Below are 461,373 nucleotides of genomic sequence, written 5' to 3'. Positions count from 1 at the left end.
GGCGAGATCCTGAAGTCCTGCGCCGATGCCAATTGCCCGGAGGAGAACATCGTCGAGCTCGCCAATGGCTGCATCTGCTGCACCGTTGCGGACGATTTCATTCCGACCATGGAAAAGCTGCTGGCGCGCCCCGTGCGGCCCGATCACATCCTGATCGAGACTTCTGGCTTGGCGCTGCCAAAACCGCTGCTGAAGGCGTTCGACTGGCCGGAGATCCGCTCGCGCATCACGGTCGACGGCGTGATCGCACTCGCCGATGCCGAGGCTGTCGCCGCCGGCCGTTTTGCGCCGGACCCGGCTGCGGTGGAAGCGCAGCGCGCGGCGGATGGAAATCTCGATCACGAGACGCCGCTGTCGGAAGTGTTCGAGGACCAGATCGCCTGCGCCGACATTGTGCTGCTGACCAAGGCCGATCTTGCGGGCGCTGCAGGGATCGAAGCCGCCAAGGCCGCCATCACCGCGGAGATGCCGCGCCGCGTGCCGATGCTATCCGTCACCGATGGCGCGATCGATGCGCGCGTGATCCTCGGGCTCGGCGCCGCCGCAGAGAACGATCTCGCCGCGCGCCCCTCGCATCACGACGGCGAGGAGGATCACGAGCACGACGATTTCGCCTCCGTCGTGATCGATCTTCCTGAAATCAGCGACATCGACGCACTGGTCGCGTCGGTGCAGCGTCTTTCGCGCGAGCAGAACGTGCTGCGCGTCAAGGGCTATATCGCGGTCGCGGGCAAGCCGATGCGCCTGTTGCTGCAAGCGGTCGGCGAGCGCGTGCGCCACCAGTTCGACAAGCCCTGGGGCGCAGCTCTCAGGCAGTCGAAGCTTGTCGTGATCGGCGAGCACGGCGATATCGACGAGGCCGCGATCAAGGTCGGACTTGGGCTTTCAGGATCTGGTATCTGATGCACGTCGTCTTCCGCGAGAGCCGCGGTCTCGAGGAGACCGCGACGCCAAGGGACATCGGCCAGGACCCGGCCGATCTCGTGGTGCTCTCGTACTCGGATTCCGACCTTGCCGCGTTCGCGGCCGGCTGGCGACGCGGCCGCAACAGCCTGCCGTCGCTGCGGCTCGCCAATCTCGCGGAGCTGCGGCATCCGTTGTCGGTCGACACCTATATCGAGCGCACGCTGTCGCAGGCGCGCGGCATCCTGGTGCGCCTGATCGGCGGTGAGCCCTACTGGCCGTACGGGCTCGCGGCCCTCCAGCAGCTGGCGAAGAACCGCGACATCGTGCTGGCCGTGCTGCCGGCCGACGGCCGCGACGACACGCGGCTCGATGCTTACTCGACCCTGCCGGTTTCGACGCTGCGCCGGCTCAAGGTGCTCTGCGACACCGGCGGTCCCGTTGCAGCCCAGGCCGCGATTGCGCAGCTCGCGCTGGCCTCGGGCCTTTACGCAGGCCCGGTCGTCGGCGAGATGAACTTGCCTGAGATGGGCTTTTACGATCCCGCGCGCGGCGTCATTGCTGCGCCGATGGCAGGCGAGAGAAAGCCGCTCGCGCTCGTGACCTTCTATCGTTCCTATCTCACCGCCGCGGATACCGGGCCGGTCGACGCCCTGATCGCGGCGCTGCGCGAGCGCGGCTTTGACGCGTACGGCGTGTTCGTCACCTCGCTGAAGGCTCCGGGCGTTGCGGATTGGCTGCAAACGTATTTCGCGACGAATCCTCCGGCCGCGATCGTCAACGCGACGGCGTTCTCGGCGATGGGCGACGACGGCACGACACCGTTCGATGCTGCATCATGTCCCGTCTTCCAGGTCGCGCTCTCATCGGCACGGCGCGAAGACTGGGCGGAGTCGCTGCGCGGCCTGTCGCCCGGCGATCTCGCGATGCATGTGGTGCTGCCGGAGGTCGACGGCCGCCTGTTCGCGGGCGTGGTGAGCTTCAAATCGGCCGCGGAGCGTGATCCCGATCTGCAATTTTCGCATCTGGCCCACCGGCCCGATGAGGAGCGCGTCAAGGCCGTCGCCGCGCGCGTTGCGGCCTGGCGGCGCCTCGCGGAGACGCCAGTCGCCGAGAAGCGGGTGGCGCTCGTTCTCTCGAACTACCCGGGCCGTCCGCATCAGATCGCGCATGCGGTTGGTCTCGATGCGCTGGCGTCGGTCGAGGCATTGCTGTCTGACCTGACCGAGGCCGGCTTCGATGTTGCGCCGGTCCAGGCGCTCGGCGAGACGCTGCTCAAGCAGAACTTGACCTGGAGCGTCGCCGACTACCGCGCGGCGCTCTCGCGCCTGCCGCAAGCCTTGCAGGATGATCTCGCGCAGGCCCGGGGGGCGCCGGAGACCGATCCGAGCTGCCGCGACGGCGCGTTCCATTTCGCTGCGATCCGATGCGGCCAATCGATCATCGCGGTTCAGCCCGAGCGCGGCGATGCGACCACGCGCGATGCCGACTATCACGATCTCGCCCGCACGCCGCGCCATGCCTATGTCGCGTTCTATCTCTGGCTCCGCGGGCAGACCATCGATGCCGTTGTGCACATGGGCGCCCATGGCACGCTGGAATGGCTGCCCGGGAAATCCGTCGCGCTGTCCTCACACTGCTGGCCGGAAGCCCTGATCGGCGATCTGCCGGTCATCTATCCCTTCATCGTCAACGATCCCGGCGAGGCCGCGCAGGCCAAGCGGCGCTTGGGTGCCGTCACTATCGGCCATCTGCCGCCGCCGCTGGAACAATCCGCGGTGCCGGACGGCCTGCGCCGGCTCGAACGGCTGCTGGACGAATATTCGACCGCCGATGGGCTCGATCCCGCGCGCCGTCAGCGCCTGATTTCTGCGATCCGCGACGAAGCGCGCGCCGCGGGCCTCGAGGACGATCTTGGTCTGGATGCCTCGGCAGCACCGGCGGAAGCGATCCCACGGATCGATCGCTTCGTCTGCGATCTCAAGGAGAGCCAGTTCGGCGACGGCTTGCACGTGTTCGGCCGCGGCGCCTGCGCCGATGCGGAGCGCGATGCGTTGCGTTCCGCCCTGGCGGGACAGCGCGTTGCGCCGGGGCCATCGGGCTCGCCGTATCGCGGACGCCAGGACGTGGTGCCGACCGGACGCAATCTCTTTGCCGTTGATCCGCGCGCGGTGCCGACGCCGTCGGCGCATGCGCAAGGCATCAGGCTCGCGGAAGAGCTGCTGCGTCGCCATTTGCAGGATCACGGCGACTGGCCGAAAGGCCTCGTGGTCGATCTCTGGGGCTCCGCGACGATGCGGACCGCCGGCGAGGAGTTTGCCATGGCGCTGCATCTCGCCGGCCTTGCGCCGCGCTGGGATCACGCCTCCGGCCGCGTCACCGGCTATGACATCATCGCACCGGCGGAGCTCGGGCGCCCCCGTATCGACGTCACGCTGCGCGTGTCGGGCCTGTTCCGCGATGTCTTCTCCGGCCTTGCGCAATTGTTCGAGGCCGCCGCCGAGGCGCTCGCAACGCGCGAGGAGGAGGGCGAGGAGAATCCCTATCGTCACCGCGCCTCGCGTGTGTTCGCGCCGCGCCCCGGCCAATACGGCGTCGGCCTCTCCGCGATCCCGGATGCCTTCACGGCCGAGACGCGCGATGCCGCCGGCGAAGCCTGGCTGTCGGCATCGTCCTGGGCGTTCTCGGCGGACGGTGCGATGCAGCCGGATCGTGCCGGCATCGAGACGCGGCTCGCATCCGCCGATGCTTTCGTGCACGTCCAGGACTTGCCGGAGACCGATCTTCTGCTTGCCGCCGACTATGCTGCACATGAAGCCGGCATCGCTGCCGCCGCAGCGCATCTCGGCGCGGCAGGACCATCGCTCTATCACCTCGATACGACGCGGCCCGAGCAGCCGCACGCGCGGACGCTGACCGAGGAAATCTCCCGTGTCGTCCGTGCACGCGCGGCCAATCCGGCCTGGATCGCCGGCATGATGCGGCACGGTTTTCGCGGCGCCGCCGAGATCACCGCGACGCTGGAGCACATGGCCGCCTTCGCGCATCTGGCCGGCGCCGTACCGCCGCATCTGTTCGATCTCTACTACGATGCGACGCTCGGCGATGCCGATGTCCGCAGCTTCATGGCCCGCGAGAATCCGGCGGCGCTCGCCGCGATGGAGACCTGCTTCACGCGCCTGCACGAAGCCTCGCTCTGGCGAACGCGCCGCAATTCGATCGCGGCTGCGCTGAAGGAGGCTTCATGAGTGCGGCCGCGATCAAGGGCTGGTGTCCCGGCGCGTTGCGCCCAATGCAATCGGGCGACGGGCTCGTCGTCCGCGTGCGCCCGTTCGGCGGGCGTCTCGAAGCGACACAGGTGGCCGGCCTTGCCGAGCTCGCCGAACGCTACGGCAACGGCCTCATCGATGTGACGAGCCGTGCCAACCTCCAGATCAGGGGCGTCAGCGAACAGGGCCATCGGCCACTGCTCGACGGACTTGCACGGCTGCGGCTGCTCGACCCCGATTCCGACATCGAATCCCGGCGCAACATCTTGGTGACGCCGTTCTGGAACAGCGGTGACGAGACACAGGCGCTCGCCGCGGAGCTTGAAGAAGCGCTCGCCGACAGCACGCTCGAACTCCCCACAAAATTCGGCTTCGCCATCGACGATGGAAAGTCGCGCGTACTCGCCGGCGATTCCGCCGATTTGCGCATCGAACGCGATCGCGGCGGCCGGCTCCTGGTGCGGACTGATGGCGCAAGGCTTGGCCGCTCGGTCGCACGCGGAGAGGCCGTGAGCACGGTGCTCGCGCTCGCAAGCTGGTTCATCTCGTCCGGCGGCGCGAAGGGCGGGCGAGGGCGCATGGCGGCTCATATCGCGGCCGGCGCGGAATTGCCGGAGTCGCTGAGCGGCGAAACCGAGCCTGCTCCGGTCATGGCCGCGTCACGACCCGGGCATTATCCGCATGGCGCCCTGGTCGGCGTCGCGTTCGGGCAGATGCTGCACACGACGCTCCATCAATTTTCCGGCTGCGGACATGCGCTGCGCATGACGCCATGGCGAATGGTGCTGAGCGAGGGCAAGCGCGAGATGCCGAGCGGGGCAGGCCTCATCACCGAGCCTTACGATCCGGCGTTGCGCGTGATTGCTTGTAGCGGCGCCCCGCGTTGCCGCGAGGCGCATGCCGACACCCGCGCACTCGCTTCCGCCCTTGCGCCGCGCATCGCCCTCGATACGCGCCTTCACGTCTCCGGCTGCGCCAAGGGCTGCGCGCGTTCCGGCGCGTCCGCGGTGACGCTGGTTGCGACCAGCGCCGGATTCGATCTCGTCCGCGACGGCTCGACCCGCGACGAGCCGGTTCTGCGCGGCCTGAATGGCGCCGACATCGTCAGCGATCCCTCCATCCTGGTCGGAGGCCACTGATGCCGCACACCTACGAGACCGACGGCGCGGCGATCTACCGGCAATCCTTCGCGACGATCCGGGCAGAGGCCGATCTTGCCCGCTTCACGCCGGACGAGGAGCAGGTCGTGGTGCGGATGATCCACGCCGCCGGCATGGTGGGCCTTGAGGCGCATATCCGCTTCACATCAGGCATGGCGACTGCTGCGCGCGCGGCGTTGCAGAAGGGCGCCCCAATCCTGTGCGACGCGCGCATGGTCTCGGAAGGAATTACGCGCGCGAGACTGCCGGCGGCCAACGCCGTGATCTGCACGCTCGGCGACGAGGCCGTTCCCGCGCTCGCGCAGTCCATGCGCAATACGCGGTCCGCAGCGGCGCTGGAGTTGTGGCGACCGCATCTCGACGGCGCAATCGTTGCGATCGGTAACGCGCCGACCGCGCTGTTTCATCTCCTCAACATGCTCGAGGACCCGGGCTGCCCGCGGCCCGCGGCGATCATCGGCTGCCCGGTCGGCTTCGTCGGCGCGGCCGAATCCAAGGCAGCGCTGATGGCCGATCCGCCGGTGCCGGCGCTGACCGTCGAGGGCCGCCTCGGCGGCTCCGCGATCACGGTCGCGGCCGTGAATGCGCTGGCGAGCCGGAGCGAATAGCCATGGGACGCATCATCTGCTGCGGTCTCGGCCCCGGCGATCCTGATCTGATGAGCGTGCGCGCCGACCGGACGGTGCGGTCTGCGAAGCATGTCGCCTATTTCCGCAAGAAGGGTCGGCCCGGCCAGGCGCGGCGGATCGTCGAAGGCATGTTGGCCTCCGACGCTACCGAATACGCAATGGAATATCCTGTTACGACGGAGCTCGCCTTCGATAGCCCGGAATATGTGCAGCTGCTCGCCGGCTTCTACGACGAATGGGCGGAACGGCTGGCGCGGCTTTCGCGTGCGGTGGACGTCGTCGTGCTCTGCGAGGGCGATCCTTACTTCTACGGCTCCTTCATGCATCTGCACACGCGCCTGCAAGGCCGTGTCGAGATCGAGGTGATCGCGGGCATTCCCGGCATGGTCGGCTGCTGGAACGGTGTCGGACAGCCGATCGCGCTTGGCGACGACGTGACGACGGTGCTGATGGGCACGCTTCCCGAAGACGAGCTCGAGCGGCGGATGCGCGATTCCGATGCGCTTGTCGTCATGAAGACCGGCCGCAATCTTTCAAAGGTGCGCCGCGCGCTGGTGTCCGCGGGCCGGCTGGACGATGCCTGGCTGGTCGAGCGCGGCACCATGCCGGGCGAGCGCGTGGTGCGGCTCGCCGAGATCGATGCCGCCGACTGTCCTTATTTTGCGATCGTGCTGGTGCACGGCAAGGGCCGGCATCTGGACGCCGCCGAATGACGGGCACGCTGACCATCGCGGGCCTCGGACCGGGCAGCGATGCGCTGGTGACGCCCGAGGTCTCCGCCGCCCTTGCCGCCGCCACCGACATTCTGGGCTATGCGCCCTATGTTGCGCGCGTGCCGCCGCGGGCAGGGCTCGCCTTGCACCCCTCCGACAATCGCGAAGAGCTGCAGCGCGCAAGCGAGGCCCTGCGGCTCGCAGCCGAAGGCGGGCAGGTCGTCGTCGTCTCCTCCGGCGATCCCGGCGTCTTCGCGATGGCGTCGGCCGTGTTCGAAGCGCTCGAACAGGCGCCGCAGTTGCGCGAGCTTCCCATTCGCGTTTTGCCCGGTATCACCGCGATGCTGGCGGCGGCCGCGCGCGCCGGCGCTCCGCTCGGCCATGATTTCTGTGCGATCAATCTCTCGGACAATCTCAAGCCTTGGGCGGTGATCGAGAAGCGTCTGCGGCTCGCTGCGGAAGCCGATTTTGCCATTGCTATCTACAATCCCCGCTCGGCGAGCCGGCCGGAGGGATTTGGCCGTGCGCTTGCGGTGTTGAAGGACGCCGGCTGCGGCGAGCGCCTCGTGATCTTCGCGCGCGCGATCAGCGCCGCCGATGAAAGGATCGAGACCGTCACGCTGAACGACGCGCGGCCTGAGATGGCCGACATGCGCACGCTTGTGATCGTCGGCAACTCGCAGACGCGCCGCATCGGCCGCTGGGTCTATGCTCCGAGGCAGGCGCGATGACCGAGCCATTGCATGATCTCGGCCACGCTCTCAACCCGCAACCGTTCCGGCAGCTCGGGCCGCGCGATCATGATTACGGGCAGGCCGAGTTTGCGGGCCGCGTCGATCTTGGCGCGTGCACCGTCGCCGCCGGAATTGCGGGCGACGATCCATGCGATACCCCGCGCGCGCGTCATTTCGAGCTCGCCGTCGAACGTGAACGGCCCGCGCGAGACGATCACGTCCGCAGCGAAGGGCAGCGGTGCTTCGGGCGGATCGACGAACCGCAGCGTGTAGGTGTGCTGTGGCTTGCTCGCGAATGGCGCGATGTGCTGGCGGCCGATGGCGAGGAACACGTTTGCGGGCGTCTCGGGCAGCGCGGCGGCTGCGGCGGTGACGTCGGCGACTTCGGTCCAGGTGTCGCCGGGCGCCTTCGTCCAAGGCGCGCGTTCGAGCGCGATCAGCGGCGTGCCCGTTTGCGTGCACGCCTGGACCGCGTGGCGGCTCATCTCGGCAGCGAAGGGATGCGTGGCGTCGATCACATGCGTGATGCGCTCACCGCGAATAAAGTCGACAAGCCCGCTCACGCCGCCGAAGCCACCGATGCGGGTCGGCAGCGGCTGATCGGCGGGCGTGCGGGTTCGGCCGCCATAGGAATACACGGCGTCGATGCGCGCGCGTGCGACTTCCGCGGCGAGCAAGCTCGCATCGGCGGTTCCGCCCAGAATGAGGGCGCGCGTCATGGCTGATCCCTGGTTGACCATCATCGGTATCGGCGAAGATGGCCTTGCCGGGCTGTCCGAGGCAAGCCGAAAGGCGCTTGCCAAGGCAGAAACTGTTTTTGGTGGCGAGCGTCATCTCGCGCTTGCTGATGTGGAGGGGCGTGGTCGCCCGTGGCCGGTGCCGTTCGACGCAGACATCGTGCTGAGCTGCCGCGACCGGCCGACGGTGGTGCTCGCCTCCGGCGATCCGTTCTGGCACGGCGCGGGTGCAAGTCTCGCCGAGAAGCTCGATGCCAACGAGTGGATCGCGCATTCGGCGCCATCGACCTTCTCGCTCGCCGCCGCGCGGCTCGGCTGGCGCCTCGAGGCCATTGCCTGTCTCGGGCTTCATGCCGCGCCGTTCGAGCGTCTCGTGCCGCATCTGGTGCGAGGTGCGCGCATCATTTGCCTCGTGCGCGACGGCAAGGCGGCCGGTGAGCTCGCCAAATGGCTGAGCGAGCGCGGGTGGGGCGCCTCGGCGTTCTGGACTCTCGCCGCGCTCGGCGGGCCGCGCGAAAGCATCGCTGAGCATCGTGCCGACAGCTTTGCGGGCGATCTGGGCGAAAACCTGGTCGCAGTAGCGGTCGAGGCGAGGGGCGGGCAAGGCATTCCCAGCAGCTCCGGCCTGTCAGACGATCTCTTTGCTCACGACGGCCAGATCACCAAGCGGCCGGTGCGCGCGCTGGCGCTCTCGGCGCTGGCGCCGCGACCCGGCGAGCGGCTGTGGGATATCGGCGCCGGCTCGGGTTCGATCTCGGTCGAATGGGCGCTGTGCGGCGGGACGGCGACCGCCATCGAGGCGCGCGAGGATCGCGCCGCGAATATCCGCAGCAATGCAACAGCGTTCGGATTGGCGCATCGGATCACCGTCATCACGGGGAGCGCGCCGAAAGCTTTTGCTGCGTTGGAAGCGCCGGATGCCGTCTTCATCGGTGGCGGTCTCGATATCGCGATGTTCGATGCCATCTGGTCGCGGCTTGCGCCGGGTGCGCGGCTCGTCGCGCATGCGGTAACGCTGGAAACGGAAGCGCTGCTCGGCGAGCTGCACCAGCGCCACGGTGGCGAATTGATGCGGGTCGAGATTGCCCATGCCGCGCCGCTCGGCCGCTACCGGTCCTGGGAAGCGTCGCGGCCCGTGGTGCAATGGAGTGCGGTTCGATGAAAGTCGCCGGACTCGGATTCAAAAAGGATGTCACGCTGGCTTCGCTGCGCGAGGCGCTTATGGCAGCCGGTGGTTCCGAAGGCCTTGCGGCGGTCGCGACTGTCAGCGACAAGGCCGACGCGGAGCCGCTGAAGCAACTCGCGCGTGAATGCGGCGTGCCGATCAAGCCGGTTCCGGCGGACATGCTGGCCGGCATCGAGACGCCGACGCAATCGGAGCTCGTCGCGGAAAAGTTCGGCACGGGTTCGGTCGCTGAAGCCGCGGCGCTCGTTGCGGCTGGCCCTCGCGCGCGATTGATTGCGCCGCGGGCGGTCTCGCGGGATCGCACCGCGACCGCCGCGATCGCGGAAGGAGACGGCGCATGACGGTGCACTTCATCGGTGCAGGACCGGGCGCTCCGGATTTGCTGACGTTGCGCGGACGCGACCTCATTGCGGCCTGTCCGGTCTGCCTCTATGCGGGCTCGCTGGTGCCCGAGGGCGTGCTGGCGCATTGCCCGCCCGGCGCCCGCATCGTCAACACCGCGCCGCTGTCGCTCGACGAGATCATCGCGGAGATCGCTGCCGCGCATGCCGACGGCAAGGATGTTGCTCGCTTGCATTCCGGCGATCTCGCGATCTGGTCGGCGATGGGCGAGCAGCTTCGCCGCCTGCGCGCGCTCGGTATTCCCTACACGGTCACGCCGGGCGTGCCGTCCTTCTCGGCTGCGGCAGCTGCACTGGAGGTCGAGCTGACGCTTCCCGGTCTTGCCCAGACGGTGGTGCTGACGCGCACGCCGGGCCGCGCCAGCGCAATGCCTGAGGGCGAAAAGCTCGCGGCGTTCGCCGCCACCGGTGCGGTGCTCGCGATCCATCTGTCGATCCATCTGCTCGACAAGGTCGTCGCCGAGCTGACGCCGCATTACGGCGCGGATTGCCCGGTCGCCATCGTCTGGCGCGCGAGCTGGCCGGACCAGCGCATCGTTCGCGCCACGCTGGCGACGCTCGATGCCGCCGTCGGGACCGAGATGGAGCGCACGGCACTGATCCTGGTCGGCAAGACGCTTGGTGCTGCGGATTTTGACGAGAGCCGTCTCTATGCCGCCGATTACGATCGGCGCTATCGGCCGGTCGGCGCCGATCCGCGCTTTCCGGAGGCATCGTGATGCCGGCAGGGCTCGTCATCTCCGCGCCGGCCTCCGGCGTCGGCAAGACCACGCTGACGCTGGCGCTGGCGCGCGCCTGGCGCAATCGCGGATTGAACGTGCAGTGCTTCAAGAGCGGGCCCGATTATATCGATCCCGCCTTCCATGCCGCCGCGACGGGGCGCGCTTCCGTCAACGTCGATAGCTGGGCAATGGATCGCGGGGCGATAGCTCATCTCGTCGGTCGCGGCACTGATGCCGATGTCGTGCTCGCGGAGGGCTCGATGGGCCTGTTCGACGGCGTCGCCGCGCGCGGCGTCTCCGGTACCGGCGCCACCGCCGACATTGCGGAAATGCTGGGCTGGCCGGTGCTGCTGGTGATCGATCCCTCCGGGCAGGCACAGACGGCAGCGGCGATCGCCGCAGGCCTTCGTGACTATCGCGCGGGTGTGCAGCTTGCCGGCGTGGTGCTCAATCGCGTCGCCAGCCCGCGGCATGAAGATCTCGTGCGGCGTGCACTCAACGATGCCGGCATCGCCGTGTTCGGCGCGCTGCCGCGCCATGCCGAGATCAGCCTGCCGAAACGGCATCTCGGGCTGGTACAGGCCGAGGAGCAGGCCGAGATCGGCAAGCTGATCGACGAAGCCGCGCGCTTTGTTGCCGAACACGTCGATCTCGATGCGGTGCTGGGATCGGCAGCAAGCTGGTCGCCGCAACCGGCGGTAAACGGCATGAACGTGACGCCGCCCGGGCAGCGCATTGCGTTGGCCCGCGATGCCGCGTTCTCCTTCATCTATCCGCACATGCTGGAGGCCTGGCGCGCTGCCGGCGCCGAGATCTCGACATTCTCGCCGCTTGCCGATGAAGCGCCTGACGCGAGCGCCGATGTCTGCTGGCTGCCCGGCGGCTATCCCGAGCTGCACGCGGGGAAGATCGCGGCCAATGCCCGCTTTCGCAGCGGCTTGCGCGCCTTCGCTGACACGCGGCCGGTGCACGGCGAATGCGGAGGCTATATGGTGCTGGGAACCGCTCTGACCGATGCCGATGGCATTCGTCATGAGATGACGGGCCTGCTCGGACTGGAGACGAGCTTTGCCAAGCGCCGCATGCATCTGGGCTATCGTCTCGCTGCACTCGCAGCGCCGATGCCGGGCCATCAGGTCGGCGCGCGCCTGCGCGGTCATGAGTTCCACTATTCGACGATTATCGCGCAGCCGGATACGCCGCTGGCGGTCGTGCACGATGCAACAGGCGCGGTCATCGCCGAGACCGGTTCGCGCCGCGGTCATGCCACCGGCACGTTCTTCCATCTGATCGCGGAGGACCGGTGAGCGGTTTTGTCACTTTCATTTCGGCCGGCCCCGGCGACCCCGAGCTCCTCACGCTCAAAGGCGCCGCGCGGCTGCGCGATGCCGACGTCGTGCTCTACGACGACCTCGCCTCCGGCGCGATCCTCGATCTGGCCCGGCCCGGCGCCAATCTCGTCGCGGTGGGGAAGCGGGCAGGGCGGCCCTCGACCAAGCAGCACCACGTCAACCGCCTCTTGGTCGACTACGCCGCGGCCGGCGTCCGTGTCGTGCGGCTGAAATCGGGCGATGCCGGTATCTTTGGCCGGCTCGAGGAGGAGCTGGAGGCGCTGCGCGAAGCCGGCATCGGCTACGAGATCATTCCCGGAATCACCTCGGCCTGTGTCGCCGCTGCGCAAGCCGGCATTCCCCTGACCCGGCGCCACACCTCGCGCCGGGTGCAGTTCGTGACCGGGGCCGATGTCACCGGCGAGCTGCCGCAGAATTTGAACTGGGCGGCGCTGGCTGATCCCGAAGCGACCACCGTGGTCTATATGGGCCGGCGCACCTTTCCGGCGCTTGTCGCAAAATTGATCGAGCACGGCCTCGCGCCGGATACCCCGGCGCTGTTCGCCGAATCCCTCGGTCGTCCCGACGAGCGGCTGGTCCGCACCACCATTGCCGAGCTGGCCGAGCAACTTGCGCGGGGCGGCGCTGCCTCGACGGCCGCCGTGATCCTGTTCGGCGCACTGGCCGGGGATTATCCGTCATGACCGTCCCGGCCGCCCTTCGCCCCTTGACGCCCGGCTGGCGAAAGGGGCACACAGGAGATGCATGGTGCTCGAGGCGGCGCAAACCGCCGGAGCATAATCGGGAATGGGGGTGGGCGGACAGTTGCGCCGCCCAAAACCCCAGCCGCCCCCGCGACTGTAAGCGGTGAGGGGCTCCGATCAGCCACTGGGCCGCGAGGCTCGGGAAGGCCGGAGAACCCCAGTGAACCGCGAGCCAGGAGACCGGCCGTGCATGTTTTGTGGCCAAGGCCGTCGGGTGTGACGGCAGGAAGGAACTGAACCATGCATATCGAACCCGGAGTCGTATCGGGCGCCAAGCTCGTGTTGAGTTACGCAACCGGCATCGCCGTCGGCGGCGTTGCGCTGAAGCTCGCGGTCGAGACCGTGCGCGAGCAGGGCATCACGTCGTTCGCTGCGCGGACGCTCGCCGCCACGGGCCTCGTGTTCGTCTTCTTCGAGATCCTGCCGCACTTCCCGGTCGGCGTCTCCGAGGTGCACTTCATCCTTGGCTCGACCCTGTTCCTGCTGTTTGGGGCAGCGCCCGCGGCCTTCGGCCTTGCGTTCGGACTGTTCTTCCAGGGCATCTTCTTCGAGCCGCCCGATCTGCCGCAATTCGGCATGAACGTCACCACGCTGCTGGTGCCGCTGTTCGGGATCCAGGCGATCGCCGCGCGGATCATTGCCCGCAACACCGCCTATGTCGATCTCAGGTATCGCCAGGCGCTGGCGCTTTCGACCACGTATCAGGCCGGCGTCATCGCCTGGGTCGCGTTCTGGGCGCTCTATGGCTCCGGCTTCGGTGCGACCAACCTCGTCAACATCGCGACCTTCGCGGCCTCCTACGCGCTCGTCATCGTGATCGAGCCGCTGGCCGACCTCGGTGTGCTGGCGCTGGCGAAGTCGCTGCGCGGCGTCACCGCGCCCGGCCTCGTCACGCCGCGCCTGCACAACGCGGCTTAAGAGACAAAGGGGCGGCCGTCATGGCCGCCCCTGCACGCGCGATGCTCACGCTCTCCCTGATAGGCATCGGTTGCGGCGATCCCGGGCAGCTCACGCGCGCCGCCGTTCAAGCCATCAACGCGGCGGATCTCATCCTGATCCCGCGCAAGGGGACGGCGAAGTCCGATCTCGCAGATCTCAGGCGGACGATCTGCGCGGATGTGCTCACCAATCAAACGACGCGCATTGCCGAGTTCGACCTTCCCGTGCGCGATGCCGGTGAAGCGGATTATCACAAGGGCGTCGACGATTGGCACGATGCCGTGGCCGCGGCCTGGTCGCGGACGATCGCGAGCCAGCTCGGTGATGATGGCAAGGTCGCGCTGCTGATCTGGGGCGATCCATCACTGTATGATTCCTCCCTGCGCATTGCGCGGCGGCTCGATCCCTTGCCTGATATCGAGGTCGTGCCCGGCATCACTTCGATCCAGGCGCTGTGCGCGGCGCATGCGCTGCCGCTCAACGACATCGGCGAGCCTTTCCTGGTCACGACGGGACGCCGCTTGCGCGAAGGCGGCTGGCCGCAGGGCGTCGATACCGTGGTGGTGATGCTCGACGGCGGCACGGCGTTCCAGTCGCTCGATCCAGCGGGGCTGCACATCTGGTGGGGCGCCTATCTCGGCATGCCCGATCAGATCGTCATGTCCGGCGTTCTGGCCGAGATCGCCCCGCACATCGTCGCCGCGCGACAGGATGCGCGCGAGCGGCACGGCTGGATCATGGACAGCTACATTCTCAAGCGCAGGCCGTAAGCGAGGCAGCATGCTCCCCGATTGGGTCACCCGGAAATGCCCCGATGTCTCCGCTGTCCATCGCGAGGCGGCGCTCGCGCGTCAGGCGCAACTCACAAAACCGGCCGGCGCGCTCGGCCGGCTGGAGCAGCTTGCGGTCGAGCTTGCGGGCCTGCAGGCGACCGAGCAGCCGCGCGCCGCGCGAGTGCCGATCATCGTCTTCGCCGGCGATCACGGCATCGTCGCGCAGGGCGTGTCGGCCTATCCGCAAGGAGTGACCATCGCGATGATGGCGAATTTTGCCTCGGGCGGTGCCGCGATCTCGGTGCTGGCGCGTGAGCTTGGCTCAAACCTTGAGGTCGTGGACGCCGGCACGCTGGCGCAGGAGGAGATGGCAGGAATCGTCACCGACAAGCCGCGCCAGGGCACGCGCGACTTCAGCGTGGAAGCAGCGCTCAGCCCCACGGAGCTGGCATTCGCCTTCGAAGCCGGTCAGCGCGCAGTCGCGCGCGCAGACGCCGGCAGGCCCGATCTCCTGATCTTCGGCGAGATGGGCATCGGCAATACCACGACGTCGGCGGCGATTGCGGCGAGCCTGCTCGGCATCAGTGCCGAGGAGATCGCGGGCAGCGGTACCGGCGTCGATGCGGCCGGCCGTGCGCACAAGGCGCGCGTGATCGACGCTGCGATCGCGCGTCACGGCGTTGCGGGCGCTTCGCCGGAAAATATCCTGTGCGCCGTCGGCGGCCTCGAAATCGCGGCGATCTGCGGCGCCATCATTGCGGCTGCGCAAGCCCGCATTCCCGTGTTGATCGACGGCTTCATCGTATCGGTGGCGGCGCTGGCGGCGGTGCGGCTGAACCCGTCGTGCCAGCCATTCCTGCTGCCGTCGCATCAATCGGCGGAGCAGGGGCATCGGCTGGTGCTGCGTGCGCTGAACGTGCAGCCGTTGATCAGCCTCGATCTCAGGCTCGGCGAAGGATCGGGGGCGGCCATCTCGCTGCCACTGGTGCGGCTCGCGTGCAGCCTTCACAACGACATGGCGACCTTCGCGCAGGCCAACGTGCCGGATCGCCCGGCCTGACCCGGCTCAAGCCGCGCGCTGATTGACCGCGACGACGCGCCAGCCGGTGGCGAGCCGGTCGATCCGGGTCAGTGACAACGGATCGATCACGAAGCGCAGGGCCGCTTGTGGCGTGAGATCCAGCGCAATGCAGAGTGCGGCGCGGATGGTGCCGGAATGCACGACGAGCGTTGCTGACCCGGCGCCGATTTGCGAGAGACCCTGCCGGACGCGCGCGACCTGATCCTCAAAACTTTCGCCGCGAGGCGGCCGCCCGTGCGCCGGATCGCTCCAGAACTGCGCATAGGCCTCGCCGCCGGTCGCCGCGATCTCGTCATGCCGCCGGCCGGTCCAGTCGCCAAAATCCTGCTCGCCAAATTCGGGCACCAACGCGGGTTCGAGTCCCAGCGCGCGCGCCGTCTCAACCGTGCGTCGCGCCGGGCTCGCAAAGCTCGCAGCATCTGGCGGGAGCCTCTGTCGCAACGCCTCCAGTTGCACGCGATCGCCGAGATCGGCGGGCGCGTCGGCCGCGTGGATCGTCCCTTTGACGCCGTCGACGGGCGCGTGCCGTATCAGCCAGAGGAAGGTCTCGCCTTCCATGCCTATCTCCAAGGAAGTTGGTCGCTGTGGTAATAACGTCGCAGCGGCACATTGACTCTGTCTTGTCGGTAATCCTAGATGGCTTTGACGGTTTCCCCGAGTGGGGATGAAAAGGGAATGCGGTGCGGGGATTTTATCCCCAATGCCGCGGCTGCCCCCGCAACTGTAAGCGGCGAATCTTGCGTCACGAGCCACTGGGCATCTCGGTCCCGGGAAGGCGATGCAAGGTACTGACCCGCGAGCCAGGAGACCTGCCGTCAGCCGTGGTCACACGCGAAGATGTCGGTCGGGGAGTACAGACATTCGGCTTCATCGGAAGGCTCAAAGGCCGGAAGATGGGACCTTGGTTCGCGGTGACGTGCCACTGACGTCACACCGAGGTCCCGAACTGTGTCTTCCATTCGTCTTGTACGACCGCGTTGCTTCCTGCTCGCTTCCGCCGCGCTTACGTCATTTGCCACCCTCGATCTGCCTGCCGCCGTGGCGCAGCAGGCCCGCGAGCCGCTGCCGCCGGTCGAGGTGTCGCCCGCCCAATCCCGCAAACCGGCAAAGCCGGCGGCCCGGGACGCGCAGAGCCCACGCCGCGCAGCATCGCGCAGGCCAGCGGCCGCATCGGCCGCGGCCAAGCCCGTCGTGCCGACCGCGGCGGCGCAGACGCCGCTCAACACCAATGTGGTTGCCGAGAGCGCCTCGCGCCTCGGCCTGACCGTGCAGGAGACACCCGCGACCGTCGAAGTCATCTCGGCCGCGACCATGCGGGAGCAGGGCTATCGCACCGTGTCGGAGGTTGCGCAGGGCGCGGTCGGTGTCACCTCCGGCGACAATCCGGCCGAGCCCGCGGCTTTCTCCATGCGTGGCTTCACCAACAGCCAGATCAACATGCTCTACAACGGCATCAAGATCGGTCCGCAGAACATGACCTCGCGGATCACGGATACGGCCAATCTCGCAGCCGTGGAATTTTTGAAAGGTCCGGCCTCGCTGATGTCGGGCGAAGGTGCCGCCGGTGGCGCAATCAACTTGATCACGAAGCAGCCACACACCGGGCCGATCCGGAATGAAGCTGACTTTTCCTGGGATTCGCTCAATTCGTTCGGCGTCCACTACGGCTCGGGCGGCAGCACCAATTTGCAGGGGCTCGACTACCGCTTCGACATCAGCCGCGCCTCGCTCAATGGCTTTGCCGACGACACCAATACCAAGACGCTCGATCTCTCCGGCCAGCTTAACTACCGCATCTCCGACAGCCTCAAGATATGGGGCGCGATCGAGTACCGGGAGGATCGCTCGAAGGCCTATTGGGGCGCGCCGCTGGTGCCGGTCGCCTTCAGCGGCTCGCATGCGACGAGCGGCATTGTTTCGGGCAATTACGTCTCGAATTTCAACAAAACGAATCTCGGTGCGATCACGATCGACGATCGTACCTTCAACACCAATTACAACGTTCTCGACAACCGCAACGTGGCACAAGAGGTGTGGCTGCGCGGCGGCTTCGAACTGAAGCTGGCGCCTGACCTGACGCTGAAGAGCCAAGCCTATGCCTATGGCGCGGAGCGTACCTGGTTCAACAACGAGATCGAGGCTTTCAATGCCAGTACGGGCCTGCCCAACTCGAACATGGTCGATCGCGAGCGCTTCTATGTTGCACATAGCCAACGCCTTGTCGGCAACATTACCGACCTGATTTGGGACGCTAATATCGCAGGCTTCGACAACCGCCTGGTCACGACACTTTCGTCCAGCTATCTCGATTTCGTCAGGCCAGGCGCGGCCAACTTCCCGGACGATTACGTCTCGCTCGTCAATCCCGACCGTGGCCTTTACGGCCTGCTCACGACGCAGCAGCAGACCGCGCGCATCGACAACGAAGCGCTGTCGTTCGAGGACCGGCTGAAGCTGACGCGCAGCTTTGCGCTGATCGGCGGCCTGCGCGTCGAGCATATCGGGCTTGACCGCAACTCGACCGACTCCGCCGGGCTGGAAAAGGCGAACTTCCCGTTCTCGAAGTCCTGGGTCCCGACGACGGGGCGTATCGGCTACACCTGGGACGCCGTTCCCGGCGTGACCTTCTTCAGCCAGTACGCCACCGGCGCCGACGTCTCCGCCAACAACATCTTCCTGCTTGGGCCAGCCCAGCCACTCGACCTGACGACCTCGCGCACCTATGAGACGGGCGTCAAGCATCTGTTGTGGAACAACAGGGCGGAATGGTCGTTCTCGGCCTACGACATCCTGCGCAAGAACGTCTATGCCGCGGCCGGCGGCATGCAGCTCAACATCGCAGGCCGGCAGGAGTCGAAGGGCGTCGAGCTCGCCGCGGCCGTACGCCCGATCGATCCCCTGCGGCTCTGGGGCAACATCGCCTATGTCGATGCACGCTATGCCGACTACAATTTTGCCGGTGGTTCGTTCTCCGGCAACACGCCGCCGAACGTGCCGCGTGTCGTGGCCAATGCCGGTGCGTCGTACCGGTTCTTCACGCCCTGGCCGGTGGAGCTCGGCATCACCGGCCGCTATGTCGGCGACCGCTACAACACCGATGCCAACGTCGTGACGATGAAGGCCTACACCGTCGCCGACGTCTACGCCTTCGTCGACATCCCGAAGACGGTGTTCAACGCGGTCGATCAGGCCCGTCTGGGCTTCCGCGTGCGCAACATCACCGACAAGCGCTACGCGATCTGGGGCGATCCGTTCTATCCCGACCAGATCCTGCTCGGTGCGCCCAGGACCTATGAGCTCTCGGCCGCGTTCAAATGGTAGGGCGCTGACCACATGATGAACGCGATCGTGCTGCTGCATCGCTGGCTCGGGATCGCGTTCTGCCTGCTGTTCGCGATGTGGTTCGCGAGCGGAATCGTGATGCACTTCGTTCCGTTTCCGTCGCTGACGGAAGCGGAACGCTTTGCCGGGCTCGCGCCGGTTGATCGCGGAGAGGTGAGGATTGCGGTCGCGGATGCCGTCGCTGCGAGCGGGATCGCGGACGCCACGCGCGTTCGCCTGCTCCAGCGGAGCGACGGGCCGGTCTATGTCGTGTCGGACCCGTCGCGTGTGCGCGCGGTCCTTGCCTCCGACGGACGGGATGCATCGGTGACGTCCGCCGACGTCGCGGTCGGTATCGCGCGGGATCATGCCCGGCAACGCGGGCTCGATGCCGCGCGGGCGGCGATGATTTCGGGCGCGGATTATGATCAATGGAGCGTACCCAACGGCTTTGATCGACACCGGCCTCTGTTGCACGTCGCTCTTGGCGATGCGGTCGGAACCGAGGTCTATGTCTCCTCGCGCACCGGCGAAGTCGTGCTGGATACGACCCGGAGCGAGCGCGGGTGGAATTGGGCCGGCAGCGTCCTGCACTGGATCTATCCGACGGTCCTGAGGAGCAACTGGTCCCTTTGGGATCAGGTGGTCTCGACATTGTCGCTGGTGGCCCTTATCGCGGCGACGCTCGGCGCGGTGCTCGGAATTATCAGGATCAGGATTCGAGGGCGCGGGGTTTCGTCGCCTTATCGCGGTTGGCACGCACTGCATCACATCATTGGTCTCGTCGCGACCGTTTTCGTGCTGACCTGGAGTTTCAGTGGCTGGCTCTCGATGGATCACGGCCGGCTGTTCTCGCGCGGGGAGCTGACCCCGACCGAAGCGGGCGTGGTGTATGCCGCGCCTGACTGGACGACGGCCCCACCGGTCGGTCAGCCGTCGGCTCGCGACATCGAATGGTTCGCCGTCAACGGTGTCGTCTACCGGCGCGACCGGACCGGCCTCGCCAGTCAGGCCTTGACCAAAGCGGGGGAGGCGATCCGCAGCCGGCAGGTGGCATTCCTCGGCGAGAGGGATGTCCATGAGCTGACGACGCGCCTTGCGCCGGGCTGTGGCGCCCCGTCCGTTCTTGCCGACAATGAGGATTATCCCGCGTACTCCGTTGTCCCGAGAGCCCCGGTCTATCGCTCCCGATGCGGCGACCTCTGGTTCGACATCGACGGTGGCGACGGCCGCGTGCTGCAAAGACTGGATGCCTCGCGGCGCGCCTATCGCTGGTTCTATAGCGCGCTTCACACGCTCGATTTTCCCGTTCTCATGGCGCGTCCGCGTCTGCGCGATATCCTGGTCGTCGGGCTCTGCTTGCTCGGGCTGGCATTTTCCGTCACCGGCATCGTCATCGGCTGGCGGCGCTTGCGGTCGACCTTCGCGGCTTGAGCTGCGTATCGAACAAATCATATGCGCCATGCAGATTGCGGGTTGCGCGGGCGATGGCAGGCGCGGATGATCGTCCGAGGGGGCGCAGCGGTGCGCTCTCTCAATCGGGCGATCGTGATCGATGTCAATTCAGCGCAAGCGCCTCGGCATGATGACCCCGTCGTCCAACTCGGTGCTGGAGCCCGTCACCTGTTCCATGCTGCATGGCGTGGCCGGCGTCACCGCTCATTTCTCGCGCTTCCGCGTTACCGAGATCGCGCTCGATGCCGCGGCGCTGAACCAGTTCGATGCCTCGGTGATGCTGCCGGCGGCGGATCTGCTGGCGGACGCCAAGGTCGATGCCATTGCCTGGAACGGCACGTCGGCGAGCTGGCTCGGTATCGGCCGCGACCGGAGCCTGTGCGAGGCGATCGCGGCGCGGACCGATATCCCGGCGACGACCTCCACGCTCGCCTGCATCGATGCCGTCCGCGCGCTCGGCGCCGGACGCGTCGGCCTGGTCTCACCCTATACGGACGACGTGCAACGGCGTATCGGCGATGTCTGGACCGAGGAGGGGATCGCCCCTCACGCCGAGCGGCATCTCGGCCTGCGCGATAACTTTTCCTTCGGTGAGCCGCGACGATCGCCGACATGATCCGCGCGGTCGCGGCGGACGGCGCCGATGCCGTCGTCATTCTCTGCACCAATCTCGACGGCGCCGCGCTGGCTGCAGCACTCGAACGGGAGTTGGGCATCGCCGTGCTGGACTCGGTCGCGGTCACGCTGTGGCGGACGCTCGAACTCGCCGGTGGCGACATCGCGGCCCTTGCGGCGTGGGGCCGGATCTTCCAGACATCAGCGATCATCAAGTGACGGAGCCCTCCTGTGACGCAGCTCGATCTCGCCATTCGCGGCGGCACCATCGTGACGGCCAGCGACGAGTTTCGCGCCGATATCGGCATTCGCGACGGACGCATCGTCAGCATCGCCGACCGCATTGAGGGCGCGGCACGCGAGATCGACGCGACGGGTCTGCTGGCGCTGCCGGGCGGGATCGACAGTCACGTCCACATCTCCCAGGCCTCTGGCCCCGACGTCGTGATGGCCGACGATTTTGCTTCGGCAACGCGCGCGGCGGCGGCTGGCGGCAACACCATGGTGCTGCCCTTTGCGCTCCAGGAGAAGGGCACGTCGCTCCGCACCTGCGTCGAGAACTACCGCAAGCTCGCCGAGGGCGAATGCTACATCGACACCGCTTTCCACCTCATCATCTCCGACCCCACCGCGGTCGTGCTCGGGCAGGAGCTGCCGGCTCTCGTCAAGGACGGCTACACCTCGTTCAAGGTGTTCATGACCTATGACGACCTCGTGCTCAGCGACAAGCAGCTGCTGGAAGTGTTCGATGTCGCGCGCCGCGAGGAGGCGCTTGTCATGGTCCATTGCGAGGGCTACGACGCGATCCGTTTCCTCACCGCCAAGCTCGAACGCGAGGGCCACATCGCGCCCTATTATCACGGCACCTCGCGGCCGCAGGCCGTCGAGCGCGAGGCGACGCATCGCGCCATCAGCCATGCCGAGGTGATCGGCGTTCCCATCATGATCGTCCACGTCTCCGGGCGCGAGGCGATGGAGCAGGTGCGCTGGGCCCAGCAGCGCGGACTGCCGGTGCATGCCGAGACCTGTCCGCAATACATCACGCTGACGGCCGACGACATGAAGGGCCTGAACATGGACATGTCAGGCGCAAAGTATGTCTGCTCGCCGCCGCCGCGCGATGCCGAAAGCCAGCAGGCGATCTGGGAAGGCATCACCACGGGGGTGTTCCAGACCTTCTCGTCCGATCACTGCCCGTTCCGCTACGACGATCCCAAGGGCAAGCTGACGCCGAATGCCCGCACCTCGTTCCGCTGGGTGCCGAACGGCATCCCCGGCGTCGAGACCCGGTTGCCGCTCCTGTTCTCCGAGGGCGTGTCGAAGGGGCGGATCAGCTTGCAGAAATTCGTCGAGCTGACTGCGACAAATCATGCGCGGATCTACGGGCTCTATCCGCGCAAAGGCTCGATCGGCGTCGGCTTCGACGCCGACATCGCGCTGTGGGACCCGAAGCTGACAAAGACGATTCAACAGGCCGATCTGCACCACGGCGCGGACTATACCCCGTGGGAAGGCTTTGACGTCACCGGCTGGCCCGTCACCACCATCGCGCGGGGCCGCGTGGTGTACGAGCAGGGCAGGATCGTCGGCGACAAGGGCGCGGGCGAGGTGCTCAGCCGCGGCAAATCGAGCCTGGTGTGACGGGAAAATAATCGCATCGGGACGACGCCATGTCGTCTGTTGCGCATACCATCCTCGCGCTGCTGCGGCATCATTGATCCCTTTCCGCCGGCCGCCTTTCGGTGTAGCTCTGCGCCCACTTATGAGGCGGCCGGGCGCAAATGCTGATCGCCGCCGAAATCATGCAGGAGACACCAGGGATGTACCCGAAAGTTCAGATGTTCATCGCCGGCGAGTGGACCGACGGCACCTCCGGCAAGTCGGAGGACATCCTCAACCCCGCCACCGGCCAGCCGATCGGCAAGACCCCGCACGCCTCGCGCCAGGACCTCGACCGCGCGCTGGAGGCCGCCAAGGCCGGCTTCGAGATCTGGCGCAAGACCTCGCCGTTCGACCGCTACAAGCTGATGCGCAAGGCCGCCGACATTATCCGCTCACGCGCCGCCGAGATCGCACCCGTGATGACCATGGAGCAGGGTAAGCCGGTCGTGGAAGCGCAGGGCGAGACCATGCTCGCCGGCGACCTCATCGACTGGTTCTCGGAAGAAGCCCGCCGCGCCTATGGCCGCATCGTCCCGCCGCGGATGGGCAACGTCTCCCAGCTCGTGACCAAGGAGCCGGTCGGCCCGGTCGCCGCGTTTACGCCCTGGAATTTCCCGATCAACCAGGCGGTCCGCAAGATCTCGGCCGCGCTCGCCGCCGGCTGCTCGATCATCGTCAAGGGCCCGGAAGAAACCCCGGCAAGCTGCATGGAGCTGGTGCGCGCCTATGCGGATGCGGGCATTCCGGCCGGCGTCGTTCAGCTGGTGTTCGGCGTGCCGTCGGAAGTGTCAGAATATCTCATTCCGCACCCGATCATCCGCAAGATCAGTTTTACGGGCTCGACCGCGGTCGGCAAGCATCTGGCCGCACTCGCGGGCCTGCACATGAAGCGCGTCACCATGGAGCTCGGCGGCCACGCGCCGGCGATCGTGTTCGCGGACGCGGATCTCGACAACGCCGCCAAGATTCTTTCGGCCAACAAGTTCCGTAACGCCGGCCAGGTCTGCGTCTCGCCGACGCGCTTCCTGGTGCATGAGAGCGTCTATCAGCCCTTCGTCGACAAGTTCGTCGCCGCGGCCAAGAGCCTGAAGGTCGGCAACGGCCTCGACAAGGACACCCGCATGGGTCCGCTGGCGAACCCGCGACGCGTCGACGCGATGGAGGGTCTGGTCTCCGACGCTGTGCAGCGTGGCGCCAAGGTTCAGGCCGGCGGCAAGCGCATCGGCAATGAAGGCTTCTTCTTCGAGCCGACCGTGCTCACCGACGTGCCGCGCGATGCCCGGATCATGAACGAGGAACCCTTCGGACCGCTGGCGCCGATTACATCCTTCCGCAGCTACGACGAAGTGGTCGCTGAGGCTAACCGTCTGCCTTACGGTCTTGCGGCCTATGCCTACACGACCTCGACCAAGACGATGCAGGCGATCGGTGCCGACATCGAGAGCGGCATGGTCTCGATCAACCATCACGGTCTCGCGCTGCCGGAAGTGCCGTTCGGCGGCATCAAGGATTCCGGTTACGGCTCCGAAGGCGGCCTCGAGGCGATCGAGGGTTATCTCAACACGAAGTTTGTGACGCAGGCGAGCGCGTAAAGAAAAGTCGCGTTGTCATTCCGGGGCGCGCGAAGCGCGAACCCGGAATCCATCGCGCAACACGTGATGCAGACAAATGGATTCCGGGCTCGCGCCAAGTGGCGCGCCCCGGAATGACGGTGGATAGACCTGCGTTGCCTGACGGGCGAGACATGGACAACAGCCGTCACCCGAGCAAGCGCGTGTCCCTTGCCGGGATGCATATCGACCGGAATTCGGCGGTGCCGCTGCATCTGCAGATCGCGGCGCACATCCGCGACGGCATTTTGCGCGGCGTCTTTCCGGCTGGAACGCAATTTCTGGGATCCCGGGAGATCGCGCGCGAACTGGGCTGCTCGCGCACGGTGGTGTTGACCGCCTGGGATCTGCTCTACGCCGAGGGCTATCTTGAATCGATGCCGCGCGGCAGTGTCATGGTGGCGTCAGTGGCGACCCCACATGCCGCGCCTGCGTCCGCGACCTCGCCTGCGGCCAAGCCCACCCACATGTCGGAGCGCTGGCGCTCGCTGCTTGCCTTCGACTACGAGACCAACTGGCCCTCGGAGTTCAGCCCGGGCGCGCCTGACATCTCGACCTTCCCATTCAAGGACTGGTCGCGCCTGCTGCGCCAGACCTGGCAAAATCCAAGAGAGCAGGAGTGTCTCGATCTTCCCTCGGAAGGCCATCCGCGCTTGCGGAGCGAGATCGCGAACTTCCTCGGCTCGGTGCGCGGGCTCGTCTGCTCGCCGGAAGAGGTCGTCGTCACCTCAGGTACTTCGGGCGCGCTTGATTTCTGCAGCCGGATGATCCTCGATCCCGGCGACGAGGTCTGGGTCGAGGAGCCCGGCTTCGTCGAGGCCCGGTGGGCGCTGACGGCTGCGGGCGCGAAGCTCGTTCCAATTCCGGTCGATGACAAGGGCCTCGTCGTCTCCGAAGGTATCAGGCGCGCACCGGGCGCGAAGCTGATCGTGGTGACGCCGTCGCATCAATATCCGCTCGGCGTCAGCATGGGGCTGGAGCGGCGGCTCGAACTGCTCGACTGGGCCAACAAGAACGACGTCTGGGTGATCGAGGACGATTACAATTCGGAGTTCAGGCACCAGGACAGCATGATCGCCTCGTTGCGCTCGCTCGATCGCGAGGGGCGGGTGATCTATTTCGGCACTTTCTCGAAGATCATGATGCCGAATTTGCGGCTCGGCTACATCGTCGCCAACAGGCATTTCATCGAAGGCTTTTCCAAGGGCCGCGCGCGGATCGATGTGCATACCTCCGGCATCGGACAGCTCGCACTGGCCGAGTTCATGCGGGAAGGGCACCTGCTGCGGCATCTGCGCGGGATGCGGCGGATTTACGCCGCTCGCCGGAAGGCTCTGATCGATGCGATCGCAGCGCTGATGCCTGACGATCTCTCCGTATCCTCCGCCGTCACCGGATTGCATCTGGTGGCGCTGTTTACCGATGCGATGCAGGCACGGATGAGCGACCGAGAGGCGGCCGCAGTCCTGAAGCAGGCGGGCATCCACGTCCAGCCGCTCTCGCAAAACTTTCTGGAACAGCCGACGCGGCAGGGCCTGGTGTTCGGCTACGGACGGCTGCGGGTCGAGGATGCCGCGCCGCTGCTTGCGAGAATCGCGGCTTGCATCGGCAGCGGTCGCCGCGACGCACCATCCGACCCGGCAATATCCTCTCTTACTGTTCGTACAATAAAGAGAAGCTGAGCCGACCGTCGTGCATAGCTCGTAGGCATGCGGCTATCCCGCAACGCCGTTCAATCGCCTGGAAATTAGACAGACGTTTTTGAGTGCTCCGATTGCAGTGCAGCGGGCGTCACGATTTGCGCGGAGAAATCCGTGGTGCGCTGCACGTTTGTCGCGTGGAACGGTTCGCGTTCGTGTGCTCTCTGCGCGTGCAGTGCTGCACCAAAACGTGCAGCCGGTGTTGCACCGCGTGATGTCGGTCCTGCGCTGGTCTAGTGGTTTGCGACAACTCTGGCCCTATCCCGAGCCCATCGCTCTGTCGCACGCTCGCAGGCGGTGGCATGACAGGGGATGATGATGAGCGCTCTCGGTTTGGCATTGGACGCTGCGATGGACGGCAAGCACCCGGCGTCCGGTTCGGACGTCATCCGTAACTGACCCCGCACATGAGTTCCTCTGAAAATCACTGGGAAGTCGGCACCGATATCGGTGGCACCTTCACCGACATCATTGCGATCAGGCGCGACTCCGCGGAGGCGCGGATCGCAAAGGTGCCGTCGCGCCCCGACGCGCCGGTTCAGGCGATGCTGGAGGCGATCGAGGCGGTGGGCCTGCGCAAGAGCGAGGTCAAGCGCTTCGTGCACGGCACCACGCGCGTCACCAACGCCATCGTCGAGAACCGGCTGCCGAAGGTCGCGCTGGTCGCGACCGAAGGGTTCGCCGATGTGCTGGAGATTGCGCGCTATCGCCGCCGCGATCTCTATCGTCTCGACATTCCGCCGAAATCGCCGCCTTTGGTGCCGCCCGAACGATGCTTTGGGCTCGCCGAGCGCCTCGATCACGAAGGCCGGGTGCTGAAGGCGCTGGATGAGACCGAGATCGAGCGTCTGGTGGCCTGGCTGAAGCAGACCGGCGTGCAGAGCGTCGCCGTGGCGCTGCTTCACGCCTACGCCAATCCCGTCCACGAAAAAATACTCGGCGAACGGCTCAAGGGCGTCGTCGCCCACATCTCGCTGTCGCATGAGGTCAATCCCGAGGCGCGCGAATACGAACGGACGTCGGCGACCGTGTTCAACGCGGCCGCGATGCCGATCGCGGTGGAATATCTCAGCGAGCTGGAGCAGCGGCTGCCGATCGGCGCCGGCTTGCAGGTGTTTCATTCGGCCGGAGCCATGGTCCCGATCTCGGCGGTGAAGCGGCGGCCGCTGGTGATGGCGATGTCGGGGCCGGCCGCCGGCGTCTCCGCATCGGTCAGCATCGCGCGCCAGCTCGGCACATCGCGCATGCTCACCTTCGACATGGGCGGTACCACGACGGACGTCTGCCTGATCGTCGACGGTCAGGCCGAGATGACCGACGGCCGCATGCTCGGCGACAAGCCGCTGCGTCAGCCGATGCTTGCGGTCCATTCCATTGGGGCCGGTGGCGGATCGATCGTGCGAAACGGTCCCGGCGGCTTGACGGTCGGGCCTGAGAGCGCCGGCTCCGAGCCGGGGCCTGCCTGCTATGGCCGCGGCGGCCTTGAGCCGACCATCACCGACGCCAATGCGGTGCTCGGCTATCTTAATCCCGAGACCAAGCTTGGCGACCGCATCGGCATCGACATCAAGGCCGCGGAACGCGTCATCGAGCCGATTGCGCGCGCCCTGGGGCTGAGCCTGACCGAAACCGCGCTCGGCATCATCAAGGTCGCCAACGCGACCATGGCCCGCGCGCTTCGCCGCGTCACGGTCGAACGAGGCATCGACGGGCGCGACTGCACGCTGCTCGCCTTCGGTGGCGGCGGCCCGATGCATGCGGCAGGCCTTGCCGATCTCTACGGAATTGCGGAGGTCATGGTGCCGAGCGCATCGAGCGCGTTCTCGGCACTGGGCTGTCTCACAGCCGATTTCAGCTTTCTCCAGCAGCAGACGCTACGCGCCGCCCTCGACGGCATCGATCTCGCGCGCGTGTCGGAGCGGATCGGGACGTTGATGGACGATGCTTCGGCGCCGCTGATTGCCAACGGCGTTGCGCAGGCGGAGATCCAGGTCGAGCTGGTGGCGCTGATGCGCTACGCGGCGCAGAATGATGCCATTCCGGTGCCGTTCACGTTGCCGCTCGACGCGACCAAGCTGAAGAAGGACTTTTTGACGCGGCATCACGAGCTGTTCGGCTATGCGACCAGCGAGCCCTGCGTCATCGAATCCGTGCGTGTGCAGGCGCGGCGCCCCTCGACGACGGTGGTGAGCCGGCCGGCGACTGCGGTGAGGGCGGTGTCGTCAGGCAAGCGGGCCTGCTCATTCGATGGCCTCCACGATATCCCGACCGCGATCATCGATCGCGCCAAATTGACCGATGTCGTCAGCGGCCCCGCGATCATCGAGGACGCATGGTCAACGGTGGTGGTCCCGCCCGGCTGGCAAGCTAAACCCGATGTATCAGGCAACCTGTTCCTGACGCGGAGGGCGGCATGAAGCTCGATCCGTTCGTCGTCGAGGTCATCAGGCACGGGCTCTCGGCCGCGGCCGAGGAAATGAGCCTGGTGATGACGCGCTCGGCGCGCTCGCCGCTGCTGCGCGAGGCCGGCGACCTGTCGTCCGCGATCACGGATGGCCGTGGCGGCCTGGTCGGGCAGGGCCGCGACATCCCGATCCATCTCGGCGCGATGGCCTACACGATCCCGGAACTCTTGAAGGTCGTGCCGGTCGAGAGCCTGAACGACGGCGACGTGCTGATCTACAATGTCGGCGCGCTCGGCGGCAACCACCTCAACGACGTCAAGGTCGTGCGTCCCGTCTTCGTTGACGGCGAGATCGTGGCGTTCGCGGTGAGCCTCGCGCACTGGCCCGACATCGGCGGAACCTGGCCCGGCAGCTATTTTGCCAAGGCGATCGACACTTTCCAGGAGGCGATGCGGATTCCGCCGGTGCTGATCGCCACGTCAGCCGGCGTCAATACGCCGATTGTGCAGCTGCTCAAGGCCAACGTCCGGGATCCCGAATCCTGTGAGGGCGACCTGCTCGCGCAGATCGCCGCGACCAAGGCCGGCGAGCGGCGCATCGTCGAACTCTGCCGCGAGCACGGCAAGGCGGTGTTCACGGCGACGCAATCGCGCCTGCACGATCTCTCCGAAATCGAGATGCGGGAGGCGCTCCGCGACCTGCCCGATGGCGTCTACGAGGGCGAAGATTATCTCGACGACGGCAGCGTCAACAATGCACCTGCGCGCATCCATGTGAAAATCACCATTCGCGGCGACGAGGCGACCTTCGACCTCTCCGGCAGTTGCGATCGCGTCTCCAATTTCTGCAACACGACGCCGTTCATGGCGCGCTCGGCCGTCGCCTATGCCGCGCGCATCATGAGTGGGCGCGACATGCATCAGAACGCCGGCGCGCTCCGGCCTCTGACCATCATCACGCGCCCGGGCTCGATCCTGGAGCCGGGCTGGATGGCGTCCGTGGCCGCCGGCAACCACGAGACGTCCATGCGCATCGTCGATGCGATTTTCCGCGCGATGCAGGACACCATCCCCGAACGCCTGTCGGCCGGCGGGGCGACCACGGCGGGCGTGCTGTTCTTTGCCGAACCGCGGCAAAACGGTTCGTGGAAAATGCTCTACGAGGTCCACGGCGGCGGCGAGGGCGCGCGGCATGATCGGGCCGGCATGTCGGCGACGCGCGTGCATCTCTCCAATACGTCGAACACGCCGGTCGAGGTGATCGAGGCGAGCTACGCGATCCGCCTGGAGCAGCAGGCCATTCGCCGGCAGTCCGGCGGCGCGGGGGCGCATCGCGGCGGTGACGGCTCGGTTCGCACCTATCGCATCCTGGCGCCCTCGATGCACCTGACCACCTGCATCGAGCGCATGGTGATTGCGCCGTTCGGCATGCAGGGCGGTGAAGCCGGCAAGGCCTGCCGCATCTCGCTGATCAGGCAGGGCGCAAACGTCGCCATCGACGGCAAATCAAACCTGGTGTTGCAGCAAGACGATCTCGTCACGATCGAGATGTGCGGCGGCGGCGGCTACGGCGCCGCGGCTGCGGAGTGAGGGGATTGCGATGAGCAGATTGTTGCGAACCGGGTTGAATGCGGGCGAAGCCGCGCCGATGGCCGTCGTCGGCGGCGAAGGCGTCTATTTTCACTTGTCCGATGGCCGCAAGCTGATTGACGGCAGCAACACCGGCGGCGGCCTCGGCCATCGCCATCCCGCGATGGTGGAGGCGATCCGCCGCGCGGCCGATACGCCGGTCGTGAACGAGGGGTGGACCTGGGTTGGCCGCGAGCAGGCTGCCGACGATCTGATGGCCACCGCATTCAAAGGCGAAGATGACTGGGTCGGCGCAGTGCGCTTCTGCATCAGCGGCAGCGAGGCCAACGATATGGCGCTGTCGCTCTGCCAGGCGCTGACGCAGCGGTCGGCGCTGGCGACGCGCGAGCGCGCCTATCACGGCATCACCGGCCTGTCGCGCAGCATGACGGTGCAGCCGCAATGGCACGGCGGCCTCGCGGTGCACGCCGGCGGCTCGAAGCTCCCAGCGCCGATGGCACCGGTGCGGATTCTCCCGGCGCCGGATGGCGCCATCTACGGCGCGCCGGCCAACACCCCGCCCAGCGAATATCTGGCGGATGCCACGCGTCTGCTCTCGGACACGGCGGCGACGATCATCGACTACACCCAGGGCGGGATCTATTACGACGGCGCCTATCAGGACGAGGTGGCGCGCCACGCCCGGCAAGCGGGTTCCTACTGGATCGCGGACGAGGTCGTCACCGGCGCTGGCCGCGCAGGCCGCTGGTTCGCCTTCCAGGGCGCGGAGAGCCGGCCCGATATCGTGACGCTCGGAAAATCGCTCGGCGGCGGTGCGGCGGCAGTCGCGGCGGTCGTGGTGTCGAAAGACATCGTCGAGCGGCTCAAGGGCACCAGCTGGCAGAATTACGGCACGCTGCGCGGCCATCCCATCAGCATGGCTGCCGTCAGCGCGTACCTGAAAGTCGTCAGCGACGACAAAATTCTGGAGCACGTCCGGAAGCTCGAAAAGCTGTTTACCCGCCGCCTGCTCGCGATCGCGCAAAAGCATCCGAGCGTGCAGCGCGTGGCGGGGCAGGGGTTGCACTGGACTGTGGAGCTTTACGGTCCAGATTGGCGCAGCTGGCATGCCGACACCACCGTGGTCCCGATCGCCTCGCGGGTGGCAGAGCGCGCGCTGGAGGCCGGCGCCGTGATTGGAACCAGCGGCGAGCAGACCTCGCTGTTCCTGGCGCCGCCGCTGGTGATCTCCGAGCACGAAGCCGAGCGGCTGTTGGATGCGCTCGACCACGGCCTCGACATCGCAGACGAGGAGCACGGGTGAGCGCAGACCCCGCAGCGTCCAACCGCTCGCCGGCCTGGCCGGCGGACGGGCCCTGGCATCTCGCGATGCCGGAGGGGACGCTTTACGACGCGCTGGCGCGTGCGGCGACGGATCGCCCATCGCATCCGGCGACGGTGTTTTATGGTGCGAGCCTGAGCTATGCCGAGCTACGCGCGCGGGTCGATGCCTTAGCCGGCTTCCTGCAGAACGCTTGCGGCGTGAAGCGCGGTGATCGCGTCATGATCGCGCTGCAAAACTCGCCGCAATATGTCATCGCCTTCTACGCGGTGATGCGGGCGGACGCCGTGATCGTGCCGGTCAATCCGATGAACAAGACGGCTGAGATCGATTATCTCGCGGCCGACAGCGGCGCCAAGGTCGCGATCATCGGAAGCGAGCTCAACGACATCTTTGCGCCGCTGGCGGGCGAAGCTATCACTCATACGATCGTCGCGCAGTATCGCGACGAGATCCCGGACGCGACGCCCTACACGTTGCCGTCCTGCGTGACTGAAGCGCCGTCGGAGGTGCCGCCGTCACCGGGCTTGCATTCCTGGTCGTCTGCGATCACGAAAGGCTTGCAGCCTGATCCGATGAGCGCGGGGCCGGACGATCTCATGATCCTGCCCTATACGTCGGGGACAACAGGCAAGCCCAAGGCCTGCATGCATACCCATCGCAGCGCGCTGTTCACCGCCGTCCTGCAGGCACGCTGGTATGGACTCGACGGCAGCGACGTGATGACCGGCTTCATGCCGTTGTTCCATGTCGCGGGCATGCAGGGCTCGATGAATGCCGCGGTGGTGACAGGCGCTACACTGCTGTTGATGGCGCGCTGGGACAAGGATCTGCTGCCGGATCTGTTCGAGACCTACGGCGTCACGTTCTGGAACGCGGCGCCGACCATGATCGTCGACGTGCTCGCCAGCGTCCGGTTCCGAGACCGGTGTTTTGCGAAACTCAAGGTGCTGACCGGCGGTGGCGCGGCAATGCCAACCGCGGTGGCCGAACGGCTCAAAGGACGCTTCGGCCTCGATTTCGTCGAGGGTTACGGCATGACCGAGACGATGTCGCCGACCCATCTCAATCCGATGGCGGCGCCGAAGCGCCAGTGCCTCGGCATTGCCGTGCACGAGACCGATGCGAGGGTCGTCGATCCCGAAAGCCTGATCGAGCTCGACGACAATGTCGTCGGCGAGATCGTCGTGCACGGGCCGCAGGTGCTGCAAGGCTACTGGAACAGGCCGCAGGCCGACGCTGAGTCCTTCATCGAGCTCGCGGGAAAGCGGTTCCTGCGCACGGGCGATCTCGGCTATCGCGATGCCGACGGCTATTTCTTCGCGGTCGACCGCCTGAAGCGGATGATCAATGTCAGCGGTTTCAAGGTGTGGCCGGCCGAGGTCGAAGCCGCGATGTACCAGAACCGCGCCATCCGGGAATGCTGCATCGTCTCGACCCCTGACGACTACCGCGGTGAGACCGTCAAGGCGCTGGTGGTGCTCGATGAAGCCGCGCGCGCGACGATTTCGACGGACGACATCGTCGGTTGGGCCCGTGGTGCGATGGCCAGCTACAAGGCGCCGCGCGCCGTCGTCTTCGTCGATGAGCTGCCGCGCACCGCGAGCAACAAGATCAACTGGCGACTCTTGCAGGATGCCGAATGGGGGCGGACGGCATGAAAGCTGCTTGGCTGGAAAAACGGCGCAAGACCGCGTTATGCTACGCGCGCGGACACGCCCCTCAAGCTACGATCCCCAGCCTCACCAGGAAATCAGGAACCCGCTGATGCGTATCGTCACTGTTGCCGCCGCCCAGATGGGCCCGATCCAGAAGGTCGACAGCCGCGAGGCCGTGGTCAAGCGCATGATCGCGCTGATGGATGAGGCGAAAGCAAAAGGCGCCGATCTGATCGTCTATCCGGAACTGGCGCTGACGACGTTCTTCCCGCGCTGGTATTCGGAGGACCGGGCGGACGCCGACATCTGGTTCGAGCGCGAGATGCCGAATGCGGCGACCAAGCCGCTGTTCGAGCGTGCGGCGCAGCATCAGATGGCGATGAATTTCGGCTATGCCGAGCTGACGCCGGACGGGCATCACTTCAACACCGCTGTTCTCACCGACAAGTCCGGCAAGATCGTCGGCAAATATCGCAAGGTCCATTTGCCGGGCCATGTGGACTACGACACCAAGCGTTCGCACCAGCATCTGGAGAAGCGCTATTTCGAGCCAGGCGATCTCGGCTTCAACGTCTGGCGCGAGCTGGGCGGCATCATCGGCATGGCCATCTGCAACGACCGGCGCTGGCCCGAGACCTATCGCGTCATGGGCTTGCAGGGCGTGGAGATGGTTCTGATCGGCTACAACACGCCGTCGGTGAATGCCGAGAAGAGCGAGGAGGGCGTCGAGAAGCGGCTGTTCCACAACCGTCTCTCGGTGCAGGCCGGCGCCTATCAGAACGCGACCTGGGTGGTCGCGGTGGCCAAGGCGGGTGTCGAGGACGGCCATCCGCTGTTCGGCGGCAGCCTGATCGTCGATCCCGATGGCGAGATCGTCGCCGAGGCCAAGACGGAGGGCGACGAGGTCCTGGTTCACGCCTGCGACCTCGACGCCACGACGTTCGGCAAGACCACGATCTTCAATTTTGCCCAGCATCGCCGCATCGAGCATTACGGCCTGATCACCAGCCAGACCGGCGCGGTGCCGCCGCCGGAGAAATGACGCCGATGGCGGACAAGGGCACATCCGGCATTTCCTTGCGCGAGCTCGATCCGCGCGACCGCTACAAGCTGCTTTGCGGCGTGGTCGTGCCGCGGCCGATCGCGCTGGTAACGACGCTGGACGCGAACGGAGCGGTGAATGCCGCGCCCTTCAGCTTCTTCAATGTCTTCTCCGAAAGCCCCGCGCTGATCGTGCTCGGGCTCCAGCACAAGCCGGATCACAGCCCGAAGGATACGACCCGCAACATCCATCGCGACGGCGAGTTCGTGGTTCACATGGTGGATGAGGCGCTGTCTGCCGCGATGAATGATTGCGCGGTCGATTTTCCCTCTGGCGACAGCGAGGTCGCGGCGACCGGGCTTGCGACGTTTCCCTCAGTTGACGTGAAGGTGCCGCGCCTTGCGGCTGCACCATTTGCTCTCGAATGCCGCCGTCACGTCGTGCTGAATTTCTCGCCCGATCGCGAACTGCTGGTCGGTGAGGTGCTCAGGGTTCATGCCCGGGAGGGCCTCGTCGACGAGGCCAACATGTATGTCGATCTCGACGCCTACCGGCCGATCGGCCGCATGTTCGGCAATCTCTATACGACGCAGCGGGATACGTTTTCCCTGACGCGCGAGAGCCATGCGAAATGGCTCGCGCGGCAGGACGCCAAAGAGCTGAAGGACGCCTAGTGAGCCGAGAACTGCACCGTACCGAGTGCCATGGTGACGGCCGCCTGTGTCGGGTCGATCACGGGAATGCCAAGCGCTTCTTCCAGCGGGCGGCGGTGGCGCGCCATGCCGGCGCAGCCCATCACGATGGCGCGGGCGCCGTCCTCGTCGCGCAGCGCGCGGCCGATGTCGATCATCCTGGCCAGCGTGCCTTCGCCCGAGGCGGTTTCGGAAACGCTCATATTGAGCGGCCGCTCGCCGGCGAGGCGATCGGTCAATCCCATCTGCCGGAGATAGCGCATGTGGCGCGGAATCGAGCGCTGGGCGATCGCGATGACGCCGAAGGTTTCGGCACGGGCCAGCGCCGTCAGCACGCCGCACTCGGCGATGCCGAACACCGGCCGATCGGTGCCTTCGCGGCAGATCTGAAGACCGGGATCGCTGTAGCAGGCGATGACAAACGCAGCCGAGCTGTTGTCGCCCTCGACCAGCCGGCGCAGCGGCATCGCAACGCCGTCGACATCGGCCTGGCTTTCAATGCCGAACGGACCCTCGGCCAGCGACTGGCAGACCAGTTCCGGCCCACCCTCGAAACCGAGCGGCTTCAAGGCGTCCTCCAGCCCTTGCGTGACCGCGGGGTTGGAATTCGGATTGATGACGAGAATGCGCGGCCGGGGCATGTTGGTCTTCCCTTGAAATGGCGATCACGTAGCTCAGGCATATCATGGAGTGCCTCATGACTGAACCCACATACGACCTGATCATCCGCGGCGGCCGCGTCGCCACCACGACCGACGTGTTCGAGGCCGATGTCGCGATCTCCGGCGAGGCCATCGCAGCAATCGGCCGCGGGCTTCCGGCGGCGAAACGCGAGATCGATGCGCGCGGCAAGCTGGTGCTGCCCGGCGGCGTCGACAGCCATGCGCATATCGAGCAGTTGTCCGCGGCCGGCATCATGAATGCCGACACGTTCGAGAGCGCGACCGTCTCTGCCGCTTTCGGCGGCACGACCACGGTAATTCCGTTCGCCGCCCAGCATGTCGGCATGAAGCTGCCGCAGGTGGTGGAGGATTATCACGCGCTGGCCAAGAAGGGCGCCGTGATCGACTACGCCTTTCACATGATCATTGCGGATGCGACCAAGGAGACCGTCGAGGAGCACATTCCGGCGTTGGTGAAGCAGGGCCATGGCTCGATCAAGATCTTCATGACCTATGACCGGCTCAAGGTCGATGACGAGCCGTTGCTCGACATCCTCTTGGCCGCACGCCAGTCCGGCGCGATGTTGTGCGCCCATGCCGAAAATCACGGCATCATCGCCTGGATGGTGAAGCGCCTGCTTGCGCGCGGCTACACCATGCCGAAATACCACGCCGTCAGCCATGCCCGCGTCTCGGAAGCGGAAGCCTTTACGCGACTGATCGGCATGGCGGCGCTGATCGACCAGCCCATCATGATCTTCCATGTGTCCACGGCCGAAGGCGCGAAGGTCATCCGCGATTCGCGCGGGCAGGGGTTGAAGGTTTTTGCCGAGACCTGTCCGCAATATCTGTTCCTCACCGCAAACGATCTCGACAAGCCGGGCGCCGAGGGCGCCAAGTGGATGTGCAGCCCGCCGCCACGCACGTATGCCGACCAGGAGGCGCTGTGGCAGGCGCTGTCGCTCGGCGATCTCCAGACCATCTCGTCCGATCATGCGCCGTATCGCTACGACGAGACCGGCAAGCTGCGCGCCGGCCCCAATCCGAACTTCAAGCAGGTCGCGAACGGCCTGCCGGGACTTGAGCTGCGGCTGCCGCTGCTGTTCGACGCGATGGTGTCGAAGGGGAGGCTCGGGCTGGAAAAGTTCGTCGAATTGACTTCGACCGCGCCGGCAAAAATCTACAATCTGCATCCGCGCAAGGGCTCGATCGCGGTCGGCGCTGATGCCGATATCGCGATCTGGGATCCCAAGCGCGAGACTGTGATCGCCGACGAGATGATGCACGACCTCGCCGGCTACACGCCGTTTGCAGGCCGCAAGCTGAAGGGCTGGCCGGTGTCGGTGGTCTCGCGCGGCCGCGTCATCATCGACGGCAACAAGTGTCTTGCGGACGCCGGCAGCGGAAAATTCCTGGCGCGTAGCGGCGGCGAGGCGGCAAAGCCGACGGGGCGGCTCGTCGCCGACATGGATCCCGAGCGGAATTTTGGGGCAAAACTGCTGTGACGGCGGATCGCGCGCGATGAAGATCGTCATCTTCGGCGGCACCGGCTTTGTCGGCCTCAATCTCGCCGAGGTGCTGCTCGCGCGCGGGCATGACGTCACGCTGTATGACCGTAAGCAACTGCCGGCGGGCGCGGAGCGATCCTTTGCCGACTACCGGGATCGGCTCACGGTTGTTCAGGGCGAGATGACGGACGTCGAGAGGATCGACGCGCTTGTCAAGCAGGGCCTTGATGCGATCGTCCTTGGCGCCGCCATAACTGCCGGGGACCAGCTCGAACGGTCCGTCACCTCGAGCATCCTCGAAATCAACGTGATGGCTCAGATTCCTATTCTGAGCGCGGCGATCCGCCGTGGTGTTCGGCGCGTGATTAATCTCTCGTCCGCTTCCGCCTATGGTGCTGCGGGGCAGCGCTATCCGGTATTGGACGAGGAGACGCCTTGCGATCCTGTGTCCTTCTACGCGATCAGCAAGTTCACCTCCGAACGATCGGTGGCACGGCTGGCCGAGCTGTGGGGCGGCGACTTTCTCAGTGTGCGTTTGAGCGCGGTGTTCGGTCCATGGGAGCGGATCGGAAAAGTGCGCGATACGCCAAGCCTGCAGTTCCAGATACTCGCCGAGTTCGCCCGCGGTGAACCGGCCCTTATGCCCGAGACGGGCATCAAGGATTGGATCTACGCGCCAGACGCCGCCGAGGCAGTGGCGGTGCTGATCGAAGCTGAGCGGCCGCGCCATCGGCTCTACAACATCTCCACTGGCGCGCCCTGGTCGGCGCTGCAATGGGGTGAGGCCTTTGCGGCGTTGCATCCCGGCCTGCAATGCCGGCTCGCGGCACCCGGAGAGAAGACTTTCATCGAATTGCATGGGCCGGATCGCGCCCCGCTTTCGGTCGCGCGGATGGCTGATGAATTTGGCTGGCGTGCACGGTTCGGCTGCAACGAGTCCGCCGCCGCGATGAGCGCCTGGTGGATGCAGCACAAGGAGGCGATCTGACATGCGGCTGCAGGGGCGCACGGCCATCATCACGGGAGCGGCTTCGGGCATTGGCCGCGCCAGTGCAAAGCTGTTTGCAGAGGAAGGCGCCCAGCTTGCTTTGGTCGATCGCGATGCCGCCGGCCTTCAGGAGACGCTGAGTCTGGTCGGCGAAGCCACGACGCATGTCGGCGACGTCGGCGATGCCGGTTTCGCCGAGACCGTTGTCAGCGATGTCGTGGCGCGGCTCGGCCGTCTCGATATTCTGATGACCGCTGCGGGCTTCTCCTGCGGCGGCACGGTGCTGACGACGACCCTGGAAGACTGGGACGCGGTGTTCCGCGCCAATGTCGGCGGCACCTGGCTGTGGGCGCGGGCCGCAGTGCCGCAGATGCAGCGGCAGAAGAGCGGCTCGATCATCACGCTGGCATCGCAGCTTGCGATCGCCGGCGGAAAGGGCAACAGCGCCTACATCGCCGCCAAGGGCGCGATCGTCAGCCTGACGCGGACCATGGCGGTGGATTTCGCCACCGACGGCATCCGCGTCAACGCGATTGCGCCCGGCGCGATCGATACGCCGATGCTGCGCCGCAGCTTTGCCCGCCATTCCAATCCGGACGAGGTGCGCGAAGCCTCCCGCAACCGCCACGCCATGAAGCGCTTCGGTCAGGCGGAAGAAATCGCTCAGACCGCGCTGCATCTCGCCAGTGATGCGTCTTCGTTCACGACCGGAACCGTGATGGTGGTTGACGGAGGCTGGCTCGCGGCATGAGCGACGCGCTGGCAAAGCTTGAAGCGACCGTGCGCGCCGATCTCGCGATGATCGCGCATCCCGGCGCTGCCTGGCTCGAGCCGAAGACGGGGCCGGATGGCAAGCCCGCGCTCGATGTTCTCATCATCGGCGCCGGCCAGTCCGGTATCGCCATCGGCTTCGGCCTGATGCGCTCGCGCGTCAGCAACATCCTGCTGCTCGACAAGGCCGAGGAGGGGAAGGAGGGCCCGTGGCTCAGCTATGCCCGCATGCCGACGCTGCGCAGCCCGAAGGACTATACGGGACCTGACCTCGATATCCCGAGCCTCACCTATCAGTCCTGGCACGAAGCCCGTTTCGGCAAGGAGAGCTGGCAGACACTCGACCTGATCCCGCGCGGGCATTGGGCGGACTATCTGCTCTGGCTGCGACGCACGATCGGATTGCCGGTGTGCAATGGCTGCGAGCTTCTGGAGATCGCGCCTGCGTCAGACGGTCTGCTCGCCGCGCGCGTGAGACGCGCCGATGGCGTCGAGACGCTCTATGCGCGCAAGATCGTGCTGGCGACGGGGCAGGAGGGCATGGGCGACTGGATGATCCCCGAGGCGCTGCGCGATCTGCCAGCAGGTTCGGTCGCAACCGTCGCCGAAGACATCGATTTCGAAAGCCTGCGCGGCAAGCGCGTCGCCGTGGTTGGCGCCGGCGCCTCCGCCTTCGACAATGCTGCAACTGCATTGGAGGCGGGTGCCGCCAAAGTGCATCTGCTTTGCCGCCGCGCACAGATCCAGGTGATCCAGCCCTATCGCTGGCTCACCTTTCGCGGCTTCCTGCGCCATCTCAGCGATCTCGACGATGCCTGGCGCTGGCGCTTCATGCGCAAGATCCTCGAAATGCGCGAAGGCTTTCCGCAGCCGACTTATGATCGCTGCGCGCGTCACGCCAATTTCACGCTGCATGAGGGTGCGCCGGTCGAGGGCACCAGGCAGACCGATGGCGGTGTCGAATTGCACACGCCACGCAGCACGATCACAGCGGATTTCGTCATTTGCGGCACCGGCATCGACATGAACTTTGCCGGCCGCGGCGAGCTGCGCCGCTTTGCCGGCAATATCGCGACCTGGGCCGATCGCTACCAGCCGCCTGCGAGCGAGCACAACGCGCGGCTCGGCCGCTTTCCCTATCTCGCTGGCGATTACGCCTTCACCGAGCGTGCGTCAGGCGAGACGCCGTGGATCTCCGACATCCATCTGTTCGCCATTGCCTCCACCATGAGTTTTGGTCCGTCGGGATCGTCGATCAATGCGATGACGACCGCCATTCCCAAGCTGGTCAATGGCCTGACGCGCGGCTTGTTTCGCGCCGATGTCGAACGCCACTGGGCTTCGCTCAGCGTCTACGACGTGCCGCAGGCCGTGGTTGCGCGGCCCGCGCGAACAATGGAGGAATCGCGATGATCATCCATGCACCGCCGCGACGAAGCGCCTCTGCGGGATTGGCGCGCAACTTGCTTCTTTCTTGACCTGCCTTGCTGGCGTTCTTGCCGAAATTTTGGGGAAAACGAATGCGTTTTGTGTCTTTCAGGCCCGCGGCCTCAGTCCTCGCCACCACTGCGCTGTTGCTCATTGCCACCGCGCCTTCGCAGGCGCAGACCAGAGCGGAGACGTTGCGCTATGTCACCGGCTCGGCCGTCAACACGCTCGATCCCAACATCCCCGGGTCGACGCGCGAATCCTTCGCGCTGAGCATGAGCACCTACGACCGGCTGGTGGCGTTCGGCCGCAAGCAGCTCAACGGCAAATGGGTGTTCGACCTCGACACGATCACCGGCGAGCTCGCCGAATCCTACGACGTCAGCCCCGATGGTCTGAAGATCACCTTCCGCCTGCGTAAGGACGCAAAATTCCAGGACGGCTCGCCCGTCACGGCCGAGGACGTGAAATGGTCGCTCGATCGCTGTGTCACCGCGCCGATCCTCGGCAAGGCCCAGCTCCTGACGGGATCGTTGACGTCGGCCGACCAGTTCAAGGTGATCGATCCCCTCACCATCGAGGTGACGCTGCCGAAGCCCGACAAGCTCGCGCTGCCCAATCTCGCCACCGTCTATCCCCTGATCATCAACTCGAAGGTGGCAAAAGAGCACGCGACGCCGGATGATCCCTGGGCCACCGCATGGCTGAAGGAGCACACCGCCGGCAGCGGTGCTTACGTGGTCGAGACCTTCAAGCCGGGCGAGCAGGTCATCATCAAACGGGATGAGGCCTGGAATCGCGGTTCGGCCAACAAGCCCGCGTTCTTCAAGCGCGTGATCATTCAGTCCGTGCCGGAGCCGGCGACCCGCGCCAACCTGGTCGAGCGCGGCGATGCCGACCTCGTCGTCGATCTCCAGGCCAGCGACGTGCAGTCGCTCGAGGCCAAGGGCAAGCTCAAGGTGGTCTCGACCCCGCAGTACAATGCGATCACCTATGTCTCGATGAACAACCAGATGCCGCCCTTCGACAACGTCAATGTCCGCCGTGCCATCGCTTACGCGCTGCCCTATGACGACATGTTCAAGGCCGCCCTGTTCGGCCGCGGCGCGCCGCTGTTCGGCGCGACCTGGCCGGACGGCAAGCCGCTAAACGGCATCTATCCGTTCCAGCAGCCCGTGAAGGTCGACCTCGACAAGGCAAGGGAATATCTCAAGGCGGCCGGGCTCCCCGAGGGTTTCTCGACTACCTTCAGCTTCAACGTCGGCCAGTCCTCGACCGCGGAGCCGATGGCCGCGCTGGTGAAGGAGTCACTCGGCAAGATCGGGATCAAGGTCGACATCCAGAAGCTGCCGGACGCACAGATGTCCACGCAGATCAACGAGAAGAAGCTTCCCTTCTACACCGAGGGCATCGTAGCGTGGTTGCCGTCGACCGATTACTTCTACCGCAACTTCTACACCGGCAATCAGCGCTGGAATTACAGCTCGATCAACAACCCGGATCTTGCCGCAATCGCGCAGGAGGCGCGTTTCGAGCCGGACAAGGCCAAGTATGAGGAAGCCGGCCGCAAGCTCAATGCGATGCACGTCGATCTGATGCCGCAGATCATGCTGTGGCAGCCGAACCAGGATGCGGTGATGGCGTCGTCGGTCGAAGGCTACACCTACGAGTTCCACCGCCAGGTCGACTATCGCGACGTCAGCCGCAAGTGATGGCGGCAAACAAGAGAGGCTCCGAAAGGTGACGACCGGTCTTGGTGCAACCATGGTGCGGGCGGGCAGGCGGCTTCTGTCGTCGCTGCCGGCGCTGTTCGGTGTGCTGGTGTTCACCTTTCTGCTGATGCGCGTGTTGCCCGGCGACCCCGCGGTGTTCTTCGCCTCGGGGCCCAATGCCGGCAAGGAGGAGATCGAGCAGATCCGCAAGCAGATGGGGCTCGACAGGTCGGTGCCGGAGCAGCTCGTGTTCTATCTCTCCGACATCGGCCACGGCAATCTCGGCCGTTCCATGATGACGGGGCAGCCGGTGCTGAAGGACCTGCGCGAGCGGCTGCCGGCCTCGCTGGAGCTCACCTTCACGGCGCTCCTGATCGCGCTGATCGCGGCGGTACCGCTTGGCGTGGTCGCGGCCTTGAGGCCCGGCTCGATCGTCGACCACGGCGTGCGGCTGTTCTGCGCGCTCGGCGTCTGCGTGCCGACTTTCGTCTCGGGCCTGCTGTTGATCTATGTCTTCTACTATCTGCTCGGGCTCGCGCCTGATCCGACCGGGCGGATCGACGTGTTCACTTCGCTGCCGCCGCAACGGACCGGGTTCCTGTCGATCGATTTCCTGCTTGCGGGAGATATCGAGGGCTGGTGGGCGGCCTGCAAGCAGTTGATTCTGCCGGCAGTGAGCATGGCCCTGTTCGTGATCGCGCCGCTGGCGCGGATCACGCGGGCCTCGATGCTGGTTTCGCTCGGCAGCGATTTCGTGCGCACTGCGCGCTCGATCGGATTGTCCTGGCACAAGGTGGTCGTCACTTATGCGCTGCGGAACGCGATCCTGCCCGTCATCACCATCGCCGGCATCGTGTTCTCGACCATGCTGGGCGCCAATGTCCTGGTGGAGAAGGTGTTCTCCTGGCCGGGCGTCGCTTCCTACGCGCTCGATGCGCTCTTATCCTCCGACTATGCGCCGGTGCAGGGTTTCGTGCTGCTGATGGCCAGCCTGTTCGTGCTGGTCAATCTCGTGGTCGACATCTGCTACGGCATCGCCGATCCCAGGGTGTCGATCGAATGACCAGCGCAACTCTCCGCCATTCGGTCTGGATCCTGCGCGGCAATCCGCTCACCGCCGTTGCCGCGGCCGGCGTTGCGCTGTTCGTCCTGATTGCGATCTTCGGGCCGTGGATCGTGCCCTATGATCCCGTGGTTTCGAATGTCTCGGAGTCTCTTTTGCCGCCGAGTGCGGCGCATCTCGCCGGCACCGACCAGCTCGGACGCGATGTGTTCAGCCGCCTCATCATCGCCGCGCGCCTCGATCTTGCCATTGCGGTTTCCGCGGTCGGCATCTCCTTCGTGATCGGCGCCGTCGTCGGCGCGTTCTGCGGCTATGCCGGCGGCAAGCTCGATCGCGGCGTCGGCCGTTTTGTCGATGTGATGATGGCCTTTCCGCTGTTCGTGCTGGCGATGGCGATGGTTGCCGCGTTGGGCAACCGGATCGAGAACATCGTGATCGCGACCGCGATCATCAATCTTCCGTTCTACATCCGCTTCGCGCGCGCCGAGGTCAACGTCCGCCGCAATGTCGGCTGGGTGGAGGCCGCGCGCGCCTGCGGCGAGAGCCATTTCTCGGTGGTGTTGCGCTTCCTGCTGCCGAATATCCTGCCGGCGATGGCGGTGCAGATCTCGCTCAATCTCGGCTGGGCCATTCTCAATGCCGCCGGCCTGTCCTTCATCGGTCTCGGCGTCAAGCCGCCGACGCCGGAATGGGGCATCATGGTCGCGGAAGGGGCGCGCTTCATCTCGACCGGGCGATGGTGGCTGGTGGCCTTTCCGGGCCTCGCGCTGATGATGGCTGTGCTGTGCTTCAACCTCCTCGGTGACGGGATGCGGGACATTCTCGATCCGCGGATGCGCACATGAGCGAGGAGCTGCTAGGGATCAACGACCTCCACGTGTCGTTCTCGACGCGGCGTGGCATGGTCGAGGCCGTGCGCGGCGTGACGCTCTCGGTCGAGAAGGGCGAGATGCTCGGTCTCGTCGGCGAGAGCGGCTCGGGCAAATCGGTCACCGGCTTTGCGACCACGCGGCTGCTCGATGCGGCCGGGCGCGTCACCGGCGGCAAGATCCTGTTTCGCGGGCAGGACGTCACAAAACTCAGGGGCGATGATCTTCGTCAGCTCCAGGGCGCCGCGATGTCGATGATCTTCCAGAATCCGCGGGCGGCGCTCAACCCGATCCGCGCGATCGGCCTGCAGATCGCGGATGCGATCCTCACGCATAAGAAGATATCGAAGGACGCCGCGCGCGCCGAGGCGCTCGAGCTGCTGCGCGCGGTCCAGATCCGCGACCCCGAGACGCGGATGAACGCCTATCCGCACGAGCTCTCCGGCGGCATGTGCCAGCGCGTCATGATCGCGATCGCGATTTCCTGCAATCCTGCGCTGCTGATCGCCGACGAGCCGACCACCGGCCTCGATGTCACCACCCAGAAGGTGGTGATGGATCTGCTCGCAGATATTGCCGCCGCGCGCGGCATGGCGACGATCCTGATCACGCACGATCTCGGCCTCGCCGCGCGCTATTGCCGCCGCATCGCCGTGATGGAGCGCGGCCGCATCGTCGAGGAAGCGAGCCCCAAAAAGCTCTTCAGCGCACCGCAACACGCCTATACCCGCCGCCTCGTTGCGGCATCGCCGACCGCGACGTCGCGGATCGAGGATCTCGTGACGGAGGAGGAGCGGGAGCGGCACGCGACGATCGTCAGCAAGCCAAGGCAGGAGCTCCCGCACGGGACGCCGCCGCTCCTTGAGGTGCGCAAGCTCGCCAAGCGTTTTGACCAGGGCTCCGCGGCGGTCGCGGATTTCTCGATGACGATGGCCGGCGGCGAGAGCGTCGGGCTCGTTGGCGAGTCCGGCTCCGGCAAGAGCACGACGTCGCGGATGATCTGCCGTCTGATCGACCCGAGCGAAGGCGATATCGTGTTCGACGGGCAGTCGATCGGCCATGTCGCCTCGCGCGACTTCCATCGCTCGCCGCTGCGCAAAGACATCCAGATGGTCTTCCAGGACCCGAACGAGAGCCTCAACCCGCGCTTCACGGCCTTTGACTGCATCGCCCATCCCCTGATGCGGCTCGACGGCATGCGTGCGGGTGATGCGCTGCGCAAGCGGGTGGAAGAGTGCGCGGAGCGGGTGGGCTTGCCGCTCGATCTGCTGCCGCGCTTTCCGCACCAGCTCTCCGGCGGCCAGAAGGCCCGCGTCGGCATCGCCCGCGCCATCGCCTGCCGGCCGCGGCTCCTGGTGCTGGACGAGCCGACCGCCGCGCTCGACGTCTCGGTGCAGGCGGTGGTGCTGCAATTGCTCGACCGTCTCAGGCGCGAGAACGACATCGCGTTGCTGTTTGTCAGCCACGATCTCAATGTCGTGCGCATGCTCTGCGACCGCACCATCGTGCTGCGCAACGGCGGCATCGTGGAGCAGGGGGAGAGCCGGGCGCTGTTCGATAATCCCAAGACCGACTACACGCGCAAGCTGGTCGAGGCGATTCCGCACATCGAGACCGGACCGGCACTGGCGGCCGCGCTTTGACGCCTGAACCGGTCGAAATCCCGAAGAGATCCCGCTGGCGAAGGCCCGGTTAGTGGCATACCATTTGCACGCCAACGGGTTCTGGTTTCACCTGCTCTTGGCCAACGATGGCCGGCATCACGGCACTACTGGGAGGATTTCATGGATCGCAGGACCGTTTTGAAGGGACTGGCCGGCGCGGGCGGTCTGGCATTGACCGGCCTCTCGGCCCCGGCGATCGCACAAGGCGCCTCTGCGCGCACCCTGCGCTTCGTGCCGCAAGCCAACCTCGCCAATTTCGATCCCATCTGGGGCACGCAATATGTCGTGCGCAACGCGGCGGCGCTGGTCTGGGACACGCTCTACGGCGTCGATGCCAAGCTCCAGCCGCAGCGTCAGATGGTCGAGTCCGAGGAGACCACCGACGACGGCAAGACCTGGACCTTCAAGCTGCGCCCGGGTCTCAAGTTCCATGACGGCGAGCCGGTGCTGAGCAAGGACGTCGTCGCGAGCCTGTCGCGCTGGGCCGCGCGCGATCCAATGGGTCTGATGATCCTCGCTATCCAGCAGGAATTGACTCCGGTCGACGACCGCACCTTCAAATGGGTCCTGAAGCAGCCTTTCCCGAAAATGCTGTACGCGCTGGCCAAGAACAACGCGCCGTGCTCCTTCATCATGCCCGAGCGCATCGCGAAGACCGATCCGTTCAAGCAGATCACCGAATATGTCGGCTCGGGTCCGATGAAGTTCGCCAAGAGCGAATGGGTGCCCGGCGCCAAGTCGGTGTTCGAGAAGTTCACCGATTACGTGCCGCGCCAGGAGAAGGCGTCGTGGCTTGCCGGCGGCAAGAACATCCTGGTCGATCGCGTCGAGTGGCTGGTGATGCCGGATCCGGCCACCGCTGCGGCCGCCTTGCAGAACGGTGAGGTCGACTGGTGGGAGAACCCGATCTCCGATCTCGTGCCCGTGCTGAAGAAGAACAAGAACATCAGCGTCGATATCGGCGATCCCCTCGGCAATATCGGCTCCTTCCGCATGAACCATCTGCACCCACCCTTCAACAATGTGAAGGCACGGCGCGCGGTGCTGATGGCGTTGAGCCAGGAAGACTATATGCGTGCGCTGGTCGGCGACGACGATACGTTGTGGAAGCCGCTGCCCGGCTTTTTTACGCCGGACACACCGCTCTACACCGAGTTGGGCGGCGAGATCCTGAAGGGAAAGCGCGATTTCGACGCGGCCAAGAAGCTGCTCGCCGAGAGCGGCTATTCCGGCCAGCCGGTCACATGCGTGGTCGCGCAGGACCAGTCGATCACGAAGGCGCAGGGCGACGTCACCGCGGATCTGCTCAAGAAGCTCGGCATGAATGTCGATTTCGTCGCGACCGATTGGGGCACGGTGGGCGCGCGCCGCGCGATGAAGACCCCGCCGGGGCAGGGCGGCTGGAATATGTTCCACAGCTGGCACGCCGGCGCCGATTGTATCAATCCGGCCGCCTACACCGCCATCCGCGCCAATGGCGACAAGGCCTGGTTCGGTTGGCCCAACAGCCCGAACACCGAGAAGGAGATCACGGCCTGGTTCGACGCCAAGAATCTCGAGGAGGAGAAGGCCGCGATCGGGCAGGTCAACAAGGCGGCGCTCGAGGATGTCGTTTACGCGCCGACCGGCTTCTTCCTGACCTACACGGCATGGCGCAAGAACGTCTCCGGCATCACCAAGGGGCCGCTGCCGTTCTTCTGGAACGTGTCGAAATCCGCATGATGGTACGCTGAAGCCAGATGCTCTCTTACATCCTCCGTCGCATCGTCTCGACCTTGCCGGTGATGGCAATCGTCGCGCTGTTCGTGTTCAGCCTGCTCTACATCGCGCCGGGTGATCCCGCCGTGGTGATCGCGGGCGATCAGGCGAGCCCGGAGGATGTGGAGCGCATTCGCCAGAGTCTGGGTCTCGACCGGCCCTTCCTGATCCAGTTCGGAAGCTGGGTCTGGCGCATTCTGCACGGCGATCTCGGCACCTCGATCTTCACCAACCTTCCGGTCTCGACGATGATCGGACAGCGTCTCGGGCCGACACTGTCGCTGATGATGGTCACGCTGCTACTCACCATCGTGGTCGCGGTGCCGCTTGGCGTCGTGGCCGCGTGGAAGGCGGGGAGCCTGATCGACCGCGTCATCATGGCATTCGCCGTGTTCGGCTTCTCGCTGCCCGTCTTCGTCGTCGGCTATATCCTCGCCTATGTCTTCGCACTCGAGCTCGAATGGCTTCCGGTGCAGGGCTATACGCCGCTCACGGAAGGCTTCTGGCCGTGGCTGCAAAACCTGATCCTGCCATCGATCGCGCTCGGCTGCGTCTACATCGCGCTGATCGCGCGCATCACGCGTGCCACCATGCTTGAAGTCTTGCAGCAGGACTATATCCGCACCGCGCGGGCCAAGGGCCTCGGGCAAGGCGGCATCCTCTTCGTTCACGCGCTGAAGAACGCCGCGGTGCCGATCGTCACGGTGATCGGGATCGGCATCGCACTCCTGATCGGCGGCGCCGTCGTCACGGAAAGCGTGTTCGCGATCCCCGGCCTCGGCCGGCTCACGATCGATGCCATCCTGCGCCGCGACTATCCCGTCATCCAGGGCATCGTGCTCCTCTTCAGCTTCGTCTACGTCCTCGTCAATCTGATGATCGACGTCGTCTACACGCTCGTTGACCCGAGGATCCGCTATTGACCGATACGACCGTCAATCCGCAAGCGCTGCCGGCGGGCTTCGTTCTCGCGCCGCAACTGCCTGAAATCCTGCGGCCGGTTAGGATCCGGCGCGGCTTCATCGGCCTCTTGCGTGGCCATCCCACGGTCGCGATCGGCGGCGCGCTGCTGCTGACGCTCGTTCTGATCGCGATCTTCGCGCCCTATCTGGGGACGGTCGATCCGACGGCACTTGCGCCCGCCAAGCGCACCCGCGCGCCGTCCGCCGCGTTCTGGTTTGGCTCCGACGTGCTGGGCCGCGACATCTATTCGCGCGTGCTCTTTGGCGCGCGGGTCTCGCTCACGGTCGGCCTGTCGGTTGCGATCCTCGCATCCGCGGCGGGCCTCGCCATCGGCATCGTCTCCGGCTTCATCCGCTGGGCGGATGGCATCTTGATGCGGTTCATGGACGGCCTGATGTCGATCCCGCCGATCCTGCTCGCAATCGCGCTGATGGCGCTGACGCGCGGCAGCGTCGGCAACGTCATCCTGGCCATCACCATCGCCGAGATCCCGCGGGTTTCCCGTCTTGTCCGTAGCGTGGTGCTGTCGCTGCGCGAGCAGCCCTATGTGGACGCCGCGGTCGCCTGCGGCACGCGCACGCCGATGATCATCCTGCGCCACATTCTGCCCAACACGCTGGCGCCGATGCTGGTTCAGGCGACTTACATCTGCGCCAGCGCCATGATCACCGAGGCGATCCTGTCCTTCATCGGGGCCGGCACGCCGCCGACCATTCCGTCCTGGGGCAACATCATGGCCGAGGGCCGCGCGCTGTGGCAGGTCAAGCCCTACATCGTGTTCTTCCCGGCGGCATTCCTCTCCGTCACCGTGCTCGCCGTGAACCTGCTCGGCGACGGCCTTCGCGATGCGCTCGATCCGCGCATGGCCAAGAGCCTCTGATGTCGAGGGGTTGATCGCGATGGCTTTGCTCGAAGTCGAGAACCTCCAGACCCACTTTCGCACGCCCGGCGGCATCAACCGCGCGGTCGACGGCGTGTCCTTTCACGTCAACGAAGGCGAGACGCTCGCCATTGTCGGCGAGTCCGGCTGCGGCAAGTCGGTGACCTCGATGTCGCTGATGCGGCTGATTCCGGAGCCGCCAGGCAGGATCGCGGGCACCATCCGCTTCGCGGGCAGGGACTTGCTGCAGCTGTCCGATCGCGAGATGCGCGCCATTCGCGGCAACGACATCTCGATGATCTTTCAGGAGCCAATGACGAGCCTCAACCCGGTTCTGACGGTCGGCCGCCAGATCCGCGAGACGCTGATGATCCATCAGGGCCTGGACAAGCAGGCGGCCGAGGCGCATGCGATCGAGATGCTGACGCTGGTCGGCATTCCCGAGCCGAAGCGGCGGGTGCGCGAATATCCGCATCAGCTTTCCGGCGGCATGCGCCAGCGCGTGATGATCGCGATCGCGCTGGCCTGCAATCCGAAACTCCTGATCGCGGACGAGCCGACCACCGCGCTCGACGTGACCATCCAGGCACAGATCCTGAAGCTGATGCTTGATCTCAAGCGCCGGGTCGGTGCGGCGATCATCCTGATCACCCACGATCTCGGCGTGGTCGCCGAGATCGCCGAGCGCGTCATGGTCATGTATGCCGGCCGCAAGGTCGAGGAGGCGCCCGTGGCCGAGCTGTTCCGCTCGCCCCGTCATCCCTATACGCAGGGCCTGCTCGGCGCCGTGCCGCGGCTCGGCTCCTCGCTAACAGGCACCGCGCGGCGGCTGGCCGAAATCCCGGGGCAGGTGCCTGATCTGCGCAAGCCCATCATCGGCTGCGTCTTCGCCGGCCGCTGCGCGCTCGCGACCGATCTCTGCCGCCAATATGCGCCTGGACTTGAAGAGAAGGCGCCTCGGCACGTCGCCGCCTGCCACTATTCCGCCAAGGGGGCCATCGCGGCATGAGTCCTCCGCTGCTCCAGGTCAACGACCTCAAGAAGCATTTTCCGGTCAAAAAGGGCCTGTTCGGCCGCAAGTCCGAATATGTCTATGCCGTCGACGGTGTCTCGTTCGAAATCGCGAAGGGCGAGACGCTGTCGCTGGTCGGCGAGTCCGGCTGCGGCAAGTCGACGGTCGGCCGCGCCATCCTGCGGCTGTTCGACATCACGGCGGGCCAGGTGATCCTCGACGGCCAGCGCATCGACGACGCGCATCCGAGCACGATGCGCCAGATGCGCCGCCGCGTGCAGGTGGTGTTCCAGGATCCGTTCTCGAGCCTCAATCCGCGCATGCGCGTGCGCGACATCCTGGCCGAGCCGATCCGCAATTTCGGCCTCGCCAAATCCGCCATCGATCTCGAAACCCGCGTGACGGCGCTGATGGATACCGTTCGGCTGCCGCGCGAGGCGCTCAACCGCCGGCCGCACGAATTCTCCGGCGGCCAGCGTCAGCGCATCGGTATCGCGCGGGCGCTCGCAGCCGAGCCCGAGCTGATCGTCTGCGACGAGGCGGTCTCGGCGCTCGACGTCTCGGTCAAGGCGCAGATCGTCAATCTCTTGCAGGACCTTCAGCGCGAGTTCGGCCTGGCGCTGCTGTTCATCAGCCATGACCTCGCCATTGTCGAGCACATGACCCACCGCGTCGCGGTGATGTATCTCGGCAAGATCGTCGAGGTCGCGCCGCGCCGCGAGATCTTTGCCGCGCCAAGGCATCCCTATACCAAGGCGCTGCTCTCCGCGGTCCCGCTGCCCGAGCCGGGCGCCCAGCGCAATCCCATCATCCTCAAGGGGGACGTGCCGAGCCCGATTAACCCGCCGAGCGGGTGCCGCTTCCACACCCGTTGCCCATACGTCTTCGATCGCTGCCGCACGGAGGAGCCGACGCTGCGCTCGACCGGACCCGAGCAATGGGTGGCCTGTCACCTCGAAGAGGCGCCGTAGGCCCCTCAGCCCTGGCGGCGCAGGAAACCTGTGATCGTGACTTTCTCCCAGATGCCGGCTGCGGCGAAGGGATCGGCGCGGTTGAAGGCTTCGACCTCGGCGCGGCCGGGCGCCTCGATCAGGAACAGGCTGCCGATCATGTTCGCGCCGTCGTCGGAGACGAGCGGCCCCGACATCACGATCTTGACGCCGAAGCGCGATGTGTCGCTCAGGAAGGCCTTGTGGGCATCGTAATTGGCGAGCCGGGTCGGCAGCGCGCCGGCGCGGTCGAGGGCGTGAATGGCGAACAGCATGATGTCTCCGTTGACGTGTCGGTTTTCTTGTGACGATTCTTGGGACGGCCGCGAAGGCGGCCGTCCGTGCTTGTGATGAGCGGTTGGGCTATTTGGCGCCGAGCTTGCCGGCGTCCTCGAAGGTCGGGCAGGTCCGTTGCTCCAGCGGTACGTCGAACGGCTGGTAATTGTCCTTGGTGATGACGGTCGGCTTCAGCACGATCTCGGAAATGACAGGCTGGTTGCGCAAGCTGCGGATCGCCATCATGGTGCCGAGACACCCTTGCGCAAATCCGTTGTAGTCGCCGCTGGCGAGCAGCTTGCCGGACTTGATCGCGTCGATCGCCTCCTTGGTGCCGTTGATGCCGATCACCTGGGCCTTGCGGTTCGCGCCGTCGAGCGCCTCGATCGCGCCGACCGCCATGGCGTCGTTGGCCGCCAGCACGCCGTCGATCTGCGGGTTCGACTGCATCAAATTCTCCATGACCTGGAGCGCCTGCAGCCGCTGGTAGTTGCCGGGCTGCGAGGCCAGCAGCTTGGCGCCCGAATTCTCCTTCAGCGCGTCGTTGAAGCCGCGGACGCGATCGACATTGGTCAGCGAGCCCTTGACGCCCTCGATGATGACGATGTTGCCCTTGCCGCCCAGCGTCTTGAGCAGGAAGCGCGCGGTTTCGAGTCCGAGGCTGTAATCGTCGGCGCCGACGAAGGAGAGGAACTTGCCGCCGGCGGAGCGGTCGGTGATGTTGACGACGGGGATTTTCGCCTCGTTGATCTTCTCGACGCCCGGCACCATCGCCTTGTAGTCGACCGGCGTGAACACGATCGCGCTCGGCTTCTTCACCACGACGTCCTCGATCTGGCTGAGCTGCTCGGGGATCGAGTCCGGCTTGGTCGGGATGTACTGCAGCGTCTTCGCGTTCAGCGCTTTCGCCATGTTGTCGGCACCGACCCGCACCGTCTGGAAGAACGGATTGGTCTGGTTCTTGGTGAACACGGCGATGGTCTCGCCGTCGGCGCGCGCCTGCGTCGTGAACGCGGCCGCCATCAGCAGCGGCAGCGCCAAATAACCCAGTGTCTGTTTCATGTAGCCTCCATCCCTCATTTTGCTTGTTGGATTTCTAAGAGCTCATTGCGCGCGGCGGCGGGTCTTCATGTCGAGCCAGACCGCGAGAATGACGATGATGCCGGTGACGAGCGGCTGCCAGTTGGCGCTGACCGACAACAGATTCATGCCGTTCAGCACCAGCGTCAGGATCAGCGCACCGATGAAGGTGCCGAACACGGTGCCGACACCGCCGAACAGCGAGGTGCCGCCGATCAGCACGGCTGCGATCGCAGGCAAGGTCAGGCTTTCGCCGATGTCAGCTTCGGCCGAATTGAGTCGCGACAGGAAGATGATCGAGGCCAGTCCCGCCATGGTGCCTGATACCGCGTAGACCAGCAGCAGGCGCCGCGCGACCGGAATGCCGGAGAGGCGGGCGGCGACCGGATTGGCGCCGATCGCATAGATCTCCTGGCCCCAGATCGTGCGCTGGGCAAACAGCGTCCCGATCCCGAGGAACACCAGCAGCAGATAGACCGGGATGGGCAGGCCGAACAGATAGCCGCTGCCGATCTGGCGGAAGCCCGCCGGGAAGCCGTGCAAGGTCTCGCCCGCCATGTACCAATAGGTGAGGCCGTTCAGCACCCAGAGCATGCCGTAGGTGGCGATGAAGGAGGGGATGCGCAGCGCGGTGACCATGATGCCGTTGAGCAGGCCAACGATGCCGCCGCAGGCGAGCCCGGTGAGGATGCCGAGCGCCGGCGAGCCAGTCTTGTGGATCACGGTGCCGGCGATGCAGGCGGACAGCGCGACATTGGCGCCGACGGAGAGATCGAGGCCGGCGGTGAGCACGACCAGCGTCAAGCCGGACGCGATGAAGAAGGTCAGGCTCGCTTGTCTCAGCACGTTGAGGATATTGCCGAGGCTCAGGAAGGAGTCGCTGAGCACGGCGAGCACCGCACAGATCAGCAGCGCTGCGAGCAGGCGGTAGAAGACCTGGATCGCGTCCTGCGACAGGAACGAGCGGGGCGGCGAGAGGGCCTCTTTGGAGATGTCGGTCATGCGCGGCTCCGCAGGCCGTCGAGGAACAGGGCAACGATGACGAGGACGCCGACGCTTGCGACCTGCACCGAAGAGGGCATCGAGATCAGGTTCAGCCCGTTGCGCAACACGCCGACCGCGATCACGCCGAGCAACGTGCCGAGCAGCCAGCCATTGCCGCGCTCGAACGAGGTACCGCCGACCGCGACCGCGGCGATGGCGTCGAATTCGAGACCGAGGCCCGCGGTCGGGTGGCCGGAATTCATGCGCGCGGTCATCAGCAGGCCGGCGATGCCGGCCATGGCGCCGCCGATCGCGTAGACCGCGATCAGCAGCTTGTTCGGCGAGAGGCCGGCATAGCGCAGCGCCTCGCGGTTGCCGCCGAGCGCGAAAATGTAGGTGCCGAAGCGGGTGTGGTAGAGCAGTCCGTGGAAGGCCGCATAGGTCACCAGCGCCATCACGATGGGCACTGGCACGCCCAGAAGCGTCGCCGAATAGATGTCGCGCACGCTGTGGGGAATGCCGACCACGCTCTGGCCGTCGCTGACGATCAGCGACAGGCCCTGCGCCATGCCGAGCGTGCCCAACGTTGCGACGAAGGGCGGAATTCCGACGATGGCGACCAGCCAGCCGTTGGCGAAGCCGAAGGCTGCGCCGACGAGAAGCCCAGCGCCGAGACCCAGCAGCATCGACTTGGTCGCGAGCGACACGATGGCAACGCAGAGCGAGGTCAGCGTCAGCACCGCGCCCATCGACAAATCCAGCCCCTCGGTCATGATGATCAAGGTCATCGGCAGCGCCAGCATGGTCAGGATGGTCGACTGCACCAGCACGTTGGAGAGGTTGGCGACCGACAGGAAGCCGGGCGCGATCGCGCTGAACAGGGCGATCAGCAGCACCAAGACGATGGCAACGCCGGGAATGCGTTGCAGCGGATTGGGTTGAAAGACGACCGCGGCTTCACGCATGATGCATCCCCAGTCGCACGATGTTCTCCTCGGTCAGTTCGCTGCGGGTCAGGTGTCCGGCGATGCGGCCTTCGCGCATCACGTAGGCGCGGTCGCAGACATGGCAGATCTCGACCTGCTCGGACGAGATCATCAAGGCCGCCGCGCCTTCGGCGACCAGCCGGTCGATCAGCGCAAAGATCTCGGACTTGGCGCCGATGTCGATGCCGCGCGTCGGCTCGTCGAAGATGAAGAGCTTTGAGCCGGCCGCCAGCCACTTGCCGATCACGACCTTCTGCTGGTTGCCGCCCGAGAGCAGGCCGACGGTCTGGCGCGCGCTTGGCGTTGCGATGCGCAGCTGCCGGATCAGGCCGTCGGACGTGCGCTGCGCGCTGCGCTGGTCGAACAGGCCGCTCGGGAACAGTTTTCGCAGCGCCGACACCACCAGATTGTCGCTCACGGACCGCAGCAGGGCGAGGCCCTCGCTCTTGCGGCTCTCCGGGATCAGCGCGATGCCGCGGCGGGCGGCAAGGTCAGGCTCGCCGGAGATGGCCTTGCCGTCGAAAATGATCTCGCCTGACGTCACGGCATCGGCGCCGAAGATGGCGCGGGCGACCTCGCTGCGGCCGGAGCCGACCAGGCCGCACAGGCCGACGATCTCGCCCCGGCGCACCTCGATGTTGATATCGGAGATGCCGCTCGATGCGCTCAGGCCCTTGACCTCGAGCAGAAGTTCGCCGGGCTTGTCCGCGAAGTTGCGCGGATACGTCATGTCGACGTTGCGGCCGACCATCATGCGGACGAGCTGGTCTGGCGTGACGTCGGCGGGGCGAACGCCGTCGATGCGGCGGCCGTCGCGCAGCACCGTGATGCGGTCTCCGAGCGCGAACACCTCGGCCATGCGGTGGGAGATATAGACGATGGAGACGCCGTCGGCCTTCAGCCGCGCGATCAGGGCGACCAGCAGTTCGGTCTCGCGGTCGGACAGCGCCGCCGTCGGCTCGTCCATGACCAGGATGCGCGCGTTCTGGCTGATCGCCTTCGCGATCTCGACCATCTGCTGCTGCGCCACCCCTAACTTGTCGACGGTGGTAGAGGGATCGATCTCGAACCCGATCGTGCCGAGCACGCGCCTGGCGTCGGCCAGGATCTTGCGGCGGTCGATGGTACCGGGAATGCGGCCCTTCGGCTCGCGGCCGAGGAAGATGTTCTGGGCGATATCGAGGTGGGGGACCAGCGAGAATTCCTGGAAGATCACGGCAATGCCGAGCTTCTGCGCATCCGCGGTCGAAGAGATCGCGACCTTGTCGCCCCTGTAATAGAACTCGCCGGCATCAGCACGGTAGGCGCCGCACAGCACCTTCATCAGGCTCGACTTGCCGGCGCCGTTCTCCCCCAGCAGCATATGGACTTCGCCGGAGTAGACGGCAAAGGAAACATCATCCAGCGCCTTGACGCCGGGAAACTCCTTGCTGATGCCGCGCAGCTCCAGAAGAGGCGCGGGTGAGGCGGGCTCGATAGCCAATGCGGCGCTGCTCATGCGTGCACTCCGCTCGCGAAGATCTTTCCGGGATTCATCAGTCCATCAGGATCGAGCGCGGTCTTGATCGACCGCATCACATCGACGGCCTCGCCGAGTTCATCGGCGAGATAATCGATCTTGCCGAGCCCGATGCCGTGCTCGCCGGTGCAGGTGCCGTCCATGGTGATGGCGCGGGCGACCATCCGGGCCTGAAGTGCCTTGGCGCCCTCGGCCTCATCCGGCTTGGCCGGGTCGATCAGGATCAGCATGTGGAAATTGCCGTCGCCGACATGGCCGACGATCGGGGCGGTAAAACCGTGCTCGTCGGCGTCGCGCCGGGTCTCGGTCAGGCATTCGGCCAGCCGCGAGATCGGCACGCAGACATCGGTGATCACGGCGCGTGCGCCGGGCCGCAAGCCCAGGCCCGCATAGAGCGTGTTGTCGCGGGCGTGCCAGAGCCGGCTGCGGTCTTCCTGCGCCTTCGCCCAGGCAAAACCATGGCCGCCATGGTCGGCCGCGATCGCCTGCGCGGCTTCGGCCTGCTCGGCAACGGAGGCCTCGGAGCCGTGGAATTCGAAGAACAAAGTGGGGGCTTCGCGATAGCCGAGCTTTGCGTAGGCGTTGATGCCGCGCATCATGACGTCGTCGAGCAGCTCGATGCGTGCCACGGGGATCGCGGACTGGATCACGGAGATCGCAGTGTCCACGGCATCGTGCAGGGTGTCGAAGCTGCAGACCGCGGCTGAGATCGCCTGCGGCACGGGATGCACCTTCAATGTGACCTCGGTGATGACGCCGAGCGTGCCTTCGGCGCCGACGAACATCCGCGTCAGATCGTAACCGGCGGCCGATTTGCGCGCGCGCCTGGCGGTGCGGATCACGCGCCCGTCGGCCAGCACCACTTCGAGCGCCATGACATTGTCCTTCATGGTGCCGTAGCGCACCGCCATGGTGCCGGACGCGCGGGTGGAGGTCATGCCGCCGATCGAGGCGTCGGCGCCGGGATCGATCGGAAAGAAAAGTCCGGTGCCGCGCAGCTCGGCATTGAGCTGTTTGCGCGTGATGCCGGGCTGCACGACGACATCCATGTCGCTCTCATGCACCGTCAGCACCTTGTTCATGCGCGCGAGGTCGAAGCAGACGCCGCCGGCGACCGCGGCCGCATTGCCTTCGAGCGAGGTGCCCGCGCCGAACGGAACGATCGGCATGCCCGCGCTGGCGCAGAGCTTCACGATTTCCGCGACCTCCTGCGTGGTTTCAGGGAAGACGACGATGTCGGGGGGCAAATTGCGATAATGCGATTCGCTCTGCCCGTGCTGATCGAGCACGCCGCGCGCAACGCTCGCGCGCGGGCCGATCATGCCGATGAGGCGATCGGCCAATATGCTCGTGCTGACCCGCGGTCCCATCCTTAGCTCCCGTCTGCTCCCTGTTGCCGGACTCTTGTTGGTCCTTCGTCTAGCCTAGGCGGCTCTCGCGTTGCTCGCGACCTGCTTCAGGCCGAAATCGTAATTGAGGTGGAAATAGTCGCGCTCCACCATGCGACCATCCGGCGCACGGCCGGCAGGGTGGCCAGTGAATTCGCGGATCAGGCTGTCCTTGACGCCGAACACCACGTCAGAGTCGAGATATTTGTCACCGGCGACGAACACATGGGTCACGAGCTGCTCGAAACCGGGCGCCGAGATCATGAAATGCACATGCGCCGGACGCCAGGGATGGCGGCCCTGGACCTCCAGCATCTCGCCGACAGGGCCGTCATGCGGGATCGGATACGCCGCCGGCTTGATCGACCAGAAATGGAAGCGGCCGTTGGCGTCGGTATGAAAGCGCGCGCGCATCGCGAGATCGCCGATGTCGTCGAGCTGCTGCACATCGTAATAGCCGTCGTCGTCGGAATGCCAGACATCGACGATGGCGCCGGCAAGCGGTTGTCCGTCGACGGACGAGACCGAGCCGGTGACCAGCATGGGATCGCCTTCCATCGGGCCGGAGATATCGGCGCCGCTGTCCTTCTCCGGTGCGGCCTGGACGAAGAACGGGCCGAGCACCGTCGTCTCGGTCGCCCCCTCCGGCACGGGATGGTTGATCGCGTCGACCAGCATGGAGACGCCGAGCGTGTCGGACAGCAGGATGAACTCCTGGCGCTTGTCGTCGCACATGTGCCCGGTGCGGGTCAGGAAATCGATGCCGTATTCCCATTCCTTTTGGGTCGGCCGGACCTCGCGGACGAAGGCATGCAGGTGGCGCACCAGCGCTTCGCTGACCTCCTTGATGCGCGGATCGGTCGCGTCCTTGATCCGCTCCAGCACCGCGTCCGTGATCGTGGTCTCGTTGAAGTTGCGCATAGGTGTCTCCGCGATCAGAGTTTGGGTTCGCCAAGCCCGGACAGACGTTCCAGGTGCTTGACGGTCGCGATGAAGTCGGTGTCGCCGTCGCCCTGCGCGACCAGTGAGCCATAGGTTTCGCGCACCTGCGCCGCGAGCTGCAGCGGCACGCCTACGGCGTGGCCGGCGCCGAGGATGAGATCGAGATCCTTGGCCATCTGCTTGCAGGAGAAAGTCGACTCGAAATCGCGGGACCGCAGCGGCGCGGTCTTGTACTTCACCATCGGCGAGGCGACCGCGCTATCGTCGAGCACCTTCAAAATGTCCTGCCAGGCGATGCCGCCCTTGCGCGCCAGGGCCAGGCTCTCGGCCATCATCGCCGCCGAGACTGCGATCATCAGATTGACCGAGAGCTTTGCGTAGCGGGCTTCCTCGGCCGGCCCGAGATAGGTCTGGGCGCGGGTGAAGGCGGCGAACAGAGGCTTGGCGTTGTCGAAGGCGTCCTTCGGCCCGGAGACGAAGCAGGTCAGGGCACCGGTATGAACGATGCTGGCATTGCCGGAGACCGGCGAACGCAGATAGGCAATGCCGCGAGCTTGTGCAGCGGACGCAACTTCGGTGGAGGCCTCGACGCTCACGGTGCTGGTTTCGATCAGAACAGATCCAGCAGCCATCGCGGCGATCAGACCAGCGGGGCCGAGCAGCGCGCCGCGCAAGGCGGCGTCATCCGGCAGGGATGTGATAACTGCAGCCTTGCCGCTCACGGCCTCGGCCGGCGAAGCGGCAATCGAAATGCCTTGCGCACGCGCCTCGTTGATCCGGGCTGCGCTCTGATCGAATGCGGTCACGGCGTAGCCGGCCTTGGCGACGAGCGCCGACATCGGCAGGCCCATCTTGCCGATCCCGATGAAAGCGACATTCCTTGAAGCGTCGGTCATTGATCTCATCCATTGGCGCCTTCAGGCGGCGCGTCCCTGTCGTTCGATGTCCTGCACCAGCCGCCGGCCGGATTGGGCCAGCAGGTCCTTCTTCGTCTCCAGCCCCTCGATCAGCAGCTGGCCGTGCCGCTTCTTCCAGGTGCCGCCGATCATGACTGCCTCGATATTGGCGAGGCTCGTCTGCATCACGATCGTCGCGACGGGATCGTGCACCGGGACAAGGTTGAGATCGGATGCGTTGATGATGACGAGGTCAGCGAGCTTGCCCGGCGTCAGCGAGCCGATCTGGCCTTCGCGGCCGAGCATGCGGGCGCTTTCGGTCGTGATCCAGCGCAGCGCTTCGCGGACGGGGATCGTGGTCGTCGCCGGAATGGTGCCGCTCACTTGACGCGACTCCGCATTGTCGAGCGCTCGCTGCATCGACAGCGCGACGCGGGCGACGGAGAAGAGATCGCCGGCCAGCACGGATTCCAGGTCGATCCCGATGGTCGGGCGCACGCCGCGCTTGAGCAGCCGGCCGGTGATCGGAAAACCGTGGCCCTGGATCATCTCGTTCTCCGGCGTCACCGAGAAGGAGACGCCGAGGTCGACCATCTTGTCGAGGAGATCGTCGGGCAGATCGTTGCCATGAACGATGTTGATGCCGGCGCCGACGAGGCCGGCCTCGATCAGCTTCTCCCAGCCGCCGGGTGTCTTGGCCGGACCGCCGCCTTGATGCATGGATGCGATCAGGTTGAGCTCGCGCGCCAGGCGGAAGTCGTGCATCGCGACGTCGAGCGTCGAATAATGCGGGCCGAGAATGGCAAGCCCGAGCGTAACGAGGCCGTCGCGGTCGGCGAGGGGACCTGCCAGCAGCCGCTCGACTTCGCGGCGCGGATGCGGAATCTCGGAGAAATGCGGCTCGCCGGGCTTCGGCTCGGGTTTTGGCGAGCCGTGGAAGAAGGCGGCACGGATGCCGCTCTCGATCAGGCCGCGCACGGCGGCGTCGGTATGAGCGGGGGTCGGATTGTTGTGGCACCAATCGACCAGGGTGGTGGTTCCGCAATTGATCTGGTTCAGCGCACCGACGAGGGTCGCAATGTAGATGTCGCTGGGCCGGAACACGGTCGCGAGCCCGGCATGCATGCGACGGAAATATTCCAGCAGCGTCCAGTTCGCGGCATAGCCGCGCAATGCCGTCTGCCAGGTGTGCATATGCGCGTTGATCAGGCCAGGGATGACGATCCGGCCGTTGCCGTCCACGATCTCGGTTTCGGAAGCGCCGCTGCCGAGCTCGATCGATGGGCGCACATCGACGATGCGGCCGCCCTCGACCAGCAAATCGCCGGTGTTGAGATCGCCAATCGCATCATCCATGCTGATGATGACCGCGGATTTGATCAGCGTGCGCCGCATCGCTTCAGGCCGCCGCTTTGGTGGTAACAGGCGGCTCGCCGGCCCAGGCGCGGGCGATCAGCTCGCGGATCGCGTTGCGCTCGAGCGGGCGCGGATTCCAGTAGGCGTTGGTGACGGCGAGATCAGCCGCCTTGTCGATGCCGCTTTCGGGCATGCCGATGTCGCGCAACGCCAGCTTCGTACCCAGCCGCTTCGCGAGGTCGTAGAGCCCCTGGGACGCGTCGACCGCGCCGATCGCGCGCGAGATCCGCGCCATCGCATCCGGCACCGCCGGTGCGTTGTAGGCCAGCGCATGCGAAAGCACGATGGTGTGGGTCTCGGCGTGCGGCAGATCGAACGTGCCGCCGAGCGTGTGGCAGAGCTTGTGATGCAGCGCCATGCCGACGGTGCCGAGGCAGACGCCGCACAGCCAGGCGCCGTAGAGTGCCTCGGTGCGGGCCTCACGGTCATCGCTTTTGGCCGCAATGGCGGGGAGGGCGCGCGCGAGCGCGCGGATGCCTTCTTCCGCCATCAGCGATGTCACGGGATTGGTGTCGCGCGCATAGAGCGCTTCAACCGCATGCGCGATCGCGTTGATGCCGGATGTTGCAGCGAGGCTCGCCGGCAGCGTCAGGGTGAGATCGACGTCGTAGATCACGGTCTCGGGCAGCACGGCTGCGTCGCGCACCGTGGTCTTCAGGCCGTTCTCGGTCTGGCCGACGATCGGCGTCATCTCCGAGCCGGCATAGGTGGTGGGAATGCAGAGCTGGTTGACGCCGGTGCGCAGGGCCAGCGCCTTGCCAAGGCCGGTGGTCGATCCGCCGCCAAGCGAGACGACGCAATCGGCCTCGCATGCCTTCATCGCCGCGAGCGCCCGCTCCGTGACCTCGACCGGCGTATGCATGGTCGCGCCAGGAAAGATGCCGGCAAAAAGCGAACCGAGCGCAGCCCCCAGGCTCTTGCCTTGCGCCTCCTGCTGCGGCGTCGTCAGCACCAGCGCGCGCTTGCCGCCGAGCCGCTCGATCTCGGCTTTGGCCGAGGCCAGCGTTCCGCTGCCGAACACGACGCGGCAGGGCAGGTTTTCAAAGGTGAACGAACCGATCATGCGCCGGTCTCTTTGATGGGATAATCGACCTGGAATCGTCCGATCCGCAAGTCGCCTAGCGCCTCGCGGACGCGCAAATGTTCGGGGTGGGTGGCATAGGCGGCGAGTGCGGCCTGGTCGGCAAATTCGGAGAACAGCACCACGTCGCAGGCGTAATCGACATCGCTGACGTCAACGCCGACCTCGATGTGGGTGAGGCCGTCGATCCGGCCGCGCAGGCCCTCGAACAGGGTCTTGACCTTGAAACGGGCCGCGGAGCGCTCCGCGGGCGTCTCCCCGCGTAGCCGCCACATCACGATGTGCCTGATCGGGCCCGACATTTCCCAGTTTCCTCGCCTGCTATCTTGCTTGTGTTCTGGCCATTTTGACTTGCGGGATGTGGAAATAAAGGTCAATATTTGTAAGTCTCTTTTTCTAAAAGTGGAAAAATGGATCGCCTGCTGCAGTTGGAGGTGTTCTCCAAGACGGCTGAGCTCGGCAGCCTGTCAAAGGCCGCCGAGGCCTTGCGCATGTCGAATGCGGCGGCGAGCCGCCATCTCAGCGCGCTCGAGGAGCGCCTTGCGGTCAGGCTGATCGAGCGCAACACACGCAGGCTGTGGTTGACGGAGGCGGGGCAGGAGCTGCTGGAGCGCTCCAGCCGGGTGCTGAGCGAACTGGCGGAGGCCGAGGACATCGTCAGCGATCGCGCGCTGTCGCCGCAGGGTACGCTGCGGGTCACGAGCTCGCTGTCCTTTGCGGTGATCTATCTGGCGCCGATGCTGCCTTCCTTCCGCGCGCGCTATCCGAAGCTCAACATGCAGATCACGACCGCCAACCGCTATCCCGATTTCATCGAGGCCGGCATCGACGTCGCGATCCGGACGCGCGAGCAGGAGCCGGATTCGAACATCATCGTCCGCCGCATCGGCCAGATGCGGCGCGTGCTCGCCGCCGCGCCTTCCTATCTCGCAAGCGCCGGCGAGCCGGAGCAGCCCGCCGATCTCGCGCGCCACAACATGCTGGTCTACAATCTCGCGAACGATCCCTATTCGCTGCGCCTGCGCAAAAGCCATGGCGCGCAGACCGTCCGCATCACGCCGACGCTCGACAGCAATGACGGCCAGGTCATTCGCGGCGCGGCGCTGGCAGGGCTCGGTATCCTCATCCAGCCGCTCTACATCGTCCAAAGCGACATCGCGGCGGGCCGTCTCGTCCCGGTGCTGGTGGATTGGGAGCTGCCACTGCTCACCATGAACATCGCCTACCAGAACCGCGCCGGGCTGCCCGCCAAGATCAGGGCTTTTTCCGACTTCCTCGTCACCCACATCCGCGAGCATTCGGAGCCGGGAATCTGGATGGACGCGACGAAGTGAGCGGGTAGCAGCCATGTATCTCGGCATCGATCTCGGCACCTCGGCGGTCAAGACCGTTCTCGTCGACGGCGCCCAGCGCGTGATTGCAAGCGAGAGCCGGCCGTTGACGACCACCTCGCCGCTATCAGGCTATTTCGAGCAGGACCCCGCGCAGTGGATCGATGCAACCTTCGCCACGCTGGATGCCTTGAAGGTGACGCATGCCGGCGCGTTGGCGGCTGTCGAAGGCATTGGACTGTCAGGGCAGATGCATGGCGCCACGCTGCTCGATGCGAGCTCGAGACCGTTGCGGCCCTGCATCCTCTGGAACGACGGACGCTCCGCCGCCGAGTGTCGTGTCCTGGAACGTCGCTGGCCCGACTTGCGCGCGACGTCGGGCAACAAGGCGATGCCGGGATTCACCGCGCCGAAGCTGCTCTGGATCGCGACGCACGAGCCCGAGATCTTTGCGGCGACGAAACTCGTTCTGCTGCCAAAGGCCTATCTGCGCCTGGTGCTGAGCGGCGAGGCCATCGAGGACGTCTCGGATGCATCGGGATCGCTGTGGCTCGACGCCGCGCGCCGGGACTGGTCGGACGCAGCACTCGCAGCGACCGGCCTGTCGCGCGATCACATGCCGCGTCTGGTCGAGGGATGCGCGCCCGCGACCACGCTGCGCGGCGAGCTGGCGCGGCGTTGGGGCATGACCGGACAGCCGGTGATCGCGGGCGGTGCCGGCGACAATCCGGCAGGCGCCGTCGGCATCGGCGCGGTCCGGCCGGGAACCGCGTTCGTGTCTCTGGGAACCTCGGGTGCCTTGCTGGCACCGACCAGCAGAATCGCTGCCAACCCGGACCGCGCGGTGCATACGTTCTGCCACGCCATTCCCGGCATGTGGATTCAGGCCGGCGCGATCCTCTCGGCCGCCTCCTGCCTGGCCTGGATCGCGCGCCTGTTCGGCGCCACTGAGGCCGAGTTGCTGGCGCCGCTTGGATTGCGCCCGCAGGCGCCGTCGCCTGTGAGCTTCCTGCCTTATCTGGCGGGTGAGCGGACACCGCACGATGATCCCGCCGTGCGCGGCATGCTGGATGGTTTGAGCCATGGCACCGATCGCGGGTCGATCGTGCAGGCGGTGCTCGAGGGCGTTGCCTTCGCGCTTGCCGATTGCCGCAACGCGCTCGCGGATGCCGGCATCGCCATGACGGAAGCCGACGCCATTGGCGGTGGTTCACGGTCCCGGTTCTGGCTCTCGGTGCTGGCAAACGTGCTGAATGTTCCGGTCCATCGTTTTGCCGGAGGCGAGACCGGCGCGGCGTTCGGTGCGGCGAGATTGGGGCGGCTTGCTGTCACCGGTGAGGCGATCGCCGCCGTATGCACGCGGCCGCAGCGCATCGAGACGTTCGAACCCGACGCAAGACTGGTCGATGCCTATGCCGAGCGGCTTCCCGCCTGGCGCGAACTGTATCGGCCGCGCCACTAGCATCGCCTCGACGTTGCATTCCCGTGTGTTCGGTATTGCTCTGTGCCACGGCCTTTTGTTTAATGCGTGAACCGCGCTGACAAAATCATTGAGACGCGGGTAGGAAACGCATTGTGCGTCGGGAGGCACGATGAACCATCCGATCCTGGAGATGCGTGGGGTCTCAAAATCCTTCTTTGGCATCAAGGCGCTGCGTTCCGTCGATCTCACCGTCTATGCCGGCGAAATTCATGCCCTGATGGGTGAGAACGGCGCCGGAAAGTCGACGCTGATGAAGATCTTGTCCGGCGCCTACAGGCCCGATCCCGGCGGCGAGATCCGCATTGAGGGAAGCCCGGTACGGATCGAAGGTCCGCTCGGCGGCCGCGCGGCGGGCATCTCCATCATCTACCAGGAGCTGTCGTTGGCTCCCAATCTCAGTGTTGCCGAGAATATCTATCTCGGCCGGGAGCTATCGCGAGCAGGCTTGCTGGCACGCGGCGCCATGCGCGAGGGCGTCGGCCCCATCCTGAAACGGCTGGGCGCGGACTTCCTGCCGTCGACGCTGGTGGCGCACCTCTCCATGGGCCAGCGGCAACTGGTCGAGATCGCGCGTGCGCTGCACGTCAGGTCAAAAATCCTGATCATGGATGAGCCGACCACCGCGCTGTCGGCCGGCGAGAGCGCGCGGCTGTTCGCGCTGATCCGCCAGCTTCGCGCCGAGGGGCTTGCCATCATCTACATCTCGCATCGCATGGACGAGGTCTACGCGCTCGGCGACCGCGTCACCGTGCTGCGCGACGGCCGGCTGGTCGGGGCGCTCGACAGGCAGGACATCCGCGCCGACACCATCGTCCGGCTGATGGTCGGGCGTGACGTCTCCTCGTTCTACAAGAAGGATCATGATCCGGAGGCGGGGCGGGGGCATCCCGTGCTCGCAGCGATCGACATGGCCGATGGCCGGCGCGTCAAAGGGTGCTCGCTGACCGTGCATGCGGGCGAGGTGGTCGGCCTCGCCGGCCTGATCGGCGCAGGTCGCACCGAGCTTGCGCATCTCATCATCGGCGCGGCGCCCAGGACCTCCGGCCGTGTCGAGCTGGAAGGACGCCCGGTCGACATCCGCACGCCGGGTGAGGCGCTCGACATCGGCGTCGCCTATCTGACCGAGGACCGCAAGGCGCTCGGCCTGTTCCTGGACATGTCATGCCTGGACAACATCAACCTCGCGGTGCTCGGCCGGGATGCCCGGATCGGTTACATCCTCGATCGCGACAAGGCCCGCGACCGCGCCAACAGGGCGTTCGCCGCGCTCGGCATTCGCGCCGCCGATATCAACGTCACCGTCGGCGCATTGTCCGGCGGCAACCAGCAGAAGGTGCTGCTGTCGCGCCTGCTTGCGACCACGCCAAAGGTCCTGATCCTCGATGAGCCGACGCGCGGCGTGGATGTCGGCGCCAAGTCCGAGATCTATTCGATCATCGACAATCTTGCCAAATCCGGCACCGCAATCCTCGTCATCTCGTCCGATCTGCCCGAGATCATCGGCATCTGCGACCGAGTCGTCGTCATGCGGGCAGGACATATCGCCGGTGAAATCGAGCGTGGCGCGACGTCGCCCCTGAACCAGGAAGACATCATGGCGCTCGCCACGGGGATGGAGCAACTCGATGCATGACGGCTCTTCAAAGACGGACGCCGCCGCCGCCGCGGGCCTCGCGGCCGCGCAGGAGACGAAGCGTCAGCGCATAAGGCTTCTGATCCGCGCCGCCGGCATGCTGCCGGTGTTGTTGATCTTGTGCGGCGGCTTCCATTTTCTGTCGGAAGGCCGCTTCTTCACCGGACAGAATCTCGGCATCGTGTTGCAGCAGGCCGCAGTGAACACCGTGCTCGCCGCAGGCATGACCTTCGTCATCCTCACCGGCGGCATCGACCTCTCGGTCGGCTCGATCCTGGCGGCGTCCGCGATGGCCGGGTTGACCCTCTCCAAGCTGCCGGAGCTCGGGATGCTGTGGCTGCCGGCCGCGCTGCTCACGGGCCTCGGCTTCGGCGTCATCAACGGCGCGCTGATTGCGCTCCTCCGCCTGCCGCCTTTCATCGTCACGCTCGGCTCTCTCACCGCCGTACGCGGCCTGGCGCGACTGCTCGGGGCCGACACCACCGTCTTTAATCCTTCCATTCCCTATGCCTTCATCGGCAACGGCTCGCTGACGCTCGTTCCCGGCGTCGCGTCGATCCCGTGGCTCTCGGTGATCGCCTTGCTCGTCATCCTCGTCTCGTGGCTGGTGCTGCGCCGGACCGTCCTCGGCGTGCACATCTATGCGGTGGGCGGCAATGAAAGCGCGGCGCGGCTTGCCGGCATCAAGGTCTGGGCCGTGCTGATCTTCGTCTACGGCATCTCGGGACTCTTCGCCGGGCTCGGCGGCGCCATGCAGGCGGCGCGGCTCTATGCGGCCAACGGTCTCCAGCTCGGTCAGTCCTACGAGCTCGATGCGATCACCGCCGTGATCCTCGGCGGCACGTCGTTCGTCGGCGGCATCGGCTCGATCTGGGGCACGCTGGTCGGCGCGCTGATCATCGCCGTCCTGTCGAACGGCCTGATCCTCGTCGGCGTCTCGGACATCTGGCAATATGTGATCAAGGGCCTGGTGATCATCGGCGCCGTGGCGCTGGACCGCTACCGGCTGCAGGGCTCCGCCAGAACCTGAAAGGGTTCGGCGCGCACCTGAGTGCACATGGTGTGATGCGAGGTTCCGTTGCGGCAACTGGTCTGCCGTGCCGGATAAGAATACAGACCAGGGAGGAAGCCAATGTTGAAGACGATCACGCTCGCCGGCGCCGCGATGGCGCTTGCCCTAAGCACCGCGCCATCCTTCGCCAAGGAACTCAAGTCGATTGGCGTCTCGCTGGGTTCGATGGGCAATCCGTTCTTCGTCGCGCTGTCGAAGGGCGCCGAGTTCGAGGCCAGGAAGACCAACCCCAATGTGAAGATCACGACGGTCGGCTTCGAATACGACCTCGGCAAGCAGGTCACCCAGATCGACAATTTCATTGCCGCCGGCGTCGACCTGATCCTGTTGAACCCCGGCGATCCCAAGGCGATCGGGCCGGCGATCAAGAAGGCGCAGGCGGCGGGCATCGTGGTCGTCGCGGTCGACACCGCGGCCGAAGGCGCCGACGCCACCATAACCACGAACAACGTGCAGGCCGGCGAGATCTCATGCCAGTACATCGTCGACAAGCTGGGGGGCAAGGGCGACGTCATCATCGAGAACGGGCCGCAGGTCTCGGCCGTGATCGACCGCGTCGTCGGCTGCAAGAACGTTCTCTCGAAGAATCCCGGGATCAAGGTGTTGTCCAGCGACCAGGACGGCAAAGGCTCGCGTGAAGGCGGTCTCACCATCGCGCAGGGCTATCTGACGCGCTTTTCCAAGATCGACGCCATCTTCGCCATCAACGATCCGCAGGCGATCGGCACCGATCTCGCGGCGCGCCAGCAAGGCCGCAGCGGCATCGTCATCACCGCGGTCGATGGCGCGCCCGACATCGAGGCCGCGCTGAAGGATCCGGCGGCGCCGCAGGTCCAGGCGTCCGCTTCGCAGGACCCGTTCTTCATGGCGCGGCGCGCGGTGCAGGTGGGCGTCGGCATTCTCAATGGCCAGAAGCCGGCCTCGACCGTCGAGCTCCTGCCGTCGAAGCTCGTGACCAGGGACAACGTCGCCGAGTACAAGGGCTGGACCTCGGATCGTTCTCAGTAGAACGCCGCCTCCTGCGGGAGCGGTCGAAGCACGAGATGACGGACGGCGTTGTGATCCACGCCGTCCGTCGTGCCACGCGCTAGCAGGCGGTATGGGGACTGGTTCGCGGGGACAATACGACCGATGGAAATTTGCTTGCGAAGGCCCGGGTCTTGGGTTGAACACGCGATCCGTCGATCACCTCGAGCCGGCCGCAGCGGTTCAGCGTGTGCAGCTTTCTGCCGGGCCATGCCGGTCCGGGTCTGAGGGAGTGGCGGACGACCTGCTTGAACGTCGTCGGAGACAGTTCGATCACTTCCGCGAGGCCGAGCGCTGCGCCATATCCGTCGGCGCAATCCTGCACCGGCCGCCACAATTTGCCATCGATGGTGACGAAATTCCCCGCGGGTCGCGCGCTTGCGCGATCGATCAGGACCGGGTTGCTGGCATGGGGCAACCAGGGGCCGAACAGGTGCTCGGCGTAATAGATCGCAAGCGAATCCGAATAGCCGCCGGTTCCGTCTCGCCAGGCTCCGAACAGGTAGTTCAGACCGTTGTGCTGCGTGATGGTCACATCGGCCAGTTCGAGGCCTGAGAGCAGCGTGGCGTGTCGCTCCCATTTGTCCGGAAACCGAATGCATTTGTAGAGCGCGACGTCCCCGTGGAGCGAGCTCTCCGGGATCATCCACAACTCGCCATTGTCCTCGATCAGGAACGGATAGGACAGGTGCCAGGGCTCCTCCAGCATGGGCACGACCTCGCCGACCGGGCCGGCGTCGCCGAACTCGACTGCCGAAATGATGCCCTTTCCAACCCGATGATCGAGATCTTCGAAGTAGACGAATGTTCGTCCCTGCCACGTGATGGGGAAGGGATCAGCGTAGAAATGGTTTCCGGGATCGGCGAGGACGTTCCAGCCAGGCCCGGAGAGATCTCCCGTCTGCCAGACACCCGCGCCATCATTGAAGCGCCATCCGACATGCCAATGCGGGGCATAGCAGCAGAGGCGGTAGATCTCCTTGGCGATCGATACGGCGAGGCCGCGCACGACATAGGCCGCCGGCGGCCGGCCGTTGCCGGCTCGGGCCTGGCGTGCCAGCTGAGGCACGATACGCGGCCGTCCCGACAGGATGGCCGCCACCATGGTCAGGGTTCGCGCCATGACCGTTTCGAGCCCACCGCTCAAACCGGCCGCGATCTCTGCGGAGGGATGGCCGCGATCGAGCACCGCGCCGTCGACCTCGTTGACGATCTCGATCACGGGCAGGTCGCCGGCGAGAATCGCCGCGAGTGCCGCGTTTTCACCTGCAGTTCCGTTGAACAACGGGCGGAGATACAGCCGGGCCGAACAGTCCGGATCGCGCGCGGCGCTCGTGAAATCGACGATCACATCGGCCGTGCCGGTGCGGGCCTGCGTCTGTTCCGGATCGATCTTCAGCCCGTCGGCGCCGCTGTGCCTGCCTTTACGCAGCACCACGCGCTCGAGCTCGAACAGGGCGTCGAGCCCCGCGGGCCGTGGCTCCGCCGTTGCAGTCAACGCGATTTGAACCGGAACGTCCCGGCCGTCGATCGACAGCGTCTGGCGGTGCATCCACCGCCGCGCATGGTCACGTTCGCAGAGAAACTCGATGATCATGTCGAGCCAACCTATTCCAACGCATCGGCTCAGACGACCCGATTGAGGATTTGAACGTATTCCTCAACCATCGCATCGACCGAATAGCGCAACCTCAGGCCTTTGGCATTCTTTTGCAGTTCGTCGCTCAGTGCTTGGTCGGTCAGAAGTCTGGAGACGGCAGCCGACAGCTTCGCTTGATCTGAAGCATCGACAAAGAGGGCAGTGGGCTTTCCTTCGAAGGACAGCACCTCGCGCAGCACGGGAAGATCCGTGACAACCGAGGGAACGCCGGCGTTGGCGGCCTCGACGGCGGCGAGGCCAAAGGTCTCGGCCTGCGTCGGAAACACGAATATGTCGAGACAGGCGAGAAAATTCGCGATCTGGCGTGGCGCGATTTCGCCGAGCAGATGCAATCGGTCCGAGACGTTCAAATCGTCCGCAAGCTGCCGCAGTCGCGCTTCGTCGGCACCCTGGCCGGCGAGTGCAAGGTGCCACGACGGTTCATCCGGCAAGAGGCGTATCGCTGCATCGAGCCGCTTGTGCGGATGCAGCCTCGCCGCGCAGCCGAGCAGGACGCGGTCCGGCGGCAGGTTGAATTTCTGTCGTGCGGCGCCCTTCGGCAGGATGAGGGCCTTGTCCTCGAAGCCGTGCGGGACATGCACCATGCGCGACCGGTAGGCCTGCGGGTAGCGCGAATACTCGCGCTCCATGTCCTTCGAGTTCAGCGTGATGCGGTCGAAGAAGCCGACGCTGCCCATGACGATGTCGGCCGCGCGGATCGGCCAGCTCATCGACAGCGCGGATGAAACCTGGTTGGCGACGACAGGGGCGCGGCTGACGAGGCGCGTCACGCCCGCGCCGATGACGTTGCCGAAATGCTGGAAGGTCAGGACGGCGTCGGGGCGCGTGGCTCTGATCTGACCGCCAAGCGTCCACAGCATCCGCAGCAGCGCAACCGGATTGCCCGGACGGCTCGATGCGCAATAGAACGTCTCGGGCGGCTCGTCGAACGAATCCGATTTGCGGAAGAAAAACAGGTTGGAGACGCGATGGCCGCGCGCGGAGAGGCCGGCGCCGAGAAGCCTGGAGATCTCCTGCGCACCCGCGTTTTCGGCCTGGGTCTGTACGAGAAGGACGTGCAGCTTTCGTTCGCTGCCGTTCAGCCGCGCGAGTTCTGTCGCGGTCGTCTCGCCCAATTCCTTGTTCGGCTGGTAGTGGAGCACGGATCCCGACCGCTAAAGAAACGAAATCTTCACCTTCTTAACCCCGTACCTATCATGCAGGCATCGGGCAGACACCGACTAGCAACAAACGGAGTTAATGCGCGAGCCGCCGATTGCCGCGTTCTCGCGGGAATTCTGCTGGTTCCCGGATGGTGCGCAGCGAGCGCGTTAACCAACGGGGCCTGCGCGCGCCGTCGCGGATCAACCAGGCCATCGTACGGTTGACGCCTATTCGGCGGAGTCGGCGCCGCGAACCGCATAGCGGCCGCGACGCCACGCCGAGAAGCGCAACAGCACGAGAACCGAAGGATCGACCCCGGTTCGCCGCCGGCACAAGATATTGAGCGCGATGGTCGTGAGCGCCAGCGACACGGTGGCCGCAATCGCCGCGCCAAGCACGCCGAGCCAGGGGATCAGGACGAGGAATCCGACCAGTCTCAATGCGACATTTGCGGCGACGACGGGGACGTAGATGCGTTCATGGCCGGTCAACTGCAGGATCGCCGCCGACGGACCGCCCGCGGCCTGGATGGCCGTTCCGATCGCGAGCACGATCAGCACCGAGTGCTGCTCGGTGAAATGAGGCCCGAACAGGTTGAGGAGATAGGGGCCGCCGATCCAGATCATGGCGAGGCCTGCGACCACGCAAAGCGCGGTCACTTCCGCCATGAGCTGCAGCGTCCGCTCGAATTCCTGGTGATTTTTGCTGAAGTAGAGCGAAGGAAGCCGGCGCGCGCCGAACGAGTACAGCGCGGCGGAGAGCATGGCGAAGATGTTGGCGAGGCGTGACGCCGCGAAGTAGATGCCGGCGGTCGCCGGATCCAGCATCCAGTAGACCAGAATGACGTCGAAATACTGGTTCGCGACTTCAAGGATGGACGCAAGCCAGAAATGCAGCGCGCTCGATCGCCAGCGCGATGCTTCGGAATTCGCTGCTGTCGTGCGCAAATCCGGCAGCACCCGTACAATCGCAATGATCTGTGCGACGAGGCCCACCGACATCGCAATCGTCATTGCGGCGATCAGCTCGGCGGGATCGAGCTTCCGATGCCCGAACAGCATGGCGAGCAGAAACAGCACGACGAAAACCCGCCAGAAGAACTCGCGGTTGCCTTCGCCCATGATAATGCTGACCAGCGAACGCGCGATCTGGCTGCCGAGCATCAATCCAGCACTCACGGCGGTGTAGGCCGAGACGGCGAGGATCAGCAGCCACAAATCCCCTCTGAAGTGCGCAACCAACGCAACTGCGGCGATCGCGATCAGCATCGCGATGGCGGAAATCCTGAAGCTGGAGAGCAGGAGGCCCTTGGTGAGGTCGGGCCTGTCGCCGACCTCATACTCGTTCAGGAACCGCACCAGCAATGCTTCCTGACCGACCAGTCCTACGACGGCGGCGATCTGGGCCACCGAAAGCCAGGTCGCAAAGATACCGAATCCGTCGGGTGTCATCGTTCGCGCGGCCAGCGAGAACAACGCAAACGCGAGCGCGCCGCTACCAACCTTCAGGAGGATGGTCCCGACGACACCGCGCGTGACGTCACGCCGCAGAAATTGAACAATGGAATCGATCATCGAAGATGCTGAGCGTTCCCCGAAGATGGGCGTTGCAAGGACGGCGAGAGCCTAGCATGCCGGAAAAATGCGAGTGTTAATGCGCGGTCTTCAGGTCCCGTCGTCTGTCGTCGACGAAGGTCGTACGCCGCTGCTTCACTGCGGAACAGCCGCGTCCGTGATGTGCCAGATTGAGCGGGCACCGGCTCGACCGAAAAGCGGCGCGATGTCGTGCCGGTGCAAGGTGCGGGGCGAAGCCGGCCGGCTTGCGGCTGTTCGAGCATTGGAATGGCCTCTCTGGAACGAATTCGGACGCTTGGTCTCACGAGACAGCAGCATTTCGAGGTCGTTCCGAGCAAGGCGCGTGCCGGGACGGATGAGTCCGGCGACCCGTTAACCTCAATCGCCGGAAATGATCGCGTTTGGCTCTGCGATACGACATCAGGCGAGGGAATTGCACATGGAACCACCGTTAACCGTGGAGCCCTAAACCATGACGACGGATAGACCCGTGACCGAGCCGAGCGCTGCAGCTGCGACTGCGGCGATCGTCGCAGACATCGCGATCGTCGGTGGCGGCCTTGCGGGATCGCTCGCCGCGTCCGTGCTGGCGCGGGCGGGGCATCGCGTCGCACTCGTCGACAAGCGCGCGGTGCATCCGGACGAATTCCGGGTCGAGAAGCTCGGTGGCCAGCAGCTAGAGATGTTCCGCAAGCTGGGTTTCCTCCATGCGCTCGAGAACGTCGCCTGCCGGTATGACCGGGTGCTCAATATCCGGGAAGGCAAGGTCGTCGATGTCAGCGTCGGCCAGGCTTACGGGTTTTCCTATGCCGGCCTCGTTGCCATGGCGCGCAGCCAGCTGCCCGATCCGTCCAATCTGATCGTCGACGAAGTCACCGCAATCAGCCCCAGCGACGATGTCCAGCATATCGAGCTTGCGTCCGGACGGCGCCTTGAGGCGCGGCTCGTCGTGCTCGCCACAGGCATGGCGGGAGCGCTCGGCTACAAGCTCGGCATCAAGCGGCGCGTGCTGGCCGAGCGCCATTCGGTGTCGTTCGGCTTCACGATCGCGCGCCGCGATGGCACGCCGTTCGATTTCGAGGCGCTGACCTGTTACGGCGAGCGCACCGCTGACGGCATCGACTATCTCAGCCTGTTCCCGGTGCCATCAGGCATGCGGGCCAATCTGTTCATGTTCCGCGACCCGACCGATCCGATCATGCGCGAGCTGCGCCGCGAACCGGAAGCGACCGTCCTGCGGCTGCTGCCGGGACTGCGGCCTTACCTTGGCGATTTCCACGTGACCGACAAGGTGCAGAACTGGGTGATGGATCTGACCGTGGTGGAGGGACACCTTCAGCCCGGAATCGTCCTCATCGGCGATGCGTTCCAGACCAATTGTCCCGCCGCCGGCACGGGCGTCGCCCGCCTCCTGGTGGACGTCGATCGCCTTTGCACGGAGTACGCGCCGCGCTGGCTCGCAAGCGCCGGCATGGGCACGGAGAAGATTTCGCAGTTCTATTCCGATCCCGACAAGCTCGCGGCAGACCAGCGGTCGCTGAAAATGGCGCGCTTCCGTCAGGCCCTGACGTCCCGCAACGATATCGAATGGGATGTGCGGCGGCGGTTGCACTTCCTGCGGCGCAGTCTCACGCATCGTGTCGATCAGATGCATCCGGGCTGGCTCGGACGCGTCCGCGGCGCGCTCCGCGCCTGAGCTCCGCGCTCCCTCGCTTGCGCTTCGGTTAGCGCGTAGGCGTCGGGGTACGGGCCGGCAGGAGCCTGAAATCCGACAGCCGCTTGGCCGCCAGCTTGAGCCAGGGAGCCTGCTTCAGCGCGAACAGGCTGATGGCGCCCGCGGTGCTGCCGGCCTGCGTGACCATCCACATCGGCGAAGGCTGGCCGCCGAACAATTTCTTGTACGGCTCGTCGCCAATCGTGAAGTCGAGCATCTGATCGCCGCGCTCGATGCAATCCCTCGCCACTTGCTCGAACATCAGAGAGCCCAGGGATTGGCTCTTGTACCCGTCGATATCGAAGGCGCTCATGATGACGAGGAAGCTGCCGCGATGGCGCAGTCCGAGCACGGCGGCGATCACGCCGCCGTCCATCTTCATGGCGTAGAGTCGGACGAACGAGCCGAGACCGCGGGCCGCCACGTCAGAATAGAAGCTGTAATATTCGGGGCGCTGGAGCAGGTCGCCGTCGCCCTGGGCGTGAAAGCGCGGTCCGCGATATTGCTTCATCGCGTCCATCGCCTCGGAGATCGAGGCGCTGTCGTCGCAGCATGAGAAGCTCAATGCTCCCTTCTTCTGGAGCTGGCGATATTTCTTGGCGAGCTCCTTCTGATAGGAGCGATCCAGCGCGCTGGCACGCCATTGCTCGAACGGGGCGACGAGAACGGTCGCGTAGGCGTTTGTCTCCATCGAGACCCGGCGTGGCGCGCCGAGGAGGCTTTCGATCGGAAGTCGTCCGTCGGGCAGCTTGGTCATGCGGAGCAGGTCGAACGGGCGGACGAGGCGCCTGATCTCCGCGCAGGCCGCTTCGTCCTCCAGCACGCTGGCAAACACCTCGGGACTGCAGACCGGCGCCAGATAGTCGGATACGCGCAGATCGGCGAATTCGATGGTGCGGATCGGGCCGCGGCGGATTCGGAGCAGGGGCAGCACCATCGCCAGCGCCCCCGTTGTACGGCGGCGGACCACGACGACCAGCGGCGTCGCGCCTGCATGGGACGCGAGCCGGGCGTAAAGGCTGTCCAGCCAGAGCGGATGCTGAAACGCGGTCGCGGCAGAGCTGTCGAACAGCGCCGCGTATTCCGGAGACAGGAAGTCGAACGCCTGCTCGATGGCGATATCGAATGTATTGCTCGGCTTATTCATGCGTGACCACGGAAACCAGATAATCCGGAGAAGTCGATCGAGCCGGATCCCGCGCTTGTATAGCAGGGTCGTGACGGCCGAGGCACCAGCGGGGTGCGATTTGCATTAACGCATCGAGCAGGGGCCGTATCGTTATCAATGCCCGAAGTTTCGAGATTTCGTGGTGCCGGGGCCCGGCAGATCAACCCGCAGTAGCAGATAATTAACCAAGCTTAAGGGAAAGTCACCGCATGACCATCCTGCAGACCGAGAGAGACTCCGGGGCACTCACGAGCGCGATCTGGAAGACGCGCAGTGCCGGCGTCGAGAAGATCGCCAGGCTCGTCATCTGCGTATCGATCACCGTCAATGTCGTCGCGTCGATGGGGACATTCAATACGGCGATATTGCCGGCGGGACTGACTTATCTGCAACAGGCGGTCGCTCTGCTGATGTGGAGCGTCCTGATCTACGCAAGCGCATTCGTGCGCCCGCGTCTGCAGTTGGCGTTCAACCCGGATCTGATCGCGCTCCTCGCATTCTACACGTTGGCGGTCGTCTCGGTGTTGTGGACCACCCTGAACGCCGCAGCCATCATGAAGAGCGCCGCTCTTGCAATGACGACGTTCGGCGCGTTCTGCATGATCACGCGGATCGATATCGACGATGTCGTGAAGGCGACATCCTCCGGGCTCTTCATATTGGTCGCCGCATCGGCGCTTTGCGCACTTGCCGTGCCCGATATCGGGATAGACCATAGCTGGATGCACAATGGTCAATGGCAGGGCGTCTATGAATCGAAGCAGACGTTGGGCTTTGTCGGCGCGTATCTGATGTTCTTCTCGTGCTACCGGAAGATGAAGATGAAGGGGCAGGGGTGGCTGGCGTTCCTCGTCGCGTTCCTGCTGGCGTCGACCTGCGTCCTCGCGTCGGAATCGCGCGGCGCCGGTGCTGTCGCCCTGGCGGCTTGTGCGCTGCTCGTGACCTCGATGTGGTCGGTCGGCTGCATGAGGCTCTATGCGATCCTGCCGTTCGTCATGTGCGTTATGGCCGGCTACCTGATCGTCTATTTTTATGCGACCGGATACGACGCCATCCACATTGGCGATGCGACCGTCAACTTTACCGAGCGGACCTTCATCTGGCACTACGCGATAAGCCATTTCGACGATGCGCCGCTGCTCGGCTTCGGAATCAACGGCTTCTGGACGATCCCGTCGATCTACGATTATTTCGAGCAGAACCACGGTTGGGTGCTCGACAACTATCATAGCGGCTATATCGCGATCCTGATGGAAACGGGGTTTCTGGGCTACGTGCTTTTCGCCGCGAGTGTTCTTCTGTTCTCGAACAAGGTTCTCTATCTGATTTCCGCGCGATCGATCCACCGGGCGCACTGTGCCCTCATCATCGGATTTGTCGCCCTCAGCTTTCAGACCAATTTCACCGAGACGACGTTCCTTCGCTCGACCATGTTCACGTCGGTGCTCCTCGTGGCGTTCCTCCTTGCAACGTGCAGGCCGGTGCCGGAGACCGATTTCTAACCCTTACGGAATGGAAGCAGGATGACCGCCCCCCGCGCTCGCTGGTCGAGAAGCTTCAATCTTGCCGCAGCGGCTTTCGTCTTCGCATCGCTCTGCTCCGACGCCCATGGCGCCGGGCAGGTCGTGCCTCGCGATGCGGCAAAATTGGGACGCGGGATCAACATTCTCGGTTACGACGGAATCTGGGAGGGCGGTCAGAACGCGCCGTTCCGTCTGGACAATTTGACCGCGATCAGAAAGGCCGGATTCTCACACGTCAGGATCAATTTCTTCGGCTTCAAGTTCATGGATCGCGGGAACGTGCTGGACGAGGCCGTGCTGAGAAGGCTTGATGCCATCATCGAGGAAATCCTCGCCAGGAACCTCGTTCCCATCGTCGACGAGCACGACACGCATGTCTGTCAGCGTGATGTCTCCGAATGCGGCGAGAAGCTCAGGGCATTCTGGCGGCAGATCGCGGAGCGCTATGCCGGAAGATATCCCGGGCTCGTCTTCGAGGTCTTGAACGAGCCGGGGGGACAGATGACGTCCGCCAGCTGGAATTCGCTCCTCAACGACTGTATCGGCATCATCCGCCGCACCAACCCCGAGCGGCGGGTCATTGCTGCGGTTCTCAACACTGACGAGATTCCCATCGACGATCTGGCTCTCCCCGCCGACGACAGGAACCTCATCGTCACCTTTCATTATTACGCGCCGATACGCTTCACGCATCAGGGTGCGCCATGGTCCGAGACGTTCGCGCGCATCGGGCCGCTGGATTGGGGCAGTCCGGACGACGAAGCTAGGGCGGCCTCTGATTTCGAGAAGGTCAGCCGGTGGTCGGAGCGAGAGAAGCGCCCGATTTATCTCGGCGAGTTCGGGGTATACGAACGGGCTCCATCCGAGAGTCGCCAGAGATACCTGTCGTTCGTGGCGCGAAGCGCCGACAGACGTGGCTGGGCCTGGGCCTATTGGCAGTTCGACCATGATTTCGCGGCCTTTGACAGCGCCCGTCAGGCCTGGAAGCCCGACATCCTGCGCGCCCTGATCCCGCCGGTCCGTTGAAGCCGCGATTCACAGCCAATATCGGCCAGATCACGATCGCCTAGCGGCGGCTAACCGCCGTCTCTGGCCCGGCAGAACAAATCGATCCCGCCGACCTGTCCGCCCTTGAGCGCGATCTCGATATTCGCATGCGCGCGATCCGATGATGCGCGGTTGAGTGGCGCGCCTTCCGCGAGAGGGGCGATCGCGGTCAGGGCATAGATGCCCATCGCCTGCAGCGCATGTCCGGACGTGTCGCCGCCGGCGACCACGGCGCGAGGGAGCCGCGCGGTTTCCAGAATGGCGTCCAGCGCCTGGCCGAGCCCCGCGCCGATGCGCTCGTTCACTGCACTCGCCGTTGCGCCGCTCGCCTTGATGGCCGCGTTGAGCGCACCGATGGCAGGATCGTCCGGTCCGCTTGCGGTGATCAGGAGCGCATCGCGCCCCGACGCGAGTGCTGCGAGCGCACGTTCGACAGCGCGGCCGATCTCCCTGGTCCATTCTGCCGCGTCGACGGCGCGCGTCGCATCGAGCCGCTCGACGTCGAAGCCGTTGTCCGCGGCATGCGCGATCTGCGCGGCGGTAACGGGTGAGCAGGAGCCGGAGACGCAGGCGATGCGCTCGACGCCTGCAAGGCGCAGATCGGGCTTGCTGTCGGGAATCAGGCCCGCCGACCGCCAATAGGCGACCAGGGCCTGCTCGACACCTTGCGAGCCGGCGACAAAGAGGCGTTCGCCGCGATATTCCCAGATCAGGCGGCCGGCTTCGATCAGGGATGGCTGATCGAGCACGTCGAGCGAGATGATCTCGGTGCCGGCGCCCCTTGCGCGCATCAGCGCCAGATCCGCGCCGCCATTGGCCATGGTGACGAAGTCGATCAGTCCGATCGATCGCGCCGTCTGTTTTGCAAGATGCCGGCCGAGATCGGACTCGTCCATCGGCGTCACCGGATGACGCGACATGGTCGGGTGCCGGTCGAGACGATGGCCGACGCCATTCACGGCCGCGAACAGATGGCCGAACATCTGATAGCGGCCCATCGCCGGCGATCCCACGAGGAGCGGATGCCAGGCGCCGCCGAGCTGCGGCACCGCGAGGTCGATCGCCCGACCGATCGAGCCGATCTGCGGCGAGGAGTCGAAGGTCGAGCACACCTTGTAGTGTGCGATCGGCGCGCCGATACCTGCGAGCACCGCAAAGGCCGGCGGAAGGTTTTGCTCCATCCAGGCCGGATCCTTCGCGCGCGCCGTGCCGGCGATGCCGATGCCGCGGTACTGCCCGATAGAAGCGAAACGTTCGGGCGTCGGAGTCTCCAGGAACAGGATTGTCGGCAGGCCCGCGAAAGTGAGGGCCTCCATCGCCGCGGACGAGCCGGTGTAATCGTCGCCGTAGAAGGCGACGAGTGGACCGTCGGGCAGGGCGGACGCGCCCCTCACGGCCGCGGACTCGCCATCGCGGCGTCCCATGCTGCGCGCAAATCGGCAACGCCGGCGGCCGGTCCATCGGGATGGGCGAGAATGCCGCCGCCTGCTGCGAAGATCAGATCTGTCGAGCCGAGTGCGCGCCAGGTCGGCGCGGCCTGAGCCGGCGTCTGGCCCGACGAGAACACCGGCATCGCGGTGCACGGCTTGTGCGCGAACATCGGCGTCAGCGCCGCCTTTGCGGATGTGACCACGCTGTCATCGGTCTCGCTGAACTTGTTGCCGATGCCGTTGACGTGCATGTGGTCGGCGCCGGCCAGCCGCCAGATCTTGTGCCACGCCGTATAGTCCCAGCCGAGTGCCGGATGACGATTCAGCGCGCCCCAGCCGTTGCGATGCGCATGAACGGGAAGCTGCGTGTGGCGGCCGAGCTCGACCATGCCTGTGAGCCCGACCGAGTTGATGCTCGTCATCACGCAGGTGCCGCCCTCGCTGAGCACCAGATCGTGCCGGCGGCGCATCTGGTCGATCTCGCCGGTGAGGTTGAAGGCGACCATGACCTTCTTGCCGGTTCGATCAGCGTGGTCGTTGACGACGCGCATCACGGCGCGCACACGCGCGTCGAACGGACAATAGGCGCCGTCCGATTGCAGCTCGTCGTCCTTGATGAAGTCGATGCCGGCCTCGCACAGCGTGGCGACCAGATTGGCCGTCTCGGCCGGGCTGAGCCCGATGCTCGGCTTGATGATGGTGCCGATCAGCGGGCGACCGCTGACACCGGTCAGCTCGCGCGTGCCGGCGACGCCGAACTTCGGTCCGGGATACGCGGCGGCAAACGCGAGCGGCAGGCGCAGGTCGAGCAGCCGCAGGCCGGTCAGCTGGCGCAACTCCCAGAGATTGCCGGCGATCGCCGTGACGAGATTGGGCAGTGACGCGCCGATATTGTCGAGCGGCCATGACAACGTCACGCGCGCGCGATTCCAGGGGCCGTCGGGGTTGATCGGGCGGGCGACCGGGAGCGACGGCGCGGAGATTGCATCAAGCAACTCGATGCTCTCGACGCGGGCGGCCGCACGCGCTTTCAGCTCCGGCGTTTCGCCGGGCACCGCAACGAACGTGCCGCTCGACTGCTCGCCCGCCATGGTGTCCGCGGCAAGACGCGGATCTTCAGGCGTTTCGATCAGATAGTCGGCTTCGATGCGAACAGGATTTTGCGTCACGGGAGCGCAGACAATCTAAAGCTTGGTAAGATCGGGGAACGGCCGCACGGGGTCGCGCCCGTCCCAGCCTTTGGCGGCTGCGCGGATGAGATCGAACATCTTGCCCTTGGGTCCCGAGACCTCAGACAGTTCGATCACCGTTCCCGGATGATACTCCGTGTCGAAATAGACGAAACGACCGCGCGCGCCGACTTCGCCGCTCATGACCGGCTTGAAACCCTCGGCTTCGAGACGGGACAGATCGGCGTCGTAGTCTTCGGTCCAATAGGCGACGTGCTGCAGACCCTTATGTCCGGCTTTCAGGAAGTCGGCATACATCGACGGCGCATCGTTGCGGATCTGGATCAGCTCCATCTGCAGCGGACCGGAATTGGCCAGCGCCACCGAATTGTGCGGCTCATAGGCCTTGCCGCGATAGTGGTAGTTCACGATTGGAACCCGCGGATTATAGAACCACGGCCCGATGCCGAGCTCGCGGCTCCAATAATCCATGGCCTTCTCGATGTCGTCAACGACGTAGCCGGCTTGCCGGATCTCACCAAAAAAACGGCTCATTGCATGATTCCCATGATCTTCAGAATTTGAGGAAGCCGATCGACAGCCACGGCACGGCCGCGACGATGGCGAGGCCGATGAAGAGCGCCGCGACATAGCCCCAGATGTGCTTGAGGCCTTCGTCCGGCGATATCTTGCTGATTGCGCAGGCACCGTAATAGCCGACGCCGAACGGCGGTGCGAACAGGCCGATGCCCATCGCGAGGATCACGACCATCGCATAGTGCACTTCATGTACGCCGGCCTGCTTGGCGATCGGGAACAGCAATGGACCGAACAGCACGATGGCCGGAATGCCTTCGAGCACGCTGCCGAGCACGACGAAGGCCACAATCGAGATCGCGAGGAAGCCGTAGGCGCCGCCGGGGATCGCCGCCATCGCCTTCGCCAGCTGTTGCGAGAAGCCGGATTGCGTCAGTCCCCAGGCCATCGCCGTGGCGCAGCCGATGATGAAGATGATCGCGCCCGTCAGCGAGGCCGTCTCGACCAGCATGGATTTCAGCCGCCGCCAGGGAAACTGGCGGTAGACCACAAGGCCCATCAGCACGGCGTAGGCGATGCCGATCGTCGAGACCTCCGTGGCAGTGGCAACACCTTCGACCACGGCAGTGCGGATCACGAAGGGCAGCAGGATGGCGGGCAGAGCGATCATTGTGAGCTTTGCGATCTCGCGCTTCGAGGCCCGCCGCACATGGCTCAGATCCTCGTTCCGGTAGCGCCGCCACACCACGACGCAGAGCGCGGTGCCCACCACCAGGGCCGGCAGCAGCCCACCCGTGAACAGCGCCGCGATCGAGACACCGGTCACCGAGCCGATGGTGATCAGCACGATGCTCGGCGGAATGGTCTCGGTCTGCGCGCCGGTGGCCGACAGCAGCGCGACGAGGTCGCCGGGCTTGGCGCCACGCCGCTGCATTTCCGGCAGCAGCACCGGCGCGATCGCGGCCATGTCGGCGATCTTCGAGCCGGAGATGCCGGAGACCAGATACATCGCCCCGATCAGCACGTAGGACAGTCCGCCCCTGACATGTCCGAGCAGGCTTGCCAGAAACTGGATCATGGCCCGCGCCATGCCGGTCATTTCGATCAACGCGCCGAGGAAAATGAACAGCGGCACCGCGAGCAGGATCAGGTGCGACATGCCCTCATCGAGACGGCCGACCATCACCATCATCGGGACGCTGGTTGTCAGCGCCAGATAACCGAAGGTCGCGAGCGCAAAGGAGAAGGCGATCGGTACGCCGGCGAACACGTTGGCTGCGACCACGCCGACGAAGAAAATGATGAGATTGTAGCGTCCGAGCGGGGCGAGCAGCGGTCCGGCAAGCCAGAATGCGGCAATCAGGACGGCGATGGTGATGAGGGCCGCGACGATCAACGCAGGGCGGTGATGCGTCGCGAGCCGGATCGCGGCAACGACGGCCATCAGGGTCATCCCGACGGGAATTGCGGCTGCGCGCCAGGCATTGCTGATCTCCATCGCCGGGGTGACGATGACCTGTTCCTCGCTCGCATAATCGAAGGCGGGATGCAGGATCAGCGCCAGCAGGGCTAGCGGCGCCACCGCCGCGATCGTGTCGAGAAAGGCGCGCGCGCCCGGGCCGACATGGCTGACGAGCCCTGTCATGCGCATGTGCTCGCCCCGGCGCAGCGCGATCACCGCGCCCAGCATCGAGAGCCAGAGAAACAGGATCGAGGCCAGCTCGTCCGACCAGATCAGCGGGCTGTGGAAGACGTATCGCATGATGACGCCGGCGAGCATGATGCCGATCTCGACCAGCACGACAGCGGCCGCGGCGGTCTCGACCACCGCACCGAGCCAGCGGTCGACGGTGCCCAAGGCGCTCGCAAGCTTGCGCGTGCCCGCAGCGGAAGCAGGGTGCGCGGCCGCCGCCAGATAGTCCGTCATCTGATGCTCTGCGATCGTCATCGCGCTCAGGCCAGCTTGCCGACGGCGCCTTCGAGCAGCGCCCAGGCTTCGTCGCCGAAGCGGCCCTTCCATTCGCCGTAGAAGCCGGAGTCGCGCAGTTTTGCGCGGAACGAGTCCGGTGAAGGCGTGGTGAATTTCATCCCATTGCGCTGGAGATCGGCCTGCACGGTCGCATTGAACGTCTTGATGTCCTCGCGCTGCTTCAAGCCGGCATCGTTGATGGCGTTGCTGACGATGGTCCTGAGATCGGCGGGAAGGGCGTTGAAGGCGCGGGCGTTGGCGATGAACCAGAAGCCGTCCCAGATGTGGTTGCTGATCGCGCAGTACTTCTGCACCTCGTAGAGCTTCGCTACCTGGATGATCGGCAGCGGATTTTCCTGCGCGTCGACAATGCGTGTCTGCAGCGACGAATAGACCTCGCTGAATTGCAGGCTGGTCGGCGAGGACGACAGCGCCTTGAACATGGAGATGCTGAGCGGAGACACGGGCACGCGGATCTTGAGGCCGTCCATGTCCTTGGCGCTCTCGATCGGCTTGGCGCCGCTGGTGATCTGGCGGAAGCCGTTGTCCCACATCTTCTCGAAGGTATGGAGGCCGACCTTGGCCATGGCGGCACGGATATGCGCGCCGAGCCCGCCGTCCATCGCTTTCCAGACCTGATCGTAATCGGCAAAGGCAAAGCCGACCGCGTTGATCGCGGCGATCGGCACCAGGGTCGCGACCACGAGCGCGGAGGGCGTGAAGAAGTTCAGCGCGCCGTTGCGCACCTGGGCGAGCATGTCGGTGTCGCCGCCGAGCTGGTTGTTCGGGAAGATGGCGATCTCGACCCGGCCATTGCTCTCCTTGGCGACGCGGTCGGCGGCTTCCTGGGCGCGGATGTTGAGGGGGTGCGTCAGCGGCAGGTTGTTGCCGTATTTCAGCGAGAACTCGGCCGCCCGGGCCGGGCGCGAGAGACCGCCGATCAGGCCCGCGGCGGGGAGGACGGACAGGGCTTGCAGGGCGCGCCGACGGGTCAGGGACATGGGCTTCTCCTCCAACAGCGATTTGATGTTATTTGATGTTTCTGCAACAATATTGATGCGAAAATTGCGACTTTGAGCTAGCATGTCAAACGATAAAGATGATGGTTTTTGAGGTATTCGACGATTGGGCCCCGGAATGAATAAACCAGTGGCTCCTTCGCTGAGCCGCATCGTTGACGTGGCGCGCCGGGCCGGCGTCTCCACGGCGACGGTCGACCGCGTGCTGAATCGTCGGCCCGGTGTGCGGGCGATTACGCAGCAGCGGGTGCTCGCCGCCGCGTCCGAGCTCGACTACATGCCGGCCGAGAACATCCTGGCGGCGATGCGGCCCAAGCCGATGCGGCTGCTGTTCCTGCTGCCGGCCGGCACCAACCGCTTCCTGTCCACGCTCGGGCAGCTGATCGCGCATTCCGACGGCCGGCTCGCGCCCTTCAACGTCCATTGTCAGGTCGACACCATCAAGGGCTTCAATCCCGACCTGCTGGCACGTCAGCTCTGGCGGGCCCGCGACAAGGCCGACGGCATCGCCTTCATGGCGCTCGAGCATCCCGTCGTGAGGGAAGCCGTCGACCGATTAGCGGAGCACGGCGTGCCGACGGTGACGCTGATCTCGGATATCCTGAACGCGCGCCGCGCGGCCTATATCGGACTGGACAATCGCTCGATCGGACGCACTGCCGGCTATCTGATCGCGCGCTTTCTGGGCGAGCGTCCGGCCAAGGTCGCGATGATCGCGGGCAGCCGCAGCTACCGCGCGCACGAAGAACGCGAAATGGGCTTTCTGCACGTCTTCGAAGAACTATTCCCGGCCATCAAGGTCGTGGGCCTGCGCGAAGGCCATGATGACGCCGACCGCAACTATCGCCAGACGCGCATGCTGCTGGGCCAGCATCCGGATCTTGCCGGAATCTACAACATCGGCGGCGCCGCCGATGGTGTCGCTCGCGCCCTGAACGAAATGAACCGGGCGCGTGACGTGGTCTTCATTGGCCATGGTCTGACCTCGGATACGCGTAGCTTTCTGCTCGATGGGACGATGGATGCCGTCATCACTCAAAATCAGCTCAACACGATGATGAGCTGTGTCGGCATCTTCGACAATTTGCGCGCCGGCCGCAGCGCCATGCACGGCATCGAGGCGCCGCGCAGCGAGATCATCTTTCGCGAAAATATTCCGGCGCTTGGGGGCTAGGATCCAGGGAGGCGGCTTGCTGGACCCATGGTCGGCCTGGTCGAGCGCATCCATGGCCTGATTGGCACGATGCAATTTTGCCGGTGTTTTGCCCGACGAGTCAAATGACCGGCGTCTGAAGACATCGGGCTCGTCGAGCACCTCAACGTGCGTTGCAGGAGAGAGGCCTCTCGTTCTGCGCGCGCAAGGCAATTCACCCAAGCCTCATCTCGACTTAAGCCGCGCCACCGCGACCAACCGGCCAGGGGCGGTTCTACTGTGCATGGGGTTGTTTTTCAGTTTTTTGTTTGGCGAGGCGTCGGCAGGCGCTCTACAGGCCGGCGGCGACGCCCAGGCGGCCGATGCCGGGGAGCTTGAGCGCCGGCCGCCGGATGTCGATGCCCAGCACCGCGCCGAAGAAATTGATCTCGAACCCTTCGACCCAGCCGACCGTCATGCCGAGGTAACCCGACAGCGAGGCGTAGGCGCCGGTGCGGGAAGGGGTGATGCCGGCCCAGCGTCCGCTGTACGGATAGTCCTTGCCGACCGCGGTGGGTGGAAGGACGGCACGAAGCTCGGGAACGGCGTCCAGCGCCGCCTGCACGAAGGTGTTGGAATTCGGTCCGGGCCAGGCGCTGTAATCGCCGTAGGCGCGGAACTTGTAGGTCTCGACGACGTGGCGGATCTTGGGGATCAGCGCTTCGGCCCGCGCGCCGTCGACCGCCACGACGGTTTCGGGCATGGCGCCGAACCAGCGGCCGTCGGGTGCAAATCCGTTGCTCCGGATCGGGTCGCCCCACGCCGTGTAGTCGTATCGGCTGTAGGTGCTGGCACCTTTCTCCTTGACGACGATCCAGCTGTGGACGGCGAAAATGCTGCGCCACCGCACCGTGCGCGCGGCAAAGACCCGGATCAGCGCGTCCGGATTGGCCGATGCCGGCGGCAACAGGCCGGCGCTCGAGCGATCCGCCGTCTGCCAATTGCCCCGGCCATCGCCGAACAGATAATAGTGTCCGGCCGACAGTCCTATCGGCACGGAGACCAGCAGCAGGAAGAGAATCAAGAGTTTCCTCAAGGGCAGACGGGGGCAGGCGGGACAACACGATTAATATAGTTCGCCCGGCGGGTCGCGCCAGCACGCTTCTGCTCTTGCATTTGGGAGGTGCGCCCCCATGTTCCCGATTATGATGAAACTGTCCCTCATCGAAGACCAGGCCATCCAGGCGCGAATCGCGGGCATCGCGGGCGCCGAGACGTTTGATCGTCTTTTTGCCGGTATCCGATTCGACGAGATCGACGGCAATCTGCTGTTCGCCATTGCCAGGGACGAAGACTGCGCGAGCGAGATCGAGGACGAGTTCTCGCATCACCTCGCCGTGGTCGCGACGCAAATCCTCGGGCAGAGCGTCGACGTGGTCGTGGTGCTGCCGAAGGTCCTGCAATAGGCCTTATTTTGGCGTGCAGGCCGGTCGTCCGGGCTTGCATCCGTGCTTTCCAACGCAATCGTGAAATTGTAATGACGTGCTTGGGCGCTTGGGCCCAGTCCGCGTTGTCGACCGAGCTCTACGGCAGGGCTCGTCGGCGCGCGACTCTATTTCTGAAACAAAGTTGGATACACATTGGCGTCCACCAAAAAAGCCCGGGCCGCGACCGGCGCGAAAAAGACCAAGGCCAAAAGCTCGAAAGGCGAGAGCCCGAAGACCAAGAGCTCGAAGAGCAAGGGTTCAAAGAGCAAGGGTTCGAAGAGCACAGAGAGCAAAGGCTCGAAAGGCAAGAGCTCGTCGCGTTCTACGGTCTCGTCCTCATCGCCTCTCGGCATGCTGGCGCTGCATCTGCGCGAGCAATGGGAGAAGTCTGGCCGCGACGGCCTCGTCTTCCTCTGCGACAATGAGAACAGGGCGGAGCGGCTGGGCGGCGTGATCCACGCGCTCGACCCTTCGGTCGAGGTGCTGGTGTTCCCGCGACTGAACAATCTGCCATTCGATGGTCTGGAGCCGTCGCGCGAGATCGCAGGCAGGCGGAGCTCGGTGTTGCGGCGCCTTGCCAAGGCAAGGAAGCCGGTCTTCCTCGTATCGACCGCAGAAGCCATCATGGAGCGGCTGCCGCTGCCGGCGAGCTGGTCAAAGACCAGCCTCAGCCTGAAAGTGGGCGCGGCCTATTCGGAAGCCGAGCTGGAGCGCCGTCTGGAAGCCCTCGGCTACGACCTCGACGAAGAGGCGGAATATCCGGGCGGCGTCCTGTTCCACGGCAAGACGTTCGAGGTGTTTCCCGCGGGCGGACTTGGTCCTTTCAGGATCGAACATTCCGACGGTGTTATCCGTAAGATCGTTGCCGTCGATCCGGTCGAGCATGAGGTCGTCTACGAGACCAGGGAATTGCTGATCGATCCGATGTCCGAACAGATTGCGCTCGGAGGCAAGCGCGGGCAGCGGGCGACGCTGCCGGATTATTGCGCTCGCGCGCGGTGGATCGTGGATGCCGGCGTACCGGGCCACGCCGATATCTGGCTGGGCACCATCGAGGAGGCCGCTGGCCGCAGGGATGCGGAGCGCGAGTATCTCGGACGGGCGGACTGGAAGCGGCTGAAGAAGCGCATCAGCGTGCTTCCGCAAAAATCGGCCTTCACGCCGACGCCCGATTTCTCGAAAGCCTCATCGCCAAGAAAGATCCTCCGCGCATTTATTGACGACATGCAACGCGCCGGGTCGCGGGTGCTGTTCGTCGCGGCCGTCGAGGATGACCTTCGCGCGATGGAGCGGATGAGCGGCATCAAGGCGGAGCGCTGTGCCGATTGGAGCGAGGCGACAGAGGGACGGGATCGCGAAACGGCGTTCCTGGCCGACTTCGATGCCGGCTTCGTCGGGGCCGGCCGCAAGCCTCTCGTCATCGTCACCGCGTCCGACGTGCTCGGCAGCAGAGCCCATCATCCGCAGCCGATGGCGAGAGCCTGGACGGCCGCGTTCGATCATCCCGACGTCCCGGAGCGCGGCGCGGCGGTCGTCCATTTGCAGCGTGGGCTCGCTCTGCTCGACGGCTTGCAGACCCTCGCCATGGGGACGGGATCGCGGCGCGAGATGGTCAGGCTTGCGTTCGCGGGAGACAACGCCGTTCTCGTGCCGCCGGCCGATCTTGCCTTGATCTGGCCGTATGCGGCCGAGCCCGGCAAGCTGGCGCGGGACAAGGCGGACGGAAGCACATGGTGGGCGCGGCGGACCGAGGCCGAGGCGGAGATTCAGGTCGCCGCCAAGGCGCTCGCAAAGCACATCAGCCAGCGCCACCGCCGCCGCGCGCCGAAACTGGTCGCACCCGGGCCACTCTATGAAAGGTTCGTTGCGCGTTTTCCGTATTTCCCGACCGTCGATCAGGCGAAGGCCATTCAGGACGTGCTCGATGATCTCGCGGCAGGTCATCCCATGGACAGGGTGGTGTGCGGCGACGTCGGATTTGGAAAGACCGAGGTCGCGTTGCGCGCGGCAGCCGCCGTGGCGCTGTCCGGGAAACAGGTGGCGATCGCGGTGCCGACCACGGTCCTGGCGCGGCAGCATGTCGAAACCTTCCGCAAGCGCTTCGGTCCTCTCGGTATCGACGTCGGAAGCCTGTCGCGAGCGACCTCCGGCCCGGAGACGCGAGGGATCAAGGAGGGCCTGCGAAGCGGCAGGCTGAAAGTCGTTGTCGGCACGCAGGCGCTCTCTGCAAAGGATGTGAAGTTCGCCGATCTTGGCCTCGTCATCATTGACGAAGAGCAGCACTTCGGAGCGGCCGAGAAGGCGAAGCTTTCTGGGCTGGCAAAGAATGCCCATACGCTCTGGATGAGCGCGACGCCCATCCCGCGCACGCTCGCTGCTGGTCTTGCGGGCTTCCGGGATCTCAGCGTGATCGCAACGCCGCCGGTTCACCGGCTTCCGATCGTGACCAAGATCGCTCCGCTTTCGGATGCGGCCATTGCCGGAGCATTGCTTCGCGAGCGGCGGCGGCACGGACAGAGTTTTCTGATCTGCCCGCGCATCCAGGATCTGGAGCCGATGCTGGCGCGCGTGCAATCACTGGCGCCCGACCTCCGCATCGTCTGCCTTCATGGCAAGATGCCCGTCGACGACCTCGACGACCGCATGATGAGTTTCGTCGATGGCGAAGCGGACGTCCTCCTGGCGACCAACATCGTGGAAAGCGGTCTCGATATCCCGCGCGCGAATACCATCGTGGTGTGTTGGCCCGAAAAGTTCGGCCTCGCACAGCTCCATCAGCTCAGGGGGCGGGTGGGACGCGGCGGAACGCGCGCCTTCGCCTATCTGCTGACGGAGTCGACCTCGGAACAGTCCGAGAAGCGTTTGGCCGTCCTCGAGGAGTTCAGCAAGCCCGGCGCCGGCTTCGCCATCAGCGAGCGCGACCTGGACCTCAGGGGCGCCGGCGATCTGTTTTCCGAACAGCAGTCCGGGCACGTGCAGGTGTTCGGGCCGGTGCTCTACAGTCATCTCCTGAAGCTCGCCTCGGAAAGAGTGAACGACTCGGGCGCCTTTCTGTGGGTGCCCGATCTCAATCTGCCTGTCGGCGACATGTTGCCTGAAGGTTATGTGCAATCGGAAGCAATGCGGCTCGAGATCTATGGTCGCGCCGCCAGATGTCGGAGCGACGACGATCTGGAAGACCTGGAGGAGGAGACCTCGCGACGTTTCGGCAGGCTCCCGCCGGAGGCTCGCGATTTCTTTGCGGCCGCCAGGCTCAGGATCGATTGCAAGCGGCGTGGCATCGTCAGGCTCGATGTCGGGCCCGAGGCCGTCGCCGCGACTTTCCTCCCCGGGCGGCTGCGGAAATCCAGAGCACGATCGCTCCAGCGCGACGGCGATCGCGTCGTCTGCGCCGCCCGCGGGCATGCGGACCCGTTCGGCCGGATCGAGGAATTCCTGGAGCTTCTGGACGAGTGAAGCAGGCGGGGCCTACTGCGGCTCGATTCCGGCTGCCTTGATGATCCGGCCCCATTTGGCGATCTCCGCCTTCAGGAAGGCTTCGAGCGCAGCCGGCGTCGCGCGCTCGGCCTCAACCGGAGCCATGCTGAGCTCGGCAAAGCGGCTGATCAAAGCAGGGTCTTTGAGCGCCGTCTGGAGTGCGCCGACGAGCTGGTCGATCACGGGCTTCGGCGTGCCGCGCGGCGCGTAGAGGCCATACCAGGTCGTCACATCGAATTCGGGAACGCCGGCCTCGGCCGAGGTCGGCACGCCAGGCAGTGTCGCGACGCGCGTCTTGCTGGTGATCGCGTAGCCCTTGATCGTGTTCGACTGGATGTACGGCGTCGGGCCGGTCGCGGGATCGCAATAGACGTCGATATGGCCGGCGATGACGTCGTTCAGCGCGGGTCCGCCGCCCTTGTAGTAGATTTGCGAGAGTTTCGTATCGGTGGTGCTCATGAACATCAGGCCGCAGAGCTGCGAGGCTGAGCCGAGACCGACATTGCCGAAAGTCATCTTGTCGCCCTCGCTGCGGATGCGCGCGATCATCTCGCCGAGATCCTTGGCCGGGAAATTCGGCCGGGCCACCAGGATCATCGGGACATCCGTGACGAGCCCGATCATGGCGAAGTCGCCGACAGGATCGAACGGCAGTTTTGCGTAGAGCGCGGGCGCAGTGGCCTGGCCGACATGCATCAGGAGCAGCGTGTAGCCATCAGGCGCGGCCTTGGCGACGCGGTTGGTGCCGAGTGTGCCGCCGGCACCGACGACATTCTCGATGACGATGGACTGCTTCAGCGTCGCGCTCATGGCGTTGCCGAGAATTCGAGCGATGACGTCGCCGGGGCCGCCGGCGGAGAACGGCACGATCATCGTGACCGGGCGGGTGGGGTAGTCGTCTGCGATTGCCGCGCCACAGGGCAAGAGCAGGAGACACAGGATCAGCGATCGTACCAGAGACAACATCGAACACTCCCTGAATTCTTGTTTTTCTAGTCGTCGGAAGGCGCCGCCTCCTTGGCGGCGTTTCGTTCAATCATGTCGAGCGCGGCCACCGCAGCCGCATTGATGTGATCGACGCAGCAGCGCTCGGCGAGATCTGGATCGCCGTTCTGGATCGCGCGCCAGATCGCGGTGACCTCGCGCAGGCTCTTGTTGATCCGTTTCGGCTGCGACATCGACGTGATCCGCAACAGTTGGATCCGGTCGTGCAGCGGCTTGAGCATGCGCTCGATGAAGGCGTTGCGGCAGCCGCCGATCAGCGCGGCGTAGAAGTCGGTCTTGGCTTCGAGGCTCCCGACGAGGTCCTGCTTGGCTGCGGCCGCCTTCAGCCGCGTCAGGGCTTCCCCGATCCGCCGAGCCACTTCCGGATCGTGGAGCCTGGCGCATTCGCGGCCGGCGAAACCTTCGAGCACCGCTCGCGCCGCGTACAGCTGCCGGGCTTCTTCGAGGCTGATCGTGGAGACCACGGGGCCGCGGTGCGGGACGATGTTGACGAGGCCGTCGGCTTCGAGGGCACGCAGCGCTTCACGGATCGAGGGCCGGCTGACGCCCATCATCTCGCAGAGCTCGCGCTCGACCAGGCGCTGGCCCGGTTTGAGTGTTCCGGACATGATCGCCTCGCGCAGCTTTTGCGCGACCATCGCCCGGACGGTCGGGACGTCCTCGATGCGGAGTGTCGACTGCAATTCGCTACGTCTTTCCATGTCCGGACCCTGGTTGGGAAAAGTCAGTACCGGTTTACAGGCAGAATCATCATTTCGGCAATTTGAACGTGCGCGGGCTGGTCCAGGGCGAAGACGATCGAACGGGCAATATCGGCAGGCTCGAGCGCCATCCTGAACTGGTCGAAATAGTCCTTTTCCTTCTGCCTGTCGCCGCGGTAGCGGGTCAGGATGATGTTGGTCCGGGTCAGGCCTGGCTGGAGTTCGGTGACCCGGATCGCGGTTTCCGCCAGCTCGCCCCGCAGCGTCTCGGTGAACATGTGCACGCCCGCCTTGCTGGTGCTGTAGGCGGCCATATCGGGGACGATCCGGACGGCGTTGATGGAGCTGATGTTGACGACATGGCCGGCGTTGCGCCTGACCATGTCGGGCAGGATCGCGCGGGTGACGCGCATCAGGCCGATCAGATTGGTCTGGATGATGTTGGACCAGTCGTCGGCGGAGCCGGCATCGAACCGCGTCCGCCCGCCGATATCGTGCCCGGCGTTGTTGATGAGGACGTCGACCGGCTTGAACTGCGCGGGAATGGCGTCCGGCAGGCGATCCACGGCCTGCCCATCGCTAATGTCGAGCTGGATCGGAAACACCGCGTTGCCCGCCGAGGACGCAAGTTCCTCAAGCGCCTTGGCGTCGCGATCGACCAGGACGACTCGGCGGCCGCTTTCCAGCAACGCCTTGGTGATGGCGCGTCCCATGCCGCCGGCGGCACCCGTCAGCACGACGCTCTGGCCCGATTGTTCAGTCATCGCAACACTCCCAATGCTTTCATGCGACCGACCAGCCGCCGTCGATCGGCAGGCTGGCGCCGGTGATATCGTTTGCCGCGGGCCCACAGAGAAAGACGACCATGGCGGCGACCGCATTCATTTCGACGAAACGCTGCGTCGGCTGGCGCTCGCCGAGATATTCCTTGGTCACGTCGTCGACCGGACGGCCGCTGTTCGACGCGATCGTTGCGATCTTGTTCAGGATCGCGGGCGTTGGCAGCGTGCCCGGGCAGAGCGTGTTGCAGGTGATGCCGCTCCGCGCCGTCTCGATCGCCACCGCACGGGTCATACCGAGGATCGCAGTCTTTGTGGTGACGTAGTCGATGCGGTCCTCGACCGCGCGGCTCGAATAGATCGAGCCCATGCTGATGATCCGGCCCCAGCCGCGCTGCTTCATGGCCGGCAGCGCCAGGCGGATCAAATGGAACGGCGCCGACAGGTTGACGGCCAGCGCCTGCTCCCAGCGATCGGGCGGAAACTGCTCGATCGCGGAGAAATGCCTGACAACGGCGTTGTTGACGAGAATGTCGATGGCGCCGCAGCGGTCGAGCAGGTCCACCATCATGGCCTCGATCGCCTCGCGCTGGGCGAGATCGACGCCGGCCGCGATGACTTCGACACCGAAGCGGGCGCGGAGATCATCCGCGGCCTGCTTCGGCGCGACGAGATCATGAAGGACGATATTGGCGCCCGCGCCGGCAAGGCCTTCCGCGACAGCGAGGCCAAGGCCCGCGGTCGCACCGGTCACGAGTGCCCATTTGCCCTTCATCGTCGTCGCGCTCCGCTATTTCTTGTCGAGCTCGGCGAAGACTTCCTTCGCGTTCCGGAACGCATCCACGCCGGCCGGCACGCCGCAATAGATCGCGACCTGCATGAAGACCTCGCGGATCTCCTCCTTGGTGGCGCCGTTGGCGAGCGCACCGCGGACATGGGTTTTCAGCTCGTGTGGGCGGTTGAGCGCGCAGAGCATCGCCAGATTGAGGAAGCTGCGGGTCTTGCGCGTCAGGCCGTCGCGGCCCCAGACATAACCCCAGCAATACTCCGTGGTGAGGTCTTGCATCGGACGGTTGAACTCGTCCGCGGATGCGATCGCCTTGTCGACGAACTCGTTGCCGAGCACGCTCTTGCGGATTTCGAGCCCGCGGTCGTAGGTCGCCTTGTCCATGTTGTTCTCCGTTTCTCTTTTGGGCGTTGTCTAGGTCAGTTCTTGGGCCAGAATGGCTGCGCCAACGCGAGCTGGGGCGGGAACACCGTCACCGGCACGCCGGACTGCCACTGCACGATGGTCATGCCGGCGCCGACGCGGCGGCCCTTCTCGTCGAACTTGATCTCGCCCAGCGGATAGTATTTCGAGGGGCCGGCATCCATGGTGCGCAGCGCCTCGCCGACGGCAACGCGGTCGGCCTTGCCGGCCTTCTCGAGCGCGTCCTTGATCACCCACATGTCGCCATAGGTGGAGATCGCGTTCTGCGTCATCCACGGCTCCTTGTAGCGGGTCTTCAACTCGGCGATCAGCGCCTCGTGGCCCTTGGCGCCCCAGCTTGCGACGCAGGTCAGCACGCCCTGGAGGAGTTCGGGACTGACGGTTTGCAGCATGTCGGGCTCGGCGATCGCGATGCCGAACGAGATGGTCGGAATCTTGCCCTGGCCGAGGCCGAACTCGTTCATCTTCTCGAGCAGCAGCTTCGCGTCCGAGATCACCGTCGGCAGGAAGAACAGCAGATCGGGTTTGGCCGAGCGGATTTTCTGCACCAGCGACGTCGCATCGGCCAGCGGCGGCGTGAACGTCTCGTCGACGATCAGCTGCAACTGGTTCTCCGCCAGCAGGCCCTCGCGCATCGCCTTTGCGGAGGCGATCGAGGCCCCCGTGTTGTCGGTCAGGATCGCGACAGTTTTCGGCCGCTTGCCGGAGGCCGTCTCCGCCAGCTTGATGATCTGGGGCAACGCTTGCCGTGCCTGCGAACCTGCGGTGGCCGCGGTCTGGAACACGTATTTGAAGCCGCGATCGGTGATCAGGTCGGAATAGGAGAGGGTGAGGACAGGCAGGCTGGCGCGCTCGGTGACTTCGGTCACCGCGAGCGTGAACGAGGACAGATAGGCGCCGCTGGCCGCGACCAGATCGGTCTCCTGGGCGACCATGCGCTGGGCGGCGTTCTTGGCCTTCTCCGTGGTGTCGCCGGAATCGAGCACGACCAGCTTCAGCTTGGCGCCGCCGAGGGCCTTGATGCCGCCTTGCGCGTTGATGTGGTCGACCGCCATCTCGGCGCCCTCACGCATCACCGTTCCCGGGCGGGCATAGAGGCCAGAGATCGGCACCAGCAGGCCGACCTTTACCTCAGAAGGTTGCTGCGCCCAGGCCCGGGATGCGATCAGCGTGCCGGAGGCGCCGGCCAATAGCGTTCGCCGCGAGATCGTGAACTTGCTTTTTGCAGTCATGACAATTCTCCTCCCTGAAAAATCGCGCGGCGCTTAGGATTTCTTCGGCCAGAACGGCTGCGCCTGCGCGAGTTCGGGCGGATAGACGGTGACAGGCACGCCCGATTGCCATTGCACGATGACGACGCCGGCGCCGACGCGGCGGCCCTTCTCGTCGAATTTGAGCTGACCGCCCGGATAGTATTTCGACGGGCCGGCATCCATGGTGCGGAAGGCCTGTGCGACCGAATTGCGGTCGGCCTTGCCGGCCTTCTCCAGTGCTTCCTTCATCAGCCACATGTCGCCGTAGGTCGAGATGACGTTCTGCGTCATCCAGGGCTCCTTGTATTTGGCCTTGAGCTCGGCGATCAGCGCCTCGTGGCCTTTCGAGCCCCAGTTGGCGACGATGGTCATGATGCCCTGCACGGTCTCCGGGCTCACGCTCTGGAGCATGTCGGGCTCGGCGATGGTGATGCTGAACGACACCGTCGGTATCTTGCCCTGGCCGAGGCCGAACTCGCTGATCTTCTCCAACCCCAGCTTGGCATCCGACACTGCATTCGGCATGAACAGGAGCAGATCGGGCTTGGTCGAGCGGACCTTCTGGATCAGCGGGGTGGCATCCGACAGCGGCGGGGTCCAGACTTCCTCGACGACAAGCTGGAGGCCTTCCTGTGCGAGCAGCTTTTCCTTGAGTGCCTTGGCGGTGGCGACGGATGTCGCGGTGTTGTCCATCAGCATCGCCACGGTCTTGGGCTTCTTGCCCGACGCGTTCTCGGCGAGCTTCATCAGCGTCGGCAGGCCCAGCTCGGACTGGCGGCTCGCGGTCGCGGCGGTCTGGAAGATGTATTTGAAGCCGCGGTCGGTCAGCAGGTCCGAATAGGACAGCGTCAGCACCGGCAGTTCGGCGCGCTCGGTGACTTCAGTGACGGCGAGGGTGAAGGACGAGAGATAAGAGCCGGTGGCGGCGACCAGATCGGGTTCCTGCGCCACCATGCGTTGCGCCGCGTTCTTGGCCTTCTCGGTGGTGTCGCCGCAGTCGATCACCACCAGCTTCAGCTTGGCGCCGCCGAGTGCCTTGATGCCGCCCTGCGCGTTGATGTGCTCGATGCCCATCTCGGCGCCCATTTTCATCACCTGGCCGGGGCGGGTGTAGATGCCCGATAGCGGGACGATCAATCCGACCTTGACCTCGGCCGGCGCCTGCGCACGTGCCACGCCGGCGAGGCCGACGGCGGCGGCACCCGACAGCACGGTCCGGCGCGTCAGTCCTTTTGATATCCTGCCCTTCGATGTCTTGTTCATCTTGTTGTCTCCCTGCTCTTTGTTTTTTGTTCGTCACATGCCGAGATAGGCTTTGCGCACGCGATCATCGGCGCGCAGCGTGTCGTTGTTGCCTTCGAGCACGACGTGTCCGGCTTCGAGGACGTAGCCGTGGTCGGCGGACTCCAGTGCTTCCGCCACGCGCTGCTCGACCAGCAGCATGGTCAGCCCGGACTGGCGCCGGATATCGATCAGCCGCTCGAAGATGAAGTCGGCGGTCGACGGCGCGAGCCCCATCGAAGGCTCGTCCAGCATCAGCAGCTTCGGCGAGGAGGCGAGGCCGCGGCCGATCGCGAGCATCTGCTGCTGGCCGCCGGACATCGTACCCGCGAACTGATTGCGGCGTTCCTTCAGCACCGGCAGCCATTCGAAGATGCGCTCGATATTGGCCTGCCAGTCGCGCCGGCCGCTTTCGGTAATTGCGCCCATTTCGAGGTTCTCCATCACCGTCAGCGACGGGAACACCTGGCGCCCCTCGGGGACATGGGCGATGCCGAGATGGGCGCGCTGCGGCGGCGGTACGGCAAGAAGGTCGACGCCGTCGAACGTAATTCTGCCGCCGCTCGGCTTCACGATGCCGGAGATCGTTTTGAATAGCGTCGTCTTGCCGGCGCCGTTAGGTCCGACGATCGCAACGAACTGGCCCGCGCCGACATTGATCGACACGTCGTTCAGGACGGGCTTGGCCGAATAGCCCGCGCTCAATCCCTCAATTCGCAGCATGGCCCACCCACTTCTTGCCGAGATAGGCCTCGATCACGCGGTTGTCGCGCGTCACCACCTCCGGCAGGCCCTCGGTGATGACGGCGCCGTGGTCGAGCACGAGGAATCTGTCGACCAGGCGGACCATCGCCTGCATGGTGTGCTCGATGATGGCGATGGTCATGCCGTCGCGTGCGAGCTGCTGGATCACGGCGACGACCTCGTCCGCTTCGCCGTGGCCGAGGCCCGCAAGCGTTTCGTCGAGCAGCAGAATGCGCGGCTGGCCGGCGATCGCGCGGGCGAGCTCCATCAGCCGCAGCTCCTTGGTCGAGAGTTCGCCGGCGACACGGTTGGCTACCGCGGAGAGCCCGACGCGGGCGACCGCGTCAGCGGCAAGCTTGCGTGCCTCCGCATCGGAGCGGGCGCGCACATAGGCCCCCACCACGACATTGTCGAGGATCGACATGCGCAGGAATGGCCGCATCACCTGGAAGGTGCGACCGATGCCGGCCTCGCAGATCACGTGCGGCCGCTGGCCGGACATGTTGCGGCCGTCGATCAGCACCTCGCCCTGGCTTGGCTTCAGGAAACCGTTGAGGAGGTTGAACAGCGTGGTCTTGCCGGCGCCGTTGGGGCCGATAATGCCGAGGATCTCGTTCTTGTGCAGCTTGAAGCTGACATCCTGCACGGCTTTGAGCCCGCCGAAGGAGCGCGAGAGGTTGCGAACTTCGAGCATCACTTCGCCGGTGGCGGCGGCACGTTGCCGCGCGGCGGGCTTCAGCGCCGTGACGTTGGCGACGGCCGTTTCCGGAGTGTCGCTAGCCGTGGCCTTGGATGCATTTCGCTTGCGCAGGAGATCGCGCAGTTTCCAGAACAGGCCTTCCGGCGCGAGCAAGATGACACAGACGATCGCCAGGCCGAAGATGACACCCTGAATGCCGGGGATGCGCGCACCGGCCTCCGCGTGCAGGATCTCGGCGAGTGGGATCAGGATCACGGAGCCGATGACCGGTCCCCACACCGTGCCGACGCCGCCGAACATCGCGACCGTGAGCGCCTGCGCCGACACCAGCATGCCGAACACCGATTGCGGGGTTACGACCAGCAGCACCTGCACATAGAACCCGCCGATGGCTGCGGCGATCGCGCCGCTCAGCGTGATCGCGCGCAGCTTCCAGGCCAGCGTGTTGATTCCGGCCGCTTCTGCCGCAGCCTCGTTCTGCTTGATCGCGAGCAGCGCCATGCCGAAGCGCGATCGCTCGATCACCTGCGTCAGCACGATCGTGGCAAGCATGATGGCGAGCCCCAGCAACGTGTAGATGTGGGGATCGGAGAACTGCATATAGGCGATCGGCGCGTCGCGCTTGATCGGAAGCGTGACCTCCTGGAAGCCGAGCCACTCGAACACGTAGAGAATGGCGAGCGGGTAGGCGAGCATCGCGAGCGCGAAGTAGTGGCCCTGGAGGCGGAAGGTCGGAAATCCGATCAGCAGCCCGGCGATGCCGCCGAGCATGGCGGCGACCGGGATCAGCAGCCAGGGGGAGATATCGAAATAAATCTGCCCGAGCGCGGTCGCATAGGCGCCGATGCCGAAGAAGGCTGCGTGGCCGAACGAGATCAGCCCGGTGTAGCCGCTCAGCAGATTCCAGGACAGGCCGAACACCGCCCACACCGGCACCAGCGTCAGGATCAGCTGGTAGTACGAGTTGGTGACGCCGAGTGATATCCCGGCGTAGGCGAGCGTGAAGAGCAGGGGAGGCAACAGTGAACGCATCCGGAGCATGGTCACGTCCTCTCGACCATGCGCCCGAAGAAACCTTGCGGACGGAAGAAGATGATGAAGAGGAACACGGCGAAGATCGCGGCGTTCTGCAATTGCGTCGGCAGGATCAGCGTGGACATCTGCTGCACGAGGCCGATCGTCATGCCGCCCCAGAAGGCGCCGATGATGCTGCCCATGCCGCCGAGCACGACGCCGGCATACATGACGATCACGTATTCGAGGCCGACGAAGGGGTGGAACGGATAGTTGGTCGCGAGCAGGCCGCCGGCAATCGCGGTGATGCCGCAGCCGAGCGCGAAGGCGGTGCGGTGTGCGCGGTCGACGTCGATGCCCATATAGGTCGCGGCGGTCGGATTGTCGGCGGCGGCGCGGAGCGACTTGCCGATCCGGGTCCGCGTGATCAGCAGCGAAAGCAGAATCATGATCGCCAGCGAAACGATCGCGTCGATGCTGCGCGCCTTGTTGAGGAAGATGCTGATGTCCAAGAAGGGAACGAATTCCCAGGCCGAGCTCGACAGCGGCGTGCGGATCGAGGCCAGCACCGATCCGAACACGATGAGGCCGCCGTTCTGCAGGATCAGCGCGATGCCGAGCGTGAGGATGAGCTGGGCGTAATGGCCTTCGCCTTCCAGTGAGGCGGTGCGTGTGCCCGAAACGCGCGAGATCAGGGCCAGATGGACGAAATAGCCGAACACGGCGAGCACGGGGCCGGCCAGCAGGATGGCCACGAACGGCCCCACCGTGTTGCCGAACAGCGCCTGGATGCCGGCGGCGGTGAAGAGATAGAAGGCGGCATACATGCCGAGCATCATGAAATCGCCATGGGCGAAGTTGATGACGCGCATGACGCCGAAGATCAGGCCGAGCCCGACGCACATCAGGCCGTAGACGGCGCCGATCAAAAGGCCCGCAGCGAGCGCTTGAAAGAAGCCTTCCATCAGCCCCGCCTCCGCGCGGCGCGAGCGCCGGCTTGCTGGCGATTGTGCGCCGTCGGCACTGCTAGGCTGGTCTCCCGGTCGACCATATTTCCCCCGTACTGTTTGGCATTTCTTATGATGCCGATCGTAAAACTCGTTCCGGCGCATTCAGACGACACTGCGCTGCGATGTCGCCGGCATTGCCGAGCTGCTCGCAGCCGTCGATGAGTTGCTCGAGCCGGTGCGCGCGGTCGTCGCCAAGGACTCTGGTTGCGGCGGCGCGGAAGCGCGCACGAATATCTGAAGGCGTTGCGGCGATGACGTCGGGCAAAGCGTGCCGGATGGTCCGGCCGCTGCGCAGATGCACGGTCACCTCCGCGCCCTGCTTGCCGGGGAAGGCGGCGGTGAAGCCGGGATCTGCCCTGAGATCGGTGACCGCGACCAGGCGGAGGATGTCGGCATCATCGAGCTCGGAATAGTTCTCTTCCTCGATCTCGCCCCGCGCCAGCGCGGCAGCGACGCTGAAAGGAATGCTCATCTTGGCCTGAAGCGCGTTGCGATAGGGCCCCATGGAGTCGCAGCCGGGATAGCGAACCGCAGCGTCGGGTGCGCGAATGGCGACGCGGTCGATCTCCTCAGTGCTGGCGAGCTCGTGCGAGACGCGGAGCGCTGCTTGAGCCGCCGTCTGCGCGAAATTGCAGGCCGGGACCGGCTTGTTGTAGACGGCCATGATCTCGCTCTCGCCATCCGGGAAGAGCGCGATGCTGTCGGGCGCGGCCTGGCGTCGATAGGCGGCGAACAGGCCGGCGTCACCCTCAATGATCGTTTCCGAGCCGAATGCGCCGGCAGCGGCAAGACCGATGGCCTTGATCGCGTTGCTGGCCGCAAAGCCCGGATGAAAATACATGTCGGAGCCGCCGGCATGCGGCCACTCGTTCAGCCCGCTGGATGTATTGGCCGCAATCGCGACGGCGCTGGTCGCGGCGTCCTCGGAGAGGCCAAGCGCGAAACTTCCCGCCAGCGCCGCGCCCGGAGGTGCGACCAGCCCAGTCGGGCGATAGAGGCGCGCGAGGTCGGAGGTCAGGAGCGCGCGGCCGATCCGGGCGCCGGTCTCATAGCCGATGATGGCGGCAGCGAGCAGCCTGGCTCCGTGCAGCGGCGTCTGCTCCGACAGCGCGAGCAGCGTCGGCCAGATCACGACGCCGTGGTGCGCGATGCTGGCTGCATGCATGTCCTCGCGGACGAGACCATGCCCCATCACGGCGTTGGCAAAGGCGGCATCGGCCGACGAGGAGAGTTGTGACGTCCCGATGATCGTTGCAGTGCCGCCGGCTTGTGCGATCGCAACCGCCTGACGGCTCCAGGGATGCTGGCCCGCCTCGAAGGCGCAGGACAAGAAGTCGAGCAGACAGAGCTTTGCCTTGGCGACGACTTCGGGCCCGAACTCGCCGAGATCGAGCGCAAGCACGCTCCGCGCCATCTGGCGCGCGAGCGAGACCTTGCCTGATCCGGTCGGGCCGATCGTCATCGCAATCGCTCTCCCTGAAGGCTGGCGTGATCAGCCGCGCATCTCGACCCCGGCCCACTCCTCGAGCACCTTGGCGATCGAGGTGAAGTCGGACGACGCGCCGAATTTGGCGTTGGTGATCGCGAGCATCTGCCGCACGACCGCGCCGCAGACCATCGGCACGCCCATCGCCTCAGCCTCGTCGACGCAGAGCCGGACGTCCTTGTAGGAAAGGCCGGTGGCGAAGCCGAAATCGAAGGTGCCGGGCAGCACCGCGCGGGGGAATTTGTCTTCGGAGGCGCTGTTGCGGCCGCTGCTGGCGTTGATGATGTCGATCAGCACCTTTGCGTTGACACCGCCCTTGACGCCCATCGCGACGGCTTCTGACGTGATCACCAGTGCCGCGGCCGCCATCAGATTGTTGGCGAGCTTGGCCGTCTGTGCCACGCCGGGCTTGTCGCCGGTGTAGAACAGCTTGCCGAAATTCTTCAGGATCGGCTGCACGGTCTCGTAGGTCGCCTGCGGGCAGGAGACCATCACGGCCAGCGTGCCGTTGACGGCGCCCTTGATGCCGCCGCTCACGGGCGCATCGACCAGCGTCATGCCTTTGGCCTTCAGGCCTTCCGCAACGATCTTCGCGGCGCCGGGACCCGAGGTCGAGAGATCGATGACGATCTTGGCGCGGCTGCCGCTGCTGATGCCGTCCTGTCCGAGCGTGACCGCCTTGACGATGTCGGGTGTGGGCAGGCTGGCGAGCACGATGTCGGCGCGGGAGGCGACGTCGGCCGGCGATTTGCCGAGCTGCGCGCCGCGCTTGACCAGCGGCTGGGTCGCTTCAGTCTGGGTGTCATAGATCACGAGCGAATAGCCCGCGTCGATCAATCGCCCCGCCATGGGGCCGCCCATGCGGCCCGTGCCGATTACGCCGAGAATCTCTCCCGCCATCGTCTACTCCCTGTCGCGCGATCCCGTGACGGGCGCGCCTTCTTGATCTCGTTGGTCAAACGCTTTCGCCGGCCGGCCTTCTCGGCCGCCGTCGTCGTGGCAGCGGGATCCCGCGCCAACGGGCCGGATTGTTATGATTGTCAGACAAGCTGTCAAGCATAACATTTGGGGTCGACAGTTTGCCGCGGATCGTCATATGGTCCGGGAAAACGAGGAAGACGCCCCGCGTGCCGCAAGCTTCAATTCCGAGTGTGAGCAAGACGCTCGCCGATTTCGTCGCGTCCTCGTCGTGGGCGGACGTGGAGGCGCAGAGCCCTGAGGCGAAGCGATCGATCCTCAATTTCTTTGCGACCGCGCTCGGCTCCGCACGCGATCCGGTGGTCACGGCCGCGATGCGCACGCTGTCGCCGTTCAGCGGCGCCGCGACATCGACAATCATCGGCCATTCGCAGTCCATGGACGCGCTGTGCGCGTCGTTTCTCAATGCCGTCTCGGCGAATCTGCTCGACTTCGACGACACGCACCCTGAAACGATTATCCATCCGGCCGCGCCGGTCGCCGCGCCGATATTGGCGCTGGCAGAGACGCGCAAGCTGACGGGGCGCGCGGTGCTGACCGCGTTCATCCTTGGCGTGGATGTGGAGTGCCGCATCGGCAATGCAGTCTCGCCGCGGCATTATGCGCGGGGCTGGCACATCACCTCGACCTGCGGGATTTTTGGCGCTGCGGCGGCGTGCGCGAGGCTGTTGGGGCTGCCAGCGGAAGGGATTGCGAACGCGATCGGACTTGCGGCGAGCCAGTCGGCCGGCAATGTCGAGAATCTGCCAAGCGCCGCCAAGAACGTTAGCGTCGGCAATGCCGCGCGTAACGGGTTGTTCGCCGCGCTGCTGGCGCAGCAGGGCTATGAGGCTGCGCCCCGCGCCATCGAAGGTCCGCTCGGCTGGGCGCGTACCATGGGGGACGAGCCGGATCTCGCCCGCATGCTCGGTGGCCTCGGCAAGACCTGGGAGATCGCGAAGAACACCTACAAGCCCTATCCCGCCGGCATCGTGTTCCATTCGGTCATCGACGCCTGCCTGCTGTTGCGCGAACGAATTGGACGACGCGTTGACCAGATCGAGTCGGTGACAGTGCAGGGCTCGGCACTGCTGCTCGCACGCGGTGATCGCCCCGTGAACAACGAGCGCGATGCGCGCGTCAGCATCCATCATTGCGTGGCTTGCGGACTGTTGCTCGGCGCGGCCGGTGTGGCCGAGTTCGCGCAGGAGACCGTGGTCCGGCCCGATATCGTGCGGCTGCGGCAGAAGGTGAGGGCGGAGCTTGATGCTCAGATGCCCGATGGCGCTGCGCGCGTCACCTTGCGCCTGTCGTCTGGTGAAAGTCTCACAGAGACCGTAACTTCGCCGCGCGGCAGCCAGGCTGCGCCGCTTTCAGACCGCGAGATCGAAGAGAAGCTGCGCGAAGGCGTGAGGACCGGTCGAAGCGACTGGGATGCGGACCGCGTCATCGATGCAGTCTGGCGTCTCGATGCGGCGGACGACGTCGCCACGCTGCTGCAATCACTGCGGCCGCCATTGGCGTCGCGCCAAACAATTTCCAACTAGAATCTCTCAAGACCGGAAAGGGACGATCATGAGCAAGACCGAACTGTTCGAAAAGGGCCTCAAAGTTCGTAAAGAGGTACTGGGCGAGGACTACGTCAACAAGTCGATCGCCGGTGCCGACGAGTTCACGCGCACGATGGCGGAGTGGTCGACCGAATTCTGCTGGGGCGCGCTGTGGACGCGGCCCGGCGTCGATCGGCGCACGCGCTCGATCGTCAATCTGGCGATGCTGGGCGCGCTGAACCGCCCCCACGAACTGAAGCTGCACGTCAAGGGCGCCCTGAAGAACGGGCTGACCAAGGAGGAGATCAAGGAGATCCTGCTCCAGGTCGCGGTCTATTGCGGCGTGCCCGCCGGCATCGACGCCTTCCGCAACGCGCGCGAGGCCTTCAACGAGGTCGATGCGGGGTCCTGAGCCCGTTTGATGGAAGCTCTCATGGCTGACCCGGAATACGAGCTCTTCGCCATCCGCTATGCAACGCGGGATGCCCAGCGGAGCGAGCATTTCATCGGCGGCGATCCGCATGACGGGCCGATGCCGATGGACTATTTCATGTGGCTGGCGAGGGGAGGCGGTCGCACCTTCGTCATCGACACCGGGTTCAACGCCGAAATCGCAAGGCAGCGCAGGCGAACATTCCTGCGCTGCCCGGTGGAGACGCTTGCCGCGTTCGATGTCGACGTGGCCGACGTCAAGGATGTGATCCTCACGCATCTGCACTACGATCACGCCGGCAATTTCGACCGGTTTCCGAATGCGCGGTTTCATCTTCAGGAGCGCGAGCTCGCATACGCCACCGGGCGCTACATGCAGTATCCGAGGCTGTCGCATTCCTTCGAGGTCGAGGACGTCTGCGGGATCGTGCGGCTGAACTATGCGCGCCGGGTGCTGTTCTACGACGGCGACGCCGAGATCGCGCCCGGACTGACGGTCCACGCGGCCGGCGGGCATTCGGCCGGTCTTCAGTTCGTCCGCGTCAACACGCGCCGCGGCCCGGTCGTGCTCGCCTCCGACGTCAGTCATTTCTACGAGAACATGACGAGCGAGCGTCCGTTCACGACAGCCTTTCATGTCGGTGACATGCTGGTGGGCTTTGACAAGCTGCGAGCCGCGGCGCCGGACGCGGGCCACATCGTTCCCGGCCATGATCCGCTCGTCATGAAGGTCTACCCGGCGCCAAGCCCGGATCTGAATGGCGTAGCTGTTCGTCTCGACGTGGCGCCGTCCAGGGCCGCGCATTCCCCGGACGTTGGGCAAGGCGTAGCGTAACCTGAGCTAGAAAAAATCGATTTTCGATTTTCGGTTGACCCGCGGCCGCCGCCTTGCAATCATCCGACCATGGGTCCGCTTCAGTTCCAGTTGTCCGGAAGCTCCGGGGATGGTCCGCGCAGCCTGACGTCGGCGCTGCACGAACGTCTGCGCGCCGACATCCTGGCGACGCGGCTGCCTCCGGGCCAGAAGCTGCATATCGCGGGGCTCGCCAAACAGTTTTCCGTGAGCCTCGCCGCCGTGCGCGAGGCGCTGTCGCGACTTGTCGCGGACGGGCTCGTGCAGGCGTCGGACCAGCGTGGCTTTCGCGTGAGCCCGGTGTCGCTCGCCGATCTTGCCGACGTGACGCAGACCCGGATCGACATCGAGGGGCTTGCGCTCCGTCGCTCGATCGAGCGGGGCGATGAGGCCTGGCTCGCATCGGTGAAATCCACCTGGGCGGATTTGAAGGCCGTTCCCCATCGCTATCCCGACGATCCGACCGTGCACTATGAGGAGTGGGTGGTCCGTCACCGTATCTTCCATCGTGCGCTGGTCAACGCGTGCGGCTCGCCATGGCTGCTCGGCTTCCGCGACGTGCTGCACGAGCAGAGCGAGCGATATCGCCGCCTCTCGATCCGGCGAGAGGCCGGTGGCAAGCCACGCAACGTCGAAGCCGAACACAAGGCGATCGTCGCCGCCGTGATCAGGCGCGATGCAGATGCGGCAGTTCGCGCCTTGTCAAAGCACTTCGGCACCACCAAAGAATTCGTCGAGCTCGCCGCCGCTCGCATTGCGGAGGTGAGCCGTACGACCTGACGATCCGGAAAAATCCGGCACACAAAAAACAGAGACCGGGAGGAAGCCAATAATGAAGATCAATCACGCGCTGATGTCGCTGATCGCCGCCGCAATTCTGGCGGGGCCTGCGAGCGCCGCCGACACCATCCGCGTCGGCCTGCCGACGAAAACCTATTGGCCGACCACGATCGCCGAGACGGCGGTGCGGCAGAAACTGTTCGAGAAGGAAGGCATCCAGGCCGAGCTGACCATTTACCGCAGCGGCGCCGAGACGTTCGAAGGCATGGCTGCGGGCGCGGCCGACATCATTCTCGATCCGCCGTCGCTGGTCTCCGCTGGACGCAAGAAGGGCGTGATGTCGCGGATCGTCGCCAATGCCGCCATGGGGAATTTCGGCTGGCAACTGATGGTCCCGACCAAGTCGACGCTCGACGTCAAGGACCTCAACGGCAAGAAGGTGGCGATCACCGCGGCCGGCTCCGGCTCCGACCTGCTCGCGCTGTGGACCATCCAGGACAAGAAGATCGATTTTACGCGCGTTCCCGTCGGCGGCGGTGGCTTGGTGCCGAACCTGCTGGCCGGCAATGTCGAGGCGGCCGTGGTCTATTCGCCGCTGAGCTTCCAGATCTCGAAGTCCGGCGAGGCCAAGACCATCCTCGATTACGCCACCGCGGTTCCGCCGAACCTCACCGCAGGCTGGATCGTGCTCGACAAATTCGCCGAGGCCAAGCCCCAGATGGTGCAGAAGGCAGTGAACGCCCTCTACGGCGCGGTCGCATTCATGCGCACCAACCGCGACGTCACCGTTAAGCTGATCGCCGAGCTCTATGAAATGCCGCCGGAGATCGCGGGCCTTGAGTACGACAACACCATCATGAAGCTCGAGACCAGCGGCGACATGGGCGCGGCCAACGTCAATGCTGCCGTACAGCTCTCGCTCGACCTTGCCAAGCTCGGCGGCCTCAAGGACATCGTGCCGGTCGAGGACGTGATCTCGGCCAAGTTCAAGCCGGTTCCGACCAAGTAGTCACGATGCAAAGCACGTTCGTCATCAACCTTGCGCGGATCGCGATCATCATCGTGGTGCTGGCGCTGTGGGAGGTGCTGTCGCGCACCGGCATCGTCAATCCGCGACTGCTGCCGTCGGCGTCCGATACCTTTGCGACGCTCGGCGATCTGCTGCAGCGCGCGGCCGTGCAGAAGGATCTGATGGTGACCGCGACCGAGGTGCTGGCCGCGTTCGCGCTGGCCGTGCCCTTCGGGGCGGTGATCGGCTTCCTGGTCGCGGAGAACCGTTACTTTGCGGACGTGGCCAAGCCGCTCTTGTTCTTCGCCTTCAGCATCCCGAAGTCGATCTTCCTGCCGATGTTCATCCTGGTGTTCGGCGTCGGTTTCGCCCAGAAGGTCGGCTTCGGCTTCTTCTCGACGATCTTCATCGTGATCATGTCGACCACGACGGCGGTGGAGTCGGTCAAGGTCGAGCATCTGACGGTGGCGCGCTCCTATGGCGCAACGCCATGGCAGACGGCGTTCCGGGTTTATCTGCCGAGCATGCTGCCGGTCCTGCTGGAGGCGTTGCGGATCTCCATGATCTTCAACCTCACCGGCGTGATTTTGGCCGAGATGTACGCCTCGCGTGATGGCATCGGTCACCAGATCGCGACCTGGGGCGAGAACTTCCAGATGAAGCAGCTCCTCGCCGGCGTCGTGATGGTCGCCGCGATCGCCATGACCTTCAACGAACTTGTCAGATGGGTGGAAACGCGATGCAGCCATTGGCGAACGTGACCCCGTTGAAGCCCGCCGCGCGGGCCGGCGCGATCGAGGTGAAGAACGTCGGTCAGGTCTTCAAGACGAGATCGCAGGACGTCGTCGCGCTGGAGGACGTCTCGCTCGAGGTCAAGCCCGGCCGTTTCGTCGTGCTGGTCGGCCCGAGCGGCTGCGGCAAGTCGACCCTTTTGATGATGATGGCGGGGCTGCGCCAGCAGACCTCCGGCACGATCACCATCAGCGGCGTGCCGATCCTGCAGCCCGACCCCAACAGGGTCGGTGTGGTGTTCCAGGAAGCGAGCTTGTTCCCGTGGCTGACGGCGGAGGACAATGTCGAGTTTCCGCTGGCGCTGCGGGGCGTGCCCAAGGCCGAGCGCCACGCCAAGGCACAGGATGCGCTCAAGCTGGTTGGCCTCGACGGCTTCGGCAGGCGTCATCCGCACGAACTCTCCGGCGGCATGAAGCAGCGTGTCTCGATCGCGCGCGGGCTGGTGCAGGACCCGCCGGTGCTGCTGATGGACGAGCCGTTCGCTGCCCTCGACGAGCAGACGCGCATGACCATGGGCGACGAGCTGCTGCGGATCTGGGCCGCGACTGGAAAGACGGTCGTTTTCGTCACGCACAGCCTCACCGAAGCCGTTTATCTCGCCGACGAGGTGATCGTGATGTCGGCGCGGCCCGGCCGCATCGTCGACCATCTCCAGGTCCAGCTGCCGCGGCCCCGCACCTACGAGATGCTGAGCGGCGACGCCTTTGGTGCGCTGCGCGACCGCATCTGGCGGCACATCCGCAAATCGGCGTGAGGCGGAGATGAGCGCCAGAATAAGTGCGAAGACGCTGCGATACCTGATCGTGACCGGGCTGATTGCGCTGTGGGAGCTGCTGCCGCGCACCGGGCTCATTCCCGAACTGTTCCTGCCGTCGCTGTCGTCGACGCTGATCGCCGGATGGACCGATGCTGCCGAATACGGTCATGCGCTCGCGGTGACGCTCTACGAGGTCGTGGTCTCCATGGCATTCGCCTGCGGCGGCGGCATCCTGCTCGGCGCCATCGTCGGCAGCCTGCCGCGTCCGCGCGTCCTGATCATGCCGATGGTGTCGAGCCTGTATGCAGTGCCGCTCGTCATCCTCTATCCCGTCTTCACGGTATGGCTCGGCATCGGCTCGGAGTCCAAGATCGCGTTCGCCTCGATCTATGGCTTCCTGCCGACAATGCTCGCCACCGCCGCCGGCATCCAGACCATTGACCCGCAGCTTTTGCTCGCAGCGCGCAGCATGGGCGCGACGCTGAGCCAGCGGTTGATCCGCGTCATCATCCCGGCGGCGATTCCGACGGTGCTGTCGGGTCTGCGTGTCGGCGGCGCGCTGGTCATCGTCGGCGTCGTCGTCTCGGAGATGCTGATCTCATCGGCCGGCATCGGCTATCTGATCTCGCGCTACCGCACAATCCTCGACAGTCCGCACGTGTTCGCAGGCGTGCTGCTCGTGCTGTTCCTCGCCATCGCCTTCAACGCCGCGATCCGTTGGATCGAGCGCAAGGCAGCGATCTGGCAGACCGGCACACGGGCCGGTCAGGCCAACGACGACATCGCGTCGGGCGTGATGCACCCGGCGACCTGAGGTATTGGCGTGTACGATCTGACCCTGACATTCGACAACGGCCCCGATCCGGATGTGACGCCGCGTGTGCTCGACATTCTCGCCGAGCGCGGCATCAAGACCACCTTCTTCGTCATCGGCGAGAAGCTCGCTGATCCCGCGCGGCGCGGCCTTGCGGCGCGTGCGCACGGGGAGGGGCACTGGATCGGCAATCACACCTTTACGCACACCATTCCGCTCGGTGAGCAGGCGGATCGCGAGACGGCAGAGAACGAAATCGGTCGCACGCAGTCTGCGATCTCCGATCTCGCGCATCCCCAGCGCTGGTTCCGGCCGTTCGGTGGCGGCGGCAATCTCGATGCGCGGTTGTTGAAACCCTCAGTCGTGGACTATCTCGCCCGCAACAAGCACAGCTGCGTGCTCTGGAATGCGATTCCTCGCGACTGGGACGACCCCGACGGCTGGACCGAGCGCGCACTCGACCAGTGCAGCCGGCAGCCCTGGACGCTGATGGTGCTGCACGATCTTCCGACCGGCGCGATGGACCATCTCGAGCGTTTCCTTGACGCTGCCGAGGCGGCCGGCGCCCGCTTTCGCCAGGACTTCCCGCCGCAATGCGTTCCGATCCGCAACGGCGAGATTGCGCTTCCGATCAACGACTATGTTTCCTCCATCGAAGAGAGTGTTTGACTGATGAAAGTTGCAAGCTTCACGATCGCCGGCACCGCGAGCTATGGCATCGTCACCGACAAGGGCGTCATCGATGCCGGCAAGCGCCTGAAGGCCTATCCGACGCTGAAGGCGCTGCTTGCGAAGGGATCGCTCGACGAGCTCAAGAAACTTGCCGGCGAGAAGCCCGACCACGCGCTGCAGGATGTCGCGCTGCTGCCGACCGTGCCAGATCCCGACAAGATCTTCTGCATCGGCGTCAATTACGCCACGCATCTGGCCGAGAGCGGCCATCCGACGCCGGCGCATCCGATGATCTTCACCCGCTTCGCTAACAGCCAGGTCGGCCATGGCCAGCCGATGATCCGGCCGCTGGAATCCGAACGTCTCGATTATGAGGGCGAGATGGCCGTCATCATCGGGAAGGCCGGTCGCCGCATCTCGCGCGAGGCTGCGCTGAGCCATGTCGCCGGCTATGCCTGCTACAATGACGGCAGCATCCGCGACTGGCAGCGCCACACCTCGCAATTCGCGCCGGGCAAAAATTTTGCCGGCACCGGCGGCTTCGGGCCCTGGATGGTCACGACCGACGAACTGACCGATGTGACCAGGCAGACGCTCATCACGCGCCTCAATGGCGTCGAGGTGCAGAAGGCCCCGATCTCTGATCTCGTTTTCGACGTGCAGGCCTTGATTGCTTACTGCTCGACGTTCACCGAGCTTGCGCCCGGCGATGTCATCGTCACAGGCACGACCGGCGGCGTCGGCGCCTATCGCACACCGCCGCTGTGGATGAAGGGCGGCGACGTCGTGGAGATCGAAATCTCCGGCATCGGCATCCTGCGCAACCCCGTCGAGGATGAGGGACGCGCGGCCTGATCGGCTGCACTCAACAACAATAAGAAGGAGAATCCCATGCCCGTGCCAACGCAAATCCTGCCGACCACGGTGGTCGGCAGCTACCCGCAGCCGGAATGGCTGGTGAATCGCGCCATGCTGTCGAAGGTGGTGCCGCGCACGCGCCTGCACGACATGTGGCGGTTGCCGGCGGAGCATCTGGAGGAGGCGCAGGACGATGCGACCATCGTCGCGATCCGCGACATGGAGCGCGCCGGCATCGACATCGTGACCGACGGCGAAATCCGCCGCGAGAGCTACTCCAACCGCTTCGCCACCGCGCTCGACGGCATCGACGGGGACAATCCCGCGATGATCGTGGCGCGCACCGGCAACACCCAGACCCCGGTGCCGCGCGTCGTGGGCCCCGTGAAGCGGAAGGGACCGGTCGAGCTGCACGACATGCAGTTCCTGCGCAAGAACACCGACCGTGCCGCCAAGATCACGTTGCCGGGCCCGTTCACCATGAGCCAGCAGGCCAGGAACGAGTTCTACAAGGACGAGGAGGAGCTCGCGATGGCGCTGGCCGAGGCCGTCAACGCCGAGGCGCTCGATCTGCAGGAGGCTGGCGCCGACGTGATCCAGCTCGACGAGCCCTGGGTGCGCAACAATCCGGATCTCGCCAAGCGCTATGCCGTCAAGGCGATCAACCGGGCGCTGAAGGGCATCACGGTGCCGACGGTCGTGCATCTCTGCTTCGGCTATGCCGCGGTCGTGCCGGGCTCGAACAAGCCGGCCGGCTATTCCTTCCTCGCCGAGCTCGACGACACCATTGCCGACCAGATCTCGATCGAGGCCGCGCAGCCGAAGCTCGACCTCGGCGTGCTCAGGGACCTGTCGTCGAAGAAGATCATGCTCGGCGTGCTCGACCTCGCTGATCCCGCGATCGAGAGCGTCGACACCGTGGCCGCCCGTATCCGGAACGGTTTGAAATACGTCTCGCCGGACCGCCTGGTCCCCGCGCCCGATTGCGGCATGAAGTACATGCCGCGCGCAACCGCGTTCGGAAAATTGAAGGCGATGTGCGATGCGGCGGCCATGGTCCGGCGGGAGATCGGCTGAACAAAAGCTGGGCCGGCGAGGATGGTTCGTTCGCCGGCCATCGCCTGGCTGTGGCCAGCTTGGTCGAAATCTGCGCGGGCGTCGGCTCAAAGACCAGTTTCACAACGTTGAACATTCGTCGTCATTGGCGAGGACGACATCGCCGCGGAGGTGCAGCCGCCATTCAAGCCGAGAGGAATTTGGTTAGAAGCTCCGTTGTGTCGGTGGGGTTTTCCTCAGGAAAGAAGTGGCCGCCCTTGACGGCCCGACCTTGTACGTTGTCGGCCCACTTCTTCCAAATTCCCAATGCGCCGCCATTCTGCTCGTAGAATGTATCGAGTGGCCCGCCAGAAGCCCACAGGTGCAGCATAGAGCACTTAATGCGCCTGCCTTCCTTCTGGTCCGCCTTGTCATGCTCGATATCCAGGGTTGCGGCCGCGCGGTACTCTTCGCAGATCGCATGCACCCGAGCCGGATCGCGGTAGGTTTCGATGTATTCCGCTTTCACTTCGGGGCCGAATGAGCCCTGGCCGAATGGATTGTCGAATACCGCGTCCGGCGCACCGATCAGGTATTTTTCGGGAAGCGGTGCCTTCTGCGAGAGTAGACTCCATGGCCAGTAGGTCATGGCGAACTTTGCGTCGGCGTGGCCCCAGGCTTCCGAGATCGGCAGCACGTCAAACACTGCGAGACGCTGCACCTTCTCCGGGTGATCGAGCGCAAGGCGGTAGGATACGCGACCGCCGCGATCGTGTCCAACCAGATCGAATTTGGAAAAGCCAAGCTTATCCATCACGGTGACGAGCTCATTCGCCATCGCCCGCTTTGTATAGGGATAGTGATCCTCCGCAGAGGCGGGAACGCCGCTGCGGCCATATCCACGAAGATCGACGCAGATGACAGTGCGATTACCGGCGAGATGCGGCGCGACATGACGCCACATCAGGCTGGTTCGCGGAAATCCATGGACCATGAGCAGTGGGGATCCGCTCCCGTAGCGCCTGATGAAAATGGTGTTGTCATCGGTCTTGATCTCCTTTGTCTCGAAGAGATCGGAAGCGTTCGAGGTGGAATTGTTTGGGGATTGGCCGGCCGCGCGTCGCGGTAGAAGCGCCAGTGATAGAGCGGCGCTCGATGCAGCGGTCATCACCTGGACGAAGGTGCGGCGCTCGATGTTTGTCTTTTCTGTCATCCCTGAGGTCCTTCGAGGTTCGCGCGACGCTCCTGGCAAACGCCCCCTCAATGACGACGCGTTGAGACATGTTAGCACCTGCGTGGAAGCGCGCTTTCGCAGGATTAGCGTCACTGAACCGTTCGTGCTGATGATTTCGGTCATCCCGCTGGCGCGATGGGGCAGAGGCGGGGAGCAGTCGGGAAGTGATCGTTGGAATGATCCTCCGCCTGTAACCAATTTGGTCGCGTCGCCGAATAGCGGGAGGTCAGGGTAAGCGGAGGTGCGTCAACGCAAGCCGCCAGAGCAATGGAGGATCCATGTCCGACGACATCAACCACGATCGCCGGCGTTTCGTTGGTGCTGCGGCAACGACAGTTGCGGCAGCACAATTCGGCGTGATCGCGCCGGCGGTTGCAGATCCCCGAGCGAGCAAGAAGGTCGCCCGCGACGTCAGCAGAAGATCGGAGGCGGCGGGGACGGACGCCACCGTCGTTCTCGTCCATGGCGCCTTGGCCGACGGTTCAAGCTGGGCGCACGTCATTACGCTGCTGCAGTCCGAGGGACTGAAGACGATGGCCGCGCCGATTCCGCTCACATCGCTACCAGATGATGTCGCGGCGCTTGAACGAGCGCTGGAGCGGACCGACGGACCGGTTGTCCTTGTCGCACATGCCTATGCCGGCGCCGTGATTGGTGCCGTCACGCAGGAGAGAGTGCGGTCGCTGGTCTTCATTTCGGCTCTCTCTCCCGACGAAGGCGAAACAGTCGCGCAGATATTCTATCGCGACAAGCCGTCGCCGGAGGCGCCGAAACTCACCCCCGACAGTCATGGTTTCCTCTGGATGCCGAACGACCGGTTTGGCGCGGCCTGGTGCCAGCATGCCCGACCTGAGCAGGCTGCGCTCCTTGCTGCGATCCAGCGTCCCATTGCCGTCGCGGCAATCCAGGAAAAGGCTCCGAAAGCGGCATGGAAGGCAAAGCCGTCGTGGTACCTGGTCGCCGAGGAGGATCGAATGATCAATCCGGCGACACAGCTATTCCTGGCACGACGGATGGGCGCGCAGGTTCGCTCCGAGAAAGTCGATCATGCATCGCCGATCACCGCGCCGATGCTGGTCGCCGGAATGATACGCGAGGCCGTCACCAACGCACGTCCGAACGCCACGCAGCAACACGGCTGAACTGTCGCGATCGGTGCGATATGGTTGAAAGTGCCATTGGCATCTTTTCCAATAGGCTTCGCGACCCCGGCTTGTGCAAACAACTGGACGGAGCGACCCGCTGACTCTTAGTCAGCGGGGAGGGCCGGGTTCGAGCGCTGGTCCCGCCCACGACCCTCAAAGCGTCTCACACCCAGCCGCCATCTACGACGTAGTGCTGAGCGGTGCAGGCGGAGGCCTCATCGGACGCGAGGAAGAGGGTGAATTTCGCGACCTCGTCCGGTACCAGCCGGCGCTTCAGGCATTGTCGCTGCTGCAGTTCGATCTCGCCCGCCGGCGTCATCCATTTCTCGAGCTGGCGCTCGGTCATGATCCAGCCCGGCGCGATCGCGTTCACGCGGATGTTGTAGGGACCGTAATCGCGCGCGAGGGAGCGCGTCAGACCGACCACGCCCGACTTGCTGGCCGTGTACGCGGCCATGCCACCTTGTCCGGCCATCCACGACACCGAGCCGAAATTGATGATGGCGCCGGCATTCGCCGCCTTCATGTCCGGCAGCACGGCTTGCGCGGCGAAGAACTGGTGCTTCAGGTTCACTGCGATGCGGTCGTCCCAGTATTCCGGCGTCATCTCCTCGGTGTTGTGCCGTTCGTCATGTGCGGCATTGTTGACGAGGATATTGATCGCGCCGTGTGCTTTGCGCGCCTCGGCGACGCCGGCGCGCAACGCGGCGATGTCAGTCAGGTCGACGCGCTGGAAATGCGCAGCCAGACCCTGATCCGACAGCTCGCGTGCGAGGCGTTGGCCCTCGTCGGCCTTGATGTCGAAGAACACGACATTGGATTTCTGCTGCGCGAAGCGCCGCACGATCGCAGCCCCAATCCCCGATGCGCCACCGGTGACGAGAACGACCTTGCCGGCAAGGTCGGAATAAACGGCGGCCATGGGCACCTCTCAAGCTGCATTGCGGGCGGTGCGACGCGCCGCCCAGTTGTCCCGCCAACCTTAGCCATTCCCCGCGTGAGGTGCATAGATCAGAATTTTAGTTGCGTACCTCAAAAATCGAAGGCAGGATTGCAGCCAAAGAATAAGAGCCGGTTGGGAGGAATGTGATGAGACTGCTCGGGAAGCTGGGACTCGCCGCCGCCGCATGCCTGCTTTGGGCCAACTCCGCCGCGGCCGACACGACGGTCAAGTGGTTGCACATCGAAGCCAATCCGGCCCAGGTGAAAATCTGGGAGGAGGTTGCGCGGGCCTATGAGGCGTCGCATCCCGGCACCAAGATCGAGATGCAGTTCCTCGAGAACGAGGCCTACAAGGCCAAGCTGCCGACCATCCTGCAATCCAAGGACCGGCCGAACATCATCTACAGCTGGGCCGGCGGCGTCCTGAAGACGCAGATCGAGGCTGGCGTCCTCGACGACATCACCGATCAGGTGAAAGGGTACAGCGACAGCCTCACGCCGGCAGCGCTCGCCGCCTTCACGGCCAACGGCCGCGTTTACGGTCTTCCGACCGCGCTGTCGCAGGTCGGCTTCCTCTGCAACAAGGAGCTGATGGCGAAGGCGAAGGTCGATCCCGCAGGGATCAAGAGCTGGGACGATCTTCTTGCCGCGGTGAAGACGTTGAAAGCCGCCGGCGTGACCCCGATCGTGGTCGGTGGCGCCGACAAATGGCCGCTGCACTTCTATTGGACGCATCTTGCAGTGCGCGTCGGCGGCAAGGCGGCGTTCGATGCGGCGTTGAAGGGCGAGAATGGTGGCTTCGCCGGCGAGACCTTCCAGAAATCCGGCGAGCTGTTCAAGCAACTCGTCGATCTCCAGCCGTTCCAGAATGGCTTCCTCGGCTTCAAGAACCCGCAGGCGGTCGGCTATTTCGGTGACGGCAAGGCGGCGATGACGCTCGCCATCAGCACGGTCTATCATTTGCAGCGCGCGCTTGCAGCCGACAAGGTTGGATTGAGCGAAGACAAGATCTGCTGGTTCGACTTCCCGGTCGTGGCGGGCGGCAAGGGCGCGCCAACCGATACGCTCGGTGGCATCACCGGCTGGCTGATCACCAAGGGCTCGCCGAAGGAGGCGGTCGATTTCCTGAAATACTTCGTCTCCAGGGACGTGCAGACGCGGCTTGCTGCGGGCAACTTCATCATCCCGGTGGTGCAGGGCGCGGATGCCGGTCTCAACAACGCCTTCATGAAGCTGATCGCGGCCAATCTGGCGAAGTCGAACTACCACCAGAACTTCTATGACCAGAGCCTCGGCCCCTCGGTTGGCCGCGTCGTCAACGACGTCACCGCCGAGATCGCCGGCGGCAGCATGAGCCCGCAAGACGCGGCCAAGGCGATCGAGGCGGCGTGGAAGCAGGGTAACTGACGGTGGCACGCCGGGCCGCGAGCGTGTCGGCGATGGACGTTGCCGGTGAGCTCCCGCAGGTCGCCGAGCGCGGCCCGAGCTGGGACGGCAGGCTGACGGTCCTGATCCTGTTCCTGCCGCCGGCGCTGCTGTTGTTCACGCTGTTCGTGGTGCTGCCGATCGGCGAGGCGGCCTGGTACTCGGCCTTCAACTGGAACGGGTTCGGCAGGCCGACCAACTGGATCGGCTTCGACAATTACCGTTTCGTGCTGGAGACACGCGCCTTCTGGCTTGCGCTGCGCAACAACGGGCTGATCATCGCTGTTTCGCTCGCCATCCAGCTGCCGCTTGCGCTCACGCTGGCCTTGATGCTCGCCGAACGCTTTCGCGGGGCGGTGGCGCTGCGCATGCTGTTCTTTATGCCTTATATCCTGGCCGAGATCGCGACCGGGCTGATCTTCAGCTTCGTCTACGACGGCGATTACGGCCTTGTCGCCTCGATCTGGCGTACCTTCGGCGCCGAGCCCCCGCATCTGCTGGCCTCGACCGACACGGCAATGCTGGCTGTGCTGATCGTCGTCGTCTGGAAGTACTTCGGTTTCCACATGATGCTGTTCATCGCGGCGCTCCAGGGCCTCGACAAGAGCCTGATCGAGGCCGCGCGCATCGACGGCGCGACGCGTTCGCAAGCCCTGCGACATGTGGTCATCCCCTTGCTCTATCCGACGATTCGGCTCTCGGTGTTCTTCGCCATCGTCGGATCGCTGCAGCTGTTCGACCTCGTCATGCCGCTGACGCGCGGGGGGCCTGCGGACTCCTCGAACACGCTGGTGAGCTTCCTCTACAACAACGGCATCTCCCGCATGCGGGTCGGCTATGGCAGCGCCATCGGTGTCATTCTGTTCACGATCTGCGTGACCTTTGCCTTCACGTACAAGCGATGGTTCATGCGTGATGAGTAGCACCGAGACCAATCGTACGCCGTTCGATCCCGCCGTGCTGTTCAAGGCGATGTTCCTCGCCGTCGTTGCCGTCTTCGTGCTGGTGCCGCTGCTCGCGACCTTGCTCGGCGGCTTCAAATCGCTCGGCGAACTGCGCGTCAATCCGTTCGGCCTTCCGCATCACTGGGAATGGCAGAACTATGCCGACATCCTGTTCTCCACGCGCTACTGGCAGCTCTTGCGCAACTCGCTGATCATCTCGTCGCTCACGGTGACCCTGACCCTGATCGTCGCCTCGATGGCGGCGTTCACCTTCGCCCATGTCAGGTTCTACGGCTCATCGATGCTGCTGAGCTACCTGACGCTCGGCCTGCTGTTTCCGGCCGCGACCGCGGTGCTGCCGCTCTTCATCAAGGTGCGCGATCTCGGGCTGCTCGATACCTATTTTGGCGTGGCGCTGCCGCAGGTGGCCTTCAGCCTCGCGATGAGCGTGCTGCTGCTGCGGCGCTTCTTCAAGGACATTCCCTATGAACTGCTCGAGGCCGCGCTGGTCGACGGCTGCAGCTACATCAAATTCTTCCGCTATGTGACGCTGCCGTTGTCGCGACCGATCCTGGCGACCGTCGGGACCATCACTTTCGTCAATAGCTGGAACGCCTATCTGTTGCCGCTGGTGATGCTCAACACCGATGCGCTCTATCCCTGGCCGCTCGGCATCATGGTTTATCAGGGCGAGTATTCGTCCGAGTGGAACCTGATCCTGGCCTTCATCACGCTGACCATCCTGCCAACCATCATTCTCTTTCTTCTGGCGCAGAAGCACATCGTCGCTGGCCTCACCGCAGGCGCGGTCAAGGGATGAACGATACATTACGGAGATCACAATGAGAAAAGTCGGCATCGGAATCATCGGCTGCGGCAATATCAGCACCGCCTATCTGAAGGCGGCCCAGCGCTTTCCGGTCATGGAAATCAAGGCGCTCGCCGATATGCGCAGCGATGCGGCAGAGCGGCAGGGCGCCGCCTTCGGGCTGCCGGCGATGCGGGTCGACCAACTTCTCATGCGAGAGGATGTCGAGATCGTCATCAATCTCACGGTGCCGCTCGCCCACACCGACGTCAGCCTCGCGGTGCTGAACGCGGGCAAGCACGTTCATTCCGAGAAGCCGCTCGGCATCAACGTTGCGGAAGCCCGCAAGGTGATGGATCTCGCCGCGCAGAAGGACCTTCGCGTCGGCTGCGCGCCCGATACGTTTCTTGGCGGTGGGCACCAGACCGCGCGCAAGCTGATCGACGATGGCGCGATAGGCACGCCGGTCGCGGGCAGCGTCTTCTTCGGCTGTCCCGGCCATGAGCGCTGGCACCCGTCGCCGGGCTTCTATTACCTTCGCGGCGGAGGGCCGATGCTCGACATGGGGCCGTACTACATCACGGATCTCGTGCAGCTGCTTGGCCCGGTCGCGAGCGTGATGGGCTCGACCGCGCGCCCGAAATCCGAACGGCTGGTCACCAGCCAGCCGATGAACGGCACCCTGATCCCGGTCGAGGTTTCGACCCATGTCGCCGGCACGCTCGAATTCGAGAGCGGCGCGGTCGTCTCGATCGCAATGAGCTTCGACGTACCGAAGCACCGGCACGCGCCGATCGAGATCTATGGCGACAAGGGCAGCATGCTGGTGCCGGACCCGAACCGGTTCGGCGGCGAGGTGCAGGTCGCGAAGACTGGCGGTGAATGGGAGCCGGTGCCGCTGACCCACGGTCATGTCGATGGCGAGTTTCGTTCCATCGGGGTCGCCGACATGGCCTCCGCGATCCTGAACAACCGTCCGCATCGCGCCAGCGGCGCGCTCGCTTTCCATGTGCTCGAGGTAATGGAGGCGTTCCAGACCTCCGCCGACGAAGGACGCCGCGTCAAGATCGGGAGCTGCGTCGAGCGGCCGGCGATGCTGCCGGCCGGACGTGAAACCGGACAGATCGACTGAGGGAATGACCATGCGCAAGGCAATGATTGTATGGGGCGGCTGGCCGGGACACGATCCCGATCTCTGCGCCTCGATGATCCGCGGCTGGCTGAAGGCGGAAGGCTTCGAGGTCCGGGTCGAGACCACGACGGCGGCGTTCGCCGATCCCGCGATCCACGATCTGTCGCTGATCATCCCGATCTACACCATGTCGAAGATCGAGAAGGCGGAAGCGCTCAATCTCTGCGCGGCGGTGCGTGGCGGCGTCGGGCTGGCCGGGCATCATGGCGGCATGTGCGATGCGTTCCGCGAGTCCGTCGACTACCAGTTCCTGTGCGGCGGGCAGTGGGTCGCGCATCCCGGCAACATCATCGACTACAAGGTCGACTTGACGAAGCCGGATGACCCCATCATGAAGGGGCTGAAGAGTTTCGAGCATCGTTCCGAGCAGTACTACATGCATGTCGACCCCGCCAACGAGGTGCTGGCGACGACGACCTTCACCGGTGAGCACGCGCCCTGGATCGACGGCGTGGTGATGCCTGTGGTCTGGAAGAAGCGATACGGCGCGGGCAGGGTGTTCTACTCCTCGCTCGGCCACCGCGCTTATGAGCTCGACGTACCGGAGATCCGAACGTTGATGACCCGCGGCATGCTGTGGGCCGCGCGCGAATGACAGCCGGTGCGACGCAGCCGGCCGTTCGCGCCACGCTGGAGGACGTCGCGCGTGCGGCGGGCGTTTCGCTCGCAACCGTCGACCGCGTCGTCAACCGGCGCAAGGGCGTGCGTGCCAAGACCGTCGCACGTGTCGAGGCCGCGGTAGCAAAACTCGGCTATCGGGGCGATGTCGCGGCCGCGCGGCTCGCCCGCGGGCAGACGTTCCGCTTCGCCTTCGTGCTGCCGAGCGGCAGCAACAGCTTCATGACCAACCTGGCCGAGCAGGTCCAACGCACCGCGGACTGGCTCGCCGGCCACCGCGGCTTCATCGATATCCTCCATGTCGACGTGTTCGATCCGGATGTGCTCGCCGGTGCGCTGGAAAACCTGTCGCCGGCCTATCAGGGCGTCGCCGTCATCGCACTGGACCATCCCAGGGTGCGCGCCGCGATCGACGAGCTCGCCGCGCGCGGGGTCGCCGTGGTGACCCTTGTGTCGGACGCGCCGAGCTCGCGGCGGCTGCATTATGTCGGTATCGACAACCCGGCCGCGGGGCGAACTGCGGCAACGCTGATGGGACGTTTCCTCGCCGGCCGCGAGGGGAAGGTTGCCGTGATCGCGGGATCGTTATCGCTGCGCGATCACACCGAGCGGCAGTTCGGCTTCCACCAGATCCTGTCCAGCGAGTATCCGAACCTGCTCGCGCTGCCGGTGATCGAAGGCCGCGACGACAGCGAGCGCACGCGGGAGCTCACGGCCGCGCTGCTGGCGCGCCACGCCGATCTCCGCGGCATCTACTGCTGCGGCGCCGGGAACCGCGGCATCGCCAATGCGCTGGAGACCTCGGGGCGCGCGCGTGAGGTGGTCTGGATCACGCACGAGCTGACCCAGTACACGCGGCGTTTCCTGGTCCGCGGCACGCTCGATGCCATCATCAACCAGGATCCCGGTCACGAGGCGCGGTCTGCGGCGCGAGTTCTGCTCGCGCATTGTTCGGGTGAGCCCATCAGCCCCGACCAGGAGCGCATCCGCATCGATATCTTTCTGCGGGACAACCTGCCGTGATTAGCGTTCGCAGGTGATGCGCAGCTTGCTTCGATAGGTGTCGCGAAGTGCCGCAGCGGCCTCAACGGTGCTCAGAAGTTCGCTGCCATTGCTGCGAGGTGCTGATGGGCTCTTTCGCGGGCAGCCTCGATGGGCTGTTGCGGCCCGGTGGTTGGCCCGATCGGCACGAAACGGACATTGCTGATACCGATAAAGCGCAAAATTTCCCGCAGGTAAGGCGTTGCCATATCGATGCGCCCGCGGTTCATTCCGGTGGCGAAATCGCTGCCACTGGCGAGGATCACCGTGGTTGGCCGGTCCTTCAGCAGCGGGAGATATCCCAGGGAGGGGTCGAACCGAAAGGTGAGCCCGGGCTGGACGATGACATCGAACCATTGCTTGAGCTTGTAGGGAATGCTGAAGTTCCACATTGGCGTCGAGATCAGCACACGATCGGCCAGTGAAAACCGCAGCGCCATCCGCTCGGCCTCGGCAAAGCTGTCCCGTTGCGCGTCGTTGAAGGGCTGCGCCTTCATGCGCGCATATTTGGCCTCGACGATGGGACCTGCGAATTCCGGCAGCCGCTCGCGCCAGAGATCCACGACGTCGATATCCCAGTCCGGACGGACCTGCCGAAACCCGTCAAGAAAGACGCGCGCGCCGGCGCTCGACTCGGAGTCGGCACGGGGCGAGCAGGAGAGGTGCAAAAGCTTTGCCACCACTCATCCCAGCGCTGTGATGACGGCATCCGCCCGGGTGACGACGGCGACGTTCTGCATGGCAAAGTTGATCGAGGCGGAGTGCCAGTCGGCATTCATGGTCGAGCAGCAGTCTTCCGGCACGATCATGAAATAGCCCTTGTCGGCGCCGGTTCGCGCGGTGTGCTCGACCGACATGTTGGTCCATGCGCCGGTGTTGATGATCATGTCGCGGCCGGTGGCTTTCAGGATCGTCTCCAGCCGGGTGCCTTCCCAGGCGCTCATCCGCATCTTCTCGACGACGAAATCGCCGGGCCGCGGCTCGAGGCCCGAGACCGGGGCGGCACCCCAGCTGCCGCGTACCATCGCCTTGCTGTCGACGAGACCCTCGAACAGCGGTGCGTTCAGCGTCACGCCGGGGGCGCCGGGCTCGACCACGAACCAGACGTGGATGATGGCGACGCCGCGCGCGCGAGCTGTCTCCGCCAGACGCCGGACGTTCTCGACCACATGCTGTTGCTTCGCATGACCTGGTGCGCCTGACTCGGCGAATGCGCCGCCATCCATGATGACGTCGTTCTGAAGATCCTGGATGATCATGGCGCAGCGGCTTGGATCGAGCCGCATCTCGCCGTCCGCGAGGATGGGCGTTGCAGCCGCGGGGCCGGTGCTTGCGCCGCCGCTGCCACGTTTGCCGCTCATATAGGGCTCATGACGCGGCCCGGCCTTGGTCGGGATGGCATAGACCGAATGCGTCGACGTCAGATAGAGCATGCGGAAATCCGGGCCACCCCAGGCAAGGTTGGCGACGAGCTCAGGCACGCGGACTTTTCCGAGCAGCTCACCGCGCGGTGAATAGACCCAGACGCCGCCGGGCGCGGTGACCCAGACATTGCCATGCTGGTCGCACTTCATGCCGTCGGGCAGGCCCGGCTCCAGCTCGGAGCGGATGCCGCTTGCAAACGCGCGTGCGTTCGACAGCGTACCGTCGGCATTGACATCGAACACGCGGATCAGCGCCTGTACGGTGTCGTTGACATACAGCAGCTTTTCGTCCGGCGAGAAGCACAATCCGTTCGGCTGGTCGAACAGGTTGCGATCCACCACGAGCTTCGGCTCGCCGCCCGGCACGAGGCGATAGACGCCCTGGAAGCCGAGCTGGCGCGGCCGCTCGACACCATAGACCGGCATGCGACCATACCAGGGATCGGAGAAATAGATGGCACCGGAGGAGTGCACGCAGACGTCGTTGGGGCTGTTGAGCTCCTGTCCCTGGAAGTGCGAGGCCAGCACCTCGCGCCGCCCGTCCGGCCGCTCACGGATCAGCGACGAGGTCGCGTGCTCGCAGACGATCAGATTGAGCTCGACATCGTAGGTCATGCCGTTGCATTTGTTCGACGGGCGCTTGACCTCCGCGACGCCGCGCCGCGCATCCCAGCGCCGCCGCACGTCGCCGGGCATGTCCGAGAACAGGAGATAGTGATCGACCGGATGCCAGATCGGCCCCTCCGTGAAGTCAAAACCCGTTCCGACCTGCGCGACCGGCGCGTAGGGGTCGATCAGGGTCTCGAATTCGGAGCGCAAGGTAACGTGCGTCATCGGTCGATATCCTCAGCTCACGTCAGGCAGGGAACCAGTTGCGCGCAGGCAGCGACTGCACGATCGGGCCGGGGACCTGATCGTGCAGGCGTCCGACGACCATACCGCCCTCGATCTTGGCCGGCCTGTCGTGCACCGGCAGCAGATAGCGCGAATTACTGAGCAGCTTCTTGATCGACGCCTTCTCGGCCCGCTTGCTGGTGCCGTGGTTTCCCGTCGTCCGCGGCTCCCAGTCGTGGATCTCGTTGAAGGGCGTGACGATCTGGTCGTTGAAGTCGTAGATCACGTCGCCGCAGATCGTCGCGATTCCGTCGGCAGTCTCGACGATGACGTTCATCGATCCCTCGGTATGTGCATTGGCCGCATCGCAATAGACGCCGGGCATCAGCTCGATAGGACCTGTGATCTCGAGGTCGAGGAAGCGCAGCGCACTCTTGGTGTGCAGGCGGTCGATGAGATGCTTGATGTCGGGCGCCGGATATTGCGGGTGCATCAAGCCGGAGACGGAGTATTCGAGTTCTTTCCGGTTGAGGACGACGGTCGTATTCATCGGAAACAGATCGTCCTTGCCGGCGTGGTCGATGTGCAGATGGGTGTGGCAGACGAAGCGGACGTCGCCCATGCGCACGCCGTGGCGGGCGAGCTGGTTCTCGATCATGTGCTCGTGGTATTGCAGGCCGCGCATCCCCAGCGTTTCCATGATCTGGTTGGAGCGGTAGCCGGTATCGACCACGACCGGATATTTGCCGCCGAGGATCAAAAAGCCGAGCGTGAGGACGCGGCGTGTGCGGCCGCAGTCGCGGCCGAGGACCAGAAAGCTCGATTCCAGCTCGATATCGCCATAGTCCAGGATCTTGATCTCCAGCGCCATTCGTTTCCCTCCCTGTTCTGTTCTTGTCTGTCAAAGCCGATAGACGCGCGTCGCCGTCGTCCTGAAAATTGCGTCCTGCTGCTCGGTCGTCAGCTTCGCGGCTGCGGCACGAAAGGCGTCGACGAGCTCCCGATAGCTGGTCCACAATTTCTCGATCGGAAAATTGGAGCCAAACAGGCAGCGCTCCGCGCCGAAAATCGCGACGGTATCGGTAAGGACGGCCGCGATGTGCGCGGGATCGTTGCGATGGATGAAGGTGCCGAGCCCGGAGAGTTTTGAGACCACGTTCGGACAGACCGCGAGCCGGGCCATCCCGGCGCGCCAGGCGGCCCGGCCCGCCGGCGAGAGGTCTTCCAGCATGCCGGCATGCTGGAGGATGAAGGTCACCCTGGGGCAGGATTCGGCGAGCTGCGCTGCATCCGGCATCTGAGGCGTGAAGACCTGGAGATCAAAGCTCCAGCCGTAGTCGGCCAGGTGCGCGATGTTGCGGCGGACCACGGGATCGACGCAGAGATCGGGCTTGGCCGCGAAACGATAGAGCGGATTGTCGTGCCAGTGCAGCTGCATGCGCACGCCGCGCACGAGCGGATAGCGCTTCAGGCGATCGAGCTGCGGGCGCACGTCGTCGACGGCGAAATCGGCGTAGGCGACGATGGCGTGCGGCCAGCCGTGCTCGTCGGCGGTCTGCTGCACCCAAGCGGCTTCATCCTCGAAACGGTCGTTGGCCCAGTTGGTCTGGACATAGACCGAACGGGTGACGCCGGTGCCCTTGAGGTCGTCGAGATATTCCCGGATCGGATAATCGCGACGGATCGGCTCGTAGGGTCCAAAGATGCGCGGCTGCATCGGGCCGGTCAGCCAGGGCAGGTCGGCCTGTCGCCAGATGTGATGATGGCCGTCGACAATGTCGCTCACGCCGCTTTCCTCCGTCCCAACGTCAGAATGTGCGCGACAATCGACGCGCTTGAACCGCCATCCACGAGATCATCGACGAAGCGCTCGATGGCCACCAGCGCCTCGGTCTGCGGGCGGAAGTCCGGGCCCGTCGCGAGCGGCGTCAGCCAGCTCACGCGCCAGGCGCGCCGCGACAGCTTTGCGACCGCGTCGCGCAACGCATCGACTTCGCCGCGCTCCAGCCCGTCCGACACGACGATGACGGCCGCGCCTCGCGCGTAACCGCCGAACCGCGGCACCGCGAGGAAGGCTTGCAACGCGTCGCCGATGCGGGTGCCGCCATCCCAGTCGCTGACGAGGTGCGCCGCCGCGCTCAGCGCCTGCTCGCGACGCTTGAGGCGCAATGGGCGGGTGACGCGGGTCAGCCGCGTGCCGAAGGTGAAGACCTCGACATTGGGCGCGGCCTGTACCAGCGCATGCGCGAGCTTCATGTTCTCCTCGGTGCGCGTTTTCATCGAGCCGGAGACGTCAATCAGCAGCAGGAGTTTTCGTCGGCGCGGGCGCCGCTTCAGGTGCCCGAGCCGCAGGATCTCGCCGTCGTTCCGGACACACTCGCGCAGGGTTCGGCGAAGGTCGGCAAACGGCCCGCGGCGGGCGCGCATGCGCCGGTGGCCGCGACGCTGCGGCAGGCGCCGGGAGGCCTCGCGGGCCAGGCGGCGGAGCGCGTCGGTGGCGGAGAGCTGGGCGAAGCGGCGCTCCACCAGCGCCTCGGCGCACGTCGCGGCGAGGCCGGATTCATTGGCGTCGTCGGAGAACAGGGGATCCTGTTCGCCGCGGCCCTCTTCCTGGAGCCGGACAGTCTCGTCGTCGTCGCCGTCATCGACATGTTCGATGGCTTCGCTGCCGCGGAAGTGCAGGTCGAACAGCCGGTCGAAGGTCGTGCGGCGCTCGGGTGGCGGGGCGAGCGTGGCCAGAGCCGATTGCCTGATGTCGTTGAGGTCGCGCGGCCCGAGCAGCTCGATCGCGGCGAGATAGGAGGTGGTCTGCTCGGGAGCGACGGCGAAGCCGTTGGCGCGCAGCAGCGCGACGAAGGAGACGAAGATGCGGGCGGCGCGCGGAAGCTCCGGCTCGGTGCTCATGCGGTTGCCTCCGCGAGCATGACGTCGAGCCGGGGCGAGATGAAGTGCAGGTCTTCCTCGTCCTTCAGCGCCACGCCGATCGAGCGTTTGAAGGCGTCGGGCCAGCGCGCACCGCCCTTGTGAAGGAGCGTCGCCGCTTCAGCCCAGTCGACGGCTTCCGCGATGCCTGGTGCCTTGCTGAGCGGCTCGCGGCGCAATTTGCCGACGGCCGCGACGACGGCCCGCGCGGTCGCCTCGGCGACGCTGGAGGCCCGCAGCATCACGATACGCGCCTCCCGCTCTTCGGTGGGATAGTCGATCCAGTGGTAGACACAGCGGCGGCGCAAGGCTTCGTGCAGGTCGCGCGTTCGATTCGATGTCAGCACGACGACAGGACGTTCGGCCGCGCGCACTGTGCCGCGTTCGGGGATCGAAATCTGGAAGTCCGAGAGAAATTCGAGCAGGAACGCCTCAAACTCCTGGTCGGCGCGGTCGATTTCATCGATCAGCAGCACGGTGGAGTCGGGCGCGCGAAGCGTCGCCAGCATCGGCCGCTCTATCAGAAACGTCTCGCCATAGATGTCGATGCTCTCGTCGCCAGCCTGGCGGATCGCGAGCATCTGGCGTGGATAGTTCCACTCGTAGAGCGCCGCCGAGGCGTCGATGCCCTCGTAGCATTGCAGGCGGATGAGGCGGCGGCCGAGGACGGCGGCGATGGCTTTCGCGGCCTCGGTCTTGCCGACGCCGGGGGCGCCTTCGAGCAGGAGCGGCTTGCCGAGGGCAAGGCCGAGATAGGCCGCGGTCGCGAGCCCTTCATCGGCGAGGTAATAGGCTGCCCGAAGCGCCTTCTCCAGCGCTTCGGGGCTGTCGATGCCAACGATGTTGCTGCGGACTGCCATGGCCAGTCTCAGCGTCGCGCCTGTGGCCGCGCGCCGCCCTGGGTCTTGATCGCGCGCAGCACCTTTTCCGGCGTAATCGGCAGATCGTCGATGCGCACGCCGACGGCGTTGAAAATCGCATTCGCGACAGCCGGCAGCACGGGATTGGCGCACATTTCGCCCGGTCCTTTGGCGCCGAACGGTCCATCTGGCGCGGGGCGCTCCAGCACGGCGATATCGTGCGGGCAAATGTCACCCGGGCCGGGCATCAGATATTCGACGAAGTCGCGGGGGCCGTGAACAGGGTCGGGATAGTGAGGCTCCGTGGTCTCGTACAGCGCGTGGCTGATGCCCATCCAGGCGCCGCCCACGAGCTGCTGCTCGACCAGGCGCGGATTGAGCGCGCGGCCGAGCTCATAGGCGGAGTCCATGCGGACCATCGCGACTTCGCCGGTCTCGTCGTCGACCTCGACTTCCGCCACGAGACAGGCATGGGCGTAGCAGGTCGCCGGCGACATCTCGCCGGTTTCGGGGTCGACGTTGGACAGAGGCACGAGGAATATGCCGCGGCCGGAGATGGTCTTGCCCTGCTTGAACTGGGCGGCGATGGCGACGTCCTTGGTCGAGATCGAGCGATGCGGCGCACCCTTGACGTGGATGTTGCCGCGTCCGTCGGTTTCGAGATCGGCGGCGTTGACCTCGAGCTCCTCGGCTGCCGCCTCCATCATCACGCCGCGCGCCTCGCGCGCCGCGGCCATCACGGCATTGCCGACGCGATGGGTGCCGCGCGAGGCGAAGGAGCCCATACAATGCGGACCGGTATCGGAATCCGCGGTGTCGACATAGACGTCCTCGACGGGAACGCCCAGCGTCTCCGCGCAGATCTGCCGCGTCACCGACTTCATGCCCTGGCCGAGGTCGATCGACGACAGCGCCACCGTGAACTTGCCGCTCGGGTTTGAGTGAACCAACGCCTGGCTGGGATCGCCGCCGAGATTCATGCCGATGGGATAGTTGATCGACGCCATGCCGCGTCCGCGATGCCGGGTCATCAGCGCCTCCTGGTGCCGAACACGGAGGAGAAGCGGGGCGCACCATGCGAGGGCGCGGCCGGCCGCGGTGGAGGTGGCGACGGCGCAGGGGGCGGCGGCTCGCGCGGTGGTTCGCGGGTGACGGTGGGCGGGAGCCGGTCATAGCTGGTGCGCTGCTGGACTGGCGCGGCCGGCCGGCTGCGCGAATCCGTCGGGGTCGGCGGGATCACGGCGCGGCTGCCGCCGCCGTCCTTGCGCGACGAAGCTCGCTTGAACTCCTCGCGGATCGGCCATTTCGCCTTCTCGGCGGCGACCTGAACGCATTCGATCAGCGCGGTGTTCTTGGCTTCGCGCCGATGCGCCTTCATGTCGCCGTCGCGATAGGCATTGAGGATCCGGAACTCCATCGGGTCCATGCCGACGAGGTTCGCCAGCTTATCCATCTGGCACTCGATCGCAAAATCCATCGCGGTGACGCCGAAACCGCGCATCGCGGTCGCGGGCGTCCGGTTGGTGAAGACGCAATAGACGTCGCCATAGACGTTCGGGATGGTATAGGGCCCGGGCAGATGCGCGGCGCATTTCACGGCGGCGTAGCTGGAAAGCCTCGTATAGGCGCCGCTGTCGAAATAGGCGCGGATTTTTCGCGCGATGACACGGCCGTCGCGCATCACGCCGTCCTTGATGTAGATGCGCTCGGCGCCGCGGGGCGGGCCGTATTGCATCTCCTCCTCACGCCCGAACACATAGCGGACGGGACGCCCGGTCAGCATCGCGCCCAGGATCGCGAGCGGCTCGGTCAGCGTATCCACCTTGCCGCCGAAGCCGCCGCCGACCGTGCCGCCGATGAAGTGGAAGGTATTGGATGGCAGGTCCAAAATCTTGGCGCAGGTGTCGACGGAGAAGAACAGCGCTTGCGTCGAGGTGTAGACGACGTAGCGCCCGTTGGTGTCGGGCGCGGCGATCGCGCCATTGGTTTCGGTCGGCGCGTGCTCGATCGGAGACATCTGGTAGCGCTGTTCGAGCACGTGGTCGGCGGTCGCGAGCGCAGCGTCGGCATCGCCGAAGCGCAGCTTCTGGTGATCATGGACGTCGTGATAGATGAAGGCGTTCTTCGGATAGGTCTCGTTGACGACGGGCGCCCCGGCCTTGAGCGCGTCCTCGACGTCGAGCACGACCGGCAGCGGCTCGTAGTCGATCCGCACCTTTGCGATCGCCTCGAACGCCTCGCGCTCGCTGTCCGCGACGATGGCGACGACCGGTTCGCCCTTGTAGCGGACCTTGTCCGCCGCCAGCGTAGGCTCGTCGTCCTTGCCGAAGTTGATGAGGCTGAGAAGCGTGTTGAGATTGCGCGGCACGTCGGCGCCGCGGATGATCCGGCGTACGCCGGACGAGCGTTCGGCTTCCGTGGTGTCGATATGGCGCAACCGCGCGTGCGCCTGCGTCGAGCGAACCACCTTCAGATGCAGCATGCCCTGAAGCTTGTGGTCGTTGAAATAGCTCGACGTGCCCGTGACATGGCCGAGCATGTCCTGGCGCTGCGTGCCCTTGCCGATCTCATTGAGATTGTCGTCGCGCTCGTCGGCGAAAATGTCCTTGCGCAGTTCCAGCATGACAAGATCCTTTAGGCACTGGCCCGGCCGCCCGAAGCGGCGAGGATGGCATCGATGATGGGTTCGTACCCGGTGCAGCGGCAGATGTTGCCGGAGATCGCCTCGACGACCTCGGCGCGGCTAGGCTGCGGATTGCGATCGAGCAGCGCCTTTGCGGCCATCAGCATGCCCGGCGTGCAATAGCCGCATTGGGCGGCAAAACTGTCGGCGAAGGCGCGCTGGAGCGGATGCAGGTTCGGGCCCTGCTTGAGGCCGTCGAGCGTCTCCACCGATCGGCCGGCGACGGTCTCCGCCAGCGTCAGGCAGGACAGGTGCAGCTCGCCGTCGATCAGCACACTGCAGGTGCCACAGCCGCCCTGGCCGCAGCCGAATTTCGGCGTCATATCGCCGATCAGTTCGCGCAGAGCCACCAGCAGATTGGTGCCGCCATCGACGAAGATCGCGACGTCGCGGCCGTTATGACGAAATTGCAGGGCGGTCTTGGCCATGACGAGCTATTCCTGACCCGAGAGGAGACGGCGCAGATGTACGCCGGCGATCTCGCGGCGATACCAGGCGCTGCCGAGCGCGTTGTCGAAGGGTGAGGTGCCCTCGGTGACGGCGGACGCCGCGGCCCCGATGGTCGCGGCATCCAGCGAACGTCCCTCGAGCACACGCTCGGCGGCGCGTGCCCGAATCTGGGTCGGCGCCATCGAGCCGAGCGCGATCCGTGCCCCGGCGATCCGTCCGCCGCTGATCGGCAGATGAGCTGCGAGCGTAATGACGGAGCCGCCCTTTGGCTTGATACGGGCGACCTTGTGATAGCGGAAGGCGTCCGCGCTCGCCGGCCGTGCGCAGGACACCGAGAGCACCAGCGTGCCGGCCTGCCGCTCGCGCGACTGCAAGAACTCTTCGATGGCGATGTCGCGCGTGCCAAAGCCGCCCTGCACGGCGACGGTGGCATCGAGCGCAAGCAGCGCCACCGTGAAGTCGCCATAGGGACTTGGCGCGAACAGGTTGCCCCCGACCGTGCCCATGTTGCGCACCGCGGGTCCGCCGATCGAGCGGGCAGGGGCGTGCAGGAAGCCGAGGTCGCGCTCGGCGAGGATTTTTGCGAAGGTGATGCCGGCCCCGAGCGTCACGCGCGGGCCCGACGCGTCGATCCGGGTCAGGGCTTGGTCGCTGGCGCGGATGACGGTCGAGACGGAGACGTCACCTTCGTTCAGCGCCCGCATCACCAGCGTGCCGCCGCCAAGATAGCGTGCGCCGCGATCTGCCGACAGCGCGCCAGCCGCTTCGCTGGTGCTGGCAAAAGTCTTCACTGTCACGGCCATTGCTATGCCGCCTCCTTCAGGTGCCGGCGGATTGCCTCGAAGCCGGCTTGATAGATGTCTTCCGCGACCATGTGGACGATGCGATCGCGGTCCTCCGGCCGGGTGCTGAAGCGCGACTCCCAGTGCCAGAAGGTGCGGTCGCCGTCGGTCACCGGCAGCAGGCGGACATGCGCCACGTAGTTGAACATCGGCACCGGCGTATCGAGCAGGCAGTAGCTGAAGGTCTGCTCGAGATCGGAGAGCGCCAGCAATTGCTCGCGCAGCTCAGACCCGTCCTGCAGCTTGAAGCGCCTGACACAGCCGATCTTGTCAGGGGAGTGCGCGCGCTCGATCGTGGAGCTCGCCACCGCCGGATGCCAGCGATCGTGTCCGTTGAAATCGCGCAGCACGTTCCACACCGCATCGGTCGGCGCATCCAGGATCGTGCTCTTGACGATATGCGGCACGGAGCTCACCCTCCGAACTGGCGCTTGAGGGCGTCGAAGCCGCCCTGGAATACGCCGCCGCCGATATTGCCGACGAGCTCCGCTTCCCGTTCGGGTGCGCAGTCGAACTCGGCGGTCCATTCCATGAAGGTCTGGTCGCCGTCGGTGACCGGCGTCAGCCGCAACGTCGCGACGTAGTTCTCGACGCCCATGGGGGATTCCAGGATCGAATAGGTGCAGAACATGTCGTAGTCGGAAAGGCCGAGCAGCTTCTCGCGGATGCGGTCGCCGTTGCGCAGGCGGAAATCCCTGACACAGCCGATCTTGTCCGAGGGCTCGCCGCCCTCGATACGGCTTTCCGCGATCGCGGGATGCCAGTTCGGCATGCCGTTGAAGTCGCGCACCCGCGCCCAGACGCGATCGTTGCGCGCATTGACGACGGTTGAGACATAGACGCGGGCCATGATGCGACCTCAGCTCTTCTTCCGGGGGCTGCGCTCCGCGGGCGGCTCGCCCTCGGTGGAAGGCGAGGGAGCCGCAGCCGGCTTCTCGCTGCCTCCGCCTCCACCGCCGCCCTTGCGGGCGGACTCCTTGATGCCTTGCATGTCGCGGGCCTCGCGGATCAGGCCCGGCATCTTGGCGAGGCTGCCGCCCTCGACGCCGATATCCGCCAGAAGCGAATCGATGAGCGGCGCCTGGACGCGGTAGCGCAGCGCCGAGTCGATCACCTCGTCGGTGGCGCTGCGGCCGCCATTGCCGCCATGGCCGTTGCCGTTGAGGCCGTCGACCTGGAGGATGCGGATGCCCTCGATCTTCTCCATCGGCTTGACGCTCTCGCGCACGATGCCTTCGATGCGGTCGAGCAGCTTTCTGCGGAACAGCGAGTAGCGAGCCTGGTCGGTCAGCACGTTCTCGGCCTCGTTGAGCAGCCGCTGCGCCTCGGCCTCGACCGCCGCGCGCACGCGTTCGGCTTCGGCGGCAATTCGGGTCTCCTCGGCCTGCTTCTCGGCGATCACGATTTCCACGCTCTTGCGACGCCTGGCGATCTCGTTTTCACGTGCGGTGATGACGCGCTCGGTGGCCTCCGTCGCATGTATCCGCGCTTCCTCGGCCGAGGCCCGGGCGGCGGATTCTTCCAGCGACTTCAGGTGGATCGCGATCGCCTTCTCCATCAGAACGGTCTCGACCTCCTTCTCGCGATTGACTTCGAGCTTCCGCAACTCGCGCTCACGGCCGATGCGGGCCTCATCCAGGCCGCGGTCGGAGGCAATGCGGGCGCGCTCGACCTCCTCGCGCGCGGCAATCTCGGCTTCCTGGAGCGACTGGACGCGGGCGACCTCGAGTTGCTCGATCGAGCGGCGGCGTTCGATCCGCGCCGACTCCAGCGCCTGCTCGCGCGAGACGTCGGTGGTCTCGACGTCCTTGCGTGCGACGATCTCGGCCTGCTTGACCTGGCGGTCGGCGTCGATGCGTTCCGAGCGCTTGGTCGAGAGCGCGATGACGCGATCCTCGTCCGCGATCTCGATTGCCTTCTTCTGCTCGATATTGAGCACTTCGCGCTTCTTGGACGAATTGATCCGCTCGGACTCCAGCGCGAGATCGACGCCGATGCGCTGGCGCTCGATTACGTCGCGACGCTTGAGGTCGGCTGCCTCGACTACGGCGGTCCGCTCGATCTCCAGCGCCTTGGTCTCCCTGTCGGCCTGGATCCGCTCGGCCGCGATCGCCTTCTCCTGCGCGATGCGCGCGGCCTCGATCGCTTCGCGGGAGGCGATATCGGCTTCCTCGACGGCGCGGTTGCGGGCGATCTCGAGCGAACGAACTCGCTCCTCCTGGGCGATACGGGTGGCTTCCGTCGCCTCGCGTGCCGTGATTCCCGCGACGTCGAGTGCCTGGTTCCGCTCGATCTCCAATTGCCGCGTGTTCTGCTCGGCGGCGATGCGCTCGGCGGCAAGCGTCCGCTCGCGGGCGATGCGCGCGGCCTCGACCGCGCGCTGGGCCTCGATCTCGGCCTCCTGGATCGTGCGCACCTGCTGAATCTCAAGTGCGCGGGTGCGCTCGTCTGACGCGATGCGCTCGACATTGACAATCAGGGTCTGGGCGATGCGGGCCTTTTCGGTCGCTTCGCGGGCGGCGATCTCGGCTTCGTCCACGGCGCGGGTCCGCTCGATCTCGCGGCGCCGTGTCTCTTCTTCATTGGCAATGCGGGCGTCGGTCACCACCCGGTCCTGCTGGATACGCGCTTTCTCGATCGCCTCGCGGGCGGCGATCTCGGCTTCCTCGATCGTGCGCATCCGCTCGATTTCGCGCTGGCGCACCTCGCGCTCCGAGGCGATGCGGCTGGTGTCGATCGAGCGCTGGTTGGCGATCCGGGTCTTCTCGACCTCCTCGCGGGCGAGCAGTTCCTTCTCCTCGATGGTGCGGGTGCGCTCGATCTCCCGCTGGCGCGTTTCGCGCTCCGACGCGATACGGGCTTCCGCGATCGCCTGGTCGTTGGCGATGCGTGCCTTCTCGATGGTCTCCCGCGCGGAAATCTGCGCCTGCTCGGCCTCGGTCTCGCGCAGGGCCCGCTCACGCGCGACCTCGGTGCGTTGCAGGGCGCGGCGCATCTCGATGTCACGCTCCTGCTCGAGGCGCGCCGTCTCGCTTTCGCGCTCGATCTCGAGGGCCTGTCGCTCGGCCTCCAGATTGCGGGAGCGGATCTTGATCATCGAATCCTGCTCGATGTCGTTGCGCAGCTTGCGCTTGGCCTCGATGTCCTCCATCAGGCGTGTCAGACCTTCGGCGTCGAAGCGGTTCGAGGGATTGAAGAATTCGAGATCGGTCTGGTCGAGATCGGTGATCGCAACGGATTCCAGCTCGAGTCCGTTCTGAGCGAGGGCCTCAGCCGCGTTCGCCTTGACGCGGGCCACATACTCGCCGCGCTGCTCGTGCATCTGCTCCAGGGTCATCTCCGAGGCAATCGAACGGATCGCGGAGATGAATTTGCCGGCGAGGAGGGCGTGGAGCTTCTCTGGCTCCATGGTGCGGCGGCCGAGCGTGGCGGCGGCGATGGACACGGCTTCGCGGGTCGCCTGAACGCGGACATAGAAGTCAGCCTCGATGTCGACGCGCATGCGGTCACGGGTGATCACGGCGTCCTGCCGGGAGCGCACGATGCCCATCGGCTGCACGTTCATGTTGACGGGTGTGTAGTCGTGGATGAAGGGCAGCACGAAGGCGCCGCCGTTGATCACGACGCGCTCGCCAAGCAGGCCGGTCCGGACGAATGAGGTCTCCTTGGAGGAGCGATGGTAGAGCCAGTTCACGATGTAGACGCCGACCACGATCACCACGATGGCGACGATCAGCCAGAGGATCAATTCACCGACCAGAGTCCCTGACATATTTCCCTCCCTCGACCTTCCGGCGTTATCGCGCGCCGATCGCCTTGAATTTGCGTACCTGATCCGTCAGCGCCCGCTCGACCGGCAGCCGCTCCATCGAGGAGGCGCCGTAAAAGCCGTGGCAGTAGCGGGTGTTCTTCATGATGAAATCAGCGTCGTCCGGATCGGCGATCGGTCCGCCGTGGGCGAGCACCAGAATGTCCGGATTGACGCTGAGCGCGGCGGAGGCCCAGGTGTCGATGCGCGCTGGGCAATCCTTGAGCTTGGGCGCGGTCTGCGCGCCGATGGTGCCCCCGGTCGTGAGGCCGAGGTGACAGACGATGATATCCGCGCCCGCGATCGCCATCGCGGCGGCTTCCTTCTCGGTAAAGACGTAGGGCGTCGTCAGCAGGTCCTTCTCGCGCGCCTTGGCGATCATGTCGATCTCGAGCGCGTAGGACATGCCGGTCTCTTCGAGATTGGCGCGGAACACGCCGTCGATCAGGCCGACGGTCGGAAAGTTCTGCACGCCGGCGAAACCGAGCGCCTTCAACTGGTCCAGGAAAACGTCCATGTCGCGGAACGGATCCGTGCCATTGACGCCAGCGAGCACTGGCGTTTTGGTCACGACGGGCAGCACTTCGCCGGCCATCTCCAGCACGATGGCGTTGGCGTCGCCATAAGCCATCAATCCTGCGAGCGAGCCGCGGCCGGCCATGCGATAGCGGCCGGAATTGTAGATGACGATGAGATCGACGCCACCGGCTTCCTCGCACTTGGCCGACAGGCCGGTGCCGGCGCCGCCGCCGATGATGGGCTCGCCGCGCTTTGCCATGTCGCGGAAGCGTTTCAACAGTTCTGCGCGTTCAAACCGGGCCATCGGTCACCTCGCTAGTCTCCGGCGCGCCCCGGTGCGGCCGAACAAGGTCCGGAACGCGCTGACAATGATGGAGGCGAACTCGGGATCGTTGATGTTCTTGGGGACGCGGATGAGCTGACGGTTGGCGGTCTGCCGCACGTTCCGCTCCAGCGCACGGAACAACGCCGCGTCGGCATCGGGATCCCAGAACGGCTGTCCTCGTGTATCGAGCGCGGAGACGCCGCCCTCGGGCAGGAAGAAGCGCACCGGGCCGTCCATCTGGTTGAGCCGATCGGCGATCCAGCGGCCCATGCGTTCGTTTTCCTCGGCCGTGGTCCGCATCAGGGTGACCTGGGGGTTGTGGACGTGGAATTTGCGGCCGCGGTAGCGCTCCGGAATGGTGTCCGGGGCGCCGAAATTCACCATGTCGAGCGCGCCCACCGAGCCGACGTAAGGCAGGCGGCCGCGGATGATCGCACCAAAGCGATCGTCGGTTGCCGGGAACACGCCACCCATCAGGAGATCGCAGATTTCCGTGGTGGTGAGATCGATGACGCCGGCGATCTGCCCGGAATCGACGAGCTTCTCCATTGAGCGGCCGCCAACGCCGGTGGCGTGGAATACGAGGCATTCGAAATCCTCGCGCAGGTCGGCCGCGATCTTCTGCACCGCCGGCGTGGTGACGCCGAACATGGTGATGCCGACCGACGGCAATCCGCCGTCGCCGCGATCCTTCCGCGTGTGCTGATCGAGGCGCGCCCTGACCATGCCGGCCAGCGCATGGGCGCCATTGGCGAGCACGGCACGCGAGATCGAGTTGAGGCCCTGCACGTCGGTGACCGAATGCATCATGGTGATGTCGGCGGGGCCGACATAGGGTCCGACGTCGCCGGAGGCGACGGAGGAGATGATCAGCTTGGGCACCCCGACGGGGAGGGTCCGCATCCCCGGCGCGACCAGTGACGCTGCGCCCGAGCCGCCCGCCGAAATCACGCCGGCAATATTGCTCTGGCGTCGCAGCCAGCTGGCGAAGGCCTCGGCCATCGCGGTGACGGCGGCGCCGCGGTCGGGTCCGAACACCGCCGATCCGCCGCGCCCATGGTTCAAGGCGATCTCCTGGGCCGAGACGTCGCTGGTTGCGTGCCGGCCGCTGGTGGAGACATCGACCAGTCGCGTGCGCAGGCCGCTCCCGGCGATGATGTCGCGGATGAAGCGAAGCTCCGTGCCCTTGGTGTCGAGCGTGCCGACGACGAGCACGACCGGGGGTCCCTGCGTTTGCGCCGCGACCGGCTCGCGCCGGCGCCGGGCGGTCTCGTCGAGACGCGCCACCTGTGTCGAGAGCGTGCGGGCGGCGGCCTCGATGCGGGCGATCGGGACCGGCTGCGACCAGCGGGTGGGCGGTGTCGGGTTGGAGATGTAGACACGGATCGGGCCGCCTGGACGGGACGGCTGCGGTGCGGCCTTCGCCCCGGTGCCTGCCGCCGGCATGTCGACGGCGGGCTCGAGCTCGGCGTGGAGGCCGACGCCGAGCAGGCGCTGCTGCAACCCCCGGTCCGCGGCAAGGCGCGCGGAATCGATGATGCGGTTGATGCGGCCGTTGACCATGATCGCGACGTTGCGCGACACGGCTGTGGCCACACCGATGTTCTGTTCGATCACGAGCACGGACATGTCGCCGTCCTCGCCAAGCCGTACCAGCATCTCCTCGACCTGGGCGACAATGACGGGCGCAAGCCCCTCGGTCGGCTCGTCCATGATCAGGAGCTGCGGATTGGTGAGCAGCGCGCGGGAGATCGCCAGCATCTGCTGCTCGCCGCCGGAGAGCTGGCCGCCGCCATGATCCTTGCGCTCGGCCAATCGCGGAAAGGTCTCGTAGATGCGCTCGACCGTCCAAGCCCCGCGCCGCAGGCCCGCGGCAAGCTGCAGATGCTCGTCGACGCTGAGCGAGCGCCACAGCCGCCGGCCCTGCGGCACGTAGCCGACGCCAAGCCGGGCTATGTGGGCGGGCGGCCGCCGGGTGATGTCGTCGCCGCGGACGCGGATCGAGCCGCCGCTGACCGGCACCAGCCCCATGATCGCCTTGCACAGCGTGGTCTTGCCCATGCCGTTGCGACCGACCACCGAGAATACGCCGGCTTCGAGCGTCAGGTCCACGCCCTGCAGCGCATGCGAATGCCCGTAGTAGACGTCGAGGCCGCGGACCTCGAGCGCGGCGGCGGAGCGGCGAGCCTCATTCATGGCCGCCTCCGAGGTAAAGCTCCTGCACCTCGGGATCGGACTCGATCTCCTGCGGCAGGCCTTCCTTGAAGATGCGCCCGTTGTGCATCATCGTGACGCTCTCGACGACGCGTAGCGCCACGTCCATGTCGTGCTCGATGATGATGTAGCCGATATGCGCCGGCAGCGAGGTCAGGATCTCGACCAGCTCGGCACGCTCGGTCGGAGACAGCCCCGCGGCCGGCTCGTCGAGCAACACGAAGCGCGGCGCGCCGGCGAGCGCCAGTGCGATCTCGAGCTGGCGCTGCTGGCCATGCGCAAGCTCCGCGACGCGCTGGTCCTTCACGCCTGTGAGATGGACAGCCTGCACGAGATTGTCGGCCGCGCTCATCAGCGCGTCGTTCTGTCCGGGGCGCAGGAACGAGAAGCGCCCGCGCGAGACGCCGCGGCAGGCGAGGTAGACGTTGTCCTGGACGGTGAGGCCAGGAAAGAGCGCGGAGATCTGGTAGGTTCGGCGCAGGCCGCGGCGGATGCGCTCGTAGGGCGGGAAGTGGGTGACGTCCTCGCCGAAGAACCGGATGGTGCCGGAGGAGGGCGGGAAATCGCCGGTGATGCAGTTGAACAGGGTGGTTTTTCCGGCACCGTTCGAGCCGAGCACCGCGCGCCGCTCGCCGGGGCGCACGGTAATGGTGACGTCGGTGAGCGCAGCCAGCGCGCCGAACAGGCGCGTCACGCCGCGAAGCTCCAGCGCCGCGCCGGCGCCGACGGCTGAGAGGCGTTGCGCGACGCTATCCATGACCGGATCCTTGACCAGATCCTCGGCCGTGACGTTCGCTTGAACGGGCCGCGCCGGATCGCTGGCGCTGTCGCCAGCTCTGCCAGAGCCCGATTACGCCGTCCGAGGACCAGAAGACGATGGCGAGGAAACCGAGGCCGATCAGCAGCCGGAAGCGGTTGCCGTCGAGCCCGAGCTTGACCAGGAAGTCGAGCGCGAAGGTGCGTAGCAGCACGAAGATCAGCGCGCCGATGAAGGGGCCGATGGGACGCGTGATGCCGCCGACGACGGCGATGATGAGGATATCGATGCAGGCGCCGACGCTGACGGATCCCGGCGAGATCTGCCGGTAGTTCCAGACCTGGAGCACGCCGGCCAGCGCCGCGACAAAGGACGCGAAGGCGTAGGCGGCGACGCGGTGCGCATTGACGTTAAAGCCCAGCGCCGCCATGCGGCGGGGATTGTCGCGTACACCCTGCAGCGCCAGGCCGAATGGTGCGCGGGATATGTATTCGACGGCGAAGTAGCACAGCGCGGCAACCGCGAGCACGATATAGTAGAAGGGAATGTCGGCGCGCCAGTTGACGCCCCAGAAATGCGGCGTGGCGACGGTGTTGATGCCGGTATGGCCGTTGAAGATCGCCCAGTTCTGATTGGTGAAGTAATAGAACGCCGCGCCGATCGCGAGCGTGATCATGATGGTGTAGATGCCCTCGGTGCGCACCGCCAGCGCGCCGCCAAGCGTGCCGAACAGGGTCGCGAGCGCGAGCGCCATCGGGACTGCGAGCCACCACGGCCAACCCAGGCTGATATTGGCATTGCCGCTGACGCCGAACACCGCGACCATATAGGCGGAGAAGCCTGCGATGGTGAGCTGCATCAGGCTGACCATGCCGCCGTAGCCGGCGAGGAACATCAGGCTCAGCGCCATGATGCCGAGAATCAGCGTGGTGGCAAAGATCTCGATCAGGAAGAAGCCGTTGGCGATCAGCGGCATGATCAGGAGAATGGCCGCGACAATCCAGGCTGCAGGATTGTTGATCTCCGGCCATCCGCGCAAGGTGGGGCGCTGCGCCGCTGCGGCAGGACGAACGGTGACGCGGGCGTCGTGGGCGAGCGACATCTCAGCGCCTCGCCAACAGGCCTTGCGGCCGGACTGCCAGGACCAGCACCATGATCAGGAAGGTCACGACGATGGCGTAGGTCGGGATGTAGACCGAACCGAGCTGTTCGGCGAGGCCGATGATCAGCGCGCCGAGCGCGGCACCGGGGATCGAGCCCATGCCGCCGACGATGACGACGACGAGCGAGGCAAGCAGGAAGCGGATGTCTTCGCCGGGCGAGAGTGACTGGAAGGTGCCCCCGACGACGCCGGCGATGCCGGCAAGCCCGGCGCCGAGCGCAAAGACCAGCACGAAGACGAGCTGGATCCGCACTCCGGTCGCGGCCAGGATGTCGCGATCGTCGACACCGGCGCGGATGATCATGCCGATGCGTGTGCGGTTGAGCGCCAGCCACATCGCCAGGCCGATCACGACGGACGCGGCGAAGATCACCAGCCGGACCAGGGGATAGCGGAGATAGACCGGTTCGCCCGAGGATTTCACCGCAGTGACCAGCGGCAGCTCGATCGGGCCGATCAGCCAGTTCGGTGTCTGGATCTGATAGAAGTCGCCGCCGCAAGCCCACAGCATGAGATCGGCGAAAACGATCGAGAGACCGATCGTCACCATGGTCTGCCGCAAGTCCTGGCCCTCCATGCGGCGGAAGACGATGAGCTGAAGCAGGACGCCGACCAGCGCCGTCAGGATGAAGGCGACGATGAAGCTGAGGAGCCAGGAGCCGGTCGAGGCGCTAATGGCGTAGCCGACATAGCCGCCGAACAAATACAGCGAGCCGTGCGCGAGGTTGACGTTGCGCATCAGGCCGAAGATCAAGGTGAAACCGCTGGCGACCAGGAAGTAGAGGCCGCCGAGCGTGATGCCGTTGAACACGGCGTTCAGGAAGACCCGCTTGCGGCCGATCGCCTCTTCAAGTCCGGGCGGCCACACCGCCAAGGTCAGCCACAATGCAAGCGCGATCGCGATGATCACGATCAGGGCCCAGGCCGGATGACGTTCGACGAAGCGTGTCATGTCAACCGCCTCATCCCGGCCTCGCGCTCCCGCAAGCGGGAAGAGGGAGCGATCAGGCCGCCTCGACCTCGCCCTGCCTCATGTTTTGAACGCTGGTCGAACAGCCTTGCGTAGGCTGCGTACCTCGCCATGGACGTGCGTCCTCCCGGACTTGCGATCCTCTTTTCGGGATCGCGTTCCGACCATCTTAGCGAGGGCACAAGGGGAGCGTTTGATCGTCAGTATCTTTTCGCGCGCGGTCAGGCCCGCAAAACCTTGGCGGCGCGGCGGTAATCGGTCGGCGCCATCCCCACATTGGCGGTGAAGAAGCGTGTGAAGCCGCTTTGCGAGGAGAAGCCGAGGTCGAAGCCGATGTCGGCGATCGGTGCTTCGCCGGCGACAAGGGCTTCCAGCGCCTGTTCCATGATCAGGGTGTTGAGGTAGAGATGCGGCGTGACGCCGGTCTGGGTGCGGAATAACCGGTAGAAATGCGGTCGCGACAGGCCGGATTCGCGCGCGATCGTGTCGAGCTCCATTTCGGCGCCCGGACTTTCCGACATCAGCTTGATGCATTTGCGCACGCGGAAGTCGGTGACGGCGCCGGCCGTGCGTGCGTCACGGGCGATCTCGGCCTGCTGCCAACTTTCGTCGTAGCAGATGTCGATCAGCCGCCGCAGCTCGGCATCGAGGCTGGAGAGTGACGGTGCGCCGCACACAAGCGCTGCGGTTCGTCTGATGTGCTTGTCGAGTGCGACCGTGCGCTTGAACTGGGTGCGGCCGAAACGCAGGCGGTCGGCACCGGGCGCGTCGGGCGCGAACCATTCCGGATTGACGTAGAGCACGAAGAAGATCGCGCCACCGTCGAGATCGGACGGCAGGAAATTGTGAGGCTCCCAGGGATTGACCGCAACGATGGAGCTTTCCGTAAGGTCGTAGTGCCCGTTACAGACGTCGATGCATGCGGACTGGCCGCCAACATGGAAGATCAGATGACCTTCGCGATGTGCGTGCACGTTGAAGGGGCGGTTCAACTGATAGACCGTCGCCCGACCGAACCGGCCGTGAAAGACGGCAAGCGCCCGGCTCATGCCTTCCCTCCTGAATGTTCTTGTCTTTTCAGTCAGCGTTCAACAACCGGGGCGAGATTGCAAGAACGCAAGATATCGCGCCTGCAAATCGCTCCCGGTTGCCGGAGAGCATGCGAAACGAGCGACGGTGAATGCGTCAGTACTTCTTACATTCCGGGACCGTACGGCTCGGCAGTCCGATCTTGGCGAACACCGCCGGATCGTAACCGAGCGTCTGGTTCACGTTCGGGATCACCTTCACGACCTTGCTGAACAGCGCGCCCTTGCCGTCATCGACGACCTCGGTGACGAAGTTGGTGCCAATCGCCTGGCGGTTGGCGTCAAGCTTGATCTTGCCGTTCGGTGCGTCGATCTCGATCTTGGCCAGCGCCTCCTTGTATTTGGCCTGGTTATTGGAAAGATCGCCATTGACCTCGCGGAGCGCGAGGATCAGCGCCATAGTCGAGCCGTAGTAGTTGGTCGCAAGAAGCGACGGGCTCGGGAAGCGCTTGTTGGGCGGAAACGCGTCCTGATACGCCTTCACGAACTTCTGCCAGCCCGGATCCTCCCAAGTGTCGGCTTGGCCGCTCGCCGCGATGGTGCCGACCAGCGCATTCTTGGCGTTGCCTTTGGACGAGAGGATGGTCTGGTCGATCATGATGGAACCGCCCATCAGATGCGCCTTGCCGCCGGCCTGCTGGTATTGGTTCAGGAAGTTGACGGCGTCGGCGCCGCCGAGGCCGAGATAGATCGCATCGACATCATCGGGCAGCGCCGCGATGACGGAGGCGAAATCCTTGGTGCCGAGCGGCACCCATTGCCGGTTGGTGACCTGGCCGCCGGCGCCGCAGAATTCGAGCACAAGGCCGAACACCTGCGTATAGATGAAGGAATAGTCTTCGCCGACGGTCGCGATCTTGCGATACTTCTTGTCCTCATAGGCGTATTTGCCGAGGCCGACCTGCCACTGCGCGCCGTCCATGTTGTAGCGGAAGAAGTTCGGAGCGGGATCGACATAGGTCGTCTCCTGCGCGCCGGAGGCGGCGTTGATGAAAGTCAGCTCCGGATGCGTCTTGGCGAAGTTCTTGACCGCGATGCCCTCGTCGCCCGAGAGCGGCGACAACAGGATCTGCACCTTGTCCTGCTCGATCAGCTTGCGCACGGCGCGCACCGCGGAATCCGGCGTCGCGTCGGTCGAAGCAACGATGAATTCAAGCTCTTTGTCGCCGACCTTCTTGCCAAGCACATTGAGCGCCGTCTGGTGGCCGCGCATGCCGTCCTCGCCGAGCACCGTGTAGGTGCCTTCCAGCGTTGCGGTGACGCCGACCTTGATCTTTTCCTGGGCGATTGCCGCGCCTGAAAGGAAAAGGCTGCTTAGCGCGATCAGTCCCACACTGCATTTCAACATTTCATTCCTCCCTCTATGGCCAAATTTTTCGCTGAATTGGCGCGGCGCCGTGGCTCCCGAAAGGCGCCCGGCTGTTGAACGAAGGCTAACCGAAGTCGGATGCAGTGCACGTATGGGCGCATCGTGCGGCTTGACGGGCAGTCTCATTTTGAATGTTGCGGCGCAATTGGCTTCGCGGTGCAATAGGCGGCCGGCTTGCCCAATTTGCAGGGCGGTGCGTGAGCGGCACGATCCTCCGCTTGATCCGTGCACGGAGCCTGATCAGCACAGGCCTGGTCCGGTTCAAATCCCCAAGGGAATCTGGGCGGGAACAGCCCCCCGACGGCAGGATCCAGCTTGAATTTGCCGACAGGGTGCCACGGACCGCGGCCGGCCGGGCCCTGATCCCGCCGCCGCTATTCAACCTAGGGTGAATTTGCTCCGGATTTCCATTACCATCTGGTGGAAATGAATCACCATACGGCCTCTCACGATCCCGTTCTTGTGGCGCTGTCGATCCTGATCGCCGCGCTCGCCTCCTACACAGCGCTCGACCTCGCGACCCGGATGCGCGCCGCGTCCGGGCGGGCTCGTCCGGCTTGGCTTGCAGCCGCGGCCACCGCCATGGGCGGCGGCATTTGGTCCATGCATTTCGTCGGCATGCTGGCCTTCAGGCTGCCCGGGGTCGAGATCTCCTACGATCCATTCCTCACCTTTCTATCGCTTGTCGTCCCCATTGTTGTCGCGGCCGCGGCCTTTGCCGTGGTCGGAAGACGCCCGCAGGCGCTCCTGGTGTCCGGCCTGGCGATGGGGCTTGGCATATCCGGCATGCACTATACGGGCATGGGCGCGATGAGAATGGCGGCGTCCGTCGCGTACGATCCTCGGTGGGTCGTGCTCTCGGTCGTGATCGCGATGTGCGCTTCGGTCGTGGCGCTCTCGCTCGCCTTTCGCAAGACAAATGCGACGCAGCGGCTGTTCGCCGGACTTGTCATGGGTCTCGCCATCTCCGGCATGCATTACGCGGCTATGGAAGGTGCCTCGTTCGTGCCTGCGAACACCATGGCGGGACACGCTGGACATTTCGTGGGTCGGGCGCCGCTGGCATTTCTGCTCGCCGGCGCCACCATCCTGATCCTGAGCTTCGGGATTGCCGCTGCCGTCTACGATCGGGCCTCGGCGGAGCGCGCCCAACGCGAGGCCAGCGCGCTGAGGCGAAGTGAAGAACGCTTTCGGCTCCTGGTGGAGGGCATCGCCGATCACGCCATGTTCATGATCGAGCCGAATGGGTCCGTGGGAAACTGGAATCTCGGCGCGCGCCGGCTGATGGGTTATAGCGACGACATCGTCGGGACCAGCTACGCGATCCTTCATACCGACGAAGACCGCGCGTCCGGGGCGCCAGCACGTGCTCTCCTTGAGGCGGAGCGGTACGGCAAGTCAGCAGTGGAAGCCTGGCGTGTGCGCCGGGACGGCAGCCGTTTCTGGGCAGAGGCAACCCTGGTCGCGGTACGGAACGAAAGCGGCTTGATCACTGGGTTTGCGAAGATCGTGCGCGACATCAGCGAGAGGAGGCGGGCACAGGAAGCGCTGGATCGGGCACGCGAAGCGCTGACGCTGTCGCAGAAAATGGAGACCATCGGTCAACTTACCGGCGGCGTCGCCCACGATTTTAACAACCTGCTCGCCGCCGTTCTCGGCAGCCTTGAGCTTCTGAAAAAAACGCCTGCAAACAGACGATCCGAAGATACAGCGTCTCGTGGACAACGCGATGCAAGGCGCGCAGCGGGGCGCTCTGCTAACCCAGCGCTTGCTCGCCTTCGCTCGCAAACAGGATCTCAAGCCGGCTGTCGTCGATATCGCCGCACTGGTGCGGGGCATGGCGTCACTGCTGAAATTCGAGGCGGGCGTCCGTATCGACACGCTCTTTCCGCTGGACCTGCCAAATGTAAAGATTGACGCCAACCAGCTCGAATTGGCCATCCTCAATCTCGCGGTAAACGCGCGTGATGCGATGCCGGCCGGCGGCCTGATAACCATCTCCGCCAGAGACGAGCAGCACGAAGCTGGCGCTCCCCGCTACGTCGCGCTCTCGGTAAGCGACACCGGCTGCGGCATGGACGAGGAAACGCTCAAGCACGCTCAGGAGCCGTTCTTTACGACGAAGGGCATCGGCAAAGGCACCGGGCTCGGACTATCGATGGTTCACGGCCTCGCCGAGCAGTCCGGCGGCAGGCTCGTGTTGAAGAGCCGCCTTGGGGTGGGCACGACGGCCGAGATCTGGCTGCCGGTAGCAGAGGAGAAGGCCGCGTTGCCAGCGCCACGCGCGGAGTCCCCGGCACCCATGCTTCGCGCCGACCGCCGGCTTTCTGTGCTTCTGGTCGACGACGATCCTCTCGTGCTGGAGAATACGGCGGCAATGCTGGAGGATCTCGGGCATGCGGTGGTCGAGGCACGCTCGGGCGAAGAGGCACTGGATCTCCTCCGCCGCACGCAGGCCATCGAACTCGTCGTCACCGACTATGCGATGCCGGTCATGACCGGCCTGCAGCTTGCTGAAGCCGTGGTCGTGGAGCGTCCCGGTACGGTCATCCTCCTGAGCACCGGGTATGCGGAGCTTCCCATCGACGCGCGTTCCAATCTGCGCCGCCTGTCGAAGCCGTTCGATCAGGCTGCCCTTGAGAAGGCCATCGAGGGAGCGATGCGAGAGCGGGAGAGCGCGAGATCTGTCGTCGCCTGACGGTGTCGGGCTGACGGCCGCCGATCGGCGCCGCCAGCACATTTGCCTCCAGCTCGCCGGCGAACCAATATGATCGCGTGGAGCCACCAGGTCGTGTTTCGACCGGAGAGAATAACGGCGCCTCAGCGACGAGAGATTGCCGCTGTCCCGGTGAAAGAATGCCGGTGCTCGGAAACCGTGTTGCCGATTCGATAAAGGACCAAATTCAAGTCAGCGTCGCGCGCGGATTCACAACCGTGTACCCCCTCAAAGTACGCGCGTGTATTCTCGTTGCGCGTCCACCTGAGTTGCCGTCGTACGCCATCCAAACGTCGCCCCCGATGTGCTGCTCGAGGACGAAAACGTGCCCGCGTCTTGCCGCGACCATTCCTGGTGCCGGCGACGTACGCGGAAATCTCAGCCAGTTCGCCGCGAGATTCAATTCCGGAACGATGCGACCAAACAGGCGCAGGGCTGCGGCACAACCGCAGAATGAGGAGGGGCAGCCCGCGGGGCGGCCGCCAACGATCCGAGTGCTGACGGGACTATCAGACGCCGCAATATTTGTATTGGCGACGACGGAGAGTTGTTTGGTTCGGTGTATCTGCAATGAGTCTCGCACCTCTCTTCGCTGGTTCGGGATTTGCGCGTAGTTCGAGAAGTCGCATGGCATGGTGACGTTGCATTCAGAGGCGTGCTGCATGCGATAGGGTCGTGCATCGGAATTGAGCGAGGTGATCACAACGAGGCAGCACGCAGAAATAACTTGCTTGAGCATCGCAGGCTCCGGGATTGATGGATCCTGCCCCGAGCAACGAGCAACTAACAAAGATTGGCTGAAATGGGTCAAAAGAGCGGCCCAATGCTGGATCAGGGGCCGGCTATACTTCTGGAGTAACTCAAAACGCGTCGTTGAAGAGCGCCTTTTGCCGCAAGTGAGCCGTGAACACTGCGCCCGATTCACGTGTCGATCACGGCCACGTAGTCCACGTGAAGAGTAATTGGTCCCTTCGATCCGTCCAGAATGACGCGGAGGCTCTTCGGATAGTATCCGGCCCCAACCACGGTCCCGGTCTTTCCAGATAAGCGAGGACCGGCTGCCGGCTTTACCTGAATTCGTGAACCCGGCGGAAACTTGAGGTTCGTTTGGGCCGACCCTGACATGACGTCCTCGGCAGCAAATGAGCTGATTCTACTCGAAAAATCGCCAGCGCGCGGCACCGCGAACGGGTGGGACAAATTCGATGCGCGCGCGCTATCAAAAAGAGCTCTCCAGCCACGGTGCTAAAGAGCGGCAAGGCAACCCAGCGCCTAATACTTCCGCGATTCGCAATTGCCCCCGCAAACGAGCTCGCCTTTGGTGCTAAAATACCGGCTCACAGGAGCGCTGATCCGCTTGGATTTTCTCTCTATTTGCGCCACGCCCTTTACTGAACAACGGAAACGCTTCGATGAGAACATCCGTCATCGGAGGTAATCCACGGACATCAATCCGGTTTGCTGCCTGCTACCAGCATTGAACAATTTCGTCGGCGTTGTGCCAGATTCAACATTGATCTTCTCGGCCTCGATTGGCCGCATATCGTTGAATCGTCTTTCAAAACGAGTTCTCCCGCGAATCGGGCGGTCAGCGCTGGCGCGTTGTTGTGCAAACTTTCAGCACAATAATCCCTTGGTTACGCCCAATGGAACGGAGATTCCTGCCTCAAACGTAAACATACGTTCACCTCGGTGGGACGCACGATCGGTTGTCGGGCGCTCGGACCTACAGGTCACTGGGGGCTTTCAACACAGACAGGGGAATATCATTGGCAACATTACACTACGCTGCGGGCGGGGGTCTGGACTCGCAAGGTAACTTCGCACCAGCTGAAGCTGGCTTTAATCTCGCAGATGTCCAGTATGTCGACCAGGTGAATGCACTGCCCGACGGTGTGCAGGGTCTGGTCTGGCTCGATCAGTACCACGGCGTGACTCAGGACTTTATCGACCAGGTGACGCCGTTCCTCAACAATCCGAAAGTGTTCGGCTTCTACCTTGTGGATGAGCCTGATCTGACCGGTCAGTGGGGACCGCAAGCCGACCCCGCGGATCTGAAGGCTGAATCCGACTGGATTCATCAGCACGATCCCGGGGCCAAGACGTTCACCGTCCTGATGAACACTGGATCATCGGACGATCCGAACTACATGAACAGCTACAACCAGGCGAACACCCACATCGACTACTTCGGTCTCGATTGGTATCCGGTGTGGACGGACCGTCCGAACGTCGACCTCAGCACGATCGACAAGTACGTCTCTGCCGCTGAGCAAGCCGGAATCCCGCTCGACTCCATCGTTCCGGTTTATCAGGCGTTCGGCGGCGGCGGCTGGTCCACCGAAACCGGCAGCAAGGTCGCTGTGCCGACTGCCGCGCAAGAGCAGGCAATGATCGATCATTGGGCGGACCTCGTTCCCAATCCGGCCTTTGACTATGCTTACGCGTGGGGATCGCAGAATGGCGACACTGCGCTCGAGAATTTGCCGGCACTGCAGCAGGTGTTCCTTGCGCACAATACGAGCCATGGCACGGGGGGCGCGACCGCTCCGCCTGTTACCGATCCCGTTACCGATCCGGTGACCGACACGCCGCCGCCGGTGGACGCTGGCGGTAGCACCGGCACGGACGGCAGCACGCCGCCGGTTGACAACGCTGGCGGTAGCACCGGCACGGGCGGCAACACGCCGCCGGTTGCGGACGGTGGCGGTAGCACCGGCACGGACGGCTCCACGCCGCCGGTTGCCGATGCTGGCGGTAGCACCGGAGGCACCCCTCCCGTGTCGGGCTCGGACGGAACGACTGATCCGTCAACCGGCGGTTCGACGGATACTGGCGGCTGGGGTGGTCATCACGGCGGCGGCGGCGGCTGGTGGGGCGGTTCGTCCTGGCAGGCGGGCAACGGCGGTGGCGGGCACAACCACAACGGTGGTGGGCTCGATTTCTCGCAGTGGCTCAATAATGCCAGCACGTCGTCCGCATCCGGAGATCATTCCTGGTGGCGGGGTCACACTGCGACGTCGAACACGACTGCGGATGCCGATTCTGGGCAGACGGATACGCCGGACACAGGCTCGTTTGTAGCGCATCTGGCTGATTGGATGTCTCACCACAACAACGATCATCACGGGTGGCACTCGTAAGCTCGTAGGTCGTCTACATCGACAAGGACATGCGCGCGGTGCGCTGCGCGCATGTCCACTCTGGGGAGTTCCTCGCGATCACCGGGGCGGTCGAGAGGCGGGGTACCATTCCGCGCACGGCGGAATGTTGAAATGCGGGCGTCTTGACGCTCGATCGCATGCAATTTTTCAACCGTTTACCGCCGCCCGGCGAAGGGCGGCCCGGATATGCACATGCACGCTTCGGCAAAACAGTCTGCGCTCGCGGATGTCTTCCGTCGGATACGTCCCGGCCTGCTCGCGGCGGGTGGACTATCCATCTTCATCAATCTGCTGGTGTTCGTGTCGCCGATCTACACCATGCAGATCTACGATCGGGTGCTCACGAGCCGAAACGGGATGACGCTGCTACTGCTCTCGCTCATCGCGCTCGTGCTCTTCATCAGCTACGCGACGCTCGAGCATTTTCGCAGCCGGGTTCTCGTGCAAACTGGATTGCGCTTCGACCGGTTCGTCTCGGGCGAGACGTTCGAGACCGCGCTCGGACAGGCGCTGAGCACGAGCAGCTCGCATCACGTCCAGCTGCTGCGCGATGTCGACACCTTGCGCGAGGTGCTGTCGGGGGGCGTCATCACGTCGCTGATGGATGTGCCGTGGACGCCGATCTTCCTCGCGATGTGTTTCCTGCTCCATCCGCTGATCGGCCTGGTCGCCCTGATCGGCGCGATCATCATCCTGACGCTCGCCTTCCTCAACGAGCGGGTTACGAAGGCGCCGCTGAATGCGGCCGCATCGAAGAACCTTCACGCACTGGACCGGTTGACGTCCTCGCTGCGCAACGCAGAAGCGATCCGCGCGCTTGGAATGGGACCCGCGGTCCGCGCCGCCTGGGCGGTAACTCATGGTCAGGCGTTGCTGGAAAGCGCTACGGCCGGAGAGCGGGGCGGGACCTTGCTCGCCATCTCCAAATTCCTGCGCATGGCGATTCAGGTGGCCATCATGGGAGTAGGCGCGTATCTCGCGATCCAGCAGGAGATTTCGGGGGGCGTTCTGTTCGCGGCTTCGCTGATCATGGGACGCGCGCTCGCGCCCGTCGAGGCTGCGGTGTCGCAATGGAAGGCGCTGGTTGCCGCGCGCACATCATATGCCCGGCTGGATCGCGCGCTTGCGAACCGCGCGACTGAGCGACAGCCGACGCGGCTGCCGCCCCTGGTCGGCGAAATCTCCGTCGAGGCCGCGACGGTGCTCGTCCCCGGCTCGCAACTGCCGGCCATCGCCGACGTCACGTTCCGGCTGGCCCCTGGCGAAGTCGTCGCCGTGGTCGGCCAGTCCGGCTCCGGAAAATCGTCGTTGGCGCGGGCCCTGGTCGGCGCCTGGCCGCTGGTGCACGGCTGCGTTCGCATCGACGGCAACGACGTCAGGCATTTCGATGCCAATTTCCTTGGACAGAACCTCGGCTACCTTCCGCAGGACGTCGAACTGTTCGCCGGTACCGTGCGTGACAACATTGCACGTTTCCGCGACGACGCCTCCGACGAGGCGGTCGTCGAGGCAGCGCAGCTGGCGTCGGCGCACATGATGATCCAGCGTCTTCCCAAGGGCTACGACACCGTCATCGGGGATAATGGCGCAGGTCTTTCGGGCGGTCAGCGGCAGCGCATCGGGCTCGCGCGCGCACTGTTCGGCAAGCCGGTGCTGGTGGTGCTCGACGAGCCGAACGCAAATCTCGATGGCGACGGCGATCGCGCGCTCGCCGATGCGATCCAGCGGCTGAGGCAGAGCAAGGTGACCATCGTGATCATCAATCACCGCCCGAACCTGCTCGCTGCGGTCGACAAGATCGTGTTCATGCACGAGGGACGGCTTGGGCAAATCGGCACGCGCGAGGAAATGCTGCCTGCACTGCTCGGCAAGACGGTTGCGCCGATGCGGCGCGACGTGCGCGAGCCCGCCGAACATCATCGCGCCGATCGTCATCACCATGCTGACGGCAACCATCGAACCGATGGCGCTCACCGTCCGGCACAGCTTTCAAATCAAGTGCGTCAGGCGCACGCGACGAGGCAATAATGGATAATCTATTGCGGCGGGGACCGGACGCTCTTCACGACGAACTGGCGGAGCTTTTGAAGCAGTTCAACAAAGCAGATAAAGTGGCGCAGGAGCCGCTACCTCCGAGCAAACTCCTTGCGAAGACGGAGACCATGACAAGGTCGCTGGTCGATCTTGCCAAGCTGGTAGATCTTGCCAAGCTGGTCGATCTTGCCAAGGCGAAACTGCCGACCTTGTGGCCCCGGGGGGCAATGGGCAACGATGAGGATCCGTCGGGCGATTGGCAGACACCCGCGCGGCGAGGCTTCCTGGTCGTCTTCCTGACCTTCGGCGTATTTGGCGGCTGGACCGCCCTCGCATCGATCGACGGTGCCGTGGTGGCCCCCGGCTCCGTCGTTGTCGAGAGCGACCGTAAGGTGGTGCAGCATCTCGAGGGTGGCATCGTCCAGAACCTGTTGGTCACAGGCGATTCTCATGTCGCGGAAGGTCAGGTCCTGTTGCGGCTCGATCCGACCCAGGAGCGGGCCAAGGAAGAGATCGCACGCTCGGCGGTGTACTCGGCGGTTGCCGAGGAGGCGCGCCTGCAGGCGGAATCCGAAGGCAAGGACAGCATCACGTTTCCGACCGAGCTGCTCCAGAAGACGTCCGATCCGAACGCGATACGCGCAATGGGTGATCAGAAGCGGCGCTTCGATGAACGTCGCGCTGCACGAAAGATCGAGATCTCGATCCTCGAGGAACGTATCGCGCAGGCACAGCGGCAGATCCAGGGGAATACCGCGCAAAACAAGGGGGCGCGCGCGCAGTTCGACAGTGTCAGTCAGGAATACACCAAGCTCAAGCCGCTCGTTGATCAGGGCATCGTACCGTTCGCACGCGTCGCCACGCTGGAGCGCTCCAGAGCCGAACTCGAGGGCAAGATCGGCGCATTTGAAGCGGATATCGCTCGCTATGGCCGCATCATCGACGAGTCGCGGCTCCAGATCGATCAGGTCGGGCAGAAGGTGCTGGAGGAAGCGACCGGCAAGCTCGCCGATACGCGCGCCCAGCTTGCCGATGCGCGAGAGAAGCTGCGCGTCGCGGTCGATGTCCTGGCCCGGATGGAAGTGCGCGCACCGCGATCGGGGCGGCTCGTGAACCTCAAGGTTCACACGATCGGTGCCGTGATCAAGGCGGGCGACGTGCTGATGGAGATCGTGCCGGACAACGATGTTCTCGTGGTGGCCGCAAGGGTGTCGGCGCTTGATATCAACCACGTCCAGCTCGGCCTTCCGACGGAGGTGCGGCTTCCCTCGTTCAAGGCGCGCTCCACCCCGATCGCTGTCGGCGAGGTTCTTTCGATCTCGGCCGACGCCACGCGCGACGATGTCACCCATCAGCCCTATTACGAGGTGAAAGTCTCGGTCCAGGTGACGCAATTCCCCGACAAAGTCCGCGAGAAGCTCAAGCCGGGCATGATGGCCGACGTCCTGATCGCAACCGGAGAACGCACAATTCTTGCTTATCTGACCCAGCCGATCACGGACGCGATCCGGCGCGGGATGCGGGAGAGCTGAGAACGTGTAGGCTGTCGCTGGCCGGCCCGTGCAAGGGCCGCTGGGTTCAGGGTGCTACGCTGCAATGCCAACGATCATTGTGGAGGAAGTGCTCGAACCCGGCTATCCCTTCGCGTACGCCATGACGACGCGACCGGCGCCCGCGTCGTCCAAGACCACGCTGACATTCTCGTAAGCGTCGTTGCGTTCGAGCAGGGTTGCCACCTGTCGATCCTGGTCGCGGCCCACCTCGAACAACAAAAGTCCTCCCGGCCGCAAGTAGCGAGGTGCGTCTTTTGTAACGCGCATATGGATGCTCAGTCCGTAGGGCCCGGCGGCGAATGCCTCGCGCGGCTCGTTCATGAGTAGAGAGGCGCGATCGCCTTTGAGCCGGGATTCCGAGATATAGGGTGGGTTGCAGACGATCATATCGATGGTTTGCTCGAGTTGCAGGCCTGCGAGAGCTTCGAACAGATCGCCCTGGAGCACGGTGATGCGGGTCTCGGCGCCCTGGCTCGCGGCATTGCGTCGCGCGAGCTCGACACATCCGTCAGTCAGATCGCTCGCCCAGACGCGAGCGTCGGGAAAATTGAGCGCGATCGCGCATGCAAGATTGCCGGCGCCGCAGCACATGTCGACGATCCGCGGCGAGGGGAGGTTTGCTCGGCGCAGTGCTTCAACAGCGGTCCTGCCAAGCAACTCCGTCTCCGGCCGGGGCACCAGCGCGCCGGGAGCAACCTGCAGTTCGATTCCCATGAATTGGGTACGTCCTCGCTCGTAAGCCTCGGTTACATTGATCGTCTCGCTCATCGCATTCACACCTCTCGCGTGACGTCTTCCTGCCAATCGTTTAGCCCGACTTGCCGTTATTCAGCTGGGTGGCCAGGTGCAGACCTTTGCAAATCGCCGGCGAACGGCGTCCAGACCTGCCAGTTCAAATGTTTCCTCGTAGGGCGCAGCCGTTCCAGCATACACTTTGGTCAGAAGCCGGCCCACCCCTGGCATGGAGTTGATGAAGCGAGCGGCGTCACCCGGAAAGGCGAGACTTCGACCGCCATCAGTAACCCTCCAGCGCTGATCGACGGGCGGTTGATCATTGATCTGGAATACGACCCTCATGTCGGTGCCCGGAGTTTTGGTCCAGGAACTCGCCGCGGAGAGCAACACCTCGGTCCGATTGGCGCGACAATGAATGGCGAGCGACGAGGGCCCATCCTTCGCGCCGGCTCGTGCGGTGGTCCGGGCGGCGATCTGCGGCTTGTGGTCCACCGGTGATGTCGTTTCGCTCAAGATCCAGTTCGGACTTGGCGGCGGAGCTTGGAAGGACTGCTCAGGTGCTTCCCCAATCTGCTCGTCGACGCAAGTCATGTGCTCCATTCCCTGAAACTGCGTACATGCCCTCGAACGATCTGGCGTGTCGCCGGCTTGCGTGCAGCTTAGATGACCGGTACCCACGAGCAAGACGGCCGCAAGGGTACCGGTTCGCTTCATCGCGATAGTCCGACTGTCGCGCTGGGCGAGCGATCGAGCCATTCCTGCGCCGGACCAAACCGGGCAAGAGTGGGGACGCTGGCGCGGAGATTCACGTCCTTCCATTTTGTATCGAAGCCAGCGGATTGCAGCCGGTCGAGCCGTCCGAACAGGTGGTCAACAAAGCGCACCATGCGCCGATAGCGATCGGTCTGCGGCTGCCAGTTGTAGGCCGCAAGAATCGTCGGGACGGCAATGGTCGCGACCCGCTTGTCCGCCGGCACGAGGTTTGGATAGTCCTTTGAATCGAGGGACGACGGAAGATAATAGTCTTCAAATCTGGGGTCGTATTCGATCGGCAGGAACTTGAAGCCATCATCCCAACGTCCTTTCAAGAAGGCGTCGACCGGCTTTGATGTGATGAAGACGACCGCTGCGATTTCGCCGCTCTTCATCTGCTGCAATGCGACCTGGTGGGGAATGAACATTTTTTCGACGTTCAGTCCCAGCCGACTGAAGATCAGCGGACCAGAATATGCGGCTGCCGTACCCTGGGTGTTGAAATTGACCTTCTTTCCCTTGAGGTCGTCGAGCGACTTGATCTCGGGACGCACGAAGACGTGCAGCTCGGCCGGGAAGAGGTTGAGAACATAGACGATGCGCTTTTCGATCGACGGAACCTGCGCCTTGTACTCGTCAAGGGCATCCATGTTGATGATCGCGGCATCAACGCCCTTGAGATAGAGTAGCGAATTGACGTTCTCGGTCGCACCGGTCGTCACGATCGGAATGACGTGAAGCTTGTCCTCCTCGTTGGCGACGCGTGCGATCTCTGCGGCGAGCCGAAGCGGTGCGCCCTCGATAAGTCCTCCGGCGAGTCCCACCGTCCATGCATTGATACGTTCCTTTGCGGCCGTATCGGCATTCCGCGGCGCGGTCGGCGCCGGCGGGTCGCGCGGCGAGCGAGATTGGGCATTGGCAGCAAGCTGCAGGCCGACCAGCGCCAATGCGACCGTGAACGCGAGCTTACTCAATGACATGGGGCCTCTCCATTCTCTGGTCTGGCTTCCGAGGCTCGCTCCAGCAGCTATTTGAGCCCCTTGATCCGTCCTTCTGCATCTCGAATGCCGCCGGCCTGGGCTCGTTCATACAGCTCGCGCGCCTTCGCGGAATCGCCGGCGACGCCGCGAGCGTCCCAAGATTGCAGTACGTGAGGATCGTAAGTTTCGGCCAGCATAAAGGCCGCTTGCGCGCTGCCATGTCCAAGCACGTATTCCAGCAAGCCGCGGGCACCGTTGATGTCGGACTGCCGCAACAATGCGCTGGCGCGCGCGAGCAGTCGCTCCTCGTTCGCAAGCGGGCGCGGTACTCCGCTCGCGGCGGCCTGTCGCTCCACCGAAGCCATGGCCTTGGAGTCGGCACCGGGCAGGGCAGCCCCCTTTGTGATCTGCGCGCTCGGTTGCGTCGGGGCGGAGGCAGATGGCGCGGGCGGAGGCGAAGCGGCGGGCCGGAGGCTGCTCTGGCTCGGTGCGCGGCCGGTGGGCTCACGCGATGGCGCCGCCACAACCGCGGAGGCATTCCATGCGGCCAGATGATCCCGGACGGATGCGAACGTTGGGAGCGTTGCCGCGCCGCTGCCCGGTTGCTCCTTTTCGCGCTTGGCTGCGGTCTTTGCGGCGGCCTCGGCGGTTCGTGCAGCCTCCGACGTTTCAGCCCGCGCCAGGTCGCGTTGATCCTTCAGCGACGCCGCCTCGCGCGCGAGAGCGTCCGCGCGACCGCGCTGCTGTTCGACCTCGCGTTTCAGTGCCAGTTTTTGCTCGGCGTCTGCAGCTCGGGCGGCAGCCAACTCGGAGCTCGCGGTTTGCGCGGTACGGAGTTCAGCCTGAAGGGGCTGCAGCTGGCGGTCCGCGCTTTCAGCTCGGTCGCGCTGCTTCTCGACCTCTCGTTTCAGTGCCAGTTTTTGCTCGGCGTCTGCAGCTCGGGCCGCAGCCAACTCAGAGCTCGCGGTTTTCGCTGTGCGGAGTTCAGTCTGAAGGGGCTGTAGCTGGCGGTCCGCGCTTTCAGCTCTGTCCCGCTGCTTCTCGACCTCTCGTTTCAGTGCCAGTTTTTGCTCGGCGTCTGCAGCTCGGGCCGCAGCCAACTCAGAGCTCGCGGTTTTCGCGGCACGGAGTTCAGCCTGAAGGGGCTGCAGCTGGCGGTCCGCGTTCTCAGCTCTGTCCCGCTGCTTCTCGACCTCTCGTTTCAGTGCCAGTTTTTGCTCGGCGTCCGCAGCTCGGGCCGCACCCAACTCAGAGCTCGCGGTTTGCGCTGCACGGAGTTCAGCCTGAAGGGACTGCAGCTGACGGCCCGCGCTCTCAGCTCTGTCCCGCTGCTTCTCGAGCTCGCGTGTCAGCGCCAGCTTTTGATCGACATCTGCAGCGCCGCCCCTCGCGGTCTCGGAGGCCGCGTTCCGAAGGGGGCCGAGTTCGCTGATCAGGGCTTCTGTCTTGTCCTGCTCCTGCTTTAGTTCGCGCTCGAGAGCCTGCCTTTGTGCGGCCTCCGCCGCGGCAGACTTCGTGGCTTCGGATGCTGCGTTGCGCGAGGCCTCAAGCTCCGAGCGAAGCGAGGCAAGCTGGAGGGCAAAGCGTTTGGCCCCATTCCGTCGGTCGACCGGACGCTCCTGCTTCGGTTCGGGTTCGGGCGCCTGCATAGCCTTTGAAGCCGCAACCCTTGCGACGTCGAGCTCCGCCTTCAGGAAGGAGATCTCACGTGACAGATGATCGGTCTTTTCCCGCTCCTGTTCGAGCGCCTGCGTTTGCTGAATACCAATCTCCATGGCGCGGACAGTGTGCGTCTGGGTCTGCCGCGCCGCGTCGAGCTCCACGCGAGCCGCAGCCAATTCGCGCGCAAGCTTGTTCGCTCGTTGCCGCTCCTGATCCAGCAACAGGTTCTGGTTGAGCCGCTCCGTCTCGGAAGCTGCTTGAGCCGCATTTGACACCGGGGGCGGCGTAGACGTCATGTCCTGCGCAGGGGCATCGGCAGCCGCGCGGGGCTGCTCGGTCGCGGTCCTCGCTCCGCGCGGTCCGGTCGCGGCGGGCCTGCTTCCAGCGGACTGTGTCGCGGCGGGTCGCGCCTCGTCCGCGCGTTGGACGAGCTTCAGCCTTTGTTTAATCCCGTCGATCTGCTCTGGTCCGCGCGTACATCTGCACAGATCGAGCATCGCCGGTGTGATGTAGGAGGCACCCCGGTCGCCATCGCCCTGGGATTTGGCATCGGCAGTTCCAGTCAGAACCGGCAGAAAGCAGGTGATCAGAACCACCATGAGCCGGCCGGCTCTGTCGCATGCGCGCGAGCCGTCAGCGATGTCGAACAATCCGAGTTCGCGGAACGCAAATTGCCGGTGCCTGGGCCGGCGCGTAGCTTTGCTCAGCGCGACGGCTGTTCCTTTCGACAAGTCGAATCCGTGTACCCCCATTGCGACGCCCAACTGCTTGGTAGGGACCATGATGCTTGGTAGCTTGGTAGGGATCATGATGCTTGGTAGCGATCATGGCATGTCGTTTATGACGGCGCTTTCATCGACGCGATGTCGATGTCGCAGTTGCGGTAGCCAAAACGGAGTAGTGCGCCGACAATGGGAATTAAGTAGATCGGGCGGAGCTTTGGCCAAAGCTGCTTGCCCCCACGGTTGCGCTTAAATAGCTTGCGACGTGCACGCTTCGTCACACACGCAGGAAGCACAGTCATGAGCAGATCATTTGCCATTTTTGCCGGCGTGGCGGCTGTCGGACTGGTTCTCATTAGCGGTATCGAAACCCGCGGTTCTGCGCAATCCACCCTCTCCACCAAGAATCCCGGCACTGCCGCCAGGAACGCAAATGCCAAGATGGGTGTTGCGACACCTCGGAAGCAGCCGCCGCATCGACTTGTCATCCATGTCGACGTCAACGATCCGGCCGTCATGAATCTCGCTCTCAACAACGTCAACAACGTCGTTCAGCACTACGGCGACCTCAGTCAAAAAGTCGAAGTCGAAGTCGTCGCATACGGGCCAGGACTTCACATGCTGCGAGACGATACCTCGCCTGTGAAGGGGCGCATCAAAATGATGACCGAAACAACGCCCGAGCTTACGTTCTCGGCCTGCGGAAATACACGAGAGAACATGACCAAGAATGAGGGCAAAGAAGTGCCTCTCATCACGCAAGCGAAGGTCACCAAATCCGGGGTTGTTCGCCTGATGGAGCTTCAGGAGCAGGGCTGGAGCTACCTGCGGCCCTGATGATCGTACTACGCGGCATCCCCAAGCGCGAGACGGCGGGTTCGAGCCAGGTTTGAGCCGAACCCGCGTGATCTCTTCGTGCTGTCCTGTGGTGGGCAGGACCGGCCCCCCAAAAAGCATTGTGTTGTGGATCAGGAGCAGGACGCCCCGATCGCGCGCTCGATGACGGGGCGATTGATCGAGAGGTGGGGCTCGACCACCAGATCAAGATGTCCGCCGGCGATCGGAATCACGTCCAGTTCTTCAAACAGGGAGTCCCATCCGAGGCGCGGCGTCACGCCAGGCCGATGGCAGGCAAAGACAGTTCCCTTGATGGCTAGACGAGGCTTGGCATCCTCGACCCAGCGTCCGAACGCGCGCATCCGGAGAATCTCCTCGAGCTCGAGCTTGAGCATGAAGCGCGTGTTTGCCAGGCGAGGCCATGTAATGGTGTCGATGAGCCTGCAGAATCGAGCCTCCTGGCCCAAGCGAGCGGCGAACTTCGCCACCGAGCGACAGAACATGCGGTAGATCGTCACTCGATGGGATCGAATCCGCTGTAGCGTGCGAGAGAGGGCTTCTCGGTGATTTGCTCTGCGAGGGCCGACATTGGTGTCGAGGATGCCCAGGAATTTGACGGCACGACCTTGTTCGATCAGCCGGCTTGCGACTTCGAAGGCGACGCCGCCGCCCAGGGAATAGCCGATCATTCGGACGTCGCCGCGTGGTTGGGCTGCATTGATCTGCTCGACGGCCATCGCGGCCATCTCCTGCACGGAATCGCGTCCCGCGAGGCTCCAGCTCAGATCTGGATAACGAATCGGAATCACCCGCGCCACCTTGCCGAGCTGAGCGCCAAATGCGGCCATGCTCGGGCCATAGCCCATGGAGCCGGGCAGTATGACAAGACCTGGGAGAATCTGGTCGTTTAGACGCTGCCGCACCGGTGGCTCCACCGTCGCGATAGCCCGGATCATGTCTTCAGCGCTCATATCGACCGTGAACGCTTCCATGCTGACTTCGCGGCCGATGAGGTCTTCGATATCCATGACGCAGCGCAGGAGCTTCAGGGAATCACCGCCGGCCTCATCCCAGCGTCCGGCAGCTTCCGGCACGCCGAGGATGCTGCTCCAGACCTGCTGCACGATCCTGTTGGCCTCGGCCATTCCTTGCATCGTCGGCACGGGCGCGGGCGAGGTCGTTTTGCTCTCGAGATCGAGCAGTTTCAGCTTGGCGTGATCGATCTTACCTCCTGGAAGGCGCGGCATCTCCGGTATCTCGTGCAGCCTGGTCGGATGCAAAGCCGCAGGAACAGTCTGCCGGATGCTGTTGCGAACGTCGGTCCGGAAGTGCGCTTTTGGTGGATCGGCCGGCGATGCAAACAGGACCAGCTCGTTCGCATCCGTCACGACGGCGACAGCGTCCTTCACATAGGTGAGCTTGCGCAACGCACTCTCGAGCTCGGCCGGCTCGACACGCTGGCCATTGATCTTGAGCTGGCGTCCCTTCCGTCCAACGATCCGCATCAGTCCGTGCGTATCCACGGTGACGAGGTCGCCGGTCTGATAGATGCGAGACTTTGGGTCATCCGGGGAGGGCGATGCCGGAGAAAGCCGACCGTCTTCCCAGTATCCGAGCATGACGTACCTGCTCTTGATCACCAGTTCGCCGACTTCACCGTGCGGGACGGGCTTCCCGCTTTCGTCGACCACGGCGTACGATATGCCGGGAAGCAGGTAGCCAACAGGAACGCTGACGCCGTCCTCTCGCCATAGCTTGGGAAGAAACCACTGGGTGCCGGTGGTTTCCGTCGACAGATAGCTGACCTGGATGAAGCAACCGGGTGGTATCGCTCGCCGAACGAGCGCGATATCGGTCCACAGGACCTTCTCCCCGCCGATGCGGATCATGCGAAGCGAGTCGAGATCGCCTGACCGGCTTGCGTTGATCAGTGCACGCACCAGGGCTGGTACAACGTATGTAATCGTGACCTGTTGCGTGGTGATCTGGCGAAGAACGCCGCGCAATCCGAGCGCCTCGACGTCGACGATGTGCAGTCTTGCCCCCGTCAACAAAGCCGACAGCATCTCCCGGCAACCAGCGATCGTGGTGGGGCCGCTCAGAGGCATGAAGACGTCTGCCGCACCTATGTGGCAGGCGTCCACATATTGCTGGACGCGCTGGAGCAGGTTGCGTTGGCTGTTCACGACCCCCTTCGGAGCTCCGGTGCTGCCGGAGGTGTAGAGCACTACGGCAGGCGCATCGACCGAAACCTTGGGGAGTGTTGAAGTTGCTGCGGAAGGGTCGCTGGCGCCGGCGACGTCGAGCCAGCGCAGGCCGTGCTGTTGGATCCACCCGGCGGAGCTGTCGCCGTCTTGCCCGATCAGCACGGAAATCCGGGCGGCCGCGGCGATAGCCGTGAGCCGCTGAACTGGATCGCGGGGATTGAGTGGGACGAGGACTCGTCCGGCCGCCATGCAGGCCAGCATAGCGATCGGCTGCCAGGCCGAGCTGCGCAATAGCCATCCGACGGCTTCCTGCTCCGGGATCAACGCGCTGATCGCCTGGGCCAAGGTCAAGACGCGGGACAACAGCTGCGCGTAGGTGAAGCTATGATTGCCGTCGCTGATTGCGACCCTGTCGGCGAACTTCGCCGTCACCGCAATCAGGTGTTCGATGGCGGGGACGCAGGCAAAGCCGGCTTCCAGGGGATCGAATGATCGATCGACCGGACCGTTCAGATCGAGAGGGACTCCCACGGGGCTCAGCCAGCTCGGCGTCGCTGGAGCTTGCTGAACGGTCGAGGGCAGGTGCGCGTCAAGGGCGTCACATGGATCACCCGACGGATCGCCAGATATCTGAAGCCGCATCACCGTACCCGTCATTTTGCTGTCCCAACGTACTTAATCAGGCCTGGGCACGCATACTTCAAACGAAGGATGCCGGTTTTGCAGCCACCGTCTGGTCGATCGGCTGGCTGCCATATCGAAAGACCCGGGTGATTAACCCAGGCCGCCTGGGGATCATTGCCGTGGTCTCAGGCCAGATGCAGCGTGGTCGGAAACATTGATTGCAGGTTCGATGCTTGTCCACCGTACCGCCGTTGTTTTGAAGCGGCGATAGTAATGCATCAAAGTCGATGTTGATGACGGCTCCAGATCCGAGGGCGCGAGCTCGGACGGTACTCCGTGCGTCAGGACACACCAGAGCTTGACACGAGAATCGAGATCCGACGTCCCGGCAAACCGGGTCAAAGTGCTTCGCACGACGTCGCGGCTCGTACTTCCGGCGCGGACGGCAAGCAGAACGTGATCCGCCCAGGAGGCGAGGAGGCGCACTTCCGGCGCATCATCCAGCGATGGTGCGTTGATGACGACGAGATCGTAGGTGTTCCTGAAGTGCTCGAACAGCGAGGCGACTTTCGGACCCGCCAACGGCCCCAGGCGACTGCCCTCGGACAATCTTGACGATATGTAGTCGAGTCCGAGCTCCGGGATGTGCTGGACGGCCTTGGCGGCCGCTCCGTCGTGCGCCAACAGCTTGAACAGATCTGCAGCCTCACCGCCGACGCGCCGGGGCAATTGAGAGAAATCCAGGAACAGAACGCGCTGTCCGAGTTGCGCCGCACAAAAGCCGAAACTCCAGGCGATCGCGCTCTTGCCTTCACCGTGCAAGCTGGATGTCACCAGGATGACATGCGGCGTCTGTGGCGAGACCGGATCGGCGGCCATGAGGGATACGACGGTCGAGCGAACGGCCCTGTTCTGCGAGACAGCCGATTGCTCTACGAACCGCTGCGGCGAGATGCTCAGCTCCGGCGGGATCGAGGGGATCAACCCGACGCACGGGATGTCCAATGCCTCTGCAGCTTCCGCCTCGGTGTGCAGACTTCGATCGAAGTGCTTCAGGATGATCGCGACGAGACATGCCAGGAGCGCGAAGATAATCGTGATCGGTGGAATAAGGAGGAACGGGTTCAACGAGCTCGGAAAGTCGGGTGGTGAGGCGTCCGCGATGACGGTCACGTCTGGCTCGGCGACCACGCCCTTCGTGGTGAGATCCTGCCGCTTTCGTATCAGTGTTTCATATTGCTGCGCCAGCGTGGTTATTTTCCACTCCAACGCGGCGGCGGCCTGTGCGGCTGCCGGTGATGACGAGATCTGACCTGAGTGACTGGCGTCCCATTCCGCCTTCGCCGTCGAAAGTTCGCGCTGAACATTCGCCGATTGTGCTGCGATGGCGTCCAGAGCCTGGAGCTCCACAGCCCGCTTTTGCCGGACAAGCTCGTCAGCGTAGGATCGGGTGACCAGGTTTGCGACGTCTGCGGCCCGTTGTGGATTGGGGTCGCTGGCAATTACGCTGATAACTCTGGATCGGCGCTCCTGGCTGACCTTCAGGCGCCCTTTCAATGCTGCCACCGCCGCGCCGTCGCTCGGGTCTTTCCGGAAGGAGAGGAACCCCTTTATCTTTGACAAGGCAGTGCGGAGCATCGAACCGTTCTCGTTGGCCGGGTTGTCGAGCATCCTCAGTGCCGGCAGGAGCCGCCGCAGATACGCATCGGATGACATGACCGTTACGTGCGTATCGATCGTCGGGTCGTCCGAACCGCCAGTCGGCGAGGAATTTCCGGATGCACCGGCATTGTCGGCCGCTCCGCTTCGAGCGCTCACGACAAGCTGTGCCGTTGCGAGATAGGTGGGCGACATAAAAATACTACCGAGCACCGCGAGCAGCGCGCCCGCGCCGATCATTTTGACGATGAAGAGCTTGTATCGCCTGATGCTCTCGAAGACATGCTTGAATGCCGCGATGGCGTCATCGGGAGGTGACTCGTCGCCCTTTGACCGGCCCTGGGTCAGGACAGTCACCGGCAGAATCCGTTTATTTGTGAACGCTTCCATCGCCTGCTCCTTATTGCGCCGGTTCCATCACGCCTGCTGTTCGCGAAGGCCCGGAGGTAACTGCTGAGTCGAGCCAGGACTGCAGCATCAAGACAGCCCACAGCGGTCGTGAGAAATCGCGGCGACCGCTAAGATGTTGAAGCCAGCACTCCTGCACGCGGGAAACGTCCAGGAGATGCTGGTTGCGAAGACGCGACTCCGAAAGAAGGTCCGACGCCCACGAACGAAGAGGTCCCTTCAGCCAGGAGCCGATCGGCACGTCAAAGCCCTGTTTCGGTCGCTCGAAGAGGTGGCGCGGCAGGTAGCGGCCAAGGACCTGGCGCAGGAGCCATTTTCCCTGACCATGACGCACCTTCGCCGAATTCGGTAGCGCCCAGCTGAACTCGACAACGCGATGATCCAGAAGCGGGCAGCGTGCCTCCAGGCTCGTGGCCATGCTCGCGCGATCGAGCTTCACGAGAATATCGCTCGGGAGATATCCAAGCATATCCCGAACGATAAAATCAGACAGCAGATCGTTGAGCGGCGGGATCGAGTCCGGCTCCGAGCCTGCCTGGGTTCGCGTCAACTGCAGTTCGGAGAGCCGCGTCGACCGACGGTACATCTCGCCGACGTCGTTGCTGCCAATAAGGTCTGCCAGGCGGTTGATCCGGTCGCCGTGCGTCATCCGCTGCAACCAACCTGGAAGACGAAGTGTTTCGACGACGCTTTCGCGCATGCCGCGCCCGAGCAGCGCCACACCGCCCGCGGCCATGGTCCGGATCGATCGGTTGGAGTTCAGCAGAGGCGCCAAACGGGCCGAAAGTACGTGCCTGGAATACCCTCCGAAGCACTCGTCACCTCCGTCGCCCGAAAGCGCAACGGTGACATCCTGCCGTGCAAGTCGAGATAGAAGCAGTGTCGGGATCTGCGATTCATCGGCAAACGGCTCGTCCCAGATGGTTGGAAGTTCGGGGATGACCGCTCTGGCGTCCGCGGAGGTGAGACGTAGCTCGGTATGGCTGGTGCCGAGGTGCCGCGCCACGGCCGCAGCGTTAGCCGTTTCATCAAAGGCGCGCTCACCGAATCCGATCGTAAAGGTCCGTACCGGGCGCGCCGATTGGGCCTGCATCAGGGCCACGACGGTCGAACTGTCTATTCCGCCCGACAGGAACAGCCCGACCGGAACATCGGCAACCATTCGGTCGGCGACCGCGGCCTTGAGCAGATCGCAAGCCTGGGAGACGAGCTGCTGGTCATCCGCAGTGGCGAGCGCTGCGCGGCCCGCTTGCGCGACATCGGCCAACGACCACCAGGAGCGTGCGCGTTCTTGTAGAGCTGCGGCATCCCGGCAGACCGAGAGGTCCTCGGCACGGATCGATAGGGCGCCCCCGGGTGGAATCTTGAAGACGCCTCGCCATATGCACTGGTCTTCCGGCAACCATCCGCGGGTTAGGAACTCCGCAACCGCGCCCGGGTCGATCTCCTGGTGAAAGTCTGGGAATGCCGCGATGGCCTTCAACTCCGACGCGAACACGACCGCATTCGACGTCCGCGCGACGTAGAGCGGCTTTTTCCCCATTCGATCGCGCGCCAGGTGCAGCGTGCGGTTCCGGCGATCCCACAAGCCGATTGCGAACATCCCATTGCAGCGCTGGAGGGCCTTCTCCAGGCCCCATTTCTCGATCAGGCCCAGCAAGACCTCCGTATCGCTATTGCCGATGAAACGCTTGCCTGCGCACTCGAGCTCTTGCCGCAATGGCTTGTAGTTGTAGATCTCGCCGTTGAACGTAATCACGAAGCGGCCGTCGCTCGAAAGCATTGGCTGCCGGCCCGCATCGGAGAGATCGATGATGGACAGCCTGCGATGCCCGAACGCAACGCCGGCGTCACGATCGCTCCAGAACCCGTCCGCATCAGGACCGCGATGGCGCAGGCGAGCCGTCATCGGCCCGATCGCCGCCAGGTCGGCGGATCGAGAGGCATGCGGCGTCTGAAGTATTCCTGTAATTCCACACATTGCTTAACTTCCAACTCGCGCATGCGCCAATGAGCGCCGATCCGAGCCCAGGATGAGGCCCAGCGTGACGGCAAACCACACGGTCGGGTGCCGCAGAATGAAATGGCTGATGCTGAAGACGGCGAGTGCGAAGATCAGGACAGCCAAGGCGTCGAGCCGTGCGCGAAGCAGGAGCGCAAACGTGCCGGCAAACAGGCTGACAATGGTGATCACGCCAGGCAGTCCGCCTTGGGTGAACACGTCGAGGAGAGTGCTGTGAGCTTCCACCGGGAGTGCTACACCCTTGTCCGTGATTCCGCTTGGCTTCTCCAGATGCGGCCCGGGCCCAAGGCCAAGCGACCCGGACTCCAGTCCAGCATGCAAGGCGTCTTGCCAAAGACTTAACCGCAGATTGGCGGTTGCCTTCGTTGCCTCACCGCCACGATCCTTCATCATGCCGGCGGCCAGCCCCTCGACATCATTCGCCGTTGCCACCCCGTAGGGAAGCAGTGAGAGCGAAAGGGGAATTATCGCCACAACGACGATCGCTGCAGCTGCGAAACGCAGACTCCATCGATGTTCGGGGGATGTCAGCCAGCTTCGCAAGCGCAGCGCAATGAGCAGCGGTATCGACAGCGACATCGAGATAAGAAAGGTATCGCTCTTCGTCAGCCGGCCGACGACGAATGTTATGATGCAGCTAAACACTGCAACGATCCGGCCAAACCGCTTGGCTGTCAGAGCCATGTGAAGCGAGAGTGGTGTCAAAACCGCACAGTAGATTGCAAGCTGGTTTGGATTCTCCGACCACCCGCGGAACCGGTCCCAATACCATGGATCGACCGACGAGATGCTGAGGTAGCCCCAGCCCAATGCAAGTTGCACCGCCACGGCGACGATCCAGAATCCGATCAGGAACCACAGCGATTGGCGTAGGGTATCCTCGGGTCTCAACGTTGCAGCCACCAGGCACGTGAGGGCCGCCACGAGGAGATATGCGAAGATGTCGTGCACGACGAGCTCTGGGTCGACGATCTCCGGGCGCAGCAATGCAAGGAAGCCCCCGAAACTCTGAATCAAGACAAAGCAGCCCCAGAATACAACGAGCCAGAGCAGAGCCTGGGGGTTGTAAATTCTTGAACCCACCAAGAGATGCAGGGATGCGAGACCGAGCCAGAGGACGAGGCAGGCTTCCCCGATGCCCAGGGGGAAGCTGGGAAGACGCAGCTGCGAGGCTGTCCCAAGCACGAGGCCGAGCGCAAGAAGGGCACTGCCGATCATTGTATTTCACTGCTGCTGTGCGCCGCCGGCCGCCAGCCACTGGAATAGCTGCGGGGAAGCAGCTGCGTGTAAAGCTCGGCATAGCGATCGGCGACGACGTTGAGGTCGAACTCCTTGCGCACCACGTTGATCGAGCGTTGACCCATCGTCTTTGCACGCGCGGAATCCTGAAGAAGGTCGAGAATTGAGGCCGCGAGCGCGCGCGGGTCGCGCGGCGCTACAAGTTTGCCGTTCCAGTCCTCGCGGACCACGTCATCGCACCCCGGCATGCGGGAGGCGACGATTGGTACGCCAGCCAATCCGGCTTCCAAAAGAACACGGGGAATGCCTTCGCGATATTCAGTCGGAAAGGCAAAGAGGTCGGCGATACCCAGAAGCGCGGGAATATCCGATCTGGCGCCGGTCGCAATCACATATGGTGCGTGCGCCTCGATCAGCTCCTGACCTACGGCGAATGGACCCTCGCTTTCGCGCGGACCGACGAGCAGAAAGCGGACGTTCGGGCGGACCTCATGCACGAGCTTCGCCGCTTCGAGGAGCGTTGTGATTCCCTTTTGGACAGTTAATCGGCTCACTGTCAGGACAATCTCGGCATCGCCCAACCCGAGTTCGGCGCGCAGCTCGGCAGGCGAGGCCGTTCGCGCTTGCGCCGCTTCGAAAGCGCCGACATCGATCCCCGAGCTTCCAATGATGACAGACGAGCTCTTTCCAAGCAGGCGGTGTCGTTGAAAGAAGCTGCTGTCGGCCTTGTTCTGGAAAACCGTCGCTGCGGTCCAGCAAGCAGCCAGGCGTTGCATCGCCAGATAGACGGGGCGGAAGGCCAAGGCTCTCAGTTCTGTCGATGAGAATACCCATCCCATTCCGTTGATCGTGCGCACAACCGGTACGGAGCCGCGAAGCGCCAGCGGCGCAAACAGGTTGGGCTTGGTATCAAACGTCTGGATCACGTCGGGCCGAGCGCTCTTCACGAGCCGCGCCAGTTGACCCATGGCAGCGCGATCGGCAAAGCCGACGCCAAATCTGTCGAACTGATATTGGTGATACGGGATGCCGGTCTTCGCGAATGCAGATGCTGCACCAGTGCCGGCCGCGCTCACGCGCAGGCCGCGGTTCTGCAGAGCCGCCAGGAACGGGATACGCAAAGCGTGATCCTCGCCTCCTACGCAAAGCAAGTGCAGCGCCATGTTGGTTCCTTCCAGCCCTTTAAGCAATTCCGCCAAGATGTTAATCTTTGCGGAGGCCCCCGGTTTTCCCGGCGAAAGTTTGACAGGATCAGGTTAGGACGTGGCCGCGGCCTGTCTTCATTCATTCGCATGACAGCGGAAGTGAGCGGTTGGCGGACGTGCTCGAACAGGGCTGAAAAGACGACGCGGCGCGAGTGCATGTTTGCCGAACGCGCCGCGAAGCACGTCGATGTTCGACTAGTCGAGACAACGCGACACCGTATTCCGCGTCCACGCTAGGGCAGGACGGCGAGGCGGCCCAGTAACGCGATCAGGTCTGCTTGCCGGCGTGTCTGTGTTTTGACAAACAGGGAAGCCAACTGGGAGCGTACTGTCGTTCGACTCAATCGTCGCGAACGAGCAATGTCGATCAGGTTGTTGCCTCGCGCCAACTCGAGAGCAAGCTGGGTTTCGGCAGCGGTGAATCCAAACAATCGCTGCAGCGTCCGCGGCGAAGGCTCCGGATGCGCGTCGAGATCCAGCAGGATCAATGCGATGGTCTCGTCGGACCACGCATTCGCGACCTGGTTGATCAGCGCGGTAAATCCTTCCTTGGTGGATGTTGCCAACCAGGAAGTCGAGCCTGCCGGAAACTGTGCGCCGGCGCGGTGGACCAGTTGCTTGACGGCGCCATAGAGCGTTTCGTGGCTCGCATCCACGCGCGCTTCGCGTTCCAATATTGCACGGCCGGCCGGACTGAGCTCGATAACCTTGCCGCGTCTGAGCAAGACCTGTCCGCAGCCGATCCGCGCGAGCACCCCGCGCAAGCCGTCCTGCTTGGGGTTCTGGGCGTCAGAGTGAGCAGATGAAACGGGACTGGAAATATTGAATATCGATTCAGAAGAATGACGCTGTAGAGCAATGGTAGACCTTGGCAATGCTTGGCTTAAGTTCAACATTTTATTCCCCCGGCCGCGCTGACCCGATGGAGTGAACGTGCCACAAAGATTCCCAACTTCTGCCACGCCTGGCAACGTTGAATGGGGGGTAACCCCGCGGCCGTCGGAGGGGGTGAAAGTTGCCGATCTTCCGGGCATCGACCCGGTTGTGATCAACGAAGAGGTAGCAACGCGGGTTGAAGGGGTAGCAAGGCGGGTTTAAGCCTCGCGGGAGCAGCCATGGAGGTATGCGGAAGCTACTCCGGAAGGAGCGCCCTGCTTACTCTTAAGGGAGTACCTCTGTTCGTGCTCAGTTCGAGAAGGCCGGCGCAGGGCGCAATGTGACTTCGATCACATCGCCTGGCTCCACGTCGAAGTCGACGGATGCGGTTATCCTGTCCCACTGTTGACCGAGCCGCCGCACGACGACCACGTCGGGATTGAGCTCGCCTGAATTGACGGGGATGGCACCCGAGCCGCCGATGGGCTGCAGTTTCTGGCTGAGCGCCTGCATTCTCACGCGCAAGTCCGCCAATCGAACGTTCGAGTCTTTCTGCTCCCTGAGCAGATTGATCGTGCGCTGGCTGGTGACACGTCCCGCTTGCCGCAGGAAGTCCTCACGCTGGCGCTGGAGCCGCATGAGTTCGACGCTGGTCTGCAGGCGTCGGGTCGAGGACAGCAACAGCGCGCGCCGGCTTTCGCTGACACGAGGACTTGCAAGCAATCCGGAGCCGAACGCCTTCATGACCCGTTCGAGCTCCTCTTCGTCGGCCTGCACGCCCTTCTCTTCACCTTCCTGTTGCTTCTTGAGCGTAGCGAACTGCGCGTCCGTTTGCTTTACGGCGTCGTCCAGGAAGCGTTGTTCCGTGCGGTAGTCGCTTTGTGAGGTCTTCAGAGAGTCCTTCTCGGCTTGAACGACCGAACCGATCACACCCGCGGGCAGCGAAATGTCGCTTGGAGGCGTGGCGTCGAACGTGTCGCGGCCATCAAGCTCCGCGCCGGTTCGGACGATATGGAAGTATTCCTTGGTGTATTCGGTGGCGAGGGACTGGTAGTCCCGCACAAGATCCGCAGGGTCGGTGGCGCCGGGCTGCATGCCACGCGACCGCAACAGGCTGAAGCCGCCGGCCACTGCCACGGCCTGGCGCACGGTCATTGAAGCCCGATACGTCTGCTGTCCGGGCGTGAGCACATCGCCGGAAACATAGACCGGCCGATATTCAACGACGCTTGCTATGACGTCGCCGGGCTTGACCACGAATGCCTGGTCGCGTCCGTCGGTCAGGCGTTGACGCAGTATCCGTGCCTGCAGCAGCGTCTCGATGCGGTTCTGCATCTGCGCCGGGGTCAGGCCGGCAACTTCAACCGTCCCCCCTCCCGGAAGCGGGATGGTGCCGTCGATCTGGATCTGCGTGCGGTTGCGTTGATCGGGGAGGCCACCGATCGAAATCTCGATGGTATCACCCGGTCCCAGCTTGTATGGCGCGGCAAGGGATAGCCCGCTTGTCGCGAAAAACAGAACTGCCGCGCATGAGCCCAGCAGGAGGGTGGAAGAGGGTCTGCCTTGCTTCTTGCACTTCATGGACGAACTCCCGATGTAACCGAGCCTTCGCCGCTCGCGATTTAGGGACACCGATATCGGATCCTTCAGCCGGCTCTCTTCAAATCCGGGATGAGGGCGGTCGGAAGGAAGATCTCGTAGTTTCCGAAGAAGTGCCTCTGCTCCTCGACGTGGTCGAACAGGCCCTGGCTCAAGGCAGCGAGGATTTCGCTGATCCCTTGCTGAACGCTGATCTCGGGCGTGAAATTCAATACCCGATGGATCTTGTCGAAGTTCACGCGGTAATTCCGGGGATCGGCGCCGCGCTCCTGATAGGTCACCTTCGATCGCGGAATGTGCCGCATGATCTCCTCAACGACCATCAGCTTGGTGAAGTTGTTTTCCTCGCAGCCCACATTGAAGACTTCGAAGGCGACCTTGCTGGTCGGCGCGCGGAGCACTTCCTCGATCGCGCGGGCAAAATCACGAACATGGCAGTAAGGACGCCAGGTCTTGGGATCGAATACCAGCAGTTCTTTTCCCAGGTGCAGTTCACGCACAAATTCGTTCACCGTGAGATCGAAGCGCATTCGCGAGGAAAGACCAAAGGCCGTCGCAAAGCGGAGAACCGTTGGATGGAATCCAGCCTTTCCCTTGAGACCCAGGATCTTCTGCTCCATCTCCACCTTGTGCTTGGCGTAAAGGGAGAGTGGCGCGAGCGGGTAGTTCTCGTCGACGGCCGTGTCTACTTCCACTAGCCCATAGTTCGAGCAGGTGGACACGAAGATCAGCCGATCGACCGGATGGTGTTGCATCGCGTCGATGAAGGACGCGACGCCATTGCGATTGATGGCGTGACTTTCATCGGGGTACTTGCTCGTGATCGGATCGCCGACGAGCCCGGCGAGGATGACGACGTCATCCACACCCTTCAATGCTTGATTGGCGAAACGGGGATCGCGAATGTCGCCTTGCATGAATTCGTATTGCGGAACGCTCAGATAAGGCCAGGCACAGCTCTCATTCTTGTAGATGAGCTGATCCAGGCAGCGGACGTGCCAACCCTTTCTCAGGAGATGGCCCGTGATCACTGAGCCCACGTAACCAGCACCACCTACCAGAAGCACAGTTCGCTTTTCAGTCACCATTTGATCACCCGTCTACTTTTGAAATAAGTTCGCACCGACAGATCCGCCAGTTGGCGCTATGCCGCTCTGGCTCTCCGGTCGGGGTCTTCGCATGCGGTTGAGAAGCGGCTCCCCGACGGCGATCCAGCCGGCCTGAACGATCCACCGGAGATCGGACGTGACGGTTCGATTGGAATAATATGCCAGGTCGATCTTCGCCTTAGCGGGAAACAGAACCTCCCGATAGAAATCCGCGACATTGCCGTCCGGCGGGAACAGCTCATTTTCATGCCGGAAGAGAACCTGGCACGGCCCGACGAGGCCTGGCCGGTGTTCCAGGATCTTTTCGAATCCGTTCCTGAAACAGTCGGCAAATACGAGGGTCTCGGGTCGCGGGCCGACGAAAGACATGTCGCCCCGCAGGATGTTCCAGAGCTGCGGTAGCTCATCCAGCTTGAATGCAGCCAGCAGCCCGCCGATCGTCGTCATGCGGTTGTCGTTCACCATCGTGAGCGGACTTCCGCGATCGTCGCAATCGGCTCTGAACTTCCGGAACTTGTACATGCGGAACGGCGCCCCGTTCAGCCCGAGACGGAGTTGCGAATACAGTATCGGTCGCCCGCCTTCGATCCAGACTGCAAGCGCAATGACCAACAGGATCGGCAGCGAGACGAATATGGCCGTCCCGGCACCGAGGACATCGATGACGCGCCGCAAACGCACGGCCGGAGCTGCCGGCCCAGCGCATCCCGCATTGACCGTTTCGCTCATGCCTGTTCGACCTCCGCGGGACAGGTTACCCGAAGTCCATCCGCGAGGCTGTCTGCCACGTGATCGACGTCCGCGGGAGTCATCGCGGGATGGAGCGGCAAGGTGAGCTCACGTCCGCAAAAATCCTCAGTGTTGGGGAGGCTGATGCCCGGATACTGATCCTGGTAGAACGTCAACCGATGCACCGGGGGATAGTGAATGGTCGTCTGAACGCCGCGCTTGCTGAGCTGCTCGATCAGGGGCTGCCGCGCGCTTGCCGCGGGGAGAACGACCGGCATGAGATGGTGGGCCGATACCCACGACGCGTTGAATGGCACCAGGACCGAAGGGCAACGCTCGGCGAGCCGCCGCCGATAGTGCAGCGACAGATGCCGCCTGGCGTCGTTCCAACCTGCCAACTTACGCAGCTGCACCAGGCCGACCGCGGCGCGCAACTCGTCCATGCGGTAGTTGAATCCTAGAAGCGTCACGTCGTATTCGGGGCTGCGGCTGACGAGGCGCTGGCGCGTGTTGGTGGTCATACCATGCGACCTGGCGCGCTTGATCATGTCGTTCAAGATCCGGTGACGCGTTATGATTGCGCCGCCTTCAGCAGTCGTCATGTTCTTGTTGCCGTAGAAGGAGAACGCGGCTGCATCGCCAAACGTGCCGACCCCCTTGACGCCGGGGGCATGCGCGGCGTCTTCGATCAGGAGCAGACCCTTGCTGCGAGCGAACGCCTGCCACTCCTCTCGATCAGCGAGGTAGCCCCCAAAATGCATGAGGATCACCGCTTTCGTCCGCGAGGTGCATTTGCGGAGCGCGTCGGCCGCGGACATCAGGGGAATTGCCCCGGATTGGACATCGACGAACACGGGCCGTGCTCCGACGTAGAGCACGGCGTTGGCCGTGGCAACGAACGTGAGAGATGGAACGAGGACTTCATCGCCGGGGCCGACTCCGAGCGCATGCAGGATGAGGTGAAGTGCGGCCGTGCATGATCCGACTGCAATCGAGTCCTCGGCGCCATGCATGCGTGCAAACGTCTGCTCGAACTCCCGTACGCGATCCCCCATGGTGATCCAGCCGCTATCGATCGCGGCAACAAGAGCTTCCTTTTCGTCAATTCCCAGGGCCGGTTCTGATACCAACAGCATGTGTTCCTCTTCCCGTTCATTCCCCATGCGAAGGGTGACGCTGCGTCACGCAGCCGCAGTTGCGAATGCAGTCGATTGCTCGTCCCACGCAATGTCCTGGGCTTTCAGGAAGTCCTCGACCCGGCCAATGTCGAGCCACAGGCCAGTATGCTTGAAGACGTTGACGCGGGCTTCTTCCTCGAGCATCTGGAACATCAGGTCGTCGAATCCGAAGGGGACGCCCGACGGAATGCGCTCGAGGACGACCGGATTCATGCAGTAGATTCCCATGCTGACGAGGTTCGTCAGCTCCGGCTTCTCGCGAAATCCGGTCACGCGTCCATCGATTTCATCAATCACACCGAAGTCCATCTTCGTGCTCCGAACGGAGGTTCCGATGGTGATGTTGGCGTCGGATTTTCGGTGATTGTGGATCAGCTGGTTCAGGTTCAGGTCTGTCAGGACGTCACCGTTGAGGACCAGGAACGGCTCGTTGAGCTGTTCTCGCAGCAATGACAGCGGGCCGATCGTGCCGAGCGGCTCGAGCTCCTGCGTATACGTGATCTGCATGTTCCACTGGCTGCCGTCACCACAGACGCTGCGGATCAGATGGCCCAGATAACCGGTGGTGACGAAGACCTCTCCGATCCCGTTCCGTCTCAACCATTTGAGAACGAGCTCGAGGACGGGACGGGCGCCGATTGGCATGAGGGGTTTTGGCAAAATGGACGTATGTGGACGAAGTCGAGTTCCTCTGCCGCCGCACTGAACTACCGCTTTCATCTGAACCTCCATGTACTCAAAAAAATACGCTTCAAAAAAAACGAGATATGCTTCTCAAGGAAAAAGGTAGGAGCAAACCATGCCTGCGTCTTCGTTCGTTTGCATGAGAGCGTTGGAATCGGACGGCAGAGGAATGCCGGCGGGTAGTCCACGCAGTCGTGCAGTCGAGGCGTGCCTCTCCGGAAGACACGGGATTCGCCTTGACCAAGGGGCTCATGCGGAAGGGTTCGCGAAGGGCGAAAAAACGCCGCACTCGGCGGCCGGGTGAAGCCCCGGGGCGCCAAGCTGCGATCGAGTCACAGGACAGCTCGTTTCCTCTGTTTGCCGAACGCGCCGGTCGGTCAGGTATCGGCGGCCAAGTTAACCTTGCTGGCGATGTAACGTGCCATGCCCCGAATGGAATCGAGATTCTCGGGCAGGATCTCATTGTCGTCGACGGCGATGCCGAAGGTCGTCTCGATGAACCCGACCACCTCGAGCACTCCGGTCGAATCGATGATCCCCTGGTCGAGCAGGGAAGCGTCGTCGTTCAGCGCCGCGATGTCGCTGATGTAGAAATTCGATGTCAGAAAAGCGCGGATCTGCTCCTTGCAGCGATCGGGTGCCAAGACCAGTGTCATTGCGTTGGTGCTCCATATGAAAGCGGGTGCGTCGATTGGTCGTCCACAAGCTATCCCGTGATGAGCTCTCTCTTGTTGATCTTGCCCGTATCCGTGCGCGCCAGTTCCGGCACGATAACGACGTACTTGGGGACCATGAAACTCTCGAGGCGCTTGTGACACTCTCGCTGGATCTGCTTGGCGTCGATCGGCCGCGCCTGGTCGATGACCACGAAGGCCTTGATCGCGTGGCCGAGCAGATCGTCGGGAACGCCGACGACTGCCGCTTCTCTTATGCCGGGAATGTCGAGCAAAGCGCTCTCCACCTCCTTGGGCGCGACCTTCTCGCCGCGTGATTTGATGACTTCGTCGCTCCGGCTGACGAAGTACAGATATCCGTCGGCGTCCATCTGACAGTAGTCGCCGGTGTAAAGCACCTGCTCGCCGGGAATCGGTCCGGGCTTGAGTTTCTTCGCAGTAGCTTCGGGCTTTCGCCAATAGCCCTTCATGACGGTCGCACCGCGGATCACCAGCTGTCCGGCTATGCCGGCGCCGACCCGTTGATCACGCTCGTCGACGATCCACATTTCGGTATTCGGGATGGCAATTCCTACGCTCGACGGCTTCCGATCGAGATCCTCTGGCGGCAGGTAGGTGCAGCGTTTGCATTCGGTAAGACCGTACATGGAGTAGATGCGGGCGCCGGGGAACGTGTGTCTCAGCTGCGCCAGGTGCCGGACCGGCAGTGCGGCACCGGTGCTCGTCACGTAGCGAATGCTGGATAGATCGTAACTCTTCAACGACTCAAGCTGCAGCAAAGTCGAGAACATCGTCGGCACGCCGGGAAAACCCGTCACTCTCTCTTCTGCAATACGTCGAAGTGTCTCGGCGGGGAAAGCAAACGAGCGCTCGAGAACAAGGCGCGCTCCGGCGCGTACGGCCATGATCATCTGATACAGGCCGTAGTCGAAGGCGAGTGGCAGAGCGTTGAGGATGACCTCATCGTCACGGACGTCCAGATACGACGAAACCGACGTACACGCCGTCATCATGTTCCGGTGCGTCAGCATCACCCCCTTGGGCTCGCCGGTCGAGCCCGAGGTGTAGACAATGGCGGCGAGATCGATATCGATGCAGCGGCGCGCGGGGGCTGTGTCGTGCTCGGTGACCGTTACAGTGCTCCATCGCACGGCATGCGGCAGTGCGTTCAAATCGGCGTCGTCGATTGGGCCGGACACGATCACGCGGCGCAAGGACGGGCAATGTCGTGCAGGTTCGCGGAACGTGGCGTAAAGGCGCGTTTGCGTAATGAGCGCAGTCGGCTGGCAGTCGTTGAGGAGATAGCCGAGCTTGTCGGGTTTCGTGAGAGGGTTGATGAGGCATACGATCGCGTTGGCCTTGAGGACGGCCCAGAAACTGACGGCGGCCTCGACGGTGTTGTCGGCAAAGATCATCACACGATCGCCGCGCTCGACGCCGGCCTCGACCAGGTGGTGCGCGACCGCATTCGACCACGCCTCGAGCTGGTCGTAGGTGACCCGATGACCGTCGCATACGAGCGCGACCTTCGCGCCGTTTTGATGGGCCGAGTTGATCAGGTAATCGTGCAGGAGCGGCACAGGATCGTTGATCATGCGTAAACTCCCGGTACGTCCTGGTGGTCGACGTCCACGCTGAGCTCGAGGTGGTGCGGTGCTTCCGGCCGGTCCGCGACGAATTGCTGGAACAGGAGCTGAGTGGACAAAACGCCGACGAGCGCCATGTTGTCGAAATTGGACAGGTCGCCATCGCCGGCGTGTGCATGGGCTTGGCACTTGGTGCGCAGCCGCTCGACCGCCACCGGGTCGAAGATGTTGGCGGCGCGGACGCTTGCACTTGAAAGAGCTTCGTCGACATAAGGGGGGGCATCCCTGTCGACGAAGCAGAGCGCATTGGGGGTCCGGTAGGGCTGCTTCTTGCGTGTGACGATCTCTGGTGGAACCTGCGACTGTGTTACACGCTTAAGGACGTGCTTCTCGTCGAGGATACGAAGCTTGCAGGCGTCGGGAAGGGAGTTCGCGAGGTCGACGACGTAGTCGTCAAGGAATGGAAAGCGCCCCTCGACCGAGTGCGCCATCAGCATCCGGTCTCCCTGGGAGGAGAGCAGGTAGCCGGCCAGGAGCGTCTTGGTCTCGAGGTATTGATCTTGTGCGAGCGGCGTCCAGCGGGAAAAATCCGGCGGCAGACGATCGAGCAACTCGGTTACCGGGTCGGCTCGCGAAGTCGCCGCGCGCATGTCTGCGGAGAACAGGCGCTTGATCGCGCTGGTGCTGCGCCAACGCGGAGAGTGAGCGAAGCCGGGCGTATCCGGGGCAGAAATGCCGTGTCCGAAGAACTTTAGCGCGATGGCCTGCATGTGGACCGGCGATCGCGAGATGTAGGGATAGAGCCGGCTCAGGAGGGCGGCGCGCCGCGTTGAGGCCGGCTGGCGACCCCAAAAGCGGCGGATCTTGCCTTCGCGAAACACATCGTAGCCGGCGAACATTTCATCTGCGCCTTCGCCGGTCAGCACGACCTTGATGCCGCGCTCGCGTACGAGCTTCGAGAGCAGGAACAGCGGAGCAGGGGCGGTCCGCAGGATTGGCCGCTCAGTGTGATAGATGACCTTGGGAAATACCTCGGCGATATCCTGCCGCGAGACCATGAGCTCGTGGTGCTCGCTCGCAATCGTCCGTGCCATTAGGCGTTGATAGGAGGTCTCGTCATACTCAGCGTCGGAGAAGCGCACGGAAAACGTCTGGAAGCGCCTGCCCGCAAACCGGCTCCCCAATGCCGCAACAAGCGAACTGTCGAGGCCACCGGAGAGATAGCTTCCCACGGGGACGTCGGACCGCACCATTCGGAGCGCCGTAGCCGCCTCCAGTGCGCCACGCACGGCATCGATCACATCATCATTGCAGCCGGCGGATGAAATGCGATGCTCGTCGGACCGGGTCGCATAGCACGGAGTCCAGAATGCGCGGTCCCGGACCGCGCCGCGCACGTAACTGCGGACGTGTCCCGGTTCAATCTCCGTGATCCCCTGAAACACGCTTTGCGGCGGCACGCTGCTCCAGAAGGTAAAGGTCTGGTCGATGCCTGCTGGATCAAATGCCCGAGGGATTGCCGGATCTGCCGCGAAGATGGCCTTGATCTCACTGGCGAAGTAGAGTTGGCCTTGATGGTTGCAGATATAGAGCGGACAGATTCCGGTCCGGTCACGGGACAAGACGAGGCGGCTGGCGGAGGCGTCCCAGATGGCAAGGGCCCATTGCCCGTTCATCCGTTCGAATGCTGCCTCGCCCCAGGCGCGATAGGCCTGAATCACGACCTCCGTGTCGCTACGGGTGCGAAAGCGATGGCCGAGCGAGATCAGCTGCTCGCGCAGCTCGACATAGTTGAAGATCTCGCCGTTGAACACGATCCAGGCGGGCCCGCCGGGATCGGAGAGAGGCTGTTGTCCGCCCGCTATGTCGATGATCGAGAGCCGGGCGTGCGCCAGGCCCGCGCGTTGGTCCCGGTAGAGGCCTCGCTCGTCTGGCCCGCGATGTGCAAGCGCCCCGGCCATCCGTAACAGCGCTCTCCGCGAAGGACTCGGAGCGTTCGCACTCAGCGCCACGATGCCGGCGATGCCGCACATGCCGTCTAGTCCTCGATTACCGCATCAACGAGTAGAGGCGGGCTGTGAAGATAGCGCGTCGCCCGACGCTTGGAAGTGATGTCCTTGAAGACCTTCTGCACCTGCGCTGTGGCCAGACCTACGGCCTCGGCCACGTTGTCGGCGGAAATGCCGTGGTTGACCGCGTACATGCAAACGTCAGTCAATCGATACGGGGCAGCGAAATAGAACTCCTCCTGGCTCTGCGGCAGCGAGAATGTGTCGGACGTCGGCGGCCGTCGCCTGATCTCGTCGTCGATGCCAAGGTATTCGGCCAGTTGGTAGACCTGGCTCTTGTAGAGATGCGCAATCGGCATGACGTCCGCATCCCCGTCACCCTGCTTCACGAAGAAGCCTTGATCGTGCTCGAGCCGGTTTGGCGTACCTATCACGGCATATTTCAGACGGTCCGCGTGATAGTACTCGGTCATCTTGCGGACCCGTTGCTTGTAGTTGGTTGCAGCAACGATCTGCAGATAGACCTCGGGCGGAAGACGCACGGTGGAGGTTTCGCCGTCCGGGTCTTGTACGGTCAGACGGGTGATGTTGATGCCGGCGCTCTCCGAGCCCGAGCCAAGCACCAGCTTGCACTTCCAGTCGATTCCATACTCGGGTACGACGGCTTGGATCGCCTCTCGCTGCCGACGGTACGCGCCCAATGCTTCGAGCGCCGGTGCGATGTCCTCGACGACCGTCGTGAGGCGCAGTTGCGTGGCAACGACCCGGCCGAGCCTCAGCGAATCGGAAGACGAATCGCGCTCGGGCATCAGCAGGCCGAGCACCTTCGTATTTCCAAATGCGCGCGCGCAGAGCGCTGCGACCACCGAGCTGTCGATGCCGCCGGACAGTCCGACGATGGCTCCGCGTCGGCCAAGCACGCCAAGGACACGGTCGCGCAAGAACGCGACGATGCGCGCGACCTCCAATGGCGCATCCAGGACCAGGGCGTCCTTACTGAACGCGGGTTCGGTTTGGCTGTGGGCTGCTTGCAAGGTCACTTGAACAATCCGCCTCTCTCTGGGGAAACTCGGCCGGTGAGTAGGTTTGCGACAGCGCCTTCTGGACGAGGTGCAAGTTCATCGCGAGGTAAGGCGGCATGACCAGATCGGTGTGAGTGCCTGCGCTTGGGACGACATCGATCTGCGCAAACGCACGATCCCATCCCAGAGTTTGCGGCATCTTCTTTCGCTGGCATCGGAACAGAACGGCGGAGAACGGCAGCATCGATTTCGGCTCCGCCAACCAGCGGAAGTAGGCCTTCGCGCGCAAGACTTCCTGCAATTCCTGCTTGAGCCTGAACGACGTGAGATCGAACTGCCCCTTCGCGCGGCGATCGAGCATCCGGGCCAGGTTAGCTTCATGGCCGATCGCAACGGTTGCCTTGGCGAGGGCCCGGCAGACCATCCGGGGCGCGGTGACCCGGTTGTTGCGGATTCGACGGATCGTGCGGGTCAACGTCTCCCATGCAGAACTGCGCTCGCCCATGAGGCTGGTATCGAGAATTCCGAAAAACTTCACCGAGCGGCCGGCGGCAAACATTCGCGTCGCGACCTCGAAGGCGACCGCCCCACCGAGGGAATGACCGAGAAGTCTGATGTGGCCGCGCGGCTGGATGCGATTGATCTGCTCCACGGCAGCAGCAGCCATATCGCAAACGCTGTCCTGACCCTGCAATATCTTGCCGAGATCCGGGTAGCGGATCGGAACGACATGTGCAATTTCGCGGATTGAGGCTGTCAGGGCGGCGAGGCTGGCTCCATATCCAAGTGAGCCGGGCAGTAGGAAAAGCACGGGCGGCGCCGCCGCCACAATGCACGAGGGCGGAGAAGCCAAATCCTCGCCTGTATCAATCAATGGCCGTAGCTTCATTGGCATGCAACCGACTGACCGAGCTCCAAAATTGGAGTATGAAGACGTTGAAAATCCTCTCATCATTCATTTGCATGAAGCACATGGTCGCGCCCAGGGAATTGGTTATTTTCGCTCCAGCGCGTCTGTCGTCCATGTACCGCCTCCTCGAGCGGACGCGAAGTTCGGGGCGTGCTCTCTCGACCCTCTGGGTCACACAGGCCCATTGATCGGTGCGCCCGACGTCCGCGCGCCGCCAGGCCCATTCAAGAGAAACAACGCCACGATAATTCCCAGGGCGTAGCCGGTAGCTCCTCCGGCGGCCATCATGTAGATCACCTGCAACGGGTCGAGGCCGAGGTGAGCACCGATGAGAAGCGGGCCAAATACAAACACGGCCCGCACCAGATCAACCAGCAGACGCAGTTCCTGACGGCGAAAAAGAGTCGGAACTTCCTGAATGGGCGTCGACAAGGCTTGTGCGGCGCACATGAGCGCCAGGGCGCCCATGATCTGACCCGTAGGTATCCAGGATTCTCCGAGCAGCGGAACGACGACGTAGGGGGAGATAAATCCAAGGCCGAGCACCGGCAGAACGATCAGGCCGGCCGCAACGACCAACAGGCCGCATGCGGTGCCGAGCAGATGATGACGGTCGAAGTCTTTGCTGGCCTCGGCGACGAAGACATTGCTGAGCGGCAAGGCGATCAGGGTGACCGGACCGGTCACGAGACGGGCGGCGACGCCAAAATGCCCGGCGAATGCGGTACCGAATAGCGAGCCTATGAAGATTGCGGGGAGATTGATGATCGCGAATCCCGCAAGGGCGGAGGGCAGCTCGAACAGGGGAAATTTGTACTCTCGCCGCGCCGTCGCCGCGACCGAACCCCACGGGGCTTGCGCGATGCGGCGGATGTCCTCCCATTTCAGGAGCCGGACGCAGAGAAATGCGATCAACACAGCCTGGCTCAGGATGTGGGCCTGGATCATTGCGCCGTCCCCGAGGTGCGCGAGGCCGAAGCTCACCTGGAGCACTGCCATCGACGCCGGCAGGATCAGGCGGCCCATGCCGAAGTCACGCATATGATTGAAGCGCAAGCACCAACAGTTCATTGCGTCGGCAACGCCGACCGCAGCCATCCCGATGGGGACGAGGTAGGTAAGATGTTGCAGTCGTGCTGGCACCACGTCCGACAGCAGGTATCCCGCGGTAAGCACAACAGAGGTCGTAAAGCAGACCGCCACGAGCGTGAGCTTGAGCGCGACCAGCGCGTGAGCTCTGTCCTCAACCACATACAGAGACGTGCTGAAGCGAAGTCCGGCTATCGCGCCGACGATGTTTACGATTGAGAGATAGATCGTGAATATTCCAAAATCCTCCGGCGAATAGAGCCGGGTAAGGATGGGAATGGCCGCTACGAGCATGAGCTGGCCGGTGAGTGCGAGGGCGGAGACGCCCGCCGCTGCACGAACAAGAGCCCTTGTCCGCGTCGGACCGGTCGCCGGTTTCGCGGCCATGAAGAACTTCCTCGGTCCAGAATTCATTTCAAAAACGGCAAGATCGTCGCGACGACGGTGCGATCTATTTCGATTCGATCGTAGGATGGAGAGGGGTGCGCGCCATCATTCGTTCGCATGACGTTGACTGAAGTGTCGCGGAATCGAAGGAGAGTTTGCATGAATAGCTCGTGCTTGCGGAATAGACGACGCACGGAGCCCGATCGTGGGGCCGGAACCCAGCTGTGATGCGCGTGGCTTGTGGGCGGATGATGGATGCTCACGCAAGCCGCGCCGACGGGAGACGCCGATCTACAGGCGATGGGGACGTGAGCTGTGCAAGCCGAAGGCCGGTCCGCGCGAGCAAGTCCGACAAGGCGGATGGTCTGACGGCGATCAGGTTATCGTCGTCCGGTCCCGGTATGTCGGGAGACGCCGGCTCGAGTCGTCCCGCCCTGAGATGGAAGAGCTCAAACCCGTGATCGGTCAGTCGGTCATACAGCTCCGCACGCGAGGTGCCGGCCCGCCGAAGGTTGAGCTCAGAATCCTCTATGTACAGACATCGGCAATTGGAAATGGTCTGGGCGGCGCCCTTGAGAAGATCGACTTCGAACCCTTCGACATCGACCTTCAGGAGATCGATCGCCCGATTTCCGATGATCGAATCGAGCGTTCGTACTGGAACTCGGAGCGCCGCGATGCCAGCCGGAGGAGTAGCGCATGCGAAGTTCATGTCGTCACTCCGAAAGTCCGTGAAGACGAGCTCGCCTTCCGTGCTGCCGATCGCCGTGTTGTGGACCTCGACGGTCAATCCGTTCAGGCGAATGTTGCCCAGCAGGTATTTGCAGATGCGCGGATGTGCTTCGATAGCGATGACTCGTCCGGATCGGGCAACGCGCATAGCGGCCGCGAGGCTCAGCTGTCCTACATTCGCGCCGACATCGACGAAAGTTTCTCCGGGCTGCAGGTAAGATCCGACGAAGTCGGCGTCTTCGGCGCGAAGGTTCCGGTTGCGCCAGAGTCCTGCGGACATGGAGCTGGGATAGAAACGCATTCTGTATCCGGCAGGAAAGCCGAAGGTGATAAAGCGGCACAGTCCGCTCACCCACAGTCCGCGCGAGAGCAGGAACCGAGCCTTGTCGGGCTCCTCTTGAATTCGAGCGAGCAGTTGATGCAATTTGTGCAAGGGGCCACCCATCTCTAGCGGTTAGCTGCTCGGGAGAGCGTAGGCTGACCGAGGCGCCCGGCCATCCTTCATTTGCATGATGGTATCGATCGTTCGATTTCGGATCTCCCGGCTCCGCCGTGATCCTGCCGACCGAGCTGGCCGCTTCGAGACCTCGCGTCGGGGGATAATCATCGTCATGCGAATGAAGGATGACCAGTCCCATGCCGCTACCTAGCGTTCGTCGTGTGTAATTCGGTCGGTCTTGACGTTCACTGCTCGTCAAGAAGGACGCGGTGCAACGCGATGAGGTCGGTGTTTTGCGGAGCCGATCGCGGGTTCGTCAGGGCCGACTGCTTGAATGACATGAACTGAGCTTGAGGGAAAAGCGATGAACCTGTTGCAGCACGACGGGTCGGAGGGCATTCGAGATCCGGACGCCCGCCCCATGATTTCGGTGGCCATACCAACCTTCCGTCGACCGGATATGATACGCCGTACGATTGAAAGCGTGCTGCAGCAGAATTACGCCGACTGGGAAATGGTGATCAGCGACGACGAAGGTCCAAAAGGCGTCAGTTGGAGCATTCTGTCTGAATACGCGCGGAGCGATTCCCGTATTCGAATTGTCCAGAACCACCGAGGACGGGGGCAGGTTGAAAATACGAACAGCGCGATGCTCGCATGTCGCGGTCATTGGATCAAAGTGTTGCATGACGACGACTGGCTCGTGCCGGGATCGCTCGAGACCTTTGCGGAATTGGCGAGGACGTATCCCGCCGCTGCGTTCATGACCTCCACATCTCATCTCGTTCAGGATGAAGGCATAAAATACCGCCGGGGAGGGCAGGTCACGCTGTATTCGAGCCAGCAGTGCCTGACTGATCTCTATTTGGTCGGCAAGACCCGGGTGCTGGGAATTGTTCCGTCGACCCTGCTGATCAACAGCGAGGTCATCCAGGCGGGTTGTCTGATGCGAAACTACAAGTCGATCCGGTGGGGAGTGGACCAGCTGTTCTTCGTCGACCTCGCCTGTCATGGCGATATGGTGGCGATCGACGACGGCTTGATCTTCTACGATATGACGGACCACGCGAACATTACCGCTTCCAAATCGTTCTCTCAGATCGATGAGGAGACCCTTGATCTCAAGAATCTGACCTGGAGCCTGGTCGAGGACAAGCAAGGACTTCCGGATCCCGAAACGGTCGTGCGTGCATTGCGGGTTGCAAGATTGCGCGGAAGATTTCGCCACCAGTCCTGGGGGGCGACGATCCGGGACGCGCTCCAGATCCTGCGTCCCTCGGTTATCAAGGCAGCCAACAAGGCGATCCGGGCGCGAGCGCGTACATCGGCAGCGGGCTCACTAGCTCGTGTGGGTCACGCCTGACGGAGCCGCCGCCGATCATTATCGGGACAGGGCGCTGGTCCGATCGGGGGCATCGAGACGTGTTACGAAGTCGAACACGGGGCCGCCCGCTACCCCCCAATTGCTCGACCAGATCACCTGGGAACCGTCAGGCGACGGCGAGCCGTGAGTCTCGCTCCAGTAGTCGTGCGGGACGTTGCGTGTGTACGCAATGCGTCGGAATTCGCCACTGCCGTCAATTCGCAGAGCAATGACTTCCCGAGCGAAGGGCGCAAACTTTGGTAGCTGGGCGATCTCGGCTGGATCGCCGCCATAGCTTAGAATCACCCAGCCGGGCCAGTGGATCGCGCGCGTGGACGCATGCGAGGCCTCTCCACGCGGAGCAAGGGCGGTAACCACGCCGTCATCCAGCCGGCGCTTGATCACCTGGTATATGTCGGGATCAGCTTTGCTGATTCCGACGTATATCTCGCGTCCGTCTGTGTCCACGGCCATGTCGCCATGACTCGGACGATGATGTTCGGTCCAGCTCTGCACCAGATCGCCTGCGACGGTATAGATGAATGCCTCATCCTTTCCGTCGACCCAGCGGCTGCATCTGATGTAGCTGCCCAGGGCAGATATCTCGCAAACGCCGTCTCGCCCGGGCAGTTTCCCCACTTCGATATCCGGAAACTTCTGTCGGCTCACGAGGTCAAACGCGAATGCGACGACGACGCCGTCGGCGCGCGTGCCCCGCACGGCGATGCGCCGGCCATCCTGAGAGGGATTGCCCTTGCCCGGTCCGAACTGAAGGCCGCGATAGCCCTCGGCCATCAGCATGATCTCTTCGGCATTGGTTCGCGGCGTCCAGAGCGAGATCTTGCGCCCGATCACGCATATCATGCGCTCGGGATCGCGCGGGTGCCATTCGCACTCGTCTTCACGCTGCCGGCGGAACAGCGGAACGTATGTCCGTCCGTCCAGAAAGCAGAGCCCGTTACAACCGTTGGCGATCAGAAGCAGAGTCTGGTCTGCGTTCCAGGCCTGCGCGCTCGAATATCGGTGGGTGCAATAGGCTCGTTGGCAGGCCAGGCCAGCGCCCAAGGGCCCCGGGGTTGTTATCCGGACGATCGTGGCGCCGGTGTCGGGATCGGTGACCGGAACGAGATAATCGGGCAAGTTCATGCTGCTGGCAGTAGTCAGCTTGGTCTTTGCAAGCGTCTGTGCGGCGGCGATGCCCGCCAATGCAAGCACGACGGCCACGGCGCCGGCCAGGCCAATTCGCGTGTAGAGGGACGGAGACATCCGTATCTTGCTCCATGGCAAGCAGGGGGCTCGGATCATCCGGGTGGGCAAGCGATCGATACAAGGTTCGATGCTTGCCGGTCACCAGGCTCCTGCGGGGACCAGGACTATTGGTTCGACGATGCGTTCTAGCCGCTCGGTCCCAGCGCGCATCATTTGAATGCAGGAGACGCCCCACGAAATGTTGCCGCTCCACGGGCAGGTCCTGATCCTCTCGATCGATAGGATCAGTCCGGCGCGGTTAGCTGGGCGGCGCGTATGGGCGCCGCCCGGCATTTGTTGAGGGCTTGATGGGCGTCAGGCCGATCCGCCAGGCTAGTCCGGCTCTGCGGCGCCGATTTCGTGACGTCCGCGGTCGCTTGACACGAGGCTGAGCGTAGGTTCCCGATCGATTGACAACGGCAGCGCGTGACCATTCGAGACCCGCACCAGTGATCCGTTGTTCATTCCCCAAATTGCGGCCTGCGTCCTGTTCTGGACCCGTATCTTGCGCAGGATCGCCTTGACGTGAACCTTCACGGTCGCCTCGGCAATATCGATCTTTCGCGCAATGCACTTGTTGGAATTGCCCTCGATCAGATAGGAGAGAATCGCCCGCTCTCGCGGTGACAGATGAGGTGCTATCCGTTCTTCGGCCGCAACGAGGAGATTTGATCGCTCTTCGATCACTGGCTGAAGCTGAGGCTCGCGATCGAAACCGCTATCGAGCACGAATGACAGGAAAGCCGGTGGAAACACCGTCTCGCCCATCGTCACGAGTTCGATGGACTTGATGAAAGCGTCGCATGAATTGACGTCGACGAAATAGCCGCTGGCGCCGGCCTTGTAGGCCGCGATCAACTCATCCGGCCGGTAGTGGTCCGAAACGATCGCTACGCGCGCATCCGGATAGTGCTCTCTTACAAATCCGATGTGCTTCATGGCTGCATCGAATTCGCCGGTGCTGTGGATAATCACAAACAGGAGCTGCTGATGTGCCTGGAGTGTGCTTGTAATTTCATCGGTGCTCGAGGCCGACACCGCAATTTGAAAATCTGCCGCATGCAGTATTTGAGAAATTCCCTCTCGCAGCAAAATGTTTCGTCCGATCAAAACAACTTTGCAGGATTGCCGCCTCCTCATCTTACCCTCCGCAACCAACGCAATGACACAACTTGAATGAAAAACACGCAGGAAAAGGAACAAAGCATTGCATAGCCCGTTTTTTCTGATTTGCAGAAGTCGGGCGCCGTTTAGTTAATAATTGCTGAAGGTTAGATTCGATCTTTCGATTTTGCCTATATACCTTTCGTTATAGGCCGATGGGTCCCCAAGCTGTTGGTGAATGGTCGTCGGAGATTGACTTGGGGGCGAAAGAGAATATTGATTCAACCTTTGAATGTTCGCCCTGAGCGGGTGAATCCGTTCGCGAAAGCCTTGCTCCATCGCGATGCTTTCGAACTTGCCAAGTGGCAAGACCGCTCTCCAGCGGTTGTGAGCCGAGACCACCGGGTTCATACGGCCCTTTGATCCGGCGAACTTGATGTATATTGCGATCACAGACTCGTGCGGTTATTTGCCTCATGGGTCCGCTACGCCAAATGATACTTTAGGGAATTGCTCGAAGTTTATTTGTTGGTGATCAATTGATGTTGGAGCGGCAAGGGCGGGGGCCTGTAGCTTCAATCGCGGGAATTTTGGGGGCGGCAGGTTAGGGAGCGCCCGATGCGTCGTGCGACTGTAGTGATTGCAGACCGACACCCAATGGTTTTGCAGGGTCTCGCAAGTGTTCTCGGTTCAGAATCCGATTTTGAGGTCGTTGCATCCTGCGGCGATGCTGCGAGTTGCATCCAGGCAATTTTGACGCTTGCGCCCGACATAGCGATCATGGATGCGGCAATGCCGGAGCTGACCGCGCTGATGAACAATTCGCTCAGCCATTCGGACAGCCGACCAACGCGGTTTGTGTTCTTCGCGCCCAGCGAGGACTATGATCTTGTGTTGGCGGGCGCCCCCGCCGGGTACAGTGTCCTTCTCAAGGAGATGACAGGCCAAGCCGTGGTGCAAGGCTTGCGAGACATTGCCAACGGCCAGACCGTTGTTCCGTTATCACCCACCGATCAGGCCGCGCCTCGTGAGCACAGTCCGAATCCGGAAAGTGCGCTCGCGGTGCTCACCGAGCGCGAGCGGCAGATCATGCGCCTGGTCTCTCGTGGCCTGTCCAACAAGGAAATCGGCCGCCGGCTCAACATTGCAGACGGCACCATCAAGGTTCACCTCCACAACATTTTCCAGAAGCTTGAAATCGGCAATCGCACTGCGCTTGCGGCCCTCGCCATCTCGCAGGATGACCGCGCCAATTCGGCGCAGGACAAACCGGCGCATGCTGGATCGGATCCGGTGCCCGGGGAGCGCTAAGACATCATCTCGCACTGTTTGCAGTGCGATATGCGGGCATTTCGCCGAAGCCCACCCGAGCAACTATTGCACCTTCAGATTGCGCAAGCGCCGGCAAAGCTGCGTTTTCGGTCTCTTATCCCTCGATGGAGAACTGAAGAACGAACAGCGACCGGCCGCCAAGCTCGGGGCTGTCGCTGACTTCCACCTGCCAGGAAATGTAATGCAGGAGTGGGTCCATCACGTCGTGCTTGAGGATCTCGCCGCTCAGTTCGATCGCAGTGGTCCGTGCCGCGGAAATGTCGGGGAGATCAAGTCCGACATCGTCGAGCACTGAATGACCGTCGTGGATATGAAAGAAATACCGCGGCATGGATGTCTCCGGACAACGCGAACATTCCGATGACTGCAGCGAGCCCCCCGCATCACGGTCAAGATTTCGCATCGCAGGGGCGCGCATAGCAAGCGGCTATTCTAGGAGGGCTCAATCATCATTGATGGGTACCCCGACGTTGATCTCTATGATCACGAATTCAGAATGAACAATTGCTTCTCTAGGACTACGATGATGTTGCGTCGACGGAGCCCACTTCGGCGCAGCGTTGCGGCCCCGGCCCTGCGAATCCCCAATGCCCCCGCCGGGGCCGCGCTCTTTTCTTCGCAAGTCCCGCTTGGTCGTCCATCACCGCCGCGCATTGCAGCCGATACTCCGATCGATCGGGAGCGGACGGTCTGACCCTTGGGGAGATGATCTCGAAAAATCATATCCGGTAGTAGTCGCGATACCAGCGGACGAAATTGGATATGCCGGTTTCGATAGGGGTGGAGGGCGAGAACCCGGTATCGCGCATGAGATCGCCAACGTCGGCAAACGTTTCCGGAACATCCCCAGGCTGCATTGGCAGCATTTCCTTCGCCGTGGTTCGTCCGAGCTCTTTCTCGATCAATTCGAGGACGTGCATCAGCGCTTCCGGGCGGTTATTGCCTACATTGTAGAGCTTGGCCGGTGCGCCCGCCGCATCGGCGTTGTCCTCCGGAGCGCGCTCGATCAGCCGCGAGATGACGCGCGTGACGTCGTCGACATAGGTGAAGTCGCGCCGCATCCTGCCATGGTTGAAGAGCTTGATCGGCTTGCCTTTGACGATCGCGTCGGCGAACAGGAATATCGCCATGTCGGGCCGGCCCCACGGGCCGTAGATCGTAAAGAATCGTAAGCCGGTGACCGGGAGCCGGTACAGGTGGCTGTAAGAATGGGCCATCAGCTCGTTGGCTTTCTTCGTCGCGGCATAGAAGCTGACGGGGTGGTCGGCCCTATGCCGGGTCGAAAATGGCAACTCGGCATTGGCGCCGTACACGGACGATGATGATGCGTAGATCAAATGACCACAGGCGTTATGCCTGCAGCCTTCGAGGACGTTGAGGAACCCCTCAAGATTGGCGTCGACATAAGCGTGCGGCTGATCGATCGAATGCCGGACGCCGGCCTGAGCGGCCAAATGGACCACTCTCGCAAAACGATGTTTTGCGAACAACTCGGCCATCGTCGACCGATGTCCAAGATCGATCTGCACGAAGGAAAAACGCGGATCGCGGCGCAGAATGTCGAGACGCGCGCGCTTCAAGGCGGGATCGTAGTAGCTGTTGATGTTGTCCAATCCGACGACCCGGCGTCCCTCGTCGAGCAGCCGACGGGCGACATGAAAACCGATGAAGCCAGCAGCTCCGGTCACCAGAACGTCGTCGGCAACTTGTTCTGAGCGAGATGACATTCGCTGTCCAAGTTAGATGGAGTTTCGAACGGCGAAGAAGGCGCCATCGATCGCAGAAAGTTAACTCTCAATCGCGCCGCATCTCGATTGCGCAAATGAGCACACCTGACGATGGCGGCGGAGCCGAGCTGCCAGCAGCCGCTCGAACGGACTACTCCGTGCATCCCCGCCACTGTCTCAAATTCCAGGGGCGTAGCGTATGTAATGTCCGAGCGAACCCCGTCATCATCCATTTGCATGAAGATGAAGCCAGGCAAACCTGCAGAGATGTTTCAGCGGCGGGCTTGCCCGACGTGGCCGTCGGCTTGGAGTACGCGCTGTCGAACGATCGACGTCGGTGACTTGAGCGCAAACGGCGTGGTCAGGGGTGCTTGCGATGAAGATGGTCCGTGTTGATGCTCTCGGCGCGAATGTATCGAGCATCGGTTTCGGCTGCGCGTCGCTCGGGGGGCGCGTTGGGGCTCGCAGGGGGATCGAGGGGCTCGAGCGCGCATACGACGCCGGAATAACCTGGTACGACGTGGCGCCTTCGTATGGCGATGGGATGGCCGAGTCTATTTTAGGCCAATTCGTATCCGGGAAGCGCGGCAGCGTCCATATCTGCACAAAGGTCGGGATGCGCCCGCGTGATACCTCCGCCGTTAAGCGGATCCTGAAGCCGATCGCGCGCGCCGCTCTTGCGGTGTTTCCCGGGATCCAACCGCGCCTCTCCGCAATGAAGTCGAAGCCCTTCAAAGTGCCGCTATCGGCCGAGCTGATCAGGACGAGCATCGAGGATAGCCTGAGGCGACTTCGCACGGATTATGTAGATGTGCTTGCTCTCCACCGTCCCACCCGCGAAGAGGTCGTTCGCGAAGACATCATTCGAGCGGTCGAGCGCATCGTTCAGGACGGGAAAGCCCGCGCAATTTCGATTGCGGGCAATAACGAGGGCGGAATTGACGACCTCCATGAATCTCTACCATATCGGCTGATACAGATCGCGAATAATCCGCTCGAGCCGAATCTTCAGAGATCGACGGAGATTGCGCGGCGCAGGACGTTTGTCACGTATGGATCATTCTCGAGCGTCGATCCGCTTGTCGCGAGGCTGGGATCGGAGAAGGAAATACTGAACGGCCTTTACGAGATGGGATACCGGGGCGACCTCACCGAGATCGTTGCTGCCTTCGTCGTGGATTACGCGCTGGCAACGAACTCTACAGGAGTCTCACTGTTTTCGATGTTTCGGAAAGAGCATCTCGCGTTCAATCTGCGCCGGTCAGCGCAAATCCCCGCGCTTCATCAGCTCAATCGCATCGTCGCTGAGCTCTCGAACGGGCCGCGGCAAACCGAACGATTGGTCATGCGCGCGTCGGTGTAGCGATCAAGTGCGGAGCTTATGGGCATGAGGTCTACTCCGTCATCATCATACAATCGGCGGCAGCGCGTGCTAGAATTCGCGTCCCACGATACTACTCGCCAATGTTGTCGACGATATTCGACAGGCGCGCGGGCGGCCGGGAGGCGGCTAGCTTGAGCGTCTCGCCGAAGCATGCGCAGCAGGGCAGGCCAAAGGTGAGGGGGCCAGGCCGATGCCGTCGCGTTAGGAGATTGCCCGCGATCGCGGTTGCGCCTGGCGGCGCGCTTCGCGGGGCCGTTGGTAGTTGCTCGGAGAGAGGCCATGTGCGGAATTGTTGGTGTCGTCGGGCGGGGCCCAGCCTCTGCTCTTCTTTTGGATGCGCTGAAGCGGCTTGAATATCGCGGATATGACTCAGCCGGTATTGCCACTCTCGAGGACGGTTCGCTGACGCGACGTCGTGCGGTCGGAAAGCTCGTGAACCTCAAGAGTCGGCTCGACTCGGAGCCGCTTGCCGGGCGGATCGGAATTGGTCACACCCGCTGGGCAACGCACGGCCGTCCCGATGAGACGAATGCGCATCCTCACATGGTTGATGGTGTGGCGATCGTGCACAATGGGATCATCGAGAACCATCGAGAGTTGCGCAATGATCTCAAAGCGGCTGGTGCACATTTTGCGACCGAAACCGACTCCGAAGTGGTCGCGCATCTCGTTAGCCGCGAGCGGAAGAACGGATACGAGCCGGTCGCAGCGGTGCGTAAGGTACTCCCGCGCTTGAGCGGAACGTTCGCGCTCGCCTTCCTGTTCGAGGGGCACGACAATCTCCTGATCGGTGCCCGAAAGGGCTCGCCGCTTGCTGTCGGCTACGGTTGCGGCGAAATGTTCCTGGGTTCGGATGCGATCGCGCTCGCGCCTCTGACGGATATTGTCGCCTACCTTGAGGACGGCGATCTCGCCGTTGTGACCCGAGAGCAGATCGAGTTTATCGACGTGAACGGCGCGCGCCTGCGCCGTACGTCGGCCAAAATCGCCGGTGCCGCCGTGATTGTTCACAAGGGCGAGCATCGCCACTTCATGGCGAAGGAGATTCACGAGCAGCCGAAGGTGGTTGGGCAGACGCTTGCGCAATATATCGCGCCCGACGGGACAATCAGGTTGCCGGCGGGCGTGGATGCGGACCTCAGGACAGTCGATCGCGTGTCGATTGTAGCTTGCGGGACCTCCTTCTACGCCGGTCTGATTGCGAAGTACTGGTTCGAGCGCTACGCCAAGCTCCCGGTCGAGATCGATATTGCTTCGGAGTTCCGCTATCGCGATGTTCCGTTCGGCGCGGGCAATCTGGCGATTTTCGTGTCGCAGTCCGGCGAAACGGCCGACACGCTCGCTTCGTTGGAGTTCGCCAAGACCCACGGCCAGCGCGTTCTCGCTGTCGTCAACGTGCAAACCTCGACGATGGCGCGTTCGAGCCACATCGTAATGCCCACATTGGCCGGCCCGGAAATAGGGGTCGCATCGACAAAGGCGTTCACCTGTCAGCTGGCAATCTTGCTCTGCATTGCAATCGCTGCCGGTCGCAGTCGCGGTGTGCTCTCGGCCGAAGACGAGCGCTCACTCGTCCGGACCCTTGCCGAGATTCCAGACTATATGGCCCGCGCGCTCGAACTGGAGCCGAAAGTCCATGAGCTCGCGCGTGAGATCGCCAGGGCCAGAGACGCTCTGTTCATAGGCCGGGGCACCAATTATCCGCTGGCAATGGAGGGAGCCCTCAAGCTCAAGGAGGTCACTTACATTCACGCAGAGGGCTATGCGGCCGGTGAGCTCAAACATGGACCGATCGCGCTGATCGACAAGGGCCTGCCGGTCATCGTCATTGCGCCGTACGACGCGACGTTCGAAAAGACCATGTCGAACATGCAGGAGGTGATCGCCCGCGGGGGCCGCATTATCCTCTTAACCGACGAGAGAGGTGCTTCACTCGCCGCGTCCAGTGGTTGCTCGGTCCTGGCCTTACCGGATATGCCCCCGATCGTGGCGCCACTGGCTCTCGCGGTGCCGCTGCAGCTCCTTGCCTATCACAGTGCCGCGATTATGGGGACCGACGTGGACCAGCCGCGAAATCTCGCGAAGTCCGTGACCGTCGAATAGTCGGTCCGGTCGCGCCACTTCCGCTTCAGAATGAGGTGCTGCCGAAAGCAGGATGCTGGTCTGACAGGCCGGGACGCTCCGAAATGGGTGCCTCTTTCGACCAATCCGCGTTCTCGGCGGCTCGGGGTAAAATCTGGTGGCCTTCGGGCCCAGGTTAAGCACCGACGTCCGTAGGGCAGGCGGCCCCGCTATATTGTAACCGCGTTGGCGGGGCCGCTGCTGCCAAGAAACGAGCTAGGACCTAGGGGGCTTTCCATCCGGCGAAGCGAGTGGGGTTTCCTGGGGCGGTGCGGCTCGGACTTGAGATACGCAACTCCTCAGAACCAGCCGCCTTGCGCGCGCTCCGCAGCCGGATCCTCGCAGACTCTTCGGCATCAGGCCGCAAGGGCAGCCCGATCAGGGAGTAGTCCTTTCGGGTTATTGGAAGACAGTTCTGCTTCGAGATAGCTTCAGGCAAGCGCGTCCTGTCGACGAGCTCGTTTGGCATGCTACGTGCGCTTCGCGAGGGATCATGTCGGTTTTGACGGGAACAGCCGGCGCGGACATTCGACGCGGTGATATGATTAAGGTGATCAAAGGGAGGCTGTTCCCGGCGCTCCTTTACGAGCAACATGAGGGCGGCGCCGCCGAAGATATTCCCGAGGGCGCCCGTGCCTATTGCCTCAAAGACAAAGTCTGGCGAACGATGCCTCCGGGCTTCCGCCCCTCCTAGAGCTTGTTGGCAAACCAGGATCGCAAAATGGCCGAGCCAGGCTCGGCCAAGTCGCGATCGGACCGGCGCCGCAACCTCCGCGGTAGGTCTGGACTGACGGCGGAGCGCTGTGTGTGCAGACTAGCTGCAGCTCAGCGGCAACGGCTGGTCGGGGTGCAACTCGTACCAATCGTAGCAATCTGGATAGGCGCCGTAGAATCCGTATCCGGGTCGATCGCGACCAAAGCGGTGGAACGCATGTTGGCGCAGGCCGATGCCGCCGTTGCCGGCATGCCCGCCGAATCCGAGATGTTCGCCGCCAAAGCCTCCATCACGCGCCATGCCACCGAAATGCGCGCCGCCGCCGCCGAAGCCCATATGTCCGCCGCCAAAGCCACCACCGCCGAAACTGCCGTGGCCGCCGCCGCCAAAGCCACCACCGTGGCCGCCGCCGCCACCGCCGTGCGCCTCGGCCGCGCCGATGGCTAGGGTCGAGGCAAGCGCCGCTGTTGCCAAAATCATGATTGCTCGTTTCATGGGACACTCCTTTCGTGTCGATCTGCCTGGTCATCCATGCAATCCGCTCTCGCGTCGTGCCGTCGCCGAAGCTCCTGATGACAAGGCTCGTGATGAAAGGAGAGGTAGGAGCGATGCGCAGCAATCCCACTAAATTCGACTTCAGGAACGAGGCGCGCCGGTAGGGAAGATGATCCTGCCGCGGGGGCCGCGGCCCACAGAAGGGGCGGGCTGAACGTTCCAGCCCGCCCCCGTCGTTCGATGAGGAGCGGCCGACCGAGGCGCCCGGCCGGCCAAGGAAATGCCGTGATCAGAAGCTGCCCGTGCCGGGCTCGCAAGGCACGTTGTTGCCGGTCCACGGCGCCGTCGCGAAAGCGCCGACGCGCGGCGCAGGAACGCAGACGCGGCCTCCCTGCTGATAGAAGGGCGCATCCGGTGCGGCCGTATCGGTTGTCATCGCGGGCTGTCGCATGACGGAATGGTGCTCGCGCGCCATGACGGGTCCCCCGAGCACGGCGGCTGCAATCAATCCCGTCGACAAGAGTTTGAGAGTGGTCATTTCGGCTTCTCCTTTGATGACATCAGGCCGACCAAGCGGCTCACCATCAACGTATGGACGGCCGGGCGTCGTCCAAATGCACGAATTGCTCACCTGATTTCAACGGCCTGTGACCCGGCGCGGCGCTGCAAGCACGATCGTGCGAATGCGCAACATCCGTTGCCTTGAGAGTAACGGGGAGCGCATCGCAGGCATATGTTCATGAAAGCGCAGTTCAGAATGGAGGCGGAAGATGATCACGACGACAGCGAGACGTATGGCCATCGCGCTGGCCCTGTTGGCGACGGGCTCGGCGCGCTTCCTGAATCGCTATTTAGTGGTGCCCCATGCTCCGCAGGACTATCTCGTCAGACAACGAGTGGCCTATGGCAGGCTGGCGCGGCGCCGCGCGTTCAGAGCGGGTGGGCATTGAACATGACGCTCCGGACCGCCGAGCCCGTGCTCCTCCGCCGCAGGCCGAAACGCCTCGCAGAACGTGGGAGCAGGATCATGACGCGGATTCTTCTGATCGAAGATGATGCCGAAACCGCCGAGGTGATCGTCGCCGAACTCGCCGATCGCGGTTTTGACGTCCAATGGGCCCCTGACGGCGTCGACGGTCTCGATCGGGCGCGCGCGGCGTGTCCGGATGCCATGATCGTCGATCGCATGCTGCCCGGAATGGACGGGCTGACCGTCATCGAGGCCCTGCGCAAGGATCGGGTCGGGACACCGGTGCTGGTTCTGAGTGCGCTCGGCGCCGTGGACGATCGGGTGCGCGGATTGCGCATGGGGGGAGACGACTATCTCACCAAGCCGTTTGCAATCATCGAGCTCGTCGCACGGATAGAGGCATTGCTGCGCCGTCCGATGGACAGCCGCGAGACCACGTTGCATGTCGGGCCGCTGGAGCTCGACCTGATCGAGCGGACCGCGCGACGGGACGAGCGAGAGATCGACCTGTTGCCGCGCGAGTTCCGCCTGCTCGAATACATGATGCGCCGGAGCGATCAGTTGCTCACGCGCGCGATGCTGCTCGAAGAGGTCTGGAACTACAAGTTCGTTCCGGCAACGACGAATCTGATCGACGTGCATATGGGCCGGCTGCGCCACAAGGTCGATGGTCCCGGCGATACGCAGCTCATCCACAATGTTCGCGGCTCCGGCTTCATTCTGCGTTCGCGCGCATAGAGGCGCGAAACCCAGGGGGGCGCGGAGCACATCTCGGACGAATATCGAGTGCCGGTTCGATGCGCCAAATTCAGTTCATCCGTTCGAACACGTTCCTCTGGGCCCTGGCGGTGGCGGCCGCATTTGCGCTGTTCGTGGTCGGGTTGTTCGCGTTCACCTATTGGAAGCTCGATGACTATCTGATCGCGCGATCCGATCGCATGATCATGACCCGGATCAATTTCATCGCCGATTTGCCGTCGGCGCGCCGCATCGGAGCGATCTCCGATCATCTCGAGCAGGATTCCAGAGGCGTGCAGTACGCGGGACTTTTCAATGGTGCCGGCACCCGGCTTGCCGGCAACATCGACAGCTTGCCGCGCGCACTCGATCTCGGCGGAGCGGCGCAGGGTGTGCGGCTCGACCTCATTGAGAAATCGGCGGTCCACGGACCGGTCATCAGGGTCGTGGGCAGGCGTCTCGAGAACGGCGATGTCCTGGTGATGGGACGGAATGTCGATGAGACGCGCGAAATCTCGAGTGTCGTGGGGCAGGCGCTCGCGCTTGGCCTGCTGCCGGCGTTCTGCCTCTGTCTGCTGGCCGGAGCGTGGCTGAGTGTTCGCGCCCAGAGACGCGTGGAGGAGGTGAACCAGCGGGTACAGCGGATCGTGGCCGGGGAGTTGCGCGAGCGGCTGCCGGAGGACAATTCCGACGATCCGTTCGCGCGACTGGCCAGGATCGTCAACGGCATGCTCGCCGAGATGGAGACCATGATCAACGCGCTTGCCGGTGTCGGCAACGATATCGCCCATGATCTCAGGACGCCGCTCACGCGCGCACGCCTGGCGCTGGAGCGCGGCCGAACGCATGCGACCACCCTGGAGCAGCTCCAGGAGGTCACGGACAAGGCAATGGCCGGAATCGACCAGTCGCTCGCGATCGTCACCGCCTTGCTGCGCCTCACCGAGATCGAGAACAGCCGCCGCACCGCCGGTTTCGGTAACGTTGCGCTCGACGAGATCCTGCGCGAGGTGTGCGACGTCTATGAGCCCATCGCCGAAGACAAGGGTATCGGGCTTGGCGTCGTCATCGATCGCAATGTGCAGGTGTGGGGCGATCGGGACCTGTTGTTCGAAGCGATGGCCAATCTCGTGGACAATGCCGTCAAGTTCACGCCGACCGGCGGCCAGGTGAGGCTCGAACTGGTGTCGGAAGACGACACGGCGCTCGTGCGCGTAAGTGACACCGGACCCGGCATCAGCACGCAGGAGCGCGAAGCGGTGCTGCGGCGATTCTATCGTTCCGACAAGATGCGCAACACGCCGGGGGTTGGGCTTGGACTGAGCCTGGTGGCCGCCATCGTCAAGCTGCATGGCTTTCGATTGATCATCGGTCCGGCTCCCGGCGGGCGGATCGAGATCCTTGCCTGGACCGGGAGGGCGAGCAAAGCCGCCGCATGCCGGTCCCGGACCCCAACTCTCGCAACCGTCAATCAGATGTGATGCCCCTCATGATGCGTGATGTTCACGATGCCAGGACATGCCGAATGTCTGAAGGCGAATTCAGGTTTGTTACGCTCAATTCAGTGGCCTCCGCCTTCGGAGGCTTCCTAGAGTCCGCTCGCCGGTTTCGTATGTGGGAGTGACAGATGCAGATCCGCCCCGAAGGCGTGAGGAATGGTGCCATGGCTGTCGCGGCCGGAGCCCCATCGCCCTCCTTCCTCAGCGCCTATTCCGCGGCCATCAAGCGCTATGAACTGCTTGAGCCCGGTCACGAGCAGCAGCTTGCACGCCGCTGGCGCGAGACGCGGGACCGCGGTGCCGTGAACGCGCTCGTCACGAGCCATCTCCGGCTCGCAGCCAAGGTGGCGCGCGGCTACAAGGGGTACGGTCTGCCCTTGGCCGATGTGATTGCGGAGGCAAATCTCGGCCTCGTCATCGCGGCGTCACGCTTCGAGCCCGGCCGCGGTGCGCGGTTCTCCACCTATGCGGTTTGGTGGATCAAGGCCTCGGTTCACGAATACATCCTGCGCTCCTGGTCTCTGGTCAGGATCGGCACGACGGCAGCGCAGAAGAAGCTGTTCTTCAAGCTCCGTAGCGAGATGAGGAAAGCCGCGGGCGGCGCGATGGCGGCGCTCACGCCCGATGTCGCCGAGACGATCGCGGAAAGGCTCGACGTCACGGCGCGTGAGGTGATCGAGATGGATTCCCGCCTGAACGGTGACATGTCGCTGAATGCGCGCGTTGGCGACGACGAGCAGGGAACCGAATGGGAAGCGTTGCTGGTCGATCAGGCGATCGACGCGGAGACGGTGCTCGCCGATCATGAGCAGACGGAGCGCCGTACCAACGCCTTGCGCGTTGCGCTGGGCATGCTCACGGCGCGCGAGCGTCATATTCTGGAGGCAAGGCGGCTGGCGGAATGCCCGGTTACGCTGGACCAACTCGGCTTCGAGCTTTCGATCTCCAGCGAGCGGGTTCGGCAGATCGAGATCCGCGCCTTCGCCAAGGTCAGGCGAGCCGCAATTCTTGCCGCGCAGGATGCGGCACGCAAGCGCCCCGACGGCGCCTCGGGCTCACGGCCGCGGGAGCTCACCGCTCCATGAGCGATCGAGAAGCGGTGATGCCGGTACGAATGATGTCTGTCCTTCCGCGGAGCATCTGAATTCGTTTTCATTTGAACGGATGCTCTCCCGTCCTCATCTGTTCAATGATCCCGCGCAACTTGCTTCAGGCAGAACCACAATGGGAATTGTTCGCTTCGCGCTACGGTTTCCGCACACGTTCTATGTGCTTGCGGCGCTGATCCTGTTTCTCGGCGGCATCGCGATCTGGTCGATGCCGACGGACATTTTTCCGGAGATCCGCATTCCCGTCGTCACGGTGGTGTGGAGCTACACGGGCCTGTCGACGCCTGAGATGGAGCAGCGCGTCAGCACCTACAGCCAGTATTCGATCAGCGCCAATGTCAGCGGCATCAAGAACATCGAGGCGCAAACCCTCAACGGCCTGTCGGTTCAGAAGATCTACTTCCAGCCGGACGTCAATCTCGATCTCGCGATCTCGCAGATCGTCTCGGCAACCAACGCGATCCGCGCCCTGATGCCGCCGGGCATTCAGCCGCCGATCATCGTGCAGTTCAATGCATCGAGCGTGCCGGTGCTGCAGCTCAGCCTCGAGTCCAATAGTCTGAACGAGCAGCAACTATACGATTTCGGCATCTACCGTATCCGGCAGCAATTGGCGCCTGTTCCGGGCGTGACGCTGCCCACGCCTGCCGGCGGCAAGTACCGCCAGATCATGGTCGACATCGATCCGGACAAGCTCCTGTCGCGCGGATTGACGCCGCTCGACATCGTCAATGCGGTGAACACCCAAAATCTGACGCTGCCCACCGGGACGACGAAAATCGGCGACACCCAGTACACCGTTCGAACCAACGCCACGCCGGCCTCGATCAAGGATCTCAACATGATCCCGGTCAAGTTCGTGAACGGGGCCACGATCTTCCTGAAGGACGTGGCCCAGGTCCGGGACGGCTCCCAGGTCCAGCAGAACATCGTGCGCGAGGACGGTCATCGCGCCGTCCTGCTCAGCGTGATCAAGAACGGAAATGCCTCGACGCTCGCTGTCGTCAACGGGGTGAAGAAGGCCTTGAGTTCGATTCGCGCGTCGGCTCCTGCAGGGCTGAAGATCAACGAGCTGTTCGATCAGTCGGTCTTCGTCACCCATTCGGTCGATGGCGTGCTGCGCGAGGGCGCGATCGCGGCCGGCCTCACGGCGCTGATGATCCTGCTGTTTCTGGGATCGTGGCGATCGACACTGGTCGTCTTGATCTCGATCCCGCTGGCGATGCTGTCTTCGCTGGTGGTGCTGTATTGTCTCGGCGAGACCTTGAACACGATGACGCTCGGCGGGCTTGCACTCGCGGTCGGTATTCTGGTCGACGATTCCACGGTGACGATCGAGAACACGCACCGGCTCTGGACCGAGGAAGGCATGCCGTTGCCCGATGCGACGCTGCACGGGGCAGCCGAAATCGCGGTGCCGACGCTCGTCTCCACGCTCGCCATCAGCTGTGTGTTCACCTCGGTCGTCTTTCTGGAAGGGCCGGCCAAATACCTCTTCACACCGCTGGGTCTGGCGGTGGTGTTCGCGATGTTGGCGTCATATGCGTTGTCGCGAACGCTGACGCCGATCACCATCGGCCTGCTGCTGAAGGGCGAACGGCGCCATGGCGAGAGCGGAAGCCCGTCGGGCATCTTCGGCCGCGCCTCGGCGATGTTCGAGCGCGGGTTCGAACGTCTGCGCAACGGCTATTCCGATTTGCTCTTGACGTTGCTTCGGCGTCGCGTCGTCGTGCCGGTCGTTGCGGTCCTGGTGCTGGCGCTCGGGGCCACCATGTTCGTCTATGTCGGCAGGGACTTCTATCCCCTGATCGACGGCGGCCAGATCCAGCTCCACGTTCGCGCGCCCGCGGGCACCCGCATCGAGAAGACGGAAGCGATCTTCCAGGCGGTCGAAGACAAAATCCGCCAGGTGATTCCGGAGCGGGACCGGGCGCTGATCGTCGACAATATCGGGCTTCCGGCGCGTCCTTACAATCTCGCATTCACCGACGGCTCGACGATCGGTGTGAACGACGGCACCATTCTCGTGTCGCTCAAGGACGGACACAAGCCGACCGCGGACTACGTCAGAAAACTGCGCCAGGTGCTGCCGGCGGCATTCCCGGAGGATACGTTCTATTTCCAGGCGGCCGATATCGTCACGCAGATCCTGAACTTCGGTCTTCCGGCACAGATCGATGTCCGCACGGTTGGCTACGGCGCCAACAATCTGGCCGTGGCCAAGGAGCTGCAGAAGAGCCTCGCTGCGATCCCCGGGGTCGTCGATGCGCATCTGCAGCAGGAAGTCGATGCTCCGGCGTTCTATGCCGACATCGACCGCACCCGGGCGGCGCAGCTTGGGCTCAACGCCAGCACGGTGGCGACCAATATCAATGTCAGCCTCAGCTCGTCGGCGCAGGTCTCGCCGAACTTCTGGACCGATCCGACGTCGGGCATCCCGTATTACCTGGCCGTGCAGACACCCGAATACAGGGCCAATTCGCTGAACGCACTGGGAAACACACCGGTGTCGGCCTCGCTTGCCGCGAGCGGGCAGACGGTGCCCGGCCTCCTCAGCAATGTCGCGACGTTCAAGCGGGGGAGTGTCCCCACCAATTCGAACCAGGCCAACGTCCAGCCGGTGTTTGACGTCTATGCGAGCGTCCAGGGTCGCGATCTCGGTGGCGTCGCGGCCGATATCAACAAGGTCACGTCCACACTCCAGAAGCAGCTCCAGCCGGGTAATTCGATCCAGGTCCTGGGACAGATCCAGAGCATGAATCAGTCGTTCCGCAATCTCGGAATCGGCCTGCTGTTTGCCGCCATCCTGGTCTACCTGCTGATGGTCGTGAACTACCAGAACTTCGGCGATCCCTTCGTCGTCATCATGGCGCTGCCGGCGACCTTGTGCGGCATCTTGACGATGCTGTTCATCACCGGAACGACACTGAACGTGCCTTCGCTGATGGGGGCGATCATGGCGGTCGGCGTTGCTTCCGCGAATTCGATCCTGCTCGTGACGTTCGCGCGTGATGAGCAATTGAAGGGACATTCCGCGTTCCAGGCGGCGTTGAGCGCGGGCCGCACCAGGATCCGTCCGGTCCTGATGACTGCTGCCGCGATGATCGTGGGCATGATCCCGATGGCGCTCGGAGGTCCGGGCGAGGAGCAGAACGCCGCGCTCGCGCGCGCGGTGATCGGCGGACTTCTGTTCGCGACCCCGACGACTTTGCTGATCGTGCCGTACCTCTTTGCCATGCTGCGCAAAGGTAACGATGGCAAGCCTCACCACGGCGTATTCGAGGAGCAACCGGAATGAGCGACGTTCGTGTGCGGACCAATGACGACGAGGCGAGGGACCCGCCCGATGCGGAGAGCCGCCGCATCGTCGAGCTCCCCGGCAAGGCCGCGCCATCCGGACGCCGTTACGGCGGCACGCTGCTCGGAGGAGGGATGCTTCTGCTGCTCGCGGGCGGTCTCGGCATTGGCGGCTGGCGGCACTATCAGGCGGCGCGTGAGGTCGCTGCAGTGGCGGAGCAGGTGAGAACCGCCATTCCGGAAGTGCGGGTGGCGGTGGTCCGGCCCAGCGGCGACCTGATGAAGGTTACCTTGCCGGCGACGACGACCGCGTTCGAGGCAGCCAATATCTTCGCGCGGACCAGTGGCTATATCGAAAAGCGCTATGTGGATATCGGCGATCGGGTCAAGAAAGGCGATCTTCTCGCGGCAATCACCGCTCCGGAGCTCGACCAGCAGATCGCCCAGGCCCAGGCGACGCTGGCGCAAAACCAAGCCGCCTTGCAGCAGGCGCAAGCGAGCCGGGAGCTTGCCGACGTCACCAATGCGCGCGACAGCAATCTGGTCAAGCAAGGCTGGCTGACGGCACAGCAGGGGGACAACGATCGTCTCACCCTGCGTGCACAGCAGGCGGCCGTGGGTGTCGCCCAGTCGAACATCACGGCGCAGGAGGCCCAGATTCGAGTCCTTCAGCAGGAGAAAGCCTACCAGCGCGTGGTGGCGCCGTTCGACGGCGTGATCACACAGCGCAACGTGGACAATGGCAGCCTGGTGCAGGCCGGGTCGACCTTCATGTTCACGCTGATGCATTCCAACGTGATCCGAACCCAGGTCTTCGTGCCGCAGGACGAGGCCTTCGGAGTTGGACCGGGCGTCGACGCGGATATTCGCGTCCCCGAGATTCCGGGGCGGACGTTTCCGGGGAAAGTCACGCGCATCGCAAGCGCATTGCAGCCGGGAAGCCGAACTCTGCTGACCGAGATCGACGTGCCCAATCCGGACGGTGCCTTAAGTCCCGGTATCTACTGCACGGTCGAGCTGTCGATCCCGCGCAAGACGCCGTCGATGACCGTCTCGTCCGATGCGCTCGTCTTCGATCAGAACGGTCTTCATGTCGCGGTCGTGCGGAATGGCACCGTTCATCTGCAGCACGTCTCGATCGCGCGGGACTTGGGCACCACAATTGAAGTGCGCGAGGGCCTACAGCCCGGCGACCAGGTCGTGCTCAATCCGGCGGTGAACCTGGCGGAGGGCAGCAAGGTCACCATTCGCAAGGTCGAGGTCAGTTAGGAGCATAGAGATGATCCGGATCGTGCTCGCAACAATGATCGCGCTGCTGTTGGGTTGTTCTTCGAGTGAGGCGCAGGTCTCAACGATGGGCACCACGGCGATGGGCCTTCCAACCGTACCGGGCGCGATCGTGACCTCGCCGCTCAATAGTCCGGGGCCCTTTTCCGCAACAACCGAGCCTGGCGTTCCCGACACGACGCTGGCGCCTGTTCCGCTCGCCTCGGATCCGACGACGCCGGGTACGGTCGTCGTCTGCGCCACGCCATCGACGTCCCCGATGCCGGTGCCGGCGACCCCGATCGTATCGAGCATCGGCTCGTCAGCGTCAGGCATCGGCGCTCCGCTATTGCCGGTCACAGGGCAAACCGGCAGCTCCATCGGAACGATTCCCGCAGCGGCACCGGCGGGAACGGGGACGATGGTCGCATGCAGCTCGACGCCGGGAGGGCTCGCGACAAGCGCTGCGTCCCTGCCGCTCTCGATCCCGCAAGTGCCGTCCAGTCTCGCGCCCGGCACGATCCTGGCGGACACCAGCGCTGCCGGCGGTACCGGCATCGATCCAAATGCCGCCGTCATGCCGAGCCCGAACAGCACGGCCTGCGCGGAAGGAGTCTCTATGAACCTCGCAGCGCCTGCGACCGTGTTGCCGGCCAACGCGTCAGGCGCGGCGCCAACGCCGGGAGTGTCGCCGGTCTTGCCGCCGGGATGCTGAGGCGACGCCGCTACAGGACTCTCGTCGCACCGCGTGGGGAACGGGGGACGACACTTCGGCTAGCATAGCCTTGGCCGCACCGGCGCTTCACGTTGCCGGTCGTAGCTTCAAAACTTCGGCGTCGGGCGGCAGCATCGTTCCACCGTCCCGGTACTTCCAGTCCACCATCACGCCCTTGTTGGCCCGTACAGTGGTGCGGCCGACGAAGGTCCCCATCGTGCTCTGATGGTCGATGGAACGCCAAATCGCCGGGCCGAACGGCGTTTCGAAGCCGACGTTGCCAAAGCCGTCGGCCATCGCCTCGGTATCGAATTTCCCGAGCTTTGCGATCGGCGCCGCGATGGAGCTGATCAAGGCGTGACCGACCACGGATCCCATCGTGGGAGCCTCGCCATATCGCGCGGAATAGGCCGACACGAAGGCGCTGTTGGCGTGACCCAAGACCTCGGTCACCGGATAGCCGGTCACGATCCATCCCTCCGGGGCGTCCTGCCCGAGGGGAAGAAGGTATTCGGGTTCGCCGGTCGTGAACGACACGACGTGTCGCCCTTCGAACAGGCCGCGATCATTGCCTTGCCGGACAAATCTGGCGAGATCGGGTCCGAAGGTGACGTTGAGGATCGCTTCGGGCTTCTGCTGCGCGAGGGCGTTGACGACCACGCCGGCATCAATGGCACCCAGCGGCGGCCACTGACTGTTGATGAACGCGACGTCGGGGCGACGGCGGCTCAGAAGCTGCGTGAACCATCTTACGGCCGACTGGCCGTATTCGTAGTTCGGGGCGATCGTCGCCCACCGCGTCGCCTTCAATTGAGCTGCCTCCTCCACCAGCATGGCTGCCAGCATGTATGTCGAGGGGCGGAGCCGGTAACAATATCGATGTCCTTGCTCCCAAACGAGGGCGTCGGTAAGCGGTTCGCTCGCCACGAAGAGGATCCGGTTTTGCCGGGCGAAGTCGCTGATAGCCAGTCCGACATTCGACAGATATGCGCCTGCCAGAAGATCGACGTCATTCCGTCGCACCAGTTCTTCGGCGGCACGCAGCGCGACGCTCGGCTTGCCTTCATCGTCCCGGCTGATGACCTGCAGCTCTCGCCCGAGCAGGCCCCCGCCCGCATTCAGCTGTTCGACCGCCAACTGCCAGCCGCGACGATAGGGCAGGGTAAACGCGGGCGCGCTGCTATAGGAGTTGATCTCGCCGATCCTGATCGGTCTCGTGCCCTGGGCGCGGATGATGCCGGGCGAAAACACCGACGCGCCAACACTGCCTAAGACCTGTCGTCGAGAGATGCTCATCTGGTGCGATCCGGAGGATTGAGTGTGAGGGCTGGTCCAGCGCTGCAGGACATGTCGTGCCGGTCGAAAGATCAGCAACCTAGTGGCAGGTGCAGGACGGGGGCCGGTCGTCGCCGCCTGTCGAAATCGAGATGCCCGGACTTGCAGCGAGACCGCGCGCAAAGGCGAGCGCGGGAAGATCGACCTCCCGATCGAACAAAGCGCTGACCGGACCGACGAGATCAAGCGCGGTCTGCTGGCGGTCCGACGCTGCCATGATCCTTGCCCAGGCTGCCGCGACCTTCAGCTCGTAGAAGCGGCATTGCTGCTCTCTGGCAACGGACAGGCCCTCGGAGAACAGGACTTCCGAGCGGGACCGATCTGACGAGCCATCGGCAAGCAGGATCTCGCCCTTGATCCGCAGCAGATCAGCAAGGCACCACAATTGCTGGCCTTGCCGGGAGATGGCCAGGGCATCTTCCACGGCGGCCAGGGCCTGCGCACTCTCGCCGACCGCGAACAGTCCTTCGGCGAGCGATCCGAGAAATTCGGGATTGCGCATCAGCCAGCCGTTCTCGGCCCGCGCTTTCAGTCCGCTGCGCAGCAGCTCTATTCCATCGTGATGTCTGCCTTGCAGGACGAGCAACTGCCCCTTCAGGCAGGACGTCCAGCTCGTCCAGAAAGCTATTCCCTCGCGCGTGACGAGCTCGAGGAGAGACGCTATCGCCTGATCGGCAGTGGCGACATCATGCGTCATCAGCGCAATGGGGCACACGGCGTTCCGCAGCGCGTAAGCGATCGCGAGCTTGTCCTTCTCACGCTGCGCCTCCTCGAGGCATTCCGCGGCCAGGGATCTGCTCTGGGCGATCTTTCCCTGGAGCAGCAGCACGCGGGCTAACATGGCTTTTGCCAGGACGCTCTGGTTGAGCAGGAACCACATCTGGTTCGCGCCGTCCTTCAATCCGTGAGCCGAGTGGTCTAGGGAGAGGGTCAGTTCGCGTCGAGCTTCCTCCTGCGCGCCGTAAAAATGGGTGGCGGCGCCGATCAGGCGGCGGCCGACCGTCTCGTTGGCGGGGTTTCCCGTGCGAAGGGCGATCTCCAGATATCGCTCTCCGACACTCTTGGCCGCGTCGTATTGGCCCGAGTTGAGATTATAGCTCCACAGCGTCCAAACAGCCTTGAGCTGAAGCTCGAGATCGGACAGCTCTTCGCCGAGCGCAAGGCCGATGTTCAGGGCCGCTTTCATGCGATCCGCCGAGCCAGTCGTATTGAGAAGCGCGAACCCCAGCGCGACGTAGAGCTGCGCCTTGAGCCTTGGATTGCAGGTCAGCTCTCCGTCAAGATGGGCGAGAGCGTGCTCGATCCGGGTCGAGCATTCCATGAAGGACAGCAGTTGCATCCACACCGGCACAAAGCCGGCCGTCAGCTCTACGCCGAGCGCGGCATCGCCGCTGGGTGCGAAGGCCCAGTCGAGCGCCGCATGCACGTTTCCAATTTCCTGGGCAAGGCGAGTGAGATCGTCGGAGGCGGGGGAGGCATCGCCAGGTGGCATGATGAGCTGTCTGAGAAAGCCCGCATGCCGTCTGCTGGCCTGCTCGCAGAGCCCTGCTTCTGCCAGCTTCTCCAGAGCATAGGCGCGGGTGGTCTCCAGCAGACGCCACCGCCCTTCGAAGGAGGGATCGAGCGCGACCAGCGATTTTCCGACCAGATTGAACAGTGTTTCGATGACGTCCGACCGGGACAACGCGTCGTCCATCATTGCAATGGCCGCATCGAGTGTGAAACCTGCCGGAAACACCGCGAGCCAGCACAACAGCCTTTGCTCGTCGGGCGACAACAGATCGTAGCTCCAGTCCAGCGTCGCTCGCAGGGTCTGGTGCCGTGGCAGTTGGTCCCTGCGGCCGCCGCTCAGCAACTCCATTCGCCTGTCCAGGCGAAGCAAGACCGTGTCTACCCCAAGATTCGCGGTCTGAGCCGCGGCGAATTCCAGCGCGAGCGGAATTCCGTCGAGCCGGCGACAGATGGCAGCCACTTTCAGCAGATCGTCCGCACCTGGAGAGAAGTTCGCGCGTAGCGACTGTGTGCGAGCGACGAAGAGCTGCACGGCGCTTGCCTGCAACAGCAAACCGGGATCACGCAAACCAGAGTCCGGAACCGACAGCGGCGGTATGGCCGCGACGTATTCGCCATCGATGCGGAGGCCTTCCCGACTGGTCGAAAGAATAGTGACATTGGGACAATAGCGAAGTGCAGCACTCGCGATCTGTGCAGCGACGTCGATGACATGCTCGCAATTGTCCAGGATGAGAAGCAGACGCCGTGACCCGATGGCCTGGGCGATGCAGGCGGCCGAAACCTCCTTGTCACTCAAGGCAAGCTTGAGCGCACGGGCGGTGGTCGATGTCGCAAGTGCCGGATCATGCAAGGTCGCGAGCTCGACCAGCGCCACCGCACCATCGAATGAGGATGCGACCAGGCGCGCAAGTTCGATGGCCAGCTTTGTTTTCCCGATGCCTCCCGGGCCGACCAAAGTCACGGCCCGATATGCGAACATAAGTTCGGCAATTTCGCTCAGGCAATCCTCGCGCCCGATAAGAGGAGCGCGCGTGTTCGGCAGGTTGTTCGAAAAGGATTCGATGGCCGGGACGGATACCGATGCCGCTGCGGGCTGATCCAAATGTCCGCTTCGCCAGGTCCCGGCGAGCGTGTACCCACGGCCCGAGATCGTCTTGAGGAGATCGCGATCTTTGCCCAGCGCCTTGCGGACGGCGGAGATATGGACCTGTAGCGTGTTGTCCTCGACGGCCAGGCCTGACCAGACACTTCCGATCAAATCATCCTTGGTCACCAGGTGACCTGCGCAACCCGCCAGTTTCTCTAGAATCTCGAATGCGCGGCTTCCGATCGGGACCATGATGTTGTCGCACTTCAGCTCTCTCCGCTGGCAATCGATGAGCCAGTTACCGAAAGAGTAGGTTCGTACAGCGGGCGAAGGCGACATAAGGGGGTCCGTGGATCAGCTTCACTGCCGCAATCTAGGAGAGTGACGTGACCCCCAAAGATCACCGCCCCTGGCAAGATTCTGAAAGCGTCAGTATGCCCAGGTGTCGTACAGGGGAGGCCGTTGGGGTGTCAAGACGACCTTCTCAGTAGCCGGCTGTTCGCCATGGCTCGATGCAGGCGTCCGAAACGCTCGTTGCTTGCACACGAATTCGTGAGGACGAATGGGGGTGCCAAAATGGGAGAGCGGGCCGGAAGGAGCGTGCAGCACATCCCGACAGCAACACAGGGCAGGGGATTTCGCGTCGCGACGGTTCAGAAGCTCGGCGGCCTGCTTGGTCTCTTCATTATCGAGCGGTCGAAGCGACACCTGTTCACATCGCGAGCTACAGGATATCGCGCGGCATCTCGCTTGAAGCGATGGCACGACGCATCGCTTCGACGGTGTCGGCATGTCGGCGACGGAGAGCCTGAAGTTTCCTGATTTTGCGCCTCTTCACTCGCGATCGGGCCATAGCTTGCTACCTTACTCTGCGATCGATGCGCTTCGCCGGAATGGAGCATCATCGTTTGGATTGTCCTTGCCAGAGTAAGATCATGTCTCAGCCATTATTACTGTCGCCACAACCGAAGCATGGCGACACCCAGGCGACCGTCACCGCGGACGAAACAGATTTCCGCTCGGCCATCGCAATGGCCTCGATCGCGCCGCTTCCGAAGGTCATCGCGCCTACCACCGTTTCGCGCAGAGACGATCTGTCCCCCCTTGACGCAACGACGATTGCCTTCGAGCGGCTTGGTCTGGTCATTGCGATCGAAGGGCAGCCACGGCGCAGCTCCAGCATATCCCCGTGTAATCCGGCGCGCGATACCGGCTGGCTGCGCGTCGAAATCCCGTGGCAACGCGCGGCCATGACTGCACCTAGCGCTCTGACAACTGCGCCCATTTGTGACGACGATCCGGTAGTTCAGCGCCTGTCCGAAGCTCTCGTCGCGATGGAGCGATTGAAAGCCACCGATAGCGCCCTTTGCGTCGACGCCCTGCGATTTGCCGTCATTGCCCGGCTCCTTGCCTTGCGGTCCGAGGCGCAGCCGAGGTTCGACGAGCGAGCCCGCGTCGGCCAATGCACTTCTGAAAGGCCGGTCCAGGGATTGCAGAAGTGGCGGCTCAAGCGGGTGCTCGACTATATCGAGACTCACTTCCGCAAGAAAATCGTGCTGGCGGATCTTGCCGCGGTCGCCGGCCTGAGCCGGATGCATTTCGCCGCCCAGTTCCGCGCCGCGACGGGTTGCAGGCCTCACGAATATATCTTGCGGCACCGGATACAGCGTTCCAAGGATCTGCTGCGGGAGTGCGAGATGCCGATTGTTGAGGTCGCGCTCACAGTGGGTTTTCAGAGCCAGGCCCACTTCACGACGACGTTCAGGCGCTTCGCGGGTGACACGCCGAGTCGATGGCGAGATGCCGCTGCGACTGGATTCGATCTTTGATGCCCTTGCCTCGAGCGAGTAGGCCTCGCCCCCGTGGGGCCTGAGACTGCAGTGGCGAGGTTGGTGAATTCCGCGATGGAGCTGGCATCGCTCTCGGATCCGCTGGAGATGCCGGGCCGCGGCGTTGGTACGGATCAATGCGCCTCGGACATGGCCGGTCGGAAGAACGGGGCTTCATACGGCCGCCATTCTTCCTCCAGTGACGTCCGTGAGTAGCCCCCGAAACGCTGAGATGAACCTCTTCAAGTCAGCGCTGACGATTGCCTTGCGGCGAAGGGACTCGCCTCGGTTGGCGTGCTCAATAGCCCGACTTGGGCTCGCACGGAGGCCGACGCCAGGGGTCGCTCGCATACGCACCGACGTCGGGAGCGCGAACACAGTTGCGCTTGGACGTCACCGGAACGCGCTGGACCGACGCATAGGCGTCGTCATTGGTTCGGCGCGCGTTGTTGCTGCCTTCGCGAGCCATCGCGGGGGAGGCGATCATGGCCGAAACCATCAGTCCGGCCGACAAGAGCTTCAGTGTAGTCATTGCACGTCTCCTTGACAAAGCGACGCCGGGAACGCCTCGGCTCGCCTGCCAGACATGTGTACGCATGTGTCGGATGAGCAGTATCAATTGAACGATCATTTTCGCCTTTGCACGAAGTCGGCGCCCGCGCTTCATCTCGAAAGCGATTGTTCGCTAGTCGGGCGAAAGCGTTATCTGGTCCGAATGGCCATTCATGAGCGGACCGAACCATTCCCACTTCTCGCCGGTGAAACGCATCATTTGGAGATGCTCGATCGGGCGAAAGTCCGTCGGCGATGTCTTGACCCGGACGCCGGGAATATAGGCCGCCCCCTCGATGTCGAGATTCGTCGCCACCTGCATGATCCTCTCGCGCGTGAGATCGTCGCCACAGCGCCTAAGCACCTCAACGAGCGCGCTCGACATATTGAATGCCACCAGCGGGCCGCTTTCGGATCGATCTGCGTCCGGATAGTATTTCGCCATGAACGCGCGAAAATGCTGCATGCCCGGGTATGAGTCCCAGTGCGGGTCGGTCACGTCCATCTGGTACCCGGCACTCAGGACTCCCTTCGCGTTGTCCAGTCCTGCGAGCTTCAACACTGAGCCGACCGAAACCGAGACGTTCGTCATGATGTGGACGGGATGCCAGTCCAGCTCGGCGAGCTTCCTGATCGCCTGAGCCGCGAATTTTGGCGTGGCGACATTGATGAAAATGTCGGGGGCGGCCGCCTTGATCGCCACGATCTGCGAGTCGATTGTCGGCTCGCTGATTTCATATGGCAGGCTCGCAACCACCATTTGCGCGTACCTGTCTTGCAGCACCTCCTTCAGGCCAGCCAGATAATCGCGTCCGAAGTCGTCGTTCTGGTAGAGGATGCCGATCCTGGCGCCAGGGTGATGCGTCAGGACATAGTCCGCGTAGATGCGTGCCTCGGTTCGGTAGCTCGGTAGCCAGCCGATCGTCCACGGAAAGTGGACGGGATCAGCCCAGCGAGATGCTCCCGAAATGGCGAACAATTGCGGCACGTGGCGATTATTCATGTACCTTTGAATGGCGGCGTTGCTCGCGGTGCCGAAGGGGGCGAAGATCGCGAGCACTTCGTCGGCCTCGACGAGCCGCCGTGCCTGCTCGACCGCTCGGGACGGATTGTAGCCATCGTCGTAGGAGATGAACGCGACTGTCCGGCCGTTGATGCCGCCATTGTCGTTGACCATGCGAAAATACGCACTCATCGTCCTGCCGATGATGCCGTAAGCCGATGCCGGGCCGCTATAGGGCATGATGTTGCCAATCCTGATCTCGGTGTCGCTCGCACCGGGATCGTATCGCTGTTGCGCAGAGGCGCTGGCTGCGCCGGCCGCAAATATGACGGCGACGATCGCTAGTTTTCGCAGGCGCCTCGCAATGTCCGGACTCAAATGGCCACTTCCACCGGTGATCAAGCGATGCCTCCATAGCGCTGCTGGTCATCGTGCCTGCCGGGCGGCGGTATGGCGCCAATGGGGGGCCTGCTCGTCCAACAGTCGATAGCCGGAGTGTAGCGCGGGACCCGACGCGAGCCGGATTACAGAAGCTGAAGAACTGTGAAGTTTTACAATGGTGTGCGTAGAATTGGCCCGTCACCGGCGCCCGATCTGGGGGAGCGTTCTACGCCGTCGTCGCGAACAAACGTTCGGAGCCGATGATATCGATCGAGGCTCCGGACCGCGGGGTGCGCCGCATGGCGCGGTCGCACGCCGAGCGGGGTCACGGACAGGCATGGTGACGCGGCAATTTGCCTTTGCGTGTTGCCGCCGCTCACCGATGCCCGTGGCGGTTGTAGATGTGGCCCGCTCCGAACACCGGAGCCGCGCCACCGGACCGCTCGAGACCCATTCGCCCTGCCGGCGTCAATGCGCCGCCATTCAGCACGTCGCGATTGGGATACATTGATGCAAATGCGGCGGGCTCCTGATCGGCAAAGGACCAGGCCGCGGAGGCGGATGATATCGTTGCCGTTGAGAGCAGCACTGCGGCGATCAGGGTTTTGAATGCACTCATAGCGAATCTCCATTGTTCGTGACGTGCGGAGAGTCGCTTGGCGATGATCGCTGCTCGGCTGATGGCGTTTCCGGAATTGTTTTCTATACCGGGCTATATAGGCAGTCCGGCCGGAAAACCCCGCTTGCCGTGCATCACTCTTGCGAGAAGATGACGGGAATATCAGGCAGTGCGCGCGGTTACCAAGGTCTGATGCGTCTTTGAAGCCGAACTCTGTCACAATTGTCATAGTTGCTCGCGCGATCGTGCGTGGTCCAATCGTGTGCGACGCCCAGTTCTAGGTGCAGGTCATACAACATGAGGAGTGTGAGCCATGAGACTGCTCTGGTTTCTCTGCGTCGTCGCCAGCCTTGCGCTCTCGGGTGTCGCATCTGCCCGCGGCGGCATGGGATCTCACATGTCGATGGAGAGCGGCGGCGCGCTCGGTACCAGCGCTGCTGCGCCGGGAACGAACTCGCTCGGCACGGCGCTCCCGTCATCGGAGGGGGTTGGTCATCCGACGAAGGGACCGCTGCTCGGCTCGGATGCGACCATCGACAAGGAGGACGCACGGGTCGAGAAGATGCTGGAAGGATCCATCTGTCGCGGCTGCTGACGTGCGAGCATTGCGATATTTGCGGCGAGTGTCTGGCGGCCTTGGTCGCCGGACAGATTGTGTATTTTGAAAGCGTTGGTGATACGCTGGGCGCAACATCAAGCAACCGCCTGGGGCTATGCCGATGATGGCCGAGCCAAACCAGCGCCCCGTCTACGCCTGCGCTGAATGGGAGATCGATCTTGCCAGACGCGAACTGCGCTCGATGGGAGAGTCCGTTCCTCTGGGCGGTCGTGCCTTTGAGATTCTTGCGGAATTGGCTCAGGCCGAAGGCGGGCTGGTCACCAAAAATGACCTGACAGAGCGTGTCTGGCGCGGCGTCTTCGTCGAGGAGAGTGCACTTCGGGTCCATATCGCGGCGATCCGGAAGGCCTTTGGTTCGGATCGTGACATGCTGGCGACAACGGTCGGCCGGGGCTATCGCCTGCTGGGTTCATGGCGGACCCGGCAGATGGATGCCCCGCTACAATCTGCCGCACCCCAGCCACTGCCGTCGACCAACATTCCCAATGCATCATTCGTTCTCATCGGCCGCACCACCGCGGTCGCGCGTTTGTGGGAGCTTCTGTCGGCTTATCGCGTCGTGAGCCTCGTCGGGCCTGGCGGGATTGGCAAGACAGCCCTTGCACTACAAGCTGCCAGGACGCTGCCAGCCGGTTTTGCGGCCGACCGGTTGCTGGTCGAATTGGCCTCGCTGCCCGATCCCAAGCTCGTGCCCTCGGCCGTCGCCAGCATGCTCGGTATCAAGCTCGAAGGGGAGGAGATCACCCCGGGCTCCATAGCGCGCGCGATTGGCGCCAGGCAGTTGTTGCTCATTCTCGACAATTGCGAGCACGTCGTTGATACCGTGGCCCAATTGGCCGAGACGATCGTCAGCCAGTGTTCCGGAACGACCGTCCTGGCGACAAGTCGCGAAGCGCTGCGCATTGACGGCGAACATGTCTATCGCGTTCCGCCCCTGGGTGTGCCGCCCGAAGTCCGGCTCGGGTCTGACGCCGCATCGGCCTACACGGCGGTGGAATTGTTCACGACCAGAGCGAAAGCGCTGGGCTCCAGCTTCGCGCTCGACGAAGAGAACCTCGATGCCGTCGCAGCCATCTGCCGCCGGCTGGATGGCATTCCACTCGCGATCGAGTTCGCGGCGGCACGCGCCGTGATGCTCAGTCCGCCGAAGATCGCGGCACTTCTCGACGACAGGTTCAAGTTTCTGACGACCGGCCGGCGTACTGCGTTGCCCAGGCAGCAAACGCTTCGTGCGACGCTCGACTGGAGCTACGATCTACTGCCGGACGCCGAGGCGCGGGTTCTGCGGCGGCTCGGCGTGTTTGCCGGAGAGTTTCTACTCGATGCCGTGATCGCGGTCGCCGGCGAAGGGATGGGCGATGTCACCGCGGAGCTTGCCAACCTGGTGGCAAAGTCGCTCGTCCTTGCGGATATTCGCGGCGAGCGCCCGTACTATCGCCTGCTGGACACCACGCGCGCCTATGCGCTGGAAAAGCTTCACGCCAGCGGCGAATTTCCCGGCGTCGCGCGCCGCCAGGCCGGATACTATGGCGGGTTCTTTGCGAATGCGGAAGCTGACAGCGAAGTGAAGCCGCAGGCGGAGTGGCTCGGCTTTTATGGCCAGCACATCGACAACGTACGATCCAGCCTCGATTGGGCTTTCTCGCCCGACGGAGATGCGCAGATCGGAGTGGCGCTGACCGCAGGGGCCGTCCCGTTATGGGTACAATTGTCGCTCCTCGCCGAGTGCCGCGAGCGGACCGAACTGGCGTTGGCCAGCCTCGACGGCAGCGCCGCGGGCGCTTTGCGGCTCCGCATGCAATTATCGGCCGCGCTTGGCTGGTCACTGATGTACGGCGTTGGCAGGGCTCGAGAGGCCGGTCCGGCCTGGGCGGCGACCCTGCAGCTGGCCGAGCAGCTCGGCGACAGCGACTATCTGTTGCGTGCGCTTTGGGGGCTCTGCATCGATCAATTCAACAACGGCGAGTTCCGCAAGGCGTTGGAATTCGCGCACCGCTTCGCGGATATCGTGGCCGATTCCCAAAATTCGGTCGACCGGATGATGGGCGATCGGCTGCTTGCCACCACGCTGCACTACCTCGGTGACCAGCGGTCGGCGCATCATCACATTGGGCGGACCTTGTCTCGCCTTTCCGATCTGGCGGCGAAGCCGCAGGTGATCCGTTTCAGGTTCGACCTGCGAGCCTCGGCACGCTATTTCCAGGCGCGCATCCTGTGGCTTCTCGGGTTGGCGGATCAGGCACTGAGCGTCGTCGAGCGCAATGTCGAGGAGGGCCGTGCGAGTGGTCATGCCCTGACCTTCTGCAGCGTACTCGGCCAGGGTGCCTGTCCGATTGCTTTCCTGGCCGGCGACCTCGATGCTGCGGAAGGCTATTGCACCATGCTGCTCGATCACACCGAACGTCATCCGATCCGTCTATGGAACGTATGGGCGCGCGCCTTCAGGGGCATGGTGATGGCGCGGCGTGGCGATGTCGCCGCCGGATTGACGTTGCTGCGCAAGGCGCTCGAGCTGGCGGGCGAGGCGCGTTTCCTGCCGCGCTTCCTGCTTCCTCTCGGCGAACTGGCGGCGTGTCTCGGAGAGGTCGGCGAAGTATCGCTGGGGCTTGCGACCGCGGACGAGGCGCTCGCGCGCTGCGAGGCGAGGGATGAGCGGTGGTACGCGGCCGAGCTCTGGCGCATCAAGGGCGAGTTGCTCCGGCATCCCGGCGAGCGTCGCTCGGCTATTGCTGCCGAGCAGTGCTTCGACAAGGCGTTCGAAGTGGCGCGCGGCCAAGGCGCGCTGTTCTGGGAGCTGAGGGCGGCCATCAGCCTGGCACGGTTGAGGACGAGTCAGGGCCGTCCCGCCGATGCGCACCAAATCCTGGCTCTTGTGTACGGCAAATTCACCGAGGGTTTCGAGACCTCGGATCTCAGGCTCGCGAGAGCGATGATGACGGAGTTTTCGACCTAATAGTACGGGCGGTGCTCCAGGATGCCCCGGGGGCGGCGTCCGATACATGTCATCGGACGCAGGTGCGGCCTCGGCGAGCGCCGCATCCCCCGTGCTCCAGAACGTTGGCTTCGAAGTCCTATTGCCGGACCAAGAATGCGCCGGCCCCTCGACGCGGTCTTTCCATGCCGCGCGCTTCTATCCGGATTGCACGGCATCGCCGCCAGCCGCACGACCTGGGCCACAAGAGTTGCGATCACGCCTCATGTCGCTGCGGGGTCGCGCACTCCCAGGCGCGCCTGTTGCGGAGCCATCAACTCGCGGCGAGCGAGCCCGAAGGCGGAGACGCCAATTCGGCAAGCAATTCGCTGGCCGCTTTCAGGACGGGCGTATTGAACCCCTCGGTGAATCGTCCATAGATTGGCCCAAGCACGTCTTGCGCTTCACTGCGGCGGCCCCGCCGCCGCAGTAGCCTTGCAAGACCGATTGCCGTGCGCAACTCAAAGCCGAGCGCCCCCTGATGTCGGGCAAGGTCAAGTGATTGCGCCAGGCTCCGCTCCGCCTCCAGGAAGTCGGGATTGTCCTTGTGGATCAGCACTTCCGCCCTTGCCCGCAACATGTCCGGCATCTCCACCATGAAGTTGCGACGGCGGCCCCGGGCAATCGCCTGATCGAGGATGTCGAGTGCTTCATCTCCACGACCTGTCGCCGCCAGAGCTTCCGCGAGCGGCACGCAAAGTCCGGCCGCCGCGCCGTAGCGCTGGCTCTGCAGCTTCTTGACGGAGGCGTTCAGCATGGCCAGCCCGATATCACTCTCGCCGCGGGCCAACAGCGCAATCCCTTTCATGGCGTCGCCGACCGTCTGGAGGGTGGCGAGATTGTGCTTGCGGGTCTCCACGAGGAGCCTGTCAATGTGCTCTTCGCACACACCTACATCCCCGTTCCAAAGGAAAACGCCGAATGCCCAGGGCAGCGCTATGCACAGTATGGTCGGATGGTTGATGGCGATCACATCGGAGATGGCTTGGCGCGCCGTCGCCGTGGCCTGATCGGGATGTCCCTCGAGCCATAAGATGCGGGCGAGGGTGATTTGAGGACGCCTCGGGTAATCGGACGTCAGGCCGCCACGGGAGTCGCCTTCCAGGCCCGGATGGGACAGCGCCGCTTCGACGTACGAGCGAGACGCGGCAACCTCGCCCAGATAATGGCAGGACGTTCCGAGCAACATGCGCATGCGCGCCACCCCGACGGAATCGTTGCTGGCGAGGGCAATCGCTTCGCCGCGCTTTGCGGTGGCCAGCGCATCGTCAAAATTGCCGACGAGCAATTGAAGCAGATGCAGTCGGCCAATCAGACGGATTTGGCCGGCGACATCGCCAATTGTCTCGGCCAACCGGACCGCTCTGTCGAGATAGCCGACGCCCAATTCGTCGATTTGTCCCGTCAGCATCCGGGCCGACGCCAGCGCGGCATGAAGTGCGAGGTCGTGCCTGACACTTCCGCCCGTCTCATGAAGCGCTTCGATTGCGCGCGTGACCCAGAGCTGGCATTCGGTGAAGAGCGACAGCTTGAAGAACAGGGGGATCGCTGCGGCAGCGAGGCCGACGCCGGTTCTGCGGTCGCCTCGATCCGAGAAGCACCACGCCAGCGCGCTACGTACATCGCCGAATTGATCGGCCATCGACGACAGGCCTTCATTCGGCTCGTCGGCCGTCTTTTCAAGCAAATCCCGAAAGTAGGAGGCGTGGCGTAGCCGCATGATTTCAGCGTCGGTGCTGGCGGCGAGCTTCTCCTGCGCGTAGGCCCGCGTCGCGTCCGCGAGCCTGTAGCGAATCGATTGCGAGTCCTGGTTCGGGGCAAGCATCGACTTGGCCACGAGGTTGTCGAGCGCAGCCATGGTCGTGTCGTCGCTGGTCGCATCGCTGCCGGCGATCGCTCGGGCCGCATCGGCGGTGAAGCTGCCGACGAACACGGATAGCTGGCTGAGAACCACCCGTTCGGGCCCGGATAGAAGATCGTAGCTCCACTCGATGGTTGCGCGAAGCGTCCGGTGCCGGGGCAGCGCCGTGCGTCGTCCTTCCCACAGCAGATTGAAGTGCTTGTCGAGGAGTTGGACCATGGCCTTGACGCCGTAGGCGGTCACATGGCCGGCGGTGAGCTCGATCGCGAGCGGGATGCCATTGAGCCGACAGCAGAGGTTGCCGACGTCCGACGCGTTCGCATCCGTCAATCCGAACCCACCTCCAGCTGCGGCCGCGCGTTCCACGAAGAGCTTTACGGAGGGGTAGGCAATCGCGCTCTCGGCCGTCAGAACGGCATTTTCCGGCGGGCTTGTCAGAGGCGAGAGGCGATATGTGTGCTCGCCTTCGACCCGCAGCAGCTCCCGGCTCGTGGCCATGATGTGCAGCTGCGGTGCCTCCTGGTAGAGCCGTTCAGCCAGCGCCGCCGCGGCGTCGACGACATGCTCGCAGCAATCCAGAATGAGCAGCATCCGCCGGTCGCGCAGGAATGCCACAAGACTGTTTGAGGGATCGTCCGATCGCGCCCGCAGTCCGAGCGAAGATGCTGCAATGGCCGGCACCAGCGCGGCATCGCGGGTCTCGCCGAGACTGACGAAGTGAACCTGGCCGGCGAATTCCGCGAGAAGGGCGTGGCCCGCGGAAACAGCGGCCGTCGTCTTGCCGATGCCGCCCGGGCCGACGACTGTGATGAAACGCTGGGCTTTGAGCCTTTCCGATATATCCTGGATGGTTTGCTCGCGGCCCACCATCTGCCAGGGATGTGCCGGCAGGTTGTGCGCGCGAACAGGCTTGGTCGGTGCAGGTTGATTCTGCTCCGGGCTCGCGGCCGAACCGACGAAACAATAACCCTGTCCAGAGACCGTGCTCAGATATTTGGCGCCGGCATTGCCGTCCCCGAGCGCCTTGCGGAGTGCTGCGATATGGACGCGCAGGCTGTTGTCATCGACGCTGGAGCCTGGCCATGTCCTGGCTATCAGATCGCCCTTGCTGACGACTTCGCCCGCATGCCGGATCAGTGTCAGCAGAAGGTCAAATGCGCGAGCCGACAGTTGGACCGGATTGCCATCCTTCTCGATCCGTCTCTGCGAAGCGTCCAGACGAAACGGCCCAAAGACGAAAATCTCTTGAGCGGAGCTCTCCTGGAGAGAGGGTCCGGTCGTGGCTGTTGTGGCGTTGCTCTGCCAGCGGTGGACCATTTGGAAATATCAAATCCGACGACCAACTCGTCGTACTCTATGACTTGAACTCGGGCCGAAACGTGTGACCGCGGTGGCAACTTCAAACGTAACATCCAGCAGTATCGCGGTAAAGGATCACCGATGGATGTCGCTGATCACTTTCGTCCGGAGGGCAGGGAACTCCGGGGAGAGTCCTGATTTTTTGGGAAACCACCGTCGATTGGGGAAATCTCCGCCGATGGGCGATCTCATCGGATCAACACCGGCTTGAGAAGATCCTCCAGGCCGATCCGGCCGAACAGTTCCGTGCGTGCGCGGTCGGCGACGGCGTCGACAGCTGCCGCCCCATCGTCATCCGGGCCGAAATGAACTTTCAGCGGACGTTGTCCGAACGGCATGTTCACGACATTCGCAACTGTGCTTGCGACATCTTGTGGGGCCGTATCCTTTGGCGAAAGCTGCGCGAGTCCCGCAAGCGCGATTTCACTCACGTCGGCGGTCGGACCATCCGCGTATTCTTCCGCCCGAACAGTATCCTGCGGCCGGCCGGATCGGACATAGTGGCCGGGTCCGAGAGCACTGGGAACGATGATGGTCGTCTCGACGCCCCAACGTGCGAGCTCGCCGGCGTAACTGAGTGCCAGCGAATCCAGGGCGGCTTCCGTTGAAGCACAGGCGCCGAGGAACGGAACCGAGCTGCCCCGTGCGCTGCTTGACGTGATCCATATCAGCAAGCCCTGACCTTGCTTGCGCAATTGTGGCAACGCCGCGCGATTGAGGCGCTGTGCGATCAGGACGTTGGTATCGTAGAGCTCGGCGAGCTGCTCCGGCGTGAAGGCTTCTGCGGGTCCGTAAACGACTTGCCGGGCACTGTGCACGACCACGTCGAGGCGGCTGTTTTCGGCGATGATGGTCTCAACGGCCGAGGTCACTGAGGAGTCCGAAGAGACGTCGAACTCGATCGTGCGGAGATCGGCGCCGGGCTGGCCGGGATTTGATCCAGCCTCCTCGATCCCTTGCGCAATAGGGCCACTCATTTCCCGGCTTGAAACGTAGACCGTGTGGCCTGCCTGCATCAGTTGCCGGCAGGTGGTTCGTCCGATGCTGTTTGCAGCACCCGTGACGATGATCACTTTGCTCATTCGATTCCCAATCGCATTCCAGCCTCTGCGGCGCTGGCGGCCCCGTCGCGACACGGTCCATCGTTCGGGAGTCGACCGCCGCCATCGTGCGAAGCGCATCTGGAATAGGGCGGGGCGCAGGGTGGGTCTTTTCGGGCATCACGATCGATTGTCAAATTGCACGAAAAATTTCGAGAATGCCCGAAGCTGGATCCGGTCCGGCGAACGCCGAAGACAGTTCAGGCGTGCCTTCGCGAAATTGGCGGTGGGTTCGAAAAGATCGGGCCCTGGCCGCCGGCTACAAGGAGGCTGCGTCGCTCGAAAGAGCGCCGCGCGCACCCGATCGCCAGGCGGTCTGCGCATCGCAAAGGAGACCGGATGAATCAAGGCAAGCTACCACGTTCGGGGCTTGGGTCCCTCGTCCTGATTGCGGCCGTGGTCGGCGGCGGCGCGGCTGCCTTCGCATACACTGCGGGATGGCTCTCGCCGGGGCGTCTGACGCCGGAACGGATGATCGCGGCGCTGACGCCTCCGAGCGGCCCGCCGCTCGGGCACCGGCGAAATCATGCCAAGGGAATCTGCTTCACCGGGACATTCGAGGCGAATGGAAGCGGCGCGGAACTCTCCCGGGCCAAGGTCTTCGCGCAGGGGCGCTATCCGGCCCTGGGCCGTTTCAATCTCGGCACGGCCGATCCGAACGCGGTCGATGCGACCGTGCGCGTCCGCGGCCTGGGATTGATGATCACGACGGCAGACGGCGAAGAGTGGCGCATGGCGATGATCAACCCGCCCTTCTTCGCGGTTTCCACGCCGCAGGCATTTCACGACCTGCTGATCGCATCCGGCAAGAAGGATCCGGAGGCGATGAAGGCGTTCATTCAGGCCAACCCGGAATTCGGCCCCTTCGCGGCCTGGGCCAAGACGGCGCCCTGGACCGGCAGTTATGCGGAGGAGCCTTATAACGGCCTCAACAGCTTCGTTTTCACGGACGCCGGAGGCGGCGACCACACCGTGCGATGGTCGCTGTTGCCCTCGGCGCAACCCATTCCGATCTCGCAGGCCGACCTCGAAAAGCGCGGGCCGGATTATCTCGAGCAGGAGATCACCGAACGGGTCCGGACCGCCGGTCCACTGCGATGGACCATGGTCACGACCGTGGCCGATCCGGGTGACCCGACCGCGGATCCGAGCAAGGCCTGGCCCGAGAGCCGTCGCAAGGTGGCGGTCGGAACGCTGATCGTGCAGCGGATCGAGCCGGAGCGCGATGGACCATGCCGCGACATCAATTTCGATCCGGCGGTCCTGCCACAGGGAATCCGGGTGTCGGACGATCCGTTCCCGGCTGCACGCTCATCGGTCTACCGCAAATCCTACGATCTGCGCGCGGCCGAAGCCAGGGACTATCCGCGAACCGAGACCGCCAAGCCATGACCAGCGTTCCTCATCGTTTTGCCCTGATCCAGCGCGTTCTGCACTGGCTGATGGCGGTCTGCATCCTCGCCATGCTGTTCATTGGCGTCGGCATGGTCTCCACGGTCGCGCCGAAATATCTGCCGCTCATCCTTGTCCACAAGACGATCGGCGTTACCCTGCTGGTCCTCGTGCTGATCAGGCTGGCGTTGCGACTGTATTACGGTGCGCCGCCATTGCCGGCCGATCTTTCGAGACCCATGAAGTTTGGAGCAAGATTGTCGCATCAGCTCCTGTATGGCCTCATGATCGTCATGCCGTTGCTCGGCCTCGGCATGCTCTGGGCTGCGGCCTATCCGGTCGTCCTGTATGGCGGGATCCGAATTCCCGCGCTGCTGCCGCAGAGCGACCTGATGCACACGCTGCTCTGGAATGCCCACGTCTATCTGGGTTTCGCGTTCTTTGCCCTCGTGCTGCTGCATCTGGCGGCGGGGCTATTCCACGCATTGATCCGTCGCGATGGCGTATTCGCATCGATGTCGCTTCTGCCGCTGTGGGACAGGGTGACACAAGCGAAATGAACCCGCTGCGCGCCGGCGGGCGCCCCTCGCAGGCGTGCGATCACAAAAGGATCTTTCGCGCCGGAAAGATTCCTCGCGCACTGCGCGGTTAGATGTTTCCAACCTCCAGCAAAGGATGCCGACCATGACCAAAGCTGACCTCCAAAGCCCGACGGATCTCGGAGCAAACGCGAACCGGGACGTTCCAGCCGCGCTGAGAGCGCTGCTTGCCGACGTTTTCGCGCTCTACCTGAAGACCAAGAACTTCCACTGGCACGTGTCGGGCAGCCACTTTCGCGACTACCACCTTATGCTCGACGAGCAGGCCGACCAAATCTTCGCCATGACTGACGACATCGCCGAACGCGCACGCAAGATCGGCGGCACGACGCTGCGCTCGATCGGCCACATCGCGCGCGAGCAGCGCATTCTCGACAACGATGCCGACTATGTCGATCCGCAGGACATGCTCGCCGAGCTGCGCAGCGACAACCAGCAGCTGACGCGGGAAATGCGCCGGGTCCACGAGCTCTGCGACGAATACGGCGATGTCGCCACCGCGAGCGTCCTGGAAAACTGGATCGACGAGACGGAACGGCGCATCTGGTTCCTCTATGAGACCGGCCGAAGCGGCCAGAATTCGTAAGCGCAAAGCACGCCGTTGGGCCGGGAGGCGGGTGAAGGATGAGCAGCCTCTCGGAACTCCTGCCGGATGGCGGCGTCAAGGCGGAGCGCCTGCTGCTGCGTGAGCTCGCGCACCGGATCGACGACGAGCTCGCCTCGGCGATTGATCTGGTGGCGCAGGCGGCCGATCGTTGCGACGGCATCGAAGCGAGGGCGACCCTCGCTTCCGTGCAGGACCGGCTGGAAGGTCATGCGCAACTTCACCACGCGCTGCAAATGCCGCAGTTCACCACCGCCGTCGATCTGGCGGCCTATCTTCAGCAATTGTGCCGCTCGATCAGCCGCTCGAGCCTCGAAGACAGGGGTATTGCGCTCTCGCTGCTGCTGCATCCACTGCAGATGAGCTCCGAGCGCTGCTGGCTGCTGGGGATGATCGTCTTCGAACTGATCACCGGTGCGGTGCGCCACGTATCCCACTGCGGAGCAGGCGCCATTCGTCTCGAAGTGTGGCTCACGGCGACGTCGGTTGCGTGCAGCGTCACGGACAACGGCTCGTTCGACGAGAGCAGATACCGGGAAGAGGACCGCTCCATCGTCGAGACGCTTGCGGCGCGTCTGCACGGGACCGTCGACGTCCGCGGTGGCCCCGACGGGTTCAGGACCGTCGTGACCATCCTGCGCTAGTCGCGATCCTCGCGCAACGATCCGTATCGTGCGGATCAAATAATATCGCTGCGTCCTCGAAAGATGACTTGGGACAGATCTCGATACGCTCGCCCTATTCATGATCTGCGGATCGTCGTGCGAACAAGGGTCAAGCCATGACGGACATGTCGAACTCGAAGGCCTCGCTCGGATGGGCGATCCACGCCATCACCGGAAAATGGGGCTGGTTCGTTGCGCTGGGTGTCGGCGAACTGATCCTCGGCGGTGTTGCATCTGCCAATCTGATGGCGGCGAACCTCGCGTCCGTACTGGTCATCGGCGCCACCATGGCGGTCGCCGGCATTTTCCAGATCGTGCAAGCGTTTTCAGTGCGCGGCTTGCGGGGATTCCTGCTTTGGCTACTGGCCGGGATCGTCTATGCGGCCGCCGGGGCCATCATACTCTACGATCCGATCCTGGCTTCGTTCACGCTGTCTCTCGCAGTGTGTGCCTTCCTGGTCGTAGCCGGGGTGATAAGGATCTGGGCCGGTTTCCATATCCGGCCGGCCGCGGGCTGGCGTTGGATCGTGGCTGCGGGCGTCCTGACCTTCTGCGTCGGTGTCATGCTGGTTGCGGCTTGGCCCGCCATTGGTTTGTGGCTGCTTGGTGTGATGCTGGTCGTCGACCTGATCTTCCAGGGATGGGGATTCATCGCATTCGGGATCGCGCTCAAGAGCCGCGCGTCGCGCCATTCGTCCCAGCCGGCGACGGTATGAGTCATGGCGAAAGGCTCGACATTCACCCGGCATTGGGAGATTGCCTGGCGCGGCGGTCAGACGAAGTCGACCTCGCGGCTGGTTGCCGAGGAGACCGCGATTGCGCTCACCTATAACGGTTCGACCCAGGCGGTGATGATGGGCACGCCGGGAGATCTGGAGGATTTCGGTATCGGCTTCAGCCTCACCGAGGCCATCGTCGAACGTGCGAGCGAGATCAGCAGCATCGAGCTGATCCCGAACGATCTCGGCGTCGAGGTTCGGATGTGGCTCGATGGTGACCGCGCGGCATCCCTGGCTGCACGGCGCCGAACCATCAGCGGCCCCGTTGGCTGCGGGCTATGCGGCATCGAGAGCCTCGAACAGGCTCGCCGCGCGCCGGCGCGGGTGAAGGGCCGGGGCATCGTTTTTCACGCGCGCGACTTGCTGGGCGCCATGCAGGCTCTTTCTCCGCACCAAATCCTGAATCAGCAAACGCGGGCCGTCCACGCGGCGGCCTTCTGGCATCCGCGGGCCGGCATCGGCCTGGTCAGAGAGGACGTCGGCCGGCACAATGCGCTCGACAAGCTCGCCGGCGCGATCGTACGCGAGGGGAGATCGGCGTGCGATGGCGCGGTGCTGCTGACGAGCCGCGTTTCGGTCGAGATGGTGCAGAAAGCGGCGATGCTTGGCGCACCGGTCATCGTGGCCGTATCCGCACCCACCGCACTCGCGATCAAGACCGCGGATGAAGCGGGGATCACGCTGCTCGCGATCGCGCGCGATGACGGATACGGCGTATTCACGCACCCGCGTCGCGTTCTGCTGCCGGATGAGGCCGCAACGCACGCCGGCTGCTGACCTCGCGGGCCGACGCACATGGCGATGCAAGCCGTATCTCCGGAACCGGTCGCCGAGACCGGAAGCGTCGTCCAAGCGCCGGAGCGATCGGTTCTCGTGGCGTCTCTTCTGAGCATGACGGGCGGTTTTCTCGACGCCTTTACATGGCTCTCGCTCGGCGGCGTGTTTGCAAGCTCGCAAACCGGCAATGTCGTCTTCCTCGGCATCGACGCCATGTCCGGGCAATGGCGGCAGGCAACCCATCATCTTCTTCCCCTTGCCGCCTTTCTGCTCGGCGCATCGCTGGCAATCCGCCTCAAGTCGCCGCTGCTCTGCCTCGCCGGAGAGATCGTCTGCCTGGTCGCGGTGATGCTGTTGTATCATTGGATTCCGGACATGATCACGATCCTCGGAATCTCCTTCGGCGCCGCACTGCAGTCGGCCAGCTTCAGGCAGGTCGAGCGCTGGAAATATCTCTCCGTCACCGTCACCGGCAACATGCTCCGTGCCCTCGATCAATCAGTTGCGTCCGATCGCGATGCGGCGCGCGGCACCGCAGTCATGCTTCTGGTCTGCCTGATGTTCCTGTCGGGGGCCGCCATCGGGGCCTGCGTGACGAAATGGCTGCACGCCTGGAGCCTTGTCCTGCCGATCGCATCGTCGGTGTGCGTTCTTTGGCTCTGCCGGCCGCAACTGCGAAGCTGAACCGTCGATCCAAGTCTCGTGATTTCGCTCGTTGACGGTGCGGAGCGCGCACCATGCCATTCGGCAAAAGGACGTTCATTCACGGAAGCATGCGCCTCATGCGGTGCATACACTTTCTAACAGCGCCGAGATGGCCTTTCGACGTCAACTGCCAAGAGGCACGGATGAACAACCTTCGCAAAGAGACGGACAGCCTGGGTGAAGTGGACGTTGCCGCGGATAAGCTCTGGGGGGCGCAGACGCAGCGTTCGCTCGAGCATTTCAGCATCGGCAAGGACCTGATGCCGCGCGAAATGATCCAGTCCTACGCGATCCTGAAGAAGGCGGCCGCGAACGCCAATTGCGCCGGCGGCCGTCTCGACGGCAAGGTCCACAAGCTGATCGCGCATGTCTGCGACGAGATCCTCTCCGGCCAGCATCAGGACATGTTTCCGCTTCACGTCTGGATGACCGGCAGCGGAACGCAATTCAACATGAACGTGAACGAGGTGATCTCGAACCGATGCTGCCAGCTTGCGGGCACGCCGCTCGGGAGCAAGCACCCGGTTCATCCGAACGATCACGTCAATATGTCGCAATCGTCAAACGACAGCTTTCCCTCGGCCATGTACATCGCAGCCGCGATGAACGTGACGGAGCGCCTCGTCCCGGCGGTTGAGGCGTTGCACGACGCAATCGCGGAAAAATCGAGCCAGTGGGACGACGTCGTCAAGATCGGCAGAACCCACATGCAGGACGCGACCCCCCTGACGCTTGGGCAGGAATGGTCCGGCTATGCCGGCATGCTCGCCGACGATCTGGCCCGCATCGACGACGCGCTCAAGGGCGTCTTCCGGCTCGCCCTGGGCGGCACGGCCGTCGGCACCGGCATCAATGCCGCGCCGGGCTTCGCCGAGGCCGTCGCCGCGGAAATCGCGCGGCTGACGGGGCTGCCCTTCGTCAGCGCACCGAACAAGTTTGCCGTCCAAGGTGCGCATGACGCGCTGGTGCAGCTATCTGGCACGCTCCGCACGCTCGCGGGGTCGCTCTACAAGATCGCGAACGACATCCGTCTGATGTCCTGCGGCCCGCGCGCGGGCTTCGCCGAATTGCTGATCCCCGAGAACGAGCCGGGCTCGTCGATCATGCCGGGCAAGGTCAACCCGACGCAGGCCGAAGCACTGACGATGATCGCCGTGCAGGTGATGGCGAACGACGTCGCCGTCGGGTTCGGCGGAGCCGGCGGCTATCTGGAAATTAACGTCTACAAGCCGCTGATCATCCACAACATCGCGCAGTCCGTCACCATCCTGACCGATGGTTGCACCAATTTCCGCACCTTCCTCGTCGAGGGTACCGAGCCGAACCACAGGAAGATCAAGGAGTATGTCGAGAGGTCGCTGATGCTCGTGACTGCGCTGGCGCCTGTGATCGGCTACGACAAGGCGTCGCGGATCGCGCACTATGCGATGGACAACGATCTCACGCTGAAGTCGGCGGCGCTCAAGCTCGGTTTCGTGACCGAGCCGGAGTTCGACCGCATCGTGGATCCCGCCAAGATGGTCAAGCCCTATGTGGCGGAGATCAAGGTGCCGCTCGCAATCGGCGCGAAGGCCGGCTGAAGGGACGGCGGCAATGATCCGGTGCGTCAGACTCTGGACGGGTGCGGATGGCAAGTCGCACTTCGAGGATGGCGTCGTCGAGCTCGCGCGCGGGGCGAGGGGCGATGCGCTCAGCGCAAAGCTTCGGATCGATGCCGCCTCGTTCCACGAAACGGAGTCAGATCCGAAACTCGGCTGGCATCCGGACGCGGCACGCCAGCTCGTCATGTCCTTGAGCGGGACGCTACGGTTCGAAACGGCGGACGGAAGCTTCACGCTGCGCCCGGGCGATGTCCTGTTCACGGAAGACACGAGCGGGACGGGCCACAATTGGACCATGACGGATGAGACGCCATGGCGGCGCATCTACACGGTTCTCGAGCCGGACGCCGAGGTGCCGTTCCGGTCCGAACGACGCCGCGCAGGCGGCGCAACCACAATGCAAGGAGAGACACGATGATCCGCTGTGTGCGCCTTTGGACCGGAGAGGACAACAACTCGCATTTCGAGGAAGGCTTCCTCGAGCTGGAGTCGGGACAGCGCGGCGACTTCCTGACCGGAAAGATCGATGCCGCCAGCGTCTCCTTTCAGGAAACGGAATCGGGCGGTGCGTTCGCCTGGCACACCGCGCCGATCCGGCAGCTGGTGATCACGCTCAGCGGAACGCTCGATTTCCAGACGCGTGACGGCCACCACTTCCTGCTCCACCCCGGCAACATCCTGCTGGCGGAGGACACCGCCGGCTCGGGGCATAGCTGGAAATTGACCGACGATTCATCCTGGCGCCGTGCCTACGTGATCCTGCGCCCGGGAGCGGACGTGCCGTTCCGCGCCAAGGTGCGGCAATCGATGCGGGCCTGATCGAGCCATCCAAAGCAGCAACACCCGACGAAAGAAAAAGCCATGTCAGCAGCTTCCGACCGCGAAACCGATGTTGTCCTTATTGGCGCCGGCATCATGAGCGCGACCCTCGGCGTCTTTCTCAAGGAGCTCGAGCCCTCTCTGTCGATCCAGATGTGCGAAATTCTCGGGGATTGCGCGCAAGAAAGCTCCGACTCCTGGAACAATGCCGGGACCGGCCACGCGGCGAACTGCGAGATGAACTATACGCCGCAGCGGCCCGACGGCAGCATCGACATCTCCAAGGCGCTCCAGGTCAACGTGGAGTTCGATCTGTCCCGGCAGTTCTGGTCCTACCTGATCGGTCGCGGAGCGATCGCGGATCCGCAAGCGTTCATCCATCCGGTGCCGCATATGAGCTTCGTGCACGGCGCGGAGAACGTCGAATTTCTCCGGAAACGGTTCAAGGCGATGTCGGCCCATCATTGCTATGAGGGGATGGAGCATACCGAGGATCCCAGGCAGATTGCCGAATGGGCGCCGCTGGTGATGGACGGACGGAGTGGCGACGAGCCGGTTGCCGCAACGCGGATCGTCACCGGCACCGACGTCGACTACGGCTCGTTGACGCATCTGCTGGTCAAGCATCTGGTCAGCCAGCCGGGCTGTGCGGTCCACTACAACAGCTGCGTCACCGGTCTTGACCGGGAGCAGGGCGGCCGGTGGCGCGTCGAAGTGCGGGACACCGCGAGCGGCGAGACGCGGTCGGTGCGCGCAAAATTCGTCTTCATCGGTGCCGGCGGCGGCGCGCTGCCGCTGCTGGAGAAATCCGGCATCCCGGAGGGGCGCGGCTATGGCGGTTTCCCGGTCAGCGGGATCTGGCTGCGCTGTGACGATCCCGAGATCAACAAGCGTCACCATGCCAAGGTCTACGGCAAGGCCGCGGTCGGCTCGCCGCCGATGTCGGTGCCGCATCTCGATACGCGGGTGATTGGCGGCCAGCACTCGTTGTTGTTCGGTCCCTATGCCGGCTTCTCGAGCAAGTTCCTCAAGCACGGCTCGCTGCTGGATCTCTTCGAGTCCATTCGTCCCGCCAACGTCAAGCCGCTGCTTTCGGTGGCGCGCGACAATTTCGATCTCACCGAATACCTGGTCGGGCAGGTGCTGCAATCCGAGGGACACCGGCTCGCGGCGCTCGACGAATATTTCCCGAAGGCCGACCCGAAGGACTGGAGGTTGCAGGTCGCGGGCCAGCGCGTCCAGATCATCAAGCCCAATGTCAAGCGTGGTGGGTTGCTCGAGTTCGGGACCGAGCTCGTCGGCGCGGACGACCATTCGCTGGTGGCCCTGCTCGGCGCTTCACCGGGAGCTTCCACTGCCGCGTTCATCGCCATCAGCGTGCTCGAGAAGTGCTTCGCCGGCGAGCTGACGGCAAGCGCCTGGTTGCCCAAGCTGAAGCAGATCATCCCGTCCTATGGCGTGTCGCTGATCGACGATGCGGATTTCTGTCGCCAGATTCGTGCCGCGACCGCCGCGGTCCTCAAGGTCGACAACATTCGGCAGCCGGCCGCACGCGCGCCGGCTGCCGCGAAGCGGGCGTGAACCAACGGAGAATGTTCGATGGACCCGACGGCGCTCCTTCTGTCGCGGCTGCAATTCGCCTTCACCATCTCGTTTCACATCATCTTCCCGGCGTTCACGATCGGGCTTGCCGCCTGGCTCACCGTGCTCGAAGCGATGCACCAGTACAGTGGCAAGCCCGTCTACCGGACCCTGTTCGCGTTCTGGCTGAAGATCTTCGGCGTGGCGTTTGGCATGGGCGTCGTATCGGGCGTGGTGATGGCGTTTCAGTTTGGAACGAACTGGAGCGTGCTCTCGAAGATGTCGGGCCCGATCCAGGGCCCGCTGCTCTCCTACGAGACCTTCACCGCCTTCATGCTGGAAGCGGCCTTTTTCGGCATCCTCATCTTCGGTCGCCCCCGGGTGCCGCCGTGGTTCTACCTGTTCTCGACGGCGATGGTCGCGCTCGGGACGACGCTTTCGGCGTTCTGGATCATGGTCAACAACAGCTGGATGCAGGTGCCGACCGGCTACGTCCTGCAGAACGACCAGTTCGTGCCTGATGACTGGACGCAGATCATCTTCAATCGCGTGGTCTGGGTCCGGTTTCCGCATATGCTGCTCGCGTCCTACCTGACCGGCGCGTTCTGCGTGGCGGCAACCGGCGCGTGGTATCTGCTGCGGCGGACCTATCGCCCCGAAGCTCATGTCATGCTGCGGATGGGCCTTGCGCTTGCGGCGGTGCTGCTGCCAGTCCAGCTCTTCATCGGGCATCTCGTCGGCGACTATGTCCACGATTACCAGCCGGCCAAGTTCGCCGCGATCGAGGCGCGCTGGCATGACGAGCAGCCAGCCTCCGAGGTGCTGATCGCGATCCCGGATTCGAGCACCGAATCCAACAGATACGCGATATCGATTCCCGTGCTCGGGAGCATCATCGGTAGCATGAGTCTGACGTCGAAAGAGGTCGGCCTCACCAGCTTCGCGCCGCAGGACCGGCCGCCGGTGCTGATCCCGTTCTTTGCCTTCCGCATCATGGTCGGCTGCGGCTTCGTGATGCTGGGGCTGGCCTGGCTCGGGACCTGGCTCGGCCTCAAGCATCGGCTCGATCGGAACCGCCTCTTGCTGTGGGGCATCTTCCTCAGCTTCCCACTGCCGTGGGTCGCGATCCTCACCGGCTGGTACACCGCGGAAGTGGGGCGCCAGCCATGGACGGTCTATGGCGTGTTGCGGACAGCAGACGCCGTGACGCCGTTCCTGACCGCGTCGGCTGCGATGACTTCCTTGATCCTGTTCGTCGCGGTCTACGCCTTCATCTTCTCGTTCGGGACCTATTACATCTATCGGCTGCTGCGTGCCGGCCCGGCGGGACTCGGCGGCAAGCCGCTCCACGTTCCCGTGCCCAATCGGCCGATGTCGCTCGCCGATCAGGTGTCGGGCGCACGCAGCTATCTCGGGGCGGGAGAATAACCATGGTGATGTACTGGGTTGCCCTTCTTGCCATCAGCATCCTGATCTATCTCCTTCTCGACGGTTTCGATCTCGGCGTCGGCATGCTGTTCGGGGCGGCCGGCGGCGAGTCGCAACGGGATGCCATGCTGAGCACGGTCGCTCCGGTCTGGGACGGCAATGAAACCTGGCTGATCGTCACGGGCGTGATCATGTGGGGCTCGTTTCCCGTGGTCTACGCCATGGTGATGTCGGCCTTCTATATCCCTGTTCTCGTGATGCTGCTCGGATTGATCCTGCGCGGCGTGGCGTTCGAGTTTCGCGGCAAGGCGCTCAGTTCGCGCTGGGTCTGGGACGTCAGCTTCGTCGTGGGCTCGTTTGCCGCCAGCTTCATGCAGGGCGCGATGGTCGGCGCTCTCGTCGAAGGACTCCAGTTCTCCAACGGCGATTATACCGGCGGAACGCTCGGCTGGCTGACCGCTTTTTCCGCCCTGTGCGGGATCGGGCTCTGCTTCGGCTATTCGCTGCTCGGCGCCTGCTGGCTGGTGCGGAAGTGCGAAGGTCCCGTTCGGGATGCCGCACGGCGCCAGATCCCGCCGCTGGCGATCGGCGTCCTGGTCTTCCTGGTCGTCGTCTTTGCGTATGCGCTTGTCGAACATCTTCCGATTCTACAACGCTGGACCGACCGGCCCTATCTGTTCGTGTTTCCCGTGATCGGCGCCGGTGCGGCCGCGATGCTGGCCAAGAGCATCCTGCGCCATGACGACTATTGGCCGTTCCATATGGTCGCCCTGATCTTCGTCGCGGCCTTCGCCACGCTGGCCCTGTCGTTCTGGCCCTACATGATTCCGTTCGTCGTCACGATCGACGAGGCCGCGGCGCCCCATGCAAGTCTCGCATTCATGTTCTGGGGCGCCGGCCTGTTCGTATTCCCGCTGATGCTGCTCTATGTGGCGATCGGCTATCGCGTCTTCCGCGGCAAGTCGGCCCCTGCTGCCGATCACTACTGACGGCTGCGCGCTCGAAGTTGCCGTGAGCTGTCACGGATAAAAGAAAGGCGCCGGTTTCGGCGCCTTTCTCGTTCAGAACTATTGCGAGGCTGGTTCAGGATTTGGGCATGACGCCGGGGCTGTTGTCCGGCCATTGGGCGATCAGCTTCTCGTCGATGTTGAAGTGCTGGGCGACCAGTTTGGGTGGCGTGTGCGTCAGCCAGTAGGAGAGCGACACTTCCTCGTAGCGAGGGGCCCGAAACACGCCGACGAACTGCAGCTCGGTGTCGCCGACGTTCTCGACATAGTGGCCGAGATTGCGCCGGACATAGCCGATGTCGCCGGCCCCGAAGTCCGTCGTCAGCGCATTGGGGCCGGTGTCGAACACCGTCATCCGCGCCTTGCCCTTGATATAGTACTGCCACTCGTCGGCATTCGGATGCCAGTGCATCTCCCTGACAGCGCCCGGCGGCATCGACACCAGCGCCGCAGCGACGGTGGTGGCAACCTTGAAGGTGGTGCTGTCGGCGACGCGGATGCTGCCGGCGGAGCTCTCCTTGACCGGGGCCGAGCCGCCGAGCGAGTGGACGAAGGGGTAGGGCGGCGCTTCGGCGTGCTTCGCAACGGCTGCGCGATCGGCGGCGAGATCGCCGGGCACAGTCCCCTGGAATATCCAGCGGTTGTGCAGCGGGATCTTTGCGAACGCGTCGGCCGGAACACCGAAGTTCTTCGCCAGCACCTCGGGCGGCGTGTGGGCGAACCAGTCGGTCACCAGGAGCGTGTTGAATTCATTGGCGTGGCCGTCGTCGAAACAGATCACGAACTCGCAACCATCGGGGCCCAAGCCCTGCAGCGAATGCGGCGCGCCCGGCGGAAAATACCAGAGGTCGCCGACTTTGAGGTCGCCGACATAAGGGCGCCCCTGCGTGTCGAGCACGGTGACGCGGCAGGAGCCGTAGGTCAGGATCGCCCATTCGGCAGCCTGGTGCCAATGCAGCTCGCGGATTCCGCCGGCAGCCAGCCGCATATTGACGCCGGAGATCTCCTTCGAGATGGCGAAATCCTCGACCGTGACCTGACGGGCCCAGCCACCATTCTGGATACGCCTCGGCGCATTGTTGAATGAGGCCCAATCCGCCGGCAGGCCACCGACGTCCGTCGGGGGCGGGGTTTGGGCAGAGGGGAAGTGCTTGGCAAGGTCCGGATCTTGGGGACCGGGATCGGACAGGCTTCCGGGGCTCTTGGCGTTCACGGCGCCTTGCGGCGGCTCGTCCGGATTGCCGAAAGTTGCGGCCTGCGCGCTGGAGCCGACCATGGTGGCGCCTGCCGCGGACATGGCCAGCAAATCACGTCTTGAGAACATCTTGGGTCGCTCCTGAAAAATGTCGAAAGCCCTCCGTAGCGACGGGGCTCCAACTCACAAACCTAGTTTCCGGTCGCCGTTTCAGCTTCCGTGAACGCGCTCTTTTTGCCGGAATGCACTGGCTGCTGCGCCCGGCTCCGAACATGTGCAATTGCGAAATTCGGCTTCGTTTTGAAAAGACGGCTCTGCCCGCACGATCCTTAACTGGCCCGGAGAATTGCCATATCGCGAGATATCGAGATGACAACGAAATCGGTTCGTCCCTACCGTGAACCCGCCGGCGGCTGGGGCGCACTCAAGGCGCTCAGCGAGGCGCTTCTGGTGCAGCGGGCGCCGCTGAAGGGTGCGGCGACGCTCAGCAGGATGAATCAGCCGGAGGGCTTTGATTGCCCCGGCTGCGCCTGGCCCGATCCGAAGCACACCTCGTCATTCGAATTTTGCGAGAACGGCGGCAAGGCGGTCGCCTGGGAGACGACATCGAAGCGCTGCACGCCCGAATTCTTTGCCGAGCATACCGTCACGGAGCTCGCGAGCTGGAACGATTACGATCTCGAAATGGTCGGTCGGCTCGCCCATCCGATGGGCTATGACGCCGCATCCGATCGCTATCTCCCGGTGCAGTGGAGCGATGCGTTCGCCATGATCGGCCGCGAGCTGAATGCGCTGCCGGATCCGAACATGGCGGAGTTCTATACGTCCGGGCGAACCTCGAACGAAGCCGCCTTCCTCTATCAGCTGTTCGTGCGCGAGTACGGCACCAACAACTTTCCCGACTGCTCGAACATGTGCCACGAGGCGACCAGCGTCGGCCTGCCGGAATCGCTCGGCGTCGGCAAGGGCACCGTGCTGCTGGAGGATTTCGACAAGGCCGATTGCATCTTCATCTTCGGCCAGAATCCGGGCACCAACAGCCCGCGGATGATGACCAGCCTGCGCAACGCGGCCCGCCGAGGGGCCTCGATCATCTCGTTCAATCCGTTCCGCGAGCGCGCGCTGGAGCGCTTCCAGGCGCCGCAGAGCCCGGTTGAGATGATCACGCTGTCGTCGACGACGATCAGCTCGAAGCTTTTCCAGGTGCGTGTCGGTGGCGACGTCGCCGTCCTCAAGGGGATCATGAAGATCCTCGTCGAAACGGACGAGGCTGCCCGTGCGGCCGAGCAGCCGGAGATACTGGATTGGGATTTCATTCGCGGGCACACCGCCGGCATCGAAGCGCTGATCGGCGATCTCAAGCGAACGCAATGGCCCGACATCGAACGCCAGTCCGGCCTGACGCGCGAGGACCTGGAATATGCCGCCGGCGCCTATATGAAGGCGGAGCGCGCCATCCTTGTCTACGGCATGGGCATTACCCAGCACCAGCGTGGTGCGCACAACGTGCAGCAGATCGCCAATCTTGCGCTCTTGCGCGGCAATGTGGGACGCGATGGCGCCGGCGTTTGTCCGGTTCGCGGTCATTCCAACGTGCAGGGCGACCGAACCGTGGGGATCACCGAGATCCCCAAGGCGGATTTCCTCGAGCGCCTCGAGCACCGCTTCGGCTTCAAGCCGCCGAGCGCGCCGGGACACAACGTCGTGACGGCGTTGGAGGCAATGATCCGCGGAGAGGTGAAGGTCTTTTTCGCGATGGGCGGCAACTTTGCCGCGGCCATACCTGACTGGCAGGCGACGCAGGCCGCGCTGCGCAAGCTCGATCTGACCGTCCACGTCTCCACGAAGCTCAACCGCAGCCATCTGATCCATGGCCGCGCCGCCCTGATCCTGCCGTGCCTCGGGCGAACCGAGATCGACATTCAGGAATCGGGGCCGCAGTCGATCACGGTCGAGGATTCGATGTCGATGGTCCACGCCTCGGGCGGTCGCAACAAGCCGGCATCGGAGCATCTTCTCAGCGAGGTCGCGATCATCGCAGGCCTCGCCAAGGCGACGCTCGGCGAGCGCACGGTGGTCGATTGGGACGGCTTTGTGGGCGACTACGATCGCATCCGGGATGCGATCGAGGCCGTCTTCCCGATCTTCGAGAGCTACAATGCCCGTATCCGCATTCCCGGCGGCTTCCATCTGACCTCGACCGCGCGGGAGCGCATCTGGGCAACGCCGTCCGGCAAGGCCAATTTCCTGGTGTTTGAGGGGTGCGGCGAGGACCCGCCGCAGGCCGATCCGGATTTCCTGTGGCTCAGCACGATACGCAGCCACGACCAGTACAACACGACGCTCTACTCGCTGTCGGATCGCTATCGCGGCGTCTTCGGCCAGCGCGACGTGGTTTTCCTCAACGAATATGAACTGAAGAAGCGCGGGCTCGCGGACGGCGATCGCGTCGACCTGATCACGGAGTCGACCGATGGCGCCGAGCGGATCGTGCGCAACTTTCGCGTGGTTGCGTACTCGTTTCCGACCGGCTGCTGTGCCGCGTACTATCCGGAGACCAATCCGCTGGTGCCGCTCTATGCCCGCGATCCCCTCAGCTTCACGCCGTCATTCAAAGGGATCCCGATCCGCCTGGTGCGCTCGACCGCCCCGGCGCAATAGAGCGGGCGGGGTCAGGCGTCGGCGTCCCGACCGGATGGCGGCGATGACGCCGGCGTCGCGATCGGCACCGTAAACCAGAACCGGGCGCCGCGATCGGCGCCAAGTCCTTCGGCGCCAAGTCCTCCGGCGCCAAGGCCTTCGGCGCCAAGTCCTTCGGCGCTAAGGCCTTCGGCGTCGATCCGGCCGCCATGCGCTTCGACGATGGACCGGCAGATCGGCAGTCCCATGCCCATGCCGGACTCCTTGGTCGTGAAAAAGCTTTCGAACAGCCGGCCGGCATGTTCGGCGGAGATGCCGGGACCGTTGTCCTCCACGGAGCAGCACAGGGTCGTCGCGTCCTGCGCGGCGGTGGTGATGACGATCCTGCCATGGTCGCGTCCCGCCTGCGTCATCGCCTGCACGGCGTTGATGGCCAGATTGACGATCACCTGCTGGAGCTGGGTGCGGTCGCCGAGCACGAGTGCAGATTCCGCGTCGGGCCGGTGCAGGATCGTTACGCCGCGGGATTCCATCTCGTGGCGCAGGAACAGAAGCGCCTCGCGAATGACATCGTCAAGCGACAGAACGGCGCGCTCCGGCGCCTTGCGCGAAGCCATCCCGTGAACACGCGCCACGATGTCCGCGGCCCGCCTCGTATCCGTGGCCATATTTTCGATTGTACTGCGGACCTCGGCCATGTCGGGAATCGGCCTGTTCAGCCAGCGCAGACCGGCAGCGGCGTTGGTCGCGATGGCGGCCAAAGGCTGGTTGACTTCGTGCGCGATGGAGGCGGTGAGCTCGCCGAGCATCGAGACGCGTGCCGCATGCGCGAACTCCGCCTGCACCTGCCGAAGCCTCTCCTGGGCGCGGACGCGTTGCGAGATGTCGATCGTGGCGACCAGGCTTATTTCGAGATCATTGATTGGGCCGACGCGGGCCGTTGTGAAGAGAACGTCGACGACGCGGCCGTCCCACGTCACCATCTTGGTTTCTTCCTCGAAGTTCGTTTCACCGCGAAAGCGGGACTCCATGGCCCGCCGAAACGTATCCGGGCGTGCCTTCCAGGTGTCGGACATGGAACGCCCGACATAGCCGTCGACGCCTCCTCCGAACATCTGGATGGCCCGTTCGTTGGCTTCCTGAAACGAGAGCGCGTCCATGCAGGTCCGGAGAAAGTCGGGATGGCTGTCGAAATAGCTGCCGAGGTCCTTGATGCCCTCGGCCCGCAGTTTTCGGAACAACACCACCAGTCTGCTGGCGTCGAGCTGACGGAGGGCGATCGGCATGCGGCCGAACAGGTGGCGGTAGCGCTGCTCGCTCCGCTCCAGCTCGGTGTGGTCCTTCTTCTGGGCGGTGATATCCATGACCGCGCCGATGAACCGAAATTGTCCGCGATCTTCTGACGTTCCACGGGCGACCACGCGAATGTGCCTGATCGAGCCATTGTTCAGGATCAGCCGATGTTCCAGGGAAAAGTCGTTCCTGTCGTTCGCGGCGCGATCGAGCGCCTCGCGTACGGCATTGAGATCGTCGGGATGCGTACGCTTCAGGATGGTGTCGAGCGACGGCGGCAAGGTCGGCTCGAGATCGAAGATCCTGAACGTCTCTTCGGACCAGAACAGCTCGCCGCTGGCGACGTTCCAGACAAAGCTGCCGGTGTGGCTGAGCTTCTGGGCCTCGGCGAGATAGGCGACCTGACGCCGCCGCAAGACGTCCTCTCGCTCGAGCCGGTGCTGCCGCCTGACCAAGCCGGCGATCGCAAGCAACGACAACACGAGAATGACGGCCAGCAGGGCGAGGGCGCTGGTGGTGAGGTCGATCCCGAGCAGGAAGCAAGTGAATGACAACACGCCGAGCGCGACGCCTCCCAGGACCCAAAGGGCGGGATGGGCGTAGCGCGAATGGTCGGGCCACGATGCGCGACAGACCATCCCCGTGTGACGGACCGTCGCGGGTTCCTTGCCTTCGTGAGCGAGTCCGGACTGGGCCAGCAGATTGAAGAGGTCCAAGAGATACTCGCCGGGCATGAGACCAATTCCCGAGCCCGGATGTCCGGACGCGGGATGCAAGCGATGTACCGCAGCGTGGAAAACCGGTCTTTTGCTTTTTCGCGGACCCTTTGTCAAAACGCACGGCGGCACCATGCGAGCCTGCGCCCAGATCCGGGATGTTGCCGCGGGAAGGATTCCGCGACCTTAGGCCAACGCCGCGGTGGGCCTCGTCACGCCGAAACGCCTTTCGAACTCGGCGACATCGACGACGCCGCGCCGATGGGTCCCGTCACCGATCTTGCGGCCGCCGTCCCAGGCCTCGACTTCGAACAGGACGCTCCTGGCTTCGACGGCGACGACCCGTGCGACCGCGCGCACGGTGCGGCCGACCGGCGTCGCCGCCAGATGACGGACGTTGACCATCATCCCGACGCTGACATAGCCGGTCGGCAGGGACGGCTGGATCGCCGATCCCGCCGCCATCTCCATGTGCAGGATCATCATCGGCGTGCCGTAGACTTCAGGCATTCCCGGCACCACGTGGCCGACCGTCATCTCGGCCGTGACGGTCACCAGCTTTTCCGCCGTCATGCCGACGCTCACCTGATCAAGCGGACTCATGGCCCAATCCCGCATCTGCTTCGCTCGTGGAGGGGGCGGGTGTCTCGACCGCATGCGGCTTGCGGTTGGTGAACCAATTGCCGAGCCGGTCGAGATAGAGATAGACCACGGGCGTGGTGTAGAGCGTCAGGATCTGCGAGAGCATCAAGCCGCCGACGATCGTGTAGCCGAGCGGCTGGCGCAGTTCGGCGCCGGTGCCGTTGCCGAGCATCAGAGGCACACCGCCGAGCAGCGCGGCCATGGTCGTCATCAGGATCGGGCGAAAGCGGAGCGTGCAGGCCTGGTAGATCGCTTCCTCAGGACTCAGCCCTTGATTGCGCTCCACCTCGAGGGCGAAGTCGACCAGCATGATGCCATTCTTCTTGACGATGCCGATCAGCAGGATGATGCCGATGATGGCGATGACGCTGAGATCCATGTGGACTGCCAGCAGCAACAGCAGCGCGCCGATGCCGGCGGAAGGCAGCGTCGACAGGATCGTGATCGGATGGATCAGGCTCTCATAGAGGACGCCGAGGATGATGTAGATCACGATCAGCGCCGCCCCGATCAGCAACGGTGTGCCGGACAGCGAAGACTGGAAGGCTTGCGCGTTGCCCTGGAACGAGGTCGACAGCGAGGCGGGCTTGCCGGTGTCCTTCTCGATCTTCTGGATCGCCGTCACCGCATCGCCCAGCGCTACGCCGGGCCGCAGGTTGAACGAGATCGTCACCGAGGGAAACAGGCCCTGGTGATTGATCAGAATCGGCGCCGGCATGATGACGCTGTGGACCAGCGTGCTCAGAGGGACCTGTTGGCCGGTGGCCGAGTTCAGGTAGATATCCTTGAGCGCGTCAGGCCCATACTGGAAGGCTGGATCGACCTCCATGACCACGTGGTATTGGTTCAGCGAGGTGAACATGGTGGAGACGATGCGCTGACCGAAGGCGTCGTCGAGGGTGTTGTCGATCGTCGTGGGCAGGATGCCGAAGCTCGAGGCGACTTCGCGATTGACGGTGACCTGCAGCCTCGGGCCGGCATTGGCCTGGTCGCTCGCGACGTCGGCGACGACGTCGAGCGCGCGGATCTTCTCCAGGAAGATCGCCGACCAGTGGTTGAGTTCGTTGGAATCGGCGTCCGTCAGCGTGTACTGATACTGCGTCTTCGACAGGCGCGCGCCGATCGTGATGTCCTGGGCCGACTGCATGTAAAGCTTGATGCCCTGGATATGGGCGAGCTGGGGTTCCAGCCGCGCGATCACCTGGTCGGCGCTGGCCTTGCGTTCGGGCTTCGGCTTCAGGACGATGAAGATGCGCCCCTGGTTGAGGGTCGCGGTCGGGCCGCCCGGACCGATATAGCTCGCCACCGACTGGATCGCCGGATCCTTTGACAGGATGTCGACGACCGCCTGCTGGCGTTCGGACATGGCGGGGAAGGAGATGTCCTGGGCAGCCTCGGTGATGCCGACGATCTGTCCGGTATCCTGTTGCGGGAAGAAGCCTTTCGGGATGATCACATAGAGATAGCCGGTCAGCGCGATCGTCGAGAGCATCACGAGCAGCGTCACGAAACGATGGCGCAGCACGATTCGCAGGCCGCGCGCGTACAGCGCAAGCAGGCCATCGAAGCCGCGCTCGAACAGGAGATAGAGCCGGCCGTGCTTCCTGCGCGATTCGTCCTTCAGGAGGCGCGCGCACATCATCGGCGTCAAGGTGAGCGAGATCACCAGCGACAGCAGCAGCGAGGCGGTGATCGTGACGGCGAACTCCTGGAACAGCTTTCCGACGTAGCCGCCCATCAGGAACAGCGGGATGAACACCGCGATCAGCGACAGGGTGATGGAGACGATCGTGAAGCCGATTTCGCTGGAGCCTTTGAGCGCAGCCTCCATGGGCGTCATGCCCTGCTCGAGATGGCGCACGATGTTCTCGATGACCACCACGGCGTCGTCGACCACGAATCCCACCGCGATCGACAGCGCCATCAGCGAGAGGTTGTCGAGACTGTAGCCGAGTACGTAGAGGACCGCGAAGGTGCCGATCAGCGCCAGCGGAACCGTGATCGCCGGGATGATGGTGGCCCAGAAATTCCTCAGGAACAGGAATATGACCATCACCACCAAGGCAACGGTCAACAGCAGCGTGAATTGCACATCGGTAACCGCGGCGCGAATCGTGGCGGTGCGGTCGGCGGCGATCGTCACCTTGATCGCCGGCGGAACGGAGGCCTGCAGCTGCGGCAGCAGTTTCTTGATGCGATCGACGGTTTCGATGACGTTGGCGCCGGGGACGCGCTGGACGGCGAGGATGACGGCGGGGTCCTTGCCGTACCAGCCGGCCAGCAGATCGTTTTCGGGCCCCTCGATTGCCGAGCCGATGTCGCGCAGCCGCACCGGCGAGCCGTTGCGATAGGCGATGATGAGGGCTTCATAGGCGGAGGGCTTCAGCAACTGGTCGTTGGTATTGAGCGTATAAGTGACGCGCGGGCTGTTGAGCGTGCCCTTGGGCAGGTCGACATTGGCGCCGGCAATCACGGTGCGGACGTCTTCGAGGCCGATGCCGCGGGCGGCAAGCGCCTGCGGATTGACGCGGATGCGGATGGCGGGCTTCTGCTGGCCGCCGATCCCGACGAGGCCCACGCCCGGCACCTGGGAAATCTTGGGCAGCAGGATGTTTTCCGCGTAGGCATCGACCGTGGTCTGCGGCATCGACTCTGACGTCAGCGCGATCAGCATGATCGGCGTTTCCGCCGGATTCACCTTCCTGATCGTCGGCGGGTAGGGGATGTTCTGCGGCAGGTACGGGCTCGCGGCATTGATCGCGGAGAGCACGTCGACCGCCGCGCTGTCCACCGTGCGCGACAGCTCGAACTGCACCGTGAGCTGGGCGACGCCGAGCGCGCTGGACGAGGTGAGCTGCGTGACGCCGGGGATCTGGCTGAGCTGCTGTTCGAGCGGCGTGGCGACCGACGAGGCGATGGTTCCGGGGTCGGCGCCGGGCAGTTGGGCCGAGATCTGGATCGTCGGGTAATTGACGTTCGGCAGCGCGCCGACCGGCAACAGGGGATAGGCCGCGAGGCCGCACAGCAGCAGGCCCGCCATCAGCAGAGCGGTTGCAATCGGCCGCAGGATGAAGGGCGCGGACAGGTTCATGGGAGCGCGTCCTGCACCGAGCTTTGCAGGTCGGCTTCGCGCGCGGCCTTGCCGTGCAGTTCCCGAACCTGGCTTCCTTCCGTCAGCCGATACTGACCGTCGACGACGACGGTATCGCCTGATTTCAGTCCCTGGTCGATCAGGGCCTGCCCCTCGCTGATCTGCGCGACGTGAACAGGACGCAAGGAAGCGGTCTGGTTGGGAGCGACGACATAGACATAGCTGCCGTTCGGGCCCTGCTGGACTGCGGAGCCGGCGACCGTCAGCGCATCCTTCTGAATCTTCAGCAGCAGCCGGGCATTCACCAGCTGTCCCGGCCACAGCCGGTGCTCGTGATTGGCGAATGTGGCCTTGAGCTGGACGGTGCCGGTCGTCCCTGCGATCTCGTTGTTGACGAGCAGCAGAGTGCCTTCGCCGAGCTTAATCTTGTTGTCCTGGCTGTAGGCGATGACCTTCAACTGGCCTTTTGCTTCGTGTTCCTGGATCACGGGCAGATCCGTCTGCGGAAGGGTGAACAGCAGCGAAATCGGCTCGATCTGGGTGACGACGACGAGACCGTTCGGGTCGGTCGGATGAATCACGTTGCCGACATCGATCTGGCGGACGCCGGTGATGCCGGGAATGGCCGATGTCAGGCGCGTGTAGCTGAGCTGGACGTTGGCCTCGTCGATCTGCGCCTGGTCCGCTTTCACGGCGGCCTTGAGTTGGGCCACCTGCGCGGTCTGCGTCTCGATCAGCTGCGGGGTCGCATAACCCTTGTCACCGAGTTTACTGTAGCGGGAGAGATTGGCTTCGGCATTGGTGAGTTGGGCCTGATCTCGGTCGCGATTGGCCGTCAATTGCTCGATCTGGGCCTCGTAGGGACGCGGGTCGATCTGGGCGAGCAGATCTCCGGCCTTGACGGTCTGTCCCTCGGTGAAGGCGATCTTGACGATCTGTCCCTGAATCTGGCTGCGCACGACATCGGTGTTGTAGGCGATCACGGTTCCGATGCCGCGCAGATAGATCGGAACGTCCTTGCCGGTGACGGCGGCGGTGACCACCGGTACGGCCGCGGGCACTGGCGCGGCGGCGACGACCGGCTTCCGGTCCATGGCGAAGAACCAGAGGCCGGCTCCGACGAGGATCGCGGCGAGAGCGACAAGCGCGATGGCGAGATTTCGTTTCATGAGATCGTCCTGGATGTCAGGGATTGCTTGAGCCGCTGATCGAAGTCGTGCTGTCCGTTGCGGCAGGGCCTTGCACCGGGACGGACGGACTGATTCCGGCGCCGCCGAGCTCGGTGGCTCCGAGCGGTATCCCGACGCGTCCGACCGTCGATGCTGAAGGCAGCGGAGGCGCCGCCGTGATGCTGCCGTTGCAGGTGACGGATGAGCCCCCGGACAGTCCGCCGCCGTCGAACAAGGCTCCGGACGAGGCGGTATTGCCGGATCCGGCACAACCCGCCGTGCTTTGCGCCGGATTGAGCGGCGAAATGCCGGGCGTCGCGATCTCGGTCGATCCCAGCGGAACGCCGACGGGCCGCGTGGATTGCGGATTGAGCGGCGACGTCGCCAGCATGCCGGTGGAAGGCTGCATTCCCGGCATGGTCGTTTGAGCGATCGTCGCAGCCGGGACGAGCCACAGCATGCCGGCCGTGAGCGCCATAGCTGGCTGTATCAGGGTGAACCGGCGCGAGCTGGATCTTCCCTCGCCGACGCCGTTCGATGAGTGCTGCTCTCGCATGGAAAATGCTCCGGCTGAATGCTGTCGAGCACTAGAGAGGTGCGGAACGGTGGGGTATTTCCAGAACGCACGTCCCGCTACCCGGCAGCACGACGACAACGGGCATTCGACGCATCGTAAGTGGGCCGTCTTCGTTCGGCCGCGTCGCCGAGTTGCCTCGCCGATGACAGCGCCGCTGGCCGGCTTTGGCTTCGGCTCGCTTTCGCTATTTCAGAATGGCCCGCACGTGCGCGAGTTCCCGGCTGCATGTGCCTGTGTCGCCGTTTTGTTCGGCGGTACGCGCGCGATCAAGCGAATCCAGCGCGTCCGTGAAAACCGCTCCGCGGCCGCCTTCGGCCTCTGCAATCGAGCGAGGCGTCGGTTGATGACTGCGCAGCGCGCTGAGGCTTTCCCGCTGCCAGCCGTGGGCGCCAGCGTCTTTTTCGATGGCCTGATCCAGCTGGATCTGGGTTTGCGCGATGTCATCCTTACAAGTGCCTGCACGCGCGGGCGAAGCTGCGCACAACAGGATGAGAAGCGCGATCTGGAGATTTGCTGTGGATGTCATGTGTCCGATCCCATGCATGGAGTTCAATCAGCATCAGATGCGACCTCTTGAATGACAAAGTCGATCGTTCGTCTTTCGCGTATGAACGCCGGCCGTTCACAGTAATGAGAGGTCTGTACGCCTGACATATGCGCTGCGCTTTGAAGTGCGCGCCCTAGCTAGGCAGTGTCCCGAGGATGCGCGAGGAGCCGCTGTCTCGATCGGCATGTCCCGACGTGCGAAGTGGCAAGGGCCGTTGTTTGCCGAAATACGCGGGCAAGCGTCGACACTACTGTCGCACCATTCCAACCCGGAGTGATCCCGACATGAAACACCTCAACGCTGGCCTCGCCTTCGCTGCCACTCTCTCCCTGTTCGCGACCGTCGCCCCGGCGCGCGCTGAACCCCCGAAGAACATCGTCCTGGTGCACGGCGCCTGGGTCGATGCGTCCGGCTGGAAGCCGGTCTACGAGATCCTGGTCAAGGAAGGCTTCCGCGTCAGCATGCTGCAGGAGCCCGAGACGTCGTTTGGCGATGATGTCACGGCGGCGAAGCGGCTGCTCGATCTCCAGAATGGTCCGACGCTTCTGGTCGGCCACAGCTATGGCGGCTCGATCATCACCGAGGCGGGTGTTCATCCCAATGTCGTCGGCCTGGTCTACGTCGCTGCGCATGCGCCCGACGTCGGAGAGGACGAAGCGGCGCTGGGCAAGAAGACGCCGAGCGTACTTGGAAAGACCGAAGGCGCCATCAAGGTCACGCCCGACAAATTCACCTATCTCGATCCCGTGCAATTCCCCAAGCTGTTCGCGCCCGATCTGCCGCGCGAGCAGGCGGAGTTCGAATCACGCTCCCAGGTTCTGGCCGCGACGCAGGTGTTCAGCACGCCGCTGACGGCGGCTGCGTGGAAGACCAAGCCGAGCTGGGGCATCGTTGCCGGCAACGACCAGATCATCAATCCGGATCTCGAGCGCTGGTATTACGAGCGCGCCAAGAGCCACACCACCGTGATCCCGGGTGCAAGCCACTCGGTCTACGAGTCGCATCCGAAGGAAGTGGCGGAGATTATCACCCGTGCCGCTCGCAGCATCGATCAACCGGCCACCCGCTGACGCGTTTTGCCGGCCCTGACGCACGGCCGGCAGAAGGAAGGACGGCGGGAGAGACAGCACTCCCGCCGGCCCGACTGCCCCTCCGGAGAATTCCATGAGCATGATCGAGACGACCGGCACGATCCTGGACTGGGACGTGACGACGGTGAAGCGGGCTGGACTGAGCCGCGATCTGCCGTCCGGCAATCCTGACCTGATGTGGGTCGCGAATTCGTCGACTTTGATCTACGGCGAGCGGGATGCCATCCTCGTCGACACGTTCCTCACCGCCGGGCAGTCGAAGACGTTGCTGGATTGGGTCGTGTCGCGGGAGCGAAATCTGACCACGATCTACGTCACGCATGGCCACGGTGATCATTTTTTCGGTCTCGCGCCGCTGCTCGATCGCTTTCCGCGGGCACGGGCCGTGGCCGTTCCCGAGGTTGTCGACGAGATGAAGACGCAGCTTTCGCCGGCATCGCTCGACGGTTTCTGGCGCAAGCGCTTTCCGGGCGAGATCGCGCAGAGCCTGGTCGCTGCAGAGCCTCTCGAAGGCGAGCTCACGCTCGAGGAACACAAGCTCGTCGTCATCGACATGGGACGAACCGATACGGCGCGTTCCACCGCCCTTCATGTCCCGTCTCTCGATCTGATCGTCGCCGGCGACACCGTGTACAACGGCATTCATCCTTATCTCGCCGAAACCGACACGCAGAGCCGGCTCGAATGGATCGCCGCGCTCGATCGGCTCGAAGCGTTGAAGCCGCGCTTCGTGGTGGCCGGACACAAGAAGCCGGAGAACGATGACGATCCGCGCAACATCGCGGAGACCCGGCAATATCTGCTCGATTTCAACCGCCTCGACCAGGCGACGATTTCTCCGCGCGAGCTCTACGAGGCGATGCTCGCGCTTCATCCCGACCGTGCCAATCCGGGATCGCTCTGGAGCGGAGCCAACGCCGCAAAGGAGCCAAGGTCATGACGAGCTGGCAGAACAACCGCGCCGCGCGCGATGCCCGCATTTCGGCCGGTGCCGAACTTGCCCACGGCAAGGTCGTGGAAGCGTCCGACGCAACGCGCCTGCTGGAGGCCGTAGTCCGGCCGGGCGACCGGGTTTGCCTCGAAGGCGACAACCAGAAGCAGGCGGATCTCTTGAGCCGCGCGCTGCTGGCGGTCGATCTATCCAAGGTCAACGATCTGCACATGGTGCAGTCGGGCGTCGTTCTGCCCGAACATCTGGACCTGTTCGACCGCGGGGTCGCGAAGCGGCTGGACTATGCCTATTCCGGGCCGCAATCGGCGCGCATCGCGCGCATGCTGTTCGGCCGCAAGATCGAGCTGGGAGCAATTCACACCTATCTCGAACTATTCGCGCGCTACTTCATCGATCTCACCCCGCACGTCGCCCTGATCGCCGCCGTCAGCGCCGACCGTGACGGCAACCTCTACACCGGCCCGAACACCGAGGACACGCCCACCGTGGTGGAGGCAACGGCGTTCAAGGACGGCGTCGTGATCGCCCAGGTCAACGAGATCGTCGAGACGGTTCCGCGGGTCGATATCCCGGCGGACCGCGTCCATTTCGTCGTCAAGTCCGACAAGCCGTTCTTCGTCGAGCCACTGTTCACGCGCGATCCGGCGGCGATCACCGAGGGGCAGATCCTGACCGCGATGCTCGCGATCAAGGGCATCTACGCGCCCTATGGCGTGCAGCGGATCAATCACGGGATCGGCTTCAGCACGGCCGCGATCGAGCTCCTGCTGCCGACGTTCGGCGAGAGGCTGGGCCTGAAGGGCAGGATCGCAACCCATTTCGCCTTGAATCCGCATCCCGCGCTCATTCCCGCGATCGAGTCCGGTTGGGTTCGGCAGATCCACTCATTCGGCTCGGAGGTCGGCATGGACGACTACATCCGGGCCCGATCCGACGTCTATTTCACCGGTCCCGACGGCTCGCTGCGTTCCAACCGCGCGTTTTGCCAGACCGCCGGGCTCTATGCCTGCGACATGTTCATCGGCTCCACGCTGCAGATCGATCTCCAGGGAAATTCCTCGACCATCACCACCTCGCGCATCGCCGGGTTCGGCGGCGCGCCGAACATGGGCGCGGATGCGCGCGGGCGCAGGCATCCGAGCGAGCCCTGGCTGAAGGCCGGCGCGGAGGCCGATCCCGACAGCCCGGCGCCGTTGCGCCGGGGCCGCAAGCTGGTGGTGCAGATTGGCGAGACCTTCGGCGACAAGAACGTCCCGTTGTTCGTCGAGAAGCTCGATGCGATCGAGCTCGCCGAGAAGCTGAACCTCGAGCTCGCGCCGGTGATGATCTACGGCGACGACGTCACGCACATCGTCACCGAGGAGGGCGTGGCGAACCTCCTGTTGTGCCGTTCGGCGCAAGAGCGCGAGCAGGCGATCCGCGGCGTCGCCGGATACACCGATGTCGGTCGCGGGCGGGATCGCAGCATGGTCGCGCAGCTGCGCGAGCGCGGCGTGATCCGGCGGCCGGAAGATATCGGCATCAATCCGCTCGATGCGGATCGCAACATGCTGGCGGCGCGCTCGATCAAGGATCTCGTGCGCTGGTCGGGCGGGCTCTACGCGCCGCCGTCGAAATTCAGGAACTGGTGAGGACAGGCCATGGAAGATCTCAGCTTTCATCACCCGGTTCGCGAGCGCGCGGGCGGTATCAGGCGGAGCGCGATCGTAGGCGTGGTCGCCTCGGGCAATCTGGAAGTGCTGGTGGAGCGCGTCCTGCCGGATGCGGAATGCGCGATCGAGATCAAAACCGCGGCGATGGGCTTCGGCGAAGTCTGGAGCGCCGTCATTGGCGATTTCGTCGAGCGCTATTCGCCCGGCGGGCTGAAATTCTCCATCAATGACGGCGGCGCGCGTCCCGACACGGTCTCGCTTCGGCTGGCGCAGGCGGTGCGATTGATCGCGGGGAGCGAGCAATGACCGCGCCGCTCCCGCACATCGCCCCGGCCGAACGGGTCCGCAGCACGAGCTTCAACGAGGCATCGGCGCGGACGAGGCTTGATCTGCTGCTTGATGCCGGCAGCCTGGTCGAGTTCATCGGGCCGGAACAGCGCGAAGTCAGTCCGCATCTGGAGATATTCGGCCTTCCCGAGCAGTTCGATGACGGCATCGTCGTCGGCCATGGCCGGCTCGGAGGCGCGCCGGTCTTCGTCGCCGCGCAGGAAGGACGCTTCATGGGCGGCGCCTTCGGCGAGGTGCACGGCGCCAAACTGCTGGGTCTGCTCCGCGCGGCGCGCGAGATCGGATCGATCCCCGTTCTGATCCTGCTCGATACCGGCGGCGTCCGGCTGCAGGAGGCCAATGCCGGTGAGCTCGCCATCGCCGAGATCATGCGTGCGGTGATGGAGGCGCGCAGTGCTGGCGTGAAGGTCATCGGCTTGATCGGCGGGCGCTCCGGCTGCTATGGCGGCGGCGGTCTGATCGCAGGCTGTTGCTCCGCGCTCGCCGTGTCGGAGGCGGGACGGATCGCGGTTTCGGGCCCCGAGGTGATCGAGACCAATCGCGGCGTTGAGGAGTTCGACTCCCGTGACCGTGCCCTGGTCTGGCGCACCATGGGCGGCAAGCACCGGCGGCTGCTCGGCGCAGCCGACGTCTTCGCCGATGACACCGTGCAGGATTTTCGCGAGGCCGCACTCGAGCTGATCGGGTTGATTGGCCCCTTCGGCCTCGACCGGCTCAGGGCGGAGCAGGGGCGTCTGGCCGACAGGTTGCGCCGCTTCGGCGCTTGCCAGGACGCCGTCGATATCTGGACCGTGGAAGGTGTTGCGCATGCGGAAACGGTGCCGGAATTGCCGGCCGACCAGTTCATTGCGCTCGCTAGCAGGATCGGGAGGAGCAGCCGTGACGCTCGATGACATTCTCGCCTCGCTGTTTCCCGACGGCCATGAGGTCAGGAACGACAATGGGGTCATTGCCGGCGCTGCGATGCTGCGGTCCGGCGGCAGGATACTCGTGATTGGCGTTGCGGATCGGACTGCGCTCGGCGTCGACGAGGCGATCGGGCTTTCCGCGCATGTCCTGGAGTCGATCGACCGGGGGAGCGGGCCGATCCTGGTGCTCGTCGACAGCGACAGCCAGCGCATGAGCAAGCGTGACGAGCTGCTCGGGCTCAACGAATTCCTCGCGCATCTGGCGAAAGTCTTGATCCACGCGGACATGCACGGCCGCCCCACCATCGGTCTTCTCTACGGCCACTCGGCGGCGGGGGCCCTGCTTGCGACGGGCCTTGCGACGCGCGTGCTGGTCGGATTGCCCGGCGCCTCTCCCGCGGTGATGGATCTGCCGTCGATGGCGAAGGTCACCAAATTGTCGATGACCGCTCTTGAGGAGAAAGCCAAATCGACGCCGGTTTTCGCGCCGGGGCTTTCCAATCTCGAGCAGATGGGTGCCGTTCATATGACATGGAGCGACGCCACCTCGCTCGCAGACCAGCTGGAGGCGCTGCTCGCCGACATGCCGGCTGCGCGGGATCGAAGAGATGCGCTCGGCAAGGAGCGCGGTGGCCGGCCGAAGGCCGCCGATATCGCGGAGCGCGTTCGTGATCTCGCCCTGCAAACCCGGTGAACCGCCGGCCGGTCGCCACGACCTCGTCTTTGTCAGCCCGCTGGGTTGGCGCGCGATGATCGGGATGCGCGGCGATCTCGCAGCCGACCCGCTGGTTTCGCGTTGGTCCGAAATGGGATGGCCGACGATCAGGCGGCGCGCTCTGCCTAGCGAAGCGACAGGCCTTGCGCTCGGCCTGCCGTTGCCGCCCTCCGCCGGCAAGAAGCGGCTGTCGTTTCTCGCGGATATCGACCATGTCACCTCGGTCGCGAGGCCGCCCGCGCTGCGGCAGGCGCGCGCCTCGGCGCCGCGCAATTGGTGGCCGACGCTCGATCGGCTCGATGGGCTCGCGCTTCGTCATTCGGTGGACGTGCGCGTGTTCGGCAGCCTTGCCTGGCAATCGCTGACCGGGCTCGATTACGTGACCGCTCGTTCCGACCTCGATGTCCTGTTCGCGTTCCCCCGCGAAGCCGATCTGGATCGTCTCACCGCCGACGTGGCTGCGATCGAGACCGATGCGCCGATGCGGCTCGATGGCGAATTGATGCGCGCGGATGGTGCAGCGGTGAACTGGCGCGAATTCCATGCCGGCACGGACCAGCTTCTGGTCAAGACCATCGGGTGCGTGGCCCTGCTCGACAGGGATCGATTCATTTCGGGAGCGATGGGATCATGATCACAGCGGCCGCGCGAAACATCGAACCGCTTGTTGCCAGCTGGGGGCAGATGCCGTCCGGTATCCGGGCCATCGGCGGCTTCGCTGCAGATTGCCTTGCCATGGAGCTGGAAACCTGGCCCAAGCCGGGGCTCGTGAGCCATGTCGACAATGGTAGTCACGTCGACATGGATGCCGGTACGTTTCGTCGCAGCGCTGCGGCCATCAGGCCTTACCTTCAAAGCCTTGCCGAAGCGGGCGCGCTCGGTTGCGGCATGGGAGTGCTGCGGGTCATCGGCCTGGAGGCCGAACGCGCGATGCTCGAGGCGACCTCGGGCGTCAATACGCATCGCGGCGCGATCTTCGGCCTTGGCCTGTTGTGCGCTGCGGCCGGTGCGAGGGCCGGCGGGCTGGTCGATCCGGCACGTCCGCTCGGCGACGTCGTGGCACGCCTCTGGGGCGCCAGCATACTCGACGGTCCGGTGTTGCTGCACAGCCATGGCAGCGCTGCTCGCCGCCGCTTTCGCGCAGGCGGAGCCCGTATCGAGGCGGCGAGCGGGTTTCCCAGCGTCTACCGGATCGGCTTGCCAGCCCTGCGGAGAACAACGCCTGCCACGCCCGAGGATGCGGAAGCGGCTCGGGTCGAAGCGTGCTTTGCCCTGATTGCGTCAGTGGAAGACACGAATCTGCTGCATCGTGGCGGGCTCGAGGGGCTTCGTTTTGCACGTCGCGCGGCACGTCGCTTCATCGACGCCGGCGGCGTGCGCGCTCCGGGCTGGCGCGTCAGCGCGCGATGGATCCATGAAAGTTTCGTCGCCCGTCGTCTCAGTCCCGGTGGCTCGGCTGACCTACTTGCGATGTCGCTCTTCGTCGATGCCCACGACGCGCCGGGGCCATGATGTCCAATGCAATCCTGATGGCGCTGGTGCCGGTGTTCTTCGTCTTGCTGCTTGGATACGCCGCCGGAAGGTTTCATGTCGTCGACAATCTCCATGTCGATGCTCTCAACGCACTCGTGATGGATTTCGCCGTGCCGGCGTCGCTGTTCGCCGCGACCGCCTCAGCGTCGCGCAGCGAGATGATCGAGCAGGTTCCGCTGTTTCTGGTGCTCGGCATAACGATGTCGTTGCTCTATGCCGCCTGGTATCTTGCCGCGCGCAGGTTGTTCAAGGTGTCGCGGCCCGATGCGTCGATTCAGGCACTCACGGTTGGCTTTCCAAATCTTGCCGGCGTCGGTCTTCCAATCCTGACATCCGTCGCGGGACAGGCGGGCGCCGTTCCGGTCGCCGTCGCATTGGCAACCGGTTCGGTCCTCATCAGCCCGGTGACCCTGATCATGGCGGAAATGGACGCCGCCCGGTCCCGTGGCGAGGAAATGGCGGCGCGGCAGATGCTGACGGCAGTGGGGCGTGCGATCACCAAGCCGGTCGTGCTCGCGCCCGTATTCGGCATCCTGTTTTCGGTGTCGGATCTGAGCCTCGACGCGCTCGCTCATGCGTGCCTCGCGCTGATCGGGAGCTCGGCCGCCGGCGTCGCGCTGTTCCTGACCGGAGCCATCCTGTCGGCACAGTCGTTCCGCCTGAACTGGAAGATCGCGGCCGCAACCGTGGCCGCGGACGTGGTTCGGCCGCTCGCAGCCGTTGCAGTCATTCTCGTCTTTCCAATCGCTCCCGACACAGCGAGGACGGCCATTCTGCTGGCCGCGGTGCCTTCTGGCTTTTTCGGCATCCTGTTTGCGGTCAACTACCGGTTGGACTCGGCAGCGGTCGGATCGATGGTCATTTCGAGCACCGGATTCAGCGTCGCGACCATGGCGGTCGCGATCGCCGTGCTCTTTCCGCACTAGGCGGCGATCATGACACTTGCGATCCTGTGCTCGGGACAAGGCGGACAGCATCGGGACATGTTCGCCCTGACGGGCGATGCGCCGGAAGCGACGCACCTGTTTGCACACGCGGCAACGTTGCTGGGCGGCTGGGATCCGCGCGATTTCGTGCGCAGCGAATCTGACGAGGCTCTGCATCGCAACCGGTCCGGCCAGATTCTATGCACGTTGCAGGCACTGGCCGCCGCTGCCGGGCTCAGGGACATCATTCCACATGGCGCTATCATCGCAGGCTACAGCGTCGGTGAGGTGGCGGCATGGGGCGTGGGAGATCTGTTCGAACCGGTCCTCACGCTCGACCTCGCAGTGCGCCGCGCGGAAGCGATGGACGCCGCCACCTGCGCCGGTGACGGGCTGATCTTTGTCCGTGGTCTTTCACATGACGATATGACCCGCCTTTGCGAGCGCCACGGCGCGGCGATCGCCATCGTCAATCCAGGCGATGCCTTCGTGATCGGCGGTGGCCGTGAGGCATTGAACGGAATTGCCGGAGAGGCGAGGGCGATGCGCGCCACAAGGATCGTCGATCTGCCGGTTCGGGTTGCCTCCCACACCGGGCGGCTCGCCGAGGCGTCGGTCGTGTTTCGCGAAGTCTTGCGGTCGGCGCCCGTGGCGTTCCCGTCGACCGCCGGTGCGCGCATCCTGAGCGGCATCGATGGCGGTTCGGTCGTCTCCGCCGAGACGGGCCACGACAAGCTCGCCGCGCAGATCTCACAAACCGTGCAGTGGGGAAATTGCCTGCAAAGCTGTCTCGAAGCGGGTGCCACGGCATTTCTCGAATTTGGACCTGGACATGCACTGAGCCGGATGGTTGCGAGCATCGAGCCCGGCCTTCCGGTGCGGTCGCTGGACGATTTCAGGAGTCTTCAGGGCGTGCGAAACTGGCTTGCGCGGCATCTCAGCGACTGAAATGGCAACAGCTTCGTTCCGGAATCGGACGGACGGCGCGCTCCGGATCGACGTGCGGCGAGGCAAAAAAAAGGGGCCGTCCTTGTGGGGAGGACGGCCCAATGCTCGCATGCCTGGGAGGAGAAGGCTCGAGCCGTGACTTGGGGGTCTCAGTCACTAACACTGCCAGCATCGCCGATCCGGCATGCAAAGTATTTCACGTCCCCACGCTGTTTCTCATTTCGCATGATTCACGAAGGTCCGCCGGCAGGACATGAGACACCGGCTCGCGTGACGGAACCGGGTCGCATTCAGCGAGCCTGGGTGACGCCAATGCGTTCCGGCTAGTGCATCGCCAACGTGCCGGCGTGTCGCCTGTCAGACGTTTGAAAACGGTCGAGAAATGCGCCTGCGTGCAGAAACCGACGGCCAGCGCCGCCTCGACCAGCGGCGTCTCGGTATTCGACAGGAGAGATTTTGCATGCTCGATGCGCTGTTGCAGGAGATACTCGCGCGGCCGGTATCCAGTCGCGGCGCGAAACTGCGCTGCGAAGTGCATCCGGGACAATCCCGCGACGCCGGCGAGGTCGGACAGGCTGATGGAGTGGTCGAAGCGCGCCCTGACATACTCCTCGACGCGTCGGAGCCGCCATTTCGGCAAGGCGTTGACTTTCGTACGCGGGGGCTCGCGCCGAGCGACGTGCATCACCAGCGTCTGGGCGATGCAGCACGCAAATTCGCGATCGGCCGAATGGCCTTGTTCGGTCAGCGCCTTTGCGAGCTGCTCGGCGAACGGGTCGCGCAACAGAAGGAGATCGTTCAGGCATTCGGGCGCGAGCGGCTCCGTTCCCTGCTGTGGAGATGGAAAGCAATTGGCCGAGATGTGGAAGTGCAGGAAATCGCACGGCGCAAGAAACTGCGCGCGGAGCGGCTTCGACGGCGCGCCGACATAGAGCGTACCTGCCGGCATGGCGCCGTCGAAAATGGTCTGACTGCCTCTGGTCAGCTTGAGACGTGTGCTCTTCAGGGCGATCGAGAAGAAGTACCGGTCGGGAGGCGTCGTTGCATCCTCGCGCCTGACGGCCGTCTGGGCATAGGTAAAGCGCGAGATCGTGATGTCCTCGCGCGCGACGCCCGCGCGTTGCTCGGGCTGGCGCCATTTTCGTTCGTGGGGGAATGCGCGTGCCCCCTGAGAGAAATCCGGTTCGCGGGCGCCGGGTTGATGTGTCAATCGGGCGCCGGCCGCTTGCATATCGGTGAGCATCGTTCGTCCCGTCTTTTGGATTCCGCTGCGCCGCCGTGACGGCTGCTGAATGCCATTGGTTGACGCTCGAACGATATGTCTGATGCCGCCACAAGGCCCGTTAGCGTTGCTGAAATCGTGTTAGATTTTGCGAAAGCTGCAGGTGCGTCGGAACGTCGCGAAACTCCGAATTAAGCAAGAAGAATCAAAAGCTTGCGCTGTGAGTTCCGATGTTGCGGCGCGATGCAGCTCTCTTCAGGTCGGGCGATCTGACCGGATTCAGGGAAGGCGTGGCGAGGCATCGATGCCGGGGGTGAGTCCGGGCGCGATCTTCTCTGCCGGCGGAATTGCGGGCACCCGCGCGTAGGGAAGCGCCGTCACCTCGGGAGGCTGCTGGGATGGGGATTGGAGGCAGTTGGGGCGCGGCGGATCTCCTGCGCCGAACACATCGAACACTGGGTCCACGAAGGTCGTGCGGAGCCGATGAGGCCAGGTCTGGCGATCGACCGCATTGGGCTGCCGGATCGTCACCGTGGCCGTCATGCCGGAGACGAGCGGCACGCCCGGCGGCACCGTGTCGATGGCGACACGAACCGGTATGCGCTGTGCAAGCCGCACCCAGGTGTAGATCGGGTCCACGTTGGGCAGACCTTGCGTGCCCGCCGCGGCGTTTGACGGGCTGATGCCGCGGGTCACGGTTTTCACATGTCCCAGGATCGGCTTGGAGTAACCGATGAGCTGTGCCTCGACGCGATCGCCGACGCAGACATGCGCCATCTTGGTTTCCTCGAAATAACCGTCGATCCAGAAGCTGTTGGAATCGATGATGGAGACGTTGGTGACGCCGGTCAGCGCATAGTCGCCGACGCGTAGCAGGAGATTGGTGACATAGCCGTCGACGGGGCTGAGCACATTGGTGCGCTTCAGATTCAATTCCGCCTGTGCAAGCTGGTGAGCGGCCGCTGCGTAGGCGGCCTTCGCCTGCGAGGCATTGCCGGCGAAGATCTGCTGCTCCTCTGGCGTCGTCGCGAGGTCGGACAGACGCCGGCGCCGGTCGGACTCGGCCTGCTTCACCTCCAGGTCCGCCGCCCGCTGGTCGACGAGGGCCTTGCCGATGCGGACGGCTACGTCGAAGTCGAAGGGATCGATGACGTAAAGCACGTCACCCTTGTGGACGAACTGGTTGTCGGCCACCCGCAGCTCCACGATTTTGCCTGCGATCTGCGGCGCGACATTGGCGACCTGCACGCGCACGCTGCCATTGCGCGTCCAGGGCGCGGTGACATAGTGCTGCCAGGTTGCAACCGATATCAGGATGGCGACCAGGGCGATGGCAAGGGTGGCAAAATGCTTGCCGACGCCGGCCATGAAACGCCCGGCGGCCTTGCGCAGCGACCGCGTCAATAGCGTCGCCTGCCGGGAAGCTTCGCCATCGTTCGCGGCGCGGTCGCTGGTCGCGCGCGTCGCGGCCTCCGTCAGGCTGGAACACGCGACGGCGTCGGCTGCGCCCGCTTGTGCTTCGACTGAAGATTCGGGGTGGGGCGGAAAGGCCGCATCTCGAGGCAGAGCCGCGTCCATGACTTTCTCCCTAGCAAAAGAGCGCGAGCAGGCCGAAGATCGACACGTAGAGGCAGAGCTCGGCCAGCGACGGGTTGCTGAAGATTCTTGTAAATCCCACGAAGCGCAGCACCGGGCGGAGCAGCAGGAATGCGAGCAGCGCCGTTGCCGCATAGGACACGATCGGGGCGATCAGCACGCCGCCCACGACGAGTTCACGATAAGTATTCGTCACCGATGCGTCCCCTGGCCGGAACCGGCGAAACCCTGCCGTGGTTCGAGGACGATGCTGGCCGGAACGAGCGCGGCGAGCACCGGATCGACAGACAGGTTGCTTCGGGCAGCCGTCTGGCGCAGCGCCTCGGCGGCAGTTAGGATTGCGCCTCTATCCCGTAGGGTGAGCGCGGCTCGCGCGGCGCGCACCGCTCCGCCGAGTGAGGTCTCGGCCAGGCGGTCCAGTTCGGCATGGCACCGTCGCAGCACCACGGCCTCGTCGAAGCAGCGCAGCGCTTCCGCGACGACCCGAGGGGGAGGTGCCGTGGCGCCGTTCGTCGTCAGGATCTGCTCGATCCGGGCGGCATCGCGAAACGCGGCTTCCTCCGGCGCGAGATGCCGGGCTCGCCCGGAATCGAGGCGGCTCAGCTCGCGATGGGCTTCGTCCAGCAGCAGCCGGATCCTCCGTTCGCCGGACAAGGACGGCAGCAGGAGCTGCGCCGCGAAGACCAGAACCGAGGAAAGCTGGGCAAACAGACACGTCACAAGGAATACGTCGGGGTCGTAGCTCTGCGGATTGCTCGGTGCGAGAATGACAAGCGTGAACACGAGGGAGAGCCGGCCGAGCGGCGGCAGGACGCCGCTCGGCAGCGTGATCAGCAGCGCTGCGCCGATCACGAGAGGCGCAAGGCCGATCGCCAGCAGTTGAAACTCGGATACGCCGTTGAAGACGAGGTATTTCAGGATGCCGGCGAGCAGGCATGCGATCGGCATGGCAAAGACCGCCAGTGTCGTGAAGGCGCGCGGATCCGGAGCCGTCGCGCTCAGACCGATGATCACTGCGGCAAGCGAGAGGCAGAGCGCGGTGGTCGGCCATCCCGCCATCACGAAGATGATTGCAATGAGGATGAAGTGGATCGCGGCCTTGACGCCGGCTTCCGCTGCAATGCGAGGCGAGCGGTAAAGCGGCGCGCGCCATTGCCGGAGTGGGTAGTTCCCGGCCCGCAGTGCCTCGAGACTTTCGCGCACGTCTGCATTCCTGCGGATGATCTCGTCGCGCAGATTGGTCCGGCAGATCGTGACCAGGCTGGAGGTGCCGGGGTCTCGGTCGTCCCGGGACGTCGCGGATGCGGCCGGCAGCGCGGCAAGCGTGCGGGCGAGCGCGAGCTCGCTCACGAGGCCCACCATCGCGGAGCGTGCGGCTGTGGTTCTGGCCGGGCCGCTGATCGACTCCGTGACGAGGCTCGCGATCTCCGGATGCAGGGCCGCGACATCGCGCAACATGTCCGCAGCAGCGGTCGCGGATGAAGCTTCACCGCGGACGGCGCGTTGCGCGAACTCCGTGACCCGGCGATGCAGTGTTTCGAGGCGGTTCGCCAGAACCGGATGATAGTCCGGCGCGGCGAGCACCTCGTTGACCAGAGCGACCGCGAGGACGCCGATGGCGATGGCGGCGCCCCGGGCGACGCCGGTCGGAAACACTTGCAACGGGCTGTCGATCTGCTGGATGGCAATCAGGGCAACGGTGATGCAGCTGAGAGCCGCCGCATAAGCGCGATTGCCGTCCAGCATCCCGGCGACGTAGACGCAAAGTCCGACCCAGATCCCCAACACTGCGGGCAGCAGCGCGCCGGTTTGGGAAAAGGTGCCGGCGATGGCGATCGATGCGATCACGCCGATAGCGGTTGCGAGCAGCCGATAGCCCGCCTTTTCCATGCCCTGCGCGCGCGTGGGCAGCGCCAGGATTGCCACGGTGACGGCTGCCGACGAGGGGGATTCGAGTTCGAGCCAGAAGCTTACATAGAGTGCGAGGAGCATTGCCAGCAGGACGCGCAGCGCGAACGCCCAGGAACTCACCGGGAAGCCGGCGAAGGCCCGCGGGCGGATGTCATCGGCAGCGCTGGTGGCGTCACCTGGCAATTATGCTCCCTCCATGCGCGGCAAAGCGTGCGGCCTGCTGGCGTCGCGAAATCAAAGGGGAGCATGAGCTGTGCCGGCCGGTATTTTCGGTCCATCAACCTGCTTTCGGGAACGCACGCCGGGAAGGCGCAGTTTGCCCGAGCCGGGGCCCGACTATTGCGGCGCGTGGCCCGCCAGGGCCTCTTCGAGGCGGCGGATGATCTCGTCGCCGCTGGACGGCTTGCCGAGATAGCAATGCGCGCCAGCCGCCATGACGCGCTGGCGCACGGGTTCGCTAGGGAAAGCGGTCATGAAAATGATCGGGAAATGGCGGCCGGAGGCAACCAGGCGCGCCTGCAATTCATCGCCGGTAATGACCGGCATCTGAACGTCGGCGATCATGCAGGCCGGATCTTCTCCCGCCGGTTCCCGCAGGAAGGCGACGCCGGACTCGTAGGCGTGGGCTTCATAGCCGAGCGAACGCACGAGGCTCGCCAGCGACGCGCGCACGCCTTCGTCGTCGTCCACGATCGCAATCACCGGGGTTTTGGCCATTGGCACACATCCTGACCGCTGTGTTCCGCAGGGAGGATATCTCCCATTGGGCGGCCGATGGGGCCTTATGCACCGTGCGGCAGTCCCGCCGGAATTATACTCAGGTTTGGTCCGTAGTCTTTCGGTTCTGGGAAATCCCGAGCGCTTCGGCCTTGCGAACGAGGTCGGCCAGCGACCGGACCTCCATCTTGCGCATGACGTTGCCGCGGTGGATCTTGACGGTGATCTCGCTGAGGCCGATCAGGCCTGCCACCTGCTTGTTCATCAAGCCGGCGGTCACATGGCCCATCACCTCGCGCTCGCGCGCCGTCAGGCTCTCATACTGGATGCGGATATCTTCCTTCGTCGCGGCTTCCGCACGGCGCTGCGCATCGCGCTCGAGCGCTGCCGTCACGGCGTCGAGCATGTCCTGATCGCGAAACGGCTTGGACAGGAAATCCACGGCGCCAGCCTTCATGGCGCGCACCGACATTGGAATGTCCCCATGACCGGTCATGAAGATGATCGGATATCTGATGCCCTGGCGGGTCAGTTGCCCCTGGAGATCGAGGCCGCTCACGCCCGGGAGCCGGACGTCCAGCACGATGCAGGCCGGTTTGTCGGGCATGACGCCGCCAAGCAGCTCGGCCGGTGAGCCGAACAGGCGTGTCTCGAGGCCGACGGATCGGAACAGGCTGTCGAGCGAGGCACGGATGCTCGCGTCGTCATCAACGATGATGACGACTGAACTGGAGGATTGGGCCGGCGGTTGCACTTGGTTTGGTCGTGTCATGGCAAGGCGTGTTCTTGGCTAAATGGCAGTGTCAGGTGGAATGTCGCGCCCGAGCCCGGAGAGCTCTCCACGGACAATCGGCCGCCGTGAGCTTCCACCGTCGTTCGGCAGATCGCAAGTCCCATGCCCATGCCGCCGCCCTTGGTGGTGAAGAACGGATCAAACAGGCGCGGCAAGTCGTCAGGCTGGATGCCCGGGCCGCTGTCCTCGACCGTGATGGCGAGGTTTTCGCCGTCCACGGTTCCGGCGCGCAGCGTAACGGTGCGGGAACCAGGCCGGCCTGACATGGCCTGGCCGGCATTGATCAGAAGATTGACCAGGACCTGCTGAAGCTGGATCCGGTCGCCGCGAACCGGCGGCAGGCCATGCTCCGTCTCGACGATGAGGGTGACGTCGTCCTTGACGAGCTCGCGCGCGACCAGGAGGGTCGCTTCCTCGATGATCTCGTCGATCTGCAGCAGATCCTGCTGGGTAGGGGCCTTCTTCAGGAAAGTCCGGATCCGGGTCACGATCTCGCTGGCGCGGCGGCCCTGAGCAACGACGTGACCGATCGTCGCCGCAACCTCCTTGAGATCGGGCACGTCGCGGCGCAGCCACCGCAAGCCGGCCTCGCCGCTGGTGACGATCGCTGCCAGAGGCTGATTCACCTCATGGGCAATGGACGCGCTGAGTTCGCCGAGGGTGGCGACGCGCGCGGCATGCGCCAGCTCCGCCTGCGCCGCGAGCAGCGCATCCTGTGCCTGTTTACGCTCGGTGATGTCGATGACGAAGGCGAGCACGTTGCGATCTCCGTCGGGCTCGGCCGGAAAGGTGATCGTAAACAGGACGGGAACCTTGCGTCCGTCGAGGCTCACGAGATCGGTCTCGCCTTCGTGGAACCGCTCTCCTTCCGCGAATGCGACCAGCGCGCCGAGGAAACTGCGGTCGTTCTCGCCCAGAAGCCTGTCCACGTTCGCGATGAAGGCCGCAGAGCCGCTTGCTCCCGCCATCTTCTGGAGGGCCGGATTGACGTCGGTGATTCCAGCGAGCCGGCGGGCATGCCGCACGAATTCAGGATTTCGTGCAAGATAGTCCCGCAAGGTGGCGCCTCCGGTCTCCAGCGAATTCAGCGCGGTCCGCACTGCGCTCCAGTCCTCTTCGACGACGCCGACCCGGCTTGCGTCGAACATCCGGCGGTATCGCTGCTCGCTCTGCACCAGCGCGTTATGTGCCGCGACGCGGTCCGTGACGTCGGTGTGCGTTTCAAGGACTCCAACGGGTTTGCCGAGATGGTCGTGCTGGAGCGCCCATCTTGCATCGACGGTGAGTGCGCCGCCGGCCTTCGTCCGCTGCTCCAGCCTGCCTTCCCATCGGCCGATGTCGAGCAGGCCGGCCTCGATGGCCTCTCGCCGGTCGGGATATTTGGTTCTCAGCAGCGCGTCGGCGAGTTGCCCGATCGCCTCGTCGGTCGACCAGCCGTAGGCCTGTTCCGCGGCCCTGTTCCAGAAACTGATCACGCCGCCGCGATCCCTGACGAAGATCATGTCATGCGAGAGATTGAGCAGGCGCGCCTGCGCCGCGAGGCGCTTCGTCGCCGCCTGATTCTGGAGCGCCAGCAAGGTCGTGATTCCGATGGCGGCGAGGCTCACCAGCGCACGAAGGGCAGGCGAGGCGATCGCCTCCAGATCGTGCGACAGCAGATAGGCGGTTATGGTCAGGACGCTGCAGCCGACAGCGGCGGCGATGATGTCGTTACGCCGGTGCGTCCTCGCCGCGAGCAGGATCGCAACGACGTAGAGAACTGCGACCGCGCCCTCGAGCGGCGTCAGCACATCGACCAGGAAAACCGCGAAAGCGAGGACGGCAGACCAGAACCGCAAGCCGGCGCGGCTCATCGATGAACCCGTGGCCCGATCAAGACTGGTCATCGTCGCTGGTGGTCGCTCTGCTCATTTTCGGTCACGTTGATGCCGCGATTTGATCGGGCCGACAACATGCGGCAACATGATTTTCGTGCTCTCTTGAAAGACGTTGCCGCGGTTCCATCCTGCGCGAGAGCCGACTAGGCAAATTCCTCGGCATAACGGCGTTTTGCGTGACTTTCCGACCATTGGCGAGCGCGTCAACATACCGCAGGGCGAGACCAGTTCCGCCATCGCTGCGAGCGGGACGCCCGTACGGCCGGCGACGCCGCGGTCATACCTAGGTATGACGCGATCAACCCGAGAACCTATCCGGTGCACCCGCGCGTAGAATGGAGCGCGGGGACCGCCGAACTACTCTGCTCCCACATTCGGACGAGCCATTGGGTCTCGCCGGATCGAAAATGGGACAAGGAGTTCGACGATGTCGCTACAGATGTCACACCCGCTAGGCGCGAAGGATCATGTCGTCGGCTCGATCGGCGTCTCGGCCATCGATGGTTGCCAGTCCGGGCTTGCGGAACGTCCGGATCGCGCCGGCGAAAAGGCGATGACGCTGTCCCTCGTTCATCTCGATGTTGCTCTGGCCATCGAGACGCCCCCGCCGGGCGTGCGGAGATGCGCCGGCGACGGGCCCAGCTTCAGGGTATCGGCGAAACGCCTCGCGCGCATCTCCGTCGAGACCGATCGGGAGGCCGGTGCAGGCGAGTTCCCGGACCCGGTGATGCGAAGCCTCTCCGATGCGCTCGCGGCAACCGAAGCGGCCCATCATCCTCACTCCGCCATCCTTGCGGACGCCTTGCGTCTTGCCATCCTGACCCGCAGGGCCAGCCGGCCGACGGCCGTCGCGCGCAACGAGACCGATCAGGCCGACGAGCGGTGCCGGTCTGTGCGGTCGTTGCAAAAATGGCGCCTCAAGCGCGTGCTGCAATATGTCGACGAGAATTTGGCTGGCAAGATCACCTTGCAGCATCTGGCGGCGGTCGCCGGCCTCAGCCGCATGCACTTTGCCGCGCAGTTCCGCGCGGCCGTCGGCATGCGGCCTCACGACTTTCTGCTGAAGCGGCGGATCGAACGCGCCCAGGAACTGCTGAGGCGCGCCGACGTCTCGCTGGTCGACGTTGCCTTGACCGTCGGATTCCAGACCCAGGCGCATTTCACGACGGTATTCAAGCGTTTCGCCGGCGATACGCCTTATCAATGGAGGAGCGCCTACCTTGCGCAATTCCTGCCGCTGCCTCGCGCCGAAGTTGGGCCGTCATGAGCAGTGTTGGCATTGAGGCCCTGATGCTGCCGCTGGCCGGCATTCACCTGGCGATGACGCAGCATGAAGTCACGGGCGTGCTGGAGATCGCCCGTGCTCTCGGCAACTCCTATCGCCTGGCATCGTCAGATCCGGGATCCGGCGCTCTCTATGGCCGGTTCATTTTCGATTTCTGCCGAACCATCGTCACGGTTGTCGCGCGATAGCCTCGAGCCCTTTACAAGCGGGGCAGGTCAAGCGTTAACACTGCGATGGCAAACCGCAGAGCGAGAGTCATGAGAGCCTACAAAGTCGTCGACGCCTTCTCCTCCAAACCCTTCCTGGGAAACCCCGTCGCAGTCGTCCTTGATGCTGAGGGGCTGGCGACGGCCGAAATGCAGGCAATTGCCCGCTGGACGAACCTGTCGGAAACGACATTTCTCTTGCCGCCCACGAGTTCCGAGGCGGACTACCGCCTGCGCATTTTTACCCCCCGCAGCGAACTGCCGTTTGCCGGGCATCCGACGCTCGGCAGCGCCCATGCGGTGTTGGAGGCGGGCCGCGTGATGCCCCGGGGCGGTCGTCTCGTCCAGGAATGCGGTGTCGGGCTGGTGCGGATTGCCGTGGAGGGCGACGGCGCGGAGAGGCGTCTGACGCTTGCGTTGCCGCCGGCGAAGGTCACGGCTCTTTCAGCCGCAGACGTCGACGAATTGGAGGCAGTCATCGGGCATCGGATCGTTCGCGAGGTGGCTCCAGCGATCGTGGATGTCGGGGCCGTCTGGGTCGTCGCGCAACTTGCCGACGCGGACAGTGTGCTCGCGCTGACCCCAGACTTCCGGCGCTCGGCTGCCTTCGAGAAGCGGCTCGGTGTGACCGGGCTCTCGCTTTTTGGCCGTCAGGCTGATGGCGAGGCGGCTATCGAGGTGCGTTCTTTTGCACCATCATGCGGCGTCGAGGAGGACCCGGTATGCGGCAGTGGAAACGGCGCCATCGCCGTGTTCCATCGCGACCGCGGTCTCCTCAAGGCCGGGACGAGCTACACGGCGGCGCAGGGGCGCTGCGTCGGGCGCGATGGCCGCATCGCCTTGGCGATCGAAGCGGACGGCGAGATCAGCGTTGGCGGCGCTTGCGTTACGTGCGTGGAAGGCAAGATTGCCGGTTAAGCCATAGGTTGCTGGTCGATCATGCCGCGCTTCGGCTGCGGTACTCATATTGAATCAGACCCGCTAACGCACTGCGACCGCGACGGCAGACAAGGCTGCCGGAAGGGACCAGGCCCAGTCTCCCAGTACTGAAACAGCCGCCGCGGCGGCGACACAGCCGAAGATGAAACCGAGCAAGCGATGGAGCGAGCGACCCAGCGGCGTTGAATCATGCGGCAGCAGAGGGGTGCGTGGAGCGAGCAGGTCGATCGCCGACAAGACGGCATTGGCCAGATTGCCGGTCATCACCGCCGTCGAGATCGCGCCCGGCAGAGCGAGGCGAAGGAGCGCGTACTGGCAGGCCATGGCCGACACGGCGATCATCGCGGCCGCGCCGGCCCGGGATCCAGCCGCATCGGCAGACGGCCTTGTGATGACGCTGAAGATCAACAACGCGGCCAGCACGAGGAACTGAACCCGAAGCAACAGTCGCGCCAGGCTCGAACCGTGCCGGCCGGAAGCTTGGGCGATCAGCCAGACGGTCGCCAGGGTCAGCATGAAAACGGGAATCGCCAACAGCTGTGCCCAATGAAACGAGCCGCCATCGACGGCAACGACGGCGGCCAGCACGATGTTGCCGGTCACGTGAGCCGTGAAGATATGACCGAGCGTGAAGAAGCCGGTGAAGTCGACCATTCCGGCTATGATGCTGAGCAGCGGTGGCAGCCGCGCCTCCAGGCGCGACAGCTCCGCTGCGTCATCCGCTGAATCCGCAGACCTTTGCAGCATGAGGAGGTCTCTAGCGAGCAGGGACATCTTTGGCTACTCCGATGCTGGCCGTTCGCATGGGCCGCTCACTGACCGCCGGCTACTGTGCCGTCCATCCGCCATCGACCGCGATCGCGGTGCCCGTGATCTGGTCCGCCGCAGGCGAACACAGGAAGGCCACGGTGCCTCCAAGCTGCTCCGGAGAGACGAACTCGGATGATGGTTGTTTCTCGCCCAGGAGTGTCCTGGCGGCGTCCTTTTGGCTGATGTTCTTCTGTGCGGCGATGTCGCTGATCTGCTTTTCGACCAAGGGCGTCCGCACCCAGCCGGGACAGACTGCGTTGCAGGTCACGCCGCTGCCGGCGGTCTCCAGGCCAACCACCTTGGTCAGGCCGATCAACCCGTGCTTGGCGGCGACGTAGGCCGCCTTGTGCGTCGAAGCGACGAGGCCGTGGGTGGAGGCGATGTTGACGATCCGGCCCCAGCGCTGCTTCTTCATCTGGGGCACCGCCGCCGCGATGCCGTGAAACGCGGCCGACAGATTGATGTCCAGGATCGCATGCCACTTGGCCGACGGAAATTCTTCCACCGGCGCGGTGAACTGGATGCCGGCATTGTTCACGAGGATGTCGAGGCGTCCGAACGTCTCGATTGTCGCGGCGATCAATCGGCGCACGGCATCGCCCTTCGACATATCGGCGCCGTCGTAGACCACGCGCACGCCGTGCTCGCGTTCGATCCCGCTGCGGATGGCTTCGATCTCGCCGGGGTCGCCGAAGCCGTTCAACACGAGGTTGACGCGGAGTCTGGCCAACTCTCTGGCGATTCCGAGCCCGATACCGCTGGTCGATCCGGTGACGATAGCGACCTTATCTTTCAACATGGGAGTTCCTTTCGACGTCAGGTGGGGTGGGGGACTAGTGGGTGCCGCCGGCCTCGATCTGGCCGGGCTTCTTCAGCATCATGGACGCGGCGAGTGCGACGATCAGCGCGACACCGAGCAGGTAGAACATGTCGCCGAAAGCCAGGATGAAGGCCTGCTTCTGCACGATCTTGCCAATCGCGACATAGGCGCGGTGAGCGGCGTCGATGCGATCGGTCACGCCGTGGTTCATGAAATACTGCGTCAGCTTCTCGAGCCTGGCTTGCGTGGCCTGCTCCAGCAGCGAGACCGACTGCGTCAGCACGTTGGAGTGATATTGCTCGCGCTTGGTGAGCAGCGTCTGCAGCAGCGCGATGCCGACGGCGCCGCCGAGGTTGCGCATCATGTTGAACAGGCCCGAGGCCGAACCCGCGTTCTCCGCCTCGATGCCCGATGTCGCGACAGCCGACAGCGGGGCGAACACCAGTGCCTGACCGAAGGCGCGGACGACGTTCGGCCAGAAGAGCTGGTCGGTGGCGTAGTCGTTGGTCATCGAGATGTTCATGAAGTTGGAGGCTGCGAACAGCGCAAAGCCGACACCGATGATGAACCGCGCGTCGAAGCGCCGTAACAGTTGCGGCACCAGCGGAATCAGCAACAGCTGCGGCAGCCCGGTCCATGCCAGCACCATGCCGATCTGCTCGGCGTTGTAGCCCTGGATGCGCGATAGATAGACCGGCAGGATGAAGACCGAGCCGTAGAGCGCGATGCCGAGCAGGAAATTGGCGAGGATACCGAAGCCGAAATTGCGACGCGCCAGGAGGCGGAGGTTCAGCAGCGGCTTCCTTGCCGCCAGCTCGATCCACAGGAAGGCCGACAGCGCGATCGCCGCGACAATCGACAGCTTGACGATGAACGGCGAGCCGAACCAGTCGTCCTTGTTGCCTTCCTCGAGCACGGTCTGCAGCGCGGCGAGGCCGATTGCCATGGTGGCGATCCCGGCCCAGTCGCCCTCGCGCAGCAGCGACAGCTTCATCGGCTGCGCCTCGAGCGAGACGAACAGCAAGCCGATCATGACCGCGCCCGGCACCAGGTTGACGTAGAAGATGTACTGCCAGCCCGAGTTCTCGGTGAATAGCCGCCGATGGTCGGCCCGATCGCGGGCGCAAAGGTCGCGGAGATCGCAAACAGCGCCAGCCCGATCGGCTGCTTCGCCTTTGGCAGCAGCGTGATGATGAGCGTGAACGCCATCGGGATCAGCACGCCACCGGTAAAGCCCTGCACGGCGCGCAAGACGATCATCTGCGACAGGTCTTGTGCCAGCGCGCAGGCCGCCGAGAACACCAGGAACAACGTCGCATTGGTCAGGAGATAGATGCGGATCGAGAACGCCTGCGCGAGCCAGCCGGACAGCGGAATCACCACAATCTCAGCAATCAGGTAGGAGGTCGAGATCCAGCCGCCGTCATCGATGCCGGCCCCGATCGCGCCCTGGATGTCAGCCAGCGAAGCGTTGACGATCTGGATGTTGAGCACCGCCATGAAGGCGCCGAGCGTGGCCCCGGCGATGGCGATCCAGGTCTTGGCGGAGACCGCCGGGGCCGGTGTGGAGATGGACCGCTCGCCTTCGCTGGCGGGCACCGCATCGATGGCCGGTTGCAGTGTGGTCATGGTTGTCGGCTCGTCGCTTGCGAGAGAAGCATTGCCTGAACGGACTGTCCGGGAGGAGACAACCGCGAGGGACGCGTGTTCATTCAACTGCGAGGCTCGGGGCGGCGCGACGCGAGGCGCTTCTTGCTTTCGCGTTCGGCGATCGCCGCCGATTTGGTGTTGATGGTCGGCTCGGCCGACATGCCGGGACGGAGCAGGCCGGCCAGGCTGCGGTCGTCGAGGACGATTTTCACCGGCATGCGCTGCACGATCTTGGTGAAGTTGCCGGTCGCGTTGTCGGGCGGCAGCAGCGCGAACTCCAGGCCGCTTGCCGGGGACAGGCTGTCGACATGGCCGTGCAGTCTGGTGCCGCGGAAGCTGTCGATGGTCAGCTCGACGGGCTGGCCGCCGCGCACGTGGGTAAGCTGGGTTTCCTTGAAATTGGCGACGATATACACGGCATCGAGCGGAACGACGGCCATCAACAGCGTACCGGCCTGGACGAACTGCCCGACCCGGAGTGAGCGCGCACCGACGGTGCCGTCGACCGGCGCGATGATGCCGGTGTAGGACAGGTTCAAGGCCGCCTGCTGCTCGACCGCACGGGCGCGGTCGCGCTGCGCGACTGCCCTGGCGCGTTCGGTGGAGAGCACGTCGACCTTGCGCTCGGCAGCGAGCAGGCCCGACTTGGCGTGCTGCAATTGCGCGGCGGCGGCGCGCAGTGCCGCATCGGTCTGCTGCGCGCGCTGCACCGTGCCGGAGCCCGTCTTCATCAGCCCGTCGTATCGGACCTGCTCTTCCTGCGCGAACTTCAGATTGGCCGTGGCGGCAGCGACATCGGCCGTGCCTTGCTCGATGATCGGCTGCTGCAGGGCAAGCTGTGCATCGAGATTGCGGACAGCGGCGTCGGATGCGGCGACGTCGGCGCCGGCCTGGTCGAGCGCGGCGCGGAAATCGCGATCGTCGATCTTTGCCAGCAACTGGCCGGCCTTCACCGTTTCGTTGTCGCCGACCAGGACCTGCGCGATATAGCCCGACACTTTCGGCGAGATGATCGTGGAATCCGCCTTCACATAGGCGTCGTCCGTGGTCTCCAGGTAGCGGCCGATGGTGAGATAGTGGTGGCCGAACTCGGCTGCGGCGGCGACGCCCAGGGCCAGTGCCAAGGCGAGGGCGGCCCGCTTGATCGCCTGCCCGGATGGCCGAAGGTTGGCTTTGGCGCCCTGCTCGGGAGCATAGGAAATGGAAGACATGGTATTCTCCGAAACGAGGTGGGCGGTGAGATTCAGTCGCGGCGATGGACGTCGTGGGTGACGATGCCGAGCTCGGGAGCCGGCGGGTCCAGGCGTCGCGGATCGGCCAGCGTGCGGCGGATATCGTCCAGTCCGCTCTGCCAGTGAGCGCGCATCGCGCTCAGCCCGAACTCGTAATCCCTCGAATGGCCCTCGTGGATCTTGGTCTGATAGATCAGGTGCACGATGTTGTAGCAGCGATGGCGCGCCATCTCCGCGATGGCGCGGATCTCGGGATCGTACCTGGCGGCGTCCGGCAATTTCGCGATCGTGCGCTGCAAGGCCTGACGCATCTTCTGCATCCGCAGCACCTGGTCGGTCACGGCGCGTGTGCGGCTCGAATACTGGATGTCCTTCTGCCGGCTCGATACTTCCATCATGTCGTGGGGAACGTGGCCCTTGGCCGACCAGAGATCGATCTGGAACGTCAGCGTGTCACACGGCTCGCCGGACAGCACGCGAGATAAAGGCGTGTTCGAAACCACGCCGCCATCCCAATAGTGCTCGCCTTCGATCTCGACGGCGGGGAAACCCGGCGGCAGCGCACCCGATGCCATGAAATGCTTCGGTCCCAGCCGGCGCTCGGCGGTGTCGAAATAGGTCAGGTTGCCGGTGCGGACGTTGACCGCGCCGACGCTGACGCGCACGTCGCCCGAGTTCAGCCGGTCGAAGTCGACGAGCTTTTCCAGCGTCCGGTGCAGGGGTGCCGTATCGTAAAAGCTGGTCGCGGAGTCGCCCGAGAACGGTGACCAGAGCGGGGAGGGGAAGCGTGGCTTGAAGAAGCCAGGCTGGCCCTGGATCAAGGCCCGCGCCGCCGCCATTGCGTTGCGTACCGAGTTGATGTCGAACGCAAAGGGCAGGGCGTTGGCGAGCCCTTCGCCGGCGGGCCACTCGATCGAAAACGCACAGATGGTTTCCCAGAACTCGCGCAACCGTGCAACGCGCTCGCCTTCGGGCGAGCCCGCGATGATCGCGGCGTTGAGCGCGCCGATCGAGATGCCGGCCAGCCAGTTCGGCCGGATGCCGGCCTCGTGCAGGCCTTCATAGACTCCGGCCTGATAGGCGCCGAGTGCGCCGCCGCCTTGCAGCACCAGGGCGACGACATCGTAGGGCAGCGAATTGCTCCGCTGCGGCACAGGATTGGTTTGCTCGCGCATCACGTTCAGCATTTTGAGGACTCCCGATGGTACGGATGATGTCGATCAGCCGGCATTCGCGTCGACCAGGGTTTCGGAGGATCCGCGCCGCCGCACGGTTTCGCTCGAGGCCAGATAGTCGTGGACCACGGTGCCGAGCCCCAGCGTCAGGTCGGCAACGATATGCTTGGCCGAGAGCACCTGGAGCACCGGCAGCTCGGCGACGGGGGCAAGGGCGTGCGAGTACAGGTCGAGCGCTGCCGGCCCAGTCCAGGCGCCCTTCACGGTGATGTCTTCGAGATGGAAGCGCACCAGCTCGCAGATGCGCGGCGTGCCGTCGACATGCGGAATGATCTTGAGCAGGAAATTCGGTGCGGTGAGCTTTTTTGCTTCGGCCCCGGCGTCGAGGGCCCGGTGCTTGTAACCCATCGTGCCGGTCGCGATGCGGACCGAGCCATAGTTCAAGGTGCCGACCAGCGTGTCGGTCTCGACCTCAAGCTTCGGCTGCGCCAGCTTCTTGGGAAAGCCCCAGAGCTCGCGCCCGCCCGCAATTGGCGGATGATCGTTGAGGAACATCTGGTGGACGAAGCTGCCGGCCTTGCCCTGATAGGACACCGGAACGACCTGCCCACTTTCGGTGTAGTCGCCGAATCCGGTCGAGTCCGGCATTCGGATGAACTCATAGTTCACCACAGGTTCGGCGATTTCGAGTGGTGCAGGAACAATCCGGCGCAGTGCCTCGGGATCTGTCCGGTACTGGATGATGAAGTATTCGCGATTGATGAAGCGATAGGGGCCGGGCGGGAAAGCCGGGCTGGTCAGCGGCATGGCGAACGCGCTCGCGCGCACGGTCTCGTTTTTCATCATGGTCGGCTCCAATTGGTATGGGGTGATCGGGCCGGACCACGCACGGTCGGCGCGGCCCGTTTCGCGTGAGGCAGCTAGACCTCGCCGACGTGCTCCGGATCGGCCGAGGCCAGCGCGGCCGCACGTTCCGCTCGGGGCGGATAGATCCAGACAGTATTGATCTGCTGCTTGGTCCGCTTCGCCTCGTCGCCGACGAGCTCGAGCTTCCGATCCCAGCCTCGCGTGAAGATCGCGCCGGCTTCTCCCAGATCGAGGCATGTGGCGTAGGCCTTCTGGTGATAAGGCCTGGTCGCGACACCCAAAAGTTCGGCAGCGGCATTGTTGCCGGCAAACGCGCCCATTCGCGTGGCATGCTGGCACGACATCAGCGCGTGGTTGCCGACGTCATCACACGCTGCTTTGGCGGCATCGCCGGTGGCAAAGACGCCGGCGACACCAGGCACGCGCAAGTCGCGGTCGACAAGGAGCCGGCCCAGATTGTCGCGCTCGGCCGGGATCTGCGCGGTCAGAGGAGCGGCGCGCATGCCGGCGGCCCAGATCACGGTCTCGGCTTCGATGTGTTCGCCGCTGGAAAGCGTGACGCCAGACTTGTCGAGCGACGCGACGCCGGTGCCGAGGCGGGTCTCCACGCCAAGCTTGCGCAGCGCATCCTCAATGACGGGGCGGGAATCTGCGCCCATATCGTGAGCGATCGTACTGTTGCGATCGACGATGACGACGCGTGCCTTGGCGTTCTTGCCGAGGACCGCACGCAGCCGCGCCGGCATCTCCGTCGCCGTCTCGATACCGGTGAACCCGCCGCCGGCCACGACGACCGTATCGCGTCCGTTCCTTGCAGGCCGATCGGCCAGATCATGGAGATGCCGCTCCAGCGCAATCGCATCGTCGAGCTTGTCGACGCTGAAAGCGTGCTCGGCAATGCCGGGGATGTTCGGTCGGAAAAGCCGGCTGCCGGTGGCAACGACCAGCCGATCGTAGGAGAGAGTCTGCTTCGTGCCTTCGGCCGTGACGAGCTCGATCGCACGAGACTTGGTATCGATGGTCCCGGCGCTGCCTTGCACGTAGACGACGTCGATGGCCTTCAATACGTCTTGCAGAGGTGCCGTCAGGGTTTCCGGCTTGCTTTCGTAGAGGCGGGGCCGGACCACGAGCGTCGGCTCCGGTGCAACAAGCGCGATCTCGAGTTGTTCGGGCGAAGCGCCCTGAATGTCCCGCAGGCGCGCGGCGGAAAGTGCAGCGTACATGCCGGCAAAGCCGGCGCCGATAATGACGAGTCGCATTTGATGATCTCCTGTGGATTGAGCTTTCCGGGCATGGGCGCGTCACCGCCGCCGCCACTCTCGTGGCGGATCGTCGAGACCGATGACGCGAAGACGTGAAGTGAGATCGCGAATTCTCAGGGAGAGGGGCAGCCTGGCATCGAAGCCATCGGCGGCGGCCAGCGGTGACGAAAGAAAATTGGCTCGATGGCGTACGGACGCCAGTCGGCGTACGGAAGCTGGCCGCCATCCCTATCGAAGATGGACATCACCGGACTTGCGTTGCGTATGGACTGCGCTGGTATTTCCACTTCCTCGCCGGTTGCCGAGGTGAAGCGAACGGCCATTGAAAGTCCGTACATGATGGCGCTTGCGGCCATCCTTCGTCGCGGCACGAGTTTGACCGGACTAACCAAGTTCTTCCAGGTCATTGTTCGTCTCCGTCTATTGGATCGAGGGCACCCTGATCATTTAGCGGAGCGGACCTGCAGTTGCGCCAGAGCGATTGCTCTGCCTGCAGAGTGATTGCTGCTTAGCGCATGCGACGTCGCCAATCGCTCGGCGTTTCTCCCGTCAATCGCCTGAACGCGGCGGCAAAGGCGGTTTGAGAGGCATAGCCAAGCTCTGCCGCCACCGTGGCGATCGGGATGTCGGTGTCGCGCAGTGTGTTCATGGCGTGCTCGAGCCGGTGCTGGCGCAGCCAGCTATGCGGCGAAAGACCGGTGCTTTCCTTGAAAGCACGACAGAAGTGGAAGCGAGACAGGCCGGCGTCCGAAGCGAGCGCCGCAAGAGAGACGTCGGAATCGCTGTCCGAACGCAAGCGTTCGATCGCGCGTCTCAGAGCTTGGGGAGCCAGCCCGCCTATGATCGGCTCGATGGCGGTCGGCTCGCCGATGTGCGCGGCCAGGATGCGCGTGGCGATGATATCGGTCAGTCGCTGCCTGAAGAGTGCATCCAGAACCGCGTTGCCCTCCAACACATCCGCCCCGCTCATCAGCAGTCCGGATGTGACAGGGTCGAGATGCCCGGTTCGCTCCAGAAGATCACCGGGAATGGGCGCGTCGGCTTCGCGGGCGACGCGTTCGAGCGTTGCGTGCGGAAGATACAGCTGGACGACATCGACAGGACCGGGAATATCCCATCTGGCGCTCGACCCAGCCGGAATGATCGTCACGACTCCGGAACGGGCCGTTCCAATCGCAACCGATTTTCCGGCCCGTCGCTCCAGGCGCTGAACGCCTGTGGGGTACGTCATGATGACGTGGTCGGTCATGGGCTCGACGACGTCGTGCAGAGCGCCGTGCTTCCAATGCGCGATGCCGCCATTGGAGGGGTCCGAGGCCATCTGGAGCGGCGCGGTCTTCAGGATGCGCGCCATCTCCACGTCGGCACGCCGCCGCTCGACGTTCGGCGAGTCGCTGTGGCGCGCACCGGGTGCGGCAAGCAGAGCTCCCAAAGGATCGTGCAGGATTGGCTTGTCCATGGAGCTAGTCTCGCGTTCGGATGGCACTTCGGGACCCGCGGAGCGATTGCTGCTAACGCACGCGTCGTCGCCAATCGCTCGGCGTTTCGCCGTTCAATCGCTTGAACGCCGCGGCGAAGGCCGTTTGCGAGGCATAACCAAGCTCTGCCGCAACCAGGGCGATCGATGCGTCGGTATCGCGAAGCAGGTTCATGGCTTGCTCGAGCCGGTATTGGCGCAGCCAGGCGTGAGGCGAGAGCCCGGTGCTTTCCTTGAATGCGCGGCAGAAGTGGAAACGCGACAGGCCGGCATCGGAGGCGAGGGCATCGAGGGAGACGTCGGTATCGCTGTCCGAGCGCAAGCGTTCGATGGCACGGGCCAGGACCTTGGGCGAAAGCCCACCGATGGTCGGCTGGAATGGGGCTTGCGAGCCGGTATGGGCAACCAGGAGACGCATCGCCAGGAGGTCGATCAACTGATGCCTGAACAGCGTGTCCAGGGCCCCATTGCTCTCCAGCGTGTTGACCGCGCTCAGGATCAATCGGGACGTAATGGGATCAGGATGCGCCGTTCGCTCCAGGAGTTCGCTCGATGTGCCGCTCGCGGCTTCGTCGGCGACGCGTTTCAGCGTTGCGTGGGGGAGATAGAGCTGAACGACGTCGACGGGCTTCGGAATATCCCATCGGGAGCTCGATCCTTCGGGAATGATGATCACAGCCCCGCGACGAAACGTTCCAATCGCAACCGACCGTCCTGAGCGCCGCTCCATGTGCTGCACCGCGCCGTTGTAGGCCATGATGACGTGGTGGCTCATGGGCTCGACGACGTCGTGCAACGGTTCGTGTTTCCAGTGGGCGATCCCGGCACCGGAGGAGTCCAATGCCACGCGAAATGGTTCGGTGTGGAGCACACGCGCCATCTCGGCATCAGCGGCACGCCGCCCGGTCGACGACGACTGGCCTTGGCTTGGCTCGGATGCGGCCGGAGGATTTTCACGCGCAGAATTGTGCGAGATCGGTTTGCTCATTGGACGTGCTCGTCTCAGGGGCCTTGCACTCGCGGCTGAGCGCGATTTGCGCGCCCGGCGTGAAGCCATCGCTTCTTTTGCGCCCGTACGGGTGCCGCAGCGCGCCGCGAGCGCTCGGTGTGGTTTTCTAGGCACGTGGGACTACGGGGTCTTTCCTGAAACCGCGGTGCTTGTCCTGATTCTGCTCAAAGCACTCGGACGCGAGATCTTGTGATCGGCGATTCTCGGACGACTGCGGAGAATCAAGCTCATGATTTACGCATTAGATATTGAAATCGCTTCTGAAAATGGCTTTGCCACAATCGACAGCGGCGGCCCGTCGCAATCGCAAATCACGCCGCGACGCGACTGGACCGCCGTACTCCGAAGCGGATAATGCTACCGACCTCCAGGGCGACGGCAGTCAGATGGGTTGCCTGGTCAGAATTCCACGGATGGGTCGATCGAATGGCACTGGCTGGCACCTTCGGACAGAGGGTCAAGCGGCAGTTGAGCCTGGCGGATGCACCTCCTTCGCTGATCACGCGGTCGCGGCGAGGCGTCGACGTTGCGGTCACCGAAACCCTGAACAGTGAGCCGGTAGAGGGTCTTTCCGGCTCGCTTGCCGACGACGCCTATCTCGTCAGCCTGAAGCTGCAGGATTATCCTGACTGCGAGCTCTGGGAGCACGGCAAGTGCTTTACGAAGACGGATGTCAGAGCCGGTACGACCTATCTGTACGATCTCCGGCACGATCCGCGCTTCGTCATCGACAAGCCGTTCCATTCCGTCCATTTCTATCTTCCCCGTCTGACGCTCGACGGAATCGCGCGAGAAGCCCGCACGCCGCCCATTGGCGACCTCGCGTGCCGGTATGGTTTCGGCCATGACGACGAGATCATGCGCCATGTCGGTGCCCTGATGTTGGAAGGACTGCGTCGTCCGGCGGAGGCCAACCAGCTCTTCATCGACCACATGATGCTCGCGTTCACGGCCCACATTGCCCAGACCTATGGCGGATGGGAGCGCGTCGCGGATGCGGCCCGGGGCGGTCTTTCCCCATGGCAGGTGAGGCGAGCCTGCGAAAGGCTCGACTCGGATCTTGGCGGGACGCTTTCACTGCAACAGATCGCGGCCGAGTTTGGTCTCTCGGTTAGCCATTTTTCCCGCGCGTTTCGAATCTCGACCGGCCTTCCGCCTCACCAGTGGCTGCTCCGCCAGCGTGTAAAGGCGGCAAAGCAGTTGATGACCCTGCGCGACCTGCCGCTGTCCGAGATTGCGATCTCGGTCGGGTTCGCCAATCAAAGCCACTTCACGAAGGTGTTCTCGGCGCAGGTGGGCGTCAGCCCGGCGGCATGGCGCCGCGAAGCGCTTGGCATCAGGGACAGCGAGACGTGATCGTCCGATCAGCGGCGCTGAGCCAGTGAATTGGCATAGGCGGCGCGGCGCGCCGCGAAGATCTCATCCGGCGGATAACCGATGCCCTCCGCAAGATTCGCCGGATCGAAGCCGGAAGTATCGCACGTCTCGTCCGCTTCGATCGCGGTGATCACGATCGTTCCGAGCCGTACGGCTTCCCGGCTGTCCTCATCCGGCCACCGGATCGTAACGTCCTGCGTCGGGTCGTCGGGACGGCCGAGCAGCGCCATCAGGCTGAACCGGATATCGCGCGTCGCGATCCTTCCCTTGAGATCGTCGTGCAGGACGTCGGCGGACGTCGTCCTGCCCTTGCCCTCGATCATCGCAAGTTCGCCACCGACCGGGACGACCTTGAATTTGATGAACTGCGTCTCGCCCTTCGAACTCGTTGCAGGGAAGGCATGGACGGCCCAGTAGGTCGTACCGGCAAAGCTCGGGGGAGGCGGATGCGTGGCGATGTAGTTCGCCTGATGCAGCGTTTCGGGATTGGCGGTGGAGAAGGCCTTGATCTTCTCCAGGTCCGGCCTGCCGTCGCGACCAGGCATGCGCGAGGTGAGGAATGCCAGCATTTGATCGAGCGTCCTCGCATAATGAACCGGAGCGCTCTGTGTGAGGATGTCGGAGCGGTGCTCGTCGTTGCCGAGCCTGAAGCTGAAGCCGCGCAGCGCGAGATCCTTGGTCTCGGATCCGCGGGGGCCGCCGTCCACCGAGAAGCGCGCCAGCACGCGCGATGGTGTCGTGAAGCTCCGCGACTTCGTGACCTCGTCGGCCCGATCCGAAGGGATGTAGGTCCCCCGGACGCAGCGGCCCTTGGCAAAGCTCGCGCGTGCCTTGGGTGGATTGCCCAGAACGGCCTTCTGAGCCTCGACAATGGAGGCGGGTGTGGCGGTGCCGCTCGGGGACAGGGACATGGCTTGGTCTTGGATTTGCTACCCTCAACCGTTAGCGGCGTGGATGCTTCCCCGCTCCAGAGCGATTGCTGTGCTTGCAGCGCGATTGCTGTCTTCTTGCGCGGTCACCAGGGCACTGAACGCGGCGTCGGCAGGTCGTTGGCGATGGAATATCTCAGCAAAATGAATGGCTTGAATTGAAATCTTCCCACGGCCCATGATGGATCGAGGCGGGCGCTCAAAGGCTGCGTGTGCACGGACAGCAAAGTCCATTGAAAGCGCGGCCGGTCGTTGTTCGGAGTGATCCGTCATCCGCTGAAGCGTGGGCAACCTCGGAGGGGTCAGTGCCAACCGTCCTGCACCAACGAGACGTGCCTCGGACTGCAATCCGAGCCTGAGCCCGCGCCGACGATTGACAGTTAATTATTACATGTCTAAAAATATGCAAATTCATATAATTCGTGAGATGCCTGAATGGACACGCATCCGCTCAAGCTCAAGGTCAGATCGTATGCCGCGGAGACGCCGTTCATACGGAGCCTTGTGTTTGGCGTGGAGGACGGCGTCGCGCCGCGATGGCAGGCGGGTGCACATATCCGCGTGGCGCTCCCGAATGGAGGCGACCGGCCGTACTCGCTGATGGCGTTGCCGGATCTCCCCGAGGGTACGCTGGCGCTCGGGGTGCTGCGCGAGGAGGCTTCGACCGGCGGCTCGCAGTTCATGCACGCGCTGAAGATCGGCGATGTCGTAAAGGCAACGGCGCCGGTCAACAATTTTCACCTGCATGAGGGAGCAGCGCCCGCGCTGCTGTTCGCCGGCGGCATCGGCGTCACGCCGATCCTGTCGATGGCGGCGAATCTCGCGGCCCGAGGAAGCTCGTATCGCTTGCACTATGCGGGCCGCACGCAAGGCCTGCTCGCGTTCCTGCCGCACCTGCAGGAGATATGCGCCAAGGGCCTGTCCATCCACTACGACAGCGACGAGTCCCGCCTGGACATTGCAGCGACACTCGGCGATGCCGACGCAAACGCCCACATCTACGTCTGCGGCCCGGCCGGCATGATTGAAGCGGTGAAGGCGGCTGCGCGCGGCAGCGGCATTCCGGCCGACCGCATCCACTACGAGCTCTTCAAGGCCGAGCACTCGTCCTCGCCCGACTTGCCGTTCGAGGTCGAGCTCAAATCGACCGGGCGGGTCGTCAGCGTCGCGGCCGGTCAGACCATCATCCAGGCGCTGGAGGCCGCGGGTCTCGACGTGCTCTACGACTGCCAGCGCGGCGATTGCGGCATCTGCCAGTGCGGCGTGATCGAAGGGGTGCCCGACCATCGCGACGTCATCCTCAGCGACGACGAAAGGGCGTCCAACAAGGTCATGCAGATCTGCGTGTCACGCGCGAAGTCGGAACGTCTGGTGCTGGATCTCTAGGGGAGGCGAGGGACGTCATGGCGAAATACGGACAGAATGCCGATGCGATCGCGGCGCTGGTGCGCGAGGCCGAGGTGCATCGCGACGTCTATGTCGATCCCGAGATCTTCGAGCTCGAGATGGAGCACCTGTTTCCGAACAGCTGGATCTATGTCGGGCATGCAAGCCAGTTGGGAAAGCCCGGCGATTTCATCACCGCCAATATCGGCCGTCAGCCGGTGCTGGCGAGCCGCCACACCGACGGCTCCATCCACGTCTTTTACAACCGCTGTCCGCACAAGGGCGTGAAGATCGCCTCCGAGCCCTGCGGCAACACCGGAAAGTTCTTCCGCTGCCCCTATCACGCCTGGTCGTTCAAGACCGACGGCTCGCTGCTCGCGATCCCTCTGAAAAAGGGCTACGAGGGCACCGGCTTTGGCGACACGCAAGCGAATGAGGGACTGTCGAAGGTCAGGAATGTCGTGATCTATCGCGATTTCATCTTCGCCCGCCTGAGCGACGACGGCGTGTCTTTCGAGGATTATTTCGGCGAGAGCCTTTCGACCATCGACAACATGGTCGACCGCTCGCCGGAGGGGAAGCTCGCTGTCCAGGCGACGCCGATCCGTTACATGCACACCTGCAATTGGAAGATGCTGGTCGAGAACCAGACCGACACCTGCCATCCGATGGTGGCGCATGAGAGCTCGGCCGGCACCGCGGTCAAGGTCTGGAAGCGCGAGCAGGGCGATTCCACGGAGACGCCGATGGCGGTGCAGCTCTACGGTCCCTTCATGAGCCCGTACGAGTTTTACGAACAGAGCGGCATCAGGATCTGGCCGAACGGCCATGGCCATACCGGCGTCGCCAACTCCATCCATTCCAACTATTCGGATATCGAAGGCTATCTCGGCCAGATGGTCGCAGCCTATGGCGAGGAGCGGGCGCACGAGATCCTCGGCGAAGTCAGGCACAACACGGTGTATTTCCCGAACATCATGGTCAAGGGCGCCGTGCAGATCCTGCGCAATTTCATCCCGATCGCGGTCGACAGGACGCTGGTCGAGAGCTGGGTCTATCGTCTGGTCGGCGCGCCGGACAAGCTCTACGAGCGGGCGCTGATGTACAACCGCTTCATCAACGCGCCGACCTCGATCGTCGGGCACGACGATCTCGAAATGTACGAGCGGGCGCAGGAAGGATTGAAGTCGAACGGCAATCAATGGGTCAATCTGCGGCGCCTCTACGAGAACCATGAAGAGCAGGACGTCACGGCCGTGATCAACGGCACGTCCGAGCGACAGATGCGAAACCAGTTCCACGCCTGGTCGAAATTCATGACCATGGACATGGACAAGCGTGCCGAGGCCGCGGAATGATCGACGAGAAGGCCATCACGGACTTTATCTATCTGGAAGCCGAGCTGCTCGACACGATGCAATGGCAGGCCTGGCTCGATCTGTTTCACGCCGAAGGGCGCTACTGGATGCCGCTCGAATGGCAGCAGCAGGACCCGGTGCTCCAGCCCTCGTTGATGTACGAGGATCTGCTGCTCCTGAAGGTCCGCGTCGAGCGGCTCTCCGGCGAGCGGACCTTCAGCCAGAAGCCGAAGAGCCGTTGCCATCATCTTCTCCAGGCGCCACGGATCGTGGCGTGCGACCCGGCTGCGGGCGTCTACAAGGCGCGGACGTCCTATATCTACACCGAGACCCGTGGCGATCTGCTGGAGCGCTATTCGGGATGGGCGTCGCACGAATTCGTAGAGGTCGGCGATGCCATGAAGATCAAGCTCAAGCGGGTCGATCTCGTCAATTTCGACGCGCCGTTCGGCAACATCCAGCTTTTCATGTGAGTACGCCTTGACCGCTGCGACCACAGTCTACGCCCGCTTTCGCGAGACCGCCCTTCGCCGGGAGGAGGCGGGCTTCCTCAACGTGCTGCCGGAGACCGCCGATATCTATGGCATCGCGGCAGGCGAGATTTCCTACCGCGCCATGCTCGACCGGGTCGAGCGCTGGCGCTCGGCTTTTGCAAGCCGGGGCTATGGCGAAGGCCACAGGGTCGGGCTGCTGCTCCAGAACAGGCCGGCGTTCGTCGAGCTGTGGTTCGCGCTGAACGGGCTCGGCGTGTCCGCCGTACCGATCAATCCCGATTTGCGGATCAGCGAGCTCGAATACATCATTGCGCATTCCGAGATGAATGCGGCGTTCGTCCTCGCCGAGCGGCGCGACGAGGTCGAGACCGCGGCGCGCCAGGCCGGCCGGCCGATCCCGGTCGTGACTGATCAGGACGACGTTCCCGTACCCTTCGGAAGTGCGCGGCCTTCGACCGCCGGAAGCAACGCGAGCGAATGCGCGCTGCTTTATACGTCTGGAACCACGGGACAGCCCAAGGGCTGCGTGCTCACCAACACATATTTCCTGCATTCCGGAAACTGGTATCGCGATGTCGGCGGGCTGATCGATCTCAAGCCCGACTGTGAGCGCATGATCACGCCGCTGCCGCTGTTTCACATGAACGCGATGGCGGTGTCGCTGATGGCGATGTTGTCCGTCGGCGGCAGCCTCACCATGCTCGATCGCTTCCATCCGCGCACCTGGTGGGCGTCCGTTCGCGACAGCCGCGCGACCTGTCTGCATTATCTCGGCGTGATGCCCTCGATGCTGATGAGCGCGCCGCAATCGGAGCGGGACCGCGCCCACACCGTGCGCTTCGGCTTCGGCGCCGGCGTCGACAAGCTCCTGCATGCGCCGTTCGAGGAGCGCTTCGGCTTTCCGCTGCTGGAGGCCTGGGCGATGACCGAGACGGGAAGTGGTGGCGTCATCGCCGTCAATGTCGAGCCGCGCAAGATCGGCACCAGCTGTTTCGGACGTCCGGCCCCCGAGGTCGACGTTCGTATCGTCGACGACAGCGGCGACGACGCGCCGGTCGGGACGCCGGGCGAGCTCCTGGTGCGGCGCGCAGGTGCGGACCCGCGTTACGGTTTCTTCCGCGAGTACCTGAAGAACGAGGCCGCCACCGCCGAGGCGTGGGCCGGCGGGTGGCTGCACACCGGCGATATCGTGTCGCGCGATGCGGACGGCGACCTCCATTTCGTCGACCGCAAGAAGAACGTGATCCGCCGTTCCGGCGAGAACATTGCCGCAGTCGAGGTCGAGTCCGTCCTCAACCGCCATCCCGCAATCAGGCAGGCCGCGGTTGCCGCGACGCCCGATCAGGTGCGCGGCGACGAGGTTGCGGCGGTCATCATCGCCGAGGCGGCCGGTGCCGACCGCGCGCGCGCCGAGGAGATCGTGCGCTGGAGCCTGGAGCAGATGGCCTATTACAAGGCGCCGGGCTGGATCTGTTTCGTCGACAGCCTGCCGTTGACCGCGACCGAGAAGATCCAGCGCGGCGGCCTGAAGGATTTCGTCGCCAGGCTGATGTCTGACGGTGCGTTCTTCGACCTTCGCGACCTCAAGCGGCGGCAGGTTTGATCATGAGCGAGATCCGCACCACACTCATCACCGGCGGCAATTCGGGGATCGGCGAGGCGCTGGCGAAAAGGCTCGTCGAGAGCGGGCAGCGCGTGATCTCGGTCGGGCTGGAGAAGCCGGACTGGACGCATGATCTGCTCGCGGCCTATCGCGCTGATCTCTCCGATATCGAGGAGACTCGCGCGATCGCGCAGGAGATCTGCCGCGATCACGCCGTTGATCGCCTCGTGCACAATGCCGGCGTGATCCTGCCGAACCTGCTGCCCGATGCTAAGCCGGAAGACATTTTGATGCTGGCGCAGCTGCATCTGGGCGCGCCGATGCTGCTGACCCAGGCGGCGCTGGAGGGGATGCGTGCGCGCCGCTTCGGCCGCATCGTGTTCGTCAGCTCGCGGGCCGCGATGGGCGCGGCGACGCGGTCGGCCTATTCCGCGACCAAGGCCGGCGTGCACGGCATGGCGCGGACCTGGGCGCTCGAGCTTGCCGCGAGCGGCATCACCGTGAACGTCGTGGCGCCAGGGCCGATCCTGACCGACAATTTCTGGGGCATCATTCCCAAGGGCTCCGAGCAGCAGGAGCGGATGGCGCGCAACGTGCCGGTGGGGCGGCTCGGCTCGCGCGAGGATGTCGCGCACGCCATCAGTTTCTTCCTCGACGAACGCTCGGACTTCGTCACCGGCCAGGTGCTCTATGTCTGCGGCGGCACCAGCCTGGTCGGCCTTGGTCCGTAGAGCATGATCCGGACCCGGAGGGCCGCGTTAGCGCAAAGTGTGAAGCGGCTTTCCGAAAAGATCGTGCTCCAATAAACAAGATCAGATCTGGTTCTGGCGGATATTCTCGACCATCTTGGCCAGCACGCGCGCGCAGACCTCGATGTCGTCGGGCTCGATGCCTTCGATCAGCTTGTCGTAGTTGCTCGCCATGATTGGCCAGATCTTGCGCAGCAGCGCCTCGCCGTCCGCCGTCAGACCCACGACGCGGCGGCGCTGGTCTTCCTCCGCGATCTCGCGCTTGACGAGGCCCGATGACACCATGGACTCGACCATGCGGCTCGCCGTCGACTGCTCGGTCACCGCGAGAACGGCGACCTCGTTGACGGTGAGGGTCTTGTAGATGAACAGGACCGACAGCGTCCGGAACACGACATTGTTGATGCCGTGGTCGCTCAGGTCGCGGTTCTGATCGAGATTCCAGCGATTGGCGAGCCGGTTGAACAGATACGGGATGTAGGTTTGCAGCTGGTCCCGCGTCCTCGGCGGACCCGACTTCCATCTGCTCTTGGATTCTCTGGCCATTATCTCTTGCGACTTTGCTTCTTGCTCTCGGTATGAAGTTTTGAAGAAAGGGATTTCAGTACGGACAGCGCACCGTCCAGCTCCCGGGCCGAAACATTCTCGAGCCGTTTGCCGAGATGCTTCTTGTGGACGTCGGCTGCCTTCCTGAACAGCGCTTCGCCCTTCGGCGTCAGGCGCACGATGAAGGACCGCCGGTCCTCGCTCGACATTTCCCTGCTGATGAGGTCGTCGGCGAGAAGACGCTGCACCAGCCCCGAGACGTTGCCGCCGGTGACTTTCAGATTTTGCGACAGCTGCCCGAGCGCGAGGCCATCCCGGTAGCGATCGAGCTGGGCCAGCACGTCGAATTTTGCGAGCGACAGGCCGAACTCGGAGTTCAGCATCGAATTCAGCGACGCGAACAGCTCGCCATGCAGCGATAGCAATTGGAGCCAGAGCCGGGTTTCGATCTGCCCAGGGACGGGAACAATGTTCTCTTTGAGTGCTGCCGGCATTGCATGACCATCGAGTACAAGATGTCTCGTCGATTGGAGGGATTATCGCGGGTCTTTCGCTCCGATTAACAATTTGAGAATCGTAGTCAAGTCGCCTGATCCTGACGTCTTGGGGGTCGAACGGCAATCCACTCCGGCGTTCCCCTCCGATGGAATCATGCAAAAGTCTTGATGGTCTGGATCACGCCGTCGAGCTCCTTGCCAGCGCTGTCCTTCAGCGCGGCCTCGCGCAGGCGGCGCGCCCAATCGGCGGCATCCTCGCGCCGTTCGACCAGCTTGATTGCCGCCAGCGTCCTGTCGAATTTCGACAGCCCGCGGCTGTGGGTATCGGAATAGCCCTTCACGAGGCGTCGGCATTGCAGGATCTCGACACCGAGCTGGTAGTTGGTGGCGACCGCGTCGGTCGCGGCCTTGAGCCATCCGTCCCGATGCGCGGTCTCGATAGCGTGGCGTAGCGAGCGGCGTCGCAGGCCGCGTAGTCCGGCCACGACATAGAGCGTCAGGAACCAGGGCAGCGAGTAGGTCCGCACCCGGCGTCCCCGGTTGACGCGGCGATCGAGCCAGCCGAGCAGGCGCGGCCGCGCGCCGAGCCAGCGGCTGAAGCCCGCGGGCAGCACGCCCATGACCTCCTCCATGCGCGGATGCATGAACTCGGTGGTCTGGAGCACCTGGCCCTCGGACATCTCGAGCTCGCTCTCGATGCGCGCGCGGCGACCGGCGCGCGTCTTCAGGTCGGCTACGCGGATGACGTCGTCATAGGTCATGGCGTTGGCGAGGTACTTTGCCGCGGTTTCCGTGAAGGCATAGGCGCGCGCACCACCGCCGGCGTTTCGGTCGGCGGTGTGCAACGTCTTGAGAATGTCGAGATACTCGGCGCCATAGGCGACGTCCTGGAAGTCGACGACCTTCCTCAAGCCAGCGCGGGCCATGGTAAGCGCAGGCTCGGGCAGCTCCTGCTTCAGTCTTGCGATGAGCCCGGCAAGCTCTGGATCGGGCGTTGCGGGAGAGGGGACGTGATCGGCCTGCTTTGATGGCGCTGGCGCTGCGACCTCGGGTGAGCCGGTCTTGACCCGGTCAAACGCGGCTTCAAACGTCTCCACGCTAGCCTTGGCGCCTTTCCCACCTGCGCGGATCACGTCGAGATAGCTGTCGCGGCTGAACGGCAGCACAGCGGCTGCCGCGAGCGCACCGAACATCGCGGCCGAGATGACGCTGCCATGCGCGATCGCCAGCGCGTTCAGATCGAAGATGATCTCGGACTTGGCGGCTACCCCGATGGCGCCGGTGACGGCGCCGCCGTCGGCGATGCCGTTGCCCGGTGCGATCTTCTCGCCGATCGCAAATGAGCGGTGGTTGGATGCGATCAGCGTGGTGCGATCCGGCGTCACGAGGCCGCGCAGGATCGACCGGCCGGCCTCCATGAATTCCGCCGCCATCACCACGTCGACGTCGCCGGGCGTCGGCATCAACGACAGGATCGGCTTGCGGCCGTCGAGCGGCGGCATCGCCTCGATATAGTAGATCGTGGCGCCGGTGCGCTGCGCGACGCCGGGCACCGAGGTCGATTGCGCGACCCAGCCATGGTTCTCGGCGAGCTGAACGATCCAGTCGGTCAGCACGCCGCCACCCTGGCCACCCATCGCGACGATCGCGATGGAGATCGGCCGCTCGGTTGCCTCGCCGGCGGCGGGGAGGGCCAGCCGGACCGTCTCGTCTCTCATGCCAATGCCTCGAGCGCCGGACGCCGGCGATCACGCCGCCGTTGCAACCAGCCGATCACGGCCATCGCGACCTTGGATTTGAACCTGTCCCAGCCGGTCGGATTGTGAATGACGTCCGCGCGATAGAACGAGGGGCAGAGCACGGCGGCCTCGGAGACCTCGCCGCAATTGCCGCAGCCGACGCAGGAATTGTCGATCGCCGCAACCGGATCGTCGCGCAAGGGATCGTCCAGCTGCTTCACCGAAAGCGACGGGCAGCCCGAGAGCCGGATGCAGGCATGGTCGCCGGTGCACACGTCCTCATCGACGCCGAAGCGCTCCTTGACGGTGCGCACTCCGTCCTTGATGGCCTTGTTGATCTGCGGCTTCACGCGGCGCTGCTTGTTGAGCATGCATTCGGAGGAGGCGACGATGACCTTGGGGCCTTCCTCCTTGGTCGTCAGCGCTTCCTTCAGCGTGTCGCGCATCTTGCCGACATCATAGGTGCGGTCGAGCTGGCGCACCCACTGGCCGCCGATGCCCTTCACGGCCTTGACGATCGAATTATTGGTGTCGCGCCGCTTGTTGGTCGCGCGCGACGACAGGATGTCCTGACCGCCGGTCGCCGAGGTGTAGAAGTTGTCGACGATGACAAACACGCCGTCGTGCTTGTTGAACACGGCATTGCCGATGCCGCTGGTCAGTCCGTTGTGCCAGAAGCCGCCGTCGCCCATCACCGCGATCGAGCGTTTGTCGGCCTTGACGTTGAAGGCCGAGGTCGAGGCCGGACCAAGGCCGAAGCCCATGGTGGTCGCGCCGATATTGAAGGGCGGCAGGATCGAGAACAGATGGCAGCCGATGTCGGCCGAGACATGATGCTGGCCGAGCTCTTCCTCGACGAGCTTCATGGCGGCGAAGATCGGCCGCTCCGGGCACCCGGTGCAGAGCCCGGGAGGGCGCGCCGGCACAACCTGCTTCAGCTTCTCGACCGCGGGGTGATTGAGCACGGGAACGGCGTCCGGCGCCGGCGGCCGGTTGCCGAGCAGCCGCGGCTCGGTCTTCTCCAGGAAGTCCCTGACGCCGCCGAGCAGGACCTGCGCGGTGTAGTCGCCGCCCATCGGCAGCACGTCCTTGCCATGGATGCGCGCCTGGATGTCCCTGCGGCGCAGCACGGTGTTGATCGCCTGCTCCAGATATTCCGGCTGGCCTTCCTCGACGATCAGGACGGCGTCCTTGTCGACGCAGAACTCCGCGACCTCGGTGTCGATCACGGGGTAGGTGACGTTCATGATGTAGAGCGGAACCTGTGTGTTGCCGTAGGCATCCGACAGCCCGAGATATTGCAGCGCGCGGATCACGTTGTTGTACATGCCGCCCTGCATGATGATGCCGACCTTGCCCTGCTTCGGCCCCATCCATTCATTCAGCTTGTTGTCCCGGATGAAGCCGATCGCCGCGGGCATCCGCGTCTTGATCTTCTCCTGCTCATGCTCATAGGCTGCCGGCGGCAGCACGATGCGGTTGACGTCGCGCCTGGGGTTGTTGAGCGCATCCTTGATGGTGTGCGCCGGCTTGACGTTGTCCTTGCAGGCGAAGGTGCCGTGCATGTGACAGGCGCGGACGCGAACCTCGAGCATCACCGGCGTGTTCGAGAATTCCGAGAGCTCAAAACCCTTCTCGATCAGATTGACGATGCATTCATGGTCGGGGCGCGGGTCCAGCAGCCAGATCTGCGATTTCATCGCGAAGGCGTGGGTCCGTTCCTGCATGATGGAGGAGCCTTCGCCATAGTCCTCGCCGACGATGATCATGGTGCCGCCGGTGACGCCGCCCGAGGCGAGGTTGGCGAGCGCGTCGGAGGCGACGTTGGTGCCGACCGTCGACTTCCACGCAACCGCGCCGCGCAGGGGATACATCACCGAGGCCGACAGCATTGCGGCTGCGGCCGCTTCGTTGGCGGAGCTCTGGAACACGACGCCGAGATCGTCGAGCACGTCCTTGGCGTCGGCGAGCACGTCCATCAGGTGCGAGATCGGCGAGCCCTGGTAGCCGCCGACATAGGCGACGCCGGACTGCAGCAGCGCCTTGGTGATGGCGAGGATGCCTTCGCCGCGGAACGTATCGCCATCGCCGAGCCGGAGATCCTCGACTTCGCGAGCAAAAGACCGTTCAGCCATTGCACCCTCCAGAAATATGCGATAGCATACGTTTACATGTGAAGTAAGTCAACGCCGCGCCATGCTATCACGCTTGCGGACCTCTGCTCCGGCAAGGCGATCATGAGCCAGCGACAGGGTAGGGCCAATGCTGAAGCTGCCTCGCTTTAGAGCCGCCGCCGTCCAGGCTTCACCTGTCTATCTCAACCCGGGCGCGACAGCCGACAAAGCAGCTTCACTGGTCCGTGAAGCCGCAGCCAATGGCGCGAAGCTAGTCGCGTTCCCCGAAGTGTTCGTTCCCGGCTATCCCTACTGGAACTGGATCACCGACCCCGGCACGGGCAGCGCATGGTTCGAGAAGCTCGCCAAGGCATCGGTGCTGGTGCCGGGTCCGGAGGTCGATGTCGTCAGGAAGGCCGCGCGCGATACCGGATGCTACGTCGTGCTCGGCGTGAACGAGCGCAGCCCGGTGTCGCTGGGCGCGATCTACAATACCCTGGTTTTCATCGGGCCGGACGGCGCGGTGCTTGGCAAGCACCGCAAGCTGGTGCCGACCTGGGCGGAGAAGCTGACCTGGACCGGCGGTGACGGATCGAGCCTGCGCGTCTATGATACCGAGATCGGGCGTCTCGGCGGCCTCGCCTGCGGCGAGAACACCAACACGCTCGCGCGCTTTGCGCTGTTGGGACAGGGTGAGCTCGTGCATGTCGCCAGCTACATCTCGCTTCCGGTCGCGCCCCCCGACTACGACATGGCGGAGGCGATCAAGTTGCGCGCGATCGCACATTCCTTTGAGGGCAAGATTTTTACGATCGTCTCCTGCTCGACCGTGTCGGAGGAGATCATCACGGCGATGGAAACGGTCGTTCCCGACGCGCGTGCGCGCCTGCAGCGCAAGTCGAGCGCGTTCTCCGGAATCATCGGACCTGACGGCCGCGTGGTCGGCGATCCCCTGATCGACGACGAAGGCATCGTCTACGCCGACATCGATCTCGACCGCTGCATCCAGCCGAAGCAGATGCACGACATCGTCGGGCACTACAACCGGTTCGATATTTTCGATTTGCGAGTCAACCGCCGCCCTCTGGCGCCGCTCGGCCTGACGGAAGCCGAGCGTAGCGCGGGGGACGAGCAGGCGGGCTTCTCGTCGATTCCCGGCAAATCGGAGTGACGGTTCGGGACGCGATGCAACGCCGTGAGACAGGACTTCGTCAAACAGGACTTCGTGGGACAGGACTTGGAGGATAGGATGCGCGAGAACGTCGTCGGCCGGGCCAATGTCGAAGATACCCCCGAGCTCAAGGCCTACTACAAGGACCTCGAAAAGTACGAAGCCGGCGCCTTGTGGACGGTCGCCAACAAGATCGAGCCGTGGGCGCCGCAATCGGCCTCCGTTCCCGTGCTCTGGCGTTACAATGATCTGCGCGAGCACGTGCTGCGCTCGGTCGAGCTGGTCTCGCCGGAGAAGGCGGGGCGGCGGGTCATCTATCTCAACAATCCCGGCCGCCGCGATGTGTCGGCAGCGGTCGGCTGGCTCTATTCGGGATTGCAGGTGATGCATCCCGGCGAGGTCGCAACCGCGCACGCGCACTCGGCTTCAGCCCTCCGCTTCATCATGGAGGGTTCGGGCGCCTACACCATCGTCGACGGTCACAAGATGACGCTGGGGGCGCGGGATTTCGTGCTCACGCCGAACGGCACCTGGCACGAGCATGGCGTCGAAGCCAACGGCTCGGTCTGCATCTGGCAGGACGGCCTGGACATCCCGCTCGTCAACGCCCTGGAGGCGAACTTTTTCGCGGTCCATCCCAAGGTGCAGCAGGAGGACTCCGGCTATCCCGTGGACGACATGACCAAGACCTGGGGCAATCCCGGGCTTCGGCCGGCGGATTCGAAATGGTCGAAGGGCTATTCTCCCATGTTCAAATACGAGTGGGAGCCGACTTACGAGTCCTTGCGCAAATATGCCGCCGCGACCGACGGTTCGCCCTATGACGGCATTCTCATGAACTACGTCAATCCGGTCACCGGCGGGCACGTGATGCAGACGATCGGCGCGAGCATGCAGTTGCTGCGGCCGGGCGAGAAGACGAAGTCGCATCGGCACACCGGCAGCTTCATTTACCAGGTCGCCAAGGGGCGCGGCTATTCGATCATCGCCGGCCAGCGGTTCGAGTGGCAGGAGCGCGACATCTTCTGCGTTCCCTCCTGGGCCTGGCATGAGCACGGCAATGCCTCGGGCAGCGAAGACGCCTGCCTGTTCTGCTTCAACGATCTGCCCGTCATCGAGAGCCTCGGCTTCTACCGGGAAGAGGCCTATGGCGACAACGCCGGCCATCAGCCAGTCGCGGCCTGACGTCCCGGCACAGAATTCAACCGAAAGAGCCGGATAAAGCTTCATGCGCCTTGTTACCTACACCTTGGGCTCCAGTGGTGCCCGCCTCGGGGTCCTCGTTGACGGATTGGTCGTGGACGTCGAGCACCTCGGTGCGTCGCATGGCTTTGCATGGCCGAGCGACATGTTGTCGTTCATCGACAACAGCGTGACATTGCTGCCGGCGCTCAGGGAATGCCTGGACAATGGCAATGGACGCTTGCCGGCCGGCGCCGCCGTTCCGGTCGAGGATGTGAAGCTGCAAGCCCCGATCCCGCGTCCGCGAAAGAACATTTTTGGCATCGGCCTGAACTACCGCGCGCATGTGGCGGAGTCCGCCAAGAGCCTGGATACCGACAAGGACCTGCCGAAGCAGCCGGTCGTCTTCTCCAAGCCGCCGACGTCGGTGATCGGCCCCGGCGGCGCGATCCAGCACAATGCGAAGATGACGCAGCAGCTCGACTGGGAAGTCGAGCTCGCCGTCATCATCGGCAAGACCGCAACCCGCATCGCGACCGACAAGGCGATGGACCACGTCTTCGGCTATTCGGTGATGATCGACATTTCCGCACGCGACAATCGCCGCGCCGGCCAGTGGATCTTCTCCAAGGGCATGGACACCTACGCGCCGTTCGGCCCCTGCATCGTGACCGCGGACGAAATTCCCGACCCGCATGACCTGCGGCTGTGGCTGACCAAGAACGGGGTCATGAAGCAGGACTCCAACACCAAATACATGATCTTCGACATTCCGATCCTGATATCGGATATTTCATCGGGCATGACGCTGGAGCCGGGCGACATCATCGCTACGGGAACGCCGGAAGGCGTCGGAGCCGGCAGGACTCCCCAGGAATGGCTGTGGCCGGGTGACGTGGTGGAAGCGGGGGTCGACGGGGTCGGTGTCATCAGGCATCCGGTCGTTGCGATCTGATGACGTCGTTCTCGTTCGATCGCGAGCTGAGGTTCGGAGACTGCGATCCCTCGGGGATCGCGTACTTCCCGTCCTACCTGAACATCCTCAACGGGGTCGTCGAAGACTTCTGGGCGAGAATTGGATTTCCATGGCCGGAGCTGATCACGGTCCGGAAAATCGGGACGCCCACGGTGCATCTGTCCTGCGACTTTTCCCGGCCGTCGATGTTCGGCGATCTCTTGACGTTCGGATTGCGCATTAGCCGGGTCGGCGGATCGTCGCTCCATTTGGAGCATGTCGTCTCCGGCGCGAACGGCATGCGCTGGCGCGCGCGCCAGATCCTGGCCGCGACGTCGCTGGTGGATCACCATGCGATCCCGTGGCCCGATGACATTCGCGCCGCGCTGATGGCACATGTGAGCGTGGGCGAGGGCGCCGAGGCAACGCCCGCATGATCTCGCTGTTCATGACATTCTCTGATCCGGCAGGCGAACGGCGCATTCATCCCGACAAGGTCGTCGCCGTAGCGAAGCTGGTCGGATCGATCCCAGATATGACCGAGGGCTTGCTGTTCACGCCGCTCGAGGAGTCCGTCGATCATCCCTACAAGGCCGATGGCTCTGGCCCGGTGTTTGCGCTTCAACTGCGGTTTCCGGACCTGCTCGCCTGCGAGGCGGCAATGGACCGCGGTGGCATCCTTGCCGGTCTCGCGACGGGGGCCGGACTGGCGAGCCTCACCGGCTTGGACGTCACGCACCAGGTGATGCTGACGCGCGCGTTTCCCGTCGACGTCGCCGAACATCCGGCAGGCACGACCACTCCGTGCAGCTACCTCGTGCACTATCCCGGCCCGGCCGAGGACATGAACGCCTGGAACCTGCATTATCTGGAGCATCATCCATCGATCATGCGAACCTTCCCTGACGTTCGCCAGATCGAGATCTACACCCGGATCGATTGGGTCGACCGGCTGCCGTCGCGGCGGGTCGAGCACATGCAGCGCAACAAGCTGGTGTTCGACAGCCCGCAAGCCCTCGCGCACGCGCTCGGCTCCGACGTGATCCAGCGCATGCGCGCAGACTTCGTCCAGTTCCCGCCATTCGCAGGCGGCAACAAGCATTTTCCGATGCTGACGCGGGTGGTGCGGCCGAAGCGCTAGAGCCGAGAGCGTGAAAACGACGGCGTGAGCCGTGAATTGAGATGGATCGCCAGATGTCCGCTTTGGCCGTCAGATCACGCCGGACTCGCTATGCCGGTAGCCTTTGTAAACACCCCAAGATTGCGACGAAATTACCCAGCAATCTTAACGCCTGCTCGTGTGAATTCTGCTATCATCGCAACGTGGGGCGACTCTGATGCGGGGATTGTCATGCCTCCAGGGAGGGACCGACCATGACTACGATAGCGAAACCATTTGCTCTCGTCGCCCTGGTTGCGACCATGAGTGTCGGAGCACTTGCGCTCAGTATCGCCTCTGCCTCAGCGCAATCGCCTGCAGCATACAAGAACTACTGCATCACCAGGATCAAGTGTAACAACGGCTTTTTATGGAAGTGCAACCGTTGTGACGGCCGCTATTCATGGCGGCAGGGGTGCCGTCCCACCTTTAAGGCGTGCTGACACTGACGTAGTTCGTAGGATGGGCAGAGCGAAGCGAAACCCATCAAACCTGATCCTCGCAACGGCATCGAGCTAAAGAATGACACGGGCGCTGCATCGGCGTGCCGGGGGCGATGGGTTTCGCAAGAGCTCTACCCATCCTACATCTTGGCGCAAGCGACGCCGGTTTCGGCACGGCCTCTATTCGACACGATGGGGCGCGATTCCGAGTCTTGCCATCGCCTCCCGCTCAGCGCCACGCGAGCCCTTAGGATTGCAGCCGACACCAACAGAGGCATAGCGACCGTGGTCACCGAGCGGGTTTGCCGGCATCGACGGTTGACGTCCGCTTTGGGGCAGATGCTGACAACAGCCGCGGCCCGCCTTGTCGGCGATGAGCCCATTTGCAGATTTTCGGCGTCGTGGGCGAAGGCGATCCCTGCGAACTATGGGGACGGCAAATCGAGGCCGTTGGGTAGCCTGATCCAAAGAACGGTTTGCTCGTCTGGGGAATGACGAGACAGATGGCCCTTTCCGTGTGTGTCCTCCACCAACACGAACTCGCCCGCAGAGACGTGCCGCACCTCGCCGTCGCTCGTCTCGTATTCGACCGCGCCAGTCAGTCTCACAGTCAATACCCGCGCGGGAACGGTGTGCCAATCGACCTGTCGCATACCGGCAGGAATTTGAGTAACCTCCATGCTTGACGCGGGATAGCGCTGGGACACCTGAAACGGCTTGGCACCGGGAGCGACGGTCAGCTTTGCCGTCATGGGGATTTCCACCTCACCGAAGTGAGATTCACCGTCCGGGGTTGCGTATATCCGAAGACACTTCATCGGCTGTCACCTTTTGGCTCGCCAGCAAGAACAAGACCACCCTACCATGACCGCGGCGAGGGTGATCACGGCTCTGATGGGATGGTCCGCTACGGGCGACGGCCTGCTTCGGGCCAAAAGCCGCCATCCCCGCCAAATGCGGTTTGTCCTTATCGGGCCCCCGGGCGGCGTCCGGGACCGTATCGCGTCGTATCAGCGCCGACATCCTGATGCTAGATTTCACAACGGTGGGGAGCACCTGCTTCCTGCTTCAGACCGAACGGGAGGACGATATGCCTGATAGCGTCTACAAGGTCATTGAACTGATCGGTACCAGCAGTGACTCATGGGAGAAGGCGGCCGCCAATGCGGTCGGGCAAGCTGCAAAAACTCTCCGGGATCTTCGCATTGCAGAGGTCGTCAAGCTCGATATGCAACTGGATGAGAAGGGAAACGTCGAGTCCTATCGCGCCAAGCTCAACGTCTCGTTCAAGTTCGAGGGGTCCTGAGCCTCGGCACCTCGCCCCGCTTGCGGGGCGAGGTTGGCTCGCTGGAGAAAGGCGCGCGGCCATTCGGGAAGCAGCGCCCTGGTCCGACCGGGAGCCGGTATGCTTTGATGCGTGGGACGGGAACTGCAACGCGTGGTGGCCTCATGTACATCGTCATTCGCAAGTACACCAGGGTTCGTTCGGTCGCGGACGCTGCTCGCCGCGCCAAGAGCGGCGTCGGTCAGATCCTGAAGCAATCGCACGGATTCAGATCTTACTACGTGCTGGATGGGGGCGACGGCGTCGGTGTCGCCGTGATGATATTCGAGGACCGCGAAAGCGCGAATGCAGCGAACGCCAGGATAATGGAGTTTATTCAAGCAAGTCTGCATGACCTCGATCTTGGGGATCCCGAAATCACTGCCGGCGAAGTGTTGGTAAATATGGAACCTGATGCGTCCTCGGCATGAAGTACTCGTAAACGCCGCCAGTTGTGTGGGGTGCCGGCCCCTGCCACTCTGTGGATCTGATCGCCGTCGCGCAGGGGCGATCGCGCCCTGGACATCCGGATGTCGTCGGTCAGGAATATTCGACTGCTCATGCTTTTCGAGGAGTAACAACATGAGGCAACACGATTTCGAAGCATTTTTTATCACAGCGACCGTCTGGACGCCGCTCGTAGCTATGGGCACCGCGATGCCGCCCCGAGATCCTGATGAAGACGAGGAGGACGAAGAGGGCGACGAAGAGGAGGATGAAGCCGACGAACCGGCGGTCGTACGCGAGCCGGATGAAGACTAGGCCGTGAACCCATAAAGCGAGGAGGACCGGCGCTGCATGATGCCGTGTATTCGACGAACCTTGTGCATATCGTGTCGGAGCGATAGCAGCAGATGTGGAAATCTCGCTCCTGCGAATTAAGGCACTTAAGCCAACGTAAGGACGCTGAAGTATGCTCACTGTCTATGGCGAAGGTCGTGGGTTCCGTGTCGTTTGGCTGCTCGAGGAATTGGGGGTGGCTTATCGGCTGCGCCCGGTCGATCTGTTCGCTGTCGAGAATGATCCCGATTTTCTTGCGATCAACCCCGCCGGCTTTATCCCGGCGCTGCAGGACGGCGAGATGATCATGGTCGAGTCGATCGCGATCCTCGAATACCTGCTCGCCCGCCACGGCCCGAGCCCGCTCGCCGTCGCCCCGGATGATCCGGCTTTCGCTGCCTATCTGCAATTCCTCCATTTGGGAGAGGCTGGGCTCGCTGGACCAATGAACGCCGTCATCGTCGGTCGCGCATTCGCCCCCGCAGCAGAGCGAAACGCCCGGGTCACAATCTGGGCACTGGAGACCTTTCATAGCCGGCTGGAATTGGTCATCCAGCGTCTCGCAAATCGTCCATTTCTCGCCGGAGACCGGTTCACTGCTGCTGACATTTCAGTGAGCTACGCTCTCCTGCTTGGTCTGCGAACCAGCAACTATACCCTGGGTTCAGTCGAGCGTGCCTATCTCGCCCGCACGACGGCACGCCCCGCCTACGCCCGGGCGATGGAAATCTGCCAAGCCACCAAGGCTTGGGCGGAGCGATCACCGGCGTTGTAGAGCCAAGTCGTGAATCCATAGAAGGGATTCCCACGAGCGGCCTGGACTAGCCAGTGTCGGCCAGTCCGCGCTATAATCTCTCCATGGGCTGGGATGCGAAAGACGTAGCGCTGCTCAAAAGGCTCTGGGCCGCAGGACAGAGCGCGGCACAGATTGCGCGCCGTCTCGGGTGTAGCCGTAACGCGGTCTGCGGGATGCTAACCCGTTCGGGCTTGAAGCGTGGCCACAAGCCGCCAACAGCAAGACCCAAGATAAGGCCGCCCCCGAAGCCAAGGCCGGCGTCGTCGGCCGCCCTGGTACGTCGAGTAGAAAAGAAGGTGTCGCGAAGCACCGCAGAGAAGCAGCAGCCCAAGGAATTCAGCAAGCAGCAGCTGTACGCCATTCTAGCTGAGGCGGTCAGGAACACTGGCTAAGCGCTAACCACGACGGGCGTTACGCTCCGCGTCCGTGCCCTGGTCCAACTCGAACGGTTCGGCTGTCGTGACCATTCCCCAAGCCTTGGTCTGCTTCGGGTCAATCGCGTCGGTTTGGTTCTCCCGAGACGACTTCCGGTCAGCCCCAGTGAGCGGACATCTCTAGTACCCCTCGCCAGGTCTCAAACGGGCCAAAAGCAGACATCGCCTCGACAGCCGCTTGTCTATCAGACAGCCCCAACACGGGAAGATATGTTAGAATTGCCCATCATCAGAATTGGGTCGATCTTTTGCGAGCACGACACGAGTGAGGATGTTGCTGGCTATGGCTGTGTCAGAAGACAGATTACCGACTGGCGGTTTTGCTCACTTGGTCCCTGAAATGGATGTGTTCGACCTCAAACAGAGCACGACCTTTTGGTGCGACCTCCTTGGTTTCCGTATCGCCTATCAGCGGCCTGAAAGTCGATTTGTGTACCTGGAGTTTCAGGGTGCGCAGGTCATGCTCAGACAGCACAGCGGCCATTGGCAAACTGGTGCTTTAGAACGACCACTGGGGCGCGGTATCAACTTCCAAATCTTTGTCGGCTCCGTCGCGCCACTTCTCGATGCTTTGGAAAAGGCACAATGGCCGCTCTTCAGGGAATGTCACGATGCTTGGTATCGGATCGCCGGTGAGGAGCGAGGCAACAGGCAGTTTTTGGTGCAGGACCCCGACGGCTACCTTCTGCGTTTCGCGCAAGACTTGGGAAAAAGATAGCTTTCGACCCAGCAATCCCACTTGGAGATTGTCCGCTTAGGGTCAAAAGCAGCAGTGGGCGCCAAGCTGTATCGGCGTCCGGTTTGCCCCTGACAGCCGACATGACACGCGCTCAATTGACCTTCGGCTAAGGGCCATAAGCGAGCGCGGCAAAACATGCCAGCGCATGCTCCGGCAAATGCTATTGGTCCACGCCTGGGCGGGGTTAACGCTGCGCCGGCGAGCCAGAAAGTCCTTGACGCAACAGAACACCACGGATTTGGATCGGTCGGAAGACCTTGATTGGACGATGGACGGAGCCGACCCGTGGGATTTTTGCTGAGAATTATGCTCGTAACCGCTCTCGTGAACCTTGCTCCAGCCGTCGCCCAGGCGCCGAAGAAAGCCGTCGCTTCTCCTGCCTTGCAGAAGGAATTCGATGGCTTCATCGAGAAGTTTCGCGCGGCGCTGAGGACAAACGATTCCGCCGCCGTCGCCGGTATGACACGATTGCCGTTCATGAACGACAGCGCAATTCGCGACGCCGCGCAATTTCGCGCCAAGACCTATCCGACCTCGTTCACGCCGAAAAATCGCGCGTGTATCCAGCGCGGCAAGGCCGTCTACGATCGCGATCAGGAGAACAATGACAATTACTTCGTCTTCTGCGGCGAGCTCATCTTCGTCTTTACCAAGACGCCGGCGGGGTTCCTTTTTACGGACGTCGGCGCGAATGACTGATCAGGCAACAATGCTATCCACTGCCGCCGGACGTATGATCGGCGCCTCGCTCAGCGACGTATTGGATACCGCAACCTAGGCGATGGGCCGCACTCATCAACGGAAAGACTCGCCGCGAGCACAACGAGTCGGCTCAGCTCCCCATTAACGGACATGCAAACGGACAGCGGCGACTTCGCCTTCGGGTCACACCCGGAAGAACTCGGGCTGAGCATATCAAGTCTGCTTCACCCCCAAGGAGCGGACATCTAGCGGACATGCCGGGTCGACCGCTTGGGGCCACACGCGGACCATCTGACCCAAATTACGAACAGAAGAAGAGCCCAGCTGTGGTGGGCTAGGCTCTCGTTCAGCGATTGATGGCCGCCTCAACAACCGTCTTTACGGCGACATCGGGTTCAGGATCATTTGATTTCCCAGGACGTGTTGTGCGGGATGTCCATCGCAAAATAATCGCCAGAGCCAGCCAGCGCAGGCATAGCTATGCACGCAAATGGTTCGCTTCCGGTGATGCCCTTATACTTGCCGGTGCCGCCGGTGATGATATGCGTTCCACAATCCATCTTCGGCTGGGCCTTGTCGAGGTCTCGAGTATCGAAGGTCGAGAAAATCTTGTCGCCGTCGCTGTCGGCGAGCACGCAAGCGCCGTCAATGTATTTCTTGTCTCCGGACGCGACGTTCAGCGCCACGCAGCGTGCTGACATCTTGTCCAGCATCTTCTCTCCCTTCATGTTTTGAGTGGTCCCGACCGCCTCCAGCGTAGTGGCCTTGCCGAGTTCAGCGGTGTCAATGCTCATCAAGGGCCGAAAAATAAAGTGCGTCACATAAGGAGTAGTCCCCTTCTTTTCAATCGGCTCTCCTGCGACAGCCGCGGGGGGCAAAGGACACGAGCGCTGCAGCAAAAGCCGTTGCTTTAGTGAGTCTCATCGCTGCGGTGACTGTGGGGACTATGCGCACGTTGATGGAGTTCATGAGTGCCTCCTTAGATCAAGCGGCGGTTCAGGTCTCCGCCGTGAACTGCCGCGAGTTGAAATCGACCTGCGTATGCTTTCTCCTGTCAAATCGAGTTTGCACGCCGGCGCGGAGCGTCAACGTGATCATGCTTTCTTGATGCTTCGCCTTGGACTGACGAAGTATGTGGGGATGGTGGCTCCAATCATCGGTTTTGACCTCAATACAAGGCTCGACCGAACGACCTGGAATATTAGCATAATAGCATGGAACGCGGCGAACGTCAGCGTCATGCCCGGAATACGCAGCGCGCACCGTCAGCTGTCCTGACCGAATGCGCTGTGAAAAATGCAATTCTCCTGTTGTTCGGATGAAGCACGGGGCACATGGGTGCAGCGACCCTGTGCCGCTCTTCATGCTTTGCGTCGTTCCGCTTGCAACTCAGGAGGTGAGCATTGAGTCACGTCGATTTCCACAGCCCCAATATCCGTAATGTCCGCTTCTGGTCACGAGGGGACGTTCGCTCTGAGCGCGGGAATGTCAACTAACGGCCAAGAACGGACATCCCGTTTCAAAACCTGCTACTGCAGCGTCCGCTTGAAGAAGGCGACGATGTCGTGATCGAAGCGCTCATGAAACGCAGCGCGGTCGAAGCCCGGCTTGCTTGTGCAGATTGCCGGCATGCGGGTTGCCAGGTCCGCAGAGCACGGCTTCAGAAAGTCGTAGTGCCCGGCGTCAGCCACGACGTGCGTCTCGGGTGGCGTCGGCAACGCGAGCCGAACGGCTTCCGCATAATAGGGGTGTGGTAGCACTTGATCATCCTCGGCCCGCCAGAGCTGCACCGGCTGGAGGACCGCCGCCAGACCGTTGGTCCCGAAGGCAAAACCGAGAGCGGGCGCGGCGGAGACCACCGCCTTGATTCGCGGATCGCGGGTCCAGACGATATCGGTATCCGGCAGCAATGGGTGCTCTTCCATGATCTGACAGTCTTCGAAGGCGGGATGCGCCTTGCAGTGACTCGGAAGGGTCCGAAGGTCCGGCTCGCCGCCGGCGGCCGCTAGCACCGTCAAGCCGCCAGCCGAGAAGCCGAACGCGCCAACGCGACTGGCATCGAGGCGGGCGTGGTCGCTCCACGCGCCCAGCATGTAATCCGTGAGCAGCTTCAATTGCCGTGGCCGTTCCCAGATTGCGGTAGGACGGCTTTGGTCGCGCCAGCTATCGCCATTGTGCGTAAGAGCGGCGACGACGAACCCTGCATTGGCCAGGGCCGTGGCGGTGTCGAGGTGCCCGGCGTAGGAGCCTCCGTGACCGTGAGATATGACCACCAGCGGAAGACCGGTGCCCTCAACCGGCGCGTCGCGGGCGACCATCTGTTGATCGGTCTCGACCGCCTCCAGCTTCGGGGTCATCGTGGTCGGATACCAGACGCCCACCTCGATAGGTGGGCCTTGCGGATCGTCGATGCTGAAATGCCGGAACCCGACCGCGGCGTCGGCCTGGCCGGCGGTGACTGCGATGAGTACGGCGAAAAAATATGCAATCGTGTAGCGCATGGGAACCTCTCGGCGAGTGGGACGCCAAGGATCCAGCAAACGGCACAGGCCTGCGCCAGCAATTGTTCGCCAACGGGCGAATGGGTTCGCCGGCGGGCAAACCGCCACTATAATGGCCTTATGAGTGAAGCGCGCCGGAGTGACTTTCTGCGGGATTGGGCCGTTGACCTCGCGATCGCGAGCGTCTGCGCCATCTTTTTCGGCCTGATCGGACCGTTTGGTAGCTATCTGAACGGACCGGCCTGGCAGCGCGTGGTGTTTCAACTCGCCTGCTTCTTACCCGGAATCCTCCTTTTCGGATCGCTCATCCGGGTGGTGCTGCGGCTCCGCCTGAACCCGGCGATGACCTGGATGTCGATCCTCCTCGGCGTCGTCATCCTGAACTCGCCATTCCAGATCTGGGTCGCGTCGATCGCCGTATCGATATGGCCCTTCCTGAAAATCTTACGACCGTTCGATTGGTACTTGCAGGGGCTGATCACCGCCTTGCCGATTGTGCTGGGTTTCACCCTTCTCATGCAGGCCCGGTTACATCGCCGGCAACAGGCCAAGGAAGCCGGCGAAGCGCCGCCAACTGCTTTCGGGCTACTCGGTGCGCCACCTTCCGCGGTGCTTTGCCTGCAGATGGAGGACCACTATGTACGCGTCCATACCGCCGGCAACTCTCGCCTTGTACTGGCGACGCTCAACCAGGCGATGATGGCGCTCGAAAATGCCGATGGGCTGCAGGTACATCGCTCCTGGTGGGTCGCGAGGAAGGCGGTTGTGCGGGCCATTACCGAGGGCCGCAATCTGCGACTGCAGCTCGTCAATGGAATCACGGCCCCCGTCGCCCGGTCAGCCGTCGCCATCGTGCGGGAGGCGGGCTGGTTGACGAACGAGAGCTCGACGGGGGGCCGCAGCACCGAAACAGAAATATTGCCCCTATGACGGAGGCCATGTCCGTTGTGGGTCAAAAGCTGGCGGTCGGCAGCAGCGTGGCAACGTCGGTTGGGGCCAATAACGGAAGTGAGCGGCTACACTGCCTGATCGCAGATGCGTGATAGGGCCGGGGCGAGAGTTGCGGTCAGCCACGAGTCCGACCACATTGACGCCGTCGAGCCCGCAGCATGTCCAAAGGTGACGCCCGCGTGAATTTATTTGGCCGAAATCAGGAATTGACATCTCGGCCGACGCCGTCAGGCGAACGCAGCTCCAATAAATACGGCGTCGCCGGGCTGCTGGCCTCATCCGCCGCGCGAGGTTGGTCAAATCTCACGGCAGAGCTTCGCAGCCACCGCGGTACGGTTGCCTGGAATAACCCCCAGCCTGATGCCGAGATCTGCGTTGATGTGCGCGGTAGTCGGTCCGTGGTCACGCGTCGGCTGGACGGGGCCATCGACTCGACCATCTCCGAACGTGGAACCATCTGGTTTCGTCCGGCCGGCGTGCACGAAGGCCTGATCGACATGTCCGAGCCGGTGCCAGCGATCTTACATCTTTACCTACCGCCCGGTTTGTTCTTGTCGCATGATCTGGGTGAAGGGTTCGGCGCGACGGCGATCGATTCACTCCGCCACAAGGGCGGCTTCCGCGATCCACTGCTTGCCGAGATTGCCTTTGCCATCATGCTCGAACTGGAACACGAGACCTCCGCGGGCAGGCTGCTCGCCGAAACCCTGGCATTGAGTCTGGTGGCAAGATTGATCCAGAACCATGCTGCGCCGCGGTCCGGCCTGGTCATGCCGGCCGCAGGGGAAGGGCTCGACCGACGCAGATTGGCGCGGGTGCTCGACTATATCGAAGCCAATTTGGAGGGCGATCTGACGGTAGCGCGGCTGGCCTCGGTTGCCTGCCTGAGCGAGTTTTATTTCGCGCGCGCGTTCAAGGCCGCCATCGGCAAATCGCCGCATCGGCATGTCAGTGCAAGGCGCCTCGAACGCGCCAAGGATCTGCTCTGCGATGCGGATCGGGCCTTGGTCGATATCGCCCTCGGGCTCAGGTTTTCGTGCCAGGCCAATTTCACCCGCGCATTCCGGCGAGCCACGGGCCAGACACCGGCGCAATATCGGCGAAACCGGCTGGCTTGACTTTGTTACCGATGTAACGATCTGCATCCACCGACGGCAGGAAATGACAATAGCTGAGCAGGCGATGCAAAGCGGCATTGCCTCGATCAGGGTAACTGTTCGCCCATCCATGCACTTTGCGTGAAGGAGAAGCGAATATGACGTCCGAACGGAAGGTTGCCATCATCACCGGGGCATCGCGCGGCATTGGCGCGGGATTGCTCGAAGCCTACCGGGATATCGGCTATCACGTCGTTGCCAGTTCTCGTTCGATCGGCAGGAGCGACGATCCGTCGATGCTCGCGGTCGATGGCGATATCGCCAGCGCAAAGACGGCCGATCGCATCGTGGAACTGGCCATCGAGCGCTTCGGACGGATCGATACGCTCGTCAACAATGCCGGCCTGTTCATTGCGAAGCCCTTTACCGAGTATTCTGAGGCCGACTTCGCCAAGATGGTCGGGGTCAATCTCGCGGGCTTTTTCAATCTGACGCAGCGGGTGGCGGCGAGGATGCTGCTCGCGGGCTCGGGTCACATCGTCAATATCACGGCCACGATCGCCGAGCAGCCGATGGCGTCCCTGGCGGCGGCGCTCGCGGCGCTAACCAAAGGCGGTCTCAACGCGATCACCCGCTCGCTCGCGATCGAGTACGCAAGCCGGAATATCCGCGTGAATGCCATATCGCCTGGTGCGATCGCGACCCCAATGCATGCGCCGGAGGCGCATGGCTTCCTCGCAAGTCTGCAGCCGATGGGCCGCATGGGCGAGATACAGGAGGTCGTCGACGCCGTGATGTATCTTGAGCGAGCGGCTTTCGTCACCGGCGAGATCATGCATGTCGACGGCGGCGCGTCCGCCGGCCACTGGTAGGAGGCGTGCGATGTGGTCTGACCGACGTCTTGTTGAATTGTTCAAGATCGAGCATCCGATTGTGCTGGCACCAATGGCCGGATTGGGCACGGTAGACCTTGCAGCCGCGGTCTCGAATGCCGGCGGCATTGGCTCGATCGGCTGCGCTGTCTTGACGTCTGAGCTCATTGCAAAGACCGTTGCCGAGCTACGGCGACTGACGAAGAAACCAATCAATCTCAACTTCTTCTGCCACGATGCGGCAAAGGCGGACGCCGCTCGCGAGCGTGCCTGGCATGAGAAGCTTTCGTCGTATTATCGCGAACTGGGCATCGCCCCCGCAACGGCTGCACCGCGCCTCGATCTCGCTCCGTTCGGCGATGCCGCGTCCGCCGTAGTCGAACAGGTTCGGCCGGAAGTGGTAAGCTTTCATTTCGGTTTGCCCGAGCCCGGATTGGTCGATCGGGTCAAGGCAGCTGGCTGCAAGGTGATCTCATCGGCGACGACAGTCGACGAAGCATGCTGGCTCGAAAAGCATGGTGCCGATGCGATCATCGCTCAGGGGTACGAAGCAGGACATCGAGGCTTATTCCTCGATTCTGACAGCGAGCGCGCGATCACCTCACAGGCCGGCACGTTCGCCCTTGTGCCACAAGTCGCTGACGCCGTCAGCGTGCCCGTGATCGCAGCCGGCGGGATCGGGGATGGGCGAGGGATCGCAGCGGCATTCGCACTCGGGGCCGCCGGCGTGCAGGTTGGAACCGCCTTTCTGCTTTGTGCCGAGTCGGCAACGCCCCCGCTCCATCGCGAGGCTCTGCGAAATGCGCGGTTGAACCAGACTGTCGTGACCAACGTGTTCTCCGGGCGACCGGCGAGGGTTCTGGTCAATCGCCTTGCCGCCGAGATTGGTCCCTGGTCGGACGCGGCGCCGGACTTTCCGCTGCCCATGGGCGAACTGTCGCCGCTGCGTGCTGCGGCTGAGCAGAATGGAAGCTCCGATTTCACGCCACTCTGGTCAGGTCAGGCGGCCGCGCTTGCCCGCGAGATGCCCGCCAGAATGTTGATGGACATCCTCGTGCGGGAAGCCACCAAGTCTGGAGGCAGCTGATGTCCGGCTTGGGATACCAACCAAAGTCCGAATTGGGTCGAAGTCCGGCGTGGTTCGCTGCGGATCGGCGCGCCGGGTTCATCCTGAGAAGCTGACCTGTCGTTGAGGAGTGCTGGCGGCAGGAATGGGCCAGCAGCGGACATTGCGGCTGACTTTCGCGCCACCGTTCGAACGCCCGGCCGGTCTGCTTTGGGGGCGCGCTAGACGCGCGTGCGCGGTAGCGAGGTCGAGCCGAACCGATTGTCGCCAGGCCGTCCGGGAAATGCACTCAGGATTGCCGCCAATAAAAGATAAGGAAGCCAATACGGAATGCTGAGCGCGTCGACGAGGAGAGGAATTGCGAGGATCGTGAGCGCCCACCAACCCGAGATGTTGAAGTCATGTAGTCGCTTCACAAGGATTGCAGCGAGCGGCCAGAGCGAGATAAAGAGGACAGCCGGGACGATGGGCCAGTCGAGCGGAGGGTTGACGCTATAGTATTGGGGTCCTGAATCGGTGAGCTTCCTCGCGATGCGCACGACAAGCATGTCGACTAGCACAAGTCCCAAAAGTCCCAATCGAAATTCCTGCGGACCGATGCGGCCTTTCATGGATAAGAAATACCAAATGAAAGCTGAATGCATGCGCCTCCGAGATCATCCTGTCCGATAGCTGTAGTGCAACGCTTAAGCAGCATAGGCTATTCAGCCCAACACTATCCGAATAGATAACCTAAAATTGTGCGCACGGGCGGACAATCGCCGACGGTCACAATAGGATCAGGCCAGCAGCGTCGCATAGGACGCGAGAGGGCGATGCCCCCCGGTCGGCGCTGGGCTGATCTGTGCTAGGCTTCGTCAACACATGGTTGGTTTTGGCGGAGGCGGTTGTGAGGCGACGTGAGTTCATCGCGCTCCTCGGCGGCGCGGCGGCAATCCGACCACTCGGCGCGCATGCGGAGCGTCCGCGAGAGCGCATCCTCTATTTCACATACTCCGCCGGCTACCGGCATGATGTCATACCGCTTTCTAAGGTTATCCTGACCCAGCTCGGAAGCCATTCGGGTGTTTTTGAAGTCACTGCAACGGAAGACACGTCCGAATTTTCTACCGAAAACCTCGAGCGCTACGCAGCGGTGATGTTCTATACGTCAGGAGAACTTCCGATGAGCGACGCGCAAAAGAGAGCTCTTCTCGACTTTGTGCGCTCGGGCCGCGGGTTCCTCGGCGTTCATTCGGCGACGGACACATTCTACACTTGGCCGGACTATCTCGATCTGGTCGGCGGCTACTTTAATGGTCATCCTTGGCATCAGGCCGTGAAGATCGAGGTGGTTGATCCCGGCGATCCCCTGGTGGCTTTTCTCGGGAATTCGTTGCAAGTCGAGGACGAGATCTACCAAATCGGCGACTTCGACTATCGTGGTTCACGCGTGCTCCTGCGCCTCGACCCAAGCTCGGTGGACCTTGGCAAGACCGGCGTACATCAACGATTCTATGGCTGGCCTCTCACCTGGACCCGATTCTATGGCGAGGGACGAGTATTTTATTCGGCGCTAGGCCACGAGCCGTCAGTTTGGCGGGACGCCCGCTACCAGCGAATTCTCACGAACGCTATCCTGTGGTCTATGCGAAGGTCGCCCTGGTAGACGCCGCGGCACTTCGCATTTGCGGTCAGCCCAACGCCTCCATCCAGCCGGCGACGGCCCGTCCGATCTCGTCCGGCGAATCTTCCTGGACAAAATGGAGTCCCGAGATCGTCACCTCGGTCTGTGCCGGGAGGCTGCGGGCCAAATCGAGAACCGGGCCATGGGCGAGGATCCCACCGGGCTCCGCCCTCAGGAACAACTTGGGTATATGGCTCGTCTTAAGCCAGTCAGCGTAGGCGGTCACGATCGCAGTCACGTCGGCGGGCTCGCCCTCGATGGGGATTTGCCTTGGCCACGTCAGCGTCGGACGCCGGCCCTCGCCGGGCTCGGCGAAGGGCCGTCGGTACTCCGCCATATCCTCGTCGGACATTTTGCGAAGGATGGCTCCCGGCAGGATCTTCTCGATGAAGAAATTGTCTCGCAAGACCATTTCCTCGCCTTTCTCGGAACGCAGCCCCTGCAAGGCGTGACGCATTTCGAACTTGTCCCAGTGGTCCCAGTATTGCGGCCCCATGATCGCCTCCATGTACGCGATACCCTTCACGGCCTCGCGGTGGCGGTTGGCCCAGTCGAAGCCGAGCGCCGAACCCCAGTCATGGATGACGAGGGTGACCCGTTCGCGCACGTCCAGGGACTCGAGCAGGGCGTCGAGATAGCGGCGGTGCTCCACGAAGCGATACGAGTTGGGACCGCTGTCAGGCAGCTTGTCGGAATCGCCCATGCCGATCAGGTCGGGGGCGATGCAGCGACCCAGCGGCTTCAGGTGCGGCAACACATTGCGCCAGAGATACGACGAAGTGGGATTGCCGTGCAGCAGTACGATGGGGTCGCCCTTTCCCACCTCCACATACGCCATCTCGCGGCCGAGGACCCGCCGCCGCTGCTTCTTATAGGGAAATGCCGCAGAGATCATGTTCGCTCTCCCGTTTACATTTGGGCGCAGCGACACCGCGAAGCCTGCGCAACAGCGCGCCGCTGGGTTAGAGAGTGATCTTACTCGGGCCCTGCATCAATCGCTTGCCCGCCATTGATGCTGTTTTGCTAATCTTGCTCAGAAGATCACCCAAGCAGATACTGGGTATCAAGCCATTGATATGCCGCGCGTTAAGCGGATAGTTCGACGGCCCTTGCCCACTGCCCAGATCAACGTTTAAGCTGATTTCCTGGAGCGGTTCCCTGATCTGATGCTGAGATTTTCTTAGGATTACTCAACCGACGGGGCAGGCCGTGATGGCCGAGCAAGGCCTACGAGCCGTCTATGAGTCGAACGGGTGGGAGATCGATCTTACCCAGCGTGAGCTGCGGTCCCGAGGTGTTTCCGTTCCGATCGGGAACCGCGCATTCGAGATTCTGGAGATTTTGGTTCAGTCGGGCGGCGAGCTTGTCACCAAGCGCGATCTTATAGATCGGGTGTGGCCGGTTGCGACGGTCGAAGAAAACACGCTCCAGATTCATATATCCGCCATTCGCAAGGCGCTCGGCGCAGATCGCGAGTTGTTGAAGACGGTGTCCGGCCGCGGCTATCACCTGCGCGGCATCTGGACCATGCGGCCAGCAACCGGACCGGGACATCCACTCTACCTAAAGGAAAGTGCGTCGGCGCAGCCATTAGCGTCGACCAACCTGCCGCAGCCGGTTTCAGCGTTGATCGGCCGCACCGCCGAGGTCGAGGAAATCTCGAAGCTTGTCCGTGCCGGCCGGCTCGTCACCCTGACCGGGGCGGGGGGCATCGGCAAGACACGGCTCGCGCTCGCGGTCGCCCGTGAACTGCTGCCGCATTTTCCAGAGGGCGTGTGGCTGGCCGAGTTCTCGCCGCTCGCTGATCCCAGTCTGGTTCCCGTAGCGCTCGCTGCCGCGATCGGACTCAAGTTCGGCGGAGGTGAAATTTCGACGCAGCGCGTGGCGCTGGCACTGGCAGCGCGGCGCTTGTTGGTGGTGTTGGACACCTGCGAGCATGTGATCGACGCCGCGGCGAGAATGGCTGAGGGCGTGCTGCGAGCCGGATCCTCGGCTCAGATCATCGCAACCAGCCGCGAGCCGCTCCGGGCCGAGGGGGAGCAGGTCTACTGGGTGCAGCCGCTCTCGATTCCGACGGAGGACGCGGACGATCTCCTGGAATACGGCGCCGTCAGACTATTCATCGAACGTGCACGAGCAACCGAGGCAGGGGCGGTTCTGGATGGCTATCAGGCAAAGACGATCGCGGCGATCTGCCGGCGTCTTGATGGCATACCGCTCGCGATTGAAATGGCGGCGGCACGTGTCACGGCACTCGGTGTCGAAGAACTCGCCGCTCACCTTGACGATCGCTTTCAGCTGCTGACCGGAGGGCGGACGGCGCTGCCGCGGCACCAAACTCTGCGGGCGACCTTCGATTGGAGCTACGAGCTACTGACTGACGCTGAGCTGGTGCTCCTCCGCCGGCTCGCGGTCTTCGCCGGCGCCATCGACCTGGAGGCGATCTGCGCGGTGGTAACGGGCGCCGGGATCGCTTTGCCGGACGTGGTCGATGGAATTTCCAGCCTGGTTTCGAAGTCGCTGGTTGTGGCGGAAATCGATGCCACCACGGCGCGCTACCGCTTATTGGATACGACCCATACGTATGCTCTCGAAAAGCTCGGCGAGAGCGGGGAACGGGAACAGCTCGCGCGCCGCCATGCCGAATATTACCGGGACTTGTTCGAGCGGGCTGAAGCGGAGCTGGAGATGCGCCCCACGGTCGACTGGATGGGCGACTATGGACGGCACATCGACAACCTGCGCGCGGCGCTGGGTTGGGCCTTTTCACCCAGCGGTGACGTGCAGATTGGCGCGGGGCTGACCGCGGCCGCAGTGCCCCTATGCGTCCATTCGTCGTTGCTGGAGGAATGCCGCGGCCGCGTGGAGCGGGCGATCGCCGCCCTTGGGGCTGCCGTCAATGGCGACGCGCGCCTCGAGATGAAGCTGTATACCGCGCTCGGTACGACCCTGATATTTGTCACCGACGCGAAAATTCCAGCGCTCGGCGAAGCCTGGACAAAGGCGCTGGAGCTTGCAGAGAGGCTTGACGATGTCGAGCACCAATTGCGGTCGCTGCTAGGCCTGTGGTTCTTTCACCGGGTTGCCGGCCGCCTTCGCGCCTCCTTGACCGCCGCGCAACGATTCAGCGCCCTTGCGGCAAGCCGGTCAAATTCCAACGATCGGCTGATCGGTGAGCGATTGATCGGCATCTCGCAGCAATGCCTCGGCGATCAAGCGAGCGCGCGGTATCACCTCGAACGCATGCTCGCGCACTATGTTCCTCCAGTCCAAAAGTCGCGGATCAGCCGTTTCCGGAGCAACCAGCGGGTGACCGCCGGCGCCTTTCTGGGCCGGACCCTATGGCTGCAGGGATTTCCGGATCGCGCAATGCACGTCACCGAAACATACCTGCATGAGGCAGCTGCCAGCAGACACGTCAACTCGGTGTGCTACATCGTCGCCAACGCAGCATGCCCGATCGCGCTGTGGAGCGGCGATATGGATGTCGCAGACCATTACGTGGCAAGGCTGATCGACCTTTCGACCAGGCATTCGCTGATGCGCTATGTTGCCTTTGCCCGCAGCCATCAAGGACTGCTTGCGATCAAGCGCGGAGATACCCCCGGCGGATTGCCGCTGCTGCGGTCAGGCATCGACGAACTCGGCGACGAAGTCAACGCGTCGCATCGCTATTTCCTGTTCGTTGGTGAGATGGCGGAAGGCTTGGGGCGTGTCGGGCAAGTGGGCGAAGGACTTTCGGTGGTACACGATGCGATCGCGCGCGCAGAGGAGACCGAAGAACGCTTGAGTATCGCCGAGCTGCTGCGCATCAAGGGCGAACTGCTGCTGTTGCAAGGTGCACCCGGCGCTGCGGCAACGGCCGAGGATCAGTTTTTCCGGGCGATGAAGTGGGCGAGCCTGCAGGGCGCTCTGTCCTGGGAACTACGCGCCGCCACAAGCTTGGGACAGTTGTTTCGCGATCAGGACCGACCGACCGAAGCGAAGGCGCTGCTACAACCGATTTACGACCGGTTTACCGAAGGTCTCGACACCGCCGACCTTAAGCGGGCAAAAGGTCTCTTGCGTGATCTCAGTTAAGCCAATCTCCGTTCTTAGCGAGGCTCTGATGTTTGGGGGAAGTTTTGCTTGCGCAATTGAGGAGGCAAGTACCTCAGCTTCCCGGGCGCTGTATTGGTCTCGCTGGTAGGGAATCCCGCGAGGTGCCGTTGCCCGTTCATACTGCTTGCTGAAACACCCCCGTTGAATGGCGCGCGAAACGGAGGAAGAACCTCTGCATTGCCTGATCCGCCTTGGTCCGGGCTGCGACCAATGCATCAGGACCAAGGGCCGATCCTTCAACGGAGAAGAACGTCAAATCATGCAGCCCGATGGTAGCGAGGATAGCTTTTAGATACGGCGTGAGAAAATCGGGCTGATGCGCGCGATCGCCGGAAAATCGTCCGCCCGAGGACACTGCGACAAAAACCGGGCGGTCGCGCAACGCCCCCAGTTTTCCCTGGGCAGTCACGTCGAACGTTCGACGGACTCGAACGACGTGATCTATCCACGCTTTGAGAGCGGCAGGCACGGTGAAGTTGTGCATTGGAGTTGCGATGACGACGAAGTCCGCGCTCTCCAGTTCCTGGATCAGTTCTTCGGACCGGGACATGGAACCCTCGACAAACATTTCCAGGCAGGATCGCTCGGTCGCGCCAAGAGCAGTTGCGTAGCTTTCGTCGATGTCGGCGACGCCGCTGATCGGCCGAATTATGACGGTTGCCGTCGGCTCGCCATCCAGCAAGTGGCCGACGATTTTCTGAGATAGCCTGTAACTCTCCGAGGCCTGCCCGCGGGGGCTGCAAATCAATTGCAGTATTTTCGTCATCTGCTTTCCAATCTCTGCTGTCCGAACTCTGATCATCAGCAAAGAGCAATTTCGGCCTGCATCCAAGGACCATGAATGAGCTTTGCGACTGGTCCATGATTTTCCGGCGCAGGCTCGACCGCTGCAGCGTGCGAGGAGTGGAGACCAATCCGAACCGTTATGGCAGAGTGGGTTTTTCGTTCATCGAAAGATCGGACCGGGCCATGCCTGCCGCGAATCCCCGAAAGCTCCCGCCGCTCGATCCGACAGCGGCCGCACCGTTCTACCGGCAGATTTACGATCGGTTTCGCGACGCTATCGCCACTGGAATGTTGAAGCCTGGTGACCGCATTCCGTCGGCACGGGCGTTGACCAAGGAATTGGGGCTGGCCAGAGGTACCATCGACACGGCTTATTCCTTGCTGGCCGCTGAAGGGTATGTCGAGGCGCGCGGGCAGGCAGGAACCATTGTAAGCCCAGATCTTACGCCGCGAATATCCATTGCGAACCCGACGCCGCGGGCGGATCCCCGGATGGACGGAGTCAGTTTTCGTCCGGATTCCATCCTGCCGTTCCAGATGGGTTTGCCTGCCCTGGATGCGTTTCCCCGGAAGATCTGGGCACGCCTTGGCGCGCGCAGCGCGCGGGCCATGCAGCCTTCCGATATGATCCATCCCCCTGTGTCCGGCTTGCCTCCGCTGCGCGCTGAGATCGCGAGATATCTCCAGGTTTCCCGTGGGATCAACTGCTCCCCGTCTCAGGTGTTCGTGACCTCGGGATACCGCCAAACCGTGGAGCTGGTCGGTCATGCCCTGCTGAAGGCGGGTGATCGCGTCTGGCTTGAAGACCCGGGATATCCGCCCACGCAAGAAATTCTCGAATATATGCATATCGAAGGCGTCTCGGTTCCGGTCGATGCGGAGGGCATGGTCGTTTCGGACGCCATCAGGCTCGCGCCCCGGGCGCGTGTAGCGGTGGTCACGCCTGCGCATCAGAGCCCGCTCTGCATGTCCCTGTCGTTACCCCGGCGTCTGGCGCTGTTGGACTGGGCCGCGCGAAACAAGGCATGGATCATCGAAGACGACTACGATGGCGAATACCGCTATGTCAGCCGCCCCCTCCCTGCATTGAAAAGCCTCGATCGTGACGGGCGGGTGCTCTATGCGGGTACCTTCAGCAAGGTACTGTTTCCAGGCATGCGGCTGGCCTATCTCGTCGTGCCGGAAGCGCAGGTCGAGCGGTTTGAGGAGGTCACCGAAAGCCTTTCAACTGGCTCTCCGGGGCTTACGCAAACCATCGTCACTTCATTCATCGCCGAAGGACATTTTGCGCGCCACATCCAGCGGATGCGGAAGCTCTATGCCGAGCGCCGCGCGGAGACCGCGGCAGGGCTGGAAAGCGTGCTGGGAAAAAATGTGCGAATAGATTTACAGCCGGGGGGCATGCACCTGATCTTGCGTCTGCGAGGCAACCGTTCAGATCGCCGGCTCGCTGCGAGCATGCGGGAACAAGGCCTGTACGCGGAGGCACTTACGGATTGGACGAGGCGCAATGATGGGGCTTCCGCCCTTCTTTTGAACTTCACGAATATCGCCTCGCGGCGCGTGGCCGAAAATTTCGGCCGGCGCATTTTGGGATTGATGTGACTGAAGCTCGAGCGTGATCTGCTGGATTATGGAAATCATGGCCCAGCTACATACGCCTATCATGGACCTTCTTGAATAGGCCAAGATGCGAAACGATGGAATCCTTCAACCAGATGAGGATTCAATCATGAACAAGCGCATCGATTACGCCAAGGCTTCACCGGAAGGCTTCAAGGCTTTTGGAGGGGTCTACGTCTATCTTCAAAAAAGCGGCCTTTCAAAGCAACTTGTCGATCTCGTGTATCTGCGGGTTTCGCAGATCAACGGCTGTGCCTACTGCATCGATATGCACTCCCGCGACCTGCTCAAGTCTGGTGTCGCCGCGGACAAGCTCGTGCTGGTGCCTGTGTGGCGAGACGCGGGGGAAGTCTTTAATGAGCGCGAACGCTCTGCGCTGGCCTGGACCGAAACCGTGACGCGGGTGGCCGAAACCGGCGTTCCCGATGCCGACTACGAGGCCGCCGCCGGCGAATTCAGCGACAAGGAACTCGCTGACCTCACCTATGCCATCGGCCTGATGAGCGCGTTCAATCGATTGGGAATTTCGTTCCGCTCGATCCCCGCTGCCGCCAGTAGGGCTTGAGGCGCTCATCAGCAAACGCGTCGCGCATGGAAATTGGTCCATGCGCGTCCAGCCCCTTACAAGCAGCCCGGCCGTAACGCCCGGTGACCAGCGAATGGATTGACCCACATGGCATGGATGATATTGGCCTCCGCCGGCCTTCTCGAGATCGGATTCGCCTTCGGTATGAAGTGGTCCGCAGGCTTCACGCTGCTGATACCCGCGCTGTTTACGGCTGTTACCGGTTTGTCGAGTGTCTTTCTTCTCTCGCTGGCGCTCCGCACACTTCCCGTAGGAACGGGGTACGCGGTCTGGACCGGTATCGGTGCCGCGGGTACCGCCGTTCTGGGTATCGCAGTGCTGGGCGACTCTGCGTCACCTGCGCGGATACTTTGCATTGCTTTGATTGTGGCCGGCGTGATTGGACTAAAGCTTGTCTCTGCAAACTGAGGATGCCACTGACGCTCGGGTGCCCGTTTCGGCCTGACCGTTTGATGCTAAGGCGGATCCGGTGACCACCAAGGCATGGGCGGCCCAGGTCAGAACATTCATGGCGTTCTCCTTCTGCAGCCGGAGAGGGCGCGATCTTGCCGGCGGTCCGCCAGCGGCCTGCCCACCGGGCGCCGGACGAGTGCGCCGCGATTCACTCCGACTTGGGCGGTTATTCCGGCACGACCAGGGCCTTGTTCGTGCGCAGCGCGCTCATCACCTTCGGATCGAGTTTGAGATGGGCTTGCACCAGTCCCGGCGGTGTCGCCGCCATCCAGGTATCGAGAGAGAAATCGATAAAGCGGTCACTCTTGAACGTCTCGAGAAATCGAAAGTTGGTCGAGCCGGTATTCTCGAGATAGTGGCCCATCGCCACCGGGACGTAACCAACGTCGCCGGCCTGCAGATCAAATGTGCGCGCCTGCCCCTGGCCGGCAAACACACCCATGCGCGCCTGCCCCTCGATGACGTAGAGCCACTCGTCTCCGTTAGGGTGCCAGTGCACCTCGCGCAATCCGCCAGGTTCGAGTTCAACCAGGGCCGCTGCGGTCGTGGTGCTGATTGAAAACAAACGGGAATCGGTGATCCGCACCGTTCCGCCCTTCGTCTTGATGGGCACCTGCTCCATCATCCGCCACGTGTAGCTCGTCTCCGACGCCTTTGCGCCCGATATGGCTTCCGATCCGAGCGGCCCCGGCAACGGAGCCAGGAAAATATAGCGCTCGCTTTCATCGGGGGTGTGGCCGAACAGCGAGGCAGGCACTCCGAAATTCTTGCCCAGCACATCGGTCGGTATGCGCTTGAACCAGTCGTTGAGCAGGAAGGTGTTGTCTTCGTCGAAATCGCCATCGTCGAACACGAGAAGAAATTCGCAGCCGTCGGGGCCGAGGCCCTGGATCGAGTGCGGGGTTCCGCCCGGGAAGAACCAGAGATCTCCGACGCCGACGTCATCGACGAAATAGCGCCCCTCGGAATCGACCGCCGTCACGCGAGCCTTGCCATAGAGCATGTAGGCCCATTCTGACGCCTTATGCCAATGCAGCTCACGCACACCGCCCGCGTTCAGGCGCATATTCACGCCGGCCATGGACTTGGCAATGCCCAGCTCACGCTGCGTGACCTGGCGGGTCCAGCCGCCCGGCTCAAGCCGCATATGGGCGTCCGAGAACGAGAAGCGCAGGTTCGGCAAGGTGCCATGATCGGTCGACGGCGGTACCAGCAGATCCGGGTTCTGCCGATCCCGCATGAGATTGCGCGGACCGGGATCGGTGCCGCCGTGACCCGGTCGCTGTGGCTGAGGAATCGCGCCGTCCGCGGTTTGCGCGTGCGCCAGCCCAACGCTCGTTAGAAGACCGCCCGTAGCGGTCGCTGCCAACATATGGCGACGAGAAATGGAATCCATGCGCGGTTCTCCCATGATTCCAGGCTACAATTCTTCTGCGCACGACACCTGCGCCTGACGTCTCCGAGCGTCGTCCGTTGGAAGCGATTCACACTATCAAAGCAGTACACTTCGATATTTCTCGTTAGCACGAGTTCCAGCGGCTTCCGGCACGGCGAGCGCCAACATTGGCACTGTCCGCCTCGATCGATAACCGTATCGGTTTTCGAACCAGGCCGTGAACCCATACCCCGGCTGCGATCGACGAAAGACCCGGGATCACGATGCGGTGCTCTATGCTCGTACGGATGCCATCCGCGATGCCTTTGGCGGACAGTTTGCTGCCTTCACTAAGGACGGCGAGGACAACAAAACGCTGTTCGCAAAGACCGGAAAATTGCCGATGCCGGTCTTGGCTATCGGTGAGACCGAGCGTCTTGGCATCCCCAAGGCCAACGATAAGCTCGAACTTCTCCGGCGGCTGCGTCCATCTGGGCTTGCCTTACGAACCCACTGACTACACGCTACCCAAATGAGCAGATTCCACGCCCGAGGTAAGGTCATGATCGGCGCCACGGCACTCCGTGCGCTTGTGCTGACTGCAGCTTTTTTCGCGGCGTTGTCGCCGGCCACCTGCCTTGGCGAAAACAGCAACCGCTTGCCGGCCAAGGCTACAAAGGAGCTACCACTCGAGTTGCTCTCGCTGCTCCGACAAAAGAAGATGCCAAAATACTCGCCTATCCTTGTGCGCGTCTTCAAGCAAGAGGCGGAGCTCGAAGTCTGGAAACAGGACACCACCGGCCTCTTCAAAATCCTCAAGGTGTACCCGATCTGTCGGTGGTCGGGGGATCTCGGGCCGAAACTGAAGGAGGGTGACCGTCAGGCTCCAGAGGGGTTCTATACGATTACTCCCGAGCTGATGAATCCCAACTCCGATTACCATCTCGCGATCAACGTCGGCTTTCCCAACAGCTTCGACAAGGCAAACAATCGCGACGGCAGCTTACTCATGATCCATGGCGACTGCTCATCGAGCGGTTGCTATGCCATGACCGACGAACAGATAGGCGAGATCTATTCGCTAGCGCGGGACTCCCTCGGCGGCCGACCGTCCTTTCAGGTCCAGGCTTATCCATTCCGCCTGACGCCGGCAAACCTGGCGCAGCATCGAAATAGCCCGAACCTCTCCTTCTGGAAAATGCTCAAAGTCGGCAACGATCACTTCGAGACGACGCATCTCGAACCTAAGGTGGACGTGTGCAATCGACGCTATGTGTTCGATGCGCAAGCTCCACCAAATTCGCCGTATCCTCTCGTGTTCAGTCCCACCGATAAATGCCCCGCGTTTGTTGTGGATTCCAAAATTGCGCGGCGGGCGCTTGAGAAGCAACGTACCGACGAACTCGAATTCGCGCGATTGCTCAATGACAACGTGCCGGCAGCCCCGATCTATAGCGGACTGGACGGCGGAATGAACGAGGCTTTTCTTGCAAAGTATCTGGTCAGAGTGACGCTTGCGAAAGTGATGCCGTATGCATCTTATCTGCCGCAACTGCCGCCAATCCCTTGGGTCACCAACGATGGTTCGTTGACGAGTAGATGGTTTGGCACCTCGTTCTCGAAACCGATTGCATGTGATCTGGCTCGTTCCAGCTTCCTGTCGACGGTCGTGGAAGGAGACGACGGGTGCTAGAGCGCCCGGTCTACTTCAGGCTTGCATCCAGAGTCAGCTGCCGGGTCACTGCCAGACCTCGCCAATGCTTTCTCAAGGTCTGAATACGCCCGGAAGCGGAGTGCGATGAAGCGCTGCGCGAGTCGGCTCGGGCTAGGTGTGGACCCATGCGTCTCAGCTAAGAGCGAGTTATTCGATCAACTCGTCGGTGCGGGTGAGCAATTTCGGTGGGACGCCTTCGCGCAAATTAAGATTACGAAGTGCACTCGCGCGTTAACTGCTTTCCATCCCGCTGCCACTGCGAGGTTAAGGCGGCCACTCGGCGAATGCTCGGGTGCAGGTCTGCTATGGGTCATTCGCGTCATTTTTGGCCTGTTTGCCGGATGTCTGCTTCTCCCCTGACAGCAGCGGAATAGCACACATCCACCAACCGCTGCTTGGGGCCAATAGGCGACATCGCCGATCAGCCTTTTGCATTCAATGACCTCGTCGTTTCCATCAACACCTGACGGGCAGGTGAGCTTAACCATCCAGAATCGGTCAAGTGCATTGCCCCTTCGGTGCAAACTGTCTTCTGGCGAGAGATGGGCGTCAACGGTAACATTGCGCACACTGTTGGAGCGGGGAGAGACGAATGATCTCTGCTTGTTGGCTTGCCGTTTGGATCGCGTGCTTCGGCTTAGGAATGGCCGTGGTCTTCCGGACGGGGCTTGGTATTGAACGTTGGTCTCCCGCTCTCGGCTTGGCCTATCTCGTAATCATTGGCCCTTCAGTTCCAATCGTAGCTTGGTTGGCCGCGGATCAGATCGTAACTGTAGAGCAGGCCAGTTGCGCGGAGTTGGACCCAGCAGCGGATCGGCTGAACGGCATGTCGCCATCCGAATTCCGCGTGCGCTGTATCGCAACCCAAGACAATTCGGGTTGGCTTGCTCGTCGCAGAACATGAGAGCTCTGGAGACGAATCATGCCGGAAGCGCTTGAAGTCGAGATATCTGCCTTCTTCAACAAATACATGGAGACATTCACCACCTGGGATGGTGATCAAATCGCCAAACTCTACTGCGCTCCCTGCATCACCATGCGGGGTGACGGGTCGATACATTGTTTTCAGTCACGTGACGAGATTGCGCGGTTTTTCCAAGGAGTGGCGGACACCTACCGACGCGAAGGGGCCGAAAGTGGAACTCTGCACGATGTAGTGGCTGTTCCTATAGGCGAACGCAGTGCTCTCGGAACTGTAACGTGGAAAAACCTCCGACCGGATGGAAGCGTCACAAGGCAATGGCGGCAGTCGTACAACCTTGTTCGCTCCCCCGACGGCTGGCGCATCCTTGCTACGACATTTCACCTAAGCGGGGTACCGAGCTAGTGATTTCCGCTTTGGGTCAAAAGCTGCGGTCAGCCCAACCATCGTGTGACGTCCGCTTTCCCGTAGACAGCCGACATCGCGACGCCTCTTGCGCTGGTCAGCTGGCGTGATTCTGCTCAACCAAAAGCGGTCATGTGTCGATCTCGGTTCTGAAGATGAATGGAGCTCGATGAGATGTTTCGCATTTTATGGCACAGGTAACCCTTGCGCGCCGATTTCGCCGAGCGCACTCTTGCAGAGCGCTTTCACAAGAACTACGGAGGGTGCGATCATGCCACGGGTCAAGCAAGCTTCGAAGCAGAAGCGCACAGCCAAAGCCGCCACCGTGAAGGTGCTAGGTGCGGCCGGACTGGGTCTTTCGCTGGCGAGTAGCGCATCCGCATCCACGATGCCCGCTACCGGTATCCCGCAATCCAACACCTCGCCAAATCAGCGCTTCTTTCTTGGCGAAGAGGAAATGGCCGACGTCAGTCTGGCCACGTTCCATCTTTTCGATAGAGAAAACTTTGGCGGCGGCGTGCAGCTAGCGCGGGGGTGCGGTGGTTGCGGGTGCGGCCATGGTGGCGGGGGGGGCGGCGGCGGCCGAGGTTGCGGCGGCGGCGGGTTTGTTGGCGGCCGAGGTTGCGGTGGCGGCGGGTTTGTTGGCGGCCGAGGTTGCGGTGGTGGTGGGTTTGTTGGCATCCGAGGTTGCGGTGGTGGCGGGCTCGTTGGCATTCGAGGTTGCGGTGGTAGCGGGTTCGTTGGCATCCGAGGTTGCGGTGGCTTCCGTGGTTGCCGTGGCTTCCGTGGTTGCGGTTGCGGCGGCTGCGGGTTCAGCATCGGATTCTATGACGACATCGGGTTCGATGACTGGGGGTATGGTGGCTGGGGGTTCGGTGGTTGCGCGGGTTGCTGCGGATCCTGGGGAGCGTGCCGCTTGTGCTAAGTCCCACCAAGGACTCTGCTAAGCTGCGATCAGCCTCTCGCTGGTTACGAGTTTAAGGTCGACTTCGGGGCAAAATGCGAAGAACTCAGAGCGAGCAAATCCAGTCCGCATGCCTCGCCAAGCGGACCTCCTTGAGCGGTGTCGTCACTTCGCTGATGGGCCAACATCGGACTTCCCAAGAATACATGACGCAAAGTGATTGCCAGCCGAAGCCGGGGCATCTCCGTTCCTTGGGCCAGAGATGCTACCTGCTGCTGACAGTATGCTGTCAGTAGCACAGCGATACAGTCCTCCCGAACTTATAGGGGGAGATAAAGCTGTGAAGTTGTCTTCAACACGCCTGATCTCCGCTGATATCAAGGCTCTCGTCAACCTCTACGAGGTTTGGGCCAGCGTTGGCGCGACCCTTCATCTCTGGCGGCAGCGTTATCGCGATCGCCGGGAGTTCGCACGCTGGACCGAGCCCGACCTGCACGATATCGGCGTCTCCCGGAGCGACATCGCGCACGAACTCGAAAAGCCGTTTTGGCGGGCCTAGCGACGGCAGCCGCGCCGGTACCGAGTTAAGGGGATTCGAGGTTTAGCCGCCCCCATAAGGTGCTGCCTGCACGTTCCCGAACCTGTTGAAGTTGTTCTCCGGATTATACCCGGAGTCGCGCAGGTTCTTGATGTACAGGTCGCGGTCGTTGGAATTACCTGGGCCCACAGCATATGGGCTCAGCCCCCTCGACCCCTCGCTCGGCGACGGCGCAGGCGACGCGCGGCCATGATGGGTCCTCTGTGCGGCCAAAGCGCCAGAAGTAGAAATTGCGAGAATAGCAACGATGACAAGAATGCTTTTGGCCATAGATCAGCTCTTCGATAATCCACGGGACTGGCATGACCGGCACTCATCGGCCATGGTCGAGGGATGATTACCATACCGTACCAGGGGCTCGCCCTGGCACCCGTACCTGCGCCCTTCCGCCCAAGCAGGCGGCGCAAGCGCAGCAATCGCCAGTAGTCTGGTCTTTTCGTGGCTGGCGATTTCTGATCACTATACGATGGGGACGACCGCTCTGTCTGGCAACACGAGGTCCTTCAAACTAGCGCGAGGACCGGTCGAGCTTAAGCCCAATGCCTGCGCGGCGAACGGGTGGTCCGGTCTGGGTCAAAAGGCGACCTTCGGGCGCGGCTGATTTAGGTCCGTTCAACCCTCAACAGCGGACATCGGAACACTGCCGCCGCAGGTCCGAAAAGTGCCATAAGCTGCCATTGAAGACGAAGGCACATTTTTTTCTCGATCCTGACCGGATTCTTCCCGATGTCCTAAAGTCTATCTTGGTTGAAAAGACACGAGAGGCAGCGAAATGCTACCGGCACCAATCACTTGTTGCTTCTACCGTTGTCGCGGACTCTGCCTTCAGACTTGGATCGTCGCGACTTTCGCAATCATGATGGCCTCCGCTCCACTGCAAGCCTCAACAGCACCAAAAACGTCAGCGTGCGGATACCTCGCTGGTCTAATTGATAAGGCACCGCCATCAGGGCCGTTGTTCCTGCCCAGCTATCCGACCGTCGAATCGGGGCCTCTGCATGCCGCCGCCTACCTCTATGACAATGCGGTAGCCGCCATCGCGTTGGTCGGTTGCGGTGAGCAAGACAAAGCGTATCGGATTGGCTCGGCGCTTCTCTGGGCCATCGACAACGACCGCACCTGGCATGATGGACGGCTCCGGAACGCTTACGCCGCGGGCGTGGTGGGGAATGGCCCCGTCAAACTTCCGGGGTGGTGGGACAATACTCAGAACAAATGGTTAGAGGATCGATATCAGGTGGGCAGCGATGTTGGTAACATGGCATGGGCCATGTTGGCGTTGCTGTCGCTTGATGATGTGAACGCCGGCTCTCGGTTCCGCGATGGTGCAGCACGGCTTGGCGCCTGGGTCGCGCAATGGGCCGATACGCGCGGTACTGGCGGTTTCACGGGTGGTACGTTTGGGCACGAACCGACGCCGGAAGTGCGGACGTGGAAATCGACTGAACATAATACTGACCTCGCCGCCGCGTTTGGCCTTCTTGCGATCCGTACAGGGGATTCGCGCTGGCGCGATAAGGCAACGGTCGCTGAGTACTTCGTAAATACGATGTGGGATCCGGCATGCGCCTGTTTCGCCGCAGGTACCGCTGAAGACGGTGTCACGCACAATCCGATTTTGGCTCTCGATGCTCAGGTCTGGCCTTTAATAGCGCTCCACGGAGCGGTCGAGAAATTTGCATCGGCAATTACGACCGCCGAACAGCGAATGAGTGTCGATGAGGGCTTTTCTTACGGTGAAGACCGAGACGGTGTGTGGACCGAAGGAACGGGCCAAATGGCTCTCTTGATGAAATTGCTCGGCAGGACTGGGAGAGCAGACTCGTTGATCGCTGTAGTCGAATCCCAGAGGTCGCCGGATGGTGGGTTCTATGCCACAACTGCCCGCGAGTTGCCGACCGGGTTCGTGTTGGACACCGATCCGACCAAACCGCGGCTCTATTTCCGATTGTCACATCTTGGCGCAGCTTCGTGGGCTGCCCTCGCGGAACGTGGGTTCAATCCCTTTACGGTGACAAAAGGACTCCCGTAGTTGAGTCGCGGTGCTTCTCGTCCGTTTCGGTCTATTTTGATTTCGATATGTCCGTTCCGGGTCACAAGCCGACATCTGAGCAAAGACTACAAAGCGTCCGCTTTGGGCCAATAACGGAAGTCGCGATTGGATAACAGGTCCGCTGCCATGGTCGGCAATAAATATCGTACGTGAAGTGGTTCACAAATGGACGGGCCAGACCGCGATACGCTGAGCGGGCTCTTGGCCGTCGTGCGCCAGTGGCATCAGCAGATTCGAGATCGAACATCGACGTCGACCGCTCCGTCGCACGTATCGTATTTCGCAATGCTGGCTCTATGAACTGTCAAATTTGGTTCGATGGCATTCTGTGCGGCCGAGAGCCCAAGAACGAGCAATCGCGTTACGCAATTCAGAAAGTTGATTGGAGAATAAGCCCACACGATAAATCAGATGGAGGATCCGATGGTAAAGAGAGCGATTGCGCTCGGCGGAGGCGGTCCGGCAGCAGGATTGCACATCGGGGTTCTGGAAGCCCTTGCCAACGCAGATATAGAGTTTGAGGTGTGGGCTTTGTCCTGCATCGGCGCCTGGGTTGGGATCGTCTACAATCAGTTTGATGGAGTTGAAAACAAGGCCAGGGCGGAAAAGACCTATCAATTCTTCAAGAATGGCGTGTTTCGAGACGACGAAGGCTATAAGCGCTTCCCCATAAACACCGTGTTTGGTCCAGATTGGGCAGGAAGCATGAGCAGGGCTCTGACCAGCTTCGTCATGGATCCCAAGAACTATCTGCATTTATGGGACCCATCGACCATGGTGAATGCCTTCAGGGATTCTATGTCGCTCTGGTTCCCTCAACAGAAGTTCACGATCCCGGACGACGGAGACATCAACAGATGGATCCTTAATCAGGTCCTGGCACCCAATCCCTTCGTTCGCTATCTCACGTCAATGATGTACTTGTCCCATGTCACTGGCCTCTCCAAGATCAACTATCCGAATAGCCAGTTCATGAAGAGCATAAAGTTCGAAGCGCTCAAAGAGCCTGGAAAGCCCGTCATATTTCACAACGCCTGGAATCTTGATGACCATAAGCTCGCGTTGTTTTCCAACCGACCAATGATCCAGCAAGCCGACAAGAAAGAGTACAAAGGGCCAATCAGCGCGTCCAGCCTATGTGCGTGCTCAGCTCTTCCCTTCATCGAAGAAACAGTTGAGATCGACGGAGTTACGTACTGCGAAGGAGCGCTGATCGACACGGTCAACTTCGAGAGCTTGCTCGAGGAGCACCGTGATCTGGACGAAATATGGGTGAGCAGGATCGTCGATTCGAAGCAGGTCCGCAAACCGAAAGACCTTCATGATGCCCTGGCGAATCTTTGCCAATTATTCGCAGCGACCGTTGGCGAAGATGACGTCAGGATCTTCAAATATCACGTGCAGTACGACGAACCCAAATGGGAAGGCATAATCGTCGAGATCCAGGTGCCGGGGCACATCAATTTCAAATGGAATCACAGCAACCTCTATAACGGGCGAGTGTTGGGAAGAGCCGCTGCGGAACAAGCAATCAAGAGGTATCACGCACATGCAGACCTCGACCCGCATGATGGGCCACACTTCATAAATGAGCATCCAGAGAAAAACGACAAGGAGGGATGGCAAAAGGTGAAAGATACGTATCGTAAATGCCAAGAGCGAGCGGATGCCTAGTGCCAAAGGCAAGTAGCTCTGCGACCGCTGAACCAGACTCCAATATCTGTGATCCGGGCAGAATTACTGCAGTCGATCGAGCAGTGCCTTCGCTTGCTTTAGATCCTGCGTTTCAAAACCCTCGGCGAACCCGGCGTAGACGGGAGCAAGCAGGTCGAGAGCTTCCTTGCGTCTGCCCTGATCGACCCACAAGGCGCCGAGGTCCACTGCAACTCGAAGTTCGAGGGCCTTGGCGTGTTGGCTTCTTGCAGTTGTCAGTGCGCGCTCGAACAGTGATTGCGCCTCGGTGCCGGCTCCCGGTACGTCATCGAAGAGCAGCGCGCGCGCCTTCAGTCGGTACAGTTCGGCCTCAAATATCCGCTCGCTATTGCGGCTGGTTGTGGCAAGACCCTGTTCGATCAGCTCGAGCGTGGCTTCGCGCTGACGGCTCGACAATAGGGCCGGGCTCAGGAGCACGTATAGGGCCGTGATGCCGAGCTGATAGCCCGCGTTGCGATATTCGTTCATCGCACCCTGGATTTCCGCGAGCGCGGCGGACGAAGGATCAAGAAAGGTGGCACTTATCCCCCGAACGGCGCGCGCCAATCCTCTCCATTGCCGGAATCCGTGCTCCTCCGACAAGGCAAGACAGCGTTCCGCATAGCCGTGCGCAGTCAGGAACTCGCCCCGAAGAGCGTGGAGAATGGACGCATAGTAACATCCATAGGCCTGCGAATGCGGATGACCAATGGCGTCGGCACGCCGAATGGCGGTATCCAGTCGTGCGAGCGCGGTATCGGGGCGGCCCAGCAGCCAGAGCACCCATGACATCAGGGCAAGGTCGGCCACGCCCGCATCCTGGCCGGCGGCACGCGCCGCCAATCTGTCCTGCTCGTTGCTTGCCTCGAACGCTTCGAAGGCCCGTACGATCACTTCGTGGGCTCCTTCGAGATGTCCCATGAAAAGTCGAATCATGCCTTGTCCACGCATCGCGTTGAGCAACGTTGGTCGATCGCCGCGCGCCTCCGCGAGTTCGAGCAGCGCCGAGATCATTTCCTCGGCGACCGGCAACTCACCACGAATGACGCTCGCGGTGGTCAACCAGAACATGATTTGTAGTTGCTCGGGGGGGTCTTCGAGGCGCTGGCACAGCTCGCGCGCGCGAGCGAAGATCGCCACCGCATGTGGCGATGCCGGTCCCTGGGTAGCGATCAGGCATGGTCCCAGCGCAAACTGGAAATCAAGCTCTCGTCTGTCCTTCCGAGCACCGTCGGCCAAATGGGCCAACACCTCGATGCCCTTCCGCAGGTGTGCGATAGCTTCGAGGTTGGCGGAGCGCATGGCCGCCTTCCTTCCCGCCTGGAGCCAATATTCTCCTGCCTTTTCGAACAGTCCTGCCTCCGTGAGGTGGAGCGCGAGAGTCTCGGGTTGAGCCTCCACGATTTCCGGGAACTGTTGCTCGAACACGTCCGCGATGGTGGCGTGCAGCGTAGCGCGTCGGCTCTTCAGAAGTCCGGATTCGGCAGCGTCGCGTACCAGCGCGTGCTTGAAAGTATAGACAGCCCGGGGGATCTCGCCCCGGCAGAATATCAGCTCCGCCCGGACAAGCTGGGCAAGCGCTTCCTCCAACGTCTGCCTTGGCAACTCGGCAACGGCGCTCAGCAGTTCGTAGGAGAACTCGCGCCCCACGACGGCGCCGATCTGAGCCACGTATTTCACAGGAGCCAATCGGTCGAGCCTGGCCATCAGCGATGCGCTCAACGTCGTCGGAATCGCCATCGATGGTAGCGGACGGCTGAGCGTGTAATGGTCGTCCCGCTCCTGCAACAGCCCGGTTTCGAGCACGGCCTTCGTCAGTTCCTCGACGAACAAGGGTACGCCATCGGTACGGGCGAGGATTTGGTGCATGACCTCCTCGGGGAGCGTCTTGCCGGCGGTGACGCGCTCGACCAATGCTGCCCCGTTGCGCCGACTGAGCCGCGTGAGCGAGATCGTCGTCACATGGGCATGACCAGGCCAGGGCGGCGTGAACTCCGGTCTCGCCGTGATCAGCAGCAGCACGCGAAGCCGCGGCAGCTTTTCCAGTGTAACCGCGAGCAGTTCCAGCGACGTCGGATCCGCCCAATGGGCATCCTCGAATATGACGAACACCGGCTGACGCGCCGCCAATGCTTCGAGCTGGGCCAGGAACGCCGCCAGCGTCATGTCCTTGCGGGTCTGCGGAGTCATTTCGGGAAGGCGATAGCGGTCGCAGAGCGGAAGCGACAGAAGATTGGCCAGGGCCGGCACCACGCGGTCTGCATCGGCGCCAAACCGCAAGAGCAGAGCTTCAAGCTTGGCAAACTTCTCCGTCGGCGTCTCGCCTCGCTCGAACCGGGCGGCACGTTCGAGGTTGGCGATGAATGGATACAGCGCACTGTTGGCGTGGTGCGCCGAGCAGAAGTGCCGTACCGTAATGTGTGGTTCGGCCTGGAGCCGCTCTTGAAGCGCCAGCGCGATATGCGACTTACCGATACCCGGCTCTCCAGTTAGAACCACGACGCAGCCTTCGCCTGACGCGGCATGCCGCCAGCGCCGCAACAGCAGCTCGATCTCCTCGTCACGCCCGATTAGCGGTGTCAACCGCGTCTTGTGCTGCGCCTCGAAGCGGCTTTCCACTCCACTGATCCCGAGCACCTGCCATGCAGGTATTGGCTCCGCCCATCCCTTGAGCGCGACAGAACCGAGATCGCGGTACTCGAAATGTCCATCGGTGAGCTGGTGTGTGCTCTCGGAAATCAGCACCATGCCGGGCTCGGCGAACTGCTGCAGGCGAGCGGCCAGGTTCGGTGTCTCACCAATCACCGCCTGCTCCTTGGCGGCGCCTTCGCCGGTCAGATCGCCCACGACGACCATTCCGGTGGCGATGCCAACGCGGACCTGTAGTCTCGTACCGATATCTGTCTGGAGATTGGCCACGGCATCGACCAGTGTCAGTCCCGCGCGTGTCGCCTGCTCGGCATCGTCCTCGTGGGCCTCGGGATAGCCGAAATAGGCAAGCACGCCATCCCCCATGTACCGCGCGATGACGCCCTCACTCCGGGCGATAACATCCGCGATGCAGTCGTGATAGGCGCCGATGACTGCGCGCAAGTCCTCTGGATCCAGTCGGACCGAAAGTGCCGACGAATCCACGAGATCGCAAAACATGACCGTCAGTTGGCGCCGCTCGGCACTGTCCCGCGGCGCTGGTTTGGCGGCCGTTCGGGCTGATACGAGGACTTCACTCTTGAGTTCTGCAATTGCGCGCAGAATTTTGCGCCGGTGCCCAAGCAGGACGCCAAGGTCCTTGAGGTCCTGCTCCGTGAGATCGCTAACGACCGAGAAATCGATGGCGTTCTCGGCGAAACGCTGGGCGTACTCCCCCAAACCGATCGATGCGAGCCACTCTGCAGTACCTGTCATGGGATACCTATGGCCTATGCGATAAGAATAGCACATTGGAATAGCCAGCGAAGGCGCATCTATCGCCGGAAGCGCAGATCGCCGGACCTCTCGCCCAATTGAAAGGGCTCCGGCGAAAACTGGATGCTGCCAAGCGATGTCGCAGTTGGGTCAAAAGCCGACATCAAGCAGACGGCCACGATAGGTCTGCCATGAGCCAATAGCGGTCGCCGGCGAGGCCGGACGTAATATGCACTTTGTGCCAAAATGCGGATTCAAGATGGAGCGCAACTGATGTTCGATTTATCGCGCCGATTAGAGCATCATTGATTAGCCTTTGCTGTGGCCCAAGATGTGGGCGCGCAAGCGGCGCCATTTCATCGGGTGATGGTATGCTCCACCGTTCCCAATCGTCGCGGGCGGGCTTTAGCTTGCTGATCCGCTAGTAACTGGAATGTCCGAGTTGGCGATGGAAGCCATCGGCTATCCATGGGCAGCGATGATGGCATTGTGCCACTGTGTTGCCCGACGGATCAAGTTGAGTTCGTGAAATCCGCAGTTGCTGGGTATCAAGCCATTGATATCGCTGCCGCCAGCTACTGTGCATGGGGTTGTTTTTCGATATTTTTGTTGTGCGGCTCGCCGAGCCTGATCCGAACCAGCGCTAGTGCCCGCCGAGATAGGCCGTGATCAGCCTGGGATCGTGGATGAGGTCCTTGGCCGGGCCCGACTGCACGACCTCGCCAGTCTCGAGCACATAGCCATAGTCAGCCGTCTCGAGCGCGGCGCGGGCGTTCTGCTCGACCAACAGGATGGAGACGCCCAAGTCGCGTAGCGACGCGATGGTGCGAAAGATCTCGCGCACGATCAGCGGCGCGAGGCCGAGGCTCGGCTCGTCCAGCATGAGCAGTTTCGGCTTGGCCATCAGCGCGCGGCCGAGCGCGAGCATCTGGCGTTCGCCGCCGGAGAGCGTGCCTGCGGCCTGGCGCTGCCGTTCCTTCAGCCGGGGGAAGCGATCATAGACCTCGTCCAGTGTCTTCTGGACACCCGAGCGGTCGCGCAGGCTGTAGGAGCCGAGCAGGAGGTTGTCGGCGACCGTCATGTCGGAGAACAGCTCGCGCTTCTCCGGCACCAGGCACAGCCGGCGCTCGACGCGATCTTCGACCGACATCCTGCCGATGTCGTGACCCTGGAAGACCATGCGGCCGCGCGATGCCAGCAGGCCGATGGCCGCCATCAGCAGCGTGGTCTTGCCGGCACCGTTCGGGCCGATGACGGTGACGATCTGACCTTCCTCGACCGACAGCGACACGTTGCGGACCGCTTCGACATTGTCGTAGCAGACCGTCACATCCGTCATGGACAGCATCTGACTCACGCGACGCCTCCGAGATAGGCTTCCTGGACCCGTTCGTCGCTGCGGATCGCGGCTGGCGCGCCTTCGCAGAGTTTTGAGCCGAAATCGAGCACCACGATGCGGTCGACCAGCGACATCACGAACTCCATGTCATGCTCGACGATCAGGATGGTCAGATGGTCTGCCCGCAGCGACCTGAGCAGCTCCGCGAGCCGCAGCTTCTCCTGGCGGCGAAGGCCGGCGGCCGGCTCGTCCAGCACCAGCAGCGCAGGGTCGGCGGCGAGCGCACGCGCGATCTCCAGAATGCGCTGGTTGCCGAGCGGCAGATTGCCCGCGAGCTCGAACGGCTTGTCGCCGAGCCCGACCCGTTCGAGCTGCATCAGCGCCTCGTGCCGGGTACTGGCTTCCTCGCGCCCGTTGAGGCGGAAGGCGCCGGCGAACAGGCCGGTGCTCGTGCGCGCATAGGTGCCGAGCATCACGTTTTCCAGCAGGCTCATGCGCGGGCGCAGCTTCACATGCTGGAAGGTCCTGGCGACGCCGGCCTTGGCGATGCGGGACTGCGCGTCATGCGTGATCGGGCGTCCCGCAAAGACGATCTCACCCTTGTTGACCCGGAGCGCCCCGGTCAGGCAGTTAAACATCGTGCTCTTGCCGGCGCCGTTGGGGCCGATGACGGCAAGGATTTCGCCAGCGCGGACCTCGAAGCTGACATTGTTGACGGCGACGAGGCCGCCGAACCGGCGCTCGGCACCATCCACTTTCAGAAGAAGCTCCCCGGGCGTCGGTTGCGCGCGACGGGGCAGGGGCGGCGCCGGTTGAGGTCGCTCGCGCCTGGCCTTGGGCAGATAGCGGGCGACGAAGGGAACGATGCCTTGCCGGGCCCATTGCAGGAACAGGATGAACAGTGCGGAGAAGGCGACGATCTCGAGCTGGCCAGAGGCACCCTTGGCGATCAGCGGCAGATAATCCTGCACGCTGTTCTTGAGCAGCGTGACGACCGCAGCACCCACGACACCGCCGAGCAGGCTGCCGGCGCCGCCGACCATCGACATCATCAGATATTCGATGCCCATGCCGGCATCGAACGGACCCGGGCTGATGAAGCGGCTCATATGTGCGTAGAGCCAGCCGGAGAGCGAGGCGAGGAAGGCCGCGATCACGAAGGTCACGAGCTTGATGCGGAAAGCGTTGATGCCGAGGCTCTCGACCAGCGTATTGCCGCCGCGGAGCGCGCGCATGGCGCGGCCGAGCCGGGAGTCCAGCAGGTTGTAGCCGAGGAAAAGCACCGCGGCGACGATGCCCCAGATCAGGAAATAGATCTGGGCGCTCGTGACCAGCGCAATCGAACCGAAGCTGATCGGCGGGATCGACGAGATGCCGTTGAAGCGGCCGAGCCCCTCGACATTGCCGAACAGGAAGCCGATCGCAAGGCCCCAGGCGACGGTCGAGAGCGACAGGAAATGGCCCTGAAGCCGCAGGGTGACGACGCCGAGAACGGTTGCGACGCCGCAGGTCAGCACCACGCCGAACACGAGGCCGAGCCACGGGGAGTACCCGTTCAACGCGGAGACCCACGCGGTTGCATAGGCCGCGACGCCGACGAACGCCGCCTGTCCGAACGACACGATGCCGCCGACGCCGGTGAGGAGTGCAAGACCAATGGCGACCAGCGAATAGATGCCGATATAGTTCATCAGCGTGATGCTGAACGGACTGAGAACGAAGGGAGCCACCGCAAGACACAGCACGGCGAGGATGGCGGCAAGCTGAATGTGGAGGCGCGTCATTCCTCGATCTCCTCCTCGGAATGCAGCGAGGCGAGGGATCGCCAGATCAGGATCGGGATCAGCAGCGAAAAGACGATGACGTCCTTGAGCGCGCTGCTCTCGAAGGAGGCGAAGCTTTCGAGGATGCCGACGCCGACGGCGCCGATCGCCGCACCGGGATAGCTGGTCATGCCGCCGACGATGGCGCCGACGAAGGCCTTGAGGCCGATCAGGAAGCCGGAATCGTAGAAGACGGTGTTCACCGGCGCGATCAGGATGCCGGATACGCCGGCCATCAGCGATCCCAGCAGGTAAGCGATCGTGCCGGCGCGGGCGGGGCGTATTCCCATCAGCCGGGAGCCGGTCCGGTTCACGGCCGTGGCGCGTAGCGATTTTCCGACCAGCGTGAAGTCGAAGAAGAGGTAGAGGAGGCCGCTGAAAACGAGGGCCGCGATCACGATCAGCATGGTTTGCCCCGAGATCAGCACGCCCGCGAACTCGGTCGAGAGCGAGGTCAGCGGCTCGGTTCGAACCCCTTCGGGCCCGAAGAACAACAGGCCAAGGCCGACCAGCGCGAAATGCAGCGCCACGGACACCGTCAGCAACAGCAGCACGGTGCCGTCGGCAATGGGACGGAAGACGATCCGATCCAGAAGCGGGGCGATCGGCGTGATCAGCATCAGCGCCAGCACGAGCCTGACGGCAAGCGGCGGGTCCAGGCGCATGACAAGCCAGGCTGCACCGACCACGGCGAGCGGAAGCAGGAGATAGAAGGACAGCGCGCGGGGCAGCAGCCGGAGTTCTCCGGAGCGCACCAGCGAGATGATCTCGATCAGGGTCGCAAGACAGGCCAGGATCACGACCAGCGCTCCCGTACCCGGAAAGCGCTTCGCGTCGAGGGCAGCCAGCGTCAGCGCGGTGAAGGCCGCGATGTCGCCGAAGGGAATGAAGATGACTCGCGTCACCGTGAAGATCAGGACGGTCCCGATCGCCACCAGGGCGTAGACGGCCCCGGTGGCGATCCCGTCGATCGCGAGAATGGCTGCAATGTCGCTCGTCATTGAGACGTCGTTGCTCCCTGTGATGCCGGGGCCATTGATCCGGTTATGGCGCGTACTTCCAGGCGCCGCCGGTCAGGCGCACCACGACGAGCGAGCGCTCGTCGACGCCGGTGACCGCACCGGGCTTGAAATTGTAGACGGCATGCACGCCCGGCAGCTCCTTGGTGCTGAGGATCGCGTCCCGCAGCGCCGTGCGGAATTCCGCCGTTCCGGGCTTGGCGGTCTTCAGCGCGCGCTCGGCGGCGTTGGCGAAGATCAGCCAGGCGTCGAAGGAATAGGCGGAGAAGCCGTCGGTGGTCGGGATGTTATGCGTCTTCTGGTAGACGCTGCGGAAATCCAGCGCGGTCTTCTTGGCAAAGTGCTCGTCGGGAAGCTGCTCGGCGACGATCACGGGACCCGCGGAGACCTGAATGCCGTCGGCCGCCTTGCCGCCGACATTGACGAAGTCCGGATTGACGAGTGCCACCGTGCCGTAGGTGTTTCCCTTGAAACCCCGCTCGGCGAGCGTGAGGAGGGGCAGCGCGCCTTGCGTACCCGAGCCGCCGTCCAGCACGGCGTCGGGACGTGCGGCCATCACCTTGAGAATCTGCGCGGTGACCGAGGTGTCGGTGCGGGCATAGCGCTCGTTGGTCTGTATCTTGATGTCACCGGTGGCTTCGGCGGCCTTGGCGCCGTTGTAGACGAGGTCGCCCCAGGCGTCGGAGAAGCCGACATAGCCGATGTTCTTCATGCCGTCGCGCTTCATGCGGTCGGCGACGATCTTGACGAGGAGAGAGGCCGGCTGCGGCACCGACACCACCCACTGCTCCGGCGTATCCGGCAGCTTGCCGATCGGCGAGACCGCGATCATCGGCACTTTCAGCTCGCTCGCCACCGCCGCCATGGCGATGGTCGAGGGCGCCGTGGCTGTGCCGATCAGGAGGTCTACCTTTTCTTCTTCCACCAGCTTGCGCGCATTGCGGGTCGCGGCCGACGGGTCGGAGCCGTCGTCGAGCTGGATCAGGCGAATGGTCTCGCCGTTGATGGTCTTCTTGTATTCATAGGCGGCATTGATGCCGCGCCCATAGGGGATGCCGATCGACGAGCCGTTGCCGCTCAGCGAGGTGACGAAACCGATGGTGATGTCGGCCTGCGCAGCCGGCGCTGCGAAGAGGCCGGCGACAAGTGCGAGTAGGCTCAGAGTCTTGCGCATACGCGTTCTCCTCCGTTGGTGCTGGATAGGAATGCCTCGAAGCTGCCGTGCGGGGACCCCGAACGACGAATGAACCGATTGAAAGCATTGTTGCAGCGCCGAAATCCGGGCGCGACCGAAGAGGGTTTGCTCGGCCGGATCTCAGCGGCCATGGCGCTGGTGGCCGCTCGAACGACAGGCCCATCGGCAGATGCGGGCGGGACTTTCCCGAAGCAACGAAAGGCCGTTGGCCCGGCCGCGATGCGCGGCCGGCGATGCTGTTGCTGCCGGCTGTCCGAGCACGGCGACTGTCCACACGATCGAGTCTCTCAAAATCGGTGCCCTGCAACATCCACCGGTCCCTGGCCGGCGAGGAATTACTTAAAGCCTAAAGTATTGTTGCTGGAGCCGTCAACACGTGTCACGGCTCTGTCAGAAAAAATGTTGTTGCATACAATTTCGCCAGAGTGCGGCGCATCAGTGCCGATCGAGCGTACGAAAAGGACGGACTTCCCTTGCGGTGGCAGCGGCCGTCGCTGGCGACGCCGAGCGCATTTGACGCGTGAATTAGTTTATGATTGAAATATATTTATCGGCCGTCGACGACCGATCCTCCGATCACCGCCCGAGGAGAAGGACGATGCGCATCTTCTGGCAGAGCTTCGTTGATGCGAGCGTGAACGCGCCCTACATGGCGCGGCTGTCGGAATACCTCAACAACATTGCTGCATCGGGCACGACAGTTCACGTCGAGGGCATTTCGCCGCCCGACCGGGAGTTCGGACGGCTCGCGGAATTGCGCTGCGCCGTCCAGGCGATCGACAACGGCATCGCGGCCGAGGAGGGCGGGTTCGACGCCTTCGTGATGGGACATTTCCAGGATCCCGGACTCTACGAGTTGCGCTCGACGCTCGACATTCCCGTGATCGGGACCGGCGAGGCGACGTTGCTCGCGGCCTCTCAGCTCGGCCGGAGACTCGGCCTTGTGACGCTCGATCCCGTCTTCGAAGTCTGGCACTACGAGCAGGCCGAGCGTTATGGCCTCGGCGATCGCGTGGTCCATGTGACCGGTCTTGGCTGCAAGCCGGCGGATTTCGCCGATGCCTTTGACGGAGATCAGGCCGCGCAAGCCCGCATGATCAAGGACTTTGTCGCCTGCGCACGCCCGCTGATCGAGCACGGCGCCGACGTCGTGATCCCCGCCGGTGTACTGCCGGGCCTTCTGATCGGAAGGGAGCATGGCCTGAAAGTCGGGCACGCGCCGGTGGTCAATTGCGCGGCGGTGGCGCTGAAAAGTGCCGAGATGTGGGTGCAGCTCCGGCAGCTCAATGGCACCGAGCCCAGCCGCGGGCCGAGCTTCAAGCGGGCCAGCGCCCAGGCGCGCGACGATTTCCGCGCACTGCTTGCTCGCAACAGCCGCTAGGACTGGAGAGTGAATGATGATGACTCCCGAAAAGATCCTGTACGAGACCGAGGTGACGGCGATCGGCGGCCGGGACGGCAAGGCCGCCAGCGCCGACGGCCTGTTGTCGGTATCGCTGTCCGTGCCGAAATCGCTGGGCGGTCCCGGGGGCGAAGGCACCAACCCCGAACAGCTCTTTGCGGCCGGCTACGCCGCGTGCTTTCTCGGTGCGGTCAAGCTCGTCGCGCGCACCCGGAAGGTCGTCCCATCCGCTGAGCCGTCAGTGACCGCGAAGGTTGCGATGGGTCCGGTTCCCGTCGGATATGCGCTCGCCGTCGAACTGAAGGTCAATCTGCCCGGTGTCGAGAGGTCGGTGGCCGAGGAGGTCGTCGCGGGCGCGCACGAGCGCTGTCCCTATTCGAATGCAACCCGCGGCAATATTGCCGTGAAGCTGACGGTCATCTGAGACAATGAACGAGGCGGGCGGTTGGTGACCAATACCTTGCGTACACCGTACGACGGCGTCGTGATTGCGGCGCCCGTCACGATTCCCTATGTGCGCTACTCCATCGAGAGTGCACAGTGGTGGATCGGGCGGGCACTGAGCACGCTCGTTGCGCAGGCCGGCATCAAGGCTTCCGACATCGACGGTCTGTGCGTCTCCAGCTTCACCATGGGCACCGACAGCGGGATCGGGCTGACGCAGCATTTCGGACTCTGCGTGCGATGGCTGGATACGATTCCGCTCGGTGGCGCCAGCGCCATCGCAGGCTTGCGAAAAGCGGCGCGCGCGGTTCAGGCGCGCGACGCCGACATCGTGGCGTGCATCGCCGGCGATACCAACCACGTCGATTCCTTCCGGCTGACGCTGGAGAACTTCTCGCGCTTCAACCAGGATGCCGTCTATCCCTATGGCGCCGGTGGCGCCAATGCGAGCTTCGCGCTGATCGCCCGCAACTACATGCGGACCTTCGGCGTCACGCGTGAAGATGTCGGCAGGATCGCCGTCGCCCAGCGCGCCAATGCCCTGCGCAACCCGCATGCGCTGATGAAGACGCCGCTGACGATGGAGCAGTATCTGGCGGCCCGGCCGATCTCCGATCCCATCCATCTCTTCGACTGCGTGATGCCATGCGCCGGCGCCGAGGCCTTCCTGGTGATGCGGGACGAGACCGCGGCTTCGCTCGGGCTGACAGCAGCGCGGCTGCTTTCGACGATCGAGCGGCACAACGCCTTTGCTGATGATCCGATGCAGGTCCGCGGCGGCTGGGCAATGGACGTCGGCGAGCTCTATGCGATGGCCGGCGTGAAGCCCGACGATCTCGATATCGTGCAGACCTATGACGATTACCCCGTCATCACGATGATGCAGTTCGAGGATCTCGGCTTCTGCAACAAGGGGGAGGGGGCCGAGTTCGTGCGCCAGCACGATCTCACCATCGACGGCGACTTTCCGCACAATACTTCGGGCGGACAGCTCTCGGCTGGGCAGGCCGGCGCCGCCGGCGCCTATCTCGGTCTCGTTGAGGGACTTCGGCAGGTTCTGGGGACTGCAGGCCCCACCCAGGTCGGGAATGCGAGCCTCGCCTTGGCCTCGGGGTTCGGTATGATCAACTATGACCGTGGTCTCGCCTCGGGCGCCGCGATCTTTGCAGGGCCGTCGCGATGATTGATCCGATCAAGCCGCCCCGGCGCAAGAACCCGCTGCAGCGGACGCGGCTGCCTGCTTCGCCGCCGCGACCGCGCAGCAGGACGTCGCATGGGTTTACGCGGGCAGCCGCCGAGGGCCGCTTCATGCTGCAACGCTGTGACGCCTGCGGTTCTTTTGCTTATCCGGCGCGGGAGGCCTGCCCGTCTTGCCTGTCGGCCGGCCTTGCCTTCGTCGATGCGCCACGACGAGGTGTTCTTCTTGCCGAAACGACTGCGCGCGTGCCGAGCGATGTCTATTTCCGCGAGCGGGCGCCCTGGCGCATCGGCCTCGTGAAGATGGATTGCGGTCCGACGATTGTGACGCACCTCCATGCCGACTGCGTGGAGGGCGCACCCGTCCGCATGTCGTTTCAACTCGACAAGAGCGGCCAGGCGGTGGCTTTTGCCCATCCCGAGGGGGAGACTCCCAACATGGCAGACGACAAGCAATGGCGGGAAATGACGGCCGATCCGAAATTCCGGCGCGTGCTGGTGACCAACGGTCGGAGCGTGATCGGTCAGGAGGCCGTCGCCGCCTTGAAGGCCGCGGGCGCCAAGACGGTGTTCGTCGGCATTGCCGAACCGTGGCGGCCTTTCGCCGGCGAGCAGCTGCTGCGCGGCCAGGACGGAATCGAGATCGTGACCCTTGACGCCGCCGACGAGAAATCTGCCGCCGATCTCGCGGCCGACATCGGCGGCAAGGTCGATATCCTCGTCAACACGACGGAGTATGTGCGGCCGGGCGGCCTGCTCGACCGCAGGGGCACGAGCATCGCGCGCGACGAGATCGACCAGGCCTATCTCGGCTTCATCAACCTCGCACAGGCCTTCGGTCCCGCCATGCGAATGCGGGGTGCGGATGGCACCAACAACAGCGCCGCGTGGGTCAACATTCTCTCGGTCCATGCGCTGGCGAACTGGCCTGCCTTTGGCGCCTACTCGGCCTCGCAAGCGGCGTGCCTGTCGCTCTCGCACTGCCTTCGCGCCGAGCTCAGGCCCGGCGGCGTCAGGGTGATGAATCTGTTCACCGGGCCCGTCGACATCGAGTGGTTCCAGACCGTACCGCCGCCGAAGGTTGCGCCGCGCGCAATCGCGCAGGCGGTCGTGTCGGGGCTGAGAGGCGGGCTCGAGGAGATGTATGTCGGAGATGTCGCCGAAGAGATCCGGCAACGTCTCGCGGCCAATCCGAAAGCGCTCGAGCGCGAGCTCGACAGGTGAGATCGGGATTTCAACCAAGCCGGAGGACGTGACGATGCAGAGCAACAATCTCCTGGAGCTGGCGGGTGCGGTTTCTTCCGGCGCGGTGCGCGTCGTCGATCTCACATTTACGCTCAGTCCGGATTTTCCGGTCATCGTGCTGCCGCCGGAGTTCGGCCAGGCCGCGCCCGTCCGCATCCAGGAAATCTCGCGTTATGATGGTCGCGGTCCGGCCTGGTACTGGAACAACGTCACGTTCGGCGAACACACCGGCACGCATTTCGACGCACCGATCCACTGGTTCACGGGCAAGAACCTGCCGAACAATGCCGTCGACACGATGCCGACCAAGGACATGATCGCGCCGGCCTGCGTGATCGATTGCTCCGCGCAGGCGGCGCAGGATCCCGATTTCCTGCTGACCGTCCCGCTCGTCGAGGCCTGGGAAGCAAAGCACGGCCGGATCCCCGAGCGGAACTGGGTGCTGCTCAGGACCGACTGGTCGAAGAAGGGCTGGCGCGACTACTCCAATCTCAGGGATGACGGCGCACATACGCCCGGCCCCAACGCGGCCGTCATGAAGTGGCTGGTGGAGGAGCGCGGCGTCATCGGGTTTGGCACCGAGACCATCGGTACGGATGCGGGCCAGGCCGGTCATTTCGAGCCGCCTTATCCGGCGCATCATTTCCTGCACGGCGCGGGCCGCTACGGCCTGCAATGCCTGTGCAACCTGGATCAGCTTCCGGCCACAGGCGCCGTCATCGTGGCCTCGCCACTGAAGATCCAGAACGGCTCAGGCAGTCCGCTTCGCGTCATCGCGCTGGCTGCGTCAACCTGAATCCAATCCATGGCGCTTGCCAATCGGAACAGACATCCTCACGAAAGACAGGTGCCATGAACTTGATCAAGAGCCTGCTGGCTTCCACCGCATTGCTTCTCGCCGTCCCGCAACTTGCGCAGGCCGAGATCCTCGTCGGCTTCGTCACCGGTCTCAGCGGGCCGGTATCCTCGATCGGCATCCCGAACGCGAAGGGCATCGCGGCGGGAGAGGCCTATGTCGGTGAGATCGGCGGCGAGAAGGTCCGCGTCATCCAACTCGACGACGCTTCCGATGCCACCGCCTCGGCGCGCAACGCGCGCAAGCTCGTCGAGCAGGAGAAGGTCGATATCCTGATCGGAACGTCGGGCGCGCCGCAGACCCTAGCGATGGCGACCGCCGCGATCGAGATGAAAGTGCCGATGATCGCGGTATCGCCGATCGCGCCGGTGCCGCCGGGCGACGGCGGCCCCTGGGTCGTCCAGACGCCGCAACCGACGCCGCTTCTCGTGCAAGGCATCGTCGATCACATGAAGGCGAAGGGCCTGAAGACCGTCGCGTTCATCGGATTCTCCGATGCGTTCGGCGACCTCATGTACAACTCGCTCGAGCAGAGTGTGAAGACGACCGACATCAAAATCATTGCCAACGAACGCTACGCCAGATCGGATTCTTCGGTCACGGCTCAGGTGCTGCGCGCACTCGCCGCACGTCCCGACGCCATCATGCTCGGCGGCACTGGAACGCCCGGCGCGCTGCCGGTCATCGCCTTGTCGGAGCGGGGATATAAAGGGCCGCTATACGGCAATCATGGGCTGATCAGCGCCGATTTCCTGCGTCTCGCCGGCAAGGCCGCCAACGGCATCATCTGCCCGACTGGACCCGTGACCGCGGCGGAGCAGCTCCCGTCCAGCAATCCGATCCAGAAGGTGGCCCTGAATTTCCGCTCTGCCTTCGAGAAGGCGAACGGCGAGGCGCCGACGGATTCATTCTCGTCCTATTCCTTCGACGGCTGGCTCGTCTTCGCCGATGCCGCCAAACGCGCGATGGCAACCGGTGCCAAGCCCGGCACGCCGGAATTCCGCACCGCGCTTCGTCAGGCGCTGTTCACGACCAAGGAGGTCGTCGGGACGCAGGGCGTCTACACTTATACGCCGGCGGATCGGCACGGCGTCGACGATCGCTCGCGCGTCATGGTCCAGATCGAGAACGGCAAGTACAAGCTGTTGCCCTGAGACGGGAGCATGATCGTGACGGAGAACGCGCCGGTGAACGTCAGCGACGCGGTCGGCCAGGAGAACGTGACGCCGGCCTGGGCGTGTGCAGTGACGTCGTTTCCGCCGTCGGACCGCATCCTCTCAACGATCCTCACGCGGCAAGCCGAGCGCTACGGCGAGCGCGTGCTGCTTGTCGCCGGTGAGACGCGCTGGAGCTTTGGGCAGACCGCGGCGATCGCGGCCGCGTCGGCCCAGGCGCTCGTCGACGCCGGGATCAGGCCGGGCGATCGGGTCGCGTTGATGTGTTCGAACCGTCCGGAGTTCCTGCAGGTCTATCTCGGCTGCGCATGGCTTGGCGCCATCGCAGTCCCGATCAATACCGCGCTGCGCGGTTTCCAGCTCTCCCACATCTTCCGCAATTCGCGTCCCGCGCTCCTTGTCGTCGAGGCTCAGTTCGTTGCCGCGATCGATAGCGTCGAGGCGGGTGTTGAACTGCCACCTCGCACCTGGATCGTCGGAGCTGCCGCCGGGGCAGTCGATGCCCGGCTTTCCGCCGTACCGTTGCCGGCGCTCGGAGCCGCAGCCCCGGCGGGTGCCGTGCGTCCCGGCGATACCGTTGCGATCCTCTACACCTCGGGCACGACGGGGCCAGCGAAGGGTGTGTGCTGTCCGCAGGCGCAGCTGTTCTGGTGGGGCATTTATTCGGCGCGGGCGCTCGGCGTCCGCGAGGGCGATGTGCTGTTCACGACACTGCCGCTGTTCCACACCAACGCGCTCAATGCGTTCTATCAGGCGCTCCTGAACGGCTGCACCTACGTGCTGGAGCCGAAATTCTCCGCGTCCGGCTTTTGGGCCGCGGCGCAACGGCATAAGGCGACGGTCGGCTATCTGCTCGGCGCGATGGCATCGATGCTGCTGGCGCAGCCGAAGAATGCGAACGACAAGGCGCATCGTCTTCGCGTCGCGCTTGGCGGCGGCGTGCCGCCGCAAATCCACGGTCCATTCCTTCAGCGGTTTGGCGTGCCGCTGGTCGACGGCTATGGGTCGACCGAGACGAACTTCGTATTCGCAGGTACGATCCCGTCCGATCGTCCGGGAACGATGGGCTATCTGGCCGAAGGCATTGAGGCGCGGATCGTCGATGAAAACGATTCAGCGCTTGCTGACGGACAGGCCGGCGAACTCGTGCTTCGCGCCGGAGAACCTTTTGCTTTCGCCACCGGCTATTTCGGCATGCCGGAGAAGACGGTCGAGGCCTGGCGGAATCTGTGGTTCCATTCGGGCGATCGGGTCGTTCGGGATGCTGATGGACACTACCGCTTCATCGATCGCATGAAGGATTCGATCCGCAGGCGTGGCGAGAACGTATCCTCATGGGAGGTCGAGCAGACCATCCAGTCCCATCCCGCGGTCGCCGCCTGCGCGATCTACCCGCTGCCGTCGGAGCTGGGCGAGGACGAGGTTGCGGCTGCGATCCTGCTCGAACCGGGCCAATCGCTGGAGCCCATCGACATCGTCAGGCACTGCGAAGGCCAGATCGCCTATTTCGCCATCCCGCGCTATGTGCGCATTCTGAGCCAGATGCCGCTCACTGAGAACGGCAAGATCAAGAAGGGCGTGCTGCGCGAGGCGGGCATCACCACGGATACCTGGGATCGCGAGGCGGCCGGAGTGAAGGTGCGGCGCTGACTGTCGGTCCGCTCAGGGTTTTTGCAGGGCGTCCCTGACGGCAGCCTTGAGGTCGTCGAGCTCGCCGATCAATCCGTCGAACCGGTCCGCCGGGAAATCCGCCAGCAGCTCGGCAAGCCACGCGCCGTGGCTCTTGGCCATTCGCCTGAAGGTCTTGCGGCCTTCGACCGTCATGCAGACAATCTGTACGCGGCGGTCGAGGTTCGAAGGCGTGCGCGTGATGTATCCGTCCTCGACCAGGCGGTCCACGATCGGCGTGAGGTTCCCGGCCGAGACCATCAGGCGCTTCGGCAACTCTCCCAGCACAAGTCCGCTCGGTTCGCGGTCGAGCTGGGCCAGAACGTCGAAGCGGGGCATCGTGAAATCGAACTCTTCGCGAAACCGGCGCCGCAACTCGCCTTCGATCAGGGTCGTGCAGGCGAGCAACCGGAGCCAGACCCGCGTTTGAGCCCTGTACTCGGCGTCCTGATCCGCCCCATTCTTTGAAACAGGCGTGGACTCCTTCGCGAGTGCCAATCGAATCTCCTGGGCTTGGTGGCCTGACGAAAGCCGGCGCAGCTGTCGTGGTCATTGGCAAGATAGTTCGTGCCAAAAGTAAATACAAGGCTGCGCCCGAGCGGCTCGGAATCGGCGCTGCCGTGTGTCCAATTTACACTGAATCTCCAGATCGATGCCGCGGAGACCAGCCCGTGGGCCGGGTCTTTGCAGAACCGCCTTGACAAGATGAGCGCCGAGGAAATATTTTATGCTTAAAATAATTTGGGTGAAAGCTCGGCACACGGCGCGACGCGCGAAAGCGAGGGATCATGCGCATAGTCTGTATCGGCGGCGGCCCGGCCGGTCTCTATCTGGGCCTGCTGATGAAGCGCCGGCACCCGGAGCATGTCATCACGGTCGTCGAGCGCAACAAGCCCTACGATACGTTCGGCTGGGGCGTCGTGTTCTCGGATGCCATGATGTCCGCGATGCGCCTTGCCGACCCCGAGAGCGCGGCCGAGATCGAGGACGCCTTCAATCACTGGGACGACATCGAGCTCGTCTTCAAGGGGACGCGCCAGCGCACGACGGGCCATGGCTTCATCGGTATCGGGCGCAAGCATCTGCTCAATATTCTTCAGCGGCGCTGTGAAGCGCTGGGTGTCGAGCTCGTCTTCGAGCGCGAGGTCGAATCCGATCTCGAATACCCCGACGCCGACCTGATCGTCGCCTGTGACGGCGTCAATTCCAGGATCCGCGCTCGCTATGCCGAGCAATTCCAGCCCGACATGGTGATCCGGCCCAACCGCTTCATCTGGCTCGGCACCAAGAAGGCGTTCGACGCCTTTACTTTTGATTTTCAGAAGACCGAGCACGGCTGGTTCCAGGCGCACATCTACAAGTTTGATGCGGAGACCTCGACCTTCATCGTCGAGACCACGGAAGAAGCCTACAACGCCCACGGGCTTGGCGAGCTCGATCAGCAGGCCTCGATCGAGTTCTGCGAAAAAATCTTCGCCGAGACTCTCGACGGCGCGAAGCTCCTGACCAATGCGCGCCATCTGCGCGGCTCGGCCTGGCTCAATTTCAGCCGCCTGATCTGCGGCAAATGGAGCGTGTTCAACGGCAAGTCTCATGTCGTGCTGATGGGGGACGCCGCGCATACCGCGCATTTCGCGATCGGCTCGGGCACCAAGCTCGCGCTCGACGACGCCATCGAGCTTGCCAACCAGTTCGATCGCCATGGTCACGGTCGCGCCGGCATCGAAACCGTGCTGGACGCGTACGAGGAGGTGCGCCGCGTCGACGTGGCGCGCATCCAGAATGCGGCGCGCAACGCCATGGAATGGTTCGAGGTGGTCGGCCACCGCTATGCCGATACGCTCGAGCCGCCGCAATTCTTCTATTCGATGCTGACGCGCTCGCAGCGCATCAGCCACGAAAACCTTCGCCTGCGTGATCGCACCTGGCTGGAAGGTTTTGAGCGCTGGTTCGCCGCGCGGTCGGGCATTGCGGTCAAGGATGGCGAGCGGGTGCCGCCGCCGATGTTGACGCCGCACCGCGTGCGCGGCCTTGCACTTGCGAACCGCATCATGGTCTCGCCGATGGCGATGTATTCGGCGCAGGACGGGCTCATCGACGATTTCCACATCGCCCATCTCGGCGCGCGCGCCATGGGCGGCGCCGCGCTGGTCTTTGCCGAGATGACCTGTGTCTCGCCGGATGCGCGGATCACGCCGGGTTGTCTCGGACTCTGGAACGATGCGCAAGCGGCGCAGTGGCGCCGGCTGGTCGATCTCGTTCACGGTGTCGGACACGCCAAGGTGGGAATTCAGCTCGGCCATGCCGGTCGCAAGGGCGCGACCAGGGTGCCCTGGGAAGGGATCGATCAACCCCTTGAATCCGAAGACTGGCCGCTGATCTCGGCCTCGGCGTTGCCGTATCTGCCGCACAGCCAGATGCCGCGGACGATGGACCGCGGCGACATGGACCGCGTGCGCGACGATTTTGTCGCGGCAACACGTCGTGCCGCTGCCGCCGGCGTCGAGTGGCTCGAGCTCCATTGTGCGCACGGTTATCTGCTGTCGAGCTTCCTGTCGCCGTTGACCAACCGGCGTACGGACGAATATGGCGGCAGCCATGAAAACCGCGCGCGCTTTCCGCTGGAGGTGTTCGAGGCGATGCGCGCGGTGTGGCCGTCCGATCGGCCGATGTCGGTGCGCCTGTCCTGCCATGACTGGACCGAGGGCGGCAACATTCCGGCCGATGCGGCGATCTTCGCCGCCATGTTCAAGGAGGCAGGGGCGGACCTGATCGATTGTTCGTCGGGGCAGGTCTGGAAGGACGAGCGGCCGATCTATGGACGCCTGTTCCAGACGCCGTTCGCCGACCTGATCCGCAACGAGGTCGGCATTGAGACCATCGCAGTCGGTGCGATCTCCGAGGCCGATCACGCCAATTCGATTCTCGCGGCCGGCCGCGCCGATCTCTGCGCCATCGCGCGGCCGCACCTTGCCGACCCGGCCTGGACGCTGCACGAAGCCGCGCGCATCGGCATCACAAAGGTCGAGTGGCCGAAGCAGTATCTGTCCGCCAAGGGACAATACGAAACCAATCTGGCGCGCGCCGCGGCAGCTAGCGCGCAATGAGCGGAGGAGGGATCAGATGAGCTCCACGGCGAAAGTGATCCGACGCGAATGGCTCGACTGGCCGTTTTTCGAGTCGCGTCATCATGCGGTCGGCGAGGCGCTCGATCGCTTCGTGCAGTCGGGGGCTCTCGACACAATCGATCACAATGATGTCGATGGCGCCTGCCGCAAGCTCGTGCGCGCGATGGGCGAGGCGGGGGTGTTCGATTGCGCCGTCGCGGCGCCCGACGGCGATGCGACGACGATCGATTCCCGCTCGATCTGCCTGTCGCGGGAGTCGCTGGCCTATGCCGATGGCCTCGCCGATTTCGCCTTCGCCATGCAGGGGCTCGGCTCCGGCGCGATCGCGCTCGGCGGCTCGGCGGACCTGCGCAAGGCCGTGCTGCCGAAAGTTCGCGCCGGCGAATGGCTGGCGGCCTTCGCACTGTCCGAGAAGGAGGCAGGATCGGACGTCGCGGCGATGTCCTGCACGGCGCGGGCCGACGGCAATGACTACGTCATCGATGGCGAGAAGACCTGGATCTCCAACGGCGGTATTGCCGACGTCTACACGCTGTTTGCGCGAACGGGCGAGGCGCCCGGCGCCCGCGGCATCTCGGCCTTTGTCGTCTTCCCGGATGATCCCGGCTTCGGTATCGCCGACCGTATCGATGTCATCGCGCCACATCCGCTGGCGACGTTGCGCTTCACCAATTGCCGGATTCCGGCGAGCCGTCGCCTCGGCGCGCCGGGCGGCGGGTTCAAGCTCGCGATGCAGACCCTCGATATCTTCCGGGCGTCTGTCGCGGCCGCAGCCCTCGGCTTCGCCCGGCGGGCGCTCGACGAAGCGCTGTCGCATGCGAAAAGCCGGCACATGTTCGGTGCGACGCTGGGAGATCTCCAACTGACCCAGGCCGCGCTCGGCGACATGGCGACGGAGACTGACGGCGCCGCGCTGCTGACCTACCGCGCGGCCTGGCGCCGCGACGTCCAGAAGCTTCCGACGACGCGCGAAGCTGCCATGGCGAAGCTGACGGCAACCGAGACCGCGCAGCGCGTCATCGACCGCGCCGTCCAGATGTTCGGCGGCCGCGGCGTGCGCAAGGGTGAGATCGTCGAAAGCCTCTACCGCGAAATCCGCGCGCTGCGCATCTACGAGGGCGCGACCGAGGTCCAGAAACTGATTGTCGCGCGCGATCTCCTAAAGCCGCGCTAAGAGGATTGAGACCCGGCATGAGTACGATGAGAAAGTCAGAAGGCCCCGCGACGAGCGGTCTGCAAGTGCTTCAGCCCGGTGGCTGGCCGCAGCCGAAGGGGTACGCGAACGGCATCATGGCCGAAGGGCGTCTCGTTGTGACGGGTGGTGTCGTCGGCTGGGATATCGCGGGTCGATTCGCCGACGGGTTTGTCGCGCAGGTTCGGCAGACGCTCGAAAACATCGTTGCGATCCTGGCGGAAGGCGGCGCCCGGCCGGACCATCTCGTGCGCCTGACCTGGTATGTCGTCGACATGGATGAATACACCACGAATCTGAAGGCGCTCGGCAAGGTCTATCGCGAGGTGGTCGGCACCCATTACCCCAGCATGGCGCTCGTGCAGGTGGTGCGCCTCGTCGAGCCATCGGCGCGCGTCGAGATCGAAGCGACTGCCGTCGTCCCGCGCTGACGAGGGCGTGCGCGAAGGTGCTGCCGCCGATCGCGCGGGCTCATGGGCCGCTACGCGACCGGAACGAACGCATATCCTTGCCCTTCTTCGACCACTCTGCCGATGCCTGGTCGACCTAAATGAGCGCCGGCGAGCCACGTCTGCGCATTGGCTGCGTCCTGGAGCAACCTGATCCGGGTTGCCCTCGCTACGGCTTGGTCATCATCATAGGCCCAGGTAAGCTCGGGACAGGAAAACTGTGCGGCGGGAACGTGGATGAGGTCGCCGCAGAATAAGACATCGTCCTCGTCAGTGTTGAGGAGATAACCCATATGGCCCCGAGCGTGCCCAGGTATATCCACCGCCAGTAAATGATCGGCCAGCCGATCTCCACCGTTGATGGGGGCAAGGAGCGAACGAAACTGCTCCAGCACGGGCTCGGCAAGAAACTCCTCGACGGCGTCTTCCCCTATCACAATCTTCCTCAGGCCATTAAACGCTCGTCGACCGTCGGGCATCAGGAGACCATTGATGTGGTCGCCATGAGCATGAGTGAGGGCGATCATCGTGACCGATGACGTGTCGATGCCTGCCTCCGCCATCGCCTCCGCGAGGTGACCCATGGACGGGTCCCAGCTCGCGCCGGCTCCACAATCGATCAAGACGCGATCCATGCCAGAGCGATCGAATAGGAAGCAGTTGACCGACAATCGAACCAGCGAAGCGTCCCGCTGAGGCGGTTCGGTCTGCCTGCCTACTTTGTCGTTTGGATATTTGAGGGATTCGGCGGGCAGGTCGACATATCCATCAGAGAGTGACCAAATCCTCCATGATCCCGAAGCGCAGCCCAAGGTGTTGGCGCTTTGTGACAGAGCTTTCACGGACAACCTGACAAGCGTGAGATTCACTTTCTCAAAACGGCACCGAAACCGTCAGAGTTTCGAAGTCATTACTTTCTGAGCGATCTTCCAGGTTCCGTCGACCTTCAAGCACGACAACATGTCGGTGAAGTAGCGCGGCGGAATTTGCAATTTCAGCTTCAGAAGCGCGAGCTCTCCCTCAACGTCAATTGAGAGGATCTGATCTTGGCGCTCCAGGCCCTGTTGCTTCGGAGCTTTCAAATTACGGACAGCTGCCAACCACGTCGCAATTGGCGTCACGCTCACGTTGCCGTCGTCGCCGACCTTGGTCACGGAACTCGAGGGATGGAATATAGACGCGAATTTGTCGGCATCCATCTCATAGGCACTGTCGAAATAGGTCTGCGCCAGAGAGCGCAAGGCACGATTATCGGTATCCATAGGCCTGTTATCCATAACGTTTGGAACGGGAAGAAACTGCGCGTGGCTGGAAAGTTTCGTCTCCGGCCGAAACCTGCAGAAGGTTGCATCAAGTCTTCCTTGCTGACCGAACCTAGGACAAAGTAGCTTATGAGGGTAGGCGTGTTGAACAACATGGGCTTATGAGGAATATTCATAAATCATGAGAAACGAGCTGAACGAACTCGCTACGTTTGCAATCGTCGCCAGAGAGCGAAGCTTTACGCGGGCTGCGGCAAAGATCGGTGTGTCTCAGTCTGCCCTGAGCCACACGATCCGGGGACTTGAGCAACGGCTCGAGCTGCAGCTTCTTGCTCGAACGACCAAGAGCGTGGCACCAACCGCCGCAGGGGCAGCTCTCTTGAAGGAATTGTCTCCGGCACTCGAGCAGATTGCTCGTGCCATCAACGAAGCCCGAAACGTTCGGCACCGGCCTGCAGGGCGCCTTCGGATTGTCATGTCCCGGTCGGCTGCCGTGATGGTATTGTTGCCGCGGCTCACGGCATTCGCGGAAGCTTACCCCGACATCGTTCTTGACGTTGTTACCGTCACTGGCCCCGTCGACCTCGTTGCGGGTGAGTTCGACGCCGGTATTCAACTTGGCGAGTACATTCAGAAAGACATGATCGCGGTGCGGGTCACCCAGGAGTTGAGATTGGCGGTGGTCGGATCGCCCGGCTATTTTTCATCACGAAGCATTCCCCGGAAACCCAAGGATCTAAATGACCATCGATGCATAAACCTGCGTCTTCCGGGCGGCCCATACAGGTGGGAATTCGAGAAAGGACGAAAGGCGGTCACGGTCGGCGTGAATGGCCCGCTCATCATCGATGATACCCACCTGGTGATTCAGGCCGCACTCGCTGGCGCCGGCCTGGGACTCGCATTCGAAGAGCAGGTCGCAGAGCATATTGCGAAACGTCGCCTTGTTCGGGTGCTGGAAGATTGGACGCCGCCAATTCCCGGCTTCTTCATGTATTACCCCAGTCGTCAGCATCAGCCGGCTGCGCTGTCTGCTCTAACGAACGCGCTGCGAGCCTCTTAACCATAGTTCGACGCGACGAGCGCCATCAGGGCCCGCGTGGGTCGCGATGCCCAGTCGACAATCTGTCGAGCGTTCAACGCCGGGATGTCCGGAAGCCACCCAGACCCGACCGCCGATGGCGACGACGACCGTCGTGCTCTTTCAGGAGGCTTGCCTCGGGCTTTTGCGGTGGCCTAGGTACCGAACGGCCAATTTGATGAAATTGCGCACGACCATCGACGTCTCATCCTCTCGGAACACCAAGAACACATCTGCCGAGGGTGGCGAGGGTCTGATGGGCCGGAATACAATGTCGGCTGTCGTGAAGCGCGCAATGGACTGGGGCACCAGTGCCACGCCGAAGCCCGCCACGATCAGGCTCGGAATCGACTGGGCGTCGACGACCTGCTGGGATACCCGCGGCAAAAAGCCGGCGTCGACGCAGCATTTCTGGATGTAGCGTGCGAACTCGGAGCTATTGGGGTCGAGGACGATGTGATCCTCCGATGCTAGTTCGCTAAGCGCAACCCGCTTGCGCCCGGCCAACGGGTGCGCGTGCGGCAGTGCGAGGACCACCTCTTCGCGCCAGGCAAGCTTGCTGGTCAGGCCGTGTTCGGTCGGAACGCTGCGAATGAGACAAATGTTGGTCGTGCGGTTGAGGAGTGCTGCGATCTGCAATGCAGGCGCCTGCTCATGCACCGTGGTTTTCACCGACGGAGCAACCTTTCGGTAGGCGGCAAGCAGTTCCGCCAGCCGACCGCGCAGGATGGAGCCGGTCGCACCAACGTCAAGCGTGCCGATAAGGCCAGCGCCGATCGACTGAACTTCGTCTTCCGCGAGCTTGATCTGCTGGAGAATGGCGCGACCTCGACCCAGCAGGGCTTCGCCGGCCTTAGTCAGTTCGACCCTGCGGCTGGTCCTGTGGAGAAGCTGCGTCTTGAGCTCGGCCTCCAGCGTCTGGATGTGCTGGCTCAGCGGTGGTTGGGAGAGGTTCAGTCGCCGAGCGGCGAGGGTGAAACTGCGTTCTTCGGCGACGGCGATGAAATATCGGAGCTGGCGGAGATCCATTTGGAAAACCTATCAATCGTGTCGTTCTATATATTGGACTTGAGATCCGCGATGGTCAACGAATGCCCGACGGAGCCCTCTGCGAGCCGGGCGCGGTCCGCGATCACGGCAAGCGCGCTCCATTGTGCGTACGACGACACGTCACCATCAAACAACAAGATAGGCGGAGGCCTGAAGGCCCACCAAGCCGCGTCAGTCGAAGACCAGCCAAGCGAGGAAAAGCCGTGCCCAAGATCTTCAAGTCACTCTTCTTCCAGGTCGTCATTGCGCTCATGCTGGGCATCGCCCTCGGCATGGCTAATCCCGACCTCGCCCTTCAGATGAAGCCGCTCGGCGACGGCTTCATCAAGCTGATCAAGATGCTGGTGCCTGTGATCGTGTTCTGCGTCGTCGTGCACGGTATCGCCGCGGCGGGAGACCTGTCGAAGGTTGGAAGGGTCGGCATCCGCTCTCTCCTGTATTTCGAGATCGTCACCACCGTCGCACTGGTGTTCGGCATTGGGCTTGCCTACTATTTCGAGCCGGGCGCAGGAATGAACATCGACCCGAAGACGCTCGACGCCAAGGCCCTTAGCGGGTTCAGCCAGACCGCGGCTCAGGTCGCGGGAGGCGGCGTCTCCGAATTCCTGATGAAGCTCATCCCCTCGACGATTGTGGGGGCCTTCAGCTCCGGCGACGTCCTGCAGGTCCTGATCGTCTCGATCATGTTCGGCTGCGCCGTGTCCTTGTGCGGCGAGCGAGCGAAGCCGGTCGTCGAGTTCATCGAGCGCGTGAACGAGATCATCTTCAAGATGATGAATTTCGTCGTCCGGCTCGCGCCGATCGGCGTCTTCGGTGCCATCGCCTTCACGGTCGGGAAGTACGGTGTTGGTTCGCTCAAGCAACTCGGTGGGCTCGTCGGCCTGTTCTATCTGGCCGTGGTCCTGTTTGTGATCGTGGTGCTCGGCGCAATCATGCGACTGTCCGGCTTCAGCCTGTTCAAATTGCTCGCCTACTTGCGCGAAGAGTTGATGATCGTTCTCGGCACCGCCGCAGGCGACAGCGTTCTGCCGCAAACCATGCGAAAGCTCGAGCAGCTCGGCATCAAGCGGTCGACGGTTGGTCTGGTGATACCGACCGGATACTCGTTCAATCTGGACGCGTTCTCCATCTACTTGACCCTGGCCGCAGTCTTCATCGCACAGGCGACCAACACGCCGCTTGCGACAAGCGATCTCCTGGCGATTCTTGGCATCGCGTTGCTCACCTCGAAGGGCGCGCACGGCGTTCCGGGCTCGGCCATCGTCGTGCTCGCCGCGACGCTTGCCGCTATCCCGGCTATTCCAGCGATCGGCCTTGTGCTCATCCTGTCGGTCGACTGGTTCATCGGCATTGCCCGCGCCCTCGGCAATTATGTCGGAAACTGCGTTGCCACCGTCGTCGTCGCGTCCTGGGAAGGCGACATCGACAGGGCAAAGGCGCATCGTATCCTGAACGGCGAGATTGACCCCTCAAGTGAGGGGCTGGTCGATGCCGTCGGCGGAGATGAGCCCGTCCCGAGTGCACAGACGGCTTGAAGCGCGCGTGTTGGTTGGAATATGGCGATGCTGAGGCTTTCGATTGAGCCTCTAACGAGGAAGGCATTTGCGCCGTTTGGCGATGTCGTCGATACGGATGGGTTGACGCCCCTGCCGATCAACGAAGGCTATGCCCGGCGCTTCAACGATCTCGCCACGATCGACGTCACCGCGGAAGGCGGACAGATCAACATCAGTTGGTTTGTCGCCTTCACCCGGCCTGCGCCGATCGCGATCCGGCTGATGGAGCGCCATCCGCTTGGAAGTCAATTGTTCATGCCCTTGAACCGCAAGGACTGGCTGATCGTCGTCTGCACGGATCCGCATATCGCCTCGACCTATCGGGCCTTCGCTGCAACGGGACACCAGGGCGTAAACTATGCCCGCAACTGCTGGCACCATCCGCTGCTTGTTCTGGAAGACTCCAGTCCGTTCTTCGTCGTCGACCGGAAGGGCGGGGGCGACAATCTTGAGGAATATTGGCTGGAAGAGATGATGCAGCTCGATTTTGCGCCGGACAGCATTCTCGGGAAATGACGTGCGGCAAGCAGAGCCGTGCAATGACATACCACACGGGAAACCTATCGGAGGCCACGACCATGCGATCGCAAACCTATCACGTGCCGCAGGGCGGCCATCCGGCCCAGACGGAGCTCTTGAGCGGCCGGGCGGTCTTCACGAACGCATATGCGGTCATACCCGGCGGTGTGCAGCGCGATATCGTCGTCAGCCATCTGCCGCATTGGGATAACACGCGTGTCTGGGTGCTGGCGCGACCGCTCTCCGGATTCGCCGAGACATTTTCCCATTATCTTATGGAGGTGGCACCGGGTGGGGGCAGTGAGCTGCCGGAGCCGGACAAGGATGCCGAAGGCGCGCTGTTCGTCGCGGGTGGCAAATTGAGCCTTGAGGTGGCGGACAAGGAGCGGGAGCTGCGGCCCGGGGGCTTTGCCTATCTTCCGCCCGGCCGCGGCTGGAGTATTCGCAATCGCAGCTCGAGCCCCGCTCATTTTCATTGGATCCGCAAGCTGTATCAGGGCGTGCCGGGGCTTGCTCACCCCGACGTCATCGTGACCAACGAGGACTCGGTCGCACCGACGCTAATGCCAGATACGGATGGGAGATGGAGGACCACACGCTTCATCGATCCGGCCGATATCCGATATGACATGCACATCAATATTGTCACGTTCGAGCCGGGCGCATCTATTCCCTTCACAGAGACCCATGTCATGGAGCACGGTCTTTACGTTTTGGAGGGCAAGGCTGTCTACCGGCTCAACCAGGACTGGGTCGAGGTCGAGGCAGGAGATTTTATGTGGCTGCGGGCGTTCTGTCCGCAGGCGTGCTACGCCGGGGGCCCAGGTCGGTTCCGTTATCTCCTTTATAAGGATGTCAACCGGCACATGGATCTGCGGCCCTTCACGGCAGCGTAAGTTGGAGGCGCTTTTTGGCGAGCTATCGCGGACGGATCATCCGGACGATGCTGATAATTGCACAAAATCTCGGGGTTACATCGGCTCGATGCCGATCTTCTTGATGACCGCAGCCCATTTCGTCGTTTCCGATGTCATGAAATCCTTCAGGCCTTGTGGGTCCATCACCATGGGCTCGGCGCCTTGCTCGACGAAGAGGGCGCGCACCTTCGGATCGTTCACGGCTTCCGCCATCGCCGCATAGAGCCTGTCGAGCACGGCCTTGCCTGTGCTCGCGGGCGCGAGCAGAGCAAGCCAAGCGGCGCTCTCGTAATTCTTGAGGCCCGCCTCCGCCGCGGTCGGCACATCCGGCAGCGCGGTCATGCGCTTGTCGCTGGCCACCGCGAGCGGGCGTGCGTCGCCGCTCTTGATCAGGCTGATGACGTTCGGCAAGAGCTGGAAGCCAAGCGGGACCTGGCCCGCGATGAAGTCCGGCGTGTAGGCGGCGATATTGCGATAGGGAACGTGCGTGATCTCGGTGCCCGTGAGCTGCTCGAAATAGGCGGCCGCCAGATGCTGCGACGAGCCGACGCCGACCGTCCCGTAGTTCAGCTCCCGCGGATGCGCCTTGGCATAGTCGATCAGCTCGTTCAGCGATTTCGGTGGCAGCCTCGAATTGATCACGATGACATTCGGTAACGTCGCGAACAGGCCGATCGGGACGAGATCCTTCTGCGGATCGTAGGGCAGCTCCTTGTACAGCGATTTGTTCGCGGCCAGCGGGCCGGAGGTGCTCATAAGCAGCGTGTAGCCGTCGGGCGCTGCATGCGCCGCAGCCGCGGTGCCGATATTGCCGCCGGCGCCGGGACGGTTGTCGACCACGAAGGCCTGCCCGAGTGACATCGACATGCGGTTGAGCAGGATGCGGGTGATGACGTCGCTAGCGCTGCCGCCGGCGAAGGGCACAAGCACCTGGACCGGGCGGGTCGGATAGTCTTGCGCGTTTGCATGCCGCATTCCCGTTGCTGCGAGCAGGGCGCCACCACCGAGCGAGAGCAGCGACCTCCGGTCAGGACGAAATCCCTCGCTCTGCTGGTGAGCGCCATCTGTGATCTTGCTGCGACCGAACCGTGCCATCTCGGACTGAATCTCCCGACTGTGTCTTGTTCTGCGAGCCCAGGGAGCGTCCGGGACGGGAGTCGTCGGGGATGAGCGCCAGGTCGCGTTCTTCTGCGCCTGGACCGTAGTTAGCAGGCCGCTACGACCGTCATGCCTGCACGTCTCAAAACTTACCAACCCGTCTCATTTTGCAGTGGGCGCGACATCTTGTCCGAGCAGGAATTCTGCACTCAAGAGATCGCTTTCCGCCGCGTCTTGCTGCGCGCCTTGCGGGGCGATGAGGTCGTGCTGCCAATGAAAGGCTCCACAAACTCTCTCGCCACGGCGGCCGCTTGCGCAAGATCGTGGCTGATGACATCGAGCACCGCCTTGGCCGCGACCGACACCGCTCGCCGCGGGTGATGCACCCAGGCAATCGAGCGCACGATCCGTTGCTGGTCGAAGCGATGCGCCCGGATGGTGCCGCTCGCGAGCGATTGCCGGAGCGCGATGGTCGGCAGCACTGTGGCAAAGTCGGTGGTCGCGATCACGTCGCAGAGCGCGGGGAGGGTGTCGAGCTCGAGCCGCGGCCGCAGGTCGATGCCGACGGCGGCGGCGTGCTCATCCAGGATCAGCCGCAGGCCGTGGCGCTTGGACGGCAGCACGAGGTCGAAATTCGCGATGTGGTCGAACCGTAGTTTTGCCGGCGGCCTGACCGGGCTGTCCTTCCGGCAGGCGAACACCATCTCCTCGTCCATGATGTGATGCGCGGACAGCGGCGTCTTCCGGCGCGGCACGTTGATCAGCGCGAAATCGAGCTGGCCTGTGTTGACCCAGTCGACCAGCGTCTCGGTATAGCCTTCGCAGGCGGACAGCGTGATCTCGGGATAACGACTGGCGACCTTCGCCGACGAACTGGCCATAGTGCTCTGCGCCACCGAGGTGATGAGGCCGACCGAAACCCGCCCCGAAATGCGCCCGCCGAGCTGCGCCATCTCCTGCCGCGCGTACTCGGCGTCACGCACGATCGGCGCGGTCAGCCGCACCAGCGCCTCGCCGGCGCTGGTCAGAGTCATGCCCTGGACGCTGCGGTCGAACAGTTTTTGGCCGAGTTCGGCCTCGAGCTTGGCGATCTGCATGCTCAGCGCGGGCTGCACGATGTTGAGCTGGCGCGCGGCGCGGGTGACGTTCTTTTCCTCGGCCAGGCAAAGGAAATATTGCATCTGCCTGAGTTCCACGGGGCTGTCCTTTGTTCGCTGTTGCTTGCGCACGGCCATCATCACAGATGATGGGTGATATAATCAATCATTATTTGTAGTGATGGGTGGGATTGCCTAGCCTCGTGGCGGACCGCGAGGCCTCGAGGGCCGCGCCGTCTGGGAGCGAAATCAGAAATATGCAGGACGCCACACCCAAGCGGATGATCATCGGCATTTCCGGCGCCTCCGGCGTCACCTATGGCGTGCGCCTGCTGCAGCTCCTGCGCAATGCCGGCGTCGAGACGCATCTGGTGATGTCGAAGACCGCTGAGCTGACCTTTGCCTACGAGACCGACCTGAAGATCGCGGAGGTGAGGGAGCTCGCCAATGTCTGCCATGCGATCGACGACATGGCCTCGGCGATCTCCAGCGGCTCGTTCCGCACCGCCGGCATGATCGTGGCGCCGTGCTCGATGCGCTCGATGTCCGAGATCGCCTCCGGCGTGACCACGACGCTTTTGACCCGCGCTGCCGACGTCGTGCTCAAGGAGCGCCGGCGGCTGGTGCTGATGGTGCGCGAGACGCCGCTGCACACCGGGCATCTCAGGACGATGACGGCCCTGTCGGAGATGGGCGCGATCATCGCCCCGCCCGTGCCGGCCTTCTACGCAAAACCTGAGAACCTCGACGACCTGGTCGAGCACACCGTCGGCCGTGTGCTCGACCTGTTCGACATCGATATCGGCGTTGTGCGCCGCTGGGGCGAGGACGAGGCGCTCAAGCGCCGCTCGCCGCCGCTGCGCAAGATCGCGCCTTGACCTGAAGACCTGAGGAATGACCCGTATGCGAATGGAAAATGTTGCGAGGAGAGGCGCGAACGCGCCCGCCGATCTGCGCGCCTGGCTCGCGTTTCTCGCCGAGCGCGGCAAGCTCGCGATCGCCCGCGAGGGCATTGGGCTCGCTGACGAGCTCGCCGCCGTCGCCAAGCGGCTGGAGCGCGACAGCGCGGTGCTCTTCCCGCGCCCCGATGGGCATGAAATTCCCGTCGTCGCCAATCTCTTCGCCGGACGCGACTGGGTCGCCGATTCCATCGGCGTGACCGAGGACCAGTTGCTGCCACGGTTCCTGGCTGCCGCAAACCATCCACTGCCGACGCATGAGGTCGCGAGCGGACCGGTGCAGGACGTCGTCCACGAGGACGTCGATCTGCTCCGCCAACTCCCGGTGCCCAAGCACAATGAGCGCGACAGCGGCCCCTACATCACGGCCGGCCTGCTGATCGCGCGCAACCCGAGGACCGGTGTACAGAACGTCTCGATCCACCGCTGCCAGATCTCTGGCAGGAACCGCATCGGCGTACTGCTGCTGCCGCGGCACACCTTCTCCTACTACCGCCTCGCGGAAGAGCTGGGCCGGGCGCTGGAGATCGCGATCGTGATCGGCGCCCATCCCGCCTTGATGCTGGCCTCGCAGGCGATCGCGGCGCTCGATGAGGACGAGATGGCGATTGCCGGCGCGCTGCTGGGCGCGCCTGTCGACGTCGTGAAGTGTCGCACCAATTCAGTCCGCGTCCCCGCCCACGCGGAGATCGTCATCGAGGGACGCATTCTTCAGGGCGTGCGTGAGCCGGAAGGTCCGTTCGGCGAATTCCCCCAATATTATGGTCCGCGCGCCAATCGCGAGGTGATCGAGGTCGATGCGATCACGCATCGTGCGAAACCGATCTTCCATACCATCGTGGGCGGCGGTTTCGAGCATCTGATCCTCGGCGGCGTGCCGCGCGAGGCGACGCTGCTCCAGCATCTGCGGCGCAGTTTTCCTGGCGTGATCGACGTCCGCCTCACGCGCGGCGGCACCTGCCGCTACCACCTCGCGATCAAGATCGACAAGGCGAACGACGGGGAGCCCAAGAACATCATGATGTGCGCCTTCGGCGCCCATTACGACATCAAGCAGGTGATCGTGGTGGACAAGGACGTCGACATCTCCTCGTCCGAGGAAATCGAATGGGCGGTGGCGACGCGCTTCCAGGCCGACCGCGACCTCATGGTCGTCGCCGGCGCGCTCGGCTCGAAGCTCGATCCGACCACCGACAACGGCATCAGCGCCAAGATGGGTCTCGATGCGACCGCGCCGGTCAACGCGCCCGAGCTCGCTTTCAAGCGCATTCGCGTCAAGGGTGAGGAGGAGGTCGATCTCGCCACCGCCTTGCAGGCCGACCCCGGCGCTGCGGTCGCGCGGCTTCTTTCGGAGACGCGCGCATGAGCGGATTACCGCTCGGAAGCAACTTGCGTCGGTTTGCGCCGTTGGAATATGAAGCGGGTGCTGCCAATAGTGCCGCGCCGATGAAGCAATCATTTTGCAGCGCAACGCTGCCGGGAGGAAGGAACTGATGTCGACGGCCCTGCGCATCGCTCATGGCGCTTTCGGCAGGGTCGCTCTGCTCGACATGGACCGTTCGCTGGTCCGCCACGCTCATCATCACTGCCACGTCCTGCTCAAGGTCGAGGGCTCCGACACGCAGTTTCTTGTCGGCGACCAGGTCACGCCGCTGACGGATACGGCCGCCGTGCTCGTCGACGGCTGGAAGCCGCATGCCTATGTGCACGACGCCAATCGCCCGCGCACGCTGATCATGGCGCTCTATATCGAGCCGGAATGGCTGAAGGAGTTCCGTCCCGGCTGGGCGGCCAGCGGTGCGCCCGGCTTTTTCGAGCGGCCGTCGGGCGAGGTATCGCCGCGCATCCGTCAGCTCACGCTGCATCTGGCGGCCGAAATGATGGCGAATCCGGATGCGGTGCGGACCCACGAGCAGACGCTCTCGGATCTCATGATCGCGGTGATCGAGCGATTCACGCCCTGGCGCAGCTTCCCGACCACGATCCGCGGCATGAGCGCGGTGAGCTGCGATTGGCGGATCCGCCGCGCGATGGACGCGATGCGCGTGCACGATTCCTATGCCAACGTCGATCAGTTCGTGAAGGGCGCAGGCCTCTCGCGCGCGCAGTTCTTCCGCCTGTTCGAGACCTCGCTCGGCGTCTCGCCAAAGCTGTATCTCAATGTCGTCCGCATGGAGCGCGCGCTCGATGCTGTCATGCGCGAGGACACACCGCTCGGCGAGCTCAGCGAGCGTTTTGGCTTTCCGGAGCCTGCGCATTTCACGCGCTTCTTCCGCGACCATGCCGGCGTCAGCCCGCGCGAGTTTCGCAACGTCTCGCGTCTCGCGGGTTGAGTCTTGCGGGCTGATATTGCGCTGCACGCTCTCGAATGAGACGATTTGGTAAGTCGTGAGAGCGGGCGGTATGGCTCCCGCACCCCCAGTCCTGACAAACGTCATCGTCGCGTCAAAGAACGCGTCGGGAGGTATGCCGGGACATGTTGCAGGCGGTCAAATCCGCAAATCCGGGAAGTGGCGATGAGCCGTGGGTCGGGCGTTCGATCGAGCGCGTCGAGGATGCCGCACTGCTCAGCGGCCGCGGCCGCTTCATCGACGATCTCGGTGTCCAGCCCGGCACGCTGCACGCGACGATCCTGCGCTCTCCGCATGCGCATGCCGATATTCTCTCCATCGATGTTGAAGCCGCCAAGCGTCTGCCGGGCGTTGCAGCCGTTCTGACCGGCAGCGACGTCAAGGCCGTCACGACGAGCCTCGTCGTCGGCGTGAAGGCGCCGGTGGAGTGTTGGCCGATCGCGATGGACCGCGTGCGCTATGTCGGCGAGCCGGTCGCTTTGGTCGTCGCGACTGACCGTGCGCGCGCCGAGGATGCGGCCGAGCTGATCAACGTCGAATATCGGCCGCGTGCCGCTGTCGTCGATCCGCTTGGGACGCTCGTATCAGGTGCGCCGGTACTGCACGAAGGCTTTCCCGGCAATCTCGCCAGTGACCGCCATTTCCGCTACGGTGATCCTGAAAAGGCCTTCGCGGAGGCGCCGCATCGCTTCTCCATCGATATCAAATATCCGCGCAATTCCTGCACGCCGATCGAGACCTATGGCGTCGTCGCATCGCACGATGCAGGCGAGGACGCCTACGAAGTCCTCGCCAATTTCCAGGGCCCGTTCAGCATCCACACGGTGATTGCGCGCGCGCTAAAAGTGCCGGGGAATCGGCTCCGGCTGCGCACGCCGCCGGATTCCGGCGGCAGCTTTGGCGTCAAGCAAGGCGTGTTTCCCTACATCGTGCTGATCGCCGCGGCCGCGCGTGTCACGGGCCGGCCCGTCAAGTGGATCGAGGACCGGCTCGAGCATCTGACCGCGTCGGTGTCGGCGACCAACCGCGCGACGACGTTGTCGGCGGCGGTCGCAGCCGACGGAAAGATCCTCGCGCTGGACTGGGACCAGGTCGAGGATTGCGGCGCGCATCTGCGCGCGCCTGAGCCTGCCACGCTCTACCGCATGCACGGCAATCTGACCGGCGCCTACGACATCCGTCACGTCAGGATCCGCAACCGCGTCGTCGTCACCAACAAGACGCCGACCGGTCTCAACCGGGGCTTTGGCGGCCCGCAGGTCTATTTCGCACTGGAGCGCCTGGTGCAGCGGATCGCGATCGGCCTTGGCCTCGATCCGCTCGATGTCATCAAGCGCAATCTGATCGACGCCGGCGCGTTTCCCTATCGCACAGCGACTGGTGCCTTGCTCGACTCCGGCAACTACCAGGAAGCCGTCGCGCTCGCAGTCGAGCAGGGCAGGCTCGCTGCGCTCAAGGCGAAGCGGGACGAGGCGCGGGCGCAGGGGCGGCTCTATGGCATCGGCTTCACCGCGGTGGTCGAGCCCAGCGTCTCCAACATGGGCTACATCACGACCGTGCTGACGGCGGCAGAGCGCCGCAAGGCAGGTCCGAAGAACGGCGCGCAGGCGACGGCCACCGTCGGCCTCGATCCGGTCGGCAGCGTCACCGTTCACGTCGCGTCCGTGCCGCAGGGGCAGGGCCATCGCACGGTGCTGTCGCAGGTCGTCGCCGACGTCTTCGGTCTCCAGCCTAGGGACATCCGCGTCAACACCGAGATCGACACCGCCAAGGACGCCTGGTCGATCGCGTCCGGCAATTACGCCAGCCGTTTTGCGGCGGCGGTGGCGGGCACCGCGAAGATCGCCGCCGAGCGCGTCGCCGGCAGGCTCGCCCGCATCGCCGCAAGCCAGTTGAACGTCGAAGCCGCCGACATCGTGTTTGCGAAAGGCTTCGTTGCCTCCAGGCACAATCCGGAGAACCGGATCGCGTTCTCGCGCGTCGCGGCGCTCAGCCATTGGTCGCCGGGCTCGCTGCCTGATGATGCCGGCCAGACCATCCGCGAGACCGTGTTCTGGACGCCGCCGGAACTGACGCCGCCCGACGACGAGGACCGCATCAACTCCTCGCTCTGCCACGGCTTCATCTTCGATTTCTGCGGCGTCGAGATCGATCCGACGACGCTGGAGACGCGAATCGATCGCTACGTCACCATGCACGACTGCGGCACCATCCTGCATCCCGGCATGGTCAACGGCCAGATCCGCGGCGGCTTCACCCAGGCGCTCGGCGCCGCGCTCTTTGAGGAATATGCCTACGCCGAGGACGGCAGCTTTCTGACGGGAACGCTCGCCGACTATCTGTTGCCGACCACGACAGAGGTGCCGGAGCCGCAGATCATCCACATGGAGACGCCGTCGCCGTTCACGCCGCTCGGTGCAAAGGGCGTCGGCGAAGGCAATTGCATGTCCACACCCGTCTGCCTCGCCAATGCAGTCGCGGACGCGCTCGGCATTGCCGATATCACCTTGCCGCTGGTGCCGGCGCGACTTGCAGAGCTGGTGCGCGGTGCCGAACCGCCGCCTCCCGCTGGCGGCGCGACGGCTGCGCCTGTGCGCGAAGGCGACCGGCGCTTGCGCGGCGAGGGACAGGCCTCGGTAAAGGGGGCGCCCGAGCAGGTCTGGGCGATGCTGCTCGATCCCGCCACCCTGCAATCGGTCATTCCTGGCTGCCAGCGCGTCGACAAGATCACCGACACGCATTTCCGCGCCGACGTCACGCTCGGCATTGGCCCGGTCAGCGGGCGTTATCGCGCCGATGTCGAGTTGTTCGATCTCGATCCGCCGCGCGCGGTCACCCTGCGCGGCGGCGCCACCGGCGCGCTCGGCTTCGGTAATGCCGAGGGACGTATCACGCTCGCGCCAGACGGCAAGGGCGGAACGAAGCTGACCTACAGCTATGACGCTGCGATAGGCGGCAAGGTGGCGAGCATCGGCGGTCGCCTGCTCGACGGCGCGACGCGCGTCATCATCGGCCAGTTCTTCACCGCACTGGCCCGCAAGGCTGGCGGTGGTGGTGCAGAGGGCGGCGGTTTCTCGCTGTTCGCCGTGCTGGCGAAACTGGCCAGCCTGTTCGGGGGGCGCCGATGAAGCCGCCCGCATTCGACTATCTCCGTGCCGAGAATGTCGGCGACGTCCTCGAAGGCCTTGCCCAGCAGGGCGGCGACGCGCGCGTGCTCGCGGGCGGGCAGTCGCTGATGGCGATGCTGAACATGCGCCTCGCCAAGCCAAAACTGCTGATCGACATCATGCGCATCAAGGAGCTCCGCCAGATCGAGCGGAAGGGCGATGCCGTCACTATCGGCGCCGGCGTGCGCCAGGCTGACCTCCTGGCATGGCCTGACCTAGCCGAGGCGCTGCCGCTGGTCGCGCTGGCGCTGCCTTGGGTCGGGCACGTGCAGACCCGCAGCCGAGGCACCATCTGCGGCTCGCTCGCGCATGCCGATCCCAGCGCCGAGATGCCGCTGACGCTGGTTGCGCTCGGCGGCGAGGTGTTGCTGCGCAGCGCCAAGCGGCGGCGGCGCGTTGCCGCCAAGGACTTCTTCGCCGGCATGATGCTGACCGCGCGCGCCGTTGACGAACTGATCGAAGGAATCTCGCTGCCCGCCGTCAAGGGATCGCGCTTCGCCTTCCGCGAGGTCGCGCGCCGCCATGGCGATTTCGCCATTGTCGCCTGCGCGGCGATGAAGACCCCGACGGGCGTGCGTATCGCCGTTGGCGGCGTCGCCGACGTTCCGACTGTGCGCGATTGGCCGCGGCTGGAGGGCAGCGCGCTCGACGATGCCCTCAATGCCTTCGCCTACGAGCTTGGTGCCCGCGACGACGTCCACGCCACCGCGCGCTACCGGCGCGACCTTGTGCGCATGATCGGTCGCGATCTGATCGGCGAGGTGCTGCAATGACGCGTCTCAAGGCAGATCAGCGCCATGCCGTCCGTTTCTCGCTCAACGGCAAGCCGGTCGAGGGCGAGGCGGAGCCGCGCATGCTGCTCTCCGATTTTTTGCGCCAGCAGCTGGGCGCGACCGGCACCCATGTCGGCTGCGAGCACGGCGTCTGCGGCGCCTGCACTGTTGTCGTCGACGGCATGCTGACGCGGTCCTGCCTGACGCTCGCTGCGCAGGTCGATGGCTGCGAGCTCAAGACCGTCGAAGGGCTCGCACCGTCGGCGGACCGGCTCGGCGTGCTGCAGCAGGCCTTCCGCCGCAACCACGCGCTCCAGTGCGGCTTCTGCACCGCCGGCATTTTGATGTCGCTCGACCACTACCTCGCCAGGAACCCGGCGCCGACCGAGGCCGAGATCCGCGACCTCCTCAGCGGGCATATCTGCCGCTGCACCGGCTACACACCGATCATCCAGGCGGCGCTCGAAGCCGCCGCCGAACTCGCTTCATCCAAAAAAGAGACGTCCGATGCTTGATCTCGCCAGCAGCTTCATCGCCAGCGCCGCGCGCGATCCCCATGCGATCGCGCTTGTCGACGGTGATCTGCGCCTGACCTACCGGCAATGGTACGGCAAGATCTCCGCGCTCGTGGCATCGTTCGACCGCCTTGGCCTCAAGCCTGGCGATCACGTCGTCACGCTGCTGCAAAACCGCTGGGAAGCGGCGACGCTGCACTGGGCCTGCCAGTTCGCAGGCCTGGTGATCACGCCGATCAACTGGCGCGCCAAGGCCGACGAGCTCGATTACTGCATCGAGAACGCCGAAGTCTGCGCGATCGTCTATCAGGATATCTCTGCCGAGGCGGTGCAGGGCTCGGGGTTGGCAGGCAAGCTGCTGCGTGTTTCCGTCGATCCCGGGACGGGGGAGGCCACCAGCTTTGCCGATCTGATCAAGGACAGCGCGCCGGACGCCGAGCCGCGTGTCGGCACCGATGCCTGGTCGATCATGCTCTACACGTCAGGCACGACGTCGCGGCCGAAGGGCGTGCCGCGGCGGCATCGCGCCGAACGTGCTGCCGCGATCGCTCATGTCGCGCAAAATCTCTACGGCCGCGGCGAGCGCACGCTCGGCGTGATGCCGCTCTACCACACCATGGGCGTCCGCTCGCTGCTGGCGATGTCGCTGATCGGCGGCACTTTCATCTGCCTGCCGCGCTATGACAGCCACCAGGCCCTGGCCCTGATCGCGAAGGAGGAGATCACCCACCTCTATCTGGTGCCGACGCTCTATCACGACCTCGTTCATCACGAGGCCTTTGCCAGGACCGACGTCTCCAGCGTCCGCAAGCTCGGCTTCGCCGGTGCCTCGATGACCGACGGCCTTCTCAAGAAGCTGAACGAGGCGTTCAAGCCAGAGTTGTTCGTCAATCACTACGGCAGCTCCGAGATCTACACCTTTACGATCGACCAGGATGCCGCGGCAAAGCCCGGCTCGGCCGGCAGGGCCGGGCTGAACCAGCACGTCAAGGTCGTGCGCATCGGCGCGAAGTCGGTCGCGGAGCTTGCTGCGGTCGGCGAGGAGGGCGAGATCATCGCGACGCTCGCCGGCGACGAGGCCTTCGAGGGCTACTGGCGCCGCCCTGAAGCCGACGCCAAGTCGCTGCGCGAGGGCTGGTACTTTACGGGCGATACCGGCTTCGTCGATCCCGACGGCGACCTGTTCGTCACGGGGCGCGTCGACGACATGATCATCACCGGCGGCGAGAACGTCTCGCCGGTCGAGATCGAGAGCTGCCTGTCGCTGCATCCCGCTGTCGACGAGGTCGCGGTGGTCGGCGTTGCCGACGAGAAATGGGGCAAGGTCGTCGCCGCCTTCGTCAAGCGCAATCGCCCTGTGTCGGACGTCGAGCTGGAGCAGTTCTGCCGGACCACGGGCCTTGCCAATTTCAAGCGGCCGCGCCGCTACGTCTTCGTCGACGCCATTCCCAAATCGCCGGTCGGAAAACTGCTGCGGCGACTGCTCGTCGCCGGTGAATACGAAGCCGAGCGCCTGCCGCCATCAGACGCCGCCTGATCAATAACCATCAACAGAAGGAAGCACAGATGCCGTCACCCTACACATTTACCGATCCCCGGCTCGCCAAGCTTGACGGGTTCAAGGTCGAGATCGACGAGGCGCATGAGCGCGCCGACATCATCTTAGGGAGGCCGCCCTACAATGTCGTAGCGATGCCGCAGCGCGACCAGCTGCGACTGACCTTCGAAACGCTGGACGAGGATCCGCGCGTGCGCGTCATCGTGGTGCGCGGCGAGGGCGAGCATTTCTCCAGCGGCGGCAATATCGGCGGCTTCATGGAAGCGAGCCCCGAGCATGTCTCCAAGCTCGCCTGGAACATCGCCGCGCCTGCACGTTGCGCCAAGCCCGTGATTGTTGCCAATCGCGGCTATTGCTTCGGCGTCGGCTTCGAATTGTCACTCGCCTGCGACTTCCGCATCGCCTCGGAGACCACGCAATACGCGTTGCCGGAGCAGAAGCTCGGCCAGATCCCGGGCTCGGGCGGCTCGGCTCGCTTGCAGAAGATGGTCGGCATCACCCGCACCAAGGACATCGTGATGCGCTCCAAGCGTATCTCGGCCAAGCAGGCGTTCGACTGGGGCATCGCCACGGAGTGTGTGCCGGACGCCGAGCTGGAGAAGGCGACCGACAAGCTGGTCGACGAGCTCCGCACCTTCTCGCCGCTGGCGCAACGTACCGCCAAGAAGCTCCTCAACGACACCGAGGATTCGACGCTCGCGATCGCGATCGAGCTCGAAGGCCATTGCTACAGCCGCCTGCGCCAGTCGGAAGACTTCAAGGAAGGCGTCGAAGCCTTTAACGCCAAGCGTCCGCCGAAGTTCACCGGGCGCTGATGCGCGACAAAACTGCCGCGGTTCGCAATGACGCGAGCCGCGGCTCTATCAAAACGGGGGAGGTAAAACAGCATGGCTGAGATGGATATGCCGGCCGCGGGCGCACAGGCGTCGGCGGATAACAAGCAGATGGTCAATGCGATCATCGCATCGGTGCTCGGATGGGCGCTGGATCTGTTCGATTTGTTCATTTTACTCTACGTGGCGCCGGTCGTCGGCGCGCTGTTCTTTCCGTCGAGCAACCCAGCGCTGTCGCTGGCTGCGGTCTACGGCTCTTTCGCCGTGACGCTCCTGATGCGGCCGCTGGGCTCGGCGGTGTTCGGGCATTATGCCGACGTGCACGGCCGCAAGCAGGCCATGCTGATCGCCATCATTGGCGTCGGCATCAGCACGGCGGCGTTCGGCCTGCTGCCGACCATCGCCCAGGTCGGCGTGATCGCGCCGATCCTCTTCCTGATCCTGCGTCTGGTGCAGGGCATCTTCGTCGGCGGCGTCGTGGCCTCCACCCACACCATCGGCACCGAGTCGGTGCCGGCGCAATGGCGCGGCGCGATGTCGGGTCTGGTCGGCGGCGGTGGCGCCGGCATCGGTGCGCTGCTCGCGTCCTTCATCTTCCTGATCACGTCCTCGATCTTCCCCGGCGATGCCTTCGCGGTGTGGGGCTGGCGCTTCATGTTCTTCTCGGGGTTGCTGAGCTCGCTGCTCGGCTGGTTCATCTTCCGCAACCTCGAGGAGTCGCCTTACTTCAAGGAGCTCAAGCGCCAGCAGGGTAACAAGCAGGCGAAGGTCTCGAGGGCGCCGGTCAGGGACGTGTTCTCCGGCGAATATCGCGGCGTGCTGCTGGTCAACCTTCTCATCACCTTCGGTGGCGGCGCCGGCTACTACCTGACCTCGGGCTACCTGCCGAGCTTCCTGAAAGTCATCAATGCGGTCCCGAACCAGACCTCGTCGTTGATCCTGATGGGTGCGAGCGTGTCGGCGTTCTTCTCCGCGGTGCTGGTCGGCGCGCTGAGCGATCGTATCGGCCGCAAGAAGACGTTCCTCATCATCGGCGTCCTGGCCGCGGTGTTGCTGCCGCTGTGCTATCTCAATCTCGCGGCGACCAAGGACACGACCCAAATCACGCTCTATGCGCTGGCGATCGCCTTCATCGGCAATGCCGGCTATGCGCCGGTGCTGATCTTCCTCAACGAGCGTTTTCCGACCGCGTTGCGCGCGAGCGGCACGGGTCTGTCGTGGAACATCGGCTTTGCGCTGGGCGGCATGATGCCGACCTTCGTCTCGCTGGTGAGCGGCAGCCCCGCGGAGATCCCGATGTCGCTGGCCTACTTCGCGGTCGGCGTGTTCGTGATCTATTTGATCGGGGCGGTCGTGATCCCCGAGACCAAGGGTAACTTCCGCTAGGTTAAATCGGCGCGGCTGCACCTGCGGCCGCGCCGATCCATCGAATTGCACGACGAGATAAGAATGGATGGGCTGCATTTCGACGACGTCATCGTTGGTGGCGGATCGGCGGGCTGCGTGCTCGCCAATCGGCTTTCCGCAGACGGAAGCCGCCGCGTGCTTCTGATCGAAGCCGGGATGGACACGCCGCCCGAGGCGACGCCGCCGGAAATCCTCGACAGCTATCCGATGACGCTGTTCTTCGGCGACAAATACATCTGGCCGGGCCTGTCAGCGGCCGCCGGCCGCAATGCCGAGGGCAAGCCGGTCGTTCGCGCCTACGAACAGGGGCGGGTGATGGGCGGCGGTTCCAGCATCAACGTGCAATCGGCCAATCGCGGCCTGCCGCGCGACTATGACGAGTGGCTCGATCTCGGCGCGCGCGGCTGGGGCTGGGCGGATGTGCTGCCGTACTTCCTCAAGCTCGAGACTGATCTGGATTTCGACGGCCCGCTGCACAGCAAGCACGGCCCGATCCCGATCCGCCGCATCGCGCGCGAGGCGATGCCGCCGTTTGGCCACGCCGTCGGCGAGGCGTTGTCGGCGACAGGCCTGCCGTTCCGAAAGGACCAGAACGGCGAGTTCGAGGACGGCATCTTCCCGCCGGCCTTCTCCAATCGCAACGACCGGCGCGTCTCGACCGCCGCCGGATATCTCGACGCAGCAACGCGCGCGCGGCCGAACCTGACCATCTGGGCGGACAGCGAGGTCGAACAACTCCAGCTCGATGGCCGCCGCGCGACGGGCGTCGTGGTCGCGCGGGGCGGGCAGAAGCTCGCCGTCGCCGCCGGCCGTGTCATCCTCACCGCAGGCGCGCTGCAATCGCCGGCGATCCTGATGCGGGCGGGCATCGGCCCGGGTGCGGCGCTGCAAGCGCTCGGCATTCCCGTGGCGATCGATCTGCCCGGCGTCGGCAGCAATCTGCGCGATCATCCCGCACTGACCTTCTGTCAATATTTGCCGCGCCGGTTGCGGTTGCCGCTTGCCCGGCGGCGTCCCAATTTCGCGGCGATGCGCTTCTCGTCCGAACATCCCGGCTGCGACGCCTCCGACATGTACATCACTGCCTCGGCGCGCGGCGGGTGGCATGCGCTGGGCACGCGGCTTGGTCTCTACTTTCTTTGGTGCAACCGGCCGTATTCGAGTGGCTCGCTCACGCTGGCGAGCCGCGACCCGAAAACCTATCCCGTTGTTGATTTCAACCTGCTGTCCGACCGACGCGATCTCGAACGGATGGTCGCGGCCGTCCGGCTGCTCGCGAAGCTTGTCGTTCATCCCGCGCTCAACCCGGAGGCGGGTGATTTCTTCCCGGCCTCCTTTTCTCCGCGTATCAAGCGGCTGAGCCGGTACGGCACCGTCAATCGCATCGTTGCGTCCATCCTCGGGCCGATGCTCGACATACCCGCGGGCCTCAGGGCGCTTGTGATCCGGCTCGTGCTGCTCAACGGCACGGCCTTCCAGGAGACGCTTGCCGACGACCGTGCCCTCGAAGCCTTCGTACGGCAAAGCGTGTTCGGGGTCTGGCATCCAGTGGGGACATGCCGCGTGGGCGATCCCGCCGACCGGATGGCGGTGGTCGATCCCGGGGGCCGAGTGATCGGCAGTGAGAACATTTTTGTGGCGGATGCCTCGATCATGCCGCGGCTGCCGACGGCCAATACCAACATCCCTGTGATCATGGCGGCCGAGAAGATCAGTGATGCCCTGCTGTCGCGAAATTAAGCTCTGTGCTGCGCCAGCGCGGAAACGCCCTCCTGCGTTAGGTATTCGAGTTCCACGAGGTCACTCCATTGGATTCGACTCCTGAACAGGAAGCGCCGCGACGACCGACTGCGGCATCGAGCGGTTCACGTTAGATAGGGCTCGCTCTTCTTCGCTGTTGTTAGCCGAAAGTGGCCCGTGATGGATTGGAGCGAGGGTTAGATTGTTTCAATCAGTTAAAGGGCGGCGTGTGCATAACGTATGCACCGGGAGATCGAGAAAAAAATTTGGCGCAGGCCAACGTGAGCAGGCGTTTTGAAGCAGGCGGATTGGTCGCGGAAAGCGCAGCTTCTTTGCACTCTCGCAGCTAACTACGACCTATTCGATCAATGACGCGACGTCCTGGGATGGGACCAACTGGCTCTTAATCAGCGGGTCCCAGGTTCGAGTACTTGGCCGCGTCGGGCGCGGCCCCCGCAGAAGCGCCAGGGCTCCGGAGACAAATTCTTATGTCTTGCCGAAGCGCGTCGTCCTCTTGTTGCAAGGCACCCGTCATCTTTGAAAGGACTATCTTGCAGCAAACGCCTAGCATATCCGGATCGTTGCCAACGTGACTGCGTGACATGAACACTCCCCGAATTGAAAGCCAGCGCGCCTCCACCAGCGTGCGATCGCCGATCATCGTCAATCAGCTTGGCCCGGACATTCGTGCGGCGCTGGTCGATCACTGGTCGCGCCCGCTGATCATCGATCATTCCGCCGATCGCGCGCCCTGGGAGGTTGCTCCCGAAGCCGACGTGCTGCTGACGCGGCCGCTCGTGGGCTGGCACAAGGCGCCTGCGGAGAAGCCGGCCGGCTGGCCGTTTGGCCTGCACTGGATCCAGACCGCATCGACGGGAGTCGATTTCTTTCCGACATGGCTGCTCGACGGTCCGGTGGTCACGGTCGGCCGCGGCATCTCGGCTGATCCGATCGCGGAATATGTCCTTGCGGCGATTCTCGGCTTCGAGAAGCGCATCCATGACATCCGGCCGCGCAATCGCGAGCAGTGGAAGATCAGTCCGCTGGGCTCGCTCACCGGCAAGACGATCGGGATTGCCGGCTTCGGCGCGATCGGCCGCGCAGTCGCCGAGCGGGCCAAGCCGTTCGGTGTCAACATCAGGGTTCTCAGGCGCGCGGCCTGGCCATATGTCCTTCCGGGCATCCAGCCGGTTGATAGCATCGAGGAGCTGGTCGCGGTTTCCGATCATCTCGTCCTTGCTTTGCCGGCGACGACCAAGACCGCGCGTCTGATCAACGCCGATGTGCTGGCGCGGGCCAAGACGTCGCTGCACCTAATCAATGTCGCGCGTGGGCGGATCGTCGATCAGGGTGCGCTGTTGCAGGCGCTCGACGAGGGGCGGATTGCCGGCGCGACGCTCGACGTCACCGATCCCGAGCCGCCGCCGGAGGGAGATCCGATCTATCGCCATCCCAAGGTCGTCCTGACCCCGCATGTTTCTTGGACGGGAGGAGAGGACATCAAGCGGCTGGCCGATAAGACGCTGATCAACCTCGACGCCTACGCCCATGGCGTGGCGCTGGCCGACGTCTTCGACAAGAATCTCGAATACTAAAAAAGGAAAGGCAACAATGAACAAGGTCGTCGAGAAGCCCAAGAAGTACTCTCTGGTCGAGCGCACGCCGCCCGCGACGTTCGAGGAAGAGCGGCTGCACCGCAAACAGCGGCTTGCCGCAACATTCCGCCTGTTCTCGCGCTACGGCTTCGATCAGGGGCTCGCTGGCCATGTCACCGTGCGCGATCCGGAGTTCCCCGAGCGGTTCTGGATCAATCCGCTGTCCAAGCATTTCAGTCAGATCAAGGTCTCCGACCTTCAACTCGTCGACCATGACGGCAACATCCTGATCGGTGACAAGCCGATCAACCAGGCCGGCTTCGTGATTCACTCCGCAATCCACGCCGCGCATCCGGAGGTGATCGCGGCCGCGCACACCCATTCGACCTATGGCAAGGCCTGGTCGGCGCTCGGCCGCCTGCTCGATCCGCTGACGCAGGATTCCTGCGCCTTCTACGAGGATCAGGTGCTGTTCGATCCGTTCTCCGGCGTCGTGCTGGAGGCGGAAGAGGGCCGCAAGATCGCGCAGGCGCTGGGATCGAAGAAGGCGGCCATCTTGCAGAACCACGGCCTGCTCACGGTCGGGCCGACCATCGAAGCGGCCGCGTGGTGGTACATCGCCATGGACAATGCTGCGCGCGCCCAGCTGCTTGCGGAAGCCGCCGGAACGCCAAAGCCGATCCCGCACGAGATCGCCAGCCTGACCTCGCGGCAGGTCGGAACGCACAAGGGCGGCTATTTCAGCTTCCAGCCGTTGTGGGACTGGATCACCGAGGCGGAACCGGATCTATTCAATTAGGGATCGAGGCTTCCGAGCCGGGCCGATGACCCGGCTCGCCGAATTGCGTCATGCTCTAACATCGTGAGATATAGCGGCAAGCGGCTTGTCACGCTTGTGCAGGCTGCCGCAGCAACGGTGAGGAGCAGGGCGACATGGTCAATGGTCTGCCAAGCGAAGTTGAAGTCATCACATTGTTCGTCGATGACATTGCGTCGTCGAAAGCGTTTTACGCCAAGGTTTTCACATCTGAGACGGTCTGGGAGGATGCGGTCTCATCCGTGCTTCGATTTGGTGGGCTCCTGGTCAATCTTCTCGACGCGTCTCAGGCACCGCCGCTTGTCGAGCCGCTGCGTGTCGCGCAGTCCTCCGCAGGGGCGCGCGCACTCCTGACGATCAGGGTCGTCGACGTCGATCAGGTCTGCTCGGCCCTGCGGGAGATTGGCGTCGATCTGCTCAATGGCCCGATCGACCGTCCGTGGGGGCGACGAACTGCGTCCTTTGCCGACCCCTCAGGCCATGTCTGGGAGATCGCGCAGCTGATTGAGCGGAAATAGCAGCCTGCTGCCGGCCCGCCGATCGCTACAGCGTCCCACAGACGCGATTGACCAGTTCGATGAACCAGCGCAGCGCCGGATTGGCCATGGCGCGGCGCGTGTGGAGAAGGTCGATGGTGAATGGCTCCACATCGTAGGGAACCGGAACGACGGACACGCCGGCGGCTGTCGCGAAGCGGCGCGCGACGCGCTCGGCCATGGTTGCCACGAGATCGGTGCCGGCGACGGCGAACGGCACCGCGACGACATGGGCGAGCGTGATCGCGGTCCGGCGCTTGCCTCCGTGCCGGCTCAGCATCGTGTCGATTGCGCCGGGAAGCCCGTCGCCGCCGGCGGCGGAGAACAGCACATGCGGAAGCCGCGTGTAATCGTCCTTGGTGAGACGGGCTTTCAGTTTGGCGCGCTTGGCGTCGCGAATGCAGACGAAACTCTCCGTGAAAAGCGTGGATCGGATGATGCGCGGGGAAGCGGGAAGATGGCCACCTATCAGCGCGTCGACATCGCCGTGTTCCAGGCTCGCGACACTCGCGGCTGGATCAATGATGGGGCGCACCACGAGATCGATACCAGGCGCCTCCAGCCGCAACGCCTCGACCAGTCGCGGCACCACGACGAGGTCGCCATAGTCGGTCGCCGCGATAGACAGGCGATGGCGGGCTGTTGCCGGATTGAAGGCTGATGTGGGTTCGAGCACGCCCCTGATCTGCCCCAGAGCGTCGCTGATCGGCCGCGCCAGCGCCAGCGCCTTGGCCGTCGGCTGCATGCCGGAGGCCGAGCGCACGAAGAGCTCATCGCTAAACAGCGCACGCAGCCGCGTCAGCGTGCTGCTCATGGACGGTTGCGCCAGGCCGATGCGCTGGCCGGCGCGGGTCACATGGCGTTCCTCCATCAGCGCCTCGAAGGCAACCAGGAGGTTGAGGTCGACGGAAGCCAAATTCATTTGAGCGATGATAGATATAGTAACAATCGATTTCAAGGATGATGCGGGGTGTGGTCTCCTGGCGAAGACGACATGATTGGGCGCGGCGTATGCGATCCTCACTCCTGCACTTCATCCCGCGCGGACCGACATTGCTGGCGCTTGGCGTCCTGCTTGGATTGGCCTTTCCGGCTCTTGCGGACCTGGCTCGCCCCTTGATGGCAACCACGATCTTCCTGATCGTGCTGGGAACGCTGTTGCGGATCGACAGTCAGGCCGTCGTCGCAACGCTGCGACGGCCATCGCTTTCCGTGCTCTTGCCGGCTGTCGTCATGGTGGCCTGTCCACTCGTGATCGGTGTTGCCGGTCACGCCTTGAACCTTGGTCCGGAGATCGCGCTTGCGGCTGTGCTCGCCGTCTCGGCGCCGCCATCGAGCGGAACGGCAGCAGTGGCACGCATGCTCGGGCTCGACGGGGCGGTGCCGCTCGTGGTGACGGTGTTGTCCATGGTGCTGGCTCCGGTCACCGTGCCGCTTCTTGCAGGCTGGTTCGGCGGGCTCGAGATCAGCGCGCTCGAGCTCGCGCTTCGTCTGGCGCTGTTGATCGGCGGCGCCGAAGGAGTGGCTTTCCTGGTCCGCCGGCACGCAGCCCCGGTGCTGGCGGCCCATGGCGGGATGGTCGACGGGATCATCGTCGCGGCGCTCCTCGTCTTTGCGGTGGCGACGATGGCTGACATTCGCGCGCAGATCGCGGCGGATGTGCAGGCCGCCACGCTCTGCCTCGGGCTCGCCTTTGCTTGCAATATCGCCCTTCAAGCAGCTGGTGTCGTGCTGCTGCCGGGCAATTTGAGCCAGCGGCTGACCGTCGGGCTCATCCTCGGCAACCGCAATGTCGGCCTGGTCTGGTCGGCGCTGGGTGCTGCCGCCTCGCCACGCATGGCGCTATACTTCGCGGCGACGCAATTTCCGATCTACCTCCTGCCGCGCCTGATCGAGACATTGATCGGCCGGAACACTGGAAAGGCCAAGCCGTGACCACGCCCCGTCTTACCCGCGAACATGCCTCGCATTTTGCCAACATCGCGCTCGGCCATGTCGGGCGCGAATATCCCAATAACGTTGATCACGCGCTGGCTGAACCTGCGGATGCCCGCACGCCGAGCCAGCTGCATCCGATCTTCTACGGCAGTTATGACTGGCATTCCTGCGTCCACAGCTATTGGATGCTGGCGCGACTGCTGCGCAGGTTTCCCGACCTTGCGGCAGCCTCCGACATCCGCGCTCTCGTCGATACGCAATTCGTGCCCGAGAAGGTCGCCGCCGAACGTGCTTACTTCGCCCGCCCGACTGCTCGCGGCTTCAAGCGGCCGTATGGCTGGGCCTGGCTCCTGAAGCTCGCGACTGAACTGGCGCTCCATCCTGACGATCGCTGGAGCCGCAATCTCGCGCCGCTGGCCGAAATCATCGCGCAACGCTTTCGCGACTTCCTGCCGTTGGCGTTCTATCCCGTACGCGTCGGCACCCATTTCAATACGGCGTTTGGCCTGCGGATGGCGGCAGACTACGCCGGCACCAAAAAGGATGAAGCGCTCGCCAGGTTGCTGCACGAGACTGGCCAGCGCTGGTATGGTGAGGACAGCGACTGCCCCGCCTGGGGTGAGCCGAGCGGCGACGACTTCCAGTCCTCGGCTCTTATCGAGGCCGAATGCATGCGGCGCCTGTTGCCTCCGGACGCGTTCCTGCCCTGGTTCGATCGGTTTCTGCCGCGGCTGGTCGAACGACGGCCGGCAGCGCTGTTCAAGCCTGCGACGGTCACCGATCGCACCGACGGCAAGATCGCTCATCTCGATGGGCTCAATCTCAGCCGCGCCTGGTGCTGGCGTTCTCTCGGCGACGCCCTGCCGGCAGGCGACCCCCGCCGCGTCGTTGCTCACGAAGCGGCGCGCGAGCATCTGGCCGCAGGCCTCCCCCATATTACCGGTCACTACATGGGAGAGCACTGGCTCGCGAGCTTTGCCGTGCTTGCACTGGATGATGAGAACTGAGCGGGCAGGGGCCTTCCGCGGCTTATTCAATCTGCGGTCATGATCAACCGAAGGCGCGCGTGCGCATGTGTGCGAGATCGTCGCCACCCGACGGGATCGACGCCAGCAGCGACCTCGTATAGGGCTGCTGAGGGTTGTCGAAGATGTCGGCGACGGTCCCATGTTCGACGATACGTCCGCGATGCATCACGGAGACGGTGTGGGCGAGCTGACGCACCAGCGCCAGGTCATGAGACACGAACACGTAGGTCAGGCCCAGATTGGCCTGTAGCGAGAGCAGGACTTCGACGATGCCGGCCTGGACGCTGACGTCGAGCGCGGAGGTGGGTTCGTCGAGCACGATCACGTCGGGCTTGAGGACCAGCGACCGGGCGATGGCCACGCGCTGGCGCTGGCCACCTGACAGGGCTCCGGGCTTGCGGGAGAGCAGGTGCTCGCCAAGTCCGACATCGGCCAACGCTTCGCGGACGCGCTCATCCCGTTCCTTTCGCGTTCCGATCTTGAATCGATTGAGCGGCTCGCGCACGAGCCGCTCAATCGTCCAGGTCGGATCGAGCGAGGTGAAGGGGTTCTGGTAGACCAACTGAAGGTGGCGCCACACCGTCCGCAGCGCCTCGGGCGAGCGGCCGGTGATTTGTTCGCCTGCGACCGAGATGCTCCCGGTGTCGGGTCCCTCCAGTCCAAGCAGCAGCCGGACCGTCGTGGTCTTTCCCGAGCCCGATTCGCCGACCAGCGCGTGCGTGGTGCCAGCAGGGACGCTGAACGACAAATCGTCGACGGCCGTCAGCGCCTTGCCGTCGACTGTGAAGGTCTTCGTGACGGCGCTGACCTCGATCTTCGGTGCCTGGCCGGTCTTGAGGGAACGGAAGCCCGTGTCGCGCAGTGCGGCGTAACGGTCGGGGTTGAGGGCCGGGACATCCGCGCGCAGCCTCTTTGCGTAGGCCGACGCCGGCGAGGAGAAGACGGAAGCGGTCCGGCCAGCCTCCTGGATGACGCCGTCCTTGAGCACCACGAGCGCGTCCGCTCGTTCGGCGGCGATCGCAAGGTCGTGCGTGATGAGCAGCAGGCTGATCTTGAGGTCGTGCTGCAGCCGCGTGAGCAGGTCGAGGATCCGCTTCTGGATCGTGACGTCGAGCGCGGAGGTCGGCTCGTCCGCGACCAGCAGTGCCGGCCGTGGCAGGATCGCAAGGCCGATCAGCACGCGCTGGAGCATGCCGCCGGACAGCTGGTGCGGGTAGGAGTCGTAGACACGCAGGGGGTTGTCGAGCCCAACCTGGGCGAACGTCTCCAGGATGAGCTGCTTGCGGATCGCCTTGTCGGGCTCGTCGAGCAGCGCAGCCGCCTCCTGCGCCTGGGCACCGATTGTCCGCACCGGGTTGAGTGAGTTGGCGGGGTCTTGCGGGACGAACCCGATGGCTCGTCCCCGCAGCGGCCGGAAGCCGCGCTCGGAAATCCCCAGCACCTCCTGGCCGTCGAACGCGACGCGGCCGGTGGCGTGCCCGCCGCTGGGGAGTAGCCGCAGCACCGCGCGGGCGATCGTCGACTTGCCGGACCCGGACTCCCCGATGAGGGCGAGGCTCTCGCCGCGGCCGAGTTCAAAGCTCACGTTGGTCACGACCTCGTGCGGCCCATAGGAGACCGACAGGCCGTCGACCCGGAGCTGCGGAATCGACCGCAGCGGCGTCGGCGCGACGCGCTCGGCGCGGGTGAACGTGGCGGTCAGTCTGTCTTGCGGAGCCATCGGCTGATCCTGTTTGCGGAGAGGACGGTCGCGATCGTGACGAAGGCGGGGGCGTACACCAGCCACGGCCATTTGAGGTAGTCCTTGCCGATCGAGATCAGCAGGCCCCAGTCGGAGGCGGGAGGCGGATCGCCGTAGCCGAGGAAAGCAAGGCTGGCGATCACCAGGATCGACAGGCCGAACTGCAGCACCGCGAGCGGGAGCACCGACCGCGATGCATTCGGCAGCACGTGCCGCAGCAGAATGTGCCAGCGCGAGCCGCCCATCAGGAACGATGCCTCGACGAAAACGGCCTGCCGGGTCTTGATCACTTCCGAGCGCATCACCCGCGCGAACACGGCGACCGCCGAGACGCCGGTCGCAACCGCAGCGTTCGTGGTGTCGAAACCGATCGCGGTGACGACGATGACCGCCAGCAGGAAGTTCGGGATCGCCAGCAGCACATCCACCAGGCGGGCGAGCACGATGTCCACCCAGCCGCCGAGGAAGCCGGCCAGGAGGCCGATGAGCCCGCCGGCAACCGCGGCGATGACGACCGCGATGAGCGCGCTCGTCACCGAGGAGGCCGTGCCATAGACGACCCGGGTATAGAGGTCGCGACCGAGGTGATCGGTACCGAACCAGTGTGCTGCGCTGGGGCTGAGCAGCTTGTCAGCGGGGACGCCGTTGGCGGGATCATGACTCGTGAACAGGCCAGGTGCGAGCGACCAGGCGATCACGAGCGCGATGACCACGAAGGCGAGCGCGACGGTCGGCGGCACCCGAAGGGCTGCCAGCCGGCTGATCGCCGTGATGCGTGGCGAGGAGGAAACGGAGACGAGTGTCATGGCGTCACCGCCTGGGAAAGATTGGTGGAGCTCTCGTCGGCGGTGGTCGGGCGGACCTTGCGACCGCCGATCAGCTTCACGCGCGGGTCCAGCAGCGGGTAGACGAGGTCGGCGATCAAATTGACGAGCACGAACACCACTGCCGCAAGCGAGACGACCGCTTGCAGGACAGGCAGGTCCTGCGTGCTCACCGAACGCTGCACCAGACTGCCGATGCCGGTGCGTCCGAACACCGTCTCGGTGATCAGCGAACCGCCGAGCAGTTCGCCGATGGCGAGTGCGATGACGGTGATGACCGGGAGCGAAGACGGCTTGAGCAGGTGCTTGGCAAAGAGGCGCATCTGCCCGAGCCCACGGCTGCGCGCAACGGCGGCGTATTCCTGCTCGGACTCGTTGTCGAGGTTCGCGATCAGCACCTCGGTGATCCGTGCGGAGATGGGGATGCCGAGCGCGACCGCGGCGAAGAAGGTCGCCCAGAAGCTGTCCGGCGCGATTACGCGAAAGAAGCCGAGCTGGAAGCCGAAGATGTGGATCAGCACCAGGCCGATCACGAAGTTCGGCACCGACAGGAACAACGATGGGAAGCCACGCAGAAAGCCCTGGCCGAACCGTTTCGGAAGGAACTGGGTGCCGTAGGCGATCGTGGCCGCCAGCAGCAGCGCGATGGCGAAAGCTGCGGATGCAAGGATCAGTGTCGAAGGGAGAACCTCGGCGATCAGGGTTGTCACAGGCCGGTTGGATCGCATCGACAGGCCGAGGTCGCCGGTCACGAAGTTGGACAAGGACGCCCAGAGCTGGATCGGAATCGGCCGGTCCAGGCCTTGGGCGGCGATGATCTCCTTGATCTGATCCTCGCTGAACCCATTCTGCGGGTCGCGCAGCACGTTGGTGATGGGGTCACCAGGCAGAATACTGACGACGACGAAGGTGAAGACGTAAGCCAGCAGGATGACGACGACGGCTTGGGCGAAGCGCTTCGCGGCATAGGATAGGTAGGCGCTTCTCATGCCGGTCGCCTCCTCACGCTGCTTGTTTGCACTGCGGATTACTCGCCGATCGTTGCCGTGTAATAGCTGGCGTAGGCGATGCCGTTGTAGACCTCCCCCTTGAGCTTCGGGGACTGCACGTAGATCCGCTGGACGATCTGCGTGCGCGGGATGAAATAGCCCTGCTGGAGAACGTAGGTCTGCAACTCGTCGAGCAGCGGATTGCGAATGTCGAAAGAGGCCGCGCCGGCGATCTTGTCGCGCAGTTCATTGAGCGTCTTGTCGCTGTCGCCGAGGTTGAACCAGTTCTCGCCGTTATTGGCGTCGGTGAGGATGCTGGCCACCGTGCCGGCGTCGATGAAGCTGCGCGTCACCTCGTAGGCCGGCACGGCCGGCCCGCCGAACCGGACCTTCTCGCCGAACGTCACGACGTCGTAGGCGCGAATGGTGACCTTCCAGCCGAGCTTGCCGAGTTGCTGGGCGATGAGCTCGTCGATCGACTTTGCCGTCGCAAGATAGGGGTTGGAGTGGAGCGTCAGCGACAGCTGCTTGCCGTCCTTGGTCCGGATGCCGCCAGCACCCTTGATCCAGCCGGCTTCGTCGAGAAGCTTCTCCGCCTTGCCGGGATTGTAGGCCAGGAGCTCGCTATGGTCGGTGGCACCCGGCACGTTGCTCTGGATGAAGGACGTCGCCAGCTTCCAGTCAGGCGTATAGACGGTATCGATGATCTCCTTCCGGTTGATGCCGGCCTGAAGAGCCTGGCGCACTTTCACGTCATTGTATGGCTCCAGCTTGGTGTTGATCGCGAGGCCGTTGACGAAACCGAGATAGCGCGGGGTCGCGACCGTGAAGCCCGCTTCCTTGAGCGATTTCAGTTCCTGCGGTGAGGGGCTGTAGGCGACATCGGCCTGTCCCGACTGGACAGCGGCGACCCGCAGCGACGGCTCGGTCACGAGTTTGTAGGTGATCGAGTTGAGGTAGGCCGGACCGGTGTGACCGACGGCCGCCGGCCCCCAATTGTAGTCCTTGCGCTTGACCAGCTTGACGAAGTCGCCCTCTTTCCAGGAAGCGACCACGTACGGGCCGCTGCCGGATGTCTTGGCCAGATCAGCCTGCTGCGCGGCGGGCTGCGCGATCGTCTTCGGGGAGATGAGGATAGAGCCGTGATAGCCGAGCGTCGGGATAAACCCGAGCGTCGGCGCTTTGAAGACAACCTTCACTGTGGTGGCATCGACCGCCTCAGCATGGTCGTAAGTCTTCGGGAAGAGGCCAATCGGATTGATCCCCTCGTTCCGCCGGCCTGCGTGCCAGATGTCGAGATTGGCGACCACGGCTGACGCGTCGAGCGGTGTTCCGTCGGAGAAGGTCACACCCTTCTTGAGGTGCAGGGTGAACTGTGTGGCCTCGCCGTTCTGCTCCCAGCTTTCGGCGATCCAGGGGCTGACCTTGCCGTCAGCATCGACATAGACGAGCTTGTCGGTCACGTGGCCCCAGATGTGGCCCTGGAAGCTGGAAATCGCGCTGTTGTTCGGAATCCAGGTGCTTCCGAGCGAGTCGATGAGGAAGGTGATGTCGCCGCCGTTCGGTGGAGCGCCGGCACTTCGAGCTGGAGGGAGACCTGCCATCGCCGTCAAGGTCGCTGCTGCAATCACGGAGGCCGTAGCGAGGAGGCGGCGCCGGGAGAGCGAGAGCATTGGGAAACGTGCGGTCATGAAGAGCCCCTGATGATTGATGCGCGATCAGGTCACCGTTTCGCGAAAGCGTTACGGCACGATCAGCGTTTCCTCGTAGGAGAAGCGAAACAAAGGGACCTGGCCATTCCAAATTTCACTTGGGACAGACAACAAAAGCGTCGGGGCGGGGCAGTGGACGCGATGGTCATTTTGTTTTCATTGCGAACGCGCCCGATCTAGGTTTGCCCGTGACCGAACAGCGCAACGATTGCCGCTTCATTCGCGCGTCAACCCGAGTTCGGCGTCGCGACGGTCCTCTCAGGCGCATTATGTCGCGCGGCGCATCACCAAATTGAAAAGACATTCTGCAGAAAGCCGAGCGCTGTAGAACGGCATGCTGGCGATCGAGAATACGCGCGAAGCTTGCGTCGGTAGCGCGATCTTGGGCGAAACGGAACAGGTCAGAAACGGCCTTCGATGCGATTGTTCGTGCCGACGAGATCGGTGACGTTGGAAGCCGCATCGGACGAGCCGGCGGATGCCTGGTTCGCTCGAATGCGATCGAGACAAATGTCGTGCCGGCTAATCTCGGCGATGAGTCCTGGGCAGTTCCGAAAGCCAGGCGAGCGCCTTGTTCTCGTGGGCGCGACGTGCGCCCGGAGAATCCGAAGACGCGATTTCCGCTTCCAATTCATGCATATATGGCCCTAGAAGAGCCTGATGGCGGAAGCCTCACCAAATCAGATTTCTCAATCGATGCGGGTCGATTGGAGCTGGAATATCTCAGTAATATGAATAGCTTAAATCACAGATTTTCCGTGGCGCCCATGATGGACCGGAGCGAGAATTAAAGTCCTTCAATAGGTTAGATAGTGGCGTGTGCACGACGCGTGCACCGGGAGATCAAGAAAAATCTTGAGCAGGCCAGCGTGAGCAGGCGTCCAAAGGTGGATCGAAGCGCTCAGCAGGCGCTACGATACGAATGTCTGAGATCGGGTACATGTGGCGTAGCGGCGGGCGATTGCAGTAGTGCGCAGATAGTAGCGCCAAATCTCACCACGCACTCCAATCCAACCAGAAACGCCTGTTCGGGCCCCACGGCTGATTACATGAAGTGAGGGGATCGCATGTTCGATTTCACGCTTGAATGGGCCAGCCGCCGTTCCACCGCCGAGCGCGCGGTCGACGCGCGAGCGATGACCAATAAGCTTCGTTTCCAGGAGGCTTTCGTCCTCCCGCTGGTCTTGCTGATCATCTTCCTGTTCGCACTGGGCATCATGACAGGAGCTCATTCGATCAGGCCGAGATCGCGCAGCACCCACAGGGCGCGCTGGAGATTGACCGGATCGTTCGGCACGGCGACACTGGAGCCCGGCTTGATCGGCGTGCCCAGCGGATGCTTCTTCGAATAGAGGCCCATCGGCGGGGTGGGGACGTGGACGATGCCGACGAGATCGGTCTTCTGCCGCTCGTTGTAGGAATCGAGAAAGATCGTGTGCTGCATCACATTGGCGTCGATCTCGGATTTGAATACCGCATTGTTGGCTTCAAGGCCCGTCGAGAACTCGACATAGCGGATCTTGTAGCCTTTCTTCTTCAGCTCTGGCTCGACGCCGACCTTGAACTCGTCGATATACGGCCCCGGCACGAAGCCGACCCGGAGCTCCGGCTTCGCGGGCTGCTGTGCCAAGGCGTCTTCGGCGAAAGGGCAAAGAGCCAAAAGGCCGGAGAGGAGAAACAACGCTGTCTTCATGTCTTCTTACTGGTCTCGAGTTGGGATGTCAGTGCGGAATCGGTGTCAGGCGATCGCCTTGACCGCGTTGGAGTAGATGCTGGCGGGACGCGCCAGGCCGTAATGCTCGCGGAGCGTCGTACCGGTGTAGTCCTCGCGGAACAGGCCGCGCTTGCGCAGGATCGGGACGACCTGCTCGGCGAAGACGTCGAAGCCGCCGGGCAGCCAGGGCGGCATCACGTTGAATCCGTCCGCCGCACCGCCCTCGAACCAGGTCTGGATGTTGTCGGCGATCTTTTCCGGCGTGCCCGCAATCACCCAGTGGCCGCGGGCGCCGGCGAGGCGCTGCACCAGCTGCCGGATCGTCGGTTTCTCACGATCGACGATATCGACCACCAGCTTGAAGCGGCTGGCAACGCCGCGCGCGCTCGCGGTGTCGATGAGATGGCGCGGGACGGGGCCGTCGAGATCATAGCTGGTGAGATCGACGCCGATCATTTGGCGCAGCTGGGTCAGGGAATATTCCGGTTGGATCAGCGCGTTGAATTCGTCCTGGAGCCGGTCCGCCTCGGCCTGCGTGCTGCCGATGAAAGGGCTAATGCCCGGCAGGATCTTGATCTCATCCGGACCGCGGTCGAAGGCGCGGGCCTGGCGCTTGATATCGGTATAGAACGCCTTCGCCGAGTCCACGGTTTGATGCGCGGTAAAGATCGCCTCCGCAAAGTGGGCGGCGAAGGCACGGCCGTCGTCGGAGGCGCCGGCCTGGACATAGACCGGCCGGCCCTGCGGCACGCGCGAAATGTTGAGCGGGCCGCGCACGCGAAAGTGTTTGCCGACATGGTCGAGCGTGTGGATCTTGCTGGTATCGGCAAAAATGCCCGAGATGGGGTCGTTGACGAGCGCGTCATCCTCCCAGCTGTCCCAGAGCCGCGAGATCACGTCGAGATATTCGCGGGCGCGCTCGTAGCGTTCGTGATGCGGGGGGTGTTCGGGCAGGCCAAAGTTCTGCGCTGCTTGTGGCGCACTGGTCGTCACGATATTCCAGCCGGCGCGACCCTGGCTCAGATGGTCGAGCGAGGCGAACAGGCGCGCGAGGTTGTAAGGCTCGGTATAAGTGGTCGACGCGGTTGCGATGAGGCCGATGCGTTTCGTCACTGCGGCAATCGCAGCCAGCCAGGTGATCGGCTCGAAGCGAAAGCGCTGGGCATAGCGAACGTTGTCGGCGAGGGCCGGACCGTCGGCAAAGAAGATGGCGTCGAATTTACTGGCCTCGGCCCGCTGCGCCAGCTCCTGGTAAAAGGTGATGTCGAGGATGCGTTCCGCCGACGATCCCTTGTAGCGCCACGCGGCTTCGTGGTGGCCGCCGGGATAGATGAAGAGATTGAGAACAAGCTGCCGTTGGTTGCCCATGGTTCGAATGTCCAGATGCGATTGCCGGAGAAACTAGGAGGCGGATGGAGCCGTTCGCGACCTCGGCTTTCGCGCGAAGGCGAAACGCAGATATCGCTCCAGGCGCAGGCCCTCCGGGGTACGCCTCGCCTCGACTAGCGCTGCAAAGGCCGCGTCGATCGCCGCCCGCTCCGCCGGCGAAAAGCCGCCAAGGAAGTTGCCGAAGGCGCTGGCCTCGGACCATCCCAGCACCGACGTCACGTCGCCGTGCAGATCGACGAGCGAGCGCAGGTCGCTTCGGTAATCGACGAACCCGACCTCGGCGAACAGGGCTCTGAGCTCGTCGTCGGTTGCTCCGAGCACGCGATGCGACTCGCTGCTTCTCTCGCCGAAGCCGGCCTGTTCGATCGCCTGGCGGAGCAGGGTTCGCGACTCGTGAGGTTTGGTCGGATCCTGAACGTTCAGCCCGATCCGGCCGCCCGGCCTGAGGACGCGTTCGATCTCACGCAGCGCCTGCCGCTTGTCCGCGATCCAGTGGAAGACGCTGTTGAGGTAGACGGCGTCGAATTCCGCGGGTCCAAAGCGCGAAAGGTCCTCGGCACGGCCGACATCGAAGGTCAGCGTCCCCGAGGCGCGCGGACGCGCGATGGCGACCCGGTTCTCCAACGGGTCGATGCCGATCACGCGCCCGGTCGGGCCGACAAGTCCCGCGACGAATTCGGTCAGGCGGCCGGTGCCGGCGCCGATATCGAGCACGCGATCCCCTGACTTCAAAGCCAGCGGTCCAATGAGAAATTTGCCATGGTGAAACTGGAGGATGCCGGCTTGCTCGTAGGTCCGTGCAAGCTCGGGCGTGTCCCGTTCAAGGCTGATGACGCCGGCGGTCGACATCGTGCTTTCCAAAATCTCCAACGAGCCGTCGAGACGGCTTGATCGAGACGAACTCTATGTTGCCGGGGTGAGAAAAGTCGATGAAATGGATTTGCGTTGTTCGGTGCGATGCGAGCATGAATCTAGTGGCGGGAGCGCATTCAGTAGATGACGTCACGAACCGATCGTCTCAATTTAAAGCCGACGTACGAGCGAATGTCCGGTCGCCCTTCCTGGCTTGCTCCGCGCTATCGACGCAAATCTTTCAACACGCTGTGCCCTCGCGGTGGGTTCGTTGTTCGGGCCGCCAAACAAAACCGATTCCATTTCATTGACTGAGTGTCGTGGGCTTCTACGATTTGGTCGCATCTGATGCGGACAAATCCGGGTGCAACATGTTTCAGTCTGATGTCGATGACGCGGCTCGCGAAACCCTGCGTCTGATTGGTCCAGATCCGCAGAACTGGGTTCAGGATCGTCACGGGGTCGACCACAACGTCGCCATCATCGGGGGCGGGCAATCCGGAAGCGCTTTCGCCTTTGCATTGCGCCGTGCCGGCATCGGCAAGGTCACGGTGATCGATGCATCACATGACGCGGCGTCGTCCGGTCCATGGCTGAGCAGCGCGCGCATGCACAAGCTGCGCACGCCGAAGAGCTTGCCCGGACCCGAGCTCGGCCTACCCGGACTGAGCTTCCAGTCCTGGTATGAGGCCCGCCACGGCGCGGCCGCGTATGAAGCGATCGATCGCATTGCTCGCGTGGATTGGGCCGCCTACCTCGATTGGTACCGCAAGACTCTTGGTATTGAGGTGCGCTACCGGGCGAAGCTTCTCCGCATCGAGCCGGCGGGGGATCATTTGCGGCTTCATCTCGACGTCGCCGGTGAGGCAAGGATCGAGACGGCCCGCAAGATTATCCTGGCCGGCGGCTTCCCAAGTAACGGCGGCCCCGTCGTTCCCGACGTGCTCTCGCGCAGTCTGCCAAAGGAGCTTTACGCGCATACGTTGGAGCCGATCGATTTCGAAAAGCTTCGCGACAAGTCGGTCGCGGTGCTGGGCAGCGCGGCCTCCGCGTTCGATGCCGCGGCTGTTGCGCTCGAAGCAGGGGCGAGGGAGGTGCATCTCTTTGCACGCCGCGGCAGGGTGGCCTCGGAGCCTGTGATCAGGACGCGTGGATATCCGGGCGCATACGACAACTACGGGGCGCTCCCGGACGCGGTGCGCTGGCATCAGGCCATTCGCTTCCGTCGCGCGGGATCGACGCCGCCGCCCGATGCAATCGCGCGTGCGGTCAAGTTCCCCAACTTCCACCTTCATCTGGCAGCGCCGTGGACGTCAGCCAAGCCGTTCGGACGGCGGCTGCTCGCGACCACGCCGCAGGGCGACATCGCATTCGATTTCGTCATCGCCGGTACGGGCTACCAGGTCGATCTGGCGAAGCGGCCTGAGCTCGCCGCCTTCTCCGACGAGATCCTGCTATGGCGCGACCGCTATTCTCCGGCCGCGGACGAGCAGGACGAGGCCCTGGGCGCACACCCTTATCTCGGTGCGGGCCATGAATTCCTGGAGAAGGAGCCCGGCCGCGCGCCTTACTTGCGGAACATCCACGTGTTCAACCCCGCGGCATTCGTCAGCTTCGGCCTGCCGATTGGGGACGTGCCGAGCTTCAAGCGCGATATTCCGGGCGTCGTGGCGCGGATCAGCAGGGATCTGTTCCTTGACGACCTTCCGGCGCACGAGGCGCGGATCAACGGGCCGATCGCCGACGACTTCGAGCCGGCCCTTTACGCGTCGGCCGTCTGGCGGTCGCCGAATATCGTCGCGGCAGAATAGAGCAGAGTGCAAGTAGCAACTGGACACGCCATGATCGTGGATGCGTCTGTTTCTTAGCGGCCTCGAACTTTGGAAGCTATTTCCGAAGTCCTTGAGTTAGCATCCTGTGACTGAACAAGGGGCTGCATCGATGCAGCCCCGGGGGAAGATCCCGCCAGACGCGATTGTCGCCAGAGCAGACGGCGGTCTCGCAAGAGGATCGATCGCAACATCACTGCCTTTCACTCCGCCATCGCAGCAGCGATCGGCGAACGGCGGAGCCTTGTCCAAATGGATCGCGGTCTCGGGGAAGATGACATGACAGACGGAATCACCATCGACAACGTCATTCCGCGTTCGGATATCGTCAAGCGATCGGCCCGTATCGGCGCCGAAATCAGGAACATCAAGCTTTCGGGCGATCTTCCGGATCGGACGATTGCGGCGATCAACCAGGTGCTGCTCGAGCACAAAGTCATCTTCTTCCGTGACCAGAATCATCTCGACGATGCCGAGCAGGAGCGTTTTGCCCATCGGCTCGGCAAGCTGGTGCCACATCCCACGGTCGGCGCCACCAAGGGAACGGCCTCGATCCTCGAACTTGACTCCGCGCGCGGAGGCGGGCGCGCCGACCAGTGGCACACCGACGTCACATTCGTCGACGCTTATCCGAAGATCTCAGTCTTGCGCGGCGTCGTGATCCCCGAGTTCGGCGGCGACACGATCTGGTCGAACACGGCGGCGTCCTATCTGGATCTGCCGGCTCCGCTGCGCAAGCTCGCGGACGAGTTGTGGGCGGTGCACAGCAATGCCTATGACTATGCGGTCAAGACCCGTGCGAGCGATGCTGACCGGAAGCAATTCGAGGAGGTCTTTACGGCGACGGTCTACGAGACCGAGCATCCCGTCGTTCGCGTCCATCCCGAAACCGCGGAACGGACGCTGGTGCTCGGCAATTTCGTCCAGCGCTTTGTCGGCCTGTCGAAATACGACAGCCAGAAACTGTTCGACCTGTTCCAGTCGCACATCACCGCACCCGAGAACACCGTGCGCTGGAGCTGGCGGCAAGGTGACGTGGTGATCTGGGACAATCGCGCGACCCAGCACTATGCGGTCAACGATTACGGCGACCAGCACCGCGTGGTCCGGCGTGCCACCATCGATGGCGAGGTGCCGGTCAGCATCGACGGCCGCAGCAGCGTGACCCGCGTCAAGGCGGCGAAGCCCCAGGCGAAGGCCGCCTGAACCGAGCAATGGAGTGAACACAATGAAGATCGCTATCTCTGCGTTGCGTCGTCTGGTTGCCGGCCTGCGGGCAAGAGGGCGGCAACTCGGTCTGGCCGGCCTCGGCCTGACGGCTCTCGCCAGCAGTGCCATGGCCGAGGCGCAGCTCGAAAAGACCGAGATTCGTTACCAGGGCTGGGCCGGGCAGGTGACGTTCATCGAACTGGCCGACGATCTCGGCTATCTCGCGCCGCTCAAGCTCAAATGGGTCGGCAACACCATCAGCGGTCCGCAGGACATCCAGACCGTCGTCACGGGCGACATCGATATCGGCGGCGCGTTCTATGGCGCGATCATCAAGCTGATCGCAGCCAGGGCGCCGATCAAGGCTGTTGTCGGCTATTACGGCTCGGACGACAACACCTACAACGGCTACTACGTGAAGGAGGTCAGTCCGATCAAGACCGCGCGCGACCTGATCGGCAAGAAGGTCGCGGTGAACACGCTGGGCGCGCATCTCGAATTCGTGCTGCGCGAATATCTGACCCGCAATGGCCTGACGCCGGCGGAGGCGAAGCAAGTGACGCTGGTTGCGATCCCGCCGGTCACCGGTGAGCAGGCGCTGCGGCAGGGGCAGGTCGAGGTCAGTACGCTGAACGGCGTGCTGCGCGACAAGGCGCTGGAGCGCGGCGGCATCCGCAGGCTGTTCGCGGACTCTGACATCTTCGGAAACTTCACTGGCGGCTCCTATGTCTTGCGAGACAAGTTCATCAAGGACAACCCCAACTCCTCCCGCAAGCTGATCGAGGGCGTGTCCCGTGCCATCGCCTGGGCGCAGACGACGCCGCCCGAGGAGGTCCGCGCCCGCTTCGAACGCATCATTGCCGATCGCAAGCGCAACGAGGACGCAACACCCATCAAATACTGGAAGAGCACGGGTGTCGCGACCAGGGGCGGGGTGATCGGCGATGCTGAGCTCCAGGTGTGGATCGACTGGCTGGTCAAGGACGGTCTGTTGAAGCAGGACCAGCTCAAGCCATCGGACATCTATACCAACGAGTTCAACCATTTCCGCCCCGGCAAGACCGCGGAGGCCAAATGACCATGGCCAAGATCCGCTTCGAGCACGTCCGCAAGGAGTTCCTGGTCCGCGGCAAGGATGGCGGGCCGGCGCAGAGCTTCACCGCGCTCGATGATATCACGCTGGATGTTCGTGCCGGCGAATTCCTGGCGCTGGTCGGGCCGAGCGGCTGCGGCAAGTCGACCTTGCTGGATCTGCTCGGCGGACTGACGGCGCCGAGCAGCGGACGCATCCTGCTCGATGGCAAGGTCATCGAGGGCCCGGCGCGCGACCGCGGCATCGTGTTCCAGCAATATGCGCTGTTTCCCTGGCGCACAGCCGCGCAGAACGTCGAGTTCGGGCTCGACATCGCGGGTCTCAAAGCCAGGGAGCGGCGCGAGCGGGCTCTGCATTATCTCGATCTGGTCGGACTGTCTGGCTTTGCCGACCGCTATCCGCACGAACTCTCCGGCGGCATGAAGCAACGCGTCGCGATCGCGCGAAGCCTTGCCTACGATCCGGAGGTGCTGCTGATGGACGAGCCCTTTGCCGCGCTCGACGCACAGACGCGTGAGACGCTGCAAGGCGAGCTGCTGCGGATCTGGCGCAGGACCGGGAAAACCATCCTGTTCATCACGCACGGCATCGACGAGGCCGTCGTGCTCGGCCAGCGCGTGGCCGTGATGACCTCGCGCCCCGGCCGGATCAAGCAGATTGTCGATATTCCCGCCGAGCTGCACAGCGAGACCGAGGACGTCCGCTCGCTGCCCCAGTTCGGGCAGGTCAGGCACGAGGTGTGGTCCTTGCTGCGCGACGAAGTGTTGAAGGCGCAGGGCTCCCAGGTGCCCGCGCCGGACGGCGAGCGCGCAGGAAAGAAGGAGTTGGCCCATGTCTAATCTGGAGATCCTGACGCTGCTGGAACTCGCCGAGGGGAGTCCGAAGGATCGGGCCAGACCACGCGCCGGCGCGGTTGCCGCCGCGACGGGCAGCCTAGTGCGATGGTTCGGCATCATCGGGCAACGATCCCTGCTGCTGCTGGTGTTCCTGGCTGTCTGGGAGACGACGCCGCGCCTCGGGTTGATCGACGTGACGTTCCTGCCGCCGTTCTCCGAGGTGATCGCCGCGGGCTGGCAGCTCGCGCAGAGCGGTGAACTCTATGACGACGTCGGTGCAAGCCTGCTTCGCGCGCTGAGCGGATTCCTGATCGCCATTGTCCTGTTCGTGCCGTTGGGTGTGCTGACGGGATGGTACGCGCGGCTTGGCGATCTCCTGAACCAGACCATCGAGATCGCACGCAACACGGCGCCGCTGGCGCTGCTCCCTGTTTTCATCCTGCTGCTCGGCATTGGTGAGCTCTCGAAGGTCACCATGGTGGTTTATAGCTGCGCCTGGCCGCTGCTGCTCAATACGATCGCGGCCGTACGCCAGGTCGATCCGCTGCTGGTCAAGTCAGCGCGGACGATGGGCGCGACACCGAGCCAGTTGTTCCGGAAGGTGATCCTGCCGGCATCATTGCCGACAATCTTCGTCGGCATCCGTCTGGCGAGCGCATCCGCGATGCTGGTCCTGGTGGCGTCAGAAATGGTCGGCGCGAAATCGGGGCTCGGCTATCTCATCATCAACAGCCAATACAGCTTCCTGATCCCCCAGATGTATTTTGGCATCCTGGGCATTACCGTGATCGGCCTCGTCTTCAACGCGATCCTCGAGACGCTGGAACGCCGCCTGATGCGCTGGAAGGCGCCCGCCGCCTAACCCTGCTTGTTGCGGGCGGTGGCCTGCGTCACGATGCTGTTCGGCGGCACGTCCTGGGTGACCCAGACGTTGCCGCCGATCGTCGCGCCCCGGCCGATCGTGATCCGCCCGAGGATGGTTGCGCCGGCATAAATCACGACGTCGTCCTCGACGATCGGATGCCGTGCATCGCCCTTGATCAAATGGCCATCGTCGTCGGTTGGAAAATGGCGCGCGCCGAGCGTCACGGCCTGATAGATCCGGACATTGTCGCCGATGATTGCGGTCTCCCCGATGACCACACCGGTCCCGTGATCAATGAAGAAGCCGGATCCGATGCTGGCGCCGGGGTGAATGTCGATCCCGGTTCTCGTATGAGCGATCTCCGCGACAAGTCGGGCGATCAAGCGCGCATTGAGCCCATCAAGGATATGTGCCAGCCGGTGATGGATGATCGCCGTCATGCCCGGATATCCGATCAGGATCTCCGGAAAATTCCTGGCTGCGGGATCGCCGACGAAGGCGGCTCTCAGATCGGAGATCAGGAGTCCACGCACCACCGGCAGGCGCTCGCCGAACTGCCGCGTCAGCTCGACCGCGTCCTCGCGCCGGTAGCCCGGGATCAGCTCGTCACCGACGAATCGTGCGCCGCGGTGGATCTGGTCGCAAAGGCCGTCGAGAGCGATGCTCAGGCGATTGCCGACGAAATAGTCGATATTCTCGCCGTCGAGGTCGAACTGACCGTAATGCCTCGGAAACAGCGCCTCGGTGAGGCCATCCAGAATGGCCTGAAGCGCCTCGCGCGAGGGAGCGCGTCGCGCCTCTCCGTCGCGCCGTATGCTGTGTGTTTCTTCGCGCGAGAGACGAAGCTCGGCGACAATCCTATCAAGCTGCCAGCGCCCGCCGCTGGGCGATTCCGGCGGGTTATCTGACATGGGCCAACGGAATGCTGATTTCGGCGAGGAGGTCGAGGTCGAAGTCATGGGTGATCCTGATGTACTGGCCGTTCCAGTACACCAGGCCCGACAGTTCGCGGGACAGCTCGAAGCTCAACAGGCTGCCGATGATGATGCCATGCGAGTGCCGTTCGATGATTTCCTCGACCTTGCATTCGATGGTTGCGAGAGTGTCGCCAAGCAGCGGCACGCCGGCCGTCCCCGCGGACCATCGGATCCCGTCGAAGCGCTCGTGGCCCTTCAAGCTGCCGTCGCTGAAGCGCCCGGCGAGGGCCTGCTGGTCCGATCCCAGAATGTTGACGCCGAATACGCCGTAACGCGCGATTCGAGCAAAGGACGAGGCCTGCCGGTTGACGCTGACCAGTAGCCGGGGCGGACTGGCACTGAGCGACGTCAGGGACGTCACCGTCATGCCGGTGATGTCCTCGTCGCGGCCGGCCGTGATGATGGTGACGCCGCCGGCCAGGCGCCGCATCACGGCTCGAAACTGATGCTCGACCTCGTCATCGCCGCTGACCAGATGAATGTCGGACTTTCCCATCTGTCGCTCCTCGCATCGGACGCCGTGGATCGGCCTGTTCGCTCTCAGAAAAAGCCCTTCGCGGGCAACGGCGTGCCGTTGATCTCGTGTTCGCCGATCGAACGCGCCTTGTAGGTGGTCGGATTGTGCGACGAGAGCGTCCGTGCATTGCGCCAGTGACGGTCGAAGTTGGTGACCTTCTTGGTCGCCGATGCGCCGCCGACATCGAACAGCAGGCTGCCACCTCGGATGGCGAAATCATCGGCGATGATCTTGGCCTTTGCCGAGAGCAGCGCGGCGGTGTGCGCCGCCTCGATAGCGTTCGCCGCGCCGGCGTCGAACGCATCGGTTGCAATGTCGAGCGCCTCGGCGGCCGCCAGCACCACCGTCTCGGCCGCAAAAGCGCCGCTGGCGATCTGGCCGACCGTCTGTTGCAGGAGCGGATCGTCGGTCGGGATCTCGGTAGGCGCGTAGTAAAACGTACGCTTGCGCGAGCGGACCAGGACTGTCGCATCGCGCAGCGTCGCGCGTGCGATGCCGGCAACGACCGCCGTCAGGAAGAGCTGTGCAAACGTGTTGGAATAGGGCACGCCATAACCGCTGTCCGGCGTATCGAACACCACTTCCTCGCGCCTGACCTTGACGCTGCGGAAGTGCGTCGTGCCGGTCGCGGTAAGTCGCTGCCCGAGCCCGTCCCAGTCATCGACCAGCTCGATGCCCTCGCGCTTGATCGACACGATCGTGGCGCCCGTCGCACCGGACGGATCGGCCGCGCGCACCAGCACATAATCCGAGTACAACGTGCCTGTGCTGTAGTATTTGGTGCCGTTCAGCAGATAATCGCCGTTCCCGTCGGGCGTGAACGTCGTCCCGGGCGTGACATTGCCGACGCGCGGGCTTTCGAGCTCGGTCGTCGCAAGTCCGATGATGGCGCCCTCGGCGACCGCCTTCTGCCATTGTCGGCTCTGCTCGTCCTTGGGTGTACGCACCAGGCGCTCGACCACGCTGAAATGGTTGCGCAGGATGTGCGCGACATTGGCGTCGGCCTCGCCAAGCCGGATCACGAAGGCGAAGAGATCGCGGATCGTGCTGCCAGCACCGCCGGCGGTTACCGGAAGTCGTAGTGCGCCCAAGCGTGCCCGCCGGATGAGATCGATGATCTCGAAGGGCAGGACGCGGTCGCGTTCGCGGTCGCTGGCCCCCTCGGCGATCTGGTTGAGCAGAGCCTCCAGCTCCGGCGAGCCGGTCTTGAGCGGTTCGGGTGTGCCGAGGGAGGGGGCGGACACGGTCTTGTTCATAGTGTTGGCCTGTTATTAGAGCTGGGCGAGATGGTCGGTCACCTTGACCGGCTCGGGTAGAACCTTGCGGGCCGCGAGCCAGTCGGCTGCCCTTTGCAGCTCGCCCACGAACTGCTCGTCGTTGACCGCGAAGTAGCGATACTTGCGGTTCATCGCGATGAACTGGTCGCGGACCTGATCGCTGTATTTCCCCGCCTTCTGGGCGATGTACTCGGCATCCCTGCTGTTCTCCGAAATCCACTTGCCTTCGGCGCGGAAGGCGTCGTTCACCGCGCGGACGAGGGCGGGATTGTCGGTCGCGAATTTGCGGGTGGTCAGATAGGACGTGTAGTCGATCTGGAATTCGAGATCGCGCCCCTCAAGGAAGATGTCGTGCGCCTTGTATTCGAGCCGGGCGATGTCGACGCCGGGGCTCCACATCGACCAGGCGTCGACCTTGCCGGAGGCGAGCGCCGGCGCCGCATCAGGAGGATTGAGATAGACGAACTTTACCGCGGAGCGGTCGACCTTGTGTTTCTCGAGCGCCGCGACCAGCAGGAACTCGCCGAGGCCTGAGCGATTGACCGCGACCGACTTGCCGACGAGGTCTTCGACCTTGTCGATGCCGGAGCCGTCCTTGGCGATGATCGCTGTGGTGCGGGGCTCGTAGACCACGAACTGGGTGAACACCAGCGGCGAGCCGGCGATGATAGCGGCGAGCGCAGGCGTGGTGCTGCCGCCAAAGCTGAAATCTGCGCTGCCGCCCGTCACCGCCTGCAAGGTCGGCGCATGATTCGGGAAGGGGCCGAGCCACTCGACCTTGATGCCATCCCTGGCCAGCACCTTCTCGAACTCGCCGCGCTCCTTGGCGATCAGATTGAGGCCGCTCAGGCCCCAGGTCAGGCGGACCGTGTCGGTGGTACGGCCAGGCGCGGCCTGGGCGAATTCGCTGATATTCATGCCGGCGAGCGCGCCAATGCCAAAAGCTGCGGAGCCGAGGAAGCTCCGCCGGGATGGTTTGGAAGATGAAGAGTCGGACATGTTGGCCTTCCGGATGACTAGCTGGGAGAATGGGGAACCACGCCAAGCTCGCCGAGGAGCTCGGCGCGCGAGATGGGTGTCGAGCCGTCACGCACGGCGCGATGGTCGAAGGCGATCGCGCCGTTGCGCATCACGAGGATCCGATCGGCAAGCGCGATGGCTTCGTCGACATCGTGGGTGACGAGCAGGACGCCGGGCTGATGATTGGCCACCAGCTCGCGGACCAGCTCGTGCATGCGGATACGGGTGAGCGCATCGAGCGCGGCAAACGGCTCGTCGAGCAGCAGAAGCTCGGGCTGCTGCACCAGCGCGCGGGCGAGGGCAACGCGCTGGGCTTGCCCACCGGACAGATTGCGGGGCCAGTCGTCGAGCCTGTCACCGAGGCCGACCTCGCTAAGCGCTTCGGCGGCGCGTTCGCGAGGATCCGGAGCCCGCAAGCCGAGTGCCACATTGCGCCAGAGATTGTCCCATGGCAGCAGCCGATGCTCCTGAAACACCACGGCCGGCCGGCGGGGCGCCACGATACGGCCCCCCTGGATGGGGTCGAGCCCGGCCAGCGCCCGCAACAATGTTGTCTTGCCACACCCGCTCTCGCCGAGCAGGGCGACGAATTCGCCACGATCGATGCGCAGGTTCAGCTTCTCGATCACGACGCGGCTGCCGTAGCTGCGGACGAGGTTGCGGACAACGACGGCCGGTCTGGATTCGAACGGCGCGGAGGGCTGCGGAGCGACGTGCACGTTCATCTCGCTGCTCCGTAATTCGGATGCCAGGCGAGGAGGCGCTGTTCGAGAAAGCGCGCAATGGCGTCGGCCGCGACGCCGACCAGCGCATAGATCACGATCGTCAGGACGATCACATCGGTGCGCAGGAATTCGCGGGCATCCATCGCGAGAAAGCCGATTCCCGACTGCGCGCCGATGGTTTCAGCCACCACCAGCGCGAGCCACGCCGTGGCAAGAGCGTAACGAACACCGGTCAGGATCGACGGCAGCGCGCCTGGAAGGATGATCCTGCGGATCAGTTGGAGCGAGCTTAGGCCCTGGACCCGTCCCAGCTCAAGCAGCTTGGGATCGACCTGGCGGATACCAAGCACCGTATTGATATAGATCGGGAACGTGACGCCGAGCGCGACAAGGAAGATCTTTTCCGCTTCGCCGACGCCCAGCCAGACGATGACGAGGGGGAGCGCGGCGAGGAAGGGGATGGCCCTGATCATCTGCACGCTGCGGTCGATCGCGGCTTCCGCTACCCGCGAGAAGCCGACAAGAATGCCCAGCGTGGCGCCAACCGCAGCACCGATCGCAAAGCCGGCTGCGGCACGCAGGAGGCTGACGCCGAGGTCGTTCAACAGACTCCCGGTGGTCGCAAGCTTGAACGCTGTCCGGATGACCTTGCTCGGCGCGGGCAGAACCTGTGGCGAAAGCCATCCCGCCTGTGCAAGCGCCTCCCAGACAATCACGAGCATCGCGGGCGCGATCCAGGACAGGAGCTGAAGGCCGCGAGCACCAAGCTTGCTTGCTCGCGCCGGCGATTGAACGCTGCCCTGCGTTGACGGCGCGTTAGCCGCGCCGATCGCCGTACTGTCGATTTGGCTCAGTTCGATATTGCTCAAGACGCGAGTCCTCGTTCCACCTCCTGCACCCGATCCGGGAGGTGCGACGCCAATGACTTGCCGTCCGCGGAAAATGTCCCACGAAATCGGCCCGACAGAAATAGAGCGCTATTTCAATTGTCATTCGATACGGAGTGATCTGCTGTCGTTGCGGCGCCGCTGCACGACAAAGAAAATCTTTTGAGGCGGATGTGCTTGATCTCGCATCAGCCGTTGGCGAGAACAGGTAACGATCGATAGCATGGCCAAAGAAAGTTACAGGAGAGCACGATGGCGACTGCACCTCTTCGCTTCGGCATTTGGGCGCTGGTGCATGGGCCGCGCGCGGCGCATCAGGATCCCGAAGAGCCCTATGATGCGTCCTGGGAGCGCAATCGCGATCTCATCCTTGCAGCCGAAGAGCTCGGTTATGATTCAACGCTGATCGCGCAGCACACCATCAACCCGCATCAGGAAGACCTCGATCAGCTCGAGGCCTGGAGTGCCGCGGCAGCGATCGCGGCGCTGACCAAGCGCATCGAGATCATTGCTGCGATCAAGCCCTATCTCTATCACCCCGTCGTGCTGGCGAAGCTCGCACTCGGGATCGAGAACATCAGCGGTGGCCGGTTTGCGATCAATCTGGTCAATGCCTGGAACCGTCCCGAACTGGAGAAGGCCGGGATCGGCTTCCCGGATCATGACGCTCGCTATGCCTATGGCCGCGAGTGGATATCTGTCGTCTCGCGTCTCATGGAAGGCGAGCGTCTCAATTATGCGGGCGAGCATTTCAACGTCACGGACTATGCCCTGCGCCCGACCAGCCTGTATCGCAAGCGTCCGGCCATCTATGTCGGCGGTGAGTCCGGGCCGGCGCGCGGCCTCGTTGCAGGCCATGGTGACGTCTGGTTCATCAATGGCCAGCCGCTGGAGGATGTGGCTGGGTTGATTGCCGATGTCGCAGTGCGCCCGCGCGATGCCGCGCCGCCGCTCCGTTTCGGCTTGTCGGCCTTCGTCGTCGCACGCGAAACCCGGGGGCTGGCGCAGGCCGCTTACGAGCGGTTGCTGAGCCTCGCCGCAAAGGATGCGCCGATGAAGGCGATCCAGAAGCAGAACACCGACCCTGAGGTCGTGATGATGCAGACCATGCAGAAGACGCCGCGCGTTGGCAGCAATGGCGGTACTGCCGCGGGGCTGGTCGGGAGCTATGACGAGGTGGTTGAGCGCATCGAGGCGTTCCACGCGGCCGGCATAGAGCTCTTCATGCTGCAATTCCAGCCGTTCGAGGCCGAGATGCGGCGATTTGCACTCGAGGTAATTCCGCGCGTGCGGGCCAGGCAATCGGCCAAGCCCGCCGACGGGCGGGCTCGATCTCTGGGATAAATAGTCGGGACAGCTAGGCTGATGCGACCTCCGGCGACCGCTTCGCATATCGGCTCACTGGTCGCTGCAGGCCAAAATGATCGCGTAGCGTCGAGCCGGCGTACTCGGTGCGGAACAGCCCGCGACTCTGTAGGATGGGCACGACGGTATCGACGAAGGTCTCCAGACCGGACGGCAGTACGTCTGGCATGAGGTTGAAACCATCGGCGGCACCCGCCTTGAACCAAGCCTCGATGTCGTCGGCGATCTGCTCCGGCGTGCCGACGATGATGCGATGTCCGACGCCGCCTCCGAGCGCGCGGATCAGCTGTCGGACTGTGAGATTGCCACGCCGTGCGATATTCACGGTGCCTTGGAACATGGTATGGTTGGCATTGACCGGAAGCGGCAGGGGATCCGGCAGGGGCTTGTCGAGCTCGAGGAGGGTAGGGTCGATCTGAAGCGTGCCGGCCAACCGCGCCAGGCTGTATTCGATCGGCACCAGTTCCCAGAGCTCGTCCTGTCGCCGCTTGGCTTCGGCCTCGGTGCTGCCGATGACGGTGGCGAGCCCGGGCAGAATGACGATGGAATCGCCGGAACGACGATAGGACGCGGCGCGTGCGCGCAGATCGCGCGCATACGCGACGCCTTCCTCGATGCTCTGCGCCAGCGTGAATACGGCTTCTGCATAGGCTGCCGCGAAATCGCGCCCGTCATTCGAGCCACCCGCCTGCACCGTGATCGGTCGCCCCTGTGGTGAGCGTGGGACGTTCAGCGGTCCTGCCACCGAGTAATGCGGGCCGCGGTGCGCGATCGGGTGCACTTTCGACGTATCAACAAATCGCGCGCTCGCCTTGTCGCCCACAAAGGCGTCGTCCTCCCAGCTGTCGAACAATGCGTGGACGACTTCCGTGAACTCCTTGGCGCGTTCGTAGCGTGCCTTGTGTTCCGTCACCGACGACAGACCGAAATTGCGGCCTGAAGCGGCATCTGCCGTGGTGACCGCGTTCCATCCCGAGCGGCCGCCGCTGGCGTGGTCGAGCGTCACGAAACGGCGTGCGATGTTGTAGGGCTCGTTGTAGGTCGTCGACACCGTCCCAATCAGACCGATGTGCCTGGTCGTTGCGGCAACTGTTGCCAGCACGATGGTCGGCTCCATCGACGTGAACGACCGGTAGTCGATACGGTCGTTCACGGCTGGCGAGTCCGCCAGAAAGATTGCGTCAAACTTGCCGCGCTCGGCAATCTGAGCCACGCTCACATAATGACCGAGATCGAAGAAGGCGCGTGGATCGCTGTCGGGCAGTCGCCAAGCTGACGGATATACGCCGGAGTGAAGCAGGTTGACGTTCAGGTGCAATTGGCGTGGCGACATGGGGATTCCAAAGGTCAGCTGGTTGTCGGGTCACGATACGCAACGATCGCGCAGCATCGAATTGTCGGATTGGCGTTCGATGTCGTCGATTTCATCCACCGTCGGCGTGAGTGCTCGAATAATTTTTCAAACTTCATGTGCAGCCGCGGTCGCGACCGTTTGCATGTTGCGTTTGCGCGCGACGACGAACTACATCGCGATGCAACAAGAGATAACGCCTCGTGCAGATCGGATGAAGCGTAAACGAACGTCATCCTTCAATTGATGATGTTCGATGCGCCGATTGCAGGGGCAGCAGCAGAAACGATTGCGAGTGACGCGGATGAAGAAGAATAATTTGCTGGTGAGCGGCGTGGCGATTGCCTTGCTTGCGTCGAATGTAGCGTATGCCGAAGACAAGCCGGTTTCCGGAGGCGCGTTGCGGTGGGGCGTGACGACCGAGCCATCATGCTTCGATCCGCATTATTCGTCACAGCAGGCCGCGTTCTTCGTGGCCCGCAATTACATCGACTCGCTGATCGCGAAGAAGGCGGATGGCACGTTCGCACCCTGGCTTGCGACCGAGTGGTCGATTTCGACCGACGGCAAGGAATACACATACAGACTGAGGGAAGACGTCGTCTTCCACGACGGGGAGAAGTTCGACGCTGCAGCGGTCAAGGCCAACTACGATTTCGTCAAGAAGCCCGAGAACGCGGTCACCGCGGTCTCGCTGCTCCAGGCCTACGATCGTGCCGAAGTGGTCTCGCCCTATGTGGTCAAACTGGTGTTGTCGACGCCGGATTCGAGTTTCCTGGAGTCGACCTCGAATGTGAAGCTCGGCCTGATCTCGCCGAAATCGCTGGCGAAGGGTGATCTCTGCGGAGGTGGACGCGGGTTGGCCGGCACGGGACCGTTCGTGTTCGAGAGCTACACGCGCGGCCAGTCCGCGGTGTTCGCGCGCAACGCGGCCTATAATTGGGCGCCTGGCAATGCCGCGCATAACGGACCTGCTCATCTGGACCGCGTCACTTTCCGCTTCCTCCCCGAATATGCCGTTCGCACGGGCGCATTGACCTCGGGGCAGGTGGATCTGATCGAGGGCGTGCAGCCGACCGATGCGCCGCTGTTCGCGGAGCAGCCGGGCTTCAAGCTGCTGACCGGCCCGTCCGGCGCCAGCACGTCCTTCACCTTCAACATCAACTACACGCGCCCGCCGGCGGACGATGTTCGCGTGCGCCGCGCGCTGCGCGACGGTTTCGATCTGGAGCCGATCGTGAAGCAGGTCTATCTCGGCACCGTGCCGCGCGCCTGGTCGATCATCGGCCCGGCCAATCCCGCCTATAACAAGGCACTGGTCGGTTCCTGGGGCAACGACATTGCTGGCGCCAACAAGCTGCTCGACGAAGCCGGCTGGACTGGCCGCGATTCCGAAGGCTTCCGCACCAAGGACGGCAAGCGCCTCTCGATCGAGGTCGGCTATCCGCAGCCCTATGTGCGTGACAATCGCGACATCCTTATCCAGGGCGTCCAGGCGGCGTTGCGCAAGAATGTCGGCCTCGATCTCAACCTGCGCCTGATCACGGCGGGCGAATACGCCAAGAACAACGCCAACGGCACCTGGGTGATCTATCCCAATACGGACAATCCGTCCGATCCTGCCCGCGAGCTCTGGGACATGCTGGGATCGAAGGGCTTCCTCTATTCCAACATTCCCAATCCAGACCAGGAGATCGTGAGCCAGATCGACGAGTCGTTGCGGACGACCGATCCCGTCCGCAAGCGGCAGCTCACCGACTCGATTCAGAAGCGGGGTGTGGACCAGGCCTTCATCGTACCGTTGTTCGCGCCGAGCTGGTTCCTGGCGGCGAAGAGCAACGTCAACGGTCTGGGCTTCGAGGCCGGCCTCGACTCGCCGTCCAGCGCCTACGATTTCTGGATCGCGAAGAAGTAAGCCATGTGGTCCCGCATCGTCTCCAGGCTGTTCACCAGCCTGGTGGTGGCCTGGGCGAGCGTGACAGCAACGTTTCTCGCGTTGCATGCGCTGCCCGGCCGCATTCAGGACATCCTCGCCGGTGACGTCGAATATCCCGGCCTCCGTGAGGCGATCGCAGCCGAATGGGGCCTAGATCGCTCGTTGCCCGAGCAGTACGTCGAGTTCTTGTCGCGCATCCTCCGCGGCGATTTCGGCACGTCCTATGTGCTACGCCAGCCGGTGATCGAGGTCGTCGGATCGCAGCTTCTGCCGACCGTCGAGCTTGCGCTCACGGCCGGCGTGCTTGCGATCGTGATTGCCGGCTTTATCGCGCTGCTGACTGCGGGGCGAGGGCGGTTCTCGCGCGAGCTGGCCTCGTTCGTCGAACTGGTGTTCGCCTCGACGCCCGTCTTCTGGCTCGGCATCCTCCTGCTGATGGCATTCTCGTTCAATCTGCGCTGGTTTCCCGTGTCGGGCGCGGAGGGGTGGAATTCCCTCGTGCTGCCGGCGATCACCCTGGCATTGCCGACCGCCGGCCTGCTGACGCAGGTCCTGCGTGAAGCCATGGAGAAGACGCTCGACCAGCCTTTCGTGACGACCGTGCGGTCGCGCGGCGTCGGCGAACTCGTCATTCGCTGGCGTCACGTGTTGCGGCACGCTCTTTTGCCGGCGGTGACGCTAGGCGGTTGGCTGATCGGCGGCCTGCTCGGTGGTGCGGTCATCACCGAGAAGGTGTTCGGCCGGCCAGGCCTCGGCACGGTAACGTTGGGCGCGGTGCTGACCCACGACGTACCGGTCGTGCTCACCGTCGTGCTGCTCGCAGCCTTCATCCACGTTGCCGCGGCCACGCTGCTCGACATCCTCTATGTGCTGATCGACCCGAGATTGAGGGCCCAATGACCGCGCCGTCGCATCGCTCCTTCGTCACGGCCGTACCGCTCGAGGCCCCGCAAGACCTCGTTTGCTTCGAGGGGTCACATTCTCTGGCTGCAATCGCTGCTCGGCGCCGTCTTCCGTTCGGGCTCGTCCTGTCCTTCGTCTTCGTCGCGTTCCTGATCGCGGCGTCGATCGTGCCTTCGCTGTTCACGCACTTCGATCCGCTCGTCGGCCATTTCAGCGAGGGCCTGAAGCCGCCGGGCTGGGCGCATCTGTTCGGGACCGATCGGCTCGGCCGCGACGTCTTCGCGCGGACCGTCTTCGGCACGCGCTACTCGCTCCTAATCGGGTTCGGCGGTGTTGCGGTCGGACTCGGAGCAGGCATTGTCCTCGGCATCATCGCGGGCCAGCGCAATCGCATTCTGGATGAGGCCGTGTCGCGCCTGTTCGATATGCTGTCGTCATTTCCCGGCGTGCTGCTCGCCATGCTGATCGTGACCTTCCTCGGCCAAGGCATGCTCAACATCGCCATCGCGGTCGGCATCGCCGGCATCCCGAAATTTGGTCGCGTGGTGCGGGCGCAGACCCAGCTGATACGCGATGCCGATTACGTGACGCAGGCCGCGATCTACGGGTTGAGCCGCTGGCAAGTGTTCATCCGGCACGTCCTGCCCAATGTCCTTGTTGCCATCCCGATCATCGCCACCGTCTATATCGGCTCGACGATCCTGATCGTATCCGGCCTGAGCTTTCTCGGGCTCGGACCGCAGCCGCCGACGCCGGAATGGGGCGTGATGCTGGCGGAGAGCCGGGATGTGCTGCGCGTCGCTTGGTGGCCAGGAGTCTTCCCGGGCCTCGCCATCACCGCGACGGTGATCGCCTTCAGCGTGATCGGCAATCACCTACAACAGAGATTTGAAGGGCGGCTCGCATGAGCAGCGTAGGTTCGCAGATAGATCGGGCGGCGCCGATCGTCGAGGTGCAGGGACTGAGCATCGGCTTTGCCGGCGCCAATGGCGGCAAGTCGATCGTTGTTGATTTCGATCTGACGATCAGGCCCGGCGAATGCGTTGCCCTGGTCGGTGAATCCGGCTCGGGCAAGAGCATCACCGCGCGAAGCCTGCTCAATCTCGCCGGCGACGGTGCGAAGACCGCCGCGCACCGGTTCGAGATCAAGGGACGCGACGCTCGCAGCTTCGGCGAAGCCGACTGGCGCAAGCTGCGCGGGACCGTGACCGGGCTCGTCATGCAGGATGCCCTGGTCTCGCTCGATCCCTTGCGCACGATCGGCCAGGAGGTTGCCGAGGTCATTACGAGCCATCGCATTCTGACCGATGCAGGCGCTATCCGGGATCGGACGCTGCAGACGCTCGGCAAGGTCGGCATTCCCAACCCCGCGGATCGTGCTCTGCAATATGCGCATCAATTGTCCGGTGGCCTGCGCCAGCGCGCGCTGATCGCGTCGGCGATCGCGGCTGCCCCCGATCTCATTATCGCGGACGAGCCGACGACCTCGCTCGACGTCACCGTCCAGGCGCAGGTGCTCCAGGTCTTGGCGGAGCGAATCCGCGAGGGGGCGGGTCTCCTGCTCATCAGTCACGATCTCGCGGTGGTCGCCGGCATCGCCGACCGTGTCATCGTGATGCGCGACGGCAGGGTGGTCGACAGCGGGCCGACTCGCGATGTCCTTACCCATCCGCGCCATCCCTATACGCGGCAGTTGATCGCGGCGGTTCCGTCGGGGCGGTCGCGGGGGTCCAGGCTCGCGTCGGCGAGGTTCGAGCCGGGTGCGAGCGATGCGACGGCGGTCTCCATCGTGCGGGAGCCCCTGCCGCAGCGACAGGCGGCAGGCGAGGTCGTGCTCGAAGTCAAGGAGATCTCGAAGAGTTTCATTGCGCCGAAAGCCGCCGGACGGGCGAAGTCGGTGGTCCTGCAGGACATCAGCTTCGATGTCAGGGCCGCCGAGGTCGTCGGTATCGTCGGCGAATCCGGCTCGGGAAAATCCACCTGTGCCAAGATCGTGCTCGGGCTGCTTCACCCGGATGACGGTGAGGTAACATTGCTCGGAGAGCCCTGGTCCTCGGTCGCGGAAGCCGGGCGCCGCCGGCTTCGTCGCAAGCTGCAATACATCCCGCAGGACGCACTTAGCAGCTTCGATCCGCGCTACCGCGTCAGGGACATCATTGCGGAAAATCTTCCGGGCGCCGATGGCCGCATCGCGCGCCTGGACCGGATCGTGTCGCTGCTCGAACTGGTCGGCCTGAGTGTCGATCATCTCGATCGGGTGCCGCGATCATTGTCCGGCGGCCAGCGTCAGCGGGTGTCGATCGCGCGGGCGCTAGCGGCTGAACCCGCCATCATCGTCTGCGACGAGCCGGTCTCGGCGCTCGACATCTGCATCCAGGCCCAAGTGCTTGACCTCCTGGCCGAGCTGCAGTCGCGGCTCGGAACGGCGCTGCTGTTCATCTCGCATGATCTCGGCGTCATCGAGCATCTGTGCGACCGCGTGCTCGTCTTCCAGAACGGCCGCATCGTCGAGCAGGGTGGCGCCGAGGCCGTGCTCAGGCAACCGCAGCACGCCTACACAAAGAGCCTGCTGGCATCCGTGCCGGACATCCAGCGTGGCTTGAGCGCGGCCTAAGCCGGAAGTCAGGACCCCTTCGGCGCCCAGATCTTGATCGCCGTGGTATCGATCTTCACGGGGATCAGGCCCTCGGCGTGGAACGCGTCCGCAATGCGCTGCTGCTCGGACAGGCCCGGGCCGGTCACCGCGCCCACCTGATAGGAGCGGTGGCTGTTGGCCTCTTCGACGGTCGCCGCGTCAATCCCCCAGAGGCCCGCCAGCAACGTGGCCGCGTCTTTCGGCTGCGCCTTCACCCATTTGCCGGTCACCGAGAGCTTGGCGAAGATCACGTCGAGGACTTCGGCATGCTTGTCCGCATAAGCGGCCGAGGCGAGATAGTAGCGCTTGTAGCTCGCGAGACCGTTGCTACCGTCCGTCAGGATGCTGCCCTTCGTCTGGTGCAAGGCGCTGGTCAGGAACGGATCCCAGGCCACCCAGGCATCGACGTTGTTGCTAACGAACGCAGCGCGGCCGTCGGCGGGTGTCAGATAAGCGGGCGTGATGTCCTTGAAGTTGAGCCCGGATTTCGCCAGCGCCGCAAGCAGCAGATAGTGGCTGCCGGCACCCTTGGTGACGGCGATCTTCTTGCCCTTGAGCTCAGCAATGGTCTTGATAGTTGAAGACTGTGGAACGACGATCGCCTGCGCCGCCGGCGAGGCTGCTTCCTCCGCGACATAGGCGAGCTTGGCGCCCGCGGCTTGCGCGAAGATCGGCACGGTGTCGGCGACGTCGGCGCCGAAGTCGATGCTGCCGATGTTGATGGCTTCCAGCAGCGGCAGGCCGCTGGTGAATTCGTGCCAGGAGATGGTGACGCCGAGCGGAGCCAGCGCCTTCTCCAGCCCCCCGTTGGTCTTCAGGATCGCCGTTAGTATCGAGGACTTTTGATAGCCGATGCGGATCTCATCGGATCTCGCGGGCTGAACGGACGCCACGGCCAAGAAGCCGAGCGCAACCGCGGCAAGGGCTCGCAGGCGGAACGTGAGATGATGCATTTCGGGTATCCTGTTCAACGAAACTGCCTTGCCGTCTCGACCTCTGTTTGGGGAGACTGGACGGCTCACTTTGCCGGCAAACGGGTCCGCGTGGCAATTTCGCAGTCGGGCGCAGAAGGGAACGAACATTCTCTCGTGCGTTCGGAATTGAGAATGGAGTTATCGGCGCGGAAAGGATGTTGTCGTAGCGCACTGCCTGGACGCATCCGAGCAGGGCGATGAGCGGGGAACACAGCTTGGCTCATCGCTGTTCTGCGCGGAGCGCTTCCGTGCGGCATAGCTCTCGCCGGAAATCGCGAAGCTTACCAGCGCCATGATCCAGACGGACAGTCCGCCATAGAGCATCATCAGCCTGAAGCCGTGGATCAGCGCATCTTGCACGGCAGTTTCCGCTGCCGGCAGGAGGCTCAGCTCGGGGAAGTCGGACATGCCTGCGGTGCCGCCGGCGATCCGCTCCGCAAGGTGTTGCAGATGGCTGGCATCGAGCGCACCGGGAAGCGCGCTGCTCAGCCGGGAGGAAATGCCGGCGATCAGGATGAAGCCCATCAAGGCGATGTTGATGGCGAGCGCGATCATGCGGGCGCTCATGTCGATGCCCGATGCCATGCCGGCTCGCGTGCTCGACACCGCTCCCGTCGTGACGTTGGTCACCGGTGTGTTGGTGAGGGCAAGGCCAGCGCCCGCAAGCAGACATCCTGGTGCCAGTGTCAACCAGGTAACATGCTCAACGCCGCTACCGGCCCACATCAGCATGAAGCCAAGTCCGATGACGAACAGGCCGACCGGAATGGCGATGCCGCCGCCGAACCTCAGCAATATCCGTTCGCCGAGCGGCGGAATCACAAGCGTCGGAAGCGTGTAGGTGAGAAGCGCAAGGCCAGCTGCGACGTTGTCGTAACCAAGGGCGCTGCGATAGAAGATCGGTAGGTAGATCATGAAGGGCCAGAAGCTGAAATTCATGCCGGCCGATCCGAGCAGCGCGCCCGAAAAGGCGCGTATCCGGAACACGGAGAAGTCGAACATCGGGCGGGCGCTATGCAACTCCGCCAACACGAAGGCGATGAAGCTCAGAACGGCCGTCGCGGCGACCGTAAGGCCGGTTGGGCCAGTGAAGCCGAAGTCGGGGCCTTCCGTGATATAGAAGGCGACGCAGAACACCGACGTCGAGAGCGTCGCAATGCCTGCGATGTCGAGGTGCTTTGCCTCGGGATCGCGCGACTCCCGCACGCCGGTCACGGCGAGCGCGATCGTGACGATTGCGATGAATGCGTGGATCAGGAACACCCACTGCCAGCCGGAGACCGCGACGATCGTCGCGCCGATGATCGGTCCGAAACCAAGACCGATGCCGAAGATGATCCCCCAGGCGGCGAAGGCGCGGGCGCGCTCGGGGCCTTCCCGGAATTGATGGGAGAGAACCGCGACCTGACAGATCAGCATCGCACCACCGCTCATGCCCTGGAGGAAGCGGCTGACGATGAGGAGGAGCGCGTCTTCCGCCAGACCGCAGATCAGGGAGGCGAGGCCGAACACGGCGATGCTGACCACGAATACAAGCTTTCTGCCATAGCGATCTGCCAGCGTGCCGGTTGCCATCAGCACCGTCGTGACCGCGATCGTGTAGGCATTCATGATCCATTGCAGCTGCTGGAAGCTGGCGTGCAGCACCGTCTCGAGCGTCGGCAGGATCGTCGGTACGCTGGATATCTCCAGGCCGAACATGAGGGACGCGAGGCAGGCTGCGGCAAGGGCGATCGTGTTTCGTCGTGATGATAAGACCGTCAAGGCCGTGACCTCCAAACATGGTGTCGATTGCCAGCACGCATGCGCCATCGCTCGCTCCGGGAGGGATTGGTGTCCCGTGCGCTTAGGCCCGCTTCAGGCTGAGCGAACATAGGGGGCCCTTGACCACAACAAAATCCGATCGATATAGATTTCAGAGACAACAAAGCCGGATGATGGAATGCTCTCGCTCGATGTCGATGCCGTCAGAGCCTTTGTGATGGTGGCCGACCTTCACAGCTTCACGCGTGCCGCCAAGGCTTTGGGGACGACGCAGGGCGCGATCAGCGTCAAGCTGAAGCGGCTCGAGGATCGCATCGGGCATCGGTTGCTCGAGCGGACACCGCGATCGGTCCGGCTGTCTGCGCAAGGGACGGCCTTTCTGCAGGGCGCGCGGGAGCTGATCGTTGCTCACGAACGCGCGATCGCGGGGCTCAATGCGTCTCCGCGTCACTTCGGACTTGGTATCGCTGCGCATGTCGCCGGGCCGGAAGTCCCAGCCCTGCTGTCACGTCTCCACGCGCACGATCCAAATTTGACCATCGAGGTCCAGCTCGACAATTCGCGCAACCTCCTCGACCTGTTCGACCAGGGACGGCTCGATGCGGCCATCGTCCAGCGCGAGGACGATCGTCGTGATGGCGAGACGCTGGCGCGTGAGCGCTTCGGCTGGTTTGCGGCGCAGGGGTTCGAGCACAGGCCGGGAGAGCCCTTACGTCTGGCTGCGCTGGCTCCGACCTGCGGCGTGCGCAACGTAGCCACGCAGGCGCTGGATGCGGTCGGCATCAAATGGATCGAGGTGTTCCTGGGAGGCGGCTCTTCGGCGGTTCACGCCGCCGTCGTGGCGGGGCTCGCCATCGCGCCGCTGTCGTATCGGATCGCGCCGAGTGGCACCATCGACATCGGCGAGAAGCTTGGGCTTCCCAAGCTGCCGCCGTCCGAGATCGTGCTTCATTCGTCCTTGACCGATCGGCGGTCACGGGCCGCCTTGGGGGCGCTGGCAGCCGCGTTCCGCGAGCATCGCACGCAGGCGTGAGCTCCGTCCTTGCTATTCGGCGGCGTCGGATTGGAGCGCAGTCGTCGAAGGCGCGCGCCGGAAGCTCGCGCCGGGATGTGTCGTGTGCAACCGCGGGCCGCGTCCCGGGAACAGCTTTTCGCGTAGCGCGCCGTCGCGATATGCGGTCTTGTAGACGCCGCGCGATTGCAGCTCCGGCACCACGAGGTCGACGAAGGCGTTCAGCGACTCCGGCGCGACCAGGCGGAACAGGTTGAACCCGTCGACGTCGGTCTCGTCAGCCCAAGCGATCAGCTCGTCGGCGACGTCCTGCGGCGAGCCGACCACGAAGGGCGAGCGGGCGCCGGCGCGGCTCAATCTGGCGAGGTCGCCGACATTGACCGGCCGGTCGCTCCGGACCGTGAAATTCTCGACCATCGACTGGATGGCGTTGCTCTCGACATATTCGATCGGCTGGTCGGGCCGGTAGGTCGAGAAGTCGATGCCGGTCCAGCCCGACAACAAGGCGAGCTGGCCGGTTTGATCGACATGCCGTGCGTAGTCCTCGAGCAGATCATTCGCCTCGGACCGCGTCGGCGCCACGATCACGGTCGCGCCGGCAAACAGGCGGATGTCGTAGGGATCGCGGCCATAGGTCTTGGCCGCTTCTCGAATCTCGCGGACAGCGCGTGCGAGGATTGGCTTGGTCTGACCGTTGAGAAAGATCGCTTCCGAGTGCCGGGCGGCGAAGGCGCGGCCGCGCTTCGAGGTGCCGGCCTGATACAGCAACGGCGTTCGCTGCGGCGAGGGCTCGGCGAGATGGATGCCGTCAACCTTGAAGTAGCGACCATCATGCAGAACCCGGTGGAGCTTAGCGGGATCCGTGAAGACGCGGCTGCCGCGGTCGCGGCGAACCGCATCGTCCTCCCAGCTTCCCTCCCATAGCTTGTAAGCCGCGGTCAGAAAGTCCTCGGCCGCGTCATAGCGCTCGTCATGGGCGCGGCCAGCCGGAAGGCCCATCCCACGCGCGCCGCTGTCGAGATAACCCGTGACGATGTTCCAACCGATCCTGCCCTTGGTGAGATGGTCGAGCGTCGAAAACGTACGTGCGAGTTGATAGGGATGCTCGAAGGTCAGGTTCGATGTGATGCCGAAGCCGAGATGGCTGGTGACGAGCGCCATGGCGGATACGAGCAGCGTCGGATCCGCGTTCGGAAGCTGCACCGCATGCAGGGCGGCGGTATCGGCCGTGCCGCCATAGACGTCGTAAACGCCGAACACATCTGCCAGGAAGATGCCATCGAGCAGTCCGCGTTCCGCGGTCCTGGCGTAGTCGACCCAATAATCGAGCGTGTTGTAGTCGATGGACGCATCGCGCGGATGAGACCACAGGCCCGCCCAATTGTGGCTGGGCGCAGTCATGTTGAAAGCGTTAAAGCGCAGCTCGCGCGGTCTCGTCATGGTCGGGCCCAATCGCCAATTGCAAAGAACATCTCTTCGCGTGAGCATTTTTAACATTTTGCGCGAGCGAGTTTGTTTCCAATTCAGCGAAAGACCGGGAACAAACGCGTTGCGAAGCTGCAATGACGCAGCACGCGCATCGCTATTTTTCAGACACGCTCGACAGCAGCAGAATCCGACCGCATCATTTTCGTCGACAAGCACGGCTTGCCGCGCATGGCGCGCTCTCGAGATCGAAAGGGAATTGCAGATGACCTTGGAGACCCGGAACTTCGAGACGCTGGCGTTGCATGGCGGATCCTACCGCTCCGACCCCGCCACCGGCGCGGTCGCGGTTCCGATCTATCAGACCACGTCGTTCCAGTTCGAGAACGCCGATCACGCCTCGCGCCTGTTCGCGCTCGAGCAGCTCGGACCGATCTACACCCGTATCGGCAATCCAACCCAGCAGGCCTTTGAGGATCGGCTTGCTGCACTCGAAGGCGGGGCGGCCGCCCTCGCAGTTGCCTCTGGACAGACGGCTTCCGCCTTCGCGATCTTCAACATTGCCCAGGCCGGCGACAATATCGTGTCCTCGACCGATCTCTACGGCGGCACCTGGACGCTGCTATCGCAGACCCTGAAGCAGTTCGGCATCGAAGTGCGCTTTGTCGATCCCGCCGATCCCGAAAACTTCCGTCGCGCGACCGACGCCAAGACGCGCGCTTATTTCGGCGAGACGCTTCCGAATCCCAAGCTGCACGTATTCCCGATCAAGGAGGTCGCGGACATCGGCCGCTCGCTTGGCGTGCCGCTGATCCTCGACAACACGGCGTCGCCGCTGATCGCACGCCCGTTTGAGCATGGCGCTGCGGTGGTGGTCTATTCGACCACGAAGTATATCGGAGGCCACGGCACCGCGATCGGCGGCGCCATCGTCGACGGAGGCAACTTCGACTGGGCCGCGCATGCCGATCGCTTTCCGCTTCTGAACAGGCCCGACGAGGCCTACCACGGCGCGATCTGGACTGAGGCCGCGAAGCCGCTTGGCCCGATCGCCTACATCTTGCGAGCCCGCGTCAAGCTGCTGCGCGACCTCGGCGCATCGATCGCGCCGCAAAATGCCTTCCAGTTCATCCAGGGCCTCGAAACCTTGCCGCTGCGCATCCGCCAGCACAACGAGAATGCGGTGAAGGTCGCGAACTTCCTCGCCAAGCACGCCTCGGTCGCGAACGTGATCTTCCCCGGTCTGCAAAACGGAGAGAACCGGCGCAGGGCGGACGCCTATCTGAAGGGCGGCTATGGCGGGCTGGTCGGCTTCGAGCTGAAAGGGGGCGTCGAGGCCGGCCGTCGCTTCGTCGACGCGCTCAAGCTGTTCTATCACGTCGCCAATATCGGCGATGCCAGGTCGTTAGCCATTCATCCTGCATCGACGACGCATCAGCAACTGACCGCAGCCGAGCAGCTCGCCGCCGGGGTCACGCCCGGCTACGTACGCCTGTCGGTGGGGATCGAGCATCCCGACGACATCTTGGCGGATCTCGGTCAGGCGCTCGCACAGGCCGACGTTGGGGCGCGCAAGGCTGCGTGAGGCACATCATCTGAATCGTAACGGGACTTGAGATCATGAAAATTCTTCGTCGCACCGCCCAGGCCGCAGGTCTCTGGCTTGCTCTCACGGCGGCCGCCTTCGCCGGCGAGCCGCTGAAGATCGCGACCAGCGCCGGCCCGGTTGGGCAATTGGCGTCTTTTGCCGCCAAGCTCGCCAAGGAGAAAGGGCAGGACGTCAAGATCGTCGAGCTGTCGGACTGGGTGGCATTGAACGAGGTCGTGAACAGCGGCGACGTCGACGCCAATCTGTTTCAGCATGCAACCTATCTCGCGCTTCAGAATAGGCAGCGCGGCTTCAACCTTGTGCAGGTCGACAAAGTCGGCGTCATTGCGCCGGTCGGTCTGTTCTCGAAGAAGATCAAGAAGCTCGACGACATCGAGTCCGGCGACAGCGTCGCCATTCCGAACGAGCCGCTCAACGGCGCACGCGGGCTGATCCTGCTCGAGCGGGCCGGGCTGATCAAGCTGGCGCCCGGTAAGGGCTTCTCGGTCAGCAAGTTCGACATCATCGAGAATCCAAAGAACCTCAAGATCGTCGAGCTCGACCCCGCCCAAACCTATCGGTCGCTCGACGACGTAACGTTGGCGCTCGTCAACATCACCTACCTCATTCCGGCCGGCGGGGATCCCAAATCTGCGCTCATCATCGACCGCACCGTTGATGACGGGCTCGTGCTGCGCTTCACGGCCCGGCCCGACAAGAAGGACGATCCGCGCCTGAAGGCATTTATCCAGGTGTTCAACTCGCCGGAAGTGAAGCAGTTCATCGAAGAGAAGATCCCGGCCTTCATCCCGGCGGGGTTCAGCAGCTAGGAGAGCGCCGTCCGTTGGGAAACTGCACCATGATCTATGTCGTCGACGTCAATCAGATGAGCTTTGCCTTCGTGGCGGGAAGTGAGAGGCACGCATCGGAGATTGCAGGCTCGCCGGGGTTTGTGCAGGCTCTGGATCGTTTCTTCCTTCAAGGCTCCAAGGGTTCGAACCATCGTCCGCGTGCTGCGACGGTTCAGGAACTTGCTCTCTTCAACGACATGTCGTCTGAGTTCGCGGATGCCACGGCGGACGTCCTGGTTGCCCGCGTCGGCTAGACGTCGGAACAGATAATCGCTCGATAAGGAGATCGTAGACCATGAGACGTCGCTTGTTGCTCGTGATGGCCGCCTTTGCACTATTCACCGCGCCGGCCTCCGCGGATCAGAAGATCAAGGTCGGGATATCGGGCGGCGATGCCGAAATCATCTGGGCGAAGGTGAAGGAGATCGCGGCCAAGGACGGCCTCGATGTGCAGGTCGTCGTCTTCAACGATTATCTGTTGCCCAATGCCGCGCTGGATGTCGGCGATCTCGATGCGAATGCCTTCCAGCACAAGCCGTTCCTGGACAACCAGATCAAGACCAGGGGATACAAGATCGTCGCCGTCGGCGAGACGATCGTCGCACCGATCGGGCTCTATTCCCGCAAGGCGAAGTCGGTTGCCGAGATCAAGGAGGGGGCGTCGATCGGCATCCCCAACGATCCTTCGAACGGTGGCCGGGCCCTGCGGCTGCTTCAGGCCGAAAAGCTGATCGAGCTCAAGGACGGCGTGGGGATCCTGCCGACCGCGCTCGATGTGACCGCAAATCCAAAGAAGCTCAGGATCCGTGAAATCGACGCCGCCCAACTGCCGCGCAGCCTGGACGACGTCGATGCTGCGGTCATCAACACCAATTACGCCGTCCCCGCCGGCCTCATTCCCCGCAAGGACTCCATCGCAATCGAATCCTCGGTCAACAATCCCTACAACAACTTCATCGCCGTTCGCGAGAAGGACAAGGATGCTCCCTGGGTCGCGAAGCTGGTGCGCGCCTATCAGAACGATACGGTCCGCCAGACCATCAAGGACAAGCTGCCGGGTCAGATACCCGCGTTCTGAACAGGTTCAATCCGGAGACGAGCGATGACAAACCCACCTGGCCGTGCCGAGAAGCTATCGAGTTCGGCAGGATCCGTCGTGTTCGATGCCGATGTGGTGGTGCTCGGTGGCGGTCCCGCGGGCACATGGGCGGCGATCAGCGCCGCCGGCCGCGGCGCGCGCGTCGTGCTGGCGGACAAGGGGTTTTGCGGCACCTCAGGCGCGACCGCGGCGGCCGGCACCGGTGTCTGGTACGTCGACCCCGCTCCGGAGCGCCGCGAGGCCGCGATGACCAGCCGTGAGAAACTCGGTGGCCACCTCCAGGACCGTCGCTGGATGGCGCGCGTGCTGGACCGGACCTACGCCCAGAGCAACCAGCTCGCCGATTGGGGCTATCCTTATCCTTCGGATGACGACGGCAAGCCGCAGCGGAATTCGCTCCAGGGTCCGGAATACATGCGGCTGATGCGCAAGCGAACGAAGCAAGCCGGCGTCACCATTCTGGATCACTCGCCGGCGCTCGAGCTTTTGGTGGATGGGAACGGCGTGGTGGCCGGCGCCGCAGGCCTGCGACGGCAGAAAGGCGACCGTTGGGTGGTCAATGCGAAGGCTGTGGTGATCGCCACCGGCGGATGCGCCTTCCTTAGCAAGACGTTGGGCTCGAACGTTCTGACCGGCGATGGCTATCTCCTGGCGGCCGAGGCCGGCGCGGAATTCACCAGCATGGAGTTCTCCAACGCCTATGCTATCTCGCCGGCATTCGGCTCCGTGACCAAGACCCTGTTCTACAGCTGGTCGAGCTTCACCGACGAGGAAGGCAGTGTGATCCCAGGGGCGTCATCCAAGGGCGGCCGGTCGATTATTGCTCGGGCGTTGCGCAAGGGCCCGGTGTACGCCCGGCTCGACGAGGCCGACGCCGAGACCCAGCGGCATATGAGGGTATCTCAGCCGAACTTCTTCCTGCCGTTCGACCGGACCGGCCTCGATCCGTTCACGCAGCGTTTTCCGATCACGCTTCGCCTCGAGGGGACCGTCCGCGGCACGGGCGGCCTGCGGATCGTTGACGACAGCTGCGCGACTACCGTTCCCGGTCTCTACGCTGCGGGCGACGCGGCAACCCGCGAGCTGATCTGCGGTGGTTTCACCGGGGGCGGCAGCCACAATGCGGCCTGGGCAATGTCGTCGGGGTATTGGGCCGGTCAGGGCGCGGCCGAATTCGCGCATCAACTGGGCACCACAAGCGGGCGTCAGGCATTTCGGTGCGGCAGCGTTGCGCTTCGCTCCGGCGGTGGGCGACCGCTTCAGGCTGACAAGCTCGCCCGGAACGTTCAGGACGAGGTGTTTCCGTACGAGCTGAACTATTTCCGCGAAGCCGGGCGGCTCAGCGAGGCGTTATGGCGTCTGGACGGCTTCTGGTCTGAGGCATCGAATGCCGGCGCGTCAGACGAGCAGGATCTGCTTCGCGCACGTGAGGCCACGGCCATGCTCGCAACGGCGCGCTGGATGTATCGGAGCGCGCTGGCGCGTCAGGAGAGCCGGGGTATGCATCGCCGCGACGACTATCCCGAGCAGGACGACCGCTATCGCCACTACGTGACGACCGGAGGGCTCGACGACGTCTGGACCTCGGCGCGCCCGCTGCGTTCCTCTCAGTACGCGGAGGCCGCGGAATGATCGAGGTCATCGATGCCGAGCGCTGCACGGCGTGCGACATCTGCGTCAACGTGTGCCCCACCAATGTCTTCGACAAGACCGACGACATTCCAAGGATCGCGCGCCAGAGCGATTGCCAAACCTGCTTCCTGTGCGAGCTCTACTGCCCCGAGGATGCGCTGTTCGTTTCGCCATTCGCCGACGCGCCGCAACAGGTCGACGTCGCCGCGTTGAAGGAAGCCGCAGTGCTCGGCAGCTATCGGCGTGCAGTAGGCTGGACCAATGAGAGCCGGCACTTGCGCGATGCGGATCGGAGCTACCGGCTGTTCGGCCATTGAAGTTTACGTCGACTTCGGGAGAACGGACATGAGTGGAGATCGCCTGTTCCTGTTGAAGCCCGGATTTGAGGATCCCGAGCAGCCGGGCCGCTTCTTCGTCTGCTCGCGCTGCAATGCGATTGAGGGGGTGCTGGCGTCGTTTCCAGGGCTGGCAACACAGATTGAGGTGCGGCGCTTGGGAACGCTTTGAAAAGGGAGCGTGAAGTCCGATCGCGGCGCCGATCAGGGAGGAGGACGTTGTCACCAGGTCCAACAAGGCGGCCATGGCGAGGTAGTAGGGCGACGTCATGAGGCTCCCAATACATCGCGATCGTTCGCCGCAACCTGCCTGCTGCGGCATGATGACGTGCGGGATGTAGGAAAGCGAGAGCGCCTGCGGCGTCGCCGCATAGGAAACTCATATAGACGGAATCAGCCGCAGCTTCGCGTTTCAGGCCGCCCGTTTCATCTGGGCAGAATCCTGCCGGTAGGCGGACATCACGAAGCCCTGACGGCATCTGACCCCGGCCTCGATTCGGAAGCCGAGCTGTTCGAGCTTCTTGCGGACCTTGAGCGCGAAGCCCGCCTCGTTCGACTTGATCAGCACCGCGATTGCAGCGGTCGTGCCGAGAGATGGTGCGATCTGGGACAGCGCCATCTCGAACTCACTGAACATGTCTTGCACGGTGATGAGGCCGACGGAAAAGGCCGGCTTACGCAAGAAGATGGAGGGCAGTCCAATTCGGGTGAAGCCGCGCTGGCGCAGCGCCTGATAGAGTTCGGCGCTACCACGGCCCGCGACGATCGCGCGATTGAGATTCGACAGATGGGTGAGCGAGATCATGGTCTCGACCACCTGGTCGCGATCGGTGAAGGGAGCGGGGTGGAGCACGAAGATACTCCTTACAGTAGGTGCGCGGGCGCACTGGAACGAGAAGTTGCCTTGAATGGCGCGACCAATATCGTTCGCGGCCAGTATGATTTCGAGGGGACAGGCAGGATTATCTCATAGGAACGGCATAGGGTCGGGACGAGGTTGGGGTGTGTTCAACGTTCGTTGCGCATGTAGGCGCTTCGTGCCGTCACCGATCTCAGGTCGGGCTCCGCACTGCTGCCTGCACCAGGATGGTTGATCGTTGCCTCCGACAGGCGATGGATGCCGGCGTCGATCTGGCGATCCAAGGCATGAAGAATGACGTGCGCGACGGCGGCCGTCACCAGGATGAGAAGCCAAGAGCGCAAACCCATGAGACTTCCCCATCCCTGGTGGCGTTGCACAGATCGGACAATTGGAGGGCTGGCCTGAACCGAAGCCTCGCTCAAAAAGTAGCCCCGGACGTACCGGGGCTCGAGGGGTTGGAGGTTTGCCGAGAGACTTCAGTATTTGGCGACGACAGGGGCATCCCAATGGAGTTTGTAGTTGACGCCGACCAGCGCGGTCGAGGCACGCTGCTGGACGTTGATGACTTCACCCGCGCCGCCGCCGGCCAGTGTGAAGGCCCGCGCGCTGTCGTCGAGGAACCACATGTAATTATACTCGGCGAAGACCGACCAGTTCGGCGCGAACATCCATTCGGCGCCGATGCCGATGGTCATGCCGGGCTGCATGAAGCTTGCGGACTCGATCAGCGCGCCGCCGGGCGCAAAGACCTGGTTGCGTTCCCGAATGAAGGCCGCACCGCCCTTGAGATAGCCGAGGAATTGCGGCGTCCAGAGATAGCCGATGCGGCCGGTCGCGGTGTAGATCTCTTTCAGGTTGTTCGCTTCGGAGAAGGCGGGGAAGTCGGTCAAGGCGTGGCTGCCCTTGATGTTGCCGAAATCGAAGCTGCCGCCGACGCCGAACACCAGATTGCCGGTCTGGAAATCGCAACCGACCTGGCCGCCGCCGATCACCCCGCTGTCCTTCTCGCGGCCGTAGTCGTTCGGTGCAGCCAGGCCGCCGACGTCCAGCGCGCGGGCCGTATTCACCCGTGTCCAGCCGCCACCGACATTGGCGCCGAGGTAGCAGCCGGTCCAGTTGTAGAGCGGAGCGGCAGCCATTGGCCGCGCCTTCAACGGCAGATCGGCAGCGACTGCGGCGCTCGCCGCGCCGAGCCCGATCAGCACACTTGCGACAACAAGAGATTTCAATCGTCCGTACATTCGAGCCCCCTGCATGGCCATGAGGCCAATTCATCTTCGGAGATGATGTTAGGGACAGCGCACGGATTCCGCGATGCCGAAAGGGCTGCTTGAGCGCGCAGAGGTCGCTTTTTGCGCGCGCGTTGTACGCTCGCGACATCGCAAAATGCCGAAAAAGATTAAGGAAAAATAGCTTCCGGACTCGCGGAGTGGTTTCGGTAAATTGAGACGCCGGACATGGCCGCGCGATACGTCGAAGGTCGCCTGAGATTGTATCACTGTGTTTGTGCCGGTGGTCCGGTGCGCAATCCCGTCAATTCCTGTCGCGCGTTCGCCAGGCGAAGATGATGAAGATTGCGACAACGGCCGCGCCCGCAAGCATCCAGTACTGGGCGTCGATGCCAAAAACGCTAAATGTTTGAATGAGGAAGTCCACGGCACTCGCCCTTTTGTTGGGCAAGCTACGCGGTTCGGGAATGGAAATATATTATTTTTATACGATGGGTGTTCTGCGCGTCGTGCGCAGGCATGCCAGCACTCGCGGGCGGCGCAAGGTATGGGGCAGCCCTGGTCAGAGCGCGGATCGCGAGGCGCGCTCGATGACCAGTCCGTTGAGGAAATCTTCGAGCGCGACGCGTCCGGCCTCGTGTGCGGCCCGGTGCGAGCGAAACCCGGCTTCACGAAGCCTGATGCCCATCGGCCTGCGCTTGCGCCGGATCTCCCAGGACCAATCCTGACCTGCATCGCCGGACCAGGACACGACGACGTAAAAGGATCGTCTTGGAGAAGGGCGAAGCATCAACTCACCCGTGCCGCCACCGGCGCGGCGTCCTGACGGTTCTGAAGGCGATAGCCGACACCCGACTCGGTCACCAGGAGACGTGGCTGGTTGGGGTCGGCCTCGATCTTCTGGCGAAGCTTGCGCACGAGGATCCGAAGGTACTGGATGTTGTCGCGCTGATTGCCGTTCCAGATATCCTTCAGGAGCTGATCGTGGGTGACGACGAGGCCGACATGCATGGCGAGAACGTGCAGCAGCCGATATTCCTTGCGGGTCAGGCGGACCAGATTGTTGTTCAGCGAGACCGTACGGGTCACGAGATCGACCGACAGCGGGCCTGCGACCACGACCGGATTTTCCGTCGCCGACTTGAAGTACCGCCGCAGGGCGGCCTCGCTTCGCGCCAGCAGTTCGGCCATGCCGAACGGCTTGACGACGTAATCGTCGGCGCCGGCCTGGAGCAGACGTACCTTCTCGTCCTCGCCGGCAGCGACGGAAAGGATGATGATCGGCACGTTGGACCACGCACGGATCCGCTCCAGCACCTCCGCGCCGTGAAGATCGGGTAGCGCCAGATCGAGAACGATGAGGTCAGGTGAACTGAAGGTCGCGAGCTTCAATGCCTCGGTGGCATTTTCGGCCTCGAGCGCGGCGAAGCTGTTGAGCTCGAAGCCGGCGCGGAGGAAGCGCCTGATCTTCGGTTCGTCGTCGATCAGGAGAACGACGTTTGCGGGCTTACTCATCTGTCAGCGCGATCGGTTCGGAGGTGGATGGCTCGAGCGCGGGCAGGGAGATCGATACCGTCGTTCCCTGTCCTTGGCCGCGGCTATGAACCGTGATCACGCCCTCATTGGCCTGGATGAAGGTCGAGGCGATCCAGAAACCGAGGCCCGACCCCGGCACCGACGCCTGATGTCGCGCGCTTCGAAAGGATCGCCGGCCAAGCTTTTGCTGTTCATCGGCGGTGATGCCGACGCCCTGATCGGACACGACGACGTGCACGCGACGGGGCTCGCAACGCACGTCCACGGTGATCGTCGAACCGGACGGCGAATATTTCGCGGCGTTCTCCAGGATCTGCCCGCAAGCCTCCTCCACCAGGCCCGAGTCGACGTGGAGCAGCGGAAGATCATCTGTGAAATTTGCCTCTATCCGATGCGCCGAAAGCCGTCGCGCGCGGCGCGTGATGGCGCCGTTGACGATATCCCTGGGGTCCGCCCATTCGCGGCGTGGGCTCAGTCCGCCCGCGGTGACGCGAGTCGCGCTGAGCAGGTTGCTGATATAGCCGTCGAGATGGCTCGCCTCGTCAGAGATCGCCTCGACCAGCGTTCTTGTGCGCGCGTCCCCACGTATGGCTGGAATGGTCTCCAGCACGCTCGCCGAACCCTGGATCGCCGCGAGCGGCGTGCAAAGCTCGTGCGACAGTGTTCCATGGAAGGCGTCGCGTAACATTTGCGCCTGCAGGCGCAATCGCGCGCTCTCCATCACCTTGCCGATGTCGAGGCGCTGCAGCGTCAGCGCGGTCTCGTCGAGGATTGATTGGATCCGTCGAGTCCGCCGTTCAATCGCTGGCTGGGAACCCAGACCGATATTGACCGCGATCACGCCGTGAATAGCGGAATCTGACGAGATCGCCCTGAGCAGCCAGATCTCGCCGCGCTGCTCGTCGACGATGGTCTGCAACCCTGGACCCGCTCCGGAATTCATCGCTGCCGCAGTTGCCTGCACTGAAAGTGGCGCGAAGCGGGACTCAGGCGGTTCGAAATTCCCGTCCGCGGTCGTCACGAACAAAGTTGCCGCGTGGCCGAAGGCGCCCTCGAAATGTTGACGGATGGCGGAAATCAAGTCCGCGACCGTAAAGCAGGAGGCGAGGCGACGCGAGAAGTCATAGAGCGCATGCATCTCCTTCTCGCGCTGTCGCAACGTGTCCGTTTCCTTGCGCAGCCGCGAGGCCAGATTGCTGCTGACCAGCGCAACGATCAGGAACAGCAGGAGGTCGACCGCCTCCTGCGGGTTGTCGACGCGAAAGCTGTAAAGAGGTTCGAAGAAGAAGAAATCCGCGGCTGCCGTGCCCGTGATCGATGCCGTCATTGCCGGCCAGACGCCCCATCGAGTCGCAGCATACATGACTGGAACGAGGTAGGCGATCGGGACCAGGCTTGACGCCAAGGTCGTGCTGAGTGCGAACAGCGCGGTGGTGACCAGTCCGATGCTCAGAACCGACAGCAACACCGGGATCACGTTGCGCCACACGACGACACGCAGCGACGCGACCTCATCCAGGACCGGTATCCCCGAGGATGGCAATTTGGAATCGGTCTGCCGCACGCTCGTCATCGAAAACATGCGGCCCAGAGGTGGATGAAGAATCAAAGTACGTACATGCCCTTGCCGACGGCGACATCGAAAGATCCGGCTCCGGCCGCGTTGGCCGCAACGGGATCAATGGTCAAACAAGACCCGATCGGACAATGTTCGGAAATTCGATTGCTATCGGCATGCGTCGACCAACGGCGTGCACCAGAACCCGTTCAATGTCGTGATGCAGACTCTTCGATGTCGTCAACTACCCGGCGATGGAACGATGTTCCAGATCGACGTAGAAAATCTATGATGTTGGGAGTGGTCCAACATAAAAAAGAAATAGCCATAGCCTCCGTAATTCTACGGAATAAGTTCGCTCTGGACTCCGCGTCAGGCGAAGTCGAGATCTGATTCCCTCAACGATTGTACCGGGCCTCAGGGCAACGCCGCGATTCGTGGCTGTGAGGCGTCTTATGCCTGCCGGACCAAGCTCGCATATTGCAGGGCGCGCTTCTCGCCGAGAAGCTCTGGCCTGGATGCCCGGTAGAGGCCGGCTTCGTCGGCCGAGCGGGTCTGAGGCAGCGCAAGGGCCGCGACCGCCGCGGCGCTGATCTGCTTGGGCGGATAGAGATAGAAGTCCATCAGCGGCATATGCGGCCCGTGCGCACTCTGTTTCAGGACGTCACGCGCGGTCTCGCCGGCGACCGGATAGATCGCGCTCCATCCGGCGAAGCTGCTCGCCAGAATCTCCAGGGAGAGAATCGTGGTCGCGATCTGGACGAAGCCGTCATTGGCCTTCTTCGAGCTGCGGGTCGTCGAGGCGCGGCGCAGGATTCGGCGAAGCTCAGTGTGCCGTTCGATCAGCGGGCCCATGCGAAAGTGCCAAAGCATATTGGGCAATGAGGCGAAGCCGTGAACCTCGTGATACGTTTCGATCAGGCTGCAACATTGCCGCGTCAGGTGATTCGGCAGGAAGCCGAGGTCGAACGCGACACCGTCCGCTGTTGTGTTGTCGCTGGCGCGCGCTGCACAAGTCACGGCTTCCATGATCAAACCTCGCGAAGCAAATTTGCCTACGTGGCGAGCTTAGCGAGTCCAGGCATATATCTTCGATCGACAATCTGGCGCACATACGTAGCAAAATAATAGCTGTGGTAAGCAGACGGCGCTTGGTTGCGAGTAAGTCGAGCACAGCGCGTCGCGCACTATGACGAAAATGACACAGCTTGAAGTGAACGTTTGCGCTGCATCATCGTTCTAACGGCAAAAGACCACTTTTTCGCTGACGATTTGAGCAAACGCGGTGAGCATCTGATGCTTACGAATGCAAATGATGCCCGCGAGGCGCCTCGCGCTATTTTATTTTAACGAACGCGCGCCGGAAACCGCATCGCTTTTTTTTGCCTGCCTCACGAAAGATTGCACCTGAAGCTTAACCAAACCGAAAGAGCGCCTGGAAGGCGTCGGTCCAACAGCTTGGGGCAATATGATGAGAAACTATCTTTTGGCGGGCGTATCGCTGGTCGCGATGGGGATTGGCGGCGCTGCCAATGCAGCGGACACGCTTCCGCCCGTGGGGAAGACGTTCTGCGATCCCTACAAGAACTATGCGTGCATGGATTCCTATCTGGGTCAGGACTTCATGACCCGCTTCATCAACTACTATCGGCTCGAATGGGGCCATGAGGCCGCGCCGTCCGATCCGAAGGCAGCGGCGTCGCGCCGCGACGGATGGCCTGCGACACCGCAGAGCATTCCGCCGATGCCGTTCACCGAATGGCCCTATGGCGGTGCGACCGCAATCGGCGTCACGCGTCCGAACTCGGTCGACAGCCCACTGATGAACGCGATGAGCAACACGGCCGTCGGGCAGTGGATGAACGATGCGCACATTCAGGTCTATGGCTGGGTCAACGCCGGCGGCAACCTCAGCAACAACACCGTCCGCGGCGGCAATTCGCCGGCGGCATACGACTACAATCCGAACACGGTTCAGCTCGATCAGGCCGTGGTCTATATCGAGCGGCTGCCCGACACAGTCCAGAAGGACCACATCGACTGGGGCTTCCGCATCGCGCCGATCTATGGCGAGAACTACCGCTACACCACGGCTTACGGCTTGTGGAGCAATCAGCTCCTTCAGCAGAACAGGAACTACGGCTATGACATGCCGATGGCCTATGGCGAGGTCTTCATTCCCTATCTGGCCGACGGCCTTCTGCTGAGGTTCGGCCGCTACATCTCGATCCCGGACATCGAGGCGCAACTCGCGCCGAACAACTACATGTATACGCATTCGATGACGTATACGTTCGACAACTATACGAACACCGGCATCAACGCCTCGCTCGCGCTGAACAAGAACTGGATGATCCAGGGAGGATTCTCGGTCGGCACCGAAGCGATGCCCTGGCATGTCGGCGCCAAGATCGCCAATCCGAATCCCAATCCGCTGTTTCCGGACAGCACCATGCTGAAAGATCCCGTCGCGCAGCCGACCTTCAGTGCGGCCGTTCGTTATGTGACCGACAGCGGCAATGACGGCGTCTACGTGATCGCCAACGGCATCAACAACGGCACCTGGGGCTATAACAATCTCCAGTGGTACGGGCTGACCTATTATCACAAGTTCAACGATCAGTGGCACATCTCGTTCGAGACCTACAACGAGCACCAGAACAACGTGCTCAACCTCGACAATCCTGCCTCGGTCGCGCTCGTGGCCAGCGGTACACCGTTCTCGCTCGACGTCATGCCCTGGAACGCACCGTTCGGCGCGCATTGCGGCAACGCAACCCAACTCTCGTGCACGGCGTCGGTCCAGACCTTCCTGACCTACGTGAACTATAGCCCGACGAAAATGGACAACATCTCCTATCGTCTCGAGTGGTTCGACGACAAGCAGGGACAGCGTACCGGCGTGAAGACGCGCTACGTCGAAACGGGGATCGGCTGGCAGCACTGGTTCTCGCCGCAGATCGAGATCCGGCCCGAAGTGTCGGTGTATCACGCGCTGGACGCGCCGGCGTTCAACGGTAACGCCAACTTCGGCATTCCCCCGAACAAGAAGACGGCCATCATCGGTTCGGCTGACATCATCATCCACTTCTGATTCTGCGGACGGGTGGCGCCGCGAGCGCCACCCGCTTCGGAAGAGACATTCGACAGGGGCAAACAATGAAAAAGATTCTTCTCACAACGGTTGCATTGGGCGCATTGACGGCGATGTCGCCGGCGTTTGGCGCCGATCTGCCGATCTACGGCAAGGCTCCGCCAGTCGCGGCGCCGGCCTATGACTGGTCCGGCTTCTATGTCGGCGTCTTCGGCGGCTGGGGGCTCGGCAATCACAACGTGAACAACGCCACCGGCCCGGTTGGCTTCGCCAACTTCACGGCGAACTACGAATCGACGGGCGGCTTCGGCGGCGGCGAGATCGGCGCCAACTGGCAGAGCGGCGACATCGTCGTCGGTATCGAAGCAGACGGCTTTGGCGCTGACATCAAGGGCAACGACAATTTCGCACTCGGCTGGAACGACGCGACAAAGCTGGGCTGGGGGGCCACGCTGCGGGGGCGCGGCGGCATCGCGGTCGACCGCTTGTTGCTGTTCTTCACGGGCGGTTGGGCTTATGGCGAGCTGACGCACACCAACACCAATCCCGGCGTCGGCGTGGACACGTTCAAGGCCACACGGAGCGGCCTGACCGCCGGCGGTGGCATCGCCTATGCGTTCACCAACAATCTGATCGGAAAGTTCGAGTATCGCTATTTCGACTACGGCACGTTCCATCGCGATGCGCCGACCAACGGTGTGCTGCCGTACACCGTGGCGAACACCTATTCGACCGTGATGGTCGGGCTCGACTTCAAGTTCGGCGGCAACGCGGTGGTCGCGAAGTATTGACGCCAGGAGGCAGGGGGACTGCATGATCGGCTCGAGACGAAGACTGAAAGTTGCGGCGATGATCGCTCTCGTTGGGCTTGGCGCCAGCCTTGCCGGATGCGTGAGCGATCTCGGTGCCACCGCAACAGATGCGCCGGGTACTCACCAGATGCGCTACTACGGCGGGCCCAAATATCCGATGTGGCCGAGCCAATGAGATCGATCGGCACGGCGTGCCCTGTGAGCGGACGCGCCGTGCGGATCGGGATCTCCGTTGCCGCGAGTGTGATGTTGACGGGACGTGCTGTCAGTTCTGTGCAAGCGAACCATGCTACGCGCTGCCGACGCCATGACAGCCTGGGAGCATCACGGCGGATCGCCGACGGCATGTCCGGCAATCACGGTCCGATGCGGTGCTACCGCGGGTCGAGATCGCCGATGTGGCGCGGCCGCGTTCAGAATTGAGCCCCGTTTGGGCGAGTAAGCCAAGGCCTCGCAGGAGGCGGGGAGTGCATGAGTCAATGCGCACGTTTGCATCATGAACGCCGGTTCGAGCCGTAGCCGGAAAAGAACCGTTACGCTTGCGGCTGCGGCGTTCGCGCTTGGCATTGCGGCCGTCGGCGCGACGCGGTTGCTCGCGTCACATGGCAAATCCATGGAGATGTCGAGCCAGGCCAAGGTAAAGCCGCCGCGCTACGTTCCGACCGCATCTGAGCTGGCCACGCTCTCGATTGCGCCGGTGACGGAGCGGGTGTTTCGTGCGGAGCACGTCACGGAGGGCAAGATCGCCGTCAACGAAGACAGCTCCACGCCGATTTTCTCGCCCTATGCGGGCCGTGTCGTGAAACTTCTGGTGAAGCCCAGCGATGTCGTCGAGCGCGGGCAGTCGCTGTTCGTGGTCGAAGCCACCGACACCGTGCAGGGCCTGAACGATTTCGTGACGGCGCTCGGCAGCCTCAATACTGCGCGCTCCAAGCTCAACCTCGCGCAGATCGTCGAGAAGCGCGCCAACGATCTCTACGCCGGCAAAGCGGTGCCTCTCAAGGACTGGCAGCAGGCGCAAGCCGATCTCATCACAGCGCAGAATGACATGCGCTCGGCGGAGACCGCGCTCGAGGCGGCGCATAATCGGCTGCGCATCCTGGGGCGGTCCGAGGAGCAGATCACCAAATTCCAGGAGACGCGCCAGATCAGCGCCGAGACGCCGATCACTTCGCCGATCGGCGGCACGGTCGTGCAGCGCAAGATCGGTCCCGGCCAGTTCATCAGCAGCAGCGCCAGCGATCCGGTCTTCGTGATCGGGGACCTCTCGACGGTCTGGCTCACGGCCTTCGTGCGCGAGAGCGAGGCTGCGGACATCGCCATCGGACAGGATATCGCCTTTACGGTGCTGGCGCTTCCCGGTCGCGAGTTCAAGGCGCGTGTGGATTACGTCGCCGCCGCGATCGATCCGTCGACGCGGCGTCTCATGGTCCGCGCCACCATCGACAACAGGGACGGATCGCTCAAGCCGGAAATGTTCGCCAACGTTACCGTCTATGCCGGCGAAAGCCGTCCCTCGGTCGGCGTGCCGAAGCAAGCTCTAATCTTCGAGGGCGATCGTGTCCGGGTCTGGGTTTCGCGCGACGACGGTTCCGTCGAGCTGCGCGAAATCCAGATCGGGTTGACCAATGGCGACCTCGTTGAGGCGCGCGGCAACCTGAAGGCCGGTGAAAAGATCGTCACTCGCGGAAGCCTGTTCATCGACCGTGCCGCTTCCGGCAGCTAACTCAAGGCAAGCCGGTTCACATGGAACGTCTCGTCGCCTTCGCAGTCAGTCGCCGCTTCCTCATGGTCGGCCTGTTCGCCGCCATGCTGGTCGGCGGCCTGATCGCGTTTCAGCAGCTCAACATCGAAGCGTATCCCGATCCGACGCCGCCGATGGTCGACATCGTGACGCAAAGTCCGGGGCTGTCGGCCGAGGAGATCGAGCGCTACATCACGATCCCGCTGGAGACTCAGGTCGTCGGCATCAAGAACATGAAGGTGATCCGGACCATCTCGTTGTACGGCTTGTCCGACGTCAAGCTGCAGTTCTCATTCGACTACACCTACGAGCAGGCGCTCCAACAGGTTCTGAACCGCCTCTCGCAATTACCGCCACTGCCGAACAATGCGCAGCCGCAGATCTCGCCGCTGAGCCCGATCGGCGAGATCTACCGCTACCGGCTGGTGGGGCCGCCCAACTACTCCGTGCTCGATCTGAAGACGTTGCAGGATTGGGTCCTGCAACGGCGCTTCCGCACCGTCCCGGGCGTGATCGATGTAACTGGCTGGGGTGGCAAGACCAAAACCTACGAGGTTGAGGCTGATTTCAACAAGCTCGTGGCGAACGGCTTGACGCTCCCGCAACTTCAACAGGCCATCAACAACGCCAACGTCAACGTTGGCGGCAACACCGTCAATATCGGCCCGCAATCCGCCGTTGTTCGCGGCGTCGGCCTGATCCGCTCGATCCATGCGCTTGAAAATACGATGGTGGCCTCTAATGGCGGCACGCCGGTCCTGGTCCGCGACGTCGCAACCGTCACCGTCGGCGATCAACCGCGGCTCGGCATCGCCGGCCAGGATCAGGACGACGACATCGTCCAGGGCATCGTCCTGATGCGCCGCGGAGAGCAGAGCTCGCCGACCATTTCGCGCGTCGAAGAGCTCGTCGCCAGCATCAACAATTCGTCGATCCTGCCCCCTGGCGTGCGCATTGAGCGCATCTATGACCGCAAGGACCTGATCCAGACCACGACCCACACCGTGCTGGAGAACATGGTGGTCGGAATCGGCCTGATCGTGCTGTTGCAGTGGGTCTTCCTCGGGGACCTGCGCAGTGCGATGATCGTCGGCGCAACGATTCCGTTTGCATTGTTTTTCGCGGTCACCATTCTCGTGCTGCGAGGCGAATCCGCCAATCTGCTATCGGTCGGGGCGATCGATTTCGGGCTGATCGTGGATGCGACCGTGATCATGGTGGAGGCGATCTTCCGGCGCCTGTCGCATACCGCGCGGCTGACGCCGGGCGAGCGGGCGACGATTTCGTCGCGCACCGTCATGGACATGAAGCATCATGCCATCCTGACGGCTGGCTCCGACGTGTCGCGCTCGATCTTCTTCGCCGCAGCCATCATCATCGCGGCCTTTTTGCCGCTGTTCACCTTGAGCGGCGTCGAAGGCAATATTTTTGGTCCGATGGCGCGGACTTATGCTTATGCCCTTGCAGGCGGCCTGCTTGCGACCTTCACGGTTACGCCGGCGCTGAGCGCCATCATCCTTCCGGCCCATGTCGAGGAGACCGAGACGTTTCTGATGCGCTGGGTGCATCGGATCTATATGCCTGTGCTCGCGCGATCGCTCGCGCATCGCCGCGTCGTGCTGGCGGGCGGCGCCGTCCTGGTCCTGATCACGATCGTCGCCGTGCGATTGCTCGGGCTCGAGTTTCTGCCCAAGCTGGAGGAGGGCAATCTTTGGATCCGCGCAACCTTGCCGCCGACCATCTCGCTCCAGGAGGGTAACTCCTACGTCAACCAGATGCGCAAGGTGATCGCTGCCCGGCCAGAGGTCGAGTCGGTGGTATCGCAACATGGCCGGCCAGACGATGGTACCGACGCTGCCGGCTTCTTCAATGCAGAATTCTTTGCGCCGCTCAAGCCCGCCAAGGAATGGCCTGAGGGCGAGGACAAGGACGCGCTGACCGCCATGCTGCTGGGGCAGCTTCAGGAAAAGTTTCCGGGCGTCGAGTTCAACTTCTCGCAATATCTCCAGGACAACGTGTCGGAGGCGGTGTCGGGCGTGAAGGGCGAGAACTCGATCAAGCTTTATGGCAGTGACCTCCAGGCGTTGACGGACACCGCAAACAAGATCAAGGCGCAGCTCGCCACCGTTCAGGGGATCACTGACCTTGCGGTCTTCACCTCGCTCGGCCAACCGACCATCCAGATCGATGTCGACCGTGCCCGCGCCGCGCGGTACGGGCTGTCGCCGGGCGATATCAATGCGACGATCAAGACCGCGATCGGTGGCGACAACGCCGGGGATCTCTACGAGCCGGGCTCCGACCGGCATTTCCCGATCATCGTCCGCCTTGCACCACAGTTCCGAAAGAGCGCCGAGGCAATCCAGAATTTGCGAATTGGGGCGCAGGGGCCGAACGGCGTCACGCAGGTGCCGCTGAGCGAAGTCGCGACAGTCAAGGTCCTGTCCGGCGCCGCCTATATCTATCGCGAGCAGCAGGAACGCTATCTGCCGATCAAATTCTCGGTGCGCGAGCGCGATCTCGGCAGCGCCATCCAGGAGGCGCAGGAGAAGGTTGCGGCCAACGTGCAATTGCCGGCGGGCTCGCATCTCGAATGGGTCGGCGAATTCGGCAATCTACAGGATGCGATCCGGCGGCTGTCGATCGTGGTGCCGATCAGCCTCGCGCTGATCGCCATGCTGATCTGGTTCAATTTCGGCTCGATCATCGACACCGTCCTGACCATGAGTGTGATCCCGATGGCCGTGCTCGGCGGCATCCTGGGCCTGCTCGTGACCGGCATTCCCTTCAGCGTCTCGGCTGCAATCGGCTTCATCGCACTGTTCGGCATCTCGGTGATGGACGGAATCATCATCCTGTCCCAGTACAACGCGCTGATCGACGAGGGTATGGAACGCGGTGCCGCCATCCTGCGCACCGGCGAGCTTCAGCTTCGTCCGGTGCTGATGACCTGCGTGGTCGCGGGCATTGGGCTCCTGCCCGCGGCGCTCTCCAGCGGCATCGGCTCGCAGGTGCAGAAGCCGCTTGCGGTCGTGGTCGTCGCGGGAATGATGCTGGCGCCGATCGTCATTCTGGTCACGCTGCCAGCGCTGATCTCGATGTTCTCGCGGCGGACCCGGCCGGGCCTGGCGGCGCAGCCTCAGTTGGCGCCGGCAGAATGAGGTGGGGTGTGCGTAACAAGAGCGTCAGGGGGGCTGTGCGAGCGTCCGGCCGGACACTGGTACTTTTCCTTGCCGGGGCGGCGATGACGGTTTGGGGGCCGTCGCGCGCGGAAACGCTGTCCGAGGCGTTGGTCCGGGCTTATCAGTCGAGCCCGCAGCTCAACGCCGATCGTGCCCGGCAGCGCGGCACGGACGAGAACGTGCCGCAGGCGCTCGCCGGCTACCGGCCGCAGGTGGTCGCGAGCCTGAGCGCGGGTTTGCAGGCGGTCAGGAATACGCTGCCCGACAATACGATCCAGGGCGCGACACTGCGTCCGTGGACGATTGGCGTGACCGTCAGCCAGGTTCTGTTCAACGGCTTCAAGACCGCCAACAGCGTGCGCGTCGCCGAGTATCAGGTTCTGTCGGGGCGCGAGGCGCTGCGCAACACCGGGCAAGGCGTGCTGCTCGACGCCGTCACGGCCTATATGAACGTATTGGCCGATCAGGCCCTGGTTGAGGCGCAGCGCACCAACGTCGCTGTGCTGCGCGAGATCCAGGCGACGACGAAGAAGCGTCTCGATGCGGGCGATGTGACGCCGACCGATACGGCCCAGGCCGAGGCGCGCCTCAGTCGGGGCCTTGCCGATCTCAATGCCGCTGAGGTGACGCTTGCCATCAGCAAGGCGACCTACGTCCAGGTGATCGGCGGGCCGCCCGGTCAGTTGACGTCGGCCACGCCAGTCGATCGGTTATCGCCGGTGACGATGCCGGCATCGATCGCGACCGCCAATCACGAGCATCCTGCGGTGCTCGGTGCGGGATACGATGTGGATGTCGCGCAGACCACGATCAAGGTCGCAGAAGGCAGTCTGCTCCCGACGGTTGCCGTACAGGCGAACGCCAGCCGCTCCAAGGATTCGGATTCGACGCTGAGCACGTTTGCGACCGATCAGGCCTCGATCCTCGGCCAGATCAACGTACCAATCTATGACGGCGGTACCGCCGCCTCCCAGACGCGCCAAGCCAAGGAACTCGCCTCGCAAAGCCGTCTGGTGCTTGAGCAGGTCAGGAGCCAGTCGCGGACGGCGGTTGTCGGCGCGTGGGTGTCCAATGAGGGCACCAAGGTCGCACTGACAGCGGCCGAGTCGGAGGCTAAGGCGGCAGACGTCGCATTGCAGGGCGTTCGCCGCGAGGCCGCCGGTGGCCAGCGCACCACGATCGACGTGCTCAACGCTCAGCAGGACCTCACCGCGGCCCGTTCGCGTCAGATCCAGGCGCAGCGCGACCGGGTGATCGCTTCCTACACGCTGCTCAGCGCCGTCGGCCGGCTGGATGTCCGCACGCTCAATCTCGATACGCCGGATTATCTGCCGGAGGCCCACTATCACCAGGTGCGCGACGCTTGGCACGGCGTCCGCACACCATCCGGACAATAGGCGTTCGCGCCGCAGGAGGAATGAGCATGATCGGCGGAAGGCGCGCACTCCCGGCTCTCGTTGTTGCCGTCGCGGCCGTGTTGGCCTCCACTTTCGTAGCCAACGCACAGGGTTTTGGCCGAGGCCGCGGCAACTCAGGTCCGCCCGTCGAAAGCCGGCCAAAGGTCGACGAGAAGGCTTACAAGGCCGCGCTGGACAGGATTCCGGTGCCTGACGAGAAGTACGATCCCTGGGGTGGCGCCCGCGCCACGGATACGGCAAAGGCGTCCAAGAAGAAGAACTAGCGCACCGCCGGCCGACGACCGTTTGCCAGCATTGCGACGACCGTCATGGCCGCTAAATGTCTGCCGTTGCTCGCGACGGCAACTGATGAACTCCGGTTCTCGGGCAGTCGTGCCCACTATGCGGCGCCTATATGAGCGGACGCCGGGCTATCTCGATTTCCTATCCGATCACCCACATCATGCTTCCATGCGATAACCGTTCGTGGAGGCCAGGGTGCCTAGGTGGCGATCACCATCGCAGCCGGTTTGCCTTCGAGGATCGAACCGATTCATTCCGGATTGACCGCGATCTCACTCCCAAGAGTGCGAACCAAGAGTGCGAACGCGGGTATCGGCGGCGTCTGGCTTCGGGGGCAATATGGCAAGGGAATCGTTCGCTAGGCTGATGCTCGTCACTTATCGCGCCCTTGAGGTGCTGATGACGTTCCTGTTCCCGGCCTGGTACGGACCGTCCGCCAGATACCGGCCGGAAAATCATTACATGCGCGGTCCAGGGCCGAAATGGCGTGCGAAATATCTGGCCGAGCCTGTCTCTCCCCCACGGTCGATCACCTCTCCGTGCCCTGGACAGGAATGATCGCGCGCTAATGGCGGACCCGCGGCACTGCCTCAGCCAACCGCCAATCGGAAAATCAAATACCTGAAACTCCAGGCGACGGCGCGCTTCGCGCGACGTTGAATTTGCCTTTGATGCGGCTCACATGTGGATGGAGTTGTTGTATGCTCGGTTAGCTATCAGCGCCGCAAGCGCACGCTGACGGGCTTGCTTTTCGGCCGACGTGTGTCGCCTGCCAGGCGGGAGTTCAAGTGGTGACGGATGTTGAATCGAAGCTGCCGCAGGACATCACGCCGGCGCCTGATGCCGAGCCCCTTCTGGGGCCGGTAGCATCGGAACTGGCGCGCTACCTTGTTTCAATCGCCATGACCGCCGCTGCGACGGTCATCGCTGTCGGTATTGACAGCAGCGTCACGATCCCCAACCTGTCGCTTATCTTCGTACTTCCAGTGATCATCGCAGGGGTGAGTCTCGGCCTCGGTCCGTCACTCTGTTCGGCGATATCAGGTGCTCTGGCATTCAATTTCTTTCTGACCGAGCCACGCTACTCATTGGTGGTCGATGACCCCGCGAACATCTGGGCGATTGGGCTGCTGTTCGTGGTCGGGGTCATCGTGAGTGCAGTTGCCTTCACCTCCCGGCAGAGGGCGACCGAAGCGAAGCTGTCGAGAAGGCGCGCGACCTTGCTGCAAGGCTATTGCCGTGATGTCGTCGCGGCCGACAATACGAAGACGATCGTCTCGGTTACGGCCCGGGCACTGGCAACGCTCTTCCAGGTTCCCGTCATCGTGATGCTCGTTAGGGAGGGCAGGGTGGTTTCCCTCGAGCAAGTCGGAGACGTGGAGCCGCAGGAGGCCGAGTTGGAGGCGGCACGATCGTCCCTGGCGACTGGAACTGTCATACGCAGTGGCATCTACCCCAATCTGGCCTCCCGCTTTGATTTCTGGCCCGTGGAGACGGACGAAGGCCGGAATGCCGTGGTTGGAATCGCATTCGACCCTGATGAACGCCCTTCGTCACCGGATGCGCAGATCGACGTCGTTGTGCGCATCTTAGCCTTGGTGCTTGACCGTCAACATGCGCGGGTCAAACGCGATGCCCGACCGTCAGATTGAATCCGAACCATCCCGCGCTCCAAGCCTGCAACAAAATGAAGGCAGGCGATTTAAGGTGACGGGGTGGTGCACACCGCTCGACAGGTTTGGAGGAAGCTCGTTGTGAGCGTCGTAGCAGCCCATTTGTATCGTCATGGCAAGAAGGCAAAAGCCGTCTCATTGGACGAGCCTATCGATTGCAACGGAAAATCCGAGTTTGTCTGGATCGGGTTATTCGAGCCTCCGGAACGAGAGCTTGAACAGCTCGAGAAGAACTATGGGCTTCATCCTCTTGCGATTGAAGATGCGCTGAAAGCGAACCAATTGCCGAAGGTCGACGTTTATGGCGACCAGCTGTTCGTGATGACGCGCACCGCCCATCTCGAGCACGACCGCATCGCCTATGGTGAAACCGCAATTTTCGTCGGGAAGAATTTCATCATCACGGTTCGGCATGGCTCGGCGCGCGCGCATAGCAATCTCCGCGCCCAGCTCGAAGCAGCCCCCAGCCTGCTGGGCTATGGCCCCGACTACGTTCTCCATTCCATCCTCGACTTTATCGTCGACGGCTATCTTCCGGTGGTCGAGACGATCGAGGAACGCGTTCTCACCATGGAGCAAAGCGCTCTCGACAGCTTTCTTAGCCGCGCGGACGTCAAGCGGCTCTTCGGGCTTCGCCAAGAACTGATCCGCTTCCAGCGAATTATCGGCCCGATGACGGAGGTCTGTGGCCGGCTCGTGCACCTCGAGACGCCGTGTCTTGACGCCAACGCTCGGCCGTATTTTCAAGACGTCCTGGACCATGTGCGGCGCGTCGAAGCGATGGTGAACTCCCTGCGAGACGTTCTGACCTCGGTTTTCGAAGTGAGCAATCTATTGGAGCAGCAGCGTCAGGGCGTGATCACGCGGCAGTTGGCCGCCTGGGCCGCCATACTGGCCGTACCCACCGCGATCGCCGGAATCTACGGCATGAACTTCGAAAATATGCCCGAGCTGAAGACGCAATACGGCTACTTTGTCGTAGTGGGCGTTATCATCCTGCTTTGCGGGGTGCTGTACCTGCGTTTCAAACGCGCCCGATGGCTCTGATGCTGGTGACCCGTCGGATTGCCGGGTTGGGCTAATTCATAGATCGCACCGCGGCAAAGCTCAGCTAGCGAAGTTCGGAGAATTGTACCATACCTCCTATTCCAACCTATGATCTCCCGCAAAACGCACCAGCCAAAGGTCGACCGGTTTGCGCAAATTATACTCAAGCCACGACTTGAGTATAACGCCCCTTCAATATGGCTTCACGCGAAAGGCGTGCAATGCTCATACGAGTAGCGTGTGCACTGAGAATCCGAAAGCCAGATTTTCGCTTACAATTCGGACATAGATGAGCCTAGAAGGAGTAATCCGCGAAAGGCTCGTCGTACCGAATTTTTCAGTCGGTCCAATCACATATAGGATCGATCGGAGGCGGAATAGTTCAATGAAATGAACGCCTTGCGCTGGATATTTTCCGCGGCCCCATATGGATTGGAGCGAGAGTTTAATTCTCTCAATTGGTTAGAGGGCCGCGTGTGCACCAGGAGATCAAGAAAAATCTTGCGATAGCCGACGTAAGCAAGCTTCTGAAATGGGCGAGCGGTCGCGGGGAAAGCGCCACTTCTTATTCGCGCAGCTATCTGCGGCTTATTCGATCAACGATGAGCATCCTGGGATGGGAAGCAACTGGCTCTCAATCAGCGGGTCCCAGGTTGGAGCTTGGTGCGCACACCGTTTGCAAATGGTCGGAATAGTGTAGCTCTGCGATTTCAATCGCTGGGGTGCTAGCGGTCGATCCAGACGGTCATGCCCGGCTCGAGGCCGGCCATCTCTCCCTTGGGATCGAGGCGCAAGCGCAGCGTATTGCGGTCATGATCGCCAATGACACGCTCTGCCTGCCAGGTGGCAAACACGCCGAGCGGCCGCAGCTCGGTGATGACCGCCTTCGTCGCGCTATCGGCACCGTTCCGCATCACATTCGCGGTTTCTCCCATCGCGAGACGATCGAGATGGTCCTCGCGCACGTTGAATGAGAGCCATTGCCTGCCCGCGGCCTCGACCATCAGGATCGGTTGACCCGCGCGAACGTTTTCGCCGAGCTCGGCGGCGATGACGCTGACCACGCCGTCGGCCGGCGCGCGCAACACCATCTTGTCGAGGCGGCGCTCGAGCACGGTGACCGCGGAGGCCGCAGCCTGCACCTGCGCGTCGGCGATCGCGCGCTCTTCCCGGGTCGGTCCCGCCACGGCCGCATCGTAATTGGCCTGGGCCTCCGCCACGCCGGCTCGTGCGCTGGCGACGTCGTTCTCTGCCTGTTCGAGCGACTGTTGGGATTCAAAGCTCTGGCGCGCCAGCGTGCTGGTCCGGGTGAGCTGGGCCTGCACGAAGTCGAGGCGGGCGCTGGCCTTGGCGATGGCGGCTTTCAGCGAGTCGACCTGCTCGCGGCGCACGCCGGCATAGACGTTGTTGCGGCTTGCGACGGCGGACGCCAGCACGGCACGCGCCTGGTCCGCCTGCGCCGTCAACTCCACCGCCGAGAGCCGCGCCACGACGTCGCCGGCCTTCACAGAGGCACCCTTCTCGACCGCGATCGAGACCAGCTGGCCGTTGACCTCCGGCTCGACCCTGATCTCGGTCGCGCGCACGACGCCGACGATGGCTGCGGGCGGTGCCGAGTGGCGCATGACATAGAGCAGCGCGCCCGCCGCGATCAGCGCGAGCGGAATCGCGACGAAGGCGGCAGGTCTAAGGTTGGGCATGTCCCTGTCTCCTCCCGACGGCAAATGCCGAGATCACCGCGAGCGCGAAGTAACCGAGCGCCAGGCACCACAATGCGAGCCAGTCATGCGCAACCTCCCAGATGCCGGCGCCGAGCTGGTTGACGCGCACGAGGCCGTCGATCGCGGAGTCGGCCGGGAACAACCGGCCGAACGCAAGGGCCACGTCCGGAATCGCTTCGCGCGGCCACGCGAAGCCGGCCATGAAGAACTGCGGCAGGCTCGTCGCCAGCAGCAGGATGGTTGCGTTCTCAGGCCGCGTGAACCAGGCCCCGACAGCCTGACCCATGAAACTCGTCGCCAGCAGAAAGACACTCGCGAGCGCGAGGATCTGCGGAAGATGGCCGAGTGTCGAAAAACCGTAGATCCGCGGCAGCACGATGAGATAGAGCGCGAGCGCAGGAAGGTAGACGGTCAGATGCGCGATGCCGCGGCCGAGCACGCCGGCAAAGGCTGCGCCTCCGCTCGCCAGCGCGGTGCCGGTCAGCATCGCTGCGCCGATCAGCAGGGTCTGCTGCAGGATCAGGATGAACGCCGCCGGAACGACGTAGCTCGCATAGCCGCCCACCGGGTTGAAGATCGGCTGCAGCAGTACGTCGGCCGGGCTCGAGCTCGCCAGCTTCGCCTTGACGAGGCTGCCATCCGAGCGCGCGCCGCGCGAAACGAGCTCGGACGTCAAAGTTCCGATGGCGGTGGCGACCCCGCTGGCGCTCGATCGGAAGATGAACAGATAGGTTGCGTCCGCATAGACGGGGATGTGGGCGGTGATGCCCTTGAGCACGTCGCGTTCCGTGTCGGGCGGAATCTCGATGGCGGCAAAGGCCTGCCCGCGATCGATCGCGCTGCGCGCCTCAGCCAGCGTTCGGGCACGAACCGTCACGCTCAATGCGCCGCTCGCATCCAGCGTCTCGACGATCTGCCGGCTGAGATCGCTGAGATCGTTATCGACGACCGCAATCGGAAGCTTGCGAAGGATCTGGTTCAGATAGGGCTGCGGATAGTAGATGCCGTAGATCAGGGGAGCGAGAAACAGCAGAGTGAAGGCGCTCCGCGTTCCCAGCACGCGCCGCCACTCCGCCACGAAGGCGCCGCCGACGCCGCGCGGTGTGGAGATGGCCTCGGATGGCTCGACAGGCCGCGCTGTTGCAAACCAGCCCTTGCGGGTGACGTTCGCCATGCGCAGCCATGCCAGGCCGGCAAACAGCAACGCCAGGCCCGCAAGCGCCGCGAAGGGAATAGCGGAATTCGCGACCGGCAATCCCCGCGCGGCTTGTCCCAACAGGACGGCCATGTACCAGCGAAGCGGCAGGATCGCGCTCCATGTCTGCGCAAAGGCATTCATGCCGATGGTGGGAAAGCCGACGCCGGCATAGCCGAATGCAGGCGAGGCAATGAGGCCCGCAAGCCCGAGCCCTGTGGCGAGATCGCCGACCAGAAGCTGGAGCAGGGCGCCGAGCGACAGATAACCGACGATCAGCAGCGAGGCCGCGGCGATCATCAACGGCAGATTGCCCTTGAAGGGAATCTCCAGCACGCCCTCCAGGAACAGTGGCTCGGCCAGCATGATCAGGAAGAAGATGCAGAACAGCGGTGCGAGCTTGCCGGCCAGCGCGACAAGCGGATCGCCGCCGGCGCTTTCGAGCCAGGCCCGCGCGTCGCGGCGGCGGAATTCGGAGCCGACGGAATAGCCGGCGGCAAGGGTCATCACCACATGGATGATGGTCGGCAGCAGCGCGCGCAGCAGGAACTGCGCGTAGTTCTTCTGCGGATTGACGAGCGCCATGGTCTCCGCCTTGAGCGCTCCCACGGACGCTGGCGCAGGTGCCGCGCGACTGGCGGGAGCGGCCACGGCTGCCGCGGCGGAGAGTGAATCGCTCAGACCCGAGGATGCGATGCCGGAGGGAGTCAAAAACTGCTGGTTGTAAAATCCGACGATCTGCGGGCGGCGCGCGGCCTTCAGGTCGCGCTCGAAATCCGGCGGGATGTAGACGGCCGAGATCGACTTGCCCGAGCGTATGTCCTGCACCGCCGTAGACAGGGTCCCGGAGCGGTCTGTGATTTTCAGGCTCGGAGACGCAGCGACGTATTCCACCAGGGCCCGCGAGGCGTCCGACTTGTCCTCGTCGACAACAGTCACGCCGAGGCCGCGGATGACCGGATGGCTGAAGACCGTGGTGAGAACCACGAAGGCGAACAGCGGCACGCCGAAGATCAGGAGCAGCGCCACGCGATCGTGAAACAGCCAGCGGCACTCGCGCCGCGCGACCAGCAGGAACCCGGGCTTTGGCGCCGGCCTCATGGCCGCGACCGCCAGTCGAGATAGGCGCTCATTCCCGGTCGCAGCTCGGGCACGGGCTGAACGGGATAGGCACGGATCGAAAACGTTCGCAGGTCGAAATCGCCCGAAGCACGCGTGGCTCGCCAGCTTGCATATTCGCCCTTGGTCGCGATGAGCTTGACCTCGACCGTGACGGGGCGGTCGCCGAGGGCGGGGATGCGGACATCGAAGCGATCGCCGACCTTCAGGCCTTTGACGAGATCCTCGCGAAGATCGAAATGCACCCAGAGGTCCGCCAGATTGATCAAGGTGACGAGCGGGACGCCCGGCGACACGTATTCGCCGGGTTCCACATTACGCTGATAGATCTGCGAGGCTACGGGCGCATAAACCACGAGCTGGTCGATGATCGACTGGACACTTTGGATATCGGCACTGGCCTTTTCGACATTGGTATTCGCAATGGCCCGCTCCTCCTTGGTGTAGCCATTGACCGCCTGCTCATAGGCCGATTTGGCCTGATCGACCGCGCGTTCGCTTTCATGCAGCGCATCGGTTGCCTGATCGAGGCGCGCTTGCGGCGCGTTGCCTTGCTCGGTCAATGTGTGCGTGCGGTCAAAGGTCTTTTGCGCCAGCACCAGCGCCGCTTGGGCGCGCTCCATCTCCGCCTTCCGTGCCGCGATGACTTCCACCCGCGTTCCGACGAGTACGTTGGCAAGCTGGGCGTCCGCGACAGCCTTGGCCGCCTTCATCTGCTCGTGCTTGGCCAGCGTTTCCGGATTGTCGATCTGGACCAGCACCGCGCCCGCAGCAACGTTCTGGCCGCGTTCGACGGGAATCTTGCCGACCCGTCCGTCCACGCGCGCCGCGATATCGAGCCGCGTTGCATCGACCTCGCCCTGAACCAGCAAGGGCTCCGGGCGCAACAGATAGAAGACGGAAAGCCCGACGACAGCAGCCGCAACGACACCGACGATGATAGAGGGCGTGCGTGTCGGGTTGTGCGCGGCTTTCGCCGGTCCGTTACTCGGCACGTCGGGCGTGCTTTGAACGTCCTTGTCAGAGCTCGGCACGTCCATGCCTGACTCCCTTTCTGATGGCCGGATGGCCTTTAGTTTATTCGGTTGTCAGGCCCAGCCGCAATCGCGAGGCGATGATTTTTTTGAGTCAGAGCCGACCATGTAACCTGTCCGTGACCCACGCTTGGATGTTTGATCCCTGACTTGTTGAAAGCTGCTGCTCTCGCAGTGGTGCTCGTCCCGACGTCCCGGGGGGTGCCAAGTGATCAAGCAGCAGACCCATCCCAGCGATGACATTCCTGTCCAAGATGAATGACGGCGATCGCGTCATAGTCGCGTCACCTGACCCGGTCCGTGGTCGGGCCAGGATGCAGGTGCGACATGCCAAACGCCGTCACGAAATCAAACCCCACGATCCCTCGTCTCTTCGTCCTCGAATTGAACGCGGGCTGCATTCACTTGATGAATGCGGATGGCTCCGAACGCACGACCATCGTCACCGGCTGCCACCTCCCGGATGGCATCGTCGTGGATGTCGAGGCTGGCCATATCTACTGGACCAACATGGGCATCCCGAGCCTGGATGACGGGTCCATAGAGCGCGCCGACATCGACGGCAAGAACCGCAAGACCATCGTCCCGCAGGGACACACTCACACGCCGAAGCAGATCATTCTCGATAAGAAGGGCGGCAAGCTCTACTGGTGCGATCGCGAGGGCATGCGCGTCATGCGCTGTAACCTCGACGGCTCGCGGCTGGAGACGCTCATCGAGGCGGGCCACGGCGAAGCCGATCGCAAGGACCAGACGCGATGGTGCGTCGGGCTGGCGATCGACCCGAAATTCGGACGCATCTACTGGACGCAAAAGGGGCCCGACAATGCCGGGCTCGGCCGCATCTTCCGCGCCAATGTCGAAATCCCCGCCGGCCAGACCGCAGCCACCAGATCCGACATCGAGATATTTTACGACGGTCTGCCGGAGCCGATCGATCTGGAGATCGATCACAAGAGCCGCATTCTCTACTGGACCGACCGCGGCGACCCACCACGCGGCAATACGGTGAACCGCGCCTCGATCGACAACAAGCCTGCCGAGCCCGAGATCGTGGTGACCCATCTCATGGAGGGGATCGGCATTGCGCTCGACGTCGCGAACGATCGCATGTTCGTGACGGATTTTGCCGGCTCGATCTACTCCGCACGGCTCGATGGATCCGGCGAGCGCAACTTCCTCTTCGCCCAGGGCAATCTCACCGGCATTGCCTATGCCGAAGTCTGACCAACGCATTGGAGAGAACGACATGACCGACACCAAGCCCATTCGCCGCATCGCCATCATTGGCACCGGCGTGATCGGCGCGAGCTGGAGCTCGCTGTTTCTCGCCAAGGGAATGCAGGTCGTCGCGACCGATATCGCGCCGAACGCGGAAGCAGCACTAAGGAAGTTCGTCGAGACGGCCTGGCCGGCGCTTGAGCGATTGGGCTTGTCGCCTGGAGCTTCGCAGTCGAACCTCACGTTCACGCCCGACATCGCGCAGGCACTCGCGGGCGCCGACCTCGTCCAGGAGAACGGACCCGAGCGGATCGAATTCAAGCAGAAGCTCTATGGCCAGCTCGACGAGCTGTTGCCGCCCGACGTGATCATCGCATCGAGCTCGTCGGGGCTTACCATGAGCGAAATTCAGAAGGGTGCCGCGTCCCATCCCGAGCGCTGCGTCATCGCCCATCCGTTCAATCCGCCCCACCTGATCCCGCTGACGGAGATCGTCGGCGGGGCAAAGACCTCGAAAGCCACGATCCGGCGCGCAACGGAATTTTACACGTCGATCGGGCAACGGACGGTGCGCCTCAACAAGGAAATGCCGGGGCACGTCGCCAACCGCCTGCAGGCGGCGCTGAGCCGCGAAGTCTATTACCTCGTGGCCGAAGGCGTGGTGAGCGCCGCCGACGTCGACACCGCCCTGAGCTGGGGCCCGGGTTTGCGCTGGGGCGTCATGGGCAGCCTGATGCTGAACCATCTCGGCGGCGGTCCGGGCGGCATCGAGCACTTCTTCCAGCAGTTCACCGGCCCGATGACGGCTTGGTGGAAGACCCTCGGCGCGCCGGTGCTGACGCCGGACGTGCAGAAGAAGCTCATCGAGAGCGTCCACGCCGAGGCCGGATCGCGCACCATCGCGGAGCTGGAGGCGGAGCGCGACGAAATTCTGCTCGGCCTGATCGAGCTGCGCAAGAAGGCTGCGAAGCCGAGCTGACGCAAATCGGCAGCGCCCGCGAGATCAATCATACCTTCAACCCTTCACTTTTCAGGCTTCCGAGCCGCAGCGAGGAGAGATCGCAAATGCCCACCGCAACCACAGCAGGCAAGACCGCCGCGCCGAAGTCACCGCCGGCGCCCAATGGCGATTTCTACCAACTGGTCGACCTCCTTACCCCGGACGAAAAGGCGCTCGTCAAGAAGGTGCGGACCTACATGGAGACCAAAGTCCAGCCGGTCATCAACAAGTACTGGTCCGACGACGCGTTTCCGTTCGAGCTGCTGCCGTCGTTCAAGGAGCTTGGCCTCGGTGGGCTCGGCTTCGAGGGTTATGGCTGCGCGGGCGGCAGTCAGAAGCTGTTCGGCTTCGTGGCGATGGAACTGGCGCGCACCGACGCCTCGTTCTGCACGTTCTTCGGTGTGCATAGCGGCCTCGCCATGGGCTCGATCTATCTCGACGGCTCCGAGGAGCAGAAGCAGAAATGGCTGCCGGCGATGGCGCGCTGGGAAAAGATTGGCTGCTTCGGGCTCACCGAGCCGCTGGTCGGTTCCGGAACGAGCGGTGGTCTGACCACGACGGCCAAACGCGAGGGCGATACCTGGGTTCTCAACGGACAGAAGCGGTGGATTGGCAACGCACCATGGTGCGACCTTTCCATCATCTGGGCGCGCGATCTTGCCGACAATCAGGTCAAGGGATTCATCGTCGAGAACAAGTCGACGCCTGGATTCAGCGTCGAGAAGATCGAGCACAAGATCGCGCTCAAGGTGGTCCAGAACGGCCAGATCACGCTGAAGGACGTGCGGGTGCCTGAAGCGAACCGCCTCCAGGGCGGCAATTCCTTTCGCGACACTGCGCGCGTGCTGCGGATGACGCGCTACATGGTGGGCTGGGCGTCGACCGGCATCCAGATGGGCGCATACGAGGCCACCCTCAAATATGCCCAGGAACGACTGCAATTCGGCAAGCCGATCGCCTCGTTCCAGCTGATCCAGGATCTGCTCGCCAAGATGCTCGGCAATCTGACCGCGTGCCAGTGCCTGATGCTCCGCCTGGCGCAGCTCGATGACGAGGGCAAGCTTGGCGACCATCACGCGGCACTGGCGAAGGCATTCTGCACGGCGAAATCGCGCGAGACGGTTTCATGGGGCCGCGAGGTGCTGGGCGGCAACGGTATCGTCGCCGACTACAACGTCGCGCGCTTCTTCGCCGACGCCGAGGCGCTCTACTCCTACGAAGGCACCTATCAGATGCAGAATCTGATCGTCGGCAAGGCCATCACCGGCCACGGCGCTTTCCTCTGACCTTTCAGCGGGGCCGGCGCATCGGCGCCGGCTGCCCTACTCAGGAGACACGACCATGGTTTCGGGAACTGCACCATTCACCCCTTCGCCTGCGACAGCACCAAATTCCGCCCCCAGAGCAGCGCTGGCCCTTGCGAACGTCCAGTACGAGAAGAAGGGGCCGATCGCCTACGTCACGGTCAATCGGCCGAAAGTGCTCAACGCGCTCAATACGCCGACCTGGACCGATCTGCACGCCGCATTCGAGGATGCCAAAGCGGACGCGTCCGTGCGCGGCGTCATCCTCACCGGCGCTGGCGACAAGGCGTTCATCGCCGGCGCCGACATCAGTGAACTCGCCCATGTCGATGCCTACGACGCCGAGGAGTCCAGCCGGTTCGGGCAGGGTGTGCTGGACCTCATCGAAAATCTCGGCAAGCCGGTGATCGCGGCGATCAACGGCTTTGCGCTTGGCGGCGGCTGCGAGACGGCGATGGCCTGCACCATCAGGATTGCCGCGGAGCATGCCAAATTCGGTCAGCCCGAGGTCAAGCTCGGCCTGTTGCCCGGCGGTGGCGGAACGCAACGCCTGCCGCGCCTGGTGGGAAAGGGGCGTGCGTTGCAGCTCATCCTCACGGGCGAGACGGTTTCCGCGCAGGAAGCCTATCGCATCGGCCTCGTCAACGAAGTCGTTGCTGCCAGCAGTCTGATCGATCGTGCCGAGACGGTCCTCAAGCAGATCATGGCCAACGCGCCGATCGCCGTGAAGTTCTCGCTGGAAGCCGCCAACAAGGGGATGGAGACGAGCCAAAGCGAAGGCCTCGTGCTGGAAGCCTCGTTCTTCGGCATCTGCGCCGCCACCGAAGACAAGAAGGAAGGCACCGCAGCCTTCCTCGAAAAACGTGCGCCGCAGTTTCGCGGACGCTGAAACAAGGTCGCTCTCTACGGAGATTTGGAAGGGACACCCATGGCAAACAACATTTTCTCCGGACTGAAGGTGGTGGACCTCGCGAGCTTCATCGCGGGCCCGAGCGCCGCCGTGATCTTGTCCGATTTCGGCGCCGATGTGATCAAGGTCGAGCCGCCGAGCGGCGAGCTGTGGCGACATGCGAACCACCTCCCGCCGCAGCCGGTCGCCGACGATGCATATCCCTGGCACCTGGCCAACCGCAACAAGCGCGGCATGGCACTCGATCTGAAATCTCCGGAGGCCCATCAGGTTCTCGAGAAGCTGGTCAAATGGGCCGACGTGCTCATCGTCAACACGCCGCATCCGGCGCGCAAGAAACTGAAGCTCGAATATGAGGATGTGGTGGGGTGGAATCCGCGGCTGATCTACGCCGACATCACGGGCTTCGGCGACAAGGGGCCGGATGCGAATCTCCCCGGCTTCGACATCACGTCCTACTGGGCCCGCAGCGGATTGCTGTCGATGACGCGCGATGCCGGTGCGCCGCCGACCTGGCCGGTGGCCGGCAGCGGCGACAACGCCACCGCCGTCGGACTCTATTCGGCGATCGTCACGGCCCTGTATCGCCGTGAACGGACCGGAGAGGGGGCGCATGTCACCACCTCGCTGCTCGCCGAGGGCGTGTGGTCCGCCAGCGTCTCGATCCAGGCCGCGCTCTGCGATGCGAAATTCTTCGGGCTGCACGATCGCATGCACCCCGCAAATGCGGCTATGAACGTCTATCGCGCCAAGGATGATACCTGGTTCGTCCTCATCATCACGCCTGACAAGGTGGAGGCCGTGGCGAAGGCTATCGGTCGCCCCGATCTCCTGACTGATCCGCGCTTCTCCGACCCGACCAAGCTGATGGCGAACATGACGGAGCTCACGGCGATTCTCGACCAGACCTTCTGTTCCGAGCCGATGGCACATTGGTACGAGGTGTTTAACGGCGCCCACGTGACGTTCGGCGCGGTGCGCGGGCCGCAGGAGGTGATCAACGATCCCCAGCTCCGGGCCAACGACATCATCGTGCCGCTCGAGGGTGCGGGCGGCAAGCTGACGTCAACGATCTCCAGCCCGCTTCAGGTGCATGGTGTCGCCAAGGTGTCTGCAAAGCGCGCCCCGAAGATCGGAGAGCACAACGACGAGGTTCTCCAGCAACTGGGATTCAGCGCGGCCGAGATCGATGGTCTGCGTGCGAGCGGTACCATTCCGAAGCCAAAGGACCACGCGGCCCTAGCATGACGACAGGGGTTTGGCGGCGTAAGCCGCCGCGACCCTGCGTTTGCAGTGAAATTCACCAAAGGGATCAGGAGTTCGACAATGGATGAGATCGTTACCGAACAGGCCGCAGGCATCCTGCGCATCCAGTTGAACCGTCCGACAAAACGGAACGCGATGACGTCGGCCATGTACGTGGCTCTTGCGGACATCTTCAACGCGGCGTCGAAGGACGAGAGCACACGCGTCGTCCTCTGGCATGGTGCGGGAGATTCGTTCTGCGCCGGCAACGATATCGACGACTTTCTCAAGAATCCGCCCGGACCCGGCGAATCGCCACAGGCCGGCCTCATGAAGGCGCTGGTCGACTTCGACAAGCCATTGGTCGCGGCCGTCCACGGCGCCGCCATCGGCGGCGGCACCACGATGCTGACGCACTGCGACTTCATCTACGCCGGCGAGAGCACAAAATTCCAGATGCCCTTCATCAATCTGGCCGTGGTGCCGGAATTCGGATCGAGCTGCTCGGTGCCGGCGCGGATCGGTCACCTCCGCGCGGCCGAGCTGATCTTGCTGGGAGCTCCGTTTGATGCCAGGCGCGCGGTCGAGTTGGGTCTGGCTACTGAAGTCGTCGCCGACAACGATCTCCGGGCGAAGGCGACCGACACGGCCCGGAAGTTGGCAGCGAAGCCCGCGGCTGCGTTACAGGCCAGCAAGCGGCTCATGAAGCAGCCATTTCGCGAGCAGATCAAGGCCGCGATGAAGGCCGAGAACGAAGAGTTCAGCACGCAAGTCCGCTCCGAAGACGCAAGGGAAGCGTTCACAGCTTTCGTGGAAAAGCGCAAGCCCGACTTCACGCGAAACATCAAGTCTCAAGCGACTGCATGACCAAGGAAAAGCCGATGAACGTATGCGTATTGGTTGGAAGCCTGCGGAAGGCTTCGTTCAACGGGATGCTGGCGAATGCACTGATCTCGCTGGCGCCGTCCTCGATGAGGCTCGACATCGTCGAGATCGGAGGATTGCCATTTTATAATGAAGATCTCGATACCGCAGCTCCGCCCGCGCAATGGACCGCGTTCCGCCAGCGCATCAAGGCCGCCGACGCCGTTCTGTTCGTCACGCCGGAATATAACCGGTCAGTGCCTGCCGTGCTCAAGAACGCGCTGGATGTCGGCTCCAGACCGTATGGACGCAGCGTCTGGGATCGCAAGCCGGGTGCGATCGTCAGCGGCTCTCCCGGGGCGATCGGAGGCTTCGGCGCCAATCATCATCTCAGGCAATCGCTCGTGTTCCTGAACGTGCCGACCCTGCAGCAGCCCGAGGCCTATCTCGGCCATGTCGACAAGCTGTTCGATGAGCACGGCAAGCTCGCCGGCGACGGCACCAGCAAATTCCTCCAGGCGTTCATGCAGGCGTTCGCCATTTGGGCCGAAACGGTTCGTTCCAAATGATCCGATCGCAGGGGCAGCGCGTCTGCCCCCTCGCGGCAAGAGCGGGCTGAAATCGCAGTGTCACGCTCAAAAATGGATCGGCCGCATTTGGTCGAATTCGTCGCGGCACGCCCGGCTGAAGTCATGCAACAGATCGATCGTGCCGTCGATGGCCATTTCGCGTAGTTCGACGAAACTCTTGTCCGGCTCCAAATAGGTGTCCAGGATTTTTCGGGTGACGTCTTCGGCATGATGGACCACCGGCTTTGAAGATATCGCCCGCATCGCACTCATCTTGGCGTAAAGGCTGACCAGGCTGGGAATGTCGGCCTTATCGTGCTGGAGCGCATCGATGTAACACTTGGCGGCGTCCTCGATGAAATCCCTGTAGAGGGTCTGCCTGCGGGTCTCCTCGTGAAGAACCCACTGGGCGCGGACCTGGCTTCGCTGGCTCCGCCAATTCGCGATTCCGCTCGTCAAGCCGCCGACGGCTGCTCCGGTGAGAGCGGCGAGCGCGGAGATGATGGAGGCATCCACAGGTGCAGTCCTTAACAGAGTTCCGGAAATGCTTGCCAGGTCGTGATTGGCCGCAACTATGACGAGGGCGATCTCGGTCCCTCGGAAATCAGCCGTGAGCTTCGCTGTCCCGACAGATACGACCAGAACCATTGGGTCTGGACTCGAAATCTGTTCTGAAGCTGCGGCAGCGCGAGGACGTGCAGCGCGGCCCACACCCACCAGGTCACGAAGCCGCTGCTGCGCAAATGGCCAGATTCGAGGATGGCGAAATTCTTTCCGACCACCGCCATATTGCCCTTGTTGCGGTACCGAAACGGTGGGCCATCCTTGTGTCCCCTGACGCGGCTGGCGATGACCCGCCCCACAAATCGTCCCTGTTGAATGGCTGCCTGTGCCACTCCCGGCACCGGGTGGCCATCCTGAGTCATCGTGGCGGCATCTCCTGCCACAAAGACGTTGGGCGCCTCTGGAATGTCCATGAAGGCGCCAACGAATGCGCGCCCGGCACGGTCTGTCTGGGTCCCGAGCATTTTCACGACTGGCGAGGCGCTGACGCCCGCCGTCCATAGCACGGTGGCGCTGGGGATGCGGACGCCGGCGGCGATCACGCCCTGATCGTCGACCTTCTCGACCTTTACGCCCGTCGACACCTCGACTCCGAGTTTCGTCAGTCGCTTGGCTGCCTTTCGCGACAGCGATTCCGCAAAGGTCGGCAGGATGCGAGTGCCGCCATCCAGTAGAACAATCCGGCTCTTGGCAGGGTCGATCTTGCGGAAATTGTTACGCAGGGTCACCGAGACCAGTTGAGCGATCGAAGCTGCAAGCTCCACACCGGTCGGGCCGGCGCCCACCAGAACGAAGGTGGTTTGGCGAGCGCGTTCCTTCTCGTCGTCGGTTGCTTCAGCCAATTCAAACGCGCTCAGGATCTTGGTCCGGATCGTCTCGGCGTCGCTCAGGCTCTTGAGGCCCGGTGCGAACCGCGCGAACTCGTCATGACCGAAATAGCTCAGACGCATTCCGGTCGCGATCACCAGGAAATCGTATTCGAGCTTTCGACTGCCAATCTCCGGGCAGATGGCCTCCACGGTACGCGCTCCCAGGTTGAGGCCCTTGACCTCGGCCAGCATGACGCTGAGATTTTTCTGCTTTGCCTCGAGTTGCCGGATCGGTGCCGCGATCTCGGACGGCGCCAGAACGGCGGTGGCGACCTGGTACAGCAGCGGCTGAAAGATGTGGTGATTGCGCCGGTCGATCAGCGTGATGTCGACATCGGCTCGCTTCAGGGCCCGCGCCGTCGCGATACCCGCAAAGCCACCGCCGACGATCAGGACGCGCTTTTTGCCTGGGGCCGGCTTTGCCAGGGGCTGCTCATCTTGGGGGAACGATTTGGTCAGAATTGTCGTCATGGGTGTACCGACTCTCCAGGGCCAGCCGCCCCCGTCAGGGTCAGATACAGCGGAGCTCCGGATTAATCTTGGATGGCGCTGCGGTGCATTGAACGACCGTGCCTGATCATCCGGGGAAAGGTCTGAGCCGCTCGTACAGCATGCGCGGGAGAATCAGCCCGAAGGCCATCGCCGTGATGATCAAAAGCGCCGTGGCACTGCTGGCAGCGATGCTGGTGACCAGAGCCGCCGGTGCGCCCGGGCCGATTGAGACCAGTTCGACGAGGCCCGTCGCAGTGTTGAACAGGAAGAAACCAGGCATCAACGAGACAACGGCGGAGAACGCGACCGCCGCGAAGGGCAGATGCAGGCGATCGACCACGGGAGCCGTGAGGGCGCTGGCAAACATGCAGGCGACGAGTGTTCCGGCCGGAGCACTTCCGCCGGCGGAGATCACCGCCCAGTGTGCGGCATGTGCAAGCATGCCGACTGCAATCGGGAAAGGCAGCAGACGCCATGGCATTGAGAAGAAAGTACCGAATGAGGCGACTGCGCATCCTGCTGCGATCACATCGATGATCAACGGCAGGGGCGGAGATGGCCCGGCTATCGCGAGTTGCCCGCCGGCGGCCGTGAACCCGAACAGGCCGCCGGCGCAGATCAGCAGCACGATGATGCCGGCATAGGCCAGGCGCGTCATGCCTAGTGCGATGCGCGTGCGAGCGAGGTCCATGGCACCGTTGAGGATATGCGGACCGGGGACAAGCACCATGCAGGGACAGAAGGCGACCAGCGCAATTGCATCCGACAGTCGAAAACGGCTGGCAAGAGCAGCTACAGCACCGGCGACCAGCGCGGCGCAAAGCGGCTGGAGGAGCGGGTTATGGCTGAAGCCGGACAGCCTCCGCCTGACGAGCGCACCGGCGGCTGCGCTCATTGCGATCAGGAGCAGGCTCATTGCATCGAGCGCGCCGAAGATGACGCCAAGCGAGGCCGCACCAACGGCTGCGAGCAAGGTGAAGCGTGGCGTGGAAGCGGGCGGTAGACGACCGGCCGACTCAAGTGCGGATTGCGCGGCACCGGCCGGCAATGTGCCGTCGCAAACCTGATCTATCACCGTCGTAACGGCGAGTACCCTGCCCATGTCGACGCCGAGCGGCCTGGCGGGCACAGCTTGCGAGACGCGCGAGCCATTCAATTCGATGATCAGTTCGTCCCATTGCGGGAGCACCTTCACCGCGACGCCGAGCGCGCGCCCAAGGCGCGTGGCAGCGACAACCGTCCGTTCCGTGGTCTGACCGTGAGCAAACAGAAGAGCGGCCGCCAGCACGGTCGTGCTCAGCGCCGTTTCGCAAGACGGCGGTTCGGCGCGCGAGCTCTCCGGCTTTCGCTCGGTCAATTGCGTTGCGCGGTCCAGTAGCCCGAGCATCGTGAGCTTCCCGAATAGCCGCTCCACCTTCCGCGACCCGAGTTCCCGGAAAGTCTGCCCGTGCCGGACGCGAATTTGTCGTGAACCTCTACCGAAGCGCGGACCGAGCCGGATCTCGCGACGTAGCCCCTGAATTTCACGAGATTGGAATGCGTGACTATTCCGTCGGAAATATTGACGGTGAAGTTGTAGCTGGGATCGCATGCGCCGCCTTGCGTCACGAAGACGAGATCCCAGGAGCCGTCATAGGCGGATCGTGCCTGCGCGGCTGGGGCCATCAGGCAAACAGCTGCAATCGTCCAGAGCAAAGGCGTCTTCATCGATAGTTCTCCGTAGGCTCGGCGACCGCTTCCACGCAAACGGAAAGAATCTCGCCGACGTTCAAACCAGGGATCGAGCGTCACAGATATAAGGCTGCTCTAGGAAAAATTGGCGCAAAGCGCTTGTTGAAAAGTGCTCAGATCGCTTTGAATCGTGCGTTCACGAAAGATGCAGGCGTGACCAGACGCCCAGCCAATTGTTTTGAGCAGGATTGGCACCAATCGAGCAGCCATCTTCAATCGCGGCCACCACTGGGAAGACATACTGAACGCACGCACTGTCGCTGTTCGAACGGAACATGACAGGTCGCATTCAGAATGAACCTGGAGCCGCGAGATGAACGTCAAGTCCATTGCTGGCCAGCTTGGGGAAAGACGCGCTCGCACCCCTCATTCGCTGGCTGACCATTGGAATGTGTCTGACTTCGTCGCCCTCACAAAGCCACGCGTGATGATGCTCGCGGTCTTCACCGCGCTCGTCGGATTGAGCTCCGCTCCGGTTCGACTTGATCCGCTAACAACCCTTGCGGCAGTTCTTGCCATTGCAGCGGGAGCCGGAGCCGCCGGTGTCCTCAACATGTGGTACGATGCCGATATCGATGCGGTCATGAGCCGCACCGCGATGCGGCCAATTCCCCTCGGCAAGGTCTCCCGGTTCGCAGCGCTTGTCCTTGGACTCCTTCTTGGCGGTTTCTCCGTGGTGGCTCTCGCCCTGGCGACGAACCTCGTGGCGGCCGCGTTATTGACGGGCGCTATCCTCTTTTATGTCGTGGTGTACACGGCGTGGCTGAAGCGGTCCACGCGGCAGAACATCGTCATCGGCGGCGCCGCCGGCGCGCTGCCGCCCGTGATCGGATGGGCCGCGGCAACAGGGGATATCGGGCTGGAGCCGCTCGCGCTGTTCCTCATCATCTTTCTCTGGACGCCACCCCATTTCTGGGCGCTGGCGCTCAACCGCACCGAGGATTACGCCCGCGCGGGCGTGCCGATGCTGCCGGTTGTTGCGGGACGCGCGGCAACAACGCGGCAGATACTGATCTATAGCGGCCTACTGACCCTCGCCTCGGAACTGCCCTGGGCACTGGGGTTCGCAGGTGTGATCTATGGCGTGACGGTTGCGATCTGCAGCGCGCTCTTCCTGATACTTGCGTTCCTGCTGGACAGAAGCATCGGGCCTGATCGCCGTCCCGCCCACAGGCTGTTCGTGTTCTCCATCTTCTACCTGTTCGCGCTGTTCGCGGCGTTCCTGGTTGACCATGGCGGCGAGCCATTCCGGCGCATGCGTGCCTCGCACGCTGGCATCGGCACGTCGGTGCATGCTGAGCTCCTGCCGGAGGTCGCCCGGAGCGCATGGCGCACCAACTATCCCAGGGAGGTCTAACATGCGATACGGCTTACTGGCAGTCCTCCTGACCGGGGCCATGATGCTCGGCGGCTGCACCGAAGGCGTGCTCGATCCGAAAGGGCCGATCGCGCTGGCCGAGCGGCAAATTCTGTTTAACGCGCTCGGCATCATGCTTGCGATCGTGATCCCGGTGATCCTTGCGATACTTGGCTTCGCCTTCTGGTTTCGTGCATCGAACGAGCGAGCGCGCTATCGGCCGGATTTCACATATTCCGGACGTCTTGAGTTGCTGGTCTGGTCCATCCCCGCAATGACGGTGCTCTTGGTCGGCGGCGTCGCATGGATCGGCGCACACGATCTCGATCCGGGCAAGCCAATCAGCTCAGCAGTCAAGCCTGTCAACGTTCAAGTCGTCTCGCTCGACTGGAAATGGCTGTTCATCTATCCCGAGCAGGGCATCGCGAGCGTCAACAAGCTGGTCGTGCCGGTGGGGACGCCGATCAGCTTTGAACTGACCTCATCGAGCGTCATGAACAGCTTCTTCGTGCCTCAGCTCGGGAGCCAGATCTACACCATGTCGGGAATGGCGACCCGCCTCCACCTGCAGGCGGACCATCTCGGAACCTATCCAGGGATCTCCGCCATGTTCAGCGGCGACGGCTTTCCCGACATGCACTTCACGGTCGAAGCAGTGACCGACGATCGGTTTGCGCAATGGGTTCGGCAGGCCGGCGAAACCGGTTCGATCCTCGATAAGCAGGCTTACGCCGATCTGGTCAAGCCGAGCAAGGCGGTCGCGCCGTTCACCTATCGTGGCGTCGTCTCCGATCTGTTTAGCAGCATCGTAAGTGCTGGGATGGGCACCCAAGACTCGTCTCTATCAGTTTGTTCAACCTCGCAGAGGGCAGATCGATGAATCTCCTCGGAAAGCTCGATTGGAACGCGATTCCCCTCCATGAGCCGATCATCATGGGCGCAACGGGCTTCATGGTCCTGGTCGTGCTGGTTGTTCTCGGATTCGTCACGGCGAAGGGAGCCTGGCTCTATCTGTGGCGCGAATGGCTCACCTCGGTCGACCACAAGCGGATAGGCGCCATGTATTGCATACTGGCGCTCGTCATGATGCTGCGCGGTTTCAGCGATGCAATCATGATCCGCGCGCAGCAGGCGCTCGCAGCCGGCGGTGCACAAGGTTATCTGCCGCCGGAGCATTTCAATCAGATTTTCTCTGCCCACGGCACGATCATGATTTTGTTTATGGCAATGCCGTTCGTGGTGGGGCTCATGAACTTCGCAGTCCCGTTGCAACTTGGTGTTCGCGACGTCGCATTCCCTACGCTCAACTCCGTCAGCTTCTGGCTGACTGCCTCGGGCGCGTTGTTGGTGAACATTTCGCTGGCGGTCGGTGAGTTCTCAAAAGCCACCTGGTGGGGTTATCCCCCCCTGAGCGAAATGCAATATTCGCCCGGCGTCGGCGTCGACTACTATCTTTGGTCGCTGCAAATCTCCGGTATCGGCACCTTGCTCGCGGGCATCAACTTCGTCACAACAATCCTCAAACTGCGCGCGCCAGGGATGGGCTATATGCGCATGCCGGTCTTCTGCTGGACCGCGCTTGCTGCCAACCTGCTCATCGTCGCGGCTTTTCCGGTCCTGACCGCGACGCTCGCGATGCTGGCGCTCGATCGCTATCTCGGCTTTCACTTCTTCACGCTCGAAGGCCAGGGCAATCAGATGCTGTACTCGAACCTGTTCTGGGTATGGGGGCACCCCGAAGTCTACATCCTGATCCTGCCGGCGTTCGGCGTATTCTCGGAAGTGATGGCGACCTTCTCCGGCAAGCCGTTGTTCGGCTATCGCTCGATGGTCGCCGCGACGATGGCCATCTGTATCCTCTCCTTCCTGGTCTGGCTGCACCACTTCTTCACAATGGGTGCCAGCGCAAACGTCAACGGCTTCTTCGGCGTCATGAGCATGATCATCGCTTTGCCGACGGGCGCGAAAGTCTTCAACTGGCTGTTCACGATGTACGGCGGCCGGGTTCGGTTCTCGGTGCCGGTGCTCTGGTCGATTGGCTTCATGGTGACTTTCGTCATCGGCGGCATGACCGGCGTGCTCATGGCGGTGCCTCCGGCCGACTTCCAGCTGCACAACAGCGTGTTCCTGGTCGCGCACTTCCACAACGTCGCCATCGGCGGCGTCGTGTTCGGCGTGATGGCGGGGTACAATTATTGGTTTCCCAAGGCGTTCGGGTTCAAGCTCGACGAACGCTGGGGCAAAGCGTCGTTCTGGTGCTGGTTCGTCGGCTTCTATGTCGCCTTCATGCCGCTCTACGTGCTGGGCCTGATGGGCATGACCCGGCGCATGCAACATTACGACAATTTGTCCTGGCAGCCGTGGTTGATAGCGGCGGCATTCGGCACCGCTATCATCCTGGTCGGCGTCGTTTGCCAGATCGTCCAACTCGTTGTGTCGATCCGCAATCGCGAAGAATTGCGGGACGTGACCGGCGATCCCTGGAACGGCCGCACGCTCGAATGGGCGACGGCGTCCCCGCCGCCGGCATGGAACTTTGCATTCCAACCCAAGGTCGCCGGACTGGACGCGTTTTGGACCAGCAAAGATCGCGCGCAAGCGACGACGGACGGGCCGAGGCCGGCGCGCAGGTACGAGCCCGTCGAAATGCCGAAGAACAGCGCCACCGGCTTTATTACGGCCTTCTTCGCGGTCGTCATCGGTTTTGCGCTGATCTGGCACATCTGGTGGCTGGCCGGTGTCGGGATGTTCGGCGCATTCGTGACGCTACTTGCCTTCTCATTCCGCCGACACAACGAAATTGAGGTGCCGGCCGAGGAGATCGCCCGGTTCGTGCAGGCCCACCAGGCTGGAGTTGCAGCATGAATATCGCCGTCGCAATCGATCAGATTCCGCAAGAGGCACTGCCAAGTGCGAGTGAAGCGGGACCTGCTCCAAAGAGGATTGTGGTCGCCTATGGCTTCTGGATCTTCTTGCTGAGCGACATCATCATGTTCGCCGCGCTGTTCGCGAGCTACGCGGTCCTCGTGCGCTCCACGGCCGGCGGCCCGACCGGCGCCCAGCTGTTCAACCAGACGACGGTCGCGATCGAGACGGCCTGCCTTCTCTTTTCGAGCTACACCTGCGGGCTGATGTCCTTGGCAGTGAATTCGCGCCGCTATTTCAGGACCTATTTGGGAGCGCTGATCACCTTCGTGCTCGGAGCCATATTCCTTGCTCTCGAGATCCGCGAATTCCTGAGCATGATCGCCATCGGTGCAGCGCCGCAGCGGAGTGCGTTTCTGTCCGCATTCTTCACGCTGGTCGGATGTCACGGGCTGCACGTTACGCTCGGACTGGTCTGGCTGACCGTGATGATGGTGCAGGTTGCGGTATTTGGATTCGCTGCGCGGGTGCAGCATCGTCTGCTCTGCTTCTCCTTGTTCTGGCACGCGCTCGATATCGTCTGGGTCGGAGTCTTGACGGTGGTTTATCTGATGGGAGTGAGTTCATGACCGAGGCTCGACACGAACGTGCACCCGGAGACAGGCCGAGCCGCGAGATGGACGCATCGGCTCCATCCGAGCTTCTCGTCTACACGATCGGCCTGCTTGTGGCGATTCTTCTCACGGCTACGTCATTCTGGGCTGCAAACACGACGCTGCTCTGGTCAGGCGGGGTAGTCCTCGGTCTCGCCGTCCTCGCCATTGCCCAGATGGGCATTCACCTAGTGTTTTTCCTCCACATCACCAGCGGACCGGAAAGCACCAACAACGTGCTCGCGCTTGCCTTTGGCGCTCTCATCGTATTCGTCGTGATCGCGGGCACCATGTGGATCGTGGCAGACATGAACGCGAACATGATGATGCCGCCGGGCGCGCCGATGGGCATGAGGATGCAGCATTGAAGGGTGTCGCGGGGATAGCTGCTGTCGTTCGAGCATGCCGTCCCTCGCGCAGTGCGTGGTCGTTGGCTTTGGTCGGCCCCGGCGATCAGAAGGCGCTCGACGGCGCCCATCGCGCCGTAATGCTGTGACGGGCCGACTATCTTGTGGGGCGCTTGCGAGTGCTGTTGCTGTCCCTGGCGCCGGGGATTTGCGTGATGTCCACCTGGATTACCTGCCTACAGGTATCGCTGAGTTCGGAGCTCCGCTCTCTCAGACAAATCGCTATGTCGTCCGCATTGGGGATGAATGTACTGCAAAGGCGGAACACATCGGGCGTGCATGCCGCACGCTGTTCCGGTGTCCCTTGCGAGAACGAGGGCGCGGGCCAGGCGGTGGCGAGCAGCAGGCACAGGGACACACCCCGCGCCAGGGATATCGAACGCCGTGGCATCCGCTTGTTTGAACTTCTCGTTTTCATCAGGAATCTCGCGCTGATTAATCGAGGCCGATACTCGACCTCGTCGAGCTGACACCGATACGCTCTCGTCGGAGCACGGGCTTGTCGCAAAATGTCAGCGTTTGTAGCTTTCGACCCTGCCGCGGCCCACCGCGTGCTGGAACGGCCTTGTGGGGGAGCGGGCAATATGGAGTTGCGAGGTTCGGGCCGGTTTGTAGCAACCGCGGGTCCGCACGAACCGCCAAGGCGTCACACGTTCGTCCAAGCGTCGCGCCTGATACGGACGCTAGTGTTCGATCTTGGAATGATGCGCCTGACACCGACTGCTGGCGAGGCGAAGACATGCTCAAGGGATTTACGGCTCCTCGGTCGCCTCGGGGGATTGCTGCATTGGTCCCGCCGCCACCCTGGCACTTCGCTGGCGACGTACTCGCGGTGGAATTCTGGAATGATCCCGATGTATCGGTCCAGATCCTCCCGTCGGGTGTGGAGCTTGATGAGCGGCGTCGAGGCCGCTCGGTCGCACTCTTCACGGACTATCAGTTCACGGCGCAGAATGAGGAGTATCTGGACCCGGCCAGATATCAGTGCCGCGGATTCAGCGTTCTCCTCGACGCGATGTGGAAGGGGAAACCCATAGCGTGGTGCCCGTACTGCTATGTCGACAACGACGCTGCATTGATGAGAGGCTGGATTCAGGGCTATCCGAGAAAGTTCGGCACTGTGCACCTGACCCGCACCTTTGCCGCATCGAGCATGGCTTCGGCGCCTCTCGCCCATGATGGCAGGTTTTCGGCCTGCATGTCCGCTCACGGCCGCTTGCTGGTGCAGGCGAGCGTCACCTTGCGCGAAAAGGCCGAGCGTCTTGTCGGATTTCTCGACCGCCGGATTGTGGGGCGGCGGTATTTTCCGCGGCTTTCCGCCGGCATGCACGACAAGCCAGCCGTGGATGAACTCGTTCGATGTGTCTCAGATCATTCCCTGATCACAAACATCTGGATCGGCGAGGGTGACCTCAAGTTTCCGGAGGTCTACGGAGAAGAATTGGAGATGCTGGGTCCGCTCAAGGTGGGACGCGCATATCGGTTCTCGTTCTCCTATTCAGTCACCGACATCGAAGTTCTGGCAGACCTGACAGCGTAGCAGCCGGCTGATGTCAACAGGCGTGTTCCGGATTGCGGCAGGAATCGACAAACCGGCGCATTTCAATCAAATCAAGCGGGGCTGGTTCCGGTAGCCTCTATGCCGAAAGCGATGCATCAGGACACGGGAATGCTGAAGGGCTTTACAGTTCCGAAGTCGCCATTCGGCCAGGCCGCTCTCACTCCGCCGCCACCCTGGCACTACGCTGGCGATGCTGTCGGAGTCGAATTCTGGGCCGACCCCGACGCGACAGCAGCGACATTGCCGAATGGTCTTTCCCCGGATCCTGAGTCAAACGGTCACGCCGTCATGCTGTTTCTGGATTGGCAATTCACCGCCCAGGACGACGAATACCTCGAACCGGCTCGCTATCAATATCGCGAGGCGTTTGTCCTGGTCGACGCAATGTATGTAGACATCCCGGTCATGTGGTGTCCGTACATTTATGTCGACAATGACGCTGCGCTGGCGCGCGGCTGGACACAGGGATTTCCGAAGAAGATGGGGAGCATCTTTCAGACACGCTCCTTTGTGGCTCCTGGGCCCGCCGCGGCGCCGATGGCGTCAGGCAGCCGGTTTGGCGCCAGCCTTTCGGCGCATGGCCAGCGTCTTGCGGAAGCGTGCGTCACCTTGCGCGAGCCGGTCGAAGACGGATTGTCTCTGCTCGGCCGCCCCACGGTCCTGCTGCGCTACTTTCCGAGCCTGGTGGCCGGCCGCCGGGACAAGCCTGCCGTCGACGAGCTGGCGATGTCAGTCACCGACAATCTCACCGTTGCCGGTGCATGGATCGGAACAGGAGAGCTCAATTTTCCGGATGCGAACGGTGAGGAGCTCCACTCGCTCGCGCCGCGTCGGATCGAGTCGGGCTTCCGGTACTCGCTTTCCTATTCGACCAGCGATCTGAAAATCCTCGAAGACCGTGCTTTATAAGTGACCGCTCGCGCGGGGACGGCGAAGTGCACAGCCGCCGCTTCGCTAGGATGTCGTCGGAGTGCCGCCGCCGCCGTCTATCTTGTTGAAAATAAACAACTCTTTCGCGTCATCGAACGTTTGCCCAGCAAAAGAGCATTTGCCCGAATTTAACTGTTCAGAACGTTACTTAACAAGCCAAGGGGCTCCCCTTGCTGCACTCTCTCGCCGATCCGGGCTGTCGGGCTAAGCGTCGAGGGAATGAATATGACAGGACTTCCGGCTACCGCCCCAGAATCTTCCCTCGCATCCGACCAACAATTCAACCTGGTTGCGAGTAGCCTGGCCACGCTGCTTGAAACGGCGAGGCGAGAGCTGGAGCGTGATCGAGATGCGGCGAGGGTGTCGCTGGCGACGGCATCCCACATCCTGCAAGCGGAGATCGAGCGATGTTCGGGCGCTGGCGGCTCCACAAGGGGCGGTCTGGCGGCCTGGCAGATCTTGCGCGTGCGAGCTTACATCGACAGCAATCTGCACCGTACCATTCACATCCGGGATCTCAGTGCGGTCGCACGTCGAAGCCCGGCGCACTTTTCCCGGAAGTTCAAACTGGCTGTTGGGGAGTCGCCGCATGCCTATGTGGTGCGAAGGCGCCTGGAGCGAGCCTGCCACCTGATGATGACCAGTGCGGCCTCACTGAGCGAAATAGCCCTGAGCGTGGGCTTTTCCGATCAGGCGCATCTATGTAGGCTCTTCAGGCACGCTTTTGGCCGGAGCCCGGCCAATTGGCGACGCGAGCGCGGCATCCCTGACGAGGTCAGCTTGAGACCCGGCTTGGACGAGAATATCCCATGAGCGATCAGCGCGGCAAAGTGCTGAGCTTCGGCCCTTTCGAGCTGTCGATCGGGGGCAGGATTCTGACGAATGGCGCAGAGACCGTATCGCTTGGCGCGCGCGCCATGGACCTTCTCATTGTCCTGGTGGAGCAAGCCAACAAGGTCGTCGGCAGGAGAACCCTGATCGAGCGCGTTTGGCCGGAGAGCGGAGTTGAACAAGTCAGCCTGCGCGTTCATATCTCGGCGCTCCGCAAAGCCCTCAATCGGAGTGACCCCGGTCGGCGGTATATCGCGAACGTGCCCGGGCGAGGGTACAGCTTCGTCGTACCGGTAACGTCAGCTTCCCTGCCAATGTCTGGGGATCTCAATCCATCTTCGAGGCCCCGACTGCCTGCGCGCCTGGTTCGGATGCTCGGACGAAGAGAGGCGCTCGCCACGATCCAGATGAAGCTGGCCGAGCAGAAATTTGTTACGATCGTCGGCCCCGGCGGGATTGGTAAAACCACCGTAGCGGTGGCGGTTGCCCACGAAATGAGCGCCACCTTCAATGGCCAGATCTATTTTGTCGACCTGAGTGCTCTGGGCGGCGCCTCGCGCGTCGCTCCAGCAATAGCGGCAGCACTAGGCGTGTCGGTACAAACGAGCAATGTCGTACCAGCCCTGATCGATCGGCTGCAGGGAAGGTCAACGCTCATCATTCTCGACTGTTGCGAACACCTTATCGATGAGGCGTCAGCCGTGGCGGAAGAACTGATCTGCCGTGTCCCGACACTGCATCTGCTCGCGACCAGCCGGGAGGCGATGCGAGTTGAAGGTGAACAGATCTACGAACTCTGCGCGCTCGAATGCCCTGGGGAAGACAACAAGTCGGCGCACGACGTGCTGCAATATCCCGCGGTCCAACTGCTGGTCGATCGCGTGCGGGCCGTACGCGGTGACTTCGAGCTAACAGATGCGGATGCGCCGATTGCGGCAAGGATCTGTCGGCGGCTTGACGGAATTCCATTGGCGATCGAACTCGCCGCCGGCAGAGTTGACATATTTGGCCTTAGCAAGGCGGCAAGCTTACTCGACGACCGGCTAAACCTGTCATGGGTGGGGCGCAGAACGGCGTTGCCGAAGCACCAGACCTTGAACGCCACGCTGGAATGGAGCTACGACCTGCTTGGCGTGACCGAGAAGCGCGTCCTGAGCCGGCTCAGTGTTTTCGCCGGCGGATTTACGTTCGAAGCAGCGGTCGCCGTGGTCGCTGACGAAACGATAGATGAAGCAAACGTCTCGGATTGTATTTGGGAGCTCCGCTCGAAATCGATGATTGCTGCTCAGGGACAGGGCGCGAGGCTCCGCTTGCTCGACACCACACGTGCCTTTGCGTCACGACGGCTCGCCGAAAGCGCCGATGAGGTCGGTTTGCGCCGCCGTCACGCCCTCTACTTCGGCGACCTGTTCAAACAGGGTTCTTCATTGGACATTCCCGAGAGGCTCCAGGCGCTCGGGGTCGAGGTCGGCAATGTCAGAGCGGCTCTGAACTGGGCTTTCTCGGTCGAAGGTGATGCGAAAATTGGCGTTGAACTTGCCGCCGCCTCGGCAAGCACCTGGATGGCAATGGCCCTTCTTACCGAATGCCGGGATTGGATGACGAAGGCCATCGGCCGGCTCGACAATGCGAGTGCCGGCTCGCGCCAAGAAATGATCGTTCAGTCCGCGCTCGCCAGTTGCATGATGTTCACGGATGGCATGACCGAAGAGTCGTACGCAAGCTGGGAAAAAGCGCGCCTTCTTGCCGAGTGTCTTAACGACACCGAATGCCAGCTCGATTCCCTGCTTGTTCTTTGGGCCCACCAGATCCGGCTTCCAAGTTATGCCGAGGCGACGGAATTGGCAGATCGATGCGGCGAAGTCGCTGCTTCGAGCGGCAATAGTGGCGCGATCGCAATGGCCAACTACATGCGTGGCGTAACGTACCACCACAGTGGGCGAATATTACAGGCTGAAGCTTGCTTTGAGTTGTCCCTGCACCGCGACGACGAAGCGTCCCGCCGGTCTCTCATCACCCGGTTTGGCTACGATCGGAAAGTCGACGCCCTGGCCGTACTGGCCAATGTGACCTGGCTCCGGGGCTGTCCTGATCAGGCGCGGCGCCTCAAACTGACGTCGATCGCTGAGGCACGCCAGTTGGATCACGCGGTACCGCTCTGCGTGGCGCTGGCTTGGGCAAGCTTCAATACCTACCTGGCAAGTCCGGACGATCCCGAGACCGAATCGCTTGCCAACGAACTTGTCGACCATGCCGGAAAATACAATGTGGAGAGCTACCAGGGGTTCGGCCTCGCCATGCAGGCTCTCTGCGGCGTCAGGCGGGGCGAGGGCGATGCAGCTTCAGCGACGCTCTACCGAGGCTTGGAGAAGTTGTCCGCGGCGCGATATGAAGTCTTCAATTGGTTTCTGCAAGCAGAGTTCGCAAGATGCACGGCCGTCGCGGGTCATCCGCAGCTGGGGCTTGCCATCTTCGAACGGGCCAAGATCAATCTTGACGAGACCCAATGGTACGCCGCGGAATTGCGCCGCATCAGAGGCGAACTGGCCCTGTACAACGACGAGGGGCTTGAAGTCGCCAGACAGTATTTTCTGTCGGCGCTCGAACTCTCCGCCAGTCAAGCCAGCTTATCGTGGGAGCTCAGGGCCGCGACGAGCCTGGCCGTGGCGGAAAAATCGGCCGGGTTGAAGGAGCGGGCGTGGCAGACCTTGCAGTTCACCCACGCAAAATTCCGGGAAGGCCTTGATACCGTCGATCTGCGGTTGGCCAAGCAGGTACTAGCCGTTTCACATTTGCACGATGGCGCCGCCAACTCGATGCACTGAGGCTTGTCGCTGGAGAAGGTTTGGGATAACCCTCGATGGGCCGGGTGTATTTGCTCAAGACCGACGACGAACGGTGCAATCACCGAACGTCGAGCTCTTGGCGGAATAGATTATGTCGGTCCAACCAATTGGCTCATCGCGTGCAGTCCGGCTTCGGTTTGGCCCGTTCGAGCTGAATGTCGCCGAGCGCTCTCTGAGCAAGGCGGGCCAGATCCTTCCACTGGGCGGCAGAGCCTACGACATTCTGATAGCTCTGCTCGAAAATGCCGGTGAGGTCGTCCCCAAGTCCGAACTGATCGCCAGGGTATGGCCTGACGTAACCGTCGAGGAAGGCAGTCTTCGCGTCCATCTATCGGCGTTGCGCAAGACACTGGGCGATGGTCAATTTGGTAACAAGTACATCGCGAACATCCAGGGCCGTGGGTATAGATTCATTGCGCCGGTCACGCCACTTTCCGCGGCCGTCGACAGCGGTAACGCATCTTCGGGATTGTCCAGCTTGCCGCCGGCATTGGGCCGCATGGTTGGCCGCAGCAAGGTCGTCCTTGAGATTCAGCGTTTGCTCCAGACGGACCAGCGCCTCACGACTATTTTGGGTGCCGGCGGCATCGGCAAGACAACGGTCGCCCTGTCGGTCGGGCACGCGGCGCTTGCTGATTTCTCCGAGGCGGTCTTCTTTGTCGATCTTTCAACGGTTAGCGAGAACGAGCAAGTCATCGGTGCTGTCGCTTCCGCGGTCGGGCTCGTCCCACAGCCAGCCGATCCGAAGGAGGCGCTGCTCAATTTTCTGAGCGCTCGCAAGGCGCTTGTCATTCTCGATAGTTGCGAACATCTCATCGATGGATCCGCGGAGATAGCTGACTATATTGTCCGGAATACCCCCGCCATCTACATACTCGCGACAAGCAGGGAAACCTTACGCGTTCCTGGCGAGAGCGTATTTCGTCTTTGTCCACTGGACTGCCCGCCGGAGCAGCCGGAGCCAACCGCGTCAGAGGTGCTTGCCTATCCGGCCGCACGGTTGTTCGCCGAACGCGTCAGTGCTCGCCGCGGCAGCTTTTCGCTCAGTGACGACGAAGCTCCCATGGTTGCCGAGATTTGCCGCAAGCTTGACGGCATTGCGCTCGCTATCGAACTCGCCGCCGGAAGGGCCGCTGTCTTCGGCGTCGGGAATACCGTGGCAAGGTTGGGTTCGCGCATCGATCTCCTGAAGTTCGGTCGCCGGACGGCGAATCCTCGGCATCAGACGCTCAAGGCGACGCTAGACTGGAGCCACGATCACCTGTCCGAGTCCGAACGGATTGTGCTGCGACGTGTCGCGATCTTTATCGGGCCATTTTCATTGGAAGCGGCGTGTACGGTCGCAGAGCAGGAGGGTATTGATCGGTCGGAGATCGAGGGAACGGTCGCAAACCTTGTCAACAAATCGCTCATCGTGGCGTGGCCCAGCTATCGACGGATGATTTATCGATTGCTCGACACGACGCGCTCCTATGCCCTGGAGAAACTTGCTGCGAGTGACGAACACAATTCCATGGCGGCGCGTCACGCGAGCCATTTGAGCCAGTCATTGGAGGACAGCCGGGACAATCTTTTCGACCTAGAGTCCGGACAGCCTCCGGGGAGCGCGATACAGCACTATCTGGGAGACGTCCGTGCCGCGCTCGAATGGAGCTTTGGCCCCGATGGAAACGATCGCGCGGCCATACGAATGGCGGCGGCGGCCTCGCAGTTATTTCTGGTCAAGTCGCTTTTCGTGGAGTGCCGGGATTGGATGGAGAAGGCGATCGATCGGGTTGGTGAGGACTGCGACCCGCGCGACCAGATGGAAATCCACGCTTCTCTCGCCTTGTCGCTGATGTTCACAGCCGGGAATAGCGAGCGGGTGCGCGATGCCTTCAATACGGCGTTGACATTCGCAGAACGGCGCGACGATGCCTACCAGCAACTGCGTCTTCTCAGCGGGCTGTCGATGTATCTTCATCGTACGATCGACGCGGCGGGCAGCCTTGAAGTTGCGCGACGCGCGGAGTCGGTCGCGAACAAGACCGGAAATCCGGAAGATTCGGCGCTTGCGGATTCGATGCTGGGAGCCGCCTATTATATGCTTGCGGACTACGTCCGCGCGCCAAAATACCTCGAACGGGCTCTGCATAGGTCGCCGGCTTGCCGCCGGTTCAACGCAACTCAATATCTGTTCGATCTGCGAACCACCTCGCTGTTCAACCTTACCCGGTCACATTGGTTCGCTGGCAATCTCGATAGAGCCGCGGATTATGCCGAAAGAACCATCGAGGAGGCTGAGAGATCGGATCATCCGATCGCTCTGTGTCGAGCTCTCATGCTGACGATGCCTTTCTATTTCTGGATTGACGATTTGGAGCAGGTCGAACCGAACCTCTCCGCGCTCGAGCTGACTGCGGAGAAGTATTCGCTGGAGCCATTCCGGGCTGTCGCCACGGGACTTAGGGGGCGCTATCTGGTCCGTGTCGGCCAGACGGAAGATGGCATGCGTCATCTGCGGGACGGCCTAGAAAAACTGCAGATCCTGCGATACGAAATGCTTGTAACGGATTTCGTCTCCGAATTGGCGCTCGGCCTGGCGAAACAGAACGAGCGCGCGGAAGCGCTGGCTCTCATCGACGGTTCGATCGCCACGCAGCTCGGATCGAACAGGCCTCTTCACCTTCCGGCGCTGTTGCTGGCGAAAGGCTCGGCCTTTGTGTGCGGAGAGCCTCAACAGCTTGGTCTGGCTGCGGAGTGTTTCGGGGAAGCGATGACCCTGGCCGGGCAACAATCGGCGCTTTCGTTCGAGCTGCGGGCAGGCTTGGAGCTTGCGCGGCTTTGGATTGATCGGGGTCAAACCCGAAAGGCCCACGATCTCATCGGAGCCATCTACGACCGGTTTACCGAGGGCTTCGAAACGCCGGATCTCATGTCGGCGAGGCTGGTCCTCGAGCAGACCCGCGTTCGTGCGCGACAAGCCGGATGACGGGGCGAAGCTTCACCGCGTGGTGACAATGCCGAGGGTCTGCGCGCGTGACACGGCCTGCGCACGCTTCTCCACACCCAGCTTGGTGAAAACGCTCTTGAGATGCGACTTCACCGTCTCGGGACCGATATCGAGGCTTCGGGCGATTTCCTTGTTGGACAATCCATCCGCGATCCGCGTGAGAATGTCGGTCTCGCGACGGCTCAATGCGCTGAGAATCCGTGCGCTTGAGTCCGGCGCTGAGCGATCCTGTCGTGCTCGCTGCAGACCCGCCGCGAGACGATCGACGTAGGGGATCAGATCCGCCTTGAGGTTTCCTCCCTCCCGCGTCGCCTGGAGAAGCTCCGAAATGGCTGGCCCCTCGTCGAGGACGGTCTGATAGAGACCGGCCGCCGCACACGCGGCAAGCACGCGACGAAACCGGCTCACCGCCTCCGCGGCCTTGCCCGCGCTGAGCTGAACTGTCGACTGACGAATCGCAATGGAGATCAGGAACTGACGGTGCTCCATCGCTTCGGCTTCGTGCTGCAATTGTTGCAGGATTGAAGCGGCCTCGTCCGATCGAGCCTGCAGGCCCAGCAAATGAGCGCGGGCCAGTTTGTGGTACCATCCGATCTCCGACCAGGCGCCAGGCCTCGGTGCCGGGTATTTCCGTGCAAGGCGTTCCAGGCGATCGACGCATGCGGCGGCTTCATCCAGCCGGCCATCGTTCAGGTAGAGCCGCGCCTGCTCCGCGATCACGCCGGCCGAGAGCCTTCCCCAATCCCGTGCGACGCCGAGATTTTCAGCTCGTTCCAACAGAGTGCGGGCCCGCTCGAAGTTCATCCGTGCCGCGGCGACCCGGGAGATCACGAAATAAGTGCTCCACACGCAGTCGAGCATTGTCCCCGAGTTGATCAGCGGGAGGCGATCGATGACCCAGGCTTCCGCCTCATCAAGCAGGCCTTGCTCGTACTTGATTCGCGCGATCAGACTTGCCGGCAAGGCCGCTGCAATCGAATTCGGCCCGACATCCTGCTCGGCGACCCGGAAGCCCTCGCGGTAGTGCTTTTCTGCCGCCGCGAGGCGTATCTGCCGCTCTTCTGTAAGCCCGTTCAGGCAGTGTCGATACACCGAGGCAAATACATTCCTGCGATCCTCCTCGACCGAATAGGGAATCCATGGCGTCGCATGGAATTGCTTGAGGCTGCCCGCCTTCATGTGGCTGAAGCGAACGACGTTCGATGCTACGTTCGCGGTCCAGGGATCGGATGAACGGTCGACGCAATCCTGTGCCAGAGGCAGCGCGCTTTCGCTGTCATCCTTCAGCGCGATGGCAACGGAGCGGATCGCCTGGCATTCACACAGCAGGTTGCCATCAGGCAGAGGCATTGCGGCGATGTCGCCTTCGATGTCGGTTGCGAGCTTCAGGGCCTCGTCAAAGCGAAGCGCGAGCGCCAATCCCCAGCCGATCGCCAATCGGACCTCGCACTGACCTCGCATGAGTTCGTCGGGAAACTGTCGCTGCCATTCCAGCAAGGTGAAGAGATCGCCTTTCTTGATCAAGGCCATCGCGCAATTTTTGATCCAGCCGATCGCGCGGTCAGGAGCGCCGGCCGCGATCGCGTGCTGAACCGCCTCAGTCCATAATTCATGGGAGGCATACCAAAGAGCCGCACGCCCGTGCAGTTCAGGAACTTCAATGCCACGGTCCGCCTCGAGCCGCTGTCGCAGATATTCGGCAAGCAGCGTGTGATAGCGAAACCAGACGCCGTCGTTGTCGAGCGGCGTGAGCAGCATCTGGCGCTGGGCAAGCGATGCCAGGATGCTGCGGCTCGCGCCCAAACCCGTTACGGCCTCGCAGAGGGCGCCGGAGAGCCGATCAAGAACGGCCGTTCGCAGCATGAAGTCGACCAGTTCGACTGGAAGCTCATCCAGCATCTCCCTCAGGTAGGCGGCAATTGGACGCTGCGAGCCCGAGAGATTGTGGACATATTCCTTCAGGCCGGATCCGGACTGCGAAGGCATGGATGAAATGATCCGCAACGCGGCCGGCCAGCCTTCGGTCTTGCGCTGCAAGAGTTGCACGTCGGGGAATTCCAGCATTCCGGGTTTAGTGCTGTCCAGAAACGTCTGTGTCTCCAGCATGTCGAACCGCAGGGCTTCGGCATCGATCTCGATCAGCTGGTTCTGGGCTCGCAAGGTCGCGAGCGGCAGGGGAGGTTCGGTACGCGTCGTCAGCACCACGTGACAGTGGGACGGTGCGTGCTTCAGAAAATACGCGACGGTCTGATGGATGCGAGAAGCGCTGACCCAGTGATAGTCCTCGAGAAACAGGTAAACGTCATCCTCCATCTCCGCCAGATCGTTGATCAGGCTCGACAGGATCGCCGTTGGGTCGATCAAATTGTTTTCGAGGATCAGCCCGATCGCGCCGACGCCGACGTCCGGGCAGGCGTGATGCAGGGCCTGGGAAACGTA

Annotated in this window: 393 protein-coding genes, 5 pseudogenes and 2 riboswitches (2 of these 400 running past the window's edge); of the genes and pseudogenes, 223 read left to right on the top strand and 175 right to left on the bottom strand. The window is 63.6% G+C overall.

The window, feature by feature from the left end:
- The 6 genes in view from cobW to cobJ are tightly spaced (at most 2 nt apart) and all read left to right on the top strand, a layout consistent with a single transcriptional unit that may run on beyond the window.
- Window positions 1–903, top strand: the 3' portion of a protein-coding gene (gene cobW, locus ABIB95_RS02215; protein WP_085403126.1) for a cobalamin biosynthesis protein CobW. 147 nt of this gene lie to the left of the window's left edge; the window shows 903 of its 1,050 coding nt (coding positions 148–1,050); the start codon falls outside the window, past its left edge; it ends in the stop codon at window positions 901–903.
- Window positions 903–4,151, top strand: coding sequence for a cobaltochelatase subunit CobN (gene cobN, locus ABIB95_RS02210; protein WP_354237754.1), 3,249 nt, complete (start codon window positions 903–905; stop codon window positions 4,149–4,151). The genes cobW and cobN overlap by 1 nt, the downstream gene beginning before the upstream one ends.
- On the top strand, window positions 4,148–5,311 hold the full coding sequence (gene cobG, locus ABIB95_RS02205) for a precorrin-3B synthase (RefSeq protein WP_354237753.1): 1,164 nt from the start codon (window positions 4,148–4,150) through the stop codon (window positions 5,309–5,311). The genes cobN and cobG overlap by 4 nt, the downstream gene beginning before the upstream one ends.
- Window positions 5,311–5,940: a precorrin-8X methylmutase gene (locus ABIB95_RS02200; protein ID WP_247308739.1), complete on the top strand. Its 630-nt coding sequence runs from the start codon at window positions 5,311–5,313 to the stop codon at window positions 5,938–5,940. The genes cobG and ABIB95_RS02200 overlap by 1 nt, the downstream gene beginning before the upstream one ends.
- Window positions 5,941–5,942: 2 nt before the next feature.
- Window positions 5,943–6,674: a precorrin-2 C(20)-methyltransferase gene (locus tag ABIB95_RS02195; protein ID WP_354237752.1), complete on the top strand. Its 732-nt coding sequence runs from the start codon at window positions 5,943–5,945 to the stop codon at window positions 6,672–6,674.
- Window positions 6,671–7,405: a precorrin-3B C(17)-methyltransferase gene (gene cobJ / locus ABIB95_RS02190; protein ID WP_354237751.1), complete on the top strand. Its 735-nt coding sequence runs from the start codon at window positions 6,671–6,673 to the stop codon at window positions 7,403–7,405. Before ABIB95_RS02195 ends, cobJ begins: the two co-directional genes overlap by 4 nt.
- On the opposite strand, the gene ABIB95_RS02185 is transcribed toward cobJ, so the two are convergent.
- Window positions 7,381–8,127: a cobalt-precorrin-6A reductase gene (locus tag ABIB95_RS02185; protein WP_354237750.1), complete on the bottom strand. Its 747-nt coding sequence runs from the start codon at window positions 8,125–8,127 to the stop codon at window positions 7,381–7,383. The two genes, cobJ and ABIB95_RS02185, sit on opposite strands and share 25 nt — an antisense overlap.
- On the opposite strand from ABIB95_RS02185, the gene cbiE reads away from it, so the two are divergent.
- The 8 genes from cbiE to cobT all read left to right on the top strand — a co-directional run bounded on the left by cbiE (window position 8,126) and on the right by cobT (window position 15,321).
- Window positions 8,126–9,307 (top strand): precorrin-6y C5,15-methyltransferase (decarboxylating) subunit CbiE, encoded by a 1,182-nt coding sequence (cbiE, locus tag ABIB95_RS02180; protein WP_354237749.1) that lies wholly within the window; start codon window positions 8,126–8,128, stop codon window positions 9,305–9,307. The genes ABIB95_RS02185 and cbiE overlap by 2 nt on opposite strands.
- Window positions 9,304–9,672: a cobalamin biosynthesis protein gene (locus ABIB95_RS02175; RefSeq protein WP_354237748.1), complete on the top strand. Its 369-nt coding sequence runs from the start codon at window positions 9,304–9,306 to the stop codon at window positions 9,670–9,672. Before cbiE ends, ABIB95_RS02175 begins: the two co-directional genes overlap by 4 nt.
- The gene (cobM, locus tag ABIB95_RS02170) at window positions 9,669–10,451 is read left to right on the top strand and encodes a precorrin-4 C(11)-methyltransferase (RefSeq protein ID WP_354237747.1); all 783 of its coding nucleotides are present in this window, start codon (window positions 9,669–9,671) and stop codon (window positions 10,449–10,451) included. The genes ABIB95_RS02175 and cobM overlap by 4 nt, the downstream gene beginning before the upstream one ends.
- Entirely contained in the window at window positions 10,451–11,761 is a 1,311-nt protein-coding gene (locus ABIB95_RS02165) for a cobyrinic acid a,c-diamide synthase CobB (RefSeq protein WP_354237746.1), read from the top strand. Before cobM ends, ABIB95_RS02165 begins: the two co-directional genes overlap by 1 nt.
- The gene (gene cobA, locus ABIB95_RS02160; RefSeq protein ID WP_063984425.1) at window positions 11,758–12,489 is read left to right on the top strand and encodes a uroporphyrinogen-III C-methyltransferase; all 732 of its coding nucleotides are present in this window, start codon (window positions 11,758–11,760) and stop codon (window positions 12,487–12,489) included. Before ABIB95_RS02165 ends, cobA begins: the two co-directional genes overlap by 4 nt.
- Before the next feature lie 45 nt (window positions 12,490–12,534).
- Window positions 12,535–12,752: riboswitch (cobalamin riboswitch) on the top strand.
- 37 nt (window positions 12,753–12,789) lie between these two features.
- Entirely contained in the window at window positions 12,790–13,467 is a 678-nt protein-coding gene (locus tag ABIB95_RS02155) for an energy-coupling factor ABC transporter permease (RefSeq protein WP_354237745.1), read from the top strand.
- 41 nt (window positions 13,468–13,508) lie between these two features.
- On the top strand, window positions 13,509–14,258 hold the full coding sequence (gene cobF, locus ABIB95_RS02150) for a precorrin-6A synthase (deacetylating) (protein WP_354237847.1): 750 nt from the start codon (window positions 13,509–13,511) through the stop codon (window positions 14,256–14,258).
- 10 nt (window positions 14,259–14,268) lie between these two features.
- Window positions 14,269–15,321 (top strand): nicotinate-nucleotide--dimethylbenzimidazole phosphoribosyltransferase, encoded by a 1,053-nt coding sequence (gene cobT / locus ABIB95_RS02145; protein WP_354237744.1) that lies wholly within the window; start codon window positions 14,269–14,271, stop codon window positions 15,319–15,321.
- A 6-nt stretch (window positions 15,322–15,327) separates the two neighbouring features.
- Here cobT and ABIB95_RS02140 read toward each other — a convergent pair whose 3' ends face one another.
- Entirely contained in the window at window positions 15,328–15,900 is a 573-nt protein-coding gene (locus ABIB95_RS02140) for a histidine phosphatase family protein (protein ID WP_354237743.1), read from the bottom strand.
- Between the two features lie 71 nt (window positions 15,901–15,971).
- A riboswitch (cobalamin riboswitch) is annotated at window positions 15,972–16,173 on the top strand.
- Between the two features lie 117 nt (window positions 16,174–16,290).
- On the opposite strand from ABIB95_RS02140, the gene ABIB95_RS02135 reads away from it, so the two are divergent.
- The 12 genes and pseudogenes from ABIB95_RS02135 (at window position 16,291) to ABIB95_RS02080 (ending at window position 34,394) form a co-directional block, all read left to right on the top strand.
- The gene (locus tag ABIB95_RS02135; RefSeq protein ID WP_354237742.1) at window positions 16,291–18,663 is read left to right on the top strand and encodes a TonB-dependent receptor; all 2,373 of its coding nucleotides are present in this window, start codon (window positions 16,291–16,293) and stop codon (window positions 18,661–18,663) included.
- Window positions 18,664–18,675: 12 nt separating this feature from the next.
- Window positions 18,676–20,097 carry a PepSY domain-containing protein gene (locus ABIB95_RS02130; RefSeq protein WP_354237741.1) on the top strand — a complete coding sequence of 474 codons (1,422 nt, stop codon included), beginning with the start codon at window positions 18,676–18,678 and terminating at the stop codon, window positions 20,095–20,097.
- A gap of 121 nt (window positions 20,098–20,218) precedes the next feature.
- Window positions 20,219–20,952, top strand: a pseudogene (locus ABIB95_RS02125) (maleate cis-trans isomerase family protein).
- Between the two features lie 12 nt (window positions 20,953–20,964).
- Window positions 20,965–22,374, top strand: a complete 1,410-nt coding sequence (hydA, locus tag ABIB95_RS02120; protein ID WP_354237740.1) for a dihydropyrimidinase — start codon at window positions 20,965–20,967, stop codon at window positions 22,372–22,374.
- Between the two features lie 179 nt (window positions 22,375–22,553).
- Entirely contained in the window at window positions 22,554–23,987 is a 1,434-nt protein-coding gene (locus tag ABIB95_RS02115; protein ID WP_354237739.1) for an NAD-dependent succinate-semialdehyde dehydrogenase, read from the top strand.
- A 152-nt stretch (window positions 23,988–24,139) separates the two neighbouring features.
- Window positions 24,140–25,687: a MocR-like pyridoxine biosynthesis transcription factor PdxR gene (pdxR, locus tag ABIB95_RS02110; RefSeq protein WP_354237738.1), complete on the top strand. Its 1,548-nt coding sequence runs from the start codon at window positions 24,140–24,142 to the stop codon at window positions 25,685–25,687.
- 425 nt (window positions 25,688–26,112) lie between these two features.
- Complete coding sequence (locus ABIB95_RS02105; protein ID WP_354237737.1) at window positions 26,113–28,122, top strand: hydantoinase/oxoprolinase family protein; 2,010 nt, start codon at window positions 26,113–26,115, stop codon at window positions 28,120–28,122.
- Window positions 28,119–29,699, top strand: a complete 1,581-nt coding sequence (locus tag ABIB95_RS02100; RefSeq protein ID WP_354237736.1) for a hydantoinase B/oxoprolinase family protein — start codon at window positions 28,119–28,121, stop codon at window positions 29,697–29,699. The genes ABIB95_RS02105 and ABIB95_RS02100 overlap by 4 nt, the downstream gene beginning before the upstream one ends.
- 10 nt (window positions 29,700–29,709) lie before the next feature.
- Window positions 29,710–31,002, top strand: a complete 1,293-nt coding sequence (locus ABIB95_RS02095; protein WP_354237735.1) for a class-III pyridoxal-phosphate-dependent aminotransferase — start codon at window positions 29,710–29,712, stop codon at window positions 31,000–31,002.
- Complete coding sequence (locus ABIB95_RS02090) at window positions 30,999–32,681, top strand: long-chain-fatty-acid--CoA ligase (protein ID WP_354237734.1); 1,683 nt, start codon at window positions 30,999–31,001, stop codon at window positions 32,679–32,681. Before ABIB95_RS02095 ends, ABIB95_RS02090 begins: the two co-directional genes overlap by 4 nt.
- Window positions 32,682–32,787: 106 nt before the next feature.
- Complete coding sequence (locus ABIB95_RS02085) at window positions 32,788–33,720, top strand: N-carbamoyl-D-amino-acid hydrolase (RefSeq protein WP_354177457.1); 933 nt, start codon at window positions 32,788–32,790, stop codon at window positions 33,718–33,720.
- On the top strand, window positions 33,717–34,394 hold the full coding sequence (locus ABIB95_RS02080) for a flavin reductase family protein (RefSeq protein ID WP_354237733.1): 678 nt from the start codon (window positions 33,717–33,719) through the stop codon (window positions 34,392–34,394). The genes ABIB95_RS02085 and ABIB95_RS02080 overlap by 4 nt, the downstream gene beginning before the upstream one ends.
- Here the strand turns inward: ABIB95_RS02080 and ABIB95_RS02075 are convergent.
- Window positions 34,391–35,053 (bottom strand): aspartate/glutamate racemase family protein, encoded by a 663-nt coding sequence (locus ABIB95_RS02075; protein WP_354237732.1) that lies wholly within the window; start codon window positions 35,051–35,053, stop codon window positions 34,391–34,393. The genes ABIB95_RS02080 and ABIB95_RS02075 overlap by 4 nt on opposite strands.
- Before the next feature lie 56 nt (window positions 35,054–35,109).
- Between ABIB95_RS02075 and hydA (ABIB95_RS02070) the strand changes: the two genes are divergently transcribed.
- The 13 genes from hydA (ABIB95_RS02070) to ABIB95_RS02010 all read left to right on the top strand — a co-directional run bounded on the left by hydA (ABIB95_RS02070) (window position 35,110) and on the right by ABIB95_RS02010 (window position 50,661).
- On the top strand, window positions 35,110–36,579 hold the full coding sequence (gene hydA, locus ABIB95_RS02070; protein WP_354237731.1) for a dihydropyrimidinase: 1,470 nt from the start codon (window positions 35,110–35,112) through the stop codon (window positions 36,577–36,579).
- Window positions 36,580–36,595: 16 nt separating this feature from the next.
- Entirely contained in the window at window positions 36,596–37,570 is a 975-nt protein-coding gene (locus tag ABIB95_RS02065; RefSeq protein WP_208072260.1) for an NAD-dependent epimerase/dehydratase family protein, read from the top strand.
- A gap of 1 nt (window position 37,571) precedes the next feature.
- Window positions 37,572–38,321: an SDR family oxidoreductase gene (locus ABIB95_RS02060; RefSeq protein ID WP_354237730.1), complete on the top strand. Its 750-nt coding sequence runs from the start codon at window positions 37,572–37,574 to the stop codon at window positions 38,319–38,321.
- Window positions 38,318–39,754: an NAD(P)-binding domain-containing protein gene (locus ABIB95_RS02055; protein ID WP_354237729.1), complete on the top strand. Its 1,437-nt coding sequence runs from the start codon at window positions 38,318–38,320 to the stop codon at window positions 39,752–39,754. Before ABIB95_RS02060 ends, ABIB95_RS02055 begins: the two co-directional genes overlap by 4 nt.
- Window positions 39,755–39,861: 107 nt before the next feature.
- Window positions 39,862–41,481: an ABC transporter substrate-binding protein gene (locus ABIB95_RS02050; protein WP_354177463.1), complete on the top strand. Its 1,620-nt coding sequence runs from the start codon at window positions 39,862–39,864 to the stop codon at window positions 41,479–41,481.
- Window positions 41,482–41,509: 28 nt separating this feature from the next.
- Window positions 41,510–42,544, top strand: coding sequence for an ABC transporter permease (locus tag ABIB95_RS02045; RefSeq protein WP_354237728.1), 1,035 nt, complete (start codon window positions 41,510–41,512; stop codon window positions 42,542–42,544).
- Window positions 42,541–43,389, top strand: coding sequence for an ABC transporter permease (locus ABIB95_RS02040; protein ID WP_354237727.1), 849 nt, complete (start codon window positions 42,541–42,543; stop codon window positions 43,387–43,389). The genes ABIB95_RS02045 and ABIB95_RS02040 overlap by 4 nt, the downstream gene beginning before the upstream one ends.
- Window positions 43,386–45,056 carry a nickel ABC transporter ATP-binding protein NikE gene (nikE, locus tag ABIB95_RS02035; RefSeq protein ID WP_354177464.1) on the top strand — a complete coding sequence of 557 codons (1,671 nt, stop codon included), beginning with the start codon at window positions 43,386–43,388 and terminating at the stop codon, window positions 45,054–45,056. The genes ABIB95_RS02040 and nikE (ABIB95_RS02035) overlap by 4 nt, the downstream gene beginning before the upstream one ends.
- Window positions 45,057–45,197: 141 nt before the next feature.
- Window positions 45,198–46,799, top strand: coding sequence for an ABC transporter substrate-binding protein (locus tag ABIB95_RS02030; RefSeq protein WP_354117103.1), 1,602 nt, complete (start codon window positions 45,198–45,200; stop codon window positions 46,797–46,799).
- A 17-nt stretch (window positions 46,800–46,816) separates the two neighbouring features.
- Complete coding sequence (locus ABIB95_RS02025; RefSeq protein ID WP_071915430.1) at window positions 46,817–47,758, top strand: ABC transporter permease; 942 nt, start codon at window positions 46,817–46,819, stop codon at window positions 47,756–47,758.
- Window positions 47,755–48,678 (top strand): ABC transporter permease, encoded by a 924-nt coding sequence (locus tag ABIB95_RS02020; protein ID WP_135215851.1) that lies wholly within the window; start codon window positions 47,755–47,757, stop codon window positions 48,676–48,678. Before ABIB95_RS02025 ends, ABIB95_RS02020 begins: the two co-directional genes overlap by 4 nt.
- Window positions 48,679–48,697: 19 nt before the next feature.
- Window positions 48,698–49,687 carry an ABC transporter ATP-binding protein gene (locus tag ABIB95_RS02015; RefSeq protein ID WP_354237726.1) on the top strand — a complete coding sequence of 330 codons (990 nt, stop codon included), beginning with the start codon at window positions 48,698–48,700 and terminating at the stop codon, window positions 49,685–49,687.
- A complete protein-coding gene (locus tag ABIB95_RS02010; RefSeq protein ID WP_071915428.1) occupies window positions 49,684–50,661 on the top strand; it encodes an ABC transporter ATP-binding protein in 978 nt (325 codons plus the stop codon). Before ABIB95_RS02015 ends, ABIB95_RS02010 begins: the two co-directional genes overlap by 4 nt.
- Window positions 50,662–50,666: 5 nt before the next feature.
- Here the strand turns inward: ABIB95_RS02010 and ABIB95_RS02005 are convergent, their stop codons facing one another.
- The 11 genes from ABIB95_RS02005 to ABIB95_RS01955 form a co-directional block, all read right to left on the bottom strand.
- Window positions 50,667–50,954: a YciI family protein gene (locus ABIB95_RS02005; protein WP_248882321.1), complete on the bottom strand. Its 288-nt coding sequence runs from the start codon at window positions 50,952–50,954 to the stop codon at window positions 50,667–50,669.
- Between the two features lie 88 nt (window positions 50,955–51,042).
- Window positions 51,043–52,017, bottom strand: a complete 975-nt coding sequence (locus ABIB95_RS02000) for a sugar ABC transporter substrate-binding protein (RefSeq protein WP_354237725.1) — start codon at window positions 52,015–52,017, stop codon at window positions 51,043–51,045.
- Between the two features lie 42 nt (window positions 52,018–52,059).
- Complete coding sequence (locus ABIB95_RS01995) at window positions 52,060–53,037, bottom strand: ABC transporter permease (protein WP_014496503.1); 978 nt, start codon at window positions 53,035–53,037, stop codon at window positions 52,060–52,062.
- Entirely contained in the window at window positions 53,034–53,984 is a 951-nt protein-coding gene (locus ABIB95_RS01990) for an ABC transporter permease (RefSeq protein ID WP_354237724.1), read from the bottom strand. Before ABIB95_RS01990 ends, ABIB95_RS01995 begins: the two co-directional genes overlap by 4 nt.
- Window positions 53,977–55,503, bottom strand: a complete 1,527-nt coding sequence (locus ABIB95_RS01985) for a sugar ABC transporter ATP-binding protein (RefSeq protein WP_354237723.1) — start codon at window positions 55,501–55,503, stop codon at window positions 53,977–53,979. Before ABIB95_RS01985 ends, ABIB95_RS01990 begins: the two co-directional genes overlap by 8 nt.
- Complete coding sequence (locus tag ABIB95_RS01980) at window positions 55,500–56,894, bottom strand: FAD-linked oxidase C-terminal domain-containing protein (RefSeq protein ID WP_354237722.1); 1,395 nt, start codon at window positions 56,892–56,894, stop codon at window positions 55,500–55,502. The genes ABIB95_RS01985 and ABIB95_RS01980 overlap by 4 nt, the downstream gene beginning before the upstream one ends.
- A gap of 54 nt (window positions 56,895–56,948) precedes the next feature.
- Window positions 56,949–57,833, bottom strand: a complete 885-nt coding sequence (locus ABIB95_RS01975; RefSeq protein ID WP_354237721.1) for an intradiol ring-cleavage dioxygenase — start codon at window positions 57,831–57,833, stop codon at window positions 56,949–56,951.
- A gap of 14 nt (window positions 57,834–57,847) precedes the next feature.
- A complete protein-coding gene (locus ABIB95_RS01970; protein WP_354237720.1) occupies window positions 57,848–58,750 on the bottom strand; it encodes an NAD(P)-dependent oxidoreductase in 903 nt (300 codons plus the stop codon).
- A gap of 21 nt (window positions 58,751–58,771) precedes the next feature.
- The gene (locus tag ABIB95_RS01965) at window positions 58,772–60,145 is read right to left on the bottom strand and encodes an amidohydrolase family protein (protein WP_354237719.1); all 1,374 of its coding nucleotides are present in this window, start codon (window positions 60,143–60,145) and stop codon (window positions 58,772–58,774) included.
- Between the two features lie 4 nt (window positions 60,146–60,149).
- A complete protein-coding gene (locus ABIB95_RS01960) occupies window positions 60,150–61,229 on the bottom strand; it encodes a maleylacetate reductase (protein WP_354237718.1) in 1,080 nt (359 codons plus the stop codon).
- A complete protein-coding gene (locus tag ABIB95_RS01955) occupies window positions 61,226–61,549 on the bottom strand; it encodes a Dabb family protein (protein ID WP_354237717.1) in 324 nt (107 codons plus the stop codon). Before ABIB95_RS01955 ends, ABIB95_RS01960 begins: the two co-directional genes overlap by 4 nt.
- A gap of 108 nt (window positions 61,550–61,657) precedes the next feature.
- Here ABIB95_RS01955 and ABIB95_RS01950 point away from each other — a divergent pair, with 108 nt between their 5' ends.
- The 5 genes from ABIB95_RS01950 to ABIB95_RS01930 all read left to right on the top strand — a co-directional run bounded on the left by ABIB95_RS01950 (window position 61,658) and on the right by ABIB95_RS01930 (window position 67,774).
- On the top strand, window positions 61,658–62,581 hold the full coding sequence (locus ABIB95_RS01950; protein WP_071915418.1) for a LysR family transcriptional regulator: 924 nt from the start codon (window positions 61,658–61,660) through the stop codon (window positions 62,579–62,581).
- Between the two features lie 13 nt (window positions 62,582–62,594).
- Window positions 62,595–64,040: a xylulokinase gene (gene xylB, locus ABIB95_RS01945; protein WP_354237716.1), complete on the top strand. Its 1,446-nt coding sequence runs from the start codon at window positions 62,595–62,597 to the stop codon at window positions 64,038–64,040.
- Between the two features lie 130 nt (window positions 64,041–64,170).
- Window positions 64,171–65,694 (top strand): sugar ABC transporter ATP-binding protein, encoded by a 1,524-nt coding sequence (locus ABIB95_RS01940; protein WP_354237715.1) that lies wholly within the window; start codon window positions 64,171–64,173, stop codon window positions 65,692–65,694.
- Complete coding sequence (locus tag ABIB95_RS01935; protein ID WP_166351726.1) at window positions 65,687–66,724, top strand: ABC transporter permease subunit; 1,038 nt, start codon at window positions 65,687–65,689, stop codon at window positions 66,722–66,724. Before ABIB95_RS01940 ends, ABIB95_RS01935 begins: the two co-directional genes overlap by 8 nt.
- Window positions 66,725–66,826: 102 nt before the next feature.
- Window positions 66,827–67,774, top strand: coding sequence for an ABC transporter substrate-binding protein (locus ABIB95_RS01930; RefSeq protein WP_135215839.1), 948 nt, complete (start codon window positions 66,827–66,829; stop codon window positions 67,772–67,774).
- 79 nt (window positions 67,775–67,853) lie between these two features.
- Here the strand turns inward: ABIB95_RS01930 and ABIB95_RS01925 are convergent, their stop codons facing one another.
- From ABIB95_RS01925 to ABIB95_RS01915, 3 genes are all read right to left on the bottom strand, one after another.
- A complete protein-coding gene (locus tag ABIB95_RS01925; RefSeq protein WP_354237714.1) occupies window positions 67,854–69,389 on the bottom strand; it encodes a glucosamine inositolphosphorylceramide transferase family protein in 1,536 nt (511 codons plus the stop codon).
- Window positions 69,390–69,418: 29 nt separating this feature from the next.
- Window positions 69,419–70,594, bottom strand: a complete 1,176-nt coding sequence (locus ABIB95_RS01920; protein ID WP_354237713.1) for a glycosyltransferase family 4 protein — start codon at window positions 70,592–70,594, stop codon at window positions 69,419–69,421.
- Between the two features lie 228 nt (window positions 70,595–70,822).
- A complete protein-coding gene (locus ABIB95_RS01915) occupies window positions 70,823–72,169 on the bottom strand; it encodes a lipopolysaccharide biosynthesis protein (RefSeq protein WP_354237712.1) in 1,347 nt (448 codons plus the stop codon).
- Window positions 72,170–72,641: 472 nt separating this feature from the next.
- Between ABIB95_RS01915 and ABIB95_RS01910 the strand changes: the two genes are divergently transcribed.
- Window positions 72,642–73,865, top strand: a complete 1,224-nt coding sequence (locus ABIB95_RS01910; RefSeq protein WP_354237711.1) for an FAD-dependent oxidoreductase — start codon at window positions 72,642–72,644, stop codon at window positions 73,863–73,865.
- Between the two features lie 28 nt (window positions 73,866–73,893).
- Here the strand turns inward: ABIB95_RS01910 and ABIB95_RS01905 are convergent, their stop codons facing one another.
- Window positions 73,894–75,030, bottom strand: a complete 1,137-nt coding sequence (locus ABIB95_RS01905; RefSeq protein ID WP_354237709.1) for a GNAT family N-acetyltransferase — start codon at window positions 75,028–75,030, stop codon at window positions 73,894–73,896.
- Window positions 75,031–75,260: 230 nt separating this feature from the next.
- Between ABIB95_RS01905 and ABIB95_RS01900 the strand changes: the two genes are divergently transcribed.
- Window positions 75,261–76,553 (top strand): O-antigen ligase family protein, encoded by a 1,293-nt coding sequence (locus ABIB95_RS01900; RefSeq protein ID WP_354237707.1) that lies wholly within the window; start codon window positions 75,261–75,263, stop codon window positions 76,551–76,553.
- A 21-nt stretch (window positions 76,554–76,574) separates the two neighbouring features.
- Complete coding sequence (locus tag ABIB95_RS01895; RefSeq protein ID WP_354237706.1) at window positions 76,575–77,600, top strand: glycoside hydrolase family 5 protein; 1,026 nt, start codon at window positions 76,575–76,577, stop codon at window positions 77,598–77,600.
- A 50-nt stretch (window positions 77,601–77,650) separates the two neighbouring features.
- Here the strand turns inward: ABIB95_RS01895 and ABIB95_RS01890 are convergent, their stop codons facing one another.
- Genes ABIB95_RS01890 through ABIB95_RS01870 form a run of 5 tightly spaced genes read right to left on the bottom strand, consistent with a single transcriptional unit; the run spans window position 77,651 to window position 83,727 of the window.
- Window positions 77,651–79,015, bottom strand: a complete 1,365-nt coding sequence (locus ABIB95_RS01890; protein ID WP_354237705.1) for a four-carbon acid sugar kinase family protein — start codon at window positions 79,013–79,015, stop codon at window positions 77,651–77,653.
- Window positions 79,012–80,220, bottom strand: coding sequence for a ribulose-bisphosphate carboxylase large subunit family protein (locus ABIB95_RS01885; protein ID WP_354237704.1), 1,209 nt, complete (start codon window positions 80,218–80,220; stop codon window positions 79,012–79,014). The genes ABIB95_RS01890 and ABIB95_RS01885 overlap by 4 nt, the downstream gene beginning before the upstream one ends.
- Window positions 80,221–80,235: 15 nt before the next feature.
- Window positions 80,236–80,775: a VOC family protein gene (locus ABIB95_RS01880; RefSeq protein WP_014496479.1), complete on the bottom strand. Its 540-nt coding sequence runs from the start codon at window positions 80,773–80,775 to the stop codon at window positions 80,236–80,238.
- A 19-nt stretch (window positions 80,776–80,794) separates the two neighbouring features.
- Window positions 80,795–82,705 carry a TRAP transporter large permease gene (locus ABIB95_RS01875; protein WP_502917788.1) on the bottom strand — a complete coding sequence of 637 codons (1,911 nt, stop codon included), beginning with the start codon at window positions 82,703–82,705 and terminating at the stop codon, window positions 80,795–80,797.
- 5 nt (window positions 82,706–82,710) lie between these two features.
- Window positions 82,711–83,727 (bottom strand): TRAP transporter substrate-binding protein, encoded by a 1,017-nt coding sequence (locus ABIB95_RS01870; RefSeq protein WP_247308831.1) that lies wholly within the window; start codon window positions 83,725–83,727, stop codon window positions 82,711–82,713.
- A 136-nt stretch (window positions 83,728–83,863) separates the two neighbouring features.
- Between ABIB95_RS01870 and ABIB95_RS01865 the strand changes: the two genes are divergently transcribed.
- On the top strand, window positions 83,864–84,919 hold the full coding sequence (locus tag ABIB95_RS01865) for a LacI family DNA-binding transcriptional regulator (protein WP_071915404.1): 1,056 nt from the start codon (window positions 83,864–83,866) through the stop codon (window positions 84,917–84,919).
- A 310-nt stretch (window positions 84,920–85,229) separates the two neighbouring features.
- Here ABIB95_RS01865 and ABIB95_RS01860 read toward each other — a convergent pair whose 3' ends face one another.
- Window positions 85,230–85,961: a DUF3750 domain-containing protein gene (locus tag ABIB95_RS01860; protein ID WP_354237702.1), complete on the bottom strand. Its 732-nt coding sequence runs from the start codon at window positions 85,959–85,961 to the stop codon at window positions 85,230–85,232.
- 121 nt (window positions 85,962–86,082) lie between these two features.
- On the opposite strand from ABIB95_RS01860, the gene ABIB95_RS01855 reads away from it, so the two are divergent.
- Window positions 86,083–86,343 carry a hypothetical protein gene (locus tag ABIB95_RS01855; RefSeq protein ID WP_063986529.1) on the top strand — a complete coding sequence of 87 codons (261 nt, stop codon included), beginning with the start codon at window positions 86,083–86,085 and terminating at the stop codon, window positions 86,341–86,343.
- A 372-nt stretch (window positions 86,344–86,715) separates the two neighbouring features.
- Window positions 86,716–89,820: a DEAD/DEAH box helicase gene (locus ABIB95_RS01850; protein WP_354237846.1), complete on the top strand. Its 3,105-nt coding sequence runs from the start codon at window positions 86,716–86,718 to the stop codon at window positions 89,818–89,820.
- A 12-nt stretch (window positions 89,821–89,832) separates the two neighbouring features.
- Here the strand turns inward: ABIB95_RS01850 and ABIB95_RS01845 are convergent, their stop codons facing one another.
- The 12 genes from ABIB95_RS01845 to ABIB95_RS01790 form a co-directional block, all read right to left on the bottom strand.
- Window positions 89,833–90,807: a tripartite tricarboxylate transporter substrate-binding protein gene (locus ABIB95_RS01845; protein WP_038941751.1), complete on the bottom strand. Its 975-nt coding sequence runs from the start codon at window positions 90,805–90,807 to the stop codon at window positions 89,833–89,835.
- Window positions 90,808–90,833: 26 nt separating this feature from the next.
- On the bottom strand, window positions 90,834–91,547 hold the full coding sequence (locus ABIB95_RS01840; protein WP_282518547.1) for a GntR family transcriptional regulator: 714 nt from the start codon (window positions 91,545–91,547) through the stop codon (window positions 90,834–90,836).
- A gap of 23 nt (window positions 91,548–91,570) precedes the next feature.
- Complete coding sequence (locus ABIB95_RS01835; protein WP_354237701.1) at window positions 91,571–92,311, bottom strand: SDR family oxidoreductase; 741 nt, start codon at window positions 92,309–92,311, stop codon at window positions 91,571–91,573.
- A 19-nt stretch (window positions 92,312–92,330) separates the two neighbouring features.
- Complete coding sequence (locus ABIB95_RS01830; protein WP_354237700.1) at window positions 92,331–93,101, bottom strand: SDR family oxidoreductase; 771 nt, start codon at window positions 93,099–93,101, stop codon at window positions 92,331–92,333.
- A 15-nt stretch (window positions 93,102–93,116) separates the two neighbouring features.
- Window positions 93,117–93,497, bottom strand: a complete 381-nt coding sequence (locus ABIB95_RS01825; RefSeq protein WP_014496467.1) for a carboxymuconolactone decarboxylase family protein — start codon at window positions 93,495–93,497, stop codon at window positions 93,117–93,119.
- A 35-nt stretch (window positions 93,498–93,532) separates the two neighbouring features.
- A complete protein-coding gene (locus ABIB95_RS01820) occupies window positions 93,533–94,768 on the bottom strand; it encodes an ABC transporter substrate-binding protein (RefSeq protein WP_063984369.1) in 1,236 nt (411 codons plus the stop codon).
- Window positions 94,769–94,801: 33 nt separating this feature from the next.
- Entirely contained in the window at window positions 94,802–96,052 is a 1,251-nt protein-coding gene (locus tag ABIB95_RS01815) for an ABC transporter substrate-binding protein (protein ID WP_135216561.1), read from the bottom strand.
- A 33-nt stretch (window positions 96,053–96,085) separates the two neighbouring features.
- Window positions 96,086–96,793: an ABC transporter ATP-binding protein gene (locus ABIB95_RS01810; RefSeq protein WP_354237699.1), complete on the bottom strand. Its 708-nt coding sequence runs from the start codon at window positions 96,791–96,793 to the stop codon at window positions 96,086–96,088.
- Window positions 96,780–98,555, bottom strand: a complete 1,776-nt coding sequence (locus ABIB95_RS01805; RefSeq protein WP_354237698.1) for a branched-chain amino acid ABC transporter ATP-binding protein/permease — start codon at window positions 98,553–98,555, stop codon at window positions 96,780–96,782. The genes ABIB95_RS01810 and ABIB95_RS01805 overlap by 14 nt, the downstream gene beginning before the upstream one ends.
- 2 nt (window positions 98,556–98,557) lie before the next feature.
- Window positions 98,558–99,493 (bottom strand): branched-chain amino acid ABC transporter permease, encoded by a 936-nt coding sequence (locus ABIB95_RS01800; protein ID WP_354237697.1) that lies wholly within the window; start codon window positions 99,491–99,493, stop codon window positions 98,558–98,560.
- Between the two features lie 112 nt (window positions 99,494–99,605).
- Entirely contained in the window at window positions 99,606–101,000 is a 1,395-nt protein-coding gene (locus tag ABIB95_RS01795) for an MmgE/PrpD family protein (protein WP_354237696.1), read from the bottom strand.
- A 30-nt stretch (window positions 101,001–101,030) separates the two neighbouring features.
- Window positions 101,031–101,924 (bottom strand): NAD(P)-dependent oxidoreductase, encoded by an 894-nt coding sequence (locus ABIB95_RS01790; RefSeq protein ID WP_354237695.1) that lies wholly within the window; start codon window positions 101,922–101,924, stop codon window positions 101,031–101,033.
- Between the two features lie 227 nt (window positions 101,925–102,151).
- Here ABIB95_RS01790 and ABIB95_RS01785 point away from each other — a divergent pair, with 227 nt between their 5' ends.
- The 11 genes from ABIB95_RS01785 (at window position 102,152) to ABIB95_RS01735 (ending at window position 111,575) form a co-directional block, all read left to right on the top strand.
- Window positions 102,152–103,528, top strand: coding sequence for an MmgE/PrpD family protein (locus ABIB95_RS01785; protein WP_354237694.1), 1,377 nt, complete (start codon window positions 102,152–102,154; stop codon window positions 103,526–103,528).
- Window positions 103,529–103,556: 28 nt separating this feature from the next.
- Window positions 103,557–103,943, top strand: a complete 387-nt coding sequence (locus tag ABIB95_RS01780) for a carboxymuconolactone decarboxylase family protein (protein ID WP_027575101.1) — start codon at window positions 103,557–103,559, stop codon at window positions 103,941–103,943.
- A 21-nt stretch (window positions 103,944–103,964) separates the two neighbouring features.
- A complete protein-coding gene (locus tag ABIB95_RS01775) occupies window positions 103,965–104,798 on the top strand; it encodes an N-acyl homoserine lactonase family protein (protein WP_354237693.1) in 834 nt (277 codons plus the stop codon).
- Window positions 104,799–104,867: 69 nt separating this feature from the next.
- Window positions 104,868–105,596, top strand: coding sequence for a GntR family transcriptional regulator (locus ABIB95_RS01770; RefSeq protein ID WP_354237692.1), 729 nt, complete (start codon window positions 104,868–104,870; stop codon window positions 105,594–105,596).
- Window positions 105,597–105,648: 52 nt separating this feature from the next.
- Window positions 105,649–106,605 (top strand): ABC transporter substrate-binding protein, encoded by a 957-nt coding sequence (locus ABIB95_RS01765; RefSeq protein WP_354237691.1) that lies wholly within the window; start codon window positions 105,649–105,651, stop codon window positions 106,603–106,605.
- A 5-nt stretch (window positions 106,606–106,610) separates the two neighbouring features.
- Window positions 106,611–107,366 carry an ABC transporter permease gene (locus ABIB95_RS01760; RefSeq protein ID WP_354237690.1) on the top strand — a complete coding sequence of 252 codons (756 nt, stop codon included), beginning with the start codon at window positions 106,611–106,613 and terminating at the stop codon, window positions 107,364–107,366.
- On the top strand, window positions 107,345–108,151 hold the full coding sequence (locus ABIB95_RS01755; RefSeq protein WP_354237689.1) for an ABC transporter ATP-binding protein: 807 nt from the start codon (window positions 107,345–107,347) through the stop codon (window positions 108,149–108,151). The genes ABIB95_RS01760 and ABIB95_RS01755 overlap by 22 nt, the downstream gene beginning before the upstream one ends.
- A gap of 7 nt (window positions 108,152–108,158) precedes the next feature.
- Entirely contained in the window at window positions 108,159–108,968 is an 810-nt protein-coding gene (locus ABIB95_RS01750) for an ABC transporter permease (protein WP_354237688.1), read from the top strand.
- A 9-nt stretch (window positions 108,969–108,977) separates the two neighbouring features.
- The gene (locus ABIB95_RS01745; protein ID WP_354237687.1) at window positions 108,978–109,637 is read left to right on the top strand and encodes a polysaccharide deacetylase family protein; all 660 of its coding nucleotides are present in this window, start codon (window positions 108,978–108,980) and stop codon (window positions 109,635–109,637) included.
- A gap of 3 nt (window positions 109,638–109,640) precedes the next feature.
- Window positions 109,641–110,495 carry a fumarylacetoacetate hydrolase family protein gene (locus ABIB95_RS01740; RefSeq protein WP_354237686.1) on the top strand — a complete coding sequence of 285 codons (855 nt, stop codon included), beginning with the start codon at window positions 109,641–109,643 and terminating at the stop codon, window positions 110,493–110,495.
- A gap of 36 nt (window positions 110,496–110,531) precedes the next feature.
- Window positions 110,532–111,575, top strand: coding sequence for a cobalamin-independent methionine synthase II family protein (locus ABIB95_RS01735; protein ID WP_354237684.1), 1,044 nt, complete (start codon window positions 110,532–110,534; stop codon window positions 111,573–111,575).
- Between the two features lie 163 nt (window positions 111,576–111,738).
- Here ABIB95_RS01735 and ABIB95_RS01730 read toward each other — a convergent pair whose 3' ends face one another.
- The gene (locus ABIB95_RS01730; protein ID WP_354237683.1) at window positions 111,739–112,746 is read right to left on the bottom strand and encodes an alpha/beta fold hydrolase; all 1,008 of its coding nucleotides are present in this window, start codon (window positions 112,744–112,746) and stop codon (window positions 111,739–111,741) included.
- Between the two features lie 299 nt (window positions 112,747–113,045).
- Between ABIB95_RS01730 and ABIB95_RS01725 the strand changes: the two genes are divergently transcribed.
- Complete coding sequence (locus ABIB95_RS01725; RefSeq protein ID WP_354237682.1) at window positions 113,046–113,909, top strand: alpha/beta fold hydrolase; 864 nt, start codon at window positions 113,046–113,048, stop codon at window positions 113,907–113,909.
- Between the two features lie 166 nt (window positions 113,910–114,075).
- Here the strand turns inward: ABIB95_RS01725 and ABIB95_RS01720 are convergent, their stop codons facing one another.
- Window positions 114,076–114,834: an SDR family NAD(P)-dependent oxidoreductase gene (locus ABIB95_RS01720; protein ID WP_247308860.1), complete on the bottom strand. Its 759-nt coding sequence runs from the start codon at window positions 114,832–114,834 to the stop codon at window positions 114,076–114,078.
- A 167-nt stretch (window positions 114,835–115,001) separates the two neighbouring features.
- On the opposite strand from ABIB95_RS01720, the gene ABIB95_RS01715 reads away from it, so the two are divergent.
- The 6 genes from ABIB95_RS01715 to ABIB95_RS01690 are packed head-to-tail and all read left to right on the top strand — an operon-like array spanning window position 115,002 to window position 120,864.
- Window positions 115,002–116,261, top strand: coding sequence for an extracellular solute-binding protein (locus tag ABIB95_RS01715; RefSeq protein ID WP_063984353.1), 1,260 nt, complete (start codon window positions 115,002–115,004; stop codon window positions 116,259–116,261).
- A gap of 2 nt (window positions 116,262–116,263) precedes the next feature.
- Window positions 116,264–117,202 carry a carbohydrate ABC transporter permease gene (locus ABIB95_RS01710; RefSeq protein WP_071915383.1) on the top strand — a complete coding sequence of 313 codons (939 nt, stop codon included), beginning with the start codon at window positions 116,264–116,266 and terminating at the stop codon, window positions 117,200–117,202.
- Window positions 117,195–118,043 (top strand): carbohydrate ABC transporter permease, encoded by an 849-nt coding sequence (locus ABIB95_RS01705; RefSeq protein ID WP_354237681.1) that lies wholly within the window; start codon window positions 117,195–117,197, stop codon window positions 118,041–118,043. The genes ABIB95_RS01710 and ABIB95_RS01705 overlap by 8 nt, the downstream gene beginning before the upstream one ends.
- Before the next feature lie 22 nt (window positions 118,044–118,065).
- Window positions 118,066–119,163, top strand: a complete 1,098-nt coding sequence (locus tag ABIB95_RS01700; protein WP_354237680.1) for a Gfo/Idh/MocA family protein — start codon at window positions 118,066–118,068, stop codon at window positions 119,161–119,163.
- A 10-nt stretch (window positions 119,164–119,173) separates the two neighbouring features.
- The gene (locus ABIB95_RS01695; protein ID WP_014496439.1) at window positions 119,174–119,818 is read left to right on the top strand and encodes a ThuA domain-containing protein; all 645 of its coding nucleotides are present in this window, start codon (window positions 119,174–119,176) and stop codon (window positions 119,816–119,818) included.
- The gene (locus tag ABIB95_RS01690; protein WP_354237679.1) at window positions 119,815–120,864 is read left to right on the top strand and encodes a LacI family DNA-binding transcriptional regulator; all 1,050 of its coding nucleotides are present in this window, start codon (window positions 119,815–119,817) and stop codon (window positions 120,862–120,864) included. The genes ABIB95_RS01695 and ABIB95_RS01690 overlap by 4 nt, the downstream gene beginning before the upstream one ends.
- Before the next feature lie 71 nt (window positions 120,865–120,935).
- Here the strand turns inward: ABIB95_RS01690 and ABIB95_RS01685 are convergent, their stop codons facing one another.
- The 20 genes from ABIB95_RS01685 to ABIB95_RS01590 form a co-directional block, all read right to left on the bottom strand.
- Entirely contained in the window at window positions 120,936–121,562 is a 627-nt protein-coding gene (locus ABIB95_RS01685; protein ID WP_354237678.1) for an FMN-dependent NADH-azoreductase, read from the bottom strand.
- Between the two features lie 3 nt (window positions 121,563–121,565).
- Complete coding sequence (locus ABIB95_RS01680) at window positions 121,566–123,140, bottom strand: isochorismatase family protein (protein WP_354237677.1); 1,575 nt, start codon at window positions 123,138–123,140, stop codon at window positions 121,566–121,568.
- Between the two features lie 22 nt (window positions 123,141–123,162).
- Entirely contained in the window at window positions 123,163–124,011 is an 849-nt protein-coding gene (locus tag ABIB95_RS01675; protein WP_028147221.1) for an N-acyl homoserine lactonase family protein, read from the bottom strand.
- A gap of 30 nt (window positions 124,012–124,041) precedes the next feature.
- Window positions 124,042–124,926: an amidohydrolase family protein gene (locus ABIB95_RS01670; RefSeq protein WP_354237676.1), complete on the bottom strand. Its 885-nt coding sequence runs from the start codon at window positions 124,924–124,926 to the stop codon at window positions 124,042–124,044.
- The gene (locus ABIB95_RS01665; protein WP_354237675.1) at window positions 124,923–126,044 is read right to left on the bottom strand and encodes a vWA domain-containing protein; all 1,122 of its coding nucleotides are present in this window, start codon (window positions 126,042–126,044) and stop codon (window positions 124,923–124,925) included. Before ABIB95_RS01665 ends, ABIB95_RS01670 begins: the two co-directional genes overlap by 4 nt.
- Window positions 126,041–126,922 carry an AAA family ATPase gene (locus ABIB95_RS01660; protein WP_071915377.1) on the bottom strand — a complete coding sequence of 294 codons (882 nt, stop codon included), beginning with the start codon at window positions 126,920–126,922 and terminating at the stop codon, window positions 126,041–126,043. Before ABIB95_RS01660 ends, ABIB95_RS01665 begins: the two co-directional genes overlap by 4 nt.
- A gap of 8 nt (window positions 126,923–126,930) precedes the next feature.
- The gene (locus tag ABIB95_RS01655; protein ID WP_014496431.1) at window positions 126,931–127,953 is read right to left on the bottom strand and encodes a xanthine dehydrogenase family protein molybdopterin-binding subunit; all 1,023 of its coding nucleotides are present in this window, start codon (window positions 127,951–127,953) and stop codon (window positions 126,931–126,933) included.
- A complete protein-coding gene (locus ABIB95_RS01650) occupies window positions 127,953–129,545 on the bottom strand; it encodes a xanthine dehydrogenase family protein molybdopterin-binding subunit (protein WP_247308881.1) in 1,593 nt (530 codons plus the stop codon). The genes ABIB95_RS01655 and ABIB95_RS01650 overlap by 1 nt, the downstream gene beginning before the upstream one ends.
- Before the next feature lie 11 nt (window positions 129,546–129,556).
- Window positions 129,557–130,033 (bottom strand): (2Fe-2S)-binding protein, encoded by a 477-nt coding sequence (locus ABIB95_RS01645; protein ID WP_247308884.1) that lies wholly within the window; start codon window positions 130,031–130,033, stop codon window positions 129,557–129,559.
- Window positions 130,034–130,039: 6 nt separating this feature from the next.
- A complete protein-coding gene (locus ABIB95_RS01640) occupies window positions 130,040–130,858 on the bottom strand; it encodes an FAD binding domain-containing protein (RefSeq protein ID WP_354237674.1) in 819 nt (272 codons plus the stop codon).
- Window positions 130,859–130,860: 2 nt separating this feature from the next.
- Window positions 130,861–131,304, bottom strand: a complete 444-nt coding sequence (locus tag ABIB95_RS01635) for an SRPBCC family protein (protein WP_354237673.1) — start codon at window positions 131,302–131,304, stop codon at window positions 130,861–130,863.
- 5 nt (window positions 131,305–131,309) lie between these two features.
- Window positions 131,310–131,747 (bottom strand): SRPBCC family protein, encoded by a 438-nt coding sequence (locus ABIB95_RS01630; RefSeq protein ID WP_014496426.1) that lies wholly within the window; start codon window positions 131,745–131,747, stop codon window positions 131,310–131,312.
- A 9-nt stretch (window positions 131,748–131,756) separates the two neighbouring features.
- Complete coding sequence (locus ABIB95_RS01625) at window positions 131,757–134,669, bottom strand: flotillin family protein (protein ID WP_354237672.1); 2,913 nt, start codon at window positions 134,667–134,669, stop codon at window positions 131,757–131,759.
- Window positions 134,670–134,694: 25 nt separating this feature from the next.
- A complete protein-coding gene (locus ABIB95_RS01620) occupies window positions 134,695–135,528 on the bottom strand; it encodes a phosphoenolpyruvate hydrolase family protein (protein ID WP_063984343.1) in 834 nt (277 codons plus the stop codon).
- 3 nt (window positions 135,529–135,531) lie between these two features.
- Window positions 135,532–137,745 carry an ABC transporter permease gene (locus tag ABIB95_RS01615; protein ID WP_354237671.1) on the bottom strand — a complete coding sequence of 738 codons (2,214 nt, stop codon included), beginning with the start codon at window positions 137,743–137,745 and terminating at the stop codon, window positions 135,532–135,534.
- Entirely contained in the window at window positions 137,738–138,520 is a 783-nt protein-coding gene (locus ABIB95_RS01610) for an ABC transporter ATP-binding protein (protein ID WP_354237670.1), read from the bottom strand. Before ABIB95_RS01610 ends, ABIB95_RS01615 begins: the two co-directional genes overlap by 8 nt.
- Window positions 138,513–139,622 carry a branched-chain amino acid ABC transporter permease gene (locus ABIB95_RS01605; protein ID WP_071915372.1) on the bottom strand — a complete coding sequence of 370 codons (1,110 nt, stop codon included), beginning with the start codon at window positions 139,620–139,622 and terminating at the stop codon, window positions 138,513–138,515. Before ABIB95_RS01605 ends, ABIB95_RS01610 begins: the two co-directional genes overlap by 8 nt.
- Before the next feature lies 1 nt (window position 139,623).
- The gene (locus ABIB95_RS01600; RefSeq protein WP_063984340.1) at window positions 139,624–140,634 is read right to left on the bottom strand and encodes a branched-chain amino acid ABC transporter permease; all 1,011 of its coding nucleotides are present in this window, start codon (window positions 140,632–140,634) and stop codon (window positions 139,624–139,626) included.
- 239 nt (window positions 140,635–140,873) lie between these two features.
- A complete protein-coding gene (locus ABIB95_RS01595) occupies window positions 140,874–141,701 on the bottom strand; it encodes a helix-turn-helix domain-containing protein (RefSeq protein WP_071915370.1) in 828 nt (275 codons plus the stop codon).
- Window positions 141,702–141,837: 136 nt separating this feature from the next.
- Window positions 141,838–143,088: an ABC transporter substrate-binding protein gene (locus ABIB95_RS01590; protein ID WP_166351801.1), complete on the bottom strand. Its 1,251-nt coding sequence runs from the start codon at window positions 143,086–143,088 to the stop codon at window positions 141,838–141,840.
- Between the two features lie 447 nt (window positions 143,089–143,535).
- Here ABIB95_RS01590 and ABIB95_RS47355 point away from each other — a divergent pair.
- Window positions 143,536–145,807: pseudogene (locus ABIB95_RS47355) on the top strand (MHYT domain-containing protein).
- Window positions 145,808–146,012: 205 nt separating this feature from the next.
- On the opposite strand, the gene ABIB95_RS01575 reads toward ABIB95_RS47355, so the two are convergent.
- A complete protein-coding gene (locus ABIB95_RS01575; protein ID WP_354237667.1) occupies window positions 146,013–146,564 on the bottom strand; it encodes a hypothetical protein in 552 nt (183 codons plus the stop codon).
- A 1,030-nt stretch (window positions 146,565–147,594) separates the two neighbouring features.
- Here ABIB95_RS01575 and ABIB95_RS01570 point away from each other — a divergent pair.
- The 3 genes from ABIB95_RS01570 to ABIB95_RS01560 all read left to right on the top strand — a co-directional run bounded on the left by ABIB95_RS01570 (window position 147,595) and on the right by ABIB95_RS01560 (window position 152,555).
- Window positions 147,595–148,968: a RodZ family helix-turn-helix domain-containing protein gene (locus ABIB95_RS01570; protein ID WP_354237666.1), complete on the top strand. Its 1,374-nt coding sequence runs from the start codon at window positions 147,595–147,597 to the stop codon at window positions 148,966–148,968.
- Window positions 148,969–149,175: 207 nt separating this feature from the next.
- Window positions 149,176–151,017, top strand: a complete 1,842-nt coding sequence (locus ABIB95_RS01565) for a type I secretion system permease/ATPase (RefSeq protein WP_354237665.1) — start codon at window positions 149,176–149,178, stop codon at window positions 151,015–151,017.
- Between the two features lie 134 nt (window positions 151,018–151,151).
- On the top strand, window positions 151,152–152,555 hold the full coding sequence (locus ABIB95_RS01560; protein WP_354237664.1) for an HlyD family type I secretion periplasmic adaptor subunit: 1,404 nt from the start codon (window positions 151,152–151,154) through the stop codon (window positions 152,553–152,555).
- Window positions 152,556–152,657: 102 nt separating this feature from the next.
- Here the strand turns inward: ABIB95_RS01560 and ABIB95_RS01555 are convergent, their stop codons facing one another.
- The 4 genes from ABIB95_RS01555 to ABIB95_RS01540 all read right to left on the bottom strand — a co-directional run bounded on the left by ABIB95_RS01555 (window position 152,658) and on the right by ABIB95_RS01540 (window position 157,356).
- Complete coding sequence (locus ABIB95_RS01555) at window positions 152,658–153,344, bottom strand: N5-glutamine methyltransferase family protein (RefSeq protein ID WP_354237663.1); 687 nt, start codon at window positions 153,342–153,344, stop codon at window positions 152,658–152,660.
- Window positions 153,345–153,404: 60 nt separating this feature from the next.
- Window positions 153,405–153,902 (bottom strand): hypothetical protein, encoded by a 498-nt coding sequence (locus tag ABIB95_RS01550; RefSeq protein ID WP_354237662.1) that lies wholly within the window; start codon window positions 153,900–153,902, stop codon window positions 153,405–153,407.
- A 119-nt stretch (window positions 153,903–154,021) separates the two neighbouring features.
- Entirely contained in the window at window positions 154,022–155,044 is a 1,023-nt protein-coding gene (locus ABIB95_RS01545) for a TAXI family TRAP transporter solute-binding subunit (protein WP_063984332.1), read from the bottom strand.
- A 47-nt stretch (window positions 155,045–155,091) separates the two neighbouring features.
- Complete coding sequence (locus tag ABIB95_RS01540; RefSeq protein ID WP_354237661.1) at window positions 155,092–157,356, bottom strand: hypothetical protein; 2,265 nt, start codon at window positions 157,354–157,356, stop codon at window positions 155,092–155,094.
- Between the two features lie 372 nt (window positions 157,357–157,728).
- On the opposite strand from ABIB95_RS01540, the gene ABIB95_RS01535 reads away from it, so the two are divergent.
- Window positions 157,729–158,265, top strand: coding sequence for a DsrE family protein (locus ABIB95_RS01535; protein ID WP_354237660.1), 537 nt, complete (start codon window positions 157,729–157,731; stop codon window positions 158,263–158,265).
- A gap of 131 nt (window positions 158,266–158,396) precedes the next feature.
- On the opposite strand, the gene ABIB95_RS01530 is transcribed toward ABIB95_RS01535, so the two are convergent.
- The 19 genes from ABIB95_RS01530 to ABIB95_RS01440 form a co-directional block, all read right to left on the bottom strand.
- Window positions 158,397–161,129, bottom strand: coding sequence for an AMP-binding protein (locus ABIB95_RS01530; protein ID WP_354237659.1), 2,733 nt, complete (start codon window positions 161,127–161,129; stop codon window positions 158,397–158,399).
- Between the two features lie 138 nt (window positions 161,130–161,267).
- Complete coding sequence (locus ABIB95_RS01525; RefSeq protein WP_354237658.1) at window positions 161,268–163,145, bottom strand: GumC domain-containing protein; 1,878 nt, start codon at window positions 163,143–163,145, stop codon at window positions 161,268–161,270.
- A gap of 10 nt (window positions 163,146–163,155) precedes the next feature.
- Window positions 163,156–165,144, bottom strand: a complete 1,989-nt coding sequence (gene asnB / locus ABIB95_RS01520; protein WP_354237657.1) for an asparagine synthase (glutamine-hydrolyzing) — start codon at window positions 165,142–165,144, stop codon at window positions 163,156–163,158.
- 3 nt (window positions 165,145–165,147) lie between these two features.
- A complete protein-coding gene (locus ABIB95_RS01515) occupies window positions 165,148–166,404 on the bottom strand; it encodes an O-antigen ligase family protein (protein WP_354237656.1) in 1,257 nt (418 codons plus the stop codon).
- Complete coding sequence (locus ABIB95_RS01510) at window positions 166,401–167,624, bottom strand: glycosyltransferase (RefSeq protein ID WP_354237655.1); 1,224 nt, start codon at window positions 167,622–167,624, stop codon at window positions 166,401–166,403. The genes ABIB95_RS01515 and ABIB95_RS01510 overlap by 4 nt, the downstream gene beginning before the upstream one ends.
- A 239-nt stretch (window positions 167,625–167,863) precedes the next feature.
- On the bottom strand, window positions 167,864–168,526 hold the full coding sequence (locus ABIB95_RS01505; protein WP_144030703.1) for a helix-turn-helix transcriptional regulator: 663 nt from the start codon (window positions 168,524–168,526) through the stop codon (window positions 167,864–167,866).
- A 289-nt stretch (window positions 168,527–168,815) separates the two neighbouring features.
- Window positions 168,816–170,087: a polysaccharide biosynthesis/export family protein gene (locus ABIB95_RS01500; protein WP_085401006.1), complete on the bottom strand. Its 1,272-nt coding sequence runs from the start codon at window positions 170,085–170,087 to the stop codon at window positions 168,816–168,818.
- Window positions 170,088–170,152: 65 nt separating this feature from the next.
- The gene (locus tag ABIB95_RS01495) at window positions 170,153–171,193 is read right to left on the bottom strand and encodes an NAD-dependent epimerase/dehydratase family protein (protein ID WP_354237654.1); all 1,041 of its coding nucleotides are present in this window, start codon (window positions 171,191–171,193) and stop codon (window positions 170,153–170,155) included.
- Window positions 171,194–171,205: 12 nt separating this feature from the next.
- Window positions 171,206–171,943, bottom strand: coding sequence for a sugar transferase (locus ABIB95_RS01490; protein WP_063984322.1), 738 nt, complete (start codon window positions 171,941–171,943; stop codon window positions 171,206–171,208).
- Window positions 171,940–173,106: a DegT/DnrJ/EryC1/StrS family aminotransferase gene (locus tag ABIB95_RS01485; protein WP_247457735.1), complete on the bottom strand. Its 1,167-nt coding sequence runs from the start codon at window positions 173,104–173,106 to the stop codon at window positions 171,940–171,942. The genes ABIB95_RS01490 and ABIB95_RS01485 overlap by 4 nt, the downstream gene beginning before the upstream one ends.
- A gap of 18 nt (window positions 173,107–173,124) precedes the next feature.
- Window positions 173,125–173,841, bottom strand: coding sequence for a nucleotidyltransferase family protein (locus ABIB95_RS01480; protein WP_063986521.1), 717 nt, complete (start codon window positions 173,839–173,841; stop codon window positions 173,125–173,127).
- A gap of 341 nt (window positions 173,842–174,182) precedes the next feature.
- A complete protein-coding gene (locus ABIB95_RS01475; RefSeq protein ID WP_014496395.1) occupies window positions 174,183–174,461 on the bottom strand; it encodes an acyl carrier protein in 279 nt (92 codons plus the stop codon).
- A 50-nt stretch (window positions 174,462–174,511) separates the two neighbouring features.
- Window positions 174,512–176,074: a class I adenylate-forming enzyme family protein gene (locus tag ABIB95_RS01470; protein ID WP_354237653.1), complete on the bottom strand. Its 1,563-nt coding sequence runs from the start codon at window positions 176,072–176,074 to the stop codon at window positions 174,512–174,514.
- Window positions 176,071–178,098 (bottom strand): asparagine synthase (glutamine-hydrolyzing), encoded by a 2,028-nt coding sequence (asnB, locus tag ABIB95_RS01465; RefSeq protein ID WP_354237652.1) that lies wholly within the window; start codon window positions 178,096–178,098, stop codon window positions 176,071–176,073. Before asnB (ABIB95_RS01465) ends, ABIB95_RS01470 begins: the two co-directional genes overlap by 4 nt.
- A gap of 5 nt (window positions 178,099–178,103) precedes the next feature.
- Window positions 178,104–179,114, bottom strand: a complete 1,011-nt coding sequence (gene nadE / locus ABIB95_RS01460; RefSeq protein ID WP_354237651.1) for an NAD(+) synthase — start codon at window positions 179,112–179,114, stop codon at window positions 178,104–178,106.
- On the bottom strand, window positions 179,068–179,970 hold the full coding sequence (locus tag ABIB95_RS01455) for a thioesterase domain-containing protein (protein ID WP_354117169.1): 903 nt from the start codon (window positions 179,968–179,970) through the stop codon (window positions 179,068–179,070). Before ABIB95_RS01455 ends, nadE begins: the two co-directional genes overlap by 47 nt.
- Entirely contained in the window at window positions 179,963–180,121 is a 159-nt protein-coding gene (locus tag ABIB95_RS01450) for a hypothetical protein (protein ID WP_354237650.1), read from the bottom strand. Before ABIB95_RS01450 ends, ABIB95_RS01455 begins: the two co-directional genes overlap by 8 nt.
- A gap of 56 nt (window positions 180,122–180,177) precedes the next feature.
- Window positions 180,178–181,482 carry a lipopolysaccharide biosynthesis protein gene (locus tag ABIB95_RS01445; RefSeq protein ID WP_063986520.1) on the bottom strand — a complete coding sequence of 435 codons (1,305 nt, stop codon included), beginning with the start codon at window positions 181,480–181,482 and terminating at the stop codon, window positions 180,178–180,180.
- Between the two features lie 259 nt (window positions 181,483–181,741).
- Window positions 181,742–182,494, bottom strand: a complete 753-nt coding sequence (locus tag ABIB95_RS01440; RefSeq protein WP_354237845.1) for an FkbM family methyltransferase — start codon at window positions 182,492–182,494, stop codon at window positions 181,742–181,744.
- A gap of 523 nt (window positions 182,495–183,017) precedes the next feature.
- Between ABIB95_RS01440 and ABIB95_RS01435 the strand changes: the two genes are divergently transcribed.
- A complete protein-coding gene (locus ABIB95_RS01435; RefSeq protein WP_354237649.1) occupies window positions 183,018–184,016 on the top strand; it encodes a glycosyltransferase family 2 protein in 999 nt (332 codons plus the stop codon).
- An 18-nt stretch (window positions 184,017–184,034) separates the two neighbouring features.
- Here ABIB95_RS01435 and ABIB95_RS01430 read toward each other — a convergent pair whose 3' ends face one another.
- Both ABIB95_RS01430 and ABIB95_RS01425 read right to left on the bottom strand, forming a co-directional pair.
- Complete coding sequence (locus tag ABIB95_RS01430) at window positions 184,035–185,282, bottom strand: hypothetical protein (protein ID WP_071915345.1); 1,248 nt, start codon at window positions 185,280–185,282, stop codon at window positions 184,035–184,037.
- A 315-nt stretch (window positions 185,283–185,597) separates the two neighbouring features.
- Complete coding sequence (locus ABIB95_RS01425) at window positions 185,598–186,404, bottom strand: LuxR C-terminal-related transcriptional regulator (RefSeq protein ID WP_354237648.1); 807 nt, start codon at window positions 186,402–186,404, stop codon at window positions 185,598–185,600.
- Between the two features lie 582 nt (window positions 186,405–186,986).
- Between ABIB95_RS01425 and ABIB95_RS01420 the strand changes: the two genes are divergently transcribed.
- Window positions 186,987–187,679, top strand: coding sequence for a LuxR C-terminal-related transcriptional regulator (locus ABIB95_RS01420; RefSeq protein ID WP_084795225.1), 693 nt, complete (start codon window positions 186,987–186,989; stop codon window positions 187,677–187,679).
- Window positions 187,680–187,794: 115 nt separating this feature from the next.
- On the opposite strand, the gene ABIB95_RS01415 is transcribed toward ABIB95_RS01420, so the two are convergent.
- Both ABIB95_RS01415 and ABIB95_RS01410 read right to left on the bottom strand, forming a co-directional pair.
- On the bottom strand, window positions 187,795–188,031 hold the full coding sequence (locus tag ABIB95_RS01415) for a DUF6894 family protein (protein WP_028147263.1): 237 nt from the start codon (window positions 188,029–188,031) through the stop codon (window positions 187,795–187,797).
- A gap of 388 nt (window positions 188,032–188,419) precedes the next feature.
- On the bottom strand, window positions 188,420–189,427 hold the full coding sequence (locus tag ABIB95_RS01410; protein ID WP_166351836.1) for an NAD-dependent epimerase: 1,008 nt from the start codon (window positions 189,425–189,427) through the stop codon (window positions 188,420–188,422).
- 376 nt (window positions 189,428–189,803) lie between these two features.
- Here ABIB95_RS01410 and ABIB95_RS01405 point away from each other — a divergent pair, with 376 nt between their 5' ends.
- The 3 genes from ABIB95_RS01405 to ABIB95_RS01395 all read left to right on the top strand — a co-directional run bounded on the left by ABIB95_RS01405 (window position 189,804) and on the right by ABIB95_RS01395 (window position 193,626).
- Window positions 189,804–190,790 carry an aldo/keto reductase gene (locus ABIB95_RS01405; protein WP_354237647.1) on the top strand — a complete coding sequence of 329 codons (987 nt, stop codon included), beginning with the start codon at window positions 189,804–189,806 and terminating at the stop codon, window positions 190,788–190,790.
- A gap of 300 nt (window positions 190,791–191,090) precedes the next feature.
- Window positions 191,091–192,914, top strand: coding sequence for a glutamine--fructose-6-phosphate transaminase (isomerizing) (gene glmS / locus ABIB95_RS01400; protein ID WP_354237646.1), 1,824 nt, complete (start codon window positions 191,091–191,093; stop codon window positions 192,912–192,914).
- 511 nt (window positions 192,915–193,425) lie between these two features.
- Window positions 193,426–193,626 carry a hypothetical protein gene (locus tag ABIB95_RS01395; protein WP_063984312.1) on the top strand — a complete coding sequence of 67 codons (201 nt, stop codon included), beginning with the start codon at window positions 193,426–193,428 and terminating at the stop codon, window positions 193,624–193,626.
- A gap of 120 nt (window positions 193,627–193,746) precedes the next feature.
- On the opposite strand, the gene ABIB95_RS01390 is transcribed toward ABIB95_RS01395, so the two are convergent.
- The gene (locus ABIB95_RS01390; RefSeq protein ID WP_354237645.1) at window positions 193,747–194,142 is read right to left on the bottom strand and encodes a hypothetical protein; all 396 of its coding nucleotides are present in this window, start codon (window positions 194,140–194,142) and stop codon (window positions 193,747–193,749) included.
- Window positions 194,143–194,431: 289 nt separating this feature from the next.
- Complete coding sequence (locus ABIB95_RS01385; protein WP_071915339.1) at window positions 194,432–194,680, bottom strand: hypothetical protein; 249 nt, start codon at window positions 194,678–194,680, stop codon at window positions 194,432–194,434.
- A 232-nt stretch (window positions 194,681–194,912) separates the two neighbouring features.
- Between ABIB95_RS01385 and ABIB95_RS01380 the strand changes: the two genes are divergently transcribed.
- The 7 genes from ABIB95_RS01380 to ABIB95_RS01350 all read left to right on the top strand — a co-directional run bounded on the left by ABIB95_RS01380 (window position 194,913) and on the right by ABIB95_RS01350 (window position 203,736).
- Complete coding sequence (locus ABIB95_RS01380) at window positions 194,913–195,092, top strand: hypothetical protein (RefSeq protein WP_166097357.1); 180 nt, start codon at window positions 194,913–194,915, stop codon at window positions 195,090–195,092.
- Window positions 195,093–195,169: 77 nt separating this feature from the next.
- Window positions 195,170–195,850 (top strand): response regulator transcription factor, encoded by a 681-nt coding sequence (locus ABIB95_RS01375; protein WP_354117177.1) that lies wholly within the window; start codon window positions 195,170–195,172, stop codon window positions 195,848–195,850.
- Between the two features lie 59 nt (window positions 195,851–195,909).
- Window positions 195,910–197,331 carry a sensor histidine kinase gene (locus tag ABIB95_RS01370; protein ID WP_354237644.1) on the top strand — a complete coding sequence of 474 codons (1,422 nt, stop codon included), beginning with the start codon at window positions 195,910–195,912 and terminating at the stop codon, window positions 197,329–197,331.
- A gap of 182 nt (window positions 197,332–197,513) precedes the next feature.
- A complete protein-coding gene (gene rpoH / locus ABIB95_RS01365) occupies window positions 197,514–198,434 on the top strand; it encodes an RNA polymerase sigma factor RpoH (RefSeq protein WP_208089358.1) in 921 nt (306 codons plus the stop codon).
- A gap of 139 nt (window positions 198,435–198,573) precedes the next feature.
- On the top strand, window positions 198,574–201,756 hold the full coding sequence (locus ABIB95_RS01360) for an efflux RND transporter permease subunit (RefSeq protein ID WP_354237643.1): 3,183 nt from the start codon (window positions 198,574–198,576) through the stop codon (window positions 201,754–201,756).
- Window positions 201,753–203,024, top strand: coding sequence for an efflux RND transporter periplasmic adaptor subunit (locus ABIB95_RS01355; RefSeq protein WP_354237642.1), 1,272 nt, complete (start codon window positions 201,753–201,755; stop codon window positions 203,022–203,024). Before ABIB95_RS01360 ends, ABIB95_RS01355 begins: the two co-directional genes overlap by 4 nt.
- Before the next feature lie 10 nt (window positions 203,025–203,034).
- Window positions 203,035–203,736, top strand: a complete 702-nt coding sequence (locus tag ABIB95_RS01350) for a hypothetical protein (protein ID WP_166351853.1) — start codon at window positions 203,035–203,037, stop codon at window positions 203,734–203,736.
- Between the two features lie 87 nt (window positions 203,737–203,823).
- On the opposite strand, the gene ABIB95_RS01345 is transcribed toward ABIB95_RS01350, so the two are convergent.
- Together ABIB95_RS01345 and ABIB95_RS01340 are read right to left on the bottom strand one after the other, a co-directional pair.
- The gene (locus tag ABIB95_RS01345; protein WP_208089359.1) at window positions 203,824–205,032 is read right to left on the bottom strand and encodes an ABC transporter substrate-binding protein; all 1,209 of its coding nucleotides are present in this window, start codon (window positions 205,030–205,032) and stop codon (window positions 203,824–203,826) included.
- Between the two features lie 79 nt (window positions 205,033–205,111).
- A complete protein-coding gene (locus ABIB95_RS01340; protein ID WP_354237641.1) occupies window positions 205,112–208,012 on the bottom strand; it encodes an ATP-binding protein in 2,901 nt (966 codons plus the stop codon).
- Window positions 208,013–208,608: 596 nt separating this feature from the next.
- On the opposite strand from ABIB95_RS01340, the gene ABIB95_RS01335 reads away from it, so the two are divergent.
- Window positions 208,609–209,502, top strand: coding sequence for a helix-turn-helix domain-containing protein (locus ABIB95_RS01335; RefSeq protein WP_354237640.1), 894 nt, complete (start codon window positions 208,609–208,611; stop codon window positions 209,500–209,502).
- 298 nt (window positions 209,503–209,800) lie between these two features.
- Here the strand turns inward: ABIB95_RS01335 and ABIB95_RS01330 are convergent, their stop codons facing one another.
- The 3 genes from ABIB95_RS01330 to ABIB95_RS01320 form a co-directional block, all read right to left on the bottom strand.
- Window positions 209,801–210,034 (bottom strand): hypothetical protein, encoded by a 234-nt coding sequence (locus ABIB95_RS01330; RefSeq protein ID WP_166351859.1) that lies wholly within the window; start codon window positions 210,032–210,034, stop codon window positions 209,801–209,803.
- A gap of 153 nt (window positions 210,035–210,187) precedes the next feature.
- Window positions 210,188–211,435: an ABC transporter substrate-binding protein gene (locus tag ABIB95_RS01325; protein WP_354237639.1), complete on the bottom strand. Its 1,248-nt coding sequence runs from the start codon at window positions 211,433–211,435 to the stop codon at window positions 210,188–210,190.
- 379 nt (window positions 211,436–211,814) lie between these two features.
- Window positions 211,815–212,057: a hypothetical protein gene (locus ABIB95_RS01320; protein ID WP_063984300.1), complete on the bottom strand. Its 243-nt coding sequence runs from the start codon at window positions 212,055–212,057 to the stop codon at window positions 211,815–211,817.
- 313 nt (window positions 212,058–212,370) lie between these two features.
- Here ABIB95_RS01320 and ABIB95_RS01315 point away from each other — a divergent pair, with 313 nt between their 5' ends.
- Together ABIB95_RS01315 and ABIB95_RS01310 are read left to right on the top strand one after the other, a co-directional pair.
- Window positions 212,371–212,652 carry a hypothetical protein gene (locus tag ABIB95_RS01315; protein WP_028153535.1) on the top strand — a complete coding sequence of 94 codons (282 nt, stop codon included), beginning with the start codon at window positions 212,371–212,373 and terminating at the stop codon, window positions 212,650–212,652.
- Between the two features lie 124 nt (window positions 212,653–212,776).
- Window positions 212,777–215,629, top strand: a complete 2,853-nt coding sequence (locus ABIB95_RS01310; protein WP_354237638.1) for an ATP-binding protein — start codon at window positions 212,777–212,779, stop codon at window positions 215,627–215,629.
- A gap of 292 nt (window positions 215,630–215,921) precedes the next feature.
- Here ABIB95_RS01310 and ABIB95_RS01305 read toward each other — a convergent pair whose 3' ends face one another.
- On the bottom strand, window positions 215,922–218,825 hold the full coding sequence (locus ABIB95_RS01305) for an ATP-binding protein (RefSeq protein WP_354237637.1): 2,904 nt from the start codon (window positions 218,823–218,825) through the stop codon (window positions 215,922–215,924).
- Window positions 218,826–219,055: 230 nt separating this feature from the next.
- The gene (locus ABIB95_RS01300) at window positions 219,056–219,949 is read right to left on the bottom strand and encodes an SDR family NAD(P)-dependent oxidoreductase (protein WP_354237636.1); all 894 of its coding nucleotides are present in this window, start codon (window positions 219,947–219,949) and stop codon (window positions 219,056–219,058) included.
- 357 nt (window positions 219,950–220,306) lie between these two features.
- Between ABIB95_RS01300 and ABIB95_RS01295 the strand changes: the two genes are divergently transcribed.
- The 13 genes from ABIB95_RS01295 (at window position 220,307) to cydB (ending at window position 231,906) form a co-directional block, all read left to right on the top strand.
- Window positions 220,307–221,359, top strand: a complete 1,053-nt coding sequence (locus ABIB95_RS01295) for a catalase family peroxidase (RefSeq protein ID WP_354237635.1) — start codon at window positions 220,307–220,309, stop codon at window positions 221,357–221,359.
- Window positions 221,356–221,919, top strand: a complete 564-nt coding sequence (locus ABIB95_RS01290; protein WP_071915328.1) for a cytochrome b — start codon at window positions 221,356–221,358, stop codon at window positions 221,917–221,919. The genes ABIB95_RS01295 and ABIB95_RS01290 overlap by 4 nt, the downstream gene beginning before the upstream one ends.
- Before the next feature lie 124 nt (window positions 221,920–222,043).
- Entirely contained in the window at window positions 222,044–222,544 is a 501-nt protein-coding gene (locus ABIB95_RS01285) for a Dps family protein (RefSeq protein WP_028153529.1), read from the top strand.
- 38 nt (window positions 222,545–222,582) lie between these two features.
- Window positions 222,583–223,206: a histidine kinase dimerization/phosphoacceptor domain -containing protein gene (locus tag ABIB95_RS01280; RefSeq protein ID WP_354237634.1), complete on the top strand. Its 624-nt coding sequence runs from the start codon at window positions 222,583–222,585 to the stop codon at window positions 223,204–223,206.
- Window positions 223,207–223,343: 137 nt separating this feature from the next.
- The gene (locus ABIB95_RS01275) at window positions 223,344–223,943 is read left to right on the top strand and encodes an HdeD family acid-resistance protein (RefSeq protein ID WP_166351877.1); all 600 of its coding nucleotides are present in this window, start codon (window positions 223,344–223,346) and stop codon (window positions 223,941–223,943) included.
- Between the two features lie 3 nt (window positions 223,944–223,946).
- Window positions 223,947–224,783, top strand: a complete 837-nt coding sequence (fdhD, locus tag ABIB95_RS01270) for a formate dehydrogenase accessory sulfurtransferase FdhD (protein WP_247308970.1) — start codon at window positions 223,947–223,949, stop codon at window positions 224,781–224,783.
- 18 nt (window positions 224,784–224,801) lie between these two features.
- Window positions 224,802–225,467: a YoaK family protein gene (locus ABIB95_RS01265; protein ID WP_354237632.1), complete on the top strand. Its 666-nt coding sequence runs from the start codon at window positions 224,802–224,804 to the stop codon at window positions 225,465–225,467.
- Between the two features lie 164 nt (window positions 225,468–225,631).
- A complete protein-coding gene (gene fumC, locus ABIB95_RS01260; RefSeq protein WP_354237631.1) occupies window positions 225,632–227,068 on the top strand; it encodes a class II fumarate hydratase in 1,437 nt (478 codons plus the stop codon).
- Window positions 227,069–227,081: 13 nt separating this feature from the next.
- Window positions 227,082–227,507, top strand: a complete 426-nt coding sequence (locus ABIB95_RS01255; RefSeq protein WP_354237630.1) for a cupin domain-containing protein — start codon at window positions 227,082–227,084, stop codon at window positions 227,505–227,507.
- Window positions 227,504–227,908, top strand: a complete 405-nt coding sequence (locus ABIB95_RS01250) for a cupin domain-containing protein (protein ID WP_354237629.1) — start codon at window positions 227,504–227,506, stop codon at window positions 227,906–227,908. Before ABIB95_RS01255 ends, ABIB95_RS01250 begins: the two co-directional genes overlap by 4 nt.
- A 42-nt stretch (window positions 227,909–227,950) precedes the next feature.
- On the top strand, window positions 227,951–229,489 hold the full coding sequence (mqo, locus tag ABIB95_RS01245) for a malate dehydrogenase (quinone) (protein WP_354237628.1): 1,539 nt from the start codon (window positions 227,951–227,953) through the stop codon (window positions 229,487–229,489).
- An 18-nt stretch (window positions 229,490–229,507) separates the two neighbouring features.
- A complete protein-coding gene (locus ABIB95_RS01240) occupies window positions 229,508–230,917 on the top strand; it encodes a cytochrome ubiquinol oxidase subunit I (protein ID WP_354237627.1) in 1,410 nt (469 codons plus the stop codon).
- Between the two features lie 2 nt (window positions 230,918–230,919).
- A complete protein-coding gene (gene cydB / locus ABIB95_RS01235) occupies window positions 230,920–231,906 on the top strand; it encodes a cytochrome d ubiquinol oxidase subunit II (RefSeq protein ID WP_354117197.1) in 987 nt (328 codons plus the stop codon).
- A 94-nt stretch (window positions 231,907–232,000) separates the two neighbouring features.
- Here cydB and ABIB95_RS01230 read toward each other — a convergent pair whose 3' ends face one another.
- Complete coding sequence (locus ABIB95_RS01230) at window positions 232,001–233,248, bottom strand: oxalate decarboxylase family bicupin (protein ID WP_354237626.1); 1,248 nt, start codon at window positions 233,246–233,248, stop codon at window positions 232,001–232,003.
- A gap of 240 nt (window positions 233,249–233,488) precedes the next feature.
- Here ABIB95_RS01230 and ABIB95_RS01225 point away from each other — a divergent pair, with 240 nt between their 5' ends.
- Window positions 233,489–235,780 carry an FdhF/YdeP family oxidoreductase gene (locus ABIB95_RS01225; protein WP_354237625.1) on the top strand — a complete coding sequence of 764 codons (2,292 nt, stop codon included), beginning with the start codon at window positions 233,489–233,491 and terminating at the stop codon, window positions 235,778–235,780.
- A gap of 11 nt (window positions 235,781–235,791) precedes the next feature.
- Here the strand turns inward: ABIB95_RS01225 and ABIB95_RS01220 are convergent, their stop codons facing one another.
- From ABIB95_RS01220 to ABIB95_RS01205, 4 genes are all read right to left on the bottom strand, one after another.
- Window positions 235,792–237,786 carry a PAS domain-containing sensor histidine kinase gene (locus ABIB95_RS01220; RefSeq protein WP_354237624.1) on the bottom strand — a complete coding sequence of 665 codons (1,995 nt, stop codon included), beginning with the start codon at window positions 237,784–237,786 and terminating at the stop codon, window positions 235,792–235,794.
- A 168-nt stretch (window positions 237,787–237,954) separates the two neighbouring features.
- Entirely contained in the window at window positions 237,955–238,371 is a 417-nt protein-coding gene (locus ABIB95_RS01215) for a thioesterase family protein (protein ID WP_085401751.1), read from the bottom strand.
- Window positions 238,358–241,501: an efflux RND transporter permease subunit gene (locus tag ABIB95_RS01210; protein ID WP_354237623.1), complete on the bottom strand. Its 3,144-nt coding sequence runs from the start codon at window positions 241,499–241,501 to the stop codon at window positions 238,358–238,360. The genes ABIB95_RS01215 and ABIB95_RS01210 overlap by 14 nt, the downstream gene beginning before the upstream one ends.
- Entirely contained in the window at window positions 241,498–242,670 is a 1,173-nt protein-coding gene (locus ABIB95_RS01205; protein ID WP_354237622.1) for an efflux RND transporter periplasmic adaptor subunit, read from the bottom strand. The genes ABIB95_RS01210 and ABIB95_RS01205 overlap by 4 nt, the downstream gene beginning before the upstream one ends.
- 23 nt (window positions 242,671–242,693) lie before the next feature.
- Here ABIB95_RS01205 and ABIB95_RS01200 point away from each other — a divergent pair, with 23 nt between their 5' ends.
- Window positions 242,694–243,098: a hypothetical protein gene (locus ABIB95_RS01200; RefSeq protein WP_354237621.1), complete on the top strand. Its 405-nt coding sequence runs from the start codon at window positions 242,694–242,696 to the stop codon at window positions 243,096–243,098.
- 333 nt (window positions 243,099–243,431) lie between these two features.
- On the opposite strand, the gene ABIB95_RS01195 is transcribed toward ABIB95_RS01200, so the two are convergent.
- Entirely contained in the window at window positions 243,432–243,773 is a 342-nt protein-coding gene (locus ABIB95_RS01195; protein ID WP_063984279.1) for a hypothetical protein, read from the bottom strand.
- Window positions 243,774–244,078: 305 nt separating this feature from the next.
- On the opposite strand from ABIB95_RS01195, the gene ABIB95_RS01190 reads away from it, so the two are divergent.
- From ABIB95_RS01190 to ABIB95_RS01145, 10 genes are all read left to right on the top strand, one after another.
- Window positions 244,079–244,864 (top strand): alpha/beta hydrolase, encoded by a 786-nt coding sequence (locus tag ABIB95_RS01190; RefSeq protein WP_063984278.1) that lies wholly within the window; start codon window positions 244,079–244,081, stop codon window positions 244,862–244,864.
- Window positions 244,865–244,958: 94 nt separating this feature from the next.
- Window positions 244,959–245,825, top strand: a complete 867-nt coding sequence (locus tag ABIB95_RS01185; protein ID WP_354237620.1) for an MBL fold metallo-hydrolase — start codon at window positions 244,959–244,961, stop codon at window positions 245,823–245,825.
- Window positions 245,822–247,468, top strand: a complete 1,647-nt coding sequence (gene mdcA, locus ABIB95_RS01180) for a malonate decarboxylase subunit alpha (protein ID WP_354237619.1) — start codon at window positions 245,822–245,824, stop codon at window positions 247,466–247,468. The genes ABIB95_RS01185 and mdcA overlap by 4 nt, the downstream gene beginning before the upstream one ends.
- Window positions 247,469–247,477: 9 nt before the next feature.
- Entirely contained in the window at window positions 247,478–247,795 is a 318-nt protein-coding gene (gene mdcC, locus ABIB95_RS01175) for a malonate decarboxylase acyl carrier protein (RefSeq protein WP_354237618.1), read from the top strand.
- Window positions 247,792–248,730, top strand: coding sequence for a biotin-independent malonate decarboxylase subunit beta (locus ABIB95_RS01170; RefSeq protein WP_354237617.1), 939 nt, complete (start codon window positions 247,792–247,794; stop codon window positions 248,728–248,730). The genes mdcC and ABIB95_RS01170 overlap by 4 nt, the downstream gene beginning before the upstream one ends.
- Window positions 248,717–249,439 carry a biotin-independent malonate decarboxylase subunit gamma gene (gene mdcE, locus ABIB95_RS01165; protein ID WP_354237616.1) on the top strand — a complete coding sequence of 241 codons (723 nt, stop codon included), beginning with the start codon at window positions 248,717–248,719 and terminating at the stop codon, window positions 249,437–249,439. Before ABIB95_RS01170 ends, mdcE begins: the two co-directional genes overlap by 14 nt.
- Complete coding sequence (mdcG, locus tag ABIB95_RS01160) at window positions 249,414–250,094, top strand: malonate decarboxylase holo-[acyl-carrier-protein] synthase (protein ID WP_354237615.1); 681 nt, start codon at window positions 249,414–249,416, stop codon at window positions 250,092–250,094. Before mdcE ends, mdcG begins: the two co-directional genes overlap by 26 nt.
- Window positions 250,091–250,972 carry a triphosphoribosyl-dephospho-CoA synthase MdcB gene (mdcB, locus tag ABIB95_RS01155; protein WP_354237614.1) on the top strand — a complete coding sequence of 294 codons (882 nt, stop codon included), beginning with the start codon at window positions 250,091–250,093 and terminating at the stop codon, window positions 250,970–250,972. The genes mdcG and mdcB overlap by 4 nt, the downstream gene beginning before the upstream one ends.
- Window positions 250,969–251,919 (top strand): AEC family transporter, encoded by a 951-nt coding sequence (locus tag ABIB95_RS01150; RefSeq protein ID WP_354237613.1) that lies wholly within the window; start codon window positions 250,969–250,971, stop codon window positions 251,917–251,919. The genes mdcB and ABIB95_RS01150 overlap by 4 nt, the downstream gene beginning before the upstream one ends.
- Window positions 251,920–251,928: 9 nt before the next feature.
- Entirely contained in the window at window positions 251,929–252,867 is a 939-nt protein-coding gene (locus ABIB95_RS01145; RefSeq protein WP_354237612.1) for an acyltransferase domain-containing protein, read from the top strand.
- Window positions 252,868–253,063: 196 nt separating this feature from the next.
- Here the strand turns inward: ABIB95_RS01145 and ABIB95_RS01140 are convergent, their stop codons facing one another.
- From ABIB95_RS01140 to ABIB95_RS01110, 7 genes are all read right to left on the bottom strand, one after another.
- Entirely contained in the window at window positions 253,064–254,110 is a 1,047-nt protein-coding gene (locus tag ABIB95_RS01140; RefSeq protein ID WP_063986513.1) for a helix-turn-helix domain-containing protein, read from the bottom strand.
- Between the two features lie 258 nt (window positions 254,111–254,368).
- Window positions 254,369–255,667 carry an HlyD family secretion protein gene (locus tag ABIB95_RS01135; RefSeq protein ID WP_354237611.1) on the bottom strand — a complete coding sequence of 433 codons (1,299 nt, stop codon included), beginning with the start codon at window positions 255,665–255,667 and terminating at the stop codon, window positions 254,369–254,371.
- 10 nt (window positions 255,668–255,677) lie between these two features.
- Window positions 255,678–255,881, bottom strand: a complete 204-nt coding sequence (locus tag ABIB95_RS01130; RefSeq protein ID WP_028155834.1) for a DUF1656 domain-containing protein — start codon at window positions 255,879–255,881, stop codon at window positions 255,678–255,680.
- Window positions 255,878–257,779 carry an FUSC family protein gene (locus ABIB95_RS01125; protein ID WP_354237610.1) on the bottom strand — a complete coding sequence of 634 codons (1,902 nt, stop codon included), beginning with the start codon at window positions 257,777–257,779 and terminating at the stop codon, window positions 255,878–255,880. The genes ABIB95_RS01130 and ABIB95_RS01125 overlap by 4 nt, the downstream gene beginning before the upstream one ends.
- Before the next feature lie 153 nt (window positions 257,780–257,932).
- On the bottom strand, window positions 257,933–258,313 hold the full coding sequence (locus ABIB95_RS01120; RefSeq protein ID WP_038955794.1) for a response regulator transcription factor: 381 nt from the start codon (window positions 258,311–258,313) through the stop codon (window positions 257,933–257,935).
- Window positions 258,314–258,413: 100 nt separating this feature from the next.
- Entirely contained in the window at window positions 258,414–259,085 is a 672-nt protein-coding gene (locus ABIB95_RS01115; protein WP_038944749.1) for a response regulator transcription factor, read from the bottom strand.
- Window positions 259,082–260,959 carry a PAS domain-containing sensor histidine kinase gene (locus ABIB95_RS01110; RefSeq protein WP_354237609.1) on the bottom strand — a complete coding sequence of 626 codons (1,878 nt, stop codon included), beginning with the start codon at window positions 260,957–260,959 and terminating at the stop codon, window positions 259,082–259,084. The genes ABIB95_RS01115 and ABIB95_RS01110 overlap by 4 nt, the downstream gene beginning before the upstream one ends.
- Before the next feature lie 451 nt (window positions 260,960–261,410).
- Here ABIB95_RS01110 and ABIB95_RS01105 point away from each other — a divergent pair, with 451 nt between their 5' ends.
- From ABIB95_RS01105 to ABIB95_RS01095, 3 genes are all read left to right on the top strand, one after another.
- Window positions 261,411–262,250 (top strand): AraC family transcriptional regulator, encoded by an 840-nt coding sequence (locus ABIB95_RS01105; RefSeq protein ID WP_354117217.1) that lies wholly within the window; start codon window positions 261,411–261,413, stop codon window positions 262,248–262,250.
- Window positions 262,251–262,273: 23 nt separating this feature from the next.
- Window positions 262,274–262,456: a hypothetical protein gene (locus tag ABIB95_RS01100; RefSeq protein WP_223153619.1), complete on the top strand. Its 183-nt coding sequence runs from the start codon at window positions 262,274–262,276 to the stop codon at window positions 262,454–262,456.
- A 69-nt stretch (window positions 262,457–262,525) separates the two neighbouring features.
- Entirely contained in the window at window positions 262,526–263,392 is an 867-nt protein-coding gene (locus ABIB95_RS01095; protein WP_354237608.1) for a PhzF family phenazine biosynthesis protein, read from the top strand.
- A gap of 63 nt (window positions 263,393–263,455) precedes the next feature.
- On the opposite strand, the gene ABIB95_RS01090 is transcribed toward ABIB95_RS01095, so the two are convergent.
- The 10 genes and pseudogenes from ABIB95_RS01090 to ABIB95_RS01045 form a co-directional block, all read right to left on the bottom strand.
- Complete coding sequence (locus ABIB95_RS01090; protein ID WP_354237607.1) at window positions 263,456–264,160, bottom strand: YoaK family protein; 705 nt, start codon at window positions 264,158–264,160, stop codon at window positions 263,456–263,458.
- 79 nt (window positions 264,161–264,239) lie between these two features.
- Window positions 264,240–265,022 carry a 3-hydroxybutyrate dehydrogenase gene (locus tag ABIB95_RS01085; protein ID WP_354237606.1) on the bottom strand — a complete coding sequence of 261 codons (783 nt, stop codon included), beginning with the start codon at window positions 265,020–265,022 and terminating at the stop codon, window positions 264,240–264,242.
- 34 nt (window positions 265,023–265,056) lie between these two features.
- A pseudogene (locus ABIB95_RS01080) lies at window positions 265,057–266,672 on the bottom strand (MDR family MFS transporter).
- Between the two features lie 83 nt (window positions 266,673–266,755).
- On the bottom strand, window positions 266,756–267,904 hold the full coding sequence (locus ABIB95_RS01075) for an HlyD family secretion protein (RefSeq protein WP_354237605.1): 1,149 nt from the start codon (window positions 267,902–267,904) through the stop codon (window positions 266,756–266,758).
- A gap of 32 nt (window positions 267,905–267,936) precedes the next feature.
- Entirely contained in the window at window positions 267,937–269,112 is a 1,176-nt protein-coding gene (locus ABIB95_RS01070) for a DUF3734 domain-containing protein (RefSeq protein WP_354237604.1), read from the bottom strand.
- Between the two features lie 33 nt (window positions 269,113–269,145).
- Complete coding sequence (locus tag ABIB95_RS01065) at window positions 269,146–269,943, bottom strand: acetoacetate decarboxylase (protein ID WP_354237844.1); 798 nt, start codon at window positions 269,941–269,943, stop codon at window positions 269,146–269,148.
- Between the two features lie 77 nt (window positions 269,944–270,020).
- Window positions 270,021–271,226 carry an NAD(P)/FAD-dependent oxidoreductase gene (locus ABIB95_RS01060; protein WP_354237603.1) on the bottom strand — a complete coding sequence of 402 codons (1,206 nt, stop codon included), beginning with the start codon at window positions 271,224–271,226 and terminating at the stop codon, window positions 270,021–270,023.
- A gap of 116 nt (window positions 271,227–271,342) precedes the next feature.
- Entirely contained in the window at window positions 271,343–271,636 is a 294-nt protein-coding gene (locus ABIB95_RS01055; protein ID WP_354237602.1) for a hypothetical protein, read from the bottom strand.
- A 101-nt stretch (window positions 271,637–271,737) separates the two neighbouring features.
- Complete coding sequence (locus tag ABIB95_RS01050; RefSeq protein ID WP_354237601.1) at window positions 271,738–272,688, bottom strand: helix-turn-helix transcriptional regulator; 951 nt, start codon at window positions 272,686–272,688, stop codon at window positions 271,738–271,740.
- Window positions 272,689–272,740: 52 nt separating this feature from the next.
- On the bottom strand, window positions 272,741–273,694 hold the full coding sequence (locus tag ABIB95_RS01045; RefSeq protein WP_354237600.1) for a helix-turn-helix domain-containing protein: 954 nt from the start codon (window positions 273,692–273,694) through the stop codon (window positions 272,741–272,743).
- A gap of 447 nt (window positions 273,695–274,141) precedes the next feature.
- On the opposite strand from ABIB95_RS01045, the gene ABIB95_RS01040 reads away from it, so the two are divergent.
- On the top strand, window positions 274,142–275,071 hold the full coding sequence (locus ABIB95_RS01040; RefSeq protein WP_354237599.1) for a helix-turn-helix domain-containing protein: 930 nt from the start codon (window positions 274,142–274,144) through the stop codon (window positions 275,069–275,071).
- Window positions 275,072–275,079: 8 nt separating this feature from the next.
- Here ABIB95_RS01040 and ABIB95_RS01035 read toward each other — a convergent pair whose 3' ends face one another.
- Window positions 275,080–276,003, bottom strand: coding sequence for a catalase (locus tag ABIB95_RS01035; protein ID WP_354237598.1), 924 nt, complete (start codon window positions 276,001–276,003; stop codon window positions 275,080–275,082).
- 453 nt (window positions 276,004–276,456) lie between these two features.
- On the opposite strand from ABIB95_RS01035, the gene ABIB95_RS01030 reads away from it, so the two are divergent.
- The 5 genes from ABIB95_RS01030 to ABIB95_RS01010 are packed head-to-tail and all read left to right on the top strand — an operon-like array spanning window position 276,457 to window position 281,593.
- Complete coding sequence (locus tag ABIB95_RS01030) at window positions 276,457–277,407, top strand: PDR/VanB family oxidoreductase (RefSeq protein ID WP_354237597.1); 951 nt, start codon at window positions 276,457–276,459, stop codon at window positions 277,405–277,407.
- A 17-nt stretch (window positions 277,408–277,424) separates the two neighbouring features.
- The gene (locus ABIB95_RS01025) at window positions 277,425–278,765 is read left to right on the top strand and encodes an aromatic ring-hydroxylating dioxygenase subunit alpha (RefSeq protein ID WP_354237596.1); all 1,341 of its coding nucleotides are present in this window, start codon (window positions 277,425–277,427) and stop codon (window positions 278,763–278,765) included.
- Complete coding sequence (locus ABIB95_RS01020) at window positions 278,762–279,238, top strand: aromatic-ring-hydroxylating dioxygenase subunit beta (RefSeq protein WP_354237595.1); 477 nt, start codon at window positions 278,762–278,764, stop codon at window positions 279,236–279,238. The genes ABIB95_RS01025 and ABIB95_RS01020 overlap by 4 nt, the downstream gene beginning before the upstream one ends.
- 7 nt (window positions 279,239–279,245) lie before the next feature.
- Complete coding sequence (locus ABIB95_RS01015; RefSeq protein WP_354237594.1) at window positions 279,246–280,862, top strand: ATP-dependent acyl-CoA ligase; 1,617 nt, start codon at window positions 279,246–279,248, stop codon at window positions 280,860–280,862.
- Between the two features lie 2 nt (window positions 280,863–280,864).
- Window positions 280,865–281,593 carry an SDR family NAD(P)-dependent oxidoreductase gene (locus tag ABIB95_RS01010; protein WP_085401717.1) on the top strand — a complete coding sequence of 243 codons (729 nt, stop codon included), beginning with the start codon at window positions 280,865–280,867 and terminating at the stop codon, window positions 281,591–281,593.
- An 81-nt stretch (window positions 281,594–281,674) separates the two neighbouring features.
- Here ABIB95_RS01010 and ABIB95_RS01005 read toward each other — a convergent pair whose 3' ends face one another.
- The 4 genes from ABIB95_RS01005 to ABIB95_RS00990 form a co-directional block, all read right to left on the bottom strand.
- Window positions 281,675–282,157: a MarR family winged helix-turn-helix transcriptional regulator gene (locus tag ABIB95_RS01005; RefSeq protein ID WP_028153094.1), complete on the bottom strand. Its 483-nt coding sequence runs from the start codon at window positions 282,155–282,157 to the stop codon at window positions 281,675–281,677.
- Window positions 282,157–282,651, bottom strand: coding sequence for a MarR family winged helix-turn-helix transcriptional regulator (locus tag ABIB95_RS01000; protein WP_085401716.1), 495 nt, complete (start codon window positions 282,649–282,651; stop codon window positions 282,157–282,159). Before ABIB95_RS01000 ends, ABIB95_RS01005 begins: the two co-directional genes overlap by 1 nt.
- Before the next feature lie 155 nt (window positions 282,652–282,806).
- Window positions 282,807–284,372 (bottom strand): indolepyruvate oxidoreductase subunit beta family protein, encoded by a 1,566-nt coding sequence (locus tag ABIB95_RS00995; protein ID WP_354237593.1) that lies wholly within the window; start codon window positions 284,370–284,372, stop codon window positions 282,807–282,809.
- Window positions 284,369–286,528, bottom strand: coding sequence for a thiamine pyrophosphate-dependent enzyme (locus ABIB95_RS00990; protein WP_354237592.1), 2,160 nt, complete (start codon window positions 286,526–286,528; stop codon window positions 284,369–284,371). Before ABIB95_RS00990 ends, ABIB95_RS00995 begins: the two co-directional genes overlap by 4 nt.
- Window positions 286,529–286,655: 127 nt before the next feature.
- On the opposite strand from ABIB95_RS00990, the gene ABIB95_RS00985 reads away from it, so the two are divergent.
- The 5 genes from ABIB95_RS00985 (at window position 286,656) to ABIB95_RS00965 (ending at window position 290,956) form a co-directional block, all read left to right on the top strand.
- Complete coding sequence (locus ABIB95_RS00985) at window positions 286,656–287,678, top strand: carbon-nitrogen hydrolase family protein (RefSeq protein WP_354237591.1); 1,023 nt, start codon at window positions 286,656–286,658, stop codon at window positions 287,676–287,678.
- A gap of 78 nt (window positions 287,679–287,756) precedes the next feature.
- On the top strand, window positions 287,757–288,863 hold the full coding sequence (locus tag ABIB95_RS00980; protein WP_354237590.1) for a cupin domain-containing protein: 1,107 nt from the start codon (window positions 287,757–287,759) through the stop codon (window positions 288,861–288,863).
- Window positions 288,864–288,906: 43 nt separating this feature from the next.
- A complete protein-coding gene (locus ABIB95_RS00975; RefSeq protein WP_354237589.1) occupies window positions 288,907–289,815 on the top strand; it encodes a fumarylacetoacetate hydrolase family protein in 909 nt (302 codons plus the stop codon).
- Window positions 289,815–290,252, top strand: coding sequence for an acyl-CoA thioesterase (locus tag ABIB95_RS00970; RefSeq protein WP_354237588.1), 438 nt, complete (start codon window positions 289,815–289,817; stop codon window positions 290,250–290,252). The genes ABIB95_RS00975 and ABIB95_RS00970 overlap by 1 nt, the downstream gene beginning before the upstream one ends.
- Window positions 290,249–290,956 carry a hypothetical protein gene (locus ABIB95_RS00965; protein WP_354237587.1) on the top strand — a complete coding sequence of 236 codons (708 nt, stop codon included), beginning with the start codon at window positions 290,249–290,251 and terminating at the stop codon, window positions 290,954–290,956. The genes ABIB95_RS00970 and ABIB95_RS00965 overlap by 4 nt, the downstream gene beginning before the upstream one ends.
- Window positions 290,957–291,842: 886 nt before the next feature.
- Here the strand turns inward: ABIB95_RS00965 and ABIB95_RS00960 are convergent.
- A complete protein-coding gene (locus tag ABIB95_RS00960) occupies window positions 291,843–292,235 on the bottom strand; it encodes a cupin domain-containing protein (protein ID WP_063984238.1) in 393 nt (130 codons plus the stop codon).
- A 272-nt stretch (window positions 292,236–292,507) separates the two neighbouring features.
- On the opposite strand from ABIB95_RS00960, the gene ABIB95_RS00955 reads away from it, so the two are divergent.
- The 7 genes from ABIB95_RS00955 to ABIB95_RS00925 all read left to right on the top strand — a co-directional run bounded on the left by ABIB95_RS00955 (window position 292,508) and on the right by ABIB95_RS00925 (window position 296,189).
- Entirely contained in the window at window positions 292,508–292,723 is a 216-nt protein-coding gene (locus ABIB95_RS00955) for a dodecin family protein (RefSeq protein WP_063986511.1), read from the top strand.
- A gap of 143 nt (window positions 292,724–292,866) precedes the next feature.
- The gene (locus ABIB95_RS00950) at window positions 292,867–293,172 is read left to right on the top strand and encodes a hypothetical protein (RefSeq protein WP_354177073.1); all 306 of its coding nucleotides are present in this window, start codon (window positions 292,867–292,869) and stop codon (window positions 293,170–293,172) included.
- Window positions 293,173–293,323: 151 nt separating this feature from the next.
- Complete coding sequence (locus ABIB95_RS00945) at window positions 293,324–293,503, top strand: hypothetical protein (protein WP_063984236.1); 180 nt, start codon at window positions 293,324–293,326, stop codon at window positions 293,501–293,503.
- A gap of 151 nt (window positions 293,504–293,654) precedes the next feature.
- On the top strand, window positions 293,655–294,296 hold the full coding sequence (locus tag ABIB95_RS00940; RefSeq protein WP_354237586.1) for a glutathione S-transferase family protein: 642 nt from the start codon (window positions 293,655–293,657) through the stop codon (window positions 294,294–294,296).
- An 83-nt stretch (window positions 294,297–294,379) separates the two neighbouring features.
- Window positions 294,380–294,709 carry a GcrA family cell cycle regulator gene (locus ABIB95_RS00935; protein ID WP_028155869.1) on the top strand — a complete coding sequence of 110 codons (330 nt, stop codon included), beginning with the start codon at window positions 294,380–294,382 and terminating at the stop codon, window positions 294,707–294,709.
- A gap of 313 nt (window positions 294,710–295,022) precedes the next feature.
- Complete coding sequence (locus tag ABIB95_RS00930; protein ID WP_354237585.1) at window positions 295,023–295,469, top strand: bleomycin resistance protein; 447 nt, start codon at window positions 295,023–295,025, stop codon at window positions 295,467–295,469.
- Between the two features lie 306 nt (window positions 295,470–295,775).
- Entirely contained in the window at window positions 295,776–296,189 is a 414-nt protein-coding gene (locus tag ABIB95_RS00925) for a hypothetical protein (protein WP_038943760.1), read from the top strand.
- A gap of 404 nt (window positions 296,190–296,593) precedes the next feature.
- Here ABIB95_RS00925 and ABIB95_RS00920 read toward each other — a convergent pair whose 3' ends face one another.
- Both ABIB95_RS00920 and ABIB95_RS00915 read right to left on the bottom strand, forming a co-directional pair.
- Window positions 296,594–296,986, bottom strand: a complete 393-nt coding sequence (locus tag ABIB95_RS00920; protein WP_354237584.1) for a hypothetical protein — start codon at window positions 296,984–296,986, stop codon at window positions 296,594–296,596.
- A gap of 735 nt (window positions 296,987–297,721) precedes the next feature.
- Window positions 297,722–298,693, bottom strand: a complete 972-nt coding sequence (locus tag ABIB95_RS00915; protein WP_354237583.1) for an alpha/beta hydrolase family protein — start codon at window positions 298,691–298,693, stop codon at window positions 297,722–297,724.
- A 120-nt stretch (window positions 298,694–298,813) separates the two neighbouring features.
- Between ABIB95_RS00915 and ABIB95_RS00910 the strand changes: the two genes are divergently transcribed.
- The 4 genes from ABIB95_RS00910 (at window position 298,814) to ABIB95_RS00895 (ending at window position 302,700) form a co-directional block, all read left to right on the top strand.
- Window positions 298,814–299,623 (top strand): LytTR family DNA-binding domain-containing protein, encoded by an 810-nt coding sequence (locus ABIB95_RS00910; RefSeq protein WP_354237582.1) that lies wholly within the window; start codon window positions 298,814–298,816, stop codon window positions 299,621–299,623.
- Between the two features lie 179 nt (window positions 299,624–299,802).
- Window positions 299,803–300,762, top strand: coding sequence for a helix-turn-helix domain-containing protein (locus ABIB95_RS00905; protein ID WP_354237581.1), 960 nt, complete (start codon window positions 299,803–299,805; stop codon window positions 300,760–300,762).
- Window positions 300,763–300,899: 137 nt separating this feature from the next.
- Window positions 300,900–301,613, top strand: a complete 714-nt coding sequence (locus tag ABIB95_RS00900) for an SDR family NAD(P)-dependent oxidoreductase (RefSeq protein WP_208086038.1) — start codon at window positions 300,900–300,902, stop codon at window positions 301,611–301,613.
- Window positions 301,614–301,623: 10 nt separating this feature from the next.
- Window positions 301,624–302,700 carry an NAD(P)H-dependent flavin oxidoreductase gene (locus tag ABIB95_RS00895; protein WP_354237580.1) on the top strand — a complete coding sequence of 359 codons (1,077 nt, stop codon included), beginning with the start codon at window positions 301,624–301,626 and terminating at the stop codon, window positions 302,698–302,700.
- 200 nt (window positions 302,701–302,900) lie between these two features.
- On the opposite strand, the gene ABIB95_RS00890 is transcribed toward ABIB95_RS00895, so the two are convergent.
- Window positions 302,901–303,323, bottom strand: coding sequence for a DUF805 domain-containing protein (locus ABIB95_RS00890; protein ID WP_085401698.1), 423 nt, complete (start codon window positions 303,321–303,323; stop codon window positions 302,901–302,903).
- Window positions 303,324–303,568: 245 nt separating this feature from the next.
- Between ABIB95_RS00890 and ABIB95_RS00885 the strand changes: the two genes are divergently transcribed.
- Window positions 303,569–304,327: a ThuA domain-containing protein gene (locus ABIB95_RS00885; protein WP_223153616.1), complete on the top strand. Its 759-nt coding sequence runs from the start codon at window positions 303,569–303,571 to the stop codon at window positions 304,325–304,327.
- A gap of 25 nt (window positions 304,328–304,352) precedes the next feature.
- Here ABIB95_RS00885 and ABIB95_RS00880 read toward each other — a convergent pair whose 3' ends face one another.
- Window positions 304,353–305,240 carry a haloalkane dehalogenase gene (locus ABIB95_RS00880; protein WP_085401697.1) on the bottom strand — a complete coding sequence of 296 codons (888 nt, stop codon included), beginning with the start codon at window positions 305,238–305,240 and terminating at the stop codon, window positions 304,353–304,355.
- Window positions 305,241–305,557: 317 nt separating this feature from the next.
- Between ABIB95_RS00880 and ABIB95_RS00875 the strand changes: the two genes are divergently transcribed.
- Window positions 305,558–308,425 (top strand): ATP-binding protein, encoded by a 2,868-nt coding sequence (locus ABIB95_RS00875; protein WP_354237579.1) that lies wholly within the window; start codon window positions 305,558–305,560, stop codon window positions 308,423–308,425.
- A gap of 136 nt (window positions 308,426–308,561) precedes the next feature.
- Here the strand turns inward: ABIB95_RS00875 and ABIB95_RS00870 are convergent, their stop codons facing one another.
- The gene (locus ABIB95_RS00870; protein WP_354237578.1) at window positions 308,562–309,212 is read right to left on the bottom strand and encodes an FMN-dependent NADH-azoreductase; all 651 of its coding nucleotides are present in this window, start codon (window positions 309,210–309,212) and stop codon (window positions 308,562–308,564) included.
- A gap of 95 nt (window positions 309,213–309,307) precedes the next feature.
- Here ABIB95_RS00870 and pdxR (ABIB95_RS00865) point away from each other — a divergent pair, with 95 nt between their 5' ends.
- The 3 genes from pdxR (ABIB95_RS00865) to ABIB95_RS00855 all read left to right on the top strand — a co-directional run bounded on the left by pdxR (ABIB95_RS00865) (window position 309,308) and on the right by ABIB95_RS00855 (window position 311,849).
- On the top strand, window positions 309,308–310,837 hold the full coding sequence (gene pdxR / locus ABIB95_RS00865) for a MocR-like pyridoxine biosynthesis transcription factor PdxR (protein ID WP_354237577.1): 1,530 nt from the start codon (window positions 309,308–309,310) through the stop codon (window positions 310,835–310,837).
- Between the two features lie 127 nt (window positions 310,838–310,964).
- Window positions 310,965–311,420: a carboxymuconolactone decarboxylase family protein gene (locus tag ABIB95_RS00860; protein ID WP_354237576.1), complete on the top strand. Its 456-nt coding sequence runs from the start codon at window positions 310,965–310,967 to the stop codon at window positions 311,418–311,420.
- Window positions 311,421–311,528: 108 nt separating this feature from the next.
- A complete protein-coding gene (locus ABIB95_RS00855; RefSeq protein ID WP_208086043.1) occupies window positions 311,529–311,849 on the top strand; it encodes a DMT family transporter in 321 nt (106 codons plus the stop codon).
- A gap of 211 nt (window positions 311,850–312,060) precedes the next feature.
- Here ABIB95_RS00855 and ABIB95_RS00850 read toward each other — a convergent pair whose 3' ends face one another.
- Window positions 312,061–313,290, bottom strand: a complete 1,230-nt coding sequence (locus ABIB95_RS00850; RefSeq protein ID WP_354237575.1) for a cupin domain-containing protein — start codon at window positions 313,288–313,290, stop codon at window positions 312,061–312,063.
- Between the two features lie 217 nt (window positions 313,291–313,507).
- Between ABIB95_RS00850 and ABIB95_RS00845 the strand changes: the two genes are divergently transcribed.
- The 6 genes from ABIB95_RS00845 to ABIB95_RS00820 all read left to right on the top strand — a co-directional run bounded on the left by ABIB95_RS00845 (window position 313,508) and on the right by ABIB95_RS00820 (window position 321,539).
- Window positions 313,508–313,786, top strand: a complete 279-nt coding sequence (locus tag ABIB95_RS00845; protein WP_354237574.1) for a hypothetical protein — start codon at window positions 313,508–313,510, stop codon at window positions 313,784–313,786.
- A 45-nt stretch (window positions 313,787–313,831) separates the two neighbouring features.
- Window positions 313,832–314,962: a L,D-transpeptidase family protein gene (locus ABIB95_RS00840; protein ID WP_354237573.1), complete on the top strand. Its 1,131-nt coding sequence runs from the start codon at window positions 313,832–313,834 to the stop codon at window positions 314,960–314,962.
- A gap of 943 nt (window positions 314,963–315,905) precedes the next feature.
- Window positions 315,906–316,310, top strand: coding sequence for a nuclear transport factor 2 family protein (locus ABIB95_RS00835; protein ID WP_085398148.1), 405 nt, complete (start codon window positions 315,906–315,908; stop codon window positions 316,308–316,310).
- 1,244 nt (window positions 316,311–317,554) lie between these two features.
- Window positions 317,555–317,773 carry a DUF1127 domain-containing protein gene (locus ABIB95_RS00830; protein WP_502917787.1) on the top strand — a complete coding sequence of 73 codons (219 nt, stop codon included), beginning with the start codon at window positions 317,555–317,557 and terminating at the stop codon, window positions 317,771–317,773.
- A 994-nt stretch (window positions 317,774–318,767) separates the two neighbouring features.
- Window positions 318,768–319,844: a hypothetical protein gene (locus ABIB95_RS00825; RefSeq protein WP_354237572.1), complete on the top strand. Its 1,077-nt coding sequence runs from the start codon at window positions 318,768–318,770 to the stop codon at window positions 319,842–319,844.
- 432 nt (window positions 319,845–320,276) lie between these two features.
- A complete protein-coding gene (locus ABIB95_RS00820; protein ID WP_166351992.1) occupies window positions 320,277–321,539 on the top strand; it encodes a patatin-like phospholipase family protein in 1,263 nt (420 codons plus the stop codon).
- Between the two features lie 63 nt (window positions 321,540–321,602).
- On the opposite strand, the gene ABIB95_RS00815 is transcribed toward ABIB95_RS00820, so the two are convergent.
- The 5 genes from ABIB95_RS00815 to ABIB95_RS00795 all read right to left on the bottom strand — a co-directional run bounded on the left by ABIB95_RS00815 (window position 321,603) and on the right by ABIB95_RS00795 (window position 330,317).
- Window positions 321,603–324,962 (bottom strand): AAA family ATPase, encoded by a 3,360-nt coding sequence (locus ABIB95_RS00815; protein WP_354237571.1) that lies wholly within the window; start codon window positions 324,960–324,962, stop codon window positions 321,603–321,605.
- Window positions 324,963–325,605: 643 nt separating this feature from the next.
- Entirely contained in the window at window positions 325,606–326,319 is a 714-nt protein-coding gene (locus ABIB95_RS00810) for an ABC transporter ATP-binding protein (RefSeq protein WP_354117258.1), read from the bottom strand.
- Window positions 326,316–328,085 (bottom strand): branched-chain amino acid ABC transporter ATP-binding protein/permease, encoded by a 1,770-nt coding sequence (locus tag ABIB95_RS00805; protein ID WP_354237570.1) that lies wholly within the window; start codon window positions 328,083–328,085, stop codon window positions 326,316–326,318. The genes ABIB95_RS00810 and ABIB95_RS00805 overlap by 4 nt, the downstream gene beginning before the upstream one ends.
- Window positions 328,082–329,125 carry a branched-chain amino acid ABC transporter permease gene (locus ABIB95_RS00800; RefSeq protein WP_354237569.1) on the bottom strand — a complete coding sequence of 348 codons (1,044 nt, stop codon included), beginning with the start codon at window positions 329,123–329,125 and terminating at the stop codon, window positions 328,082–328,084. The genes ABIB95_RS00805 and ABIB95_RS00800 overlap by 4 nt, the downstream gene beginning before the upstream one ends.
- Window positions 329,126–329,168: 43 nt before the next feature.
- Window positions 329,169–330,317, bottom strand: a complete 1,149-nt coding sequence (locus ABIB95_RS00795) for an ABC transporter substrate-binding protein (protein WP_354237568.1) — start codon at window positions 330,315–330,317, stop codon at window positions 329,169–329,171.
- A 619-nt stretch (window positions 330,318–330,936) separates the two neighbouring features.
- Here ABIB95_RS00795 and ABIB95_RS00790 point away from each other — a divergent pair.
- Genes ABIB95_RS00790 through ABIB95_RS00760 form a run of 7 tightly spaced genes read left to right on the top strand, consistent with a single transcriptional unit; the run spans window position 330,937 to window position 338,307 of the window.
- Window positions 330,937–331,719, top strand: a complete 783-nt coding sequence (locus tag ABIB95_RS00790; protein ID WP_063984212.1) for an aspartate/glutamate racemase family protein — start codon at window positions 330,937–330,939, stop codon at window positions 331,717–331,719.
- Window positions 331,720–331,735: 16 nt separating this feature from the next.
- Entirely contained in the window at window positions 331,736–332,164 is a 429-nt protein-coding gene (locus ABIB95_RS00785) for an organic hydroperoxide resistance protein (protein WP_346016140.1), read from the top strand.
- Between the two features lie 24 nt (window positions 332,165–332,188).
- Window positions 332,189–333,367 carry a thiolase family protein gene (locus tag ABIB95_RS00780; RefSeq protein WP_166352002.1) on the top strand — a complete coding sequence of 393 codons (1,179 nt, stop codon included), beginning with the start codon at window positions 332,189–332,191 and terminating at the stop codon, window positions 333,365–333,367.
- Entirely contained in the window at window positions 333,364–334,605 is a 1,242-nt protein-coding gene (locus ABIB95_RS00775; RefSeq protein WP_354237567.1) for an SDR family NAD(P)-dependent oxidoreductase, read from the top strand. The genes ABIB95_RS00780 and ABIB95_RS00775 overlap by 4 nt, the downstream gene beginning before the upstream one ends.
- A gap of 34 nt (window positions 334,606–334,639) precedes the next feature.
- Complete coding sequence (locus ABIB95_RS00770; protein WP_354237566.1) at window positions 334,640–335,422, top strand: cyclase family protein; 783 nt, start codon at window positions 334,640–334,642, stop codon at window positions 335,420–335,422.
- Window positions 335,423–335,478: 56 nt separating this feature from the next.
- Window positions 335,479–336,636: an ABC transporter substrate-binding protein gene (locus ABIB95_RS00765; RefSeq protein WP_208070867.1), complete on the top strand. Its 1,158-nt coding sequence runs from the start codon at window positions 335,479–335,481 to the stop codon at window positions 336,634–336,636.
- A gap of 9 nt (window positions 336,637–336,645) precedes the next feature.
- The gene (locus ABIB95_RS00760) at window positions 336,646–338,307 is read left to right on the top strand and encodes an ATP-dependent acyl-CoA ligase (RefSeq protein ID WP_166093288.1); all 1,662 of its coding nucleotides are present in this window, start codon (window positions 336,646–336,648) and stop codon (window positions 338,305–338,307) included.
- Between the two features lie 12 nt (window positions 338,308–338,319).
- On the opposite strand, the gene ABIB95_RS00755 is transcribed toward ABIB95_RS00760, so the two are convergent.
- Window positions 338,320–338,823, bottom strand: a complete 504-nt coding sequence (locus tag ABIB95_RS00755) for a MarR family winged helix-turn-helix transcriptional regulator (RefSeq protein ID WP_071915253.1) — start codon at window positions 338,821–338,823, stop codon at window positions 338,320–338,322.
- Between the two features lie 290 nt (window positions 338,824–339,113).
- Between ABIB95_RS00755 and ABIB95_RS00750 the strand changes: the two genes are divergently transcribed.
- The 3 genes from ABIB95_RS00750 to ABIB95_RS00740 are packed head-to-tail and all read left to right on the top strand — an operon-like array spanning window position 339,114 to window position 343,076.
- Window positions 339,114–341,432: a bifunctional salicylyl-CoA 5-hydroxylase/oxidoreductase gene (locus tag ABIB95_RS00750; protein ID WP_354237565.1), complete on the top strand. Its 2,319-nt coding sequence runs from the start codon at window positions 339,114–339,116 to the stop codon at window positions 341,430–341,432.
- A gap of 16 nt (window positions 341,433–341,448) precedes the next feature.
- Window positions 341,449–342,627, top strand: a complete 1,179-nt coding sequence (locus ABIB95_RS00745; RefSeq protein ID WP_354237564.1) for an acyl-CoA dehydrogenase family protein — start codon at window positions 341,449–341,451, stop codon at window positions 342,625–342,627.
- Between the two features lie 17 nt (window positions 342,628–342,644).
- The gene (locus ABIB95_RS00740; protein WP_354237563.1) at window positions 342,645–343,076 is read left to right on the top strand and encodes a RidA family protein; all 432 of its coding nucleotides are present in this window, start codon (window positions 342,645–342,647) and stop codon (window positions 343,074–343,076) included.
- A 50-nt stretch (window positions 343,077–343,126) separates the two neighbouring features.
- Here the strand turns inward: ABIB95_RS00740 and ABIB95_RS00735 are convergent, their stop codons facing one another.
- The gene (locus ABIB95_RS00735; protein WP_354237562.1) at window positions 343,127–343,936 is read right to left on the bottom strand and encodes an MBL fold metallo-hydrolase; all 810 of its coding nucleotides are present in this window, start codon (window positions 343,934–343,936) and stop codon (window positions 343,127–343,129) included.
- A gap of 51 nt (window positions 343,937–343,987) precedes the next feature.
- A complete protein-coding gene (locus ABIB95_RS00730; RefSeq protein WP_354237561.1) occupies window positions 343,988–344,356 on the bottom strand; it encodes a nuclear transport factor 2 family protein in 369 nt (122 codons plus the stop codon).
- 181 nt (window positions 344,357–344,537) lie between these two features.
- On the opposite strand from ABIB95_RS00730, the gene ABIB95_RS00725 reads away from it, so the two are divergent.
- Window positions 344,538–345,419 (top strand): LysR substrate-binding domain-containing protein, encoded by an 882-nt coding sequence (locus tag ABIB95_RS00725; protein WP_354237560.1) that lies wholly within the window; start codon window positions 344,538–344,540, stop codon window positions 345,417–345,419.
- A 141-nt stretch (window positions 345,420–345,560) separates the two neighbouring features.
- Here ABIB95_RS00725 and ABIB95_RS00720 read toward each other — a convergent pair whose 3' ends face one another.
- A complete protein-coding gene (locus ABIB95_RS00720) occupies window positions 345,561–346,466 on the bottom strand; it encodes a LysR substrate-binding domain-containing protein (protein WP_354237559.1) in 906 nt (301 codons plus the stop codon).
- Between the two features lie 224 nt (window positions 346,467–346,690).
- On the opposite strand from ABIB95_RS00720, the gene ABIB95_RS00715 reads away from it, so the two are divergent.
- The 3 genes from ABIB95_RS00715 (at window position 346,691) to ABIB95_RS00705 (ending at window position 349,458) form a co-directional block, all read left to right on the top strand.
- On the top strand, window positions 346,691–348,022 hold the full coding sequence (locus tag ABIB95_RS00715; RefSeq protein ID WP_354237558.1) for a C4-dicarboxylate transporter DctA: 1,332 nt from the start codon (window positions 346,691–346,693) through the stop codon (window positions 348,020–348,022).
- A 27-nt stretch (window positions 348,023–348,049) separates the two neighbouring features.
- On the top strand, window positions 348,050–348,559 hold the full coding sequence (locus tag ABIB95_RS00710; protein WP_354237557.1) for an ureidoglycolate lyase: 510 nt from the start codon (window positions 348,050–348,052) through the stop codon (window positions 348,557–348,559).
- 62 nt (window positions 348,560–348,621) lie between these two features.
- On the top strand, window positions 348,622–349,458 hold the full coding sequence (locus tag ABIB95_RS00705) for a bifunctional allantoicase/(S)-ureidoglycine aminohydrolase (protein ID WP_063986500.1): 837 nt from the start codon (window positions 348,622–348,624) through the stop codon (window positions 349,456–349,458).
- 75 nt (window positions 349,459–349,533) lie between these two features.
- Here ABIB95_RS00705 and ABIB95_RS00700 read toward each other — a convergent pair whose 3' ends face one another.
- Both ABIB95_RS00700 and ABIB95_RS00695 read right to left on the bottom strand, forming a co-directional pair.
- Window positions 349,534–350,574 (bottom strand): Bug family tripartite tricarboxylate transporter substrate binding protein, encoded by a 1,041-nt coding sequence (locus tag ABIB95_RS00700; protein WP_354237556.1) that lies wholly within the window; start codon window positions 350,572–350,574, stop codon window positions 349,534–349,536.
- A gap of 212 nt (window positions 350,575–350,786) precedes the next feature.
- Window positions 350,787–351,758 (bottom strand): LysR family transcriptional regulator, encoded by a 972-nt coding sequence (locus ABIB95_RS00695; protein WP_354237842.1) that lies wholly within the window; start codon window positions 351,756–351,758, stop codon window positions 350,787–350,789.
- Window positions 351,759–351,931: 173 nt separating this feature from the next.
- Between ABIB95_RS00695 and ABIB95_RS00690 the strand changes: the two genes are divergently transcribed.
- From ABIB95_RS00690 to ABIB95_RS00630, 13 genes are all read left to right on the top strand, one after another.
- Window positions 351,932–352,552 (top strand): UbiX family flavin prenyltransferase, encoded by a 621-nt coding sequence (locus tag ABIB95_RS00690; protein ID WP_354237555.1) that lies wholly within the window; start codon window positions 351,932–351,934, stop codon window positions 352,550–352,552.
- A 25-nt stretch (window positions 352,553–352,577) separates the two neighbouring features.
- Window positions 352,578–353,999 carry a UbiD family decarboxylase gene (locus ABIB95_RS00685; RefSeq protein ID WP_354237841.1) on the top strand — a complete coding sequence of 474 codons (1,422 nt, stop codon included), beginning with the start codon at window positions 352,578–352,580 and terminating at the stop codon, window positions 353,997–353,999.
- A 127-nt stretch (window positions 354,000–354,126) separates the two neighbouring features.
- A complete protein-coding gene (locus ABIB95_RS00680; RefSeq protein ID WP_071917558.1) occupies window positions 354,127–354,966 on the top strand; it encodes a helix-turn-helix transcriptional regulator in 840 nt (279 codons plus the stop codon).
- A gap of 143 nt (window positions 354,967–355,109) precedes the next feature.
- The gene (locus tag ABIB95_RS00675; RefSeq protein ID WP_354237554.1) at window positions 355,110–358,112 is read left to right on the top strand and encodes a xanthine dehydrogenase family protein molybdopterin-binding subunit; all 3,003 of its coding nucleotides are present in this window, start codon (window positions 355,110–355,112) and stop codon (window positions 358,110–358,112) included.
- Complete coding sequence (locus ABIB95_RS00670; RefSeq protein WP_354237553.1) at window positions 358,109–358,924, top strand: FAD binding domain-containing protein; 816 nt, start codon at window positions 358,109–358,111, stop codon at window positions 358,922–358,924. The genes ABIB95_RS00675 and ABIB95_RS00670 overlap by 4 nt, the downstream gene beginning before the upstream one ends.
- On the top strand, window positions 358,921–359,439 hold the full coding sequence (locus tag ABIB95_RS00665; protein WP_354237552.1) for a (2Fe-2S)-binding protein: 519 nt from the start codon (window positions 358,921–358,923) through the stop codon (window positions 359,437–359,439). Before ABIB95_RS00670 ends, ABIB95_RS00665 begins: the two co-directional genes overlap by 4 nt.
- Window positions 359,432–360,976, top strand: a complete 1,545-nt coding sequence (locus ABIB95_RS00660) for an AMP-binding protein (protein WP_354237551.1) — start codon at window positions 359,432–359,434, stop codon at window positions 360,974–360,976. Before ABIB95_RS00665 ends, ABIB95_RS00660 begins: the two co-directional genes overlap by 8 nt.
- Window positions 360,977–361,005: 29 nt before the next feature.
- Complete coding sequence (locus ABIB95_RS00655; RefSeq protein WP_354237550.1) at window positions 361,006–361,812, top strand: enoyl-CoA hydratase/isomerase family protein; 807 nt, start codon at window positions 361,006–361,008, stop codon at window positions 361,810–361,812.
- A gap of 72 nt (window positions 361,813–361,884) precedes the next feature.
- A complete protein-coding gene (locus tag ABIB95_RS00650) occupies window positions 361,885–363,216 on the top strand; it encodes an MFS transporter (RefSeq protein WP_354237549.1) in 1,332 nt (443 codons plus the stop codon).
- Between the two features lie 63 nt (window positions 363,217–363,279).
- Entirely contained in the window at window positions 363,280–364,977 is a 1,698-nt protein-coding gene (locus tag ABIB95_RS00645; protein WP_354237548.1) for a GMC family oxidoreductase, read from the top strand.
- A gap of 602 nt (window positions 364,978–365,579) precedes the next feature.
- Complete coding sequence (locus ABIB95_RS00640; protein ID WP_354237547.1) at window positions 365,580–366,572, top strand: NAD(P)-dependent oxidoreductase; 993 nt, start codon at window positions 365,580–365,582, stop codon at window positions 366,570–366,572.
- Between the two features lie 16 nt (window positions 366,573–366,588).
- On the top strand, window positions 366,589–367,371 hold the full coding sequence (locus tag ABIB95_RS00635) for a class II aldolase/adducin family protein (RefSeq protein ID WP_354237546.1): 783 nt from the start codon (window positions 366,589–366,591) through the stop codon (window positions 367,369–367,371).
- Window positions 367,372–367,505: 134 nt separating this feature from the next.
- A complete protein-coding gene (locus tag ABIB95_RS00630) occupies window positions 367,506–367,907 on the top strand; it encodes a VOC family protein (protein ID WP_248882508.1) in 402 nt (133 codons plus the stop codon).
- A 25-nt stretch (window positions 367,908–367,932) separates the two neighbouring features.
- On the opposite strand, the gene ABIB95_RS00625 is transcribed toward ABIB95_RS00630, so the two are convergent.
- Window positions 367,933–368,847, bottom strand: a complete 915-nt coding sequence (locus tag ABIB95_RS00625) for a LysR family transcriptional regulator (RefSeq protein WP_354237545.1) — start codon at window positions 368,845–368,847, stop codon at window positions 367,933–367,935.
- Window positions 368,848–368,936: 89 nt separating this feature from the next.
- Between ABIB95_RS00625 and ABIB95_RS00620 the strand changes: the two genes are divergently transcribed.
- Both ABIB95_RS00620 and ABIB95_RS00615 read left to right on the top strand, forming a co-directional pair.
- A complete protein-coding gene (locus tag ABIB95_RS00620; protein ID WP_354237544.1) occupies window positions 368,937–369,860 on the top strand; it encodes a hypothetical protein in 924 nt (307 codons plus the stop codon).
- Window positions 369,857–370,870, top strand: coding sequence for a DUF2891 domain-containing protein (locus ABIB95_RS00615; protein ID WP_354237543.1), 1,014 nt, complete (start codon window positions 369,857–369,859; stop codon window positions 370,868–370,870). Before ABIB95_RS00620 ends, ABIB95_RS00615 begins: the two co-directional genes overlap by 4 nt.
- A gap of 43 nt (window positions 370,871–370,913) precedes the next feature.
- On the opposite strand, the gene ABIB95_RS00610 is transcribed toward ABIB95_RS00615, so the two are convergent.
- The 7 genes and pseudogenes from ABIB95_RS00610 to ABIB95_RS00580 all read right to left on the bottom strand — a co-directional run bounded on the left by ABIB95_RS00610 (window position 370,914) and on the right by ABIB95_RS00580 (window position 380,109).
- On the bottom strand, window positions 370,914–372,611 hold the full coding sequence (locus ABIB95_RS00610; protein ID WP_354237542.1) for an ABC transporter ATP-binding protein: 1,698 nt from the start codon (window positions 372,609–372,611) through the stop codon (window positions 370,914–370,916).
- Window positions 372,590–373,438 (bottom strand): ABC transporter permease, encoded by an 849-nt coding sequence (locus ABIB95_RS00605; RefSeq protein ID WP_354237541.1) that lies wholly within the window; start codon window positions 373,436–373,438, stop codon window positions 372,590–372,592. Before ABIB95_RS00605 ends, ABIB95_RS00610 begins: the two co-directional genes overlap by 22 nt.
- Window positions 373,435–374,445 carry an ABC transporter permease gene (locus tag ABIB95_RS00600; protein WP_354237540.1) on the bottom strand — a complete coding sequence of 337 codons (1,011 nt, stop codon included), beginning with the start codon at window positions 374,443–374,445 and terminating at the stop codon, window positions 373,435–373,437. The genes ABIB95_RS00605 and ABIB95_RS00600 overlap by 4 nt, the downstream gene beginning before the upstream one ends.
- A 38-nt stretch (window positions 374,446–374,483) precedes the next feature.
- Window positions 374,484–376,136 (bottom strand): ABC transporter substrate-binding protein, encoded by a 1,653-nt coding sequence (locus ABIB95_RS00595; RefSeq protein WP_354237539.1) that lies wholly within the window; start codon window positions 376,134–376,136, stop codon window positions 374,484–374,486.
- Between the two features lie 1,252 nt (window positions 376,137–377,388).
- A pseudogene (locus ABIB95_RS00590) lies at window positions 377,389–377,850 on the bottom strand (MetQ/NlpA family ABC transporter substrate-binding protein); the annotation flags it as partial.
- A gap of 45 nt (window positions 377,851–377,895) precedes the next feature.
- Window positions 377,896–379,239: an LLM class flavin-dependent oxidoreductase gene (locus tag ABIB95_RS00585; protein ID WP_354237538.1), complete on the bottom strand. Its 1,344-nt coding sequence runs from the start codon at window positions 379,237–379,239 to the stop codon at window positions 377,896–377,898.
- Window positions 379,240–379,272: 33 nt separating this feature from the next.
- Window positions 379,273–380,109, bottom strand: a complete 837-nt coding sequence (locus tag ABIB95_RS00580; RefSeq protein ID WP_354237537.1) for a class I SAM-dependent methyltransferase — start codon at window positions 380,107–380,109, stop codon at window positions 379,273–379,275.
- A 374-nt stretch (window positions 380,110–380,483) separates the two neighbouring features.
- Between ABIB95_RS00580 and ABIB95_RS00575 the strand changes: the two genes are divergently transcribed.
- From ABIB95_RS00575 to ABIB95_RS00555, 5 genes are all read left to right on the top strand, one after another.
- Window positions 380,484–381,923, top strand: coding sequence for an FAD-dependent oxidoreductase (locus ABIB95_RS00575; RefSeq protein WP_354237536.1), 1,440 nt, complete (start codon window positions 380,484–380,486; stop codon window positions 381,921–381,923).
- Window positions 381,924–382,220: 297 nt separating this feature from the next.
- Entirely contained in the window at window positions 382,221–383,147 is a 927-nt protein-coding gene (locus ABIB95_RS00570) for a TauD/TfdA dioxygenase family protein (protein ID WP_354237535.1), read from the top strand.
- A gap of 22 nt (window positions 383,148–383,169) precedes the next feature.
- Window positions 383,170–384,228, top strand: coding sequence for an ABC transporter substrate-binding protein (locus ABIB95_RS00565; RefSeq protein WP_354237534.1), 1,059 nt, complete (start codon window positions 383,170–383,172; stop codon window positions 384,226–384,228).
- A complete protein-coding gene (locus ABIB95_RS00560) occupies window positions 384,225–385,082 on the top strand; it encodes an ABC transporter ATP-binding protein (RefSeq protein ID WP_354237533.1) in 858 nt (285 codons plus the stop codon). Before ABIB95_RS00565 ends, ABIB95_RS00560 begins: the two co-directional genes overlap by 4 nt.
- Window positions 385,075–385,941 carry an ABC transporter permease gene (locus ABIB95_RS00555; protein ID WP_354237532.1) on the top strand — a complete coding sequence of 289 codons (867 nt, stop codon included), beginning with the start codon at window positions 385,075–385,077 and terminating at the stop codon, window positions 385,939–385,941. The genes ABIB95_RS00560 and ABIB95_RS00555 overlap by 8 nt, the downstream gene beginning before the upstream one ends.
- Here the strand turns inward: ABIB95_RS00555 and epsC are convergent.
- From epsC to ABIB95_RS00525, 6 genes are read right to left on the bottom strand one after another with little or no spacing between them, the layout of a single operon-like run.
- A complete protein-coding gene (gene epsC / locus ABIB95_RS00550; protein ID WP_166352076.1) occupies window positions 385,938–386,855 on the bottom strand; it encodes a serine O-acetyltransferase EpsC in 918 nt (305 codons plus the stop codon). The two genes, ABIB95_RS00555 and epsC, sit on opposite strands and share 4 nt — an antisense overlap.
- Complete coding sequence (locus ABIB95_RS00545; protein ID WP_354237531.1) at window positions 386,845–387,417, bottom strand: flavin reductase family protein; 573 nt, start codon at window positions 387,415–387,417, stop codon at window positions 386,845–386,847. The genes epsC and ABIB95_RS00545 overlap by 11 nt, the downstream gene beginning before the upstream one ends.
- A gap of 44 nt (window positions 387,418–387,461) precedes the next feature.
- The gene (locus tag ABIB95_RS00540; RefSeq protein ID WP_354237530.1) at window positions 387,462–388,694 is read right to left on the bottom strand and encodes an acyl-CoA dehydrogenase family protein; all 1,233 of its coding nucleotides are present in this window, start codon (window positions 388,692–388,694) and stop codon (window positions 387,462–387,464) included.
- Window positions 388,695–388,709: 15 nt separating this feature from the next.
- Window positions 388,710–389,714: an NrtA/SsuA/CpmA family ABC transporter substrate-binding protein gene (locus ABIB95_RS00535; protein WP_354237529.1), complete on the bottom strand. Its 1,005-nt coding sequence runs from the start codon at window positions 389,712–389,714 to the stop codon at window positions 388,710–388,712.
- 17 nt (window positions 389,715–389,731) lie between these two features.
- Complete coding sequence (locus tag ABIB95_RS00530; RefSeq protein WP_063984171.1) at window positions 389,732–390,460, bottom strand: ABC transporter ATP-binding protein; 729 nt, start codon at window positions 390,458–390,460, stop codon at window positions 389,732–389,734.
- Window positions 390,457–391,182, bottom strand: coding sequence for an ABC transporter permease subunit (locus tag ABIB95_RS00525; protein ID WP_354237840.1), 726 nt, complete (start codon window positions 391,180–391,182; stop codon window positions 390,457–390,459). The genes ABIB95_RS00530 and ABIB95_RS00525 overlap by 4 nt, the downstream gene beginning before the upstream one ends.
- A 417-nt stretch (window positions 391,183–391,599) precedes the next feature.
- Here ABIB95_RS00525 and ABIB95_RS00520 point away from each other — a divergent pair, with 417 nt between their 5' ends.
- Complete coding sequence (locus tag ABIB95_RS00520) at window positions 391,600–392,691, top strand: LLM class flavin-dependent oxidoreductase (protein ID WP_354237528.1); 1,092 nt, start codon at window positions 391,600–391,602, stop codon at window positions 392,689–392,691.
- Window positions 392,692–392,704: 13 nt separating this feature from the next.
- Here the strand turns inward: ABIB95_RS00520 and ABIB95_RS00515 are convergent, their stop codons facing one another.
- The gene (locus ABIB95_RS00515; RefSeq protein WP_354237527.1) at window positions 392,705–394,045 is read right to left on the bottom strand and encodes an LLM class flavin-dependent oxidoreductase; all 1,341 of its coding nucleotides are present in this window, start codon (window positions 394,043–394,045) and stop codon (window positions 392,705–392,707) included.
- Between the two features lie 322 nt (window positions 394,046–394,367).
- Between ABIB95_RS00515 and ABIB95_RS00510 the strand changes: the two genes are divergently transcribed.
- The 4 genes from ABIB95_RS00510 to nikE (ABIB95_RS00495) are packed head-to-tail and all read left to right on the top strand — an operon-like array spanning window position 394,368 to window position 399,516.
- Window positions 394,368–395,978, top strand: coding sequence for an ABC transporter substrate-binding protein (locus ABIB95_RS00510; protein WP_354237526.1), 1,611 nt, complete (start codon window positions 394,368–394,370; stop codon window positions 395,976–395,978).
- A gap of 3 nt (window positions 395,979–395,981) precedes the next feature.
- Window positions 395,982–396,899, top strand: coding sequence for an ABC transporter permease (locus ABIB95_RS00505; protein WP_354237525.1), 918 nt, complete (start codon window positions 395,982–395,984; stop codon window positions 396,897–396,899).
- Window positions 396,896–397,810, top strand: a complete 915-nt coding sequence (locus tag ABIB95_RS00500; protein WP_354237524.1) for an ABC transporter permease — start codon at window positions 396,896–396,898, stop codon at window positions 397,808–397,810. Before ABIB95_RS00505 ends, ABIB95_RS00500 begins: the two co-directional genes overlap by 4 nt.
- Window positions 397,807–399,516, top strand: a complete 1,710-nt coding sequence (gene nikE / locus ABIB95_RS00495) for a nickel ABC transporter ATP-binding protein NikE (protein ID WP_354237523.1) — start codon at window positions 397,807–397,809, stop codon at window positions 399,514–399,516. The genes ABIB95_RS00500 and nikE (ABIB95_RS00495) overlap by 4 nt, the downstream gene beginning before the upstream one ends.
- 8 nt (window positions 399,517–399,524) lie before the next feature.
- On the opposite strand, the gene ABIB95_RS00490 is transcribed toward nikE (ABIB95_RS00495), so the two are convergent.
- On the bottom strand, window positions 399,525–400,490 hold the full coding sequence (locus ABIB95_RS00490; RefSeq protein WP_354237522.1) for an aliphatic sulfonate ABC transporter substrate-binding protein: 966 nt from the start codon (window positions 400,488–400,490) through the stop codon (window positions 399,525–399,527).
- A gap of 159 nt (window positions 400,491–400,649) precedes the next feature.
- Window positions 400,650–402,323, bottom strand: a complete 1,674-nt coding sequence (locus ABIB95_RS00485) for an MFS transporter (RefSeq protein WP_201266246.1) — start codon at window positions 402,321–402,323, stop codon at window positions 400,650–400,652.
- A gap of 130 nt (window positions 402,324–402,453) precedes the next feature.
- Between ABIB95_RS00485 and ABIB95_RS00480 the strand changes: the two genes are divergently transcribed.
- Window positions 402,454–403,308 (top strand): LysR family transcriptional regulator, encoded by an 855-nt coding sequence (locus ABIB95_RS00480; protein ID WP_085404155.1) that lies wholly within the window; start codon window positions 402,454–402,456, stop codon window positions 403,306–403,308.
- Window positions 403,309–403,320: 12 nt separating this feature from the next.
- On the opposite strand, the gene ABIB95_RS00475 is transcribed toward ABIB95_RS00480, so the two are convergent.
- On the bottom strand, window positions 403,321–404,727 hold the full coding sequence (locus ABIB95_RS00475; protein WP_085404154.1) for an LLM class flavin-dependent oxidoreductase: 1,407 nt from the start codon (window positions 404,725–404,727) through the stop codon (window positions 403,321–403,323).
- 250 nt (window positions 404,728–404,977) lie between these two features.
- Here ABIB95_RS00475 and ABIB95_RS00470 point away from each other — a divergent pair, with 250 nt between their 5' ends.
- From ABIB95_RS00470 to ABIB95_RS00440, 7 genes and pseudogenes are all read left to right on the top strand, one after another.
- Entirely contained in the window at window positions 404,978–406,297 is a 1,320-nt protein-coding gene (locus tag ABIB95_RS00470; protein WP_354237521.1) for an O-acetylhomoserine aminocarboxypropyltransferase/cysteine synthase family protein, read from the top strand.
- A gap of 35 nt (window positions 406,298–406,332) precedes the next feature.
- Complete coding sequence (locus tag ABIB95_RS00465) at window positions 406,333–407,130, top strand: MetQ/NlpA family ABC transporter substrate-binding protein (RefSeq protein WP_354237520.1); 798 nt, start codon at window positions 406,333–406,335, stop codon at window positions 407,128–407,130.
- A 29-nt stretch (window positions 407,131–407,159) separates the two neighbouring features.
- The gene (locus ABIB95_RS00460; RefSeq protein ID WP_259257967.1) at window positions 407,160–407,405 is read left to right on the top strand and encodes a hypothetical protein; all 246 of its coding nucleotides are present in this window, start codon (window positions 407,160–407,162) and stop codon (window positions 407,403–407,405) included.
- A gap of 41 nt (window positions 407,406–407,446) precedes the next feature.
- Window positions 407,447–408,229, top strand: a complete 783-nt coding sequence (locus tag ABIB95_RS00455) for a MetQ/NlpA family ABC transporter substrate-binding protein (protein ID WP_354237519.1) — start codon at window positions 407,447–407,449, stop codon at window positions 408,227–408,229.
- A 24-nt stretch (window positions 408,230–408,253) separates the two neighbouring features.
- A complete protein-coding gene (locus ABIB95_RS00450; RefSeq protein WP_354237518.1) occupies window positions 408,254–409,882 on the top strand; it encodes an FAD-dependent oxidoreductase in 1,629 nt (542 codons plus the stop codon).
- Entirely contained in the window at window positions 409,879–410,199 is a 321-nt protein-coding gene (locus tag ABIB95_RS00445) for a 4Fe-4S dicluster domain-containing protein (protein ID WP_063984159.1), read from the top strand. Before ABIB95_RS00450 ends, ABIB95_RS00445 begins: the two co-directional genes overlap by 4 nt.
- Window positions 410,200–410,227: 28 nt before the next feature.
- Window positions 410,228–410,377, top strand: a pseudogene (locus ABIB95_RS00440) (DUF3088 family protein); the annotation flags it as partial.
- Between the two features lie 252 nt (window positions 410,378–410,629).
- Here ABIB95_RS00440 and ABIB95_RS00435 read toward each other — a convergent pair.
- The 8 genes from ABIB95_RS00435 to ABIB95_RS00400 all read right to left on the bottom strand — a co-directional run bounded on the left by ABIB95_RS00435 (window position 410,630) and on the right by ABIB95_RS00400 (window position 416,431).
- Window positions 410,630–411,070 (bottom strand): hypothetical protein, encoded by a 441-nt coding sequence (locus tag ABIB95_RS00435; protein WP_081369286.1) that lies wholly within the window; start codon window positions 411,068–411,070, stop codon window positions 410,630–410,632.
- A 155-nt stretch (window positions 411,071–411,225) separates the two neighbouring features.
- Window positions 411,226–411,426, bottom strand: a complete 201-nt coding sequence (locus ABIB95_RS00430; protein ID WP_166352105.1) for a hypothetical protein — start codon at window positions 411,424–411,426, stop codon at window positions 411,226–411,228.
- 129 nt (window positions 411,427–411,555) lie between these two features.
- Window positions 411,556–412,320 carry an outer membrane protein gene (locus ABIB95_RS00425; protein ID WP_354237517.1) on the bottom strand — a complete coding sequence of 255 codons (765 nt, stop codon included), beginning with the start codon at window positions 412,318–412,320 and terminating at the stop codon, window positions 411,556–411,558.
- A gap of 292 nt (window positions 412,321–412,612) precedes the next feature.
- Window positions 412,613–412,735 carry a hypothetical protein gene (locus tag ABIB95_RS00420; protein WP_354237516.1) on the bottom strand — a complete coding sequence of 41 codons (123 nt, stop codon included), beginning with the start codon at window positions 412,733–412,735 and terminating at the stop codon, window positions 412,613–412,615.
- Between the two features lie 135 nt (window positions 412,736–412,870).
- A complete protein-coding gene (locus ABIB95_RS00415) occupies window positions 412,871–413,098 on the bottom strand; it encodes a hypothetical protein (protein WP_354237515.1) in 228 nt (75 codons plus the stop codon).
- On the bottom strand, window positions 413,098–413,823 hold the full coding sequence (locus ABIB95_RS00410; RefSeq protein WP_354237514.1) for a response regulator: 726 nt from the start codon (window positions 413,821–413,823) through the stop codon (window positions 413,098–413,100). The genes ABIB95_RS00415 and ABIB95_RS00410 overlap by 1 nt, the downstream gene beginning before the upstream one ends.
- Window positions 413,816–415,417, bottom strand: coding sequence for a DUF4118 domain-containing protein (locus ABIB95_RS00405; protein WP_354237513.1), 1,602 nt, complete (start codon window positions 415,415–415,417; stop codon window positions 413,816–413,818). Before ABIB95_RS00405 ends, ABIB95_RS00410 begins: the two co-directional genes overlap by 8 nt.
- Before the next feature lie 438 nt (window positions 415,418–415,855).
- Window positions 415,856–416,431, bottom strand: a complete 576-nt coding sequence (locus ABIB95_RS00400) for a hypothetical protein (protein WP_354237512.1) — start codon at window positions 416,429–416,431, stop codon at window positions 415,856–415,858.
- 442 nt (window positions 416,432–416,873) lie between these two features.
- On the opposite strand from ABIB95_RS00400, the gene ABIB95_RS00395 reads away from it, so the two are divergent.
- The 9 genes from ABIB95_RS00395 to corA all read left to right on the top strand — a co-directional run bounded on the left by ABIB95_RS00395 (window position 416,874) and on the right by corA (window position 428,654).
- Window positions 416,874–418,496 (top strand): outer membrane beta-barrel protein, encoded by a 1,623-nt coding sequence (locus ABIB95_RS00395; protein WP_354237511.1) that lies wholly within the window; start codon window positions 416,874–416,876, stop codon window positions 418,494–418,496.
- Window positions 418,497–418,561: 65 nt separating this feature from the next.
- On the top strand, window positions 418,562–419,287 hold the full coding sequence (locus ABIB95_RS00390) for an outer membrane protein (RefSeq protein WP_354237510.1): 726 nt from the start codon (window positions 418,562–418,564) through the stop codon (window positions 419,285–419,287).
- 22 nt (window positions 419,288–419,309) lie between these two features.
- Complete coding sequence (locus ABIB95_RS00385; RefSeq protein ID WP_354237509.1) at window positions 419,310–419,483, top strand: hypothetical protein; 174 nt, start codon at window positions 419,310–419,312, stop codon at window positions 419,481–419,483.
- Between the two features lie 321 nt (window positions 419,484–419,804).
- Window positions 419,805–421,034 carry an efflux RND transporter periplasmic adaptor subunit gene (locus tag ABIB95_RS00380; protein ID WP_354237508.1) on the top strand — a complete coding sequence of 410 codons (1,230 nt, stop codon included), beginning with the start codon at window positions 419,805–419,807 and terminating at the stop codon, window positions 421,032–421,034.
- Between the two features lie 20 nt (window positions 421,035–421,054).
- On the top strand, window positions 421,055–424,213 hold the full coding sequence (locus tag ABIB95_RS00375) for an efflux RND transporter permease subunit (RefSeq protein ID WP_354237507.1): 3,159 nt from the start codon (window positions 421,055–421,057) through the stop codon (window positions 424,211–424,213).
- Window positions 424,214–424,296: 83 nt separating this feature from the next.
- Window positions 424,297–425,631, top strand: a complete 1,335-nt coding sequence (locus ABIB95_RS00370) for a TolC family outer membrane protein (protein ID WP_354237506.1) — start codon at window positions 424,297–424,299, stop codon at window positions 425,629–425,631.
- Window positions 425,632–425,657: 26 nt separating this feature from the next.
- A complete protein-coding gene (locus ABIB95_RS00365; RefSeq protein WP_354237505.1) occupies window positions 425,658–425,915 on the top strand; it encodes a hypothetical protein in 258 nt (85 codons plus the stop codon).
- An 810-nt stretch (window positions 425,916–426,725) separates the two neighbouring features.
- Window positions 426,726–427,586, top strand: a complete 861-nt coding sequence (locus ABIB95_RS00360) for a DUF4118 domain-containing protein (protein WP_354237504.1) — start codon at window positions 426,726–426,728, stop codon at window positions 427,584–427,586.
- 102 nt (window positions 427,587–427,688) lie between these two features.
- Complete coding sequence (corA, locus tag ABIB95_RS00355) at window positions 427,689–428,654, top strand: magnesium/cobalt transporter CorA (protein WP_354237502.1); 966 nt, start codon at window positions 427,689–427,691, stop codon at window positions 428,652–428,654.
- 725 nt (window positions 428,655–429,379) lie between these two features.
- On the opposite strand, the gene ABIB95_RS00350 is transcribed toward corA, so the two are convergent.
- From ABIB95_RS00350 to ABIB95_RS00340, 3 genes are read right to left on the bottom strand one after another with little or no spacing between them, the layout of a single operon-like run.
- On the bottom strand, window positions 429,380–430,354 hold the full coding sequence (locus ABIB95_RS00350; RefSeq protein WP_354237501.1) for an HlyD family secretion protein: 975 nt from the start codon (window positions 430,352–430,354) through the stop codon (window positions 429,380–429,382).
- Window positions 430,341–432,671, bottom strand: a complete 2,331-nt coding sequence (locus ABIB95_RS00345; RefSeq protein ID WP_354237500.1) for an ABC transporter permease — start codon at window positions 432,669–432,671, stop codon at window positions 430,341–430,343. Before ABIB95_RS00345 ends, ABIB95_RS00350 begins: the two co-directional genes overlap by 14 nt.
- A complete protein-coding gene (locus tag ABIB95_RS00340) occupies window positions 432,668–433,729 on the bottom strand; it encodes an HlyD family secretion protein (protein WP_354237499.1) in 1,062 nt (353 codons plus the stop codon). The genes ABIB95_RS00345 and ABIB95_RS00340 overlap by 4 nt, the downstream gene beginning before the upstream one ends.
- A 321-nt stretch (window positions 433,730–434,050) precedes the next feature.
- Here ABIB95_RS00340 and ABIB95_RS00335 point away from each other — a divergent pair, with 321 nt between their 5' ends.
- The 7 genes from ABIB95_RS00335 (at window position 434,051) to ABIB95_RS00305 (ending at window position 440,836) form a co-directional block, all read left to right on the top strand.
- Window positions 434,051–434,950: a 3-hydroxyacyl-CoA dehydrogenase gene (locus ABIB95_RS00335; RefSeq protein ID WP_354237498.1), complete on the top strand. Its 900-nt coding sequence runs from the start codon at window positions 434,051–434,053 to the stop codon at window positions 434,948–434,950.
- A 22-nt stretch (window positions 434,951–434,972) separates the two neighbouring features.
- Window positions 434,973–435,923 (top strand): 3-hydroxyacyl-CoA dehydrogenase NAD-binding domain-containing protein, encoded by a 951-nt coding sequence (locus tag ABIB95_RS00330; protein WP_354237497.1) that lies wholly within the window; start codon window positions 434,973–434,975, stop codon window positions 435,921–435,923.
- Window positions 435,924–436,009: 86 nt separating this feature from the next.
- Window positions 436,010–437,230: an acyl-CoA dehydrogenase family protein gene (locus ABIB95_RS00325; protein WP_354237496.1), complete on the top strand. Its 1,221-nt coding sequence runs from the start codon at window positions 436,010–436,012 to the stop codon at window positions 437,228–437,230.
- Between the two features lie 55 nt (window positions 437,231–437,285).
- Window positions 437,286–438,137 carry an enoyl-CoA hydratase-related protein gene (locus ABIB95_RS00320; RefSeq protein ID WP_354237495.1) on the top strand — a complete coding sequence of 284 codons (852 nt, stop codon included), beginning with the start codon at window positions 437,286–437,288 and terminating at the stop codon, window positions 438,135–438,137.
- 39 nt (window positions 438,138–438,176) lie between these two features.
- A complete protein-coding gene (locus tag ABIB95_RS00315) occupies window positions 438,177–439,406 on the top strand; it encodes a CaiB/BaiF CoA transferase family protein (protein ID WP_354237494.1) in 1,230 nt (409 codons plus the stop codon).
- A gap of 78 nt (window positions 439,407–439,484) precedes the next feature.
- The gene (locus tag ABIB95_RS00310) at window positions 439,485–440,270 is read left to right on the top strand and encodes an enoyl-CoA hydratase (RefSeq protein WP_354237493.1); all 786 of its coding nucleotides are present in this window, start codon (window positions 439,485–439,487) and stop codon (window positions 440,268–440,270) included.
- 14 nt (window positions 440,271–440,284) lie between these two features.
- Window positions 440,285–440,836: an NADPH-dependent FMN reductase gene (locus tag ABIB95_RS00305; RefSeq protein WP_354237492.1), complete on the top strand. Its 552-nt coding sequence runs from the start codon at window positions 440,285–440,287 to the stop codon at window positions 440,834–440,836.
- Between the two features lie 66 nt (window positions 440,837–440,902).
- Here ABIB95_RS00305 and ABIB95_RS00300 read toward each other — a convergent pair whose 3' ends face one another.
- From ABIB95_RS00300 to ABIB95_RS00285, 4 genes are all read right to left on the bottom strand, one after another.
- The gene (locus ABIB95_RS00300; protein WP_354237491.1) at window positions 440,903–441,484 is read right to left on the bottom strand and encodes a hypothetical protein; all 582 of its coding nucleotides are present in this window, start codon (window positions 441,482–441,484) and stop codon (window positions 440,903–440,905) included.
- Window positions 441,409–442,740, bottom strand: a complete 1,332-nt coding sequence (locus ABIB95_RS00295; protein WP_354237490.1) for an NAD(P)/FAD-dependent oxidoreductase — start codon at window positions 442,738–442,740, stop codon at window positions 441,409–441,411. The genes ABIB95_RS00300 and ABIB95_RS00295 overlap by 76 nt, the downstream gene beginning before the upstream one ends.
- Before the next feature lie 106 nt (window positions 442,741–442,846).
- Window positions 442,847–444,148 (bottom strand): threonine/serine exporter family protein, encoded by a 1,302-nt coding sequence (locus ABIB95_RS00290; protein ID WP_354237489.1) that lies wholly within the window; start codon window positions 444,146–444,148, stop codon window positions 442,847–442,849.
- Window positions 444,115–444,468, bottom strand: a complete 354-nt coding sequence (locus ABIB95_RS00285; RefSeq protein ID WP_354237488.1) for a hypothetical protein — start codon at window positions 444,466–444,468, stop codon at window positions 444,115–444,117. The genes ABIB95_RS00290 and ABIB95_RS00285 overlap by 34 nt, the downstream gene beginning before the upstream one ends.
- 337 nt (window positions 444,469–444,805) lie before the next feature.
- Between ABIB95_RS00285 and ABIB95_RS00280 the strand changes: the two genes are divergently transcribed.
- The 10 genes from ABIB95_RS00280 (at window position 444,806) to ABIB95_RS00235 (ending at window position 458,913) form a co-directional block, all read left to right on the top strand.
- The gene (locus tag ABIB95_RS00280) at window positions 444,806–445,849 is read left to right on the top strand and encodes a heme o synthase (protein WP_354237487.1); all 1,044 of its coding nucleotides are present in this window, start codon (window positions 444,806–444,808) and stop codon (window positions 445,847–445,849) included.
- A 40-nt stretch (window positions 445,850–445,889) separates the two neighbouring features.
- The gene (cyoA, locus tag ABIB95_RS00275) at window positions 445,890–446,729 is read left to right on the top strand and encodes a ubiquinol oxidase subunit II (RefSeq protein WP_354237486.1); all 840 of its coding nucleotides are present in this window, start codon (window positions 445,890–445,892) and stop codon (window positions 446,727–446,729) included.
- Window positions 446,726–448,714 carry a cytochrome o ubiquinol oxidase subunit I gene (cyoB, locus tag ABIB95_RS00270; protein ID WP_354237485.1) on the top strand — a complete coding sequence of 663 codons (1,989 nt, stop codon included), beginning with the start codon at window positions 446,726–446,728 and terminating at the stop codon, window positions 448,712–448,714. Before cyoA ends, cyoB begins: the two co-directional genes overlap by 4 nt.
- A complete protein-coding gene (locus tag ABIB95_RS00265) occupies window positions 448,711–449,343 on the top strand; it encodes a cytochrome (ubi)quinol oxidase subunit III (protein WP_354133620.1) in 633 nt (210 codons plus the stop codon). Before cyoB ends, ABIB95_RS00265 begins: the two co-directional genes overlap by 4 nt.
- On the top strand, window positions 449,340–449,735 hold the full coding sequence (gene cyoD / locus ABIB95_RS00260; RefSeq protein ID WP_502917786.1) for a cytochrome o ubiquinol oxidase subunit IV: 396 nt from the start codon (window positions 449,340–449,342) through the stop codon (window positions 449,733–449,735). Before ABIB95_RS00265 ends, cyoD begins: the two co-directional genes overlap by 4 nt.
- 778 nt (window positions 449,736–450,513) lie before the next feature.
- Window positions 450,514–451,314 (top strand): acetoacetate decarboxylase family protein, encoded by an 801-nt coding sequence (locus ABIB95_RS00255; RefSeq protein WP_354237484.1) that lies wholly within the window; start codon window positions 450,514–450,516, stop codon window positions 451,312–451,314.
- A gap of 129 nt (window positions 451,315–451,443) precedes the next feature.
- Complete coding sequence (locus ABIB95_RS00250; protein ID WP_354237483.1) at window positions 451,444–452,244, top strand: acetoacetate decarboxylase family protein; 801 nt, start codon at window positions 451,444–451,446, stop codon at window positions 452,242–452,244.
- Between the two features lie 246 nt (window positions 452,245–452,490).
- Window positions 452,491–453,078 carry a helix-turn-helix domain-containing protein gene (locus ABIB95_RS00245; protein WP_354237482.1) on the top strand — a complete coding sequence of 196 codons (588 nt, stop codon included), beginning with the start codon at window positions 452,491–452,493 and terminating at the stop codon, window positions 453,076–453,078.
- A complete protein-coding gene (locus ABIB95_RS00240) occupies window positions 453,075–455,921 on the top strand; it encodes an ATP-binding protein (protein ID WP_354237481.1) in 2,847 nt (948 codons plus the stop codon). The genes ABIB95_RS00245 and ABIB95_RS00240 overlap by 4 nt, the downstream gene beginning before the upstream one ends.
- Window positions 455,922–456,033: 112 nt before the next feature.
- A complete protein-coding gene (locus tag ABIB95_RS00235) occupies window positions 456,034–458,913 on the top strand; it encodes an ATP-binding protein (RefSeq protein WP_354237480.1) in 2,880 nt (959 codons plus the stop codon).
- 12 nt (window positions 458,914–458,925) lie between these two features.
- Here ABIB95_RS00235 and ABIB95_RS00230 read toward each other — a convergent pair whose 3' ends face one another.
- The gene (locus tag ABIB95_RS00230; protein WP_354237479.1) at window positions 458,926–460,998 is read right to left on the bottom strand and encodes a winged helix-turn-helix domain-containing protein; all 2,073 of its coding nucleotides are present in this window, start codon (window positions 460,996–460,998) and stop codon (window positions 458,926–458,928) included.
- Between the two features lie 159 nt (window positions 460,999–461,157).
- Between ABIB95_RS00230 and ABIB95_RS00225 the strand changes: the two genes are divergently transcribed.
- A protein-coding gene (locus ABIB95_RS00225) for a hypothetical protein (RefSeq protein WP_354237478.1) crosses the window boundary here: on the top strand, window positions 461,158–461,373 show its 5' portion. 102 nt of this gene lie beyond the right edge of the window; 216 of the gene's 318 nt are visible here — the first part of the coding sequence; the start codon lies at window positions 461,158–461,160; its stop codon lies off the right edge, out of view.

It is taken from the genome of Bradyrhizobium sp. LA2.1, from assembly GCF_040547725.1.
Lineage (GTDB): Bacteria > Pseudomonadota > Alphaproteobacteria > Rhizobiales > Xanthobacteraceae > Bradyrhizobium > Bradyrhizobium barranii.
The sequence above is the reverse complement of the archived record's forward strand: the minus strand, read 5'-3'. Positions and strand labels throughout refer to the sequence as shown.

Bases quoted from the DNA above. Each gene is read 5' to 3' on its own strand.
- epsC (WP_166352076.1), bottom strand. From the start codon at position 386,855: ATGTCAGATAACCCGCCGGAATCGCCCAGCGGCGGGCGCTGGCAGCTT.
- ABIB95_RS00765 (WP_208070867.1), top strand. From the start codon at position 335,479: ATGAACTTGATCAAGAGCCTGCTGGCTTCCACCGCATTGCTTCTCGCC.
- ABIB95_RS01095 (WP_354237608.1), top strand. From the start codon at position 262,526: ATGAGAGCCTACAAAGTCGTCGACGCCTTCTCCTCCAAACCCTTCCTG.
- ABIB95_RS01340 (WP_354237641.1), bottom strand. From the start codon at position 208,012: ATGTCGCCTTCGCCCGCTGTACGAACCTACTCTTTCGGTAACTGGCTC.
- ABIB95_RS00790 (WP_063984212.1), top strand. From the start codon at position 330,937: ATGCGCATCTTCTGGCAGAGCTTCGTTGATGCGAGCGTGAACGCGCCC.
- ABIB95_RS01810 (WP_354237699.1), bottom strand. From the start codon at position 96,793: ATGCTGCGAATTGAGGGATTGAGCGCGGGCTATTCGGCCAAGCCCGTC.
- mqo (WP_354237628.1), top strand. From the start codon at position 227,951: ATGTCAGCAGCTTCCGACCGCGAAACCGATGTTGTCCTTATTGGCGCC.
- ABIB95_RS01395 (WP_063984312.1), top strand. From the start codon at position 193,426: ATGTCGGTTTTGACGGGAACAGCCGGCGCGGACATTCGACGCGGTGAT.
- ABIB95_RS01760 (WP_354237690.1), top strand. From the start codon at position 106,611: ATGCAAAGCACGTTCGTCATCAACCTTGCGCGGATCGCGATCATCATC.
- ABIB95_RS01065 (WP_354237844.1), bottom strand. From the start codon at position 269,943: ATGAAAAACGAGACCGTGCGCGCGAGCGCGTTCGCCATGCCGCTGACC.
- ABIB95_RS01940 (WP_354237715.1), top strand. From the start codon at position 64,171: ATGAACCATCCGATCCTGGAGATGCGTGGGGTCTCAAAATCCTTCTTT.
- ABIB95_RS01755 (WP_354237689.1), top strand. From the start codon at position 107,345: ATGCAGCCATTGGCGAACGTGACCCCGTTGAAGCCCGCCGCGCGGGCC.
- ABIB95_RS00450 (WP_354237518.1), top strand. From the start codon at position 408,254: ATGACAAACCCACCTGGCCGTGCCGAGAAGCTATCGAGTTCGGCAGGA.
- ABIB95_RS01280 (WP_354237634.1), top strand. From the start codon at position 222,583: ATGAGCAGCCTCTCGGAACTCCTGCCGGATGGCGGCGTCAAGGCGGAG.
- ABIB95_RS01020 (WP_354237595.1), top strand. From the start codon at position 278,762: ATGATCGACGAGAAGGCCATCACGGACTTTATCTATCTGGAAGCCGAG.
- ABIB95_RS01295 (WP_354237635.1), top strand. From the start codon at position 220,307: ATGAATCAAGGCAAGCTACCACGTTCGGGGCTTGGGTCCCTCGTCCTG.
- ABIB95_RS00230 (WP_354237479.1), bottom strand. From the start codon at position 460,998: ATGCTGGAATTCCCCGACGTGCAACTCTTGCAGCGCAAGACCGAAGGC.
- nikE (WP_354237523.1), top strand. From the start codon at position 397,807: ATGAGCAGCGTAGGTTCGCAGATAGATCGGGCGGCGCCGATCGTCGAG.
- ABIB95_RS01525 (WP_354237658.1), bottom strand. From the start codon at position 163,145: ATGGAAGCGTTCACAAATAAACGGATTCTGCCGGTGACTGTCCTGACC.
- ABIB95_RS01565 (WP_354237665.1), top strand. From the start codon at position 149,176: ATGCACATGCACGCTTCGGCAAAACAGTCTGCGCTCGCGGATGTCTTC.
- xylB (WP_354237716.1), top strand. From the start codon at position 62,595: ATGTATCTCGGCATCGATCTCGGCACCTCGGCGGTCAAGACCGTTCTC.
- ABIB95_RS01820 (WP_063984369.1), bottom strand. From the start codon at position 94,768: ATGACTGCAAAAAGCAAGTTCACGATCTCGCGGCGAACGCTATTGGCC.
- ABIB95_RS01900 (WP_354237707.1), top strand. From the start codon at position 75,261: ATGACCATCCTGCAGACCGAGAGAGACTCCGGGGCACTCACGAGCGCG.
- ABIB95_RS01115 (WP_038944749.1), bottom strand. From the start codon at position 259,085: ATGACACGACCAAACCAAGTGCAACCGCCGGCCCAATCCTCCAGTTCA.
- cyoB (WP_354237485.1), top strand. From the start codon at position 446,726: ATGAATCTCCTCGGAAAGCTCGATTGGAACGCGATTCCCCTCCATGAG.
- ABIB95_RS01720 (WP_247308860.1), bottom strand. From the start codon at position 114,834: ATGGCCGCCGTTTATTCCGACCTTGCCGGCAAGGTCGTTCTCGTCACC.
- ABIB95_RS00255 (WP_354237484.1), top strand. From the start codon at position 450,514: ATGCTCAAGGGATTTACGGCTCCTCGGTCGCCTCGGGGGATTGCTGCA.
- ABIB95_RS00290 (WP_354237489.1), bottom strand. From the start codon at position 444,148: ATGCTCGGGCTACTGGACCGCGCAACGCAATTGACCGAGCGAAAGCCG.
- ABIB95_RS00600 (WP_354237540.1), bottom strand. From the start codon at position 374,445: ATGAGAAGCGCCTACCTATCCTATGCCGCGAAGCGCTTCGCCCAAGCC.
- ABIB95_RS00670 (WP_354237553.1), top strand. From the start codon at position 358,109: ATGAAGCCGCCCGCATTCGACTATCTCCGTGCCGAGAATGTCGGCGAC.
- ABIB95_RS00635 (WP_354237546.1), top strand. From the start codon at position 366,589: ATGAACAAGGTCGTCGAGAAGCCCAAGAAGTACTCTCTGGTCGAGCGC.
- cobF (WP_354237847.1), top strand. From the start codon at position 13,509: ATGCTCACGCTCTCCCTGATAGGCATCGGTTGCGGCGATCCCGGGCAG.
- ABIB95_RS01110 (WP_354237609.1), bottom strand. From the start codon at position 260,959: ATGAGCCGCGCCGGCTTGCGGTTCTGGTCTGCCGTCCTCGCTTTCGCG.
- ABIB95_RS01780 (WP_027575101.1), top strand. From the start codon at position 103,557: ATGAGCAAGACCGAACTGTTCGAAAAGGGCCTCAAAGTTCGTAAAGAG.
- ABIB95_RS01550 (WP_354237662.1), bottom strand. From the start codon at position 153,902: ATGACTTGCGTCGACGAGCAGATTGGGGAAGCACCTGAGCAGTCCTTC.
- ABIB95_RS00580 (WP_354237537.1), bottom strand. From the start codon at position 380,109: ATGTCGACCGCCGGCGTCATCAGCCTTGAACGGGACACGCCCGAGCTT.
- ABIB95_RS01060 (WP_354237603.1), bottom strand. From the start codon at position 271,226: ATGCGACTCGTCATTATCGGCGCCGGCTTTGCCGGCATGTACGCTGCA.
- ABIB95_RS01210 (WP_354237623.1), bottom strand. From the start codon at position 241,501: ATGAACCTGTCCGCGCCCTTCATCCTGCGGCCGATTGCAACCGCTCTG.
- ABIB95_RS01850 (WP_354237846.1), top strand. From the start codon at position 86,716: ATGCTGGCGCTGCATCTGCGCGAGCAATGGGAGAAGTCTGGCCGCGAC.
- ABIB95_RS00340 (WP_354237499.1), bottom strand. From the start codon at position 433,729: ATGGACGTGCCGAGCTCTGACAAGGACGTTCAAAGCACGCCCGACGTG.
- ABIB95_RS00855 (WP_208086043.1), top strand. From the start codon at position 311,529: ATGGCATGGATGATATTGGCCTCCGCCGGCCTTCTCGAGATCGGATTC.
- ABIB95_RS00465 (WP_354237520.1), top strand. From the start codon at position 406,333: ATGAAAATTCTTCGTCGCACCGCCCAGGCCGCAGGTCTCTGGCTTGCT.
- ABIB95_RS01425 (WP_354237648.1), bottom strand. From the start codon at position 186,404: ATGAGGAGGCGGCAATCCTGCAAAGTTGTTTTGATCGGACGAAACATT.
- ABIB95_RS00795 (WP_354237568.1), bottom strand. From the start codon at position 330,317: ATGCGCAAGACTCTGAGCCTACTCGCACTTGTCGCCGGCCTCTTCGCA.
- ABIB95_RS02155 (WP_354237745.1), top strand. From the start codon at position 12,790: ATGCATATCGAACCCGGAGTCGTATCGGGCGCCAAGCTCGTGTTGAGT.
- ABIB95_RS00325 (WP_354237496.1), top strand. From the start codon at position 436,010: ATGCCCACCGCAACCACAGCAGGCAAGACCGCCGCGCCGAAGTCACCG.
- ABIB95_RS01935 (WP_166351726.1), top strand. From the start codon at position 65,687: ATGCATGACGGCTCTTCAAAGACGGACGCCGCCGCCGCCGCGGGCCTC.
- ABIB95_RS01405 (WP_354237647.1), top strand. From the start codon at position 189,804: ATGAAGATGGTCCGTGTTGATGCTCTCGGCGCGAATGTATCGAGCATC.
- ABIB95_RS00485 (WP_201266246.1), bottom strand. From the start codon at position 402,323: ATGGCGCATGCGTGCTGGCAATCGACACCATGTTTGGAGGTCACGGCC.
- ABIB95_RS01995 (WP_014496503.1), bottom strand. From the start codon at position 53,037: ATGACCGACATCTCCAAAGAGGCCCTCTCGCCGCCCCGCTCGTTCCTG.
- ABIB95_RS00750 (WP_354237565.1), top strand. From the start codon at position 339,114: ATGCGCATAGTCTGTATCGGCGGCGGCCCGGCCGGTCTCTATCTGGGC.
- ABIB95_RS00955 (WP_063986511.1), top strand. From the start codon at position 292,508: ATGCCTGATAGCGTCTACAAGGTCATTGAACTGATCGGTACCAGCAGT.
- ABIB95_RS00860 (WP_354237576.1), top strand. From the start codon at position 310,965: ATGAACAAGCGCATCGATTACGCCAAGGCTTCACCGGAAGGCTTCAAG.
- ABIB95_RS02200 (WP_247308739.1), top strand. From the start codon at position 5,311: ATGCCGCACACCTACGAGACCGACGGCGCGGCGATCTACCGGCAATCC.
- ABIB95_RS01530 (WP_354237659.1), bottom strand. From the start codon at position 161,129: ATGACGGGTACGGTGATGCGGCTTCAGATATCTGGCGATCCGTCGGGT.
- ABIB95_RS00280 (WP_354237487.1), top strand. From the start codon at position 444,806: ATGAACGTCAAGTCCATTGCTGGCCAGCTTGGGGAAAGACGCGCTCGC.
- ABIB95_RS01150 (WP_354237613.1), top strand. From the start codon at position 250,969: ATGATGTCCAATGCAATCCTGATGGCGCTGGTGCCGGTGTTCTTCGTC.
- ABIB95_RS01960 (WP_354237718.1), bottom strand. From the start codon at position 61,229: ATGATCGGTTCGTTCACCTTTGAAAACCTGCCCTGCCGCGTCGTGTTC.
- ABIB95_RS01190 (WP_063984278.1), top strand. From the start codon at position 244,079: ATGAAACACCTCAACGCTGGCCTCGCCTTCGCTGCCACTCTCTCCCTG.
- ABIB95_RS01505 (WP_144030703.1), bottom strand. From the start codon at position 168,526: ATGTTGAACTTAAGCCAAGCATTGCCAAGGTCTACCATTGCTCTACAG.
- cobG (WP_354237753.1), top strand. From the start codon at position 4,148: ATGAGTGCGGCCGCGATCAAGGGCTGGTGTCCCGGCGCGTTGCGCCCA.
- ABIB95_RS02040 (WP_354237727.1), top strand. From the start codon at position 42,541: ATGACCAGCGCAACTCTCCGCCATTCGGTCTGGATCCTGCGCGGCAAT.
- ABIB95_RS00500 (WP_354237524.1), top strand. From the start codon at position 396,896: ATGACCGCGCCGTCGCATCGCTCCTTCGTCACGGCCGTACCGCTCGAG.
- ABIB95_RS01380 (WP_166097357.1), top strand. From the start codon at position 194,913: ATGATCACGACGACAGCGAGACGTATGGCCATCGCGCTGGCCCTGTTG.
- ABIB95_RS01430 (WP_071915345.1), bottom strand. From the start codon at position 185,282: ATGTCTCCGTCCCTCTACACGCGAATTGGCCTGGCCGGCGCCGTGGCC.
- ABIB95_RS00630 (WP_248882508.1), top strand. From the start codon at position 367,506: ATGGTCAATGGTCTGCCAAGCGAAGTTGAAGTCATCACATTGTTCGTC.
- ABIB95_RS00240 (WP_354237481.1), top strand. From the start codon at position 453,075: ATGAGCGATCAGCGCGGCAAAGTGCTGAGCTTCGGCCCTTTCGAGCTG.
- ABIB95_RS01375 (WP_354117177.1), top strand. From the start codon at position 195,170: ATGACGCGGATTCTTCTGATCGAAGATGATGCCGAAACCGCCGAGGTG.
- ABIB95_RS00595 (WP_354237539.1), bottom strand. From the start codon at position 376,136: ATGACCGCACGTTTCCCAATGCTCTCGCTCTCCCGGCGCCGCCTCCTC.
- fdhD (WP_247308970.1), top strand. From the start codon at position 223,947: ATGGCGAAAGGCTCGACATTCACCCGGCATTGGGAGATTGCCTGGCGC.
- ABIB95_RS00445 (WP_063984159.1), top strand. From the start codon at position 409,879: ATGATCGAGGTCATCGATGCCGAGCGCTGCACGGCGTGCGACATCTGC.
- ABIB95_RS00815 (WP_354237571.1), bottom strand. From the start codon at position 324,962: ATGACAGGTACTGCAGAGTGGCTCGCATCGATCGGTTTGGGGGAGTAC.
- ABIB95_RS01855 (WP_063986529.1), top strand. From the start codon at position 86,083: ATGATGAAACTGTCCCTCATCGAAGACCAGGCCATCCAGGCGCGAATC.
- ABIB95_RS00960 (WP_063984238.1), bottom strand. From the start codon at position 292,235: ATGAAGTGTCTTCGGATATACGCAACCCCGGACGGTGAATCTCACTTC.
- ABIB95_RS00235 (WP_354237480.1), top strand. From the start codon at position 456,034: ATGTCGGTCCAACCAATTGGCTCATCGCGTGCAGTCCGGCTTCGGTTT.
- ABIB95_RS00935 (WP_028155869.1), top strand. From the start codon at position 294,380: ATGGGCTGGGATGCGAAAGACGTAGCGCTGCTCAAAAGGCTCTGGGCC.
- ABIB95_RS01085 (WP_354237606.1), bottom strand. From the start codon at position 265,022: ATGTTGAAAGATAAGGTCGCTATCGTCACCGGATCGACCAGCGGTATC.
- ABIB95_RS02055 (WP_354237729.1), top strand. From the start codon at position 38,318: ATGAGCGACGCGCTGGCAAAGCTTGAAGCGACCGTGCGCGCCGATCTC.
- ABIB95_RS01215 (WP_085401751.1), bottom strand. From the start codon at position 238,371: ATGAGTCCGCTTGATCAGGTGAGCGTCGGCATGACGGCGGAAAAGCTG.
- ABIB95_RS00320 (WP_354237495.1), top strand. From the start codon at position 437,286: ATGGTTTCGGGAACTGCACCATTCACCCCTTCGCCTGCGACAGCACCA.
- ABIB95_RS01105 (WP_354117217.1), top strand. From the start codon at position 261,411: ATGTCGCTACAGATGTCACACCCGCTAGGCGCGAAGGATCATGTCGTC.
- ABIB95_RS00430 (WP_166352105.1), bottom strand. From the start codon at position 411,426: ATGGGTTTGCGCTCTTGGCTTCTCATCCTGGTGACGGCCGCCGTCGCG.
- ABIB95_RS00660 (WP_354237551.1), top strand. From the start codon at position 359,432: ATGCTTGATCTCGCCAGCAGCTTCATCGCCAGCGCCGCGCGCGATCCC.
- ABIB95_RS01135 (WP_354237611.1), bottom strand. From the start codon at position 255,667: ATGGACGCGGCTCTGCCTCGAGATGCGGCCTTTCCGCCCCACCCCGAA.
- ABIB95_RS01870 (WP_247308831.1), bottom strand. From the start codon at position 83,727: ATGTCCCTGACCCGTCGGCGCGCCCTGCAAGCCCTGTCCGTCCTCCCC.
- cobN (WP_354237754.1), top strand. From the start codon at position 903: ATGCACGTCGTCTTCCGCGAGAGCCGCGGTCTCGAGGAGACCGCGACG.
- ABIB95_RS01470 (WP_354237653.1), bottom strand. From the start codon at position 176,074: ATGATCAACGATCCTGTGCCGCTCCTGCACGATTACCTGATCAACTCG.
- ABIB95_RS01655 (WP_014496431.1), bottom strand. From the start codon at position 127,953: ATGACCCGGCATCGCGGACGCGGCATGGCGTCGATCAACTATCCCATC.
- ABIB95_RS00725 (WP_354237560.1), top strand. From the start codon at position 344,538: ATGAGAAACGAGCTGAACGAACTCGCTACGTTTGCAATCGTCGCCAGA.
- ABIB95_RS02005 (WP_248882321.1), bottom strand. From the start codon at position 50,954: ATGCTGTTCGCCATTCACGCCCTCGACCGCGCCGGCGCGCTGCCGACC.
- ABIB95_RS01440 (WP_354237845.1), bottom strand. From the start codon at position 182,494: ATGTCCGCAGGACTCTGGCGCAACCGGAACCTTCGCGCCGAAGACGCC.
- ABIB95_RS00295 (WP_354237490.1), bottom strand. From the start codon at position 442,740: ATGACGACAATTCTGACCAAATCGTTCCCCCAAGATGAGCAGCCCCTG.
- ABIB95_RS00585 (WP_354237538.1), bottom strand. From the start codon at position 379,239: ATGGGCAACCAACGGCAGCTTGTTCTCAATCTCTTCATCTATCCCGGC.
- ABIB95_RS00410 (WP_354237514.1), bottom strand. From the start codon at position 413,823: ATGAGTAAGCCCGCAAACGTCGTTCTCCTGATCGACGACGAACCGAAG.
- cobT (WP_354237744.1), top strand. From the start codon at position 14,269: ATGCTCCCCGATTGGGTCACCCGGAAATGCCCCGATGTCTCCGCTGTC.
- ABIB95_RS01715 (WP_063984353.1), top strand. From the start codon at position 115,002: ATGAGACTGCTCGGGAAGCTGGGACTCGCCGCCGCCGCATGCCTGCTT.
- ABIB95_RS01535 (WP_354237660.1), top strand. From the start codon at position 157,729: ATGAGCAGATCATTTGCCATTTTTGCCGGCGTGGCGGCTGTCGGACTG.
- ABIB95_RS00545 (WP_354237531.1), bottom strand. From the start codon at position 387,417: ATGGGAAAGTCCGACATTCATCTGGTCAGCGGCGATGACGAGGTCGAG.
- ABIB95_RS01265 (WP_354237632.1), top strand. From the start codon at position 224,802: ATGGCGATGCAAGCCGTATCTCCGGAACCGGTCGCCGAGACCGGAAGC.
- ABIB95_RS01225 (WP_354237625.1), top strand. From the start codon at position 233,489: ATGACAACGAAATCGGTTCGTCCCTACCGTGAACCCGCCGGCGGCTGG.
- pdxR (WP_354237577.1), top strand. From the start codon at position 309,308: ATGATTTTCCGGCGCAGGCTCGACCGCTGCAGCGTGCGAGGAGTGGAG.
- ABIB95_RS00690 (WP_354237555.1), top strand. From the start codon at position 351,932: ATGCAGGACGCCACACCCAAGCGGATGATCATCGGCATTTCCGGCGCC.
- ABIB95_RS00995 (WP_354237593.1), bottom strand. From the start codon at position 284,372: ATGAGAGACGAGACGGTCCGGCTGGCCCTCCCCGCCGCCGGCGAGGCA.
- ABIB95_RS01475 (WP_014496395.1), bottom strand. From the start codon at position 174,461: ATGACACTGGTCTTGGCACCCGATCGCTGCAAGGAGCAGATCCGCGCT.
- ABIB95_RS01090 (WP_354237607.1), bottom strand. From the start codon at position 264,160: ATGCTGCAAAGGTCTGCGGATTCAGCGGATGACGCAGCGGAGCTGTCG.
- ABIB95_RS01305 (WP_354237637.1), bottom strand. From the start codon at position 218,825: ATGGTCCACCGCTGGCAGAGCAACGCCACAACAGCCACGACCGGACCC.
- ABIB95_RS01660 (WP_071915377.1), bottom strand. From the start codon at position 126,922: ATGGCAGTCCGCAGCAACATCGTTGGCATCGACAGCCCCGAAGCGCTG.
- ABIB95_RS01240 (WP_354237627.1), top strand. From the start codon at position 229,508: ATGGACCCGACGGCGCTCCTTCTGTCGCGGCTGCAATTCGCCTTCACC.
- ABIB95_RS00525 (WP_354237840.1), bottom strand. From the start codon at position 391,182: ATGCTCGTGATTGTCTGGGAGGCGCTTGCACAGGCGGGATGGCTTTCG.
- ABIB95_RS01445 (WP_063986520.1), bottom strand. From the start codon at position 181,482: ATGGCCGCGAAACCGGCGACCGGTCCGACGCGGACAAGGGCTCTTGTT.
- ABIB95_RS01040 (WP_354237599.1), top strand. From the start codon at position 274,142: ATGGCACTGGCTGGCACCTTCGGACAGAGGGTCAAGCGGCAGTTGAGC.
- ABIB95_RS02015 (WP_354237726.1), top strand. From the start codon at position 48,698: ATGGCTTTGCTCGAAGTCGAGAACCTCCAGACCCACTTTCGCACGCCC.
- ABIB95_RS01595 (WP_071915370.1), bottom strand. From the start codon at position 141,701: ATGAGCCGGGCGCTTGCCGTCTTTCACGGCCGGTTCGGTCGGGCGACG.
- ABIB95_RS01450 (WP_354237650.1), bottom strand. From the start codon at position 180,121: ATGGACGACAGACGCGCTGGAGCGAAAATAACCAATTCCCTGGGCGCG.
- ABIB95_RS01355 (WP_354237642.1), top strand. From the start codon at position 201,753: ATGAGCGACGTTCGTGTGCGGACCAATGACGACGAGGCGAGGGACCCG.
- ABIB95_RS02140 (WP_354237743.1), bottom strand. From the start codon at position 15,900: ATGGAAGGCGAGACCTTCCTCTGGCTGATACGGCACGCGCCCGTCGAC.
- ABIB95_RS01285 (WP_028153529.1), top strand. From the start codon at position 222,044: ATGACCAAAGCTGACCTCCAAAGCCCGACGGATCTCGGAGCAAACGCG.
- ABIB95_RS01610 (WP_354237670.1), bottom strand. From the start codon at position 138,520: ATGGATAGCGTCGCGCAACGCCTCTCAGCCGTCGGCGCCGGCGCGGCG.
- ABIB95_RS02100 (WP_354237736.1), top strand. From the start codon at position 28,119: ATGAAGCTCGATCCGTTCGTCGTCGAGGTCATCAGGCACGGGCTCTCG.
- ABIB95_RS01695 (WP_014496439.1), top strand. From the start codon at position 119,174: ATGCGCAAGGCAATGATTGTATGGGGCGGCTGGCCGGGACACGATCCC.
- ABIB95_RS00315 (WP_354237494.1), top strand. From the start codon at position 438,177: ATGGCAAACAACATTTTCTCCGGACTGAAGGTGGTGGACCTCGCGAGC.
- ABIB95_RS01875 (WP_502917788.1), bottom strand. From the start codon at position 82,705: ATGACGATCGCAGAGCATCAGATGACGGACTATCTGGCGGCGGCCGCG.
- ABIB95_RS00675 (WP_354237554.1), top strand. From the start codon at position 355,110: ATGTTGCAGGCGGTCAAATCCGCAAATCCGGGAAGTGGCGATGAGCCG.
- ABIB95_RS01930 (WP_135215839.1), top strand. From the start codon at position 66,827: ATGTTGAAGACGATCACGCTCGCCGGCGCCGCGATGGCGCTTGCCCTA.
- ABIB95_RS01735 (WP_354237684.1), top strand. From the start codon at position 110,532: ATGCCCGTGCCAACGCAAATCCTGCCGACCACGGTGGTCGGCAGCTAC.
- ABIB95_RS01915 (WP_354237712.1), bottom strand. From the start codon at position 72,169: ATGATCGATTCCATTGTTCAATTTCTGCGGCGTGACGTCACGCGCGGT.
- ABIB95_RS01300 (WP_354237636.1), bottom strand. From the start codon at position 219,949: ATGAGCAAAGTGATCATCGTCACGGGTGCTGCAAACAGCATCGGACGA.
- ABIB95_RS01385 (WP_071915339.1), bottom strand. From the start codon at position 194,680: ATGACCACTCTCAAACTCTTGTCGACGGGATTGATTGCAGCCGCCGTG.
- ABIB95_RS00920 (WP_354237584.1), bottom strand. From the start codon at position 296,986: ATGAGCATTGACACCGCTGAACTCGGCAAGGCCACTACGCTGGAGGCG.
- ABIB95_RS01410 (WP_166351836.1), bottom strand. From the start codon at position 189,427: ATGTCATCTCGCTCAGAACAAGTTGCCGACGACGTTCTGGTGACCGGA.
- ABIB95_RS01675 (WP_028147221.1), bottom strand. From the start codon at position 124,011: ATGGCGCTGGAGATCAAGATCCTGGACTATGGCGATATCGAGCTGGAA.
- ABIB95_RS00910 (WP_354237582.1), top strand. From the start codon at position 298,814: ATGAGTGAAGCGCGCCGGAGTGACTTTCTGCGGGATTGGGCCGTTGAC.
- hydA (WP_354237731.1), top strand. From the start codon at position 35,110: ATGACTGAACCCACATACGACCTGATCATCCGCGGCGGCCGCGTCGCC.
- ABIB95_RS01620 (WP_063984343.1), bottom strand. From the start codon at position 135,528: ATGGCCCGGTTTGAACGCGCAGAACTGTTGAAACGCTTCCGCGACATG.
- ABIB95_RS01145 (WP_354237612.1), top strand. From the start codon at position 251,929: ATGACACTTGCGATCCTGTGCTCGGGACAAGGCGGACAGCATCGGGAC.
- ABIB95_RS00945 (WP_063984236.1), top strand. From the start codon at position 293,324: ATGAGGCAACACGATTTCGAAGCATTTTTTATCACAGCGACCGTCTGG.
- ABIB95_RS00640 (WP_354237547.1), top strand. From the start codon at position 365,580: ATGAACACTCCCCGAATTGAAAGCCAGCGCGCCTCCACCAGCGTGCGA.
- ABIB95_RS02060 (WP_354237730.1), top strand. From the start codon at position 37,572: ATGCGGCTGCAGGGGCGCACGGCCATCATCACGGGAGCGGCTTCGGGC.
- ABIB95_RS00530 (WP_063984171.1), bottom strand. From the start codon at position 390,460: ATGAACGTGCACGTCGCTCCGCAGCCCTCCGCGCCGTTCGAATCCAGA.
- ABIB95_RS00605 (WP_354237541.1), bottom strand. From the start codon at position 373,438: ATGACACTCGTCTCCGTTTCCTCCTCGCCACGCATCACGGCGATCAGC.
- ABIB95_RS00950 (WP_354177073.1), top strand. From the start codon at position 292,867: ATGTACATCGTCATTCGCAAGTACACCAGGGTTCGTTCGGTCGCGGAC.
- ABIB95_RS01205 (WP_354237622.1), bottom strand. From the start codon at position 242,670: ATGAAACGAAATCTCGCCATCGCGCTTGTCGCTCTCGCCGCGATCCTC.
- ABIB95_RS01975 (WP_354237721.1), bottom strand. From the start codon at position 57,833: ATGCGCAACTTCAACGAGACCACGATCACGGACGCGGTGCTGGAGCGG.
- ABIB95_RS00700 (WP_354237556.1), bottom strand. From the start codon at position 350,574: ATGGCACGGTTCGGTCGCAGCAAGATCACAGATGGCGCTCACCAGCAG.
- asnB (WP_354237657.1), bottom strand. From the start codon at position 165,144: ATGTGTGGAATTACAGGAATACTTCAGACGCCGCATGCCTCTCGATCC.
- ABIB95_RS01185 (WP_354237620.1), top strand. From the start codon at position 244,959: ATGAGCATGATCGAGACGACCGGCACGATCCTGGACTGGGACGTGACG.
- ABIB95_RS00760 (WP_166093288.1), top strand. From the start codon at position 336,646: ATGATCGTGACGGAGAACGCGCCGGTGAACGTCAGCGACGCGGTCGGC.
- ABIB95_RS00575 (WP_354237536.1), top strand. From the start codon at position 380,484: ATGTTTCAGTCTGATGTCGATGACGCGGCTCGCGAAACCCTGCGTCTG.
- ABIB95_RS00665 (WP_354237552.1), top strand. From the start codon at position 358,921: ATGACGCGTCTCAAGGCAGATCAGCGCCATGCCGTCCGTTTCTCGCTC.
- ABIB95_RS01030 (WP_354237597.1), top strand. From the start codon at position 276,457: ATGGACACGCATCCGCTCAAGCTCAAGGTCAGATCGTATGCCGCGGAG.
- ABIB95_RS01120 (WP_038955794.1), bottom strand. From the start codon at position 258,313: ATGGCCAAAACCCCGGTGATTGCGATCGTGGACGACGACGAAGGCGTG.
- ABIB95_RS01315 (WP_028153535.1), top strand. From the start codon at position 212,371: ATGAGACTGCTCTGGTTTCTCTGCGTCGTCGCCAGCCTTGCGCTCTCG.
- ABIB95_RS01560 (WP_354237664.1), top strand. From the start codon at position 151,152: ATGACAAGGTCGCTGGTCGATCTTGCCAAGCTGGTAGATCTTGCCAAG.
- ABIB95_RS00895 (WP_354237580.1), top strand. From the start codon at position 301,624: ATGTGGTCTGACCGACGTCTTGTTGAATTGTTCAAGATCGAGCATCCG.
- ABIB95_RS01050 (WP_354237601.1), bottom strand. From the start codon at position 272,688: ATGGACAAGCCAATCCTGCACGATCCTTTGGGAGCTCTGCTTGCCGCA.
- ABIB95_RS01545 (WP_063984332.1), bottom strand. From the start codon at position 155,044: ATGTCATTGAGTAAGCTCGCGTTCACGGTCGCATTGGCGCTGGTCGGC.
- ABIB95_RS01790 (WP_354237695.1), bottom strand. From the start codon at position 101,924: ATGGCGGGAGAGATTCTCGGCGTAATCGGCACGGGCCGCATGGGCGGC.
- ABIB95_RS00730 (WP_354237561.1), bottom strand. From the start codon at position 344,356: ATGGATACCGATAATCGTGCCTTGCGCTCTCTGGCGCAGACCTATTTC.
- ABIB95_RS01665 (WP_354237675.1), bottom strand. From the start codon at position 126,044: ATGAGCACCGAGCCGGAGCTTCCGCGCGCCGCCCGCATCTTCGTCTCC.
- ABIB95_RS00570 (WP_354237535.1), top strand. From the start codon at position 382,221: ATGACAGACGGAATCACCATCGACAACGTCATTCCGCGTTCGGATATC.
- ABIB95_RS01835 (WP_354237701.1), bottom strand. From the start codon at position 92,311: ATGACTGAACAATCGGGCCAGAGCGTCGTGCTGACGGGTGCCGCCGGC.
- ABIB95_RS01950 (WP_071915418.1), top strand. From the start codon at position 61,658: ATGGATCGCCTGCTGCAGTTGGAGGTGTTCTCCAAGACGGCTGAGCTC.
- ABIB95_RS01980 (WP_354237722.1), bottom strand. From the start codon at position 56,894: ATGGGACCGCGGGTCAGCACGAGCATATTGGCCGATCGCCTCATCGGC.
- ABIB95_RS00775 (WP_354237567.1), top strand. From the start codon at position 333,364: ATGATTGATCCGATCAAGCCGCCCCGGCGCAAGAACCCGCTGCAGCGG.
- ABIB95_RS00850 (WP_354237575.1), bottom strand. From the start codon at position 313,290: ATGGATTCCATTTCTCGTCGCCATATGTTGGCAGCGACCGCTACGGGC.
- ABIB95_RS00685 (WP_354237841.1), top strand. From the start codon at position 352,578: ATGCGAATGGAAAATGTTGCGAGGAGAGGCGCGAACGCGCCCGCCGAT.
- ABIB95_RS02175 (WP_354237748.1), top strand. From the start codon at position 9,304: ATGAAAGTCGCCGGACTCGGATTCAAAAAGGATGTCACGCTGGCTTCG.
- ABIB95_RS00560 (WP_354237533.1), top strand. From the start codon at position 384,225: ATGACCATGGCCAAGATCCGCTTCGAGCACGTCCGCAAGGAGTTCCTG.
- ABIB95_RS01750 (WP_354237688.1), top strand. From the start codon at position 108,159: ATGAGCGCCAGAATAAGTGCGAAGACGCTGCGATACCTGATCGTGACC.
- ABIB95_RS00425 (WP_354237517.1), bottom strand. From the start codon at position 412,320: ATGTACGGACGATTGAAATCTCTTGTTGTCGCAAGTGTGCTGATCGGG.
- ABIB95_RS01345 (WP_208089359.1), bottom strand. From the start codon at position 205,032: ATGAGCATCTCTCGACGACAGGTCTTAGGCAGTGTTGGCGCGTCGGTG.
- ABIB95_RS01880 (WP_014496479.1), bottom strand. From the start codon at position 80,775: ATGAGCCGTTTTTTTGGTGAGATCCGGCAAGCCGGCTACGTCGTTGAC.
- ABIB95_RS01100 (WP_223153619.1), top strand. From the start codon at position 262,274: ATGCTGCCGCTGGCCGGCATTCACCTGGCGATGACGCAGCATGAAGTC.
- ABIB95_RS01905 (WP_354237709.1), bottom strand. From the start codon at position 75,030: ATGAATAAGCCGAGCAATACATTCGATATCGCCATCGAGCAGGCGTTC.
- ABIB95_RS01320 (WP_063984300.1), bottom strand. From the start codon at position 212,057: ATGAGTGCATTCAAAACCCTGATCGCCGCAGTGCTGCTCTCAACGGCA.
- ABIB95_RS01435 (WP_354237649.1), top strand. From the start codon at position 183,018: ATGAACCTGTTGCAGCACGACGGGTCGGAGGGCATTCGAGATCCGGAC.
- ABIB95_RS00380 (WP_354237508.1), top strand. From the start codon at position 419,805: ATGAACGCCGGTTCGAGCCGTAGCCGGAAAAGAACCGTTACGCTTGCG.
- ABIB95_RS00540 (WP_354237530.1), bottom strand. From the start codon at position 388,694: ATGAACAAGACCGTGTCCGCCCCCTCCCTCGGCACACCCGAACCGCTC.
- ABIB95_RS01600 (WP_063984340.1), bottom strand. From the start codon at position 140,634: ATGACACGCTTCGTCGAACGTCATCCGGCCTGGGCCCTGATCGTGATC.
- pdxR (WP_354237738.1), top strand. From the start codon at position 24,140: ATGGACAACAGCCGTCACCCGAGCAAGCGCGTGTCCCTTGCCGGGATG.
- ABIB95_RS01575 (WP_354237667.1), bottom strand. From the start codon at position 146,564: ATGCTCAAGCAAGTTATTTCTGCGTGCTGCCTCGTTGTGATCACCTCG.
- ABIB95_RS01840 (WP_282518547.1), bottom strand. From the start codon at position 91,547: ATGGAAAGACGTAGCGAATTGCAGTCGACACTCCGCATCGAGGACGTC.
- ABIB95_RS00975 (WP_354237589.1), top strand. From the start codon at position 288,907: ATGCGCCTTGTTACCTACACCTTGGGCTCCAGTGGTGCCCGCCTCGGG.
- ABIB95_RS00310 (WP_354237493.1), top strand. From the start codon at position 439,485: ATGGATGAGATCGTTACCGAACAGGCCGCAGGCATCCTGCGCATCCAG.
- ABIB95_RS00870 (WP_354237578.1), bottom strand. From the start codon at position 309,212: ATGACGAAAATACTGCAATTGATTTGCAGCCCCCGCGGGCAGGCCTCG.
- ABIB95_RS00400 (WP_354237512.1), bottom strand. From the start codon at position 416,431: ATGGAAGCCGTGACTTGTGCAGCGCGCGCCAGCGACAACACAACAGCG.
- ABIB95_RS02075 (WP_354237732.1), bottom strand. From the start codon at position 35,053: ATGCCCCGGCCGCGCATTCTCGTCATCAATCCGAATTCCAACCCCGCG.
- ABIB95_RS01830 (WP_354237700.1), bottom strand. From the start codon at position 93,101: ATGAAGGGCAAATGGGCACTCGTGACCGGTGCGACCGCGGGCCTTGGC.
- ABIB95_RS01985 (WP_354237723.1), bottom strand. From the start codon at position 55,503: ATGAGCAGCGCCGCATTGGCTATCGAGCCCGCCTCACCCGCGCCTCTT.
- ABIB95_RS01865 (WP_071915404.1), top strand. From the start codon at position 83,864: ATGAATAAACCAGTGGCTCCTTCGCTGAGCCGCATCGTTGACGTGGCG.
- ABIB95_RS00710 (WP_354237557.1), top strand. From the start codon at position 348,050: ATGCTGAGGCTTTCGATTGAGCCTCTAACGAGGAAGGCATTTGCGCCG.
- ABIB95_RS01825 (WP_014496467.1), bottom strand. From the start codon at position 93,497: ATGGACAAGGCGACCTACGACCGCGGGCTCGAAATCCGCAAGAGCGTG.
- ABIB95_RS00480 (WP_085404155.1), top strand. From the start codon at position 402,454: ATGCTCTCGCTCGATGTCGATGCCGTCAGAGCCTTTGTGATGGTGGCC.
- mdcA (WP_354237619.1), top strand. From the start codon at position 245,822: ATGACGAGCTGGCAGAACAACCGCGCCGCGCGCGATGCCCGCATTTCG.
- ABIB95_RS00650 (WP_354237549.1), top strand. From the start codon at position 361,885: ATGGCTGAGATGGATATGCCGGCCGCGGGCGCACAGGCGTCGGCGGAT.
- ABIB95_RS00535 (WP_354237529.1), bottom strand. From the start codon at position 389,714: ATGTCCGACTCTTCATCTTCCAAACCATCCCGGCGGAGCTTCCTCGGC.
- cydB (WP_354117197.1), top strand. From the start codon at position 230,920: ATGGTGATGTACTGGGTTGCCCTTCTTGCCATCAGCATCCTGATCTAT.
- ABIB95_RS01480 (WP_063986521.1), bottom strand. From the start codon at position 173,841: ATGAAAGCGGTAGTTCAGTGCGGCGGCAGAGGAACTCGACTTCGTCCA.
- ABIB95_RS01275 (WP_166351877.1), top strand. From the start codon at position 223,344: ATGACGGACATGTCGAACTCGAAGGCCTCGCTCGGATGGGCGATCCAC.
- ABIB95_RS00490 (WP_354237522.1), bottom strand. From the start codon at position 400,490: ATGCATCATCTCACGTTCCGCCTGCGAGCCCTTGCCGCGGTTGCGCTC.
- ABIB95_RS00980 (WP_354237590.1), top strand. From the start codon at position 287,757: ATGCGCGAGAACGTCGTCGGCCGGGCCAATGTCGAAGATACCCCCGAG.
- ABIB95_RS01290 (WP_071915328.1), top strand. From the start codon at position 221,356: ATGACCAGCGTTCCTCATCGTTTTGCCCTGATCCAGCGCGTTCTGCAC.
- ABIB95_RS01350 (WP_166351853.1), top strand. From the start codon at position 203,035: ATGATCCGGATCGTGCTCGCAACAATGATCGCGCTGCTGTTGGGTTGT.
- ABIB95_RS01970 (WP_354237720.1), bottom strand. From the start codon at position 58,750: ATGACCGACGCTTCAAGGAATGTCGCTTTCATCGGGATCGGCAAGATG.
- ABIB95_RS00415 (WP_354237515.1), bottom strand. From the start codon at position 413,098: ATGCTTCGCCCTTCTCCAAGACGATCCTTTTACGTCGTCGTGTCCTGG.
- ABIB95_RS01360 (WP_354237643.1), top strand. From the start codon at position 198,574: ATGGGAATTGTTCGCTTCGCGCTACGGTTTCCGCACACGTTCTATGTG.
- ABIB95_RS01010 (WP_085401717.1), top strand. From the start codon at position 280,865: ATGAGCGAGATCCGCACCACACTCATCACCGGCGGCAATTCGGGGATC.
- ABIB95_RS01990 (WP_354237724.1), bottom strand. From the start codon at position 53,984: ATGCGTGAAGCCGCGGTCGTCTTTCAACCCAATCCGCTGCAACGCATT.
- ABIB95_RS01815 (WP_135216561.1), bottom strand. From the start codon at position 96,052: ATGAACAAGACATCGAAGGGCAGGATATCAAAAGGACTGACGCGCCGG.
- ABIB95_RS01895 (WP_354237706.1), top strand. From the start codon at position 76,575: ATGACCGCCCCCCGCGCTCGCTGGTCGAGAAGCTTCAATCTTGCCGCA.
- ABIB95_RS01605 (WP_071915372.1), bottom strand. From the start codon at position 139,622: ATGTCGCTCGCCCACGACGCCCGCGTCACCGTTCGTCCTGCCGCAGCG.
- ABIB95_RS00940 (WP_354237586.1), top strand. From the start codon at position 293,655: ATGCTCACTGTCTATGGCGAAGGTCGTGGGTTCCGTGTCGTTTGGCTG.
- ABIB95_RS00520 (WP_354237528.1), top strand. From the start codon at position 391,600: ATGGCGACTGCACCTCTTCGCTTCGGCATTTGGGCGCTGGTGCATGGG.
- ABIB95_RS00880 (WP_085401697.1), bottom strand. From the start codon at position 305,240: ATGATCTCTGCGGCATTTCCCTATAAGAAGCAGCGGCGGCGGGTCCTC.
- ABIB95_RS01140 (WP_063986513.1), bottom strand. From the start codon at position 254,110: ATGCTCACCGATATGCAAGCGGCCGGCGCCCGATTGACACATCAACCC.
- ABIB95_RS00405 (WP_354237513.1), bottom strand. From the start codon at position 415,417: ATGACGAGCGTGCGGCAGACCGATTCCAAATTGCCATCCTCGGGGATA.
- ABIB95_RS01045 (WP_354237600.1), bottom strand. From the start codon at position 273,694: ATGAGCAAACCGATCTCGCACAATTCTGCGCGTGAAAATCCTCCGGCC.
- ABIB95_RS02000 (WP_354237725.1), bottom strand. From the start codon at position 52,017: ATGAAACAGACACTGGGTTATTTGGCGCTGCCGCTGCTGATGGCGGCC.
- ABIB95_RS01005 (WP_028153094.1), bottom strand. From the start codon at position 282,157: ATGGCCAGAGAATCCAAGAGCAGATGGAAGTCGGGTCCGCCGAGGACG.
- ABIB95_RS01765 (WP_354237691.1), top strand. From the start codon at position 105,649: ATGAAGATCAATCACGCGCTGATGTCGCTGATCGCCGCCGCAATTCTG.
- ABIB95_RS01725 (WP_354237682.1), top strand. From the start codon at position 113,046: ATGTCCGACGACATCAACCACGATCGCCGGCGTTTCGTTGGTGCTGCG.
- ABIB95_RS00680 (WP_071917558.1), top strand. From the start codon at position 354,127: ATGTCGACGGCCCTGCGCATCGCTCATGGCGCTTTCGGCAGGGTCGCT.
- ABIB95_RS00970 (WP_354237588.1), top strand. From the start codon at position 289,815: ATGACGTCGTTCTCGTTCGATCGCGAGCTGAGGTTCGGAGACTGCGAT.
- ABIB95_RS01740 (WP_354237686.1), top strand. From the start codon at position 109,641: ATGAAAGTTGCAAGCTTCACGATCGCCGGCACCGCGAGCTATGGCATC.
- ABIB95_RS02085 (WP_354177457.1), top strand. From the start codon at position 32,788: ATGCGTATCGTCACTGTTGCCGCCGCCCAGATGGGCCCGATCCAGAAG.
- ABIB95_RS02025 (WP_071915430.1), top strand. From the start codon at position 46,817: ATGCTCTCTTACATCCTCCGTCGCATCGTCTCGACCTTGCCGGTGATG.
- ABIB95_RS01555 (WP_354237663.1), bottom strand. From the start codon at position 153,344: ATGAGCGAGACGATCAATGTAACCGAGGCTTACGAGCGAGGACGTACC.
- ABIB95_RS00395 (WP_354237511.1), top strand. From the start codon at position 416,874: ATGAGAAACTATCTTTTGGCGGGCGTATCGCTGGTCGCGATGGGGATT.
- ABIB95_RS00620 (WP_354237544.1), top strand. From the start codon at position 368,937: ATGCGATCCTCACTCCTGCACTTCATCCCGCGCGGACCGACATTGCTG.
- ABIB95_RS02065 (WP_208072260.1), top strand. From the start codon at position 36,596: ATGAAGATCGTCATCTTCGGCGGCACCGGCTTTGTCGGCCTCAATCTC.
- ABIB95_RS00820 (WP_166351992.1), top strand. From the start codon at position 320,277: ATGGAGGATCCGATGGTAAAGAGAGCGATTGCGCTCGGCGGAGGCGGT.
- ABIB95_RS00900 (WP_208086038.1), top strand. From the start codon at position 300,900: ATGACGTCCGAACGGAAGGTTGCCATCATCACCGGGGCATCGCGCGGC.
- ABIB95_RS00905 (WP_354237581.1), top strand. From the start codon at position 299,803: ATGTCCAAAGGTGACGCCCGCGTGAATTTATTTGGCCGAAATCAGGAA.
- ABIB95_RS00375 (WP_354237507.1), top strand. From the start codon at position 421,055: ATGGAACGTCTCGTCGCCTTCGCAGTCAGTCGCCGCTTCCTCATGGTC.
- fumC (WP_354237631.1), top strand. From the start codon at position 225,632: ATGAACAACCTTCGCAAAGAGACGGACAGCCTGGGTGAAGTGGACGTT.
- ABIB95_RS01640 (WP_354237674.1), bottom strand. From the start codon at position 130,858: ATGGCCGTGACAGTGAAGACTTTTGCCAGCACCAGCGAAGCGGCTGGC.
- ABIB95_RS01590 (WP_166351801.1), bottom strand. From the start codon at position 143,088: ATGTTGAAATGCAGTGTGGGACTGATCGCGCTAAGCAGCCTTTTCCTT.
- ABIB95_RS00350 (WP_354237501.1), bottom strand. From the start codon at position 430,354: ATGCCCAACCTTAGACCTGCCGCCTTCGTCGCGATTCCGCTCGCGCTG.
- cyoA (WP_354237486.1), top strand. From the start codon at position 445,890: ATGATGCTCGGCGGCTGCACCGAAGGCGTGCTCGATCCGAAAGGGCCG.
- ABIB95_RS00695 (WP_354237842.1), bottom strand. From the start codon at position 351,758: ATGCAATATTTCCTTTGCCTGGCCGAGGAAAAGAACGTCACCCGCGCC.
- ABIB95_RS02165 (WP_354237746.1), top strand. From the start codon at position 10,451: ATGCCGGCAGGGCTCGTCATCTCCGCGCCGGCCTCCGGCGTCGGCAAG.
- ABIB95_RS01775 (WP_354237693.1), top strand. From the start codon at position 103,965: ATGGCTGACCCGGAATACGAGCTCTTCGCCATCCGCTATGCAACGCGG.
- ABIB95_RS01630 (WP_014496426.1), bottom strand. From the start codon at position 131,747: ATGGCCCGCGTCTATGTCTCAACCGTCGTCAATGCGCGCAACGATCGC.
- ABIB95_RS01700 (WP_354237680.1), top strand. From the start codon at position 118,066: ATGAGAAAAGTCGGCATCGGAATCATCGGCTGCGGCAATATCAGCACC.
- ABIB95_RS00740 (WP_354237563.1), top strand. From the start codon at position 342,645: ATGAGTACGATGAGAAAGTCAGAAGGCCCCGCGACGAGCGGTCTGCAA.
- ABIB95_RS01795 (WP_354237696.1), bottom strand. From the start codon at position 101,000: ATGACGATCGGCCCGACCGGATCAGGCAAGGTCTCGCTCGCGCGCCAG.
- ABIB95_RS02095 (WP_354237735.1), top strand. From the start codon at position 29,710: ATGAGCAGATTGTTGCGAACCGGGTTGAATGCGGGCGAAGCCGCGCCG.
- ABIB95_RS01955 (WP_354237717.1), bottom strand. From the start codon at position 61,549: ATGTCGGGCCCGATCAGGCACATCGTGATGTGGCGGCTACGCGGGGAG.
- ABIB95_RS00610 (WP_354237542.1), bottom strand. From the start codon at position 372,611: ATGGCTCCGCAAGACAGACTGACCGCCACGTTCACCCGCGCCGAGCGC.
- ABIB95_RS00985 (WP_354237591.1), top strand. From the start codon at position 286,656: ATGCTGAAGCTGCCTCGCTTTAGAGCCGCCGCCGTCCAGGCTTCACCT.
- cobM (WP_354237747.1), top strand. From the start codon at position 9,669: ATGACGGTGCACTTCATCGGTGCAGGACCGGGCGCTCCGGATTTGCTG.
- ABIB95_RS01255 (WP_354237630.1), top strand. From the start codon at position 227,082: ATGATCCGGTGCGTCAGACTCTGGACGGGTGCGGATGGCAAGTCGCAC.
- ABIB95_RS00300 (WP_354237491.1), bottom strand. From the start codon at position 441,484: ATGGTTCTGGTCGTATCTGTCGGGACAGCGAAGCTCACGGCTGATTTC.
- ABIB95_RS00245 (WP_354237482.1), top strand. From the start codon at position 452,491: ATGACAGGACTTCCGGCTACCGCCCCAGAATCTTCCCTCGCATCCGAC.
- ABIB95_RS01485 (WP_247457735.1), bottom strand. From the start codon at position 173,106: ATGGGGAATGAACGGGAAGAGGAACACATGCTGTTGGTATCAGAACCG.
- ABIB95_RS01330 (WP_166351859.1), bottom strand. From the start codon at position 210,034: ATGACTACACTGAAGCTCTTGTCGGCCGGACTGATGGTTTCGGCCATG.
- ABIB95_RS00285 (WP_354237488.1), bottom strand. From the start codon at position 444,468: ATGAAGACGCCTTTGCTCTGGACGATTGCAGCTGTTTGCCTGATGGCC.
- ABIB95_RS00335 (WP_354237498.1), top strand. From the start codon at position 434,051: ATGCCAAACGCCGTCACGAAATCAAACCCCACGATCCCTCGTCTCTTC.
- ABIB95_RS01770 (WP_354237692.1), top strand. From the start codon at position 104,868: ATGGGTCCGCTTCAGTTCCAGTTGTCCGGAAGCTCCGGGGATGGTCCG.
- ABIB95_RS02050 (WP_354177463.1), top strand. From the start codon at position 39,862: ATGCGTTTTGTGTCTTTCAGGCCCGCGGCCTCAGTCCTCGCCACCACT.
- mdcB (WP_354237614.1), top strand. From the start codon at position 250,091: ATGATCACAGCGGCCGCGCGAAACATCGAACCGCTTGTTGCCAGCTGG.
- ABIB95_RS01195 (WP_063984279.1), bottom strand. From the start codon at position 243,773: ATGACATCCACAGCAAATCTCCAGATCGCGCTTCTCATCCTGTTGTGC.
- ABIB95_RS00390 (WP_354237510.1), top strand. From the start codon at position 418,562: ATGAAAAAGATTCTTCTCACAACGGTTGCATTGGGCGCATTGACGGCG.
- nikE (WP_354177464.1), top strand. From the start codon at position 43,386: ATGAGCGAGGAGCTGCTAGGGATCAACGACCTCCACGTGTCGTTCTCG.
- ABIB95_RS01370 (WP_354237644.1), top strand. From the start codon at position 195,910: ATGCGCCAAATTCAGTTCATCCGTTCGAACACGTTCCTCTGGGCCCTG.
- ABIB95_RS02185 (WP_354237750.1), bottom strand. From the start codon at position 8,127: ATGACGCGCGCCCTCATTCTGGGCGGAACCGCCGATGCGAGCTTGCTC.
- ABIB95_RS01925 (WP_354237714.1), bottom strand. From the start codon at position 69,389: ATGATCATCGAGTTTCTCTGCGAACGTGACCATGCGCGGCGGTGGATG.
- ABIB95_RS01690 (WP_354237679.1), top strand. From the start codon at position 119,815: ATGACAGCCGGTGCGACGCAGCCGGCCGTTCGCGCCACGCTGGAGGAC.
- ABIB95_RS01000 (WP_085401716.1), bottom strand. From the start codon at position 282,651: ATGCCGGCAGCACTCAAAGAGAACATTGTTCCCGTCCCTGGGCAGATC.
- ABIB95_RS00800 (WP_354237569.1), bottom strand. From the start codon at position 329,125: ATGACGAGCGACATTGCAGCCATTCTCGCGATCGACGGGATCGCCACC.
- rpoH (WP_208089358.1), top strand. From the start codon at position 197,514: ATGGCTGTCGCGGCCGGAGCCCCATCGCCCTCCTTCCTCAGCGCCTAT.
- ABIB95_RS01515 (WP_354237656.1), bottom strand. From the start codon at position 166,404: ATGATCGGCAGTGCCCTTCTTGCGCTCGGCCTCGTGCTTGGGACAGCC.
- ABIB95_RS00745 (WP_354237564.1), top strand. From the start codon at position 341,449: ATGAGCTCCACGGCGAAAGTGATCCGACGCGAATGGCTCGACTGGCCG.
- ABIB95_RS01615 (WP_354237671.1), bottom strand. From the start codon at position 137,745: ATGAATGAGGCTCGCCGCTCCGCCGCCGCGCTCGAGGTCCGCGGCCTC.
- ABIB95_RS01490 (WP_063984322.1), bottom strand. From the start codon at position 171,943: ATGAGCGAAACGGTCAATGCGGGATGCGCTGGGCCGGCAGCTCCGGCC.
- ABIB95_RS01965 (WP_354237719.1), bottom strand. From the start codon at position 60,145: ATGCGGCGCACGCTGATCAAATCCGCGGTCATCATCAGCATGGATGAT.
- ABIB95_RS02080 (WP_354237733.1), top strand. From the start codon at position 33,717: ATGACGCCGATGGCGGACAAGGGCACATCCGGCATTTCCTTGCGCGAG.
- ABIB95_RS00305 (WP_354237492.1), top strand. From the start codon at position 440,285: ATGAACGTATGCGTATTGGTTGGAAGCCTGCGGAAGGCTTCGTTCAAC.
- ABIB95_RS01705 (WP_354237681.1), top strand. From the start codon at position 117,195: ATGAGTAGCACCGAGACCAATCGTACGCCGTTCGATCCCGCCGTGCTG.
- ABIB95_RS01035 (WP_354237598.1), bottom strand. From the start codon at position 276,003: ATGTCCCTGTCCCCGAGCGGCACCGCCACACCCGCCTCCATTGTCGAG.
- ABIB95_RS00370 (WP_354237506.1), top strand. From the start codon at position 424,297: ATGACGGTTTGGGGGCCGTCGCGCGCGGAAACGCTGTCCGAGGCGTTG.
- ABIB95_RS01645 (WP_247308884.1), bottom strand. From the start codon at position 130,033: ATGGCCAAGACCGCCCTGCAATTTCGTCATAACGGCCGCGACGTCGCG.
- ABIB95_RS01650 (WP_247308881.1), bottom strand. From the start codon at position 129,545: ATGCTGGAACTGCGCAAGGACATTTTCGCCGACGAGCGCGACGACAAT.
- ABIB95_RS00785 (WP_346016140.1), top strand. From the start codon at position 331,736: ATGATGACTCCCGAAAAGATCCTGTACGAGACCGAGGTGACGGCGATC.
- ABIB95_RS00265 (WP_354133620.1), top strand. From the start codon at position 448,711: ATGAATATCGCCGTCGCAATCGATCAGATTCCGCAAGAGGCACTGCCA.
- ABIB95_RS00965 (WP_354237587.1), top strand. From the start codon at position 290,249: ATGATCTCGCTGTTCATGACATTCTCTGATCCGGCAGGCGAACGGCGC.
- ABIB95_RS00770 (WP_354237566.1), top strand. From the start codon at position 334,640: ATGCAGAGCAACAATCTCCTGGAGCTGGCGGGTGCGGTTTCTTCCGGC.
- ABIB95_RS01730 (WP_354237683.1), bottom strand. From the start codon at position 112,746: ATGACAGAAAAGACAAACATCGAGCGCCGCACCTTCGTCCAGGTGATG.
- ABIB95_RS01495 (WP_354237654.1), bottom strand. From the start codon at position 171,193: ATGGTGACTGAAAAGCGAACTGTGCTTCTGGTAGGTGGTGCTGGTTAC.
- cyoD (WP_502917786.1), top strand. From the start codon at position 449,340: ATGACCGAGGCTCGACACGAACGTGCACCCGGAGACAGGCCGAGCCGC.
- ABIB95_RS00515 (WP_354237527.1), bottom strand. From the start codon at position 394,045: ATGTCGCCACGCCAATTGCACCTGAACGTCAACCTGCTTCACTCCGGC.
- ABIB95_RS00930 (WP_354237585.1), top strand. From the start codon at position 295,023: ATGTTGCTGGCTATGGCTGTGTCAGAAGACAGATTACCGACTGGCGGT.
- ABIB95_RS01420 (WP_084795225.1), top strand. From the start codon at position 186,987: ATGCGTCGTGCGACTGTAGTGATTGCAGACCGACACCCAATGGTTTTG.
- ABIB95_RS01800 (WP_354237697.1), bottom strand. From the start codon at position 99,493: ATGGAAGGCTTCTTTCAAGCGCTCGCTGCGGGCCTTTTGATCGGCGCC.
- ABIB95_RS00385 (WP_354237509.1), top strand. From the start codon at position 419,310: ATGATCGGCTCGAGACGAAGACTGAAAGTTGCGGCGATGATCGCTCTC.
- ABIB95_RS00250 (WP_354237483.1), top strand. From the start codon at position 451,444: ATGCTGAAGGGCTTTACAGTTCCGAAGTCGCCATTCGGCCAGGCCGCT.
- ABIB95_RS01805 (WP_354237698.1), bottom strand. From the start codon at position 98,555: ATGCTCCGGATGCGTTCACTGTTGCCTCCCCTGCTCTTCACGCTCGCC.
- ABIB95_RS01415 (WP_028147263.1), bottom strand. From the start codon at position 188,031: ATGCCGCGGTATTTCTTTCATATCCACGACGGTCATTCAGTGCTCGAC.
- ABIB95_RS02195 (WP_354237752.1), top strand. From the start codon at position 5,943: ATGGGACGCATCATCTGCTGCGGTCTCGGCCCCGGCGATCCTGATCTG.
- ABIB95_RS01070 (WP_354237604.1), bottom strand. From the start codon at position 269,112: ATGCTGAACGTGATGCGCGAGCAAACCAATCCTGTGCCGCAGCGGAGC.
- ABIB95_RS00915 (WP_354237583.1), bottom strand. From the start codon at position 298,693: ATGCGCTACACGATTGCATATTTTTTCGCCGTACTCATCGCAGTCACC.
- ABIB95_RS00890 (WP_085401698.1), bottom strand. From the start codon at position 303,323: ATGCATTCAGCTTTCATTTGGTATTTCTTATCCATGAAAGGCCGCATC.
- ABIB95_RS00470 (WP_354237521.1), top strand. From the start codon at position 404,978: ATGACCTTGGAGACCCGGAACTTCGAGACGCTGGCGTTGCATGGCGGA.
- ABIB95_RS00455 (WP_354237519.1), top strand. From the start codon at position 407,447: ATGAGACGTCGCTTGTTGCTCGTGATGGCCGCCTTTGCACTATTCACC.
- ABIB95_RS01250 (WP_354237629.1), top strand. From the start codon at position 227,504: ATGATCCGCTGTGTGCGCCTTTGGACCGGAGAGGACAACAACTCGCAT.
- ABIB95_RS00705 (WP_063986500.1), top strand. From the start codon at position 348,622: ATGCGATCGCAAACCTATCACGTGCCGCAGGGCGGCCATCCGGCCCAG.
- ABIB95_RS01230 (WP_354237626.1), bottom strand. From the start codon at position 233,248: ATGTTCTCAAGACGTGATTTGCTGGCCATGTCCGCGGCAGGCGCCACC.
- ABIB95_RS00990 (WP_354237592.1), bottom strand. From the start codon at position 286,528: ATGGCTGAACGGTCTTTTGCTCGCGAAGTCGAGGATCTCCGGCTCGGC.
- ABIB95_RS02010 (WP_071915428.1), top strand. From the start codon at position 49,684: ATGAGTCCTCCGCTGCTCCAGGTCAACGACCTCAAGAAGCATTTTCCG.
- ABIB95_RS00345 (WP_354237500.1), bottom strand. From the start codon at position 432,671: ATGAGGCCGGCGCCAAAGCCCGGGTTCCTGCTGGTCGCGCGGCGCGAG.
- ABIB95_RS00655 (WP_354237550.1), top strand. From the start codon at position 361,006: ATGCCGTCACCCTACACATTTACCGATCCCCGGCTCGCCAAGCTTGAC.
- ABIB95_RS00460 (WP_259257967.1), top strand. From the start codon at position 407,160: ATGATCTATGTCGTCGACGTCAATCAGATGAGCTTTGCCTTCGTGGCG.
- ABIB95_RS01845 (WP_038941751.1), bottom strand. From the start codon at position 90,807: ATGTTGTCTCTGGTACGATCGCTGATCCTGTGTCTCCTGCTCTTGCCC.
- glmS (WP_354237646.1), top strand. From the start codon at position 191,091: ATGTGCGGAATTGTTGGTGTCGTCGGGCGGGGCCCAGCCTCTGCTCTT.
- ABIB95_RS00510 (WP_354237526.1), top strand. From the start codon at position 394,368: ATGAAGAAGAATAATTTGCTGGTGAGCGGCGTGGCGATTGCCTTGCTT.
- ABIB95_RS00835 (WP_085398148.1), top strand. From the start codon at position 315,906: ATGCCGGAAGCGCTTGAAGTCGAGATATCTGCCTTCTTCAACAAATAC.
- ABIB95_RS01025 (WP_354237596.1), top strand. From the start codon at position 277,425: ATGGCGAAATACGGACAGAATGCCGATGCGATCGCGGCGCTGGTGCGC.
- ABIB95_RS00840 (WP_354237573.1), top strand. From the start codon at position 313,832: ATGATCGGCGCCACGGCACTCCGTGCGCTTGTGCTGACTGCAGCTTTT.
- ABIB95_RS01910 (WP_354237711.1), top strand. From the start codon at position 72,642: ATGACGACGGATAGACCCGTGACCGAGCCGAGCGCTGCAGCTGCGACT.
- asnB (WP_354237652.1), bottom strand. From the start codon at position 178,098: ATGTGCGGCATCGCCGGCATCGTGGCGCTGAGTGCGAACGCTCCGAGT.
- ABIB95_RS01335 (WP_354237640.1), top strand. From the start codon at position 208,609: ATGTCTCAGCCATTATTACTGTCGCCACAACCGAAGCATGGCGACACC.
- cobJ (WP_354237751.1), top strand. From the start codon at position 6,671: ATGACGGGCACGCTGACCATCGCGGGCCTCGGACCGGGCAGCGATGCG.
- ABIB95_RS01625 (WP_354237672.1), bottom strand. From the start codon at position 134,669: ATGTCAGGGACTCTGGTCGGTGAATTGATCCTCTGGCTGATCGTCGCC.
- ABIB95_RS00505 (WP_354237525.1), top strand. From the start codon at position 395,982: ATGTGGTCCCGCATCGTCTCCAGGCTGTTCACCAGCCTGGTGGTGGCC.
- ABIB95_RS02115 (WP_354237739.1), top strand. From the start codon at position 22,554: ATGTACCCGAAAGTTCAGATGTTCATCGCCGGCGAGTGGACCGACGGC.
- ABIB95_RS00645 (WP_354237548.1), top strand. From the start codon at position 363,280: ATGGATGGGCTGCATTTCGACGACGTCATCGTTGGTGGCGGATCGGCG.
- ABIB95_RS02130 (WP_354237741.1), top strand. From the start codon at position 18,676: ATGATGAACGCGATCGTGCTGCTGCATCGCTGGCTCGGGATCGCGTTC.
- ABIB95_RS00365 (WP_354237505.1), top strand. From the start codon at position 425,658: ATGATCGGCGGAAGGCGCGCACTCCCGGCTCTCGTTGTTGCCGTCGCG.
- ABIB95_RS00805 (WP_354237570.1), bottom strand. From the start codon at position 328,085: ATGACGCGCCTCCACATTCAGCTTGCCGCCATCCTCGCCGTGCTGTGT.
- ABIB95_RS02030 (WP_354117103.1), top strand. From the start codon at position 45,198: ATGGATCGCAGGACCGTTTTGAAGGGACTGGCCGGCGCGGGCGGTCTG.
- ABIB95_RS01390 (WP_354237645.1), bottom strand. From the start codon at position 194,142: ATGAAACGAGCAATCATGATTTTGGCAACAGCGGCGCTTGCCTCGACC.
- ABIB95_RS00330 (WP_354237497.1), top strand. From the start codon at position 434,973: ATGACCGACACCAAGCCCATTCGCCGCATCGCCATCATTGGCACCGGC.
- ABIB95_RS00555 (WP_354237532.1), top strand. From the start codon at position 385,075: ATGTCTAATCTGGAGATCCTGACGCTGCTGGAACTCGCCGAGGGGAGT.
- ABIB95_RS00475 (WP_085404154.1), bottom strand. From the start codon at position 404,727: ATGACGAGACCGCGCGAGCTGCGCTTTAACGCTTTCAACATGACTGCG.
- ABIB95_RS00565 (WP_354237534.1), top strand. From the start codon at position 383,170: ATGAAGATCGCTATCTCTGCGTTGCGTCGTCTGGTTGCCGGCCTGCGG.
- mdcC (WP_354237618.1), top strand. From the start codon at position 247,478: ATGGAAGATCTCAGCTTTCATCACCCGGTTCGCGAGCGCGCGGGCGGT.
- ABIB95_RS01170 (WP_354237617.1), top strand. From the start codon at position 247,792: ATGACCGCGCCGCTCCCGCACATCGCCCCGGCCGAACGGGTCCGCAGC.
- ABIB95_RS00875 (WP_354237579.1), top strand. From the start codon at position 305,558: ATGGCCGAGCAAGGCCTACGAGCCGTCTATGAGTCGAACGGGTGGGAG.
- ABIB95_RS01055 (WP_354237602.1), bottom strand. From the start codon at position 271,636: ATGACCTGGAAGAACTTGGTTAGTCCGGTCAAACTCGTGCCGCGACGA.
- ABIB95_RS01220 (WP_354237624.1), bottom strand. From the start codon at position 237,786: ATGCCCGGCGAGTATCTCTTGGACCTCTTCAATCTGCTGGCCCAGTCC.
- ABIB95_RS01310 (WP_354237638.1), top strand. From the start codon at position 212,777: ATGATGGCCGAGCCAAACCAGCGCCCCGTCTACGCCTGCGCTGAATGG.
- ABIB95_RS01680 (WP_354237677.1), bottom strand. From the start codon at position 123,140: ATGACGCACGTTACCTTGCGCTCCGAATTCGAGACCCTGATCGACCCC.
- ABIB95_RS02105 (WP_354237737.1), top strand. From the start codon at position 26,113: ATGAGTTCCTCTGAAAATCACTGGGAAGTCGGCACCGATATCGGTGGC.
- ABIB95_RS01500 (WP_085401006.1), bottom strand. From the start codon at position 170,087: ATGAAGTGCAAGAAGCAAGGCAGACCCTCTTCCACCCTCCTGCTGGGC.
- ABIB95_RS00625 (WP_354237545.1), bottom strand. From the start codon at position 368,847: ATGAATTTGGCTTCCGTCGACCTCAACCTCCTGGTTGCCTTCGAGGCG.
- ABIB95_RS01075 (WP_354237605.1), bottom strand. From the start codon at position 267,904: ATGTCTTCCATTTCCTATGCTCCCGAGCAGGGCGCCAAAGCCAACCTT.
- ABIB95_RS00720 (WP_354237559.1), bottom strand. From the start codon at position 346,466: ATGGATCTCCGCCAGCTCCGATATTTCATCGCCGTCGCCGAAGAACGC.
- cbiE (WP_354237749.1), top strand. From the start codon at position 8,126: ATGGCTGATCCCTGGTTGACCATCATCGGTATCGGCGAAGATGGCCTT.